Annotated in this window: 342 protein-coding genes, 1 tRNA gene and 3 pseudogenes (1 of these 346 running past the window's edge); 108 read left to right on the plus strand and 238 right to left on the minus strand. The window is 69.6% G+C overall.

The window, feature by feature from the left end:
• The 5 genes in view from ACY0MJ_RS00785 to ACY0MJ_RS00805 are tightly spaced (at most 39 nt apart) and all read right to left on the minus strand, a layout consistent with a single transcriptional unit that may run on beyond the window.
• A protein-coding gene (locus ACY0MJ_RS00785) for a Bug family tripartite tricarboxylate transporter substrate binding protein (protein ID WP_462636349.1) crosses the window boundary here: on the minus strand, nucleotides 1–860 show its 5' portion. 124 nt of this gene lie to the left of the window's left edge; only the first 860 of its 984 coding nucleotides appear in the window; it begins with the start codon at nucleotides 858–860; the stop codon falls past the left edge of the window.
• A gap of 39 nt (nucleotides 861–899) precedes the next feature.
• Nucleotides 900–1,769 (minus strand): HpcH/HpaI aldolase/citrate lyase family protein, encoded by an 870-nt coding sequence (locus ACY0MJ_RS00790; protein ID WP_462636350.1) that lies wholly within the window; start codon nucleotides 1,767–1,769, stop codon nucleotides 900–902.
• Nucleotides 1,762–2,469: a cysteine hydrolase family protein gene (locus ACY0MJ_RS00795; protein ID WP_462636351.1), complete on the minus strand. Its 708-nt coding sequence runs from the start codon at nucleotides 2,467–2,469 to the stop codon at nucleotides 1,762–1,764. Before ACY0MJ_RS00795 ends, ACY0MJ_RS00790 begins: the two co-directional genes overlap by 8 nt.
• Nucleotides 2,466–3,656, minus strand: a complete 1,191-nt coding sequence (locus tag ACY0MJ_RS00800) for a CaiB/BaiF CoA transferase family protein (RefSeq protein ID WP_462636352.1) — start codon at nucleotides 3,654–3,656, stop codon at nucleotides 2,466–2,468. Before ACY0MJ_RS00800 ends, ACY0MJ_RS00795 begins: the two co-directional genes overlap by 4 nt.
• A gap of 10 nt (nucleotides 3,657–3,666) precedes the next feature.
• Nucleotides 3,667–4,638 carry a Bug family tripartite tricarboxylate transporter substrate binding protein gene (locus ACY0MJ_RS00805; RefSeq protein ID WP_462636353.1) on the minus strand — a complete coding sequence of 324 codons (972 nt, stop codon included), beginning with the start codon at nucleotides 4,636–4,638 and terminating at the stop codon, nucleotides 3,667–3,669.
• A gap of 114 nt (nucleotides 4,639–4,752) precedes the next feature.
• Here ACY0MJ_RS00805 and ACY0MJ_RS00810 point away from each other — a divergent pair, with 114 nt between their 5' ends.
• On the plus strand, nucleotides 4,753–5,634 hold the full coding sequence (locus ACY0MJ_RS00810) for a LysR family transcriptional regulator (RefSeq protein ID WP_462636354.1): 882 nt from the start codon (nucleotides 4,753–4,755) through the stop codon (nucleotides 5,632–5,634).
• 10 nt (nucleotides 5,635–5,644) lie between these two features.
• Here ACY0MJ_RS00810 and ACY0MJ_RS00815 read toward each other — a convergent pair whose 3' ends face one another.
• The 12 genes from ACY0MJ_RS00815 to ACY0MJ_RS00870 form a co-directional block, all read right to left on the minus strand.
• Nucleotides 5,645–7,045, minus strand: a complete 1,401-nt coding sequence (locus ACY0MJ_RS00815; RefSeq protein ID WP_462636355.1) for a M20 family metallopeptidase — start codon at nucleotides 7,043–7,045, stop codon at nucleotides 5,645–5,647.
• Nucleotides 7,042–8,007, minus strand: a complete 966-nt coding sequence (locus tag ACY0MJ_RS00820; protein WP_462636356.1) for an ABC transporter ATP-binding protein — start codon at nucleotides 8,005–8,007, stop codon at nucleotides 7,042–7,044. The genes ACY0MJ_RS00815 and ACY0MJ_RS00820 overlap by 4 nt, the downstream gene beginning before the upstream one ends.
• A complete protein-coding gene (locus ACY0MJ_RS00825; protein WP_462636357.1) occupies nucleotides 8,004–8,999 on the minus strand; it encodes an ABC transporter ATP-binding protein in 996 nt (331 codons plus the stop codon). The genes ACY0MJ_RS00820 and ACY0MJ_RS00825 overlap by 4 nt, the downstream gene beginning before the upstream one ends.
• A complete protein-coding gene (locus tag ACY0MJ_RS00830) occupies nucleotides 8,986–9,891 on the minus strand; it encodes an ABC transporter permease (protein ID WP_462636358.1) in 906 nt (301 codons plus the stop codon). The genes ACY0MJ_RS00825 and ACY0MJ_RS00830 overlap by 14 nt, the downstream gene beginning before the upstream one ends.
• Nucleotides 9,891–10,808, minus strand: coding sequence for an ABC transporter permease (locus ACY0MJ_RS00835; protein WP_462636359.1), 918 nt, complete (start codon nucleotides 10,806–10,808; stop codon nucleotides 9,891–9,893). Before ACY0MJ_RS00835 ends, ACY0MJ_RS00830 begins: the two co-directional genes overlap by 1 nt.
• A gap of 16 nt (nucleotides 10,809–10,824) precedes the next feature.
• A complete protein-coding gene (locus ACY0MJ_RS00840) occupies nucleotides 10,825–12,345 on the minus strand; it encodes an ABC transporter substrate-binding protein (protein WP_462636360.1) in 1,521 nt (506 codons plus the stop codon).
• Nucleotides 12,346–12,451: 106 nt separating this feature from the next.
• Complete coding sequence (locus tag ACY0MJ_RS00845) at nucleotides 12,452–13,084, minus strand: class I SAM-dependent methyltransferase (protein ID WP_462636362.1); 633 nt, start codon at nucleotides 13,082–13,084, stop codon at nucleotides 12,452–12,454.
• Nucleotides 13,085–13,118: 34 nt separating this feature from the next.
• Nucleotides 13,119–13,565, minus strand: a complete 447-nt coding sequence (locus tag ACY0MJ_RS00850; protein ID WP_462636363.1) for a hypothetical protein — start codon at nucleotides 13,563–13,565, stop codon at nucleotides 13,119–13,121.
• Nucleotides 13,562–14,017: a hypothetical protein gene (locus ACY0MJ_RS00855; protein WP_462636364.1), complete on the minus strand. Its 456-nt coding sequence runs from the start codon at nucleotides 14,015–14,017 to the stop codon at nucleotides 13,562–13,564. The genes ACY0MJ_RS00850 and ACY0MJ_RS00855 overlap by 4 nt, the downstream gene beginning before the upstream one ends.
• 136 nt (nucleotides 14,018–14,153) lie before the next feature.
• Nucleotides 14,154–14,597 (minus strand): hypothetical protein, encoded by a 444-nt coding sequence (locus tag ACY0MJ_RS00860; protein WP_462636365.1) that lies wholly within the window; start codon nucleotides 14,595–14,597, stop codon nucleotides 14,154–14,156.
• 6 nt (nucleotides 14,598–14,603) lie between these two features.
• Entirely contained in the window at nucleotides 14,604–15,224 is a 621-nt protein-coding gene (gene ypfH, locus ACY0MJ_RS00865; RefSeq protein ID WP_462636366.1) for an esterase, read from the minus strand.
• The gene (locus ACY0MJ_RS00870) at nucleotides 15,217–16,035 is read right to left on the minus strand and encodes a DODA-type extradiol aromatic ring-opening family dioxygenase (protein ID WP_462636367.1); all 819 of its coding nucleotides are present in this window, start codon (nucleotides 16,033–16,035) and stop codon (nucleotides 15,217–15,219) included. The genes ypfH and ACY0MJ_RS00870 overlap by 8 nt, the downstream gene beginning before the upstream one ends.
• 92 nt (nucleotides 16,036–16,127) lie before the next feature.
• Between ACY0MJ_RS00870 and ACY0MJ_RS00875 the strand changes: the two genes are divergently transcribed.
• A complete protein-coding gene (locus ACY0MJ_RS00875; protein ID WP_462636368.1) occupies nucleotides 16,128–17,024 on the plus strand; it encodes a LysR family transcriptional regulator in 897 nt (298 codons plus the stop codon).
• Here the strand turns inward: ACY0MJ_RS00875 and ACY0MJ_RS00880 are convergent.
• The gene (locus ACY0MJ_RS00880) at nucleotides 17,019–17,732 is read right to left on the minus strand and encodes an esterase/lipase family protein (RefSeq protein ID WP_462636369.1); all 714 of its coding nucleotides are present in this window, start codon (nucleotides 17,730–17,732) and stop codon (nucleotides 17,019–17,021) included. The genes ACY0MJ_RS00875 and ACY0MJ_RS00880 overlap by 6 nt on opposite strands.
• A 173-nt stretch (nucleotides 17,733–17,905) precedes the next feature.
• Between ACY0MJ_RS00880 and ACY0MJ_RS00885 the strand changes: the two genes are divergently transcribed.
• Both ACY0MJ_RS00885 and ACY0MJ_RS00890 read left to right on the plus strand, forming a co-directional pair.
• Nucleotides 17,906–18,409, plus strand: a complete 504-nt coding sequence (locus ACY0MJ_RS00885) for a helix-turn-helix transcriptional regulator (protein WP_462636370.1) — start codon at nucleotides 17,906–17,908, stop codon at nucleotides 18,407–18,409.
• Nucleotides 18,388–19,050 (plus strand): nucleotidyl transferase AbiEii/AbiGii toxin family protein, encoded by a 663-nt coding sequence (locus ACY0MJ_RS00890; protein WP_462636371.1) that lies wholly within the window; start codon nucleotides 18,388–18,390, stop codon nucleotides 19,048–19,050. Before ACY0MJ_RS00885 ends, ACY0MJ_RS00890 begins: the two co-directional genes overlap by 22 nt.
• Here the strand turns inward: ACY0MJ_RS00890 and ACY0MJ_RS00895 are convergent.
• A complete protein-coding gene (locus tag ACY0MJ_RS00895) occupies nucleotides 19,047–19,259 on the minus strand; it encodes a DUF3820 family protein (protein WP_462636372.1) in 213 nt (70 codons plus the stop codon). The two genes, ACY0MJ_RS00890 and ACY0MJ_RS00895, sit on opposite strands and share 4 nt — an antisense overlap.
• Nucleotides 19,260–19,370: 111 nt before the next feature.
• On the opposite strand from ACY0MJ_RS00895, the gene ACY0MJ_RS00900 reads away from it, so the two are divergent.
• Nucleotides 19,371–19,940 (plus strand): hypothetical protein, encoded by a 570-nt coding sequence (locus ACY0MJ_RS00900; RefSeq protein WP_462636373.1) that lies wholly within the window; start codon nucleotides 19,371–19,373, stop codon nucleotides 19,938–19,940.
• 20 nt (nucleotides 19,941–19,960) lie between these two features.
• Here ACY0MJ_RS00900 and ACY0MJ_RS00905 read toward each other — a convergent pair whose 3' ends face one another.
• A complete protein-coding gene (locus ACY0MJ_RS00905) occupies nucleotides 19,961–20,692 on the minus strand; it encodes a response regulator (RefSeq protein WP_462636374.1) in 732 nt (243 codons plus the stop codon).
• Between the two features lie 83 nt (nucleotides 20,693–20,775).
• On the opposite strand from ACY0MJ_RS00905, the gene ACY0MJ_RS00910 reads away from it, so the two are divergent.
• The 3 genes from ACY0MJ_RS00910 to ACY0MJ_RS00920 are packed head-to-tail and all read left to right on the plus strand — an operon-like array spanning nucleotide 20,776 to nucleotide 23,674.
• Nucleotides 20,776–22,917: an ATP-binding protein gene (locus ACY0MJ_RS00910; RefSeq protein WP_462636375.1), complete on the plus strand. Its 2,142-nt coding sequence runs from the start codon at nucleotides 20,776–20,778 to the stop codon at nucleotides 22,915–22,917.
• 52 nt (nucleotides 22,918–22,969) lie between these two features.
• A complete protein-coding gene (locus ACY0MJ_RS00915) occupies nucleotides 22,970–23,320 on the plus strand; it encodes a hypothetical protein (protein ID WP_462636376.1) in 351 nt (116 codons plus the stop codon).
• A 21-nt stretch (nucleotides 23,321–23,341) separates the two neighbouring features.
• On the plus strand, nucleotides 23,342–23,674 hold the full coding sequence (locus ACY0MJ_RS00920; protein ID WP_462636378.1) for a hypothetical protein: 333 nt from the start codon (nucleotides 23,342–23,344) through the stop codon (nucleotides 23,672–23,674).
• 10 nt (nucleotides 23,675–23,684) lie between these two features.
• On the opposite strand, the gene ACY0MJ_RS00925 is transcribed toward ACY0MJ_RS00920, so the two are convergent.
• Both ACY0MJ_RS00925 and ACY0MJ_RS00930 read right to left on the minus strand, forming a co-directional pair.
• Entirely contained in the window at nucleotides 23,685–25,097 is a 1,413-nt protein-coding gene (locus ACY0MJ_RS00925; protein ID WP_462636379.1) for an FAD-dependent oxidoreductase, read from the minus strand.
• A gap of 7 nt (nucleotides 25,098–25,104) precedes the next feature.
• A complete protein-coding gene (locus ACY0MJ_RS00930) occupies nucleotides 25,105–26,085 on the minus strand; it encodes a tripartite tricarboxylate transporter substrate-binding protein (RefSeq protein WP_462636380.1) in 981 nt (326 codons plus the stop codon).
• A 103-nt stretch (nucleotides 26,086–26,188) separates the two neighbouring features.
• Between ACY0MJ_RS00930 and ACY0MJ_RS00935 the strand changes: the two genes are divergently transcribed.
• From ACY0MJ_RS00935 to ACY0MJ_RS00945, 3 genes are all read left to right on the plus strand, one after another.
• Nucleotides 26,189–27,082, plus strand: a complete 894-nt coding sequence (locus tag ACY0MJ_RS00935; protein WP_462636381.1) for a LysR substrate-binding domain-containing protein — start codon at nucleotides 26,189–26,191, stop codon at nucleotides 27,080–27,082.
• Between the two features lie 79 nt (nucleotides 27,083–27,161).
• Nucleotides 27,162–27,587 (plus strand): hemerythrin domain-containing protein, encoded by a 426-nt coding sequence (locus tag ACY0MJ_RS00940; protein ID WP_462636382.1) that lies wholly within the window; start codon nucleotides 27,162–27,164, stop codon nucleotides 27,585–27,587.
• Nucleotides 27,584–28,315 carry a helix-turn-helix domain-containing protein gene (locus ACY0MJ_RS00945; protein WP_462636383.1) on the plus strand — a complete coding sequence of 244 codons (732 nt, stop codon included), beginning with the start codon at nucleotides 27,584–27,586 and terminating at the stop codon, nucleotides 28,313–28,315. Before ACY0MJ_RS00940 ends, ACY0MJ_RS00945 begins: the two co-directional genes overlap by 4 nt.
• Nucleotides 28,316–28,324: 9 nt before the next feature.
• Here the strand turns inward: ACY0MJ_RS00945 and ACY0MJ_RS00950 are convergent, their stop codons facing one another.
• From ACY0MJ_RS00950 to ACY0MJ_RS00975, 6 genes are read right to left on the minus strand one after another with little or no spacing between them, the layout of a single operon-like run.
• A complete protein-coding gene (locus ACY0MJ_RS00950) occupies nucleotides 28,325–28,810 on the minus strand; it encodes a thioesterase family protein (RefSeq protein ID WP_462636384.1) in 486 nt (161 codons plus the stop codon).
• A complete protein-coding gene (locus ACY0MJ_RS00955; RefSeq protein ID WP_462636691.1) occupies nucleotides 28,807–30,702 on the minus strand; it encodes an acetyl/propionyl/methylcrotonyl-CoA carboxylase subunit alpha in 1,896 nt (631 codons plus the stop codon). The genes ACY0MJ_RS00950 and ACY0MJ_RS00955 overlap by 4 nt, the downstream gene beginning before the upstream one ends.
• A gap of 2 nt (nucleotides 30,703–30,704) precedes the next feature.
• A complete protein-coding gene (locus tag ACY0MJ_RS00960; protein ID WP_462636385.1) occupies nucleotides 30,705–31,871 on the minus strand; it encodes an acyl-CoA dehydrogenase family protein in 1,167 nt (388 codons plus the stop codon).
• A 9-nt stretch (nucleotides 31,872–31,880) separates the two neighbouring features.
• A complete protein-coding gene (locus ACY0MJ_RS00965; protein WP_462636692.1) occupies nucleotides 31,881–33,488 on the minus strand; it encodes an acyl-CoA carboxylase subunit beta in 1,608 nt (535 codons plus the stop codon).
• Nucleotides 33,489–33,532: 44 nt separating this feature from the next.
• Complete coding sequence (locus ACY0MJ_RS00970) at nucleotides 33,533–34,420, minus strand: SDR family oxidoreductase (RefSeq protein ID WP_462636386.1); 888 nt, start codon at nucleotides 34,418–34,420, stop codon at nucleotides 33,533–33,535.
• Between the two features lie 42 nt (nucleotides 34,421–34,462).
• Nucleotides 34,463–37,042 (minus strand): excinuclease ABC subunit UvrA, encoded by a 2,580-nt coding sequence (locus ACY0MJ_RS00975; protein ID WP_462636387.1) that lies wholly within the window; start codon nucleotides 37,040–37,042, stop codon nucleotides 34,463–34,465.
• A gap of 89 nt (nucleotides 37,043–37,131) precedes the next feature.
• Here ACY0MJ_RS00975 and ACY0MJ_RS00980 point away from each other — a divergent pair, with 89 nt between their 5' ends.
• The gene (locus tag ACY0MJ_RS00980) at nucleotides 37,132–37,704 is read left to right on the plus strand and encodes a DUF2889 domain-containing protein (RefSeq protein ID WP_462636388.1); all 573 of its coding nucleotides are present in this window, start codon (nucleotides 37,132–37,134) and stop codon (nucleotides 37,702–37,704) included.
• Between the two features lie 43 nt (nucleotides 37,705–37,747).
• Here the strand turns inward: ACY0MJ_RS00980 and ACY0MJ_RS00985 are convergent, their stop codons facing one another.
• The gene (locus ACY0MJ_RS00985) at nucleotides 37,748–38,968 is read right to left on the minus strand and encodes an MFS transporter (protein WP_462636389.1); all 1,221 of its coding nucleotides are present in this window, start codon (nucleotides 38,966–38,968) and stop codon (nucleotides 37,748–37,750) included.
• A gap of 131 nt (nucleotides 38,969–39,099) precedes the next feature.
• Between ACY0MJ_RS00985 and ACY0MJ_RS00990 the strand changes: the two genes are divergently transcribed.
• Entirely contained in the window at nucleotides 39,100–39,363 is a 264-nt protein-coding gene (locus ACY0MJ_RS00990; protein WP_462636390.1) for a hypothetical protein, read from the plus strand.
• Between the two features lie 18 nt (nucleotides 39,364–39,381).
• Here ACY0MJ_RS00990 and ACY0MJ_RS00995 read toward each other — a convergent pair whose 3' ends face one another.
• Together ACY0MJ_RS00995 and ACY0MJ_RS01000 are read right to left on the minus strand one after the other, a co-directional pair.
• Entirely contained in the window at nucleotides 39,382–39,810 is a 429-nt protein-coding gene (locus ACY0MJ_RS00995; protein WP_462636391.1) for a YciI family protein, read from the minus strand.
• Between the two features lie 45 nt (nucleotides 39,811–39,855).
• The gene (locus ACY0MJ_RS01000) at nucleotides 39,856–40,809 is read right to left on the minus strand and encodes a LysR family transcriptional regulator (RefSeq protein WP_462636392.1); all 954 of its coding nucleotides are present in this window, start codon (nucleotides 40,807–40,809) and stop codon (nucleotides 39,856–39,858) included.
• A gap of 71 nt (nucleotides 40,810–40,880) precedes the next feature.
• Here ACY0MJ_RS01000 and ACY0MJ_RS01005 point away from each other — a divergent pair, with 71 nt between their 5' ends.
• The 6 genes from ACY0MJ_RS01005 to ACY0MJ_RS01030 all read left to right on the plus strand — a co-directional run bounded on the left by ACY0MJ_RS01005 (nucleotide 40,881) and on the right by ACY0MJ_RS01030 (nucleotide 47,142).
• Nucleotides 40,881–42,251 (plus strand): acyclic terpene utilization AtuA family protein, encoded by a 1,371-nt coding sequence (locus ACY0MJ_RS01005; RefSeq protein WP_462636393.1) that lies wholly within the window; start codon nucleotides 40,881–40,883, stop codon nucleotides 42,249–42,251.
• Nucleotides 42,248–42,571 (plus strand): AtuA-related protein, encoded by a 324-nt coding sequence (locus tag ACY0MJ_RS01010; protein WP_462636394.1) that lies wholly within the window; start codon nucleotides 42,248–42,250, stop codon nucleotides 42,569–42,571. The genes ACY0MJ_RS01005 and ACY0MJ_RS01010 overlap by 4 nt, the downstream gene beginning before the upstream one ends.
• Entirely contained in the window at nucleotides 42,571–43,536 is a 966-nt protein-coding gene (locus ACY0MJ_RS01015; protein ID WP_462636693.1) for a Bug family tripartite tricarboxylate transporter substrate binding protein, read from the plus strand. The genes ACY0MJ_RS01010 and ACY0MJ_RS01015 overlap by 1 nt, the downstream gene beginning before the upstream one ends.
• 37 nt (nucleotides 43,537–43,573) lie before the next feature.
• Nucleotides 43,574–44,005, plus strand: coding sequence for a thioesterase family protein (locus ACY0MJ_RS01020; protein ID WP_462636395.1), 432 nt, complete (start codon nucleotides 43,574–43,576; stop codon nucleotides 44,003–44,005).
• A gap of 150 nt (nucleotides 44,006–44,155) precedes the next feature.
• Nucleotides 44,156–45,658 (plus strand): ATPase domain-containing protein, encoded by a 1,503-nt coding sequence (locus tag ACY0MJ_RS01025; RefSeq protein ID WP_462636396.1) that lies wholly within the window; start codon nucleotides 44,156–44,158, stop codon nucleotides 45,656–45,658.
• On the plus strand, nucleotides 45,658–47,142 hold the full coding sequence (locus tag ACY0MJ_RS01030; protein ID WP_462636397.1) for a hybrid sensor histidine kinase/response regulator: 1,485 nt from the start codon (nucleotides 45,658–45,660) through the stop codon (nucleotides 47,140–47,142). The genes ACY0MJ_RS01025 and ACY0MJ_RS01030 overlap by 1 nt, the downstream gene beginning before the upstream one ends.
• Before the next feature lie 8 nt (nucleotides 47,143–47,150).
• Here ACY0MJ_RS01030 and ACY0MJ_RS01035 read toward each other — a convergent pair whose 3' ends face one another.
• A complete protein-coding gene (locus tag ACY0MJ_RS01035) occupies nucleotides 47,151–48,818 on the minus strand; it encodes a hypothetical protein (protein ID WP_462636398.1) in 1,668 nt (555 codons plus the stop codon).
• A 99-nt stretch (nucleotides 48,819–48,917) separates the two neighbouring features.
• Nucleotides 48,918–50,558 (minus strand): hypothetical protein, encoded by a 1,641-nt coding sequence (locus tag ACY0MJ_RS01040; RefSeq protein ID WP_462636399.1) that lies wholly within the window; start codon nucleotides 50,556–50,558, stop codon nucleotides 48,918–48,920.
• A 292-nt stretch (nucleotides 50,559–50,850) separates the two neighbouring features.
• On the opposite strand from ACY0MJ_RS01040, the gene ACY0MJ_RS01045 reads away from it, so the two are divergent.
• Nucleotides 50,851–51,198, plus strand: a complete 348-nt coding sequence (locus tag ACY0MJ_RS01045) for a hypothetical protein (protein WP_462636400.1) — start codon at nucleotides 50,851–50,853, stop codon at nucleotides 51,196–51,198.
• A gap of 3 nt (nucleotides 51,199–51,201) precedes the next feature.
• On the opposite strand, the gene ACY0MJ_RS01050 is transcribed toward ACY0MJ_RS01045, so the two are convergent.
• From ACY0MJ_RS01050 to ACY0MJ_RS01175, 26 genes are all read right to left on the minus strand, one after another.
• Nucleotides 51,202–52,728 (minus strand): esterase/lipase family protein, encoded by a 1,527-nt coding sequence (locus ACY0MJ_RS01050; protein ID WP_462636401.1) that lies wholly within the window; start codon nucleotides 52,726–52,728, stop codon nucleotides 51,202–51,204.
• 16 nt (nucleotides 52,729–52,744) lie between these two features.
• Nucleotides 52,745–54,892 carry a TCAD7 domain-containing protein gene (locus ACY0MJ_RS01055; RefSeq protein ID WP_462636402.1) on the minus strand — a complete coding sequence of 716 codons (2,148 nt, stop codon included), beginning with the start codon at nucleotides 54,890–54,892 and terminating at the stop codon, nucleotides 52,745–52,747.
• An 8-nt stretch (nucleotides 54,893–54,900) separates the two neighbouring features.
• On the minus strand, nucleotides 54,901–55,221 hold the full coding sequence (locus ACY0MJ_RS01060; protein ID WP_462636403.1) for a GYD domain-containing protein: 321 nt from the start codon (nucleotides 55,219–55,221) through the stop codon (nucleotides 54,901–54,903).
• Nucleotides 55,222–55,234: 13 nt separating this feature from the next.
• Nucleotides 55,235–56,899, minus strand: coding sequence for a hypothetical protein (locus ACY0MJ_RS01065; RefSeq protein ID WP_462636404.1), 1,665 nt, complete (start codon nucleotides 56,897–56,899; stop codon nucleotides 55,235–55,237).
• Nucleotides 56,899–58,152, minus strand: coding sequence for a CHAT domain-containing protein (locus ACY0MJ_RS01070; protein WP_462636405.1), 1,254 nt, complete (start codon nucleotides 58,150–58,152; stop codon nucleotides 56,899–56,901). The genes ACY0MJ_RS01065 and ACY0MJ_RS01070 overlap by 1 nt, the downstream gene beginning before the upstream one ends.
• Nucleotides 58,153–58,231: 79 nt before the next feature.
• Nucleotides 58,232–59,515, minus strand: coding sequence for an RNA polymerase sigma factor (locus tag ACY0MJ_RS01075; RefSeq protein ID WP_462636406.1), 1,284 nt, complete (start codon nucleotides 59,513–59,515; stop codon nucleotides 58,232–58,234).
• Nucleotides 59,516–59,525: 10 nt separating this feature from the next.
• Nucleotides 59,526–59,936 (minus strand): VOC family protein, encoded by a 411-nt coding sequence (locus ACY0MJ_RS01080; RefSeq protein WP_462636407.1) that lies wholly within the window; start codon nucleotides 59,934–59,936, stop codon nucleotides 59,526–59,528.
• A gap of 10 nt (nucleotides 59,937–59,946) precedes the next feature.
• Nucleotides 59,947–60,369, minus strand: a complete 423-nt coding sequence (locus ACY0MJ_RS01085) for a YciI family protein (RefSeq protein ID WP_462636408.1) — start codon at nucleotides 60,367–60,369, stop codon at nucleotides 59,947–59,949.
• A gap of 107 nt (nucleotides 60,370–60,476) precedes the next feature.
• Nucleotides 60,477–60,830: a YciI family protein gene (locus ACY0MJ_RS01090; RefSeq protein ID WP_462636409.1), complete on the minus strand. Its 354-nt coding sequence runs from the start codon at nucleotides 60,828–60,830 to the stop codon at nucleotides 60,477–60,479.
• An 18-nt stretch (nucleotides 60,831–60,848) separates the two neighbouring features.
• Nucleotides 60,849–61,727 carry a cytochrome c oxidase assembly protein gene (locus tag ACY0MJ_RS01095; RefSeq protein ID WP_462636410.1) on the minus strand — a complete coding sequence of 293 codons (879 nt, stop codon included), beginning with the start codon at nucleotides 61,725–61,727 and terminating at the stop codon, nucleotides 60,849–60,851.
• A complete protein-coding gene (locus ACY0MJ_RS01100; RefSeq protein WP_462636411.1) occupies nucleotides 61,712–62,059 on the minus strand; it encodes a hypothetical protein in 348 nt (115 codons plus the stop codon). The genes ACY0MJ_RS01095 and ACY0MJ_RS01100 overlap by 16 nt, the downstream gene beginning before the upstream one ends.
• Nucleotides 62,056–62,676, minus strand: a complete 621-nt coding sequence (locus ACY0MJ_RS01105; protein ID WP_462636412.1) for a cytochrome c oxidase subunit 3 — start codon at nucleotides 62,674–62,676, stop codon at nucleotides 62,056–62,058. The genes ACY0MJ_RS01100 and ACY0MJ_RS01105 overlap by 4 nt, the downstream gene beginning before the upstream one ends.
• Complete coding sequence (gene ctaD, locus ACY0MJ_RS01110) at nucleotides 62,673–64,634, minus strand: cytochrome c oxidase subunit I (RefSeq protein ID WP_462636413.1); 1,962 nt, start codon at nucleotides 64,632–64,634, stop codon at nucleotides 62,673–62,675. Before ctaD ends, ACY0MJ_RS01105 begins: the two co-directional genes overlap by 4 nt.
• Entirely contained in the window at nucleotides 64,631–65,599 is a 969-nt protein-coding gene (gene coxB / locus ACY0MJ_RS01115) for a cytochrome c oxidase subunit II (RefSeq protein ID WP_462636414.1), read from the minus strand. Before coxB ends, ctaD begins: the two co-directional genes overlap by 4 nt.
• Nucleotides 65,596–66,177: a c-type cytochrome gene (locus tag ACY0MJ_RS01120; protein ID WP_462636415.1), complete on the minus strand. Its 582-nt coding sequence runs from the start codon at nucleotides 66,175–66,177 to the stop codon at nucleotides 65,596–65,598. The genes coxB and ACY0MJ_RS01120 overlap by 4 nt, the downstream gene beginning before the upstream one ends.
• Entirely contained in the window at nucleotides 66,174–66,950 is a 777-nt protein-coding gene (locus tag ACY0MJ_RS01125) for a quinoprotein dehydrogenase-associated putative ABC transporter substrate-binding protein (protein WP_462636416.1), read from the minus strand. Before ACY0MJ_RS01125 ends, ACY0MJ_RS01120 begins: the two co-directional genes overlap by 4 nt.
• 11 nt (nucleotides 66,951–66,961) lie before the next feature.
• A complete protein-coding gene (locus ACY0MJ_RS01130) occupies nucleotides 66,962–68,728 on the minus strand; it encodes a methanol/ethanol family PQQ-dependent dehydrogenase (protein WP_462636417.1) in 1,767 nt (588 codons plus the stop codon).
• 273 nt (nucleotides 68,729–69,001) lie between these two features.
• Complete coding sequence (locus ACY0MJ_RS01135) at nucleotides 69,002–69,766, minus strand: enoyl-CoA hydratase (protein ID WP_462636418.1); 765 nt, start codon at nucleotides 69,764–69,766, stop codon at nucleotides 69,002–69,004.
• Nucleotides 69,763–70,356 (minus strand): DsbA family protein, encoded by a 594-nt coding sequence (locus ACY0MJ_RS01140; protein WP_462636419.1) that lies wholly within the window; start codon nucleotides 70,354–70,356, stop codon nucleotides 69,763–69,765. The genes ACY0MJ_RS01135 and ACY0MJ_RS01140 overlap by 4 nt, the downstream gene beginning before the upstream one ends.
• Entirely contained in the window at nucleotides 70,356–71,096 is a 741-nt protein-coding gene (locus ACY0MJ_RS01145) for an SDR family oxidoreductase (RefSeq protein WP_462636420.1), read from the minus strand. The genes ACY0MJ_RS01140 and ACY0MJ_RS01145 overlap by 1 nt, the downstream gene beginning before the upstream one ends.
• 4 nt (nucleotides 71,097–71,100) lie before the next feature.
• Nucleotides 71,101–72,309, minus strand: coding sequence for an acetyl-CoA C-acyltransferase (locus ACY0MJ_RS01150; protein ID WP_462636421.1), 1,209 nt, complete (start codon nucleotides 72,307–72,309; stop codon nucleotides 71,101–71,103).
• Nucleotides 72,306–72,662 (minus strand): endonuclease domain-containing protein, encoded by a 357-nt coding sequence (locus ACY0MJ_RS01155; protein WP_462636423.1) that lies wholly within the window; start codon nucleotides 72,660–72,662, stop codon nucleotides 72,306–72,308. The genes ACY0MJ_RS01150 and ACY0MJ_RS01155 overlap by 4 nt, the downstream gene beginning before the upstream one ends.
• Nucleotides 72,663–72,769: 107 nt before the next feature.
• Nucleotides 72,770–75,169 carry a 3-hydroxyacyl-CoA dehydrogenase/enoyl-CoA hydratase family protein gene (locus tag ACY0MJ_RS01160; RefSeq protein ID WP_462636694.1) on the minus strand — a complete coding sequence of 800 codons (2,400 nt, stop codon included), beginning with the start codon at nucleotides 75,167–75,169 and terminating at the stop codon, nucleotides 72,770–72,772.
• A 69-nt stretch (nucleotides 75,170–75,238) separates the two neighbouring features.
• Nucleotides 75,239–75,670, minus strand: a complete 432-nt coding sequence (locus ACY0MJ_RS01165) for a DUF2147 domain-containing protein (protein WP_462636425.1) — start codon at nucleotides 75,668–75,670, stop codon at nucleotides 75,239–75,241.
• A complete protein-coding gene (locus tag ACY0MJ_RS01170) occupies nucleotides 75,667–77,463 on the minus strand; it encodes an acyl-CoA dehydrogenase C-terminal domain-containing protein (RefSeq protein ID WP_462636426.1) in 1,797 nt (598 codons plus the stop codon). Before ACY0MJ_RS01170 ends, ACY0MJ_RS01165 begins: the two co-directional genes overlap by 4 nt.
• A gap of 5 nt (nucleotides 77,464–77,468) precedes the next feature.
• Nucleotides 77,469–78,170 carry a TetR/AcrR family transcriptional regulator gene (locus tag ACY0MJ_RS01175; protein WP_462636427.1) on the minus strand — a complete coding sequence of 234 codons (702 nt, stop codon included), beginning with the start codon at nucleotides 78,168–78,170 and terminating at the stop codon, nucleotides 77,469–77,471.
• Between the two features lie 195 nt (nucleotides 78,171–78,365).
• Between ACY0MJ_RS01175 and ACY0MJ_RS01180 the strand changes: the two genes are divergently transcribed.
• The 3 genes from ACY0MJ_RS01180 to ACY0MJ_RS01190 are packed head-to-tail and all read left to right on the plus strand — an operon-like array spanning nucleotide 78,366 to nucleotide 80,886.
• Entirely contained in the window at nucleotides 78,366–79,064 is a 699-nt protein-coding gene (locus ACY0MJ_RS01180; protein ID WP_462636428.1) for a GntR family transcriptional regulator, read from the plus strand.
• Nucleotides 79,065–79,073: 9 nt separating this feature from the next.
• Entirely contained in the window at nucleotides 79,074–80,066 is a 993-nt protein-coding gene (locus ACY0MJ_RS01185; RefSeq protein WP_462636429.1) for a tripartite tricarboxylate transporter substrate binding protein, read from the plus strand.
• A gap of 4 nt (nucleotides 80,067–80,070) precedes the next feature.
• Entirely contained in the window at nucleotides 80,071–80,886 is an 816-nt protein-coding gene (locus ACY0MJ_RS01190) for an amidohydrolase family protein (protein WP_462636430.1), read from the plus strand.
• A gap of 97 nt (nucleotides 80,887–80,983) precedes the next feature.
• Here the strand turns inward: ACY0MJ_RS01190 and ACY0MJ_RS01195 are convergent, their stop codons facing one another.
• The 3 genes from ACY0MJ_RS01195 to ACY0MJ_RS01205 are packed head-to-tail and all read right to left on the minus strand — an operon-like array spanning nucleotide 80,984 to nucleotide 83,343.
• Nucleotides 80,984–81,832: a fumarylacetoacetate hydrolase family protein gene (locus tag ACY0MJ_RS01195; protein WP_462636431.1), complete on the minus strand. Its 849-nt coding sequence runs from the start codon at nucleotides 81,830–81,832 to the stop codon at nucleotides 80,984–80,986.
• Between the two features lie 21 nt (nucleotides 81,833–81,853).
• Nucleotides 81,854–82,600 (minus strand): SDR family NAD(P)-dependent oxidoreductase, encoded by a 747-nt coding sequence (locus ACY0MJ_RS01200; protein ID WP_462636432.1) that lies wholly within the window; start codon nucleotides 82,598–82,600, stop codon nucleotides 81,854–81,856.
• Entirely contained in the window at nucleotides 82,597–83,343 is a 747-nt protein-coding gene (locus tag ACY0MJ_RS01205) for an SDR family oxidoreductase (RefSeq protein ID WP_462636433.1), read from the minus strand. The genes ACY0MJ_RS01200 and ACY0MJ_RS01205 overlap by 4 nt, the downstream gene beginning before the upstream one ends.
• Nucleotides 83,344–83,457: 114 nt before the next feature.
• On the opposite strand from ACY0MJ_RS01205, the gene ACY0MJ_RS01210 reads away from it, so the two are divergent.
• From ACY0MJ_RS01210 to ACY0MJ_RS01235, 6 genes are all read left to right on the plus strand, one after another.
• A complete protein-coding gene (locus ACY0MJ_RS01210; protein ID WP_462636434.1) occupies nucleotides 83,458–84,213 on the plus strand; it encodes a FadR/GntR family transcriptional regulator in 756 nt (251 codons plus the stop codon).
• Nucleotides 84,210–85,190 (plus strand): sialic acid TRAP transporter substrate-binding protein SiaP, encoded by a 981-nt coding sequence (locus ACY0MJ_RS01215; protein WP_462636435.1) that lies wholly within the window; start codon nucleotides 84,210–84,212, stop codon nucleotides 85,188–85,190. The genes ACY0MJ_RS01210 and ACY0MJ_RS01215 overlap by 4 nt, the downstream gene beginning before the upstream one ends.
• Nucleotides 85,187–85,765: a TRAP transporter small permease gene (locus ACY0MJ_RS01220; protein WP_462636436.1), complete on the plus strand. Its 579-nt coding sequence runs from the start codon at nucleotides 85,187–85,189 to the stop codon at nucleotides 85,763–85,765. The genes ACY0MJ_RS01215 and ACY0MJ_RS01220 overlap by 4 nt, the downstream gene beginning before the upstream one ends.
• Before the next feature lie 5 nt (nucleotides 85,766–85,770).
• Nucleotides 85,771–87,165 (plus strand): TRAP transporter large permease, encoded by a 1,395-nt coding sequence (locus tag ACY0MJ_RS01225; RefSeq protein WP_462636437.1) that lies wholly within the window; start codon nucleotides 85,771–85,773, stop codon nucleotides 87,163–87,165.
• 94 nt (nucleotides 87,166–87,259) lie between these two features.
• Nucleotides 87,260–88,786, plus strand: coding sequence for a UxaA family hydrolase (locus ACY0MJ_RS01230; protein WP_462636438.1), 1,527 nt, complete (start codon nucleotides 87,260–87,262; stop codon nucleotides 88,784–88,786).
• A 167-nt stretch (nucleotides 88,787–88,953) separates the two neighbouring features.
• Nucleotides 88,954–90,021, plus strand: a complete 1,068-nt coding sequence (locus ACY0MJ_RS01235; RefSeq protein WP_462636695.1) for a malate/lactate/ureidoglycolate dehydrogenase — start codon at nucleotides 88,954–88,956, stop codon at nucleotides 90,019–90,021.
• 15 nt (nucleotides 90,022–90,036) lie between these two features.
• Here the strand turns inward: ACY0MJ_RS01235 and ACY0MJ_RS01240 are convergent, their stop codons facing one another.
• From ACY0MJ_RS01240 to rfbB, 11 genes are all read right to left on the minus strand, one after another.
• Nucleotides 90,037–90,378 carry a hypothetical protein gene (locus ACY0MJ_RS01240; RefSeq protein WP_462636439.1) on the minus strand — a complete coding sequence of 114 codons (342 nt, stop codon included), beginning with the start codon at nucleotides 90,376–90,378 and terminating at the stop codon, nucleotides 90,037–90,039.
• 19 nt (nucleotides 90,379–90,397) lie between these two features.
• Complete coding sequence (locus ACY0MJ_RS01245; RefSeq protein WP_462636441.1) at nucleotides 90,398–90,766, minus strand: hypothetical protein; 369 nt, start codon at nucleotides 90,764–90,766, stop codon at nucleotides 90,398–90,400.
• A 104-nt stretch (nucleotides 90,767–90,870) separates the two neighbouring features.
• The gene (pdeM, locus tag ACY0MJ_RS01250; RefSeq protein ID WP_462636442.1) at nucleotides 90,871–91,548 is read right to left on the minus strand and encodes a ligase-associated DNA damage response endonuclease PdeM; all 678 of its coding nucleotides are present in this window, start codon (nucleotides 91,546–91,548) and stop codon (nucleotides 90,871–90,873) included.
• Nucleotides 91,549–91,596: 48 nt separating this feature from the next.
• A complete protein-coding gene (gene slmA, locus ACY0MJ_RS01255) occupies nucleotides 91,597–92,229 on the minus strand; it encodes a nucleoid occlusion factor SlmA (RefSeq protein WP_462636443.1) in 633 nt (210 codons plus the stop codon).
• Between the two features lie 99 nt (nucleotides 92,230–92,328).
• Nucleotides 92,329–93,753, minus strand: a complete 1,425-nt coding sequence (locus ACY0MJ_RS01260) for a sensor histidine kinase (RefSeq protein WP_462636444.1) — start codon at nucleotides 93,751–93,753, stop codon at nucleotides 92,329–92,331.
• Entirely contained in the window at nucleotides 93,750–94,451 is a 702-nt protein-coding gene (locus ACY0MJ_RS01265) for a response regulator transcription factor (protein WP_462636445.1), read from the minus strand. Before ACY0MJ_RS01265 ends, ACY0MJ_RS01260 begins: the two co-directional genes overlap by 4 nt.
• A 2-nt stretch (nucleotides 94,452–94,453) precedes the next feature.
• The gene (gene argB, locus ACY0MJ_RS01270; RefSeq protein ID WP_462636446.1) at nucleotides 94,454–95,344 is read right to left on the minus strand and encodes an acetylglutamate kinase; all 891 of its coding nucleotides are present in this window, start codon (nucleotides 95,342–95,344) and stop codon (nucleotides 94,454–94,456) included.
• A 49-nt stretch (nucleotides 95,345–95,393) separates the two neighbouring features.
• Nucleotides 95,394–95,939 (minus strand): dTDP-4-dehydrorhamnose 3,5-epimerase, encoded by a 546-nt coding sequence (rfbC, locus tag ACY0MJ_RS01275; protein WP_462636447.1) that lies wholly within the window; start codon nucleotides 95,937–95,939, stop codon nucleotides 95,394–95,396.
• Nucleotides 95,936–96,826: a glucose-1-phosphate thymidylyltransferase RfbA gene (rfbA, locus tag ACY0MJ_RS01280; protein WP_462636448.1), complete on the minus strand. Its 891-nt coding sequence runs from the start codon at nucleotides 96,824–96,826 to the stop codon at nucleotides 95,936–95,938. Before rfbA ends, rfbC begins: the two co-directional genes overlap by 4 nt.
• Nucleotides 96,823–97,722 carry a dTDP-4-dehydrorhamnose reductase gene (gene rfbD / locus ACY0MJ_RS01285; protein WP_462636449.1) on the minus strand — a complete coding sequence of 300 codons (900 nt, stop codon included), beginning with the start codon at nucleotides 97,720–97,722 and terminating at the stop codon, nucleotides 96,823–96,825. The genes rfbA and rfbD overlap by 4 nt, the downstream gene beginning before the upstream one ends.
• A complete protein-coding gene (gene rfbB, locus ACY0MJ_RS01290; RefSeq protein ID WP_462636450.1) occupies nucleotides 97,719–98,795 on the minus strand; it encodes a dTDP-glucose 4,6-dehydratase in 1,077 nt (358 codons plus the stop codon). The genes rfbD and rfbB overlap by 4 nt, the downstream gene beginning before the upstream one ends.
• Before the next feature lie 100 nt (nucleotides 98,796–98,895).
• Between rfbB and ACY0MJ_RS01295 the strand changes: the two genes are divergently transcribed.
• The 3 genes from ACY0MJ_RS01295 (at nucleotide 98,896) to ACY0MJ_RS01305 (ending at nucleotide 100,487) form a co-directional block, all read left to right on the plus strand.
• The gene (locus tag ACY0MJ_RS01295; protein ID WP_462636451.1) at nucleotides 98,896–99,669 is read left to right on the plus strand and encodes a hypothetical protein; all 774 of its coding nucleotides are present in this window, start codon (nucleotides 98,896–98,898) and stop codon (nucleotides 99,667–99,669) included.
• Nucleotides 99,670–99,735: 66 nt separating this feature from the next.
• Nucleotides 99,736–100,194, plus strand: coding sequence for a hemerythrin domain-containing protein (locus ACY0MJ_RS01300; protein ID WP_462636452.1), 459 nt, complete (start codon nucleotides 99,736–99,738; stop codon nucleotides 100,192–100,194).
• Between the two features lie 38 nt (nucleotides 100,195–100,232).
• Nucleotides 100,233–100,487, plus strand: a complete 255-nt coding sequence (locus ACY0MJ_RS01305) for an acyl-CoA-binding protein (protein ID WP_462636453.1) — start codon at nucleotides 100,233–100,235, stop codon at nucleotides 100,485–100,487.
• A 55-nt stretch (nucleotides 100,488–100,542) separates the two neighbouring features.
• Here ACY0MJ_RS01305 and ACY0MJ_RS01310 read toward each other — a convergent pair whose 3' ends face one another.
• Nucleotides 100,543–101,619 carry an aminopeptidase gene (locus ACY0MJ_RS01310; protein WP_462636696.1) on the minus strand — a complete coding sequence of 359 codons (1,077 nt, stop codon included), beginning with the start codon at nucleotides 101,617–101,619 and terminating at the stop codon, nucleotides 100,543–100,545.
• A gap of 17 nt (nucleotides 101,620–101,636) precedes the next feature.
• On the minus strand, nucleotides 101,637–103,697 hold the full coding sequence (locus tag ACY0MJ_RS01315; RefSeq protein WP_462636454.1) for a molybdopterin-containing oxidoreductase family protein: 2,061 nt from the start codon (nucleotides 103,695–103,697) through the stop codon (nucleotides 101,637–101,639).
• 136 nt (nucleotides 103,698–103,833) lie between these two features.
• Between ACY0MJ_RS01315 and ACY0MJ_RS01320 the strand changes: the two genes are divergently transcribed.
• Nucleotides 103,834–104,958: an ABC transporter substrate-binding protein gene (locus ACY0MJ_RS01320; protein WP_462636455.1), complete on the plus strand. Its 1,125-nt coding sequence runs from the start codon at nucleotides 103,834–103,836 to the stop codon at nucleotides 104,956–104,958.
• A gap of 86 nt (nucleotides 104,959–105,044) precedes the next feature.
• On the opposite strand, the gene argE is transcribed toward ACY0MJ_RS01320, so the two are convergent.
• Entirely contained in the window at nucleotides 105,045–106,211 is a 1,167-nt protein-coding gene (gene argE / locus ACY0MJ_RS01325) for an acetylornithine deacetylase (RefSeq protein ID WP_462636456.1), read from the minus strand.
• An 82-nt stretch (nucleotides 106,212–106,293) separates the two neighbouring features.
• Here argE and ACY0MJ_RS01330 point away from each other — a divergent pair, with 82 nt between their 5' ends.
• On the plus strand, nucleotides 106,294–107,490 hold the full coding sequence (locus tag ACY0MJ_RS01330; protein WP_462636457.1) for a M20 aminoacylase family protein: 1,197 nt from the start codon (nucleotides 106,294–106,296) through the stop codon (nucleotides 107,488–107,490).
• Complete coding sequence (locus ACY0MJ_RS01335) at nucleotides 107,487–108,581, plus strand: M14 family metallopeptidase (RefSeq protein ID WP_462636458.1); 1,095 nt, start codon at nucleotides 107,487–107,489, stop codon at nucleotides 108,579–108,581. Before ACY0MJ_RS01330 ends, ACY0MJ_RS01335 begins: the two co-directional genes overlap by 4 nt.
• Before the next feature lie 32 nt (nucleotides 108,582–108,613).
• Here the strand turns inward: ACY0MJ_RS01335 and ACY0MJ_RS01340 are convergent, their stop codons facing one another.
• The 3 genes from ACY0MJ_RS01340 to ACY0MJ_RS01350 are packed head-to-tail and all read right to left on the minus strand — an operon-like array spanning nucleotide 108,614 to nucleotide 111,051.
• Nucleotides 108,614–109,390 (minus strand): type III pantothenate kinase, encoded by a 777-nt coding sequence (locus ACY0MJ_RS01340; RefSeq protein WP_462636459.1) that lies wholly within the window; start codon nucleotides 109,388–109,390, stop codon nucleotides 108,614–108,616.
• 10 nt (nucleotides 109,391–109,400) lie between these two features.
• A complete protein-coding gene (locus ACY0MJ_RS01345; RefSeq protein WP_462636460.1) occupies nucleotides 109,401–110,333 on the minus strand; it encodes a hypothetical protein in 933 nt (310 codons plus the stop codon).
• Between the two features lie 49 nt (nucleotides 110,334–110,382).
• Nucleotides 110,383–111,051, minus strand: coding sequence for a LuxR C-terminal-related transcriptional regulator (locus ACY0MJ_RS01350; RefSeq protein ID WP_462636461.1), 669 nt, complete (start codon nucleotides 111,049–111,051; stop codon nucleotides 110,383–110,385).
• 57 nt (nucleotides 111,052–111,108) lie between these two features.
• Here ACY0MJ_RS01350 and ACY0MJ_RS01355 point away from each other — a divergent pair, with 57 nt between their 5' ends.
• Together ACY0MJ_RS01355 and ACY0MJ_RS01360 are read left to right on the plus strand one after the other, a co-directional pair.
• Entirely contained in the window at nucleotides 111,109–112,437 is a 1,329-nt protein-coding gene (locus tag ACY0MJ_RS01355) for a sensor histidine kinase (RefSeq protein WP_462636462.1), read from the plus strand.
• A gap of 21 nt (nucleotides 112,438–112,458) precedes the next feature.
• A complete protein-coding gene (locus ACY0MJ_RS01360; protein WP_462636463.1) occupies nucleotides 112,459–113,436 on the plus strand; it encodes a response regulator in 978 nt (325 codons plus the stop codon).
• A 1-nt stretch (nucleotide 113,437) separates the two neighbouring features.
• Here ACY0MJ_RS01360 and cqsA read toward each other — a convergent pair whose 3' ends face one another.
• The 3 genes from cqsA to ACY0MJ_RS01375 form a co-directional block, all read right to left on the minus strand.
• Complete coding sequence (cqsA, locus tag ACY0MJ_RS01365; RefSeq protein ID WP_462636464.1) at nucleotides 113,438–114,691, minus strand: alpha-hydroxyketone-type quorum-sensing autoinducer synthase; 1,254 nt, start codon at nucleotides 114,689–114,691, stop codon at nucleotides 113,438–113,440.
• Nucleotides 114,692–114,848: 157 nt separating this feature from the next.
• Nucleotides 114,849–117,632: a preprotein translocase subunit SecA gene (gene secA, locus ACY0MJ_RS01370; protein WP_462636465.1), complete on the minus strand. Its 2,784-nt coding sequence runs from the start codon at nucleotides 117,630–117,632 to the stop codon at nucleotides 114,849–114,851.
• Between the two features lie 205 nt (nucleotides 117,633–117,837).
• Nucleotides 117,838–118,800: a M23 family metallopeptidase gene (locus tag ACY0MJ_RS01375; RefSeq protein ID WP_462636466.1), complete on the minus strand. Its 963-nt coding sequence runs from the start codon at nucleotides 118,798–118,800 to the stop codon at nucleotides 117,838–117,840.
• Here ACY0MJ_RS01375 and ACY0MJ_RS01380 point away from each other — a divergent pair.
• The 4 genes from ACY0MJ_RS01380 to ACY0MJ_RS01395 all read left to right on the plus strand — a co-directional run bounded on the left by ACY0MJ_RS01380 (nucleotide 118,795) and on the right by ACY0MJ_RS01395 (nucleotide 121,690).
• On the plus strand, nucleotides 118,795–119,139 hold the full coding sequence (locus ACY0MJ_RS01380; protein WP_462636467.1) for a hypothetical protein: 345 nt from the start codon (nucleotides 118,795–118,797) through the stop codon (nucleotides 119,137–119,139). The two genes, ACY0MJ_RS01375 and ACY0MJ_RS01380, sit on opposite strands and share 6 nt — an antisense overlap.
• A 351-nt stretch (nucleotides 119,140–119,490) precedes the next feature.
• Complete coding sequence (locus tag ACY0MJ_RS01385; RefSeq protein WP_462636468.1) at nucleotides 119,491–120,798, plus strand: tyrosine-type recombinase/integrase; 1,308 nt, start codon at nucleotides 119,491–119,493, stop codon at nucleotides 120,796–120,798.
• Nucleotides 120,799–120,992: 194 nt separating this feature from the next.
• Nucleotides 120,993–121,145 carry a hypothetical protein gene (locus ACY0MJ_RS01390; protein ID WP_462636469.1) on the plus strand — a complete coding sequence of 51 codons (153 nt, stop codon included), beginning with the start codon at nucleotides 120,993–120,995 and terminating at the stop codon, nucleotides 121,143–121,145.
• A complete protein-coding gene (locus tag ACY0MJ_RS01395; RefSeq protein ID WP_462636470.1) occupies nucleotides 121,142–121,690 on the plus strand; it encodes an HNH endonuclease in 549 nt (182 codons plus the stop codon). The genes ACY0MJ_RS01390 and ACY0MJ_RS01395 overlap by 4 nt, the downstream gene beginning before the upstream one ends.
• 84 nt (nucleotides 121,691–121,774) lie before the next feature.
• On the opposite strand, the gene ACY0MJ_RS01400 is transcribed toward ACY0MJ_RS01395, so the two are convergent.
• Both ACY0MJ_RS01400 and ACY0MJ_RS01405 read right to left on the minus strand, forming a co-directional pair.
• The gene (locus tag ACY0MJ_RS01400) at nucleotides 121,775–123,226 is read right to left on the minus strand and encodes an ATP-binding protein (RefSeq protein ID WP_462636471.1); all 1,452 of its coding nucleotides are present in this window, start codon (nucleotides 123,224–123,226) and stop codon (nucleotides 121,775–121,777) included.
• 209 nt (nucleotides 123,227–123,435) lie between these two features.
• Nucleotides 123,436–123,831: a hypothetical protein gene (locus tag ACY0MJ_RS01405; RefSeq protein ID WP_462636472.1), complete on the minus strand. Its 396-nt coding sequence runs from the start codon at nucleotides 123,829–123,831 to the stop codon at nucleotides 123,436–123,438.
• A gap of 293 nt (nucleotides 123,832–124,124) precedes the next feature.
• Here ACY0MJ_RS01405 and ACY0MJ_RS01410 point away from each other — a divergent pair, with 293 nt between their 5' ends.
• A complete protein-coding gene (locus ACY0MJ_RS01410; RefSeq protein ID WP_462636473.1) occupies nucleotides 124,125–124,250 on the plus strand; it encodes a YHYH domain-containing protein in 126 nt (41 codons plus the stop codon).
• Nucleotides 124,251–124,994: 744 nt separating this feature from the next.
• Nucleotides 124,995–125,978, plus strand: coding sequence for a hypothetical protein (locus tag ACY0MJ_RS01415; protein ID WP_462636474.1), 984 nt, complete (start codon nucleotides 124,995–124,997; stop codon nucleotides 125,976–125,978).
• Nucleotides 125,979–126,148: 170 nt separating this feature from the next.
• On the opposite strand, the gene ACY0MJ_RS01420 is transcribed toward ACY0MJ_RS01415, so the two are convergent.
• The 3 genes from ACY0MJ_RS01420 to ACY0MJ_RS01430 form a co-directional block, all read right to left on the minus strand.
• The gene (locus ACY0MJ_RS01420; protein ID WP_462636475.1) at nucleotides 126,149–126,436 is read right to left on the minus strand and encodes a hypothetical protein; all 288 of its coding nucleotides are present in this window, start codon (nucleotides 126,434–126,436) and stop codon (nucleotides 126,149–126,151) included.
• 191 nt (nucleotides 126,437–126,627) lie between these two features.
• A complete protein-coding gene (locus ACY0MJ_RS01425; protein ID WP_462636476.1) occupies nucleotides 126,628–126,888 on the minus strand; it encodes a hypothetical protein in 261 nt (86 codons plus the stop codon).
• A complete protein-coding gene (locus ACY0MJ_RS01430; RefSeq protein ID WP_462636477.1) occupies nucleotides 126,888–127,289 on the minus strand; it encodes a DUF5681 domain-containing protein in 402 nt (133 codons plus the stop codon). Before ACY0MJ_RS01430 ends, ACY0MJ_RS01425 begins: the two co-directional genes overlap by 1 nt.
• 46 nt (nucleotides 127,290–127,335) lie before the next feature.
• On the opposite strand from ACY0MJ_RS01430, the gene ACY0MJ_RS01435 reads away from it, so the two are divergent.
• Nucleotides 127,336–127,560: a hypothetical protein gene (locus ACY0MJ_RS01435; RefSeq protein ID WP_462636478.1), complete on the plus strand. Its 225-nt coding sequence runs from the start codon at nucleotides 127,336–127,338 to the stop codon at nucleotides 127,558–127,560.
• Here the strand turns inward: ACY0MJ_RS01435 and ACY0MJ_RS01440 are convergent.
• The 16 genes from ACY0MJ_RS01440 to ACY0MJ_RS01515 form a co-directional block, all read right to left on the minus strand.
• On the minus strand, nucleotides 127,538–129,385 hold the full coding sequence (locus ACY0MJ_RS01440; RefSeq protein ID WP_462636479.1) for a hypothetical protein: 1,848 nt from the start codon (nucleotides 129,383–129,385) through the stop codon (nucleotides 127,538–127,540). The genes ACY0MJ_RS01435 and ACY0MJ_RS01440 overlap by 23 nt on opposite strands.
• Nucleotides 129,385–130,704, minus strand: coding sequence for a hypothetical protein (locus ACY0MJ_RS01445; RefSeq protein WP_462636480.1), 1,320 nt, complete (start codon nucleotides 130,702–130,704; stop codon nucleotides 129,385–129,387). The genes ACY0MJ_RS01440 and ACY0MJ_RS01445 overlap by 1 nt, the downstream gene beginning before the upstream one ends.
• A gap of 286 nt (nucleotides 130,705–130,990) precedes the next feature.
• Nucleotides 130,991–132,853: a hypothetical protein gene (locus ACY0MJ_RS01450; protein WP_462636482.1), complete on the minus strand. Its 1,863-nt coding sequence runs from the start codon at nucleotides 132,851–132,853 to the stop codon at nucleotides 130,991–130,993.
• 10 nt (nucleotides 132,854–132,863) lie between these two features.
• Nucleotides 132,864–133,442 (minus strand): hypothetical protein, encoded by a 579-nt coding sequence (locus ACY0MJ_RS01455; RefSeq protein ID WP_462636483.1) that lies wholly within the window; start codon nucleotides 133,440–133,442, stop codon nucleotides 132,864–132,866.
• A 22-nt stretch (nucleotides 133,443–133,464) separates the two neighbouring features.
• Nucleotides 133,465–133,989, minus strand: a complete 525-nt coding sequence (locus ACY0MJ_RS01460; RefSeq protein WP_462636484.1) for a hypothetical protein — start codon at nucleotides 133,987–133,989, stop codon at nucleotides 133,465–133,467.
• 76 nt (nucleotides 133,990–134,065) lie between these two features.
• Nucleotides 134,066–134,734, minus strand: coding sequence for a hypothetical protein (locus ACY0MJ_RS01465; protein ID WP_462636486.1), 669 nt, complete (start codon nucleotides 134,732–134,734; stop codon nucleotides 134,066–134,068).
• The gene (locus ACY0MJ_RS01470; protein ID WP_462636487.1) at nucleotides 134,731–135,912 is read right to left on the minus strand and encodes an AAA family ATPase; all 1,182 of its coding nucleotides are present in this window, start codon (nucleotides 135,910–135,912) and stop codon (nucleotides 134,731–134,733) included. Before ACY0MJ_RS01470 ends, ACY0MJ_RS01465 begins: the two co-directional genes overlap by 4 nt.
• Entirely contained in the window at nucleotides 135,909–136,856 is a 948-nt protein-coding gene (locus ACY0MJ_RS01475; protein WP_462636488.1) for a DUF7146 domain-containing protein, read from the minus strand. The genes ACY0MJ_RS01470 and ACY0MJ_RS01475 overlap by 4 nt, the downstream gene beginning before the upstream one ends.
• Nucleotides 136,849–137,067 carry a hypothetical protein gene (locus ACY0MJ_RS01480; protein WP_462636489.1) on the minus strand — a complete coding sequence of 73 codons (219 nt, stop codon included), beginning with the start codon at nucleotides 137,065–137,067 and terminating at the stop codon, nucleotides 136,849–136,851. The genes ACY0MJ_RS01475 and ACY0MJ_RS01480 overlap by 8 nt, the downstream gene beginning before the upstream one ends.
• On the minus strand, nucleotides 137,064–137,222 hold the full coding sequence (locus ACY0MJ_RS01485) for a hypothetical protein (protein ID WP_462636490.1): 159 nt from the start codon (nucleotides 137,220–137,222) through the stop codon (nucleotides 137,064–137,066). The genes ACY0MJ_RS01480 and ACY0MJ_RS01485 overlap by 4 nt, the downstream gene beginning before the upstream one ends.
• A 134-nt stretch (nucleotides 137,223–137,356) precedes the next feature.
• Nucleotides 137,357–137,611 (minus strand): helix-turn-helix transcriptional regulator, encoded by a 255-nt coding sequence (locus tag ACY0MJ_RS01490; protein ID WP_462636491.1) that lies wholly within the window; start codon nucleotides 137,609–137,611, stop codon nucleotides 137,357–137,359.
• An 84-nt stretch (nucleotides 137,612–137,695) separates the two neighbouring features.
• On the minus strand, nucleotides 137,696–138,382 hold the full coding sequence (locus ACY0MJ_RS01495; RefSeq protein WP_462636492.1) for a hypothetical protein: 687 nt from the start codon (nucleotides 138,380–138,382) through the stop codon (nucleotides 137,696–137,698).
• A 196-nt stretch (nucleotides 138,383–138,578) separates the two neighbouring features.
• Nucleotides 138,579–139,160, minus strand: coding sequence for a hypothetical protein (locus ACY0MJ_RS01500; RefSeq protein ID WP_462636493.1), 582 nt, complete (start codon nucleotides 139,158–139,160; stop codon nucleotides 138,579–138,581).
• 9 nt (nucleotides 139,161–139,169) lie between these two features.
• Nucleotides 139,170–139,448, minus strand: coding sequence for a hypothetical protein (locus ACY0MJ_RS01505; protein ID WP_462636494.1), 279 nt, complete (start codon nucleotides 139,446–139,448; stop codon nucleotides 139,170–139,172).
• 97 nt (nucleotides 139,449–139,545) lie between these two features.
• A complete protein-coding gene (locus ACY0MJ_RS01510) occupies nucleotides 139,546–139,875 on the minus strand; it encodes a hypothetical protein (RefSeq protein WP_462636495.1) in 330 nt (109 codons plus the stop codon).
• A 12-nt stretch (nucleotides 139,876–139,887) separates the two neighbouring features.
• Nucleotides 139,888–140,196, minus strand: a complete 309-nt coding sequence (locus ACY0MJ_RS01515; protein ID WP_462636496.1) for a hypothetical protein — start codon at nucleotides 140,194–140,196, stop codon at nucleotides 139,888–139,890.
• A 781-nt stretch (nucleotides 140,197–140,977) separates the two neighbouring features.
• Here ACY0MJ_RS01515 and ACY0MJ_RS01520 point away from each other — a divergent pair.
• Nucleotides 140,978–141,220, plus strand: a complete 243-nt coding sequence (locus ACY0MJ_RS01520) for a hypothetical protein (RefSeq protein ID WP_462636497.1) — start codon at nucleotides 140,978–140,980, stop codon at nucleotides 141,218–141,220.
• 235 nt (nucleotides 141,221–141,455) lie between these two features.
• On the opposite strand, the gene ACY0MJ_RS01525 is transcribed toward ACY0MJ_RS01520, so the two are convergent.
• Entirely contained in the window at nucleotides 141,456–141,668 is a 213-nt protein-coding gene (locus ACY0MJ_RS01525; protein ID WP_462636498.1) for a hypothetical protein, read from the minus strand.
• Nucleotides 141,665–141,841 carry a hypothetical protein gene (locus ACY0MJ_RS01530; RefSeq protein ID WP_462636499.1) on the minus strand — a complete coding sequence of 59 codons (177 nt, stop codon included), beginning with the start codon at nucleotides 141,839–141,841 and terminating at the stop codon, nucleotides 141,665–141,667. Before ACY0MJ_RS01530 ends, ACY0MJ_RS01525 begins: the two co-directional genes overlap by 4 nt.
• 763 nt (nucleotides 141,842–142,604) lie before the next feature.
• Between ACY0MJ_RS01530 and ACY0MJ_RS01535 the strand changes: the two genes are divergently transcribed.
• Nucleotides 142,605–142,898 (plus strand): YHYH domain-containing protein, encoded by a 294-nt coding sequence (locus ACY0MJ_RS01535; RefSeq protein WP_462636500.1) that lies wholly within the window; start codon nucleotides 142,605–142,607, stop codon nucleotides 142,896–142,898.
• Between the two features lie 28 nt (nucleotides 142,899–142,926).
• On the plus strand, nucleotides 142,927–143,259 hold the full coding sequence (locus ACY0MJ_RS01540; RefSeq protein ID WP_462636501.1) for a hypothetical protein: 333 nt from the start codon (nucleotides 142,927–142,929) through the stop codon (nucleotides 143,257–143,259).
• An 841-nt stretch (nucleotides 143,260–144,100) separates the two neighbouring features.
• Here the strand turns inward: ACY0MJ_RS01540 and ACY0MJ_RS01545 are convergent.
• Together ACY0MJ_RS01545 and ACY0MJ_RS01550 are read right to left on the minus strand one after the other, a co-directional pair.
• Nucleotides 144,101–144,553 (minus strand): thermonuclease family protein, encoded by a 453-nt coding sequence (locus tag ACY0MJ_RS01545; RefSeq protein WP_462636502.1) that lies wholly within the window; start codon nucleotides 144,551–144,553, stop codon nucleotides 144,101–144,103.
• Nucleotides 144,554–144,568: 15 nt separating this feature from the next.
• A complete protein-coding gene (locus tag ACY0MJ_RS01550; RefSeq protein WP_462636503.1) occupies nucleotides 144,569–145,102 on the minus strand; it encodes a helix-turn-helix domain-containing protein in 534 nt (177 codons plus the stop codon).
• Nucleotides 145,103–145,217: 115 nt separating this feature from the next.
• On the opposite strand from ACY0MJ_RS01550, the gene ACY0MJ_RS01555 reads away from it, so the two are divergent.
• Together ACY0MJ_RS01555 and ACY0MJ_RS01560 are read left to right on the plus strand one after the other, a co-directional pair.
• Nucleotides 145,218–146,765 carry a recombinase family protein gene (locus ACY0MJ_RS01555; RefSeq protein ID WP_462636504.1) on the plus strand — a complete coding sequence of 516 codons (1,548 nt, stop codon included), beginning with the start codon at nucleotides 145,218–145,220 and terminating at the stop codon, nucleotides 146,763–146,765.
• Nucleotides 146,766–146,772: 7 nt separating this feature from the next.
• Nucleotides 146,773–148,296 (plus strand): recombinase family protein, encoded by a 1,524-nt coding sequence (locus tag ACY0MJ_RS01560; RefSeq protein WP_462636505.1) that lies wholly within the window; start codon nucleotides 146,773–146,775, stop codon nucleotides 148,294–148,296.
• A 1,236-nt stretch (nucleotides 148,297–149,532) separates the two neighbouring features.
• Here the strand turns inward: ACY0MJ_RS01560 and ACY0MJ_RS01565 are convergent.
• The 8 genes from ACY0MJ_RS01565 to petA form a co-directional block, all read right to left on the minus strand.
• Nucleotides 149,533–150,153 carry an ATP-dependent DNA ligase gene (locus tag ACY0MJ_RS01565; RefSeq protein WP_462636506.1) on the minus strand — a complete coding sequence of 207 codons (621 nt, stop codon included), beginning with the start codon at nucleotides 150,151–150,153 and terminating at the stop codon, nucleotides 149,533–149,535.
• 2 nt (nucleotides 150,154–150,155) lie between these two features.
• A complete protein-coding gene (locus ACY0MJ_RS01570; RefSeq protein WP_462636507.1) occupies nucleotides 150,156–150,338 on the minus strand; it encodes a DUF3606 domain-containing protein in 183 nt (60 codons plus the stop codon).
• 462 nt (nucleotides 150,339–150,800) lie between these two features.
• Nucleotides 150,801–150,876: transfer RNA gene (locus tag ACY0MJ_RS01575), tRNA-Thr, on the minus strand.
• A gap of 86 nt (nucleotides 150,877–150,962) precedes the next feature.
• A complete protein-coding gene (locus ACY0MJ_RS01580) occupies nucleotides 150,963–151,475 on the minus strand; it encodes a ClpXP protease specificity-enhancing factor (RefSeq protein ID WP_462636508.1) in 513 nt (170 codons plus the stop codon).
• A 30-nt stretch (nucleotides 151,476–151,505) separates the two neighbouring features.
• A complete protein-coding gene (locus ACY0MJ_RS01585) occupies nucleotides 151,506–152,117 on the minus strand; it encodes a glutathione S-transferase N-terminal domain-containing protein (protein ID WP_061500777.1) in 612 nt (203 codons plus the stop codon).
• Between the two features lie 99 nt (nucleotides 152,118–152,216).
• Nucleotides 152,217–152,975 (minus strand): cytochrome c1, encoded by a 759-nt coding sequence (locus ACY0MJ_RS01590; protein WP_462636509.1) that lies wholly within the window; start codon nucleotides 152,973–152,975, stop codon nucleotides 152,217–152,219.
• Nucleotides 152,976–152,994: 19 nt separating this feature from the next.
• Nucleotides 152,995–154,407, minus strand: coding sequence for a cytochrome b (locus ACY0MJ_RS01595; RefSeq protein WP_462636510.1), 1,413 nt, complete (start codon nucleotides 154,405–154,407; stop codon nucleotides 152,995–152,997).
• A gap of 11 nt (nucleotides 154,408–154,418) precedes the next feature.
• Nucleotides 154,419–155,015, minus strand: coding sequence for a ubiquinol-cytochrome c reductase iron-sulfur subunit (petA, locus tag ACY0MJ_RS01600; protein ID WP_462636511.1), 597 nt, complete (start codon nucleotides 155,013–155,015; stop codon nucleotides 154,419–154,421).
• A gap of 120 nt (nucleotides 155,016–155,135) precedes the next feature.
• On the opposite strand from petA, the gene mscL reads away from it, so the two are divergent.
• Nucleotides 155,136–155,579: a large conductance mechanosensitive channel protein MscL gene (gene mscL / locus ACY0MJ_RS01605; RefSeq protein WP_462636512.1), complete on the plus strand. Its 444-nt coding sequence runs from the start codon at nucleotides 155,136–155,138 to the stop codon at nucleotides 155,577–155,579.
• Nucleotides 155,580–155,594: 15 nt separating this feature from the next.
• On the opposite strand, the gene pdxA is transcribed toward mscL, so the two are convergent.
• Entirely contained in the window at nucleotides 155,595–156,614 is a 1,020-nt protein-coding gene (gene pdxA / locus ACY0MJ_RS01610; RefSeq protein ID WP_462636513.1) for a 4-hydroxythreonine-4-phosphate dehydrogenase PdxA, read from the minus strand.
• A 91-nt stretch (nucleotides 156,615–156,705) separates the two neighbouring features.
• Nucleotides 156,706–157,464 carry a Nif3-like dinuclear metal center hexameric protein gene (locus ACY0MJ_RS01615; protein ID WP_462636514.1) on the minus strand — a complete coding sequence of 253 codons (759 nt, stop codon included), beginning with the start codon at nucleotides 157,462–157,464 and terminating at the stop codon, nucleotides 156,706–156,708.
• Between the two features lie 89 nt (nucleotides 157,465–157,553).
• Between ACY0MJ_RS01615 and ACY0MJ_RS01620 the strand changes: the two genes are divergently transcribed.
• Nucleotides 157,554–158,828 carry a hypothetical protein gene (locus ACY0MJ_RS01620; protein WP_462636515.1) on the plus strand — a complete coding sequence of 425 codons (1,275 nt, stop codon included), beginning with the start codon at nucleotides 157,554–157,556 and terminating at the stop codon, nucleotides 158,826–158,828.
• Between the two features lie 72 nt (nucleotides 158,829–158,900).
• The gene (locus ACY0MJ_RS01625) at nucleotides 158,901–160,052 is read left to right on the plus strand and encodes a S1C family serine protease (RefSeq protein WP_462636516.1); all 1,152 of its coding nucleotides are present in this window, start codon (nucleotides 158,901–158,903) and stop codon (nucleotides 160,050–160,052) included.
• 861 nt (nucleotides 160,053–160,913) lie between these two features.
• Here ACY0MJ_RS01625 and tatC read toward each other — a convergent pair.
• From tatC to ACY0MJ_RS01760, 27 genes are all read right to left on the minus strand, one after another.
• Nucleotides 160,914–161,720, minus strand: a complete 807-nt coding sequence (tatC, locus tag ACY0MJ_RS01630; protein ID WP_462636517.1) for a twin-arginine translocase subunit TatC — start codon at nucleotides 161,718–161,720, stop codon at nucleotides 160,914–160,916.
• A gap of 34 nt (nucleotides 161,721–161,754) precedes the next feature.
• Nucleotides 161,755–162,213, minus strand: a complete 459-nt coding sequence (gene tatB, locus ACY0MJ_RS01635; protein ID WP_462636518.1) for a Sec-independent protein translocase protein TatB — start codon at nucleotides 162,211–162,213, stop codon at nucleotides 161,755–161,757.
• A gap of 20 nt (nucleotides 162,214–162,233) precedes the next feature.
• The gene (gene tatA, locus ACY0MJ_RS01640) at nucleotides 162,234–162,485 is read right to left on the minus strand and encodes a Sec-independent protein translocase subunit TatA (protein ID WP_462636519.1); all 252 of its coding nucleotides are present in this window, start codon (nucleotides 162,483–162,485) and stop codon (nucleotides 162,234–162,236) included.
• A gap of 65 nt (nucleotides 162,486–162,550) precedes the next feature.
• A complete protein-coding gene (locus tag ACY0MJ_RS01645; RefSeq protein WP_462636520.1) occupies nucleotides 162,551–162,910 on the minus strand; it encodes a histidine triad nucleotide-binding protein in 360 nt (119 codons plus the stop codon).
• Complete coding sequence (locus ACY0MJ_RS01650; protein WP_462636521.1) at nucleotides 162,907–163,263, minus strand: DUF4870 family protein; 357 nt, start codon at nucleotides 163,261–163,263, stop codon at nucleotides 162,907–162,909. The genes ACY0MJ_RS01645 and ACY0MJ_RS01650 overlap by 4 nt, the downstream gene beginning before the upstream one ends.
• Nucleotides 163,264–163,279: 16 nt before the next feature.
• Complete coding sequence (locus ACY0MJ_RS01655; protein WP_462636522.1) at nucleotides 163,280–163,648, minus strand: phosphoribosyl-ATP diphosphatase; 369 nt, start codon at nucleotides 163,646–163,648, stop codon at nucleotides 163,280–163,282.
• 10 nt (nucleotides 163,649–163,658) lie between these two features.
• A complete protein-coding gene (gene hisI / locus ACY0MJ_RS01660; protein ID WP_462636523.1) occupies nucleotides 163,659–164,048 on the minus strand; it encodes a phosphoribosyl-AMP cyclohydrolase in 390 nt (129 codons plus the stop codon).
• A gap of 293 nt (nucleotides 164,049–164,341) precedes the next feature.
• Nucleotides 164,342–165,121, minus strand: coding sequence for an imidazole glycerol phosphate synthase subunit HisF (gene hisF, locus ACY0MJ_RS01665; RefSeq protein ID WP_462636524.1), 780 nt, complete (start codon nucleotides 165,119–165,121; stop codon nucleotides 164,342–164,344).
• Between the two features lie 4 nt (nucleotides 165,122–165,125).
• Nucleotides 165,126–165,884: a 1-(5-phosphoribosyl)-5-[(5-phosphoribosylamino)methylideneamino]imidazole-4-carboxamide isomerase gene (gene hisA / locus ACY0MJ_RS01670; RefSeq protein WP_462636525.1), complete on the minus strand. Its 759-nt coding sequence runs from the start codon at nucleotides 165,882–165,884 to the stop codon at nucleotides 165,126–165,128.
• 48 nt (nucleotides 165,885–165,932) lie between these two features.
• On the minus strand, nucleotides 165,933–166,583 hold the full coding sequence (gene hisH / locus ACY0MJ_RS01675) for an imidazole glycerol phosphate synthase subunit HisH (RefSeq protein ID WP_462636526.1): 651 nt from the start codon (nucleotides 166,581–166,583) through the stop codon (nucleotides 165,933–165,935).
• A complete protein-coding gene (gene hisB / locus ACY0MJ_RS01680; protein WP_462636527.1) occupies nucleotides 166,580–167,176 on the minus strand; it encodes an imidazoleglycerol-phosphate dehydratase HisB in 597 nt (198 codons plus the stop codon). Before hisB ends, hisH begins: the two co-directional genes overlap by 4 nt.
• Complete coding sequence (hisC, locus tag ACY0MJ_RS01685) at nucleotides 167,173–168,249, minus strand: histidinol-phosphate transaminase (protein WP_462636528.1); 1,077 nt, start codon at nucleotides 168,247–168,249, stop codon at nucleotides 167,173–167,175. Before hisC ends, hisB begins: the two co-directional genes overlap by 4 nt.
• Nucleotides 168,250–168,392: 143 nt before the next feature.
• Complete coding sequence (gene hisD, locus ACY0MJ_RS01690) at nucleotides 168,393–169,709, minus strand: histidinol dehydrogenase (protein WP_462636529.1); 1,317 nt, start codon at nucleotides 169,707–169,709, stop codon at nucleotides 168,393–168,395.
• On the minus strand, nucleotides 169,706–170,368 hold the full coding sequence (gene hisG, locus ACY0MJ_RS01695) for an ATP phosphoribosyltransferase (RefSeq protein ID WP_462636530.1): 663 nt from the start codon (nucleotides 170,366–170,368) through the stop codon (nucleotides 169,706–169,708). The genes hisD and hisG overlap by 4 nt, the downstream gene beginning before the upstream one ends.
• A 58-nt stretch (nucleotides 170,369–170,426) precedes the next feature.
• A complete protein-coding gene (gene murA, locus ACY0MJ_RS01700) occupies nucleotides 170,427–171,692 on the minus strand; it encodes a UDP-N-acetylglucosamine 1-carboxyvinyltransferase (protein ID WP_462636531.1) in 1,266 nt (421 codons plus the stop codon).
• A 6-nt stretch (nucleotides 171,693–171,698) separates the two neighbouring features.
• The gene (locus ACY0MJ_RS01705) at nucleotides 171,699–171,941 is read right to left on the minus strand and encodes a BolA family protein (protein ID WP_462636532.1); all 243 of its coding nucleotides are present in this window, start codon (nucleotides 171,939–171,941) and stop codon (nucleotides 171,699–171,701) included.
• Nucleotides 171,942–171,954: 13 nt separating this feature from the next.
• Nucleotides 171,955–172,710 carry an ABC transporter permease gene (locus tag ACY0MJ_RS01710; protein ID WP_462636533.1) on the minus strand — a complete coding sequence of 252 codons (756 nt, stop codon included), beginning with the start codon at nucleotides 172,708–172,710 and terminating at the stop codon, nucleotides 171,955–171,957.
• A gap of 142 nt (nucleotides 172,711–172,852) precedes the next feature.
• Entirely contained in the window at nucleotides 172,853–173,773 is a 921-nt protein-coding gene (locus tag ACY0MJ_RS01715) for an ABC transporter ATP-binding protein (RefSeq protein ID WP_462636534.1), read from the minus strand.
• Nucleotides 173,774–173,823: 50 nt separating this feature from the next.
• Nucleotides 173,824–174,096: an STAS domain-containing protein gene (locus tag ACY0MJ_RS01720; RefSeq protein WP_462636535.1), complete on the minus strand. Its 273-nt coding sequence runs from the start codon at nucleotides 174,094–174,096 to the stop codon at nucleotides 173,824–173,826.
• Between the two features lie 6 nt (nucleotides 174,097–174,102).
• The gene (locus ACY0MJ_RS01725; RefSeq protein WP_462636536.1) at nucleotides 174,103–174,744 is read right to left on the minus strand and encodes an MlaC/ttg2D family ABC transporter substrate-binding protein; all 642 of its coding nucleotides are present in this window, start codon (nucleotides 174,742–174,744) and stop codon (nucleotides 174,103–174,105) included.
• A gap of 107 nt (nucleotides 174,745–174,851) precedes the next feature.
• Nucleotides 174,852–175,628, minus strand: coding sequence for an MlaA family lipoprotein (locus ACY0MJ_RS01730; RefSeq protein ID WP_462636537.1), 777 nt, complete (start codon nucleotides 175,626–175,628; stop codon nucleotides 174,852–174,854).
• Nucleotides 175,625–176,107: an outer membrane lipid asymmetry maintenance protein MlaD gene (gene mlaD, locus ACY0MJ_RS01735; protein ID WP_462636538.1), complete on the minus strand. Its 483-nt coding sequence runs from the start codon at nucleotides 176,105–176,107 to the stop codon at nucleotides 175,625–175,627. The genes ACY0MJ_RS01730 and mlaD overlap by 4 nt, the downstream gene beginning before the upstream one ends.
• A gap of 11 nt (nucleotides 176,108–176,118) precedes the next feature.
• On the minus strand, nucleotides 176,119–176,901 hold the full coding sequence (mlaE, locus tag ACY0MJ_RS01740) for a lipid asymmetry maintenance ABC transporter permease subunit MlaE (protein ID WP_462636539.1): 783 nt from the start codon (nucleotides 176,899–176,901) through the stop codon (nucleotides 176,119–176,121).
• Entirely contained in the window at nucleotides 176,898–177,716 is an 819-nt protein-coding gene (locus ACY0MJ_RS01745; RefSeq protein ID WP_462636540.1) for an ABC transporter ATP-binding protein, read from the minus strand. Before ACY0MJ_RS01745 ends, mlaE begins: the two co-directional genes overlap by 4 nt.
• Nucleotides 177,717–177,825: 109 nt before the next feature.
• Nucleotides 177,826–179,292: a glutamate synthase subunit beta gene (locus tag ACY0MJ_RS01750; protein ID WP_462636541.1), complete on the minus strand. Its 1,467-nt coding sequence runs from the start codon at nucleotides 179,290–179,292 to the stop codon at nucleotides 177,826–177,828.
• Nucleotides 179,293–179,310: 18 nt separating this feature from the next.
• A complete protein-coding gene (locus ACY0MJ_RS01755; RefSeq protein WP_462636542.1) occupies nucleotides 179,311–184,044 on the minus strand; it encodes a glutamate synthase-related protein in 4,734 nt (1,577 codons plus the stop codon).
• Nucleotides 184,045–184,160: 116 nt separating this feature from the next.
• Entirely contained in the window at nucleotides 184,161–184,868 is a 708-nt protein-coding gene (locus ACY0MJ_RS01760; RefSeq protein WP_462636543.1) for an REP-associated tyrosine transposase, read from the minus strand.
• A 98-nt stretch (nucleotides 184,869–184,966) separates the two neighbouring features.
• On the opposite strand from ACY0MJ_RS01760, the gene ACY0MJ_RS01765 reads away from it, so the two are divergent.
• A complete protein-coding gene (locus ACY0MJ_RS01765) occupies nucleotides 184,967–185,155 on the plus strand; it encodes a hypothetical protein (RefSeq protein WP_462636544.1) in 189 nt (62 codons plus the stop codon).
• On the opposite strand, the gene ACY0MJ_RS01770 is transcribed toward ACY0MJ_RS01765, so the two are convergent.
• From ACY0MJ_RS01770 to ACY0MJ_RS01830, 13 genes are read right to left on the minus strand one after another with little or no spacing between them, the layout of a single operon-like run.
• Nucleotides 185,106–185,999: a class I SAM-dependent methyltransferase gene (locus tag ACY0MJ_RS01770; RefSeq protein WP_462636545.1), complete on the minus strand. Its 894-nt coding sequence runs from the start codon at nucleotides 185,997–185,999 to the stop codon at nucleotides 185,106–185,108. The two genes, ACY0MJ_RS01765 and ACY0MJ_RS01770, sit on opposite strands and share 50 nt — an antisense overlap.
• Nucleotides 185,996–186,547: a DUF1415 domain-containing protein gene (locus ACY0MJ_RS01775; protein WP_462636546.1), complete on the minus strand. Its 552-nt coding sequence runs from the start codon at nucleotides 186,545–186,547 to the stop codon at nucleotides 185,996–185,998. The genes ACY0MJ_RS01770 and ACY0MJ_RS01775 overlap by 4 nt, the downstream gene beginning before the upstream one ends.
• 2 nt (nucleotides 186,548–186,549) lie before the next feature.
• A complete protein-coding gene (locus tag ACY0MJ_RS01780) occupies nucleotides 186,550–187,197 on the minus strand; it encodes a hypothetical protein (RefSeq protein WP_462636547.1) in 648 nt (215 codons plus the stop codon).
• Nucleotides 187,198–187,208: 11 nt separating this feature from the next.
• On the minus strand, nucleotides 187,209–188,429 hold the full coding sequence (locus ACY0MJ_RS01785) for an MFS transporter (RefSeq protein ID WP_462636548.1): 1,221 nt from the start codon (nucleotides 188,427–188,429) through the stop codon (nucleotides 187,209–187,211).
• Nucleotides 188,426–189,568 carry a deoxyguanosinetriphosphate triphosphohydrolase gene (locus ACY0MJ_RS01790; protein WP_462636549.1) on the minus strand — a complete coding sequence of 381 codons (1,143 nt, stop codon included), beginning with the start codon at nucleotides 189,566–189,568 and terminating at the stop codon, nucleotides 188,426–188,428. Before ACY0MJ_RS01790 ends, ACY0MJ_RS01785 begins: the two co-directional genes overlap by 4 nt.
• A 13-nt stretch (nucleotides 189,569–189,581) precedes the next feature.
• The gene (aroB, locus tag ACY0MJ_RS01795; protein WP_462636550.1) at nucleotides 189,582–190,685 is read right to left on the minus strand and encodes a 3-dehydroquinate synthase; all 1,104 of its coding nucleotides are present in this window, start codon (nucleotides 190,683–190,685) and stop codon (nucleotides 189,582–189,584) included.
• 10 nt (nucleotides 190,686–190,695) lie between these two features.
• Nucleotides 190,696–191,223 (minus strand): shikimate kinase, encoded by a 528-nt coding sequence (locus ACY0MJ_RS01800; protein ID WP_462636697.1) that lies wholly within the window; start codon nucleotides 191,221–191,223, stop codon nucleotides 190,696–190,698.
• 12 nt (nucleotides 191,224–191,235) lie between these two features.
• A complete protein-coding gene (locus tag ACY0MJ_RS01805) occupies nucleotides 191,236–193,257 on the minus strand; it encodes a hypothetical protein (RefSeq protein ID WP_462636551.1) in 2,022 nt (673 codons plus the stop codon).
• A 30-nt stretch (nucleotides 193,258–193,287) separates the two neighbouring features.
• The gene (pilQ, locus tag ACY0MJ_RS01810; protein ID WP_462636698.1) at nucleotides 193,288–195,393 is read right to left on the minus strand and encodes a type IV pilus secretin PilQ; all 2,106 of its coding nucleotides are present in this window, start codon (nucleotides 195,391–195,393) and stop codon (nucleotides 193,288–193,290) included.
• The gene (locus ACY0MJ_RS01815) at nucleotides 195,393–195,935 is read right to left on the minus strand and encodes a pilus assembly protein PilP (protein WP_462636552.1); all 543 of its coding nucleotides are present in this window, start codon (nucleotides 195,933–195,935) and stop codon (nucleotides 195,393–195,395) included. Before ACY0MJ_RS01815 ends, pilQ begins: the two co-directional genes overlap by 1 nt.
• Nucleotides 195,932–196,603, minus strand: coding sequence for a type IV pilus inner membrane component PilO (locus ACY0MJ_RS01820; protein ID WP_462636553.1), 672 nt, complete (start codon nucleotides 196,601–196,603; stop codon nucleotides 195,932–195,934). Before ACY0MJ_RS01820 ends, ACY0MJ_RS01815 begins: the two co-directional genes overlap by 4 nt.
• Nucleotides 196,604–196,640: 37 nt before the next feature.
• Nucleotides 196,641–197,306, minus strand: a complete 666-nt coding sequence (locus tag ACY0MJ_RS01825) for a PilN domain-containing protein (protein WP_462636554.1) — start codon at nucleotides 197,304–197,306, stop codon at nucleotides 196,641–196,643.
• Complete coding sequence (locus ACY0MJ_RS01830) at nucleotides 197,303–198,382, minus strand: pilus assembly protein PilM (protein WP_462636555.1); 1,080 nt, start codon at nucleotides 198,380–198,382, stop codon at nucleotides 197,303–197,305. The genes ACY0MJ_RS01825 and ACY0MJ_RS01830 overlap by 4 nt, the downstream gene beginning before the upstream one ends.
• 271 nt (nucleotides 198,383–198,653) lie before the next feature.
• Between ACY0MJ_RS01830 and ACY0MJ_RS01835 the strand changes: the two genes are divergently transcribed.
• Nucleotides 198,654–201,125: a penicillin-binding protein 1A gene (locus ACY0MJ_RS01835; RefSeq protein WP_462636556.1), complete on the plus strand. Its 2,472-nt coding sequence runs from the start codon at nucleotides 198,654–198,656 to the stop codon at nucleotides 201,123–201,125.
• On the opposite strand, the gene cyaY is transcribed toward ACY0MJ_RS01835, so the two are convergent.
• Complete coding sequence (gene cyaY / locus ACY0MJ_RS01840; protein WP_462636557.1) at nucleotides 201,115–201,444, minus strand: iron donor protein CyaY; 330 nt, start codon at nucleotides 201,442–201,444, stop codon at nucleotides 201,115–201,117. The genes ACY0MJ_RS01835 and cyaY overlap by 11 nt on opposite strands.
• 12 nt (nucleotides 201,445–201,456) lie before the next feature.
• On the opposite strand from cyaY, the gene lptM reads away from it, so the two are divergent.
• Both lptM and lysA read left to right on the plus strand, forming a co-directional pair.
• Nucleotides 201,457–201,699 (plus strand): LPS translocon maturation chaperone LptM, encoded by a 243-nt coding sequence (gene lptM / locus ACY0MJ_RS01845; protein ID WP_462636558.1) that lies wholly within the window; start codon nucleotides 201,457–201,459, stop codon nucleotides 201,697–201,699.
• Nucleotides 201,696–202,979, plus strand: coding sequence for a diaminopimelate decarboxylase (gene lysA, locus ACY0MJ_RS01850; protein ID WP_462636559.1), 1,284 nt, complete (start codon nucleotides 201,696–201,698; stop codon nucleotides 202,977–202,979). Before lptM ends, lysA begins: the two co-directional genes overlap by 4 nt.
• Here the strand turns inward: lysA and ACY0MJ_RS01855 are convergent.
• From ACY0MJ_RS01855 to ACY0MJ_RS01880, 6 genes are all read right to left on the minus strand, one after another.
• The gene (locus ACY0MJ_RS01855) at nucleotides 202,918–203,625 is read right to left on the minus strand and encodes a protein-methionine-sulfoxide reductase heme-binding subunit MsrQ (protein ID WP_462636560.1); all 708 of its coding nucleotides are present in this window, start codon (nucleotides 203,623–203,625) and stop codon (nucleotides 202,918–202,920) included. The two genes, lysA and ACY0MJ_RS01855, sit on opposite strands and share 62 nt — an antisense overlap.
• 132 nt (nucleotides 203,626–203,757) lie before the next feature.
• Nucleotides 203,758–204,123: a hypothetical protein gene (locus tag ACY0MJ_RS01860; RefSeq protein WP_462636561.1), complete on the minus strand. Its 366-nt coding sequence runs from the start codon at nucleotides 204,121–204,123 to the stop codon at nucleotides 203,758–203,760.
• 119 nt (nucleotides 204,124–204,242) lie between these two features.
• Complete coding sequence (gene msrP, locus ACY0MJ_RS01865; RefSeq protein ID WP_462636562.1) at nucleotides 204,243–205,241, minus strand: protein-methionine-sulfoxide reductase catalytic subunit MsrP; 999 nt, start codon at nucleotides 205,239–205,241, stop codon at nucleotides 204,243–204,245.
• A gap of 117 nt (nucleotides 205,242–205,358) precedes the next feature.
• The gene (ccsB, locus tag ACY0MJ_RS01870; RefSeq protein ID WP_462636564.1) at nucleotides 205,359–206,687 is read right to left on the minus strand and encodes a c-type cytochrome biogenesis protein CcsB; all 1,329 of its coding nucleotides are present in this window, start codon (nucleotides 206,685–206,687) and stop codon (nucleotides 205,359–205,361) included.
• On the minus strand, nucleotides 206,684–208,810 hold the full coding sequence (locus tag ACY0MJ_RS01875) for a cytochrome c biogenesis protein ResB (RefSeq protein WP_462636565.1): 2,127 nt from the start codon (nucleotides 208,808–208,810) through the stop codon (nucleotides 206,684–206,686). Before ACY0MJ_RS01875 ends, ccsB begins: the two co-directional genes overlap by 4 nt.
• 98 nt (nucleotides 208,811–208,908) lie before the next feature.
• Nucleotides 208,909–209,592 (minus strand): c-type cytochrome, encoded by a 684-nt coding sequence (locus ACY0MJ_RS01880; protein WP_462636566.1) that lies wholly within the window; start codon nucleotides 209,590–209,592, stop codon nucleotides 208,909–208,911.
• A gap of 70 nt (nucleotides 209,593–209,662) precedes the next feature.
• On the opposite strand from ACY0MJ_RS01880, the gene yihA reads away from it, so the two are divergent.
• Together yihA and ACY0MJ_RS01890 are read left to right on the plus strand one after the other, a co-directional pair.
• Nucleotides 209,663–210,337, plus strand: a complete 675-nt coding sequence (gene yihA / locus ACY0MJ_RS01885; protein ID WP_462636567.1) for a ribosome biogenesis GTP-binding protein YihA/YsxC — start codon at nucleotides 209,663–209,665, stop codon at nucleotides 210,335–210,337.
• The gene (locus ACY0MJ_RS01890; RefSeq protein ID WP_462636568.1) at nucleotides 210,334–211,227 is read left to right on the plus strand and encodes an alpha/beta fold hydrolase; all 894 of its coding nucleotides are present in this window, start codon (nucleotides 210,334–210,336) and stop codon (nucleotides 211,225–211,227) included. The genes yihA and ACY0MJ_RS01890 overlap by 4 nt, the downstream gene beginning before the upstream one ends.
• Here the strand turns inward: ACY0MJ_RS01890 and ACY0MJ_RS01895 are convergent.
• On the minus strand, nucleotides 211,221–212,096 hold the full coding sequence (locus tag ACY0MJ_RS01895; RefSeq protein WP_462636699.1) for an LpxL/LpxP family acyltransferase: 876 nt from the start codon (nucleotides 212,094–212,096) through the stop codon (nucleotides 211,221–211,223). The two genes, ACY0MJ_RS01890 and ACY0MJ_RS01895, sit on opposite strands and share 7 nt — an antisense overlap.
• Complete coding sequence (locus tag ACY0MJ_RS01900; RefSeq protein WP_462636569.1) at nucleotides 212,096–212,920, minus strand: lysophospholipid acyltransferase family protein; 825 nt, start codon at nucleotides 212,918–212,920, stop codon at nucleotides 212,096–212,098. Before ACY0MJ_RS01900 ends, ACY0MJ_RS01895 begins: the two co-directional genes overlap by 1 nt.
• Before the next feature lie 130 nt (nucleotides 212,921–213,050).
• Here ACY0MJ_RS01900 and metK point away from each other — a divergent pair, with 130 nt between their 5' ends.
• Entirely contained in the window at nucleotides 213,051–214,232 is a 1,182-nt protein-coding gene (gene metK, locus ACY0MJ_RS01905; protein ID WP_462636570.1) for a methionine adenosyltransferase, read from the plus strand.
• Between the two features lie 7 nt (nucleotides 214,233–214,239).
• On the opposite strand, the gene ACY0MJ_RS01910 is transcribed toward metK, so the two are convergent.
• A complete protein-coding gene (locus tag ACY0MJ_RS01910; protein ID WP_462636571.1) occupies nucleotides 214,240–215,088 on the minus strand; it encodes a hypothetical protein in 849 nt (282 codons plus the stop codon).
• Complete coding sequence (locus ACY0MJ_RS01915; protein ID WP_462636572.1) at nucleotides 215,085–215,573, minus strand: hypothetical protein; 489 nt, start codon at nucleotides 215,571–215,573, stop codon at nucleotides 215,085–215,087. Before ACY0MJ_RS01915 ends, ACY0MJ_RS01910 begins: the two co-directional genes overlap by 4 nt.
• Nucleotides 215,574–215,787: 214 nt before the next feature.
• On the opposite strand from ACY0MJ_RS01915, the gene ACY0MJ_RS01920 reads away from it, so the two are divergent.
• Nucleotides 215,788–216,849, plus strand: coding sequence for a ferritin-like domain-containing protein (locus tag ACY0MJ_RS01920; protein ID WP_462636573.1), 1,062 nt, complete (start codon nucleotides 215,788–215,790; stop codon nucleotides 216,847–216,849).
• A 10-nt stretch (nucleotides 216,850–216,859) separates the two neighbouring features.
• Nucleotides 216,860–219,433, plus strand: a complete 2,574-nt coding sequence (gene ligD / locus ACY0MJ_RS01925) for a DNA ligase D (protein ID WP_462636574.1) — start codon at nucleotides 216,860–216,862, stop codon at nucleotides 219,431–219,433.
• Nucleotides 219,434–219,577: 144 nt separating this feature from the next.
• Here ligD and ACY0MJ_RS01930 read toward each other — a convergent pair.
• The 5 genes and pseudogenes from ACY0MJ_RS01930 to ACY0MJ_RS01950 form a co-directional block, all read right to left on the minus strand.
• Nucleotides 219,578–219,845: pseudogene (locus tag ACY0MJ_RS01930) on the minus strand (transposase); the annotation flags it as partial.
• A 1-nt stretch (nucleotide 219,846) separates the two neighbouring features.
• Nucleotides 219,847–220,048, minus strand: a pseudogene (locus ACY0MJ_RS01935) (IS5/IS1182 family transposase); the annotation flags it as partial.
• 114 nt (nucleotides 220,049–220,162) lie between these two features.
• Nucleotides 220,163–220,849: a hypothetical protein gene (locus ACY0MJ_RS01940; RefSeq protein ID WP_462636575.1), complete on the minus strand. Its 687-nt coding sequence runs from the start codon at nucleotides 220,847–220,849 to the stop codon at nucleotides 220,163–220,165.
• Nucleotides 220,850–220,925: 76 nt separating this feature from the next.
• Entirely contained in the window at nucleotides 220,926–221,357 is a 432-nt protein-coding gene (locus tag ACY0MJ_RS01945; RefSeq protein WP_462636576.1) for a plasmid stabilization protein, read from the minus strand.
• Nucleotides 221,358–221,454: 97 nt separating this feature from the next.
• The gene (locus ACY0MJ_RS01950; protein ID WP_462636577.1) at nucleotides 221,455–222,147 is read right to left on the minus strand and encodes a dienelactone hydrolase family protein; all 693 of its coding nucleotides are present in this window, start codon (nucleotides 222,145–222,147) and stop codon (nucleotides 221,455–221,457) included.
• Nucleotides 222,148–222,297: 150 nt separating this feature from the next.
• Here ACY0MJ_RS01950 and ACY0MJ_RS01955 point away from each other — a divergent pair, with 150 nt between their 5' ends.
• The 4 genes from ACY0MJ_RS01955 to ACY0MJ_RS01970 are packed head-to-tail and all read left to right on the plus strand — an operon-like array spanning nucleotide 222,298 to nucleotide 228,679.
• Nucleotides 222,298–223,335: a glycosyltransferase family 4 protein gene (locus ACY0MJ_RS01955; protein ID WP_462636578.1), complete on the plus strand. Its 1,038-nt coding sequence runs from the start codon at nucleotides 222,298–222,300 to the stop codon at nucleotides 223,333–223,335.
• A gap of 5 nt (nucleotides 223,336–223,340) precedes the next feature.
• Nucleotides 223,341–225,512 carry an amylo-alpha-1,6-glucosidase gene (locus ACY0MJ_RS01960; RefSeq protein ID WP_462636579.1) on the plus strand — a complete coding sequence of 724 codons (2,172 nt, stop codon included), beginning with the start codon at nucleotides 223,341–223,343 and terminating at the stop codon, nucleotides 225,510–225,512.
• 21 nt (nucleotides 225,513–225,533) lie between these two features.
• The gene (locus ACY0MJ_RS01965; protein ID WP_462636580.1) at nucleotides 225,534–225,971 is read left to right on the plus strand and encodes a PPC domain-containing DNA-binding protein; all 438 of its coding nucleotides are present in this window, start codon (nucleotides 225,534–225,536) and stop codon (nucleotides 225,969–225,971) included.
• A gap of 32 nt (nucleotides 225,972–226,003) precedes the next feature.
• A complete protein-coding gene (locus ACY0MJ_RS01970) occupies nucleotides 226,004–228,679 on the plus strand; it encodes a response regulator (RefSeq protein WP_462636581.1) in 2,676 nt (891 codons plus the stop codon).
• A gap of 50 nt (nucleotides 228,680–228,729) precedes the next feature.
• Here the strand turns inward: ACY0MJ_RS01970 and ACY0MJ_RS01975 are convergent, their stop codons facing one another.
• The 8 genes from ACY0MJ_RS01975 to ACY0MJ_RS02010 all read right to left on the minus strand — a co-directional run bounded on the left by ACY0MJ_RS01975 (nucleotide 228,730) and on the right by ACY0MJ_RS02010 (nucleotide 235,796).
• Complete coding sequence (locus ACY0MJ_RS01975) at nucleotides 228,730–229,404, minus strand: response regulator (RefSeq protein ID WP_462636582.1); 675 nt, start codon at nucleotides 229,402–229,404, stop codon at nucleotides 228,730–228,732.
• Nucleotides 229,405–229,448: 44 nt separating this feature from the next.
• Nucleotides 229,449–230,297 (minus strand): SDR family NAD(P)-dependent oxidoreductase, encoded by an 849-nt coding sequence (locus tag ACY0MJ_RS01980; RefSeq protein WP_462636583.1) that lies wholly within the window; start codon nucleotides 230,295–230,297, stop codon nucleotides 229,449–229,451.
• On the minus strand, nucleotides 230,294–231,283 hold the full coding sequence (locus ACY0MJ_RS01985) for a branched-chain amino acid ABC transporter permease (protein WP_462636584.1): 990 nt from the start codon (nucleotides 231,281–231,283) through the stop codon (nucleotides 230,294–230,296). Before ACY0MJ_RS01985 ends, ACY0MJ_RS01980 begins: the two co-directional genes overlap by 4 nt.
• Entirely contained in the window at nucleotides 231,283–232,155 is an 873-nt protein-coding gene (locus ACY0MJ_RS01990; RefSeq protein ID WP_462636585.1) for a branched-chain amino acid ABC transporter permease, read from the minus strand. Before ACY0MJ_RS01990 ends, ACY0MJ_RS01985 begins: the two co-directional genes overlap by 1 nt.
• Before the next feature lie 2 nt (nucleotides 232,156–232,157).
• Nucleotides 232,158–232,874: an ABC transporter ATP-binding protein gene (locus ACY0MJ_RS01995; protein ID WP_462636586.1), complete on the minus strand. Its 717-nt coding sequence runs from the start codon at nucleotides 232,872–232,874 to the stop codon at nucleotides 232,158–232,160.
• Nucleotides 232,871–233,653, minus strand: a complete 783-nt coding sequence (locus ACY0MJ_RS02000; RefSeq protein WP_462636587.1) for an ABC transporter ATP-binding protein — start codon at nucleotides 233,651–233,653, stop codon at nucleotides 232,871–232,873. Before ACY0MJ_RS02000 ends, ACY0MJ_RS01995 begins: the two co-directional genes overlap by 4 nt.
• A gap of 6 nt (nucleotides 233,654–233,659) precedes the next feature.
• On the minus strand, nucleotides 233,660–234,850 hold the full coding sequence (locus ACY0MJ_RS02005; protein ID WP_462636588.1) for an ABC transporter substrate-binding protein: 1,191 nt from the start codon (nucleotides 234,848–234,850) through the stop codon (nucleotides 233,660–233,662).
• 97 nt (nucleotides 234,851–234,947) lie between these two features.
• Nucleotides 234,948–235,796: a MarR family winged helix-turn-helix transcriptional regulator gene (locus ACY0MJ_RS02010; protein ID WP_462636589.1), complete on the minus strand. Its 849-nt coding sequence runs from the start codon at nucleotides 235,794–235,796 to the stop codon at nucleotides 234,948–234,950.
• Between the two features lie 183 nt (nucleotides 235,797–235,979).
• On the opposite strand from ACY0MJ_RS02010, the gene ACY0MJ_RS02015 reads away from it, so the two are divergent.
• The 9 genes from ACY0MJ_RS02015 (at nucleotide 235,980) to ACY0MJ_RS02055 (ending at nucleotide 241,960) form a co-directional block, all read left to right on the plus strand.
• A complete protein-coding gene (locus ACY0MJ_RS02015) occupies nucleotides 235,980–237,203 on the plus strand; it encodes a Rieske 2Fe-2S domain-containing protein (protein ID WP_462636590.1) in 1,224 nt (407 codons plus the stop codon).
• On the plus strand, nucleotides 237,203–237,550 hold the full coding sequence (locus tag ACY0MJ_RS02020) for a non-heme iron oxygenase ferredoxin subunit (protein ID WP_462636591.1): 348 nt from the start codon (nucleotides 237,203–237,205) through the stop codon (nucleotides 237,548–237,550). Before ACY0MJ_RS02015 ends, ACY0MJ_RS02020 begins: the two co-directional genes overlap by 1 nt.
• Nucleotides 237,547–238,734, plus strand: coding sequence for an NAD(P)/FAD-dependent oxidoreductase (locus tag ACY0MJ_RS02025; protein WP_462636592.1), 1,188 nt, complete (start codon nucleotides 237,547–237,549; stop codon nucleotides 238,732–238,734). The genes ACY0MJ_RS02020 and ACY0MJ_RS02025 overlap by 4 nt, the downstream gene beginning before the upstream one ends.
• Nucleotides 238,735–238,774: 40 nt before the next feature.
• Nucleotides 238,775–239,230, plus strand: coding sequence for a 2,4'-dihydroxyacetophenone dioxygenase family protein (locus ACY0MJ_RS02030; RefSeq protein ID WP_462636593.1), 456 nt, complete (start codon nucleotides 238,775–238,777; stop codon nucleotides 239,228–239,230).
• 134 nt (nucleotides 239,231–239,364) lie between these two features.
• On the plus strand, nucleotides 239,365–239,799 hold the full coding sequence (locus ACY0MJ_RS02035; RefSeq protein ID WP_462636594.1) for a YeeE/YedE family protein: 435 nt from the start codon (nucleotides 239,365–239,367) through the stop codon (nucleotides 239,797–239,799).
• Between the two features lie 10 nt (nucleotides 239,800–239,809).
• Nucleotides 239,810–240,247, plus strand: a complete 438-nt coding sequence (locus ACY0MJ_RS02040; protein ID WP_462636595.1) for a DUF6691 family protein — start codon at nucleotides 239,810–239,812, stop codon at nucleotides 240,245–240,247.
• Nucleotides 240,248–240,348: 101 nt separating this feature from the next.
• A complete protein-coding gene (locus tag ACY0MJ_RS02045; RefSeq protein WP_462636596.1) occupies nucleotides 240,349–240,831 on the plus strand; it encodes a Spy/CpxP family protein refolding chaperone in 483 nt (160 codons plus the stop codon).
• Nucleotides 240,832–240,841: 10 nt separating this feature from the next.
• Nucleotides 240,842–241,294: a universal stress protein gene (locus tag ACY0MJ_RS02050; protein WP_462636597.1), complete on the plus strand. Its 453-nt coding sequence runs from the start codon at nucleotides 240,842–240,844 to the stop codon at nucleotides 241,292–241,294.
• Between the two features lie 150 nt (nucleotides 241,295–241,444).
• Nucleotides 241,445–241,960, plus strand: coding sequence for a cysteine hydrolase family protein (locus ACY0MJ_RS02055; RefSeq protein WP_462636598.1), 516 nt, complete (start codon nucleotides 241,445–241,447; stop codon nucleotides 241,958–241,960).
• Nucleotides 241,961–241,981: 21 nt separating this feature from the next.
• Here ACY0MJ_RS02055 and ACY0MJ_RS02060 read toward each other — a convergent pair whose 3' ends face one another.
• The 8 genes from ACY0MJ_RS02060 to ACY0MJ_RS02095 form a co-directional block, all read right to left on the minus strand.
• On the minus strand, nucleotides 241,982–242,455 hold the full coding sequence (locus ACY0MJ_RS02060; RefSeq protein WP_462636599.1) for a RidA family protein: 474 nt from the start codon (nucleotides 242,453–242,455) through the stop codon (nucleotides 241,982–241,984).
• A gap of 2 nt (nucleotides 242,456–242,457) precedes the next feature.
• On the minus strand, nucleotides 242,458–243,135 hold the full coding sequence (locus ACY0MJ_RS02065; RefSeq protein WP_462636600.1) for a TetR family transcriptional regulator C-terminal domain-containing protein: 678 nt from the start codon (nucleotides 243,133–243,135) through the stop codon (nucleotides 242,458–242,460).
• A gap of 19 nt (nucleotides 243,136–243,154) precedes the next feature.
• On the minus strand, nucleotides 243,155–244,177 hold the full coding sequence (locus ACY0MJ_RS02070; RefSeq protein ID WP_462636601.1) for an ABC transporter substrate-binding protein: 1,023 nt from the start codon (nucleotides 244,175–244,177) through the stop codon (nucleotides 243,155–243,157).
• Nucleotides 244,178–244,203: 26 nt separating this feature from the next.
• Nucleotides 244,204–245,580, minus strand: coding sequence for an FAD-binding oxidoreductase (locus tag ACY0MJ_RS02075; RefSeq protein WP_462636602.1), 1,377 nt, complete (start codon nucleotides 245,578–245,580; stop codon nucleotides 244,204–244,206).
• Nucleotides 245,580–246,434, minus strand: coding sequence for an ABC transporter permease (locus tag ACY0MJ_RS02080; RefSeq protein ID WP_462636603.1), 855 nt, complete (start codon nucleotides 246,432–246,434; stop codon nucleotides 245,580–245,582). The genes ACY0MJ_RS02075 and ACY0MJ_RS02080 overlap by 1 nt, the downstream gene beginning before the upstream one ends.
• The gene (locus ACY0MJ_RS02085) at nucleotides 246,415–247,203 is read right to left on the minus strand and encodes an ABC transporter ATP-binding protein (protein WP_462636604.1); all 789 of its coding nucleotides are present in this window, start codon (nucleotides 247,201–247,203) and stop codon (nucleotides 246,415–246,417) included. Before ACY0MJ_RS02085 ends, ACY0MJ_RS02080 begins: the two co-directional genes overlap by 20 nt.
• The gene (locus ACY0MJ_RS02090; RefSeq protein WP_462636605.1) at nucleotides 247,200–248,000 is read right to left on the minus strand and encodes a creatininase family protein; all 801 of its coding nucleotides are present in this window, start codon (nucleotides 247,998–248,000) and stop codon (nucleotides 247,200–247,202) included. The genes ACY0MJ_RS02085 and ACY0MJ_RS02090 overlap by 4 nt, the downstream gene beginning before the upstream one ends.
• A 130-nt stretch (nucleotides 248,001–248,130) precedes the next feature.
• Complete coding sequence (locus tag ACY0MJ_RS02095; protein WP_462636606.1) at nucleotides 248,131–249,090, minus strand: ketopantoate reductase family protein; 960 nt, start codon at nucleotides 249,088–249,090, stop codon at nucleotides 248,131–248,133.
• Nucleotides 249,091–249,254: 164 nt separating this feature from the next.
• Here ACY0MJ_RS02095 and ACY0MJ_RS02100 point away from each other — a divergent pair, with 164 nt between their 5' ends.
• A complete protein-coding gene (locus tag ACY0MJ_RS02100) occupies nucleotides 249,255–250,361 on the plus strand; it encodes an amidohydrolase family protein (RefSeq protein ID WP_462636607.1) in 1,107 nt (368 codons plus the stop codon).
• Here ACY0MJ_RS02100 and ACY0MJ_RS02105 read toward each other — a convergent pair.
• The 4 genes from ACY0MJ_RS02105 to ACY0MJ_RS02120 form a co-directional block, all read right to left on the minus strand.
• Entirely contained in the window at nucleotides 250,339–251,550 is a 1,212-nt protein-coding gene (locus ACY0MJ_RS02105) for a YbfB/YjiJ family MFS transporter (protein WP_462636608.1), read from the minus strand. The two genes, ACY0MJ_RS02100 and ACY0MJ_RS02105, sit on opposite strands and share 23 nt — an antisense overlap.
• Nucleotides 251,551–251,667: 117 nt before the next feature.
• On the minus strand, nucleotides 251,668–252,249 hold the full coding sequence (locus tag ACY0MJ_RS02110; protein ID WP_462636609.1) for a TetR/AcrR family transcriptional regulator: 582 nt from the start codon (nucleotides 252,247–252,249) through the stop codon (nucleotides 251,668–251,670).
• Nucleotides 252,250–252,332: 83 nt separating this feature from the next.
• Nucleotides 252,333–252,809 (minus strand): carboxymuconolactone decarboxylase family protein, encoded by a 477-nt coding sequence (locus ACY0MJ_RS02115; protein WP_462636610.1) that lies wholly within the window; start codon nucleotides 252,807–252,809, stop codon nucleotides 252,333–252,335.
• 4 nt (nucleotides 252,810–252,813) lie between these two features.
• Entirely contained in the window at nucleotides 252,814–253,251 is a 438-nt protein-coding gene (locus ACY0MJ_RS02120; protein ID WP_462636611.1) for a cupin domain-containing protein, read from the minus strand.
• Nucleotides 253,252–253,390: 139 nt separating this feature from the next.
• Here ACY0MJ_RS02120 and ACY0MJ_RS02125 point away from each other — a divergent pair, with 139 nt between their 5' ends.
• From ACY0MJ_RS02125 to ACY0MJ_RS02135, 3 genes are all read left to right on the plus strand, one after another.
• Nucleotides 253,391–254,344 (plus strand): GlxA family transcriptional regulator, encoded by a 954-nt coding sequence (locus ACY0MJ_RS02125; protein WP_462636612.1) that lies wholly within the window; start codon nucleotides 253,391–253,393, stop codon nucleotides 254,342–254,344.
• A gap of 129 nt (nucleotides 254,345–254,473) precedes the next feature.
• Complete coding sequence (locus ACY0MJ_RS02130; RefSeq protein ID WP_462636613.1) at nucleotides 254,474–255,184, plus strand: nitroreductase; 711 nt, start codon at nucleotides 254,474–254,476, stop codon at nucleotides 255,182–255,184.
• Between the two features lie 35 nt (nucleotides 255,185–255,219).
• Entirely contained in the window at nucleotides 255,220–255,864 is a 645-nt protein-coding gene (locus ACY0MJ_RS02135) for an HD domain-containing protein (protein WP_462636614.1), read from the plus strand.
• 25 nt (nucleotides 255,865–255,889) lie between these two features.
• Here the strand turns inward: ACY0MJ_RS02135 and glmS are convergent, their stop codons facing one another.
• The gene (gene glmS, locus ACY0MJ_RS02140) at nucleotides 255,890–257,734 is read right to left on the minus strand and encodes a glutamine--fructose-6-phosphate transaminase (isomerizing) (protein ID WP_462636615.1); all 1,845 of its coding nucleotides are present in this window, start codon (nucleotides 257,732–257,734) and stop codon (nucleotides 255,890–255,892) included.
• A gap of 122 nt (nucleotides 257,735–257,856) precedes the next feature.
• On the opposite strand from glmS, the gene ACY0MJ_RS02145 reads away from it, so the two are divergent.
• Nucleotides 257,857–258,354, plus strand: a complete 498-nt coding sequence (locus tag ACY0MJ_RS02145) for an Lrp/AsnC family transcriptional regulator (RefSeq protein WP_462636616.1) — start codon at nucleotides 257,857–257,859, stop codon at nucleotides 258,352–258,354.
• 184 nt (nucleotides 258,355–258,538) lie between these two features.
• Here ACY0MJ_RS02145 and glmU read toward each other — a convergent pair whose 3' ends face one another.
• The gene (glmU, locus tag ACY0MJ_RS02150) at nucleotides 258,539–259,933 is read right to left on the minus strand and encodes a bifunctional UDP-N-acetylglucosamine diphosphorylase/glucosamine-1-phosphate N-acetyltransferase GlmU (RefSeq protein WP_462636617.1); all 1,395 of its coding nucleotides are present in this window, start codon (nucleotides 259,931–259,933) and stop codon (nucleotides 258,539–258,541) included.
• Between the two features lie 17 nt (nucleotides 259,934–259,950).
• Between glmU and ACY0MJ_RS02155 the strand changes: the two genes are divergently transcribed.
• Nucleotides 259,951–260,826, plus strand: a complete 876-nt coding sequence (locus ACY0MJ_RS02155; RefSeq protein ID WP_462636618.1) for a DUF6279 family lipoprotein — start codon at nucleotides 259,951–259,953, stop codon at nucleotides 260,824–260,826.
• Nucleotides 260,823–261,959: an MFS transporter gene (locus ACY0MJ_RS02160; RefSeq protein ID WP_462636619.1), complete on the plus strand. Its 1,137-nt coding sequence runs from the start codon at nucleotides 260,823–260,825 to the stop codon at nucleotides 261,957–261,959. The genes ACY0MJ_RS02155 and ACY0MJ_RS02160 overlap by 4 nt, the downstream gene beginning before the upstream one ends.
• 3 nt (nucleotides 261,960–261,962) lie before the next feature.
• On the opposite strand, the gene ACY0MJ_RS02165 is transcribed toward ACY0MJ_RS02160, so the two are convergent.
• From ACY0MJ_RS02165 to ACY0MJ_RS02180, 4 genes are all read right to left on the minus strand, one after another.
• Nucleotides 261,963–262,262 carry a hypothetical protein gene (locus ACY0MJ_RS02165; RefSeq protein ID WP_462636620.1) on the minus strand — a complete coding sequence of 100 codons (300 nt, stop codon included), beginning with the start codon at nucleotides 262,260–262,262 and terminating at the stop codon, nucleotides 261,963–261,965.
• Between the two features lie 232 nt (nucleotides 262,263–262,494).
• On the minus strand, nucleotides 262,495–263,484 hold the full coding sequence (locus tag ACY0MJ_RS02170; RefSeq protein WP_462636621.1) for an MBL fold metallo-hydrolase: 990 nt from the start codon (nucleotides 263,482–263,484) through the stop codon (nucleotides 262,495–262,497).
• A 56-nt stretch (nucleotides 263,485–263,540) separates the two neighbouring features.
• Complete coding sequence (locus ACY0MJ_RS02175) at nucleotides 263,541–264,074, minus strand: gluconokinase (protein WP_462636622.1); 534 nt, start codon at nucleotides 264,072–264,074, stop codon at nucleotides 263,541–263,543.
• A 68-nt stretch (nucleotides 264,075–264,142) separates the two neighbouring features.
• Nucleotides 264,143–264,625 carry a DUF2917 domain-containing protein gene (locus ACY0MJ_RS02180; protein WP_462636623.1) on the minus strand — a complete coding sequence of 161 codons (483 nt, stop codon included), beginning with the start codon at nucleotides 264,623–264,625 and terminating at the stop codon, nucleotides 264,143–264,145.
• A gap of 106 nt (nucleotides 264,626–264,731) precedes the next feature.
• Between ACY0MJ_RS02180 and ACY0MJ_RS02185 the strand changes: the two genes are divergently transcribed.
• Nucleotides 264,732–265,715, plus strand: coding sequence for a LysR substrate-binding domain-containing protein (locus ACY0MJ_RS02185; protein WP_462636624.1), 984 nt, complete (start codon nucleotides 264,732–264,734; stop codon nucleotides 265,713–265,715).
• Here the strand turns inward: ACY0MJ_RS02185 and ACY0MJ_RS02190 are convergent.
• The 4 genes from ACY0MJ_RS02190 to ACY0MJ_RS02205 form a co-directional block, all read right to left on the minus strand.
• Nucleotides 265,712–266,119 (minus strand): GtrA family protein, encoded by a 408-nt coding sequence (locus ACY0MJ_RS02190; protein ID WP_462636625.1) that lies wholly within the window; start codon nucleotides 266,117–266,119, stop codon nucleotides 265,712–265,714. The two genes, ACY0MJ_RS02185 and ACY0MJ_RS02190, sit on opposite strands and share 4 nt — an antisense overlap.
• Complete coding sequence (locus tag ACY0MJ_RS02195) at nucleotides 266,116–267,072, minus strand: glycosyltransferase family 2 protein (protein WP_462636626.1); 957 nt, start codon at nucleotides 267,070–267,072, stop codon at nucleotides 266,116–266,118. The genes ACY0MJ_RS02190 and ACY0MJ_RS02195 overlap by 4 nt, the downstream gene beginning before the upstream one ends.
• A complete protein-coding gene (locus ACY0MJ_RS02200) occupies nucleotides 267,069–268,832 on the minus strand; it encodes an ArnT family glycosyltransferase (protein ID WP_462636627.1) in 1,764 nt (587 codons plus the stop codon). The genes ACY0MJ_RS02195 and ACY0MJ_RS02200 overlap by 4 nt, the downstream gene beginning before the upstream one ends.
• A 106-nt stretch (nucleotides 268,833–268,938) precedes the next feature.
• Complete coding sequence (locus ACY0MJ_RS02205; protein ID WP_462636628.1) at nucleotides 268,939–269,538, minus strand: 5-formyltetrahydrofolate cyclo-ligase; 600 nt, start codon at nucleotides 269,536–269,538, stop codon at nucleotides 268,939–268,941.
• A gap of 9 nt (nucleotides 269,539–269,547) precedes the next feature.
• On the opposite strand from ACY0MJ_RS02205, the gene ACY0MJ_RS02210 reads away from it, so the two are divergent.
• From ACY0MJ_RS02210 to ACY0MJ_RS02225, 4 genes are read left to right on the plus strand one after another with little or no spacing between them, the layout of a single operon-like run.
• Entirely contained in the window at nucleotides 269,548–271,545 is a 1,998-nt protein-coding gene (locus ACY0MJ_RS02210) for a lytic transglycosylase domain-containing protein (RefSeq protein ID WP_462636629.1), read from the plus strand.
• A 3-nt stretch (nucleotides 271,546–271,548) separates the two neighbouring features.
• A complete protein-coding gene (locus ACY0MJ_RS02215; protein WP_462636630.1) occupies nucleotides 271,549–272,055 on the plus strand; it encodes an MgtC/SapB family protein in 507 nt (168 codons plus the stop codon).
• Between the two features lie 49 nt (nucleotides 272,056–272,104).
• Nucleotides 272,105–272,788 carry a glutathione S-transferase family protein gene (locus tag ACY0MJ_RS02220; protein WP_462636631.1) on the plus strand — a complete coding sequence of 228 codons (684 nt, stop codon included), beginning with the start codon at nucleotides 272,105–272,107 and terminating at the stop codon, nucleotides 272,786–272,788.
• A gap of 7 nt (nucleotides 272,789–272,795) precedes the next feature.
• Nucleotides 272,796–273,938 (plus strand): multifunctional CCA addition/repair protein, encoded by a 1,143-nt coding sequence (locus ACY0MJ_RS02225; RefSeq protein ID WP_462636632.1) that lies wholly within the window; start codon nucleotides 272,796–272,798, stop codon nucleotides 273,936–273,938.
• On the opposite strand, the gene ACY0MJ_RS02230 is transcribed toward ACY0MJ_RS02225, so the two are convergent.
• From ACY0MJ_RS02230 to ACY0MJ_RS02240, 3 genes are read right to left on the minus strand one after another with little or no spacing between them, the layout of a single operon-like run.
• Nucleotides 273,911–274,837 (minus strand): ROK family protein, encoded by a 927-nt coding sequence (locus tag ACY0MJ_RS02230; RefSeq protein WP_462636633.1) that lies wholly within the window; start codon nucleotides 274,835–274,837, stop codon nucleotides 273,911–273,913. The two genes, ACY0MJ_RS02225 and ACY0MJ_RS02230, sit on opposite strands and share 28 nt — an antisense overlap.
• 4 nt (nucleotides 274,838–274,841) lie before the next feature.
• Nucleotides 274,842–275,036: a DUF2905 domain-containing protein gene (locus ACY0MJ_RS02235; RefSeq protein WP_462636634.1), complete on the minus strand. Its 195-nt coding sequence runs from the start codon at nucleotides 275,034–275,036 to the stop codon at nucleotides 274,842–274,844.
• 25 nt (nucleotides 275,037–275,061) lie between these two features.
• Nucleotides 275,062–276,156: a class I SAM-dependent methyltransferase gene (locus ACY0MJ_RS02240; protein ID WP_462636635.1), complete on the minus strand. Its 1,095-nt coding sequence runs from the start codon at nucleotides 276,154–276,156 to the stop codon at nucleotides 275,062–275,064.
• 17 nt (nucleotides 276,157–276,173) lie between these two features.
• On the opposite strand from ACY0MJ_RS02240, the gene ACY0MJ_RS02245 reads away from it, so the two are divergent.
• Together ACY0MJ_RS02245 and ACY0MJ_RS02250 are read left to right on the plus strand one after the other, a co-directional pair.
• Complete coding sequence (locus ACY0MJ_RS02245) at nucleotides 276,174–276,944, plus strand: SDR family oxidoreductase (protein WP_462636636.1); 771 nt, start codon at nucleotides 276,174–276,176, stop codon at nucleotides 276,942–276,944.
• Nucleotides 276,941–277,309, plus strand: a complete 369-nt coding sequence (locus ACY0MJ_RS02250) for a dihydroneopterin aldolase (RefSeq protein ID WP_462636637.1) — start codon at nucleotides 276,941–276,943, stop codon at nucleotides 277,307–277,309. The genes ACY0MJ_RS02245 and ACY0MJ_RS02250 overlap by 4 nt, the downstream gene beginning before the upstream one ends.
• A 27-nt stretch (nucleotides 277,310–277,336) precedes the next feature.
• Here ACY0MJ_RS02250 and ACY0MJ_RS02255 read toward each other — a convergent pair whose 3' ends face one another.
• The 3 genes from ACY0MJ_RS02255 to ACY0MJ_RS02265 form a co-directional block, all read right to left on the minus strand.
• Nucleotides 277,337–277,909, minus strand: a complete 573-nt coding sequence (locus tag ACY0MJ_RS02255) for a type 1 glutamine amidotransferase domain-containing protein (protein ID WP_462636638.1) — start codon at nucleotides 277,907–277,909, stop codon at nucleotides 277,337–277,339.
• A 113-nt stretch (nucleotides 277,910–278,022) separates the two neighbouring features.
• On the minus strand, nucleotides 278,023–278,229 hold the full coding sequence (locus ACY0MJ_RS02260) for a dodecin (protein ID WP_462636639.1): 207 nt from the start codon (nucleotides 278,227–278,229) through the stop codon (nucleotides 278,023–278,025).
• A gap of 42 nt (nucleotides 278,230–278,271) precedes the next feature.
• On the minus strand, nucleotides 278,272–278,715 hold the full coding sequence (locus ACY0MJ_RS02265; protein WP_462636640.1) for a nucleoside deaminase: 444 nt from the start codon (nucleotides 278,713–278,715) through the stop codon (nucleotides 278,272–278,274).
• A gap of 95 nt (nucleotides 278,716–278,810) precedes the next feature.
• Between ACY0MJ_RS02265 and ACY0MJ_RS02270 the strand changes: the two genes are divergently transcribed.
• The gene (locus ACY0MJ_RS02270; protein ID WP_462636641.1) at nucleotides 278,811–279,083 is read left to right on the plus strand and encodes an SWIB/MDM2 domain-containing protein; all 273 of its coding nucleotides are present in this window, start codon (nucleotides 278,811–278,813) and stop codon (nucleotides 279,081–279,083) included.
• A gap of 27 nt (nucleotides 279,084–279,110) precedes the next feature.
• Here ACY0MJ_RS02270 and ACY0MJ_RS02275 read toward each other — a convergent pair whose 3' ends face one another.
• The 13 genes from ACY0MJ_RS02275 to ACY0MJ_RS02335 all read right to left on the minus strand — a co-directional run bounded on the left by ACY0MJ_RS02275 (nucleotide 279,111) and on the right by ACY0MJ_RS02335 (nucleotide 292,801).
• Complete coding sequence (locus ACY0MJ_RS02275; protein WP_462636642.1) at nucleotides 279,111–281,129, minus strand: hypothetical protein; 2,019 nt, start codon at nucleotides 281,127–281,129, stop codon at nucleotides 279,111–279,113.
• A 70-nt stretch (nucleotides 281,130–281,199) separates the two neighbouring features.
• On the minus strand, nucleotides 281,200–281,634 hold the full coding sequence (locus ACY0MJ_RS02280; protein WP_462636643.1) for an HU family DNA-binding protein: 435 nt from the start codon (nucleotides 281,632–281,634) through the stop codon (nucleotides 281,200–281,202).
• 120 nt (nucleotides 281,635–281,754) lie between these two features.
• On the minus strand, nucleotides 281,755–282,324 hold the full coding sequence (locus tag ACY0MJ_RS02285) for a YdeI/OmpD-associated family protein (RefSeq protein WP_462636644.1): 570 nt from the start codon (nucleotides 282,322–282,324) through the stop codon (nucleotides 281,755–281,757).
• Nucleotides 282,321–283,193 carry a class I SAM-dependent methyltransferase gene (locus ACY0MJ_RS02290; protein WP_462636645.1) on the minus strand — a complete coding sequence of 291 codons (873 nt, stop codon included), beginning with the start codon at nucleotides 283,191–283,193 and terminating at the stop codon, nucleotides 282,321–282,323. The genes ACY0MJ_RS02285 and ACY0MJ_RS02290 overlap by 4 nt, the downstream gene beginning before the upstream one ends.
• A gap of 25 nt (nucleotides 283,194–283,218) precedes the next feature.
• Nucleotides 283,219–283,545, minus strand: a complete 327-nt coding sequence (locus ACY0MJ_RS02295) for an EthD family reductase (RefSeq protein ID WP_462636646.1) — start codon at nucleotides 283,543–283,545, stop codon at nucleotides 283,219–283,221.
• Nucleotides 283,542–284,123: an NAD(P)H-dependent oxidoreductase gene (locus ACY0MJ_RS02300; protein ID WP_462636647.1), complete on the minus strand. Its 582-nt coding sequence runs from the start codon at nucleotides 284,121–284,123 to the stop codon at nucleotides 283,542–283,544. The genes ACY0MJ_RS02295 and ACY0MJ_RS02300 overlap by 4 nt, the downstream gene beginning before the upstream one ends.
• A gap of 4 nt (nucleotides 284,124–284,127) precedes the next feature.
• Nucleotides 284,128–285,537, minus strand: a complete 1,410-nt coding sequence (locus ACY0MJ_RS02305; protein WP_462636648.1) for an FAD-dependent oxidoreductase — start codon at nucleotides 285,535–285,537, stop codon at nucleotides 284,128–284,130.
• Between the two features lie 16 nt (nucleotides 285,538–285,553).
• Nucleotides 285,554–286,435, minus strand: coding sequence for an IclR family transcriptional regulator (locus ACY0MJ_RS02310; protein ID WP_462636649.1), 882 nt, complete (start codon nucleotides 286,433–286,435; stop codon nucleotides 285,554–285,556).
• The gene (locus tag ACY0MJ_RS02315) at nucleotides 286,432–288,087 is read right to left on the minus strand and encodes an FAD-dependent oxidoreductase (protein ID WP_462636650.1); all 1,656 of its coding nucleotides are present in this window, start codon (nucleotides 288,085–288,087) and stop codon (nucleotides 286,432–286,434) included. Before ACY0MJ_RS02315 ends, ACY0MJ_RS02310 begins: the two co-directional genes overlap by 4 nt.
• A 23-nt stretch (nucleotides 288,088–288,110) precedes the next feature.
• The gene (locus tag ACY0MJ_RS02320) at nucleotides 288,111–288,737 is read right to left on the minus strand and encodes an NIPSNAP family protein (protein ID WP_462636651.1); all 627 of its coding nucleotides are present in this window, start codon (nucleotides 288,735–288,737) and stop codon (nucleotides 288,111–288,113) included.
• Nucleotides 288,738–288,742: 5 nt separating this feature from the next.
• Nucleotides 288,743–290,431: an FAD-dependent oxidoreductase gene (locus ACY0MJ_RS02325; protein WP_462636652.1), complete on the minus strand. Its 1,689-nt coding sequence runs from the start codon at nucleotides 290,429–290,431 to the stop codon at nucleotides 288,743–288,745.
• Nucleotides 290,428–291,435 (minus strand): Bug family tripartite tricarboxylate transporter substrate binding protein, encoded by a 1,008-nt coding sequence (locus ACY0MJ_RS02330; protein WP_462636653.1) that lies wholly within the window; start codon nucleotides 291,433–291,435, stop codon nucleotides 290,428–290,430. The genes ACY0MJ_RS02325 and ACY0MJ_RS02330 overlap by 4 nt, the downstream gene beginning before the upstream one ends.
• A gap of 58 nt (nucleotides 291,436–291,493) precedes the next feature.
• Nucleotides 291,494–292,801, minus strand: coding sequence for an FAD-dependent oxidoreductase (locus ACY0MJ_RS02335; protein ID WP_462636654.1), 1,308 nt, complete (start codon nucleotides 292,799–292,801; stop codon nucleotides 291,494–291,496).
• A gap of 92 nt (nucleotides 292,802–292,893) precedes the next feature.
• Between ACY0MJ_RS02335 and ACY0MJ_RS02340 the strand changes: the two genes are divergently transcribed.
• Nucleotides 292,894–293,793: a LysR family transcriptional regulator gene (locus tag ACY0MJ_RS02340; protein ID WP_462636655.1), complete on the plus strand. Its 900-nt coding sequence runs from the start codon at nucleotides 292,894–292,896 to the stop codon at nucleotides 293,791–293,793.
• A gap of 12 nt (nucleotides 293,794–293,805) precedes the next feature.
• On the opposite strand, the gene ACY0MJ_RS02345 is transcribed toward ACY0MJ_RS02340, so the two are convergent.
• Both ACY0MJ_RS02345 and ACY0MJ_RS02350 read right to left on the minus strand, forming a co-directional pair.
• A complete protein-coding gene (locus ACY0MJ_RS02345) occupies nucleotides 293,806–294,462 on the minus strand; it encodes an alpha/beta fold hydrolase (protein WP_462636656.1) in 657 nt (218 codons plus the stop codon).
• 212 nt (nucleotides 294,463–294,674) lie between these two features.
• Entirely contained in the window at nucleotides 294,675–295,607 is a 933-nt protein-coding gene (locus ACY0MJ_RS02350) for a LysR family transcriptional regulator (RefSeq protein ID WP_462636657.1), read from the minus strand.
• A gap of 149 nt (nucleotides 295,608–295,756) precedes the next feature.
• Between ACY0MJ_RS02350 and ACY0MJ_RS02355 the strand changes: the two genes are divergently transcribed.
• From ACY0MJ_RS02355 to ACY0MJ_RS02365, 3 genes are all read left to right on the plus strand, one after another.
• The gene (locus tag ACY0MJ_RS02355; RefSeq protein ID WP_462636658.1) at nucleotides 295,757–296,740 is read left to right on the plus strand and encodes a Bug family tripartite tricarboxylate transporter substrate binding protein; all 984 of its coding nucleotides are present in this window, start codon (nucleotides 295,757–295,759) and stop codon (nucleotides 296,738–296,740) included.
• A 32-nt stretch (nucleotides 296,741–296,772) separates the two neighbouring features.
• Nucleotides 296,773–297,456, plus strand: a complete 684-nt coding sequence (locus ACY0MJ_RS02360) for an NIPSNAP family protein (protein WP_462636659.1) — start codon at nucleotides 296,773–296,775, stop codon at nucleotides 297,454–297,456.
• 66 nt (nucleotides 297,457–297,522) lie between these two features.
• The gene (locus ACY0MJ_RS02365) at nucleotides 297,523–298,074 is read left to right on the plus strand and encodes a carboxymuconolactone decarboxylase family protein (RefSeq protein ID WP_462636660.1); all 552 of its coding nucleotides are present in this window, start codon (nucleotides 297,523–297,525) and stop codon (nucleotides 298,072–298,074) included.
• 5 nt (nucleotides 298,075–298,079) lie between these two features.
• Here ACY0MJ_RS02365 and ACY0MJ_RS02370 read toward each other — a convergent pair whose 3' ends face one another.
• Nucleotides 298,080–299,102: an NADP-dependent oxidoreductase gene (locus ACY0MJ_RS02370; protein ID WP_462636661.1), complete on the minus strand. Its 1,023-nt coding sequence runs from the start codon at nucleotides 299,100–299,102 to the stop codon at nucleotides 298,080–298,082.
• Nucleotides 299,103–299,178: 76 nt separating this feature from the next.
• Between ACY0MJ_RS02370 and ACY0MJ_RS02375 the strand changes: the two genes are divergently transcribed.
• Complete coding sequence (locus tag ACY0MJ_RS02375) at nucleotides 299,179–300,153, plus strand: AraC family transcriptional regulator (RefSeq protein ID WP_462636662.1); 975 nt, start codon at nucleotides 299,179–299,181, stop codon at nucleotides 300,151–300,153.
• Here ACY0MJ_RS02375 and ACY0MJ_RS02380 read toward each other — a convergent pair.
• Complete coding sequence (locus ACY0MJ_RS02380; protein WP_462636663.1) at nucleotides 300,086–301,072, minus strand: GlxA family transcriptional regulator; 987 nt, start codon at nucleotides 301,070–301,072, stop codon at nucleotides 300,086–300,088. The two genes, ACY0MJ_RS02375 and ACY0MJ_RS02380, sit on opposite strands and share 68 nt — an antisense overlap.
• Nucleotides 301,073–301,171: 99 nt before the next feature.
• Between ACY0MJ_RS02380 and ACY0MJ_RS02385 the strand changes: the two genes are divergently transcribed.
• From ACY0MJ_RS02385 to ACY0MJ_RS02400, 4 genes are all read left to right on the plus strand, one after another.
• Nucleotides 301,172–301,810, plus strand: coding sequence for a cysteine hydrolase family protein (locus ACY0MJ_RS02385; RefSeq protein WP_462636664.1), 639 nt, complete (start codon nucleotides 301,172–301,174; stop codon nucleotides 301,808–301,810).
• 74 nt (nucleotides 301,811–301,884) lie between these two features.
• Nucleotides 301,885–302,787, plus strand: a complete 903-nt coding sequence (locus tag ACY0MJ_RS02390) for a glutamate ABC transporter substrate-binding protein (RefSeq protein WP_462636665.1) — start codon at nucleotides 301,885–301,887, stop codon at nucleotides 302,785–302,787.
• Nucleotides 302,788–302,790: 3 nt separating this feature from the next.
• Nucleotides 302,791–303,453, plus strand: coding sequence for an amino acid ABC transporter permease (locus ACY0MJ_RS02395; protein ID WP_462636666.1), 663 nt, complete (start codon nucleotides 302,791–302,793; stop codon nucleotides 303,451–303,453).
• A complete protein-coding gene (locus ACY0MJ_RS02400) occupies nucleotides 303,450–304,250 on the plus strand; it encodes an amino acid ABC transporter permease (RefSeq protein WP_462636667.1) in 801 nt (266 codons plus the stop codon). Before ACY0MJ_RS02395 ends, ACY0MJ_RS02400 begins: the two co-directional genes overlap by 4 nt.
• Nucleotides 304,251–304,266: 16 nt before the next feature.
• On the opposite strand, the gene ACY0MJ_RS02405 is transcribed toward ACY0MJ_RS02400, so the two are convergent.
• From ACY0MJ_RS02405 to ACY0MJ_RS02450, 10 genes are all read right to left on the minus strand, one after another.
• Nucleotides 304,267–304,797 carry a DUF1697 domain-containing protein gene (locus ACY0MJ_RS02405; protein ID WP_462636668.1) on the minus strand — a complete coding sequence of 177 codons (531 nt, stop codon included), beginning with the start codon at nucleotides 304,795–304,797 and terminating at the stop codon, nucleotides 304,267–304,269.
• On the minus strand, nucleotides 304,794–305,252 hold the full coding sequence (locus tag ACY0MJ_RS02410) for a CreA family protein (RefSeq protein WP_462636670.1): 459 nt from the start codon (nucleotides 305,250–305,252) through the stop codon (nucleotides 304,794–304,796). Before ACY0MJ_RS02410 ends, ACY0MJ_RS02405 begins: the two co-directional genes overlap by 4 nt.
• Nucleotides 305,253–305,354: 102 nt before the next feature.
• Nucleotides 305,355–305,963: a nucleotidyltransferase family protein gene (locus tag ACY0MJ_RS02415; RefSeq protein ID WP_462636671.1), complete on the minus strand. Its 609-nt coding sequence runs from the start codon at nucleotides 305,961–305,963 to the stop codon at nucleotides 305,355–305,357.
• A 64-nt stretch (nucleotides 305,964–306,027) separates the two neighbouring features.
• The gene (locus tag ACY0MJ_RS02420) at nucleotides 306,028–307,518 is read right to left on the minus strand and encodes a hypothetical protein (protein ID WP_462636672.1); all 1,491 of its coding nucleotides are present in this window, start codon (nucleotides 307,516–307,518) and stop codon (nucleotides 306,028–306,030) included.
• Nucleotides 307,494–308,675 carry a hypothetical protein gene (locus ACY0MJ_RS02425; RefSeq protein WP_462636673.1) on the minus strand — a complete coding sequence of 394 codons (1,182 nt, stop codon included), beginning with the start codon at nucleotides 308,673–308,675 and terminating at the stop codon, nucleotides 307,494–307,496. The genes ACY0MJ_RS02420 and ACY0MJ_RS02425 overlap by 25 nt, the downstream gene beginning before the upstream one ends.
• 136 nt (nucleotides 308,676–308,811) lie before the next feature.
• On the minus strand, nucleotides 308,812–309,870 hold the full coding sequence (locus ACY0MJ_RS02430) for a formylglycine-generating enzyme family protein (RefSeq protein WP_462636700.1): 1,059 nt from the start codon (nucleotides 309,868–309,870) through the stop codon (nucleotides 308,812–308,814).
• Nucleotides 309,871–309,916: 46 nt separating this feature from the next.
• On the minus strand, nucleotides 309,917–312,070 hold the full coding sequence (locus ACY0MJ_RS02435; protein ID WP_462636674.1) for a sulfatase-like hydrolase/transferase: 2,154 nt from the start codon (nucleotides 312,068–312,070) through the stop codon (nucleotides 309,917–309,919).
• A gap of 11 nt (nucleotides 312,071–312,081) precedes the next feature.
• Nucleotides 312,082–314,253 (minus strand): sulfatase-like hydrolase/transferase, encoded by a 2,172-nt coding sequence (locus tag ACY0MJ_RS02440; protein ID WP_462636675.1) that lies wholly within the window; start codon nucleotides 314,251–314,253, stop codon nucleotides 312,082–312,084.
• 79 nt (nucleotides 314,254–314,332) lie between these two features.
• A complete protein-coding gene (locus ACY0MJ_RS02445; RefSeq protein WP_462636676.1) occupies nucleotides 314,333–316,147 on the minus strand; it encodes a sensor histidine kinase in 1,815 nt (604 codons plus the stop codon).
• Complete coding sequence (locus ACY0MJ_RS02450; protein WP_462636677.1) at nucleotides 316,144–316,821, minus strand: response regulator; 678 nt, start codon at nucleotides 316,819–316,821, stop codon at nucleotides 316,144–316,146. The genes ACY0MJ_RS02445 and ACY0MJ_RS02450 overlap by 4 nt, the downstream gene beginning before the upstream one ends.
• A 147-nt stretch (nucleotides 316,822–316,968) precedes the next feature.
• Here ACY0MJ_RS02450 and ACY0MJ_RS02455 point away from each other — a divergent pair, with 147 nt between their 5' ends.
• The 7 genes from ACY0MJ_RS02455 to ACY0MJ_RS02485 all read left to right on the plus strand — a co-directional run bounded on the left by ACY0MJ_RS02455 (nucleotide 316,969) and on the right by ACY0MJ_RS02485 (nucleotide 323,558).
• A complete protein-coding gene (locus ACY0MJ_RS02455; RefSeq protein ID WP_462636678.1) occupies nucleotides 316,969–318,135 on the plus strand; it encodes a serine hydrolase domain-containing protein in 1,167 nt (388 codons plus the stop codon).
• A gap of 70 nt (nucleotides 318,136–318,205) precedes the next feature.
• The gene (locus ACY0MJ_RS02460; RefSeq protein ID WP_462636679.1) at nucleotides 318,206–318,346 is read left to right on the plus strand and encodes a hypothetical protein; all 141 of its coding nucleotides are present in this window, start codon (nucleotides 318,206–318,208) and stop codon (nucleotides 318,344–318,346) included.
• Nucleotides 318,347–318,369: 23 nt separating this feature from the next.
• Entirely contained in the window at nucleotides 318,370–319,287 is a 918-nt protein-coding gene (ttcA, locus tag ACY0MJ_RS02465) for a tRNA 2-thiocytidine(32) synthetase TtcA (RefSeq protein WP_462636680.1), read from the plus strand.
• A 60-nt stretch (nucleotides 319,288–319,347) separates the two neighbouring features.
• The gene (locus ACY0MJ_RS02470) at nucleotides 319,348–319,950 is read left to right on the plus strand and encodes a DUF4136 domain-containing protein (RefSeq protein ID WP_462636681.1); all 603 of its coding nucleotides are present in this window, start codon (nucleotides 319,348–319,350) and stop codon (nucleotides 319,948–319,950) included.
• Nucleotides 319,951–319,992: 42 nt separating this feature from the next.
• Nucleotides 319,993–320,637 carry a histidine phosphatase family protein gene (locus ACY0MJ_RS02475; protein ID WP_462636682.1) on the plus strand — a complete coding sequence of 215 codons (645 nt, stop codon included), beginning with the start codon at nucleotides 319,993–319,995 and terminating at the stop codon, nucleotides 320,635–320,637.
• Nucleotides 320,606–321,799 (plus strand): DSD1 family PLP-dependent enzyme, encoded by a 1,194-nt coding sequence (locus ACY0MJ_RS02480; protein ID WP_462636683.1) that lies wholly within the window; start codon nucleotides 320,606–320,608, stop codon nucleotides 321,797–321,799. The genes ACY0MJ_RS02475 and ACY0MJ_RS02480 overlap by 32 nt, the downstream gene beginning before the upstream one ends.
• A gap of 1 nt (nucleotide 321,800) precedes the next feature.
• Entirely contained in the window at nucleotides 321,801–323,558 is a 1,758-nt protein-coding gene (locus ACY0MJ_RS02485) for a lysoplasmalogenase family protein (protein WP_462636684.1), read from the plus strand.
• Nucleotides 323,559–323,618: 60 nt separating this feature from the next.
• On the opposite strand, the gene ruvB is transcribed toward ACY0MJ_RS02485, so the two are convergent.
• Nucleotides 323,619–324,677 carry a Holliday junction branch migration DNA helicase RuvB gene (ruvB, locus tag ACY0MJ_RS02490; protein ID WP_462636685.1) on the minus strand — a complete coding sequence of 353 codons (1,059 nt, stop codon included), beginning with the start codon at nucleotides 324,675–324,677 and terminating at the stop codon, nucleotides 323,619–323,621.
• On the minus strand, nucleotides 324,674–325,246 hold the full coding sequence (gene ruvA, locus ACY0MJ_RS02495; protein ID WP_462636686.1) for a Holliday junction branch migration protein RuvA: 573 nt from the start codon (nucleotides 325,244–325,246) through the stop codon (nucleotides 324,674–324,676). The genes ruvB and ruvA overlap by 4 nt, the downstream gene beginning before the upstream one ends.
• Before the next feature lie 26 nt (nucleotides 325,247–325,272).
• Between ruvA and ACY0MJ_RS02500 the strand changes: the two genes are divergently transcribed.
• From ACY0MJ_RS02500 to ACY0MJ_RS02510, 3 genes and pseudogenes are all read left to right on the plus strand, one after another.
• On the plus strand, nucleotides 325,273–326,214 hold the full coding sequence (locus ACY0MJ_RS02500; protein WP_462636687.1) for a PhoH family protein: 942 nt from the start codon (nucleotides 325,273–325,275) through the stop codon (nucleotides 326,212–326,214).
• Entirely contained in the window at nucleotides 326,211–326,660 is a 450-nt protein-coding gene (gene ybeY / locus ACY0MJ_RS02505; RefSeq protein ID WP_462636688.1) for an rRNA maturation RNase YbeY, read from the plus strand. The genes ACY0MJ_RS02500 and ybeY overlap by 4 nt, the downstream gene beginning before the upstream one ends.
• A gap of 61 nt (nucleotides 326,661–326,721) precedes the next feature.
• A pseudogene (locus ACY0MJ_RS02510) lies at nucleotides 326,722–326,911 on the plus strand (IS256 family transposase); the annotation flags it as partial.

Raw genomic sequence — 326,911 nt, forward strand, 5'->3', positions numbered from 1 at the left:
TCGCGCATCTCGGGCGTCTGCACGATGCGGTTCACGGCCGCATTGAGCTTTTCCACGATCGGAGCAGGCGTGCCGCCGGGCGCGAGCAGGCCCCACCAGATCGAGAACTCGTAGCCGGGCACGGCCTCGGCCATGGGCGGCAGGCCGGGCGCGGCGGGCGAAGCCTTGGGGCTCGTCACCGCGATCGCGCGCACCTTGCCCGTGCGCAGCGCCGGCTTCAGCGAGGGGCCGCTGGCGATCAGCAGGTCCACGGTGCCGGCCATCAGGTCGGTCGTGGCCGGGCCCATGCCGCGGTAGGGGATGTGGGTGAGGAAGATCTTCGCCTTGTTCTTCAGCAGCTCGGTCGCGAACTGGTTGGTGCTGCCGGGACCCGAGGACGCGTAGTTGATCTTGCCCGGCTGCTGGCGCGCGAGGGCGACCAGTTCCGCGGGCGTCTTCACCGGCAGGTCGGCCCGCACCGCGATCACGAAGGGCCCGTGCGCCATCATCGCCACGGGCGTCAGGTTCTTCACCGGGTCGAAGGGCAGCTTGGGCTGCACGGCGGCGTTGGTGACGAAGCTGGAGGACACGGCCCCCAGCGTGTAGCCGTCCGGCTGCGCCTTGGCGACCAGGCTGGTCCCCAGCGTGCCGCCGGCGCCGGGGCGGTTGTCGATCACGACCGGCTGGCCCAGCGCTTCCGACAAGCGCTTGCCCATGGCGCGCGCGAACACGTCGTTGGAGCCGCCGGGCGGATAGGGAACGATGATGGTGATGGGCTTGGACGGGAAGGTGTCCTGCGCCAGGGCGGCGCCGGCGGTGCCGAGCACGGCCAGCGCCGCGGCGGCGGTGGCCAGGGCGCGCCGGGAAATGCGCTTGTTCATGGTGTCTCCTTGGGTTGTGCGAATGCGGTGCGGGCGCGGTCAGGCTTGCAGCAGGCCCAGGCGCCGCGCGAGCGCCACGAGGTGTTCGGCGCGCGTGATGAAGGGGCCGTCGACCAGCTTGCCGTCGACGGTGAAGGCGCCCACGCCGCGGGCCAGGACGTCGCGCGCGGCCTCCACGACGCGCAGCGCGTGCGCGATCTCCTCGTCGCTGGGGCGGAAGACGTCGTTGGCCAGCGCGATCTGCGTCGGGTGGATGCAGCTCTTGCCGGCGAATCCCATCTGCTGCGCCGCCCGCGCCTCGCGCACGAAGCCGTCCGGGTTGCGGATGTCCACGTAGGCGCCGTCGTAGGCTTCGATGCCCGCCTCGCCGGCGGCCAGCCGCACCGCGAAGCGCACGGCCTGCGTCGCGAAGGGCTCGCTCATGGGGATGCCCAGTGGCGAGAACAGGTCGCCGAAGCCGATCTGCAGGCCCGTCATGCGCGGGTGGGCCGCTGCGATCTCGGCGGCCAGCCGCAGTCCGCGCGCCGACTCGATGTTGGCGAGGATGCCGATGCGCGGCGCGAGGCCGCGGGCCTTCTCGATGCGCTCGAGGGCCGCGACCGCGTCGCGCACGGTCGCGGCGCTCTCCACCATGGGCAGGTTGAGCACGTCCACGGCTTCGCAGGCGATCGCCTCCAGGTCGGCGGCGAAGTGCGGCGTCTCCGCCGCATTGACGCGCACCACGACCAGCTTGCCGTGCATGGCGGCGCGGCCGCCCTGGAACAGCTTCGCGAGTTCGGCGCGCGCGGCCGGCTTGGCGCCCTCCTCCACCGCGTCCTCGAGGTCGAAGGACACGGCGTCGGCGGCGCCGGCGAGCGCCTTGGCGAACAGCTCCGGACGCGAGGCGGGAACGAACAGCTTGCTACGCACGGGCAGCCTCCTTGGCGCGGCGGCCGATGTCTTGCAGGTAGGAAAGGGTGTCGGCCACGTCGACGACGTCGGCGAATTGCCGGTCCATGTCGAACAGGGAAATGGCGTGCGACACCGGGATGCGGTCGAACACGGCCTGGTGCGGCACGATCACGCGGAAGTTCCACGACGAGGCGTCGAAGACCGTCGCGCGGATGCAGTTGCTGGTGGCGCCGCCGAGCACGATGACCGTGTCGACCTGGCGGTCGACGAGGTAGCCCAGCAGCGGCGTGCCGTGGAAGCCGCTCGGCTTCTTCTTCACGAAGACCAGGTCGCGCGGCCCGGGCTTCAGCTCCGGCAGCAGTTCCGCGCCGCGCGTGCCGGCGAGGCACCAGTGCGGGCTGTCCAGCAGCGCGCGCTTGCGGCCGTAGACGCCGATGTCGGAGCCGTCGCGCTCCAGCTCGAAGCGGGTGAAGAAGCAGGGCACGCCCCTCGCCTGCGCCGCTTCCACCACCGATGCGATCCGGCGCGCCGCGGCGCGGCCGACCTCGCCGCAGCTGGAGGGCCACTCGGCATCCTTGCCCTCTTCGCCGACCATGTAGCGCTGCGCATCGATGACGACGACCGCCGGCCGCGCCCCGAAGCCCATGCGCGTGCCGAAGCGCCCGCGCGCGAGCACGGCGCGGTCCGCCTCGTCGAGATACGCCTCCCAGGGCTTCATCGCAGCGCCCCCTCGCCGCGCAGCTGCGCGATCTCCTCGCTGCTGTAGCCGCAGCGCGCCAGCACGTCGTCCGAGTGCTGGCCGAAGGTCGGCGCGGGCCGGGCGGCGCCGCCCGGCCCGCCGTCGAAGGTGACGGCGCGCGTGAAGCCGCGGTAGCTGCCCACCAGGGGATGCTCGAAGCGCTGGACCATGCCCTCGGCCGCGACCTGCGGATGGTCGAACATGTCCTCCACCTGCCGCACGGCGGCGCAGGGGACGCGTTCGCCGAACAGCTCTTCCCACTCGAGCGCGCTGCGCTGCTGCAGGGCGCCGCGGATCACGGGCACGATCTCCTGCGCGCGCTCGGCGCGCTTGCGCACCGTGTCGTAGCGCTCGTCGGTGGCGAGCTGCGGCAGGCCGATCAGCTCGCACAGCGCCTGCCAGAAGTGCGGCGTGTTCGCGGAGATGTAGAGGCTGCCGCTGCGCGTCGGGTGCAGGCCGGTGATGCCGCCGGAGCGCATGTCGCGGTACACGTCGCGGCCCTCGCCCTCGGCCCAGACCATGCGCGCCGACTGCATCGCGAGGGCGCTGCGCAGCAGCGAGATCTCGACCGACAGGCCGTGGCCCGTGCGCTCGCGCTGGAACAGCGCGGACGCCACGCCGCCGGCGAGCAGCGATGCCGCGTAGTAGTCCACCACCGAGCCGTAGACGATTTCCGGCACGCCCGGCGCGCCCTGCATCGCGCAGATGCCGGTCATCGCCTGCAGGACCTGGTCGTAGCCGGCGCGGTTGCGCAGCGGCCCGCTCTGGCCATAGCCGGTGAGGCTGCAGTAGACCAGGCGCGGGTTCACCTCGCGCAGGGCTTCGTACGTGATGCCCAGGCGCGCGGGCACGGCCGGGCGGAAGTTGTGCACCAGCACGTCCGCGTCGCGCACCAGGCGCAGCAGCACTTCGCGGCCGCGCGGGTTCTTCAGGTCCAGCGCCACGCCCAGCTTGCCGCGGTTCACGCCCAGGAAGGCGCGGCCTTCGGCGGCCAGCGTGGAGGGGTACTTGCGCAGGTTGTCGCCTTCCGGCGGCTCGATCTTGATGACCTCCGCGCCCTGGTCGGCCAGCAGCGTGCAGCCGTAGGGGCCCGCGATGTAGCCGCTCAGGTCGAGGATCCGCACCCCGGCCAGGGGTCCGGGCGAGGTCTCGGGAGTCTGGTCCACGGGGCGCTCCTTACTGCAGGGCCGCGCGCTGCGCGGTCAGGCGCCAGCGGGCCACGTCCTTCGCCACGATCTCCTTCAGCGCCTGCGGCGTCGAAGGCGCGGGCACCGCGCCGGCCGTCTTGAGGAAGGTGGCGAATTCCTTGTCGGCGCAGATCGCGGCGATCTCGCGGTTCATGCGGTCGCGGATCGCGGGCGGCAGGCCGGCGGGCGCGAACAGGCCCCACCAGATCTCCACTTCGTAGTCCAGGCCGGATTCCTTGACGGTCGGGATGTCCGGGTGGTCCGCGTCGCGCTTCGCGCCGGTGAAGGCGAGCATCGGCAGCTTCTCGACGGCCGTGCCGCGCACCGAGGCGATCGTCGTGACGACCAGGTCGATGCGGCCGGCCAGCATGTCCAGCTGGGCCGGCGCGATCCCCTTGTAGTTGACGCCGGTCATCTTCGTGCCGGCGGTGTGGTTGAACAGCTCGGTCGCGAGCTGGGTGGCGTCGCCGAGGCCGGCACTGCCATAGTTGATCTTGCCAGGGTTCTGCTTCGCGTAGGCGACGAGCTCCTGCACGTTCTTCGCGGGGAAGCCCTCGCGCGTCATGATCACGAAGGGCGCGCTCGCCACGCGCGAGATCGGCTCGAAGGCGTTCACCGGGTCATAGGGCGTCTTCTGCACGGCGGCGCTCGTGGCCAGCGAACCGGACACGAACAGGAAGGTGTAGCCGTCGGCCGGCGACGTGGCCACGAGGTTGTTGCCGATCGTGCTGCCGCCGCCCGGACGGTTGTCGACCACGACGGACTGGCCGAGCGTGGTGCCCAGGCGCTGCGCCAGCCGGCGCGCGATCACGTCGTTGCTGCCGCCGGGAGCGAACGGAACCACGATGCGCACGGGCTTGCCGGGCCAGGTGTCCTGGGCGTGGACACCGGCCGCGCCGGTGAGGAGGCCGAAGCACAAGGCGCCGAGCGCGGCGAGGGATTGACGTCGGGGGAGATGCATGGGGGTCCTGCGAGGAGAAATGAAAAGCGCGGCTCGCGCGCCGATCCCCTGATGGTAGGCGCCTGCTAACATAAGAAAAGCGAGTCTTTCTTGAATCTCCCTTGAGTTTTCCTCATGAAACTGGCCGCCCTCGAAACCCTCGGCGCCGTGCTGTCGACCGGCAGCTTCAGCGCGGCCGCCAACGAGGTGGGCGTGACGGCGAGCGCCGTCAGCCTGCAGATGAAGCAGCTGGAGGCGTACATCGGGCGGCCGCTGTTCGACCGCTCCGGGCGCACCGCGGTGCCGACGCCGGTGGCGCGCGAACTGGCGGCCGCGTCCGCGAGCGCGCTGGCGGCGATCGAGAGCTTCCGCGCCCGCAGCCCGCTGGCCGTGTCGGGGCTGCTGCGGCTCGGCGCGATCACCAGCGTGCAGACCTCGGTCGTTCCGCACGCGCTGCGCCTGCTGCGCGCGCGCCATCCGGGGCTGACGGTGCAGCTGGCGCTGGACGTGAGCGCGCCGCTGCAGGCGGCCGTGAGCGCCGGCCGGCTCGATGCCGCGGTGATCGTGCGGCCGCCGCGGGGCGGCTCGAGCCGGCTCGCCTGGCGCGACCTCGCGCGCGTGCCCTTCGTGCTGGTGGTGCCCGCCGACGCGGAGCACGGCACCCCGCAGCAGCTGCTGCGCCGCCATCCCTGGATCCAGTACGAGCGCACGCTCACGGGCGGCCGCGTGGCGGCGCAGTACGTGCGGCGCCTGTGCCCCGACAAACGCCCGGCCCATGAACTCGCTTCGACCGACGCGATCATCGGCATGGTCGCCGAAGGCCTGGGCGTCTCGGTGATCCCGCGGCCGCGCGCGCCCCTGCAGCGCGCCTATGCCTTCCGCGAAGTGGCGCTGGGCGCCGGCGCGCCCTCGCGGCAGGTGGCCTGGACCTGCCGCAAGACCGACGTGGAGGACCGCCGGCACGCCGCGGTGTTCGCGGCGCTGGTGGAGGCGTACGAGGCGGTGGGGGGCGAGTAGCGCCGCGCGCTCAGGCGCGCGCCGCCGGCGTGTCGCCGGTGCCCAGGTCCCAGTACAGGCCCGTCATCACCTCCAGGCCTTCCCGCAGCAGCTCCGGCGGCAGGTGCTCGTTCGGCGCGTGCTGCGAGCAGCCGGCGTAGGAGTGCGGCACCCAGATCGTGCGCAGGCCCAGCACGTCGGTGAAGATGTCGTTGGGCAGCGAGCCGCCCAGGTTGGGCAGCACGGCGGGCTTCTTGCCGGTGGTGCGCGCGAGCGAGCGCACGGCCCACTGCACCCACTCGTCGTCGGGGTCGATGCGCGTGGCGTGGAAGAAGGTCTCGCGCGTGGTGGCGATCTCCACCATGCCGAAGCCGTGCCGGTCCAGGTGGCGGCGCAGCGCCGGCAGGATCTGCTCGGGGTCGACGCCGACCACGAAGCGCAGCTGGCAGCGCGCCCAGGCGCGCGGCGGGATCGCGTTGACCGGCGTGTCGGGGTTGCCGGTCTTGTAGGCCAGCACCTCGAAGCTGCACCAGCCGTACACGCGCTCCGCCGGCGTCAGGCCCGGCTCGCCCCACCAGGGTTCGATCTCCGGGCCGTCGCTGCCGCCATCGACTTCGCAGTCCGCCAGCACCCGCCGCACCGAGGCGGGCAGTTCCTTGGGCACCCATTCGGGGATGCGGATCTGGCCGGTGGGCGAGGTGATGCTGGCGATCGCGTGCGCGAGCTGGATGCCCGGGTTGGAGATGAGGCCGCCCCAGTTGCCGGAGTGGTGGCCGCCGGCGCGCGCCTCGATCGCCAGGTCGAAGTTCATGCTGCCGCGCGAACCGAGGAAGACGGTGGGCCGCTCGGCGCGCAGGCGCGGGCCGTCGGAGGCGATCAGCAGGTCCGCCTTCAGCGCGTCCTTCTGCTCGGTGCACAGCTCGCGCAGCCCGGGCGAGCCGGTCTCCTCGCCCATCTCCACCAGGAATTTCGCGTTGAAGCCCAGCTTGCCGCGCGTGGCGATCACGTGGCGCATCGCCTCCATGTTGATGCTGTGCTGGCCCTTGTTGTCGGCGATGCCGCGGCCGTACCACCGGCCGCCGCGCTCCGTCATCGTCCAGGGCGACAGGCCTTCCTGCCATTCGCGGTCCAGCCCGCGGATCACGTCGCCGTGGCCGTAGCCGAGCACCGTGGTCGCGTCGGGGGACTCGATCCGTTCCGCCAGCAGGAAGGGCGCCTTGGCCTTGGGGTGTTCGAGCACGCGGCAGGAGAAGCCCATCGCCTCGAAGGACGGCCCGACCTCCTGGTCCAGGTACTGGCGCAGCTCGGCGCCGCGCTCGGGGTTCTGGCTTTCGGTGGGCACCGCGATGCGGCGCGCCAGCATCTGGCGGAACTCGCCGCTGTCGAAGCTGCTGCGGGCGCGGGCGATGGCGGCGTCGCGGGATTGCGTCATGTCGTTTCCTGGGGGTGGAACAGGTGGCAGGCGACCTGCGCTTCGCCGCTTTCCAGCAGCTGCGGCGCCGCGCGGTCGCAGCCTTCGAGCCGGCGCGGGCAGCGCGGATGGAAGGTGCAGCCGGCGGGCGGATTCAGCGGGTCGGGAAAGGCGAGGCCGAGGCCGGTGTCGGGGATGCCGAGCGTCGTGTCCGGCGTCAACACGGAAGCGAGCAGCGCCTGCGTGTAGGGATGCTGCGGCCGCGCGAACAGCGTGCGCGTGTCGGCGAATTCGACGACGCGCCCGAGATACATCACCGCCAGCTTGGTCGCGATGTGTTCGACGACGGCCAGGTTGTGGCTGATGAACACGTAGGTGAGGTTGAACTCCTGCCGCAGGTCCAGCAGCAGGTTCAGGATCTGCGCCTGCACCGAGACGTCGAGCGCCGAGGTCGGCTCGTCGCACACGACGATCTCCGGCTTCATCACCAGCGCGCGGGCGATGGCCACGCGCTGGCGCTGTCCGCCCGACAGCTGTCCGGGCGTGAAGTCGCCGTAGCGTGCCGGAAGGCCGACGCGTTCCAGCATGTCGAGCGCCTGCGCGCGGCGCTGGGCCCGCGTGCCGATCCCGTGCACGTCCAGCGGGAAGGCCACGATGGACGCCACGGTGCTGCGCGGGTTGAGCGAGGAATACGGATCCTGGAACACCGGCTGGATGCGCCGCGCCACCGCACGCCGGTCGAGGCCGGCGATGTCCTGCCCATCCAGGAAGATGCCGCCCGCCGTGGGTGGCGTGAGGCCCAGCAGCATGCGCGCGAGCGTCGACTTGCCGCAGCCGGATTCGCCGACGATGCCCAGCACGTCGCCGCGCTCCACGTGGATGTCCACGCCGTTGACGGCCTGCAGCAGGCGCCGGCCGCGGAACATGCCCGCGTTCACGCTGAAGCTGCGCTGCAGGCCGACGGCACTGAGGAGAGCACTCATGCGGCCACCGCCTCGGGTTCGATCACGCAGCGCCAGCGCCGCCCCGCGCCGGCGTCGCGCAGGTCGATCGCCTGCGTGCACGCGGCCTGCGCATGCGGGCAGCGCTCGCGGAAGGTGCAGCCGCGCAGTTCGCCGGTGAGCGAAGGCACGACGCCGGGAATGCTCCCCAGCCGGCTGCCGGGCGTGGTGCGGCCCGGCACGGGAATGCAATCGAGCAGGCCGCGCGTGTACGGGTGCCGGGGCTGCGCGAAGATCTCGGCCGCCGTGCCCTCCTCCACGACCTGGCCGGCGTACATCACGGCGACGCGGTCGGCGATGCGCGCGACGACGCCGAGGTCGTGCGTGACCAGCACCATGGCGATGCCCAGGTCGTTCTGCAGGTCGGCCAGCAACCTCAGGATCTGCGCCTGGATGGTGACGTCGAGCGCGGTGCTCGGCTCGTCGGCGATCAGCAGGTCGGGGCCGCACATCAGCGCCATGGCGATCATCACGCGCTGGCGCAGGCCGCCGGAGAGCTGGTGCGGATACTGGCGCAGCCGCTCGCCCGCGGACGCGATGCCAACCTTCTCCAGCAGTTCAACGGCGCGCTCGCGCGCCTCGGCCGCGCCGGCGCCGCGATGGTGGCGGTAGTGCTCGACCAGCTGCTCGCCGATCGTCCAGGCCGGATTCAGCGCCGTCATCGGCTCCTGGAAGACCATCGCCATGCGGTCGCCGCGCAGCGTGTTGATGCGACGCGGGCTCGCGGCAGCCAGGTCCTCGCCGAGGAAGTTCATGGTGCGGGCCCGGCGGACCGCCGCGCGCGGCAGCAGGCCCATGATGGCCAGCGACGTCATCGACTTGCCGCAGCCCGATTCGCCGACGATGCACAGCGTCTCGCCGCGGCGCACCTGGAAGGACACGTCGCGCACCGGGTGCACGACGCCCGAGGCGCCGCGGATGTCGACGTGCAGGCCCTGCACGTCCAGCACGACGGACGGGTCAGCTGCGCTCATGGGGCATGAACACCTGGTGCAGGCCGTCGCCGGCCAGGTTGATCGCGAAGATCAGCAGCGCGAGCGCGCTGCCGGGCAAGGCGATGAGCCAGAACGAGAAGAACATGTAGCCCTTCGCTTCCGCGATCATCAGGCCCCACGACGGCAGCGGCGGCTGCACGCCCAGGCCCAGGAAGGACAGCGACGCCTCCAGCAGGATCGCGCTGGCGGCCTCGAGCGAGGCGACCACGATCAGGTGCGGCAGCACGTTGGGCAGCACCTCGCTCGCGATGATGCGTGCCGTCGAAGCCCCGGCGGCCTGAGCCGCCGCCACGTATTCCAGCGAGCGCACCTGCTGCGTCGCGCTGCGCATCACCACGGCGAAGCGGTCCCACTTGAGCAGGCCCAGCACCAGGATCACCACCCAGAGGGAGCCGCCCACCAGGGCGACGGTCGCCAGCGCCACCAGGATCACGGGCATGGACAGGCGCGTCGTCACGATGAAGGACACCAGCATGTCGGTGCGCCCGCCGAAGTAGCCGGCCAGCAGGCCCATGGTCGTACCGATCACGCCGGAGATCAGCGCGACGCTGGCGCCGATCAGCAACGAGATGCGCGCGCCGTACAGCAGCCGCGACAGGTAGTCGCGCCCGAGCTGGTCGGTGCCCAGCGGATGCGCCCACGCGCCCTGCGCGTACCAGACGGGCGGCGCGGTGCGGTGCGCGAGGTCCTGCACGTAGGGGTCGTAGGGCGAGAGCAGCGGCGCGAACAGGGCCAGCAGCACGATGGCGAGCAGGATGCCGCCGCCGACCACCAGCGCCTTGTTGCGGAGGAAGCGGCGCAGCGCCGAGGGCCGCGTGGGCACGGCCTGCACTTCGGGCAGGGCGGCGACGGCGGGCAGTTGCGCGGACATCAGGCCACCCGGATGCGCGGATCGAGCCACGCGTTGGCCACGTCGGCGGCGAGCGTGAGCGCCACGTAGATCACGGACAGCAGCAGCACGATCACCTGCATCACGGGGAAGTCCTTGTTGGTGATGCTCTGGAAGGCCAGGTAGCCCAGGCCGTCGAGCGCGAAGATGGTCTCGATCACCACCGAGCCCCCGAGCAGGAAGCCGAGCTGCACGGCCGCGAGCGCCACCACCGGCACGATCGCGTTGCGCAGCGCGTGCTTGAAGACCACCGTCGCCGGCGTGAGCCCCTTGGCGCGCGCCGTGCGGATGTAGTCCGCGTCCAGCACCTCGATCATCCCGGCGCGGATCAGCCGCATGAAGGCCGGCGCCGCGTAGTAGCCGAGCGCCAGCGCCGGCATGATGAAGTGCTGCCAGGTGCCGCTGCCCGACGCGGGCAGCACGCGCATGGTGATCGAGAACAGCATGATCAGCAGCAGCGCGAAGAAGAAGTTCGGCAGCGCCTGCCCCAGCACGGCCACCGCGAGGCACAGGCGGTCGATCCAGCTGTGGCGGTAGATCGCCGCCAGCACGCCGAGGGGCACCGAGATCAGGAGCGCCACGCCGATGGCGGCTCCGCCCAGGATCAGCGTGGTGGGCAGCTTGTCGGCCACCAGCGGCGCGACGTCCGTCTTGAAGTACACGGAGGTGCCGAAGTTGCCGCGCACCAGCTTGCCCAGCCAGTCCGCGTACTGCACGGGGACGGGCCGGTCGAAGCCGTAGGTCTTGCGGATCATCTCGATGTCCGCCGTGCGCGCGCCCTCGCCGGCCAGCGCCACGGCGGGATCGCCGGAGACGAAGACCAGCAGGTACGCGACGAACGACACCGTCAGCGCCACCAGCAGCGCGAGGCCCAGGCGCTTGAGGATGTAGAACAGCATCAGCCGTTCCCTTCGCTTACTTCCAGCTCATCTCCCAGAAGCGGGGCAGCTCGTCGGAGTAGGCGCGGAAGTTCAGGTCCTTGGTGGCCACGTAGTACACGGGCAGCGACCAGAGCGGCACCGAATAGGCGTTCTCGGCGATCAGGTCCAGCGCCTTCTTGTAGTAGCCGTTGCGGGCCTTGGGCTCCACCGTGTGGTCGCCCTTGTCCAGCAGGTCCTTGACCTGCGCGTCGCGCGTGATGTCGTCGGCGCCGCCGCCGTAGTACACGGGCGTGGAGGCCGAGGTGTCGTTCACGAGGTTGGAGCCCCAGGTCTGGTGCACCAGGGCGGCCTTGTTGCCGCGCACCTGGTCGCGCATGGCGGCGTACTGCAGGAAGTTGAGCTTGGCCTTGATGCCGACGGCCTGCAGGTAGTTGATGATCGCCTCGGTCTGGTTGCGCTCGCGGTAGGCGTGGATCGTCAGCTCGAAGCCGTTGGGGTAGCCGGCCTCGGCCAGCAGCTTCTTCGCCAGCGCCGGGTCGTACTTGTAGTCGGCCGCGCCCTCGTGCGTGCATCCCACCTGCGACGGCGTGCAGATGGTGTGCAGGATCTCGGCGCCGCCGCCGACGATGTTCTTGACGATCGCCTCGCGGTCGATCGCGTGGGCGATGGCCTTGCGCACGCGCGGGTCCTTCAGCTGCGGGAAGGGCGTGCTCTCCTGCGAGTTCATCTGCAGGAACACGATGCGCATGGTGTTGCCGCTGACCACCTGCAGGTTGGGCACGGTCTGCAGCTTCTCGGCCTGGTCCTTCGGCACGTGCATGATGAAGTCCTCGCCGCCGGACATCACCTCGGCCATCTGCGTCTGGCGGTCGGGGATGAAGCGGATGCGCACCTTGCCGATCTTCGGCTGCGGGCGCGGCGAGTCCTTGAAGTAGCCGTCGAACTTCTGCAGCGTGATCGACTTGCCCGGAACGTACTCGATGACCTTGTAGGGGCCGGAGCCGACCGGCTTGGCGTTCATGCCCTTGGGGCCGACTTCCTTGTAGTACTTGGCCGGATGGATCGCCAGCGTGGTGGCCAGGTAGTCCTTGGCGGCCGGGAACGGCTCCTTGCTGATCACGCGGACCTTGTACTTGTCGACCTTCTCCACGCGGTCGATCCAGCGCACGTTCTGCTGCGTGACGGCCTTGTTGGCCGGATCGGCCACGTAGTTGAGCGTGTAGACCACGGAGTCCGCGTCGAAGTCCTCGCCGTTGTGGAACTTGACGCCCTGGCGCAGTTCGAATTCGAGCGTCTTGTCGTCGACCTGCTTCCAGCTCTTGGCCAGCTGGCCCTTGTACTCGTGCGTCACCGGGTCGCGGTACAGCAGCGTGTCCCACACCGTGGCGCCCAGGATCACGCCGATGCGCACGTTGTTGTAGTACGGATCGACGCTTTCGGGCGCCTGGTCGTACGCCATCTCCAGCGTGTCGGTGCTCTTGCCGGCCCAGGCGGGCGGCAGGGCGACGAGGGTGGCGGCCAGCGCGACCGCCGCGCACTTCAGGATGGGGCTCATGGACTGCTCCTGCTTCAATTTCGAGCGAAGCAAAAACGATATCAACGAAGCGGCCCGTTCGATTGCATGCTAACCCTTAGGCGCATGACGGCGCGCCGCGCGGGCCTTACACCAGCACGTACTCCAATGCCCAGTAGTACTTCCACGCATGGAAGCGCACGTCGCGGGCGCTTCCCCGCACGGCTTCGCGCAGCTCGCCTTCGCCGGGGAAATTCTTCAGCAGCCGGTGGCGCGAGCCGTCGTCCAGCGTGCGCCACTGCCAGGTGTCGCCTCCGGCGTCGGGGTCGGACACCGGCGTGCTGTTGCCCTCGACGTAGAGGTTGTCGAGGAAGACGATGCGCGCGCCGGGCACCAGGGCGCGGTGCAGTCCTTCCAGGAAGCCGGCGATGCGGCGCCTCGGAACGTGCGAAACCCAGAAGCCGGCGAACGCCGCTTCGAAGCCGGGCGCGGCGGGCGGCAGCGCATAGGCGTCGCCGGTGGTGAACTCCACGCGCTCGCAGGCAACGCGGGCACGCGCGATCCGCAGGGTCTCCGGCGCCGCGTCGATGGCCAGCACGCGCGTGGCCACGGGGGCGATGAACTGCGTCCAGTAGCCGGTGCCGCAGGCGACCTCCAGCAGCGAGCGGCCGGCGAACACCGTCGGCAGCCAGCGCTCGATGGCGCGCAGGTCGTCCTGGCGCTCGGGCTTGGCGTAGATGCGGTCGTACTCGGGGGCCCGGGCGGCGTAGTAGTCCTGCACGGCGCGCGATGCTACGCCGGGTCCGGCCCGGCCGCTAGAAATCCTCGGCGAATTCGTCCGGCGGCACGAGATTGGTGAGCGCGCGGAAGGCGCCCACCAGCAGCAGCGCCTGCGCCACGGCCAGCAGCGGCAGCGGCCGCAGCAGCGCCACGACGCCCGGCAGGCCGGACCACGCACCCTGCGAGGCCGCCGGCACCACCGCCGCCGCGCGATCGGGCAGTCCCAGCATCAGCGCGATGCCGACGCCGTAGAGCGCGATGCCGGCGAGCAGCAGCCGCAGGCCGCGCCGCGGGAACAGCATGCGGCGGTTCAGCTGGATGAGATGCGCGAACAGGACGACGGCGCCGGCGGCCAGCACCAGCTCCGTCATCCAGCGCTGCACGCCCACCTTCGCGAGCAGCCGGTGCAGCGGCGCCATCTGCTCCAGCGTGGCCAGGAAGGGCAGCAGCAGCAGCGTGAGGGCGACCATGAGCCGCTTCATTTCTTCCTCCGCGGCCGGACGACCGGTGCTTCGGGCACCGCATGCAGGTTCACCAGCACGCCGACCATGCCCGCCAGCACGCCCAGCCGGCTGAGGAGCTCCGCGCATTCCAGCAGCAGGAGATGGGCGCTTCCATTCCCCGTCGCCTCGCGCAGCTGCGCGGCCACCAGTTCGCGCGTGCCGTGCACGTGCAGGACGAGGAACAGCAGCGAGAAGACGGCCAGCACGGCGAGCCACGCGTTCCAGCGCGGGATCCGGTGCGCGAGGCGGCCGTGGCGCCACAGCGCCCATGCGGGCAGCGCGCCGGCCAGCGCGCCGAGGCCCGCCAGGTCGGTGCCGGCCAGCCGCAGCTCGAGCGGATCGATGCCGTTCTGCTCCAGCGCCAGCCTCAGGGGAAACAGCAGGGACAGCAGGATGGCCAGTCCCGCCAGAACGGAAGCTCTCTGCAGCATGTCGCGCCCTCCCGCGCTGCGTGTGCGGCCGTTATACCCGGCGCCCCTCGGCGCGCGGACCGCACCAGCCGCCGTACGGTCGGGCAGGGGCGACGAGCGTCGGGCGCCCCGCCGTCCAGCCGCCGAAAAGCGACGGTCAGGCGAGACGGAGCTGCTGCAGCCGGCCGTGGTGCGCCAGCTCGCGCAGCAGCAGGACGTCGGCGACGAAGGGCTGCCGGCCTTGCAGGGCGGGCGGCGGCAAGCGGCCGGTCGCCAGGTCCACGAGCCGCAGGAAGAGCGTCTCGAACGCGTCCACGCTCCAGGCCGTGCCCGTCTCGGAGAGGACGGCGCCCAGGCCGGACCGCAATCGCCTCGTGAGGTCCTCGACCTCCAGCACGGCGCCGGCCAGGCGCGCGGCGTGCGGCATCAGCCAATCCTCCGCGACCTCGATGGCGCGCTCCAGCTGCGCCTCGTCGACCGGCCGCGAAGGGTCCAGCAAGGCGGCGGCGCCGCCGGCGAGCGTGGCGATATCGGCCCACGCGCCGCCGCGCGCCTCCTGCAGCAGGTAGGCCTGTTCCGTGATCGCGAGGCGGGCGGTCATGGCGCTTCAATCGGCAAGATAGCCCAGGACCAGGCGCAGCGCACGCGCATCGATGCCGTGGCCGAGGCCCGGCAGCAGGTCGAGCGTGGCTTCGGCGCCGAGCGCCTGAAGCGCCCGCGCGGCATCCACCGAGAAACGCGTCGGCACCACGCCATCCTGCTCGCCATGGACCAGGTGGATGCGCACGCCCGCCGGCGCGCGCCGCACGCCCTGCGCGAAGCGGCCGGCCAGCGCGATCACGCGCGCGGCCGGCGCGGCATCGGCCTGCGTGGCCTCCAGCGACATGATCGCGCCCTGCGAGAAGCCGACCAGCACGGTGGCCCCCGGAGCGAGCCCGCTCTCGTGCTGCCAGTGCGCGACCGCCTGCAGGAAATCCGGCATGGCGGCGGCGATCCGCGCGGGACGGTTCTCCTCGGTGACGCCGACGACGGAGAACCATTCGCGCCCGCGGCCCAACGTGGACGGATGCGCCGCATCGACGCTCACCACCATCGCCTCCGGCGCGGCCTGCGCGACGGCCTCGCCCAGCGGCACCAGGTCCGCGGCGGAGGAACCGACGCCGTGGAACAGCAGCACCAGCCGCGCCGCCTGCCGCGGGCGCGCGATCACGACGGACGCGTCAGGCATGGGCGGCCTCCTCCATCTCCAGCGCCACGCGCTGGCCGAACACGTACGACTCCATCGCGAGCACGCCATGGCGGATGCCGCCATCCAGCACGGTGGCGGGCGTTGACTGCATCGCCGCGCCAGCGGCCACCAGCAGGGGCAGGAAGTGCTCGGTGGTCGGATGCGCGCGCCCGGCGTGCGGCGCGAGCTCCAGTGCCTGCTGCAGCCGCTGCACGTCGCCGGATTCCACCGCCTGCCGGATCCAGGCCGAGAACTCGCGCGCGTACGGCGCCTCGGCGGCGTCGCCCACGCGGAACTCGTACAGGTTGTGCGTGAGGCTGCCGGAGCCCACCACCAGCACGCCTTCAGCCGCCAGCGGCGCCAGCGCGCGGCCCAGCGCGAAGGCGCCGGCGGCGTCCGTGACCAATGGCAGGGACACCTGCACCACGGGCACGTCCGCCTCCGGGTACAGGTGCATCAGCGGCACCCAGGCGCCGTGGTCCAGTCCGCGCTGCGGGTCCAGCTTGGCCGCGATGCCGCTCGAGCGCAGCAGTTGCTGCACATGCGAAGCGAGCTCCGGCGCGCCAGGCGCTGGATATTGCAGCGCGTACAGCGCGCGGGGGAACCCGCCGAAGTCGTGGATGGTCTCCGGCCGCGGCGCGGCGCCGACCTCGACGCCGCGCGTCATCCAGTGCGGCGACACGATGACGACGGCCTTCGGCTTGCCGAGCGCGCGGCCGAGCGCGCGCAGCTGCGCGCCGGCCAGGCCCGGCTCGATCGCGAACGTCGGGGCGCCGTGGGAGACGAAGAGGGGCGGAAACGGCTGGGTCATGGTGGATGTCCTTCCTTTCCGTCCAATGTATTGACCCGGTGCAAGGGATTAAAGTGCCTTGATCTGGATGGACAGTTCACGGAATCGGGACAATGGACAAGTACCAGGAGATGCGCGTCTTCGCCGGCGTGATCGACGCGGGCAGCTTCGTCGCCGCCGCGGACGCGCTGGGCCTGTCGAAGGCGGCCGTGTCGCGCTACGTCTCGGACCTGGAGCAGCGCCTGGGCGTGCGGCTCATCCACCGCACCACGCGCAAGCTGTCGCTCACCCCCGAAGGCGAGGTCTTCCTCGCCCGCAGCCGCGAGATCCTGGCCAGCATCGAGGCCTCGGAGGCGGAGATCTCGAAGCATGCCGCCGAGGCCAGCGGGCTGCTGAAACTCAGCGTGCCGGTCAGCTTCGGCATCCGGCACCTGGCGCCCCTGTGGAGCGAGTTCCTGGCGGCGCATCCGCGCGTGTCGCTGGACGTGCAGCTGGCCGATCGCGTGATCGACCTGGTGGACGAAGGCTTCGACCTGGCGGTGCGCATCGCGCGCCTGCCCGATTCGTCCCTCGTGTCGCGGCAGCTCGCATCCACGCGCCTCGTGCTGTGCGCGGCGCCCGAGTACCTGCGGCGCCGAGGCACGCCTCGGCATCCGTCGGAACTCGCGCAGCACGACGTGATCGGCTACAGCCTGCTCGCGATGGGCGACCAGTGGCAGTTCACCGGGCCGGAGGGGCCGGCCAGCGTGAAGGTGCGGTCGCGGCTGGTGACGAACAACGGCGACACCTGCCTGGCCGCGGCCCTGCGCGCGAGCGGCATCCAGCTGCAACCGACCTTCCTCGTCGCTCGCGCGCTCGCGGCGGGCGATCTGGTGGAGGTGCTGCCGCAATACCGCTCCATCGACCTGGGCATCTACGCCGTCTACCCCACGCGCAAGTTCGTGCTGCCCAAGGTGCGGGCGGTGCTGGACTTCCTCTCGGCGAAGCTGGCCGGCGCCGACTGGCTATAGGAAGGGCTTGAGGCGCCGCGCGAAGCCGTCGTGGTCCACCGCCGCGACGCGTTCGACGATGTTCGCCTGCGCCAGGATGGCCCGGTACTGCGCGACGGCGGCGCGCGCGCGCGGCAACGCGACGTCGTCGGCCTCGCTCTCCATGATCTCGAAGCGCACGTTGGCCGGCAGCGGCTGCCGCAGGCTGGCCATGAAGTCCGAGCGTGGATCCATCTCGCGCGCCATCGGCAGGGCCAGCGCCTTGATCACGAGCGAACTCCCCGGCAGCCGCGCCAGCATCGCCCAGCCGCTGCCGCCCCAGGGCGTTCCGTAGGCGGTGAACGCGACCGATTCGAACTGCTGCAGGCGGCCCTGCTCCGCCAGGAGGTGCAGCGCCTTCTTGGCGACCAGTCCGCCCATGGAGTGCGCGAGCAGCGTGATCTTCCGGGCGCCCTGGGCCTGCAGTTGCGCGAGGCCGTCGGCGAGCGCGCGTGCGTTCTGCGTCATCGTGTGCGCGCGATGGTCGCCGGTGAACCCGTAGAAGGCGGCCTCCCGGCCCTGCAGTTCCGGGAACCAGGGTTCGAACCAGCGCCAGGTGTTGTTGATGCCGCTGACCAGAACGATGGCCTGCGCGTCGCTCTTGCCGGGGCCGAGCGGTTGCAGCGCGGGCAGCTGCGCGAACGCGCCGCCCGCACAGAGCGCGACACAGAAGCCGAGGATCCAGCGCATGGCGCCTCCCCAAAGTCCTTGCCCCTCTGGAGCTTCTGTCGAGCTCCTGGCTCCGCCTCGGAAGGGGGAAGTATGGAGGAACAAGGGCTCGGGCGGGGCTGTATGACGAATTAATTTTTCTTTTCCATATATCTTTAATTTGACATTTAGCGCGCCCCGGCTATCCTCCGGGCATGGCACTCCTGACCGAACTCGGCTCGGCTGTGCGAAGCCGCAGGCGGGAGATCGGCCTGACGCAGCAGCAATTGGCCGACCTCGCCGAGCTCTCGCGCGTGACGATCAACGCACTCGAGACGGGAAAGCTGAAGGACCTGAGCTCCAACCGGATCGAACGGCTCGCGAATGAACTCGGGTTCGCGGTCGGCCTCGTCGGCCGGCGGCGGCCGAAGGAAGGCAGCGCGCTCGAAGCGGCTGCCCGGGTCGCCAGCGTGCCTTATGGGGAAGCGCTGCCGGCGGGAATCCTCGCCGACGCCCTCCGGCAAGGCGCCGTGCCGCCGGGATACATCCCTCACCTGAGGACTCTTCTCCAGGAAGCGCCGGTGGCCATCCTGGCGGGGGTCGCGGACGAATTGCAGCAGGTGGACAAGATTCCTGCGCCCGATACCTGGAAGCGCATGCGCTTGCTGGCGCAAGCCCTGAAAGCCGATCGCCGCTTATGGCAAGACCGATCGATCTGAGCAGGCCCGGCGCGTGGAGCGAACTGTTCCACGCCGCGCTGAAGCTCACCGACCACCTGGGCAGCGTCATGGAAATGCCGCAGTGGACCTTCGGCGGCGGGACGGTGCTCATGCTCCGCCTGGATCACCGCTACAGCCGCGACATCGATCTTTTCGTACCGGATCCTCAATACCTCGGCCACGTGACGCCGCGTCTTTGCGACGTGGCGCAGGACCTCACGACCGAGTATGTGGAAACGGCCGAGTACGTGAAGCTGCTGATGCCATCGGGCGAGATCGACATCGTCGTCGGCGAGCCCCTCACAAGCGAGCCCTGGGAACTGGTCACCTACCTCGGGCGCGAGATCCGCGTCGAGACCAACGCCGAGATCCTTGCGAAGAAGATGTACTTCCGCGGGAACCAGGCCAAGGCACGGGACCTGTTCGACCTTTGCGCCGTGGCGGACCTGGACCCGGCTGCCATGGACCTGGCGGCGCCGTTCCTCGCGCGCCACGGGCAGGCGTTCATCGACCGGATGAAGGCGAACGCAGGCTTCCTGGAAGCGGAATTCGCCGCAATCCACCGCATCGCCTACGAACGCCCGTTCGAGGAATGCCTCGTTCTTGCGGAAATGATCGTGGACTCCGCGACCGCCCCCTAGCCTCGCCTCCGCAACGGCGCCAGCAGGTGCCGCAGCCCGTTGTGGTCGATCTCGTGCATCAGCGCCAGCAGCCGCCCCAGTTCGCCGGGCGGGAAGCCCTCGCGGGCGAACCAGTTCAGGTAGTTGCCGGGCAGGTCGGCGATCCGCGTGCCCTTGTACTTGCCGTAGGGCATTTCCACCTGCACCAGCCGCATGAGCGCTTCCGACATGCGCCCATTGTCGCCCGCCCATGTTTCAGCGGTCACAAAGCGCCCCGCCCCTGCAACACGCCCGTCCCGGCGCCGCCGCACAGTGGTCCCTGCTCCCCCGGAGCCCGCGCCATGAACCCGCCGTGCACCACCGTCGCCCTCTTCTCCGACAGCCTGCGGACCGAGGCCGGCGTGCGGGCGCTGCGGCAGGCCGGCTTCGACCTGCGGCGCCTCTCCATCGTCGGCCGGAACTACCACAAGGAGGAGCACGTCGCCGGCGTCATCGACCGCGGCGACGGGCCGCGCTACTGGGGCCGCTTCGGGAAGCTGTGGTCCAGCTGGAGCGGCGTGCCCGCCGGTTCCGCGCTGCTGCTGTTCCCCGGCGTGGGGCAGGTGGTGATCCTCGGGCCTTTCGTCAATGCGGTTTCGGCGGGCGTGGGCGATGCGGGCCGGGGGCCGCTGTCCTCGGCGTTCGCGTCACTGGGGCTCGCGCCGGAAGCCGTGGAGCGCTACGCGCGCGCCATCCGGGCCGGCCGCTTCGCCGTGCTGCTGCAGGGCGGCCGCGGCGAGGCCGACTTCGCGCGGTCGCTGCTGCAGGGCGCCGGCGCGCTGGAGGTGCGCGAGCACGCGCTCGCCGAGGATGCCCCTGCGCCGGACCTGCTCCGCGACCTGCACGGCAGCGCGGCCTCGCCGCCGGCCTGACGATGCGGCCCCGGCGCGCCTCAGTACAGCGTTTCCACTTCGCAGGCCAGGCGGTAGCCGGCGCCGCGCTCCGTGAGGATCAGCGCCGGCAGCGCGCTGTCCTCCTCGATCTTCACGCGCAGCCGGCGCACCTGCACGTCGATGGTGCGGTCGTAGACCTCGGCCTCGTGCAGCCGCGACATCGACAGCAGCTGCTCGCGCGTCAGCACCCGCTGCGGCGCGCGGCACAGCGCGGCGAGCAGGCTGAACTCGCCGTTGGACAACGGCACCAGTCGGCCGTCCGGCGCGACGAGGCGGCGCGTGCGCAGGTTCAGCTCCCAGCCCGCGAAGCGGAAGCCGCGCCGCGCGTTGTCGCGCTCCGGCAGCGTCGCCTGCACCTGGTAGCGGCGCAGCACGGCGCGCACGCGCGCCAGCAGCTCGCGCGGGCTGAACGGCTTGGTGACGTAGTCGTCGGCGCCGAGCTCCAGGCCCATCACCCGGTCGGCCTCCTCGTTGCGGCCGGTGAGCAGCACGATGGGCACGGTGGCGCGCTCGCGCAGGCTGCGCGCGAGCTGCATGCCGTCCTCGCCGGGCAGGCGCAGGTCCAGCAGCACCAGGTCGATCGCCTCCCGCTCGAACAGCGCGAACATCTCGCCGCCGGAGGCGGCCGTGCTCACGCGCAGTTCGTTGTCCACCAGGTACTCGGCGACCATCTCGCGCACGGCGGGGTCGTCGTCGACGACGAGGATGTGCGGTGCGGTGGCAGTGTTCATGGGCGGATCCGGGGTGCGGCGCTCCGGCACATGCTAGCGGAGGCATGGCGGCCCGATCGCGGACGATGTCAAATGTCATCCGGATGCCCGGCTCCCCTTCCTCCGCTCCCGCCCCCGTGAGCCCCTGGCGCTGGTGGGGCGCGGCCCTCGCGCTGTGGCTGCTGCTCGCGGCGGCCGCCGGGGCGGCGCTTTGGCAGCTGCGGCGCGATGCGCTCGAGGCCCAGACGCGCGAGCTGGGCCTGCTGTCGCTGGCGCTGTCCGACGAGATCGACCGCGGCCTGCGCGGGCTGGAGGAAGGCCTGCAGGCGGTGCGGACCGAATTGCAGCAGGGCCGCCTGCCCGTCGCCGGCCCGCTCGCCACCGAGGCCTTGCGCACGCGGGCCGACCTGATGCCGCTGGCGAGCGCGCTGTCGCTGAGCGATAGCGCCGGCCGCGTGGTCGCCTCGTCCGATCCGGACGCCGGCGGCGCCCTGTCCAGCTTCGGCACGCGCCTGCATGCGCTGCCGGCCGACGGGCTCGCGCTGGCCGACCCGCTGCCGGACGTGGACGGCGCGGTGGCGGCCCTGGGCCTGCGCGCCGACGGCGTGGCCGCCCTGCCCGGCGGCTGGATCCTGGCGGCGATGCCCGCGCGGCTGCTGCTCGGCGCCTTCACGGTGGCATCGCCCGCGCCCGATGCAGGGATGGCGGTCTTCCGCGGCGACGGCGAGGTGCTCGCCGCCGCCAACCAGGGCACGCTCACGCAGGCGCAGGTGCGCGCCGGCCACGACATGGGGCGCATCGCGCGCGCCGACCTGGTCCGCCTGCCGGGCGAGCGCGACCGGCTGCTCGCCGTGCACGACCTGCGCCGCTACGGCATCGAGGTGGTCGTGGTGCGCGACCTGGACGCGATGCTGCGCGCGTGGCGGCAGACGGCGGAAGCGGCGGCGCTGTCGCTGCTGCTCCTGCTGGTGGTGCTGGTCGCGGCCGTGCACTTCGCGCTGCTGGCGAACCGGCGCCGCGTCGATGCGCAGCGCGCGGCGCAGGCGCAGCGGGCGCGCGCGAGCCGGCTGGAGGCGCTGGGCACGCTGGCCGGCGGCGTCGCGCACGACTTCAACAACGTGCTGGCGGCCATCGTCGGCTATGGCGAGATGGCCCGCGACGCGGCCGCGGACGGCACGCCGCAGGCGCGCCATCTCGATCGCGTGCTGCAGGCGGCCCTGCGCGGCAAGGCGCTGGTCGAGCGCATCCTGAGCGTCAGCCGCGGCGGCGCGCGCGCCTCCACGGTGTTCGCGCTGGAGCCCGTGGTGGAGGAGGTGCTGGCCCTGCTCTCCGCATCGCTGCGCCCAGGCATCGTGCTGGAGCGCGCACTGGAAGCGCCCGATGCGCGGCTGCGCGGCGACCCGACGCGCGTGTTCGAGGCCGTCATGAACCTGTGCACCAACGCGCTGCAGGCGATGCCGCAGGGCGGCATGCTCAGCGTGGGCGTGCAGCGGGTCCACGTGGAGGAAGCGCGCGTGCTGTCGCACAGCTCGCTGCCGCCCGGGCGCTACCTCGCGCTCGCCGTGGCCGACCAGGGCAAGGGCATCACGCCGGAAGTGGCGGAACACCTGTTCGAACCCTTCTTCACCACGCGCACGGCGCACGCCGGCACCGGGCTCGGCCTGGCGCTCGTGCACGGCGTGGTCGCCGAGTTCGGTGGGGCCATCGACGTGCAGGGCGCGCCGGGCCGCGGCGCCCGCTTCACGCTGTACCTGCCGGAGAGCACCGAGCCCGCCGCCCTGGCACCCGCCGCCACGCCGGCGACGGCCGCCGGGGCCGGACAGGCGCTGCTGGTGGTGGACGACCAGCCGGAGCTCGTCGCCATGACGCAGGAAATGCTCGGCGGGCTCGGCTACCGCGCGAGCGGCTTCACCGACCCCACGGCGGCGCTCGCCGCCCTGCGCGCCGAACCCGCGCGCTATGCCGCGCTGGTCACCGACGAAGTCATGCCCGGCCTCGGTGGAACGGCGCTCGCGGAGGCGGCGCGCGCTGTCGCGCCCGAGCTGCCCGTGCTGCTGGTCAGCGGCTACGGCGGCCAGTCGCTCGCGCAGCGCGCGGTGGCCGCGGGCGTGCGGCGGGTGCTGGCCAAGCCGCTGCAGCGGGCGGAACTCGCCGCCGCCCTCGCCGCGGTCCTGCGGCAAGACGGCACGGCTGAGCCAGCTTCGTTGCATCTGTCATCCGCGGACGGCTGCGGACCATCGCACTGACACATCCCGGGTCCAGAGTGGGGGCATCGCAGCCCCGCCAAGGAGACCCGCCGTGTTCACATCACCGACCACCCTGGGGGTGCTCGCCGCACTCGTGGGCGCCGGCGCTTACGGCGCACCGCAGGCCGTGTTCCTGGTCGCGGGCGAAGACGGCTGCGAGCGCGCGGCCATGGAGATCCGCCGCGCCCAGGTGGAGCTCTATTGCAGCCACGACGCGGAGGCCATGATGGAGATCCGCACCGCCCGCGCGCTGCTGCACCTGATGCACGACGGCCGCTACGGCCAGGCGCTCACCGGGCTGGACCGCGCCGCCTGGATGGCGCGCCAGGGCCGGCTCACCGAGGCCGAGGATGCGCTGCAGGACGCGCTGACTGCCCTGCGCGCCACGCTGGCCCGGGCCTGAGCATCGGCGGGGACCGAGGCCATGCTGGCCCTGCACGAGGCCTCGCCGGCCGCGCGGCTGCTGATCGACGCGGCCGGCGCGGAAGCGATGCCGCGCGGGCTGGCGACGCTGCTGTGGCAGCGCCTGCGCGCCGGCCTGCAGCATGGCGACGGCCCGCAGCCCGACGGCGCCACGCTGGAGATCGACGACCTGCAGGGCCGCCGCGTGCTGTCGCTGCACGGCGCGCAGCCGCCGCTGGAAGTGGCGCTGCCGGCCGGCACCTACCACGTGCACGTGCGCCGCGGCGCGCTGCGCCGCCGCTACACGGTGACGCTGGAATCGGGCGCGCTGTTCCGCCTGTGCGTGGGCGGCTGAGGGCGCGCCCTCAGGCCCGCGTCATCTGCCGGCCCAGTTCCTTCTGCGGCAGGTAGGCGCCCTCGAAGCGCAGCGTCTCCACCAGCCGCTTCGTGTCCAGGTCGTTGGCCGGCTGGCCGGTCGCGATGGACTGCGCCGCGGCGGTGCCGGCGGCCTGGCCCATCATGTAGGCGGCGGACTGCGCGCGGATCGAGCCGTGGACCTTGGTGTCGCTGGAGTGGCAGCGGCCGGCGACCCACAGGTTCTCCCAGCCGCGCGGCACGAGGATGCTGTAGGGGATGCCGACGCAGTCCCCCTTGCCCAGGTTCTCCTTGCCGTGGAAGTCCTTCATGAAGCGCTCGTACTCGGCCTTGCTGGTGTCGGTCGGGTGCACGTCGGTGGGGCGGTTGTAAACGGCCACCTGGTCGTGGAACTGGCGCTTGGAGCGGAAGTCGTCGATGGTCAGCTCGAACTCGCCGACGATGCGGCGCGAGTCGCGCACGCCCATCAGCGGCGCCGTCGTCAGCAGCTCCAGCTGCTCGCAGCCGGGCACGTACTTGCGGTAGAACTCGGTGTACTCCACGGCCAGCTTGCGGCCGAACACCATGCCGTCCGACAGGCTGCGCACCGACAGCGGGTTCAGGTTGAACACGTGGCCGGCGTTGAGCGTCGCGCCTTCCGGGCCGACGCGGTTCATGCCGGGGAAGAAGCGGTCTTCCTGGGTGAAGAAGCCGTCCTCGATCGCCTTCGGCACGAGCTCGGAGCGGACGCGGCTCTTCACCGCGTCGAGGCCGCTGCCGTTCTCGCCGTAGGCGGGGTCGTTCCAGTTCATGCCCGCGAGCAGCGAGCACAGCGTGCTGGGCGACACGGTCTCCGTGTCGCGCAGGACCGTCTTGCAGGCGGCCCCGGCCAGGGCGGCCAGCGCGGCGTCGCCGGTCGCGTCGATGAAGGCCTTGGCCGGCACGTAGCGCAGGCCTTCCACGTTGCTGAGGATCACGCCGTTGATGCGCCGGCCGCTCACGTCCGCCTCCACCACGCGCGTGAAGAAGCGCAGCTCCACGCCCGCCTGCACGGCGAACTCGTCGAGGATGCGCTTCAGGTGCTCGGGCTGGAAGGGCACCCAGCGATTCAGCTGCCGGTGCAGGTAGTCCTGCGTGACCTGGGGCGCGAAGGCCTTGCGGGCCCACATGGTGTCGAGCAGCTCCTTCATGAAGCCGCCGACCAGCATGCGCTCGCCGTCGGACACCGGCCCGAAGGACGCGACGAGGCCGCTGGTGCCCATGCCGCCCAGGCAGCCGGTGGCCTCGGCCAGCAGCACCTTGAGTCCGCTGCGCGCGGCGCAGACGGCGGCGGCGGTGCCGGCCGGCCCGCCGCCGGCCACGACCAGGTCGTACGGTTCTTCGGCAGGGAGTTCGCGGGTGAGCTTGTAGGTGGAAGCGGTCACGGCGTGCTCAGCCCTTCGCCAGCGGCCTGGTCAGCGCGGAGAAGCGCTTGATCTCGCTCTGGATGAAGGCCGAGAACTCGGCCGGGCCCTGCGGCGCGACGTCGATGCCCATCTCCGCGAGCGCCTTGGCCATCGCCGGCTCCTTCGTCACGGCCTGCAGGTCCTCGCCGAGGTGCTGCACGACGTCGGGCGGCGTGCCGGCCGGCGCGACGAAGCCCGCCCAGTTCACGGCCTCGTAGCCGGGCAGCGTCTCGGCGATCGTGGGCCACTGCGGAAACAGCGGGCTGCGCTGCGCGCTCGTCACGCCCAGCACCTTCATCTGGCCCGCCTTGATGAAGTTGACGGCGGAGCTCACGACCGAGAAGCCCATGGGCAGGATGCCCCCGACGATGTCGGTGTACATCTTGGCGGCGCCGTTGTAGGGCACGTGCTGCAGCGTGATGCCGGCCATGGCGTTGAGCATGTCGCCGGCGAGCTGCGCCGAGGTGCCAATGCCGTTGGAGCCGAAGGAGATCGCGTTCGGCGCCTGGCCCCTGGCGAGCGCGATCAGCTCCCTGACGTCGTTCGCCGGGAAGCCGGTCGCCGCCACCAGGCCCATCGTGTAGTGGCCCACGCGGGCCAGCGGCTGCAGGTCCTTGATCTCGTAGGGCAGGTCCTTGCGCTGCACCGCGTTGATGCTCAGCGAGCTCCCGAGCAGCGCGATGGTGTGGCCGTCGGCCGGCGCGCGCACCGTGGCCAGCGTGCCGACCACGACGCCGCCGCCGGGGCGGTTCTCCACGATCACCGACTGCTTCCAGCGCGCCTCCAGCCGCTCCGCGAACAGGCGCGCGAGCCGGTCGGCCGCGCCGCCGGGGGGCTGCGGCAGGATCAGCTTCACGGTGTGGCCGGGAAAGCCGGAGCCCTGCGCGCGCACGAAGGCGGGGGCGAGCACGCCGGCGGCGGCGGCGCCGAGCAGCGCGCGGCGGCGGAATGCGGATCGGATGGTCATGGGTGCGACTCCTGGATGCTGGCGCGCATGGTGCGCAGCGCCCCGGGGCACCGTCAAATGAAAAGAGTTGGCAAGGCCATAACCTCGGGTTAAGTTCCCGCGCATGAACCTGCGGCAGATGGAAGTGTTCCGGGCGGTGATGCTCACCGGCAGCGTGGGCGCGGCGGCCGAACTGCTGCACGTCTCGCAGCCCGCCGTGAGCAAGGTGCTCGCGCAGGCGGCGCGCCAGGCGGGCGTGCCGCTGTTCGAGCGGGTGCGCGGCCGGCTGGTGCCGACGGCCGAGGCGCAGCAGCTGTACACGGAGGTGGACGCGCTGTGGCGCGGCGTCGAACGCATCCGCGACGTCGCCCGCGGGCTGGCGCAGCCGCGCGCGGGGCGGCTGCGGCTGGCGGTGTCGGCGAGCTTCGCGCCCTGGCTCGTGCCGCGCGCCATCGCCCTGATGTGCGAAAGCTTTCCTGACATCCAGACGCAGATGGAGATCCTGATCGCGCCCTTCCTGGTCGACGCGCTGCTCGATCGCACGGCGGACCTCGGCGTCGCGCTGCAGCCGAACGACCATCCCAACCTGGTCACGATCCAGGGCTACCGCTGCGGCTTCGCCTGCGTGCTGCGCCAGGACCATCCGCTCGCGCGCAGGAAGGTGCTGGAGCCGGCGGACCTGCGCGGCGAGCGGGTCATCACCTCGCCCGAGAACACGCCCTACGGCCAGGCGCTGCGGCGCGCCTACGGGCGCGAGGGGCCGCAGCTGCGGCTGGACCTGCAGGTGCGCTCGGCGGCATCCGCGTGCTGGCAGGCGCGGGCCGGCGGCGGCATCGCCGTGGTCGACCGCGCGGCCGTCGCAGGCGACAGCTTCACCGACCTGGCCGTGCGCGACTTCCGCACGCGCGAGCGGCTGGCGGTGGGCATCCTGCGCAACCGCTACCGGCCGCTGTCGACGCTGCAGAAGGCGTTCTGCACGGCATTCGACACGGCCTGGCGCGAGGCGATGCAGGCCTGAAGCGCAGGACTGTTGCTCGCGGTCAAGGGCGGGGCTACAATAGATGCACACGTTATGCATCTTTAATCCTGGACACCCCATGCTGCGCGCCGCCGCCCTCGTCCCGCTCTCGCGCGAACACCACGAGTCGCTGGTGCTGGCGCGGCGGGCCTGCGATCCCTCGCGGCCCGGCGCGGAGCCGCAAGCGCTGCGCGAGCACCTGCTGCAGCGCTGGCCGCGGGTGTTCGAACCCCATTTCCAGGCCGAGGAACAGTCCCTGCTGCCGGCGCTGGCCCAGGCCGGCGCCGAGGACCTCGCGGCCGCCTGCCGCGCGCAGCACGACGAGTTGCGTGCGCTGCTCGCGCGCCTGCGGGCCGGCGACCTGGCCGCCCTGCCCGCGTGGGGCGAGGCCATGCGCGAGCACGTGCGCTGGGAAGAGCGCGCGCTGTTCCCGCGCGCCGAGGCGCTGCTCGACCTCGCGTCCCTGGAAGAAGCATTGCAACGACCCGCGGAGCTTGCCCCATGACCACCGCCCTCCAGACTTCGCCTTCCGCGCCCGCGCGCGCGCTGCCGGCGCAGGCCGATTGCCCGGCCTGCGGCTATGCCGCCGACGAGGCGCCGCCGTTCGAACGCCTGACCGTCACCAGCCGGCGGCTGAAGCGGCGCGAAACCCTGTTCCGCGCCGGCGACCGCTTCCACTTCCTGTACGCCGTGCGCAGCGGCACCTTCAAGTGCACCATGGTCGCTGCCGACGGCCGCGAGCAGGTGACCGGCTTCCGCATGGCCGGCGACCTGCTGGGCCTCGATGCGCTGGCCGAAGGCGTGCACGCCACCGGCGCCGTCGCGCTGGAGGATTCCGAGGTGGTGATGCTGCCCTACGCGGAGCTGCGCCAGCTGGCGCCCGGCGGCGGCGCCGCGCTCAACGAGGCGGTGTCGCGCCTGCTCAGTCGCGAGATCGTCCGCGACCACAAGCTGATGGCGCTGCGCGGCAGCCTGAGCGCCGTGGAGCGCGTGGCCGCTTTCCTGCTGAACATGTCGGGCCACATGAAGGAGCGGGGCTACTCGCCGCGCGAGTTCCACCTGCGCATGACGCGCGGGGAGATCGGCAGCTACCTGGGCATCAACCTGGAAACGGTGAGCCGCATCTTCTCGGACCTGCAGCGGCGCGGCGTGCTGGAAGTGGACAACCGCCACGTGCGCATCGCCGACATGCAGGCGCTCACCGGCATGTTCGGGCACCGCACGGCGGCGTGAGCGCCGCGCTCAGGAGATGATGTAGGCGGCGGCGCCGCTGGCGAACAGCTTGCCCTGGGCGCCGAGGAACTCCATGCGCGTGCTCGCCACGCGCGAGCCGAGGCGGATCACTTCCGCGCGCAACTCGAAGGCCTCGCCCACGCCGGGACGCAGGTAGTCGATCCGCAGGTCGATCGTGCCCAGCTTGCCGAAGCGCTGCAGGCGCTGGGCCGGCGCCTCGTCCATGTGGCGCGCGCCGATCGCCGCCATCACGGCGAGGCCGCCCATGGCGTCGAGGCCCGCGCTGATCACGCCGCCGTGCAGGCGGTTGTGCGTGTAGTGGCCCACGAGCTCGGGCCGCATCGCGATGCGGCCGACGACGACGTCCGGCCGCAGCTGCACGATCTTCAGGCCCAGCACGCGGTTGAAGACGATCTTCTCCTCGAAGATGGCGCACAGGCCGGTGACGAATTCGTCCTCGAACTGCACGGGGACGGCGGGCGGGTGGCGGGTCATGGGGCGAGCGGGGGTTCGATGAAATTGGAATCTGACCCCAATTGGACCACCAGCTGGGCGGTGACGACCTGCTGGCCCGCCTGCACGTGCACGCTGCGCACGGTGGCGTCGCGCGGGGCGGCGAGCACGTGCTCCAGCTTCATGGATTCGAGGACGAGCAGCGGGTCGCCCTTGCGCACGGCAGCGCCGGGGGCGGCGGCGACGGAGAGCACCTTGCCGTTGAAGGGGGCGCGCAGGGCGTCGTCGCCGGCGGACTCGGCGGGCGCGGGCGGGTCGAAGGAGGCGTCGCGCAGGAACAGGTCGACGGCGCCGACCTGCGCGTGCCAGTGGCCGCGCTCGGTCTGCACCACCTGCGCCTGGCCCGCCGCCACGCCCTCGGCCTCGCACACGGGCACGTCGAACAGGGCGCCGCGGTGCGCGATGCGCAGCGGCCGGGCGAAGGGCGAAGGCAGCACGGGGGCGGCGCCGCGCGGCAGCAAGGCGGAGAACGCGGCCTCGGCGGCGGCGGCGAATTCCTCCTGCTCCAGCTGGTGGCGGATGGACTCCGCGTGTTCCTCGATGAAGGAGATGCGCGCCTCGCCCTTCGCGAACGCCGCCTGGCGCAGGCAGGTGGAGAGGAAGCGGCGGTTCGTGGCGACGCCGAGGACCTGCAGGCGGTCCAGCGCGCAGGCGAGGCGGGCGATCGCCTCGGCGCGGGTGGGGGCGTGCGCGACGAGCTTTCCGAGCAGCGAGTCGTAGTACGGAGAGACCTGCAGGCCTTCGAAGATGGCGTGGTCGAAGCGCAGGGGGGCGCCCCCACCCCGGCCCTCCCCCAGAGGGGGAGGGAGGAAATGCAGGATCGTGCCGCTGTGCGGAATGAAGTGCTCGTCCTCGGCGCACAGGCGCACCTCGATCGCGTGCCCCTCGAAGCGCACTTCGCTCTGGCGGCAGGGCAGGCGTTCGCCGCAGGCGATGCGCAGCTGCCATTCCACGAGGTCCAGGCCCGTGAGCATCTCCGTCACCGCATGCTCCACCTGAAGGCGCGTGTTCATCTCCACCAGGAAGAACGCGCCCTCCTCCTCCAGCAGGAACTCCACCGTCCCCGCGCCCACGTAGCCGGCGGCGCGCGCGAACTCGATGGCGCACTGGCCCATGGCCTGGCGCGTCTTCGCGTCCACGGACGGGCCGGGGGCCTCCTCGATGAGCTTCTGGTGGCGCCGCTGCACCGAGCAGTCGCGCTCGCCGAGGTGGATGCAGTTGCCGTGCAGGTCCGCGAAAACCTGCACTTCCACGTGCCGCGGCCGCTGCAGCGCGCGTTCCAGCAGCAGGTCGCCGCAGCCGAAGGCGGCCTGCGCTTCCGAACGCGCCACCTGCACGGCGCCGGCCAGCTGGGACGCCTCCTCGACCAGCCGCATGCCGCGCCCGCCGCCGCCCGCCGCCGCCTTCACCAGCAGGGGAAAGCCGAGCGCGCGGCCCTCCGCCACCAGGCGTTCGTCCGTCTGCACCGTGCCGTGGTAGCCGGGGATGCAGGGAATGCCGCGCGCCTGCGCCAGCTTCTTCGCGCGCGACTTGTGGCCCACCGTGCGGATCGCCTCCGCCGGCGGGCCGATCCAGGTGAGGCCCGCGTCCTCCGCGGCCTGGGCGAACTCCGCGTTCTCGCTCAGGAAGCCGTAGCCCGGATGCACCGCGTCGGAGCCGGTGCTGCGGGCGGCGGACACCAGCTTGTCGATGCGCAGGTAGGAGTCCGCCGGCGCGTTGCCGCCCAGGGGCACGGCGAGCGTCGCCTCGCGCACGTGCAGCGCCTGCGTATCGGCCTGCGAGTGGACGGCCACGGTCTCGATGCCGAGGCGGTGCGCCGTGCGGATGATCCGCCGTGCGATCTCGCCGCGGTTGGCGACCAGCAGGCGGCGGATCTTCATGGGCGCTTCGCGATGCCCATGCGTTTTGCCAGGATGCCCAGCATCACCTCGTCGGCGCCGCCGCCGATGGAGGCCAGCCGGCCGTCGCGGTACATGCGCGACACCTTGTTCTCCCAGGTGAAGCCCATGCCGCCCCAGAACTGCAGGCAGGTGTCGGGCACGAGGCGGTTCAGGCGCCCGGCCTTCAGCTTGGCCATGGACGCGAGTTCCAGCACGTCCTGGCCCTGCACGTAGAGGTCGCAGGCGCGGTAGGTCAGCGCCCGCAGCGCCTCCACTTCCGTCTTGAGTTCGGCCAGCTTGAACTGCACCCACTGCTGGTCGGCCAGCGTGGCGCCGAACAGCTTGCGCTGCTGCGCCCACTCGACGGTCCAGGCGATGCAGTTCGTGAGCGACTGCAGGCAGCTCGCCGCGGCCCACAGGCGCTCCTCCTGGAACTGCTGCATCTGGTAGACGAAGCCCTGGCCCTCCTCGCCGATGCGGAAGCGCTGCGGCACGCGCACCTCGTCGAAGTGGATCAGGCCGGTGTCGGAGCTGTTCATGCCGATCTTGCGGATCTTCTGCGCCACGGTGATGCCGGGGCGCAGCCTGCCGTTCTCGCGCATGGGCACGACCACCAGGCTCTTGTTCCTGTGCACCGGGCCCTCGCCCGTGTTCACCAGCATGCACATCCAGTCGGCCTGCAGGCTGTTGGTGATCCACATCTTCTGGCCGGTGATCACGTAGTCGCCGCCGTCCTTGCGCGCGCGGCTCGTGATGCCCGAGACGTCGCTGCCGGCGCCGGGCTCGCTGACGCCGATGCACGCCACCATGTCGCCGGAAATGGCGGGCGCGAGGAACTCGCGCTTCAGTTCATCGCTGCCGAAGCGCGCCAGCGCGGGCGTGGCCATGTCGGTCTGCACGCCGATGGCCATGGGGACGCCGCCGCAATCGATGTGGCCGAGCGCCTCGGCCATCGCGACGGAATAGGAGTAGTCCAGGCCGGCACCGCCGCAGGCCTCGGGCTTGGTCAGTCCGAGCAGGCCCAGTTCGCCCAGTCGCTTGAACACCTGGTGGGCGGGGAAGATCTCCGCCGCTTCCCATTCGTCGACGTGCGGGTTGATCTCCTCCGCGATGAAGCGCTGCAGCGTCTGCTGGATCGCGAGGTGTTCGTGGCTGTACTGCATGGGCGCTCCTCACATGCGCGCGACGCCGAACTGCAGGGGGCGCAGGGCCTTCGCCTCGGCCTCGGCGATCGTGTCCAGGCAGAAGGCCAGCACGGCGCGCGTGTCGCGCGGATCGATCACGCCGTCGTCCAGCAGCAGGCCGGAGGTGTGGAAGGCGTCGGCCTGCGCCTCGAAGATGGCGACGATCTGGTCGTACTGCGCCTGCGCCTGCGCCGGGTCGGGCTGCCGGCCCTTGCGGGCCAGCGCCGCCTCGTTGACCATCTGCATGGTGCGCGCCGCCTGCTCGCCGCCCATCACCGCCGTCTTCGCGCTGGGCCAGCTGAAGAGGAAGCGCGGCGCGAAGGCGCGGCCGCACATGCCGTAGTTGCCGGCGCCGAAGGAGGCGCCGCACTGGATCGTGAGCTGCGGCACGGTGGCGTTGGTCACGGCCTGGATCATCTTGCTGCCATGCTTGATCATGCCGGCCTGCTCGCTCTCGCGGCCCACCATGTAGCCGGTGGTGTTCTGCAGGTACACGATGGGGTGGCCCAGCTGGCACATCCACTGGAGGAAGTGCGTGGCCTTGTTGGCCCCGGGCACGTCGATCGGGCCGTTGTTGGCGATGAAGCCGATCGCGTGGCCGCACAGGCTCGCCTGGGCGCAGAGGGTGGCGGGGCCGTAGAGGGGCTTGAATTCGAGCAGCGAGGAGGCGTCGGCGAGGCGGATCATGATTTCGCGCATGTCCACCGGTTCGCGGAGGTTGGCGGGCATGAGCGAGAGGAGTTCCTCGCGGCGGCCCTCACCCCCGCCCTCTCCCGCCAGCGGGAGAGGGAGCTTTTCTTCCTCCCTCTCCCGCGGGCGGGAGAGGGCCGGGGAGAGGGCCGGGGTGAGGGCCGGCGCCAGCCGCGCCACCACTTCCCTCGCGATCCCCAGCGCCTCCCTGTCGTCCCCCGCCAGGTACTCCCCCAGCCCCGACACCCCCGTGTGCATCTCCGCCCCGCCCAGTTCCTCCTCCGTCGCCACCTCGCCCGTCGCCGCCATCAGCAGCGGCGGCCCCGCGAGGAAGGCGCGCGAGCGGCCGCGGACCATGATGACGATGTCGCTCAGCCCCGGCATGTAGGCGCCGCCGGCCGTGCCCGAGCCGTGCTGCACGGTGATCACGGGGATCCCCGCGGCCGACAGGCGCGCGAGATTCCGGAACAGCGCCCCGCCAAGCACGAAGGTCTGCACGCGGTAGCGCATCAGGTTGGCGCCCGCGCTTTCCACCAGGTGGAGGAAGGGCAGCTTCTCCCGCAGCGCGATCTCCTGCACGCGCAGGATCTTCTCCAGGCCCATGGGCTGGATCGCGCCCGCCTCGATCCCCGAGTCGCTGGCCACCACCATGCAGCGCACGCCGCGCACGAAGCCGATGCCGGCGATCATCCCGCCGCCCGGGATGGAAGCCTCCGCGTCCTTCGTGTCCTGCAGGTAGCCCGCCAGCGTGCACAGGGGCAGCCAGGAGGCGCCGGGGTCCAGCAGCAGGCCCACGCGCTCGCGCGGCAGCAGCTGGCCGCGCTGCTCGAACAGCGGCCGCGCCTCGGCCGACTTGTCGGCGGCGCGCCGCTCCAGCGCGTGCAGCTCGCGGATGCGGGCGAGCATGGCTTCCCGGCGCTGCTGGGCGGTCGCCGCGGCCGGGCTCCCGTTCACCGGAAGACTTTCGGTGTCTCGTAGCGATGGAAGCCGTCGAAGGGCTTCACCGCATCGCGCTGCTGCACCTCGCCGGGCGCCGCCACCTGACCCCAGCCCATGCGCACCTGCGGCCGGGCGCCGTCGATGCGCAGCACGCTGCCGCTGATGAAGGAAGCGGCCGGCGACAGCAGGAACACGATGCCGGCGGAGGTCTCGGCCTCGGTGCCGAAGCGGCCGGCCGGCACCGTCGCGCGCATCTCGCGGAACATGGGCGCCGCCTCCGGCGGATAGTGGTCCATGCCGCTGGAGGCGATGTAGCCGGGCGCCACCGCGTTCACGCGCACGCCGCTCTTCGCCCACTCCAGGGCCGCCGTCTCGGTGAAGCTGACCATGCCGGCGCGCGCCGCGCCGCTGTGGCCCATGCCGGGCATCGAGCCCCACATGTCCGCCACGATGTTGACGATGGCGCCGCCGTGCGCCTGCATGGATTGCCGGTAGCACTCGCGCGCCACCAGGAAGCCGCCGGTGAGGTTGGTCGCGACCACCGCGTCCCAGCCCTTGGCGCTGATCTCCTCCAGCGGGGCGATGTACTGGCCGCCGGCGTTGTTCACCAGGCCGTGGATGCGTCCCTGCGCCACCACGATGGCCTGCACGACGTCCTGCACGGCGGTTTCCTCGCGGATGTCGCAGGCATGGAAGCTGCAGCGGCCGCCGTCGGCGACGATCTCGCTGGCCACGTGCTGGAGCTTGTCCAGCTTGCGGCCGAGCAGCACGACGTGGGCGCCGAGCGCGGCGAGTTCGTGGGCCGTGCAACGGCCGATGCCCGAGCCGCCGCCGGTGACGACGATCACCTGCCCCGCGAAGAGGCCTGGCGCGAACACGGAACGGTAGTGTCCGCTCATGAGACGGGGACATTAGCAGAGGGCCGCCGCGGCGGCAAGCCGTCAGGAGACGCTTCGCGCCGTCGCGAGGCACTCCGCGAGATACGGCGCGGTGCGGCAGCCGCGCGCGCGCGCGACTTCCGCCGGCGTTCCCGCCGCGACGATGCGCCCGCCCTGCTCGCCCGCACCCGGCCCCAGGTCGATCACCCAGTCGGCCTGCGCCACCACGCGCATCTCGTGCTCGACGACCACGACGGTGTTGCCCTCGTCGACCAGCCGCTGCAGCTGCGCCATCAGCCGGTCCGCGTCGGCGGCGTGCAGGCCGGTGGTGGGCTCGTCCAGCACGTACAAGGTGTCGCCGCGGTGCGTGCGCTGCAGTTCGGTCGCCAGCTTGATGCGCTGCGCCTCGCCGCCCGAGAGCTCCGTGGCCGGCTGGCCCAGCCGCAGGTAGCCCAGGCCGATGTCCTGCAGCACCGCGAGCGGCCGCAGCACGGCGGGCTCGCCCGCGAAGAAGTCGACGGCCTCGTCGACCGTCATGCCCAGCACGTCCGCGATGCTCCGCCCCTGCCAGAGGATCTCCAGCGTCTGCGCCTTGTAGCGCGCGCCGTGGCAGGCGGGGCAAGGCGCGTACACGCTGGGCATGAACAGCAGTTCGACCGAGACGAAGCCCTCGCCTTCGCAGGTGTCGCAGCGGCCCTTGGGCACGTTGAAGGAGAAGCGGCCGGCGTCGTATCGGCGCCTGCGCGCGGCCGGCGTCGCCGCGAACAGCTTGCGCACGGCGTCGAACAGGCCGGTGTAGGTGGCGAGGTTGGAGCGCGGCGTGCGGCCGATCGGCTTCTGGTCCACCTGCACCAGGCGGCGGATCAAGCCGGTGTCGCCGGCGAGGCGGCCGGACCAGGTGCCGTCGCGCGCGCCGGGGTCCAGCGCCTCGTCGGCTTCTTCCTCGCCTTCGGGCAGGGCGCTGCCCAGGTGCTTCGCCACGAGTTCCAGCAGCGAGCGCGTGACGAGCGTGGACTTGCCCGAGCCGGACACGCCGGTCACCGCCGTGAGGCAGCCGAGCGGGAAGGCCGCGTCGACCTGCCGCAGGTTGTTGCGCGTGACGCCCTGCAGGCGCAGCCAGCCGCGCGGCGGACGCGGCGCATTCGCCGGCAAGGGCACCTCGCCGAACAGGTGGCGGCGCGTCTGCGACGCCTCCACCCGGGCGAGCCCTTCGGGTGGTCCGCTGTAGAGGACGTCGCCGCCGCGCTCGCCCGCGGCCGGGCCGACGTCCACCAGCCAGTCGGCACGGCGCATGAGCGACAGGTCGTGCTCCACCACGTAGACGGAATTGCCGCTTTCCTTCAGCCGCTGCAGCGCCGCGAGCAGCGCCTCGCCATCGGCCGGATGCAGCCCGGCCGAGGGTTCGTCCAGCACGTAGATCACGCCGAACAGCTGCGAGCCGAGCTGGGTCGCGAGCCGCAGCCGCTGCAGCTCGCCGGGCGACAGCGTCGGCGTGCTGCGCTCCAGCGACAGGTAGCCCAGGCCCAGCTGCTGCAGCGTGCGCAGGCGCGCGAGCACCTCCTGGGCCAGCCTCTGCGCGGCGATGCGCTTTTCTTCCGACTCCCTGGTGCTTCCCTGCGCCGCGGGCTCCAGGATCCGCGCCACCTGTTCCAGCGGCAGCTGCGACAGCGCGCCGATGTCGTGGCCCGCGAAGGTGACGGCCAGCGCGTCGGGCTTGAGCCGCTTGCCCCCGCACACCGGGCAGGGCGTGCTGACCATGAACTGCGCCACGCGCTTCTTCATCATCGCGCTCTGCGTGGTCGCGAAGGTGTGCAGCACGTAGCTGCGCGCGCTGCTGAAGGTGCCCATGTAGGCGGGCTCCATGCGGCTGCGCAGCGCCGCGCGGGTCTCCCTGGGCGTGAAGCCGGGGTAGACCGGCACCGTGGGCGTCTCCTCGGTGAACAGGATCCAGTCGCGCACCTTGCGCGGCAGCTCGCGCCAGGGCTTGTCGACGTCGTGCCCCAGGCTCACCAGGATGTCGCGCAGGTTCTGGCCGTGCCAGGCCGGCGGCCAGGCCGCGATCGCGCGCTCGCGGATGCTGAGCGTGTCGTCCGGCACCATCGACGCCTCGGTCGCGTCGTACACGCGGCCCTGGCCGTGGCAGTGCGGGCAGGCGCCCTGCGGCGTGTTGGGCGAGAAATCCTCCGCGTACAGCATGGGCCGGCCCGGCGGATACCGGCCCGCCCGCGAATAGAGCATGCGCAGCAGGCTCGACAGCGTCGTGACGCTCCCGACGGAGGACCGCGTGCTGGTGGCGCCGCGCTGCTGCTGCAGGGCGACGGCGGGCGGCAGGCCCTCGATCGCGTCCACCTGCGGCACGCCGGCCTGGTCGATCAGGCGGCGGGCATAGGGCGAGACCGATTCCAGGTAGCGCCGCTGCGCCTCGGCATAGATGGTGCCGAAGGCCAGCGAGGACTTGCCGGAGCCCGACACGCCGCTGAACACGACCAGCGCGTCGCGCGGCACGTCGACGTCCACGTCCTTCAGGTTGTGCTCCCGCGCTCCCCGCACCCGCACGAAGCCACGCTCGCTCCCTCTCCCGCTCGCGGGAGAGGGCGGGGGTGAGGGCCTGTCCTCGCCACTGTTCCTGCGTTCTTTTCCCATGCCCGCCTCACGGTAGAGGCACCGGGGCCCCCGCCGCGTGGGATGCCCCGCAAACTGCATGTAGGAGCCGCCCGCCCTAAGATGAGCGGATGTCCGATCTTCCCGTCCCCGTCCCCCGGCGTCCCGTCCACACCCGCAGGATCAGCTTCGAAGGCTTCCTGCGCGAGGACGACCTGTGGGACATCGACTGCACCCTCAGCGACACCAAGTCCGTACCGATCCCGATGCGCGAGCGCGGCGTGCTGCCCGCCGGCGAGCCCATCCACCACATGCGCGTGCGCCTCACCGTGGACGACACGCTGACCATCCGCGCCGTGCAGACGGCCGCCCCGAGCGTGCCCTTCGGCGAATGCCAGGTCCCGACCGGCGAGCCGATGCAGAAGCTCGTCGGGCTGACCATGGGCCCCGGCTGGCGCAAGGCGATCGACGGCGCCATCGGCGGCGTGGCCGGCTGCACCCACATGCGCGAGCTGGTGTTCAACGCCGCCACGGCGGCGTACCAGATGATCCCGCACTACCGCGCCCTGCAGCGCGGCCAGCGCGACGACGTGCGCCCCGACGGCAAGCCGCCCTTCTACATGGGCAAGTGCATGACCTGGGCCTTCGACGGCCCGGTGGTGGCGCGCCTCGCGCCGCAGTTCGCCCGCAAGCCGTCTTCGTAGGGTGGGGTGACGCAGGAACCCCACCGCCCACGAGCGCCCTCCCCTAGGCCGGAACCGCCGCCCCCTCCGCCCGCCGCGGCGCCGGCGTCGCCGGCAGCTGCGTCAGGATCAGCAGCGAGGTGATGGCCGTCGCCGTCATCACCCCCAGCAGCGTCACGAAACCGGCCTGCTTGACCACCGGCCCGATCATCCACACGGCCACGGAACTCGCCCCGAGCGAGATCGCCAGCCGCATGCCCGACACGCGCGAGCGCATGCTGTCGTCGACGAAGCGCACGATCATCGCGTCGGTGAACGGGATGGCGCCGAAGATCGCCGCCATGAACAGGCACTGCAGCACGAAGAACACCCAGCCGTCCGCGACCGTCGCCAGGGCGAGCACCAGCGCCTGCGTGCACACGATGCCCATGTAGAGGCGCTTGAGCGGCATGCGGTCGATGAGGTGGCCCACGATCACCTGCGCCAGCGAGCCGAAGGTGTAGGTCAGGGCGAGCAGCGCGCCGATGCGGGCCGGATCCTGAAGAATGTGGCGCAGGCGCTCGGCGAGCAGCTCGTAGTTGCTGTTGGTGGAGAAGTTGAACAGCAGGCTGCCGCTGGTGGCCGCGACCGTCATCACGAGCAGCAGCTTCGCCATCGAGACGCCGGGCGGCAGCGCGGCGGCGCTCGCCTTCTTCTTCGCGGGCGCGGCCTGTTCGCGCGTCGCCAGCACCACGAAGGCGCAACCGAACAGGAGGCACACCGCCCCCGGGATCGCGAAAGCCATGCGCCAGCCCAGGTACTGCACCAGGAAGCCCGTCGTCACGGCGGCGACCGCCACCCCGAGGTTGCCGACCAGGCCGTTGATGCCGATCGTCAGGCCGGGACGCACCGCCGCCTGCACAAGCATCGGGATCCCGACGGGGTGGTAGATGGAGGCGAAGCAGCCGAGCAGCGCCAGCGCCAGCGCCATCTGCATGGGCGATTGCGTCACGCTCACCAGCAGCGCCGACGCGCCCATGCCGAAGAAGAACACCGTCATCATCTTGCGGCGGCCCCAGTGGTCGCCCAGCCTGCCGGACGGCAGGGAGCCGATGCCGAAGAAGAAGAACGCCGCCACGCTGTAGGGCATGAGGTCCTCCCAGCGCGCCAGGCCGAAATCGGCGGCGATGCTGGTGACCGCCGTCGCGAAGATCAGCAGGAACATGTGGTCGATGGCGTGGCCGATGTTCAGGAGCCACTGGGTGGCCATCGAGTTGCCGGGGCGGGGGGGCTGGGGGGCGTCCATGGGGGGTGATTTCAGCACGGCCGGCGCCGGAGCGGCCAAGGAGCAACACCGCGACCCCGAAACCGCGTTGCGCGCTGGCCGCAGGCGCCCGCCTTGGTTAGAGTGGAGCTTCCTGCCGATCCGAGACCACCATGGACTTCTTCCATTCACTCTCGCTGGACCTGAAGCTGCTGGTCGTGGGCATTGCCGGCTGCGCGCTGCTGGCGCTCTTCAGCGGCAATCGCAGGACCGAGAAGCGCTACATGCTGGTCCTGGTGCTGCTGGCCGTCGCCGGCGTCTACCGGTTCACCCATGGCGGCGCCCCCGAGGCCGAGCTCGCCGCCTCGACCCCTGCGCCGCACTTCGTGAAGGCGGCGCCGGTGCACAGGCCGCTGGTGTCCACCTCGGCCAAGTAGCGCGGCCGCCGCGCCGGGTCAGCCGGCGCGCGACTGCACTTCCCGGCGCAACCGATCCTCCTGCTCGCGCAGTTCGGGCGTCAGCGCCTCGCCGAAGTCCTCGGCCGAGTAGATCTGCCGGATCTCGATCTCGGAATCGGTGCGCATCGGGTTCGGGCACTTCTTCACCCACTCGATCGCTTCCTGCAGCGACGCGCACTTCCAGATCCAGAAGCCCGCCACCAGTTCCTTCGTCTCGGCGAAGGGCCCGTCGATCACGCGCCGCTCCTTGCCCGAGAACGCGATGCGCACGCCGCGGGAGCTCGGGTGCAGGCCCTCGCCCGCCTCCATCACGCCCGCGCGGACCAGCTCCTCGTTGAAGGCGCCCATCGCGGCGAATTCCTCCTGGGTCGGCAGCACGCCGGCTTCGCTGTCCTTCGTCGCCTTCACCATCACCATGAATCGCATGTCGGTCTCCTGGGTTGATCGGGGGCGGCCCTTCCGCCCTCTTCCCTACGACGAACGACGCGACGCCGGATCGACAGCCGCTCGTCGGCGCGCCCGCCGCGTGCCCCGGTGCGGCTGCGCCGGGCTGTTGGCCAGCACGAGCTCCCACAGCGCCTGGGCCGCGACCGACAGCACCTCGTGCCGGCGGCGCACCGCGAACACGGGCCGTGTGATCCCCTTGCCTTCCAGCGGCCGCACCACCAGGTCCGGGTCGCGGAAGTGGAACAGCGTGAGCGCCGGGACCAGGCTCACGCCCAGGCCCGCCCGCACCAGGCCGGTGACGGTGGCCAGGTGCTCCACTTCGAACACGCTGCGCAACTGCTGGGGATGCAGCGCCGCCTCCAGCCGCTGCCGCACGCTCGTGTTGCGCGACATGTGCACGAAGGGATGATCCGCCAGGTCGCGCAATCGCACCGAGGCCTGTCGCGCCAGCGGGTGGTCCTTGCGGCAGACGAGGTGGAAGCTGTCCTCGCACAGCGGCACCGCTTCCAGGTCCTCGCTGCGCGTGCCGGTGGAGGCCATCGCCAGGTCCACCTGCCGGCTGCGCAGCAGCGCGAGGCAGGGTTCCGAGAGGCTGTCGAAGAGCGCGAGCTCGATGCCGGGATGCTTGCGCCGGTACGTCACCAGCAGGTCGGGCAGCCAGCCCGCGGCGAGCGAAGGCAGCGCGGCGAGCGCGACGCGGCCCTTGCGCTTCTGCGCATGGTCCTGGAAGTCGACCACCATGCTGTCGAGGTCGGCCAGCATGCGCCGCGCCGCCGCCTCGAAGGTGCGGCCTTCGGGCGTGAGCACGACGTTGCGCGTGGTGCGGTCGAACAGGCGCGCGCCCAGCCCGGCCTCGACCGACCGGATGAGCGCGCTGAACGCCGGCTGCGAGAGGTGCACGCGCTGCGCGGCGCGCGTGAAGTTCCTCTCCTCGACCAGCGCCACGATGGCCCGCAGGTCGCGGGACGACAGATTCATCGGTTTCCTCGATGGAATCAACGGATCTTTGAATTTTACGGATGCCCGGCTCGCCGCTAGTCTTGCCGGCCATGGCCACCCGACCCGACGTCCTGCCGCCCCTGCGCATCGGTTGCGGCGCGGGCTTCTCCGGCGACCGCTGGGATGCCGCCGTGCCCGTCGTGCGCTCCCTCGTGGCGCAGGGCGGCCCGGCCGCCCTGATGTACGAAACGCTGGCCGAGCGGACGCTGGCGCTGGCGCAGCTGCGCCGCCGCCAGGATCCCGAGGCCGGCCACGAGCCCTCGCTGGAACTGTTCCTGCGCGGCGTGCTCGCCGACTGCGTGCGCCACGGCATCCCCGTCATCGGCAACTTCGGCGCCGCCAACCCGCGCGCCGCGGCGCGCCGGGTGCACGCGCTGGCGCAGTCACTGGGCCTCGCTCCCGTCCGCGTCGCCGTCGTGGAGGGTGACGACCTGCTCGCGCAACTGCCCGCCGAAACCTTGCAGGCGCTGCTGCCGGAGCAGGCGCGCGGGCAGGCGATCGTCAGCGCCAACGCCTATCTCGGCGCGGAGCAGATCGCCGACGCCTTGCGCGCCGGCGCCCAGGTGGTCGTCACCGGCCGCGTGGCCGATCCTGCGCTCGCGCTCGGGCCGCTGATGGCGCACTTCGGATGGAGCCTGTCCGACCGCGACCGCCTCGCCGCGGGCACGATGGCGGGCCACCTGCTGGAATGCGGCGCCCAGGTCACGGGCGGCTACTTCGCCGACCCCGGCGTGAAGGACGTGCCGCGGCTGTCCGAGGTCGGCTTTCCCATCCTGGAGGTGCACGCGGACGGCCGCTTCGTCGTGGGCAAGCCCGAGGACACGGGCGGCTGCGTCGATGCGCGCACCGTCACCGAACAGCTGCTCTACGAGATCCACGACCCCGCGGCCTACCTCACGCCGGACGTGGTGGCCGACATCACCGAGGTCGAGCTCGGCGTGCCGGGCGCCGACCGCGTGGAGGTTCGCGGCGTGCGCGGCCACGCGCGTCCGCCGACCCTGAAGGCCACCGTCTGCTTCGAAAGCGGCTGGCTCGCCGAAGGCGAGATCTCGTACGCCGGCATCAACGCGGCCGGGCGCGCGGCGCTGGCCGGCGAGGTCGTCGCCGAGCGCGTGCGGCAACTGGGCATCGCGCCCGGGAAGTGGCGCCAGGACCTGATCGGCGTCGCCAGCATCTTCGCCGACGACGCCGGCCGCTTCGACGCGCCGGATGCCGGCGACGCGCAGGACGTGCGGCTGCGCATCGCGGCCCAGGTCGCCGACCGCGCCGACGCCGACGCGATCGCGCGCGAAGTGCTCGCGCTCTACACCTGCGGCCCGGCGGGCGGCGGCGGCGTGCGCACCAGCGTGACGCCCCGTCTGGGCAGCACCTCCTGCTACGTGCCGCGCGCGCTGGTGCAGGCCACCTGGAGCTTCGCATGACGACCCCGCTGCGCCTGCTGGCCCACGCCCGAACCGGCGACAAGGGCGACCGCTGCAGCATCAGCCTCGTGGCTTTCGACCGCCGGCACTGGCCCGCGCTGGTCGAACAGGTCACGGCCGAACGGGTGGCCGAACTGTTCGCCTACCGGCGACCGACGGCCGTCACCCGCTACCTGCTGCCGCGCCTGGCGGCCATGAACTTCGTCATCGACGACGTCCTCGATGGCGGCGTCAACGATTCGCTGAACCTGGACACGCACGGCAAGTCGCTGTCCAGCCTCTTGCTCACCTTGCCCATCCAACTCCAGGAGACACCATGATGACATCCCGCCGCCTCGTGCTGGCCCACGCTGCCACCGCCGCCCTGCTCGCCGCCTTCGGCGCCCGGGCGCAGTCCTTCCCCGACAAGCCGATCACGTTCATCGTGCCCTTCGCGGCGGGCAGCGCCACCGACCAGATCGCGCGCGCCATCGGCCAGGCAGTCGCGGAAGACACGAAGCAGCAGGTGGTGGTGGACAACAAGCCCGGCGCCAACGCCTTCATCGGCGCGCAGGCGGCCGCGCGCGCCTCCAGGGACGGCTACTCGGTCTTCATCACGACCAACACCACGCACGCGGCCAACGAGCACCTGTTCAAGAAGCTGCCCTACGACCCCGTGAAGGACTTCGAGCCCGTGACCCTGCTGGGCAAGGGCGGACAGATCCTCGTCGTGAACCCGGGCGTGCCGGCGAAGAACGTGCAGGAGTTCATGCAGCTGGCCAAGTCGCAACCGGGCAAGGTCTCCTTCGGCTACGGCAGCTCCTCGAGCCGCGTCGCCGGCGAGCTGTTCAAGCAGATGACGGGCGCCGAGCTGCAGGGCGTGCCCTATCGCAGCAACCCGCTGGGGATCACCGACCTGCTGGGCGGCCAGATCCAGGCGATGTTCACCGACATGGCGACGGGCCTGCCGCAGGTGAAGGGCGGCAAGCTTCGCGCCCTGGGCGTGACCACCAGCAAGCGCAGCCCGCTGGCGCCGGAGGTGCCCACCATCGCCGAGACGGTGCCAGGCTACGAATCCACCTACTGGTTCGCCGCCTACGTGCCCGCCGGCACGCCGGCGCCCATCGTCGCGCGCCTCAACGAGATCCTGGTGAAGGCGGCGCACAGCCCCACGGCCGCGAAGTTCTACGGCCCCACCGGCACCGAGCTGGTGACCGGCACGCCGGACGAACTGCGCCGCTTCCAGGCGGCGGAGTCGCAGAAGTGGAAGAAGATCATCGAGGCGGCGGGCATCGAGAAGGAGTGAGGCCCGCGGTGGGTAACATCCCCCGCCGGAGGTCCCGATGAAACCCACGCTTCGCCCCGGCATCCGCCACCGGCACGTCTTCCAGGTGCCGGCCTCGAAAACCGTGCCGGCCCTGTACCCCGAGTCCGAGGACTTCGTGGCCATGCCCGAAGTCTTCGCCACGGGCTTCCTCGTGGGCTTCCTCGAGTGGGCCTGCATCCTGGCGATCAAGCCGCACCTCGACTGGCCGCAGGAGCTGACGCTCGGCACCCACATCGACGTGAGCCACGAGGCCGGCACGCCGCCGGGCCTGGAGGTGACGGCCACCGTGGAACTCGTGGCCGTGGAAGGCCGCAAGCTCACGTTCTCGGTGGAGGCCCACGACGGCGTCGACGTCATCGCCCGGGGCCGGCACGAGCGCTTCATCGTCGATCGCGCGAAGTTCGACGCGAAGATGGCGGCCAAGGGCGGCGCACCGCGCGCCGGCTGACCCTCCCCGGCTTCTTGTCAGGGCCTTCCTACCCGCGGCTCAGCCATTGGCGGTCACGGGGGATGAGTCCCTTCTCATTACGATTCTTGCTCCCGCGGCATGCCTGTCCGGATGCGGCGTTTCCCTTCCCTGCGTCTCGAGAGATGGAGCATGAGTCAGAACACGCACCCGCCCGGCGACCTCCTGTCGACGGGCATTCCCGGCCTTGACGTCGTCCTGGGCGGCGGCCTCAGCCCGAACCGGATCTACCTGATCGAAGGTGAGCCCGGCACCGGCAAGACGACCACCGGGCTGCAGTTCCTGCGCGAGGGGGTCGCGCGCGGCGAGTCGGTGGTCTACATCACCCTCGCCGAAACGGGCGAGGAGCTGAGCGCCGTGGCCGCCTCGCACGGCTGGACGCTGGAAGGCATCCACCTGCACGAGGTCCTGCCCACCGAGGACCTGCTGCGCGACGACCAGCAGTACACGATGTTCCACCCGTCCGAGGTGGAGATGGCCAACACCATCCAGCTCATCCTCTCGGCGATCGACACGCACAAGCCCACGCGCGTGGTGCTGGACTCGCTGTCGGAGCTGCAGCTGCTGGCCGACTCGGCGCTGCGCTACCGCCGCCAGGTGCTGGCCCTGAAGCAGTTCTTCGCCAAGCGCAATTGCACGGTGATGCTGCTGGACGACCGCACCTCCGCGTCGGCCGACCTGCAGGTGCGCAGCATCGCCCATGCCGTGATCCAGTTCGACCTGGCCGTCAAGGACTACGGCGCGGACCGGCGGCGCGTGCGCGTGATCAAGTACCGGGGCCGCAACTCGGTCGGCGGCATGCACGACTACAACATCACGCAAGGCGGCATCGTGGTGCATCCGCGCCTGGTGGCCGCGGAGTCGCGCGAGCTGCGGCGCAGCACCCAGGTCAGGAGTGGCCTGGACGAGCTGGACGCGCTGCTGGGGGGCGGCCTGGAGGAAGGCACGAGCACGCTGATCGTCGGGCCGCCGGGGACGGGCAAGTCCTCGCTGGCCGCGCAGTTCGTCTCGGCGTTCAACCAGGCCGGCGAGAAGGCCGCGATGTTCCTGTTCGAGGAGTCGAGGAGCAACCTGCTCAATCGCTGCGACGGCCTGAGCATGGACCTGCGCGGTTCGATCGCATCCGGCCTGCTGACGATCCAGCAGGTCGACCCGGCGGAACTGTCGCCCGGCCAGTTCAGTGCCGCGGTGGTCAAGGCGGTGGGCAACGGCGCCAGGATCGTGGTGATCGACAGCCTGAACGGCTACATGAATGCGGTGCCCGACGAGCGTTTCCTCACCACCTACATGCACGAACTGCTGACCTACCTGGGCCAGCGCGGGGTGGTGACCATCCTCGTGGGCATCCAGCAGGGCATGCTGGGCGGCGCCATGTCCAGCGGCATGGAAGCGAGCTACCTGGCCGACAACGTGCTGATGCTGCGCTACTTCGAGGACGAGGGTGAGGTGCGGCAGGCCATCTCGATCTTCAAGAAGCGCGGCAGCATCCACGAGCGCACCATCCGCCGCTTCCGCATGTCCGGCGCCGGCATCGAGGTCGGCGAGGTCCTGCGCGGCTACCGCGGCATCCTGACGGGCGTGCCCGTGCCGCGGTCCGCATCACCCAACCCCGAGGAAATGCTGAAAGCCCGGTGATGGAGCGCCGCGTCGTGATCTATCCCGCGGTGGCGCGGGACGGCATCCTCGCCAGCAAGGTCCTGTCCTCCGTGGGCATCGAGACGCTGGTCTGCAGCGGCAGCGAGGCGGTGCTCGCGGCGCTGGCCGAAGGGGCCGGCGCCCTGCTCGTGGTGGAAGAGATCATCGCCGGCGCCGCCATCCAGCCGATCAAGCGCTTCATCGAGGCGCAGGCCGGCTGGTCGGACCTGCCGATCCTGGTGCTGACGAAGCGCGGCGCGGACTCCCTGGAAGCGCAGCGGGCCGTGGAGCACCTGGGCAACGTGACGCTCCTGGAGCGCCCGGTGCGCACCATCGCGCTGATCAGCGCTGTGCGTTCCGCGCTGCGGGCGCGCGAGCGGCAGTACCAGGTGCGCCTGGCGGACCAGCGCAAGGACGAATTCCTGGCGACGCTGGCGCACGAACTGCGCAACCCGCTCTCGCCGATCCGCACCTCGGTTTCCCTCATCCGCCGCCTGCAGCCCTCGGACGACATCCGCAAGCTCACGGACATCGTGGACCGCCAGGTCGTGCACCTCACGCGGCTGGTGGACGACCTGCTGGACGTCGCCCGCATCACCACCGGCAAGGTGGCGCTCAATTCCACCCACACCACGCTCTCGGCCGTCATCACGCACGCACTGGAGATCGCCGCCTCCTCGGTGCAGGAGAAGGGCCACCAGCTCGACGTCGAGCAGCCGCCAGAGGAGTTCGCGCTCGACGCGGACCATGCACGGATCGTCCAGAGCGTGGCCAACCTGCTGGTGAACGCGGCCAAGTACACGCCGCCGCGGGGCCGCATCCTGCTGTCGGCGGCGGTGGAAGGCAAGGTGGTGACCTTCCGTGTCCGCGACAACGGCCGCGGGCTGGCGCCGGAATCGCTGACCCGCATCTTCGAGCTGTTCGCCCAGGCGCGCTCGGCCGACGAACCCCCGAGCGGCCTGGGCATCGGGCTGAACCTGGCGCGGAAGTTCGCCGAGATGCACGGCGGCTCCATCACCGCCACCAGCGAGGGCCTGGGCCGCGGCAGCGAGTTCGTGCTGACGCTGCCCGTGGTGGTGGGCGTGGAGCAGGAGGACGGCGGCGCCGTGCCCGGTGCCGCCGCCGATCCCGTCACCAGCCGGCGCGTGCTGGTGGTGGACGACAACAAGGATGCCGCCGACACGCTCGAGGCCTACCTGACGATGGAAGGTTTCAGCGTCGCCGTGGCCTACGACGGCGAGGCGGCGCTGGAGAAGGTGCAGTCGCACGCGCCCGACGTGGTGCTGATGGACATCGGGATGCCGCGCATGGACGGCTACGAGGCCGCCCGCATGCTGCGCGCCCGCGGACGGCCGCTGCGCCTGATCGCGCTCACGGGCTGGGGACAGGCGCTGGACAAGGTCAAGGCGCAGGAAGCGGGCTTCGACCACCACTTCGTGAAGCCCGTGGACCTGGCGACGATCGTCGAGGCGCTGCGGGCCTGAGGGAGTTCCTAGCCTGCTTCCAGCACGCGCAGCAGCGCGTCGATCACGTCGCTGCCGTCCGGCGACTTGATCCGGTACTGCTTCAGCGAACGCGCCAGGTTGGCCTGGCCCAGCACGCGGTAGTCGGAGCGGATCAGGACCTTGGCGATGGCCCGCTGCACCTCCACCGACTTCGCCGCCGGATAGAGCCGCGCGATTTCGCGCAGGCTTTCCGGGTCGGCCAGGCGCTGGCGCGAAAGCGTTTCCAGGGCGGCCACCTGCGCATCGGCCGCGGGCATGCGCGCGATGGCCGCGGCGATGCTGCGCAGGTCCGCCACGTCGGCCAGCGGCCGGTGCCGCAGGTAGGCCTGCGCCATGGCGATGTCTTCCGGGTTGGAACTGGTCACCGCGCGCAGCACGCGCGCATGGGCCTCGGCGCTGCCCAGGCAGGCCGCCGCCGCGGCGGGCCCGATCTTGGCCGATCGCAGCGCGCCGGCGGCCAGGGTGCGCAACACCGGATCGTTGCCGGGCGGCGGGCTGGCGGCGCACGCGAGTTCCACGTCGTCGCGGCCCACCTTGTCGCGCGCGACCTGGTCGGCGATCGTGCGCACGAGTTCGGCCTGCTCCTGCGCGGGCGTGAGCCAGCCGATGTTCCGGGCCAGCGCCATCATGCGCATGCGCACCGTCGAATCGCTCGCGTCGCGCGCGGCTTCGAGGAAGCGCCCGCGCGCGGCGTGGTCGGCGGCGATCTCCGCGAAGGCGGCAGCCGTCGCCCCGCCCACGCGCTGCGCCGGCTGGATCGAGGCCGCGAAGCGCTCCAGGTGCACCAGGAACATCCGCACTTCGGCGGGGTCGCGCTGCAGCACTTCGTGCATGAAGGCGACCCGCTGGGCGGCGGAGAGCCGCGCGTCGATGAAGCGGCACGCATCGCGGCGCACGCCCGCCTGCGGATCCGCATCCGTCAGGCCCGAGGTGACGGTCAGCGCCGTGTGCGAGAAGGCGCTCATCAGCTTGCTGCTCACCTGGCCAGTGCCGATCTCGGGCACGGAGGCCGACTGGAAGTAGCGATCGAGCAGCGGGCCCGCGGTGCGCCCGAGCGGCGCCAGCGAGGAGAAGCCGTAGAGGACCGGCACGTCCTTGAAGATGTGCCGCATGCGGTCGCGGTTGCTGCGGCCGTACAGGTCGCGCAGCACGCCGGCCGTGCGCAGGGCTTCCGCGGGAGAGCGGCCCTCGCGCAGGAGGCCGCGCACGATGTCCTCGGTGGCGTCCTGGCGGGGCTCCGCCTTCAGCGTGTTGCAGCCGAAGAGATAGACCTCCTTCAGGTGCGCGAACACGCCCGGGCAGGACTCGCTGCAGGAGGCGCGCTCCATTTCCTCGACGGCCAGGTATTCGCTCTGGTCGTGCCGGTCCGTGTAGAACTCGTCGCCGCCGTCGAAGTGGCCCGAGATGATGAGCGCGTCGCACTGCACCTGCTGCTGGCAGGCCGACGCCAGCCAGTCGGGACGGCCGCGCTCCACCAGTTCCACGAAGCGGTAGTCGCCCGGCGGCAGGTGGCGCCGGAAGCTGTCGCGTTCATCGGGCGAATTGACCGTGATCGTGCAGACGGTCTTCGGCGCGGCCACCGCGGCGAAGGAGGCCACGGCGGCCAGGCAGGCGCCGAGCAGCGCGAGCTTCCTGGAGAGGGTCGGAGTGGGCATGGCTGGACTGCCGCAGCTCTGCACTGCGGCGGCCAGTATTCCACAGCGCCACGGCTGTGCCACGCGCGGCGCGGCAGCGCCGCCGCGCGCGCCCGAAACTCAGGAAGATTCCTGCAAACGGTGGATCAGCGCGTCCACCATGTTGCCGCCGGGCGACGTCTTCACCCGGTTTTCACGCAGCGTGTGCAGCAGCTCCGAGGAGGCGACCGACTTGCGGTCGGCCCGGATCAGCACGCCGGCGATCGCGTTCTGCACGGTGCCCGAGCGGGTTTTCGCGAACAGCTGCCGCAGCGTGTCGACCGTCTCGCGGTCGGACACATAGTGCCGCGCCAGCACGTCCAGCGCCCGGCTCTGCGCCTCCGGCGCGTTCATGCGCGCGATGGCCTGCGTGACCTCGCGCAGCTCGCCCGCATCCGCGAGCGGCCGGTGCCGCAGGTAGGCCTGCGCGATCTGCACGTCCGCGTCGGAGGAGCTGGCGAGGCGCTCCAGCACGCGGTGGCGCGCCTGCGCGTCGCCGAGGCAGGCGAGCACGGCGGCGTGCCCGGTGCTCCCTTCGCCCGACGTGCGGGGCAGCGCCCCGTCGAACTCGCCGCTGTCGTTGAGCGTGCAGGCCAGGTCCACGTTGGGCCCGGTGACCTCCTTGCGCGCAACCACGTCCCCAAGCAAGGCCACGACCTCGTCGTGCCGCTGCTGCGTGGACAGCCAGCCCAGGTCGTGCGCGACCTCGATCATGCGGGCGCGGGTCACGGGCTGGTCGGCATCGCGCGCGAAGGCGAGATAGCGCTCGCGCGCATCGCCGTCGCGGGCGAGGCGCTCGAACGCCTGTGCCACGTCGGGCCGCTCGCGCTCGCTGGCCGTCAGCGTGTCGGTGAAGTGCTCGAAGCGGTCCAGCAGCAGGCGCGATTCGGCCGCCGGCCTCTGCAGGATGGCATGGATGGCGTCGAGCCGCTGCGCCGGCGACAGGCGATCGTCCGCGAAGCGGCAGACGTCCTGCCGCAGCGGCATGAGCGGGTCGCCCTGGCCGATCCCGCGCGCCGCCACCATGTCGTGCGCGGAGAACTGCCGCAGCAATGCGCTGCTCGCGCGGCCCTTGGCGATCTCGGAACTGCCGGCGCTGCGGAAGTAGCGGTTCAGGACCGATCCGGCGACGGGACCGAGCGGCGCGACGGACGCGAATCCGTAGATCACGGGGACATCCTTGAACAGGAGCCGCATCCGGTCGCGGCTGCTCTCGCCGCGCAGCTGGCCCAGCTGGCGCGCGAGCCGCGCCGCCTCGTCGGCAGAGTGGCCCTCGCGCGCGTAGCTGCGCGCCACCTCGCCGGAGATGGTGTGCTGCGCCTGCGGGTTCATGGTGTTGCAGCCGAACAGGTACACCTCCTTGAGGTTCGCGAACAGGCTGGGGCAGGAGCCCGAGCAGGAGACGCGCTCCAGTTCGTCGATCGGCAGGTGCTCGTTGCGGTCCAGCGCGTCGGAGAAGAAGACGTTGCCCTCGCCGTGGTGCCCCGAGATCACGAGGACGTCGCAGGACACCTTCGCCTCGCAGGACGACTGCAGCCAGTCGCGGCGGCCGCGCTCCACGAGCTCGACGAAGCGGTACTTGTCCTCGGGCAGGAAGCGGCGGAAGGTTTCCTTCTCGTCGGCGGAGTTGATCGTGATCGTGCAGACGGTCTGCTTCTCCGCCAGGGCGGCAAGGGGCAGCAGGCAGGCCGCCAGGAAACACAGCAGGCGAGCAGGACGCATGACGATCGGACCTCGCAACAGGGATGAGCCTGCGATGCTCCGGCGGATGGGGCACGCGGGTTCGTAGGAACCGGCCGGACACGCGCCGTCGAAATCGCCGGGTCCGCGCGTCGGGCCGCGTGGCACACGACGGGACAGCGGCCGGGCCGTGGGGCCGTGGCAGGGATCAGGCGGCGGTGCCTACAGACGGGCGGGAATCCGCGCACAAGCGGCCGGCCCCGGCGCCGCTGCCCATCGGCCCCGCAGCCCGCTGCAATGGCGGAAAGCGGAAGGTTCCGCGCAGGAGTAGCTCATGAAGAAGTTCATCTTGTCCGCCGTCGCGGCGGGCGCACTGGCCATCGGCGGCGTCGCGCAGGCCGACGTGATCGACAGCGTGGGGAACGCGATCTCCCGCCTCTTCGGCGTGCCGTACGCGCCGGTCGCCGAGGCGAGCGTGCCGCTCGCGCAGTACAACAGCTATCGCGATGCCTGGGGCCGCACGGTCTATCTCGACGCGTACAACCGGCCGATCTACATTGAGCAGAACGGCGCGGTGGTGCCTTACGGCGGCGTGGTGGCCGTGGCGCCGTCGTACGACGACGACCGCGACGGCGTGTCGAACCAGTACGACCGGTTCCCGCTGGATCCGCGGTATCGCTGAGCCTCAGCGCAGCCAGTCCAGCAAGCGCCCGCCCACCGCGGCCTCGCCGAACAGCGTCGTGTGCATCGCGCTGGAGGGCGGTCCCAGCAGGAGCACCCGCTCCTGCGGGATGGGGAAGTTCGCGCTGCCGTTCGCCGCGTGCACGCCTTCGGTGGGCACCACGAGGTCGTTCGCGGCATCGCGGAAGATCCGGTCCAGCACGTTGTCGGCCGCACCGGACAGCAGTCCGCGCAGGCCGCGGTCCGTCGCGTGGTAGTCGGCGGCGACGGCGCAATACGCTGACGCTCCGCTGCCACCCGCATTGAGAGCGCGCAGGAACTCGCCCTCCGGCCGCATCGCGGCGAGGCCTTCCAGGCCCGTGAGCAAGCCGCGGCCCAGCACCTTCACCACGATCACCAGCGCCTCCAGCGTTTCGCTGGCGACCGCGCTGGGCAGCAGGCCCAGCGCAGTGGTCAGGCGATCGATCATGTCCACCATGTGGTCCGGCTCGGCGAGCAGCGTGCCGGCGTTGGGCGCGGCGACGAAGACCAGCTTGCCGACTTCGAGGGCCGCGTCGCCCAGGCCCATCGCGGCGGGCCGTTCGGCCAGCAACCGCGAGACGAGGCCGCCGCGGCTGTGGCACACGATGTCGGCCCGAACCGCTTGCGTCGGCATGGCCTGCAGCAGCCAGCGGGCGTTCTCCACCGGCGTGGCGGAGAGCGTGGGATGGTCGAAGGCGATGACGCGGCCGCCGTAGCGTTCGAACAGCGCCGCCATCGTGTCGCGCGGCAACGCGCCGAATGCCGCGTGCGCCGTGCTGAAGGTGCCGTGCACGAACAGCAGCAGCGGCCCGGCCGCCGCCATCGCCGCGATGTCGGCCGCCTGCAGCTCGGCGCCCCCCGCCGCCGTGTAGTCCTCGGGCGTGAAGCGCCGCACGCGGTGCGGCCGCTTCTGCCCCTCCCACCCGGAGACCAGGCGATCGATCGCCCAGCCGGTGACCGCGTCGCTCCAGGGATAGACCAGCACCTTCAGGAGCCGGCGCCCGGCGAAGCCGAGCACGCTGCGCTGCTTCAGGCCCTCCTGCGCGGGCGGCGGCGGCGGCAGGGTGGCGGGAATGCGGAAGCGGCGGACGGCACCCTGGCCGCGAGAGCCGCCGCCTTCCGCGGAAGATGGCGGCTGCAGCGGCAGGTGCCACCGGATCGCGCCGGCGTCGTCGATGGAGAGCACGACCTGCCCGTGGTCGGCTCCCGGGTCCGGCACTTCCAGTTCGAGCGCCGGCGACAGGTCGAGGCTGCGCAGCACGGGCGCGGCGCCCGCCGCACCGGCGGCCGGCTGCAGTTGCACGTCGATCTCGCGCGTCGTCCGCACGCCGGCGTTGGCCAGCGCGGCATCGAGCGCGGGCAGGGCCGCCGCGAGGCCGCCGCCGAGGGCGCGGACCCCGGGTGACGTCGGCGGGTGCAGGTCGGCCTGGCCGACGAGCCCCGGCGCGCGCAATGCATAGCCTGGCTGGCCGAGGGAGACGAGGCGGGCGGAACCGTCGAGGCTGGTCATGGCGATCTCCAATGCTTCACTGCGCGCGCTGCAGCTTCAGGCGCGGGTGGCCGTAATAGACGTAGGAGAGGTAGGTCGGCACGGGCGTGTCGCTGCGGTACCTGCCGCGCAATTCGCGCAGGATCGCGCCCACCTCCTGCCCGGCCTGCTGCGCCGGCCAGGCGCGCGTCCAGAAGTCGATCGCGATGTCGTGCGCCACCCCGTCGTCGATCTCCCACAGCGCGCCCACCACGCCGCCGAAGCCGCCGCGCAGCGAATGCCCCGGGAAGCCGCCCATGTCGCCGAGCACGTCGCCGCCGACACCGCCCATGCAGGCATTGAGGAACATCAGCGGCTGCGCTGCCCCGCCGTACCGGGCGCTGCGGAACAGCGTCGACTGGACCGCGGCGCCGTCCTCGAGATAGAGCGTGCTGCCGTCCGGCCGCGTGGCATCGAAGTTCCCGTGGCCCGCGAAATGCACCGCGTCGATCGCCCCCGGCCGGTCCCGCAGGTGGCCTTGCAGCAATTGCTGCATCGCCTCCGCGCGCGCATGCAGCAGCACGGCGGCGAACTTGCGGGAGAGCGCATCCGCCTCGTGTTCCGCCATCGGCAGCCGGCGCATGCCCCCATCCGCCTTGTACCAGGCCGCCATGACGGCCATGTTCTTCACCGCGAGCTGGGCCCTCGGGTGCAGGGCCGGACGCTGCCCCTGGGCCGGCGACAAGGACGTTCGCGCGGGCTCGCGCAACCAGCGGCCCACGTTCGCCTGGGCGCCGAGGTAGGCGGGCCGCGCGGCGTCCAGCGGCGGGTCGAGCCAGGCCAGCTCCCAGGGAACGTAGGGTTCGGCGCTGACGACCAGCAGGGCCGGTGGCTGCGGCGCCACCTTGCCGGCCACCTCGTGCAGCGCGGCGAAGAACTCCGGCGGCAGGCGGTCGCCGATGAGCCGGCCGACGGACTCCAGGGTCGCGTCGAGCAGGGGACTCCCGGCAGCGAGGCGCAGGTCGTCGACCAGCTGGCGCGCGAAGCTGCGCGCATCGTCGTGTCCCAGCGCCAGGTCGAAGGGACCGAGCGGAGTCGCCAGCGCATGCGGCGAGCACAACCGGCACACGAAGCTGCCGTTGCTGGCATCGCGGTCCGGTTTGAGGATTTCCAGCGTGAGGTCCGGAGCGTCGGGGTCGGGCTTCAGCTGCACGGGCGCCCCGCCCAGGGGATGTGCACTCCACGGCTCGCCGGGGCCGCCGCCGGAAAACGCGGGGCGTCCCGCTGCGACGATCGCCAGCGGCCGCATCGCCGTGCCGCACACCGTGCCGTGCATCACGTAGCGGACCTCGAGCATCGTGAGCGCGATCTGCTCCGCGTTCCGGGGCGGCCGTCCGACCAGGCGGAAGCGGACCGTCGCCTGCGCGGGACGTGCGACCTCGACGCGCAGCTGGCGCTGCCAGCCCTCGGGCGCTTCGATCGCCTCGCTGGCCGTCAGTTCGACGCCGACGTCCAGCCATTCCTGTCCCTCCTCCACCGGCAGGCGCGCCTGTGCGCCCGCGACGCCGGCCTGCGCTGCGAAGCCGAAGCCCACGACGACCTCGAACGCCTCGCCCGCGGTCGCGAGCTCCGGCGCATCCAGGCGCGGCCACAACAGCAAGTCCTTCGCCGGCGCGCCGGGCTCGGTCCGTCGGATCGCGGCCGCAGCCGCGGGTGCGACCAGGGCGGCAGCGCCCCGTACCGTCTCCCCGCCGGACATCCTGGGCCTGGGCGGTTCGATGGCGACCCGCGCCGGCCAGCCGGCATCGAGCAGCACGCTCGTGCGCAGCGGCTGCCCGCTCGCCTCGTCCAGCGGCAGCGCGGGAACGCTGTCCGCCTCGTCCAGGTTCAGCACATCGAGCAGCCGCTGCCCCGCGGGCGCCTGCGCGCAGAGGTGGAGCACCTCCGCCGCGGGCCGCGCGTACCAGAGGATGCGCGTGCCCCATTGCCGGCGGATCGCCGCGGCGTGCCTGTCGACGGGACGGGCCAGTCGCGGCAGCACCTCCGCGGGCCGCAGCTTCAGCTTCGCCGCGAGCGGTTCGACGCGCGCGCGCACGGCCTCGTGCGAGGGATCGAGCCAGAGGCCGTGGGCGGCGAAGCGGCGGAGCACCTCGCCCGCCGGCATCTCCGCGTCCAGGAGGACGGGCGAGAGCAGCTGGATGTTCATCGCCGCGCCTACTTGCCGAGCTTCTCCTGCGCCAGCCGGAAGCCGGCGGCGCCCTCGGCCGCCGAGATCAGCTTCGTGGTCTGGATCGTCTGCACCCGCCCCTGGCCGAAGACCGCGGCCAGGCAGGCGAAGGCCTTCACGTCGTCCGGGAATTCGCTGATCGCGACCCCGTCGTACGGGCCGAAGCAGAAATAAAACGAGAGCAGGCGGCCGCCGAACACTTCCGCGGCCCTGCGCAGGAACACCTCGCGATCCACGGGGTCCTCGCCGCCCAGGATCCCGCGGATCCCGTCGTCCTTGTACTTGAACTGGTGCATGTAGGCGGACATGGGGCCTCCTCGTTCAGGCGGATGCGCTGACAGCCGGGCGCACCGCGATCGGCGGGACATAGCCGCTGTCCGGGAAACCGGCTTCGATGCGTGCCACTTCGGCCAGGAGCCGCTCGCGCTCCTCCGGAGCCGTGCTGCGGGTCGCCCTGGGCGCGGGCGTGCGGGCCAGGTGCGGCACGGCGAAACCCAGCATGGCGCCGGCGAGCAGGGCGAACAGGACGGCATGGACCGTCTCCACCCGCCCGAAGGGCAGCAGCGGCAGCTGCGACCACTGCGCGACGGCCGGCGAGTCGCGCATCGCGGCCCAGGCCAGGGTGCCCGCCATCCATGCGCAGCCGAACACCAGCGCGTCGTCGCAGCGCTTGCGCCACTCGCGGGCGCTGCCCCATCGATGGTCCTGGACCAGCCACGCGGTGACGGACGTCGTGAGCGCGACGGAGGGAAGCATCACGATCGCCTCGCGCAGGCCGACGAGGTGGCCGTCACGGCCGCCGACGAGGAGCCCGCCCACGGCCAGGGCGAGCACGCAGGCCACGGGCACGACCGCGAGCCCCGCCGCCAGCACGAACGCCTTGGGCGTCCGGCGCCGCAGGCCCGCGCTGGCGAAGGCCCAGCGGTGTTTCGGGTAGACCGCCATCGTGATGCTCGCGAAGAGGAGCACCGTGGACAGCAGGATGGTGCCGCCTTCGCCGAGCTTCCCCGCCCCCGCGGGGCTGCCCGCGCCCATCGCGACATAGCCCCAGCAGGCGAAGAAGAACAGCAGCAGGCTCTGGAACACCGCCATGCCGTAGCCGCGCCGCGGCTCCTGCTCGGCGTTCCCGAAGCCGAGGCCCTGGAGCGCCGCCCGGCGGCCCCGGCGCGTCCAGTGCGTCGCCATGACGCCGCGCACCGCGAAGAGACAGGCATCGCGATGGAACTGCCGCAGGTCCTCGCGCAGGTCGCGCGCCGTGTTGTCCACCACGGCCCGGACCAGCGTGTCCGCCCCGTCCGGCAGCAGGGCCTGCGCGGTCCCGCCCTGCGAGGCGAGGTAGTGGAGCTTGCCGACCTTGTCGATGTTGTTCAGCGCCGCGGCGACGCGCAGCGAGAGGCGGTCGAATTGCTGCCGCAGCGCATCGAAGTCGTTGCGGGCCTCCGCCAGGAAGCGCGCGTACCGGCCGTGTTCCCAGCTGCGCATCTGCAGGAACAGGCCGGTCGCCTGCCGCAGGGCCGCGTGCACCGGCTGCACCGGCGGCAGCCAGTCCCGCCGCAGGTCGATCCCGCGCGTGAGCAGCGTGGCGGCGATCTCCTCCTCGATGGCGGCGGAGGGCCGCAGGTCTTCCTCGGCCAGCGCCGCCGCGAACACGCGGCCCGTGCCGGGCACGCCGGCCAGGCGCTGCGTGCGCAGGTGCATCCAGCGCGCGCTGGCGGGCACCATGCGCACGACCAGGGCGAAGAGGAATCCGCAGGCCACCGCGAGGCCGGCGGCGTTCTCCATCTCGACCCAGTGCCGCAGCCCGTAGACCGGGATCGCGACCAGCAGCATCGCCAGAAGGTAGAGGAAGACGTGGACCAGCATCGCGTCGTAGTAGCGCGCCGCGGTCGTGTAGGTGCGCAGCCAGGAAGGCCGGTTGAAGCCGAAGGCGGCCAGCACGGACGTGAAGACGCCGGCGACGCCCAGGTCGATCCAGAAGTCGTTCATCAGAGCCTCCACAGGCGGCGGAATTCGCGCTCGGCCTCCGTGAGCGGCGGCGGCGCGACAGGGGCGGGCGCGGGCGCGGGCGGATCGATGGCCGCCGGCGCGGCGGCGGGCGGCCGGACCGTCAGCACCTGCGGCGCGCCGGGGACGCTCGGCGTCTTGAAGATGACCGTCGGCGCGACGCGCGTGAACAGGACGGGGATGCCCCATTCGAGCGTGGAGCTCCCGTACATCGCGGTGCGCGCGAGGGCGAGCGCACGCTCGACGGAGACGCCGCCCAGGAGCGCGCGGTAGAAGCCCTCGGAGAACTCCAGCGCCAGGTCGTCGCTGATCGGGAACTGCATGGCGACGGCCAGCGGCACGGTGGCCTGCACCAGCGTCGCGCCGAGCGCGGAGACCGAGCCGCGCCCGCTGTCGCAGCAGTTCAGCACGGCGAGCTGCACCTTGCCCATGCGCAGCATCCGCGACAGCTCGGAGGGGTAGACCTTCTCCTCGCCGCCGTCGCCCTGCATCAGCACGTAGCCCACCGTGTGCAGCTGGCCCTGCTGGTCCTGCACAATGTCCGTGCCGCCGTGGCCGATGAAGTGGAAGACGTCCCAGGGCCCCTGCCTCAGCGCCTCCTTCAGGGCCTCGATGGTGTGGCCCGGCACCCAGCGCAGCTCGTGGCCCTCCTTCACCGCATTCGCGAAGACCTGGCCGATGCGGTGGCGCTCCTTCTCGGCGTCGAGGTCGCCCTTGGGATTCGCGACGATGCCGAGCACGCGCAGCGGCCGGTCGTCCGGCAGCGCGGGCGCGCCCTCCTTGTCGAAGAAGCGCACCAGCGGCTGGTCTTCGTCGAGGCACACGAAGTCCTTGGAGCGCACCTTGTCGTAGACGTATTCCCAGGGCAGCGCCGCCAGCTCCGGCGGATCCACGCGCAGCTTCAGCCGCAGGGCGCGGCCGTCCTGCTTGGCGGTGCGGAGGCTCGCGGTGTAGCGGTCCTGGATCTCGGGCGCGCCGCGGAAGACGGCATCGAAGACGGCCGCGCCGAAATCGCGCAGCTTGGCCTCGTCCGGCGACATGAGCGGGCCGCGGTAGCCATGCGCGCGCATGACGGCGAGCTCCAGCTCCTTCAGCAGGTCCTGGTGGTCTTCCTTGAACGGCCAGTCGAAGGGGGTGCGCGGACAGGTGCCCGCGGGCGAGCCGCGCACCTCCGCCTTGTACACGTCCCCCTCTTTCCAGATGCCCAGATCGAAGTCGTAGAACCCGTCGGCCATGGCGCCTCCTGCGGAAGTGCAGGGATTGTCAGGACCGCATCAGGCGCCGAACATCACTCCAAGGGGTTAGGCGAATTTCCTAGCGATCACGACGGTCCAGCTGGCGCTGCGCCCGCGCCAGCAGCAACTCCCGTTCGCGCGCATTCCCCGCCAGCCCGGCCGCTTCGAGGAACGCCTCGCGCGCTTCCTCGGCCCGCCCCAGCTTCTCCAGCAGGTCGCCGCGCACGCTCGGCAGCCACTGGTACCGCCGCAGCGCGGGCTCTTGACGCAGCCGATCGACGATCGCCAGCCCCGCGGCGGGCCCCTCGGCCATCGCGACGGCCACGGCGCGATTCAGTTCGATGACGGGAGAAGGCGCCACGCGCTGCAGCGTCCCGTACAGCGCGGCGATCTTGTGCCAATCGGTCTCGCCGCTGCTGCGCGCGCGCGCATGGCAGGCCGCGATCGCCGCCTGCAGGGCATACACGCCTTCGCTTCCGCCGAGCGCCTGCGCCTTCTCCAGCGCCGCCAGCCCGCGCCGGATCAGCAGCGGGTCCCAGCGCCGGCGGTCCTGGTCAGCCAGGAGGATCGGCCGGCCCTCCGCGTCCGTGCGCGCGGCCATGCGCGAGGCCTGCAGCTCCAGCAGCGCCGCGAGCCCGTGCACCTCGGGCTCGGCCGGCGCGATCTCCGCCAGCATGCGTCCCAGGCGCAGCGCTTCCTGCGCGAGCTCCGGCCGCATCCAGTCGCCGCCGGCGGTGGCCGTGTAGCCCTCGTTGAAGATCAGGTACACGACCTCCAGCACGGACGCGAGCCGGCGCGCGAGTTCCTCGCCGCGCGGCACCTCGTAGGGCACCTTCGCGTCGGCCAGCGTGCGCTTGGCGCGCACGATGCGCTGCGCGATCGTCGGCTCCGGCACGAGGTAGGCGCGCGCGATCTCGTGCGTGGTCAGTCCGCCGAGCAGCCGCAGGGTGAGCGCGACGCGCGCCTCGGTCGACAGCACCGGATGGCAGGCCGTGAAGATCAGGCGCAGCAGGTCGTCGCCGATGTCGTCCTGCCGCGCCGCGTCGAGCGCGTCGACGAAGTCGGGCACGACCAGCGCCTCCTGCGCTTCCAGGTCGCTCGCGACCTCGTCCAGCTTCGCGCCCTGCAGTTTCCCGCGCCGCAGCCAGTCCAGCGCGCGACGTTTGGCGGTGGTCATCAGCCAGGCCGCCGGCTTGTCGGGGATGCCTTCGCGCGGCCAGTGCTCCAGGGCCGCGACCAGGGCGTCCTGGGCGAGCTCCTCGGCGACGCCGACGTCGCGCACCATGCGGGCGACGACGGCGACGATGCGCGCCGCGTCGATGCGCCAGGCGGCGGCGATGGCCTGGTGCGTGGCCGAGTGCATGGGCGTGCGCTCAGGCCTGCGGCTGCACGGCGGCCGGGTCCATCCACATCAGCTCCCAGACGTGGCCGTCCAGGTCCTCGAAGCCGTGGCCGTACATGAAGCCGTGGTCCTGCGGCGCGTTGGGCGCGGTGCCGCCGGCCGCCAGCGCCTTCTTCACCAGCGCGTCCACCTCCTCGCGGCTGTCGCAGGACAGGCAGACCAGCACCTCGGTGGACTTCCTCGCGTCGGCGACGGGCTTCTTGGTGAAGGTCTGGAAGAAGGGCTCCACCAGCAGCATCGCGTAGATGTCCTCCGAGATCACCATGCAGGCGCCCTGCTCGTTGGTGAACTGCGGGTTGAAGGAGAAGCCGACCGCGCGGAAGAAGGCTTGCGAGCGCGCCATGTCCTTGATGGGCAGGTTGACGAAGATCTTGCGGGCCATCGCGCGCTCCCTACTTGATGTCCATGGCGCGGAAGCGGTCGGCGGTCTCCTGCTTCAGCAGGCCGTCGAAGTCTTCCATCTCGTACAGCTGCCGCACCTCGACGTGGCAGGGCACGCCCTCGCCGATCGGGTTGGGGAAGCGCCGCGACCATTCGACCGCCTCGTCGCGCGTGCGCGTCTGGATCAGCGTGTAGCCGGCGATCAGCTCCTTGCTCTCGGTGAAGGGCCCGTCGACGATGCTGCGCTTGCCGCCCTCGTACTGCACGCGCCAGCCCTTGCTGCTCGGTTGCAGGCCCGAGGCGTCCAGCAGCACGCCGGCGCGCGCCAGTTCCTCGTGGTAGGCGGCCATGGCCGCGAACAGCGGCTCGGGGTTGTCGGGAAAGCGGCCGGCCTCCGAGTCGGACGTGGCCTTGACGATGATCATGAAACGCATGGGTTGCTCCTCGGCGGGTGGCGAAGCGGCGCTTTTTATTCGCCGCCTTCACCGCAACGACGAAGCGGGACGCGCGGAATCGACATCCCGCGGCTCCGGAAAAACCCTTAGAAGTAGCAAGGCGCGGTCTCGCGCACCTCGACCGTTGCCCACTCGGCCGCCGGGCAGGCCCGCGCGATCGCGAGCGCTTCCTCGCGCGTGCGGCAGTCCAGCAGGAAGAAGCCGCCGACCATCTCCTTGGCTTCTGCGAACGGGCCGTCCAGCACCTGCGCCTGGCCGCCGCGCACCTTCACGCGGGCGGCCGACTGCTGCGAGGCGAGCGATTCCACGGCCAGCAGCTTGTCCTGCTTCTTCAGGCCCTCGGCGAAATCCACCATGCGCTGGTAGACGGCCTCGCCTTCCTCGCGCGAGCGGGTTGCGCGCTGGGCCGGGTCTTCGACGATCAGGAGCATGTAGGCCATGCGCCGGATGATAGGGGCTCAGGCCCGGGCGCGCGAGAGCATCCGGCCGATCACCGCCAGCGCCGCGATCACGTAGGCCAGCCCCGCCGGCACCCACATCACAAGGCCGCCCACCTGCTGGTCCTGCACCGGATCCAGGCCCAGCGCGGTGGTGGTCGCGATGTAAGGCGTGTACCAGGGCGTGGGCGCGAGGCTCAGCAAGGCGCCGAGCGCGCCCGTGTACATCATGGTGGTGAACAGGTAGGCGGTGGAATGCCCCGGCCCGTAGCGGCCGCGCGGGTCGTGCCCCAGCACGGCCCACCAGAAGAACAGCGCGGTGACGAAGAAGGACGCGTGCTGCGCGATGTGCCAGCCCTCGTTGCGCAGCGCCGCGTCGAAGGCGGCGGGCAGGTGCCAGCCCCACAGCGCGGCGGCGTGCAGTGTCCAGGCCATGAGCGGGTCCGTCAGCATGGACCACACGCCGCTGAAGGCGCGCCCCTGGACCAGCCGCCCGACCGCGCGGCGTTGCGCCGGCGAGAGCGCCCAGGTCCAGGTCGCGAGCGGACGGCCGATCACCAGCAGCGGCGCCGCCACCACCATCAGCAGCTCGTGCTGCACCATGTGCATGGAGAAGAGGTGGCCGCCCAGCGTGTCCACCGGCGACACCAGGGCGACGACGAGCGCCAGCCACCCGGCGGCGAAGGCCCAGGCCTGGTGCCTCGCGATCCCGCGGCCGCCGCCCGCGTTGCGCCACAGCCGCCGCAGGCCGAGCGCATAGGCGGCGGCCGAGGCCGCCAGCAAGGCCAGCAGCCAGGGCGCGAGGTTCCAGCTCCAGGCGTGCGGCGTTCCCGGTTCGACGACGTGCGCCGAGGCGGCCAGCGGCAGGGCCAGCAGCAGGATCGTCAGAAGGGACTGCAAGGCGACAGCACCCAGGTCGTGAACCACATGGCGAGGATCACCAGCGCGGCGATCGCGGCGACGGCCGTGGCCACGTCGCCGAAGAAGCGGGCCGGCACCGGCGGGACGGCCTCGTCGTTGTCGGGCGAGGCCGGCTCGCGCCGGCGCAGCGACGATTCGGAGAAGGCCAGCACGGCCAGCACCACCACGACCACCAGGGCCACCGCGGCCACGAGGTGGATGTCGAGCCGCACCTGCGCGCTGCAAGAGGGCGTGACCAGCGCGTACAGCACGCTCTGCGTCGCCAGCGCGATGGTCGGTGCGAGCACCAGCGCGAAGCCGCTCTTCTTCATGTCCCCACCGTCCGTGCGCCCCAGTAGATGACCAGGTAGATCGGGATCCAGGCCGCCACCACGAAGTACCAGTAGAAGGAGTTCTCGCTCACGTCCACGTAGCGCTTGCCGTCCAGCGGGCCGGTGAAGAACAGCAGGGAGAGGACCACCGTGTCCACCAAGTCGGTGAGGATGTGCGTGGTGTGCAGCACCAGCAGCATCCAGACCACCGAGCCGTAGGCGTTGCTGTCCCACCGCACGTTGAGCGTCGCGAACTCGAAGATGCGGATCACGCAGAAGGCGACGCCGAAGAGCGCGCTGACGATCAGCCAGACCCGCACCCGTTGCAGGTCCATGCGCTCCGCGGACTGCTTGGCGAGGTGGGCGGGCAGGAAGCTCACCAGCATCACCACCGTGTTCACGGTGCCCCACAGCAGGTCGGGCGGCAGCGAGGTGAGCGGCCAGGTCTCCTGGTGGCTGCGCAGGTAGAAGTAGCACAGGATCGCGAGCGCGAACACCGTGCCCTCGATGGCCATCAGCCACAGCGTGCCCCACCACATCAGGCTGCGGTGCCCGAACACCACCGTGGGCAGCCCGGAGACGTCGAGCGCCTTGCCGCGGACGAACGCCTGGTTCATGGGATCTTCTCCAGGGCGAGCTCCTCGGCCGCCTCCTTCCGCGAGGGCCAGAACCACACGACGAGGACGGCCGCCACCAGCACCATGCCCCAGACGATCGCCCAGGGCGTGAAGATGGAGGCGATGAAGAAGATCGTCGTCGCCACGGCGGCGAGGAAGGGCCAGGGCGTCGGCTCGGGGAACATCATGCGGCTGTCCGGCCGGGCGTCGGCCACAGTCGTGGACAGCACCTCGCGCACGTCGGCCGCCAGCCCGGCAACGTGGTCCGGCTGCCCTTCGGGCACGCCCTGCCAGAGCGGGTCGCGCCCGTGCACCACCGGGATCGCCGGGAAGTTGCACACGCGCGGCGGCGATTCGGCCACCCATTCGAGCGTGCCGGCGCCCCAGGGGTCCGGCCCGGCCAGGGCACCGCGGCGGGCGCTGAGCACCGCGTTCACCAGCGACAGCAGGAAGCCCGTCGCGAGCGTGAACGCGCCCACGCTCGCGAGCAGGTTCAGCGAGCCCCAGCCCATCTCCGCCGGGTAGGTGTACACGCGGCGCGGCATGCCTTCCAGGCCCAGGATGTGCATGGGGAAGAAGGTGACGTTGAAGCCGATGAACATGAGCCAGAAGCTCCAGCGGCCCAGGTGCTCGGACATCATGCGGCCGGTGAACTTCGGGAACCAGTAGTAGAAGGCGCCGAACAGCGGGAAGACGGCGCCGCCCAGGAGCACGTAGTGCAGGTGCGCGACGACGAAGTAGCTGTCGTGCACCTGCGAGTCGAGCGACACCGATGCCAGCATCAGGCCCGTCATGCCGCCGACGATCAGGATGAAGAAGAAGGACAGCGCGTACAGCAGCGGCACCTTGAAGTTCAGCCGGCCGGTCCACAGCGTCGCGATCCAGCAGAAGATCTGCGTGGCGGTGGGGATGGCGATCAGCATGCTGGCGGCCGTGAAGAAGGTCTTCCCGAGCTCCGGCACGTTGGTGGCGAACATGTGGTGCACCCACAGGCCGAAGGAGAGGAAGCCCGTGGCGATGATGGACAGCACCATCGCCGTGTAGCCGAACATCGGGCGGCGCGCGAAGGTCGGGATGATGGCCGACATGAAGCCCAGGCCCGGCATGAAGATCAGGTAGACCTCCGGGTGGCCGAAGAACCAGAACAGGTGCTGCCACAGCAGCACGTCGCCGCCCTCGCCCGGGTTGAAGAAGTGCGTGGCCACCAGCCGGTCGGAGATCAGCATGGCGCTCGCGGTCGCCACCGCCGGCATCGCGAACATGATGGTGAAGGCGGTCACCAGCATCGCCCAGACGAACAGCGGGATCCGGTTGAGCGTCATGCCCGGCGCCCGCATCTTGAAGACGGTGCAGATGATCACCACCGCCTCCAGCAGCGCCGAGACCTCGGTGAAGGTGATCATCTGGGCCCAGAAGTCGCTGCGCTTGCCGGCGCTGTAGGCGGGACCGGAGAGCGGCACGTAGTTGAACCAGCCGTTCTCCGGCCCGGTGTTGAAGAAGAACGCGAGCCAGATCGTCGCGCCGCCGAACAGGAGCATCCAGTACGCGTACGCGTTCATGCGCGGGAAGGCCACGCTGCGCGCCCCGATCATCAGCGGGATCAGGTAGATGGCCACCGCCTGCATCACCGGCACGGCGAACAGGAACATCATGTTCGTGCCGTGCATGGAGAAGACCTGGTTGTAGAGGTCCGGGCCCATCAGCGTGTTCCCGGGGCGCGACAGCTGCATGCGCATCATCGCGGCCAGGATGCCGCCGAGCGCCAGGAACACGAGGCAGGTGACCATGAAGCGCTTGGCGATGGTCTTGTGGTTGATCGCGCAGAACCAGCCGAAGAAGCCGGGCGGGTCGCGCCAGGTGTCGTCCAGCAGGCGCGCGACCAGCTCGCCGCCATTCAGGCCGTCCTTGGTCCGGCCTTTCACCGGATCGGGTTTCTCGCCCAGCGGGCCGTGGTTCATTTGAGCGTTCCCAGGTAGGCCACGAGGGCGGCGAGGTCCTCGCTCGACATCGGGTTGGCCGGCATGTTCACGCCGGGCTTGTGCTTGTGCGGGTCGGCGATCCAGCTGGCCAGGTTCTCCGGCGTGTTGGGCAGCGTGCCGGCGGCGATGGTGCGCCGGCTGGCCAGGTGCGTGAGGTCGGGCGCGTTGTGGCTCTGGGCGATCGTGCCCTGCACGGCGTGGCACATCGCGCACTGGACCGACTGGAACAGGGACTGGCCGCGCAGCGCGAGCGCATCGGTGGGCGGCGGCGGCGGGACGAGCTGCGCCCGGCGCCAGGCCTCGAACTCGGCCGGCGGCTGCGCGTGCACCTCGAAGGCCATGAACGCGTGCTGGAAGCCGCAGAACTCCGCGCACTGGCCGCGGTAGATGCCGGGCTGGTCCGCGCGGAACGCGATGGTCGCCGTGCGGCCCGGGATGAGGTCGCGCTTGCCGGTGAGGCTGGGCACCCAGAAGCTGTGGATCACGTCGGTGGCCTTCAGCCGCACCAGCACCGGCCGGCCGACCGGCACGTGGATCTCGTTGGCCGTGACGAAGGTCTCCGAGACCGGCCCCTCCATGTACTTCACCGACCACCACCACTGGTTGGCCGTGACCTCGATGTTGAGCGCGCCCTTCAGCGGCAGGCGCGCGAGCGCGCGGTCGGTGAAGACGCTGGCGCCCAGCAGCACGAGCAGCAGCACGATGGTGGCCGAGATCGCGATCGTGACGTACCGGCGTGGGCCGGGTTCGATGCGGTTGACGGTGCTCAGGTCCGCCGCTTCCTGCTCGCGGATGCGCGGCGCCCGCCAGAGGGCGTACGCGAGCGTGGCCAGCACGAGCAGGTACACGATCCCGCAGATCCACAGGAAGACGTTCCACAGCTGGGCGACGTGGCCCGCCTGCGGCCCCATCGCGTTCAGCGCGTCGTGCAGTCCGGGGTTCATCGCCGCGGCTCCCAGGTCGTCTCGGACTCCGACGTCCCCTTGCCGATCGCCGGCTGCGGCGAGCGGAAGTTCTCCGGCTTGCCGGGATAGAGCGAATCGGGGCGCGATGGGGCCACGTCGCTGCGCACGGCGCCGCCCATGGCGCGCACGTAGGCCACGAGCTTCCACACCTGGTCGTCGGGGATGTGGCCCCCGAAGGAAGGCATGCCGTTGGGCCGGCCCTGTGTGATGGTCTCGAACAGGCTGGCCGGGTCGCTGCCGTAGACCCACTTGCTGTCCATCAGCGCCGGTCCCATGCCGCCGCCGCCGTTGGCATGGCAGCCGCTGCAGTTGTACCAGCGGAACAGCCGCTTGCCCTCCGTGATGGCGTAGGCGTTGTCGTCGTACATGCTGATGTTCGCGGCCGGCGGCTTCACGTAGCCGCCCAGCGCCATCGCCGGCTGGTTGAGGCTTTGCCGCGTGGCCGAGGCGTTGGGACCGGTGTTCAGGCGCTCGGCCCGGAAATGCCGCTCCTCCCGTTCGCAGCCAGCCAGCGACGCGACCGCGGCCAGCGCCAGCACGACGTGCAGGATGTTCATGACCCCGGCTCCGGCAGGCGCGGCACGCCGTACTCGGCCAGGATGCGGGCGATGTCGGCGCGCCGCCGCGCGATGAAGTCGTCGAGCCGGTCGCGCAAGGCCTTGTCGCCGCGGCGCACGCCCATGGCGATCGCGAAGGAGAAGGGCTGCTTCTTCAGCCAGGCCGGCGGCGGCACGTAGTGCAACTGCAGCGGACGGCTCGCGCGCTGCGCGTAGTAGCCCGCCTGCGGGCCCCAGACGAAGGCCGCGTCGAGCTCGCCGCGCGCCAGCGCCTGCACGATGCGCTCGGCGGCCGGCTGCTCGCCGGGAATGGGGAAGCCGACGACGTTGTCGGTCGCGCCCGATTCGGCGAGCGCATGGCCCGGCGGCGTGGTGGCGAAATCGTCGCCCACCAGCTGCACGCCGATGCGCCAGCGGCGCAGGCGCGGGTCGGCGAAGTCGCGCGGCGGCGCGGCGTCGCCGGCGGGCTCAACCAGCATGTAGCTGGAACGGTAGTAGGGTCGCGTGTTGAGCGTGCGCTCGAATTCCACCGGCACGCCGACGATCAGGTCGCACAGGCCCGCGCCCATGGTCTTGCGCACGAAGCCGCGCCGGTCGGGCAGCCACGCGTACTGCAGCGGCAGGCCGAAGTCGTCGGCGATGAGCTGCGCGATGCGGTTCTCGAAGCCGCTGCCGTCCTCGTGCGAATACGGCAGGTTGTCGGGGTCGGCGCACACGCGCAGGGCCTGTGGCTGCGCCGAGGCGGCGCCGGCGGCGCAAAGGAGCAGGAGCAAGGCGAGCCGCTTCACTCCGCCCCCTGCAGGCCGAAGACGTAGAGGTGGCCGCCCTTCTTCGTCACCGAAGGCAGGTCGCGCATCGCATTGGCGAAGCCGAGCGCGGCGGTGCCGTCGCGCGGATCGAGGTCGGCCGACACGATCGCGCCCGACCAGCCGCCCACGCCGGCCAGCACGGCGATGTATTGCCGGCCGTCGGCGGCGCGAAAGCTCACCGGCTGGCCGATCACGCCCGACTCGGTCTTGAACTGCCACAGCAGCTTGCCGCTGCGCGCGTCGACCGCCTTGAACCAGCCGTCCATGGTGCCGTAGAAGACGACGTCGCCGGCCGTCACGAGCGCGCCGCTCCAGACCGGGAAGCGCTCGTGGATCTCCCAGACCTTCCGCGCCTTGACGGGATCCCAGGCCGCGAACACGCCGCGGTAGCCGCCCGGGCCGCCGTACATCTTGACGTCGGCGCCCACGAAGGGCGTGCCGGCGATGTAGCTGGCCTCGAAGGTGATCGTGTCCTGGCAGAGGTTCTGGTGCGGGATGTAGAGCAGCTGCGTGCGCGGCGACCAGGCCGCAGGCTGCCAGTCCTTGGCGCCCGGGGAGGCGGGGCAGATGCTGCGCACCGTCTCGCCCGTGCGCGGCGTCTTGGCCGGGTTGTAGACGAGCGCGCCGGTCTCCAGGTCCACGCGGCTGGAGGTCGTCACGTGCGCGAAGGGCGTGGCCGAGAGCACCTGCCCGGTCGTGCGATCGATCACGTACAGGTAGCCGTTGCGGTCGGGGCGCAGCAGCACCTTGCGCTTCGCGCCCTGCCAGTCCAGGTCGACCAGGATGCTCTCGTTCACCCCGTCGTAGTCGTGCAGGTCGTGCGGGCTGGTCTGGTAGTACCACACGGCCTCGCCGGTGTCGGGGCGGCGCGCGAACAGGCCGGCCGTCCACTTGTTGTCGCCGGGACGCTGTTCGGGGTTCCACGGGCCCGGGTTCGCGGTGCCGTAGTAGAGGAGGTCCAGGTCCGGGTCGTAGCTGACGAAGCCCCAGGCGGTGCCGCCGCCGATCTTCCACGCTTCGCCCGGCCAGGTCTTCACGCCCAGGTCCTTGCCGCGGTCCGACGCGTAGAAGGGCTTGAAGTTGGGACCGATCAGGACGTCCTTGTCGGGGCCGGTGGAATAGGCCCGCCACGCGATCTTCCCTGTCGCCGCATCGAGGGCCGTGAGCCAGCCGCGCACGCCCAGTTCGCCGCCGCTGTTGCCGACGATGACCTTGCCTTTCACGACCTGCGGGGCCATGGTCATGCTCTCGCCGAGCTTGATCTCGCCGAGCTTGGTGCGCCACAGCTCCTTGCCCGTCTTCGCGTCCAGCGCGATGGTCTGGTTGTCCAGCGTGTTGAAGAACAGGCGGCCGTCGGCGTAGGCGCCGCCGCGGTTGACGGTGTCGCAGCAGGCGACGCCCTGCGCGCTCGCCTGCGGCTTCGGGTCGAACACCCACTTGAGCGGGAAGCCGGGCTGCGCCAGGTCGAAGGCGAACACCAGGTTGGGGAAGGGCCCGACCACGAACATCGTGTTGTCGGCCACGATGGGCGCCGCCTCGTGGCCGCGGTCGAGCCCGGTGGGGAAGTGCAGCGCGAGCTTCAGCTGCGCGACATTGGCGGTGGTGATCTGCGCGAGCGGGCTGAAGCGGGTGAGGCCCGGGTCGCGGCCCGCGGTGCGCCACTCACCGTCGTCGGGGGCCTGCGCCCAGGCGGCGACGGCGAACAGGACGGCCGCGATGGACCCAAAGGAACGCTTCAACATGCTCTCCCGGCAAGTCGTGAAGCCCCCGTTCCCATCGCGCGCCTCGCGGCGCGCACTCGCTGTTGTCTGGCCGCGCGAGCGGCTCTGCTTTATGCGGCCGGAGTGTACACAGCGGCGCACCTTTTGGGGGCAGCTTCTACAAAGAAGATGCGCCTCGCGCTCGGCCGTATAAGACCCCAGCCTTGTCATTGCGGGCTTGACCCGCAATCCACGGTGGCGCAGTGCCACGCACCGATGGATCCCGGGTCAAGCCCGGGATGACAAACCCTCAGGCTACAGCTTCGAGAAATCCGGCTTGCGCTTCTCCATGAACGCCGTGAACGCCTCGCGCGCCGCCGGCGCCGTGAGCATGCGGCCGAAGGTCTCGCCTTCGTCGAGCATCTGCTGCAGGACGGCCTGCTGCTGCCCCTTCTTCATCAGGCGCTTGGTTTCCACCAGGCTCGTCATCGGCTTGGCCGCGAGCTTGCGCGCCTGCGCGTTCGCATAGGCATTGGTTTCGGTCGGCGGCAGCACGCGGTTCACCAGGCCGACTTCCAGCGCCGCTTCGGCGAGGAAGGGCTCGCCCAGCAGCAGCGCCTCGGCGGCGCGGTGGTAGCCGAGCATCTGCGGCAGCAGCAGGCTCGATGCCGCCTCGGGGCACAGGCCCAGGTTGACGAAGGGCAGCGACAGCGCCGCGTTGTCGCCCGCATAGACCAGGTCGCAATGCAGCAGCATGGTCGTGCCGATGCCCACGGCGGGGCCGCAGGCGGCCGCCAGCAGCGGCTTGGGGAAGGTGGCGATGCCGCGCAGGAAGCGGAACACCGGCGAGTCCTGGCCCGCCGGTGGCTTGTCCAGGAAGTCGCCGATGTCGTTGCCGGCGCAGAACACCGTCTCGTGGCCTTGCAGCAGCACGACGCGCACGGACGCGTCGTCCTTCGCCTGCTCGATGGCGTCGGCCAGCGCGGCGTACATCGCGACGGTGATGGAGTTCTTGCGCTCCAGGCGGTTGAGGGTGAGGGTCAGCACGCCGCCTTCGGCGTGGACGAGGATGTCGCTCATGCTTGCAAAGCCTCCTTGACGAAGTCCAGCCGGTCCTGGCCCCAGTAGAGGGTGCCGTCCACGAAGAAGGTGGGCGCGCCGAAGACGCCGCAGTCCACGGCCTCCTGCGTCACCACCTTCAGTTGCTCCTTGACCTGCGGATCGGCCGCCAGCGCCAGCAGCTCCTCCGGTTCGAAGCCGGCCTGCTGCAGCACCGCCGCGACCGTCGCCCGGTCGTTCATGTCGCGGCCGTCGACCCAGATCGCGCGGACCACCGCGTCGACGTAGGCCTGCATGCGTTGCGGCGCGCGCATCTGCAGGCCCAGGGCGCCGCGCATCAGCATCAGCGTGTTGATCGGGAAGTGCGGGTTGTGGCGGAAGGGCACGCCGTAGCGCCGCGCGAAGCGCTCCAGGTCGGCCTGCAGGTAGCGGCCCTTGGCCGGCACCTCCATCGGCGAGCGGTTGCCGGTCGCCTGGAACACGCCGCCCAGCAGGAAGGGCTTGTACGCGATCGTCGCGCCGGTGTCGCGCGCGAGCGCGGGCAGCTGCGTCCACGCGAGGTAGGCGGCGGGGCTGCCGACGTCGAAGAAGAACTCCACGGTCTTGGGCATCAGAATTTCTCCATCCAGGGACGCAGGTCGAGTTCGTGGGTCCAGGCGTCGCGCGGCTGCATGTGCAGCATCCAGTAGTTCTCGGCGATGTGGTCCGGGTTCAGGATGCCGTCCTGGTCCTTCAGGGCGTAGCGCTCGGGGAAATTCTCGCGGATGAAGGCCGTGTCGATGCCGCCGTCGATCACGACGTGGGCGACGTGGATGCCGCGCGGCCCCAGCTCGCGCGCCATGCTCTGCGCCAGCGCCCGCAGCGCCGCCTTGGCGCCGGCGAAGGCGGCGAAGTGGGCCGAGCCGCGCAGCGAGGCCGTGGCGCCGGTGAACAGGATGGTGCCCTTGCCGCGCGGCGCCATGCAGCGCGCCGCCTTGCGGGCGGTGAGGAAGCCGGCGAAGCAGGCCATCTCCCAGATCTTGAAGTACTTGCGCGCCGTCTCCTCCAGGATGCTGGAGGGCACGTTGGCGCCGATGTTGAAGACGAACACCTCGATCGGGCCGATGCGGGCTTCGATGTCGTCGAACAGCGCCGCGACCTCGTCCTCGTTGCGCGCATCGCAGGCGAAGCCGTGCGCCTGGCCGCCGGCGGCGCGGATCTCGTCCACCAGCGGCTGCAGCTTGTCGAGGCTGCGGCGCGCGACGCAGGTGACGTAGCCGCCGCGCGCGAAGCGCCGGGCGATCGCGCCGCCGGTGGCATCGCCGGCACCGACGACCAGGGCGACGGGGCGGGCGGCCGGGGCGGCGTCCACGGCCTCAGACCCGCTCGAAGATGCCGGCGGCGCCCTGCCCCATGCCGACGCACATGGTCACCATGCCGTACTTCAGGTTCTTGCGGCGCAGCGCGTGCACGACGGTCGCCGAGCGGATCGCGCCGGTGGCGCCCAGCGGGTGGCCCAGCGCGATGGCGCCGCCCATGGGGTTCACCTTGGCCGGGTCCAGCCCCAGCGTGTCGATCACGGCGAGCGACTGGGCGGCGAAGGCTTCGTTCAGCTCGATCCAGCCCATGTCGTCCTGCTTCAGTCCGGCGGACTTGAGCGCGGCGGGGATCGCCTCGATCGGGCCGATGCCCATGATGTGCGGCGGCACGCCGCGGCTCGCGTAGCTCACGAAGCGCGCCAGCGGCTGCAGGCCGAAGCGCTTGACGGCGGCCTCGCTGGCGAGGATCAGCGCGCCGGCGCCGTCGGAGGTCTGCGAGCTGTTGCCGGCCGTGACGCTGCCGCGGGCGGCGAACACGGGCCGGAGCTTGGCGAGCGTCTCCACGGTGGTGTCCGGGCGGGCGCCTTCGTCGAGGTTGACCTTGCGGGTGGCGTACTGCACCTGCGCTTCCTCCAGGTCGAGCGAGCGTTCGACCACTTCCACCTCGGTCATCTCGTCGGCGAACTCGCCCGCCTTCATGGCCGCGAGCGCCTTCATGTGCGAGCGGTACGCGAACTCGTCCTGCGCCTCGCGGCCCACCTTCCACTGGCGGGCCACCTTCTCGGCCGTGAGGCCCATGCCGTAGGCGATGCCGTAGCTCTCGATGTCGTCGGGGTCGCTGAAGATGGTCGGCGACAGCGAGGGCGTGTTGCCCATCATCGGCACCATGCTCATGCTCTCGGTGCCGGCCGCGATCATCACGTCGGCCTCGCCGACGCGGATGCGATCGGCCGCCATCTGCACCGCCGCGAGGCCGGAGGCGCAGAAGCGGTTGACGGTGATGCCGCCCACGCTCTTGGGCAGCCCCGCGAGCACGGCGCCGATGCGCGCGACGTTCAGGCCCTGGGGCCCTTCCGGAATCGCGCAGCCGCAGATGATGTCCTCCACCGCCTGCGGATCGAGATCCGGCACCTGCGCCATCGCGGACTTCAACACGGTGGCCAGCAGGTCATCCGGCCGGGTATTGCGGAAGAACCCGCGATGCGAACGCCCGATGGGCGTGCGGGTGGCGGCGACGATGTAGGCGTCCTGGATCTGCTTGCTCATGACGATCTCCTGTCTTTCTCCCTCCCCCTCTGGGGGAGGGTCGGGGTGGGGGCACGGCCCACCAACACCTTCACTTGTTCAAGAATCGCGACGCGCACTCCTTCGAGGTTGACGAGCGGCGCGTTCGTGGGAAAACGCAGCACGGAAAATCCGTGCTCGTGGAAGAAGCGGTCCCTGCGTGCGTCGTACTCCGCCTGGGCCGCGTGCTGAGAGCCATCGAGTTCGACGATCAGCTTCGGATCCAGGCAGGCAAAGTCGGCGACATAGCTCCCCAACGGGTGCTGGCGGCGAAACTTCACGCCCAACTGCTCACCCCGCAGCCCGGACCAGAGCTTCCGCTCCGAGTCGGTCATCCCGCGCCGGAGAGTCCGGGCGTTGCGTTGGGCCGAAGAAGTGGATTGGTGTTGCATGCGTGCCCCCACCCCAACCCTCCCCCAGAGGGGGAGGGAGGAATGCAGCATCAGTTCCTCACCGGCTTCCCGGTGCTCAGCATCCCCAGGATCCGCTCCTGCGTCTTCGGATGCTGGACCAGTTCGCAGAAGGCGCGGCGTTCCAGGGTCATGAGGTATTCCTCGGTGACGAGCGTGTTGGCGTCGACGTCGCCGCCGGTCACCACGTTGGCGATCAGCGAGGCGATGTGGAAATCGTGCGCGCTGGCGAAGCCGCCGTCGCGCAGGTTCACGAGCTGGCCCTGGATGGTTGCCTTGGCGCTGCGTCCCGCCACCGGGAACATGCGCTTCAGCGGCGCGCGGTAGCCCGCGTCGTACATCGCCTTCGCCTGCTGCACGGCGACGTACAGCAGTTCGTCCTTGTTCGGGACGATGATGTCGCTGTCCAGCAGGTAGCCGATCTTGCGCGACTCGATCGCGCTGGTGCCCACCTTCGCCATGGCCGCCGCCGTGAAGCCCTCGGTGAGGAACTTCAGCAGGTCCTTGTCGGTGCTGCTCGCCGAATTCTCGGCGGCGCGGCGCGCGATGTAGGTCAGGCCGCCGGCGCCGGGCACCAGGCCCACGCCCACTTCCACCAGGCCGATGTAGCTCTCCATCGCGGCGACGCGTTTCGCGGAATACAGCCCCAGCTCGCAGCCGCCGCCCAGCGCCAGCCCCCGGATCGCGGACACGACCGGCACGCTGGCATAGCGCAGGCGCAGCATGGTCTGCTGCATGAAGCCTTCGGCGTCCTCGATGGCCGCGACGCCCACGGCGATGAACGCCGGGAGCGTGGACTCCAGGTCGGCGCCGGCGCTGAAGGGCTCGTCGCCCGACCAGACCACCAGGCCCTGGAAGTCCTTCTCCGCCGTCTCCACCGCCTGCTGCAGGCCTTCGCAGACCTCGGGGCTGATCGTGTGCATCTTGGTCTTGAGGCTCGCGATCAGCACTTCACCGTCCAGCGTCCACAGGCGGATGTTCCTGTCCTCGTGCAGCGTCGTGCCCGCCGTCTCGAAGCGCGGACCGGCCTCGCCGCGCAGCAGCTCGGGGAACAGCTGGCGCTGGTAGACCGGCAGCATGCGACGCGGCTGGAACTGGCCCGTCGTCGGGTTGAACGAGCCCTGCTCGGTGTGCACGCCGCCCGCCTCGGCGACCGGACCCTTGAACACCCACTCGGGCAGCGGCGCCTTGGACAGCGCCTTGCCGGCCTCGATGTCTTCCTGGATCCACTGCGCCACCTGCAGCCAGCCCGCTTCCTGCCACAGCTCGAAGGGGCCCTGCTTCATGCCGAAGCCCCAGCGCATCGCCAGGTCCACGTCGCGCGCCGTCTCGGCGATGGAGGCCAGGTGCACGGCCGCGTAATGGAAGCTGTTGCGCAGGATGGACCACAGGAACTGGCCCTGCGCGCCCGTGCTGTTGCGCAGCAGCTTGAGGCGTTCGCCCGCGGGCTTCTTCAGCATGCGGCCGTAGACCTCGTCGGCCTTCTGGCCGCCCGGCACGTACTCGCCGCTTTCCAGATCGAAGCGCAGGATGTCGCGTCCGACCTTCTTGTAGAAGCCGGCCTTGGACTTCTGCCCGAGGTTCCCGAGCTCCAGCAGTTTCGACAGCACGGGCGGCGTGCCGAAGCTGCCGTAGAACGGATCGGTGTCGGCCGACAGCGTGTCCTGCAGCGTCTTGATCACATGCGCCATCGTGTCCAGGCCCACGACGTCCGCCGTGCGGAAGGTGCCGCTGGACGCGCGCCCCAGCTTCTTGCCCGTGAGGTCGTCGACGACGTCGAAGGTGAGGCCGAACTTCTCCACCTCGCGCATCGTCCCCAGCATGCCGGCGATGCCGACGCGGTTGGCGATGAAGTTGGGCGTGTCCTTGGCCCGCACCACGCCCTTGCCGAGGCCGCTGGTGACGAAGGTCTCCAGGTCGTCCAGGATCTCGGGCCTGGTCGTCGGCGTCGCGATCAGCTCGACGAGGACCATGTACCGCGGCGGGTTGAAGAAGTGGATGCCGCAGAAGCGCGGCTTGATCCCCTCCGGCAGCGCCTCGGACAGCTTCGTGATCGACAGCCCCGAGGTGTTGGACGCCAGGATCGCGTGCGGCGCCACGTGCGGCGCGATCTTCCTGTACAGGTCCAGCTTCCAGTCCATGCGCTCGGCGATCGCCTCGATCACCAGGTCGCATTCGGCGAGCAGCCCCATGTGCTCCTCGTAGTTCGCCTGCTGGATCAGCGCGGCGTCCTCGGGCACGCCCAGCGGCGAGGGCTTGAGCTTCTTGAGGTTCTCGACCGCCTTGGTGACGACGCCGTTCTTCGGGCCTTCCTTGGCGGGCAGGTCGAACAGCACCACCGGCACCTTGACGTTCACCAGGTGGGCGGCGATCTGCGCGCCCATGACGCCGGCGCCGAGCACGGCGACCTTGCGGACCGGGAAGCGGGTCATCGTCGCGCCCTTTCTCTGCGCCGCGGCTCCCGCCGCGCGCTCGTCCTGTTCCTTGTACATGGATTCTCCTTACTGCACGCGCACCCAGGTCTGCGTGCGCCCGAACGGTCCGATGGAGCCGCGCACCTGCAGCTTCTGCCCGCCTTCGATCGGCGTGAGGCGCAGCGTGTATTCGCGGCCGTTCTCCGGATCGAGGATCTTGCCGTCTTCCCAGACGTCCTTGCCCTGCACCTTCTTCGCGCCGCGGATGATCTCCAGCCCCAGGATGGGCTGGCCCTTGCGCTCGTCGCGACACTCGTTGCACACGTCGTCCGGCTTCGCGTTCTTCGTCAGCCGCTTCTCGATGCGGCCGTACAGCGCCCCGCCCTGCTCCGCGATGCGGATCTCGGCCTTGGCCTCGCCGCTCTTGTCGTCGATGCTGCGCCAGACGCCCACGGGGGTCATCTGCGCGAAGGCGGCCGAGGCCGCGAACGCGAGGGAGGCAATGAGGACGGACTTCATGACAGCGCCGCGTCCGTGTCGAGCAGGTTCGCCACGCCCGAGCGCGCCGTGCGCATCAGGCTCGCCGTCTCGGGGAACAGGCGTGCGAAGTAGAAGCGTGCCGTCTGCAGCTTGCCCTGGTAGAACGGGTCGGTGTTGCCGGCCTCGATCTCGCGCAGCGCGACCTGCGCCATGCGGGCCCAGAAGTAGCCGAACACCAGGTGGCCCAGCACGCGCAGGTAGTCCACCGCCGCGCCGCCCACCTCGTCCGGGTTCTGGAAGCCCTTGAAGCCGATCTCGGTGGTGAACTTGGTCATCTGGTCGCCCAGCCAGGCGATCGGGTTGATGAACTCGGCCATCTTCTCGTTGACGCCCTCTTCCTCCACCAGCTGCGCGACCAGCTTGCCGAATTTCTTCAGCGTGGCGCCGTTGTTGCCCAGCACCTTGCGCCCCAGCAGGTCCAGCGACTGCACGGTGTTCGTGCCTTCGTAGATCATGTTGATGCGGTTGTCGCGCACGAACTGCTCCATGCCCGACTCCTGGATGTAGCCGTGGCCGCCGAACACCTGCATGCAGGCGTTGGTGGCGATGTGGCCGTTGTCGGTGAGGAAGGCCTTCACGATCGGCGTGAGCAGCGCCACCAGTTCGGCGGAGTCCTTGCGGACCTTCTCGTCGGGGTGGTACAGCTCCTTGTCGATCAGCAGCGTGCAGAAGATCGCCAGCGCCCGGCCGCCCTCGGCATAGGCCTTGGCGGTCAGCAGCATCTTGCGCACGTCCGGGTGCACGATGATCGGGTCGGCGGGCTTGTCCTTGGCCTTCGGGCCGGACAGCGAGCGCATCTGGATGCGCTCCTTCGCATACGCCAGCGCGTTCTGGTAGGCCACCTCGGTGAGGCCCAGCGACTGGTTGCCCACGCCCAGGCGCGCGGCGTTCATCATCACGAACATCGCGGGCAGTCCCTTGTTCGGCTCGCCCACCAGCGTGCCGACGGCGCCGTCGAGCGCCAGCTGCGCCGTGGCGTTGCCGTGGATGCCCATCTTGTGCTCCAGGCCGGTGCAGAAGATGGGGTTGCGCTCGCCCAGCGAACCATCGGGCTTCACGTGGTACTTCGGCACCAGGAACAGCGAGATGCCCTTGCTGCCCTTGGGCGCGTCCGGCAGGCGGGCCAGCACCAGGTGGATGATGTTCTCCGCCATGTCGTGCTCGCCGGCGGAGATGAAGATCTTGTTGCCCGTGAGCTTGTAGGTGCCGTCGCCCTGCGGCTCCGCCTTGGTGCGCAGCAAGCCGAGGTCGGTGCCGCAGTGCGGCTCGGTCAGGCACATGGTGCCGGTCCACTCGCCGCTCACCAGCTTGGGCAGGAACAGCTTCTTCTGCTCCTCGGTGCCGTGCGCATGCAGCGCCTCGTAGGCGCCGTGCGACAGGCCCGGATACATGGTCCAGGCCTGGTTGGCGCTGTTGAGCATCTCGTAGACGCACTGGTTCAGCACGAAGGGCAGGCCCTGGCCGCCGTACTCCGGGTCGCAGGACAGCGCCGGCCAGCCGCCTTCGACATACTTGGCGTAGGCGTCCTTGAAGCCGGCGGGCGTGGTGACCTCGTGCGTCCTGGGATCCAGCTTGCAGCCCTGCTCGTCGCCGACGCGGTTGAGCGGGAAGGTGACCTCGGCGGCGAACTTGCCGCCTTCCTCCAGCACCGCGTTGATGGTGTCGGGGTCGATCTCGGCGTGGCGGGGGATCGCCTTGAGCTCCTCGCTCATGCGGAACACCTCGTGGATCACGAACTGCATGTCGCGCAGCGGCGGCGTGTAGGTGGGCATCGTTCTTACTCCTTGGCGTTCTTGGCCGTTCGGGCGGTTCGGGGGGAAGGCTTGGCGGGGGCGGCTGCGCCGTACCGCTGCAGGATGTGCTCGAAGCCCGCGTTGGCGCGGGCGATCGAGCCGGGATTCTTGAGGAAGCGCGCGTCGTAGTGCAGCGCCAGGATCAGGCCGTGGATCTCGAACAGCATCTGCTCCTCGGGCGTGGCGGGGTCCAGCTGCCCTTCTTCCTTGGCCAGCAGGATGGCGCGCTTCATGGCGGCGTGCCACGTCTGCACCGATCCCGCCAGCGCGTCGCGCACGGGGCCGGGGCGGTCGTCGAATTCGACGGCCCCGCTGATGTAGATGCAGCCGGAATCGAGCTCCATGGAAGTGCGCTTCATCCAGTTGGCGAACATGGCACGCAGGCGCGGCAGGCCGCGGGCCTCGGCCATGGCGGGGTAGAACACCTCCTGCTCGAAGCGGTGATGGTATTCGCGGATCACGGAGATCTGCAGTTCCTCGCGCGAGCCAAAGTGGGCGAACACGCCCGACTTGCTCATCTGCGTGACCTCGGCCAGCGCGCCGATCGACAGGCCCTCCAGGCCGATCTGGGTGGCGAGGCCGAGCGCGGCGTCGACGATCGCGGCCTTGGTCTGCTGGCCTTTCTGCAAGGCCTTGCCCTCCCGGGCGCGGCCGGGCTTCAGGGGCAGTTCGGTGACGGAGGACATCGGATCAAAATAAAACGAACGGTCGTTCTATTTTGCCGGAATTTTGGGGCGACGGTGAATTCTCCGGCGACGTGCGGGTTTGCCCCAGCCAGGCCGTCGCCGGCTCGCCGTTAAAGTCCGCGCCAGATCTCTACTCCTCTAGAGGACCATATCTCGAACGCCACCGCTTCCGCCCCGCTCGCCGCCGAACCCGGCGTGAGCCGCTATGCCGCCATCGCCGCCGCCCTGCGCGCCCGCGTCGTCGCCGGCGAATGGCCGCCGGGCAGCACGCTGCCTTCCGAGCAGGCGCTCGCCGCGCAGCATGGCGTGGCGATGGCGACGCTGCGCCGCGCGCTGGAGCTGCTGGCTGCGCAAGGTGTGGTGGAGCGCGTGCACGGCCGCGGCACCTTCGTGCGCGCCGGCATGAGCGGCGCGCCCATGCTGCGCTTCTTCCGCTTCGGCGACGGCTCGGGCGAGGTCCCGACCTCCCGCATCGTCTCGCGGCGCAAGCTCGCCGCCAGCGCGGACGTCGCGCAGCGCCTGGGCATCGCCCGCGGCGAGCCCGTGCTGCAGCTGCTGCGCGTGCGCTCGCTCGGCGGCCAGCCGCGCCTGCTGGAGGAAATCCACCTGCCGCTGCCGCTGTTCCAGCCGCTGGCCGACACGCCGACGGCCGAATGGGACGACCTCTTCTATCCCATGTACGCGCAGCGCTGCGGCGTGCACGTGCAGCGCGCCACCGACGAGATCGGCTTCGGGACGCTCGCCGCCGCCCAGGCCGCGCACCTGGGCCTGCCCGAGGGCCATCCCTGCGCGCGCGTGGAGCGCCGCGCCTACGACCTGGCCGGCCGCTGCGTCGAGGCGCGCACCACGCTGGGCGACGCCCATGCCTTCCATTACGCCGTCACCATCACCTGAGGAGTCCCGATGAACGAGAAGACCGCAAAGCTTTCCCGCCGCACCCTGCTGGCGGCCGCCGGGGCCTCCATGGCCGCGCCCATGCTGGCGCGGGCGCAGGACGCCATCGCCGGCGGCCGGCCGATCACGCTGGTGGTGTCCTATGCCGCGGGCGGCGGCGCCGACCTGATGGCGCGCCTGATCGCGCCGCACATGGCGCAGGCGCTGGGCCAGAACGTCGTGGTGGACAACAAGCCGGGCGCGAGCGGCCAGCTCGCCGCCGCGCAGATCGCGCGCGCCACGCCCGACGGCAGCCAGCTGCTGTTCGATGCTTCCTCGTTCGCGGTCAACCCGTCGCTGTTCTCCAAGCTGCCCTACGACACGGCCACCGCGTTCACGCCGCTGGCGGTGCTGGCGCTGTTCCCGAATGTCATGGTGTGCACGCCCTCGTATCCCGCCAAGGGCGTCGCCGACGTGATCCGCGCGGCCAAGGCGAAGCCGGGGCAGATCGCCTTCGCCTCGTCGGGCAACGGCTCTGCGCAGCACCTCGCGGGCGCCCTGTTCCAGCAGCGCACCGGTGTTCAGCTGGTGCACGTGCCCTACAAGGGTGGCGGCCCCGCCCTCAACGACGTGATGGCCGGCCAGGTGCCGCTGTTCTTCGCCAACGTCGCCTCGTCGCTGGGCCACATCAACGCCGGCAAGCTGCGGCCGCTGGCGGTGACGAGCCTGCGGCGCGCCCGCGCGCTGCCCGAGATCCCGACCATGGAGGAAGCGGGCGTGAGCGGCTACGAGGTGCTGGAGTGGAACCCGGTGCTGGCGCCGGCGGGCATCGCGCCGGCCGTGCGCGACCGCCTCGCCGGCGCCATCCGCAAGGCGATGGCCGATCCCGAGGTGCTGGGCCGCGTGCGCAGCCTGAGCGGCGAGGTGTTCCAGGGCGGGCCGCAGGAAGCGGGCGAGTTCCTGAAGCGGCAGCAGGCGCAGTGGGCCGCCGTGGTGCGCGACGCGAAGATCAGCGTCGGCTGAGACCGTGATCCTGCGCAGCGAGCCCCCGGCCACGGGCTGGGACTGCCACGTCCACGTCTTCGACGACCGCGCCGCGACCGAGGGCGCGCACTACGCGCCGGTGCCCCGGCCGCTGGGCGAGATCGAGACGCTCGCGCAGCTGCACGGCTGCCGCCATCTCGTGCTGGTGCAGCCCAGCGTGTACGGCAGCGACAACGCGGTGCTGCTGGGCGCCTTGCAGGCCGGCGGCGGGCGGCACCGGGGCGTCGTGGTGCTCGCCGGCGACGAGTCGGAGGCGACGCTCGATGCGATGCACGACCTGGGCGTGCGCGGCGCGCGCCTGAATCTCGTGTCGCCCGTGGGCAGCGAGCGCGAGGACGCGCCGCGGATGCTGGAACGCCTGGCGCCGGCGCTGCGGCGGCGCGGCTGGCACGTGCAGTGGTACGCGACGCCGGCGGACCTGCCGCAGCTGGCGCGCTGGCAGGCGGGGCATCGCCTGCCCTTCGTGCTGGACCACCTCGCCGGGATGTCCGGTGCCCACATGGACGACGCGGCCGCGTGGGGCGCGCTGGAACAGCTCGCGGCCGCCGGGTGCTGGGTGAAGCTGTCGGGGTGGTACCGGCTGGGGGCGCAGCCGCCCTACGGGGCGCTGCAGCCGCTGGTGCGGCGCATGGCGGAGGTGTTCGGGGACGGGCTGGTGTGGGGATCGGATTGGCCGCACACGAGTTTTCCGCCGCAGGAGCTGCCGCCGTATGCGAGCCTGTGGCAGCCGGTGGTGCGGGCCCTCGGGGAGGAGACGGCGGGGAGGGTGAGGGAGGCGGGGGGGCGCTTGTATGCGTGATGTTTGCTGGGGTTCGCTGCGCTCACCACCAGCCTACGAAAACCAGGCGCGCAAATTCGTAGGCTGGTGGTGAGCGCAGCGAACCCCAGCTCCCACCTCAAGCCTTGAAAGCCACGACCTCCTGCCGCTGCTCCCCCAACCCCTCGATCCCCAGCGTCATCACGTCGCCCTTCTTCAAATACTTCGGCGGCTTCATGCCCAGCCCCACCCCCGGCGGCGTGCCCGTGGTGATCACGTCGCCCGGCTCCAGCGTCATGAACTGGCTGCAGTAGCTCACCAGCTTCGCCGCGCCGAAGATCATCGTGCGGGTGTTGCCGGTCTGCATGCGCTGGCCGTTCACGTCCAGCCACATCGCGAGGCGCTGCGGGTTGGTGATTTCGTCGGTGGTCACGAGCCAGGGGCCGATCGGGCCGAAGGTGTCGCAGCCCTTGCCCTTGTCCCACTGGCTGCCGCGTTCCAGCTGGAATTCGCGCTCGCTCACGTCGTTGCAGATCGTGTAGCCGGCCACGTATTCCAGCGCGCGGTTCATGGGCACGTAGCGGGCGCGCGTGCCGATCACGATGCCCAGCTCCACTTCCCAGTCCAGCTTGGTGGAGTTCTTGGGCAGCATCACCGGATCGTCCGGGCCCTGGATGCAGCTGGTCGCCTTCATGAAGACGATCGGCTCCTTGGGGATGGGCATGTTCGACTCGGCCGCGTGGTCGGAGTAGTTCAGGCCGATGGCGATGAACTTGGGCACGAAGGCCACCGGGCAGCCGAAGCGCGGCTTGCCGCGCACGAGCGGCAGCTTCGCCGGGTTGGCCTTGGCGATGCGCTTGAGCATCGCGGGCGCCAGCTGCGCCGGACCGAGATCGGGCACCACGCCGCTCAGGTCGCGCAGCTTGCCCTCGGCGTCGACCAGGCCCGGCTTCTCGCGGCCGGGGTTGCCATAGCGAACCAGTTTCATTCTTTCTTTCCTCGTTGTCGTTCAATAGGTGGCGCGGCCGCCCGAGAGGTCGAACACCGCGCCGGTGGAGAAGGAGCAGTCCTCGGTGCACAGCCAGCCGACCATCGCCGCGATCTCCTCGGGCGTGCCGAAGCGGCCCATGGGGATCTTGGAGAGCATGAAATCGATGTGCTGCTGCGTCATCTGGTCGAAGATCGCCGTCTTCACCGCCGCCGGCGTCACGCAGTTCACGCGGATGCCGGTGTCGGCGAGCTCCTTGCCGAGCGACTTCGTCAGGGCCATCACGGCCGCCTTGCTCGCACTGTACGCGCTCGCGTTGGGGTTGCCGTCCTTGCCGGCCACCGACGCGATGTTGACGATGCGCCCGTAGTTCGCCGCGCGCATGGCCGGCACCACCTCGCGGCAGCAGAGGAACAGGCCCGTGAGGTTGACGTCGATCACCTGCCGCCACGCGTCCACCGGGTACTCCCACACCTTGGTGTTGGGACCGGTGATGCCGGCGCTGTTGACGAGCGCGTCGACGCGCTGCGCCCGGCGCCGCGTGGACTGCACCGCGTCGCGCACCGAGGTCTCGTCGCTCACGTCCACCTGCACGAAGCTGCTGCCGGCGCCCAGGCGGTCGGCGGCCTGCCGCCCCGCGGCCTGGTCGCGGTCCCACAGCGTGACCGTGCCGCCCGAGGCGAGCAGGCGCTGCGCGATCGCGTAGCCGAGTCCCGCCGCGCCGCCGGTGACGATGGCGTGGCGGCCGTTGAAATCGAGCTGGTTCATAGCGTGATCCCTCCATCGACGGCATAGGCCTGGCCGGTGACGAACACCGACTCGTCGCTCGCCAGGTACACCACCAGCGGCGCGATCTCCTCCGGCATCGCCAGCCGCCCCATGGGCTGGCGCGCGATGAAGGCCTGGCGCGCCGCCACCGGGTCGGGGTTGGCGTTGATCCGGTCGTGCAGGGACGGAGTATCCACGGTGCCGGGGCAGATCGCGTTGCAGCGGATGCCGTTGGCCACGTAGTCGGCCGCCACGCTCTTGGTCAGGCCGATCACGGCGGCCTTGGTCGTGCCGTAGATGAAGCGGTTGGGCAGGCCCTTGATGCTGCTGCACACGCTGGCCATGTTGATGATGCTGCCGGCGCCCTTGCCGCCGTCGTTGGCGAGCATGCGCGGCAGCGCCGCCTGGATCGCCCAGAACTGCGCCCGCACGTTCAGGTTCAGCGCGAAGTTCCATTCCTCGTCGCTCGCCTGCAGCACGGTGCCGCTGTGGACGAAGCCGGCGCAGTTGAACAGCACGTCGATCGCGGGCATGGCGCCGACCACGCGCGCGATCGCGTCCTTGTCCAGCACGTCCAGCTGCACGCAGCGCACGCCGGACACGCCCTCGTAGCTGTCCAGCAGGCGGGGATTGATGTCGGTCGCCCACACCTGCGCGCCTTCGGCGGCGAGCGCCAGCGCACTCGCGCGGCCGATGCCCTGGCCGGCGGCGGTGACGAGGGCGGTCTTGTTCTTCAGTCGCACGGCGTGCTCCTTGGTGTCAGGGCTACGGGAACACCCGGATGCGCGAACCGGGACCCGGGCCGGATATTAATTGGCCTGACCACTTGGCCAATACGTGCTAGCCCCTAGCCCCCCATGCCGCTCCAGACCGTCGAATCCAGCCGCCTGTACCGCCAGATCGCGGAGCAGCTGCGCGGGCTGATCGCCCAGGGCGAGTTCGGCGCCGGCACGCGCCTGCCGGCCGAGCGCGACCTCGCGAAGCAGCTGGGCGTGAGCCGGCCCTCGGTGCGCGAGGCGCTGATCGCGCTGGAGGTCGAAGGCTGGGTGGAGGTGCGCACCGGCTCCGGGATCTACGTGCAGCCGCCGAAGCAGCGCAGCCGCGGCCGCGCGTCGCCCGACGGCGACGAAACCGCCGCCGACTGGGGGCCGCTGGAACTGATGCGCGCGCGCGAGCTGGTGGAAGGCGAGGTGGCCGCGCTCGCCGCCCGCCACGCGCGCAAGGCGCAGCTCGCCGCCATGACCAGCGCGCTGCAGCAGATGCAGGACGAAGCCGAAGCCGGCGTCGAACCGCGCGCCGGCGACGAGGCCTTCCACACCGCCATCGCCCAGGCCTGCGGCAACGAGGTCCTGAGCGACACCGTGCGCAGCTACTGGAGCGCGCGCCACGGGCCGATCTTCTCGCGCCTGGGCGACTACTTCGAGAACCCCGCCTCCTGGAGCGCGGCGCTGCGCGAGCACGCCGCGGTGCTGGAGGCGATCCGTGCGCGCGACGCCGGCGCCGCCCGCCTGGCGATGCAGCAGCACCTGAAGAAGGCCACCGGCCGCTACAGCGCGAGCTGGGGCCGCGCCAACCGTTCCCGAGCCGACCCATCCACCAAGGAGACACCATGAGCAAACGCCTGACCCTGAAAGTGATCGCGGCCTGCGCCCTGGCCGCCGCCGCGGCCGCGCCGGCCGCCGCCCAGACCAAGCTGAAATGGGCGCACGTCTACGAGACGTCCGAGCCGTACCACAAGTGGTCCGTCTGGGCCGGCGAGGAGTTCAAGAAGCGCACCAACGGCAAGTTCGAGATCACGGTGTTCCCGGCCTCCAGCCTGGGCAAGGAAAGCGACATCAACCAGGGCCTGCAGCTCGGCACGGTGGACATCATCCTCACCGGCGCCTCCTTCGCCGCGCGCTCCTTCCCGCGCCTGGCCGTGAGCTACTACCCCTTCACCTTCCGCGACGCCGACCACGTCATCAAGTACAGCAAGAGCGACGTGTTCAAGGAGCTCGCCGAGGGCTACAAGAAGGCCACCGGCGGCAACACCATCACGGCCCTCACCTACTACGGCGCGCGCCACGCCACCAGCAACAAGCTGTTCACGAGCTGCGACCAGATGAAGGGCCTGAAGATGCGCGTGCCCGACGCGCCGGCCTACACGGCGCTGCCGCGCGCCTGCGGCGCCAACCCGACGCCGATCGCCTTCGCCGAGGTCTACCTGGCGCTGCAGAACGGCACGGTCGACGCGCAGGAGAACCCGCTGCCCACCATCGAGGCCAAGAAGTTCTTCGAGGTGCAGAAGAACATCATCCTCACCGGCCACATCGCCGACGCGCTGCTGACGATCGTCTCGCCCAGCACGCTCAAGAAGATGACGCCGGCCGAGCAGAAGATCCTGTTCGAGGTGACGCAGGAAGCCGCCGAGCGCGCCACGCAGGACATCCGCAAGCGTGAAGGCGAGCTGGTCGAGGAGTTCAAGAAGAAGGGCATCAACGTCGTGAACGTCGACCGCAACGACTTCCAGCAGCACGTGCTCAAGTCCATCACCTTCGAGTCCATGCAGCTGGACAAGAAGGACTGGGACCGCATCGTCAAGATCAAGTGAGCACCAGTTCCGCCATCGACGACCTGCCGCAGGTCCTGGGCGAGGACGGCGAGTTCCACGCCCAGGACGAGGCGGTGGACCTTTCCGGCACCTCGCCCGAGGCCTGGGTGGCGCTCGGCTTCTTCTGGATCCTGGGCGCGGTGGTCTTCTACCAGTTCTTCACCCGCTACGTGATGAACGACTCGGCCTCGTGGACGGAGGAGATCGCGCGCTACCTGCTGATCGCCACCGTCTTCACGGGCGCGGTCATCGGCGTGGTCAAGAACAACCACATCCAGGTGGACTTCTTCTACCGCTTCATGCCGCCGCGCCTCGCGCGCGTGATGGCCACGTCGGTGGACGTCATGCGCCTGGCCTTCTGCGGCGCCGCCGTCGTGCTGACCGTGATGATGATGCTCAAGCTGGGCAGCAACTCGCGCATGACGATGATCGACCTGCCCATGAACTGGGTGTACGCCATCTGCCTGGTCGGCTTCGCCGCCATGACGGTGCGTTCCGCCCTGGTGATGCGCAGGCACTGGCAGCGCGGCTACTCCGTGCTGGAGCGTCCCACCTCCGAAATGCAGGACGACTAGAAACCATGCTGAAAGTCCTCTTCCTGGGGCTCATGGCCGCCGGCCTGCCCGTGGCCATCGCCATGGCCGGCTCCTCGCTGCTGTTCATCCTGGCGACGGGCGACCTGCCGGCGTTCGTGGTGATCCACCGCATGGTGAGCGGCATCGACAGCTTCCCGCTGCTGGCGGTGCCCTTCTTCATCCTGGCCGGCAACCTGATGAACAACGCCGGCATCACCAACCGCATCTACAACTACGCGCTGGCGCTGGTGGGATGGATGCGGGGCGGCCTGGGCCACGTGAACGTCGTCGGCTCGGTGGTGTTCGCGGGCATGAGCGGCGCGGCCATCGCCGACGCCGCCGGCCTGGGCACCATCGAGATCAAGGCGATGAAGGACCACGGCTACAGCACCGAGTTCGCCGTCGGCGTGACGGCGGCCTCGGCGACGCTCGGTCCCATCATCCCGCCGTCGCTGCCCTTCGTGATCTACGGGATGATGGCCAACGTGAGCGTGGGCGCGCTGTTCCTCGCCGGCATCCTGCCGGGCGTGCTGATGGCGGTGCTGATGATGCTGACGGTCGCCTACTACGCCCACAAGAACAAGTGGGGCGCGGACATCAAGTTCGAGTGGTCGCGCGTGAGCAAGGCGCTGCTGGAGACGGCGGTGGTGGCCGGCTGGCCGACCGTGCTGTGGCTGCTGGTCGCCAAGGCCGGCCTGCCGGCGCAGCCGGTGGTGCTGACCGGGATCGTGGCGCTGTTCCTCGCGGACAGGATGTTCCGCTTCCAGGCGGTGCTGCCGATCATGACGCCCATCCTGCTGATCGGCGGCATGACGACCGGCCTGTTCACGCCCACCGAGGGCGCGATCGCCGCGTGCCTGTGGGCGATGGTGCTGGGCCTGGCGTGGTACCGGACCATGAGCTGGAAGCTGTTCGTGAAGGTCTGCCTTGACACGGTGGAGACCACGGCCACGGTGCTGTTCATCGTCGCGGCGGCTTCGATCTTCGGCTGGATGCTCACGGCCACCGGGGTGACGGCGGCGATCTCGACCTGGGTGCTGTCCTTCACCCACGAGCCCTGGGTGTTCCTGCTGCTCGCGAACCTGCTGATGCTGTTCGTCGGCTGCTTCCTGGAGCCGACGGCGGCCATCACCATTCTGGTTCCGCTGCTGGTGCCGATCTGCCAGCAGCTGGGCATCGACCTGGTCCACTTCGGACTGGTGATGGTGCTGAACCTGATGATCGGGCTGCTGCACCCGCCGATGGGGCTGGTGCTGTTCGTGCTGGCGCGCATCTCCAAGCTGTCGGTGGAACGCACGACGGCGGCGATCCTGCCGTGGCTGCTGCCGCTGCTGGTGTCGCTGGTGCTGATCACGTACATGCCGAAGACCGTGCTGTGGCTGCCGAAACTTTTTTACTGAGAAGCTGGGGTTCGGCTGCGCCTCACCGCCAGCCTACGAGGGACAGCGCAGCTCGTAGGCTGGCGGTGAGCGCAGCGAACCCCAGCAAACAACCATGACGCCTTTCATCCGCCTCCACCCCAACGACGATGTCCTCATCGCCCGGGCCCAGCTCGTCGGCGGCACGTCCGTCGAGAACGTCACCGCCCGCGGCCTGATCCCTCCCGGCCACAAGATCGCCGCGCACGACATTGCCGCCGGCGCGCCCGTGCGGCGCTACGACCAGATCATCGGCTTCGCCAGCAAGCCCATCGCGGCCGGCGAGCACGTGCACACGCACAACCTCTGGATGGGCCCGGAGGGCGGCGCCTTCGCGCGCGACTACGCCTTCGGGGCCGACGTGAAGCCGGAGCCCCCGAAACGCGAGGCGACCTTCATGGGCATCCGCCGCCCGGACGGGCGCGTCGCGACGCGCAACTACATCGGCATCCTTTCCAGCGTGAACTGCTCCGCGACGGCCGCCCGCGCGATCGCCGACCACTTCTCCCGCCAGACCAACCCCAAGGCGCTGGAGCTCTATCCCAACGTCGACGGCGTGGTAGCGCTCACCCACGGCACCGGCTGCGGCATGGACACCGAAGGCCTGGGCATGCAGATCCTGGAGCGCACGCTCGCCGGCTACGCGACGCACGCCAACTTCGCGGCCGTCGTGGTCGTCGGCCTGGGCTGCGAGGCCAACCAGATCAACGCCTGGCTCGCGCACAGCAGCCTGCGCGAGGGCGAGACGCTGCAGGTGTTCAACATCCAGGACACGGGCGGCACCCGCAAGACCGTGGAGAAGGGCGTCGCGCTGGTGAAGGACATGCTGCCGGCCGCCAACCGCGTGTCGCGCACGCCCTGCAGCGCCTCGCACATCACCATCGGGCTGCAGTGCGGCGGCTCCGACGGCTATTCCGGCATCAGCGCCAACCCGGCCCTGGGCGCGGCGGTGGACCTCCTGGTGGCGCACGGCGGCACGGCCATCCTGTCGGAGACGCCGGAGATCTATGGCGCCGAGCACCTGCTGACGCGCCGCGCCGTGAAGCGCGAAGTCGGCGAGAAGCTGGTCGAGCGCATCCACTGGTGGGAGCACTACACGAAGATCAACGAAGGCGAGATGAACAACAACCCCTCGCCGGGCAACAAGGCGGGCGGGCTCACGACGATCTTGGAGAAGTCGCTGGGCGCCGTCGCCAAGGGCGGCACCAGCAACCTGCAGGCGGTGTACGAGTACGCCCAGCCGGTGAAGGCGCACGGCTTCGTCTACATGGACACGCCCGGCTACGACCCGGTGAGCGCCACCGGCCAGGTGGCGGGTGGCGCCAACATGATCTGCTTCACCACGGGCCGCGGCTCGGCCTACGGCTGCGCGCCCTCGCCTTCGCTCAAGATCGCCACCAACACGGCGCTGTGGCAGCGGCAGGAAGAGGACATGGACATCAACTGCGGCGAGATCATCGACGGCCAGGCCTCGATCCAGGAAATGGGCGAGCGCATCTTCCGCCTGGTGCTGGCCACCGCCTCGGGCGAGCGCAGCAAGAGCGAGCAGCACGGCTACGGCCAGAACGAATTCGTGCCCTGGCAGGTCGGCGCGGTGATGTAGCCTCCTTCGTAGATCCCGGCGTGCCGCGAGGAAGAACGCAGAGGACGCGAAGGTTACGCAGAGGACGCAGAGAAAACCTTTTTTCTGGATGTTCTTTTGCGTTCTCTGCGTAACCTCTGCGTCCTCTGCGTTCCTCTCTTCGCACTTTGACCCACATCGACAAGACCATGAGCAAGACCTTTCCAGCCGACCGATTGCGCACCACCGTCGCGGAGATCATCGCCGCCGCCGGCAGTTCGGCGCAGGAGGCGAAGACCGTCGCCGACAACCTGGTGCTCGCCAACCTGAGCGGGCACGATTCGCACGGCATCGGCATGGTGCCGCGCTATGTCGACGCGGTGCTGGAAGGCGGGCTGAAGCCCAACGCCGGCATCGCCGTGAAGCACGACGGCGGCAGCCTGCTCGCGCTCGACGGGCAGCGCGGCTACGGCCAGGTGGTGGGCGAACAGGCAATGGCGCTCGCGATGGAGCGGGCGCAGGCCAGCGGCAGCTGCGTGTTGGCGCTCGCCAACGCGCACCACCTCGGGCGCATCGGCCACTTCGCCGAGATGGCGGTGCAGCGCGGGCTCGTGTCCATCCACTTCGTCAACGTGCAGTCGCGGCCGGTGGTCGCGCCCTGGGGCGGCGGCGATGGGCGCTACGGCACCAACCCCTTCTGCGTGGGCATTCCCTTGCCGGGACAGCCGCCCTTCGTCCTCGACTTCGCGACCAGCCGCGTGGCGCAGGGAAAGATGCGCGTCGCGCACAACGAGGGCCGGCAGGTCGAGCCGGGCCTGCTGATCGACGAAAAGGGACGGCCCACCACCGATCCCGGCGTGGTCGTCGTGCCGCAGCCGGGCGGGCTGTTCGGCGCCCTGCTCGCCTTCGGCGAGCACAAGGGCTACGGCATGGCGATCGCCTGCGAGCTGCTGGGCGGGGCGCTGAGCGGCGGCGGCACCTGGCACCGGCCGGCCGACAGCAAGCGGGCCGTCATCAACGGCATGTTCGCGATCGTGGTGGACCCCCGCAAGCTGGGGACGCAGGCGAGCTTCGAGTCCGAAGCGCTCGCCTTCGTCGACTGGCTGCGGCAAAGCCCGCCCGCGCCCGGGAGCGAAGGCGTGCTGCTGGCCGGCGAACCGGAGCGCCAGGCCCGGCGCGAACGCGAAGCCTCGGGCATCGCGATCGACGACCAGACCTGGGCCGAGATCGTCGCCGCCGGCGCGAAGGTCGGCGCAGAGGTGGCATCCCGGCCCTGAGCCGGGATCCCTGCCTTATTTCAGCCGCTGCCAGCGCTGGAAGCTGTCCCGACTGGCCACGTCGGCCGGCACGTTCACCCAGTAGCGCGTGACCTTGGTCGTGGTGCCGGCCGGCGCGCCCATGACGGTCGTGGTGCTGTACTGCACCATCGTGCCGCCCGGCAGCAGCGGGCCGTCCGGGATCGCGGCGACCGTCGAGGGCAGCACCGTGACGCTGGCTTCGGGCAGCGACGGCGTCACCACGATGCCGGTGCCGGAGCTGACGCTCGCGCCGGTGGACGAGGTGACGGAGCCCTGCGCGAAGGCCGAGGCGGCCAGGCAGGCGGCGGCCAGCACCGCGGCTTGACGGATCTTCATTGTCGTTCTCCCGGTGGGATCACAGCAGGCGCTGCCAGCGCTGGAAGTCCATGCGGCTGTCGATGTCCGCCGGCACGTTCCAGTAGTGGCGCACGATCACCGCGCCCGGCTGGGCCACGGCCGGCGCGGCGCCGAGCACCGTCGTCGAGGGCTCGAGCACCACGGCCGGCGCCGCGCCGAGCACGGTGGTCGTGGGCGCGACCGCGACGACGCCAGTCGTGGAGACCACCGGGGCCTGCGCGATGACGGCACCCGGGATGGGCTTGGAGAGGGCCGGGCCTTCGAGGATCACCGGACCGCCTTCGGTCACGATCGCGGCCGACTGGGCGAACACGGCGGGGGCGGCCAGCGCAGCGGCGGCGGTGGCGAGGATGGCGAAACGCTTCATGGGGCACTCCTGTATGAGGTTGTCCGCCTATTCGAAGCGCGGCGCGGGAGCCTGAGCGCCGGTCCGCTTCGACGCCCGCTGTCAGCGCCGGACCGACGCGGCCGTTACGGCACAGGCAGCGCGCGCACCACGTCCCCGGCCACGGGGAAGATGCGGTCGCCCGCGCGCGGCTCGATGCGGTGCATGCCCGTGAAGCTGCCGAAGGCCGGCAGGACGCCGACCGCCTGGCCCGGCCGTTCCCCGCTGTCGTCGCCCAGCCAGAAGCACGGCAGGCGCAGGCGCTCGAAGGCGCGGCCCGCCACGCTGATGCAGGGATGCCAATGGCCGGCCAGCACGTACGCGCCTGCCATCGGGCGCGGGTGGTGGCACAGCGCGAAGGGGCCGAGCCGCAATGGCTCGTCGACGACCTCGAAGCGCAGGCTCGCGGGCGGGTCGCCGGCGCGGTCGTCGTGGTTGCCGCGCACGAGGGTCAGTTGCAGCTGCGGGCGCGCATCGCGCCACGCCTGCAGCACGCCGAGGGTGCCGGCCGCATGCGAGCGCACGGAATGCAGGAAGTCACCGAGGAACACGACCCGTTGCGCACCGGTGTCGGCGAGCGCCGCGTCCAGGCGCGCCAGGTTGTCGCCCGTGGTGCCGCGCGGCACCGGCACGCCCAGCTTGCGGAAGCTCACCGCCTTGCCGAAGTGGGCGTCGGCGACCAGGAGCGTGCGTTGCGCGGAAAGATAGAGGGTGCCGGTGGGATGCAGCAGCGCATCCTCGCCGGCGAGGCGGATCCGGAGCATGGAAAATGGCGCTTCGCGGCGGTGGGGTTCGCTGCGCTCACCGCCACCCTACAGCATGCGCGCGAGCGACGCCTCCAGGTGCTCCGACGGCATGCGCTTGAAGCCCGAGCGCGCGAAGCGCTGCAGCCGACCCACGGTGAAGGCCGTCAGCACCGAGGCGCGGACCTGCGCGTCCAGTGTCGGCGTCGAAACCTCACCCGCATGGCGCAGGCACTGCTTGAGCGAGGACTCGACCTTGTCGAAGAACTGGTTCATGCGCTGCTGCAGGCGCTCGTTCTCGTACACCAGCGCGTCGCCCACCATCACGCGGGTCATGCCCGGGTTCTTCTCGGCGAACTGGATCAGCATCGACACGATGCGGCCGGCCTGGGCCGGGCCCGCCGGGTCGCGCTCGACGATCTGGTTGATCAGGGTGAAGACGCTCTGCTCGATGAATTCGATCAGGCCCTCGAACATCTGGGCCTTGCTTGCGAAGTGGCGGTACAGCGCCGCTTCGCTCACCTCCAGGCGGGCGGCCAGCGCGGCGGTGGTGATGCGCTCCGCGCCCGGCTGCTCCAGCATGGTGGCCAGGGCCTGCAGGATCTGCACGCGGCGCTCGCCGGGCTTGGGGCGCTTGCGCGTCACCGCCGGGGTGTCGCCGCCGGAGGCGGGTTCGGGGGTATCGAGCTCGGCGTGGGACATGGGTCTGCTAGGTCAGCGGTTGCAAATTGATTCTCGCATACCCGACCTTGGGGTTTCCTCCAGCCCATCCACGCCCCCCGGCAGGATGCGAGCAGGTGCTCACCCGGGGAAGGCCAGTGTGACTTTCAAGCCACGGCCGCCCGTGCCGGGCTGCAGTTCCAGCTGGCTGCGGTGGGCCCGGGCAATCTCCTGGGCGATCGCCAGGCCCAGGCCGTTGCCCTCGGCCACCGTGCCGGGCACCCGGTAGAAGCGCTGCAGGATGCGGGCCCGCTCCTGCGCCGGCACGCCGGGGCCGTCGTCCTCCACCTCCAGGAAGGCATGGGCGCCGCGGCGACCGCAGCGCAGCGTGACGCTGGCGCCCCGGCCCGCGTGCTTGAGCGCGTTGTCGACCAGGTTCGCCAGCAGTTCGCGCAGCAGCCACTCGTAACCCATCACTTGCACCGGGGTCGCGTCCAGGCCGAGGTCGATCCCCTGCTCGCCGGCGTCGTCGAGGTGCGTCTCCAGCGCGTGCTCGCACAAGGCCTTGAGGTCCACCCGCTGCTGCGGCTGCGGCAGCATGCCGCGCGCGTCCGCGCGCGAGAGCGCCAGCAGCTGGTTGGCCAGCTGCGAGGTGCGCCGCGTGGCGCTGCGCAGCTTGTAGACCTGCTCGGTCGGCAGCGCCAGCGTCTCCTGCGCGGGCGCGCAGCCGGCGGCCTCCGCCCAGGCTTCGACCTGCGCCTGCAGGCCCGCGAGCGGCGTGCGCAGCTGGTGCGCGGCGTCCGCGACGAAGCGGCGCTGGCTCTCCGCCTGCGCGTTGACCAGGCCGAACAGCCGGTTGAGCGAGTCGACCAGGGGCCGCACCTCTTCCGGCGTGGCCGTCACGTCCAGGGCGCTCAGGTCGCGCGGCGAGCGCCGCTCCACCGCGTCCTTCAGCGCCAGCAGCGGTTTCAGGGCCTGCCGGACCGCCCAGCGCACGGCGAAGGCGGCGGCCAGGATCAGCAGCAGGTTCGGCAGCAGCACGCGCAGGATCACCGAGCGCATCCACTGCTGGCGCGGGTCCGAGCCGTCGCCCACCGCGATCACCACCGGGCCGAAGACCGTCGGCTGGCGCTGGCGCACGATGCGCCAGGTGGCGCCCGCGTGCTCCTCGCTGTGCACCTCGGCCACGCTGTCGGCCGGCGGCAGGCCGGCGAACCAGGCGTCGCCCGCCAGCACGTTGCCGTCCACGTCCAGGATGGCGTAGCCGGCCGAGCCGCGCCGCTCCTTCAGGAATTCCTCCACCGGCGGCGCCAGCATCAGCAGCGGCCGGTCGCCCGTGACGCCGATCACCGAATCGGCCAGCAGCGGCACGAGCGCCAGCAGGTGCTCGTCCTGCTGCGCGGCCACGCTGTCGGCCGAGCGCAGCTCCATCCAGGTGTTGACCAGGGCTAGCAGCACCAGCGGCGCGATCAGCAGCACCAGCAGGCGGCGGCGCAGCCCCGAGGTGAGGCCGGGCGTGCCGGGCGCGCGCGCGGGCCGGCCGGGCGGCAGGAAGTGCAGCTTCACCCGCCCTCGGCCGGCCGCAGTTCCAGCCGGTAGCCGAAGCCGCGGATCGAGCGCAGCGCCACGCCGAAGGGCTCGAGCTTGCCGCGCAGCCGCGAGATGTAGACCTCCACCGCGTTGGGCGTGATCTCCTTGTCCCAGCCGGTCAGCGCCTGCAGCAGCTTGTCCTTGCTGGCCGGCTTGGGGGCGTGGATCAGGAGGTACTCCATGACCGTCCACTCGCGCGGGCCCAGGTCGATGGTGACCGCCTCGCCGCCGCGCTGGGCGCTCGCGCGCCGGTTGGCGGTGTCCAGCTCGATGGGCCCGAAGCTGAGGACGGCCGACGTCGCCGCCTGCGAGCGCCGCAGCAGCGCCCGCAGCCGCGCCAGCAGTTCCGGCAGCTCGTAGGGCTTGATCATGTAGTCGTCGGCGCCGAGGTCCAGGCCCTGCACGCGGTCGTGCAGCGCGTCGCGGGCCGTGAGGATCAGCACCGGCGCGTGCTGGCTCGCCATCTCGGGCCGGCGCAGGCGCCGCGTGAGCTCCAGGCCGTCCATCTCGGGCAGGCCGATGTCGATGATCGCGGCATCGAACACCTCCTTGCGCAGCACTTCCTCGGCGCGCTCGCCGCTGCCGACCCAGTCGACGGCATAGCCCGCGTTCGCCAGCCCCAGCTTGATGCCGCTGGCGACCATCACGTCGTCTTCGACCAACAGCAGGCGCATGCTCAGTTCGACCGGATCATGGTGCCGTAGGCCTGGTCCGTGAGGATTTCCAGCAGCATGGAATGCGGCACCCGGCCGTCGATGATGTGCACGGCGTTCACGCCCTGGCGGGCTGCGTCGAGGGCGCCGCTGATCTTGGGCAGCATGCCGCCGGAGATGGTGCCGTCGGCGAACAGCGCGTCGATCTCCTTCGCGCTCAGGTCCGTCAGCAGCTGGCCGGCCTTGTCCAGCACGCCCGGCGTATTCGTGAGCAGCACCAGCTTCTCGGCCTGCAGCACGGTCGCGAGCTTGCTGGCCACGACGTCGGCGTTGATGTTGTAGCTCTCGTTCTCGTCGCCGAAGCCGATGGGGCTGACCACGGGGATGAAGTTGTCCTCCAGCAGCGCCTTCAGCACGCCCACGTTGATCTCGACGATGTCGCCGACCTGTCCGACGTCATGTTCCTTGGCCGGATCCTTGGCGTCCACCATCTTCAGCTTCTTCGCGCGGATCATCCCGCCGTCGCGGCCGGTCAGGCCCACGGCCTGGCCGCCCGCCTTGTGGATGAAGCCCACGATGTCCTGCTGCACCTCGCCCGCCAGCACCCACTCGACCACTTCCATGGTCTCGGCGTCGGTGACGCGCATGCCCTGGATGAACTCGCCCTTCTTGCCCAGGCGCTTGAGAGCCTGCTCGATCTGCGGGCCGCCGCCATGCACCACCACCGGGTTGATGCCCACCAGCTTCAGCAGCACGACGTCCTCGGCGAAGTCGGCCTGCAGCTCGGGGTCGGTCATGGCGTTGCCGCCGTACTTGATCACCATGGTCTTGCCATGGAACTTGCGGATGTACGGCAGCGCCTGGGCCAGGATCTCGGCCTTGTCGCGGGGGGCGATAGCGTTAGCTTCTTGCATGGCGGGAGGGGCGGGTGAACCGCAAATTGTGCCCCAAGCCGCCTGCCGCTCAGGCGAACACGTCCGCCCGGGCCAGCGGCAGGCCGCGGCTGTCCTTGTCGGACAGGCTGGGCGTGACGCCGGCGGGCCAGGCGATGGCGAGGTCGGGGTCGTTCCAGGCGATGCAGCGCTCGTGCTCGGGCGCGTAGTAGTCGGTCGTCTTGTAGAGGAAGTCCGCGCTCTCGCTCAGCACCAGGAAACCGTGGGCGAAGCCCGGCGGCACCCACAGCTGCCGGTGGTTGTCCTCGCTGAGTTCCACGGCGACCCACTTCCCGAAATTCACAGAGGAACGCCGCAGGTCCACCGCCACGTCGAACACGGCGCCGCGCACCACGCGCACCAGCTTGCCCTGCGGCTGCCGCAGCTGGTAGTGCAGGCCGCGCAGCACGCCGCGCGCGGAGCGCGAGTGGTTGTCCTGCACGAAGGCGGCATCCACCCCCGTCGCCTCGCGGAAGGCGCGCGCGTTCCAGCTCTCCAGGAAGAAGCCGCGGGCGTCGCCGAACACCTTCGGCTCGATCACCAGCACCTCGGGGATGGCCGTGGGCATCGCCTTCACAGCGAGCGGTTCCCGTCGCGCAGGATCTGCAGCAGGTACTGGCCGTAGCCGTTCTTGCGCAGCGGATCGGCCAGGCGCTCCAGCTGCGCGTCGTCGATGAAGCCGGCGCGCCAGGCGATCTCTTCCGGGCACGCGACCTTGAGCCCCTGCCGGTTCTCCAGCGTGGCGATGAACTGGCCGGCTTCCAGCAGGCTCGCGTGCGTGCCGGTGTCCAGCCAGGCGTAGCCGCGCTTCATGATGCGCACCGAGAGCTGCCCGCGGTCCAGGTAGGCCTGGTTCACCGCCGTGATCTCCAGTTCGCCGCGCGCGCTGGGCTTCACCGCGCGGGCGATGTCGACCACCTGGTTGTCGTAGAAGTACAGGCCGGTCACCGCGTAGTTGCTGCGCGGCTGGGCGGGCTTCTCCTCGATGCTGGTGGCGCGGCCCTCGGCGTCGAAGGCGACGACGCCGTAACGCTGCGGGTCGTTCACGTGGTAGGCGAAGACGGTCGCGCCGCCCGCCTGCGCATCGGCTTCTCGCGTGAGCGGCGCGAGGTCGTGGCCGTAGAAGATGTTGTCGCCCAGCACCAGCGCGCTCGGGTCGCGGCCGATGAACTTGTCGCCGATCAGGAAGGCCTGGGCCAGCCCGTCGGGGCTGGGCTGCACCGCGTACTGCAGGTTCAGGCCCCATTGCGCGCCGTCGCCCAGCAGCTGCTGGAAGCGCGGCGTGTCCTGCGGCGTGCTGATCACGAGGATGTCGCGCATGCCGGCCAGCATCAGCGTGCTGAGCGGGTAGTACACCATCGGCTTGTCGTACACCGGCAGCAGCTGCTTGCTGATCGCCAGCGTGGCCGGGTGCAGCCGCGTGCCGGAGCCGCCGGCGAGGATGATGCCCTTGCGTCGCGTCATGGTCTCAGGATTTCCTGCAGCATCCGCGCCACCCCCTGCTCCCAGGGCGGCAGCGCCAGCCCGAAGGCCGTGCGGAAGCGGGTGGTGTCGAGACGGGAATTATGGGGACGCCGCGCCGGCGTGGGAAATGCCGACGTGGGAACGGCTTCCACCTGTTCCGGGCCGCACTTCAATGCTTCACCGGCCTGCTGCGCCTGTGCAACGACGAAGCGCGCGTAGCCGTTCCAGCTGGTCTCGCCCGCGGCCGCCACGTGGTAGGTGCCCGCCTGCGCCGCGCCCGCCAGCACGCTGCGCAGCGCGTGCGCCGTGAGGTCGGCCAGCAGGTCGGCGCCGGTGGGCGCGCCCACCTGGTCGTCGATCACGGTCAGGCGATCGCGCTCGCGCGCCAGGCGCAGCATGGTCTTCGCGAAGTTGGCCCCCCGGGCCGAATACACCCAGCTGGTGCGCAGGACCAGGTGGCGAGGGTTGGCCGTGGCGATGCGCTGCTCGCCGGCGAGCTTGGTGCGGCCGTACACGTTCAGCGGGCCGGTGGCGTCGTCCTCGCGCCAGGGCCGCGTGCCGCTGCCGTCGAACACGTAGTCGGTGGAGTAGTGGACCAGCCAGGCGCCCGCTTCCGCCGCCGCCTGCGCGATCGCGCCGGGGGTGCGGGCGTTGACCAGCTCGGCGCGCTCGGCGTCGCCCTCGGCCTGGTCCACCGCCGTATAGGCCGCGGCATTGACGATCGCGTCCGGCCGCAGCGTGCGCACGGTACGCGCCACGCCCTCGGGGTCGCCGAAGTCACCGCACAGGCCGGGAGCGCCGTCGCTGTCCAGGGCCACGAGCTCGCCGAGCGGCGCCAGGCTGCGCTGCAGCTCCCAGCCGACCTGCCCGCTGCTGCCGAACAGCAGGATCTTCACGGGGGCGTCCCGGCGGCGCCGGCGTAGTGCCTGTCGATCCAGTCGCGGTAGGCGCCGGTCTGCACGCGGCGCACCCATTCGCCGTTCGCGAGGTACCACTGCACCGTCTTGCGGATGCCGCTGGCGAAGGTCTCGGCCGGCTTCCATCCGAGCTCGCGCTCGATCTTGCGCGCATCGATGGCGTAGCGGCGGTCGTGCCCGGGGCGGTCCTGCACGAAGGCGACCTGTTCGCGGTAGCTGCCGCCGCCGGCGCGCGGCCGCAGTTCGTCGAGCAGCGCGCAGACCGTGTGCACGATCTCCAGGTTGGGCTTCTCGTTCCAGCCGCCGATGTTGTAGGTCTCGCCCGGCCGCCCCGCTTCCAGCACGCGCCGGATCGCGCTGCAGTGGTCGCCCACGTAGAGCCAGTCGCGCACCTGCTGGCCGTCGCCGTACACCGGCAGCGGCTTGCCGGCCAGCGCGTTGACGATCATCAGCGGGATCAGCTTCTCGGGGAAGTGCCAGGGCCCGTAGTTGTTGGAGCAGTTGGTGGTGAGGACCGGCAGCCCGTAGGTGTGGTGGTAGGCCCGCACCAGGTGGTCGCTGGCGGCCTTGCTGGCCGAATAGGGGCTGTTCGGCTCGTAGCGGTTCTGCTCGGTGAAGGCCGGGTCCTGCGGGGCGAGCGAGCCGTAGACCTCGTCGGTCGAGACGTGCAGGAAGCGGAAGGCTTCGCGTTCGGCGCCCTGCAGCCCGGCGAAGTAGCCGCGCACGGCCTCCAGCAGGCGGAAGGTGCCGAGCACGTTCGTCTCGATGAAGGTGCCGGGCGCGTGGATGGAGCGGTCCACGTGCGATTCGGCCGCGAAGTTCAGCACGGCCCGGGGCCGGTAGCGCGCGAGCAGCCGCTCCACGAGATCCTGGTCGCCGATGTCGCCCTGCACGAACACGTGGCGCTCGTCGCCCTGCAGCGAGCGGAGGTTCTCCAGGTTGCCGGCGTAGGTGAGCTTGTCGAGGTTGAGCACCGGCTCGCCGCCCGCGGCCAGCCAGTCCAGCACGAAGTTGGAGCCGATGAAGCCGGCGCCGCCGGTGACGAGAATCAAGCCAATCCTTCCCTCTTCCCTGCGGCGATTATGTCATCCGTACCGCGGGCGCCGGCCTGTCCGCGCGGACGGCCGGCCATGCTGCTACGCTGTGCGGATCATGGGCCGGTGGACCGCTTTCCCGCAACCGGGCGCGTACGCGCACGATGCGGCCAGCGTGACGCATGCGTGGCCGCTGCTGCACGCCGGCGACGCCGAGCCGCTGCCGCAGGACCCGGCGGTGCTGGAGGCCTGGGTGCTGTTCCACAACGGCGCCTTCCAGCAGGCCGCCGAGGCGGGCCTGGCCGCCGGCGGCGCCGGCGTGACCGTCGCCAACAAGGCGACCTGCATCTACGCCAACTACCTGGAGAAGAAGGAGAAGCCGCGGCTCGACCTGTTCCTCGAGGCGGCCGAACGCGCGCGCCAGCAGGCGGCGGCGGAGCCGGACAACCCCAACGCCTGGTACTGGCAGGCCTATGCGCTGGGCCGCTACAGCCAGGCGATCAGCGTCGCGCGCGCCCTGGCGCAGGGTTTCGGCAGCCGCGTCAAGGAGGCGCTGGAGCGCACCATCGCCCTGCGTCCGCACCATGCCGACGCGCACATCGCGCTGGGCGCCTTCCACGCCGAGGTGATCGACAAGGTCGGCGCCCTGATCGGCAGCATGACCTACGGGGCGAAGAAGGACGCGGGCCTGGCGCTGTTCCAGCAGGCGCTGCAGCTGCATCCGCGTTCGCCCATCGGGCTGGTCGAGTACGCCAACGCCCTCGTCATGCTGGAAGGCGAGCCGCGGATGAACGAGGCGCGGCGCCTGTACGCGCAGGCGGCGGCGCTGGAGCCGCTGGACGCGATGCAGTGGCTGGATGTGGAGCTGGCCCGCCACGAGGCGCCCGCCTGAGGGCCCTACGCCGGCATGCGCCGCCAGACTACAGGGCGCCGCTCAGCAGGCCGGAACAATGGCCGCATGGAGAACATGAACATCTTCCAGGCCCTGATGGTCAGCCACCGCGCGCAGCGCGAGCTGTACGCGCGCCTGCTGGCGAGCAAGCCGGCCACCGAGGAGCGGCAGCACGTCTTCGAGGAGCTGAAGGCCGAACTGGCGGCGCACGAGACGGCGGAGGAGCGCTGCTTCTACGTGCCGCTGTTCCAGCACGACCAGTCGGTGGACCTGTCGCGGCACGCGATCGCGGAGCACCACATCATGGACGAGATGGTGGAGCACCTGGAGCAGGTCGACCCGCACGCGGCCGAATGGCAGGAGTGCTGCCGCAAGCTGTGCGACAAGATCGAGCACCATCTCGACGAGGAGGAGCAGAAGTTCTTCCCGCAGGCCGGCGAGGTCCTGAGCGAGGAGCAGAAGCTGCAGCTCGCGAAGGACTACGAGGCGGAGTTCACGACGCTGCGGATCAAGCAGGAGGCGTGACTTAGGATAGCGGCCCCCAGAGACAACAAGGATCCCCCATGGCCGACCTCGACGCCGACTTCGAAGCAGCCGTCGCGAACTCCCGCAAGCTGCCGCAGCGCCCCGACAACCCCACCCTGCTGAAGATCTACGGCCTGTACAAGCAGGCGACCGTGGGCGACAACGCCGAGAAGAAGCCCGGCTTCAGCGACATGGTCGGCCGGGCGAAGTGGGATGCGTGGAACGGGTTCAAGGGAACGGCGAGCGAGGATGCCAAGCGGCAGTACATCGAGCTGATCGAGTCGCTCAGCTGACCCTCACCCCGGCCCTCACCCCGGCCCTCTCCCGCCGAGCGGGAGAGGGAGTCAGTCAGCGCGCGGCCAGCGCCTTCAGGCGCTCGTGCCGTTCTTCCTTCGTCAGGTCCTTCATGGCGCGCGCGGCGGCGTAGAAGCGCTGCCAGTCGCCGCCCACGCTGGCGAACAGGGCCTCGAAGCCGGGGACCAGTTCGTCGTAGGCCTTCTGCGCGCCGAAGAAGGCGTTGTTGGCCTCGCGCACCCAGCGGTCGTAGCCGCGCCACGCGGCCGGATTCCCGCCCAGGCGCTCCTTCATCCGCGCGTACTCGGCGCGGAATTCCGCCATGATGCGCTGCTTCGCCTGCTCGCGCGCGTCGGGCGTCATGCCCGGCGTCTCGTACATCGTCTCCAGCCGCTCGCGCGTGGCGCGCGACAGCGCCTTGAAGGCCTGGCGGCGGCCGTCGAAGGCCGCGTAGTCCTCGCGCGCCTTCTCGTCGGCGCGCGTGCGCAGCCACAGCTGGCCGCCCAGGCGCTCCACCGCGGTCGCGAAGGATTCGTTGAAGGTGGTGTCGTTCTTCGCGTAGACGACCTGGTGCGCCAGCTCGTGGAAGATCAGGCGCGCCAGCTCGCCTTCCGGGTAGCCGAGGAAGGTGTTGAGCAGCGGGTCGCCGCCGGCCCAGTTCATCAGGCCCAGCGTGGAATAGGCCGTCACCGGGTAGACGTTGGTCTCGTAGCCTTCCTGCGCGAGCTGCGCCGCCTCGGCCTTCGCCGCGTCCTCGTCGTAGTAGCCCCGGTAGCCGACGCAGCCCGTGACCGGGAAGCACCAGGTCTTGAGCTCCAGCGAATAGGCCGGCGCCGCCGTCACGTTCCACACGGCGGCGCGCCGGTGCAGGTCGGCGTAGCGCGTGTAGCTCGGGTTGTCGGGCAGCTTGAGCGTGCTCGACGCGAAGGCGCGGATGCGCTGCGCCAGCTGCAGCCGATCGTGCAGCCTCGGCGAGACCTGCGGGTCGTTCAGGAGCTCGCGCACCGGCTGCGCGGCGTTCATGATGGCCAGGTGGCCGGCCACCGACTGCCAGTAGTAGCCGAGGTTGGCGCAGCCGGTGAGGCACAGCGAGCCCGCCAGTGCCACCGCCGCCACGCCACCGAGGCCCATCAACAGCGCCTTCTTCCTCACGCGCTCTGGACGTCGACCAGGCAGTCGTAGAACACCGGCGCGCGGCCCATGTCGGTGAGCCGCTGGCTGGTGAGCTGGTTGAGGTTGGTGCCGGCGAGCCCCAGCTTGCGCCACCAGATCCCCAGGCCGTTCACCACGCCGGGACGGGCGCGCGGCGAGATGCGCACCTTGCAGTGGTATTCGCCGCGGTCGTTGAACACGCGCACCACCTGGGCGTCGACGATGCCGCGCACCGCCGCGTCGTCGGCATGCATCTCCAGCAGCGGCTCGCCCTCGATGTCGCGCAGGCTGCGCACGTTGACGAAGGTGGAGTTGAGGAAGTTGCGCGCCGGCGGCGAGATCATCGCGAGCGGATAGCGCGTCGAGCTGCCGGCCGGCTCGTGGTTGGGCACGTGGTCCGGCAGGCCGTCCAGGCCTTGCCGCGCCAGCGCTTCGCTGAAGAACTGGCAGCGGCCCGAAGCCGTGGGGAAGCCGCCATGGGCGAAGGGCGCGTCCGGCACCTGCAGGTTGGCGAAGCCCTGCGCCATCAGCACGTCGAAATCGACGCGGTCGCCGAAGGCGCGCCGGCACAGGCTCTCGTCGCTCTCGGCGAAGCAGGGGTCGGTGAAGCCCATGCGCGCGGCCAGGTCGCGGAAGATCTGCGTGTTCGTGCGCGCCTCGCCCACCGGCGCGATCGCAGGGCGGTTCAGCACGACGTCGGTGTGGCCGTAGGTGAGGTGGATGTCCCAGTGTTCCAGCTGCGTGGTGGCCGGCAGCAGGTAGTCCGCGTAGTCGGCCGTGTCGGTGCGGAAATGCTCCAGCACCACGGTGAACAGGTCCTCGCGGGCGAAGCCGCGCACCACCTTGCCGGATTCCGGCGCCACCGCGACCGGGTTGCTGTTGTAGACGACGACCGCTTCGATCGCGGGGCCGAAGTCGGGGGAGGCAGGCCGCAGCAGGTCGTCGCCGATCGTGACCATGTTGATGGTGCGCGGCCGGCGGGCCGGCAGCAGGTCGGGCCGCTGCAGCGCGGCGGAGTCCACCGGGAAGAAGCCGCCGCTGGAGAGCAGCACGCCGCCGGCGCGATGCCGCCACGCGCCGGTGAGCGCGGGCAGGCAGGCGACGGCGCGCACGGCATTGCCGCCGCCGCGCACGCGTTGCACGCCGTAATTCAGGCGGATCGCCGCCGGCTTGGTGGTGCCGTAGGCACGCGCGAGGTCGCGGATCTGCTGCGCCGGGATGCCGCAGACCGACGCCGCGCGTTCCGGCGTCCAGCGCAGCGCGCGCTCGCGCAGGCCGTCCCAGCCGAGCGTGTGCCGCGCGATGTAGTCGTGGTCCAGCCAGTCGTTCACGATGAGCTCGTGCATCAGCGCGAGCGCCAGCGCCGCGTCGGTGCCGGGCAGCAGCTGCACGTGCTCGTGGCACTTCTCCGCCGTCTCGGTGCGCCGCGGGTCGATGCACACCAGCCGCGCGCCCCGGCGCTTGGCCTCCTGGGCGATGCGCCAGAAGTGCACGCTGCTGCCGATCGCGTTGCCGCCCCAGATGAGGATCAGCTTCGCCTCGGCGAAGAACTCCACCTTCATGCCGACCTTGGCCCCGAAGGTCTGCACCAGGGCCTCGGCGCCGGCGGAGGCGCAGATGGTGCGGTCCAGCAGCGACGCGCCGAGCCGGTGGAAGAAGCGCCCCGCCATCGCCTCGCCCTGCACGAGACCCATGGTCCCGCAGAAGCTGTAGGGCAGGATGGCCTGCGGATCGCGCGCCGCGATGGCCGACAGCCGCGCCGCGATGTCGTCCAGCGCGGCGTCCCAGCTCACGGGCTCGAAGCGGCCGCTGCCCTTGGGTCCCACGCGGCGCATCGGCTGCAGCAGGCGCTCGGCGTGGTAGGTGCGCTCGACGTAGTGCGACACCTTGTTGCACAGCACGCCGGCCGTGTGCGGGTGGTCGGGGTTGCCCTGCACGCGCAGCGCCACGCCGTCCCGCACGGTCGTGACCAGCGAGCACGTGTCCGGGCAATCGTGCGGACAGGCGCCGCGGACCTGGACGGTGGCGGCGCCGGAAGCGGCGGCGGTGGCTGGCATGGGCGCATTGTCCCCGAGCCGGGCCCCCGCGCGGCCGGCCGGCCGGGAAGCTGCCTCGCGCCTAGGGAATTGGCGTAAACGTTCCGGTGCAACGCGCGACAGGCAGACGCAAGGGACGGGCCGGGACAATTCCGGCATGCTCAACCGACGTCATCTGATCCGCGCCGCCGCGGGCGGCCTCGCCCTGCTCGGCGCGCCGGCGCTGCGCGCCCAGGCCGACCGCCTGCTGCTCGCCCAGTCCGCCGCCTTCACCGGTCCCGCGGCCCAGCTGGGCATCCAGTTCCACCAGGGCGCGAAGCTCTTCCTCGAGCAACTCAACGCACAGGGCGGCGTGCACAAGCGCGAGGTGACGCTCGCGAAGCTGGACGACGGTTACGAGCCGGACCGCTGCGCCGAGAACACGCGCAAGCTGGTGGCGGAGGATCCGGTCGCGCTGTTCGGCTACATCGGCACGCCCACCAGCATCGCCGCCCTGCCGCTGGCGACGGCCGCGCGCGTGCCCTTCTTCGCGCCGTTCTCGGGCGCGATGGCGCTGCGCCAGCCCTTCAACCGCTTCGCCTTCCACATGCGCGCCTCGTACAACGACGAGACCGAGCTGATCGTGAAGCAGCTCACCTCGCTGGGCCTGGGGAAGATCGCCGTCTTCCACCAGAACGACGCCTACGGCAAGGCCGGCCTCGACGGCGTGACGCTGGCGATGGGCTCGCGCGGCCTGCAGCCCATCGCGCAGGCCACCGTGGAGCGCAACTCGGTCGTGGTCGCGCCGGCCGTCAAGACGCTGGTGGCCGCGCAGCCGGACGCGATCGTGCAGATCGGCGCGTACAAGGCCTGCGCCGCCTTCATCCGCGCGGCGCGGGCGGCCGGCTTCGGCGGCACCTTCTTCAACGTGTCCTTCGTGGGCACGCAGGCGCTGGCCGACGAACTGGGCAAGGACGGCGCCGGCGTCGTCGTGTCGCAGGTCGTGCCTTCGCCCTACAACGCGGCGCGGGCGGTCACGCGGGAGTTCCTCGATGCGGTCAAGAAGGGCGGCGCCGGCTACCAGGCGAACTTCTCCAGCATGGAGGGCTGGCTGGCAGCCAAGGTGCTGGCCGAAGGCCTCAGGCGCGGCAAGCCGACGCGCGACGGGCTGATCGCGGGCCTGGAGTCGATCGGGCGCGAGAGTTTCGGCGGCTTCGACGTGAGCTTCTCGGCCACGGACCACGTGGCGTCGAAGTTCGTGGAACTGTCGATGCTGACGGGGGACGGAAGGGTCAGGACCTGAGGGAGCTGGGGTTCGCTGCGCTCACCACCAGCCTACGGATGCCGCGGCTCGTAGGCTGGCGGTGAGGCGCCAGCCGAACCCCAGCATCAGGCGATGGCCTGCACCTTGGCGAGCCCTTCCATGAACGCCTGGCACCGCCCCAGCTGCTCCAGGCTCACGTACTCGTCCGGCTGGTGCGCCTGCTCGATGCTGCCGGGCCCGCACACCACCGTGCGGATGCCCGCGTTCTTGAAGATCCCCGCCTCGGTGCCGAAGGCCACCTGCGTCGTGCGCCGCTCGCCCGCGAGCCGCATCGCGAGCTGCGTCACGTCGTCCTCGGCCGAGCCGAGGAAGCTCGGGATCTCGCAGATCGTCTCGAAGCGGAAGCCGGTTTCCGGCGCCACCTTCCGCATCGCCGGCTCCAGCGAGCGCGCGTAGGCCACCACCTGCTCCTGCATCGCGCGTGCATCGGCCGTCGGCAGGTCGCGGAACTCGTAGCGGAACTCGGCGTCGCGCGGCACCACGTTGTCGGCGATGCCGCCGTGGAACTGGCCGACGCTGGCCGTGGAGAAGGGCACGTCGAAGCCGGCGTAGCGCGGCTCCTCGCGCTCGAAGCCTTCGGCCATGTCGCGCACGCGGCCGATCACGCGCGCCGCCATCTCGATGGCGTTCACCGACTGGGGCGTGAGCGAGGAATGCGCCTCCTTGCCGCGCACGCAGCAGCGGTAGCGGTACACGCCCTTGTGGGCGATGGCAGGCACCATGCTGGTCGGTTCGCCGACGATGCAGGCGAGCGGCGCGATGCCGGCGTCGCGCAGGTCGGCGATCAGCTCCTTCACGCCGAAGCAGCCGACCTCCTCGTCGTAGCTGAAGGCCAGGTGGATCGCGAAGGGCGCCCGGCTCTCCAGGAACAGCCGGGCATGCGCGACGGCGGTGGCGATGAAACCCTTCATGTCGGCGCTGCCGCGCCCGTACAGGCGGCCGTCGCGCACGACGCCGCCCAGCGGATCGACCGACCAGTCCTGCCCGTCCCAGGGCACGGTGTCGGTGTGGCCGGAGAGGATGATCCCGGCCGGCTTGCCCTCGCCCAGCGTGGCGAACAGGTTGGCCTTGGTCTTGTCGGCGTTGTGGCTCAGCCGGGACTTCACCCCCAGGCGCGCCAGCTCGTCGCGGATGCAGTGGATCAGCGCCAGGTTGGAGTTGGCGCTCACGGTGTTGAAGCCGACGAGGGTGCGCGCCAGTTCCAGCGCGCGCGGCATGGCAGTGGATTCCATGCGCCCATTGTCCCGGAATCTACCGATGCCGCCCATGCGCCGGCCCGCTAGACTGGCGCACTTCCCCCCGCAGGACCCTGCCATGAAGCTCCTGGACTCGATCGTCACCGAAGCCGCCTCCATCGTCGCCCTCCGCCGCGACATCCACGCCCACCCCGAACTCTGCTTCGAGGAAAAGCGCACCGCCGACCTCGTCGCCGCCAGGCTCACCGAATGGGGCATCCCGGTGCACCGCGGCCTGGGCGGCACGGGCGTGGTGGGCATCGTCAGGAACGGCACGTCCTCGCGCGCCGTCGGCCTGCGCGCCGACATGGACGCCCTGCCCATGCAGGAGTTCAACACCTTCGCCCACGCCAGCAAGCACCCCGGCAAGATGCACGCCTGCGGCCACGACGGCCACACGGCCATGCTGCTGGCGGCCGCCCGGCACTTCGCGAAGAACCGGCACTTCGACGGCACGGTCTACCTGATCTTCCAGCCGGCCGAGGAAGGCGGCGGCGGCGCCCGCGAGATGATCAAGGACGGGCTGTTCGAGAAATTCCCCATGGAGGCCGTGTTCGGCATGCACAACTGGCCCGGCGGCCAGGTCGGCCGCTTCGCCATCGGCGCCGGCCCGGTGATGGCCTCCACCGCCGAATTCAGGATCACCATCCGCGGCAAGGGCAGCCACGGCGCCATGCCCAACCTGGGGATCGACCCGGTGCCGGTGGCCTGCCAGATGGTGCAGGCCTTCCAGACCATCGTCAGCCGCAACATGAAGCCGATCGACGCGGGCGTGATCTCCGTGACGATGATCCACGCCGGCGAGGCCACCAACGTGATCCCCGACTCCTGCGAGCTGCAGGGCACGGTGCGCACCTTCAACCTCGAGGTGCAGGAAATGATCGAGAAGCGCATGCGCCAGCTGGCCGAGCACACCTGCAAGGCCTTCGACGCCACCTGCGAATTCGAGTTCGTGCCCAACTACCCGCCCACGGTCAACACGGCCGCCGAGGCGGAGTTCGCGCGCAAGGTGATGGCCTCCATCGTCGGCGCCGAGAACGTGCTGCCGCAGGAACCCACCATGGGCGCGGAAGACTTCGCCTTCATGCTGCAGGCCAAGCCCGGCGCCTACTGCTTCATCGCCAACGGCGACGGCTCGCACCGCGACATGGGCCACGGCGCCGGCCCCTGCGTGCTGCACAACCCCAGCTACGACTTCAACGACGACCTCATCCCGCTGGGCGCGACCTACTGGGTGCGCCTGGCCGAGGAGTGGCTGGCCAAGGGCCGGGCGTGAGCGCCGGGGACGCGTTTTCGCGGACCTACGCCGAAGCACGCGCGAAGTTCCTGCAGGCCGCGGCCGACGCCGGCCTGCCGGTCGAGAGCCACCCGCATCCCCGGCCCGGGCTCCAGGGCGAGCCGCTCGCCATGGACGTGGTGCGCGACGGCCCGCCCGATGCGGGCCGGGTGCTGGTCCTCAGCAGCGGCTGCCACGGCGTGGAGGGCTACTGCGGCAGCGGCGTGCAGGTCGCGCTGCTGCGCGACGCCGCCTGGCGGCAGCACGCCGCCGCCGCGGGCGTGGCGGTGCTGTACATCCACGCGCTCAACCCCTACGGCTTCTCGCACGTGCGCCGCACGACCCACGAGAACGTCGACCTGAACCGCAACTTCCACGACTTCGCCCGGCCGCTGCCGATGAACACGGCCTACCGCGAGCTGCACCCGCTGCTGGTGCCGCCGCAGTGGCCGCCGGCGCCGGACAACGAGCAGGCGATCGGCGCCTGGCTGGCGCGCAACGGCGAGAAGGCGTTCCAGTCCGCCGTGTCGGGCGGCCAGTACGAATTCGCCGACGGCCTCTTCTTCGGCGGCCGGTCGCCGAGCTGGAGCAACCTCACCGTGCGGGAAGTGCTGCGCGCGCACGGCCGGCGCGCGGCGCGTCTCGCGTGGATCGACATCCACACCGGCCTGGGGCCGAGCGGCGTGGGCGAGCGCATCTACGCCGGCCGCGACGACCGCGCCGAGGTCGCCCGCGCACGGCAGTGGTGGGACGGCGGCGGGCGCACGCCCGTCACGTCCATCTACGACGGGTCGTCGACCTCCGCCTTCCTCACCGGGATGATGTTCGTCTCCGCCTACGAGGAATGCCCGCAGGCGCAGTACACGGGCATGGCGCTGGAGTACGGCACCGTGCCGGTGATGGAGACCTTGCAGGCGCTGCGGGCCGAGCAGTGGCTCAACGCGCATCCCGAAGCCCCGGCGGAGCTTGCCGAGGCGATCCGGCGACAGGTGATGGCGGCGTTCTACACCGACACCGATGCCTGGCGCGGGCAGGTGCAGGCGCAGGCGCGGGAAGCGATGGAACAGGCGGTGAAGGGATTGGCCCCGTAGGGTGGCGGTGAGCCGAAGGCGAACCCCACCGTTCACCCGGCCGCCGCCGCGCGCGACTGCGCGATCACCAGCAACCCGTCGAAGATCAGGCTTTCCACCAGCTCGAAGGGCACCGACATGTGCGGCGCCATCTTCCAGCCGGCGCCGCCGGTCATGGTGCACACCGGCTCGCAGCCGCAGCGCTGGCGCACGTGCTGCACCATGCGCTCGATCGCCCCGGCGATGGCGAAGGTGCCGCCGCTGGTGAGCGCGTCGCTGGTGTTGGTGGGGAATTCGCGCACTTCGCCGGTCGGCACCCGCAGGCCGGCCGTGCCGCTTTCCAGCGCGCGCAGCATGATGCCGTGCCCCGGCAGGATGAAGCCGCCGAGGAAGCGGCCGTAGTCGTCCACCGCCTCCACCGTCACGGCCGTGCCCACCATCACCACCACCATCGGCCGGGCCGGGCCGGCGGCCAGCATGCGGTGGCGGGCGCCGATCATGGCGACCCAGCGGTCCGCGCCCAGGCGCGTGGGGTGGTCGTAGCCGTTGATCACGCCGGCCTCGGCCGCGTTGGGCACGACCCAGTGCGCCGGCGCCACCCACAGCTCCTCCATCTGCTCCTCGACGCGGCGCTTCACGGCGTCGCCCGCCACGCAGCAACCCAGCATGCGCGCCGGCGCGGCCAGGCCGGCCCACTCGCCGTCGGCGAGCTTGTCGATGTTCTCCAGGAACTCCGCCCCGGCGGCGAGCGGCTCGGCGCCGGGGGCCGCCTGCGGATACACCGCCCACTTCAGGCGCGTGTTGCCGATGTCGATCGCGAGGAAGCTCATGCCGCGGCGCCTAGGCCGCGGCCTGCAGGGGCCCCTGCATGGCGGCCAGTTCGTCGGCCGCCGCCTGGTCCTGCCCCTGCACGCCGGCGCAGTCCTGCCCCAGCGGCTCCAGCGCCGATTTCAGCCCGCGCTGCGCGCGTCGGGCGCCGTCCACCGCCTCGTCCGCGGCGCCGCCGGCGGCCTGGTCGGCCAGGGATTCCAGGCGTTCGCGCGCCGCCTTGCATTCGCCTTCCAGCACCTGCTGCACCGCGCCGAGCACGGAAGCGCGGCGGGCGAGCGCGCCCTTGCAGCGCTCCAGGGCCGGCTGCACCGCATTGCAGGCGGTGCGCAGGACCTTCAGCCGCGCGACCAGCAACTCGCAGCGCGCGGTGTCCTGCGCGATCTGCTGCTGCACCTCGGGGCCGCCGCCTTCCGCCTGGCGCGCCTTGAGCTGGTTGCGCATGTCCTGCAGCCAGCGCGCGCCCTGGTCCATGATGCGTTCCAGCGCCTTCAACTCGGCCTCGCACTCCAGCACCTGGCGGTCGATGGACGTGGCCTCCTGCCTTCGCTGCACGCCGCGCCAGCCGTTGGCGAGCGCCTCCCCCGCCTGGACGACCCGATCCACCTGGGCGGAGAAGGCGGCGGCGGCTTCCTTGCCCTTGCCCGTGACGCGCGCCAGCAGGCCGCGGGGCTGCGTCAGCGCGAAGTCCAGCTTGCCCAGCGCCTCGTCCAGCGCGCGGCAGGCCGCCGCCAGCTGCTGGAACTCGCTCTCGCGGCCGCGGATCGCGGCTTCCAGCTGCTGCCGCAGCTCCAGCAGGCGGCGCACGTGGCCGCTGCCGGCGTCCGAGGCCATCTGGTCCAGCCACGCGGCCGGCGAGGCGGCCGGCTTCGGCCGCACCTGCAACTGGGCCAGCTTGGCCGGCGTCATCAGGGACGCGGTGCGGTCGTCGGTGTCGTCGCTCATGGGCCGCAATGGTACTGCCGGGCGGAAGGCCGGCAAGGCCCCGGCGGGCCTACAGGGCGCCCAGCCAGCAGGCGCGCTGGATCGCCGCCATCTTGTTGTCCACCCGCAGCTTGTTCATGGCGTTCGCGAGGTGGTAGTTGACGGTGCGCTCGGTGCACTGCAGCTGCTGTGCCGTCTCGCGCGCCGTCTTGCCCTGGAAGGCGAGCTCCAGGCATTCGCGCTCGCGCGGGCTGAGCCTGGAGCGCGCCGTCGCGATGGAGCGCTTCACCAGCGGCCAGATGTTCAGCGCCGACCAGGCGAGCAGCGCGGCGTCGGAGCGGTCGGTCAGTTCGCGCGGGCTGAACATGAAGCACTCGAAGGCGCGGCCGGCCGGCAGCGAGAACTCCACGCGCACCACGGTCTGGTAGCCGTGCGCGAGCCACAGCAGGCGCCAGCGGCTCGCATTCTGGGGATCGGTCTTGGCGATGGTCTGCCAGGCCACGAGCGGCGCGTCGGAGTCGCGCCAGCGGGCGCCGAAGTCGCTGCTTTCGGCCAGGGCGCCGGCGGCCTCGGCGACCAGCGGCGGGTGCACCGCCACGACCTGGCGGTCCTCGCTGCCGCCGAACGGGTCGGGGCCGAGCACGACGACGGCCTCCACGGAGAACTCGCGCAGCGCCGCCACCCAGTCGCTGAGGATGCCGTCGAGGCTGACACTGTCAAAGTTAACAGGGATCCCCATGCCGAATCGTAGGTACTACCGCCGGGCTGTGACAATATCACCTTCGGACCCCCAGCCATGAAGCAGCAAGTGCAGCGCGCCCCCTTTTCCCTGCCGCACCGAGTCGTGCGGCGGCGCCTGTCCGCCCGCTGGCGGCGCGCGCCGGCGTTCGCGTTGCTGCAGCCGCTGATGGAGCCGATCCTGCATCCGTCCCGCTGGCGCATCCGCGCCCTCGGCTTCTCGACGATGCTGGGCCACCCCGTCTTCTACGCCATCTGGGCGCTGCTGCTGCCCCAGCCCTACGAAAACCTGGTGCTGCGCGTGCTGATGGCCCTGTGCGGCCTGAGCCTGCTCGTGATCCCGGGCGTGACGGCCTCGCCGCCGAGCCGCGCCGCCGCCGTCACCTTCTCCGCGGTCTTCTGGATCACCCTGCCCTGGTTCTTCTCGTGGATGTATTTCTGCAACGGTGGCAACGCCGTCTGGCTGGCCAGCTTCGGGGCCATGCTGCTGATCTACTACCACCTGACCGACTGGCGCCTGGCCACCCTGGGTTCGGCGAGCGGCATGCTGGTGGCCTGGCTGATGTTCGACGCGATCGGCCCCGTCCGTCCCGACATGCCGCTGGAGCTGGCCGCCACCAACACCGTCGTGATCGCCTTCTGCTGGTTCATGGGGCTGACCCTGGGCCTGTCCTCGTCCAACCTGCGGCGCGAACAGCTCAACTACACGCTGGGGACCATGGGCATCATGGCGCACGAACTGCGCACGCCGCTCGCCACCATGCAGCTGATCGCCGAGGCGGTGCGCAACGAGGCCGCGCAGCATGGCGGCGAGAGCAGCGAGCGCCTGCAGCAGCTGGGCCAGCGCCTGAGCCACCTGGTGCGCAACATGAACCATCAGATCGACATGCAGATCACCAACGCCCGCCTCATGCGCCTGGGCGGCCACGTGGAGACCATCTCGGCGGCCGAACTGGTGCGCGCGGCGATCGAGGAGTACCCCTACCGCAGCACGCGCGAGCGGCAGTCGGTGGTGGTGCAGGTGAAGGACGACTTCCGCTTCGTCGGCTCGCGCCAGCTGTTCGCGCAGGTGGTGGACAACCTGACCAAGAACGCGCTGCGCTCGCTGGCGGCGGCGTCCTCCGCCAGCCAGCCCGGCGACCTGCTCATCCAGATCGGTTCGCAGGGCTCGCGCGGGCGCATCGTGTTCACCGACAACGGCGTGGGCATGGACGCGGAACTGCTGCAGCGCATCTTCCAGCCCTTCTTCTCCACCGACCGCGGCACGGGGCACGGCCTCGGCCTGGCGTTCTGCCAGCGCGTGGTGCACGCGGCCCATGGCAGCATCCGCGTGAAGTCGGCGCCCCACCACGGAGCGGTGTTCACCATCGAGCTGCCGGTGGCGTAGCAAAATGCTGGCGAAGTGCACATGACCTTCCCCCTGTTCCACCGCCCCGGCACCGTCGTCTTCCTGGACGACGACCCCGACTACCTGGAGATGCTGGCGCTGGTGCTGCCGCGCCACTGGCACCTGCGCCTGTTCATGCGGCCGACCGACTGCATCGCGCACCTGCTGCAGGAGCCGCCCTTCTGGGAAGCCGACGCCTGGAACCAGCAGCAGCTGATCGCGCTGTGGCGGGAAGGCAAGCCGCTGATCCCGCAGATCCTGGCCTACTGGTCGCGCTACACCGAGCGCTATGCGCTCTCGCGCGTGTGCGTGGTGGACTTCTCCATGCCGGGCATGGACGGACTGCAGGTGCTCTCGGAGCTGGGCGACTGGCCGGGCGCGCGCGTGCTGCTGACGGGCCAGGCCGACGAACAGGTGGCGGTGCGCGCCTTCAACCGCGGGCTGATCGACCAGTTCATCCCCAAGCAGACGCAGGACATCTCGCGCCGCCTGGTGGAGGCGGTGGAGCACCTGCTGTTCACCTCGCACGCGCGGCACGCGCAGATCTGGCGCACGACGCTCACGCAGGAGCAGAGCGCCCTGCTGCGCGCGCCGGGCGTCGACGCCTGGCTGGCCTCGTTCTGCATGAAGCACTGGGTGGAGCACGTGGTGATCGGCTCGCCCTTCGGCGTGCTGGGGATGGACGCGAACGGCAAGGTCGCCTGGCTGCAGCTGGAGACGCGGCAGGGACTGCACGCCCTCTCCGAAGTGGCCGAGGTCGCGGGCGTGGGCGGCGCCGACCTGCAGGAGATCCGCGCCGGCACCAAGCTGGCCGACATCGAGCTGCGCCAGGCGCTGTCGTCCTCGCAGCCCGTGTCGCTCGTCAACGCCTTCGCCGTCGGGCCCGCCGGCGGCCTGCTGGGCGCGGTGTTCCCGGTGGAGACCCCGCAGGGCCCCGACCCGGACAACAGCTACAGCCAGTGGCTGGCGCGCCAGCCCAAGCGGCAGGTGCAGGAGTGATTCAACGCCCGCGCTGGCGGCGGGCGATCGGCCACTCCCAGGGCTTGACCAGCGGCGCCACCTCGCGCGCGACCGCTTCCACGTGGGACATCTCGGCATCGGTGAGGCCCGCATTGAGCGTGAGCCGCACCATCGCGCGGTTGCGGCTGGTGGCCGGTGCGCAGAAGACGGCGCCGAAGACGCCGCGCGTCTCCAGCGCGTCGCGCAGCGCCAGCGTGTCGACCTCCGGCCCCGCTTCCAGCGCGACGATCTGCTGGCTGCCCTGGTGGATCGGGTAGCCCAGCCCGGCGAGGCTGGCGCGCATGCGCTCGGTGTTGCGGCGCAGGGCGGCGCGCGCGCCGTCGGCGGCCGCCACCACCTGCAGCGTGGCCGCGAGCCCGGCCACCTCGTGGGGCAGCAGGCAGGAGCTGAACACGCTGGGGTAGCTGTGGCACATCAGGTAGTGCCGCAGCTCGTGGGGCATGGTGAAGAAGCCGGCGCGGCCGGCGAAGGCCTTCGCGAGGCTCGCGGTGATGAAGTGGACGCGGTCCGTCAGCCCCAGTTCGGCGCAGAGGCCGCGGCCCTGCGGGCCGTGCGTGCCCAGCGAGTGCGATTCGTCCACCAGGATCATGCAGCCGTTCTGCTCCGCGACCTCGACGATGCGCTCCAGCGGGCACAGCGCGCCGGTGGTGCTGTAGACGGAATCGACGATCACCAGCCCGGGCCCGTGCCGCGCCGCCATGCGCGCCAGGTGCTCGGGATCGTTGTGGCGGAAGGCATGGGCCGGCGCGCCCGCGGAGCGCACGCCTTCCCACAGCGACATGTGGGCGAGGCTGTCGAGGTACACCGGCGTCTCGGGATCGGCGATCACCTGGATCAGGCCGAGATTGGCCGTGTAGCCCGACTGGCACAGCAGGCCGCCTTCCTTGCCGATGAAGGCGGCGAGCGCGGCCTCGAAGCGCGCGGGCGCGCTGCCGTCCAGCTGGAACACGCCGGACTGCACGACGAAGTCGTCGTTGCTGCGCAGGGTCGCCATCTGGGCGTTCACGATGTCGGCATGGCCGGTGACGCACAGGTAGTCGTTGCCGTCCAGCCGCACCGCCTGTGGCCCGGGCGCGCGCCCGTGGGTCACGAACTTGCGGCCCCACTCCCTTTCCCAGCGATCCTTGAAGTCGCGCGCGATGCGCGCGCGCAGGTGGGCCGACAGGCCGGGCCCGGCGGTCGTTCGGCCCGGTTGGACGGCAACTCCCGTGAATTCTTGTGCAACGCTTTCCATGGACAACTCCTCTTTGGGGAGCTGTCGATTGAAGGGCAAAGCGGCTGAGCCGGAAGCGCGGCCCCTGTCAGGATTGACAGGTGGATTACAGACGGTTACCCCGCGCCGACGCCGTCCCCGGCGCGGGACGGCGCGGCACGCCGTCCCTTCACCCGGCTCAGGTCAGCTGGCCGTGGCAGTGCTTGTACTTCTTGCCGCTGCCGCAGGGGCACGGGTCGTTGCGGCCGACGCGCGGCACGCCGCCAGCCATCGCCATGGCCGCCGCGGCCACGGCGCGCGGCTGGCCGGCGGCGCCCTGCTCCGGCGTGCTCTCGACCTCGCCGGTCTCGGTGGGCGCCGTGTAGGTGACGTTGGAGATGCGCTCGGCCCGGTCCTCCAGGTCCTCGGCGGCCTGGGCGACCTGCTCGGCCGACTGGATCTTCACCGTCATGAGCACGCGCGTCACTTCGTTCTTCACGGCATCCAGCATCTGGCCGAACAGCTCGAAGGCCTCGCGCTTGTATTCCTGCTTCGGCTGCTGCTGCGCGTAGCCGCGCAGGTGGATGCCCTGGCGCAGGTAGTCCAGCGCGGCCAGGTGCTCGCGCCAGTGCGAATCGATGCTCTGCAGGAGGACCATGCGCTCGAAGTGGGTGAAGTTCTCCTCGCCCACCTGCGCGACCTTGGCCTCGAACGCGGCGTTGGCGGCGGCGATCACCCGCTCGACGATATCCTCGGCGCCGATCGCAGCGGAGGCCTCCACCTCCTGCTTCAGCGGCAGCGAGATGCCCCAGTCCTCGGACAGCGTCTTCTCCAGGCCCGCCAGGTCCCACTGCTCCTCCACCGATTCGGGCGGCACGTACTGGTGCACGAGGTCGGTGAAGCAGCCCTCGCGCAGCGCCGCGATCTGGGCGCCGAGCTGCGCGGCGTCGAGGATGTCGTTGCGCTGCTTGTAGATCACCTTGCGCTGGTCGTTGGCGACGTCGTCGTACTCCAGCAGCTGCTTGCGGATGTCGAAGTTGCGGCCTTCGACCTTGCGCTGCGCGCTCTCGATCGAGCGCGTGACGATGCCGGCCTCGATGGCCTCGCCGTCGGGCATCTTCAGCCGCTCCATGATCGCGCGCACGCGGTCGCCGGCGAAGATGCGCATCAGCGGGTCGTCCAGGCTCAGGTAGAAGCGCGAGGAGCCCGGGTCGCCCTGGCGGCCGGAACGGCCGCGCAGCTGGTTGTCGATGCGGCGCGACTCGTGCCGCTCGGTGGCGATGATGCGCAGGCCGCCCTGCGCCACGACCGCCTCGTGGTCCCGCTGCCACTGCGCGCGCATCTCCGCGATGCGCTGCTGCTTCGTCGCCGGATCCAGCGATTCGTCGGCCTCGACGGCCTCGATCGCCTTCTCGACGTTGCCGCCCAGCACGATGTCGGTGCCGCGGCCCGCCATGTTGGTGGCGATGGTGATCATCTTCGGCCGGCCGGCCTGCGCCACGATGTCGGCTTCGCGGGCGTGCTGCTTGGCGTTGAGCACCTGGTGCGGCAGCTTGGCCTTCTCCAGCAGCCCGGAGATGATCTCCGAGTTCTCGATCGAGCTGGTGCCCACCAGCACGGGCTGCCCGCGCTCGTAGCACTCGCGGATGTCCTGGATCGCGGCGTCGTACTTCTCGCGGGACGTCTTGTACACGCGGTCGAGCTGGTCGTCGCGCCGGCTCGGCTTGTTGGGCGGGATCACCACGGTCTCGAGGCCGTAGATCTCCTGGAACTCGTAGGCCTCGGTGTCGGCCGTGCCCGTCATGCCCGAGAGCTTGCCGTAGAGGCGGAAGTAGTTCTGGAAGGTGATCGAGGCCAGCGTCTGGTTCTCGGGCTGGATGGAGACGCCTTCCTTGGCTTCCACGGCCTGGTGCAGGCCGTCGCTCCAGCGGCGGCCCTGCATCAGGCGGCCGGTGAACTCGTCGACGATGATGATCTCGCCGTCCTGCACCACGTAGTGCTGGTCGCGGTGGTACAGGTGGTTGGCCCGCAGCGCCGCGTTCAGGTGGTGCATCAGCGAGATGTTCGCCGGGTCGTACAGCGAGGCGCCTTCCGGGATCAGGCCGGCGTTGGCGAGGATGCGCTCGGCGTTCTCGTGGCCCTGCTCCGTGAGGAACACCTGGTGGGTCTTCTCGTCCACCGTGAAGTCGCCGGGCTTGGTGACGCCCTCGCCCGTGCGCGGGTCGGCCTCGCCTTCCTGCTTCGTGAGCAGCGGCACGATCCGGTTCATCGCCATGTACAGGTCGGTGTGGTCCTCCGCCTGGCCGCTGATGATCAGGGGCGTGCGCGCCTCGTCGATCAGGATGGAGTCGACCTCGTCGACGATGGCGTAGTTCAGCTGCCGCTGCACGCGGTCGGCCACCTCGTACACCATGTTGTCGCGCAGGTAGTCGAAGCCGTACTCGTTGTTCGTGCCGTAGGTGATGTCGGAACCGTAGGCGGCCTGCTTCTCCTCGCGCGGCATGTGCGGCAGGTTCACGCCCACCGACAACCCCAGGAAGTTGTACAGGCGGCCCATCCACTGCGCGTCGCGGTTGGCGAGGTAGTCGTTGACGGTCACCACGTGCACGCCCTTGCCGGGCAGCGCGTTCAGGTACACCGGCAGCGTCGCGGTGAGCGTCTTGCCCTCGCCGGTGCGCATCTCGGCGATCTTGCCCTGGTGCAGCGCGATGCCGCCCATCATCTGCACGTCGAAGTGGCGCATCTTCATGACGCGCTTGGAGCCCTCGCGCACGACGGCGAAGGCCTCGGGCAGCAGGTCGTCGAGCGAGGTGCCCTGGGCGAGCCGGTCGCGGAACTCCTGCGTCTTGCCGCGCAGTTGCTCGTCGGACAGCTTTTCGAACTGGCCCTCGAGGGCGTTGATCTGCTCCACGGTGCGCCGGTACTGCTTGAGCAGGCGGTCGTTGCGGGAGCCGAAGATTTTGGTCAGGAAGTTCGTGGCCATGGGCGCGGTTGTCATCCGGGGCCCGCCGGGGGCGGGTCGGACAGCGCAGTCCTTTTCTTGTTCAGGATCAGGTGAGGCCGCCAGCGCCTTTGGCAAGGCTTCCAGCCACGGCGGCGAAACCGGTGATTTTAACTGTGCGAGGGCGGCGGGCAGGGGGCACGAAAAAGCCCCGCGGCGCGGGGCTTCCGTTGCGCGCGCAAGCAGCTCAGTGCGCCTGCGCGTTCGGGGCCGTGAGCTCGGCCATCAGGCGGTCCGCGGCGGGACCGCCAGCCAGGAACTTCTGCGGGTCCTGCTGGACGCCCTGGACCAGCACCTCGAAGTGCAGGTGCGCGCCGGTGGAACGGCCGGTGCTCCCCACCAGGGCGAGCTGCTGCCCGCGCTTCACCAGGTCGCCCTTCTTCACCAGCAGGCGCGAGGCATGGCCGTAGCGAGTGACCAGGCCGTTGCCGTGGTCGACTTCGACCATGTTGCCGTATTCGGGATGCATCATCGCCGTCACCACCACGCCGCCCGCCGCCGCCACGATGGGCGAGCCGTACATGGCCCGGAAGTCCAGGCCGGTGTGCAGGGCCGAGCGGCCCGTGAACGGGTCGATGCGGTAGCCGAAGCGGGAGCCCACCGGCGCGCCGTTGGCCGGGTTCTGGGTCGGCACCATCATCTTCTTCAGGCGCTGTTCGACCAGCCGCGACTCCATGACCGTGAACAGGTCGGCGCGGGCGTGGGTGGCCTGGTCGAGCGCGTCGACCATGCCCTGCAGCTCCGGCATCGAGAGCGGCCGGCCTTCGACCAGGGCGCCGCCGCGGCCGGGATTGGGGTCCACCTTCAGCTCGGCCGGGTTGATGCCGGCCAGGCCGCCCACGCGCTCGCCGAGCGCCTCCAGCTGCAGCATGCGGGCCTGCATGTCACCGAGCTTGCGCGCCATGGCGTCGAGGTTCTCGCGCATGAAGCGGTCGCGCTGCTCGAGCTGGTCCTTGTCGACGAGGCGCACCAGGCTTCCCACCACGGGCCAGTGCTCGCGCGCGCCCTTGACGATCACCCAGTGGTAGATCGCGGCCGACAGGAGCATCAGCACGAGCGAGAGCCCCACGACGGCCAGCGCCAGGCGCGTGCCGCTCAGGTGGATCGCCCGGCTTCTCGCCAGCGAGGCATCCGTGATAATGAAATGCATTCTTCTGGTCCCCCTCTCGTGCCCGCATCCCCGAACCGCCGACACCACCCCGTGAGCCTGCAACAAGCCGCCGAGGATTCGCCGACCCTCGCCCGCCTGGCGCAACTGGCGCGCGAGTCGGGCGAACGGTTCCGTGCCATCGAGCCTTTCATCCCTGGCCCCCTGCGTGCCTCCATCCGACCGGGTCCCATCGAGGGGACCACCTGGTGCCTGCTGGTGGAAGGCAACGCCGCGGCGGCCAAGCTCCGGCACCTGTTGCCGGTCCTGCAGCAAAAGCTCGGCAGTCGCGGGTTCGAGGTTACCGCGATCCGCCTCAAGCTTGGAAGCCTCCGGAAGTAACGCGGCGCCCCGCCTGTCCCGGCGGTTGACACCGCACGTCGCGCCGCGGCCGCTCGTCAACGTGAGGGTGCCGGTTGTCCGAATCGAACGGACGACCTACCGCTTACAAGGCGGGTGCTCCAAGCGGATCAGGATGTTTCACTGAATCTCACCGTCCCCTGCTGCCGCCTTGTTTCCGGCTCTTGAGCACCTGATGGTGAACTCATGGCGTGCCACAATATTTCGCTGATGTGGTATCCGGGGTGGTATCCGAGCCGATTCCGCTTCCAGTAATGCTTTTAGTCGTTGCGTCAGCAACACGAGGTGGGCTCTGGTGAGCCTGCGTGCGGGAGTCGCCTCCAAGGGGAACCGATGACGAAAGCAACCAGGTGGACCGACGAAAAGGTAAAGGCGCTCAAGCTGGCTGAGGGGCTGATGGAGAAGCGCACCCTCGTTTCGCCCGGCCTGTACATCTTCTTGAGGCGCAAGGCCGGCGGGGGACTTGCGAAACAGTGGCAGTACCGGGCGCAGGTCAACGGCAAGCGGCGATGGCAGTCCTTGGGTTCCTACCCCGAGATCGGCCTCGCCGAAGCCGAAAAGGAGCGCCTCACGCATGACGAGGTGCGCCAAAAGGCCCTGAAGGGCGAAGCGGAGCACCCGGCCATTGAAGCGAGACAGAAGCGCACCGAGGCAAAGAGCAATCCGACCGTCGATGAGACCTTCGCCGAGTGGATTGCAGATAAGCGCCTGGGGAGCCCCCGCAAAAAGGGAAAGCCGGTCCGCGAGCGCACGGTGACGATCCTTGAGGACGCCTTCAATATGGACATCGGCCCGGTGATTGGCACGCACAAGGTCGGGAGGCTTACTCCTGCCGCTCTCAGACCCTGCATCGAGCGGGGCTTGAAGCGTGGATCGCCCGGTGCGTCCGCCCAGGCATATCGCACCCTTAGGGGCCTTGTGACATTCGCGATCGCGCGGGAGTACATCAAAGGCGTGGATCCGATGCGCGGCATCGTGAATCCCAGGCCGTACCGCCCGGCCGCCCCAAACGCCGCCAACGACGCGGAGATCGTGCATTTCCTCAAGCTCGTTGGCGAGTCGAATTTCGACGCATCTAGCCGCGGGATCATCGAGCTGCAATTGCTGACGGGTATGCGCCCCGCCGAATGCCGCCTCTTGCAGTGGTCGCAGGTGGATCTGAAGAACAGGCAGCTACTCCTCACAGAGCTCGATGTGAAGACAGGCAAGCGCTTCAAGGTGCACCTGTCGCAGGCTACTGTTCGGCTGCTCGAGGAAGCCAAAGTCACGTCCGGCGGAGGCAAGTACGTCTTTCCGGGCAGAGTGGAGAACCGCCCCCTCAGCCCAGGAGCAGTCGGCTATGCGCTGCGGCGGAAATGGGCTCAGGAAGGTATTGACCCGGGGAGGAAGCTCAAGCCGCACGACCTGCGGAAGACGTTCCGGACGATGCTGAGCAGGCTGAAGGTGGACGGAGACGTCGCCGGCCTTTGCCTCAATCACTCGGAGGAGCATGTCCTGCGCCGGATCTATGACGGGCACGACTACTGGGACGAAATGGTCGACGCCTGGAATCGGGCCGGCGCGCACATTGATCGGCTGCGCAGCGGAGGCGGTTCTGTGCTTGCCTTCAATAAGGCCGGCGTGGGCCGCAGGGCGGCATAAGCCCAGTCGGCCCCCTGATCGGCTGTCGCCTCGTGCTGCTCCATTCCATAAACACGTGATCTCGCCGTCTCACACCGTTGCACACCGTTTGATAACGGATTACTATATCAACAATGCCATCTCAAATGGGTCGAGGCGGTCCTGATCGAGGCCAGGGCCGCAAGCCCCTGAGCGAAGGAGATCCGACGGTGACCGTGAGCATCAAGATGACTGCGTCGCAGAAGGCGAAGCTCGCGAAGCTCGGAGGCGCCGAATGGGTGCGGAGGATGATCGACATGGCGAAGCCATCCAAGGACCAGCCCACCGGTCGAGCATCGGGCCGGAATCAGGAGGCCCGCGGGAAGTGAGCGACTTGGCGATGCTGGAACGACTGCTGCACAAGCCAATAACTGGGGGACTGTTCGGCTCGGGGCGCTACGCCCTGGCCAGTATGCCGTGCGTGGCCCGCGGACTCCACGCGACCAGGTACATGGTCGTTGAGCCCCAGGCGGGCGCAGTGCTTAGCATCGCGGATGACAAAGTGGAGGCGCTGGCAGGCGCTCGCCGCGTGCTTGCCGGTGCTGCCGCCTTCCACGAAGCCGATCGCGAGACGAAGCAGCTCGAGCTGGGTCTCGTTTTCCACGACCAACCAGAGACCGAGAGGGAGCCCAGTGATGAGGTGATCTCGATCTCTAGGGTGTCAAGGCGCCGACAGGAAGTCTTCGAAAAGTCCCGCGGCTGCTGTCACTATTGCGGCGCGGCGCTCACGTTGGACGGCAAGTGGCACGTAGAGCACATGATGCCGAGGGCCCTTGGCGGGGGTGATCAGATGGTGAACCTCGTCGCGGCTTGCGTGCCATGCAACCTCGAGAAATCCGACCGTACTGCGATTGAGTTCGTCTCGAGTCGCTGACGTAAGCGACCTCTCTAATTTTGTCGAGCCCCCCAGTGAGCATGAAGCCACGCCTGCGTAGGCTAGCGGGCACTCGAACGCACCTCACGCCCAGTAAGGGATGTACTCGGCAAATTTGTTGCCGCTACCCTCATCCTTTCGCTTGATCCTACCAGCGTCTACTGCGTCGCTAATGACGTTTGAAATCTGGTTTCTCTGTTTGTCATGGACCTTAAATCGCTCCCGCAAAGTGGTGTTGGTCAATGTTTGGCTGGAGAGATATTGAAGAACAGCGTGCTGATACGTCGCCTCAACTCGCTCTTGCGCAGACATATCAATGAATTTACGTGGACTTCCAAGGGTGACTCTGAACGCGTTGTCGAGGGAAGTTAGCAGCAGGGGAGGCAGCCCGAACAGCTCAACTGAACTTACGATCTTCTGAAACCCAGTACCACGCTCCTCACAGATGCGGAATCGCCGAAACGAGGACGCCAGTTTTTCGTTTCTCGATTCCGGTGTCGTTCCAATCAGGCGGTCCAGTCTCTTACTGGGAAGAAGCGTCCCGGGGTTGGTTACTTCGATCCGATCATCGAAGATTTCGATCAACGGGCCGGCGCCGGTTACACCAAAATCTTGGTGAATGAGCGCGTTGGCGACCATCTCGCGTAGTGCGATCTCCGGGTAGATGCACACCTCGGTTCTCAGCGACTGCTGAATGACTTCTGAATGCGGCAACACCCTCTTCAGTCGATTGATCAGTGGCTCAAAACCGACCGCGTAGCCCTTTGTTCCGGCGGTCTCGTCAATGGTTTCTACTTTGTTCATCCCGCGATAGCGGATCAAACGAATTCGCTTCCGCACGAGATCCGGAAAGTCATCAAGCCGCCTTGCTGCTGCGATCGCCCCAAAGTTGGTGACGTAGTAGCCCCGCCCTTCTGGCTTCAGAAGCCCCTCAGCCGCTACCCAACTTGCCAAGTCTTCAGTCGCTTCTGGAAGTGGCCGTTGAAGGAGCTTCGCGATGGCTTCCAAATCAAGGAGTTGCAAGGCGTCATCAAGGCTAAGCATGTCAGACGCCCTTAGCTCCTCCCACCGGGGGACTGAGCTATTCAGCATCAGCCCGCCCACCTCCTGTCTCGACGCCCTTCGAGTAGTGCCGCCGGAGCGGATCCAGGTGTCCTCTAAATGTTTCCCGCGGCGATGAACTGGCTTCGTACGCTGCTCTGGAATGTGGATGAAAAGCACTGACACGCCGTCGAAGGAGGCGCTCGCGTGATCGAGCGCGACCGCCGGCTCCAATGCTGCTCGCCCAAGATTGGTCAGCGTCGTGACCACCTGATGCGCAGAGCCTGCATCAATCCCTGCGACTTGCCCGGAGTCACGAACCCCAAACACAAGCGTGCCGCCACCAGGGTGATTCGCAAAGGCCATCAAGTGAGCACCGAGCCGCTCCTTGTCATCGCTGAGAGCGACCTTCCAGTCGAGCTCGTTCACTTCGTGCGGAGTTGGGTAGAGACTCTCCTGAAGGGCGGCAATTGCAGCCGTGAGCCAGTGCTTCATTGGGCGTAGATTCTAGGTGCTTGATTTGAAAGGGATTTTTGGAACCTTCCGGATTCAATTGAGATAGAAAGTCTGCCGTTTCTGGGGTTGCGGTCGGGAGGATCAACTCGAGCGGGGAAGACTGTGTATTTTTCCCGCAGATGGCGCCCCGGTGGTCCCGAACCTTCCCTAGGTGAATTCCCTATCACCGCGCGCCCCCGCGAGCCGGCTCAGCTGCAGTAGCTCCCCACTTCCGATACCGCCGATTCGTAGTCGCCTTGGGCGCTCCTGGTACTGCTGAACTCGCTGCTGCAGTCGTCCGAGAAGCCCTCGGCCTCGGCACAGCGCTTCAGCCCTCCGGACTGGTCTGCAAGTTCGGAGGCTGCACGGGCTTCGTTGATGGCGTTCCGGCTTTCCGGTGACTTGCCCTCGCCAGACTGTCGGGAGCGAACAAGCCGGTGGACCTGAATCACCTCGTTCCGCTCTTGCGGGCTGAGCTGCTCGAGCTTATTGCGGCCGGCCATGATGTCTTGATTGCTCCGCAGCCCCCGTTGGAAATCCTGAGCGCACGCGGCGTCAACTACTAGCATCAACAGGAACGCGGCGATCCCTTTAGCTGCGCTCATCCTGCCCCCCTTCCGGACATTCTGACGGGGACCACCACTGTCCCGCAAGGTGCTCAAAGCTGTCCGAAGGTGCTGAAGATGCTCACGGTTTCGGATAGAGCACCTTCTGAGCATCTTTGGAGGGAGTGGCTACCTGCCGGCCCCTCTCCCGAACGGCATAGTCCCAAAGACCTAGGCGCAAGTCCTAGCCGGCCGAGTGACAAGCGGTGAATGGATTTGATGACAGCGGGCGTAGCGTCCGCCCTCGGAGTACCGTGCCCGCGCGGTCCGCGGGTCCCTCTCGGAACTGCATCATGAAGAAGCTTGCCCTCGCCTTGGCTGTCGCCCTCGTCTCAACCTTCGCGTTCGCCCATTCCGGCGGCACGGACAGCAATGGCTGTCACCACGACCGGAAGAACGGCGGCTATCACTGCCACTGAAGGCCACGTCGTGAAGCCCGTGTCTCTCCTGATCGCCATGTGCCTCCTTTTCGTCCCCCTCTGGGCAGATGCAAAAGGAAAGGGCGGTAGCCACTCGGTCCGAGGCTACGTGAAGAAGAATGGGACCTATGTCGCACCCCATCGCGCCACGAACCCTGACGGCCGTAAGTACAACAACTGGAGCCGCAAGGGGAACGTGAATCCCTACACAGGCAAGCAAGGCACCAAGAAAGACTGACGGAGAACACGGCGTGAAGTTTGGAATTCGGAAACCTTCACTGAAGAAGTCGATCGCTGCCAGGACATCTCCCGCGCGGATGATCAGACACCGTCTTGGACTGAAGGCTCCCCACGGCTGGGGTTGGCTGACGAATCCTAAGAAGGCGGCATACAACCGGGTCTACAACCGCACCACTGTCAGCGTGTTCGGCATCATCGGCGCTGCCTTTGCGCGTCTCCTCGGCGGAGGGAGCCGCGGTCGGCGACGGTGAGCCAAATGTAATGCGTCCAATCGGGCAAATGTCCCGCGATTTCGCCCTTGAGCAGGGCCACAGCCACCCTGCTATTGGTCTCGCGCGACGCGGCAGACAAAGGGAACGCCCTGTGGCCTCACTGGTACAGCAGCTCGGCGCGATGGCGTTGCGCAGCCAGGTGCTATAAGCTCGCGGCATGGCGACTAGTGCGCTTGGCACGGTACTCCCCAAGCCTCCAACGTTTCAGACGCGTCCGCTCCCGTTTCAGCGAATGAACGAGCAGGACGTAAGGGAGGCCGTTGTGGGTCCTCTGCTCCACGCGCTGGGGTACGCAGATGGCACTGAGTTCGACATCACACGGGAGCAGCCGCTTCGGTATCCCCGTCAGTTTTTAGGCAGAAAGAAGCCGTCGAAGGACCCGCTACTACGTGGACGGGCCGATTACATCCTGCACGTCAAGGGCCGCGTCCGGTGGGTGCTTGAAGTCAAGCAGCCAAGCGAACCTTTGGACGCGGAGGCTGCAGAGCAGGCCTACACGTATGCCGCCCACCCTGAGGTGCGCGCCGTTTACTTTGCCCTGTGTAATGGGCCTGAGTTAACTGTTTCCGCAGTTAGTTCCGGGCCGGAAGTGGCACCAATCATCCGTCTCCGGTACGAAGAGATTGCCAGCCGATTTGAAGCCTTGCTGGATGTACTCGGCCCATATGCGATCGAGCGGGAATTTCCTGACCTCGGAAATCTGTCGATCCCCCCTATCGGGCCGGGCTTAAGGCCGATGGCACGAGTTCTGAGCGGGTTGCTCGAGTACAACCGTGCCACGCTTCCTGCTTCTCCGCTCATGCAGCTCCGCGTTTTTATCGTCGGAGGCTTCGCTCAGAGAAATGAGAGCGGCAAGGTGATTGCTTATCTGGAAACCGAATCGCCGGTTAAAGATCTGCAGGAGCTTGGTGAGCGATTCGGGCTGCACACCCTGGAGCTCACGAGCGAGCAGGGCTGCCTGTCGACCGACCCTGACCACCCCACGGTCTTCGAGTACAGCAAGGACATCACCCTTCCAGCGAACACCGAAATTCTGGACCTGAGCACCTGGAAGAGGGTGAGATTGCCATGCACCGTTTGCGCCAAGACAGAGGTATCGGCAGCCGGCGTTCTGAACGGGAACGCGTTTCAAGGAGTGTTCCGCACCTTCCTCACGATTAGCCGTGGTTTCCGGTCCGCGACTTTGGAAGGCAGGTTTACTGTCCGACTTGGATAGGCGGCCGGTGAAAGCGGCTTCTGGCGCGCGGTGCGACTGGAGCTGGCACCCCTCGGAATTCACCGGCAAAGAATCGAGGACGCGAACCAACTTGGTGCCCAACCGAGGTCGTTGCAAAGGTCGGACGAGGGTTTGGGCGCACACAGACTACGGGTGGGCAAAGGAAATCGTCAGGCGCAGTCCTCCGCGTAACGCTCACAAACCGCGTAGACCCTATGCCCCTCCGCCTTCAGCTCGCGCTGCATGGACTCCATCAGGTCGCTTGTGGACTGGCCTACTTGCAGCGTCCAGGTGCGATTCCTGCCAACCGCGCTATAGCCGCCGACATTACGCTGAACGATCCGCTCCGGCCCGCTGTTAACCGGGTTGCAGCCCAAAGAGCTAACCACGATCAGCATGAAATCGTCCTTGCCGCCAATCCGGTGTTCGAGTTCTTCAATCCGCTTTTCCAGGTTCATCGCTTCTGTCCCTCCTCAGCTCTCAAGCCTTCCCATGGTCACCTCGACTCCTAGAGATCTCAGGATGTCGGCGTTTCAGATCAGTCCAGAGCCCGACAAGCAACTCCATCCCGCTCTCCTTCTTGTTGCTCCGCGCCAGCCGCTCAACTCGCGCCTTGACTGTCATCACCTGTCCACGTTGGTCCGGAGCATCACAACACCTCCCTCAGCACCGCAATTCCACCGCTGCGACGCGCGAGCATCGTTGCCCGCCGAATGAACGCGTCGCGAGATTCACCTTCCTCACGTTCGACGCGCCAGCCGCAGAGGGATTGAAGTCCTTTCAGGGGAGCGTCCACAGCCCCCTCTGGCGAGGGACGAACGATGGTTCGGATGATCACGTCGACAGCGCCGCGACCCATCCCCACCTTGCTTTCCAATGCGGCGAGACGCCGGCCGATCTCAGTCGCCATTACTTGCTCCTTTGTTCCAACGCCTCAATACGTCGGGCGAGTTCGTCCGTCTCGATCAGCTTTGCCAACGCACCGAGTGCCTGCATCAGTTGGGCTGCTTGGCTGGGATTCAGGTCGCCGCGGCCGAGCGCATCCAAGACCGCCGTTGCTCGGTCGGTGAGCGTTCCCTCCGGAAGCGCAATGGACACCGGGGATTCGCTGGCCCGAATCGGTGGGCAAACCCGCTCAGCGACAATGCGGATGGCCGCCATGTCCCCGCCCTTCGCCTTCGCGATCAATACTGGCCGAATCTCTTCCCAGGCCTTCGCGAGCTGGCTTCGGATCAAGTTCCCGGAACCCACGGGGCGGCCTCCAGGGTTGCCGGATTGACCCGGCTTGAATCGCGTGTCCTTTTGCGTCACCTGATTTTTTCCTCAGCATCAGGCGGCCAGCGCCATAATCCGCCGCATGGAATGGCTGCTTGCCGTCACCCTCAAGCCGTTGGTCTTCGTCGGCTTGTTCTTCCTCGCGTACGTCATCGCCAGGCTCGCGCACAGAGCGATCCCCGACGGGAAGGTGAAGCGGCTCCTGTATGACCGCTCTTTGCGCGCCCAACACCCTTGGAAATTCGGGCTCGGGTTCCTGGTCGGCGGATACGCCGTGATCGCGCTCATCGCCTATCTTGTGTGGTGACGCCGAGGAGCCCCGCGGCCGGCAGGAAGCGCTGAGCAGAGGGGGCGCCTAGCAACCCGACACTCTGGACCGGTGCCGGCATGCTAAGAAGCCCGACCCCGTCCATCGGGTCCAGCAGGCCCATCGTGATGCGGTCCATGATCCGCTTGTCAGCCCCCGTCAGCCGGCTTGCGGCTTGAACCGGCGCCAGGAACGACTGGAGCATGGTGCTCTCCGCCCAGCTCTCCGGCAGGCCGGTTGGCCCGAGGATCCGGCGAAGCATGTTCTGGGACGCCATGTTTTGCATGGTGTTCGAACCCACCGCGCGACCGGCGTTCTCCGCAAATGCCTTGCGTCCAAGATCCCGCGCGACAGCTTCGAGTTGTGCGATGTCCCGCGTGCTCATCACGTCCGAGATGTTCTTGTTCATCCCGGTCGCCTTCTTGACACTGTCCTGAGCCATCGACAGCGCACGCATGTAGGCGTCGCCTAGTTCTTTGGCGCTCCCGCCCGAGTACTCGCTGCCAGGTCGCTGGAGGGTTTTCAGAAGCGACCGGGCAACGTCCATGCTGTTCACCTGACGGGACATCGCAGCGTAGGCGTCGTTGGCCTCCTTGTAGCCCGGGGCGATCTGCTCCAGCGTTGCCATCAGGTCGTTCTTTGTCTGGACCAAGGCGCGGAGTTCCTCCTTGCCGATGCTGGACCCCGGCTGGCTGGCCATACTGATGCGGTTATCCAGCGCCTTCTTGACCCAATCCAATCCCTCGAGCGACCCGACCGGCGACTCTGCGAGCGAAATGCCGTTCTCCTTCGCAAGTTGGACGGCCTCACGCTGCGCTCGCTGAATTGACGGCCGCTCCAACAGACTCTGGAGTTGGGGGGCCATGGCCGTTGCCATTCTCGGATCGACACCCGCCTTGAGGGCGTTGCCGTAGTCTTCATTGGCGAAGATTCGGCGCCCCTCTTTGATGGCGTCGTAGTGCTCGGGCGTGCCCGCCACATCCTCCACGGCATTCATCCGCGCTGACCTCTGGGCGGCGTATCGCTGTTGCAGTGCGGGTGCGTACTCGGGATTGTTCAGGATCGCTCGTTCAAGCTGCGCCAATCCCGGATCTTGGGCGGACTGTCCCAACGTGGGAGGGCTCCCAGGCAGCAGCTCGCGGGCTTGTCCCGCCACCTGAGCGGCCCTTGCCGGATCGGTCGCAGACCGTCGCAATACATCGGCCGCGATCCGCTCCTGCCCAGCTCTTGTGAGGGGTTCCACCAGACCCTTCGCGCCCTGGTAGAGGGCCTGCGCACCTCGCACACCGAGGATAGTCGCGGGCGCAGCCACGCCACCAAATGCAGTGTTGGTGAGCGTCTCCCTGGTGCTGGTGCTTGGCTGGAGCGCCCCGGTCACTGCACCGATGGTGGCAGCGCCCGTTACCGTGTTCGCGCCCGGGACTAGGGCAGTCGGGGCCAACAGCGCGATATTCCCGGCCACGTTACCCCAACGACCTGCGCCAGTGTTCATCAGTGCACGGTCCACCCGCCGTGCGTCAGCCACATCGTCCCGGGTAACGAGAGTGGAGAGCTCCCCGTCGCGGATGACCGGCACATACTGCCCCAACCCTCTGCCGAGATCCGCGACAGCCTTGCCAGCACCAGCGGAGAACCTGTCGAAACCTGACATGTCGTTGGTGGCGAAGTTCTTGGCCCCTTGTGTGATCGCGTCGTTTTCGACCTGCATCGCCACCTTGCTGGGAAGGCTGAGCGCGTTCTTGCGGATTACCGCTTCAATTTCGGCGGGCGGCATTCCGTCAGGAAACTCAATGCGTTGGCCGTTGTATTCCACGATCTGCGGCATCACTTCACCTTCACGAGCTTGCCATTGACGTACTTCCAATCAGGTGCGCCACCGGCACTTGGCCCGCCTTTGTCGCCGTCGAGGATGGAGGGGATCTGCTGGGCACCCGCACCAGCCTGAGCCAGCATGCCCCGCTCCGCCACCTGTCGTGCATTCGCCTTTTGTGCCTTCACCTCGTCGGAGTCGCCGGGCTGAGGGAAGAAGGTACGGATGTACTTCTCCAGTTCCTCCTTGCCAATCGCGGCTCCCGACTCCTGCCGAAGCGCAGCTGCGACCCAGTTCTCCTGCGCCTGCCGGTACTTCTGGGCAGACGCAGTGACCATCGGGTTTAGCGTGTTGTTCAAGCCGGTGGCGACTCCCGCGGCGATCTGTCCACCAGGCAGCCAGCTTGGGAACTCGGCGCGGTAGCCAGCTTGGGAGACCTGCATCGGGCTCGGCGGACCGTCCTTCTGCCCCTCCAATTCGGCGATGACGCGGCTCGCGTCCTGCATGCGGGCGGCGTAGCTGGTGCTCTTGCCTTGAAACTCGGTGAGCGCCTTGGGAGGCATGCCCGCCGGGGCGACGGCCACTCCTTGCGGGTTCTGCGCCGAAGGCGGATACACCCAGCGGCCATCCTGAAAAGTGGGTTTCCCCTGCTGTGCGACCGTGTTGGCGAACTCGCGCTGACGCTGCGCGAAGTTGGCCCGCGCGATCTGGTTAGAGGCAACCTCGCCGGGAGTCATGGTCTTGGGGAAAACCTGGCCTCCAGGCGTGGCGTTCTTGTCCACAGCCACAACCCGGCTGCCCAGGTCTTGCATGGAAATGTCTGGCTTCACCCCGAAGGGAACCACTTGCGTGCCGCCGTCGTCGCTGAGGACCACGTTCACAGACTTACCTGTCCTCGGATCCGTCATCACCTGCGGCGTGGTGGAGAACTTGGGCTTGAACTGCTCCGCTCGCTGATAGAGATCCATGGCCGTCTTCATGTCTCCATTTCGGCTATAGACCTCCGCCATCTGCAGCAGCTGCTCATAGAGCTGCCGCGCCTGGCTTTGGGCCCCGCTGGGACTGATCGCGCCTGGCCCGGCAGCGCCTGTAGATGGCCCACCTTGGCCCAGGGGTGCCGGCACTCCAGCGCCGCGAGCTCCTGCCATGCTGAACATCGGAACACTGCCAACGGTAGGCACGCCGAAGTCGCCTGCTCCCGAATGCAGCCCTTGCGTCTGCTGGACACCGCGCCGCGCCGCCAAGTCTCTCTGGATCGCGGCATTCCGGTCATAGGCTTGCTTCAATCCGGCCAGTTCGTAAGCGGACTTGTTGAGGGTCAGGCTGTTCGCCATGCGCCTAGCATTCCGATCCTCCACGTCTGCGAAGACGCGGCTCGCCCGATCCAGACCACCTGCGAAATCGTGTCGCAGCAGCCCTGATGCAAGCGCCATCATTGCGTCACCGCGAGGGTCCGCAGGATTGTTCGGATCACCAAAGATGCGAGTCGCGAGGCCTTCATTCGCGGCTGGACGCCAACCAACCACGCTGCTCCCGAGCAGTCCGCCGGACCCTCGCGGCTGCCCTCCCAGAAGGCCAGTAATCAGGTCATCATCGAGTAGGCCCATGTTGCTGCCTCCCTCACCACCAGCCGAATTTGCTCGCCAGCGCTGCGCCGCCCAAGGCACCGCCAATCGCGCCTTGCAGACCACCGCTGGTCCCGTTTGCAGACTGCAGCCCGGAGTACGGCTTGTAGATGTCGCTCGCGCTCTTGAGCGGTTGGAACTGCGTATCGAATCCCTGAGAGACGAGCCCAGCCCCGAGAGTGGCTTGCTGAAGGTCTTGGCCCCGTTGCTGACCGTAGAACGACGTATCAATGCCGTACTGCTGGAGCGCCCGATTCCTGTCGCCTTGGTAGATGCCGCTCATGAAGTTCAGCCCCTGCCCGGCGAAGTTGTCCGCAGCATCTTTGATTGTGGAAGACTCAAGCACGCCTTGACGGCTTCCACCAAGTCCGCCCGCCGCAACAGCCTGACCCCTTGCCGCGTTCAAGCCGCGTCCAATGAGGTCGTCATAGCGACGTTCCATGTCAGAAAGAATTCCCTTGGCGTAGGGGTCTTCCTCGTATCCGCGCATGTGCACGTTGCCCACGCCGTTCCCGGCAATCGGAGCGCCCAGTAGTCCTTGCCCTTGGGTAATCATCTGCTGCCCCGCCCTTTGGGCGACTGGCACCTGAGTATCTAGGAGTCCCTGAGTGCGCGGGATCAGACCCTTGTCTCCGTAGACGTAAGGCGAGAGGCGTTCATCCATCGCCCCTCCGCCACCGCCGCCCGCGCCCGCGCCGCCACCTTCCCCACTTCCGAGAAGGCCCCCGGCAACAGTGGTCAACAGGCCGAGCCCTGTGCGAGAGGTCGCGAGATTGGCTAGGTTCTGCGGGCTGAGATAGCTCTCCAGGTTGAACGGATTCGCCGGAGGCGGTACGCCGGTAGACGCAGGAGCAACGCCGGGATTGGCAGGAGGCGGGACACCCTGCAACCCGCTCCCCGCCAGAGTGGAGCTGAGGCCAGAGCCTACGAACGACCCACCGCCGCCCAGCGTCGCGCCCGGGATGCCGCTCGCCCCCGGCAACAGATCCGCGCCACCACCGTACATGAGGTCTGCCGCTGCCGCATCAGGCAGGCCAGTCACGCCGCCAGCCCCCGCTCCCACACCAGCGCCAGCACCTCCGGCACCAGCGCCAGAGACGGCTGACCCGGTGGACGCACCGTAGCCAGCGGCTTCGCCTCCAGCCGAACTCAGCCCGGTCGTGCCAACCCCGGCGTTCGCCGCCGTCAGGCCCATGCCACCGAGGGCTCCGCCCGTGAGCGCCAGGGCGATCATGTCCATGTTGTCCGAGTCTTCCAGGCCCTCGAACTTCTTCGTCCCGATGACCTTCCCGTTCTGGTCAAGCACGTTGTACGGGGTGCCGTTCATGATGGACCACTTGCCAGAAGCAAGGGCCTTCCGGAACAGCGGGGAGTCTTGGTAGCTCACCCCCGAATTGCGGTCGAACTCGCGGGGTACGGAGGTGTTGAGCCCGGAGTCGAAACCTCCCGTATGCGCGAAGCTGTAGATGTTGTCGCCAAGATCGTAGGAGGTATCTCCAACCAAGCCGGGGAGTTGCTGGATACCTGCCCCAGCGATTCCACCGCCAAGGTTGAAGCCAATCGGCTTGGCTCCCGAGGCTTTGGCAAGGTCCATCAGCCAGCGAGGAATCTCCTGATCCTCCATTTGCCCGGTGCTGTTGATTTCGTTGGAGAACCGCAGGATGTCAGAGGCGCTGCTCTTGGGAACTGCGCCGCCATTCCTTGCGAGCACTTCTCGCACGGCAACATCATGCGGGTCCATGCTGATCGGGAGAGCACCGGAGGTCGGCTGCGGGACGAGCGTGAGCCCGCTGCGCACAGGAGCAGTCGCCTTCTTGGCGGGCTTTGGCTGTGCGGGGATGAGAGTGAATCCGGCCATGTTGTTCCCCTTATGCCTTCAGGTAGTGGCCGGAGACGTACAGGGCCCCGGTAGAGTCCATAGGGACGTTGCCAGTCGCTCCGCCTCCAGACGGGTAACTGGAAATCTCAATCACCTTGGTGCCAGCCGAAACAGATGCTTGCAACACATGCCCTGCGGTGAGAGCGATATTCGCGCTGTAGGTGGAAAGAGGAATTCGCGCCAAGTTCGCAGACAGCGACGTGTAGGGAAGGCCGGCAATTTGCAAGTCTCCGGTTCCCGTGTGAGCGCTCCAGATCAGGCGCAGCCAGAAAAACACGATGCCCCCAACCACGACGTATTGCCCTGCCTGGTTGGTGTACGTGCCGGTCCCGGCTACAGTCGATCCTTGAATGACCGGAGTGAACGAGGTTGACCCTTCCGCACCATCAGCAACGGCATCCAGTTCAGTGTGGGTTGCATCCACCGCGCCGCTTATGCCCGGGAAACTCGCTTGGAGAGCGGCCTTGATGAGGCGGATGTGGTCGTCACCCTGCGCCTTCGGATCACCGCCGGTGGGGTTCGTAGCGACAAGGTCGCTGATGTAGGTCGCTCCGATTTCTAGTCCCATTCCTCGCTCCAGTTTCCTTCCGTCAGTGCCGGGGCTCGCCTTCTTCGGCGAAGGGCGTAAGTGCGGTGAACACAGTCATGTTCGGGGCGTCCCACTGCGCTCCAGGACGAGAGCCGACCGCGAAGGTGAAGGAGTCCGGCGATATCGCCACGATGGCCCGGGCCGCGTCGAACAGCTGCCATAGCCAAGGCTGCGACTTCTCGATCTGAGCCTTCACGTGTTCGACGTAGGATTGGTGCTTCGCGCTGTCAGCATGCTGCCCCGTCTGATCGTTCCCCCACGGGGTGCAGACCACTGCGCGAGGCACGTCCGTGCGTTGAACACAAGCGAGAATCGCACCCTCCACAAGGGGGCCGATCCACGCGTAGCCGTCCCACAGGTTCTGAAAGGCTTGCCGCGTCTCAAATGCAAGGTCAGTCGCTCCGACGGGTTTGCCATTGACCGTGAGAATGCGTCCGCCTTGCTGCTCCTCTGTGGCATGAACCGGCTCCGGCGAGCTGGATTGCTCGGCAGCCTCGGTCAGGTCGGGTTGTTCAACGTGATCCAAGCCTCTCTCCTTTGCGAATCAACTCGCGCGCTACCGCTTACTCTAGGAATGAGCAAGCGCTGTTCGTGCAAGCAACTCAGGAAGAAGATGCAACTTGCACCGAAAGGTGCGCCTGTTCGTCTTCAGCAATTCGGGCGCGGGTGAGTGCCCTCTGCAAATGCTCGCGGATAGTCGGAACACTGAGAGTGAAGCCGAGACCTTTGGCCGCGAAGGACAACTTTGTGACGCCCTTGACCTGTTCGTCGCCCGGGCTCCACCCATACAGCTCGTGGTACATCGTGACGAGCATTACGTCTCGGCTGGCCTCCTGACGCGCATCGAGCGTGAACTCCTTCGCTGAGTGCGCGCGCTCAAACTGGCTGCGGTCCTCGTCGGAAACAACGAAGCTGGCGAATACGTCATCCATGCAGATCGGATTGGCCGCCGCCCAGTACTGAGTTTCTGCATCAGGCTCGGGTCGGTCGCGGAGGACCGGATAGAGCGCATCGAGGTCGCCCGTCTCGATGCCGAATTCGTGCGCTATCCAGAGCCGGCCCCGGCATTCCCGCGGCTCGCCCAGCGGCGTGAGTTGCCCTTCAGGCCCATCCAGTGTAAGCGGCTGCATCGCACAATGCACCGTGCGAAAGGGGCTCAGCTCTCGATCCTTGACGGCACGCCTCAAGTTTCTGAGTCGCTCGTCCTTGATCCCCCAGCGTTCCGCCAGTTCATCGAACTCCCAGACTTTGCGGTGGAAGGCGAGCCTCATCCGACGACCCCCTCCACCGCTGAAGGTGCCGAAGGTGCTGAAGGGGCTCCGCTTTGAAGAGTGGGCTCCTTCGGCATCTTCGTGGGCATCTTCGCGAGCGACCAATACCAGCCCGCGTCCATCCCGCCTTTCTTTTTGATGATTGAAAGATTCCCGGCGGCACGTCGCACGGTGGCCCATGCATGGCCCGCCGCGTTGGCTTCTTCCCGGATGGTCTTGACGGGGATCGCCCCACTCGCCAACAAGTCTTCGAGAAACTCTGTGGCGGCTTGGCGGGGTGCTGCCTCCTGGTCGTCATCCGGCTGAGCGAGTAGCTCCCTCGCGCTCCCCGCCACCGGTTCTCCCCAGGCGACAAATGACGCAGTGATGCCGGGCTCCGCCTCACCCTGCTCAATGTGGTACCTGAAGCCGCCGTCATCCGCACCGATGTTGGACTTTGCACGGGCGATCACGCGCTTGTCGGCGCCTTCTTCGTCGTGCACCTTGGCAGCAACGAGCACCACACGTGCGACCGCAGAAAAGGCAACGCTGCCAACAACCCGCAGCATTGGATCTTGCCCCTGCCCGCCCTTGGCAAAATGTGTAATTCCGAGCACCGCGGCTCGACACGCAGCGCCGAGATCCACGAGAGGCTGCAGAGCTCGCCGAACCTCCGCGTTCTGGTGCGAGTCACCGGCGACAGCCGATACCACCGGATCAACCACGATCAGCCGTACGCCCCCGATCTTCTCGACCGCCGCGAGAAGCTGGTTCAGGTGCTTTGAGGGATCGAAAGAGACCACATCTCCGTCCACTCTTGTTCCGTTGACGAAGAAGCACCGGTTGCGGTCAGCACCAGCTGCGACCAGGCGGGGCAGCAAAGTGTCGGCTGCGTCGTCCTCCCCGCTCCAGATGAGAACGTTGCCTTGGGCGGCGCGGGAGCCGTCCGGCCACCTTCCTCCCACCGTCACAGCGGCAGCCATCGACAGCGCGATGGTCGTCTTTCCTTGCCCGGGCGCTCCAGCGAGTATGTGGAGCTTTCCTAAGGCGAGCCAGTCCTTCCATAGCCAGGTGATCGGTTCCATCCGGAGATCCTTTCCGCAGGTGAGCAGAACCCCGTCCGCGGGCGCAGGGGCTGGCCCCTGGAAGCGTTCAGCGCCGTTCACAACGTCCTGCATCAAATCTTTTTCCTTGTTCATGCCGCCGCCTCCGTCAGAACGTCATTGAGGTCGTTCTGTTGCTGGCGGGTGACTCGCACATCCACCCCTGACGCGTGCCACCGCTGTGCGCACTCGTGGGCGCCACGCGCTCCTGCAGCGTCGTTGTCGGCGCCGATCAGAAGCGTCTGGATGCCGGCGAGTACCGGGAGCTGGGCCAGGTTTCCGGCGTCGATGCACGCCCAGACGGGCGCGTATGCGTGGGCAAGGCTTAGGGCTGTCTCGATTCCTTCGGCGACGCCGAGGCCGTACGTCACGAGTTCATCCGGCCAGAGTCGGATCACCCCTCCCTGCTTGCTGTGGCCACCCAAGACCAGCCGGGGCGGGTCAACGTCGGCCTTATTGCCGTCCGGCCGGATCCAGGTTCGATGGAGCGTCTTTGCCTTGCGAGTGAGTGCGTCCGTGACGAGCGCGAGCATCGCGGCGCCTACATATCCGCTAGGGTGACGCAGCCTCGCATGAAAGCGAAGATGCCCGCCTCTGGGAGGCAGTACGCAGCGACGTGCGCGCAGGTACCGTTCCCCATCCGTGCCGTCCAGCGGGACAGCGGAGGCCCAAAGCGCGCGACCGCTCTCCGCAAGTGCCGTCCTCTGAGGCTGGGCCTGGCGTCCGACAGAGGGTGCAGCGACCCGCTTTACGGGCGCGCACGAACGGCCATCGCTCTCTACCCATGCTCCGAGCTCTTTCGCGGCCTCCTGGAACCCGAGGCCATGAAGAGCCATGTGATGAGCGAGAACGTCGCTCCCCTTCACTCCGCACGCCATGCACACCCAGCCGCCCGAAGACAGGTTCCAGCGGAGCGAATCCCTGCCGCCGTGCAGGCGGCATTCGGTCGTGACCCACTTTCCGCGTCCGATCGGCCGTAGCCCTTGAGACTCGATGTAGCTGCGCGCATCAGGTAGCGCGTCGCGGCGGAACTCACCCATGGCGCACCTCCCGCTCAATGGCTTTCTGGAGGGTGCGGATGAACCCGCGCAGGTATTCGCTCGCGAACTGCGGGTAGGCGTCGCGCGCAACGCGGTACAGGTAGTCCGGGTCAGCGCAGCCCTGCCGCAGCTCGTGGATGGCCCGTTGGGACGCTAGGTTGCCACTCAGGTAGTCACCGACAACTTCCGCGAAAGCCCTTTGGTTGCTCATCGCGCCTCCCATTGTTTCAGGAGCTGGCGTGCGGCGCGCAGGTCAGGAACGGTGCGCGTGAACCCGCCCGGCTGGGACAGCAGCAGTGCGTCACCCGAAAGGGGATAGAGGTAGGTGTTGAATCGCGCCAGCCGCTCTTGGAGGGCTCGCAGCATCCGGCACTCACCCATTGCGTCGTCCAGCGTGTCGCGGCTAGAATTCGCTTGCTTACTTTGATCACCGGCCTGTTGTCCCTCTCTGGGGACTCGGGCCGTTTCTTTTGGGCGGTGTCGATCAGGGAGGGTGTAAATCACTTCACACCTCCCTTCTCCTCCGCCATGGACTCCAGCCAGGCGCGGACATCCCCCACTCGCCAAGCCGTGACACGTGCGGACAGCTTGACCGGCACCGGAAAAGTATGGTCCTTGACCTTGCGCCAGAGAGTCGGTGCGCTAAAGGGTAAGGGTGCCGGAATCTCCGGCCGCTTGGGATCGATGACCAGGCGGGAGGCGCGGATGTACGCCCCGTCTGGAAGAGAGTCAAAGCTCGGGATGCCCTGTGACACTGTCTGCCCTCCTATGAAGTTGGCAGACGCGAGTCTCAAATTTGGTGGCGAAACCCTCTATTGGGTCGCGGCCCTCCGACCCATCTATTTGGCTGCGTATGCGCGCAGAGCCTTGGTCAAAGGCGAGTCTTCGAGCACCGAGGGGTCATCGGGCAGCAGAAGCGTGGCTGGGATCTCCTCCCCAACGTGCCAGAAATCGTTCCCGAGCACGCTCTCCTTCCGCTTCAAAGCCTTATTGTCCAACAGCGGCAAAGTTCCGAACTCCTGGAACCAGCGGGCGGCACTCAGGAACTTGCCGAGGTCTTCACGAAACAGTGACATGCGGTCCGCCACTGGGAAGGCCGTGTTCCAGGCGAACGCCGCCCAGAAGTGCGAGACGGACCTGTAGTCGGCCCAACATTCCTTGATCTTGGTTTCGCCGCTAGGGAGGAGGCTTCCGTCGCCGTACTTCCAATTGAATGTGGTGGACAGGTACCGGCAGAAGTGAATGGCCTTCTTGATCGATGGCCCCCCAGCCGATCGGGCACCGTGGACCTGCGGGTACTTCCACATCATGAAGAGGCAGAGCATCACGTAACCAGCGACCGTTCCATCCTTCACACGCTCTGCGGTGTCCTGCTTTAGTCGGTCATAGGCGGGAGCTTCCAGCAGCGCCGCGATCAGATCGCGCGGCATCTCTACTGGGGGACCGGGGCGATCCCAGTCGTTGCCTCGCACATAGCTAGTGGCGAAGAACGAACGGCGGAACGGCTCATCGTCAGGCCCGTGCATCACGGCCAACGTTCGTAAGCCGTCATCCGGTAGGACACCCTGAAGCTGAAGACGCCTCTTCACCACTGCGCACCTCGCAGGCAGGGCTTGAATGGCACGACCAGCACTCCTTCAAGTGCAACCTTCATTAGGGGGCCCCAGCAGGCGGGTGAAGGTGCCCCGCTTTTCGGTTCGCGGGCCTAGCTGGGGCAAACTGTCAGGCGGACCAAGCCAAGGTCAAATGCTGCCGTTTCCTGGTATCCACCACTCGGGCAGAGCGTAGCAACTCCTGAAGCTCACTAGCCACTTCCAGCAGGTCCGCTTGGTCGTCATGCGCGAGCACGAATCCCTCGCAGCCATCTTGTACAAAGCGCTCGATTAGCTTCGCGTACATGATGCCCATCTCCCGGAAGGCGTCGGCGTTTTGTAGGTGGCGCTTTTCGGGTTCCGGCTTCAGTTCTGCCTGTCTCCTAATGCCCTCCCGCTCCGCTGCCTGCCGGCGTGCAGCTTGCTCTTCGCGGCTCACTGTGAGGATCACGCGGTAACCGCGCCCTATGACCTTGGTGACTGTGATGTAGCCAGGCAGGTAAATGACACTTGCTCTGGCCTCGCGCGGAACGCCGGCCGGCCGCCAGCTCCAAGAGATTCGGGGCGGAAGCATGTCCGGCTTGAGCACGCCAGCCTCTATGAGGTCCGCGCCTTCGCCGACGTACTCGTCGCTTTCCGCGTTAAGTTGCCTGTGCTTGACGCGCGGGTGCGGTTTGATGATGCCGGGTTCGTAGAACCGAGGTTTTGCCATCGTAACCTCCTACGTCTCGCTCAATGGTTCGCCAGGGGCGGTCAGCGTTAGCTTGGCTTGGTGAACGTATTCCGGATCACGTTCGTACGCCCCTGTGAGAGCCCTCAGCTCCCCTTCGTCGTCGTGCTGGAACACGGTGCAAAGGTCGCGAAGCTTGCCACGCAGCGCCTCATGCAACATCCATCTCAAGGTTGCGACGGCTTCCTCCCCATCCAAACGGCTTTGCTCGCTGTCCTGCACCCGGGCGAGGCCGGCATTCCACTCCCTCTGCTTTCGCAGCGAGATCATCTTCGATTGCGGGACCACAGTCCTCGACCGGTATGGTCCATGCTGTCGCGGCGGCTTTTGAACGGGCTCTCGGGCACATCCTGGGAGCTGGACGACATCAGCCATGGCTGTCCTCGTCCGCCAACGGGCGCGCCCGAGCTCGTTCATTTGCTTCCTTGGCGAGGATCAGTGCGGCCTGTACTTGGGCGCGAATTAGGTCCGCCACTTCCGCTGTTGGCACGACGACATCGCTTCCACCGGCGCAGCTCAGAATGTTTAGCAGCGTCTCGAGTTGCTGCAGCCGTGACTCCGCGATGCTCCAAAGCGTCTCCGCAGTCGCGTCCGGATGAATGGCAAGGGACGGCAGGGAATCCGTGGACAGGAGATACGCGTCTGCGTCCGTGAGGAAGGGAACAGGCTCACATTGGGAAAGAATAGAGTCAGCCATGGCACCTCCTCTTTAACGAGGAAACACAGGCGGCAGGAGCCAATCTGCGGCGTCCGCACCGTTCAAGGTGACGCCCCCAGTAGCCTTCGCGCCCATGTCTGCCAACAGACCGATCTGATTGGAGATCGCGCGGATTGCGATTTCGTATGCTCGCTTGTCTCGCTGGTCGTCCTCTTCGCGGGGGACGACGAGAACTCCAAATCGCTCGACGGCGGACGCGAGCACCGAAATTTCCGACAGGATCACCGCCGCCTGCTGCTCACTGAGCGACCGATTCGATTCGGGTGCAGATGCCCCCCGGGTAAACTGCTGAATAGCCATGCTCAAGCTCCTTCATAGCTTGGGTTGTGGTCAGAAGGCCTCGGTGGTAGCAGCCATCGGGGCCTTCGCTTTCGCCCTTTCGGGCCCTACGGCTGCACGTACTTTTTGTGAAGCCGCTGAATCTCCAACATCGCCCCCAAGTACGCGGGCACCCAGGCTGGTATCGGGGTCTTTCCGCTCAGCCACCTGCTCGGTGTGTCCTTATGCAGACCAGCCTTACGACACAAGTCCGCTTGCCGCCAGCCCAACGCCTCCAGCGCTCCCCTTAGTTCGTCCGGTGTCATCCCGGACGGCTCCTCTTGAATCATTACGGTCATCTTACTATTTTTCTCTAAAAGCGACCAATCTCAGGGCCGCAATGTCGCTATTGAATCAGTGACCCGACGAACGGCGGACGCAAAAAGCCCGCCGAGGCGGGCTGATGCGGGTGTGGCGCGGCGGGTAAGCAACGTCATAGGCTCGCTGGCCTTCCCAAGCTGGGCCGTGTGGGTCAACATGCGGCCAACGCCAACCGTTGAAGGGGTGCGCCTACGATGGCTGAGGATCGGACCTACGAAGCGCCGGGCGAGCCCCCCTCAGGCTGTCGGTGCAAGTGCCGAGCGGACATCAACCAGAACATTCCGCAGAATGCAGGCAGGAGTCCGGCATTCGCCTTCGGAGAGGCAACCGCGTCAACCTGTGATGCGGCAGCCAGAGAGGCTAAGCGGCTCGCTACGCGGGCGCTCGGCGCTCAACCCAAGCACTTGGGGTGCAAGTGTAGTTCCTAGGAGAGGCTATGCGAATGATTGATCGGAACGGAAGGCCGCTGCGGCCGGGCGCTTCCGTGCGTCTGCTGCAGGCCGCGCCGGAATTGCTGCAAGACCTTCCTTTGGAAGACCGACAGGCCATCGAGTGGGCCGCGAAGGAGGGTGTGCTACGCCTTGCCGGACATGATGACTTCGGCAACCTGGAGCTTGAATTCTCCGATCCGGGCGGCGATATGCATTGGATCTTTGTTCCGCCCTCGCAAGTAGCAGCCGTCTAGCGCCGCTTCATCCTCCGGCACTCCCCGCGCTCTTCCGCATCGTTCCGGAGCGAGGCCGCCTTGGTCCGCACTATCTATTCGCCCGGTGGTCCACGCCTCCGGAGCACAGGGGCGGATGTGGTCCACGATGTAGCCTCGCCAGGATCCATGGCGCTGGCCGGTGGAGGGGGTGCTCTCGTATGAAATGCCAGTCGCTCGGCGGCGGAGCGCGGTGCGGCCCGGACAGCTACCGCGCTCAGGAGCGCGGCGTACAGAAGCCCGCGATGATCCAGCATGTGATTCGATGGCCGGCATAGGCAGCCACCAGTCCGCCGCCACCGAACGCGGCGACGACACCACGGTCGTTGCTATCACTGAAGATTGCTATCCCCAAAGTAACCGCGGCAAGCGCGCCCCAAAAGCCCCACCAGACAACGCTGACGCGCTCTAGACCATTCTGCACGTTCATTTCGGCGCGCCCTCTTCGACAAGAACAATCAGGTAGGCAAGCGCGAGCGAAGCAATGAACGCGAAGGTGCCGGCATGAAAAAGCGAAAACAAATGGTGAGCGCCCAGCCAACTATCTGGCTGCGTACACCAAAGCACAGTGGTGTAGTCCCGGCAAACGTCAATCACGCTCATGCTAGGCCAGAGACCGTACTTTAAATAGAGAATGGCTTGGTATAGCAGCGAGCCCACCATCGCTAGGAATCCAGCCCCACACATCGTGAGAATAAGTGTCCCCATGCTCGCCCTTCCTGCCACGCTTGTAAGCGCCCCGCGATCCGCGCGGGCGCGAATCCAGGTGGACTACTAGCGCAGTACGCGGTAGCCTCGTCCAGACATGCATCGGATGATGACGCTTCGCTGATCTTGCTCACCGTGACCGGCGCCTCCGGCTGCTCCCGCAACCGCGCCAACGCGGGCGGCTGCGTGATTGTCATAACTACTACCAGCGGCGGCCGAAATGAGAGCGCCCAGCACGGCACCGGCCAGTGCTCCTACGACAGCTTGCTCTGCCGCACCGGCGACTTGCTGGGCGTACCGTTGGCAGTCGGCCAAGTCGCGGTCATAGTTCGCCATGTTGGTCCCGTAGCTGTCGACCATTGGGCGGTAGCCGGCGCCGGTATTTGCGCAGCCTGACAAAACCAAGAGGAGGACAACACCAGCAGTTGGCGTGCGGAACATGGGCGGCTCCTAGAGCGTTCCCGCGATTCACGCGCGGGTGCGGTACTGCCGAACGACACTACGCCGCGGATGCTTGTAGTGCGTGCCGTCCGTCAGCATGGTCCTAGGAGTAGTATTTAGAACCCCGGGTCTAATCACTTCGGGGGATGTCCTCACGCTCCGCGGAGACTATATCCAACGCAGCTTCGATGGCAAAGCTCTACGCCAGGAAGCTTCCATGCAAATCTTGCCCATTCTTTTACTCGCGTTCGTTTCCAGCACCCACGCACATCCGGGTGGGCTCAACGGCGATGGCTGTCACAACAATCGGAAAACAGGCGAATACCACTGCCATCGAGCGCCCGCCGGGGAGCGCGCCGTGCCCGAGCAAAACCCTCCAAAGTTGTCCAAGCGCGACGCTGGATCTGCCGCAGCCGCTAGGAGTCCTGCCCACCCTATTTGTCATGTCGGCCCTAGAGGAGGGACATACACCATTACCCCGAGCGGCAGAAAAAACTACAAAGGGTGCTAGCCGGCACACGCGAATGCTGGACCACGTCATGAAACTTGCCATCGGACTGATTGCCGGAGCTCTGCTCAGCGCCTCCAACGCACAAGCGGATGCGGTGGAGGTACTTCGAGAATTCGAGGGCTACACCATTGTTGCCGTGATGACGGTAACTGGCTGGCGGGATCGGAACGGCAAGGGTGGCGACTCCTTCGAAGGATGCGAATTCGACCGGATCATCATTTTCGATGACAGCAAGATCCTGGCTTGCGCGACGTACAGCTACTCGTATGCATACCGACCGCAAGCCGCCATCCTTGCCAATGGATCCAGCTTCAAGATGATCATTGGTGATGAGGCGTACGACATGCGCCCGGTACGCTGATGGGGCGGAGCCGTGCGCCCGAGCCTGCTTGTCTTTGGGATCTGTGAGCAGCAGTACGCTTGCGGTGCACCGAAGTGTTAGGACGTGATGGCAACGACAATCGCTTCGCTCCACCTGGCCTTCGTGGTCGCTGTGGCGCACTTCACCAAAAGCCGCTTTTGGACCTGGGTAGCTGCTGCAGCAGCGCTCTTCGTGGCATTTGCCGCAGGCAGCCGTGGATATGGGCTCATGGATGCGGTCTCCGCGCTTCTGGGCCTTGGACTTGGGCTTTCACTGATCTCGCACCGAGCCTCCAGCGGAGGACATTCAACGAACGACACCGCTGATCCCCCGCGGACACAGAATCTTGCTACCGCCCCGCCCTCGCAACTGGCGCGAGCGCAAATGATCGAACTAGCGCCACCTGGCCGGCGCAGGCGTATCGGCCGTTGGATACTCGCTGGCTCGCTGCTGGCCGCCGTGTGCGTCTGGGTTGCTTTTGCGGGGTAGCGACGTTATCCGAGCCCAGCGCAGCGTGGATTCCTGGCGCAGCTGGTCTCCGGTGAAGGTGCTCACGAAGATGCTGAAGGAGCCCACTGCTAGCGTTGAGCATCTTCGGCACCCTCGGGAGCATCTTCGTGACATTCGGACCGCGGACTTAGGCGCGGTCACCTCATCTGCGCCTGCCTCCGCCTCCATCGCAAGATCCGCTCCCGCATCTTCATGCGGCAGCAGCGCAAGCCATACCAACCCAGTCGGTGAGACATGCCGCGATCTTGGAATCTTGCGATCTAGGCGGCTGTGAAGCGCATCACCGGGTCGATTCCCCATCCGCACTCTTGGGGAGATCCGTGCCCCGCGTTCACCGTTGCCGATGAGCATCGCCCATGCCGCGCTTGGCCGCACGGAACTCCCATGGAGGCACCGGACGCGGGTCGGCCCAAAGCCCAACACGGAGCTGTTTGGCCTGGTCGGCAAGCCTGGCGATGCTCTGGTCGGTCAAGTAGTAGGTATAGGCCCAGGCCATTCCCTTCCTGGCCTGCTCCTCGCTAGCGTCTTGACCACGGCAACTCACGCGGGCCACCGTACGGCCGTACCGATCGACCTTTTGCGGACTGATCTTGGCCCAAGTGCCGAAGCAGGTCGAGCTCAGGGCAGCCTTGGAGCGTGCGCCGAATGGTTGACTCTTTTCCGGGGCGTCGATCTCGGCCAGCCGAATTGAACGCTGCTCGTAGTGGCCGGCTTCCCCACACCGCACCTTCAGTGTGTCTCCATCGGTTATCGCTACGACCAGGCACAGGAGAAGAGCTTCCACGTCCGGTAAACCGCCCTAAGCCCGCTTCCGAGCCTTCTGGGGTTCTGCGGCCTTTGCGTGGTGTCTGGACACGGCCGCTCTCCGCCAGGGTTTAGCTTCGGAGGCCGCCTGAGCACGAATGGTTTCCAGTCGTGCCTCCGCTTCGCGCTTGCCCAGTCCGCGTACCTGCGCAATTGCTTCTACCTGTGATTTGCGGGGGCGGACCTCCCCCGACTCCCACTTATAGATCGATTGGCCGCTCACGCCGATGAGCGCGCCAAAGTCCGCGGCAGACAGCCCGAGGTTCTCGCGACTCTTGGCAAGACGTTGGGCACTGAAGCGGCGCGCTGGTTGTTCCGTTCCGTCCTGCGGGGCGGCTGTCGCTACGCGAGCAGTGCCGCGTGTTAGGCGCTGGATAGTCTGCTGCAGGGTTTCGACCTGGCGTCTCAGAGCCGCGATGTGGGAGCGTTGCAGCGACGAAGTCTTTTTGAGGGACAACACCTCGGCACGAACCTCTTTCCGAGCGAGCCGGGCGATCTCCGCCTTCAGGATGGACTGAATGTCTGGCATCGGCTGATTATTGCCCCGAATGCTCCACGGCTGGGCTGAACGCCGCGTCCACGACCGAGGCCGCAAGTGACGCCCTTCACACCGCCAATGCCGCGGCGGAGCGCATCATCGTCGCATGGATACCCACAGCAAGCCGGGGCAACCTACCCGCGTGGCGGAATACGTGCGCATGTCCACGGACCACCAACGGTATTCCATCGCGAATCAGTCGGCCCTAATCGGCGCCTACGCAGCGACCAACGGCATGCAGATCGTGAAGTCGTATTCGGACCCGGGGCGAAGCGGCCTGACGTTACGGGATCGACCTGGCCTGTCGCGCCTGCTGGCCGACATCGTAGCCGGCAGCGCGGATTTCCAGGCGGTTCTGGTCTATGACGTGAGCCGCTGGGGACGATTCCAGGACGCGGACGAGAGCGCCCACTACGAGTTCCTTTGCCGACGAGCAGGCATTCGGGTCGTCTACTGCGCCGAGCAGTTCGGCGCCGATGAAACTCCCTTTGGCAGCGTCCTGAAGGCACTGAAAAGGGCTATGGCCGGCGAGTACAGCCGCGAGCTCTCGGTGAAAGTGGCGGCTGGCAAGGCGCGGATTGGGCAGCTCGGCTATCGGGTCGGGGGAATTGCCGGCTACGCCTTGCGCCGGCAAGTGCTGGAGGATGGCAAGAAGCCCGGATTAATCCTGCAGGACCACCAGCGCAAGGGCATCCAGACGGACCGTGTAACGCTGGTGCCTGGCCCGGAAGAGGAAATCCGAGTAGTCAAGCGCATCTACCGGGACTACATCTATCTGCGCAAGAGTGAACGAGAGATCGCCGCCGACCTGAACGCAGAGGGACGCACCTGCTTCGGCCGACGCTGGTCCCGCAATCTCGTGCGGACCATCCTGGGCAACGAGAAGTACATCGGGAACAACATCGTGGGCCAGTTCTGCCAGAGGCTTCGCACCCGGCAAATCATCAACCCACCTGAGACATGGATCCGGTGTGATTCCGCTTTCGCGCCAATTGTCCCGAGAGAGCTGTTCGAAGCGGCGAGCCGCGTACGTCACTTCAACGAGAAGACATACATATCGCAAGCCCAAATCCTTGAAGCCTTGAGACTTGTTCTAAAGCGCGAGGGCAAGCTCACGACGGCGATCATCAACGCAGCCCCGGAGCTGCCCTCTGCGAATACCGTCATCATTCGGTTTGGTTCTCTCAGTCAAGCCTACGAGAAGATCGGATACCAGCTGCGTCCTCGATTCGGCTTTCATCAGGTGAATCGAGCACTCCGGACAGTGCGTGGCGAGGTGGAACAGGCACTCCTCCGCGAATTCCGGAACCTCGGGCGGCATGCGAGCCGAGAGCCGCTGGGACTGATCGCATTCGAGGGTGTCCAAGGTCATACCACCGTCGAAGTTGTTTCGTGCCGCTTCCAGCGCTCCCACTCATATCGCACGGGTTGGCGGGCCTCGTACCAGCGCAACTTGGGTTCTCACGTCTTGCTGGCCTGCAGAATGAACCCGGGCAACGACAGGGTTGCGGACTACTTGGTGTTACCCGAGGGAGTGCTGGATGGACTGCCAGTCTTCATGCGCCCGGGAGACGAGCCCATCCTAGCGCCCTACCTCCACAAAACGCTGAAATCTGCTGCACGAGCGCTCTGTGATTTGGCAGCCCCCCGGTGAGTCGGTAATGCCGTCCTCCTCGAGATCCAACCCACTGATTCCGGCGGCGCAATACGTGCGGATGTCCACAGATCAGCAAGACCTCTCGATCTCCATCCAACAACGCGCGATCAGGGAGTATGCAGATAGCCACGGCATCGGCATCGTCGCCACGTATCGAGACGAGGGGCGCAGCGGCCTCAGCATCAAGCTCCGAGCAGGAATGCAGCGGCTTCTCAAGGACGTTCTGTCCGATGACTGCGGCTTCTCTATGGTTCTCGTGTATGACGTAAGTCGATGGGGGCGCTTTCAGGACACCGATGCGGCGGCATACTACGAATATCACTGCCGCCTCCATGGCGTCCAGGTGCACTATGTGGGCGAGATCTTTTCCTCGGACCCAAGCCCGACGACGGCGCTGCTTAAGAGCATGAGGCGCGTGATGGCCGCTGAGTACAGCCGAGAACTGGCGTTAAAGTCACGCGCCGGCCAAGGCAAGGTCGTTGAGATGGGTTTCCAGATGGGGCTGCTGCCATGCCTCGGATTCAGGCGAGTTGCGGTTTCTATTGATGGCGCGATGAAGCGAGTGCTGGAAGCAGGCGAGCGCAAACCAGCCCCCACGGACCGAGTACGTTGGGTGTTGGGGCCAGAGCACGAAGTAGAGCTCGTTCGGACGATCTTTCACCTGTACACGACCACCAAGCTGTCGATGCAGCGGATTGCTGATTTATTGAACAGCCAAGGCGAGGTCACTTCACGCGGAGCCAAGTTCTCAGAGGCTGGCATCGGCCTTCTTCTCGGCTGTGAGGCGTACATCGGAAACTTTGTATGGGGTCGCAATACGCACAGCGCGCGTTCATGTCGTCGGGCGGATACGGATCCGGCACTGAGCCGGAAGCTGGCAGCTCTGCCGCCCCTTGTTGACCGCGACACATGGGAGCGTGCCCAGAAGAAGCGGCAAGATCCCACAGCATGCAGGCTCTCGGATCGAGAGGTTCTCCAGTCATTGCGCAATGCGCTCCGCCGGCAGCCGAACCTAAGAGAAAGAGACCTTGCGCTCTACGGATGCCAGTCGGCGGCAAATTTCCGTAGACGGTTCGGCTCCTTTCTTGCCGCGGCACAACTGGCGATCGGCAATCGCCGCAAAGGACTCACGGAAGTACGCAGCCGAATGCAGGCCACGCGGGCCCTGGTCGAGCGCTTCATCAAAGACTTGCTGCAGTTGCTGGAGGGAGCAGGTGTTCGTGCGATTCGGCTGCCACATCAATGCGCAATCCTGCTTGAGGGCCGCACTCGTATCGTTCTTCAAGTCCTCTGGCGAAGGGACATTGACGGGAGACCACGATGGCAAATCAAGAAGCGGGACTGCGGTGATTGCGAGCACGTGCTATTCGTTCGGATGCAAGACACCCGAACTGCGGCCGACTTCGTGCTTGTGACAGCATCTGAGTACGAAGCCTGTCAGTGGTCACTAGAGCTCGCCCCTCGATGCGGGATTCGAATCCGCACCGGGCTAGAGCTCGTTGAGACAATAAGAACTCGAAGGCCGTAAGGCACGCGAGCTGCCGCGGCGATCCCATCAGTTCCGCTAACGTGTTGCGCTCGGCTACGAAGGATGAGGGTTGGAAGTGCCTAACCCGCTTTGTGCCTTCGCTCGTTCCTGATTCTTCAGACGATCCAAAGCGGAGTCGGACCCTTCGCCAGAATGGCGCTCGGCGGGACCGTCTGCTGTGTGCCGCGTACTCGTCTCGTCTGGTGCGCTGCGATTCCCAGAATCGGATGCTCCGCCGCCTGGATAGGGCGGCGGCCAGTTGGGATCCTGATTCTGGTTTTGCATGGTCATCAGACTAGCTGCCGACGAACAGCCAGGCTGTGCGCCACGGCCGCGCATGAACGTCGGAATCCGGCTGACTCTGCCGCCAAGACGGAGGGATGGTCACCGTCGGGTGAAAACCCTGGCATAGGCTGGGTAGTGACTCCGCGCCAACCTGTCCACGCGATAGGAGATCGAGTTGAGTCGGGCGGTCACCTGGAGCAGTTCGAAGGCGCTCAAGACTTCGATCACGCGGTACACCCTTCCGCGCGCATTCGTAATGCCGACCTTCTCCGCGTGCCTGGAACTGCTGGGCGGCTGTGCTGGCAACGTCCCCAGCAATTTCACGATCAAGTCATCGTGTGGGCCTACCTCGACGCGAGGCAGAAGATGCGAGCGAAGGGTCACTTGGTCGAGGGACCTGGGAGCGATTCCAGGAGCCGAACGGCGGCCTCCGTGCCCAGTGCGATTGCCGCGGCTTCGGAGGGTGCCAATGGCCCGTTGTTGCGGATCGCTTCGCCTTGAGCCGGCAGAACAGTCCACGTCCATCCCAAACCGCCGACGGGATAGACGTGCACTAGAGCCGTGCGACCACCAACGACAACTTCTTTCAGGGCAGACATTCAAGGGTGACGATCAAACCAGCGATTATCAGTGGATGTGCGTCGGCCCGATGCTCTTCTGTTGTCGGTCGCCGCAGGGGTTCAACGTGGCGATGGCGGAGCCACTGTCTCCCGTACCTCGCCATCCGGCGCGTGAGCTGCGGCCTGCCGCGCCGGTGCTTGCCGCCGCGTCCGCCGGCAAGCGGTTGTAGGCGGGCGCCGCTCAAGCGGCCCCGCATTTACGCCTGCCTGCGGCGCCACCGTAACGCGCGCTCCCGCAGCTGCATGCGGCAGCAGCGAAGGCCGGCCCAGGCTAGGCGGTGGTGGATGTGGGCATCGTGGCGCGCCGTCGCGGCCGCCGCAGTGATCGGGATCACGTCCGCCAGGTGCGCCCTTCCTGCCAGCCAAGGCGCTTCACCTTGCGCCAATCGGGGCTGATAACGCCCGGCAGGTACGGGCTGGCCAGGCGCTTAGCCACGAACCCTTCCAGCTTCGCGCCCAGCACCAGCTGATCGAACAGCGCCGCCTCCGCGGGAAACTCGCCCACGATCACCAGCAGGCCTTTGAGGGGAGCGAGCAGCTGCTGCAGCATGGCCTTGCGGACGATCAGCGGCTGGGCCATGACATTGCGGCCGTCCTGGAACAGCAGGTCGAACGCGCACAGCGTCACTTGGTCCGATCCGGCCACCCAACGCCGCCGTCGGGCACGCGCCTGCAGCCGCTCGAAGTCGCTGCGGCCGATCTCGTCCAGCACACACGCTTCGCCGTCGACCACGTGCGGGCCTCCGGGTAGCATCGCCAGCAGGTCCGCTACCTCGGGAAACCAATTCGTGCAGTCAACGCCGTTCTTCGTCCGCAGCTCGGTCGGCTCGCCGCCGCCCGCGCGGGCCAGCGTCCGATAGCCGTCGTACTTGATCTCGTAGATCCAGTCCCGGTCCGTGAAGGGCCGCCCGCCCTCAGTGGCGCGCATCGGCGCCGGGATGGCCAGCGCCACGGCTACTTCTGCGACTTGAGCTCCCGCTCCACGTCGTCCGCGCGATCGCCGACCTTGGCGACGGCCTTCTTCAACTCCTCGGGCGATACCTTGAATTTCTCGCTCCAGTCGCGCAGCTCGTAGTCCTGGTGCACGTTGATGCGCTCGCGGTCCTGTCCACCGCTCTTGGTCTTGTCGTCAGCCATTGAGGTCTCCCAAAGACGACATGGTGGCGCAGCTGTCGTTGCGACCCTGTAGGAACGCGCCGAAGCATCACAACAGCTCGCAGTCCCACTGCTGCAGCACCCAAGCCTGGCCGGCGCGCTCAAAGCCGATGAAGCCGAACTCGCGCGCGGACAGCGCGACCAAGCGCGGGTCATACAGGGACGGCCATTGCCGATCCGCGCCGAGCAATTGCAAAAGAGCGACTCGGCGGCCATCAGCGGTACGGTGGGTGAGGTGAAGGTCACCACTGGCTGTGTGGCCTTGGCCAAATGGAGGTCTGTATGCCCCTCCTTCACGCCTGAGCCTAACCTTAACTCTCATACTGTATGAGAATACAGTATCGATGCACACTCGGCTGCGGTCTTGGTATCCGAAGTGGTATCCGGAAGCCACCTGTTTGCCGCACGGTTAGCGGTCACCCTCGCCAATCTCGGCGTGATTCTTGGTGCCGGTTGTCCGAATCGAACGGACGACCTACCGCTTACAAGGCGGGTGCTCTACCGACTGAGCTAAACCGGCAACGGAGGGATTCTAGGTGGAGCGCCGTGGATCCCCGCCTGCGCGGGGACGGCGTGCCGCGCGCCGCGGTGCGGCGCGATGGCACGTCACTTGATGCGCTTGAGCGCCGGCCGCGGGCCGCCGCCGGCGGGCGGCTTCGGCGGCTCGGGCGGCTTCGCGCTCTCTTCCGGCGTCACCAGCTGCACCACCTTGCCTTCGGGCTCGGCCGGCGCGGCGGGCACGCTCGACAGCGGCGAAGGCTTGGACGCCGGCGGCGCCTCCTCGGCGGGCGCGCCGGGCACCGGCACCGGGAAGGCCATGCCCTGCCCGTTCTCGCGGGCGTAGATCGCGATCACGCGGTTCACGGGCACCATGATCTCGCGGGCACTGCCCGCGAAGCGGGCCTTGAACTCGATGAAGTCGTTGCCCAGCTTCAGGGAGCTGGTGGCGTCGTAGCTGATGTTCAGCACGATCTCGCCGTTCTTCACGTACTCGCGCGGCACCTGCACCGTCTCGTCGACCAGCACCGCCACGTAGGGGGTGAAGCCGTTGTCGGTGCACCATTCGTACAGCGCCCGGATCAGGTAGGGGCGGGTCGAAGTCGATTCGAGTGCGTTCATTGCGCGCGTACTGCGTGAAGCCCGGCGGGCTTACTTGCGCATCACCTTCTCGGAAGGCGTCAGCGCCTCGATGTAGGCCGGGCGGGAGAAGATGCGCTCAGCATACTTGAGCAGCGGGGCGGCGTTCTTGGACAGCTCGATGCCGTAGTAGTCCAGGCGCCACAGCAGCGGGGCGATCGCCACGTCGAGCATCGAGAAGTTCTCGCCCAGCATGTACTTGTTCTTCAGGAACACGGGGGCCAGCTGCGTGAGGCGGTCGCGGATGTGCGAGCGGGCCTTCTCCAGCGCCTTCTCGTTGGACTTGGCGGCGCGCGACTCCAGCGTGGAGACGTGGACGAACAGTTCCTTCTCGAAGTTCAGCAGGAACAGGCGCACGCGGGCGCGGTCCACCGGGTCGCCCGGCATCAGCTGCGGGTGCGGGAAGCGCTCATCGATGTACTCGTTGATGATGTTCGACTCGTACAGGATGAGGTCCCGCTCGACCAGGATGGGCACCTGGCCGTACGGGTTCATGACGTTGATGTCTTCCGGCTTGTTGTAGAGGTCGACGTCGCGGATCTCGAAGTCCATGCCCTTCTCGAACAGCACGAAGCGGCAGCGGTGGGAGAAGGGGCAGGTGGTTCCCGAATAGAGCACCATCATCTTGAATGTCCTTGTAAAAACCAAAAAGAGTGGGTGCAAGCGCAGCCCACTCTACATCGAACGGTGCGGACCCTGCGCCGGCAGGGCCGCACGGGACCGCTACTTCACGTCCTTCCAGAACGCCGCGTTCAGCCGCCAGACGATCACCGTCAGCAGGGCCAGGAAGAGCAGCACCCAGGCGCCGATGCGCACCCGGTGGTTCTGGGCCGGCTCGGCCATCCACTGCAGGTAGCCCACCAGGTCGCCGATGGCCTCGTCGTACTCGAGCGGCGTCATCGTGCCGGGGGTGACCTGCTTCCAGCCCTTGAAGACCTGGACTTCGTGGCCGTGCTCCTCGACCTTCTCGAACACCGGCGTGCGGTCGCCCTGCAGCTGCCACAGCACGTGCGGCATGCCGACGTTCGGGAAGACCAGGTTGTTCCAGCCGGTGGGCCGCTCGGGATCCCGGTAGAACGTGCGCATGTAGGTGTACAGGTAGTCCGCGCCGGTGCCGCCGTGGCCCGCGCGCGAGCGCGCGACCAGCGTCAGGTCGGGCGGGACGGCGCCGAACCATTCCTTGGCCTGCTTCGGGTCCATGGGCGCCTTCATGGTGTCGCCCACCTTGTCGGACACCGTCAGCAGGTTGTCCTTGATCTGCTGCTCGGAGATGCCGATGTCCTGCAGGCGGTTGAAGCGCATGAAGGCGGCCGAGTGGCAGTTGAGGCAGTAGTTGACGAACAGCTTGGCGCCGTTCTGCAGCGCCGGCAGGTCGTTGGTGCGGCTGGGGGCCTTGTCCCAGTGGACGTCTTCGGCGCCGGCAGCCTGCGCGCCGGCCACGACGCCCAGCGCCAGCATCACGGTGAGGATCAGTTTTTTCATTTTCTGGACGCTCCCGGCTTCAGTGCGCGGCGAAGGTGACGCGTTGCGGCACGGGCTTGAACTCGCCCAGCCGGCTCCACCAGGGCATCAGGAGGAAAAACCCGAAGTAGTAGATGGTGCCGACCTGCGCGATCAGCGTGCCCACCGGCGACGGCGGCTGGATGCCCAGGTAGCCGAGCACGAAGAAGAACACGACGAACACGGCGTACACCCACTTGTGCCAGCCCGGACGGTAGCGGATGGAGCGCACGGGGCTCGCGTCCAGCCAGGGCAGGAAGAACAGGATGATCACGGCGCCGCCCATGATGACCACGCCCCAGAACTTGGCGTCGAAGGTCTTGAGCAGCAGGATCGCGACCACGGCCGCGACCACGGCGATCACCTTGCCCATGAAGGACAGGCGGCCCTTGAAGACGGCGAAGGCGGCGCCCAGCGCGGCGAGCACGCAGAACACGTCGACCATCACCTCGGTGGTGGCGCGCAGCATCGAGTAGAAGGGGGTGAAGTACCAGACCGGCGCGATGTGCGGCGGCGTCTTCAGCGGGTCGGCCGGGATGAAGTTGTTGTACTCCAGGAAGTAGCCGCCCAGTTCCGGCGCGAAGAAGATGATCGCGCTGAACACCATCAGGAAGACGGCGACGCCCACCATGTCGTGCACGCTGTAGTACGGGTGGAAGGGGATGCCGTCCAGCGGGTGGCCGTGGGCGTCCTTCGGGGCGTCCTTCGCCTTGATGTCGATGCCGTCGGGGTTGTTCGAGCCGACGTCGTGCAGCGCCAGGATGTGCGCCGCCACCAGGCCGATCAGCACCAGCGGGATCGCGATCACGTGGAAGCTGAAGAAGCGGTTGAGCGTCGCGTCGGACACCACGTAGTCGCCGCGGATCAGCAGGGCGAGGTCCGGGCCGACGAAGGGGATGGCGGAGAACAGGTTCACGATCACCTGGGCGCCCCAGTAGGACATCTGGCCCCAGGGCAGCAGGTAGCCGAAGAAGGCCTCGGCCATCAGCATCAGGAAGATCGTGCAGCCGAAGATCCACACCAGCTCGCGCGGCTTGCGGTAGCTGCCGTAGATCAGCGCCTTGAACATGTGCAGGTACACGACGATGAAGAACGCCGAGGCGCCCGTCGAGTGCATGTAGCGGATCAACCAGCCCCAGGGCACGTCACGCATGATGTACTCGACCGAGGCGAAGGCGAGGTTCGCGTCGGGCTTGTAGTGCATCACCAGGAAGATGCCGGTGACGATCTGGATCACCAGCACCAGCAGCGCCAGCGAGCCGAAGAAGTACCACCAGTTGAAGTTCTTCGGGGCGTAGTACCCCGCCATGTGGTCCTGGTAGAACGTGAAGGCGGAGGGGAAGCGGTTGTGGAACCAGTTGCCCAGCTTGGCGCCGGCGCTGGCGTTCGGGGAGATTTCCTTGAATTCGGCCATGGAGCGTCCGTTCAGGCTTTGTTGTGTTCGCCGATCAGCAGCCGCGTGTCCGACAGGAAGGTGTACGGGGGCACTTCCAGGTTGTCGGGCGCGGGCTTGTTCTTGTACACGCGGCCGGCCAGGTCGAACGTGGAGCCGTGGCAGGGGCACAGGAAGCCGCCTTCCCAGTCGTCGGGAAGCGAGGGCTGCGGCCCGGGCTGCAGCTTGTCGGTGGGCGAGCACCCGAGGTGCGTGCAGATGCCGACCAGCACCAGGTATTCGGGCTTGATCGAGCGCCACTCGTTCTTCGCCCACTCGGGCGTCGGGTAGGCCGTGCGTTCGGAGTTCGGGTCGGCGACGTCGTCGTCGGTCTTCTTCAGCGACGCCAGCATCTCGGGCGTGCGGCGCAGGATCCACACCGGCTTGCCGCGCCATTCGACGGTCATCTTCTGGCCCGGCTCGAGCGCCGAGATGTCGACTTCCACCGGGGCGCCGGCCGCCTTGGCACGTTCGGAGGGCTGGAAGCTGCTGACGAAGGGAACGGCGACGAAACCTGCGCCCACCGCGCCAGCGCAACTGGACGCGATCAGCCACGTCCTTTTGCTGGCGTCCACCGTGGAGTTGCTCATGGGGTCCTCGAGGATCTCTCGTTGTTGAGGGTCAACCGGCGATTGTAGCGGGTCGTGTCAAGGCTCTTCCACCGGCGCGGGCTCGCGCATACTTCCGCGTTCACAACGAGGAGGACGGGCGTGGCCAAGCTGCTGCAGGAATTCCGCGAGTTCGCGGTGAAGGGCAACGTCGTCGACCTGGCCGTGGGCGTCATCATCGGCGCCGCCTTCGGCAAGATCGTCGACTCGATCGTCAACGACCTGGTGATGCCGGTGGTGAGCCGCATCGTCGGCCGCCTGGACTTCACCAGCATGTTCCTGGTGCTGTCCGCGCCGCCGCCGGGCACGCCCATGAACCTGGAGGCGCTGAAGAAGGCGGGCGTGCCGGTGCTGGCCTGGGGCAGCTTCGTCACGGTGGCGGTGAACTTCCTGATCCTCGCCTTCGTGATCTTCGTGATGGTCAAGCAGGTGAACCGCCTGCGCCGCCACCAGCAGGTGGACGCCGGCCAGCCCGCCGAACCGGCGCCGCCACCGGAGGACATCCAGCTGCTGCGGGAGATCCGGGACAGCCTGAAGCGGGGGTGATCGCGATCGCACCGATCACGATCGCCCGGCCAGCCTCCGCGCCATGCGCAGCGCCGCCAGCAGGCTCGCCGCGTCCGCGCGGCCCGTGCCGGCGATGTCGAACGCCGTGCCGTGGTCGGGGCTGGTGCGCACCAGCGGCAGGCCCAGGGTCACGTTGACGCCCTGCTCCACCCCGAGGTACTTCACCGGGATCAGGCCCTGGTCGTGGTACATGGCCACGACCACGTCGAACTCGCCGCGGCGCGCGCGCATGAACACGGTGTCGGGCGCATAGGGCCCCTGCACGGACAGGCCTTCGGCCTGCGCGGCGCGCAGCGCCGGGACGATCACCTCGATCTCCTCGCGCCCGAACAGGCCGCCCTCGCCCGCATGCGGGTTGAGGCCGGCGACCGCGATGCGCGGGGGCCGCCCCAGCAGGGCCTGCAGCGCGCTGCCGGTGATGCGCAGCGTCTGCAGCACGTTCTCGTGCGTGACGGCGTCCAGCGCCTCGCGCAGGGCCATGTGGATGCTCACCAGCACGGTGCGCAGTTCCTCGTTGGCCAGCATCATGCGCACCGGCATCCGCGCCACGGGCACGCCTGCGTGCGCCGCCGCCTCGGCCTGCAGCAGCTCGGTGTGGCCGGGGAAGGACACGCCGGCCGCCGCCAGGGCCTCCTTGTGCAGCGGCGCGGTGACCAGCGCGGCGACCTCGCCGCGCAGGGCGGCCCGCGCGGCCCAGGTCACCGCGTCGGCCGCCATGCGCCCGGCCTCGGCGCTCACCTGGCCCAGGGCCGGCAACTTGGCGGCCGGCGCGCCGACCTGCAGCACGGGGATGCAGCGGGGCGGGACCGTGGCGGCTTCCGCGACGTCCTCGATCTGCGCCACGGCCAGCGGCACCTGAGCGCCGGCGGCCACCTGCGCGCCACGGCGCATGCACCCCACGTCGCCGACGACGAAGGCGCCGCGCGTGGCTTCGGGCTCCTGCGCATACGCCTTGGCGACGATCTCCGGCCCGATGCCGGCCGGATCCCCCATGGTGATGGCGATCGGGTTCATGGAACCTCCCCCAGGATTGCCCGCTTCGCGTGCTGCTCCTCCCCCCTCCGCAAGCGGAGGGGGCGAGCGCCTTCGGGCGGCCGTGCGGCGCTCATGCCGGGTTGTCCACGTCGATGAACTCGTGCGCGATCCCCAGCTGCCGCGCGACGTGGGCCGCCACCGCCGGCGCGCCGTAGCGCTCGGTCGCGTGGTGGCCGCAGGCGAGGAAGCTCACCCCGCATTCGCGCGCGTAGTGCGCCTGCGGCTCGGAGATCTCGCCGGTGAGGAAGGCCTGCGCACCGGCGGCGATCGCCGCCTCGAAGTACGACTGCGCGCCGCCCGTGCACCAGGCGATGCGGCGGATCGGCCCCGGCGCGCCCGCCACGCAGGTGACGGCGCGCCCCAGCGCCTGGCGCACGTGCGCCGCGAGCGCCTCGCTGTCGGCGAAGGCGCCGCCGTCGCCGCGCGCGCCGATGAAGCCGAGGTCCTGCTCGCCGAAGCGGCCGTCCGCCCGCAGCCCCAGCTGCAGCGCGAGCTGCGCGTTGTTGCCCAGCTCCGGGTGCGCGTCCAGCGGCAGGTGGTAGGCGAACAGGTTGACGTCGTGCGCCAGCAGCAGCGCGAGGCGCTGCTTCATCCAGCCGGTGACGCGTCCGTCCTGGCCGCGCCAGAACAGGCCGTGGTGCACGAAGATCGCGTCGGCGTCGCGGGCGACGGCCGCCTCGATCAGCGCCCGGCTGGCGGTGACCCCCGAGACCAGCTTGCGCACCTCGCCGCGCCCCTCCACCTGCAGCCCGTTGGGGCCGTAGTCCTTGAAGCGCTCCGGCGCGAGCAGGGTGTCGAAGGCCTGGAGCAGGTCGTGTCGGGCGGTCATGGGCAACAGGTCACAGGGATGAGTCCGCATTCTGCTACGCCACGCGCCACGCGGCGGATCGAACATCGCGCGCTGGCAAGGAGGCGACCATGGGCGGGCTGACGATGATGCTGTGGAGCATGGCGCTGGGCGCGATCGCCGCCGTCGCCTTCGCCCGCGCCGGCGACCTGCTGGCCCGCCCCGACCGCGCGCAGCTGCGCGCCCTCGGCTACCATCTGGCCGTGTTCCTGCTGGTGCTGGTGGAAAGCGGCCTGCTGCGCCAGGTGGCCCATCCCGGCGCCGAGCGGCTGCGCGTTCTGCAGGTGCTGGCCGGCCCGGTGTGCGTGGGCCTCGCGAATTTCTGGATCCACGCGTGGCTCGCGGCGAGCCGGCGCGACCGGCTGATGGCCGCGGCCCTGCGCGGGTCGGCGCTCCTGCTGCCGCTGGCCGGGCTCGCGGCGCTGCGCCTGCGGCCGGACCTGCAGCTGCCCGCGGCGGCGCTGCTGTCGCTGGCGGGCAGCGGGCTGACCTGCTGGCTCACCTTCCGCGCCTGGACCATCGGCGACCGGCTCGCGCTGCTCATGGCCGCCGGCTGCCTGCTCACGCTGCCCGCGATCGCGGGCCTGTACGCGCTGGCGATGCGGCTGGTGCACTGGGGCCCGGCCGCGCAGGCGGCGGTGGCGCTCGCCGCCGTCGCGAGCAACGCGCTCACCGGCCACGTGCTGTGGCGGCGCGCTCGCCACCACTGGCGCACGCGCGAGACGGGCGCGGCGCCCGCGATCGACCCGGTGACCAAGGTGCACAGCAGCGCGGCGCTGGTGCACGCGCTGGTGGCGGCCCAGAAGCGGCGGCGCCGCACCGGCCGCGAAGGCGCGCTGCTCGCGGTGACGGTGTTCGAGCCGGAGCGCATCGCCACGCTCGCGGGGCCCGCGGCGCTGCACGAGGTCTGGATGGTGCTGGCGGCGCGCATCCAGCGCGAGATCGGCGTCGTGAACCCGGTCGGGCGCTACTGGGACCGCTGCTTCGTCGCGCTGGTGGAGACGATTCCCGCGCGCGCCTGGCTTCGCACGCTCGGCCTGCGCCTGGCGGCCGCCCTGCGCCAGCCGGTCGAGGTGAGCGGCCGCGACGGCGAGGCGATGCGCGTGCACGTGGACTTCGGCGTCGGCATCGTGCACCTGGGGCGCCGCCCGGCCGAGGCGGAGGACGCGCTGGACGAGGCGCAGCGCCTCGCGCAGGCCGCGCGGGGCATGCGCTCGCGCGCCGCCCTCGCCGATCCGGGCAGCGGCACGCCGCTGCCGGCCGAGGAGGCGCAGTTCGGCCGCGGGCCGCCGCGGCGCGGCGCCTGGCTCGGCCGCGGCATGGCGCCGGCCCAGCCGTCGCGCTGACCGGCCCGGCCGCAGCAGCGGTCCCGGCGGGGCTCGCGGCGCATACACTTGGGCTTTCCCCAGGTCTGGAACATGCGTCGTTACTGGCTGGTCTTCTCTCAGGCCGTCACCGTGCTGCTGGCCGCGTACTTCGTGGTGGTCACGCTGAAGCCGGAATGGCTCAACCGCCCGGCCGTCACCACCGGCAGCACCGGCATCACGCTGAGCGAGGCGCCGACGCCGCCCAACGCGCCGCCGCCGCCCGGCAGCTTCCGGCAGGCCGCGCAGAAGGCCTCGCAGGCGGTGGTGAGCATCAACACCAGCAAGGCCGCGGACCGTCCCTCCTCGAGCGACCCGTGGTTCCGCTTCTTCTTCGGCGACCAGGGCGCCGTGCCGCAAAGCGGCCTGGGCAGCGGCGTGATCATCAGCCACGACGGCTTCATCCTCACCAACAACCACGTCGTCGAGGGCGCGACGGAGATCGAGGTCGCGCTGAACGACAGCCGCAAGACGCGCGCGCGGGTCATCGGCACGGACCCGGAAACCGACCTCGCCATCCTCAAGATCAACCTGGACCGCCTGCCGGTGATCACCCTCGGCAACTCGGATGCCCTGCAGGTCGGCGACCAGGTGCTGGCGATCGGCAACCCCTTCGGCGTGGGCCAGACCGTCACCAGCGGCATCGTCAGCGCCCTGGGGCGCAACCAGCTGGGCATCAACACCTTCGAGAACTTCATCCAGACCGACGCCGCGATCAACCCCGGCAACTCCGGCGGCGCGCTGGTGGACGTCAACGGCAACCTGATGGGGATCAACACGGCGATCTATTCGCGCTCGGGCGGCAGCATGGGCATCGGCTTCGCGATTCCCGTGTCCACCGCCAAGCTGGTGCTGGAAGGCATCGTGAAGGATGGCGTGGTGACGCGCGGCTGGATCGGCGTGGAGCCGGCGGACCTGTCGCCGGAGCTGATGGAGACCTTCGGCGTCAAGGCCAAGAAGGGCGTGCTGATCACGGGCGTGCTGCAGAACGGCCCCGCGGCGCAGGCCGGCGTGCGGCCGGGCGACGTCGTGGAGCAGGTGGGCGGCAAGGACATCGCCAACGTCTCGGAACTGCTGACGGTGGTCGCCGGCCTGAAGCCCGGCACCGCCACCGAATTCAAGCTGCGCCGCGGCGACGACACCCGCCAAGTGACCGTCACCCCGGGCAAGCGCCCGAAGCCGCGGCAGCAATTGCCGCAGCGCTGAGGTCCGCTAACCGTCATCCCCGCGGAGGCGGGGACCCAGGGCTTCCAGCCGCAGGCAGTGCCGCGCAGCGTCGCGCCAGGCGGCGGGCGGCGCGGGCCCGCTGGGGCGGCGTCCGGCGCAAGCGCCGGCAAACCTGGGAGGCTGGTCCCGGCGCCGCCACGCGCAGAACTCCTCTGGAGTTTGCCGCGCGCGGCAAACTCCAGACTCGAACAACTGCGCGAGCCAGAGAACGTACGCGCGGCTCGATCCGCGCTCACGCGCTCTCGTAGCCGTGCTGCGGCACCGGGACCAGCCTCCCAGGCGCCACCCCTTCATGCGGGCCCACGCCGCCCGCCGCCTGGCGCGACGGACCGGGGCACTCGACGACTCGTCTGCAGCCACCTGGCGCTGCGACGGCGCCCAATGGGCGACGACAGCCAGCCCCATTCCGCGGCTGGCACAACGAAGGCATGCCCGGGCTGGTCGAGCGCCCCGGTCCGTCGCGTCGGGCGGGGCGCGGTGCAGGCCCGCATGAAGGGGCCGCCGCCTGAGACGGTGCTTGCGGCCCCGCAGCGCGGCTACGAGAGCGCGTCAGCGCGGATCGAGCCGCGCGTATGTCTCATGCTCGCGCCATTTGTCCGAACGGAGAGTCGGGCCGCGCGCGGCCCGACTCGCAGTGAGTTATGGCGCGGGCGGGGCCGCAAGCACCGGCTCAGGGAAGTCCGCGCGCGCAGCCGCGGACCGGCGCCCCAGCGGGACTGCGCCGCGTACCGCCTGGCGCGACGCTGCGCGGCACTTCGTGGGGAAACGCATGGATCCCGGCTTCCGCCGGGATGACAAGGGCACGGGGCCACGGGGCTCAGGGCCGGGGCCTGAACAGCCTCAAGGCTTCGCGACCTCGCTCGACTTCGACTCTTCGTCTTCCGGGGCCTTGGTGTGGCGGATGAAGATCTGCGCCGCCCAGATGCCCAGTTCGTAGAGGAGCACCATGGGGATGGCCAGCGCCAGCTGCGAGACCACGTCGGGCGGCGTGATCACGGCGGCGATGATGAAGGCCAGCACGATGAAGTAGCCGCGGAATTCCTTCAGCTTCTCCACCGGCACCACGCCCATGCGCGCCAGCACCACCACCACGATCGGCACCTCGAACGCGGCGCCGAAGGCGAGGAACATCGTCAGCACGAAGCTCAGGTAGGCCTCGATGTCAGGCGCGGCCGTGATGCTCTTGGGCGCGAAGCTCTGGATGAAGGAGAAGACCTTGCCGAACACGAAGAAGTAGCAGAACGCCACCCCGAGGAAGAACAGCACGGTGCTGGAGATCACCAGCGGCAGCACCAGCTTCTTCTCGTGCGAGTACAGGCCCGGCGCGACGAAGGACCAGACCTGCCACAGCACCACCGGCAGCGCGATCAGGAAGGCCGCCATCAGCAGGATCTTCAGCGGCACGATGAATGGCGAGATCACCGAGGTGGCGATCAGCGTCGCGCCCTTGGGCAGGTGCGCGACCAGCGGGGCGGCCAGGAGGTCGTACAGGGCGGCGGGCCCCGGGAACACGGCGAGGACGGCCGCCACCACGCCGATGGCGATGATGGCCTTGATCAGCCGGTCGCGCAGCTCGATCAGGTGCGCGACAAAGGGCTGCTCGGTGCCGGCCAGTTCGTCTTCCTGGTCGTTCGGTGTTGTGGACATAGGGGAAGGGCCGCCGGCGCTGCCGGCCCCGCTTTCAGTTGAACTTGCGCGGCCGGTACTTTGCCACACGTGCCGCGCCGGACAAGGCCCGGGTGCGCACGCCGTTGCGCGCCTTGTACCAGTGCGGAACGGCGCCCTGCTTCAGGCGCCATTTCTTCTTCGGGTGCTTGTACTCCGGGAATCCCGGCGGCTCCGACAGCGCGGACTGCGCCTCGGAGGCGACGTCCTGCCACTGCTTCTCGAAGTCGGAGGCGGCGCTGGAGACGGAGCTCTCGACGTCGCGGGCGGCCGATTCCACCGTCTCCTTCATCTTGCGCAGTTCGTCCAGCTCCATGGAGCGGTTGACTTCCGCCTTGACGTCGTTGACGTAGCGCTGCGCCTTGCCCAGGAGCGTGCCGACCGTCCGCGCCACGCGCGGCAGTTTCTCCGGCCCGATCACGATCAGGGCCACGGCGCCGATCAGCGCCATCTTCGAGAGGCCGAGGTCGATCACCCGTGTTCAGCCGCGAGGACTCAGGACTTGTTGCGGGCTTCGACGTCGATCGTCGTCTGGTCCGCGGGCGCGGCCGACGGGCCCTGCGAGGCCGTGACCTGGCTGGCCGGCGGCACCGGGGTGTCGGGCTGCGAGCCGTCCTTCATGCCGTCCTTGAAGCCCTTGACGGCGCCGCCGAGGTCGGTGCCGATGTTCTTCAGCTTCTTGGTGCCGAAGACCAGCACCACGATCAACAGCACGATCAGCCAGTGCCAGATGGAAAAGGAACCCATGGATCTCTCCTGTTACTGCTCGGATTCTAGTCGGGCAGGGAAGTTCGCCGACTTGTGGGAATTGCTCAGCCCTTGAGCCAGGGGCGCGGCCCGCCGATGACGTGGAAATGCAGGTGCGCGACCTCCTGGCCGCCGTCGGCGCCGGTGTTGCAGACCACCCGGAATCCGCCCTCCGGCCAGGGCCGGCAGCCCTCCTGCTGCGCCAGCTTCGGCACCAGGCTCATCAGCTTGCCCAGCACGGGCGCGTCGCCCTCCTGCACGTGGGCCATCGAGGGGATGTGGCGCTTGGGGATCAGCAGGAAGTGCACCGGCGCCCAGGGGTGGATGTCGTGGAAGCCGAGGACGTCCTCGTCCTCGTAGACCTTCTTCGAGGGGATCTTCCCCTCGACGATCTTGCAGAAGATGCAGTCCGGGTCGTGTGTCATTGCGGGAAGCGATTGTCGTTGAAGCGCAGCCAGCCGCGCAGGCAGCGGTACAGGTACCACGCGCCGATCAGGGTCCAGGCGATCGCCCCGGGCAGGAATAGCAGGAACCACAGGGGCGAGGTCACCAGCAGGCCCAGCGCCGTCCACCAGACGGTGCGGATCATGTAGTTGTGATGGGCGAGGTACAGCGGCTCGCGCTCGTCGGCCCGCTTGACGTAGTGCACGATCAGCGCGATCACCGACAGCGTCCACAGCGTGAACGGCGCGATCGTGTGCATGCCGTAAAGCACGTGCATCGTCGTCCGGTCGCCCGGGGACTTGTCTTCGAGGGTGGCGTAGTCGGTCTCGGCCATGGCTTGCCCCTTTCTGCTAGTCACCGCGGCCCTCGCGCTCGCGCGCCTTGCGCAGCGCCTTCTCTTCCAGGCCGCCAAGTCCCTCGCGCCGCTGCAGTTCCGCCACGACGTCCGCGGGCTTGAGCCCGTAGTGCGCGAGCGCGATCATGCAGTGGAACCACAGGTCGGCCACCTCGCCGACCAGCTTCGTGCGGTCGCCGCCGTGGTCCGCGTCCTTGGCGGCCATCACCACCTCGGTCGCCTCCTCGCCGATCTTCTTGAGGAAGGCGTCCGGGCCCTTGTGCAGCAGCCGGGCGACGTAGCTCGCCTCGGGGTTGCCGCCGTTGGCGGGCTTGCGGCTTTCGATGACGTCGGCCAGGCGGGCCAGGGAGTCGGCGGCGGTCATGGTGGTGGCGCTACTTGTAGATCGTGGACGGGTCTTTCAAGACCGGCTCGACGGACTGCCAGGCCCCGTCGCGGTAAAGCTGGAAGAAGCAGCTGTGGCGCCCGGTGTGGCAGGCGATGGAGGGGTCGTGACCCAGCTGGGTGACCTTCAGCAGCAGGACGTCGTTGTCGCAGTCCATGCGGATCTCGTGCACCTGCTGCACGTGGCCGGACTCCTCGCCCTTGAACCACAGCTTGCCGCGCGAGCGGCTGAAGTACACGGCCCGCCCCAGTTCCGCGGTACGCCGCAGCGCCTCGCGGTCCATCCAGGCGAACATCAGCACGTCACCCGTGGACGCTTCCTGGGCGATGACGGGGACGAGTCCTTGCGCGTCCCACTTGACCTGATCGAGCCACTCCATGGCCCTATTGTCGCCTTTATGGCTAACTCGGAAAAATCCGCTGCGCGGATTTTTCCGAGTTCTCTGATCAGTGCGGCCAGGACCGGCAAAGCCGGATCCTGGCCGCAAGGGAGACTGCGCTGCATGCTATTCCGCGCAGTCTTCGAGGCGGGCAGCTCCAAGCTGCCCGCCGGGCGAGAACCGCGCGGAATAACATGCAGCGCGGTTCCCCTTGTGAGAAGGATCCGGCTTCGCCGGTCCTTCTCACACATGCTGAACCACTTCAAAAAGTCGCTTGCGACTTTTTGAAGTGATCACTGGCGGACGGGAATCCCCCGTTCGGCCATGCGGGCCTTGGCCTGGGCGACCGTGAATTCGCCGTAGTGGAAGATGCTGGCGGCCAGCACGGCGTCGGCGCCGCCCTGCTGGATGCCGTCGGCCAGGTGGTCGAGGTTGCCGACGCCGCCGGAGGCGATCACGGGCACCGGGACGGCGTCGCTCACCGCCCGGGTGAGGGCCAGGTCGAAGCCGGACTTGGTGCCGTCGCGGTCCATGCTGGTCAGCAGGATCTCGCCGGCGCCCCGGCGGGCCATCTCGGTGGCCCAGGCGACGGCGTCCAGCCCGGTGTTGCGCCGGCCGCCGTGGCTGTAGACGTCCCAGCCCGGCCCGCGGGCGGTCGCCTCCTCGGCGCTGCGCCGCTTGGCGTCGATCGCCACCACGATGCACTGGGCGCCGTACTTCGCCGAGGCCGCCGAAATGACGTCGGGGTTGGCGATGGCCGCGGAGTTGAAGCTGGTCTTGTCGGCGCCGGCGTTGAGGAGGCGGCGCACGTCTTCGACCGTGCGCACGCCGCCGCCCACCGTCAGGGGGATGAACACCTGCGAGGCCACGGCCTCGATGATGTGCAGGATCAGGTCGCGCCCGTCGCTGGTGGCGGTGATGTCCAGGAAGGTCAGTTCGTCGGCGCCCTGCTCGTTGTAGCGGGCGGCGATCTCCACCGGGTCGCCGGCGTCGCGCAGCTCCACGAAGTTGACGCCCTTGACGACCCGCCCGCCCGTGACGTCCAGGCAGGGGATGATGCGTTTGGCGAGCATGGCGTCACGCCCGCGGGGGCGGGGATCCGTTCAGTTCGTCGGCGCGGGCCTGCGCCTTGACGAAATCGAGCTCGCCCGAATAGACGGCGCGGCCGCAGATCACGCCCTCGATGCCCTCGTCCTCCACCGCGCACAGCTTCTCGATGTCGGCGATGGAGCCCAGGCCGCCCGAGGCGATCACGGGGATGGTGAGCGACTGCGCCAGCTTCACCGTGGCGTCGATGTTGATGCCGGAGAGCATGCCGTCGCGGCCGATGTCGGTGTAGACGATCGATTCCACGCCCCAGTCCTGGAACTTGCGCGCCAGGTCCACCACCTCGTGGCCGGTGAGCTTGCTCCAGCCGTCGGTGGCGACCTTGCCGTCCTTGGCGTCCAGGCCCACGATGATGTGCCCGCCGAAGGCCGTGCAGGCGTCCTTCAGGAAGCCGGGGTTCTTCACGGCGGCGGTGCCGATGATCACGTAGCGCAGGCCGCCGTCGATGTACTTCTCGATCGTGTCGAGGTCGCGGATGCCGCCTCCCAGCTGCACCGGGATCTCGTCGCCCACGGCCTTGAGGATGGAGCGGATGGCGGAGAAGTTCTGGGGCTTGCCGGCGAAGGCGCCGTTCAGGTCCACCAGGTGCAGCCGGCGCGCGCCGCGGGCGAGCCAGGTGCGGGCCATCTCGGCGGGGTCCTCGCTGAAGGTGGTCGCCTGGTCCATGTCGCCTTGCTTCAGGCGTACACAGTGGCCATCTTTCAGGTCAATCGCGGGAATCAGCAGCATTGGGGGGATATGGACGGTGCGACTGGGCGCCGGCCGCTTCCTGGGCGGTCAGGGTTTCCAGTGCAGGAAGTTGCGATAGAGCGTGAGGCCCTGGTCGGCGCTTTTTTCGGGGTGGAACTGGGTCGCAAAAATATTATCGCGGGCCACCGCACAGGTAAAGCGCGTGCCGTACTCGGATTCCCCAACACTGTGGTGCGGGTCGGACGTCCGGGCGTAGTAGGAATGGACGAAGTAGAACCAGCTTTCGTCGGGAATCCCCGCCCACATGGCGTGGGGCTGCGCCTGGCGCACGCGGTTCCAGCCCATTTGGGGGACCTTGTAGCGGCTGCCATCGGGCTGCACCTGCCCCTCGAGCCGGAAGCGCACCACCTCGCCGGGGATCAGGCCCAGGCCCTCGGTGGGGCCCTCCTCGCTGCGATCCAGCAGCATCTGCATGCCGACGCAGACGCCGAAGAGGGGCTTGGTGGCGGCCGCCTCCAGCACGGACTCCAGCAGGCCGGATTCGCGCAGCTCGCGCATGCAGTCCGGCATGGCGCCCTGCCCCGGCAGGACCACGCGCTCGGCGGCGCGCACGTCTTCCGGGCGCGAGGTGACGATCGCGTCGACCCCGCTCCCCTGCGCCACGTGCAGGACGGCCTGGGACACCGAGCGCAGGTTGCCCATGCCGTAGTCCACCACGGCCACCGTGCGAGCGCTCAAAGGGATCCCTTCGTGGAGGGAATGGTGCCGGCCGCGCGCGGGTCGAACTCCAGCGCCGAGCGCAGCGCCCGGGCGAAGGCCTTGAACACCGTCTCGCACTGGTGGTGCGCGTTCTCGCCGCGCAGGTTGTCGATGTGCAGCGTGACGAAGGCGTGGTTGGCGAAGCCCTGGAAGAATTCGTGGGCCAGCTGCGTGTCGAAGGTGCCGATCATGCCGCTCTTGAAGGGCACGTTCATCACCAGGCCGGGGCGGCCGGAGAAGTCGATCACCACGCGCGAGAGCGCCTCGTCCAGCGGCACGTAGGCGTGGCCGTAGCGGCGGATGCCCTTCTTGTCGCCCACGGCCTTGTAGACGGCCTGGCCCAGGGTGATGCCGACGTCCTCCACCGTGTGGTGGCCGTCGATGTGCAGGTCGCCCCTGGCGTCGATCTCGAGGTCGATCAGGCCGTGGCGGGCGATCTGGTCCAGCATGTGGTCGAAGAAGCCGATGCCGGTGGCCAGCTTCGCCTGGCCGGTGCCGTCCAGGTTCACGCGGACGGCGATCTGCGTCTCGGCCGTGTTGCGGGTGATTTCAGCGGTGCGGGGCGTGCTCATAGGGTGGCTTGCAGGGCGGCGAGCATCTGCGCGTTCTCGTCGGCGGTGCCGACGGTGAGGCGCAGGCAGCCGGCCAGCAGGGGATGCATGCGGGAGACGTTCTTGACCAGCACCTTGCGGGCCTTCATGCCTTCGAAGCTGGCCGCGGCGTCGGGCACGCGCACCAGGATCATGTTGGCGTCGCTGGGCCAGGACTTCAGGCCCATTTCCTCCAGCGCGGCCTGCAGGCGGCCGCGCTCCTGCTTCAGGCCGGCGGCCTGGGCGGCGAACACGTCCTCGTGCTCCAGCGCGAACAGGGCGGCCTCGGCGTTGAGGACGCTGATGTTGTAGGGCGGACGCACCTTGTCGATCTCGTGCACCAGCCGCTCGGCGCCCATCATGTAGCCGATGCGCACGCCGGCGAGGCCGAACTTGCTGAGGGTGCGCATCAGCAGCACGTGCTCGTGCTTCGCCACGCGGTCGAGGTAGCTGCGGCTGGCGAAGGGCTGGTAGGCCTCGTCGATCACCACGAGGCCGGGCGCGGCCTCCACGATCTTCTCGATGGTGGCGTCGTTCCAGAGGTTGGCGGTCGGGTTGTTCGGGTAGGCCAGGTACACGATCGCCGGCTGGTGCAGCGCGATCGCATCGAGCATCGCCTTCTCATCGAGCTCGAAGTCGGGCGTGAGGTCCACGCCGACGAACTTCAGGCCCTGGAGCTGCGCGCTCATGGCGTACATGACGAAGCCGGGCTGCGGCGCCAGGATGGTCGCGCCCGGCACGTCGCAGGCGAGCGCCAGCAGGGCGATCAGTTCGTCCGAGCCGTTGCCCAGCATCAGCCCGAAGCCGGCGGGCAGCTTCGCGTGGCGCGCCAGGGCCTGGCGCAGGTCCTCGATGCGCTCGCCGGGATACCGGTTCAGGGCGACGGCGGCGAGGCGCTTGCCCAGTTCCTCCTGCAGTGGCTGCGGCAGCCGGTGCGGGTTCTCCATGGCATCGAGCTTGACCATGCCACGCGAATCCTGGATGGCATAGGCGTGCATGGACTGCACGTCCTGGCGGATGCGGGTGGCGATGATCTGGTCGAGGCGGTCTGTCATGGAAGTGTCGATCGGAGGTCGAAGAACGCAGAGGGCGCAGAGGTTACGCAGAGGGCGCAGAGAAAAACCTTCAATGGCTGTTCTCTGCGTTCTCTGCGAAACCTCTGCGTCCTCTGCGTTCTTGTTGCCGGCCTGCTGCCATCCTACCTCTTCAGCCGCAACTCCGCCGCCCGGGCGTGGGCTTGCAGGCCCTCGCCGTGGGCCAATTCGGAGGCGATGGCGCCCAGTTTCTGGGCGCCGGCTTCGCTGACCTCGATGAGGCTGCTGCGCTTCTGGAAGTCGTAGACGCCCAGGGGGCTGGAGAAGCGCGCGGTGGTGCTGGTGGGCAGTACGTGGTTGGGGCCGGCGCAGTAGTCGCCCAGCGACTCGCTGGTCCAGGCGCCCAGGAAGATCGCGCCGGCATGCCGCAGCAGCGGCTCCCAGCGGTGCGGGTCGCCGCTGGCGATCTCCAGGTGTTCGGGCGCGATGCGGTTGCTGATCTCGCAGGCCTCTTCCATGCTGCGCGTGTGGATCAGGGCGCCGCGGTCGTTGAGCGACTTCGCGATGATCCGCGCGCGCGGCAGCTCCGGCAGCATGCGGTCGATCGCCGCCTGCACCTGCGCGATGTAGCCGGCGTCGGGGCACAGCAGGATGCTCTGGGCCAGCTCGTCGTGCTCTGCCTGCGAGAACAGGTCCATCGCCACCCAGTCGGCCGGCGTGCTGCCGTCGGCCAGCACCAGGATCTCGCTCGGTCCGGCGATCATGTCGATGCCGACCTGCCCGAAGACGCGGCGCTTGGCCGCCGCCACGTAGGCGTTGCCCGGGCCGGTGATCTTGTCCACGCGCGGGACGGTTTCCGTTCCGTACGCGAGCGCCGCCACGGCCTGCGCGCCGCCGATGGTGAAGGTGCGGGTGACGCCGGCCACGTGGGCGGCCGCCAGCACCAGCGGGTTCTTCTCGCCGCGCGGCGTGGGCACCACCATGACGATCTCGCCGACGCCGGCGACCTGGGCCGGAATCGCGTTCATCAGGACGGAGGACGGATAGGCTGCCTTGCCGCCCGGCACGTAGATGCCCACGCGGTCCAGCGGCGTGACCTTCTGGCCCAGCAGCGTGCCGTCGGGGTCGCGGTAGCTCCAGCTCTCGCCGCTCGCCTTCTTCTGCGCCTCGTGGTAGCTGCGGACGCGCGCCGCGGCTTCCTGCAGCGCGCTGCGCTGCTTCGCCGGCAGCGACGCGAAGGCCGCCTCCAGCTCCGCCCGCTGCAACTCCAGGCGGGCCACGGAGTCCGCCTGCATGTCGAAGCGGCGGGTGTATTCCAGCACCGCCGCGTCGCCGCGCCGGCGCACGTCGTCCAGGATGGCGGCCACGGCCTGCTCGATGCCGGCGTCGGTGTCGGCAGACCAGTGCAGGCGCGCCGCCAGCGCGGCGTCGAAGCCGGCTTCGGTGGTGGCGAGGCGCAGCGGTCGGGCGAGGAGGCTCATCGGGCGGCGACGGTCTTCGCGAACACGTCGATCAGGTGGCGGATCGGTTCCTGCTTCAGCTTCAGCGCCGCCTGGTTCACCACCAGGCGGGCGCTGATGTCCATGATGCGTTCGACCTCGACCAGGTTGTTGGCCTTGAGCGTGTTCCCGGTGGACACCAGGTCCACGATGGCGTCGGCCAGCCCGGTCAGGGGGGCCAGCTCCATGCTGCCGTAGAGCTTGATCAGGTCCACGTGCACGCCCTTGGCGGCGAAGAAGTCGCGGGCGATGCTCACGTACTTGGTCGCGACCTTCAGGCGCGAGCCCTGGTGCACGGCGGAGGCGTAGTCGAAGTCGGAACGCACCGCCACGCTCACGCGGCACTTGGCGATCTGCAGGTCCAGCGGCTGGTACAGGCCCTGGCCGCCGTGCTCGATGAGGGTGTCCTTGCCCGTCACGCCGAGGTCGGCGCCGCCGAACTGCACGTAGGTCGGCACGTCGGTGGCGCGCACCAGCACCACGCGCACGGCCGGATCGGTCGTGCCGATGATCAGCTTGCGCGACTTCTCCGGGTCTTCCAGCACCTCGATCCCGGCCGCCTTCAGCAGCGGCAGGGTCTCCTCGAAGATGCGCCCCTTCGACAGGGCCAGGGTCAGGGCGGGCTTGCCCGCAGGTGTCACAGTAAGTTCTCCGTGCTACGCACTGCGAACCGACCGCCTTCGGGCGGCCGTGCGGCGGTCATTTCACTCTCTCTATGTCGGCGCCCAGCTGGCGCAGCTTGGCTTCCATCTGTTCGTAGCCACGGTCCAGATGGTAAATGCGGTCGACCAGGGTCTCGCCGTCGGCCACCAGGCCGGCGATCACCAGGCTGGCGGAGGCGCGCAGGTCGGTGGCCATGACGATGGCGCCCGAGAGGCGCTCCACGCCGTGCGTGATGGCCGTCTTGCCTTCGACGTCGATGCGCGCGCCCATGCGCATCAGCTCGCTGACGTGCATGTAGCGGTTCTCGAAGATGGTCTCGGTGATCTTGGCGTCGCCCTCGGCGATGCAGTTGAGCGCCATGAACTGCGCCTGCATGTCGGTCGGGAAGCCGGGGTATTCGGTGGTCTTGAAGCTCTGCGCCTCGAGGCGGCCCTGCGCGCGCACGCGGATGCCGCCCTCGACCGCCTGCACCTCGGCGCCGGCGGCCTTCAGCAGGTCGATCACGGCTTCCAGGTGGTCGGCGCGGCCCTCGCGCAGCAGCACGTCGCCGCCGGTGGCCGCCACGGCGCACAGGAAGGTGCCGCATTCGATCCGGTCGGCCACCACCTTGTGCGTGGCGCCGTGCAGCTTCTCCACCCCCTGGATGACGATGCGGCCGGTGCCGTGGCCTTCGACCTTGGCGCCCATCGCGATCAGCATCTCGCCCAGGTCCGTGATCTCGGGCTCCTGCGCCGGGTTCTCCAGCACCGTCTCGCCCTCGGCCAGCGCCGCCGCCATCATGAAGTTCTCGGTGCCCGTCACCGTGATCATGTCGGTCGTGATGTGCGCGCCGCGCAGGCGCTCGCGCCCCTTGGGCAGCTTGGCGATCATGTAGCCGTGCTCGATCACGATCTCGGCGCCCATCTTCTGCAGGCCCTTGATGTGCTGGTCCACCGGCCGGGCGCCGATCGCGCAGCCGCCCGGCAGCGACACCGTCGCCTCGCCGAAGCGCGCCAGCAGCGGGCCCAGCGCCAGAACGGAGGCCCGCATGGTCTTCACCATCTCGTACGGCGCTTCCGGGAAGTGCAGGTCGGTGGAGTCGATGACCACCGTGCCGTCGCTCGAGAACTCCGCGCTCGCGCCCATGTTGCGGATGAGCTTGAGCATGGTCGCCACGTCCTGCAGGCGCGGGATGTTCCGCAGCGTCACCGGTCCAGGCGTGAGCAGGGCGGCGCACAGTTCCGGCAGCGCCGCGTTCTTGGCGCCTGAGATGCCCACTTCGCCGGTGAGCGGCCGGCCACCGCGAATCAGAAGCTTGTCCATGGGCGTCTAGTGTGGAAGCGCGGCCCACTCGGCCGGCGTGAATGTCTTCATCGACAAGGCATGTACCTCGTCGGTGTGCATTCTCGCACCGAGGGACGCGTAGACGCGCTGGTGACGCTGGATAGGACGCAAACCGGCGAACTCGGCTGACACGATCACCGCGGACCAGTGGCGGCCGTCGCCCTCGACCTCGATGTGGTCGCAGGCCAGGTTGGAAGCGATGAGCGATCGGAGTTCGTCGGCAGTCATGGGCAGTCTTTCCTCAGCCGCGGATCTTGTAGCCGATGCGCAGCAGGTGCACGGCGATCGCGCCGACGGCCACCATGGCCGTGCCGACGATGCCCAGGCTGAGCCAGGGCGACACGTCGCTCACGCCGAAGAAGCCGTAGCGGAAGCCGTCGATCATGTAGAAGAACGGGTTGAGGTGGCTCACCCGCTGCCAGAAGTCGGGCAGCGAATGGATCGAATAGAACACGCCGGACAGGAAGGTCATCGGCACGATGATGAAGTTCTGGAACGCCGCCATCTGGTCGAACTTCTCGGCCCAGAGGCCCGCGATCAGCCCCAGCGCGCCCAGCATGCCGGCGCCCAGCAGCGCGAACACCAGCGCCCACAACGGCGCGACGAAGCCCACGTGCGTGAACAGGTTGGTGACGATGAACACGCCCAGGCCGACGCACAGCCCACGCGCCATCGAGGAGCCGACGTAGGCGATGAACCAGCTCCAGTGCGACAGCGGCGTGAGCAGCACGAACACGAGGTTGCCCATGATCTTGCTCTGGATCAGCGACGAGGAGCTGTTCGCGAAGGCGTTCTGCAGCACGCTCATCATCACCAGGCCGGGGACCAGGAAGGCGATGTAGTCCACGGTGTCGTAGACCTTCACGCGCCCTTGCAGCACGTGGCCGAAGATCAGCAGGTACAGCAGGGCCGTGAGCACCGGCGCCGCGACCGTCTGGAAGCCGACCTTCCAGAACCGCAGCACTTCCTTGTAAAGCAGCGTCTGCCAGCCGATCATGCGAGGACCCCGAACAGCCGGACATCCGGACGCAAAGGTCGCAAAGGTTGCGCAAGAGGCGCAAAAAAACATCCACAAGAAATTGGGCTCTTTTGCGACCTTTGCGAAACCTTTGCGACTTTTGCGTCCGGCTGTCTGTATTTCATGCCGCCGCCTCCGATCGCGCTGCGGACATCACATCGATGAACACGTCCTCCAGGTCCGCCTTGCGGATCTCGACGTCCTCCGCGCGCAGGCCGGCCTCGCGGATCACGGCCAGGTGCTGCTCGATCTCGGCGGCGTCGTGCGCGGGCAGCTGCACGATGCGGCCGGTCACGCGCGCCTTGCCCTCGAACGCGGCGGGCAGCGGGCCGTCCATCTTGAAGCGCAGCACGTTGCTGGAGGCCGCCTTCAGCAGCTCGCTGGTGCGCTCCAGCGCCACCACCCGGCCGTGTTTGAGCATGGCGATGCGGCCGCACAGGGCCTCGGCCTCCTCCAGGTAGTGCGTCGTGAGCAGCACGGTGTGGCCTTCGCGGTTCAGGCGCGCGATGAACTGCCACAGCGTCTGGCGCAGCTCCACGTCGACGCCGGCCGTGGGTTCGTCCAGCACGATCACCGGCGGCCGGTGCACCAGGGCCTGGGCCACCAGCACCCGGCGCTTCATGCCGCCGGAGAGCTGGCGCATGTTGTTGCCGGCCTTGTCCGCCAGCCCCAGGCTCTCCAGCAGCTCGTCGATCCAGGCCTCGTTGTTGCGCACGCCGAAGTAGCCGGACTGGATCCGCAGCGCCTCGCGCACGGTGAAGAAGGGGTCGAACACCAGCTCCTGCGGCACGACGCCCAGCTGGCGGCGCGCCTGCGCGTACTCCGCCTGGACGTCGTGGCCGTGCACCAGAACGCGGCCGGCGCTGGGACGCACCAGCCCCGCGAGGATGCTGATCAGGGTGGTCTTGCCGGCGCCGTTGGGACCCAGGAGGCCGAAGAATTCGCCTTCGGCGATGTCGAAGGAGACGCCGTCGAGCGCCCGGAAACTGCCGCGCCCGGTGCTGTAGCTCTTGGAAACGGACTGGAAGGAGATGGCGGGCATGGGCAACCCGCCATTTTAGCGGCCGGCCCCCGCGTGCCGCGCCTTAGGGTCTAGGCCGGCTCGGGCAGCAGCTCCGACACGCCGTACAGCGTGGCGAGCGCGCGCAGCCGCGGCTGCATCTGGTGCACGGCGAAGCTCTTGCCCAGGGCCAGCGCCTCGCGCCGGCATTCCAGCAGCACGGCGAGCGCCGAGGAATCGAAGTGGCGCAGCGCCGAGGCGTCGGCCACGGCCTCGCGCCCGGCGTCCTTGCGCAGGGCCTGCGCCAGCATGCGGCAGCAGGCCGGCGCCTGCGCGTGCGTCAGTTCGGCGGGCAGCACCAGCACGGCGCCTCAGCCCTTCTTCGCGGCCGCCGCGTTGGCGCGGTTGCGCTCGGCCAGCGAGGCGATCAGGCCGTCCACGCCCTTGGCGTTGATCTCCTGCGCGAACTGGCTGCGGTAGGTTTCCACCAGCCAGACGCCCAGCACGTTCAGGTTGTAGATCTTCCAGCCGGAGGCCGTCTTCTCGAGCCGGTAATCCAGCTGGATCGGCTCGCCGCGGCCGCGGATCTCGCTGCGCACGATCACGTCCGTGTCCGTCGGCGCCGCGCGCAGCGGCTTGACGACCACCGACTCGTCGGAGATCTGCGACAGCGCGCCGGCATAGGTGCGCACCAGCAGCAGCTTGAATTCGTCCTGCAGGCGCCGGCGCTGCTCCGGCGTGGCCTGGCGCCAGGCCGGGCCGACCGCCGAGGCCGTCATCCGCTGGAAGTTGACGTTCGGCATGATCTTGTTGTCGACCACCTGCATGATGTGGGCGATGTCGCCGGACTGCACCGCCTTGTCGCTGCGGATGATGGACAGCACCTCGTCGGACAGGCGCTTCATCATGGCATCCGGCGCTTCGTCGGCGGCTCGCGCCAGCGTCCAGCCGCCGGCCAGCCCGGTGGCGAGCATGGCGGCCGCCAGGCGGCCCAGGGAACGTCTCTTCATCATGGTCCTTTCATCCGGGCAGGGCCCGGCATGAGCATTGGAACCCGGCAGCGTGCCCGGGTTTCCTTCCTTTTCCTGTACGAAGGCAACAGGCTGCAACCGCGCCCGCCTCAGCGGGCCGGCGCCGCCGGCGCCTCCTGCGATTCGTCCGGCAGCGGCGGCGGGGTCTCGCGCTCGCGGTCTTCCTCGCGGTCGAACACCTCCGCGTTGCGCCGCTGCAGGTAGGCGTCGCGCGTGAAGGCGTACTTGTCCAGCGCCGCCTCCTCCAGCAGGCTGCCCACGCGCAGCAGGTTGGCGCGCTGGTCCACGGTGCGCACGACCCACGTCAGGTCGCGCGCGTACTCGGGGCTGATCGTGCTCACGAGGTCGTAGTGCATGTCCACGGGCTTCGCCGCCGCGTCGCGCAGCGTGGAGGGCCCCAGCAGCGGCAGCACCACGTAGGGGCCGGCCGGGACGCCCCAGCGCCCGAGCGTCTGGCCGAAGTCCTCGCGGTGGCGCTCGATGTTCATCTCGCTCGCCAGGTCGAACAGGCCGAACACGCCGAACATGGTGTTCAGGTGGAAGCGGGCCAGGTTCTCCTCGGCGTCCTGCAGGCGGAACTGCAGCAGGCTGTTGACCGCCGACCAGGCGTCGCCCAGGTTGCCGAAGAAGTTGGACACGCTGGTGCGCACCAGCGGCGGCACCTTTTCCTTGTAGAGGGTGGCCACCGGCTTCAGCACGATGCGGTCCACGCCCTCGTTGAAGTTGTAGGCGTGGCGGTTGAACCCTTCCCAGGGATCGCGCGGGTTGGGCTGCGCCACGGTGGCGCAGCCGGCCACCACCGCCAGCGAGAGCGCCAGGGTCGTGGTGGCAAGTGCGCGCAACGGCGGCAGGCAGGCTGGCTTCATTTCTTGTTCGGCGCCGCGGCGGGCCCTTCCGCGGCCTTGTTGTAGAGGAACTGGCCGATCAGGTTTTCGAGCACGACGGCGGATTGCGTACTGGTGATGGTATCTCCCGCGACCAGGTTCTTGTCGTCGGCGCCCGCCTCCATGCCCACGTACTGCTCGCCGAGCAGGCCGCTGGTGAGGATCTTGAGCGAGCTGTCCTTGGGGAATTGATACCTTGTTTCCAGGGCGAGCGTCACCCGCGCCCGGAAGGACTTGTCGTCGAACGTGATGGATTCCACACGCCCGACCACCACGCCGGCGCTCTTGACAGCCGCGCGGGGCTTCAGCCCGCCGATGTTGTCGAACCGGGCTTCCACCCGGTAGGTCGGCTGGAAGCTCAGCGTCAGCAGGTTGGCGGCCTGCAAGGCCAGGAACACCAGCGCCGCGGCGCCGATGAGGACGAACAGCCCCACCCAGACGTCGTTCTTGTTGCGCTCCATCTCTTTCCTCCTCAGATGCTGAACATCATCGCCGTCAGCACGAAATCGAGGGCCAGGACGGCCAGCGACGCCATCACGACCGTGCGGGTGGTGGCGCGCGACACGCCCTCGGGCGTCGCCTTCGCCTCGTAGCCTTGCAGGACGGCCGTGAACGTCACGGCCACGCCGAACACGAGGCTCTTGATGACGCCGTTGCCCACGTCCTTGAACACGTCCACGCCGCCTTGCATCTGGCTCCAGAAGGCGCCGGGGTCGACGCCGATCAGCACCACGCCGACCACCCAGCCGCCCAGGATGCCGACGGCGCTGAACACCGCCACCAGCAGCGGCATCACGATCACGCCGCCCCAGAAGCGCGGCGCCAGGATGCGCTGCACCGGGTCGACGGCCATCATCTCCATCGCCGAGAGCTGCTCGCCGGCCTTCATCAGGCCGATCTCCGCCGTCAGCGAGGTGCCGGCGCGGCCGGCGAACAGCAGCGCCGTCACCACCGGACCCAGTTCGCGCACCAGCGACAGCGCCACCATCAGTCCAAGCGCCTCGGAGGACCCATACCGCTGCAGGATGTAGTAGCCCTGCAGGGCCAGCACGAAGCCGACGAACAGGCCCGACACGCCGACGATGGCCAGCGAGTAGTTGCCCAGGAAGTGGACCTGGTCGCGCAGCAGGCGGCCGCGCGCGAAGCTCGCGCCACCCAGGCGCACCAGCCGAAGCAGCAGTTGAGCCGCATAGCCGATGTCGGCGAGCTTGCTGCGCACGGCGAAGCCGATGTCGGAGGGACGCCACCAGCTCATCGCCCCAATCCTCCGCTGAAGTCCTCGGCCACGGTGGGACCGGGGTAGTGGAAGTGCACGGGGCCTTCCGGCAGCGCGTTGACGAACTGGTGCACCAGCGGGTCGCTGGAGTGGCGCACTTCCTCGGGCGTGCCCTGGGCGGCGATGCCGCCGTTGGCGAGCACGATCACCTGGTCGGCGATGCGGAAGGTTTCCTCCAGGTCGTGCGAGACCACGATGCTCGTGATCCCCAGCGTGTCGTTCAACTGGCGGATCAGGTGGGCGGCGGTGCCCAGCGAAATGGGGTCGAGGCCCGCGAAGGGCTCGTCGTACATCACCAGCTCGGGGTCGAGGGCGATCGCGCGCGCCAGCGCCACGCGCCGCGCCATGCCACCGGAGACCTCGCTGGGCATCAGGTCGCGGGCGCCGCGCAGGCCCACGGCATCGAGCTTCATCAGCACGATGTCGCGCACCAGGTTCTCCGGCAGCGCCGCGTGCTCGCGCAGCGGGAAGGCCACATTGTCGAACACCGAGAGGTCGGTGAACAGCGCGCCGAACTGGAACAGCATGCCCATGCGCCGGCGCATGCGGAACAGGCCGTCGCGGTCCAGGGCCGGCACGCTCTGGCCGTCGAACAGCAGTTCGCCGGACTGCGGCCGCACCTGGCCGCCGATCAGGCGCAGCACGGTGGTCTTGCCGCCGCCCGAAGCGCCCATGAGCGCGGTCACCTTGCCGCGGGGCACGGTGAAGCTCAGGTCCTTGAGGATGCGCCGCTGGCCGTAGCCGAAACTGAGGTTGCGGCATTCGACCAGCGCGGTCGGGTCGGAGTCGGTCATCCGAAGCAGGCGGGCCGGGGTGCCGGCCGAAGCTGAAAGCAAGGGATGATAGGGGTTTTGCCCGAGCGGCCCCGTACGCCGTCCGGGTGAACCCCCGCGGTCTGTCGCTTTATCGCGGCAGGTCCGAGAATCCCATGAGGAATTCGTCCACGGCGCGCGCCGCCTGTCGGCCCTCGCGGATCGCCCAGACCACCAGCGATTGACCGCGGCGCATGTCGCCTGCCGCGAACACCTTGGGCACGCTGGTGGCGTAGCCGCCGTGGAAGTCGGTCGTGGCGCGGGCGTTGCCGCGGGCGTCCTTCTCGACGCCGAAGCCGTCCAGGATGGTCGCGACCGGGCTCGTGAAGCCCATGGCCAGCAGCACGAGGTCGGCCTTCAGCGTCTGCTCGGTGCCGGGCACCTCCTGCATGCGGCCGTCCTTCCACTCCACGCGCACGGTCTTGAGACCCGTGACCTTGCCCTTCTCGCCGATGAATTCCTTGGTGGCGATGGCGAACTCGCGCTCGCAGCCTTCCTCGTGCGAGGAGCTGGTGCGCAGCTTGTAGGGCCAGTACGGCCAGGTCAGCGCCTTGTTCTCCTGCTCCGGCGGCTGCGGCATCAGCTCGAACTGCACGACGCTCGCGGCGCCGTGGCGGTTGCTGGTGCCCACGCAGTCGCTGCCGGTGTCGCCGCCGCCGATGACGATGACGTGCTTGCCGTCGGCGCGGATCTGGTTTTTCACCTTGTCGCCGGCGTTCACCTTGTTCTGCTGCGGCAGGAACTCCATCGCGAAGTGCACGCCGTCCAGGTCGCGGCCCGGCACCGGCAGATCGCGCGACTGCTCGGCGCCGCCCGTGAGCAGCACGGCGTCGAAGTCCTGCTGCAGCTGCTGCGGCGAGACCGTCTCCTTCGCCCAGTTCGTGACCTTGGAGCCCTTGGGCAGCTCGCCCACCATCACGCCGGTGCGGATCGTCACGCCCTCGGCCTTCATCTGCTCGATGCGGCGGTCGATGTGCACCTTCTCCATCTTGAAGTCGGGGATGCCGTAGCGCAGCAGGCCGCCGATGCGGTCGTTCTTCTCGAACAGCGTCACGTCGTGCCCGGCGCGCGCGAGCTGCTGCGCCGCCGCCATGCCGGCCGGGCCGGAGCCCACCACCGCGACCTTCTTGCCGGTCTTGATGCGCGCCACGCGCGGCTTCACCCAGCCGTGCTCCCAGGCGCGGTCGGCGATCGCGTGCTCGATCGACTTGATGCCCACCGGGTCCGAGTTGTAGTTCAGCGTGCAGGCGGCCTCGCAGGGCGCCGGGCAGATGCGGCCGGTGAACTCGGGGAAGTTGTTGGTGGAGTCCAGCACGGTGAAGGCGTTCTGCCAGTCCTGCTGGTACACCAGGTCGTTGAAGTCGGGGATCACGTTGTTGACCGGGCAGCCCGAGTTGCAGAAGGGCGTGCCGCAGTCCATGCAGCGCGCCGCCTGCACTTTCGCCTGGGCGTCGTCGAGGCCGACGACGAACTCCTTGTAGTGCTTCACGCGCTCGGGCACGGGCTTGTAGCCCTCCTCGATGCGCTCGAACTCCATGAAGCCGGTGATCTTTCCCATGTTGTCTTTCTCCGCCTCTTACTTGGCCGGGGCCGGCTCGTGCTTCATGGCGACCTCCTGGTTCGTGCCGGCGCTCGCCAGCTCCACCTCGCGCTCGTACATCTCGGCCAGGGCCCGCTTGTATTCGTTCGGGAACACCTTGACGAACTTCGTGCGCGCGTTGGCCCAGTCGTCCAGCAGCTCGCGGGCGCGGCGGCTGCCGGTCCAGCGGTTGTGGTCTTCCAGCAGCTTCTTCAGCTGCGCCTCGTCGGTCTGGTCGCGGTGCAGGCGCGTGCGGCCGGCGGCGGCCTGCTGTTCGGCCGTCGTGCCCACGCGCTCCAGCGACACCATGGCGGTGTTGCAGCGGCTCGCGAACTTGCCGTCCTCGTCGTACACGTAGGCGATGCCGCCCGACATGCCGGCGGCGAAGTTGCGGCCGGTCCTGCCCAGCACGGCCACCGTGCCGCCCGTCATGTATTCGCAGCCGTGGTCGCCGGTGCCTTCCACCACCGCCGTCGCGCCCGACAGGCGCACGGCGAAGCGCTCGCCGGCCACGCCGCTGAAGAAGGCCTCGCCGGCGGTGGCGCCGTACAGCGCCGTGTTGCCGATGATGATGTTCTTGGTGGCGTCGCCGCGGAAGTCGATGCTGGGACGCACGATCACGCGGCCGCCCGACAGGCCCTTGCCGGTGTAGTCGTTGGCGTCGCCGATCAGGTACAGCGTGATGCCGCGCGCCAGGAAGGCGCCGAAGGACTGGCCGCCCGTGCCTTCCAGCTGGATGCGCAGCGTGTCGTCCGGCAGGCCCTCGGGGTGCACCTTGGTGAGCGCGCCCGAGAGCATCGCCCCGACCGAGCGGTTCACGTTGCGCGCCACCTCGATGAACTGCACGCGTTCGCCGCGCTCGATCGCGGCGCGCGACTTCTCGATCAGCACGCGGTCCAGGCTCTTCTCCAGGCCGTGGTCCTGCAGCTCGCAGTGGAAGCGCGGCACGTCCGCCGGCACCTCGGGCTGCGCGAACAGGCGGCTGAAGTCCAGGCCGCGCGCCTTCCAGTGGGCGATGCCCTTGCGCGTGTCCAGCAGGTCGGCGCGGCCGACCAGCTCGTCGAACTTGCGGATGCCCAGCTGCGCCATGATCTGGCGCGCTTCCTCGGCGACGAAGAAGAAGTAGTTGACGACGTGCTCGGGCTTGCCCGCGAACTTCCTGCGCAGCACCGGGTCCTGCGTGGCCACGCCCACCGGGCAGGTGTTCAGGTGGCACTTGCGCATCATGATGCAGCCCTCCACCACCAGCGGCGCGGTGGCGAAGCCGAATTCGTCGGCGCCCAGCAGCGCGCCGATCACGACGTCGCGGCCGGTCTTCATCTGGCCGTCGGCCTGCACGCGGATGCGGCCGCGCAGGCGGTTCAGCACCAGCGTCTGCTGGGTCTCGGCCAGGCCGATTTCCCAGGGCGAGCCCGCGTGCTTGATCGACGACCAGGGCGAGGCGCCCGTGCCGCCGTCATGGCCGGCGATCACCACGTGGTCGGCCTTGCACTTGGCGACGCCCGCGGCGATGGTGCCGACACCCACTTCCGACACCAGCTTCACGCTGATGGAGGCGTGCGTCGCGACGTTCTTCAGGTCGTGGATCAGCTGGGCCAGGTCCTCGATCGAGTAGATGTCGTGGTGCGGCGGCGGCGAGATCAGGCCGACCCCGGGGACCGAGTGGCGCAGGCGCCCGATGTACTTGGACACCTTGCCGCCGGGCAGCTGGCCGCCCTCGCCGGGCTTGGCGCCCTGGGCCATCTTGATCTGGATCTGGTCGGAGGACGCCAGGTATTCCGCCGTCACGCCGAAGCGGCCCGAGGCCACCTGCTTGATCCGCGAACGCAGCGAGTCGCCCTGCTGCAGCGGGATGTCGACTTCCACGACGTCGCTGCCGATGATCTGGGCCATGGTCTGGCCCGTCTGGATCGGGATGCCCTTGAGCTCCTGGCGGTAGCGCGCCGGATCCTCGCCGCCCTCGCCGGTGTTGCTCTTGCCGCCGATGCGGTTCATGGCGACGGCGAGCGTCGCGTGCGCCTCGGTGGAGATCGAGCCCAGCGACATGGCGCCGGTGGCGAAGCGCTTGACGATCTCGCTGGCCGGCTCGACCTCGTCCACGGGGATCGCCCGCGCCGGATCGACCTTGAACTCGAACAGGCCGCGCAGCGTCATGTGGCGGCGGCTCTGGTCGTTGATGATCTGCGCGTATTCCTTGTAGGTGTTCCAGTTGTTGGCGCGCGCGCTGTGCTGCAGCTTGGCGATCGCGTCGGGCGTCCACATGTGCTCCTCGCCGCGGGTGCGCCAGGCGTATTCGCCGCCGGCGTCGAGCATGGAGGCCAGCACCGGGTCGCCGCCGTAGGCCGCCTTGTGCAGGCGGATCGCTTCCTCGGCGATCTCGAACACGCCGATGCCTTCCACGCGGCTCGCGGTGCCGGTGAAGTACTTGTCGATCGTGTCGTGGTTGATGCCGATCGCCTCGAACAGCTGGGCGCCGCAGTAGGACATGTAGGTCGACACGCCCATCTTGGACATGATCTTCGACAGGCCCTTGCCGATCGCCTTGACGTAGTTGTAGATCGCCTGGTCGGGCGAGAGCTTGCCGGGCAGGTCCTTGTGGATCGCGACCAGCGTCTCCAGGGCCAGGTAGGGGTGCACGGCCTCGGCGCCGTAGCCGGCCAGCACCGCGAAGTGGTGGACCTCGCGGGCGGAGCCGGTCTCGACCACCAGGCCGGCGGTGGTGCGCAGGCCCTCGCGCACCAGGTGCTGGTGGATGGACGACAGCGCCAGCAGCGCGGGGATGGCCACGCGCTCCGGGCTCACGCCGCGGTCGCTCACGATCAGGATGTTGTGGCCGCTGTGCAGCGCGTCCACCGCCTCGGCGTTGAGCGAGGCCAGCTTGGCCTCGACGCCTTCACGGCCCCAGGCGAGCGGATAGGTGATGTCCAGCGTGTAGCTGCGGAACTTGCCGTGCGTGCGCGCGTCGATGCTGCGCAGCTTGCCCATGTCCTCGAAATCGAGGATGGGCTGGCCGACTTCCAGCCGCATCGGCGGGTTGACCTGGTTGATGTCCAGCAGGTTCGGCTTGGGTCCGATGAAGGAGACCAGCGACATCACGATCGCCTCGCGGATCGGGTCGATCGGCGGATTGGTCACCTGCGCGAACAGCTGCTTGAAGTAGTTGTAGAGCGGCTTGTTCTTGTCCGACAGCACGGCCAGCGGGCTGTCGTTGCCCATGGAGCCGATGCCCTCCTCGGCGGCGCTGGCCATCGGGGCCATCAGGAACTTGATGTCCTCCTGCGAGTAGCCGAAGGCCTGCTGGCGGTCCAGCAGCGCGGACCGCTCGGACACGGGGATGTCGACGGCGTTCGGCTCGACCTCGTCGAGCTTGATGCGCAGGTTCTCGATCCACTGCTTGTAGGGCTTGGCGTTCGCCAGCGAGGACTTGAGCTCCTCGTCGTCGATCATGCGGCCCTGCTCCAGGTCGATCAGGAACATCTTGCCGGGCTGCAGGCGCCACTTGCGCACGATCCTGTTCTCCGGCACCGGCAGCACGCCGGACTCGGAGGCCATGATCACCAGGTCGTCGTCGGTGACGCAGTAGCGCGAGGGGCGCAGGCCGTTGCGGTCCAGCGTGGCGCCGATCTGGCGGCCGTCCGTGAACACGATGGAGGCCGGGCCGTCCCAGGGCTCCAGCATGGAAGCGTGGTACTCGTAGAAGGCCTTGCGGCGCTCGTCCATGAGCGTGTGCTGCTCCCAGGGCTCCGGGATCATCATCATGACGGCCTGCGCCAGCGGGTAGCCGGCCATGGTCAGCAGCTCGAGGCAGTTGTCGAAGGTCGCGGTGTCCGACTGGTCCGGGAAGCTGATGGGGTACAGCTTCTTCAGGTCGGCCTGCAGCACCGGCGAGGTCATCACGCCTTCGCGGGCGCGCATCCAGTTGTAGTTGCCCTTGACCGTGTTGATCTCGCCGTTGTGCGCGACGTAGCGGTACGGGTGGGCCAGCGGCCACTCGGGGAAGGTGTTGGTGGAGAAGCGCTGGTGCACGAGGCCCAGGGCGGAGACGCAGCGGGCGTCCTGCAGGTCCTTGTAGTACACGCCGACCTGGTCGGCGAGCAGCAGGCCCTTGTAGATGACCGTGCGGCTGCTGAAGGAGGGGACGTAGTACTCCTTGCTGTGCTTCAGCTTCAGGCGCTGGATGGCGGCGCTGGCCGTCTTGCGGATCACGTAGAGCTTGCGCTCCAGCGCGTCCTGCACGATCACGTCGTGGCCGCGGCCCACGAACACCTGCTTGATGACCGGTTCCTTCTTGCGCACGGCGGGCGACATCGGCATGTCGCGGTCCACCGGGACCTCGCGCCAGCCGAGCAGCACCTGGCCCTCGGCCTTGATCGCGCGCTCCATCTCCTGCTCGCAGGCCAGGCGCGAGGCGTGCTCCTTGGGCAGGAAGATCATGCCGACGCCGTACTCGCCGGGCGGGGGCAGTTCCACGCCCTGCTTCGCCATTTCCTCGCGATAGAGCGCGTCCGGCAGCTGGATCAGGATGCCGGCGCCGTCGCCCATCAGCTTGTCGGCGCCGACGGCGCCCCGATGGTCGAGGTTCTCCAGGATCTTGAGCGCCTGCTCCACGATCCCGTGGCTCTTCTCGCCCTTCACGTGCGCCACGAAGCCGACGCCGCAGGCATCGTGTTCGTGAGCGCCCGCATACAGGCCATGTTCTTGCAAATGGGCGATCTCGGCAGCCGTCGTCATGGCGCTCACCTCGGGAAGCAGGGGAAAACCCGAGGATAGTGCAGCGCAGCACTGCCTTGCAAGCAAAATAATTGGGGTCAGATTCCAATTATCTCCGCCTCATCCGACCTCCATACTTAATCGGGGACAGGTTTGCGCTTCCTGGCGGGCGGGCGACCGGCCTGCCCTGGCGTCACCCGGCGCGCCGTCCGCCTCTGCAATTCCGCGACATAGTCCGGCTCGCCCAGCGCCCAACCCCGCAGGGCCGAGTCCGTGAGCGCCTGCTTCACCTTTTCGCCAATGCCCGCGCGGACGAGCTCGGCATAGGCCTCGTCGCGGGCGAACGGCGTGTTGCCCAGCTCCCAGTAAAGCGGGTGCGGCGTGAGCAGCTTGTCGCTGCGCCGGCCGATGTAGTGCAGGTAGCTGGACCACGGGTAGTCCGCCGGGTCCGCGACCATCCCGGCGCGCACCGGGTTCAGGTCGAGGTAGACCATGCAGGCCAGCAGGTAGCGCTCGGCCTGGATCAGCGTGGACTTGTAGCGGCCCTCCCAGAGCGTGCCGGTGCGGAAGTGCCGCAGGTTGTAGTTGCGCACGTAGCGCCGGCCGACGGCCTGCATCATCTGCGGGATGCCATCCTCCGTCTCCGGCGTGGCCAGCAGGTGGAAGTGGTTGCTCATCAGCACGTAGGCGTGGATCGCCACATGCTGCTTGCGGGCGTGCTCGTCGATCAGCGACAGCAGCAGCTCGTAGTCCGCCGTGCCGGCGAAGATCGCCTGGCGGTTGTTGCCGCGCTGGATGATGTGGTGGGGGTAGCCCGGGACGGTCAGCCGGGGAAGGCGCGCCATCCGGCGATCATAAATTGGAATCTGACCCCAATTAGGGTTGCGCGCTGACAAGGGCGGGGCGGGTGGCTGCTGAGAATCGCAGGCCAAAGGAGAAGCCCATGTCGTTCGCGCTCTACATGCTGGGATTCATCATCGTCATCGTCGGGCTCGCCTGGGGCGCGATGGTGGCGGGCGTGCCCCAGACCTACATCCTGATCGGCGCCGTCGTGCTGTTCGGCATCGGCCTGCTCTCGGCCGTCAAGCGGACGCGTCCGAAGGATCCGCCGTCGCCGCCTCCGTCGCACTGACGTCCGGCAGCCCCGGGAAGCGCACCGGCTCCAGCGCCGCCAGCCCGAACTCCGCGAGGATCGCGCGCAGGCGCGCCGCGGCGCTGCGCTTGCGCTGTCCCGTGCGGCGCGCCAGGATCAATTCGTTCTTCAGCGAGTGCTCCCATCCCACCAGTTCCGTCACCGTGACCTGGTAGCCCATGGCCTCGAGATAGAGGCAACGCAGCACGTTCGTGAGCTGGCTCCCCAGCTCGCGCGTGTGCAGCGGATGCCGCCACAGCTCCGCCAGCGGCGTGCGCGCGAGCGCCAGCGCCTTGGACTGCCGCAGGCAGCTCGCCACCTCCGCCTGGCAGCACGGCACCAGCACCATGAAGCGCGCCTCCTTGCGCAGCCCGAACGCGATCGCGTCGTCCGTGGCCGTGTCGCAGGCATGCAGCCCGGTGACCACGTCGATGCGCTCCGGCAGCTGCGCCGCGTCGGCCGCCTCGGCGGCGCTCAGGTGCAGGAAGGACATGCGCTCGAACCCGAGCCGCTGCGCCAGCGCGCGCGAGCGCTCCACGAGCTCCGCGCGCGTCTCGATGCCGTAGATGTGGCCCACGCCGCGCGGCCGGAAGAACAGGTCGTACAGGATGAAGCCCAGGTAGGACTTGCCGGCGCCGTGGTCCGCGAGCGTCGGGTGCCCGCCCTCCCCCGGGATCTCCAGCAGCAGCTTCTCGATGAACTGCACCAGGTGCAGCACCTGCTTGAGCTTGCGCCGCGAATCCTGGTTGACGCGCCCTTCGCGCGTCAGGATGTGCAGCTCCTGCAGCAGCTCCAGCGACTGGCCCGGGCGCAGGCCCAGTTCCTCGCGCACGTCCTTCTTCATGGCGTCGGCCCCACGTCCAGCGCGTCCCAGCCTTCCCGTCCCAGCCGGCGCAGCAGGGCCATGTTCGCCTCGTAGATCGCGGACGCATCCGGAAAGGCGGCGACGGCGCGGTCGATGCTCGCTTCACGCAGCAGGTGCAGCGTGGGATGCGGCGCGCGGTTGGTGCAATTGGTGATGTCGTCCTCCTCGGTGCCCGCGAACACGAAGCGCGGATGGAAGTGCGCGACCTGCACCACGCCTTCCAGCCCCCGCTTGCGCACCAGCCGCTCGGCGCGCGTGACGAGATCCAGGAAGCCGAGGAAGTCCTCCATCCCGCGCGGGATCGCCAGCAGCGTCGTGTCGCGCTCTGCCGGGTCGCGCGCCACCAGCGCGTCCAGCTCCAGGGCGAAATCCTGCAGGATGCCGGCCGGGTCCTCGGCCTCCGTGGCCGCGATGTGCACCTGCTCCTTCACCAGCACCGCCTTCGCGAAGGGGCACAGGTTGAGGCCCACCACCGCGCGTTCCAGCCAGCGCCGCGTGTCCGCCACGGCCGTCGCGAGGTCCGCCATGTTCAGACGAACAGGCTGGGCTGGCCGACGATGCGCTTGGCCAGCTCGTCGAGCAGCGCGGTGTCGACACGCGCCGCGGCGATGCCCGCCTGCACCACCTCGAAGCCGCGGGTGTTGAGCAGGCGGAAGCGCAGCTGGCCCGCCTCGTGGTCGGCCGTCGCGGTCACCGACCCGCGCGTGTTCGCCTCGTAGTCGTAGCGCACTTCCTGCAGCACGTTGGTCTCGCCGCCGCGCACCTCGAAGCGCTGGAACTTCACCGGCCCGTGCGCGAGCCGGTCTTCCACCCGCCGCATGTCGGTCGGGAAGTTGACGCTCACCGATCCCGTCGCGGCCTCGCCGGGACGCGGCACCACGCGCCAGCCCATCGCGATGTAGTCGAAGACCTCGCGATTGCGCAGCTGCTTGCGGCGCGCATCCACGCGGAAGTCCACCAGCTTCACCGCGGGCCAGGGCGTGCGGCCATCCAGTGTGAACGCGGGGCCCGCAGGCTCGATCACGGTGAGCTGCTGCGCGAGCTCCTGCAGGTAGGACAGCACGCGCCGGCAGGCCTCCTCGGTCTGCGCGGTGCGTTCGCCGAGGCGCTGGTCCTCGGCCGTGCGCTGCCCCTGCAGCGCCTCGGCCTGGGACTTCAGCTGGTTCAGGAAACTCATGGAACCCGGAATTATGGTGCCGGCTGCGCGGCCGCGGGGCGCCTCGCCGGGTGCCGCGCCAGGAACGCGGCGATCACGGCCGCGATGGCCATGCCGAGCACGGCGCAGCCACCCGTCACCCACCACATGGCATGCCAGCCGCCCGCGCGCGCCGCCGTCCACGCCGCCAGGGGCGGGCCGGCGAACTGCCCGAAGGCGGACCACTGCTGCATCCAGCCCACCGTCGTCGAGACGGTACTCTCGTCCGGCGCCATGCGCACCGCAAGCGAGAACAGCGTGCCCGGCACCAGGCCGCCCACGGTGGAGAACAGCAGCACGCCGGCGTAGCGCACCAGCGCGACGTGGGCGCCGCCCGAAGACCAGGAGGCGAACGCGGCGATCGCACCCACGATCATCGCCACGAAGCCGCACTGCAGCAGCAGCGGGGCCGGCACGCCACGGTGCAGCAGGCGCCCGGAGGCGATGTTCCCCACCATGTTCACCGCCGCCGCGAGCGCCGTCGCGACGGCCGCGTAGGCGCCGGCGAGGCCCGCCTGCGCATAGATGGTCGGCAGGAAGCCGATGACGGCGAGCCACTGCGACGAATACGCGGCGAAGGCCAGGGACGGCAGCCACGCGCCCGGCGAGCGCAGGGTGCGGACGATGCGCGCCGTGCTGCTCGCGGCGGTGCCGCTGCGCTGGTCGGCCGAAGCCGGCACCGCGCGCCACAGCACGAGCGCCATCACGAGCGACAAGGATGCCAGCAGCCACCACCAGCCGGGCCAGCCGGTGAGCGCGATGAAGGCCGGCCCCACCAGCAGCGCGGTCGCCGTGCCAAAGGGCATGTAGGCGCCCCACAGCCCGAGCATCGTGCTCAGCCGGGCCGGCTCCACCAGCCGCCGGATCAGCCCCGGCGCCGGCAGCGACGCGAGCAGGAAGCCCACGCCTTCGGCGCCGCGCAGCGCGAGCAGCGCGCCCGGCGTGGTCACCGCGCCGCCGGCGAAGCTGGCCACCGACAGGATCAGCAGGCCGGCGATCATGGTGCGGCGCTGGCCCAGCGCATCGGCCGCGGCGCCGATCGCGAGGCCCAGCGTCATGCCGGCCAGCTGCACCAGCGACAGCAGGAAGCCGGCCTGCACCAGGCTGATGTGCAACTGGTCGCGCAGGACGGGCAGCGCCGGCGGCAGCTTGCCGATGTGCAGCGCCGCGCTGATGCCGGCGAGCACGACGATGAGGGCGGGATGCACCTTCATGCGGCCGCTCCCGCCAGCAGCTTGCGCCCGGTCAGGCGCTCGTGTTCGCGCGCGGCGTAGCGGTCGGTCATGCCCGCGATGTAGTCGGCCACCGCGCGTTCGGTGTCCGTGCGCGCGGTGAAGCCCGCCTGCATCTCCGCCGGGTCGCGCACGTAGCAGTCGAACAGCTCGCGCACGACCTCCTGCGCCTGCGCCATCGTCTCCATCACGCGCGGATGGCGATAGAGGTCATGGAACAGGAAGGCCTTCAGTTCCGCCGACCGCGCGCGCGCGCGCTCGCTGAAGCACACCAGCGCCGGCAGCGCCCGCACCGCGTCCGCATCGGCCGGCCGCGCCGCCGCGACGCGCTCGCGCGTGGCGTCGATCACGTCGTAGACCAGCGCGCTCAGCATGCGCCGGATCGCCTCATACAGCAGCCGGCGGTCCTGCAGTTGCGGATGGTCGGCGGCGGCCGCGGCCAGGTGCTCGCCGAACAGCGGCACCTCGGCGACCTGCTCCAGCGTGATCAGCCCCGAGCGCACGCCGTCGTCGATGTCGTGCGCGTTGTAGGCGATCTCGTCGGCGAGGTTGCACAGCTGCGCCTCCAGCGCCGGCTGCGTGCGGGCGAGGAAGCGCCGGCCGACGCCGTCCGGCTCCGCGCGTTCCAGCTTCTCGGCGTTGGCGCGCGAGCAGTGCTTCAGGATGCCTTCGCGCGTCTCGAAGCAGAGGTTGAGCCCGTCGAACTCGGGATAGCGCTCCTCCAGCTTGTCGACCACGCGCAGGCTCTGCAGGTTGTGCTCGAAGCCGCCGTGTTCGGCCATGCAGGCGTTCAGCGCGTCCTGGCCGGCATGGCCGAAAGGCGTGTGGCCCAGGTCGTGGGCCAGCGCGATCGCCTCGACCAGGTCCTCGTTGAGCCCGAGCGGCCGCGCGATCGAGCGCGCCAGCTGCGCCACCTCGATCGAGTGCGTCAGGCGCGTGCGGAACAGGTCGCCCTCGTGGTTGAGGAACACTTGCGTCTTGTAGACCAGCCGCCGGAAGGCCGTGGAATGCACGATGCGGTCGCGGTCGCGCTGGAACTCGGTGCGCGTGGGCGCCGGCGGCTCGGGATGGCGGCGGCCGCGCGTGCGCGCGGGATCGCTGGCGTAGGGAGCGAGGCTCATGCGGCCGCCGCGCTCAGCGCGTGCACGCGGCGATCACCTCGCGCACCAGCGCATCGGGCGCGCCGCGCACCGCCGCCTGGCCGGGACGCTCGATCACCACGAAGCGGATCTCGCCGGCCTCGGCCTTCTTGTCCACGCGCATCAGTTCGAGGTAGCGCTCGGCGCCGAGCGCGGGGCCCACCGTCGGCAGGCCCGCGCGGCCGATCAGGGCGCGCATCCGCTCGACGAAGGCTTCGTCCACCAGGCCCAGGCGCTGCGACAGGCGCAGGGCCATCACCATGCCGCAGCCGACGGCTTCGCCGTGCAGCCAGCGGCCGAAGCCCAGGCCCGCCTCGATGGCGTGGCCGAAGGTGTGGCCGAAATTGAGGATGGCGCGCAGGCCGGCCTCGCGTTCGTCCTGGCCCACCACCTCCGCCTTGATCTCGCAGCTGCGCCGCACCGCGTGCGCCAGCGCCGCCGGCTCGCGCCGCAGCAGCGCGTCGACGTTCGCCTCGATCCAGTCGAGGAAAGGCATGTCCGCGATCGGGCCGTACTTGATCACCTCGGCGAGACCCGCGCTCAGCTCCCGCTTCGGCAGCGTGGCCAGCGTATCGAGGTCGCAGACCACGCGTGCCGGCTGGTAGAAGGCGCCGATCATGTTCTTGCCCAGCGGGTGGTTGATCGCGGTCTTGCCACCGACGGAGGAGTCCACCTGCGCCAGCAGCGTCGTCGGCACCTGCACGAAGGGCACGCCGCGCATGTAGCACGCCGCCGCGAAACCGGCCATGTCGCCGACCACGCCGCCGCCCAGCGCGAACAGCACGGTCTTGCGGTCGCAGCCCTGCCCCAGCAGGGCGTCGAAGATGCGGTTCAGGGTCGGCCAGTCCTTGTGCTCCTCGCCGTCGGGCAGCACGACCTCGTGCACCTGGCGGTAGCGCCCGGCGAGCGCGCCGCGCAGGCGCGCGGCATAGAGCGGCGCGACGGTGGTGTTGCTGACGACCAGCGCGGCGGCCGCGGAGGGCAGGCCTTCCCAGATGGCGGGCCGTTCGAGCAGGCCGGGCCCGATCAGGATGTCGTAGCTGCGCTCCCCCAGCGCGATGCGCACCTGCTGGGGATCTTCGGTGGACGGGGCGGGCATGCCCCGGAGTTTAAGGGCGCGGCGGCAGGACGCCCGCCAGCTCCAGCTGCATGACGATCATGTTCACCAGCGTGGGCACGGAAGGCCGGCCGGTCTCGATCTGGAAATGCGCGGTCTCGCGATAGAGCGGGTCGCGTTCGGCGTACATCGCGCGCAGCTTGCCCAGCGGGTCGGCGACCTGCAGCAGCGGCCGCTGCGTGTCGTGGCGCAGCCGCCGGTACAGCTCCTCCGGCGTGGAACGCAGGTAGATCACCTGGCCGGCGGCGCGCAGGGCCTGGCGGTTGGCCTCGCGCAGCACGGCGCCGCCGCCGGTGGCCACGACGGCGTCGGGTCCCCGGGCCAGCTCCGCGATCGTCTCCTGCTCCCGCTCCCGGAAGGCGTCCTCGCCCGCCTCGGCGAAGTACTCGCGGATGCTGCGGCCCAGGCGCTGCTCGATCAGGTGGTCCGAATCGAAAAAAGGCAGCACTAGCCGCCTTGCGAGATGGCGCCCGACAGTGGACTTGCCACTGCCGGGCATGCCGACGAGGGAGAGCACCAGGTGCCCTTCGGGTCAGGGAAGGACCACCGAACCCAGCAACGTGGTGTTGTTCTTCGGCGTGGTCGCCTCGGCGTTCAAGGTCGCGCCGGAGCAGCCGGCACCGGAGAACACCAGTCGATGCACCGTGGGCGTGGTCGTGCTCGGAACCGTGGCCGGAATGATGCGGGACACCGAGCAGGAGCCAGCGATGGTGCTGACGGTGGCGGCCAGGGACGTTCCCGCAGGCAGGGGGTTGCCATTGCGGTCGCGCAGGACCACGTCCACGCTCGTGGGCTTCATGTTCACGAACACCGTGCCCGGCTCCTCGTCTTCCGTCACCGCGTAGCTGTCGGAGAACACGATCACCGCTTGGGCGCGCACGCGGGTCGAGCCCCAGGCGCCGTCGCAGGTGTTCGCCACGTTCGCGACCAGGTAGGGGTTGGTGCCCGAGGGATGGGCGGCGCAGGCCGTCGTGCCGATGCCCGAGCCCGGCGTCGACGCACTGCCGACGCGCTGCTCCCCGCTCGACCGCGAGCCGTTCTCGTCGGCGTCCAGGAACGGCTGCCCCATGTCGTAGAAGGTCTCGCCCACCTGGTAACGGTTGTCCCCGTTCTCGTCGACGAAGATCTCGTCGCCGTCCATGTAGGCGAGCACCGTCACGCGGCCGTTGTCCGGACGGAATTCCTGGCTGGTCAACGAAACCGAGCAGCCCGACTTCTTGTCGCTGTTGATGGTCAGCGAGCAGGAGGCCGTGACCTGGCCGCCTTCGCCGATGAACGACACCGTGGTGCCCTCGGGCAAGGGCTGGGCCAACCGGTCGGCCGCCAGGATGTTGATGCTGGTCGTCTCGCCGTCGTACCGCAGTCCCTCGATGTTGAACTTCTCCGCGGACAGCGAGAAGAAGTTCTGCACCGCGCGGCCCGAGTTCACCGTCAGGCCGGAAGACGACGCGGTGATGGCGGGATTGGAGACGAGCTCGGCGTTCAGGCTCAGCGGCGTCGGGAAGCCGCCCGACTTCACGATGACCTGGACGTTGCCGGTGACGTCGGTGGACACCACCTTGGGCGTGGTGGTGTTCGTGTCGGCGAACACCACGCCGGCCGCGATCGCAGCAGAGGACAGCGACACGCGCACCTGCGTCGACGTGGTGATCGGGTTGCCGGCGGCGTCCACCAGCTTGAACACGACGGTCGACTGCTTGGCGCCGGAGGACGCACCGGAAGTGAAGATCGTGGCAGGCGTGGCCGAGACGAACAGCAGGTTCGTCGCCTGCGGCGCCTGCACCGTCACCGTGGTCTGCACCGGCGACGCGCCGGGTGCGGATGCCGTCAGCGTGGCGGTGCCGCCGGTGCAGCCCTCCGCCTGGAACGTCGCGGCGGCGGTGCCGGTGGAATCGGTGATCACGCTCGCCGGGCTGAACTTGCCGCAGCTGGTGCTGAAGCCCACCGTGACCGGGATGGTGGTCGCGGGCTGGCCGCCGACCGTCGCGTCCACGCTCACGGTCGTGTTCTGGTAGGCCGTCAGCGTGGTCTGCGCGGCCTTCATGTTCCTGAGCCCCACGTTGGCCGCGGACGTCTGGACGTCGATCGAGGCCGAGACCGCGGTCTCGTTCACGGTGGCGCTGGCCGTCAGCGTGTCGGCGCCCGTGCTCGTGAGGTCGGCGGGCATGACCTGCACCGTCGCGATGCCGGTCACGGGGTCCGTCAGCACCTGGCCGGAAGCGGGCTGGAACGCGATCACGCCACCGGAGCTGAAGCTCACCAGCTTGTTGGTCACCAGGTCCCCGTTGCCGTCCTTCACCAGGGCGCGCAGGAACACCGTGCTGCCAGGAGTCACGGCGTTGCCCGGAATGGCCGTGCCGCTCGAATTCACCAGGCTCAAGGACAGGGTCGGCGCGCCGACGGTGCCACCGTCATCGCCACCGCCGCCGCCTCCACCCCCGCCGCCACCGCCACCCCCACCCGCCGTGGCGCCAGGACTGCCCCCGCCACCGCCGCAGGCGGCCAGCGCGGCGACCATCGCGAGGCCGGCCAGCGCCTTGAAAAATCGATTCATGAAAAGCTCTCCTCCGTAGATTCCGTACTGCTAGCGCCCCGCGGTGCCGCGATCCGCCACCATCTTGGGCGTGATGAAGACAAGCATCTCCTGCTTGTTGCTGCTGCGATTGCGGGTCTTGAACAGGTTGCCCGCGATCGGGATGTCGCCCAGCAGCGGCACGCGCGCCTCGTTCTCCGACTCCGTCAGCTCGAAGATGCCGCCGATCACCACCGTGCCGCCGTTTTCCACGAGCACCTGGGTGCGGATGTGCTTGGTGTTGATCGCGATGCCGGCGGCCGTCGTCTCGCCGCGGCTGTCCTTGTTGATGTCGAGGTCCAGGATGATGTTGCCCTCGGGCGTGATCTGCGGCGTGACTTCCAGCTTCAGCGTCGCGCGGCGGAAGGCCACCGACGTCGCGCCGCTGGAGGTCGCCTGCTGGTAGGGGAATTCCGTGCCCTGCTCGATCAGCGCCTTGGTCTTGTCGGCCGTCACGATGCGCGGGCTGGAGACCAGCTTGCCCTTGCCGTCGGCTTCCAGCGCCGAGAGTTCCAGGTTCAGGAAGCGGTTGGCCGCGGAGCTGAAGATCGACACCGCGAAGGTGGCCGGCGCGAAGCCGCCGGCGCCCGAGGACGGCAGGTTCAGGAACGTGGTGTTGGTCGTCGTCAGCTGGGTGTCGCTCTCGCCCACCGTGCCGCTCACCGCGTCGTACGTGCCGCCGAAGGCCACCCGGTTGGTGTCGCCGATCCGGTAGCCCGGGTCGCCGCCGCGGATGCCCCGCAGGTCGCTGCCGCCCAGGCGCACGCCCAGCGACTTGCCGAAGGTGTCGGAGGCCTCGACGATGCGCGCCTCGATCAGCACCTGGCGCACCGGGATGTCCAGGCGCGCGATCAGCTGCTGCACCTGCTCCAGCTTGGACGGCACGTCGGTGACGAACAGCTGGTTGGTGCGCGGCTCGGCGATCGCGCTGCCGCGGGTGCTCAGGATCCGCGACGAGCCCGTGCCGGTCAGCTGCACGGAGATGTCGGCGGCCTTCGTGTAGTTCAGCTGGAAGGCCTGCGTGCGCACCGGCTCCAGGCTCTGGATCGCGGCGTTCGCTTCCAGTTCGAGCTTTTCCTTGGCGGCGATCTCGTCCTTCGGCGCGATCCACAGCACGTTGCCGGTGCGGCGCATGCCCAGGCCCTTGGCCTGCAGGATGATGTCCAGCGCCTGGTCCCAGGGGACGTCCTTCAGGCGCAGGGTGACGGCGCCGGTCACGGAATCGGAGGTGACGACGTTGAAGTTGGTGAAGTCGGCGATCACCTGCAGCAGGGAGCGGACCTCGATGTTTTGGAAGTTCAGCGACAGCTTCTCGCCCGTGTAGCCAGGCCCCTGGCTCAGCTTGTTCGGGTCCTGCTTCTGCTGGCGCACTTCCACCACGAACTGCGTGTCGGACTGGTAGGCGCTGTGCTCCCAGGCGCCGCGCGGCTCGATCACCATGTGCACGCGGTCACCCTGCTGCGTGGTGGTCACGCTCTGGATCGGCGTGCCGAAGTCGGTGACGTCCATGCGCCGGCGCAGGCCCTCGGGCAGCGACGACTTCAGGAAGTCCACCACCAGCGACTGGCCCTGCTGGCGGATGTCGACGCCCACCTGGTTGCTGGGCAGGTCGACGATCACGCGCCCGGAGCCGTCCGGCCCGCGCCGGAAGTCCAGGTCGCGCAGCGGCTGCATGTCGCGGTTGCGGCTTTCGGCGAAGACCGGCTGCTGCGCGGCGGCGGCGGTCTGCGCCACCGGGTCGAGCGTGACGACCAGCGTCTTGCCGTCGAGCGCCACCCGGTAGTTGGTGGGCGCCTTGAGGTTCAGCACCAGGCGGGCGCGGGTCGCGCCCTGCACCACGTTGACCGAGCGCAGGTTGCCGACGTTCATCTCCACGCCGTTGCGGCCCATCGCGTTGCTCGCACCCGGCACGTCCAGCGCGATGCGCGCCGGCGACTGCGTCGCGAAGCCGGTCGGCAGCGCCGTCAGCGGCTCGGAGAAGTCGAAGCGCACCACTTCCGACCCGCCCTGGATCGACCCCGTGACGCTCTCCACGGCCGGCGCGGCCTGGACCGCGCCGCCGGCGAACAGCACGGCCGCCGCCAGGAAGGCGCGCCAGCTCCACTCGTTTCTTTTCATCATTTGGACTTCTCCTGCAATTGCAGCGTCGCGGTTCGCTCGACCCATTCGCCGGCGGCATCCTGGACCAGCTCGCGCAGCACGACTTCGCTTTCTCCCACCTTCGTGATCTTTCCGTAGTTCTGGCCGAGGTAGTTGCCCGGCTTCACCTGGTACAGGAGGTTGTCGACCCGGATCAGGGCGACCGGCTGGCCCTGCTTGATCAGGCTGCCGACCATCACCATCGCATCGAGCGGGTAGGCTTCCAGCGGCTCCTTGCGCCGGTTCAGCTCCGGCGCGAGCAGCGCCGCGCCGGCACCGCCGGACTCCTGCGAGTCGCGCTTGAGCGCCAGCGTCAGCTTCTGGTTGCTGAAGGGATCGACGGCCGCCTGCTCCACGTAGTCCTCGGGCGTGAACTGCTTGGGTTCCGGGATCGGCTGGATCTTCGGCCTGGTGGCGGCGCGCTCCTGCGCCATCCACTGCGTGACCTCCTCGGTGTCCGACCCGGTGCAGCCCGCCAGCGCGGCGGCCGCGGCCAGCACGAGCAACAGCGCCTGCCTCATTTCTTCTTCCTTCCCTTGGTGGTCGCCCTGCGCTGCGCGGCCACTTCGTCCTGGTCGAGGTAGCGGAAGGTCTTGGCCGTGGCGTCCATCACCAGGCTGCCGGCGGGGGTGGGCCGGATCTCCAGGTTGTTCAGCGTGACGATCCGCGACAGGTGCGCGATGTCGGCGGCGAAGGAGCCCATGTCGTGGTAGCGGCCGGACACCTTGATGGAGATCGGCAGTTCCGCGTAGTACTCCCTGACGCTGACCTGCCCCGGCTTGAAGTGCTCGAAGGCGAGGCTGCGGCCCAGGCCGGCCTGGTTGATGTCGGACAGCAGGGCGTCCATCTCCGCCTTGCTGGGCAGCTGCTTCTCGAGCTGCGTCACGTAGGTCAGGACCTGCTCGCGCTGCTTGCGCAGGGCGTCGAGGTTCACCGCCTGCGCCACCTTCTTCTTGTAGTCGGCGCGCAGGGCGACTTCCTTCTGCTGTTCGGCCGCCAGTTCGTCGGCGGAGTTGGTCAGCCAGAGGAACCAGAGCGCCACGACGATCGCCGCCGCCAGCGCGATGCACAGCGCCACCTTCGGCACCATCGGCCAGGAAGCCGGGTCGTTGGGATCGAGGCCGCGGAACTGCGCGGCGATGCGGTCCATCGCCGGCGGGGTTTCGGGGCCTTTTGCGGTTGTGGCCATGGGATTCAGTCCGTGGTTGCAGGGTGTGCGCGCATGCTCACTTCTTCGCCGTCGCGGCCGGCGCGCCGCCGGCGACCGCGGCGCCGGACGCCGCGGCGGTCGGCGCCGCCGCCGGAGCGGCCGACGCGGCCTTCTGCGCCTCGGCGGCCCGCAGCAGGCGCACCGTCATCTTGAAGTTGGCCACCCGGCGCACGTCCTTGCCGCCCAGGTTCACGTTGCCGGCGACGATCTCCGCCAGCTGGGGCTGGGTGAGCCAGGCGCTGCCCGTGCTCAGGTTGCGCAGCAGCTCGGAGACGCGCTCGTTCGATTGCGCCACGCCCGCCAGGGACACGGAATTGTTGGTCTGCTTCATGGCGGTGAGGTACACGCCATCGGGCAGCTGCTTCACGAGTTCGTTGAGCAGGTGCACCGGCATGTTGCGGTCGGCCTGCAGGTCTTCCACCGCCTGCTGGCGCGCGCGCAGCGCCGCGATCTCCTCCTGCAGCGCGGCGATGTCCTTGATCTGCGCCTCCAGGCGCTTGATCTCGGTGGACAGCACCATGTTGCGGGCCTGCTGGTTCTCGATCTGCGCGCCGTACCAGAGCCAGATGCCCACCGCGACCAGGCCGCCGGCGACCGCCGACGCGCCCAGGCTCGCGTAGAACATCTCGCGGCGCCGCTTGCGTGCCGCCTCTCGGTGCGGCAGGAGGTTGATCAGGATCACTGCAGGAACCTCCGCATCGCGAGGCCGCACGAGGTCAGGTAGGAAGGCGCTTCCCGCCGCACCTTCTTCTCGCGCACGTTGTCGCCGAACTGCATGCCCTGGAACGGGTCGGCCAGGGCGCAGGGGAAGGAGGTCTGGGCGGTGATGGCCTCGCTCAGGCCCGGCAGGGCGGCGGAGCCGCCGCCCACCATGATGTGGTCCACGCGGTTGTGGGGCGTGCTGGTGAAGAAGAACTGCAGGGCGCGCGCGACTTCCTGGGCCATGCTGTCGACGAAGGGGCGCAGCACGCCGGCCTCGTAGTCGTCGGGCAGTTCGCCGCTGCGCTTCTTGCTTTCGGCCTCCTCGGGGGAGAAGCCGTACTGGCGCACGATCAGCTGGGTGAGCTGGGCGCCGCCGAAGGCCTGGTCGCGGTCGTAGAGCACCTCGTCGTTGCGGATCACCTGCATGCTGGTGGTGGAGGCGCCCACCTCGAACAGGGCGACCATCTGGTCCTTGCCCTCGCCGGGCAGGTTGCCGATCAGGCGGCCGGCGGCCAGGCGCGACGCATAGGACTCGACGTCGATGATCACGGGCTTGAGGCCTGCGGCCTCGGCCAGGCCCTGGCGGTCCTGCACCTTCTCGCGGCGGGAGGCGGCGATCAGCACCTCGACGTCGCCGGCGGAGGTGGTGCTGGGGCCCACCACGCAGAAGTCGAGGCTCACTTCGTCGAGCGAGAAGGGGATGTACTGGTTGGCCTCGCTCTCGACCTGCACCTCCAGGTCCTGGTCGGACAGGCCGCCGGGCAGGATGATCTTCTTGGTGATCACGGCCGAGGCCGGCAGGGCCATGGCGACGTTGCGGGTGCGGGTGCCGCTTTTCTTGACGACGCGGCGCATGGCCTCGGCCACTTCGTCGAACTTCTCGACGTTGCCGTCGTTGATCCAGCCGCGTTCCAGGGGCTCGATGGCGCAGCGCTCGAGGACGAAGCCACCGTTCTTGGCGAGCCCGAGTTCGACCAGCTTGACGCTGGAAGAGCTGATGTCCAGCCCGAGCAAGGGCCCGGACTTGCTGCCAAACAGAGAGCCGATTGAGATCAAACCCGTCTCCTGAGACGCCTGGTGTCAAGGCGTAACGAACTTAAGATTCCACTTCAATGCTAGCAGTAACATCCTTGTCCCAAAAGGAATTTCCGGCGCGCGCACCTTGTGCGCGTTGTCAAAAGCCGACGGGGATGGCTGCGATACTGCGGGGCGCGAGGCGGTCCGCAAGCGCGAACCGATGCCCGGCGTGGAACCGCCGCACCAGAGGTCGGCTCACACCCCTGCATTTCTATAATGGGCGCGCAACCGGGCCGCCCGATGGAGTTCTATGGCTTCCGACCCTTCCGCCGACGCGCCCGCGACCGCACCGCGCCGGCCCTTCTGGCAACGCTTCCTGCTCAAGTTCTTCGGCTGGACCTTCGGCCTGGCCTTCGCCCTGGTGGCGGCGGCCGTGACCATCGGGGGGGTCGCCCTCGCGGTGGCCTACCCCAACCTGCCTGACATCAGCGACCTTTCGGACTACCGCCCGAAGCTGCCGCTGCGCATCTACAGCTCCGACGGCGTCCTGATCGGCGAATTCGGGGAGGAGCGGCGCAACCTGACCCCGATCGACGAGATCCCCGCCGTCATGAAGAACGCGGTGCTGGCGATCGAGGACGCCCGCTTCTATTCGCACAGCGGCGTCGACTACAAGGGCCTGGTGCGCGCGGCCATCGCCAACCTGGCCCGCGTGAAGAGCCAGGGCGCCTCCACCATCACCATGCAGGTGGCGCGCAACGTCTACCTCTCGTCCGAGAAGACCTTCACCCGCAAGCTGTACGAGGTGCTCCTCACCTTCAAGCTGGAACACCTGCTGACGAAGGACCAGATCCTCGAGATCTACATGAACCAGATCTTCCTGGGCAACCGCGCCTACGGCTTCGCGGCGGCCTGCGAGACCTACTTCGGCAAGCCCCTGAAGGACATCACCGTCGCCGAGGCCGCCATGCTGGCCGGCCTGCCCAAGGCGCCTTCCGCGTACAACCCGGTCTCCAACCCGTCCCGCGCCCGCTCGCGGCAGCTGTACATCATCGAACGGATGGAGGAGAACGGTTTCATCACGCACGAGCAGGCCGAGGCCGCCAAGAAGCAGGAACTGCGCGTGAAGACCGGCGTGCAAAGCCTGCCGGTGCGCGCCGAGTACGTGGCCGAGACGGTGCGCCAGCTCGTCTTCGCGCAATACGGCGACGAGGCGTACACCCGCGGCCTCAACGTGTTCACGACCGTGAAGTCCAACGAACAGGAAGCCGCGTACCAGGCCCTGCGCGACGGCATCATGCGCTACGAGAAGCGCCAGATCTACCGCGGCCCGGAACGCTTCGTCGACCTGCCGAACGACCCGAAGGAGCTGGACGACGCGGTGGACGACGCGCTCGCCGAGCACCCGGACAACGGCGACGTGATGGCCGCCGTGGTGCTGGAGGCGAACCCCAAGAAGATCGTGGCCGTGCGCGGCAACGGCGACCGGGTCGAGATCACCGGAGCGGGCCTGCAGGCCGCCCGTTCCGGGCTGTCGGAGAAGGCGCAGCCCAAGATCAAGATCCGGCGCGGCGCCGTGATCCGGGTGATGAAGTCCGAGAAGGACACCTGGGAGATCACCCAGCTGCCGGAAGTGGAAGGCGCCTTCATCGCGCTGGACCCGCGCGACGGCTCCATCCACGCCATGATCGGCGGCTTCGACTTCAACAAGAACAAGTTCAACCACGTCACGCAGGCGTGGCGGCAGCCGGGCTCGGGCTTCAAGCCCTTCATCTACTCCGCGGCGCTGGAGAAGGGCTTCACGCCCACCACCATCATCAACGACGGGCCGCTGTTCTTCGACTCGGGCGTGACCGGCGGCCAGCCGTGGGAGCCCAAGAACTACGACGGCCGCTTCGAAGGGCCCATGCCGCTGCACGTTGGCCTGGCCAAGTCCAAGAACATGGTGTCCATCCGCATCCTGCAGGCCGTGGGCCCGCAGGTGGCGCAGGACTGGATCACCCGCTTCGGCTTCGACGCCGAGAAGCACCCGCCCTACCTGACCATGGCCCTGGGCGCGGGCTCGGTGACGCCCATGCAGATGGCGCTGGGCTATGCCGTGTTCGCCAACGGCGGCTACCGCGTCAACCCGTGGCTGATCACGCGCATCACCGACCAGAAGGGCAAGGTGCTGGTGGAGAGCCAGCCGCCGCTGCTGAACGAATCGGTGCGCGCGATCGACGCCCGCAACGCCTTCGTGATGGACCGCCTGCTGCAGGAAGTGGCGCGCAGCGGCACGGCCGCGCGGGCGCAGCGCGAGCTGAAGCGCCCGGACCTGTACGGCAAGACCGGCACCACCAACGACTCCATCGACACCTGGTTCAACGGCTTCCACCCCACGCTGGTGGCGGTGGTCTGGATGGGCTACGACACGCCGCGCTCCCTGGGCGACCGCGAGACGGGTGGCGGCTTGAGCCTGCCGATCTGGATCGACTTCATGCGCACGGCGCTCAAGGGCGTGCCGATCATGGAACCGTCGGCGCCCGAGGGCCTGGTGAACATCGGCGGCGAGTGGTACTACGAGGAATACGCCCGGGGCGGCGGCGTGGCCAGCCTGGGCCTGAGCGGCGGCGATACCGGGGTGCCGGGCGCGGATGGCTCGCTGCGGCGCGGCCCGAGCGGCGAGCAGGCGCCGGGCCTGCCGGGCGACCCGGGCATGGTCAACTCCAACGGCCTGCCGCCGCCGGTGCCGCCGGCGCCCAGCGACGAGCGCCGCAGCATCCTGGACCTGTTCAGGAACTGAAGGTGAGGGGCCGGCCGGCCTGTTCGCTCGCGTAGCGGCTCAGGTCGGCGAAGAACTCGCTGGCGCGCTTGGTGTCGCGCCAGCACTGGCCGTCCCAGCGGTAGTGGAAGCCGCCGCTGCGGGCGGCCAGCCACACTTCCTGCAGCGGCTTCTGCAGGTTCACGATGATCTGGCTGCGGTCGCGGAACGTCAGGGTCACCATGCCGCCCACGCGCTGGTTGTCGATGTCGGCGTCGCTCGTGTCGTTGATCCGGTCGCACCCCGCCTCCACGCTGGCCAGCAGCGCCTCGGCGCGGTCGAGGTACTCGAGATCGGTCATTACAATTTCCTGATGTCCGGTGTCCACCAAATTCTAGTCAGCGCGGCTTCGCACCGCCGCTGGCTCGCCCTCGCGGCGTTCGCCCTGCTGGCGGCCTGCGGCCAGAAAGGCCCGCTGTTCCTGCCCACGGGCGAAGCGGCCGTCGGCCGCGCCTCGCTGCCGCAGACGCTCGCGCCCTCGACCGCGGTCGTGCCCGCCACGGCCGCCTCGGGCGTGCCGCCCACGGGCACGGCCTCGCCGGTGCGCAATCCATGAGCGCGTCCACCCCCCTGCCCGGCGCGCCGCACTTCCAGGTCCGCGGCGGCGAACTGTTCGTCGAGGAACGGAAGCTGGCCGACCTGGCGCGCGCGCACGGCACGCCGCTGTTCGTCTATTCGCGCGCGGCCATGCTGTCGGCGCTGGCCGCCTACCAGCGCGGCTTCGCCGGGCGCAAGGCGAAGGTCTTCTACGCGATGAAGGCCAACTCCTCCCTCGCCGTGCTGCAGGTCTTCGCGCGGGCCGGCTGCGGCTTCGACATCGTCTCCGGCGGCGAGCTGGAACGCGTGCTCGCCGCGGGCGCGAAAGGCGCGGACATCATCTTCTCGGGCGTCGGCAAGACCCGCGCGGAGATGCGCCGCGCGCTGGAGGCCGGCATCCACTGCTTCAACGTCGAGAGCGAGGCGGAGCTGGAGGTGCTGAGCGAAGTCGCCGCCGGCATGGGCACGACGGCGCCGGTGAGCCTGCGCGTGAACCCCGACGTCAACCCGCTCACCCATCCCTACATCTCCACGGGCCTCAAGGGCAACAAGTTCGGCATCGCGCACAAGGACGCCCTGCGCGCCTACCGGCGCGCCGCGGGCCTGCCCGGCCTGCGCGTGGTGGGCATCGACTGCCACATCGGCTCGCAGATCACGCAGGTGTCGCCCTACCTGGACGCGCTCGAGCGCGTGCTGGACCTGGTCGCGGCGATCGAGGCCGCGGGCATCCCCATCGCGCACATCGACTTCGGCGGCGGCCTGGGCATCGTCTACAACAACGAGCAGCCGCCCGCGGCCGACGCGCTGTGGCAGCGCCTGCTGGCGCGCCTGGACGCGCGCGGCTACGGCGACCGGCAGCTGATGATCGAGCCGGGCCGCTCGCTGGTGGGCAACGCCGGCGCCTGCGTCGCCGAGGTGCTGTACCTCAAGCCCGGCGAGCAGAAGAACTTCTGCATCATCGACGCGGCGATGAACGACCTGCCGCGGCCGGCGATGTACGAGGCCTTCCACCAGATCGTCCCGCTGCAGGCGCGCGGCGGCAAGCCCGTGGCCTACGACGTGGTCGGCCCCGTGTGCGAGAGCGGCGACTGGATCGGCCGCGACCGCAAGCTCGCGGTGCAGCCGGGCGACCTCGTGGCCGTGCTGTCGGCCGGCGCCTATTGCATGAGCATGGCCAGCAACTACAACACGCGCGGCCGTGCGGCGGAGGTGCTGGTCGACGGCACCGACGCCTATGTCATCCGCGAGCGGGAGGACGCGGCAGACCAGATGCGGAAGGAGAAGCTGCTTCCTTCGTAGGGTGGCGCGGCGCCAGCCGCGGCAGGTGAGCCGCCAGGCGAACCCCACCGCCCAGCGCGCGCCAGGCCCTCCACCCGAGCAGCACCGCCAGGATCGCGCCGTACACCGCCACCTCCGCGAAGTCGTTCTTCCCGGCGCGCATCCAGAAGAAGTGCAGGATCGCCAGCCCGGCGATCGCGTACACGGCGCGGTGCAGCGCCTGCCAGCGCTTCGCGCCCATCCACTTCACCGCGCGATTGAAGGACGTCGCCGCCAGCGGCGTCAGCAGCACGAAGGCGGCGAAGCCCACCAGGATGAACGGGCGCTTGGCGATGTCCTTGCCCATCCCGGCGAGGTCCAGCCCCTGGTCGAACCAGGCCCAGGTGAGGAAGTGCAGGACCACGTAGAAGTACGTGAACAGCCCCAGCATGCGGCGCAGCCGCTGCAGCGTCGGCAGGCCCGCCACCACGCGCACGGGGGTGACCGCCAGCGTGATGCACAGGAAACGCAGCGTCCAGTCGCCGGTGGAGCGCGTCAGGTATTCGGCGGGGTTGGCGCCCAGGCGGTCCGCGAAGGCGCCGAACACCAGCCACGCGAAGGGCAGCAGCGACAGCACGAACACGAGCGGCTTGACGGCCGGGTGCAGCAGCATCCGCGCGAGCGGCATCAATCGATCTTCCTCATGGGCGTAAGGCTTTCAGATCGGCGGCCGGGGCACGGGGTTCCCGGCGGATGGGCGCACTGTACAGCCGGGAAGGAAAAACGGCAGCCGGAGCTGCCGTTTTCCTCATCGCTCCGCTCAGCTGCGGGTGCCGTCGTTCGGGAAGGCATCGTTGGCGTTCAGCACGCCGTCGTCGTCGTGGTCGTAGTCCACGGCGCCCGGCTGCGCCTGCACCCAGACGGTCGTGCCGTTGATCACCTCGTAGTGGCCGTCGGCCGGAACCGTGACCACGGCGGGCGGGCCGCCCAGCACGACGGTCGGGTTCGCCGGAACGACCGCGACGGCCGGCGGCTCGTTGGCCTCGGCCGCGGCACTGCCGACGGCCGCGCCGCCGAGCGCCGCGAGGCCCAGGGCCGCCGCCGGCGCGATCGCGTGGGCGGCACCGCTCATGGCGACCAGGCCGCCGGCGGTGGCGAGAGCTGCAATCCACTTGTTGTGCTTCATCGCTATCTCCTGAAAGGACATGCCCACAGGGTGCGGTCCGGCAGGGCGACGCGCGATCGTCCGTCGTCCAGCACGGGCGTCGGATCGTTCGGGCGAGCCGTGCGAAGCACGGCGGGAGCCTAGTAGTTCTTCTTGAGGTCCATCCCGGCGTAGAGCTGCCCCACCTGCTGCTCGTAGCCGTTGAACATCAGCGTCTTGCGCTTCTTGGCGAAGAGCCCGTCTTCCCCGATGCGCCGCTCGGTTGCCTGCGACCAGCGCGGGTGGTCGACGTTGGGGTTCACGTTGGAATAGAAGCCGTACTCGTTGGCGGCCGCCTTGTTCCAGGCGGTGCGCGGCTCCTTCTCGACGAAGCGGATGCTCACGATGCTCTTGGCGCTCTTGAAGCCGTACTTCCAGGGCACCACCACGCGCACCGGCGCGCCGTTCTGGTTCGGGAGCACCTCGCCGTACATGCCGAACGTGAGCAGCGTCAGCGGATGCATGGCCTCGTCCATGCGCAGGCCCTCCGCGTAGGGCCAGTCCAGCACGCGCGAGCCGACGTAGGGCATGGTCTTGGGATCGGCGAGCGTCAGGAACTCGACGTACTTCGCGTTGCCCAGGGGCTCGACCTTCTCGATCAGCTTCGCCAGCGAGAAGCCCACCCACGGGATCACCATGGACCAGCCCTCGACGCAGCGCATGCGGTAGATCCGCTCCTCCTGCGGCGCGAGCTTCATGAGGTCCTCGATCGCGTACTTCGCCGGCTTCTTCACCAGGCCGCCGACTTCGACGCTCCAGGGCCGCGTCTTCAGCGTGTGCGCGTTCTCCACCGGGTCCGACTTGTCGGTGCCGAACTCGTAGAAGTTGTTGTAGCTGGTGGCGTCCTTGTAGTCGGTCACCTTTTCCATGGTGACCGCACCCGGCACGCTGGAGCGCACGGTGCTGATCGCCGCCAGCTTGCCCGGGCGCTGCACCTGCTGCGCGAGCGCCTCGCGCTGCGCCCAGGACGCGAGCGCCGCGCCGGCGGCGCCGGTGGCCATCCACTGCAGCATCCGGCGGCGGTCCTCGTAGACCGCGCGCGGGGTGATCTCGCTCGCTATCGGGTGCTGGAAACCATCACGACCTGTCCTGATCAGCATGTCGTCTCCTTCGATGAAAGAAATCCTTCACCGCAGAGGCGCAGAGGACGCAGAGAAGACATCCTGGAGGATCTCTGCGTTCCTCTGCGTCGCTCTGCGCCTCTGCGGTGAATGCGTTTACAGCTCGCCGTAGCTGTGCAGCCCCGACAGGAACATGTTCACGCCGAGGAAGGCGAAGGTGGTCACGGCGAGGCCGACCAGGGCCCACCATGCGGACACCGTGCCGCGCAGGCCCTTCATCAGGCGCATGTGCAGCCAGGCCGCGTAGTTGAGCCAGACGATCAGCGCCCAGGTCTCCTTCGGGTCCCAGCTCCAGTAGCCGCCCCAGGCCTCGGCCGCCCACAGCGCGCCCAGCACGGTGGCGATGGTGAAGAAGGCGAAGCCGACGGCGATCGCCTTGTACATCACGTCGTCGAGCACCTCCAGCGAAGGCAGGCGCTCGGCGATGCGCCGGCGCGCGAACAGGATGCCGCCGACGATCAGCGCGGAGACGCCGAAGTAGGTGAGCCAGTAGGCGCTGCTGCCCTGCGCCGCCGGCCGGAACACCAGGGGCAGGACAGTCAGGAACACGCCCAGCGCCCACAGGGGCGTGAGCCGGACCCAGCGCGTTTCGCCGGAGTGCTGCTTGACCAGGTAGGCGAAGGAGACCATCGCCGCCAGCGAGAAGGTGCCGTAGCCGATGAAGTTGGCGGGCACGTGCAGCTTCATCCACCAGCTCTTGAGCGCCGGCACCAGCGGCTGGATCTCGTGCGCCTCGCGGGCGAAGGAATACCAGAGCAGGAAGCCGACGGCGGCGCTCACCACCAGCATGACGAAGGCGCCGAGCGCGCGCGTGCCGTACTGCTGCTCGAAGTACAGCCAGAACGCCGTCGTCATCCAGCAGAACAGGACGAAGACCTCGTACAGGTTGCTGACCGGGATGTGGCCGATGTCCGGGCCGAGCAGGTAGCTCTCGTACCAGCGCACCATCGTGCCGATCAGGGCCATGCCCACGGCCACCCAGGCCAGGCGCGAGCCGATCGCCTCCATCGCCGCGCTCTGGCCCCGCGCGAACATGGCGATCCAGTAGAAGACCGTGCTCATGACGAACAGCACGCTCATCCAGAGGATGGCCGACTGGCTGGACAGGAAGTACTTGAGCCAGAACACGCTGTCGGCGCGCCCGAGCTGGCCCTGGTAGGAGCTGATGCCCAGCAGCGAGAACGCGGCCACCGCCAGCATCAGGGTGCGCAGCGGCCGCCAGAACCAGCCCAGCCAGATCGCCGCGGGCATAGCCGCGAACAGGATGCCCTTCTCGTACACGTCCATGTACTGAGCGTACTTGCCGAAGGCGTAGAGGCCGCCGGCCACCACGATGGCGGCGAACAGCCAGTCGAGCCAGTTGCGGCGGGCGAGGAAGCCCTCGTCCAGCGTGATCGTGGTCGTCGTGGTGGTGGCGGTGTTCATCGCTTGTCTCCCAGGAGCCGGTCGCGCAGCCGGTCGAATTCGCGGTCCACGTCCAGCAGCTTGCGGTTGCTGGAGAGCGCCATGCGCGCCTGCGAGCCCGCTTCGCCGGGGCTCAGCCAGACCCAGAGCCGGCGTTCCCGAACATACAGCATGGCGAATACCCCCAGGATGAGCAAGGCGCACCCCAGGTAGACGATGTAGTGGCCGGGCGAACGCGTCACCTGGAACACGCTCGCCTGCACCTGCTTGAAGTCCTTCAGCTCGAAGGCCATGGGCATCGGGTAGGCGTGGACGTCGCTGAGGGCCAGCACGGCCTGCGTCATGAAGGCCTGCGTGCGCTCGTCGCGCGGCAGCGGCTTCAGGCCGGCGCGCTCGCGGCTCACCTGCGCGAGCTCGAACAGCGCGCCGTTGAGGATGCGCACCAGCACCTCGCCGGCGCGCGGGCGCTCGCCCTCGGGCACGTTGCCCTCGATGAATTCCGAGACGGCCTGCAGCCCGCCCGGCGCGCGGCCCGGCGTGGCCTCGGCGCCGGCGAACAGGGCCAGCGCGCGCGCGGTGGAAGCGGTGAGCTGCTTCGCCAGTTCCGGGCGCGACGGGTCGGTGGCCATGCGCGCGTAATTGCGGACCGCCTCCTCGCGCAGCGCCGGGTCCGCCAGCGCGGCGCGCAGGCGCAGGAAGCCGTCGAGCCCGCCCTGGTCGTCCGCCGGCAGCCGCAGGTAGCGGAAGCCGTCGGCCGGCGAGTCACGCATGCCGAGCAGGAAGACCGGCACGCCGTCGCCCAGGTCCATGGGCAGCATGTAGTTGTGGAATTCGCGCGCCTGGCCGGCGGCGTCGCGCAGCTTGTAGGTGATGCTGGGACCCACGTTGCGCAGGTCCTTGCGGGTCGCCGTCTTGTTGGCCGCGCCCAGGCGCGCGTCGAGCGCCGAGCGCAGGTCCACTTTGCGCGGGTCCACGCCGCCGCCGCTGGCGTCGCCGATGTTCTCCACGTTGATCACGCGCAGCGCCGTGTATTCCAGCGTCATCTTCTGCGCGTCCGGCCCCGCGCCGCGCGCGAGCTCGGTGGAGCCGCCGATGGTGCCCTGCACCTCGAAGCTGCGGTTGCTGCCGTCCAGCGGCACCGACTTCAGCGTGACGGCGGAGCCGCCGTCGTCGAAGCTCGATTGGTAGATCTCGATGCCGCGGTGGCTCACCGGGTGGTTCACTTCCACGCGCGCCGGGATTGCCTCGCCGGTCTCGCGGTCGTGGATCACGATGTCGCTGGCGAACAGCTTGGGCATGCCCGTCGAATAGTGCTCCACCACGAACTTCTTCAGCTCGATCGAGAACGGCAGTTCCTGCAGCAGGATGCCGTCGGACTGGTTCAGGATGGCCGTGGACGACTGCGTGCCCTCGGCCACCAGCAGGTTGCCGCGGAAGGTGGGGTTGCCGCTGGAGAGGCGGTGCTGCGGCGGCACCTGCGAGATCATCCCGCCGCCGGTGTAGGGGACCTTGCCGCCCAGCCACATCTGCGCGCGCACCATCAGGTCGCCATCGAGCAGGCCGCCCAGGCAGACCAGCACGATCGCGCTGTGCGCGGCCAGGTAGCCGAGCTTGTGCGCGCCGCCGGCGCGCGCGGCGACCATCCAGCCGTTGCCCCGCTGCTGCAGGCGCACTTTCCAGCCGCCCTTCGCCAGCGCCTGGCCGACGCGCTGCGCCTCGGCCTCGGGCGTGCCGGCCAGCGTGCCTTCGGCCCTGTGGTGGAAGGCGAGCAGCGCGTTCTCGCGGATGTTCTCCTTGTACGACTTGAGGTCGGACAGGATCTTGGGCGTGTTGCGCGCGATGCACAGCGACGTGCTGACCACCAGGAAGGCCAGGATCAGCAGGAACCACCAGGCGCTGTAGACGGCATTGAGCTTGATCGCCAGGAACAGGTCGGCCCAGAAGGGACCGAACTGGTTGACGTAGTTGGGCAGCGGTTCGTGCTGCTTCAGCACCGTGCCGATCACCGAGGCGATGCAGATCACCGTCAGCAGGGCGATCGCGAAGCGCATGGAAGAGAGGAGCTCGACCAGTCCCCGCACGCGGGCGGAGCCGCTGCGCAGCGGCTCCGTGCGGGGCGGGAGGTCGGCGGTGGTGGTGGTCATCGAAGCGCTTCGCGAAGAAAAAAGGCGGGCCCTCGTGCCGAGGCGCCCGCCTGTCTTGGTTTCGGGTGGAGCCGTTTAGTTCAACAACGGCCCTTGATTCAGCGCAAGCCCGCCACGTAGTCCGCCAGGGCGCGGATCTCGTGGTCGTTCAGCTTGGCGGCGATGTCCTTCATCTGCGGGCTGTTCTTGCGCAGGCCGTCGCGGAAGGCGACCAGCTGGCTGGCGGTGTATTCGGCGTGCTGCCCCGACAGGCGCGGGTACTGCGAGGGGATGCCGGCGCCGTTGGGGCTGTGGCAGCCGGCGCAGGCCGGGATGTCGCGGTCCTGGATGCCGCCGCGGTAGATCTTCTCGCCGAGCGTCACCAGGTCCTTGTCCTTGGCGAAGCCGGGCTTGGCCTGCTGCGCGCCCAGGTAGGCGGCCACGTTCTTCATGTCCTGCTCGGTGAGCTGGGCGGCGAAGCCCTGCATCACGGGGCTGGTCCGCTTGCCGTCCTTGAAGTCCAGCAGTTCCTTCACGAGGTAGGCGGGGTGCTGCTGCGCCAGCTTGGGGTTGGCGGGCGTGCCCGAGTTGCCCCCGATGCCGTGGCAGGCGGCGCACACGGCGCCGAAACGCTGCTCGCCCAGGGCCGGGTCGGCGGCGGCGGGCGCAGCCGGCGCGGGAGCCGCCGCTGCGGGCGCCGGGGCCGCGGCCGGGGCACCGGCGGCAGGCTGCTGGGCCCAGTTCGGGAGCGCGGAAGCGGCCAGCACGGCGGCCAGCAGCAGGAAAGCGGGCGTCTTGGTCACGTTTCTTCGATTGGATTGGCGCACAACCACGGGATTCTACAATGCCCCACTTCCCCCTCCTTCCCTCTCGATGACCACTGCCCCGGGCCCGCGCGCCCCTGCTCCTTCCGCCGCCGCGCAGGCGGTGGCCTGGCTGCACACGGCCCGCTTCCTCACCACGGCCCCGCGCCTGGAGCACCTGCCCGTGCACGACGTGCCCGAGGTCGCCTTCGTGGGCCGCTCCAACGCGGGCAAGTCCACGTGCATCAACACGCTCACGCAGCAGAAGCGCCTGGCCTTCGCGTCCAAGACGCCGGGGCGCACGCAGGCGATCAACCTGTTCGCGCTGGGCAAGCAGGGCGTCACCGACGCGGTGCTCGCGGACCTCCCCGGCTACGGCTATGCCGCCGTGCCCAAGGCCGACAAGGTCCGCTGGCAGCAGGTGATGGCCAATTACCTGGTCACGCGCGAGAACCTCGCGGGCGTCGTGATGCTGGTCGACCCGCGGCACGGCCTCACCGAACTGGACGAGATCCTGCTCGAGGTGATCCGCCCGCGCGTGGAAGAGGGACTGAAGTTCCTGGTGCTGCTCACCAAGGCCGACAAGCTCAATCGCGCCGAGCAGGCCAAGGCGCTGTCCATCGCGCGACTGCAGACCGGCGGCGGGGAGGCCAGACTGTTCTCCGCGCTCAGGAAGCAGGGCGTGGAGGAAGCCTCGCTCCTCCTGTGGCAGTGGACCCATCCCGAGGAGGAGCCGCCGACATGAACATCGAAACCTGGCAGCAGGCGCTTCCCCACGGCATCACGCTCAGTTGCCGCGCGGCCGGGGAGCGCGGCCGCCCGGTGCTGATGTTCCTGCACGGCTTTCCCGAAGCGGCGTTCGTCTGGGACGCGCTGCTGCGGCACTTCGCGCAGCCCGCGCACGGCGGCTATCGCTGCGTCGCGCCCAACCTGCGCGGCTACGAGCGCTCGTCGCAGCCGGCGGACGTCTCCGCCTACCGTCCCCGGCACCTGGTGCAGGACATCGTGGCGCTCGTGGAGAGCGAAGGCGCGCCGCTCGCCTGCCTGGTGGCGCACGACTGGGGCGGCGCCGTCGCCTGGAACCTCGCCAACCAGCAGCCGCAGCTGATGCGGCGGCTCGCGATCATCAATTCGCCGCACCCGGGCACCTTCCTGCGCGCGCTGCGCGAGAGCCCGGCGCAGCGCGAGGCCAGCGCGTACATGAACTTCCTCGTGCGGCCCGACGCCGAGCAGCTGCTGCGCGCCGACGACTACCGCCGCCTGCTCGCCTTCTTCACGCACTGGGGCCCGGCGCCCTGGCTCACCGAGGAGGTGAAGGCGCAGTACCGCGCCGTGTGGGACGAGAGCCTCACCGGCGGCCTGAACTGGTATCGCGCGTCGCCGCTGCGGCCCGCGCGCGAGGGCGACCCGGGCGCGAGCGCGATCACGCTGCCGCGCGAGATGCTCACGGTGGACGTCCCGACGCTGGTGCTGTGGGGAATGCAGGACACGGCGCTGCTGCCGGAACTGGTGGACGGGCTCGAGGACTACGTGCCGCGCCTCACGCTGCGCAAGGTGCCGGACGCCTCGCACTGGATCGTGCACGAGCAGCCGGGGCGCGTGGCGCGCGAGCTCGAGGACTTCCTCTCTCAGTAGACCGGCGGCTCGCCCGGCGGGCGCGTCTTGAAGCGCTTGTGCACCCAGTAGTACTGCGCGGGCATCTCGTCGATGTAGTCCTGCAGCCGGCGGTTCATGAGCGCCGTGTCCGCCTCGGCGTCGTGGCTCGGGAAGCCCGCCCAGGCCTCGTGGACGCGCACCTCGTAGCCGCCGGGCGTCAGGCGGCAGACCACCGGCACCACCTTGGCACGGCCCAGGCGCGCGAAACGCGAGAGCGAAGGCACGGTGGCGGCCGGCACGCCGTAGAAGGGCACGTAGATCGACTGGTGCTCCCCGAAGTTCATGTCCGGCAGCAGGTAGAGGACGTCGCCGGCGCGCAGCGCCGAGACGATGCCGCGTACGCCGTCGCGGCGGGTCAGGATCCGGGAGCTGCCGAAGCGGTGTCGCCCGGCGAGCACCCAGGCGTCGACCACGGGATTGCTCTGCGGCGTGTAGATGCCGACGAACTGGCGCCGCACCTGCTGGCTCATGGCGCTCACGCCGGCGTCCAGGCCCACGAAGTGCGGCACGAACAGGATGGTCGGCTCCTGGCCCGCCAGCTCGCGCACGGCGCCGGTCAGCACCACGCGGCGGCGCACCACCTCCGGGTCGGCGTGCCACAGCCACGCCCGGTCGAGGAAGGACTGCGCCACGTTCACGAACACCTCGCGCGTGACCTGCCGCCGCTGCGCCGCGCTCCACTGCGGGAAGCACAGTCGCAGGTTGACGTCCACCACCTTGCGCCGCGGCCACACCACGGCGTACAGGAACAGGCCCAGCCCCTTGCCCAGCGCGCGGATCCAGGGCAGCGGCAGCGGCGCGATCGCCCGCATGAACAGGACCCCCAGCCGGCTGAGCGCTCCGCCCATCATGCGACGGCCTCCTCGCGCGGGCCCTTGTAGCGCGCATAGCCCCAGAGGTATTGCGTCGGGCCGGCCCGCACCATGCGCTCCATCTCGGCGTTGACCTCGCGGGCGGCGGCGACCGGATCGCGCGCCAGCTCGGCCTCGAAGTGGCGCACGTGCACGGTGTAGCCGCGGCCGCCCGGCAGGCGTTCGCCCCACACCAGCAGCAGCGCGGCGCCGGTCTGCTGCACCAGGCGCGCGGGCAGCGTCATCGTGTACGCGTCCCGTCCGAAGAAGGGCGCCCAGACACCCAGGCCCTTGGGCGGCACCTGGTCGGGCAGCAGCCCGACGGCCTCGCCGGCCTTGAGCGCGCGCAGCATCTGCCGCACGCCGGCCAGCGTGGTGGGCACCGCCGTCATGTTCTCGCGGCTGCGCGAGGTGGCCACCAGCTCGCGCAGCCAGGGCTTGCGCGCGGGGCGGTACAGGACCGTGATCGGCCCGAACTGCGCGGCGTACGAGCGCGCCGTCACCTCGAAGCAGCCCAGGTGCGGCGTGAGGAAGACGACGCCGCGGCCCTGCGCCCGCAGCGACTCCACGAGCTCCGCCTGCTCCCAGTGCACCCGGGGCATGGCGCCGAACCACAGGCGCGGCGTCTCGGCCACCAGCTTGCCGGCCTCGGCCACGGCCGCGCGCACCTGGCCGAAGCCGTAGCCAGCCTGGCGCGCGTTGGCGAGGAAGCGGCGCCTGTAGGTGGGCGAGGCGAGGAACGTGAGCCAGCCCAGCCCGGCACCGGCAAGGTGCAGCAGCGGCAAGGGCCAGGCGGACAACAGTTGGAAGAGACGTTTCACCGGGTATAGAATGCCTGCGTCGCCGAGTTACGGAACTACTTGCAGGGCGACTTGAAAAAATTCTGCTAAAGCGTTCGCCCAAGCTCCGGCAGAAGGCAACGCGCCTTCGACAACCCACGGAGTATCTCAAATGGCGAACGACTTCCTCTTCACTTCCGAGTCTGTTTCGGAAGGCCACCCCGACAAGCTGGCCGACCAGGTTTCCGACGCGATCCTCGACGCGATCTTCGCGCAGGACCCGCGCAGCCGCGTGGCCGCCGAGACCCTGGCCAACACGGGCCTGGTGGTGCTGGCGGGCGAGATCACGACCAACGCCCACGTCGACTACATCCAGGTCGCCCGCGACACGATCAAGCGCATCGGCTACGACAACACCGACTACGGCATCGACTACAAGGGCTGCGCCGTGCTCGTGGCCTACGACAAGCAGTCGAACGACATCGCCCAGGGCGTGGACCACGCCTCCGACGACCACCTGAACACCGGCGCCGGCGACCAGGGCCTGATGTTCGGCTACGCCTGCGACGAGACGCCGGTGCTGATGCCCGCGCCGATCCACTACGCGCACCGGCTGGTGGAGCGCCAGGCGCAGCTGCGCAAGGACGGCCGCCTGCCCTTCCTGCGCCCGGACGCCAAGAGCCAGGTGACCATGCGCTACGTCGACGGCAAGCCGCACAGCATCGACACCGTCGTGCTGTCGAGCCAGCACAGCCCCGAGCAGAGCGACGGCAACAAGATGAAGCCCTCCTTCGTCGAGGCGGTGATCGAGGAGATCATCAAGCCGGTGCTGCCCAAGGAGTGGCTGAAGGACACCAAGTACCTGATCAACCCGACCGGCCGCTTCGTCATCGGCGGCCCGCAGGGCGACTGCGGCCTGACCGGCCGCAAGATCATCGTCGACACCTACGGCGGCGCCTGCCCGCACGGCGGCGGCGCCTTCTCGGGCAAGGACCCGTCCAAGGTGGACCGCTCGGCCGCATACGCCGCCCGCTACGTCGCGAAGAACATCGTCGCCGCCGGCCTGGCGCGCCAGTGCCAGATCCAGGTGGCCTACGCGATCGGCGTGGCCAAGCCGATGAACGTGACGGTCTACACGGAAGGCACGGGCGTCATCCCCGACGACCAGATCGCCTCGCTGGTGCACGACCACTTCGACCTGCGTCCGAAGGGCATCATCCAGATGCTGGACCTGCTGCGCCCCATCTACGCCAAGACCGCCGCCTACGGCCACTTCGGCCGCGAGGAGCCGGAGTTCACCTGGGAGCGCACGGACAAGGCGGCGGCGCTGCGTGCAGCGGCCGGCCTGAAGTAAGCAGGGCTCAACGGGCGGCAGCGGTCGTCTGCTGCCCGTAATCCTGCCGCTTCATCGCCACGTAAGTGCCGCGATCCATCTCGCGCAGCTGCTTCGGGTAGCGCTCCGTCGCGCTGAACCACTGGTTGATGCGCTTGTCCACGCGCTGCTCCTGCGGCGCGTCCAGCGTGTCCAGGTAGGCGTCGATCGCCAGGTAGTAGCGCATCGCGTTGCGCTCCACGGCCCCGCGCAGGCCGTTGGTGGTGAAGCCCACCTTGCTCGCGCCGGCGGTCGCCAGGTAGGCCTGCATCGCGAACTTGCCCACGCCGCCGTAGCCGTAGGCGTAGTTCATGTGCATGAAGGTCTTGCCGCCCTCCAGCGGCACCGCCTCCACGTTCACGCGGTAGTCGCGCGTCCCGAACGGGCCCTCCGCGGCGTTCAGCCGGGTGGACAGGTAGTCCTCGCCCGCGGCGCCGGGATTGAAGCGGAAGCTGATCGGGTAGGTCTGCTCGATCGGTGAATTCCACTTGCGGCCGATGCGCACCGTCAGCCGCTGGCCCTGCGCCTGGCAGGCCTTGGTGTTGAAGGGCAGCAGCATGATGTCGCACCAGGCGCCGGGGTCCTGCAGCGCGTCGCGCACCTGCGTGAACGGGTGGTCCAGCACCGCGTACACGTCGCCGCGCAGCGTGTTGCTGCTCTCGGCCGAATCGATGAACAGCGGCCGGCCATAGGCGTTGTCCTGCAGCTGCGGCTTCAGTTCCGCGTGGCGGGCGTGCAGCGCGCCGGCGTCGGCCTGGGCGGCCAGCGAGCCGAGCGCGAGCAGGCAAGCGGCGGCCAGGCCCGCGATGCCGCGGGGGAGTCGGAGCATGGGCTTCATGCGTGTTTCCTGTGCGGATCGGCTTCGTCTTCCAGGTGCGAAGCCTCGGTTGGCGGGGCGGCCGTCCCGGTCGTCTCCGACTCTTCTTCCAGGAAGGCCTGGACGTCGAGCTGGATGCCGCCCATGAACAGCGAATGCGGCGCCACCTCGTAGAGGTAGCGGCCGCGCGGGTGCAGCACCAGGCGCATCCGCAGGCGCGGGTCCGTGATGCCCTCCCAGGCGCGGATCAGCCGCGCGCGCACCAGGTTGTCCGGGCACTGCAGCGACTTGAGCTTGTGGTAGTTGGACGCCAGGGCGACCGCGTCGAGGTACCAGGCCGACTGCTTGTTGCGCGCCAGCAGGTTGGCCGAGAGGTCGATCTCCAGCGTGAGCAGGTTGCCATCGGCCTCCAGCACCAGGTTCCGGCCCAGGAGTCCGCCGTTCGCCTCGCCGTACTTGTACGCGAGCTGCAGGTGGGAAGGTGTCTTGCGCAGCGAATATTTCATGGGCTTCACCCGATGGGGTCCAGCGTGCTGCACGGGGCACTGCCGCCATGTAGGACGGTGCAGTGAAAGCCTGTGCGAGCGCTCAGCCTTGCATGGCGCGGCGCCGCGCCCGACGTTTCCTACACCGCTTGTGGAGGTTTGGGCCACGGGCTGGCTCGGCCAGCACCCCAAGATCATGGAAACGTCTTAACCCACCCCACACAAGGAGCAAGCGATGGCTGAAGAACGCGAAGACCGCGACCTGAACCGCGACCCGATCACCGACGAACCCGGCGCGCACCCGATCGGCACGGGCGTGGGCGCCACCGGTGGCGCCGTGGCCGGCGCCGCGGCCGGTTCGATCGCCGGGCCGGTGGGCGCCGCCGTCGGCGGCGTCGTCGGCGCGGTGGTCGGCGGCCTGGCCGGCAAGGCCGCGGGCGAAGCGCTGAACCCCACCGCCGAGGAAGCCTTCTGGCGCGAGAACTACGACAAGGAGCCGTACTACGAGAAGGGCCGCAGCTTCGAGGACTACAGCCCGGCGTACCGCCTGGGCCTCTCGGGCCGCGAGCGCTACCCCGATCCCTGGACCAGCGTCGAACCGCGCCTGGCCTCCGAGTGGGAAACCACGCGCGGCAATTCCACGCTGAACTGGGACCGCGCGCGCCCGGCGTCCGAGGCCGCCTGGACCCGCGCCGACGAGCACTACCGCCTGCAGGGCAGCGATGCGCGCAGCTACGTGAGCGGCATGGACAGCGGCACGCCCATGAGCCACCCCAACGGCGGCGCATCGGCGGCGGGCACGGCGGGTGCCGTCGGCGCCATGCAGCAGGCCGGCAACGACAAGGGCACGGACAGCGACGTGGTCGACGTGCTGAAGGACCTGGTGGAATGCTGCAAGGACGGCGAGTACGGCTTCCGCGAGTGCGCCGAGCAGGTCAAGCGCGAGGACCTGAAGACCACCTTCCTGCAGCGCGCCGACGACTGCCGGCGCGGCGCCCAGGAACTCAACGAGTGCCTGCGCAGGTACGGCCACGCCACCGAGGACAGCGGCAGCACCATGGGCGCCATGCACCGCGGCTGGGTGTCGATCAAGTCCAAGCTGATGTCGTACGACGACAAGGCGGTGCTGGAGGAAGCGGAGCGCGGCGAGGACAACGCCAAGGCCCGCTACGGCAAGGCGCTGCAGAAGAACCTGCCGGCCGACGTGCGCCAGGTCGTCGAGCGCCAGATGCAGGGCGTGCAGCGCAACCACGACCAGGTGAAGATGCTGCGCGACCAGTTCCGCGCGGCTTCCTGACGGCCCGGCGTTGAGCGACAAGTCCGCCCTCCGCACCTATCGCGCCAAGCGCGACTTCGACGCGACGCCGGAACCGGCGGAGGGCGGCGAGGCGAACGAGTCCGCGCGCAGCTTCGTGGTCCAGAAGCACTGGGCCACGAGGCTGCACTACGACTTCCGGCTGGAGCTGGAAGGCACGATGAAGAGCTGGGCCGTCCCCAAGGGCCCCAGCTACGACCCGCACGACAAGCGCATGGCGATGCCCACCGAGGACCATCCCATCGCGTACAACCGCTTCGAGGGCACCATCCCCGCCGGCAACTACGGCGCGGGCAAGGTGATCATCTGGGACAAGGGCACCTGGATCCCGCTGGAGGATCCGCACAAGGGCTGGCGCGACGGCAAGCTCAAGTTCGAGCTGCGCGGCCACAAGCTGCACGGGCACTGGACGCTGGTGCGCATGAAGGGCCGCGGCAACGGCCGCGAGGATCCTTGGCTGCTGATCAAGGAGCGCGACGGCTTCGCCCTTCCCGCGTCAGAATTCAGCGTGGTGGACGAGATGCCCGACAGCGTGCAGTCCCTCGCCGACCGGCCCCAGGCCGTGCCGGCGCCGGGCGCCCGCGCCGCTGCGCCGGTGGCCGCGAGCAGCGGCCCGCCCGCCGGCGCGCGGCCGGCCGCCCTGCCCGAGAACCTGCAGCCCGAACTGGCCGTGCTGGTGGACGAACCGCCGGACGATCTTGACGCCTGGATCTTCGAGATCAAGTTCGACGGCTACCGCATGCTGGCGCGCGTGGAAGGCGGCGACATCCGGCTCGTCACCCGCAACGGCAACGACTGGACGGCCCGCCTGCCCGGCCTGCTGAAGGCGCTGCGCGCCATGGACTTGCCGGACGGCTGGTACGACGGCGAGATCATCATGCCGGGCGCGGACGTGCCGGCGGACTTCCAGGCGCTGCAGCGCGCCTTCGATTCGGCGCACACCGAGCGGATCGTCTACTACCTGTTCGACCTGCCCTACTGCGCCGGGCAGGACCTGCGCGACGTGCCGCTCGCCGAACGCCGCGCCGTGCTGCAGCGGATCGTCGAGCGCAAGCCGCACGCGAACGTCCGCTTCAGCGAAGTCTTCGACGCCCCGCCCGGCGAGCTGCTGAACTCCGCCTGCCGCCTCGGCCTGGAAGGCGTGATCGCGAAGCGGCGCGACTCGGCTTACGTGTGCCGGCGCTCCAGCGACTGGATCAAGCTGAAGTGCAAGCTGCGCCAGGAGTTCGTGATCGGCGGCTGGACCGACCCGCAGGGCGCGCGCACCGGTATCGGCTCGCTGCTGCTGGGCGTGCACGGCGACGACGGCAAGCTGCGCTACGCCGGCAACGTGGGCACGGGCTTCAACGAGCAGACGCTGCGCGCGCTGCGCAAGCAGCTCGACGCGCTGGCGGCCGGGCGCAAGCCCTTCGACAGCGGCACCGGCCTGCCGCGCCAGGCCCACTGGGTGCGGCCCGAGCTGGTCTGCGAGGTCTCCTTCGGCGAGTGGACGCGCGACGGCAAGGTCCGCCATTCCGTCTTCCACGGCCTGCGCTCGGACAAGCCGGCCGAAGGGATCTCGCGCGAGCCCGTGCTGCACGAGCCGCCGGCCGACCAGCCGGCGAAGGCGCGCAAGCCGGCGAAGAAGAAGGTCGCCACGCCGGCCGCCGCGCCCGCGGGCGCTCCCGCCGCCGCCAGCGCGCTGCCGGCGGGCCTGCGCGTGAGCAATCCCGAGCGCGTGGTCGACCCGCAGAGCGGCATCACCAAGATCGAGCTGGTGCGCTACTACGCGCTGGTCGGGCCGCTGATGATGGAGCACCTGCGCGACCGGCCGATCGCGATGGTGCGGGCGCCGGACGGCATCGAGGGCCAGCTGTTCTTCCAGAAGCACCTGGACCGCTACCGCATGGAAGGCGTGGAGTCGCTGGACCCGAAGATCTTCCCCGGCCATCCGCCCATGGTGAAGATCGCCGAGCTCCGTGGCCTGCTCTCGGCGGCGCAGATGAATGTCATCGAGGTACACACCTGGAACGGCGTGGTGCCGACCATCGACCGCCCCGACCGCATGACCTTCGACATCGACCCGGGCGAAGGCGTCGGCTGGCCGCAGATCCAGGAAGCGGCGCAGCTGGTGCGCGCGATGCTGGAGGAGCTGCAGCTGCCCTGCTTCCTCAAGACCAGCGGCGGCAAGGGCCTGCACGTGGTGGTGCCGCTGAAGCCGCAGTTCGACTGGGACACGGTGAAGGACTTCTCGCAGGCGGTCGTGCAGCACCTCGCGCGCACGCTGCCCGACCGCTTCGTCGCCAAGAGCGGCGCGAAGAACCGCGTGGGCCGCATCTTCATCGACTACCTGCGCAACGGCTACGGCGCGACGACGGTGTGCGCCTGGTCGGCGCGGGCCCGCCCCGGCCTGGGCATCTCGGTGCCCGTGCGCTGGGACGAGCTCTCCGGCCTCAAGAGCGGCGCGCACTGGACGGTGGCCAGCGTGCACACCCGGCTGGACCAGGGCAATGCGCCCTGGGAGGATTACGCCAAAAGCCGCGCGACGCTCGCCGCCGCGATGAAGAAGCTCGGCTTCGAGCGCTAGGAGCCTGGGCGGCAGAGCACTTTGAGGCTCCCTCCCCCTCTGGGGGAGGGTCGGGGTGGGGGCGCTCCGTCACGACTCGCGCTGTTGGAGGTCTGCGTGGCCGCTTGAACTTCCGTGGGTGAGCCGCTTTTCAGCCTTTCCTGTTTAACAGGAAGCCATCGCGCACATTCTTCTGAGGTTCAGGGGCCAGGCAAACCAGCTTCCACTCTGCTGTCACCCGGTGCAGCCCGTGCATGCTGAACTGCCGGAATCCCAGCACGCTCTTGATCCAGCCGTTTGGCGGCTCGGCTATCCACTTGCGTTTGCGGTACGCAGCCTGTCCTTCAGCGCTGCGGACCTGGGCGGCCATCAGCGCCGAGTAGGGTTTGCGCTGCGCATGGAACCTCACCTGGTTCTTGCCCTCGCGTCCCATGCAGCACCTTCACCATCATCCGGGGTGGAACGGCTGGTTGCGCGGGCCGCCTGTTCGTAGCGCTCATGGAAGGCGGACAAATCCAGAGAATCGACACTGTCGCTGATGAAATACGCCAGGCGTCCTCCGGGCAGCCACTCGCTGAGCGAAGGCGGCAACAGGAAATCCTGGTCGGGCTCGTAGGGCAAGTAGCTGGCGGGCATGCGCCGTCAACGAAGCACTTGCCGCCACGGACGACGCCGCTCAGCGGCTGATGCCCTCACCCCAGCCCTCTCCCAGGGGGAGAGGGGGAAACAGCCGCTCTGCCGCCCAGGCTTCTAGGCGCCCGCGGGCGGCATCCAGGGGAAGCGCAGCGACACGCACGCGCTGTCGCGCTGCAGCTGCACGCCTTCGGCGTCGGCGAGCGCCTGCACGTCGGCCCAGGTGATCTTGCGGTAGCCGGGCTCCGCGGCCATGGCCTGGCCGCCCTGCGTGGGGTGCACGCTCACCTGCACCAGCGCGGCGTCCGCGTCGCCCGCGCAGCGCACCAGCAGTTCGGCCGGCGCCGGATGTTCGTCGGTGCAGTGGATCAGCGCGGCGGGCAACAGGCTGCGGATGGACGCGCGCCGCACCGAGCCCGCCGCGCCGGACGCGTCGTAGCGCAGCGCATAGCCGCGAAAGCCGAGGCTGGTGGCGAGCAGGCTGGAGCTTTCGCGCAGCGCCGCCTCCAGCGTCGTGGGGCTCTCGTCGGGCGCCAGCCAGCCGACCACGTCGATGCAGGCCGCGAGGGCGGCCTTGGCGAAGCCGTTGATCTTGCCCGCGCTGTCCTGCACGTGCGGGAGGTCGGGCGCGGGCGCGCGCAGGCGCCGCTCCATCACCTCGCAGATCATGCCGATCGGCTGCAGGTTCACGACGAGGTGATGGCGCATGGAGGGCGCCAGCCGCCGCAGCAGCGCATAGCGGGCCGCCTCGGCGGCCGGGCTGGCAGGCGCGCTTGCGCGCGGCGAAGCGGCAGTGTCGGGCATGCGGCGAGCGTAGGCGAGCGGGACGGCGGCTGTCAAACGCAGGTCCGCAGGACCGGCCGCCGGGCCGCGGATGCGCTCAGCGGCTGAGCGCGCGTTCCAGCTGCGCCTTGTTCATGCTGGAGCGGCCCTCGACGCCCTTGCGGCGGGCCTCCTCGTACAGCTGCTGGCGGGTGCGCCCGCCGCTGCCGCCGGCGCGGCCGCTGCTGCCGCGCGAGGCGCTGGGCTTCGACGAGCGGGAGGACGAGGACCGGGAGGACGAAGACTTCGAAGAAGAGGACTTGGACGAGGACGGCCGGGAAGACGACGACTTCGAAGCGGACGGCTTCGAAGACGACTTCGACCGCGAGGACGACTTGCGCGAGCCCTTCGTCTCGCCCGCTTCCGCCCGCTCCTTGTTCACGGTGCGCGCGGCGATCTCCTCCGCGCGCCGGCCCTGTCCGCGCTTCTCGTAGCTGTCCTTGATGTGCTCGTACTGGCGTTCGCGCTTCGGGCTGGAACCTCTGGGCATGGCGGTCTCCTGGTTGGATTGCGGTGCAGTGCAGCCTAGCGCGGCGGCAGCCACGTCTTGTCGGCGGACGATGACTTTCGGGTAGGACGGCCGCGCGTCAGCGGCGCGGGGGCGCTGCGTCGCCGGCGAGATGCTCCGTGAACCAGCCGGCGGCGAGTTGCGCGACGTGCTCCAGCGCGCCCTGCTCCTCGAACAGGTGCGTGGCGCCGGGCACCAGCTTGATCTCCTTGCGGCAGCGCAGCTTCAGGAAGGCATCCTCGTTCAACCCGATCACGCCATGGTCCTCCCCCCCGACGACCAGCAGCGTCGGCGCGGCGACGTGGGCCAGCACCTCCGGGCCGGCGAGGTCCGGCCGGCCGCCGCGCGAAACCACGGCCGCCACGAGCGACGGCAGGCGGGCCGCGGCGATCAGCGCCGCGGCGCTGCCGGTGCTCGCGCCGAAGTAGCCGATGCGCGCATGCTGCAGCGGCGGCTGCGCCTTGACCCACTGCGTGGCGCATTCCATGCGTCCGGCCAGCAGCGGAATGTCGAAGCGGTGCTCGCGCGTGACGAGGTCGCGTTTCTCCTCTTCCAGCGTGAGCAGGTCGAACAGCAGCGTGGCGATCCCGGTCTCCTGCAGCTCGCGGGCGACCTGGCGGTTGCGCGCGCTGTGGCGGCCGCTGCCGCTGCCGTGCGCGAACAGCACGAGCCCGGCGAAGCCCGGCGGCAGCGCCAGGTCGCCGACGAGCTCCACGGGCCCGCAGGCGACGCGCACTTCGCGCTCGAGGATGGAGTCCAGCTGGGTTGGCATCGCGACCTCCGGATTCCAAGTTAGGCGCGGCGAGCCCCGGGCGCTGTCGGCGAAGAACGCGTCCTACACCTGCGACGCGGCGGCGGACGTAGCCTGTGGGCATCCCCCGCCGGAATGGCCCAGGCGCGGCGCCCCCGCCGCGTTGCAACGATGAGAATTGCGCAAGTCGCCCCCCTGTTCGAAAGCGTCCCGCCGCGGGCGTACGGGGGCACCGAGCGCGTCGTCCACTACCTCACCGAGGCCCTCGTCCAGATGGGCCACGCGGTCACGCTGTTCGCCAGTGGCGACTCGCGCACCACGGCGCGCCTGGTGCCCGTGGTCGACCGCGCGCTGCGGCTCAACCCGGCGCGGCCGGACCCGGTGATCTGGCACACGCTGATGGTCGACCGGGTGCGCGAGCTCTGCGCGTCCTTCGACGTGATCCACTTCCACATCGACACGGTGCACCTGCCGGTGGCCGTGCAGTGCGCGACGCCCAGCCTCACCACCCTGCACGGCCGGCTCGACCTGCCCGACCTGAAGCCGCTGTTCCGGCGCTTCCGCCGCCACCCGCTGGTGTCGATCTCGCGCAGCCAGCGCACGCCGCTGCTGGACGCGAACTGGCTCGGCACGGTCTACCACGGCCTGCCCCTGCACCTGTACCGCTTCCACCCGCAGCCGCAGGACTACTTCGCCTTCGTCGGCCGCATCTCGCCGGAGAAGCGCTGCGACCGGGCCATCGAGATCGCGATCGCCTGCGACACGCCGATCCGCATCGCCGCCAAGGTCGACGACGCCGACCGCGCGTACTTCGACGCGAAGATCGAGCCGCTGCTCGACCACCCGCTGGTGACCTTCGTCGGCGAGATCGGCGACGAGGCCAAGGACGACTTCATCGGCAACGCCCGCGCGCTGCTGACGCCGATCGACTGGCCCGAGCCCTTCGGCCTGGTGATCATCGAGGCGATGGCCTGCGGCACGCCGGTGATCGCCTACGGCCACGGCGCGGTGCCCGAGCTGGTGGAGCACGGCCTCACCGGCTTCATCGTGCACGACCAGCAGCAGGCGATCGCCGCCGCGCGCCAGGTGGACGGCCTGCGGCGCAGCGCCTGCCGCGACGTCTTCGAGCGGCGCTTCTGCGCGCCCGTGATGGCCCGCCACTACCTGGCGCTGTACCGCAACCTCGCCGAGGCGCGCGTCGCCGCCTGAACGCCATGGCCCGCAGGAAGATCCAGGTCGACGACAAGTGGTACGTGCTGGCGACCTTCGCGCACCCGGAGGAGCACCCGCAGGTCCTGAAGAACGACCGCACCTTCGCGCTGTTCGACCGCTTCGGCGACGTCGCGGCGCTCGCGCCCGGGCAGCAGGGCCTGTACCACGACGACACCCGCTTCCTCTCCTACCAGGAACTGACGATCGCCGGCGCCCGGCCCCTGTTCCTGGGCTCCTTCGTGGAGGAGGCGAGCAGCCTGCTGGCCATCGACCTGATGAACGCCGACGTGACGGTGGACGGCAAGCTGGTGCTGCCCAAGGGCACGCTGCACATCTTCCGCGCCAAGCTGGTCTGGAACGGCGCCTGCCACGAGCACGTCCGCTTCAGCAACCACGGCGAGGAAAGCGCGAGCTTCCGCGTGGAGATGGGCTTCGAGGCCGACTTCGTGGACCTGTTCGAGATCCGCGGCATGCAGCGCCAGCGCCGCGGCGAGCGCCTGCCGCCCGAGGTGACGGCCGACGGCCTGGTGCTGCCCTACCAGGGCCTGGACGGACTGCGCCGCCGCACCCGCGTGCTCTTCGACCCGAAGCCGGCGACGCTCGACGCGGGCCGCGCGACCTTCCAGCTGCAGCTGGACCCCGGCGCGGATGCGCACCTGTACGTCACGGTCGCCTGCGAGACCGATGAAGAGACGCCGCCGGCCGTCCAGCCCTGGGTCGACGCGGTCCACGCCAACGCGGCGGCCCGGCGCGAACAGGACCGCGGCCGCTGCCGCGTGGAGACCTCCAACCCGCTGGTCAACCTGTGGCTGGAGCGCTCGGTCTCCGACCTCGACATGCTCACGACGCAGCTCGCGTCCGGCCCCTATCCTTTCGCGGGCGTGCCCTGGTACGCCACGACCTTCGGGCGCGACGGCATCCTGACGGCGATGGAGTACCTGTGGGTGGACCCGGGGCTCGCCCGCGGCGTGCTGGCCTTCCTCGCGCAGACGCAGGCGACGGAGAGCGACCCCTCGCGCGACGCCGAGCCCGGCAAGATCCTGCACGAGGCGCGCGCCAGCGAGATGGCCCGCACGCGCGAGATCCCCTTCGGGCGCTACTACGGCACGGTGGACGCGACGCCGCTGTTCCTGGTGCTGGCGGCGGCGTACTGGAAGCGCACCGGCGACGAGGCCTTCCTGCGCAGCATCTGGCCCAACGTGCTGGCCGCGCTGCTGTGGATCGACAAGTACGGCGACCTCGACGGCGACGGCTTCGTCGAGTACGCGCGCAGGAGCAAGGACGGCCTCGCCCAGCAGGGCTGGAAGGACTCGCACGACTCCGTGTTCCACGCCGACGGCCGCATGGCCGAGGCGCCGATCGCGCTGTGCGAGGTGCAGGGCTACGTGCACCAGGGCAAGCAGGCGATCGCCGAAGTGGCGCAGGCGCTCGGCGACGAGGCGCTGGCGCGCAAGCTCGCCGGCGAGGCGCAAGCGCTCAAGCAGAAATTCCAGTCGGCCTTCTGGTGCGACGAGCTGGGCGTGTACGCGCTCGCGCTGGACGGGCACAAGAAGCCCTGCCGTGTGCTCTCGTCCAACGTGGGCCACTGCCTGTGGAGCGGCATCGCGGCGCCCGACCATGCGCAGCGCATCGTCGACGGCCTGATGGGCGCGGCCTTCTTCAGCGGCTGGGGCGTGCGCACCATCGCCGAAGGGCAGCCGCGCTACAACCCGATGTCCTACCACAACGGCTCGATCTGGCCGCACGACAACGCGCTGGCGGCGATCGGCATGGCCCGCTACGGCCGCACCGAGGAAGCGATGCGCCTGATGGGCGCGCTGTTCGAGTCCAGCCTGCACTTCGACCTGCACCGGCTGCCGGAGCTGTTCTGCGGCTTCCCGCGCCGCGGCAGCGGCGGCCCGACGCTGTACCCCGTGGCCTGCGCGCCGCAGGCCTGGGCGGCGGCGGCGCCCTTCGCGCTGCTGCAGGCCTGCCTGGGGCTGGACGTGTGTTCCGGCATCGGCGAGATCAAGCTGCGCACGCCGCGCCTGCCGGCCTTCATCGAATGGCTGCGCGTGGAGCAGCTGGGCCTGCCCGGCGCCAGCTGCGAGCTGCTGCTGCACCGCCACGAGCACAGCGTGGGCGTGCAGGTGCTGCGCAAGGACCGGGGCGTGCGCGTGACGGCGCTGGCCTGAGCAAGGGAGAGGATCGACGGCATGAAATCCAAGCTGCTGAAGGACGGCCCCGAACGCACGTTCGCGCTGGTGTTCGTGCATGGCGACGAGGTGATGGCGGCGCTGCAGCGCTTCGCCGAGGAGAACGGCCTGCAGGCGAGCCGCTTCAGCGCCATCGGCGCGCTGGAGAACGCCGTGCTCGGCTACTTCGACTGGGACCGCAAGGACTACCTGCGCATCCCGGTGCAGGAGCAGGTGGAGGTGCTGTCCATCAACGGCGACATCGCGCTCGATGGCGCGAAGCCCAAGGTGCACGCGCACGCCGTCCTGGGGCGCCGCGACGGCAGCACGGTGGGCGGCCACCTGCTCGAAGCGCGGGTGCGGCCGACGCTGGAAGTGCTGCTGATCGAGTCGCCCGGCTACCTGCGCAAGGTGTGCGATCCGGAGACAGGGCTGGCGCTGATCGACCCGGCGGCGTGAAGCGGGCGGCCCGCCGCCCCTAAACTCCCGGCATGCCGTTCGGAGCCTGCTGGCGCGCTTCCTGGATCCTCCTCCTCCTGCTGGCCGCGGCGCTGGCGCCGGCCTGGGGCCGGCCGCTCGCCGCCGGCGGCACGCTGGTCCTGCCCCGGATCGGCGACGAGCCCGTCTACCTGAGCGGCGACTGGGGCTTCGCCTGGCACCGCTTCGTGGACCCGCGCTGGCAGGAGCTCCCCGGCCGCGCGACGGCGCGGGTGCCATCGAGCTGGAACGATGCCGGCCCCGACGGCAAGCCGCGCGGCGAGGACGGCTGGGGCAGCTACTTCCTGCGGGTGGACTGCCCGCGTGGCCAGTCGCTGGCCATCGAGGCCCTGCCCCAGCGCACGGCCTCGCGCCTGTTCATCAACGGCATCGCCGTGGCGGCGCACGGCGTGCCGGGGCGCAGCGCCGCCGAGACCTGGGCGGCCGTGCCCACGCGCGTGCCGATCACCCACGAGTTCGACTGCCCCTTGCGCCTGACGCTGCACATCGCCAACTTCGACCACCGCGCCGGCGGCTTCGTGCGGCCCCTGTCCGCCGGCCCGGCCGACGTGCTGGCGCAGGCCCGCGAGTCGCGCCTGATCCACCACACGGCGCTGGTGGTGACCTACCTGTTCGCCAGCGTCGTCGCGCTGATCTTCTACCTGGTGCGCCGGCGCGAGAGCACGCCGCTGCTGTACGGCCTGTCGTGCGTGGCCATGGCCGTGTACACGGACATGATCGGCGAGCGCCTGATGCTGCGGCCCCTGGGCGGCGAGCTGTCCTGGCTGGTGTACATGCGCATCGAGTACCTGTCGTGGATCGGCGCGATGGCGCTGTTCTTCCTCACGCTGCGCGGCCTGTTCCCGCAGGAGATCCACCGGCGGGCCGCGCAGGGCGTGGTGGCGGCGCTGGGATTGGCGGCGCTCTCGGTGTTCGTGCTGCCGCCGGCCATCTATTCCTACGTGGCGGTGCCGGGCCAGCTGGTCGCGATCGTGGTGGGCCTCTACGTGGCGGCCAGCATGGTGCGCGCGCGCACGCGCTCGCCGGTGGACGCGCGCATCCTGCTGGCCGGGATGCTCGCCATCCTCGTCGCCTTCTTCGTGGACCTGATCCTCATCGACGTTCCCGGACCGGACCGCAAGTTCACCCCCATCGGCTTCGCCTTCTTCCTGCTCTCCCCCGCGCTGGTGCTCGGCCGCCGCCTGAGCCGCGCGCTCAACGCGGAGGAACGCAGCCAGGCCCTGGAGGAGAACGCGCGCCTGCGCGACGAGGTGGAGCGGATCTCGCGCCACGACCTCAAGACGCCTCTGCACAGCATCCTGGGCGCGGCGCGCCTGCTGGGCGAGGACGAGAAGCTGAGCACCGAGCAGCAGGAACTGGCCGGCGTGCTGCAGCGCTCGGCGCTGCGCATGCTGGAGATGGTCAACCTGTCGCTGGGCCTGTTCCGCATGGAGACCGGGACCTACGAATTCCGGCCGCAGGCGGTGGACCTGGGCGAAGTCGCATCCCATGTGCTGCTGGACCTGCACCCCTACGCCGACGCGCACGGCGTGCGGCTGCACCTGGAGCGGCCCGCCGGCGACCGCGCGCTCGTGCTGGGCGAGGAGCTCCTGTGCTATTCCATCGTCGCCAACCTCGTGAAGAACGCGGTGGAGGCGGCGGGCGCCGGCCAGCAGGTGCGCCTGACGCTGGCCGGCGGCGACGCGGTCTCGCTCGCGATCCACAACCCCGGCGCGATCCCGCCGGACGTCGCCGAACGCTTCTTCGAGAAGTACGTGACGCGCAAGAAGGGCGGCGCCGGCCTCGGCACCTACTCGGCGCGCCTGATGGCCCGGACGCAGGCCGGCGACCTGCACATGCGCACCGGCGCGCAGGAGGGCACCACCATCACGCTGACGCTGCCGCGCGCGCAGGGCGATGCGCCGCGCACGCAGCCCGGCCCCGCGCACGAGCCGCTGGAGGCGGCGGCGCCGCAGGAGACGCTGGCCGGCGACCTGCTGCTGGTGGACGACGACGAGAACGCGCGCCTGGTGACGCGCCGCCTGCTGCCCGCCTCCCTCGTGGTGGACACCGCCGCCAACGGCGAGGCGGCCGCGCAGGCGATGCTGCGCCGCTGGCCGCGCTGGCTGGTGATCGACATGGAGATGCCGGTGCAGGACGGCATCGCCACCGTCCGCTGGGTGCGCGAACAGGAGAGGACGCAGGGCCGGCCCCGCTGCCGCATCGTGATGGTCTCGGGCAACGAGGACGCCGCGTCGGCGCAGCACGCACTGGCCGCGGGCGCGGACAGCTTCCTGTCCAAGCCCGTCTCCGCCGAGGCGCTGCTGCGGGCGCTGCGCCCGGAGGACGCCGCCGTGGACGATGTCGCCGTGCCCGCGCTCGCGCGGCTGGGGGAGGACGGCGCCGTGATCGTCGATCCGGCGTGGAAGGAGCAGTACCCCGCGTTCCTGCTCGCGCAGCGCGACACGGTGCAGGCGATGGAACACGCGCTTGCCGCCGGCGACCGCGAGCGGCTGCGCTTCCTGGCCCACCGCGCCAGCGGCAGCCTGGCCATGATGGGCCTGGACCGCGCCGCCCGCGAGAACCGCAGGCTGCAGGCCGAAGCCCTGCACGCCAGCCGCGAAGCCCTGCACGCGCGCATCGCCTGGCTGCGCGACCACCTCGCCGCCCTGCGCATCGCCCCCACCTGAATGCTCCCTCTCCCGCTCGCGGGAGAGGGCGGGGGTGAGGGCTTGCGCCCTCAGCTCAGGTTCGCCATCTCCTCCAGCTGGTCCTGGATCAACGCCGCCGCCTCGTGGATCACCAGCTGCCGCTCCTCGGTGGACATCGGCGCCTCCACCGCCGCCTCGGCCAGCGCGCCGCAGCGCCACAAGCCCAGCTCGCCGCAGCCCTGCGCCAGCGCGCGCAGCTTGGCGGCGTCCGCCGCTCCGCCGCCGGCGCCGATGTCCAGCGCATCCTCGTGCAGCTTCTTCATGCGCGCGGCGAGCTCGTCGAGCTCGACCTGCAGGCGCCGCCGCGTGACCAGGTAGTGCTCGCTGCGGCTGTCGCGCTCCTGGCGCAACGCCGCGGCGATCGCCGCCTTGGCCTGCGCGTGCAGGAAGGGCTTCATGATGAAGGCGCTGGCGCCGCCTTCCGCCGCGGCCTGCACCGTCGCCGCGTCGGGGGCGGCCGTCATGAAGATGAAGGGCAGGTGCCGCAGCGCCGGGTGCTCGCGCGTGCGCCGCAGCAGCCCCAGGCCGCCGAGCCGGGGCATGATCAGGTCCGAGCAGCACAGCGCCGGCCGCGTGCCGGCCAGCAGCATCTCCCAGGCCTGCTGGCCGTCCTCGGCGGGCAGCACCTCCCACTCGTCCGCCACCAGCTGGGTGAACACGGTCCGGACGATCTCGTCGTCGTCGACCAGGAGGATCTTCTTCATCACTGTCGTTGGGACCCCGGTTGGAAGCCCCAGTCTACCCGGCGTCAGGTGCGCGACGGGGCGGACGGCATCCTGCCGTCGATGTCGGTGAAGCCGTACTCGCGGGCAAGCTCGGCCACCAGGTGCAGCTTGCCCGTCTTCTCCATCACCCGCGGATCGGCGGCGAGCGCCACGACGCCGCGCCCGGCGAACTCCGCGGACTCGCCCTCCTCCATGATCCGTTTGGCCAGCGGCGCGGGCATGCGGTCCGGCTGCGCCAGGAACTTCTCGCTCTTGATGAAGCCCGGCCAGATCACCACGCAGGCGACGTCGTACGGCTGCAGGTCGTGCGCCATGTCGCGGGCCAGCTTGTCCACGCCGGCCTTCTGCACGCCGAAGGGCACGTTGAAGGTGTAGCGCACGCTGCCGCCGGAGGAGGTGCAGACGATCAGTCCCTGCCGCCGCTCGGCCATCCGCGGCGCGACGCAGCGGCTCGCGACGTAGTGCGAGCGCAGGCCCACGGTGAGCAGCTTGTCCCACAGGCCTTCCTCCAGTTTCCAGAAGGGCACGTTCACCGGCATGCGGTCGGGCGCCGCGAAGACGTTGTTCACGAGGATGTCGATCTCGTGCCCGTCGGCGTAGATGCGCCCGAACGCGCGTCGCACCGCCTCGTCGTCGGCATGGTCGCACTGGACCGCGATGCCCTTGCCGCCGCGGCGGTCTATCTCGGCCACGGTCTCCTCGATGGAGCCCGGCCAGATCGACCCGCCCACGGCGCGCGTGCGCCCGGTGACGTACACGGTGGCGCCGGCCTCTCCCAGGCACACGGCGATGCCCTTGCCGACACCGCGGCTGCCGCCGGTGACGACGGCGACTTTCCCCGCCAGCGGCCTGGCGGCGGTTTGCATGTTCATTTCTCGACCTCGGGTTGTTCCGCGCTGGGCCGGGCCGCTGCCGCGAGCGCCGGTCGCCGGAGTCGCTTGCGGACGGCGCCCGCCAGCGGATGGAAATAGACGCTCGCGAGCATGACGGCGCCGAACAGGAGCCCGGTGGCGTCCCGGTTCACGGTCTCGGCCAGGTCCGGCACGAAGACGAGGAACAGGGCGCCGGCCAGCACCCCCGCCCGCGGCGAGGCGCCGGCGATCGCCACGCCCGCCAGCAGGTACAGCGACAGCAGCACGCCGTAGCTGTCGGGCGACACGAAGTGCGTCAGCGCCGTATGCAACGAACCCGCCAGGCCCGCCATCGCGGCGCTGAGCCCGAAGGCCGCGGCCTTCCAGAAGCGGACGTTCACCCCCGTCGCCGCCGCCGCCATCGGCTGGTCGCGCAAGGAGAGCCAGGCCACGCCGGCCGGGCCCGCAAGCAGGCGCTGCAGGCCGAGGTAGCCGAGCGCGCCCCAGACGATGCACTGCGCGAGCCCGAAGTGCTCCGCGCCGCCGGGGCCGAACCAGGCCGCCGGCGCATCGAGGCTGAGGCCGCTGACCCCGCCCGTCAGCGGCTCCAGCAGGGGATGCTTGAACAGCTGCGGGATCGCGATCGCGAGCGAGAGCGTCGCCAGCGCCAGGTAGGGCCCGGCCAGGCGCACGGCGGGCCAGCCGAAGAGGAAGCCGAGCGCGCCGCAGGCCGCCGCCGCGAGCGGATGCGCCCAGAAGCTGCCGACCAGCCCGTTGGCCACCAGGGCGCCGGCGGCGTACGCCCCCACGGCCATGAAGGCACTGTGCCCGAGCGAGATCTGGCCGCTGCTGCCGACCAGGAACTGCAGGCTGCGCAGCGCGAGCGCATAGACGATCACGGTACCGACGCGGAAGGCCCAGTAGCCGGGCAGCACCGGCAGCGCGCACAGCAAGGCGAGCGCCAGCAGCAGAGGCCAGGATCCGGCGGAGAAACGAAGCCGGATCATCACACCCGCCCGATCGCGCGCGAGCCGAGCAGGCCCTGCGGCCGCCACACCAGCACCGCGAACATGAACAGCAGCGCGACGCTCAGCTTCAGCTCGCTGCCGGTGACGTAGGCGCCCAGAAGGTTCTCGCCGATGCCGATCAGCAGTCCCCCGCAGATCGCGCCCAGCGGACTGTCGATGCCGCCCAGGATGGCCGCCGCGAAGGCGTAGATCATGATTCCGCTCATCATGTGGGGCTCGAGGAAGAAGGTCGGCGCGGCGAGCAGGCCCGCAAGCGCGCCAATCGCGCCGGCGACGCCCCAGCCCAGCATGAGGGTGCGCCGCACGTCCACGCCGCACAGTTGGCTGGACACAGCCTGCACGGCCGCCGCGCGCATCGCGAGGCCCAGCGACGTGAAGCGGAAGAAAGCCGTCATGGCCGCGAGCACGCCCGCCGTCACCAGCACGGTGCCGAGCGCGTGGCCCGAGACGATGCCCGCGGCCAGAGGGTCCAGCGCGCGGAACGGCGTCGGGAAGTCGTGGCTCTCGTGGCCGAAGAGCAGGCCCACGCCGCTCTGGATCACGACCATCAGCGCCACGAACACCGTCACGACGGCCATCACGGGCGCCTGGTGCAGGGGCGCGAGCACCACCTTCTCCACCAGCACCCCGGCGACGAAGCCGAACAGCACCGCACCGGTGAAGGCGAGCAGGTAGCCGGCGCCGGCCTGCAGCAAGGCGAGCCCGATGTAGGCGCAGAACAAGGCCATCTCGCCCTGCGCGAAGTTCACGTGGTGCGTGGCGCGGTAGATCATCACCAGCGCCAGCGCCAGCAGCGCGTAGATGCAGCCGTTGACGAACCCGGCGGCGACCTGCTGTCCGATTTCGCTCATGTTCAGGCTCCGAGATAGGCGGAGCGCACCTTCGGGTCGCTGCGCAGTTCCGTGGACGGGCCGCTCAGGACGACACGGCCGACCTCGAGGACGGACGCGCGGTCGGCGACATCGAGCGCCAGGCCGGCGTTCTGCTCCACGAGCAGGATGGCGAGGCCGGTTTCGGCGTTGACGCGCGCGAGCATCGAGAAGATGTGGCGCACCACCAGCGGCGCGAGCCCGAAGGAGGGTTCGTCCAGCAGCAGGAGGCGGGGCCGCAGCATCAGGGCGCGGCCGATCGCCAGCATCTGCTGTTCGCCGCCGCTCAGCAGCCCCGCGGCGCGCCCGCGCAGTTCCGCCAGCTTGGGGAAAAGCCCGTAGACGCGCTCCAGGTCCTGCCCGATGCCCGCGGTGGTCCGGCGGCCCAGCGCGCCGACGCGCAGGTTCTCCTCCACGCTGAGCGGCCCGAAGGTGCCGCGCCCGTCGGGCACGTGCGCGATGCCCAGCTGCGCGACGCGGTGCGCCGGCAGTTGGTCGATGCGCTCGCCTTCGAAGCGGATGCTGCCGCTTCGCTGCACCAGCACGTTGCTGATGCAGCGCAGGACGCTCGTCTTGCCGGCGCCGTTGGCGCCCATCAGCGCCGTGACGCCGCCGACGGGCACGTCGAGGTCGATGCCGCGCAGCACCTGCACCGCGCCGTAGGCGGCGTTCACGCCCCGCAGTTCCAGCAGCGCGCTCATGCCGGGCTGCCGAGATAGGCGCGCTGCACGGCCGCGTCCGCGGCGACGACGGCGGGCGCGCCCTGCGCGATCTTGCTGCCGAAGTCCAGCACCACGACGGCGTCGGAGACGCGCATGACCAGGTTCATGTGGTGCTCGATCAGCAGCACGGAGATGCCCAGCTCGTCCCGGATCCCGCGGATCCATTCCTCCAGCTCCGCGACTTCCTCGTGGTTCAGGCCGGCGGCCGGCTCGTCGAGCAGCAGCAGCCGCGGGCGCATGGCCAGCGCCCGGGCCAGCTCCACGCGCTTGCGCGTGCCGAAGGGAAGCTCGGACACCGGCCGGTCGGCGACATCGTCCAGCCGCGTGCGGCGCAGCAGGCCTGCCACCTCGTCGTCGGTCTCGCGGGCGGCCGCGCGCCAGCGGCGCGACTGCAGCAGCGCGCCCCAGTGCAGGCCGGCCATCCGGTGGAAACGGCCGGCGCGGACGTTCCAGCGGACCGTCTGGCGGTCGAACAGGGCGACGTTCTGGAAGGTCCGGGCGATGCCGATGCGCGCCACCGCGTGCGGCTCGACGCGCAGCAGGTCGGACGCGCCGAAGCGGATGCTGCCCGCGCTCGCGTCGTAGAGGCGGCTGAGGCAGTTGAACAGCGAGGTCTTGCCGGCGCCATTGGGCCCGATGATCCCGCAGATCTCGCGCTCGCCCACGTCGAACGAGACGTCACGCAGCGCGTGTACCCCGCCGAAGCGGAGGCAAAGCCCTTCCACCTGCAGCAGCGCTGCGGTCGTCGCCGTGGTCACGTTGCCTCAGGCCGCTAGGGGCACCCAGCGCCTGCCGTCGAAGCGCTGCAGCCGCAGCTGCTCGATGATGCGGTAGTCGGTGGGCGAGGTGTTCACCACGATCCCCGGCACGTAGCCGGGGAGCGCCACGTCCTTCAGGTGCGTGGCCTCCTGGAGGATGCGCGCGGGCGTGACTTCGCCGCCGCAGCGCTGGAGCACCTCCACCATCAGCACGCCCATGTTGTAGCCGGCCAGGTTCAGCTGCTCGCCGGTGTCGCCTTCCGGGTAGTACTTCGCCATGAAGGCCAGCCACTCCAGGTAGCCGGGGTCCTTCGCCCATTCCGGGTCCCCCGCCGCCTTGCTCGGCGTGGAGGAGACGAGCCCCACGCACTTCTCCAGCCCGGCCACCTGCAGCACCGTGGCGATGAAGTTGCTCGTGATCGGCAGGATGTGCAGCGGCTGCCAGCCGATGGCGCTCACCTTGCGGATGGCCTGGATCGTGAACTTGGGCGTGGTGATGTTCATGAACACGTCGGCCTGCGAGCCGGCGAGCGAGATCACCTGCGAGTCGATGCTGGGCGTGGTCACCTCGTAGCCGGCCGACGCGACCACCTTGGCCTTGCTGCCGATCTGCTGCAGGCGTTCCTGGAAGGAGGTGAGGTATTCCTTGCCGAAGTCGTCGTTCTGGAACAGCACGGCCACCTTCGCCTGCGGCTTCGCCTTGTGCACGTAGTCCGCGTAGATCGCGGCCTCGGTGGAGAAGGTCGGCAGGCCCGGCAGGGTCCAGGGATGGTTCTTCGGATCGGCGAAACGGTCGCTGCCCGCGTACACGAACAGCTGCGGGATCTTGCGCCCGTTCAGGTACTTCTGCACGGCCACGTTCTGCGCCGTACCCATGCTGGCGAACATGGCCACGACGCCCTCGCGCTCGACCAGCTTGCGGGTCTGCTCGATCGCCTTCGCCGGGCTGTAGCCGTCATCCACCGACAGCAGCGTGACCGGGCGGCCGTTCACGCCGCCGCGCTCGTTCACCATCCTGAAGTAGCGCGCCTGCACCTTGCCCACGGCGCTGAGGGCGGAGCCCGGGCCGCTGTAGGGCATGGTCTGGCCGAGGCGGATGTCCGCCTGCTGCGCCAGGGAGGGCAGCGCAGCGCCCAGGGTCGTGGCCAGGCCGGCCTGCAGCACGTGGCGGCGGCGGAGCGGGAGGGAAGAGGTCATGGTGGTCTCCTGAGGCGCCGGGCTTTACCCAACAAGAATCTACCGAATAATTATCTTGCTGGAAAGATATGTAAGTCACTCAGGGAAGACCCGGGGCTCACATGCAGGCGATCAGCCGGCGCATCACGGCGTCGGCCGCCTGCAGTTCCTGGCGCTGCACGCCGCTGGCCTCGACGATCGCCGACAGCGAGGTGCTGATGCGCGTCATCGCCGCGTCCGCCAGGCGGCGCCCGGCGGGCGTGAGCTGCACCAGTTCGGAGCGGCGATCCTCGGGTGAAGCCACCCGCTCCACCAGCTTGGCCGCGTGCAGGCTGTCCAGCCGCTTGGTGATCGCGCCCGAGGTGATCAGCAGTTCCCGGAACAGGTCGGTGGGACGCATGGGACGGCCGGCACCATTGCGGCGCAGGGCCAGCAGCACGTGCAGGTCGCCGGAGTTCACGCCGAGCTCCCGCGACATCTGCTCGACCCGCGATTCGTGACGCACGTGCGCGTATTCGATGCGCAGGAAGAAGCCGGCCAGCCAGAAGTCGATGTCCGGACGCTCGGCCGCCCAGGCGACCGAGATCTCGTCCAGGCGGCTCGGCGCCAGGGGGTGGCCGCGCGCCGGCGCCTGCCCGTTGCGCGGGGCGGCCTGCCCGCGCGCCCCGGCCGCGGACGCCGGCTGGGCGACCTCCCAGGCCAGCAGCGCCTGCAAGGCCTGCTCGTGCGTCAGCCCCGGACCCTTGCGGCGGTCCGGCTCGCGCGCCCGCCCGAGCGCCACCTGCTGGTACTTGCCCTTGCCGACGAACTTGCGCCCGTACCAGGACGACACCCGAGCGCCCTTGTACAGCCCCAGGTAGAGCCCCGGCTGCACCTGCTCCCAGTACGGCTTGAGGCTGGGTGGCAGCGAGGCGCGGCAGCGCGCCGAGCCGAGGTCGATGACGGGAGGCTGGGGCGAGGTGGTCATGCGCCGATCTTACCGAACGTACCCAACTCCCCTCGCAACCCGCACTCCGCGTCGTTGATTTACCCAACTTTTCCCCACGGAAGATCGCCGTCATCTTGGCGTTTTCCCGTAGCGATCGCCCAATTTACTTGACACTCTATCTTCCTAGGAAGATTATTCGCGCATCACGAGACAAGGACCGCCATGACGACCAAGGAAGAAAACGAGCTGCTCACGCGGGTGGAGAACGGGGCCCCGATGGGCCGCATGCTGCGCCAGCTGTACTGGGTTCCCGCCGTGCTGTCGGCGCGGCTCGAGGCAGGCGGCGCCCCGGTGCGCGTCAAGCTGTTCGGCGACCGCTTCGTGGCCTACCGCACGCAGGACGGCCGCGTCGGCTTCCTCAACGAGGCCTGCCCGCACCGCGGCGTCTCGCTCGCCCTGGCCCGCAACGAGGACAATGCGCTGCGCTGCGTGTTCCACGGCTGGAAGATCTGCGTCACCGGCGAGGTGCTGGAGACGCCCAACGAGGCGAACAGCCCCGAGTGCTTCCGCAAGACCGTGAAGGTCAGGCACTACCCCACGGTCGAGGGCGCCGGGCTGGTCTGGGCCTGGCTCGGCACCGGCGAGGCGCCGCCGCCGCCCAACTTCGAGTTCATGGGCCTGCCGCCGGAACAGGCGTACGCCTGCGGGCTGGAGCTGAACTCCAACTGGCTCCAAGGCGTGGAGGCGACCATTGACTCCTCGCACATCGCCGTGCTGCACCAGAGCCACCTGGCCCACTCCGAGAACGACATGGCGGCCACGCGCGTGAACACCGCGGTCAGCTACAAGTTCGAGGACACCTGCTACGGCTACCGCGCGGCGGCCCTGCGCGAAGCGCCGAACGGCGAGTGCGTGGCCCGCGTGACGGAGTTCGTGATGCCGTACTACGGCTTCATCCCGCCGATCCAGACCGGGCGCCAGCAGGACCGCACGGTGATCATCGCCGTGCCGGTGGACGACACGCACCTGATCCAGTGGTACATCTACTACAACACGAAGAAGCCGGTGGATTCGCTGAAGCGGGCCCAGCGGGCCAACACCTGGCCCATGGCAGGCGGCATCGTGGACGACCCGGACCGCGCCTGGGGCCAGAACCGCATGCTGATGAAGCACGGCAACCACACCGGCTTCAACGAGATCGTGGTCGAGGACTTCGTCATGCAGGTGAGCATGGGGCCGATCGTCGACCGGTCGGAGGAATACCTCTGCTCCGCCGACCAGGCCATCGTGCGCCTGCGGCGCCACCTGCGCGACGCGGTGCGCAAGTTCGAATCGGGCGAGCTGCCCCGCAGCGCGCAACCGGACGCGCGCGACTATTCGGACATCACCGCCACCGGCGGCAGGCTGGCGTCGGTCACCGGCGACTGGCGCGCGCTGGAGAAGTGATGGACGCGCCCACCGACGCCGGGGGAAGCTGGGAGCCGGCCTGCCCCGCGGCATCGCTGCGGGATGGCGTGCCGTCCGGCACGAAGATCCGCGGCATCCCGATCGCCGTCTACAAGGTGGGCGCGGAAGTCTTCGCGACCCACGACGTGTGCACGCACGCCTACGCCCTGCTCTCGGACGGCTTCCTCGAAGGCCACACGATCGAGTGTCCGCTCCACGGCGCGATGTACGACGTGCGCACGGGCAAGTGCCTCGCCGTGGGCGCCTGCGACCTGAAGACCTATCCCGTGCGCGTCGCCGACGGCGTGGTCAACGTCCTGCTCCCCGCGGGCGACCCGCAGGCATGAGCCCCGAAGCCGCGGCGAGGATCGTGATCGCGGGCGGCGGGCAGGCCGCCGGCGCGGCCCTCCTGCAGCTGCGCCAGCTCGCCTTCGCCGGACGCGTGGTGCTCCTCACCGAGGAGGAGACGCCGCCCTACGAACGGCCCCCGCTGTCCAAGGCATTCCTGCGGGGAGACCCGGCGGGCTTCCACGCCATCGTGGCTGAGCCGCAGGCCAACGAAAGCTTCCGCACCGGGTGCGCCATTTCGGCCATCGACCGCGAGCGGCAGGTGGTGCGCTTCGGCGGCGAGGCGCTGGCCTACGACCGCCTGTTGATCGCCACCGGCGCGCGCCCGCGCCTGCTCGACGTGCCCGGCGCCCGGCTTCCCGGCGTGCACCTGCTGCGCACGGCTGCCCATGCAGCCGGACTGGCCGCGAGCCTCGATGCCTGCGCCCGCGAGGCTCGCACCTTGCTGGTGGTCGGCGGCAGCTGGATCGGCCTGGAGGTGGCCTGCGCCGCGCGCGAACGCGGCATCCCGGTGGTCGTGGCAGAGCGTGGCACGCGGCTGTGCGAACGCACGCTCCCGGCGGCGACGGCTGAACGCCTGCGCGCACTCCATGAAGCGCATGGCGTCGTGTTCCGTTTCGACAGCAACGTCGCCGCGTTCGGCGGCGACGAGCGCGTGCGCTCGGTCGCCTTCGCCAGCGGCGACTCCATGGAGATCGGCGCGGCCGTGATCGGCATCGGCGTGCTGCCCAACGTGGAGCCTGCGCGCGGCGCCGGCCTGCAGGTGCGCGACGGCATCGTCGTGGACGCATGCGGGCGCAGCTCCGACGCCGCCATCTACGCCGCCGGCGACGTCGCCGAGGCGCCGTGTGCCTGGGCCGGCGGCTGCCGGCGCCACGAGACCTGGGCCACGGCCCAGTGGCAGGGGGCCGCGGCCGCGCGCCAGATGCTGCGCGACCTCGCGCGGCCGGATCTGGACGTGCCCCGCAAGCCGGCGCCCTGGTTCTGGTCCGACCAGTACGGGCGCACCCTGCAGGTCGTGGGCGCGCCGCTGCGCGCCGACGCGCCTGCCGAAGTGACCGAAGACGACAGCGGCTTCGTCGAAACTTTCCACGCCGGCGGCCGACTCGTCGGCGCCGCCGCGATGGGCCATGCGCGCGCGTTCCGCGAACTGCGGCGCGCGCTCGACGCGGCCCACGGCTGAATCCCCCACCCCCCTTGCAAGCAGAACGAAAGGACATCCCATGAGCGCCCTTCCCCCCTCCCCGGCCATCCTCGGCTTCGACACGCAGTCCATGGACTGGATCCCGCTGGCGCCCGGCGCCTGGTACAAGCCCGTGCGCTTCGCCGGCAACGGGGCCGGCTGGGTCAGCCTGGTGCGCCTGGCGCCGGGCGCCGCCGTGCCCTGCCACCGCCATGCCGGCGCGGTGCAGGGCTTCAACCTGCAGGGCCGCGGCCGCTTCGTCGAGCACGACATCGTGACGACGCCGGGTACCTACACCTTCGAGCCGCCGGAGACCGTCGACACGCTGGTCGTCGAAGGCGACGAGGACCTGATCATGCTGTTCGTGGTCGACGGTCCCGTGGAATACCTGGCGGAAGACGGCAGCGTGGCGCGCAGGGAGACGCAGATCAGCAAGCTGGCGAGCTTCGAGAAGCACGCGGCGGGCGGCGCCCGGCCGCAGGTCGTGAAGGCCTGAGTCCTTCCCTCACGATGAGCCGGGCGCGGAGAGGACGCCCGACGCAGGCGAGAATATCCAGGACGGCGCGGCTGATCCCGCGCAGATGGAAAATGGTGGGGCTCCCCGGCGCTTCGCCTGCTCGAAGGGAACCGATGACCATCGCGTGGAATGCCTTCACCCCCTGGACCGCACTGGCCGGGGGCGCCCTCATCGGTCTCGCCGCCGCCCTGTTCGTGCTGCTGAACGGCCGCATCGCGGGCATCAGCGGGCTGCTCGGCGGCCTGCTGCGCCCCGCCGGCGGCGGCATCGGCCACCGCGCCGCCTTCCTCGCGGGCCTGGTCGGCGCGCCGCTGCTGTATGCGCTGTTCGCGCACCTGCCGCGACTGCAGATCGACGCCGGCTACGGCGCGCTCGTCCTCGCCGGCCTGCTGGTCGGCCTGGGGACGCGCTACGCCTCCGGCTGCACCAGCGGACACGGGGTCTGCGGGATCGCGCGGCTGTCGCCCCGCTCCTTCGCGGCCACCGGCGCCTTCATGGCTGCCGGTTTCGTCACCGTGTTCGTGCTGCGCCACCTCCTCGGCGCCTGAGGAGGGCGCGGTGGCTACGTTCTTCGCCCTGCTCGCCGGCGCCGTGTTCGGCATCGGCCTGATCGTCTCCGGCATGGCCAATCCGCGGAAGGTGCTGGACTTCCTGGACCTCGCCGGCCCCTGGGATCCGTCGCTGGCGCTCGTGATGGCCGGGGCCACCGCGGTGGGCGCGATCGCCTTCGCCGTCGCGCGCAGGCGCACCACGTCGCTGCTGGGGCTGCCCATGCGGCTGCCCACCGCAAGGGGCCTCGACCGCCGGCTGATCGGCGGCAGCGTGCTGTTCGGGATCGGCTGGGGCATCGTGGGCTTCTGCCCGGGCCCGGCGCTGGTCGCGCTGGGCATGGGCGAGATCAAGGCGCTGGTGTTCGTGGCGGCGATGCTCGCCGGCATGGGCCTGTTCGAGCTGCTGGAGCGCCGCGGCGCGGCGCGGGATCCGGCGCGCGCCTAGGCCGGCGGCCTTCGCCGGCGCGGCCACTTGATGCGAATCAAGCCGCGGTCCCGGGCGACGCGCGAGGATGGAATTCCGCGCTTTCGCCAAGGAGCAACGCCATGAAGCACAGCATTCGCATCGCCGCCGCCACGGTGGCCGTCCTCGCGCTCGCCGCCTGCTCGCAGACCGGCGGCGACGCCCGCGCGGGCGCTCCGTTCGGCCCGGGCTACGCCATGATGGGCGGTTACGGGATGATGGGTCCGGGCTCTGGAATGATGGGGCCGGGCTACGGGATGATGGGTGGCTGGGGCAGCTGGGGCGGCGTCCCCGCCGACCTCACGGCCGAACAGCGCCGCCAGATCGCCGAGATCGAACGCGAACAGCGCGGCAGGCAGTGGCCGCTGATGCGGCAGATGCACGAAGTGATGTGGGCCGACGGAGGCGCGTTCGACGAGCAGGCGCAGCGGCGCGACTACGAGCAGATCGCCGCACTGCAGAAGCAGATGTTCGAGAACATGCTGGAAGCGCGCAGGCGGGTCGACGCGGTTCTCACGCAGCAGCAGCGCGAGCAATTGCGGAGCGGCGCCCGCGCCTCGCGCTGAAGGAGCCACCATGTACAAGCGCATCCTCGTGCCGGTCGACGGCAGCGAAACCTCCAACAAGGCGCTGGTCGCCGCCCTCCAGCTCGCGCGCGAGGTCGGCGGCCGCGTGCGCCTGGTCCACGTGTTCGACGAACTGGCCTACCTCACCGGCTACGAGTATTCCGGCGAGATCCTGGACCAGGCGCGGGCGCAGGCCAGCAAGACGCTGGACGACGCGCTCGCGATTGCCAAGGCGTCCGGCGTGCCGGCGGATTCGAAGCTGCTGGACCAGCCCGGCCGCCGGTTGGGCGAAGTGGTCGCCGACGAGGCGCGTGCCTTCGAGGCCGACCTGATCGTCGTCGGCACCGTGGGGCGGCGCGGCTTCAGCCGCGCGCTGCTGGGCAGTGGCGCGGAGCAGGTGATCCGTTTCGCGCCCACGCCGGTGCTGGCGGTTCGGGAGCCGGAGACGCGCGTGCCGGGCTGAGTCCGACTTCCACCGCGGCCCTCCATGCCGTCGTGCCGGTGCTGATGGCGCATTGAGCCCGGGCAGCACGGGACATGGGCCGGCGCGGGGTGCCGCGCGGACTTTCCAGAATAATGCGGGTATCCGCCATCCACCCCCGCAGGAGCATCCATGAGCAAGCCGGCCCTGGTCGTCATCGACGTGCAGAACGACTATTTCGAAGGCGGCGCCTTCCCGCTGTGGGAGCCGCAGAAGGCCCTTGCCGCCACCGAGCGGGCGATCCGCGGCGCGCGGGCCCAGGGCATCCCGGTGGTCTGCGTCCAGCACATCGCCAATGGCCCGTCGCCCTTCTTCAACGCGGGCACCGCGGGCGTGGAGATCCACGAGCGCATCCGTGCCGCGGCGCCCGATGCGCCGGTGGTCGTCAAGCGCCATGCGGACGCGTTCGAGAAGACGACGCTGCACGAGACGCTGCAGGGCCTCGGCGTCGACGAGCTCATCGTCTGCGGCATGATGACCCAGAACTGCGTGACGCACACGGCGATCTCGCGCCGCGCGGACGACTACCGCAAGGTCACCGTGCTGACGGACGCCAGCACCACGGTCAGCGAGATCCTGCACAAGATCGCCGTGTCCGCGCTGGCGCCGCGGGTCACGCTGGCGACGGTGGACCAGCTGCTCGCCTGAGGCGATCGTCCGCCCGGCGCCTCACCCGCGCCGTTGCACGGGAATGTAGGCCGTCGCCTCCACCTCGATGCGCACCGCCCGCGAGGGCAGCATGCCGCTCACCTCGACGACCGTCGAGACCGGCGGCGCATCGGGGAAGAACGATCGCCGCACGCGGCTGTACAAGGGATAGTCGCGCAGGTCGGTGAAGTACTGGACCAGCTTCACGACGTCGTCCATGCTGCCGCCCGCTTCCTGCGCGAGCCGGCGGATCCGGTCCAGCACGATCCAGCTCTGCACCAGCACCGGCGCCTGGAAGACGTCCACCGAGAGCTCGCCGGTGCGGCCCAGCGCCTGGCGCACGTCCTCCGGCACGTCGTCGAAGGACTCCAGCACGCGGCCGCTGGCAGGATCCACGGCGATCACGCCGGACATGTACACCATGTCGCCGGCGCGTTTCCAGCTCGCGTAGCGGGCGAGCGGCTGGCCGGCGGTGGGCGCTTGCGAGCCTTGCATGGTCAGGCCTTTCTCGTGGCGGTGCGTGCGCGCGCCCGCGCGGGCGCCTTGGCCAGTGTCAACCCGACGCCGCGCAGCACCAGCGCCGTGATCTCCCGGCGGATGGTGTCGCGCGCCAGCGGGCCCTTGGGCGTGCGCGTGAAGAAGCGCACCTGCGACTCGTAGTCCGCGTAGTGCTGCGTCAGCGCCCACACGTTGAACAGCAGGTAGATCGGCTCGACCGGCGCGATCTTGCCTTCGGCGACCCAGCCGCGGATCACCTCGGCCGCCGCCTCCACCATCTCCATGCCGCCTTCCCAGATGCGGCGGATGACGGGGCCGCCGCTCATGATCTCGCCGGTGAACAGGCGCGAGACGTGCGGGTAGTCGAAGGCGAAGTCCAGCTTGCGATGCACCAGCCGCTCCAGCGCCTTGGCCGGGTCGCTATTGTCCTCGTCGGCGTGCAGGCCGATGTGGCCCCAGTGCTGCATGGTGCGAAGCAGGATGGTCTCGTACAGCGCCTCCTTGCTTTCGATGTAGTAGTGCAGCTGCTGCTTGGAGATGCCGGCGCGCTGCGCGATGTCCTGCGTCGACGCACCGCGCAGCCCGTGCAGCGAGAACACCTCCAGCGCCGCCTCCGAGATCTTGTCCATCATCCCGGCGCGGCGGGAGGCCAGGACGGCACTGCGCGTGTCCGTCATGTGGCGAAAGCTCGCTGCATCACTTGGCCAGCTTCGCGCGCAGGTCCAGCCCCACGCCCTTGTTCACGAAGCGGTCGGTGGCGAGCGTCTTCACGTCCACGTCGCCCGCCTTGAACACGCCGGCCTTGACCATCTCGTCGGTGAAGCGGGCCAGCCGCTCCATCGACATGGCGCCGATGCCCTTGGTCCGCGCGTCGCCCGAGTCGACCATGCCCAGCTCCTGGAGCTTGGCCACTTCCTGGTCCAGTTTTTCATCCGTCATTTCCGGATTGTCCTTCTTGATCAGGGCATAGGCGGCCTTGCGGTCGCCACCATACAGGTACTGGTACCAGCCGATCGCCGAGGCATCCAGGAATTTCTGGATGACTTCCGGATGCTTCTCCACCATGTCGCGCCGCACCTCGATGAGGTTGGCGTACGCCTCCCAGCCCTGGTCGGCCAGCAGGAACACGTCGGTCTTCACGCCGTCCTTCGCCAGGTAGAGCGGTTCGGCCGTCGCGTAGGCCTGCTGCACCGACGTCTTGTCCGCGAGGAAGGGCGCCATCGAATAGTTGTACTGCTTGAACTGCCCGTCGTTGAACCCGCGGCTGGCCGTCATCCACTTCCAGAAGCTGAACTGGCTCGCCTTGGCGATGTACACCGTCTTCGCGCGCGCCAGGTCGCTGAAGCTCTTGTACTGCCCCGCGTGCGCCATGATGGACGTCGGGTCCTTCTGCAGGAAGGCGCCGACCAGCGTGGTGGGCAGCTTGCTCTTGTTCGCCTCCATCATCGCGATCAGTCCGATCGGGATCATCAGGTCCACCTTGCCCACCAGCATCAGCGGCCGGGGGTTGGCCTGCGGGCCGCCCTGCATGATCTCCACGTCGAGGCCGTAGCGCTTGTAGGTGCCGTCGGCCACGGCCTGGTAGAAGCCGCCATGGCTGCCCTGGGCCTTCCAGTTGGTGGCGAACACGATCTTCTGCTGCGCGTGCGCGGCGCCGGCAGCCAGCAAGCCGGCCGCCACGAGGGCGCCGGTGGCGCGGAGGATGGATCCAAGGTGCATGGTGTCTCCTGGTTTGCGGTGGGAGCTCAGAGCGAAAGGATCTTCCCGGGGTTCATCAGCCCGTGCGGATCCACGGCGCGCTTGAAGCGCAGTTCCTCGTCGCCCATCTGCTTGCGCCCGCTTTTCTCGAGCACGTTCACGTGGGCGTTCATCACCTGGCAGCCGTCCTGCACCAGTTCGCGCATGACTTCGTCCAGGCGGTCCTCGTCCAGGTACTGCAGCAGCACCAGGCCCGACAGACGCGGTTGGCCCCCCAGGAGGGCGAATTCGTGGTGCATCAGCATCTCGTCGCCGTAGCGCTCGATCTGCGCGGCGACGATGTCGGGCGCCTGCTGCGGCGGCACGACCATCTGCAGGTAGGTCCAGTGCCGGTCCACCTTCAGCGCCCGCAGCGTGGTGTGGTTGTAGGCGCACTCGTGCACCGGAGGCAGCCCGGACTGCTTGCGCTCCGCCGGCGTCATGCACATGGTCTCGCGGCCGCCGAATTCGCGCGCCAGCGCGAAGAAGCGCTCGCGCTCGGACGGGTGCACCAGGGAGAAGATGGCGTCGCCGCTGCCGTCGAAGCGCTCGCCGAAATCGCTGTAGTAGGGCGCGAAGCGGCGGTCCACCGCGCTGAGCAGGAACACGTCCACGCTGGCGGCCTGCACGGCCGAGCCGAAGCGCAGCACCTGCGCGTAGCTGGGGAACAGCGCGATGCAGTGCAGCCAGTCCACGGCGGGCACCAGCTTCACCTCCACCTCCACGATGATCCCGTTGGTGCCCCAGGCGTGGTGCACCAGCTCGATCTCGGGGCCGGTGACCGTCAGGACGCGCGGCTCTTCCTCCAGCGTGACGATGCGCAGCGCGCGCATCGTGCCCGACTCACGCAGGATGCCGTGGCGCACCGAGCCGATGCCGGCCGAGCCCCCGGCGATGAAGCCGCCGATCGTCGCGACGTCCAGCGTCGACGGATAGATCATCAGCTGCTGGCCGGTGGCGCGCACGGCCTCCAGCACGGATTCCAGCGTCGCGCCGGCCTGCACCCGCGCGAAACCGTCGCCGATGTGCAGGACGCGGGAAAGCAGCGTCGTGTCCAGCACCACGCCGCCTTGCAGCGGCACCGCCTGGCCGTAGTTGCCCGTGCCGCCGCCACGCACCGTCACCTGCAGGCGGTGGCGGGCCGCGGCCGCCGCGACGCGCACGACCTCCGCCTCGGAAGCCGGGAGCACCACGATCTCGGCGCGGCAGTCCTTCAGCAGCGCTTCCAGGACGGGGCTGTACCAGTAGAAGTCGCGCGCCCGCGCGCGCAGGTCGTCCGGCGCCGTCAGGCAGGCGATGTCGCCCAGGCTGCGGCGGAACGCTTCGATCACTTCGGCCCGGCCCGGCTGCGCCTCGCCGGCCGCGTGCATGTCGACCAAGCCCATCACCGCTCCCGTTTGAGTTCGCTTTCGTGCCAGTGGCCCAGCACGCGGTGCGAGATCCAGCTCGTCACCAGGAAGATCAGGATGCCGCAGGCCGACACCAGCAGCAGGGCCGCGAACATCAGCGGGATGTCGCTGCGGAAGCTGGCCTCGAAGATGCGCGATGCGAGGCCCGTCTCCTTGCCCGCGGCGCCGGCCACGAACTCCGCGACCACGGCGCCGATGAGCGCCAGCCCGCCGGACACCTTGAGGCCGGACATGAAGAAGGGCAGCGCCGAGGGCGTCTGCAGCAGCCGGAAGCGCTGCCAGGGACTGGCCCGGTACAGCGTGAAGAGGTCGCGCAGGTTGTGATCGGCGCTGCGCAGGCCGATCACCGTGCTGGAGAGGATGGGGAAGAAGGCCACGATCCAGGCGCAGATCAGCAGCGCGCCCATCGTGCTGTCCACATAGATCATGATCAGCGGCGCGATCGCGATGATCGGGGTGACCTGCAGCACCACGGCGAAGGGGAACAGGCTCACCTCCACGTAGCGCGAGAGGGCGAACAGCGTGCCGAGCGCGACGCCGCCGACGATGGCCAGCAGCAGCGCGAACACCGTCAGCTTGACCGTGAAGAGCAGCGAGAGCTGCAGCGAGTCCCACTTGTCCCACAGCGTCTGCGCCACCAGCAGCGGCCCCGGCAGGATGTAGTGCGGGATGGCGTTGATCCGCACGAACAGTTCCCAGGCGGTCAGGGCCAGCACCAGCACCGCGAGCGGCGCGCCGATGGTCAGCGCGCGCTCGCGCAGCGCCTGGCGGCGCTCGGCGTCGCCGGCGACCACCGGCGTCTCGCCCGATTCAATGGTCGACGTCAGCATGGGCCAGGGTCTCCTTCAGTGAGGCCGAGATGCGCGTGCACTGTTCGGCGTAGGGCGTGGAGGTCCGGAAGGATTCGTCGCGCAGCGCCGGGCCTTCGATGCGGATGTCCTGGACCACGCGGCCCGGGCGCGCCGCCATCACCACGACGCGGGTGGAGAGGTACACCGCCTCCCAGACGTTGTGCGTGACGAAGACCACCGTGAGGCCCAGGTCCTTCCAGAGCTTGCGCACGTCGTCGTTGAGCTTGGCGCGCGTCATCTCGTCGAGCGCGGCGAAGGGCTCGTCCATCAGGAGCAGCCGCGGCCGGGTCACCATCGCGCGGGCGATGGACACGCGCATCTTCATGCCGCCGGAGAGTTCGCGCGGATAGACGTCCGCGAAGCGGGACAGCCCCACCATCGCTAGCGCCGAGCCGACGTCCTGCGCGGCGGCGGTGCGCGAAACCCCGCGCAGGCGCAGCGGCAGCCACACGTTGTCGAAGACCGTGGCCCAAGGCATCAGCGTGGGCTCCTGGAACACGAAGCCGATCTCGTGCGCGTGCGCGTCGGCCGTGCCCTGGCCCGGCCACTCGATGTCGCCGGAGGATTGCGCGAGCAGCCCCGCCATCATGCGCAGCGCCGTGCTCTTGCCGCAGCCGGACGGGCCCAGCAGGCTGACGAAGTCGCCGCCGTGGATGGCCAGCGTCATGTCGCGCAGGGCGACGGTGCCGTTCGAGTAGCGCTTGTTGACGCGCGCCAGGCGCAGCAGCGGATGCGCTTCGGCCGTCACAGCACCGGCTCCTGGTGCAGCCACTGCGGGCTCGTGTCGTGCAGGTCGCGCAGCATCTCGATGAACTGCGTCGCGATGTGGTCGAGCACGGCCTCGCCCTTCTGCGGCGTGGCCTGGCTCGCGTCGCCGCAGGCGCCGGCGGGGTTCAGGTCCTGGATCTGCCAGGCGAGCTTGGCGCGCGCGTTGATCGAGAGGTGGCGCGTCTCGGCGACCAGCCTCTCCGCGCTGGAGCGGAAGTTGCGGGCCTGCGCCATGTCCACCAGGTCGGGACGCAGCGCCAGCACGACCGAGGTCTCCTTGTCGCCGCCGTGGATGCCGTGCTGCGTCTCCGAGGCGCTGAACATGCCGGCGGGCGTGCCGAAGGAGTAGGTGTTGGTGGCGACCACCAGCATGTCGTGCTTCACGCGCAGGTCGCGCGCCACGATTTCGGCGACGGTGCCCTGGCCGCCGTGGCTGTTGAAGATCACCATCTTGCGCACGCCGGCCGCCGCGACGCAGGCACCGATCTCCATCCACACGCTCGCCAGCGTGTTCAGCGAGAGGGTCAGCGTGCCCGGGTAGCGGGAATGCTCGTTGCTCTTGCCGATGCGCTGCGTGGGAAGGAACACCGCCGGCAGGTCGTCCGGCAGCTGCGCGGCGACGCGGTCCACCACGCCTTCGACGATGGTCGTGTCCACCGACAGCGGCAGGTGGGGCCCGTGCTGCTCGATCGCCGAGACCGGCAGGACGGCGATGAGCCGCTCGCGGTCGAGCGCGGCCAGCTCGGGGGCGGTGAAGTCGGACCAGAAACGCTTCATGCTTGCCTCTCCCCGCCGGCGGCGGCTCACTGGACGGTTGGATTGACCGTTCGGTCAAATTGCCGCGAATGTAGGGTGTCGCCCCGGCGACGCGCGCCGGTACAAACCCTCGGTTGCAGTGCAGCGTGCGTCAGCGCGCGGGCGTTTGCGGACCGCGCTCCTCGACCATCCGGGCGAGCGCATAGAGCGCTTCCAGCGAGGGCACGGCCACGCCGTGCGCGCGCGCGGAACGCACGACGTTGCCCAGGATCGGTTCGATCTCCATGGGGCGGCCCGCCTCGTAGTCGAGCGCCATGCTGGTCTTGTACGGCGACTGCGCGCGCGTGCTGGCGATCGTGTCCTCGATGACGTGATCCGCGATGGGATGGCCGTTCGCCGCCGCGACCGCCGCGGCCTCGCGCATGACCCTGGCCACGAACTCCCGGCCTTCGGCCGGCGCCAGGATCGCGCGCGTGTCCATCGCGCCGCCCAGCACCGAGATCGGGTTGAAGGCGATGTTCCAGAGGTTCTTCAGCCAGCGCGACGCGGCGATCTCCGTCTGCACCTCGCACGGCACGCCCGCCGCGACGAACAGGCCCGCGAGCGTGCGGGTCGCGGCCGACGCGCCCCGCGGATAGTTGCCCATCGCGAGGCGACCGAGGGCGTGGTGCCGCACCTGCGCCGGCCCCGTGCGGCTGGCCGCGACGAAGGCCAGGACGCTGACCAGTTCATTGGAGGGAAAGGCCTCGGCGATCTCCTGCTCGATGCCGATGCCGTTGCCGACCAGCACGATGGTCGTGTGCGGCCCGACGGCGCCCCGGATCAGCGCGGCGCGATCCAGGCCGCGCACCGTCTTGACCGCGAGCAGCACGTAGTCGGGCGCGGGCTGCGCTTCGCCCGCCTCGCGCAGCACGCGCGCGGGACGGAACACGAAATCGCCCCAGGACGTGCGGATGTCGTAGCCGCCGGCGACCACGGCATCGTGGTCGGAGCGGCAGACGACGGACACCTCCGCGCCGGCGCGCGCGAGCATGCCGCCATAGAGCGTGCCGATGGCGCCCGTCCCCACCACCAGCACCCGGGGCGGGTGCACTCCTGCAGGGTGCGCCATGCGCGACCTCCGGTTGCGTGTGATGGGCGCGCAGTGTACAAATGGCTTGACCGATCGTCAAAACAGCGAAGGGGAACGTCCTGAAAGGCCTGCTGCAACGCGTCTCGATTCCGTCCGCGCTTCGCGATCCGTCGCTGCCGCAGGCCGCGGGCCAGGCCTTCGATGTGGCGTGGGCGGCCGGCCGCATCACGCGCATCGAGCCGGTGGCGGGCGCGGCGCAGTCCACGCTGGTGAGCGCGCCGGTCGACCTGCACGTGCACATCGACAAGTGCTACACGGTCGACGAAGTCGGCGAGGCGCGCGGCGATCTCACCACGGCAATCGCCCGCATGAAGGAGAAGCGCGCCGGCTGGACCGCCGACCAGGTCCACGCGCGCATGACGCGGGCGCTGCAGGACGCGTGGCAGTCCGGCACGCGCGCGATGCGCACGCACCTGGACTGGCCCGATCCGCAGCCGCCGCTGGCGTTCCCCGTGCTGCTGGAGTTGCGCGAGCAGTGGCGCGAGCGGATCGCCCTGCAGTTCGTTTCCCTGACGCCGATCGACGCGTTCGACGAGGGTCGCACCGCCGCGGCGCGGGCGCGCACCTTGCGCGAGACGGGCGGCGTGCTGGGCACGTACGTCTACGGGAATGCGCAGGCGGAGTCGAAACTGCGGCGCGTGTTCGAAGTCGCCGCGCGCGCGGAAGTGGAACTCGACCTGCACGTGGACGAATGCCTGCTGCCCGAGGCGACCGCGCTCGCCTGCGTCGCCGCGCTCGCGATCGAGTTCGGCATGCAGGGGCGCGTGACCTGCGGCCACGCCTGTTCGCTTTCCATGCAACCGACCGACGAGGCGATGCGGACCCTGGAGCAATGCGCCCGCGCCGGCGTCCACCTGGTGGCGCTGCCCACCTCGAACGTGTACCTGCAGGGCGACTGGACCGGCACGCCGGTGGAGCGTGGCATCACGCGCCTGCGCGAAGCGCGCGAGGCGGGCGTGAACGCGTGCATCGCCACCGACAACGTCGCCGACGCGTTCTATCCCTACGGCAGCTTCGACCTGCTGGAGACCTTCGGGCTCGGGGTGCTGCTGGCGCACCTGCCCGATCCGGCGTCGTGGCTGCCCACGATCACGAGCGCTCCGGCGCGGGCGATGGGACTCGCGTGGGACGGCGTGTTCCGCGAAGGTTGTCCGGCGGATTTCCTGGCGCTGCGTGCGCGGTCGGGGTACGAGTTGCTGTCGCCCGCCGGGCGAAGGCGGCAGGTGGTCAGGGCAGGGGCGCTGGTCTGAGCCCCAGGTCCCAACCGAGCGCGACGGCGAACGCGGCCCCGGCGACCCCGAAGACGGCGGTGAAGTCGCCCCCGGTGGCCGTGAGCAGGAAACTGTCGAAGTAGCCGGCGGCCGCCTGCACGAGCGCGAACGCGGTCGTGGCACTGCCCCAGGCCGCCTGTTGCGCTGCGGGGGAGGCCTTCACCAGTTCGTTCACCCGCCCCAGGACGAGCGGCACCGCACCCGGCGGGAAAGTCCCGAGCAGGAACACCGAGACGGTGACCGCCGGCGCCGAGCCAGAAAGCAGCAACGCCATCGCGACCACCTGGATCCCGAGCGCCAGGCGGATGGTGCGGGCGAACCCCAGGCGGTCGGCGGCAGCGCCGTAGGAGAGAGGTCCCACCAGCGCTCCGATCCCGAACACCACCCACAGGAGCGCTCCGGCGTCCACGCTCCAGTGCATCCCGCGCACTGCGTAGTCGACCAGGAAGACCATGGAAGGCACCACGCCGATCGCCATCAGGCCGTACTGGCCGCAGATGTGCAGCAAGGATCGGCGCTGCTTCGGCGACAACGCGGCCGCTTCGCGCCTGCCTGGCTTCAGGTTGGCCGGCCATGCGCGCCACGTCAGCAGCGTCAGGACGAGCGACAACACCGCCAGGCCGCCCCAGGCCTGGCTCAGGCCGGACCTGAGCAGGACCGGCACCATCGTGCCGGAGGCGGCGATCCCGAGCCCCAGGCCCAGGAAGATCGCCCCGGCGGCCATGCCTTTGCGGGCTGGCGGGACGTGCGGCAGGACGACGCTGCCCACGAGCACCATGATGGCGCCGCCAGTGACTCCCGAGACCAGGCGCCAGGAGAAGAACCAGGTTGCGGAGAGCGGGACGGTGCACGCAAGGAACGACAAGGCGGTCAGCAGCATCATGGCTTTCAACGCGACGACGGACCCCATCGCCGAAGCCAGGCGCCTTCCTGCGAGCGCCCCGAGCAGGTAGCCCAGCAGGTTCGCTGCGGCCAGGAACACGACGGAATCGGCGCTGAACCAGCGGGCGGCGATCAGGGGAGGAATCAGGGGCGTATAGGCGAACCGGGCCAGGCCGATGCCGATCAGGCTCGCGCAGAGGCCAGCGGCGATCACTGGAAATGCGCCCGGGCCGAGAGCGGCCGCCGAGCCGGCTGCGGGAGCCGCGGGGGAGTTGGAGGTGTTCATGTTTGACAATGCTGTCATGTTTGACGGCATCGTCTAACATGCAGTGGCAATGCACCCGCGAGCTGCGCGGGTATGGTGACCGGCAGGAGGCGGGGCCGCGCCGCCCGGCGCGCGAAGCTAGCGGGCCGACGCCGGCAGCAGCAGCTTGACCAAGGTATCCGCCGACGTCCGCATGCGCTTCTCGTCGGCGTAGATGCGCTCGATGACGACCAGTCCGCGCGTGAAGGTGACGATCAGGCGCGCAGCCTGCCGCACGGGCACGGGCAGGCCTTCGGCCTCCGGGGAAAGCCTTTCCACCAGGGCGGCCTCGATGTCATCCAGCAGCAGTCGCAGCGCGGACTGCAAAGCGGGATCGAGCACATCGCTGCCGAGCGCGGTCTTGGTGCTCAGGCAGCCGCGGGTCGGCGTTCCCGTGGTCATGGAGGAGATGACGAAGTCGAGGAACGAGCGCAGGGCATCACGCAGCTTCGGACGCGCCAATGCTTCGCGCATCTGCCCGCCGAAGTCCTGCCGGTAGCGCTCGAACACCTTCAGGAACAGGGTGTCCTTGTCGCCGTAGGCGTTGTACAGCGAGCCTCGCTGCACGCCCGTGGCCGCGGCGAGGTCCTGCATCGTCGTGTTGGCGAAGCCCTTCTGCCAGAACAGCGCCAGGGCCTGCTCCAGCATCGCTTCCTCGTCGAACTGCCGAACTCCGGCCATGGCGCGTCCTCCTGCACCGGATTATCGGCCGTCCTTGACGGGATTGTCGAAGATGGCGGGAGCGGCCCTGCCACGGATGCGGATCAGGCCTCCTGCGCCCGCCCGCCGGCCATCCGCGCGGCTTCGGGTGTGCTGCGGAAGCTGATGGCCAGGCGGTTGTACGTGTTCATCAGGCCGATGGCGATGGTCAGGTCCACCAGTTCGCGCTCCGTGAACACGCCTCGCGCCGCCCCGAAGTCGGCGTCCGGCACCCCCGTGGTCGCCACGCGGGTCACCGACTCCGCCCACGCCAGCGCAGCCTGTTCGCGCGCGTCGAACAGGTCGCCGGCTTCGCGCCACGCCTGCACGAGGGTGAGCTTCTCCACCGGGACGCCCTTCTTTCGCAGGTCCCGGGTGTGCATGTCGAGACAGAATGCGCAGTTGTTGATCTGCGAGACGCGCAGGTACACGAGATCGACAAGGACGGGCGACAGTTCGCTCTGCGCGACATAACCATAAACTGCGCCGAGGGCCTTCATGCCGGCTGGCGCGATCCGATTGTGGTCGAGGCGTTGGCTCATGGCCTTACTCCTTTGCTTCGGTTGCGGGTTCGGGCGTGGTCAGCGGCGTGTCCCCCGTGTCGACGACGAACACGGCCAGGAGCCTGGCCGGCTCCGTCTTGCTGGCATTGCGGCTGACCGCATGCCTTGCGCCGGGCGGCTCGTGGAAGCTCTCGCCGGCGCGCAGGACCTGCGTCGGTCCGTCGTCCACCCGGGACTCGATGGCGCCCGAGAGAACGTAGGCATAGATGAAGGCCGACTTCGCGTGCAGGTGGGGACGCGAGGCGGCTCCGGGCACATAGTCGACGACCACCGCGACGAGCGACTTGCCCGGGATGTTGGGAATCGGCCGGGCGAATGCCGGTGTGACTTTCTCGTGGCTTGCCTGGGCGAGCGCCTGGGTTGCGCTGAAGCAAGCCAGGGCGGCCGCCAGCAGGGGAACGGAGAGCCTCGGATTTCTCATGGAAATGCTCCTTGGGGATTCGTCATGACGCTTGTCCTCTCTGGCAAGAATTGCCGCTGCGGGAATTTTCAGCCAGAATGACCATGACCGTCACGACCCGAAGGCGGCGTTTCCTGCCAATCTCCCATCGCCTCCCGCCATGCGCATAGGCATCCTTGCCTTTCCCACGGTCCAGTTGCTCGACGTCGTCGGGCCCGCCGACGTGTTCGCCGAGGCCGCTCGCCAGCTCGGGGACCCGAAGGCGTACGAAGTCCAGGTGATCGGCACGAGCGCGGGCCTGCTGCGCAGCAGCTGCGGCTTGCGGATCGCCGTGGACGCGACGGTGTCCGGCTTGCGCGGGAAACTGGACACGCTGCTCGTGGCGGGCAGCCCCGACGTGGAGGCCTTGCGCTCGGGGCGCGAGCTGCAGGCCTGGCTGCAGGCGCAAGCGCGCTCGGTCCGCCGCATCGGCTCCGTCTGCACGGGTGCGTTCGTCCTGTCGGCCGCCGGCCTGCTCGATGGCCACCGGGTGACGACGCACTGGAACGAAGCCGCGCAACTGGCCGCCGCGAATCCGCGGGTGGTGCTGGAGCCGGACGCGATCTACGTCAGGGACGGCAAGCTGTACACGTCCGCCGGCGTGACGGCGGGCCTGGACCTGGCGCTCGCGCTCGTGGAAGAGGACCACGGACGCGAACTGGCGCTGCGCGTCGCGAGGGAACTCGTCATGTTCCTGAAGCGACCCGGTGGGCAGAGCCAGTTCAGCGCCCACCTGGCGGCGCAGTCGGCGGAGAAGTCGGACATCCGCGCGGTGCAGGACCATGTCCTGTCGCACCTGAAGGCGGACCTCTCCGTGCCCCGGCTCGCTGCGCATGCCGGCATGAGCGAGCGGAACTTCGCGCGTGTGTTCCGCCACGAGGCGGGCATGACGCCGGCGCAGTTCGTCGAGAAGGCGCGCATCGACGAGGCGAGGCGCCGCCTGGAGGAATCCGACGTCCCGCTGAAGCGGCTCGCGACGAACGTCGGCTATGCCAACGTGGACGCGTTCCGCCGCGCGTTCAGCCGGCGCGTGGGCGTGAGCCCGCGCGAGTACCGCAGGCAATTCGCCGGCTGATCCCGGTCAACCGCGGACCGGGCCTTGCCGCGATGAAGGCCGTTCATTTCGGCCTTGCAAAAGCACCAGTTCCCTTCATGAAGTCGATCGACCATGATCGCGGCATACCACACCGCGAGAGCGCAGCACATGAGCACCCAGCCTACCTTCCTTGCGCAATGCGTCTCCACGGTCATGCACTCGCGACGCGCGACCCGCGCGTTCAAGCGCATGACCGTCGACCGCGAAGTGGTGGAAGCGATCCTGGCGGACGCCTCCACCGCGCCGAGCGGCGCGAACGTCCAGCCCTGGCGCGTCTACGTGGTCGCCGGCCAGGTGAAGGACGAGCTCGGTGATGCGCTGGTGGCGGCCTCGCGCGCCGGCACCATGCCGGCCCCGGCACACTTTCCCGATCCGCTGCCCGACGTGTTCCGCGCGCGGGTGCAGGACTTCGGTGCGCGCTACTACGCCTCGCTGAAGATCGAGCGTACCGACGTCGTTGCGCGCACCCGCCAGTCGGAGCGGAACTTCCACTTCTTCGGTGCGCCCGTCGGCCTCATCTTCGCGATCGACCGCCGGCTGAAGCCGCACAGCTGGCTCGACCTGGGCATGTTCGCCCAGACGGTGATGCTGGCGGCGAAGGCGCGCGGCCTCGACACCTGCCCCCAGGTCTCCTTCGCCCCGTTCCATTCCGTGATCGCCGAGCATCTGCGGCTGCCGCCCGAGGAGGTGACCGTCTTCGGCATGTCCCTGGGCTACGGCGATCCCGAGGCGCCGGTGAACCAGGCCGCGATGCCGCGCGAGCGCGTCAGCGACTTCGCGCGGATCCTCGGCTTCCCCGGCAGCCCCTCCGCGCAGTGACGTCCACTGCCTTTCCACCGATCCAGGGAAACGCCATGACCCCCAAGGAAGTCTCCGGAATCCCGATCCCGGACAGCCAGCTCGCCCGCGAAATCACCGAGTTCGTTCGCGACACCGAGAGCGAACTGCTCTACCGCCACTCCCTGCGCTGCTACTGCTGGGGCTGCCTCGCCGGCCGCCGCAAGGGACTGAAGTACGACGCCGAGCTGCTCTACGCGGCGTCCATGTTCCACGACATCGGGCTCACCGCCCGCTACGAGGGCAGCCAGCTCCGCTTCGAGGTCGACGGCGCGAACGCGGCGCGCGATTTCCTGCGCGGCCATGGCATTTCCGAAGGCGACATCGAGACGGTCTGGAACGCCGTCGCGCTGCACACGACACCGGGCATCCCGCAGTTCATGCGCCCCGAGATCGCGCTGGTGCAGGCGGGCGCGGGCATGGACGTGGCGGGGCGCGGCTATGAGCAGTTCACCGATGCCGAACGGGAAGCCGTGCTCGCCGCGTTCCCGCGGGAGCCGGACTTCAAGAGCGGCATCATCGACGCGTTCTACCAGGGCATGAAGCACCGCCCGGACAGCACCGTCGGCACCTTCAATGACGACTTCCTCGCGTGCAAGGACCCGCAGTTCCGGCGCGTGGACATGTGCGCGGTGATCCGCGCATCGAAGTGGCAGGATTGATTCCGGCAGACGCCGGGCGTGACCGTCACTCCACCGTCACGCTCTTCGCCAGGTTCCTCGGCTTGTCCACATCCGTCCCCCGCGCGCACGCCGTGTGATACGCCAGCAGCTGCAGCGGAACCACGTGCAGCAGCGGGCTGAGGGTGCCGTAGTGCTCCGGCATCCGGATCACGTGCACGCCCTCGCTGTTCTCGATCCGGCTGTCCGCATCCGCCAGCACATAGAGCACGCCACCGCGCGCACGCACTTCCTGCATGTTGCTCTTCAGCTTTTCCAGCAGCGCGTCGTTCGGGGCCACCGTCACCACCGGCATCTCGCTGGTCACCAGCGCCAGCGGGCCGTGCTTCAGCTCGCCGGCCGGGTAGGCCTCGGCGTGGATGTAGCTGATCTCCTTCAGCTTCAGCGCGCCTTCCAGCGCGATCGGGTAGTGCATGCCGCGCCCGAGGAAGAGCGCGTTTTCCTTGTTGGCGAAGTCCTCGGCCCAGCTGATCACCTGCGGCTCCAGGGCCAGCACGGCCTGCAGCGCGGTGGGGAGGTGGCGCATGTCCTTCAGGTGCTGCGCTTCCTGCGTTTCGGTGAGGTGGCCGCGCACCTGCGCCAGCGCCAGCGTCAGCAGGAACAGGCCCGCGAGCTGCGTCGTGAAGGCCTTGGTGGAGGCCACGCCGATCTCGACGCCGGCGCGGGTGATGTAGGCCAGCTTGCATTCGCGCACCATCGCCGACGTGGACACGTTGCACACCGTCAGCGTTTGCTCCATGCCCAGCGAGCGCGCGTGCTTCAGCGCCGCCAGCGTGTCGGCCGTCTCGCCCGACTGGCTGATGGTCACCACCAGCGTGCGCGGGTTGGGGACGCTGTCGCGGTAGCGGTATTCGCTGGCGATCTCCACCTGCGTCGGGATCTTCGCGACGCGTTCCAGCCAGTACTTGGCGGTGCAGCCGCTGTAGTAGCTGGTGCCGCAGGCGAGGATCAGCACCGAATCCACTTCCTTGAAGATGCGCCAGGCGCCGTCGCCGAACAGTTCCGGCGAGACGTGCTCGATGCCCTGCAGCGTGTCGGCGATCGCGCGCGGCTGCTCGAAGATCTCCTTCTGCATGTAGTGGCGGTACGGGCCGAGCTCCGCCGCGCCGCTGTGCGCCTGCACCGTCTTCACCGGCCGCTCGACGGGGCGGTGGCTGCGGTCGACGATCCAGTAGCGCCCCAGCTGCAGGTCCACCAGGTCGCCCTCTTCCAGGTAGACGATCTGGTCGGTCACGCCGGCCAGCGCCATCGCGTCGCTGGCGAGGAAGTTCTCTTCCTTGCCCACGCCCAGCACCAGCGGCGAGCCGGCGCGCGCGCCGACCACGCGGTGCGGTTCGTCCTTGCAGAACACGGCGATGGCGTAGGCCCCGTGCAGTTGCGCCGTCGCGGCCTTCACCGCCTCGAACAGGTCGCCTTCGTAGAGGCTGTCCACCAGGTGCGCGATCACCTCGGTGTCGGTCTGGCTGGTGAAGCGGTAGCCCTTGGCCTGGAGCATCGCCCGCAGCTCGTCGTGGTTCTCGATGATGCCGTTGTGCACCAGCGCCACGCGTCCCGGCGTCTCGGGTCCGGCTTCGCCGGTGCCGTGGCTGAAATGGGGGTGCGCGTTGTGCACCGCCGGCGCGCCGTGCGTCGCCCAGCGCGTGTGGGCGATGCCGGTGCCGCCCGCGATGTGCTCGCCGTCGACCTGCGACATGAGCTCGGCGACGCGCGCCGTGCTGCGGGCCCGCTTCAGGCCGTCGGCGTAGACGGCGACCCCGCAGGAGTCGTAGCCGCGGTATTCCAGGCGCTGCAGGCCCTGGACCAGGATGGGAACGATGTTGCGCGTGGAGACCGCGCCGACGATGCCGCACATGGGATCACCTCGTGGATGGATGCTTGGCAATGTAGGCGCTCACGCGTGCAATTAGCTTGCTGAATTTCTGGTAGTTTGCTGATTTATTGCATCGGATATCGCGTATGCAATAAACTTTCAAAATGCCATCCGAAACGGATCTCGATGCCACCGATCTCGCCCTCCTTGCCCGATTGCAGGAGGACTGCGGCCTGAGCAACCAGGACCTCGCGGCGCAGGTCCACATCTCCCCGGCCACCTGCCTGCGGCGGGTGAAGCGCCTGCGCGACGCCGGCCTGATCGAGCGCGAGATCGCGGTGCTGAACCCCGAGCGGGTCGCAGCAGTGCTCGGGCACGGGCTGGAGGCGGTGGTGGAGGTCTCTCTGGACCGGCAGGGGAACGCGGAGCAGGAGGCCTTCGAGGAGCGCGTGATCGCGGACGAAGCGGTGCAGCAGTGCTATCGCGTGTCGCCCGGGCCCGATTTCGTGCTGGTCGTGCATGCGCGCGACATGCCGGATTACCTGGCGCTGGCGCAGCGGCTGTTCACCAGCGACGCGAACGTGCGGAACGTGAAGGCGTTCTTTTCGGTGAAGCGGGGGAAGTTCCGGCCGCGGATTCCGTTGCCGGCGCGCGGCGCGTGATCGGTGGGGTGCTGAGTCTCGGCTACGCCTTCGTCTCAGGCTACGCGCTGCGGTCGCAGCGCTCGGTCGCGTCGCTCACCTTCCGGCGGCGCGCCGCCGCCACCCTACGGCAAGCCGCCTTTCGTAGGGTGGCGCGGCTGCGGCCGCGGCAGGTGAGCGACAGCGAACCCCACCGCCTGCGCGCTCACTTCTTCTTCGGCCGCTGCCAGTTCGCGATGCTCGCCTGCCGCGCCCGTGCGACAGTCAGCGAACCGGCGGGCGTGTCCTTGCTCACCACCGACCCCGCACCCACCGTGCCGCCCTGCGCCACCGTCACCGGCGCCACCAGCACGCAGTTGCTGCCCACGTGCACGTCCGCCTCGATCACCGTGCGGTGCTTGCGCGCGCCGTCGTAGTTGGCCGTGATGCTGCCAGCGCCGTAGTTCACGCGCTCGCCCACCGTCGCGTCGCCCAGGTACGCGAGGTGGTTGGCCTTGGCGCCGCGCGCCATCGTGGAGTTCTTCACCTCGACGAAGTTGCCGATGTGCACCTCCGGCCCCAGCTGCGCGCCCGGACGCAGGCGCGCGAAGGGGCCGACCAGCGCGCCCTCGCCCACCTGCACGCCGGCCGCCTCGCCGTCGATGTGCGTGAAGGGGTGGATCACCGCGCCCGCGGCGATCTCCGCGTTCGCGATCACGCAATTGGCGCCGACGCGCACGCCCTCGCCCAGCTTCACGTCGCCTTCGAACACGCAGTTGACGTCGATCTCCACGTCCTGCCCGCAGGCAAGCGTGCCGCGCACGTCGAAGCGCGCCGGGTCGGCCAGGCGCACGCCCTGCTCCATCAGCGCGTTGGCCTGCCGCCGCTGGTAGGCGCGCTCCAGGTCGGCCAGCTGCACCGGGCTGTTGACGCCGTCCACCTCGACCTGCTCGGAAGCGGACGAGGCGACGACATCGCAGCCGTCCGCGACCGCGAAGCCGACGATGTCCGTCAGGTAGTACTCGCGCTGCGCGTTGTCGTTCTTCAGGCGGGCGAGCCAGTCCTTCAGCTTCGCCGAAGGCACGGCCATGAAGCCCGTGTAGACCTCGCGGATGGCGCGCTGCGCGTGCGTCGCGTCCTTGTGCTCCACGATCGCCTGCACGGCCTCGCCCTGCCGCACGATGCGCCCGTAGCCGGTGGGGTCGGCCATCTCCATGGTGAGCAGGGCCAGCCGCTCGCCGCCGCACTTGTCCACCAGCGCCTGCAGCGTGGCCGGGCGGATCAGCGGCACGTCGCCGTTGAGGATCAGCGCGATGCCGTCGTCCGGCAGCACCGGCACGACCTGCTGCACGGCATGCCCGGTCCCCAGCTGCGGCTCCTGCCGCACGAAGTCGGGCGCGGCGCGGCCCGCGGCGGACGCGGCATCGCGCAGCCAGGACTCGACGTCCTCGGCGCCATGGCCGGTGATCACGATCGTCCGGCGCGCGTGCAGCGCCTGCGCCGTGTCCATCACGTGCGCGATCAGCGGGCGCCCGCCCAGGCGGTGCAGCACCTTGGCCGTCCGGCTCTTCATGCGCGTGCCCTTGCCGGCCGCCATCACCACCACGTCGACTGCTTTCATCACTTACCCTTCACACCATGAAGCTGGATCGCTTCCGCATGGTCGGCATTATCCTTGCGCTCGCCGCCACGCTGGCGCTCGCGGCCTGCAGCGCGCTGAAGCTGGGCTACGCCACGCTGCCGGAGCTCGCCTACTGGTGGCTCGACGGCTTCGCGGACTTCAGCGACGAGCAGCGGGTGCAGGTCCGCGCGGAGCTCGCCCGGCTGCAGGCCTGGCACCGGCGCAACGAGCTGCCGCGGCTGGCCGCGCTCCTGGGCGAGCTGGAGGAGCGCATCCCCGGCGAGATCACGCCGCGGGAGGCCTGCGGCTTCGTGCGGCAGCTGGAAGCGCGTGCCGACGCCACCGCCGAAGTCGCCGAGCCCGCCGTGGTGGCGATCGCCACCAGCCTGGACGCGCAGCAGCTGCGCCACGTCGAGCGCAAGTTCCGCAGCCGCAACGAGAGCTTCCGCAAGGAATCGGTCGATCCCGCCGCGCCCGAGCGGCTGCAAAAGCGCCTCGATCAGCTGCTCGACCGCTTCGAGATGCTCTACGGCCGGCTCGAGGACCCGCAGCGCGCGGTGCTGCGCGAAGGCATCGCGCGCTCGATCTACGACCCGGAGCGCCTCCTCGCCCTGCGCCAGCGCCGCCAGCAGGACCTGCTGCAGGTGCTGCGGCGCGTGACGGCGCCCGAGGCCGGCCCCGAGCTGGCGCGCGCCGAACTGCGCGGCTGGCTGGAGCGCGCGCGGCGTGCGCCCGACCCGGAAGACCGCGCCTGGCAGGAAGGCCTGCTGCAGGAAGGCTGCGCGCTCTTCTCCGCCGTGCACGCGAGCACCACGCCCGCGCAGCGCGAGGAAGCGGCGCGCCGGCTGCGCGGCTGGCAGCGCGACCTGCGCGAACTGGCGCAGGCCCGGTGAGCGGGGCTTCTTCCGGCCTGGCACTCGTCTGGCGGCTCGGGGCCGCCACGACGCTGATCGTCATGGCGTCCGCCATGACCGGGCCGGTGCTGGCGATCCTGCTGCAGCAGGCCGGGCATGGCACGGCCCTGGTGGGCGCGTTCTCCATGCTGCCCTTCCTGATGGTGGGCGTGTTGATGCCCGCGATGCCGCGCGTGCTCCAGCGCTGGGGCGCCTTGCGCACCTACCGCGCCGGTGCGGTGCTGCAACTGGCGGGCGTGCTGGGCTATGTCGCTTCGGACCATCCGGGCACCTGGGTGGCGGGATCGATGGTCGCGGGCTGCGGTGCCGCGGCCCTGTGGAACACCACCGAAGCGCTGCTCGCGGAAGAAGCGCCGCCCGCCATGCGCGGCCGCGTGATGGGCCTGTACCAGACGGCGCTGGGCGCGGCGCTGGCGATCGGGCCCTTCCTCCCGGGCTTGCTGCAGCTGCAGGCGCACACCGTGCTCTGGCTGGCGGCGTCGATGGTGGGCGGCTGCCTGCTGCTCGCCGTCACGGCGCGGCCGCACGTGCCGCAGGCCGGCGAGCGCGCGCACACCGGCACCTGGCATGCGCTGCGGCTCGTGCCCTGGCTCGCGCTGCTGGCCTTTTGCGGCGGGGTGTTCGAGGCGGGGCTGGGCGCCGTCGGCGCGGCGCATGCATCGGCGACGGGCCTGGACCTGCGCGCCGCGGCCAGCGTCGCCGGGGCGATCGGCGTCGGCAGCCTGCTGATGCAGTACCCGGCGGGCTGGGCCGCCGACCGCTACGCGCTGCGCAGCGTGTTCACGGCAGCGGCCGTGGCGCTGCTGGCAGCGAGCCTCGCCATGGCGTTCACGGGCCGCGCGCCCTGGCTGCTGTGGGCCTGCGGATTCGTGTGGGGCGGCGTCGGCGGTGCGCTGTACACGCTGACGATGGTGCAGGTGGCGCACGCCTTCGCCGGGCGCGCCACCGCGGGCGGGGCGGCGGCCATGATCACCGGCTACACCTGGGGCGGCACGCTGGGGCCGGTCGCCAGCGGCTCGGCGCTGCAGGCCGGCGGCGCGCCGGGACTGGCGCTGGTTCTCGCGCTGCTCGCCATCGCCGCGCTCATCGCGGCGCGGCGGGCGGCGCGCTGAAGATCAGTGCTCGCCCCTGGAGTGCGACTTGCCTTCGCGCTCGGCCTGTTCCAGCTCGCGCGCTTCGGATTCGGAGCGCGGCTTGGCCGCTTCCGCGTCGGACTGGACGTCGGCCTTGTCCAGGTACTCCTTGATGTTCTTCTGGTAGTCGCGCGTGGCGGTGTAGCTGCCCTCGCCTTCCACCTGGTCCTGCCCTTCGGGGCGGGACTGGAAGTCGGTGGCGCCGGCGCGCTGCTGCTGCGGGTCGCTGTCGCGCTGCGGTTGCTGCTGCAGGATGCGCGGCACGGGCTTGTCGTCGGCCATGGGTCGTTCTCCTCTGGAGGGACGGGAAGACCGTCCAGCTTAGGAAGCGGGCTGGGGGCGCGCTGTCGTCCGGCGAGTGTCAGCGGTGTCGGTGGAGGACTACAAGAGCTGGGGTTCGCCTGCGGCTCACCGCCAGCCTACGAAAACCGGGGTTCGCAGGAATGCCGGGAGGCTTGGGAATGCCGAGGTTCCGTAGGCTGGCGGTGAGCGCAGCGAACCCCAGCATCCCCCCTCACGCCTGCAAGGACGCCCACATCTCCTTGTCCCGCTCCGCCGTCCACACGCGCGGGTTCTTGATGCCGCGCGCCTCGTCGTAGGCGCGGCTCACGTCGAAGGGCAGGCAGTGCTCGTAGATGAACACGTGGCCGAAGATCGGGTCCATGGCCTTGCGGACGTGGGCCATCGTGGCCTTCAGGTCCATGTTGGCGGCGGCCGCTTCCTTGGCGCAGCGGAACAGCGTCTCGACCCACTGCTTGGTGTAGTCGAGCGCCTTGTTCACCTGCGCGTTGCCCTTCATCGCCTCGCCGCGGCCGGGCACCAGGGCCTCGGGCTTCAGCGCGCGCAGCGCTTCCAGCGCCGCCGGCCATTCCTGCAGGTGGGCGTCGCCCGTGTAGACGCCGGCGTTGTATTCGACCAGGTCGCCGGAGAACAGCACCTTCTCCTCTTCCACCCAGGCGATGGTGTCGCCGCGGGTGTGGCCCCAGCCGGGCGACCAGACCTGCACGCGCACCCCGCCCAAATCCAGCGTCAGCTTGCCGGGCACCTCGCCGGCGGCCGGGTCGCCGCCGCCGATCACGAGCGTCGGCCAGGTGAGGCCGGGCACCGTCTCCGCGTTGCGGAACAGGCGCGGGAAGCGGTCCATCTCGGAGTGCATGTCCTCCTTGCCGCGCTCGACGATCAGCTCGTAGGTGCCCTGGCTCGCGATCACCTCGCTCGCGCCTTCCGCGACGAAGGCGCTGGCGCCGAGCACGCGCACGGCGTGGTAGTGCGTGAGCAGCACGTACTTGATCGGCTTGTCGCTGATGGTGCGGATGCGCGCGATCAGGTCGCGCGCCATGGCCGGCGTGGCGGTGGCGTCGCTGACCATCACGTACTTGTCGCCGATGATCACGCCGGAGTTCGGGTCGCCCTCGGCGGTGTAGGCCCAGCAGTGGGCGGACAGCTGCTCGAAAGTGATCTTCTTGTCGGCCAGGTCGGCCTGGCTCGCAAAGGCTTTGCTCATGGGACTCCTGCTTGGACGGGGGAGGGGGATCGCCCCATTCTACTTAACGTAACTCGTTACGCATTGTTGAACGTGGGCGCCAGCCATTCGACGGCCTCCCCGACGAGCCGGTCCACGTGGCGCGTGGCGTCGACCACGTGCACGCGCGGCTCCGCGCGCGGATCCTCCAGCGCCTCGAACTGGCTCGCGACCAGGCTCGGCGGATAGAAGTGGTCGGTGCGCGCGGCGACGCGCTCCATCGCCTGGTGCGGCGTCAGCGACAGGTGCAGGAAGTGCAGCGCCGGCACGGCGGAGCGCAGCGTGTCGCGGTACGCGCGCTTCAGCGCCGAGCAGGTGAGCACCGCGCCTTGCGGCCGCGCGCGCAGCTCGCGTGCCAGCTGCTCCAGCCAGCCGGCGCGGTCCGCATCGGTCAGCGGCTCGCCGGCGCGCATCTTCGCGATGTTGCTGTCCGGGTGGAAGTCGTCGCCTTCGATGAGCGGGAGGGCCAGGCGTTCGGCGAGCTGCGCGCCCACCACCGACTTGCCGCAGCCGGCCACGCCCATCACGACGACATGCAGCGGCGGCCGGGCGGCGGGCGGGGCGGGAGGCATGCGGGCGATTATGGGCGCCCGCCCTCACCCCGGCCCTCTCCTGCGGGCGGGAGAGGGAGAAAGGCCGGCTAGCCGAGCGCGCCGTGGGGACGGCGGCCGCCGCCGTGCAGCAGGGCCCAGCCGAGCTGCACCAGGCCCGCGGCCAGCTGGCCGAGCGCGCGCAGCGCCAGCGCGCCGGCGACGCGCAAGTCGGCGAGCGGTTGCAGCACGCCCGAGAGGTTCAGGCGCGGACGCAGCGCCGTCGCGGGCGCCGCGACGGGATCCCAGGCGAAGTACGAGGCGCCGGAGGCATTCCACGCTTCCAGCACCACGCGCTGGCCGGCGCGCACGAACATGGACCGACCCACCTGCAGGATGTGGTCGCCGGCGTCGTCGGGCGTGGCGCCATGCGGGCCGTCGAAGGTGGCCCACACGCGGCCGTGGGCGATGCGCAGGATGCCGTCGCTGGTGGGACGCAGCGTGACGGCGCGGCCGCGCACCAGCTTCCACGTGCCGGGCAGCGCCACGGCGGGCGCGGACGCGAGGACGGAGGCGGCGGACGAGGCAGTCATGGTGTTCTCCAGCGATGGCATTTCGGAATGGAATGATCTTTCACGCCCGCTTGGCGGTCCAATGAAATCCCGCTACGCTATTGATTCCCGATCCGCATCAATCCCCATGCAGCACTCGCAGACCCACCTGCGCACCCGCCCGATCTCCGCCGGCCACCTGCGCGCCTTCGAGGCGGTCGCGCGGCACCTGAATTTCCGGGCCGCGGCCGAGGAGATGGCGCTGACGCAGTCGGCCGTGAGCCGCCAGATCCAGTCGCTGGAGGAAGAGGTGGGCGTGAGCCTGTTCCTGCGCCACACGCGCGCGGTGGAGCTCACGAGCGCCGGCGCGCTGCTGCTGATGGCCGTGTCGCAGTCGCTGCCGCGCATCGACAACGCCGTGCGCCAGATCCGCCAGAGCGCGGGCCGGCGCTCGGTGGCGCTCACCACCTTCGCGTCCTTCGCGTCGATGTGGATGATCCCGCGGCTGGAGCAGTTCCAGAGCGCCCACCCCGACATCGACATCCGCATCGACGCCACCGACAACAAGCTGGACCTGGAAATCTCCGACGTCGACCTGGCGCTGCGCTACGGCCCGCAGGCGACCATGCCGCCGCAGGCGATCCGCCTGTTCGGCGAGCAGCTCACGCCGGTAGCGAGCCCCTGGCTGCTCAAGGGCAAGGCGTCGATCACCAAGCCGGCGGACGTCGCGCAATTCGCGCTGATCGAGGCGGGCGACGCGTACTCCACGCATCTCGAGTGGCTCACGTGGCGCCGCTGGTTCGACGAGCACGGGCTCGCCAAGCTTCAGCCGCAGCGCTGGCTCTATTTCAACTACGCCTACCAGATGGTGCAGGCGGCGCTCACGGGCCAGGGCATCGTGCTGGCGCGCCTGCCGCTGGTGTCGGAGAGCCTGGCCAACGGCGACCTGGTAGAGCCGCTGCCGAAACTGCGCATGGATTCCCCCATGGCCTACTGGCTGATCGTCGGCCCGCGCAGCGCGCAAAGGCCGGAGATCCGCGCCTTCTGCGAATGGCTCATGACGCAAAGCCGCATCACGCGGCAGGTGATCGGGGAAGTGCCGGACCCGGATACGGTCGATGCGATCGACTAGTCGTTCCGCCTGGCAGGGAAGGCGAAATACCGGGCCCCCAGGTAGTTGAGCGCCATCGCGAGGACGGATGCGATCGCGAACGGGATCAGCGGACGGGCGCTCATCGCGCCGGAGCCGAGGACGAGCGCCGAATACACGGCGAAGTTGAGGGTCGTTCCGAGCGAGCTCACGAGCACGTAGCGCAGGAGGCTGCGCCACGCCGGCCCGTGGTCGCCGAACGTGATGCGGCGGTTCAGGTACCAGGTCGCCAGCACGGCGGTCGGGAAGGAGACGAGCCGGGCAACGATCGGCCCGCACAGGCCGCTGCCCACCAGCAGCTGGAGCAGCCCGCCGTCGACGACGAACCCCAGGACGCCGACCATGCCGAAGCGGGCCAGCCGATGCAGGCCCTCCTGCCTGCTCATGGCTCCCTGGCCTGCGGCGCGGGGATCGCGAGGTACGCCAGCTGCTTGGCCTCCTGCCGGCCGAGAGTGACCACGTGGAGGACGGCGCCGCAGACCTGCGAAAGCAGCGCGGTCAGCATGATCCCGGTGGCGAGCACGGCCGTGGGCAAGCGGGGGACCAGGCCCGTGTGCATGTATTCCAGCACGATCGGCGCCGCCAACCCGACCGACAGCAGCGAGAGCAGCGCGGCGGCGAGCGTGAACGAGGCGAGGGGCCGCTCCTTCAGCACGAGCTTGGCGATCGTCAGCAGGATGCGGGCACCATCCCGGTAGGTGGAGAGCTTGCTTTGCGATCCTTCCGGCCGGGCGCGATACCGGACCGGCACTTCCGCGTACGCCATGCGGAGCTCCAGTGCGTGGACCGTGAGCTCGGTTTCGGTTTCGAACCCGCGCGCACGTGACGGGAAGGACTTCACGTAGCGCCGCGAGAACACCCGCAGGCCCGAGAGCATGTCCTGGAAGGCGCCGCCGAACAGCGAGCGGACGGCCGCCGTCAGCATCCGGTTGCCCCACTGGTGGCCGGCGCGGTAGGCCGCGCCGGCGTCGCCCTCGGGCACGCGCGTGCCGACCACCATGTCCAGCCGCTCGTCCAGCAGGCGCCCGACCATCTCCGGCACCCCGGACAGGTCGTAGGTCGCGTCGCCGTCGACCAGCACGTAGACCTCCGCTTCGACGTCGGCGAACATGCGGCGCACCACGTTTCCCTTGCCCCGCAGCGACACGGTCCTCACTTCGGCCCCGAGGCCGCGCGCGATCGCTGCGGTGCCGTCGCTGGAGCCGTTGTCGAACACGTGGACGCGTGCCCAGGGAAGGTGCTCCCGGCACTCCGCGATGACGGACGCGATCGCCGCGGCTTCGTTGTAGCAGGGGATCACGACCGCGACCGGCACGGCCGGCGGTGCCCGGCGCGTCATGGCAGCGGCTCCTTGCGCACGGAGAACAGGAGGATCGCGCGCTCCTGGTGCTCCAGGGCGAAGTGCCGCGCGAACTCCGGCCGTGACACCTTGCCCCACGTCTTCATGCGGCCAGTGTGCACCAGCAGCGCGTCGAAGCCTTCGCGCAGGAGGCGCTCGCGCAACGCCGCCGCGTCGAGCCGCAGGTAGTCGCCATAGCGCCACGGCCCGAAGTGATCGCCCCAGATCGGCTGGGGCGCGTAGTGGATCTCGCCTTCCAGCCCGATCTGGTAGATCCGGCCCTGCGGATGCTCCCGCAGGTACTGCAACATGGGATAGCCGGGCAGCTGGCGCGAAAGCGATGCCTCGCGCATCTCCGGCGTGGGTGCGATCAAGCCCCACGACCGGTCCGCCTCCTCGTGAGCGACCGACACGGCAGCGACCAGCACGCCTGCCGCCCCCAGGGCCGCCCACGTGGCAGGCACCCATGCGCGCCGGAGGAGCCGGCAGGCGAGGCGCGCGAGCTGTTCCCACCCGAGCACCGCGAGCAGCGCCAGCACCGGATAGACGGGGAGCAGATAGCGCGGGTACTGCGACGTCGCCGCCCAGAACAGCAGGCCCCATGCCGCGAAGGCGGCCGGCAGGCGCGCCCCGGCCTGCGCACGCACCTGCAACACCAGCGCGACGAGCGCCGGCCACAGCAGGGCCGGCGGCAGCGCCGCGTGCCGACGCAGGTCGTCGAACTGGGACTTGAAGTCGCCGGGACTCCAGTCGGTGAAGCCGAACAGCCGGCCCCCGAACGGCGCGAAGGGATCACCCGCGAGCACCAGGTTGCGCCCGTACCAGTAGGCACAAGGCAGCAGGAAGGCGACGACGGCCACGGCGAGCCAGCGTGGGGACGGCCTGCCCTTCCAGGCGGCCACCAGGAAGAACGGGAGAAAGCCGAGCGCCTGGTACTTCGATCCCACCGCCAGCCCGAGGGCGAATGCGCTGACCACGAGCCAGGCATCGGCGCGCTCCCGCAGCCAGGCGTCCAGCGCCACGCAGGCCAGGAACACGAACAGCGCCACGCCGAGGTCCACGTAGGCATTCCTGAACTGGCTGCTCGCCAGGAACAGCCAGAGCAGCGTGGCCAGCAGCGCCCGATCGGTCCCGGCGCGTTGCCGGGCCCACCCGAACAGCAGCAGGGCCGTGATCCAGCCGGCGAGCGCGTGCATCAGGTGCGGCAGGACGTCGTTGCCGGCGATCAGCGCGACGGCGTAGAGCAGTTCGAAGTCGTAGGGAAACCAGGGATACCGCAGCCACTCGTTCACCGTGAGGCGGCCGCTCTCCGCCCACTGCGAAGCGTGGGGGAGGTGGTACATCAGCTCGTCCCACTCCACCGGCGGCGCCAGCGGCATCAGCAAGGTCGACGCGCCCAGGGCCAGCACCGCCACGGAAAGGAGCCGGCTGGTCGCCGGAAGCCGCGTCCAATGCGCCCCGGCAACCCGCAGCGAGGGCCACCGGCGGCAACGGGCCACCTCCACGGCGGCAAGCGCGAACCCGATCGCGCCGACGGCGACGAGGGGCGCGGGCTTCAGCCAGCCGGCGATCGCGAGTCCTTGCAGCAGGACGATCGTCACCCCGAGGCCGGTCGCCAGCGCGACCCCATGCCGGAACGGGCTCTGGAGCAGGGGCGGATGCAGCAAGCGCAGCGCGGTGCGACCGAGCCCCCAGGCAAGCACGGCGAGGACGAGAAGCTGCGCATACTGCTGCGCGGCAAAGGCGAGTTTGAGTGCCACGGGGCTCCTGAAGTCTGCGGCCGCCACCGCGAGTCATCCCGTGGCGATTATCTCATCCGTGCCAGACCGGCCTCGCGCGCCGCGCCGCGCGGTGATGACGATTTCCTCAGTCGTCGCCGAGCGCCATCGGCCACACCACGCCCAGCTCGTTGAGGATCGCGTCCAGCGGCACGTCGTGCGGTTCCGGCTCGAAGCTGGGGACGAAGCCGGCGGCGAAACCGAGGCCGACGGTGTACGGCCTGGGCCGCAGCTGAGCCAGCGTGCGGTCGTAGAAGCCCCCACCGTATCCAAGGCGATACCCCCCCACGCCATAGCCAACGCAAGGCACGAAGAGCAAAGTCGGCACCACGATTTCGGTGTCCTTCGGCTTGGGGATGCCGTACGCGTCCTCCTCCATCGGGCAGCCGGGGAACCATGCATGGAATTTGAGCGTCTGATGGAGCTTGTCCACCACCGGCAGCCCGATCCTTCGCAACTGCGGTTCGTCCAGCAGTTCGCCGTCCTCCTTCCAGCGGTGCAGCGCCGGCAGGGGGTCGAACTCGCCCTTGATCGGCCAGTACGCGCCGATCACGGTGTCGGTCCGGCCCACCAGCCAGATGCGCATCACCTGCTGCAGCAGGTCGGCGCGCCGCAGGCGGTCCGGCATGTTCAGGCGCTGTTCCACCAGCTTCTTGCGCAAGGCCCTTTTTTCTTCCGACCTGTCCATAATTTCCCGATGAAGTTGCGATCGATTCTGGCATCCCTGGCCATCCTTCTCGTGGGTTGCGTGCAGGCGCAGCCCCGCGACGACGTGATCCTGGAGATGCAGCAGGCCTTCCAGAAGGGCAACAAGGCCCGCCTGGCGCAGTTGCTGCCGCTCGCGCAAGGCCACGTGCTGGAGCCGTGGGCCGCGTACTGGGAGCTGAAAGCCAGGCTGGAGACCGCCAGCGCCCAGGAGGTGCAGCAGTTCCTGGCGCGCTTCCCGGGCACCTACCAGGAGGATCGCCTGCGCAACGACTGGCTGCTCGAGCTCGGCAAGAAGCGCGACTGGGACACCTTCGCGCAGGCCTATCCCAAGTTCCGCATGCGCGACGACCGCGAGGTGCGCTGCTACGCGCTGCTGGTGCAGTCCATGCGCGACCCCGACGCCGTGCCCGCCGCCGCGGAGGAGGTGCGCACGCACTGGCTCGCGCTGCGCGACACCGACGCCGAGCACGGCTGCACGGTGGCGGCCACCGCGCTGCTCGGCAAGGGTACGGGCGCGGGCCGCCTGACGACGGCCGACGTGTGGCGCAAGGTGCGCCAGTCCGTCGAATCCAACCGGCCGCGCACCGCCGCCGCGGCGCTGGAGATGATCAAGCCCGAGGCGCTGCCGCTGCTCACGGAACTCAACGCCCGCCCCACCCGCTTCCTCACCACCCGCGTGACGGCCGTGTCCCGCGCCAAGCGCGAGATGATCGGCCTGGCGCTGATCAAGCTGGCCACCACCGACGCGGAGAACGCCGCGGCGCTGATGGAGAACAAGTGGGGCCCGCAACTGAGCCCCGAGGAGCGCGACTGGGTCTGGGGCGCGATCGGCCGCGAGGCCGCGCAGCGGCTCATGCCCGAAGCCAATGGCTGGTTCTCGCAGGTCAAGCGCGACAAGGTGCTCACCGACGAGCTGCTCGGCTGGAAGGTCCGCGCCGCCCTGCGCGCACCCAAGGGTCCCGACTGGGGCAACGTGCTGGAAGCCGTCAAGGCGATGAGCGAGGACGGCCAGTCCGAGCCCGCGTGGACCTACTGGCGCGCCCGCGCGCTGCTGGCCAGGCATCCGAAGGACGAGGCGCGACGCGCCGAAGCGCAGAAGCTGTACGAGTCCATCGCCTCGCCGCGCGAGTTCTACGGCCAGCTGGCGCTGGAGGAACTGGGCCAGAAGATCACCGTGCCCGGCAAGCCGCTGCCGCTGACGGACGAGGAGAAGAAGGCCGCCCGCCAGGACCCGGGCCTGAACCGCGCGCTGTACGCCATCTCGATCGGCCTGCGCTCCGAAGGCAACCGCGAGTGGAACTACTGGACCAACCTGCACACGCCCGGCGGCATGGGTGACCGCGAGCTGCTCGCCGCGGCGGAGTTCGCCTGCGATCGCGAGGTCTGGGACCGCTGCATCAACACCAGCGAGCGCACCAAGGCCGAATTCGACGTCGACCAGCGCTACCCCACGCCCTTCCGCGAGGCCGTGCTCAAGCGCGCCCGCGACATCGAGCTCGACCCCGCCTACGTCTACGGCCTGATCCGGCAGGAAAGCCGCTTCATCATGGACGCGCGCTCCGGCGTCGGCGCCTCGGGCCTGATGCAGGTGATGCCCGCCACGGCGCGCTGGACGGCGCGCAAGCTGGGCATGTCCACCTTCAAGACCGACCAGCTGCACGACCGCGACATCAACATCGCCATCGGCACCGGTTACCTGAAGCTGGTGCTGGACGACTTCGGCGGCTCGCTGCCCATGGCCGCGGCGGCCTACAACGCCGGCCCGAGCCGCCCGCGCGCCTGGCGCAACGGCCCGGAAATGGAAGGCGCCGCCTGGGCGGAGAACGTGCCCTTCACGGAAACGCGCGACTACGTGAAGAAGGTGCTGGCCAACACGACCTTCTACGCGGCGCTGCTCACGGGCCAGCCACAGTCGCTGAAGGCGCGCCTGGGCCGCATCGGGCCGCGCGACATCGCGCAGCCCACGCCGGACACCGAGCTGCCCTGAACGATGGCCGCGGCCTGGGACACGATCTGGCGGACGGTCGTCGGCGAGTTCTCGGACCTCGGCCAGCTCGAACAGGTCACGCAGGTCGTCGTGCGCCTGCTGGTCGCCGCGGCGCTGGGCGGCGTGCTGGGCCTCGAGCGCGAGCGCCAGGGCAAGCCGGCGGGCATCCGCACCTACATGCTGGTGTCGGCCACTTCGGCGCTGATCGTCGTCGTCTCGGTGCAGGCGGGCCTGGAGAAGGACGCGCTCAGCCGCGTGCTGCAGGGCCTGCTGGCCGGCGTCGGCTTCGTCTGCGCCGGCGCCATCCTGAAGCTGGAACGCGAGGAACAGGTGCACGGCCTCACCACGGCCGCCGGCGTGTGGATGACGGCGGGCATCGGCATCGCCGCCGGCCTGGGCCGCGAGGCGACGGCCGTGATGGCGGCGCTGCTGGTGCTGTCCATCCTGGCGCTGGAGCGGCCGATCCGCCGCATGGGCCTGAAGGGCCAGGAGCAGGGCCCGGAGGACTGAAGCGCCGTCCCTTGCTACGATGCCGCCCATCAAGGCAAAGGAGGCGGCGATGCTTACCCTGTTCATCGGCAGCAAGAACTACTCGTCCTGGTCGATGCGCCCGTGGGTGCTGCTGAAGCAGGCGGGCATTCCCTTCACCGAGGAGAAGCTGCGCTTCGACGCCTTCGATCCCGATTCGGACTTCAAGCGCGGCGTGCTCAAGGTCAACCCGGCCGGCAAGGTGCCGGTGCTGGTGGACGACGGCTTCGCGGTGTGGGACTCGCTGGCCATCGCCGAATACGTGGCGGAGAAGTTCCCCGACCGCCACCTGTGGCCGCGCGACGCGAAGGCGCGCGCGCGGGCGCGCAGCGTCTGCGCCGAGATGCACTCCGGCTTCTCCGCCCTGCGCGGCGCCTGCCCCATGAACATCGAGGCCTCGCTGCCGCAGGTCGGCGCGCTGGCCTGGCGAGACAAGCCCGACGTGCGCGCCGATGTCGAGCGGCTGGTGGGGATGTGGACGTCCCTCCTGGACGAACACGGCGGCCCGCTGCTCTTCCGCGAGTTCAGCGTCGCGGACGCCTTCTTCGCCCCCGTGTGCATGCGGCTGCGCACCTACCAGCTTCCGGTTCCGAAGGAGATCCAGGCCTACGTGGAACGCGCCTGCGCGCTGCCGGGCGTGAAGGCCTGGGTGGACGACGCGCTCGCGGAGCAGGACTTCCGGCCCTTCGAGGAGCCGTACCGGCTCGGGCGGTAAGCGCCGCATGCGGACCTTCCGGGTCGGCGGCGCGGTGCGCGATGCGCTGCTGGGCCTGCCGGTGAACGACCAGGACTGGGTGGTGGTGGGCGCGACGCCCGACCAGATGATCGACGCGGGCTTCCTGCCGGTGGGCAAGGACTTCCCGGTCTTCCTGCATCCGGAGACGCGCGAGGAATACGCGCTCGCCCGCACCGAGCGCAAGACGGCCCGCGGCTACCACGGCTTCCAGGTCCACGCCGCGCCCGACGTCACGCTGGAGCAGGACCTGGCGCGGCGCGACCTCACGATCAACGCGATCGCGCAGGCCGAGGACGGCGCGCTGATCGATCCCTTCGGGGGCCAGCAGGACCTGCGCCACAAGGTGCTGCGGCACGTGACCGAAGCCTTCCGCGAGGACCCGGTGCGCATCCTGCGCGTGGCCCGCTTCGCCGCGCGCTTCGCCGACTTCAGCCTCGCGCCCGAGACGCTGGCGCTGATGCGCGCGATGGTGCACGAGGGCGAGGCCGACGCGCTGGTGCCCGAGCGCGTGTGGCAGGAGCTCGCGCGCGGCCTGATGGAGCCGCGGCCCTCGCGCATGTTCGAACTGCTGGATGCCTGCGGCGCGCTGGAGCGCATCCTGCCCGAGCTCGACGCGGGCGAGCGCCGCATGCGGGTGCTGGACTTCAGCGCGGCGCTCGCGGCGCCGCTGCCGGTGCGCTTCGCCTGCCTCACGCTGGACTTCGGACCCGACGGCGTCGAGCGGCTCAAGGCGCTGTGCACCCGGCTGCGCGTGCCCAACGAATGCCGCGAGCTGGCCGAGGTGGCGGCGCGCGAACACGCGGCCATCCACGCGAGCGCCGGTCTCGACGCGGCGGCGGTGGTGCGCCTGCTGGAACGCTGCGACGCCTTCCGCAAGCCGCAGCGCTTCGAGGACATCCTGCTCGCCTGCGAGTGCGATGCGCGGGGCGCGGGAAAGGCCGAGGCGCCCTACTCGCAGCGAGCGCAGCTATTGGCCGCGCTGGCGGCCGCGCGCGCCGTGGACACCGCGCAGGTCGCCGCGCAGGCGAGGAAAGAGGGACTCGTGGCCGACCGCATCGGCGAGCGCATCCAGCAGGCCCGCACCGCGGCCGTGGCGAAGCTTCAGACGAGCAAGGCCAGCGCGGCGTAGTCGCCGACGCGGTCGCCCAGGCCGGCGGGCACGAGCTCGCACGCGTTGGTGAGCGCCGGCAGCTTGCCGGCCAGCTGCGCCTGCAGGCGCGGCAGCAGGTATTCCTGGTTGTGGAAGAACACGCTGCCGCCGAGGCTGATGCGCTGCAGGTCGAGGAGCACCGTGATGTTGTAGAGCGCCCGTCCCATGACGCGGCACAGCTCCTCCACCGTGGCGATCGCGGCCGGCTCGCCGGCGCGCGCGCGCTGCAGCAGCGTGGCCGCGTCGGCGCCGAAGCGGCGCGCCACCGCGTTGCCCGCCACCAGCGCCTCCACGTCGCCGACGTTGCCGCAGCCGCACAGGGCGTCGTCGTTGTCGCTCACGAACATGTGGCCGCCGTGGCCGGCGTTGCCGTTCTTGCCGCGCAGCACGCGGCCGTCGACGCACAGCCCCATGCCGACGCCGGTGCTCCAGGTGACGTAGGCGCAGTGCTCGAAGCCCTGCAGCGCGCCCCAGCGGCGCTCGGCCTCGAGCGCGCCGACGGCGTCGTTCTCCACCCGCACCTGCTCGCGGAAGCGCTGGCGCAGCGGCGCCTCCATGGGCGCCGTCATCCAGTCGTTGGGCAGGCCGCGGGCGGGCCCCGCGAGGCCGCCGCAGATGTTGGGGCTGGCCAGTTCCACCATGCCGCCATTGAGCACGAAGGGCCCGGCCGAGGACACGCCCGCGCGCTGCACGCGCGAGGGATCGATGCCGATCTCGGCGCAGGACTCGTCCACGAGGCGGATCACCTGCTGCGCCAGCGCATCCTGGGGGCCGGTCTTGGCCGTCGGTTCGCTGCGCCGCGCGATCAGGTCCAGCCCGGCGCCGGTGTTCAGGCTCACCGCGACCTTGGTGCCGCCGATGTCGATGCAGGCTTTCATGGGCTCAGAGGTACTTCGCGATCGCCGCGGCCAGCATGCTCAGCAGGATGGTCGACGTGAGCGGGACGAACATGTCGCGGCCGAACAGCTTGAAGCGCAGGTCGCCCGGCAGCCGGCCGAAGCCGAGCTTCTGCAGCGCGGGCGAGAACCAGCTGATCAGCACCAGCGCGAGGAAGACGACGATCATCCAGCGAATCATGGGAAGGAGTGTGCCCGCAAATCGGCTAGAGGGTGTGCGTGCGGTCGCCTTGCCGGAAGCCGATGGCATCCCAGAAGGGCCCGCGCTGGAAGGCGATCACCTTGAACAGCTCGCCCATCTCGTGCTCGGCGACCAGGCGCTGCGCGGCGGCCTGCTCCGCCAGCGAGGCGGCCGCCATGCGTTCGGCGATGCCGCAGTTCAGGAGGAAGCGGCCCTGCGTCGCGAAGCCGAGCGTGGGCAGGCCGGCGTCCTGCGCCGCGACGGCGATGCCGGTGAAGTCGACGTGGCTGGTGATGTCCTTCTCGCCGGGCGATTCCAGCGGGTCGGGGTCGGCGCGGTGCGCGCGATGGCACATCAGCGTGCCCATGTGGCGCTGTGGGTGGTAGTACTCGGCTTCGGGAAAGCCGTAGTCGATGAAGAAGGCGGCGCCCGCCTCCAGGCGCTCGGCCAGCGTGCGCATGAAGGCCTGCGCCTGGTGGTGCAGCTCGGTGCAGTAGTCGTGCGTGCCGGCCGGTTCCACCGGCGGCCGCAGGTGCGTGAGCACGTCGCTCCACGCCAGGCGCCCGTCGGCCAGCGCGACGCCGCGCTCGTGCCACACGAGGTTCTTGCGCGCGATCAGCTTCACGGGCATCGCGTCGAGCACCTCGTTGCCCACGATCACCCCGCGGATCGCCTCCGGCAGCTCCGAGGCCCATTGCACCTTGTCGGCGAAGGCGGCCAGCGCCTGCTGCTGGCGCTCGCGCAGCGAGGCCGACAGTTCGACGATGGTGTAGCGCTGCACCCTGGGCCCCAGCGCCGCCAGCAGCTCGCGCGCCAGCGCGCCGGAGCCGGCGCCGAACTCCCAGATCTCGCTGGTGCCGGTCTGCTCCAGCGCCTCGGCCAGCTGCACGGCCAGCGTGTGGCCGAAGAGCGGGCTGAGCTCGGGGGCGGTGACGAAATCGCTGCCCGAGCCCGGCATCATCCCGAACTTGCGCGCGGTGTTGGCGTAGTAGCCCAGGCCCGGCGCGTACAAGGCCAGGGCCATGTAGCGGTCGAAAGGCAGCCAGCCGCCCGCCCGCTCGACCTGTTCCGTGATGAGCTTCTGGAGCGCCGTCGTTACACTGGATGCATGTGGGTCCACCGCACCATTGTCCGCCAATGAGCCGCGCCGCTGGCCGCACCGTGCTGGTCACCGGGGCAGCCCGGCGCCTCGGCCGCGCCATCGCGCTGGAGCTCGCCGCCGCCGGCTGGCAGGTGGCGGTGCACTACCGCGGCTCGGCCGACGAGGCGCGGCAGACGGCGGCCGACTGCGCCCGCCATGCGCCGTCGCAGGCCTTCCAGGCCGACCTCCAGGACGAGGCGCAGGTGCGCGGCCTGCTGCCGCAGGTGATCGCGCATTTCGGCAGCGTCGATGCGGTGGTGAACAACGCCTCGCGCTTCGAGCACGACGATGCGGCCAGCTTCGGCGTGGCCTCGCTCGTGGCGCACATGGTCGCCAACACGGCGGCGCCGGTCCTGCTGGCGCAGGCGCTGGCCGGGCACCTGCGCGGACGGCAGGCGAGCGGCGCGGTCGTCAACCTGCTGGACCAGAAGCTCTGGAACCCGAATCCCGATTTCTTCAGCTACACGCTGTCGAAGGCCGCGCTGGAAAGCGCGACCACGCTGCTCGCCCAGGCGCTCGCGCCGGGCGTGCGCGTGGTCGGCGTCGCGCCCGGGCTCACGCTCACCAGCCACCTGCTGTCGCAGGAGCGCTTCGAGCAGCTGCATCGGCTGTCGCCGCTCGGCCGCTCCTCCACCCCCGAAGACGTGGCGCACGCGGTGCGCTTCGCGCTGGAAAATCCCGCGATCACCGGCACCACGCTGCTGGTCGACGGCGGCCAGCACCTGATGAAGTTCGACCGCGACTTCTCCCTGATGGACCCGCAATGAGCAAGGCCGGCACCCAGATCCTCACGCTCGAAGGGCTGCGCTTCGACGCCGCCCTGGGCATCCTCGACCACGAGAAGGAAGCGCCGCAACCGATCCAGGTCGACGCCGAGCTGAACCTGGGCACGCAGCCGCTGCTGCCCAGCGACGACGACATCACCCACGTGCTGGACTACCGCAAGGTGCGCCGCATCATCATCGAGGAGTGCACGGCCGTGCACGTCAACCTGCTGGAGACGCTGATCGGCAAGCTGGCGCACCGGCTGATGCAGCTGCCCGGCGTGCTGGGCGTGCGGGTGCGGATCGTGAAGCTGGAGATCTTCGAGGATTGCGAGGTGGCGATCCGGGTGGAGACGGGGCTCTGGTGAGCGCCGGGCCGCCCCTCAGCCGGGCGCTCAGTGCGCCGCTTCGCCCTGCCGCGCCGAGGCGAACAGCGCCAGCATCTCGCGATTGAACGCCGGGATGTCCTGCGGCTTGCGACTGGAGACCCAGTTGCCATCACGCACCACCTCGCGGTCGACCCAGGTGCCGCCGGCATTGCGCACGTCGTCCTGCAGCGTGGGCCAGCTGGTGAGCGTGCGGCCCTTCACGAGGCCGGCGGAAACCAGCAGCCAGCCGCCGTGACAGATCACCGCAACCGGCTTGCCGCCCCGGTCCATGGCCTGCACGAACTGCTGCGCCTGCGGGATGATGCGCATGGCATCCGCGTTGACGGCGCCGCCGGGCAGCAGCACCGCGTCGAAGTCCTCCGGCCTGCATTCGTCGAAGGTCGCGTCGACGTCGAAGCGGTCCGCCTTGTCGGTGTGGTTGAAGCCCTGCACCTGGCCCCGCTTCTGCGAGACCAGCGTGGTCTGCGCGCCCGCTTGCTGCAGCGCCTTGCGCGGCTCGGTCATTTCCACCTGCTCGAAGCCGTCGACCACCAGGATGGCCACCTTGCAGCCGCTGAGATCCTGTCCAGACTGTGCCATTGCATTTCCTCCGTTGGGATCTGCAAGCATCCGGCGCGAAGGGAAACGGCGGTGTCGTCGCCGGCCCGAGCGTGCGTAGGAAAACCCGCGCCAGCCATCCGGGCCGGCGGCCTTCATTCGAGGGTGAAGCCGATCTTCACCGTGACCTGCCAGTGGGCGACCTTGCCCTCGTCGATGTGGCCGCGCGTCTCGACGACCTCGAACCACTGCATGTTGCGCACGGTCTCGGCGGCCTTCGCGACCGCCGTGTTGACCGCCTCCTCGATGCCCACGGGCGACGAGCCGGTGATTTCCAGGGTCTTGTAGACGTGGTTGGACATGGGGCCTCCTGAAGCTTGCTGGCGCGGCGCAGCGGACCCAGCTTACCCGCCGTAGACATCCCCGGGGTCGATTCCGACGGCGAGCTTCGTCAGCGGCAACGGCGGCGGATCCAGGCTCAGGCGCAGCTTGCGATAGGCCGGATCGCTGGAGTAGCCATGGGGCGCGGCATCGGCGTTGTCGAAGGCGTAGTACACGGCATCGACATGCGCGATCACCATGGCCGCCAGGCACATCGGGCAGGGATGGCCGCTCGCGTACATGACGCTGCCCTGCAGGTCGGGCCGGCCGAGCTGCCGGCTCGCGGCGCGCACGGCCTGCATCTCGGCGTGGGTCGTGGGATCGTGGGTGTCCACGATCTCGTTGACGCCGGTGGCGACGATCTCGCCGTCGATGGCGAGCACCGCGCCGAAGGGGCGGCCCCTGCCCTCTCGGTTGACCTGGGCGAGGCGGACGGCTTCACGCAGCAGTTGTTCATGGCTGGGCATCGGGGACTCCTTCGCACGGCGGCCGGATTCCGCCAAGCCGGAGCTTACTGCCCTCCGGGTGCGGGTATGCTGCCCCTTTTTGACCCAGTGACTGCATGACCCAAGACGCAACGCCCAAGAAGAACTCCGCCTTCATGAAGGCCCTCAAGCCCAGCCCCGAGCTGGCGGCCGTGATCGGCCCGGACCCCGTGCCGCGCACCGAGGCCACGAAACGCCTGTGGGACTACATCAAGGCCCACAACCTGCAGAACCCGGCCAACAAGCGCAACATCCTCTGCGACGAGAAGCTGCAGGCAGTGATGGGCAAGCCCGAGGTGACGATGTTCGAGATGACCGGCCTGGTGGGCAAGCACCTGCACGCCACCTGACATCCAGCCGGCGCGGCGGGCCCGTGCTCAGCGGGCCCCCGGCCGCGTCATCGCGCGCAGCCGGAAGGGCATCGGCCATTCTCCGTCGACGCCCGCTCCGGCTTCGCTGCGCAGGTCGAGCTCGGGCCACGCACGCGGGCCCGCCCACAGGCTGTTGTTCGCCACCCGCGCGCAGTGCGCCGGGTAGGCGTCGCTGCCGCCGAGGTCCATGAACAGCCCGAGGCTCGGCACCGTCTCCCGCGCGTTGCCCCACGCTTGCATGTAAGCGGCTCCCAGCGCACGGCATGTCGGCGACACGACAGCGTAGCGGTCGTTCCCCGCGCCGTCGACGAAGACGCCGGTGCTGTTCGCGTGCGCGACGCCCAGGCTCAGCTGGCCGACGCTGTACGCGTCGTCTCCGCCCTCGTCCACGAACACGCCCACCGACAGGTCGTTCGCGGCGCCCAGCACGATCTCATGGCTCGAGCGGTACGCGTCGTTGCCGACGCCGCGCTTGAGGAGCAGCCCCGCGGCGGAGTGGACACCGGCCCCCATCGCGTACCAGGCGGCCTCGAAGCTGTCGTCGCCGCCGTCGTCCAGCAGCATGCCCAGGCCTTCGTAGTAGCCCACGCCCTGCGCGAACACCTGCGCCTCGTAGCGATCGTTGCCCGCGAGGTCCAGCAACAGGCCGATGCCGCCGGCGGTGGAACGCCCGTCGAGGAAGATGCCGCGCCCGCCGTAGCCGGCGCCCTGCCCCATCGACGTGTTGCGGTCCGGCAGTTGCGGCGAAGGCCGCACCAGCGGCTCGTTGCCCAGCGTGTAGCGATCGTTGCCGCCGGTGTCGACCAGGAGCGCGACGCCGCCCGGCCCGCCCGTGGCCTGCGCATAGGTCTGCGCGGTGAACGCGTCGTCGCCGCCGGCACTGAGCAGCACCGCGATCCCTGCCACCGCATGGGCCTGCGCATGGCTGCTCGCCACGAAGCGATTGCTGCCGCCGCCGTCGACCAGCATGGCCGCGCCGAAGAGCGCGGATGCCTGCGCCTGCGAGGTGCCCTGGTAGCGGTCGTCGCCTTCGGTATCCCAGAGGATGCCGTAGCCGAGCGTCGCGCTGGACGGGTCCGCGCCGCGTGCACTCGACGCATAGCTGTCGTTGCCGCGATGGTCCAGCAGCACGCTGATGGCATGCGTGTCGCTGTCGTCCGCGAATTCGTAGGTGTCGTCGCCGCCGACATCCATCACCAGCAAGGGCTCCGTCAACCGGTGCCGGTTGTCGCGGCCGGTCGTGTCGACGACGATCCAGCCGAAGGGCGTCTGCAGCGACCACGCCACGGATGGCAGCGCCGTTTCGCTCTTCACGAACTGTTGCAGGTGCTGGACAGCGCCCACCAGGTCGAGCATGCCGCCGAGGACGGCTTCGCGCTCCACGAGCGGCAACAGCTGCCGGAAGTCCGGCGTCTCGAAGGGGACGATCTGGCCGTCGAGCGCCTGCCGCCGCAGCAGCTGCGGCGGCACGCCCGGCGGAAAGCGCTCGAACGCGCGCTGCAGGAAAGCGTGCGAGGACGCCATCGCGGCGAGGACGCGCGCGAGCTCGTAGCGCAAGGGATCGGGTAGCTGGGCTCGGTCGGGCAACACCGGCACCCAACCGGCGCCGGCCTTCGTCGAAGCCATCCACGCCAGGCCGGCCTCCAGCGGATCGGGCGCGGCGCGCAGGCGCGCTTCGACGGCGGCCATGCCGGCATCGATGGGACGCTGCAGCCGTGCGCCGGTGAGCGCCCCGGCCCAGCCGACCACATCGTGCGGTGATTTGGCGGCGCCCCGGATGGAATCGGCCAGCATCCCGGCGCGGTAAGGCGCATCGAGCGGCGCGGTCATCACGCCGCGGAAGAAGGGCAGTTGCTGGTCGCGCGTCGGCGAGGTGTCGAGCCCCGACAGGTCGGGGGCGGCGCGGCTGTTGGCGGCGCCGGCGCGCTGCAGGAGTTCGGGCAGGGGCGGCCGGTCCTGTGTTTGCGCGACGGCCGCGCCGCCCAGCGCAAGGGAGATCAGGAGGGCGACGCCAAGGCGATGCATCGGCGCCTACTGTAGCAACAAGGAACAAAAAAGGCCGCACGCGGCGGCCTTTCCTGCGGGTTGCGGCAGCTCAGAGGGCCGCGTCCTTCAGCTTCTTCAGCGGCCGCACCTTCAGCTTGACGGTGGCGGGCTTGGCCTTGAAGACGGTCTCTTCCTTCGTGAAGGGATTGATGCCCTTGCGCGCCTTGCGGGCGGGAACGGACACGGCGGTCACCTTCAGCAGGCCCGGCAGCACGAAGGCGCCGGCGCCCTTCTTGTTGACGGACGCGAGCACGGTGGCCTCGAGCGCCGACATGACGGCCTTCACCGCCTTCGGCTCGACGCCGGACGCCTGCGACAGGTGGTTCGCGAGGCCCGTCTTGTTCAGGGACTCCTTGATCGGCTTCATCGTGCCGGCCGCGGGCTTCGCGGCGGCGCGGGGCGCCTTCGCGCTCGCGGCCTTGGTGGTCTTCTTCGGAGCGGCGGCCTTCTTCGGGGCTGCCTTGGATTTCTTTGCTGTTGCCATGTTGAGTAATGCTTGTGGATGCCCCGGCAATCCCGAGGTGCCTGAATTCTAGTGAGGCGCGTGCGGGGCGTGCGGGAATGGCGGCGTCGCTCGCGATGGCATCCAGCGTCCGGAACGCTTTCAGCCGTGGATCTTCTCGCCGCGCGCGAGCATCTCCACGATCGCTTCGATCCGCTTCGATCGCGTCTCCGCGCGCTTCGCGGTCTGGACCCGCCAGAGCACGGCATAGCGGTTCGCACCATCCAGCTGGGCGAAGAAGCTGCGTGCTTCGGGCCGCGCATCGAGCGCCGCCTGCAGGTCCGGCGGCACGACCGCCGTCCGCGCCCCGTCGTAAGCCGCGTCCCATCGCCCGTCCGCCTTCGCGCGCGCTATTTCCGCCATGCCGGCGGGCTGCATCCGCCCTGCCTGGATCAACGCCTCCGCCTTTTCGCGATTCACCTTCGACCACAGGCTGCGCGCGCGCCTCGGCGTGAAGCGCTGCAGCCAGTGCTGCGCGTCGAGGCCCTTCTTCTGCCCGTCGATCCAGCCGTGGCAGAGCGCGATCTCCACGGCTCGCGGATAGGTGACTGTCGGCTCCGCTGCGCCGGCCTTGCCGATCAGCAGCCAGATGCCATCGGAGGATGCGTGGTTCTTGCGCAGCCACGCTTCGAACGCGCGGGCGCTCGCGAATTGGAGGGGCTCGTGGGTCATGTGCCGATCGTCATGACCCACACACGCAAGGTGCCCCGGAGCCGCTCGATCACTGTCGCAGGCAGCCCGAGGGCGCCGAGCGAAGAGAACGAAGGCGTTTCGTCGACCTGGCTGCGCACCTGGACGCGGAAGCCCAAGCGGCCCAGGAACGCAACAAGGTCCTGCTCGTCCTCGAACGCGGAGGCGTCGAGCTGCCGCTGGGTCACGCCCGTGATCGCTTCGCGCAGCCGTACCCGCTCCGCTGACAGCTTCCCGGCCTCCGCCCTGAAGGTGAAGTCCGGCGTGATCCAGCAGCCGCCCGCAAACCCGGCGAGCAGGTGACGAATGTTGCGCGCGAGCACCTCGGTCTGGGCCCTGGACAAATACATGATCAAGCCCTCGCACAAGACGGTCAGCCCCTCCCCGGCGTCCAGGGACGCCGCGCTCGCGCGGACTTCTTCCAGGTCGAGCGCATCTGCGGCCGTCACGACGTGCCGCGCGCTGGATCGAATGGCGTGACGCCTGCGAATCTCTTGCAGCAGGGCGAGCTTCGGCTGGACGACTCCAGGCAGGTCCGTCTCGACATAGCGCATTCCGCCGTGGCGGGTGAGATCGAGGCCGCGAAGCGAGTATCCGCTGGCGAGTTCGAGCACCTGCGATGCGCCCGATTTCCGGATCAGCTCCGTGATGCTCTTGTAGCGCGCCTCGAACATGGGCGCGTAGAAGGTGAGGTTTTCGCTCGCCAATCCATGCTCTCGCAGGATCTGCTCGAACGCGGTGCGAGCCCCGATGAGCTCGGCAGCATTCTGCGCAAACCGGATGTCCGTGAACTGGCGGTAGTAGGCAGAGACCTTGGCGGTGACGCTGATGAGTGAAGCATCGGCTGGCATGGCGATCCGGTCCGATCCGGTCCGTTCAACGATCCGACCGCTCGACGACGACCTCGCTGAACTGGACCACCGGCACGATGTCGGTGTAGTTGGCGAGGTCGGCCTGGACCTCGGAGAGGTGGTCCTGCAAGGCGGCCACGTAGGCTTCCGCCGAATCACAGATGAAGGCGCACATCGCCACGAAGGCGGGCGGCGAGCCGGGCGCCCTGCCGGAAACGCCCTGGTCGACCGTGTAGTAGCGGCAGGCACTGCCCAGCCTGGCCTTGACCATCGGCATGTGCCGGTCGCGGTAGTAGGCGTGGTCGAAGCGCGCGCCTTCGGCGTAGGGGTACATCACGGTGACCTTGATCATGCGGTTCTCCTTGTCATCATTGCCGGTGATCCGGGTTGCAGCCGGGGCAGGCTCGCCGCTTCGACTGCAACCGCCTCGATGCGCGCCAGAAGCGCCTGCGAGCCGATCGCGCAGCCCTCGAACTCCGCCTCCGAGGCATAGACCGCGGTCGGCAGGGTCTGCGCCCGGAAGAAGCCGAACAGGGGGCGCAAGTGGTGCTCCACCACCAGCGCATGGCGCTCGCCGCCGCCGGCGGCCCCCAGTGCGACCGGCGTGCCCACCAGCGCGTCGGCGTCCACGAGGTCGAACAGGTGCTTGAAGTGCCCGGCGTACGATCCCTTGTAGACGGGCGTGATCGCCACGAGCAGGTCGGCCTCCTCGATCCGTCGCAATGCCTGTTCCACGCGCGCCGTCACGTCCCTGCGTTGCTGCACGGCGCCGAAGTCCGGCACCAGGGCGCCGATCTCGACGTCGGCCCGGTCGGCCGCCAGGCGCGACTGCACGCGCGCGGCGATCGCCTCGCCCAGGATCCTGGAGCGTGATCGGCGACCAGTCCCCCCGGAGACGACCACCAGGCGCGCGCGGCGTTGCGGGTCCATGTGTTCAGAAGAGCGGTTCGGTCCAGCGCAGTTGCTTGGGCGTGATGCCCTGCGCGATCGAGCGCGCGGCGGCCAGGCCGGCGATCTCGCCGGTCTGCGTGCACCAGGGGAAATTGCGCATCACCATGAAGATGGTCTCGAACGTGAACGACAGCGAAGCGCCCGTCAGCAGGAGATTGTCCACTTCCCTGGGCAGGAAGCTCCGGTAGGGGACCTCGAAGCTGTAGCGCGCGTGGGCGTCCCAGAAGAAGGTCCTAGTCATCGGCCGGGTCACGGCATCCTCGAAGTGGCGTCCCGTGCGCGCGTCGTCGATGCTGAAGACGTGCTCGCCGACAGGATGGCGCCCGTCGCGGACGCCCACGTAGCGACCCACGTGCGAGATGAACGCATTCTCGAAGCCGGGCACGTACTTGACCAGGAAGTGCGCCTCGGCGTCGATGAGCGCGCGCAGCTCCTTCTTGGCGCGCGACGCATGTTCGGCATCCTCCTCGAGGTGCAAGGCCCATTCGTAGGGAACGTTCTGCCAGAGGATGAACGTGCCCGGCCCCTGGATCGGGCTCATTTCCACCGTGGGGTGGCCGATGTAGTGGTGGCCATAGACCCCCGTCTGCGCCAGGCGAGGCCGGTAGAGCAGGTCGGGGATGTCTCCGGCCTCGCGTGCCTTCCGGATCAGCTTGCCCAGGTCGGCGTCGTTCGCCCGCTTCTGGTAGGCCGCGGTCCGCGCGAAGTCGATGCCGCTCATGATCCACAGCAGGCCACCAGGCACGGGGCGGCTTTCGCCGTCGTGCCGGACGGTTTCCGGCTGGCGGCCGCCGCCGCGCACGAAGGGCGCCCCGGAGCGCGCCACGACTTCCGAGGTGCCGGTGCCGTCGACGAACACGCGCCCGGCCACGGCCTGGCGGCCTTCGACCGTTTCGTAGATGGCGTGCGTGATGCGGCGGCCCTCGCCTTCCCGCACCATCTCGACGTCCGCGAACGCCGCGCCGTAGATCGCATGGACGCCGGCCTCCTCGAGCATGGCGATCATGATGTTGCCGGCGCCGTCCGGATTGAACGAACTGCGCGAAAACGCGCTGCCCGGCTGGAGGTAGCGCTCGTAATGCGAGAGGGGATTGCCTGCCCAATCGGGCAGCTCCTTTTCGGTCACCGTGTAGATGCAGCCCGCGTCGGCGAAGCGCTCCATCAGCTCGGTGTGGATGCCGCCCACGCCGGCGTTCGCGTGCCCCTGCAGGCCCGAGGTGTGCACGCCGCCGGGCATGTCGAAGCGCTCCAGCAGGATCACGCTGCAACCTTCCCGCCGCGCCCGCAAGGCGGCGGCAAAGCCGCCCGGCCCGGCGCCGATGACCACCACGTCGGCCTGCGCCGTCACCGGGATGTGCTGTCGCACCATGCCCAGGGTGTCGGGCTTGTTCATCGATGGCTCCTGGATGTCATGTCGGTGTCCTTGCTGGAGCACCGGCATCGGTGCTCGAATCCGGGGCACAGTGTGGCCGCGACGCGCGGCTGCCGACAGCGGCTGTTCGAGCATGTGAACGCTCGTTGGGAGCGGCAGCCGCGACCACGTCCGAGAGCCTCGCGGCCGTGGATCGAAGCGCCTGCAGCATCCGGTCGCTGCGCTCCTCGTCGAAGCGGCTCTCCGGCAGCGTGATGGCCAGCGCGGCGATGGCCCGGCCGTGCACGTCGAGTACGGGCACGGACACGCCGACGAGGCCCGCGGTGAATTCACCCCAGGACCAGGCGACCCCTTCTTCGCGCGCGGCCTGCAGCTGCCGCCGCAGCACGCAGACGGAACGGATCGTCTTCTCCGTGCGTGGACGCAGCGACACCTTGCGCAGGTAGGCCTCGCGTTCCGCGGGCGGCAGCCAGGCCAGCAGGATCTTGCCGCCCGACGTGGCGTAGAGCGGCGAGAGCACGCCCACGTGGGTGGTGTAGAGGACCGCGCGGGGTGTTTCGGCGGCGGCGATGCGCTCGGCCATGTCGTCGCGCAGCACGGTCAGGAACGCCGATTCACCCGTGGCCTGGACCAGGCGCTCCAGCCAGGGCTGGCTGAGCCGGACCAGGGCACGGTGGTGCGCGCCCCGCCGGGCCAGTTCATACGCCCGCTCGCCGAGGCGATAGTCTTGCGTGCGCTCCGCGTACTCGACGTAGCCGCGCGCGACCAGGTTGCGCAGCAGCGCCGTGAGGCTGGCTTTGGGAATCGCCGTGCGGCGCGAGAGCTCGGAATGGCCGATGGCCCGGCCCGTGCCCGCCAGCAGCTCCAGCAGGTCGAACACGCGATCGGCCGACTTGACGCAGGACGGCGCCCAGCTCAAGGCGATCCTCCCCTGCCGGCGATGTGCTGCGCTGCACGCCACGCGAACGTCATGCCCGGGCCGAGCGTGGTGCCGGGACCCGGATAGGCGCCGCGCATCGCGGAGGCCATGTCGTTGCCGCAGGCGTAGAGCCCGGCGATGGCCATCCCGTTCGCATCGAGCACCCGTCCATCCTCGTCCGCGGCGAGCCCGATGCTGGTCCCGAGATCCGCCACCTCGAGTTCGACGGCGCACAGGTCCGAGGTGTCCAGGGGCCGCAAGCAGGGATTGGGGCCGACCGCCGGGTCGCCGTTGTGCCGGTTGAGGGCCGAGCGGCCCCGGGCGAAGTCCTCGTCGGTGCCGCTTGCGGCCAGCGCGTTGTAGCGCGCGAGCGTCGCGCAGAAGGTCTCCGCGTCCAGCCCCAGTGCGGCCGCGAGAGCGCGTGGCCCTGCGCCCCGGCGCAGGTAGCCGCTGCGCACGAACCTGCCGAGGCTCGCACCCGGCCGGACCATTCCGATCCCGTAGCGGCGCACGAACTCGCGGTCGGCCACCAGGAAGAAGCGCTGCCCCGGCTTCCGATGCGATTCCCGCAGCATGGCCTCGCAGAAGTGGTGGTACGAATCCGCTTCGTTGGTGAAGCGCCGCCCACTGCCGTCCACCGCGAGGCAACCGGGCTTGGCGCGGTCGAGCACGATGTGCGGAAACACGGCCCTGCTTCCGTCGGCTCGGGTCATCGAGGACACCGGCATCCAGAAAGCCGGCTGCGCATGGTCGGCCTCCACCGCGGCGCCGAGGGAGCGCGCGAGCGCGATGCCGGCACCGGCATTGCCGGCATGCGCCACCGTCAGCGCCTGGGCGGCAGCCGGCATCCACTGCCCGCGCATGGCGGCGTTCCCCGAATAGCCGCCGCAGGCCAGCACGATGGCCTTGCGCACCCGCACCGCGACCTCCGCCCGGGCCGTTTGCAGGACACATTCGAAACCAGCGTCGCGCCGGGCGATCTGCGTCACGGCCGCCTCGAACTCCGTTGGGATCCCGGCGTCGATCGTGGAGGCGAACAGCTGGGCCACCAGCGCATTCCCCATGACGAGCCGCGTCCCGCGCGAATGCCCCGAGAGGCGGTCCATCGCGTACCGCGAGACGAGCTTCACGGCATGCCATGCCGCCTTCGGATCGCGTGGGGCGGCGAGCAACCGCGGGATGTCCGCCTTGGAGACCATCATGCCGCCCAGCACCATGAACTCCGGCAGCGGTGCCCGCACGCGGGCGAACCGCGCCCCGAGCCGCCGGCCGTCGAATTCGCGCGGAGCATGCGCCCGGCCCCCCGTCGATGCGCCCGGCAGCCACTGCAGGTAGTCCGGATGCACCGCGACGGGCTCGAGCCGTACCTGCGTCTGCGCGTGGAGGAAAGCCAGGAGCTCGCGGCCGGACGCGAGCAAGGCCGCGATCTTGCGTTCGCTGGCCGCCGGCCCGATGCACGCGTGCAGGTACTCGTGCGCGCCGGTGTCGCGCGGACCGGGAAGCCACAGCGTGCCGGCCGAAGTCGCGGTGGTTCCGCCGACCTGCTTCGTCGCCTCCACCACGCACACGTCGAGCCCGCGCGCATGCGCAGCGAGGGCGGCCGTCATGCCGGCGGCGCCGGCGCCGATCACGAGAACGTCTGTCGTTTTCAACCTTGTTGCTCCGCAAGTCCTGATCAGTTCAGCGGCGAAACCCTGGTCGGCAGGGCGATCGTCGACGTCATCCGGGTCGTCAGATGGGAGGGTCCCCCCTCGGGCGGCCACAGCCCCAGCGCCACCGCGTCCGCGCGCGACTTGCTGCGGGCGTCGAGGCTCGGGTACGCCCAGATGTTGACGAAGCGCGGCGGCCCGTCGAGCGCAACCATCGCGACCACGCACGGCGACAACGCCTCGCGCCCTGGAAGGTATTGCTGCCACAAGTCGATGGTCGGTTGCAGGCCGCCAGGCTTGATGCCGTAAGTGCGGATCTCGTACACCGGACCCTGGATGCCCGATTCGCGGCTCGGGCGCGCCGGTTTCATCCAGTCGAAGCCCCGGTAGGCATGCTGCTCGATGTCGTGGAAGATCTCGCCGCAACCGAAGGGATCGGCGTCGCGCTGCGTGCGTTCCATTTCGGCGCGGAGTGTTTCCAGATCCTGGAATCCGCGCATCACCACCATCTGGTTGAGCGGACCGATCTCGGTCGACCAGCACCCGAGCAGCTCGCCCGCCGATCCGGGCGCCGTGGTGGCGGCGAAGACGTTTTCTGCCGCCGGCGCAGCGGTGCCGAATGGCAGGGTCATGGTGGCGAGTTCGTAGTACATGGGGTTCACTCGCGTCGCGCCGCGGCGTGGTGCGCGGCGATGAAGCCGAAAGTCATGGCCGGCCCAAGCGTGATGCCGCCGCTGGGGTAGTGACCGCCCATCACGCTGTTCATGTCGTTGCCGCTCGCGTAGAGGCCGGCAATGGGCTGGCCGGCGGCATCCACGACCTGCGCGCTGGAGTTGACCTCGAGGCCGGCGAAGGTACCGAGGCTTCCGGGCACGACCTTGACGGCGTAGAACGGAGCGCGGTCCAGGGGCGCCATGCAGGGGTTCGGATGGCCGGCACCGGCATCACCCTGGAGCCGGTTGTAGGGCGTTTCGCCCTTGTGGAAATCGTCGTCCTTCCCGCGAACCGCCTGCGCGTTGTAGCGCCGCACCGTGGCCCAGAACGCCGCTTCATCGATGCCGCACGCGACGGCCAGTTCGTCCAGCGTCGCGCCTCGCAACAGGTAGCGATTGCGCAGCATGCCGCGCAGCGGCATCGGTGCGGGCTTCACCGCCCCCAGGCCGTAGCGGCGAATGAAGGCGTGATCGCAGACCAGCCAGGCTTCGACTGGCGTGCCGGCGGGGGTGGCCGCCAGCAGGTCACGCATGAAGTCGTGGTAGGAGTCGGCCTCGTTGGTGAATCGCGTACCGGCGCGCGTCACGGCGATCAGGCCGGGCTTGCCGCGCTCGACGAGGTGCGGGAAGTGGGCGACGGATCCGTCGGCTCGGGGCACCAGCGACACGGGGGCCAGCGCGGCGGCCTGGGCCATCCTCCGCGCTACATGGCCGCCCACGGCTTCGCCGAGCCGCAGGCCGTCGCCGGTATTGCCGCGCGACGCGGCTGACCAGTGCGCATGCCCGTCCGGTGCATGGGGGAGCAGGTCCATCCTGCGGGCGACGTCGTGTGGAAACCCGCCGCAGGCCAGCACCACGCCGCACTTGGCGTCAATCTCGGCATCGCCGCCGGCACGGGCCACGACGGCGCCGGTCACCCGGCCACCGCGCTTCAACAAGTGGCGCGCCGGCGTGTCGACATGGATCTCGACACCGGCTTCGAACGCCGAGGCGGCCAGCGCAGCGACCAGTGCGTTGCCATTGACCAGGTCCATTCCGCGCCCGTACCGGACCAGGTCGCGCCAATGGCGCAACACGCGTTTCGCCACGCGCCGGAACGCGTCGGCCGAGCGCGTGGCGTCGAGGAAATGGCGCAACTCGCCGGACGCGATTCCCATGCCCCAGAGCGTCGTTTCCTTGAGGGGCGGCTTGAGCTGCGCGATACGCTCACCCAGCAGCCGGCCGTCGAAAGGAGCAGCGCAGAGCGAACGGCCGCCGGTCACCGCATCCGGGTTGCGGCCGTGGAAGTCCGGAACGGCGTTGCCGTCGACGAAACGCAGAGCGGTTCGCGAACGGAAGAACTCGACCATCCGCGGTCCGTTCAGCAGGAAGCTGCGCAACAGGGGTTCGTCGAAGTGCTCCCCGAGCTCCCGGCGCAGATAGGACAGCGGCTTTTCCAGCGGCTCCGTGATGCCGGCCGCCACCGCCAGTGGATTGCGCGGAACCCACATCCATCCCCCCGACCAGGCGGTCGTGCCGCCGAAGCACGGTTCCTTCTCGACCACCAGGACCTTCAGCCCCAGGTGGGCCGCCGTGACGGCCGCCGACAGGCCGCCGGCGCCCGAACCCACCACGAGCAGGTCGCACGGGTTCATTCCAGCGAGATCCGCGCCTCGCGCACGACGCGGCCCCATTTGTCGTATTCCTTGCGCAGGAAACTCGCGTAGGCCTCCGGACTGCCGCCGACGGGCTCCACGATCATCGAGACCATCTTGCTTCTGACGGCGGGCTGGCGCAGCGCGACATTCACCGATTCATTCAGCTTGCGAATCACGTCCGCCGGCGTGCCGGCCGGCACGTTCAGGCCAGCCAGCGTGGTGGCCTCGAATCCCGGGAAGCCCGATTCGATCACGGTCGGTACGCCGGGCATGGCCGTCGAGCGCCTGGTGCCGGTCACCGCCAGTGCCTTGATCTTCCCGGCCTCGATCAAGGCCTTCGACCCGCTGATGGTCCCGATCGCCAGGTCGATCTGTCCGCCCGCGAGGGCGGTGAACGCCGGCGCCTCTCCCTTGTAGGGCACATGGTTCATCCTGATCTCCGCCATGCTGCTCAACAACTCGCCAGCCAGGTGCTGCGGGCCGCCTCGCCCCGGCGTGCCGAAGCTGATCTTTCCGGGTTGCTGCCGGGCGAGCGCGACCAGTTCCCGGATGCTGTCGGCCGGAAAGTCGCTTCGCGCCAGGATGACGTTCGGCAAGTTGTGGATGTGAACCACCGGAACAAGATCCTTGACCGGGTCGAACGGCAGCTTCATCAGGTGCGGCGACACGCTCTGGGGCGATGTCGTGCAAAAACAGACGGTGTAGCCGTCCGGCGCGGACTTCGCGACGTAGCCGGCGCCGATGTTGCCGGCCGCACCCACCCTGTTTTCCACGACGACCGGCTGCCCCAGTGTCCTGGCCATCTCGACGCCGATCACGCGCGCGAGCACATCGGTCGCGCCACCCGCGGCATACGGCACGATCAGCCGGACCGGCCGGTCGGGATACGTGCCGCCCTGCGCGAGGGCCAGGCCGGACCAGCAGGCCGCAGCGACTGTCGCTGCCACTGCGAGTCGGCGTCGCATGCCGCGCGCGACCGGCGCGAGGAATTGGTTCTGCATGTCTGTCTCCATCGAAAAGCCTTCAATTGCCCGCCACGCACGGAGGTTGTGGTCGGCGCTAGGCGGGGAGGAGAGCGCCCGCGGAGGCCAACGCCGACCGCACGCGCGGAAAGGGGACGTCGCGGATCGCGGCGTCGCCAGAGCTCGCCTCGGCGGCCACGACGCCGGCCGCCTGGCCCATGAGCATCACGGTCGGCATGATCCGGAGCGCCGCAAGTGCCGTGTGCGTCGCGGAGATGCCGCGTCCCACCGCCAACGCATTGCGAACGCCGACGGGGATCAGCGCGCCAAGAGGAACCGTGTAGCGGTGCGTGTCGCCGCCCAGGCGCTCGATCGTGCTCACGTGCTCGCCGCTGTGGTGCAGGTCGATCGGAAAGGCGGACATCCCGATGGCATCCGGGAAGATCCGGCCGCTGCGCAAATCGGCCTCGGTCACCACCGTGAGGCCGCGGATGCGCCGGGTCTCGCGCACTCCCACCGCCCCCGCCAGTGCATTCATCCGCGCGGCCGAGCAGCCGGGCACGTTGTCGGCGATGAATTTCGCGGCGAGGAAGGCCTGGCGGCGGCCCTCGATCTCTGCGCGCGACAGGGAGAACGCATCGGTGCCGTCCACGGAGAGACGGGTCACGTTGAACCAGCCCTCGACCGTGCCAGGGACGCGGTTGCACGTCAGCGCGAGCCGGCCGAGAGAACCCTCCTGGACGCCGCGCCTGGCGATCTCCCTGGCTTCGTCGGTCGTGATCGCATCGAACTGCTCGAAGTCGATCGGCCCCATCCTGAACATGAGCGAAGCGGGTTGCACCTCCTCGCCGGGCTCGAGCGGGAGCATTTCGCACCCTGCGGCGGCCAGCAGGTCCATGTCGCCGGTTGCGTCGATCACGACCTTCGGCCGGAACGCGAGCGCGCCCGATTTCGTCAATGCATGCACCGCCTCGATGCGGCCGCCGGCGACTTCGACGCGGGACACCCAGCTGTGAAGCAGCGGCACGACTGCGGCTTCGGTCAGCATTTCGTCCAGCACCAGCTTCAACGCTTCCGGGTCGAACTCGAGCCGGTCCATCCGCGCGCTGCCCGTGGACATCGTGAACCAGTCGAAGCCGGGCGAGGCGCCCCGGGCGATGAGCCGGTCGGCAATTTCGCGTGCGATGCCACCGATGATGTGCTCGCCACCGGCGGTCTTCCAGCCCATGAACTGCACGACAGCCGCGGCGGTGGCCACCCCGCCGAAGCAGGCGCCGCGCTCCAGCAGCAAGGTCCGGGCGCCGGCGCGGGCGGCGGCCAGGGCAGCGCAGACGCCCGCCATGCCTCCACCGGCCACCAGCACGTCGAAGGTTGAAGCTTGTCTGTTCGCGTCGAGGTCCGTCATGCGTTCTCCTGGGATGCGCCGCATGGTGCCGCGCGGAACCGCGCGGAGGAAGCCTCCTAGAATCAAATGATCTGTGAACGGGAGGAACAGGTATGGCCACCGACCGGCTCCGCGAGCTCGAGGTTTTCCTGGGCGTCGTCGAAGCGGGCAACTTCTCCGCGGCCGCCCGGCGGATGAACTGCTCGCCCTCGGCCGTCAGCAAGCTCATCGAGCGCCTCGAGGCCCGCACGGGTGCCCGGCTCCTGCAGCGGACGACCCGCTCCGTGTCGCTCACGCACGAGGGGAAAGCGCTTGCGCTGGCGGCAAGGAAGGTCCTGGACGCGCTGGTGGAATGCGAGACGGCGACCGGCGACGCGTCCGCCGCGCGCGGCACGATCCGGGTCCACACCACGCTGACCTTTTCCGAGCAGCAGCTGGCGCCGCTGTTGCCGGAATTCCTGGACCGCCACCCGGAGCTCCGGATCGAGTTCCTGCTGACCAGCAATCCGGTCAGCCTCGTGACGGAAGACGTGGACGTGTCCATCCAGGCAGGCGCCGCGATGGAGGACACCAGGGTGGTCAAGCGGATCGGCACGACGGTCCCCGTGCTGTGCGCGGCTCCGCGGTACCTCCGGAAGTTCGGCACGCCGGTCCATCCGGACGACCTGGCGCGGCACCACTGCCTGAACTTCCTGCCCCAGAGCCCGCGCAGCATCTGGCACGTGCGCGACGGCGACGCAGCCGTGCCGATGGCCGTCAGCGGGCGCATCGCCTCGAACTCGGACCACTTCCTGCGCGTGCTCGCCTGCCAGGGGCTGGGGATCGCCAGGCTGGCCGACTTCCATGTGGCGCGGGACCTGCGCGAGGGCCGGTTGCTGCCCCTGCTCGAGTCGTTCCGGCTCGACGAGCCCATCCCGATCCTGGCCGTGCTCCCGAGCAACCGGCACATGACGGCGCGCCTGCGATTGTTCCTTCGCTTCCTTGAACAGCGGCTGGAGCGCGGGGTGTCGTAGCGGCCCGGACACTCACGCCCGGGCGGCGGCGGCACCTGGCAGCAGGCCTTCCGCGAAGCGCAGCACCTCGCGCGCGTAGAGCGCGGGGTGCGAGAAGCGGAACATGTGGCCGGTGTGCGCCAGCACGACTTCCCTCGAACGGCGGATTCCCTGGAGCATCACGCCGGCGGCGTGCTTGCCGATGATGCGATCCTCCTGCGGGGTCAGGATGAGCGCAGGCACGGCAACACGATCCAGTCGATCGACGTAATCCGCCTTGGCGACCGCGCGCATCCTGTTCACGTAGGCGCGATGCGGCGTCTCCCTGGCGAAGAACTCGCGGGTCTTGCCCGTGGACCAGGGGATCTCGCCGGCGGCGTCGAAGGACGAGGCCAGTTGCGCCGCATGGACCCTCAGCGTCAGCGCCCGGTAGAAGGGGCCCGGAAAGCAGGGCGCCAGCGCTGACAGCGTCTTCAGGAGCGGGGAATCGAGTGGATTCCTGGCGAAGCCGCCCGACATGACGAGCCCGCGCATGCGCGCGGGCTGGCGCGTCGCCACTGCGAGGCCGATGACGGCCCCGAACGAGTCGCCGACGAGGATGTAGCTGTCCAGGTCCTCGACCTGCGCCTCGACGAAGTCCGCCAGGCGCTCGATGTCATCGAGTTCGTCCGGCAGTCGCATGGTCCGCATGGGCAGATGCTGGAGCGGCCCAAGCTGGCCCAGGTTCCAGGGCGATCCGGAGAAGCAGGGAATCATGACCAAGGTCGGTGCTCTCATTGCTGAAGTTCCTCAAGAGTGGATTCGACTGCATGTTGCCGCCCGGGGCATTCGCGGTCCAATGGCATTCCTGCAGTCAGTCCATGCACCAGATGGGGCGGGATGGAGGCGCCCGCTGCATCGCCCTAGTCCTGCGTGGCGTCGACGAGCCGGTCCACCAGCCATGCGATCTCCGGCTCCTGTGCGCGTCCGACCGGGCGCAGGATGCTGACGGTCCACGCATCCATGTCGAAAGGCAGCTCGAATGTCACCGTGCTCGTGGAAGCCGCCAGCGCATGGGCCAGGCGTTCGGGAACCACGGCCACGAGGTCCGCCGCGCCGACGAAGAATGGCGCCGGCATGAACGTGGGAATCGTGGCGACCACGTGGCGCCGCCGGCCGATGCGCGCCAGCGCCTCGTCGACCGCGCCAGCGTTTTCCCCCGATGGCGACACGAGGACGTGCCGGGCCTGAGCGAACGCATCCAGGCTCATGAAAGCCCGGTTCCCACGCAGGCTCAGCGCAGGATGGCCCCGTCGTGCGATGCCCACGAAGCGCTCCTGGAACAGCGGAATCGCCTCGATCCGGTGCGGCAGGGAACTGAACGATGCCGAACAGACTGCGACGTCCAGCGACGTCTCGTCCAGCAGTGCCGCCACGGTGCTTCGGTCGACGGATTGCAGTTGAAGCATCGCCCTTGGCGCCAGCGTGCCGATCGCCTGTAGCGCAGGTGCCAGGGCGGCGAGGATGGCGTGCTCCGTGGCCCCGATCCTGAAGGCGCATTCGAGCCGGGCTGGATCGAATGCGCCGCGCGGCGAGGTGATCCCTTCGATTTCCCGCAAGACCGCGTCGATTCGCGGCGCAAGCTCGACGGCGACGGGGGTGGGCTGGATGCCCTTCGGGTTGCGGATGAACAGGGGGTCACCCAGCGCCGTGCGCAGCCGGTTCAGTGCATGGCTGGTGGCCGATTGCGACAGATGCAGTTTCTCGGCGGCCCGGCCGACGTGGCGTTCGTCGAGCAGCGCACGCATGACGACAAGCAGGTTCAGGTCGAAACGGGTGAGGTCGAAGGTCTTCATGGGATGGCGGCCGGGGCGGAATGTGCTTTCGCAGGGTAAGGCAGGCTCCAGCAAGAAGCATCGTCGACACATCCATCGCCGGGGCGAAAGTGTTCACGTATGAGAACACCGGCTGGGCGGGTGCGTGGCAGCCGCCCACACTGCCCGCCATGAACCCGATCTCAAGACGCGCCGCGATCGCGGCTTCCCTGTGCTCGCTCGCGGGTGCGTTCGCAGCGCCTGCGGCGTCTGCCGCCGGCGACCCCGGCAGGCCCATCCGCCTGATCGTTCCCTATCCGGCGGGAGGTCCCTCCGACACGACCGGCCGCGCCATCGCGGATGGACTGGCGAAAGTGCTCGGCCAGTCCGTGGTGGTGGAGAACAAGCCGGGCGCCGGCGCGATCGTGGGCAGCGAATACGTGCTGACGCAGCCTGCCGACGGCTACACGCTGCTGATGGCCAGCAACGTGATCTCCACCGGCAAGTGGCTCTACCCGTCGATGAAGTACGAGCCGATGCGCGAATTCCGTTCGGTCGCCGGTGTCTTCCGCAGCCCGCACCAGGTCGTGGTGCGCCCCGATTCTCCCGCCAGGAACATCCAGGACCTGGTCGGAATGGCCCGGGAGGCCGGCGGCAGGATGAATTACGGCTCGGGCGGCACCGGAACGACGACGCACCTGGGAGCGGAACGATTCATGCAGGTCGCCGGCATCCGGATGAACCACATCCCGTACCGCGGCTCGGCGCCCGCCAACGTCGCGGTGCTCGCCGGGGACGTCGCGGCCCACTTCGACATCGAGTTCTCGGCACAGGCCCTGCTGAAGGCCGGCAAGCTGCGTTCCCTGGGCGTCACCGCGCTGAAGCGTTCGCCGCAGTTTCCCGATGTGCCCACGCTCGACGAGCAGGGCGTCAAGGGTTTCGAACTCTACTCATGGTTCGGGATCGTCGTGCGCAGCGGCACGCCGGATGCGATCGTGGCGAAGCTCAATGGCGCACTCAACGAAGCGATGGAGACGCCAGGGTTCAAGCAGCGCCTCGCCGTTCTGGGCGCCGAGAAGATCGGCGGCTCGCCCGCCGTCTTCGAGAAGATGATCCAGGACGACTACGAGCTCTGGGGCGGCGTGATCCGCAAGGGCGGGATCAGGCTGGAGTGAGTTCGAACCACATGACTTGCGGAGCGACAAGGATGAGACGCGTCTATTTCCATGAAACGCTGGACCTGGTCCGGCAGCCCGGCACCCACACCCGGTATCTCGAGAAGCTGGGCGAGGCCATCCGGACCGAGGGCGGGAACGCCAAGGGATCCGTCAGCAACGGCTGCGTCGCCGCGTGGGCGCCGGTGTTCCTCACGGGACGATGGCCGGAACTCGTTACCTTCTGGGAAATGCAGCAGGGCTGGGAGGGATTCGGGCGGCATTTCGACGAGCACCCGGAGCTCTTTCACGAGCCGCTGGAGCGCTTCTACGGCGAACGGTCGGGTGGCTTCGATCGCGTGCTGGTAGCGGCGGAATACGCGCTGGACCGCGCTCAGGTGCTCGTCGGCAAGATGCGCGCAGCGGCGGTGTTGCAGCAGGTCGTCACGCTGGAAGCTGGCGGAGCCGTCGACTACCTGGCGCGCCTCGGCGACGCGGCGGCGGCCATCTCGGGACCCGGCGCTCCGCGGCTCTTCGGCGCCTACGAGACTGCGTTCCGCAATGGAACCGAGGCGATCGTGCTCTGGGCGTTCGAGGATTTCCGGTCGCTCGCTGCGCTCCAGGCAGCGCCTGCGTCGATCGCGGGTTGGAATGAATGGATCGACACATCCCGGCGCTTCGAGCGCAGCCACACGGGGTCGATCCTGCGTCCGACGTCATGGTCGCCGCTGCGTTGACACCCGTCCGCTGGTGCATCGCGGCGGCATACCATGTGCGAACTTGCCAGTAGCAGGGAAGAAGCCATGTCTGCACGCATCCAGCCAGCCAGTCCGCCCTTCGAGCCGGAGATCGCCGGGGTCATCGAGGGCGTGATGAAGGGCCAGCCGCCCTTGCACCTGTTCGCGACGGTGGCGCGCGACCCTCGGCTGGCCAGGAAATTCTTCGCGGCGGGCTTGCTGGACAAGGGCAACCTGACGCTCCGGCAGCGCGAGATCGTCATCGACCGGACGACCGCGCTCTGCCGGTCCGAGTACGAATGGGGCGTGCACGTCGCCGTGTACGCGGCGAAGGCGGGCCTGACCGAAGAACAGGTTCATTCGACAGCGCGCGGATCCGCCGACGATCCGTGCTGGAGCACGGAGGACCGGCTGTTGATCCGCCTGTGCGACGCGCTGCATCGGCATTGCGACATCGACGACGCGCTTTGGCTCGCCTTGCGCGGAGCGTTCACCGAGAACGCGATCCTCGAGTTGCTGATGCTGGCCGGCTTCTATCGAACCGTGAGCTATCTGACCAATGGACTGCGCTTGCCCCTGGAAAGCATCGGCGCGCGGTTTCCGGGGGAGCACGGGTAGCTCACTCACTCCGGGAAGGCCACCACCACCTTCCCCAGGTGTCTTCCTTCGAGCATGTCGATGAACGCGCGTGGCGCGTTCTCGAGGCCCGCCACCCTCTCCTCGTCGATGCGAATCGCGCCATCCGCCACCAGCCTGCGCATCTCCGCCTGGAAGGCATCGAACCGCTCGCCGTAGTGGTCCAGGATGATGAAGCCCTGCATGCGCACCCTTTTCTGGAGCACGGCGGCCAGCAGGGCCGGCAGGTGATCGCCGGCCGCGGAGCCGGCTTCGTTGTAGTGCGCGACAAAGCCGCACACCGGCACCCGGGCGCCGATGTTCAGCAGCGGCAGCACGGCCCTGAGGACCACACCGCCCACGTTCTCGAAGTACACATCGATGCCGCGCGGGCAAGCGGCCGCCAGCCTGGCCGCCATCTGCGGGTCGTGGCGGTCGATGCACGCATCGAATCCGAGGACATCGACCGCGTGCGCGCATTTCCGCGCACCTCCGGCGATGCCCACCACGCGTGCTCCCGCACGCCGGGCGAGCTGGCCGACGATCGAACCGACGGCGCCCGTGGCGGCTGCCACCACCACCGTCTCGCCCTCGCGCGGTCGCCCGATGTCCAGCAGGCCCACGTGGGCGGTGAAGCCCGGCATGCCCAGGCCCGAGAGCGCGTGGGACGGATGCTCCATCTCGCCCAGCACGGCCAGCCCGCTGCCGTCGGAGATCGCGTACTCCTGCCAGCCGGCGCCGGCCAGCACGAGATCACCCTCCCTGAAATCGCGGTGGCGCGAGGCCACGACGCGGCTGATCGTACCGCCCACCATCGGCGCACCGAGTTCCACCCGCGGGGCATAGCCCGGGCCGACCTCGTCCATGAGGTTGCGCATGTAGGGGTCAAGGGAGAGGTACAGCGTCCGCAACAGGACTTCGCCCTCGGCCGGCGGCTTCACGGGTTCGGTGGCAAGGCGGAAATCGTCGGCGACGGGCAAGCCGCGAGGCCGCGCGGCCAGCAGGATGCGGCGATTGACGAGGTCGGTCATGGAAGTTCCCTTGTGGTGAGCGAGGTCGGCCAGCTTACGAATAGCATCCGCCGCGATGAATGACAGGGAAGCCAAATTGCTTGACACTTCCGGCCGCGGCCCCGACCCGCTCACCGAGATCCTGCTGAACCTCAGGCTGGACGGGCTGGAGTACGGCCGATGCGAGCTGCGTGCGCCGTGGGCGGTGGCGTTCCCCGCGCGGCCCGTGGCCCGCTTCCACTTCGTCGCGCACGGCGACTGCTGGTTGCGCGCGGGCGATGCCGACTGGGTGCAACTGCGCCAGGGCGACGCCGTCCTGCTGCCTCGAGGCGCACCGCACATCCTGGCGAGCTCCCGGGACCTCCCCGCCGTGGACATCGCGACGCTTCCGCGCGTCCCGCTGTCGGACGCCGTCTATCTCGTGGGCGGCGCGGAAAAGGACACCAGCGAGACCACCCACACGCTGTTCTGCGCGAGACTGCGCTTCAACCTGGACGCGCGGCATCCGCTGCTGGCCATGATGCCGAGCGTCATCCGCGCAGGTGAGCTGGCCAGGCGCGACGCCACCGTGCCGGCGCTGCTCGAAGCCATGGAGCGCGAAGTGGCCCTCCAGCGGGTCGGCGCCTGCGGGATCCTCGCGCGGATGGCGGATGTCGTGGCGGCCACGACCATCCGCGCCTGGGTGGAATGCGTGTGCGGCCAGACCACCGGCTGGATCGCGGCGCTTCGCTCCCCGGTGGTGGGCAAGGCGCTCGCGGCGATCCACGCCGATCCGGCGCGCGCATGGACCATCCCGGCGCTTGCAAGCCTGGCCGGGACGTCGCGGTCGGCTTTCGCCGCGGCCTTCAGGAACGCCGTGGGCGAGACACCTGCCCGGTACATCGCGCGGCTGCAGATGTTCCAGGCCAGCGAATGGATCGCCGCCAGGGGCATGCGCGTGAGCGTGGCGGCCGACCGCCTGGGCTACGAATCCGAGGCCTCGTTCAGCCGCGCCTACAAGCGCATCATGGGAATGCCCCCGAGCGCTGCGCGTGCGAGAACTGGCGGCGATAGGCCAGCGGCGACGTCCTGAGCGCCTGCGCGAAATGCTGGCGCAGGGAGGCGGTGGAACCGAAACCCGCCTGGGCGGCCACCTGCTCGATCGGCAGGTCGGTCTCTTCCAGCAAACGCTGCGCCAGGGCGAGCCGCTGCGCCTTCAACCAGCCCACCGTCGTGGTGCCGGTGGCATCCCGGAACCGGCGGGTGAAGGTGCGCCGGCTCATGAGGGCGCGGCGCGCCAGGTCGTCCAGCGCGAGCGGCTGCGCCACGTGCCGCGACATCCATTCCAGCACCGGCCCGAGCCGGTCGCGTTCCGCCCGCGCCGGCACCGGCTGTGCGATGTACTGCGCCTGGCCACCCTGGCGGTGGGGCGCCACGACCATGCGGCGCGCGGCGCGGTTGGCGGCCTGCGCGCCGCAGCGCTTGCGCAGCACGTGCAGGCAGCAGTCCAGCCCGGCGGCCGTGCCGGCCGAAGTGATGACGTCGCCGTCGTCGACGTACAGCACCTCGGGCTGCAGTTGCACCGAGGGATACAGCTCGCGGAACAGCGGAACCAGGTGCCAGTGCGTGGTGGCGGGCCGGCCATCGAGCAGCCCGGCCTCGGCCAGCACGAAGGCGCCCAGGCACAGCCCGACGATCAGCGCCCCGCGCCTGTGCGCCGCGCGCAGCTCGCGCAACAGCGAGGGCGGCGCCGGTCGTCCATCGTCCCGCCACGAGGGGATCACCACGATGCCGGCGCTGCGCAGCGCACCGAGACCGCGGCGGGCCACCAGGTCGAACCCGGCATTGGTGCGCAGCGGACCGGGCTCGGCGGCGCACACCTTCAGCCGGAAGCGCGGACTGCCGTCCGGCCGCCGGTCCTCGCCGAAGACGAGGCAGGGCACGGACAGGTGGAAGGGACTGATGCCGTCGAACGCGACGACGGCGACGTCCTCGGACGAAAGCTCTGGCATGGCCTGATTCTATCGATGGATGGCATCCAGGCCACTTTCGGAGTCGTCCACGCGGGCCAAGAATCCGGGCCTTGCCACCTCATCGAAAGGATCCCTGCCATGCCTTCCCCATCCCCCCGGCGCGCACTCGTCGTCATCGACGTTCAGAACGAGTACTTCGACGGCGGCGGCCTGCCGATCGAACATCCGCCCATTGCGAAGACGCTGCCCAACATCGCAAGCGCGATGGACGCCGCGTCGCAGGCTGGCGTGCCCGTGGTGGTGGTGCGGCACCATGCGCCGGCGGGCCTGCCGCTGTTCCAGGCCGGTACGCACGCGGGCGAACTGCACGACGCGGTGACGAGCCGGCCGCGGGACCACCTGGTCACGAAGGCATTCCCGAGCGCGTTCACCCGGACGGGTTTCGCCGGGTGGCTGGAAGAGCGCCGGATCGACACGCTGTCCGTGGCCGGCTACATGACGCACAACTGCGTCGCGGCCACGATCTTCGAGGGAATGCACCGCGGCCTGGCGATGGAGTACCTGCACGACGCCAGCGGCGCGCTGCCGTATGCGAACGCGGCGGGTCGCGCTTCCGCCGAGGAAATCCACCGCGTGTTCAGCGTCGTCTTCCACAGCAACTTCGCCGCCGTGACCTCCACTGCGGACTGGATCCAAGCCGTGAAGGCGCAGCAGCCCCTGCGGCGCGACAACCCCGTGCTCTCGAACCGTCGCGGACGGGGGCTGCCGGTCGACTGAGCGCGCTTCCTCCGCCCGGCAGGATGCCGCTGCGCTACATTCGTCGGCGTCACACCCAACCGAGACAAAAAGCCATGTCCATCCGAACCGCCCTGAAAGCCGCCACGGTTGCACTCGCAGTCGCAACCGGCGGGCCGCTCTTCGCGCAAGGCACCCCCATCAATGCCGCGGCATTCGACGCGCTGGTCGCGCAAGGCCCGGTGGCCGACGCCGCGACCATCGCCTCGAGCAAGTGGGCCAGCAAGATCAAGCAGGCCGGCACGCTGCGCCTGGGCGCCACGCAGACCTCGAATCTCTTCTCGATGCTCAACGAGAAGGACGGCAAGATGCGTGGCTTCGATGCGGGCCTGGCCCAGCTGCTCACGCGCTACATCCTGGGCGACGGGTCGAAGTTCAAGTTCACGCAGGTCACGTCGTCCACGCGCGAGCAGGTGCTCATCAACGACCAGGTGGACATGGTCCTCGCGACCTACTCCATCACCCCGGCCCGGGCGGAGAAGATCTCCTTCGCCGGGCCCTACTACACCTCGCAGGCGGGTGTGCTCGTCAAGGCGAACAACAAGACGATCCGGTCCTACCAGGATCTCGCCGGCAAGAAGGTCGCCACGCAGGCGGGATCGACGGGGCCCGCGATCCTGGCGCAATTCGCGCCCAAGGCCGTCGTGCAGGAATTCCAGACGCACCAGGAAGCCCTCGACGCCCTGCGCCAGGGCCGCGTGGACGCCTACGTGACCGACTACACGCTGCTGCTCAACGTCCTGAGCCAGGCCACCGGCGAGGCGAAGCTGGCCGGCGCGCCCTTCGGTCCGGAAGACCCGTACGGCATCGGGCTGCCCAAGGGCTCGGACGGCGTGGCCTTCGTCAACGCCTTCCTGAAGAAGATCGAGGCCGACGGCACCTGGGCCAAGCTGTGGACGGTGTCCATCGGCCAGCGCACCGGCAGCAAGGACGTCCCGAAGCCGCCCGCGCTTCCCTGACCCATGGGCGGTGTCACCCGGCTCCTGGCCGACTACGGGCCTGCCTTCGGACAGGCCCTTTTTCTCACGTGGAAGCTCACGGCCCTGTCGTTCGTGGCCGGCTTCGCGCTGGGGATCGTCGTGACGGTGGCCCGCCTGCTGCCGCTGCGGCCGCTTCGTTTCGTGCTGACCGCCTACGTCGAGATCTTCCGCAACATCCCGGCCGTCGCCCTGCTGATCTTCATCGTGTTCGCCCTGCCCGATCTTGAGGTCGTGATCGACTACGAGCCGAGCGTGATCCTCACGCTGGCCCTGGTGTGCTCCGCGTTCACGGCGGACTACCTGCGCACGGGCATCAACACCATCGCCGAGGGCCAGGTCCAGGCCGCACGCAGCCTGGGCATGCGGCCGCTGGTCATCATCTCGGCGATCGTGCTGCCGCAGGCGCTGCGCTCGGTGGTCCAGCCCATGACCTCGCTGCTCATCGCGGTGATGCTGTCCACTTCGCTGGCGTCCCAGGTGCCCGTTCCGGGCCGCGAACTCACGGCGCTGGTGGCCAAGATCGCCAATGATTCCGCCGCCGGGATCCCCGCGTTCACGCTGGCCGCCGCGATGTACCTGGCGTCGGGCCTGCTCATCGCATGGGCGGGCGCCACCCTGGACAGGAAGCTGCGGATCCTGCGATGAGCCGCGCCCTGGAAGACATCCTCTTCGGCGACCTGGGCGTCAAGGCACAGGCCATCACGCGCGCGGCGAGCTGGATCGTCGCGGCGTCGCTGCTCCTGCTGGCCGTCGGGATCGTGTACCGGTTCCATGACGCGGGCCAGTTCGCGGGGCGGCTCTGGGAATTCTTCACGTGGAAGACGACCTGGGCCTTCCTCGCGAAGGGGCTGCTCGGCACGCTCGCATCGGCGGCGGCAGCAGCCGTCATCGCACTGACCCTCGGCCTGGTGCTCCTGGTGGGGCGCCTGTCGCGGCTGCGCGTCCTGCGCTGGCCGGCCGTCGCGGCCATCGAGTTCCTGCGCGGCGTGCCCACCCTGCTGCTGATCTACGTGTGCTTCCTGGTCCTGCCGTCTGTGGGGATCAAGCTGAGCGCGTACTGGATGCTGACGCTGCCGGTGGGACTCAGCACCGCCGCCGTGGTGGCCGAGGTGTACCGCGCGGGCGTGCTCGCGGTTCCCCGCGGCCAGACGAATGCGGCCCGGGCCCTGGGTTTCAGGGAAGCCCAGGTCTTCGCGCTGGTCGTCTTTCCCCAGGCGGTGCGCTACATCGTCCCGGCACTCGTCGCGCAACTGGTCATCGTGGTGAAGGACACGACCTTCGGCTACGTCGTCACCTACGGCGAACTGATGCAGAACGCCAAGGTGCTCATCGCCAACTACCGTTCGCTCGTGCCCGTGTACCTTGCGGTGGCGGTGCTGTATTGCGCGGTGAACTACGCCATTTCCAGGGCCAGCCGCCGGCTCGGCCGGCGTATGCATTGACCCTCGGGGACGGGAGTCATGCGACGGCGCATTTGCGCAGCGTGTCCCAGGTGCGGGTGGTGACCTCGTCGCCGTAGGCCCGCGCGATCAGTTTCATGAACACGGGTCCGTCGCCCGCCGGCAGGTAGGCGGTGAACACGTCCGCGCCCTGCTGGTGGATCACGGTGGCCGTTCCTTCGGTCAGGGGCAAGGGGACACGCGAGGGGCGCGGCGCACGCAGGAAGCTGACCACCAGCTTGGCCGAGGGCGGCAAGCCGTAGCCCGCGAAGGGATCGGTCGCCACGAGGGCAGCGAGCGCCTTCGCCGGCCGGACGATGGTGAAGAAGGAGCGGCCGAGGCTTTGCGTCATCGCGTCCTCCAGCGCCTTCTCCAGCTCGTGCGCCGACCGCCCGTCGCTGTCGAAAGCGACGTTGCCGCTCGACAGCACCGTGCGCACGTCGGTGAAGCCCGCGGCTTCGACGCACGCCTTCAGGTCCGGCATGCGCAGGTTCATCGGCGACACGCCGCGCAGGAAGGCGACGTGGCGCTGCGTGGCGGCCGGCTTCATCGCTTCACCGGAATCGGCGTCGCGCGATCCACCGGCACGGCCGCGATGCTGTTCTTGGGGCTGCCCTCGATCAGCTTGTCGGAATAGGTGAGATAGACGAGCGTGTTGCGCCGGGTGTCCACCATCCGCACGATGCGCAGGTGCTTGAACAGGATGGAGGTGCGCTCGTTGAAGACCTCCTCCTGCTGCGGCAGCGGCTGCCGGAAGGAGATCGGCCCCACCTGGCGGCAGGCGATGGACGCGTCGCTCGGGTCCTCGGCGATCCCGACGGCACCGCTGATGCCGCCGGTCTTGGCGCGCGAGACGTGGCAGGCCACGCCGCTCACGGCCGGGTCGTCGTACGCCTCCACCACGATCTTGTGGTTGGGGCCGATGAACTTGAAGACGGTGTCGACGGAGCCGATCTGTTCGGCGTGGGCGGCGGCGAAGAGGATCGAGAGTCCCGCGGCGGCCACGGCAACGGCGCGCGTTCGCGTGCGCGGGCGGGAACGGTTGGGTCGGGAGCGGGTTTCGTGTCGGACGGACATAAGCATTCGTCAGTTGGGGATAGCGTGATGCTACCCACCGTCAAAGGCCGAGGTCTGCAGCCACGCCCATCGGCTACGGTACGACGCGGCCTTCTCCCGGAACAGCTTCATGTGAGGAACGAGGGGATTCGGCGCGAGCACGCCGGCGTAGAGGATCGGAAGACCGTTCGGCGCGTAGACCTCGTACTCCCCGCCCAGCGGCCGTACGCCGACGCAGGTCGAGGGCACCAGGAAGCGGTCGATTCCATCCTTCGCGCAGGCCAGCCTCTGATAGGGAAAGCCGAAGTGCTCCTCGTACCAGAGGTGCACTCGCGCCTGGTTCTTCACCTCGATCGGGACGCCCAGCGCGCCAAGCACCCTTTCTACCCGGGCCTGCATCCTCGCCTCGGCTTCCGCCGAGAGATCGTCGGCATCGAAGTAGAAGATGTCGTAGTCCTTGATGCCTTCCTCGGGCGCACGGCGCGACTCCAGATTCCACACCGACTGGAACAGGCAACCCGCGACCAGCCAGCCGTCGGGGAGTTCCAGGGCATCCCAGGCATCCAGGATCGCGCGGTTGTACCGGTTGGCCCGGATGTCAGCGAGGAAGCGCTGGAGATCGGGTGGGCGGCTTTCGTGCACATTGGCAGCATAGGCCATGTCCGCTTTCGACCCAAAGCAGCCCTCGGGCAGCTGGCGCGACCGGGCAGGTGACCGCCACCCTCTACCGCGGCGCCAGCCTCTCCCCTTCCTTCTTCAGGAACTCCCCCAGAAACCCCGCCACATCCGGCGCCAGGTGCACGACCCGCCGCCGCTCGATCTTCCCGTACTCCGGCGTCTTCACCCCCATGCTGCGCATCGCCTCCAGCACCCGCGCCTCGTGCGAGCCGCGGAACACCGCGGGCTCCGCCAGCACGCCGAGCACCAGCGTTTCGGAGGTCGTGACCTCGTCGCGCGATTCGCCGAAGGCGCCGGCGAGGGGCGGGATGCGTCGCAGGCCGATCTGGCCCGAGGAGTCGTATTTCTGGCTGCCGTTCGAGAGCGTCCCCAGCACCACCGGTTTTCCGTACGGGAAGTTGCCCGTGACGGAGTACTTGTTGGTCGAGACGTTCAGCACCTGCGCGTTCAGGCCGGGTTCCAGCGCCGCGAGCGAGCTGAACTCGAAGTTCAGCTTCAACTTGACCTGGTCGGGCGTCGCCATCTCGGGCTGGATGTGCAGCACCGTGCCGGTCTTCGCGGTGTATTCGGTGGCATCGCCGCCCTGCGTGCCCGCGTACAGGATGGTCACGTCCGCGCCTTCGCGCACCTCCGATTCGGCGCCGATCGTCGTCACGACAGAGGGCGCGGCGTTCAGGTAGACGCTGCTGCCCACGTTCACGGGCATCAGGCGCACGGCGTACTGGATGTCCGGGATCGAGAGGTGCGGCGTCATCAGCAGCCGCTTGGTCCGCGTCAGCGTGTCGTCCGTGCGCGTGCGGTCGTACTGGTAGTAGTTCTCCTCCGGCGAGGCGCCCAGCTGCAGCACGAGGTCGTTGAAGAAGCCCGAGCCGCGCGTCGTCGCGTCCGACGCGTAGCGGCGCACGAAGTAGACGCTCGCGACGACGTTGAGGTCGCGGCAGGCCGCCTCCTCGCTCTCGCTGCCGCAGACCAGGTCTGCCTTCACCGGCTTGCCGGCGTCGGCATGCGGGATCGTCACCAGCGGGCCCGGAAAGGTCTTGTCGTCCGCCAGGTAGACGGCCCGCACGAAGCGCGTGGCGGGGTCGTCGTCCTGCTGCTTCGCCGCCTGCATGGCGTCGAACAGCGTGCGCGCCACCTGTTCGTTGCCGCCCCGCAGGGCCGCGATGGCGGACAGCGCCCAGTACATGCTGCGGTCGTCGATCAGCGCCGCGTTGAGGAAGGCGACCTGGGCTTCCGAGAGGTTGCCCAGGTTCAGCTCGGTCAGGCCCAGCCCCGCGTACGAAGGCGCGTGGTCCTTCGCGAAGCGGGCCGCGCTCGCGAACGCGGCCCGGGCGAAGACGCCCTTGTGCTGCGGCAGGCGATCGCTCGCGAGGAGGTCGACCGCGTGGCTGTAGTGCCGCTGCCATTGCGGCCCCAGGTTCTGCGCCGGTTCGGTGGGCGCCTCGAACCGGGGGATGCCGCCGCAGCCGGCCAGCGCGAGGCACAGCGCCAGCGGCAGCGGCGTCCAACGCATCAGGCGCCGCAAGCCGACTTCCATTCCTGCGCCTTCTTGATCGCGTCACCGTAGGGGCCGAGGACCGAAGCCAGGCGGTCCACCGCCTTGGACTTCAGCTTCTGCATCTTCTCTTCCTTCATGTCCGACACGTCGGCCAGGTACCCGAAGGGCGCGGGGATCTTCTGCGTGCCCAGGCTCACGGCGCTGGAGTCGCCGTTGTACCAGTACTTGGCGCGCACCTTGACCTTGATGTAGTCGGTCTTGATCTCCTCCACGTGCACGCAGGTGGCCACCTTCACGCTGCTGGAGAGCTTCAGCTGGGGGTAGCAGATCTCGTCCTTCTGCGTGTCGCTGATGAAGTACTGGTACAGGTTCAGTGTCGTCCAGTTGTTGTCGCTCCACTTGAAGTAGGAGTTGTAGGAGAGGTCGATGCCCTCGATCTTCCCGAGCAGGATCGGCTGGTCCTTGCCGTCGGCCTTCATGGCGCTGTCCGGGTAGATCGGGAACATGCGCAGGTCCGCCTTGATCTGGATGGTCCGCTCCTTGCCGCCGAAGTTCTTCTTGTCCTTGGCCTTCAGGAAGAACAGCGGATAGCCGTTCTCCCGGATGTCGTTGAGCTTCTGGCGCTTGTCCTGCAGGTCGGCCAGCACGTGCACCACCTTGCAGGCCTTCTTCTTGCCGGCCTTGAACTTGTCGACCGTCTTGGAGTCGAGCTTCTCGAGCGCGGCGCCGAGGGCGGCGTCCTCCGTGTTCTGCGAGCAGCGGATCTCCGCCACGTCCAGCTTGGTGTTGTCCTCGTCCAGCGCCGCCTGCGCCAGTTCCTCCGCGTTGGCCATGGTGGTGGTCACCTTGGGCGGCAGCGCCTTCTGGATGCCGCCTTCGGGCAGCGGCTTGTTGTAGCCCGCCAGCTTGTAGCCGGTGTTCACGAGCTTGGTGGCGTCCGAGGCCGACTTGTTCAGCGTCTCGAAGGCGTCGAAGTACTTCTTGGTGTAGTCCTTCGAGGTGCTGGACTCGAAGTCGCCCTGCAGCGCCTTGCCGGCGCTGTCGATCTGGCTGGACAGGCTCTCGATGCGCGCCTTGATGTCGTCGAGCCGGGAGTTGCAGGTCTCGTCGGCCGCGCTCGCGGCGGGCACCAGCGCCAGGGACAGGACGGGAAGCACCAGCACGCGGCCGATGCGGTCAAGTTTCTTCCGGGACATTCTCCACTCCTTGTTTTGAAGACATGCAGGCTTCGCACCGCCGTGCAGGACGGGCGCGATCTTCTGCCTCTGCCATGGGAGCGGCCAATACCTCATTCATGGTAGATGCGCCGCGGCATGCGCGGCGCGGTGCGCGTCACGCGTCGCGCACGAGCCGGAATCCCAGGTGCGACATCGGGCTGTGCGGATCGGAGCCGCGCCGCGCGCTCGGGCGATACGAGAGGCAGTAGTCCTCGTTGCACAGGAACGAGCCGCCGCGGATCACGCGCTTGGGCGCGTCCGGCGGCACGCCCGGCTCGCCGGGATCGAAGGGCTCGGCGGGCCCTTGCGGATCCACCACGGCCTCGGGCCCGAGCTTCGCCTGCAACGCGAACGCGTCGGCGCGATACCAGTCGGCGACCCACTGCCACGCGTTGCCCGTCATGTCGTAGAGGCCGTAGCCGTTGGCCGGAAAGCTCTTCGCCGGCGTCGTGCCCGCGGCGCCGCCCGCCTGCGGGCTCACGACGGGGAAGGGGCGCGCGCGGCTGTCCCACACGTTGGCCTGCGGCTGGCCGCCGGGCGCGAGGTCGTCGCCCCACGCATAGGTGGCCTGCTCGAGCCCGCCGCGCGCGGCGAACTCCCACTCCGCCTCGGTGGGCAGGCGCTTGCCGGCCCAGCGCGCGTAGGCCAGCGCATCGACGTAGCTGACCTGCACCACGGGATGGTCGCCCTTGCCTGCGATCGAACTGCCCGGCCCCTGCGGCCGGCGCCAGTTCGCCCCGGGCACGTAGCGCCACCAGCGCGAATAGTCGTCCAGGCGCACGGGGCCCTCGGTGCCCACGAACACCATCGCGCCGGGCACCAGCACGTCGTCGGGCGGACGCGGCGTGCCGGGCGGCAGCTGCACGCGGATGGTTTCCCATTCGGGCTTGCGCTCCGCGGTGGTGATGTAGCCCGTCTTGCGCACGAAGGCGGCGAACTGGTCGTTGGTGACGTGCGTGACGTCCATCCAGAAGGCCTTCACGCGCACCGGGTGCGCCGGCTTCTCGTCGAAGCGGGCGAACCTGGACTCGCTGCCCATGAGGAAGGTGCCGCCGGGAACCCAGGCCATGTCCTTCGGCGCGCGCACGCCGTCGCCGAGGACGACGACGGGCCGCGGCCGGGGCTCCGGCGCGCGCGGCAGGAACTTCCATGCCGCCGCGCCGCCCGCGGCCATGCCGCCGAGCGCCAGGCCGCCGAGCAGCCAGCGGCGGCGGCGCGTATCAGTAGATGCCACGGCTCCTCGCGCAGGTGGTGTTCATGTTGCGGGCGATGATTTCGCCGTCCGACGCGTCGGTGCGCCCGTCGAAGAGGAAGTCGTACACGCTGGACAGGCCCCAGTCGGCGACGATGGCGCGCCAGTTGGAGAGGTCCTGCGCGTCGACCACGCCGTCCCTGTTGCCGTCGCCGGGGCAGTCCGGCTCGGAGGCGAGCATCTCGTCGAGCGTCGCCGAGAGCTGCTCGTAAGCCGTGCGCGCCTCGCGCGTGAGCGGACGCCGCAGCAGGTCGCGCGCGGGCTCGTCCAGCAGCGGCCGGGGCGCGGCCTGGTCGATCTCGTAGAACTCGTTCGTGACGACCTCGCCGCAGCTGTCGCTCGCGCTGTCGTAGTCGAGCGTCGTGTTGCGCACGATCTTGAAGCGGTCGTCGCGCAGCGCCGCCGATGACTCGGGCAGGATGGTGAAGAGGCCCTGCCCCTGCTTGAAGCGCGCCTGGTTCACCTGGCAGCAGCTCTGGTAGCCCTTGCCGCCGTTGGGAACGACGGACGCGTCGGTGTAGCCGGAACCCCACCACACGCCGGCGTTGTCCTCGCACACGCTCTTGGACACCGGGATCTGCGTGCAGGCCGATGCGTTCACCACGCAGGGGCCGTTGCGGCCGCCGTCGGCCTGGATGTTGGTGCCGGTCATGGTGAAGTTGATGCTGCGCAGGCTGCCCTGTCCCGGCTGCGTCAGGTAGGGCAGCAGCGCCACGGAATCCACCGTGCGCGGCACCTCGCGGTGGACGTCCAGGCCCGCCAGCTCGCCGAAGAACTGGAACAGGTCCACCGCGTTGACCATGTGGTCCACCTCGCGGTCCGGCTCGGCGACCTGCGGGCCGGCCACGATCAGCGGCACCCAGGCGCCCGTCTGGTAGGCGGTGCCCTTGGCGAGCTGCGTGTCGAAGGGCGCCTTGACCGCAAAGCCCAGGCTGCCGTTGTCCGCGGCGATCACGACGACCGTGTTGCTCGCGCGCGGGTCGTAGCGCAGGCGCCCGTCGCTGCCGCGCGTGGCCAGGCCCGTCTCCACCAGGATGCGGCCGAACTCGGTGTCCAGCGCCTCGGTCATCTGGTTCTGGATCAGGCGTCCGTGCAGCGGGTCCGAGCAGTCGAGGATGTTGCCGGAGAGGCGCGGACTCGTGCGCGGCGTCAGCTCCTTGGGTGCGTGCTGCCAGGGCGTGTGCGCCGCCGAGAAGCTGACGGTCGCCATCCACGGCTTGCCGCGCGGACGCGACTTGATCCACCGGATGGCGGCATTCGCCTCGATGGTGGTGCGGTAGCCGCGGGCGCGCGGGTCGGTCAGCGGCACCTGTTCGACTTCGCCGTCCTTCACGATCACGAGCGGGGAGACGTAGTACGCGTTCTCCGTCTGGAAGTCCAGCTTCACGCCGGCCGGCAGCGGCGTGCCGCAGGCATGCTGGTCCACGAAGATGCCGCCTTTCGCAAGGCACTGCAGGCCGTTGCTGTCCTTCAGCGGCGAGGCCGCCGGCATGTCCTCGCAGCGCTGGTCCGCGTAGTGGCAGGAGCCGCCGATGTGGTGCGGGTAGAAGCCGCAGCTGAAGTTGCGCGCCTTCTTGAGGTCCAGGCCGCCGGCCGTGCGGTCCACCGAGGCCGGCAGGCCGCCGATCCAGCCCTCGAAGTAGTCCCAGCCCAGCACCGCCGGCGTGGCGTGCTCCGCCGCGTTGTGCTCGGGGCCCGCGAGGTGGAACTTGCCGAACATCGCGCTCTGGTAGCCGGCCTGCTTCAGCAGCTTGGGCACCGTCACGTCGTAGGGCGAGAGCTGCGAGTTGGCGAGGTCGTTGGGCCCCGTCGCCTGCCGGATGCCCGTGCGGAAGGGATAGCGGCCCACGAAGAAGGCGGCGCGGCCCGGCGTGCACTCGGGCATGGACCAGGTATTGCGGAAGCGCACGCCGGCCGCCGCGACGGCGTCGATGTTGGGCATGGGCGGCGGGTTCGCCCCGCCGTAGCCGAAGGCCGCCATCTGGTCGATGCCGACATCGTCGAGGATCACGAACAGGATGTTGGGGCGCGAGGCCTCGCCTCCGCCGCCGCCACCGCCGCCGCAGGAAGACAGGGCCACGACGGCGCAGGCCGCCGCGAGGAAGGTGCGAAGGAGTCGCATGGGGCGCGGCCTCACGATCCGGTGGCGCCGCAGCGCTTGCCGAGACGGCTTTCGATCACCGCGCGGTCGGCGGCGTCGGTGAGCCCGTCGTGGTTGAAGTCGAACCAGCTGGAACGGCCGCCGTTGCGCTGGCTGTACAGCTCCCAGTCCGCGAGGTCCTGCGCGTCCACCACGCCATCGAGGTTGCCGTCGCCGGGGCAGTCGACGTTGGCCTCGTCAATCCGGCGCAGCGCCTCCTGCAAGGCAACGTAGTTCTCCTGCTCGTTGCGCGTCAGGCCGGGCAGGAGGTTGCGGCGCGCGTTGTCCAGCCTGGGCAGCGGCACGGCCTCGTCCACGCGGAAGAACTCGTCGACCGACGAATACTGGTGGGTGGAGCAGTTCATGCGCTCCACGCGCACCAGCTTGTAGTTCGCGTTGCGCACGGTGCGCTGCGAACGCGGCAGGATGTCCGTCGGCTCCTCGCCCTGCGCCTCCAGGTACTCGTTGACGGCGCAGCACGAGGCCAGGCCGCCGGCGCCCGCGGCCCCGCCCGCGCCGTACCAGGTGCCGCCCTGGTCCTCGCACACTTCCTTCTGCGGGAACAGCTGCACGCAGGTGTTCAGCGCGGGGATCACGCAGGGCGGCGCCGGCGGGGCGGACGCGTTCGTGATGTTGGTTCCCACCTCGCTGAAGTTGGTCGTGCGGATCGCGGCGTGCGCGGGATCGGTCAGGTAGGGCAGCACCGGCTGCGCGTCCAGCGTGCGACTGGCGGGCACGGAACGGCGCACGTCGATGCCGGCCAGTTCGCCGAACAGACTGTAGAGGTCGGCGGAGTTCACCATGTGCGGCACGTCGCGGTCCGGCTCCTTCACCATGGGGCCGGCCACGATCAGCGGCACCCACACGCCCGTCTGGTAGGGGAAGCCCTTGGCGCGCATCGGGTTGAAGGGCGCCTTCACGCTCGGCGCGTAGCTGCCGTTGTCGCCCATCACGACCACCACGGTGTTGCTGTCCTGGGGCCGGTAGTCCAGCGTGCCGTCGTCGCGACGCTTCGCGATGCCGGTCTCCACCAGCAGGCGGCCGATCTCGCGGTCCATGGCCTCGATCATCTGGTTGGTGAGGACGCGCTGCTCGTGCACGCTCTCGCAGTCGAAGCGATCCGTGTCCTGCGCGCCGGCCGGCAGCAGGCTCGCCGGCGGTGGCTGCAGCGGCGTGTGGATCGCGGAGTAGCCGACGCTCAGCATCCAGGGCTGGCCCTTCGACTGCTGGCGCACCCAGCGCACCGCGCGGTCCGTCTCCTGCACCGTGCGGTAGCCGCGGCTCGTGGCGTCGGAGGCGGGCACGGTGCGCGTCGTGCCGTCGGCGCGGTTGATCAGCCATTCGCCCGTGTAGTAGGCGTTCTGCGTGGCGAAGTCGAGGTAGGACGGACGCGGCGAACGGCAGGCCTGGCCGGGGTCGAGGATGCCGCCGCGCTCCATGCAGGCGCGTCCCGGCGTCGCCGCGGCGGCGGTGGAGAGCGTGGTGCAACCGCCGTCAGCGGTGTAGCACGCACCGCTGTCCGCACCCTGCGCCGGGTCGTCGCGCGTGTTGCGCACGAAGCCGCAGCCGTGCGCGCCCTGGGGGCCGACGCCGCCGGCGGTGGTGTCGATCGGGTAGGGCCCGCCATCGAGGTAGCCCTCGAAGTGGTCCCAGCCCAGCTCGCGCATCACGGCATCCCCCAGCGGATGGTTGGCCGGGTTCAGGTTGGAGCCGGACAGGTGCATCTTGCCGATCACGGCGTTGACGTAGCCCTTGTCCTTCAGCAGCTTGGGCGTGGTGGCCTCGAAGGGCGAGACCTGCGAGTTGGCGAGGTCCGTCGCCACGACGGCATTGAGCACCTTGGTGCGCGAGGGATAGCGCCCCACGAAGAAGGTGGCGCGGGTCGGCGTGCACGTGGGCATGGACCAGGCATTGCGGAAGCGCACGCCGGCGTGCGCGATCGCGTCGAGGTTGGGCGTGGCCGCCGGCGTGAGCCCGCCGTAGCCGAAGACCGGCAGCTGGTCGACGCCCAGGTCGTCCAGCACGATGAAGAGGATGTTGGGCGGCTGCGATGCGCTGCCGCCGGAGCCGCCGCCCCCGGAACCGCCACCGCAGGACGCCAGGGTCAGCAGCGCCGCCGCGGCGAAGGCGGCCCGGAGCGGGCTGCGGAGGCTTCTTCTTCTCATCGGCGCGCATGTTCCGGCCCGTCCGCCGGGGCGCCAATACCCTATCCATGGTAGCGAGCGCCCCGCGCGGGCGGCCGCATCACGCCTGCGGCACTTCCTGCGGCAGCTCCAGCGGCAGGCTCAGGGCAAGCCGGGCGCCGCCGGCTTCCCAGGCCTCGATTGTCACGGCGCCCCCGAGCTGCGCGGCGCGCCGGCGCATGTTCTCCAGGCCGCGGCCGCCCGGCTGCGAAGCGAAGGGCGCGCCGTCGTTCTCCACCAGGATGCGCGCGCCGGCCTCTCCTTCCGGCTGGCCGTGGATCATGATGCGGCCGGCGCGCCCGTGCCGGATCGCGTTGGTCACCGCCTCCTGCATGATGCGCAGCACGTTGAGCGCGTGCGCGGGCGTCACGCCGGAGATCTCCGGCAGCCGCGCGATCGACCACTCGAGCTGGATGCCCAGGCGCTTCAGCTGGCGCGCGAGCCGGTCGCGGAATTCGCCCAGCGCCACGGGCAGTTCGCGGTCGCCGATGTCCAGCGAGTGGATCACGAGGCGCAGGTCGTCCAGCGCCTCGCGCGCCGTGCGCTCGATGGCGGCGACGCGCTCGCGTTCGGCCAGCGCCACGATGGAGGCGAGGTGGCCGCTCAGCCCGTCGTGCAGGTCCGCTGTCAGGCGCTGGCGCTCCTCGTGCCGCACGCGCTGCGCCGCCTCGACGCGTTCTTCCGCATGCAGGCGCGCCAGCTCCTCCTCGCGTTCGGCCAGGCGCCGCAGCAGGTGGGCGTTGGCCTCGTCCAGCCGGCGCAGGCTCACGCCCAGGCGGCGCATCAGGATCACCACGATGCCGATCATCAGCAGCGGCCGGTAGTACATCGCCAGGAACACCGGCCCGTCCAGCACGCGGGCCGCCACGGCGCCGTCGTGCACGCCCGCGAGCGCCAGCAGCAGCAGGGGCACCAGCATCAGGCGCGCCTCGTGCACGCGCTTCTTCCACGCGCCCCAGGCGGTGACGGCGGCGGTGGCCACGAGCGACAGCACCATCCAGGGCGCGCCCATCGCGAGCACCAGCTGGAACGGCGGCACCAGGCCGGTCGCGGCGAGCAGCATGCAGGCCGCCGGCACGCCCACGGTCGCGGCCTGCAGCAGGCGCGGCACCCGCGTGCCGTTGATCAGCAGCGCGACCACCACCAGCATGCTGGTGCCCATCCCGCTGATGAAGAAGGCGTAGGGCATCAGCTCCGGGACGCGCGGATGCAGGTCGACGAACAGTCCCGCGTAGCCGGCCAGCGTGGTTGCGAGCAGCGCGAGCAGCCAGAGGAAGAGCGGCTCGCGCGGCCGGTACAGGCAGACCATGAGCACGGCGACGGCGATCAGCAGCTGCGAGGCCAGCACCATCAGCCGCAGGTGCTCCAACAGGAACAGGCGAAGACGGTAGTAGGGCCCCAGCTGTTCCGCCGTGCCGATGTAGGCGGGCGAGAGGTAGCCGGGCATCACGCCCACGGTCGCCAGCCGCAGGTCCAGCGTGTTGCTGCCGGCAACCAGCCGGTCGCGCGGCAGGACGACCAGCGCCGCCACGCCCGAGGTCACGCCGATCATGCGGGCGCGGTTGCCCGTGTCCGCCAGCGTGTGGCCGCCGAGGGAGATGACGGCGCGCTGCGCCAGCATGGGGATGAACAGGTACAGCGGCTCCTCGGGCACGGAAGCGAGATCGAAATTCAGCTGGTAGTCCAGCTCGCCGGCACGGCGCGGCCAGCTGTGGGGCAGCGGCACGTCCACCGGCGGGGCGCCGCTGGAATCCATCAGCACTGCGTGCGCCAGCTCGCGGGCGCCCTCGGGCCGCGGCAGCTGCAGCCAGTAGGGCATGGTGGCCACCGCGAGCAGCAGCAGCGCGCACAGCCACGACGCCGCCCGCCGGATCACAGGCGGATGAGCCCCAGCCGCGAAGCCTCGAACACGGCCTCGGACCGGTTGTTCGCCTCCAGCTTGCGGTAGATGTTCTTGACGTGCACCGGCACCGTCTGCTTGCTGATGCCCAGCTGCTGCGCCAGTTCGGCGTAGGTGAAGCCCTTGGCGATGCCCCACAGGATGTCGGTCTCGCGCGCGGTGAGCGCGGCGGCCAGCGGCGGCGGCGGCGCGGAGGGCGGCGCGTTGAGCTTGCGCACGATCACGCGGGCGATCGAGGAGGAGATCGGCGAGCGACCCGCCCGCAGCTCCTCGATGGCCTCGAGCAGCTCGATGGAATCGGCGTCCTTCAGCAGGTAGCCGGAGGCGCCGGCCTCGATGGCCTCGATCACGGAGCGGTCATCGGCCAGCACGGAGATGACCATGGCCTCGGCCTGCGGGTTGGCCGCGCGCAGAGTGCGGATCGCCTGCGTTCCGTGGCCGTCGGGCAGGCGCAGGTCGGTGATCAGCAGGTCCACGCCGGGCGCGCGCAGGTGCGGCAGGGCCTCGGCGAGGGTGGCGCAGGCGGCGACCAGCCGGCCGCCGGTCCACTCCTGCAGGATGCACGTGAAGCGCTGGCGCAGCGGCTCGTCGTCCTCGAGCAGCAGCACGCGGCATGCCGCCGTCGTTCCATCCTCCTGCTGCTCCTGCATGTGTCCGCCTTCCTCCGATGTACGTCGCGCGCCGCCCGTCCGGCGGGCCGAGTTTGGCACGGCCGGGCGCGATCACGGATACCTCCTTCATGGTACCCGCGGCCTGCCGGCACAATGCCCGCAACCCACAGCACGATCCGAGGACCCATGGACCTTCCCGCAGCGGATGCCGCCTTGCAGGCGGCGATCGAGGGCGAGCAGCTCGCCGGCGTCACGTATGCCGTCTTTCGCCGGCAGGAGCTGCTCGCGCGCAAGGCGCTCGGCTTCGCGGATCGCGAAGCGGGGATCCGCATGCGCGAGGACCACCTGTTCCGGGCCTTTTCCAACACCAAGCTGGTCACGAGCTGCGCCGCGCTGCAGCTGCTGGAGCAGGGACGCTTCGCCCTCGACGACCCGGTCGGCCAGTACATCCCGGCGCTGCGCGACCTGCGCGTCCTGCGTCCGGGCGCGACCAGCGTGGACGATACGGAGCCGGCGCGCGAGCCCGTGCGCATCCGGCACCTGCTGACGCACACGGCCGGTTTCACCTACGGCTTCACGCAGCCCGACGCGCCGATCGCCAAGGCCTACCGCGAGGCGCGCGTGCTCGATCCGGCGCTGGACCTCGCGCAGATGATGGAGGCGCTCGGGCGCCTGCCGCTGCTGTTCGAGCCGGGCAGCGCCTGGAACTACTCGGTCGCGACCGACGTCGTGGGCCGGCTTGTGGAAGTGGTGACCGGACAGAAGCTGGACGAATATTTCCGTCGCCACATCTTCGCGCCGCTGGGGATGCACGACACCTTCTTCTCCGTGCCCGCGGACAAGCAGGATCGCCTCGCCGCGCTGTACATCGGCAGCCTGAAGGAGCCGCTGCGCCCGGGGCTGCGCCGCGCCGACCAGCTGCCCTACGAGGGGGCGTATCGCAGGAGCGTGCCTTTCCTGGGCGGCGGCGGTGGCCTGGTCAGCTCCCTGGACGACTACAGCGCGCTGGTGCGCGCGCTGCTGGGCGGCGGCGCGCCGCTGCTGCGGCCGCAGACCATGGAACTCGTCACGCGCAACCAGCTGCCCGCGGGCATGTGGATCCGGTTCCCCGACCAGCCGACGCAGGTGGGCCGCGGCCACAGCCTGGCCGCGGCCGTGGTGGTGGAGGAAAACCCCGGGCTGGGACTGGCCGAGGGACAGGTGTACTGGGGCGGCCTGGCCGGGACGAAATGGTGCTTCTCGCCCCGCGAGGACCTCGCCGTCGTCCTCATGACCCAGCGCTACATGGGCAGCGACCTGCCGTACTGGCCGGCCTTCCTGCGCGCCCTGCGGCAGGACCTGCGCGCGGCCTGAAGCGACGGGCAGGACCGCATCGCGCCCTGCCCTGTTATCCTGCATCGACACACCCTCCGTGGAGAGTCCCATGCCGAAGCCGAATTACTCGTTCGAGAAACGCCAGCGCGAGCTGGAGAAGAAGCGCAAGAAGGAGGAAAAGGCCAACCGCAAGGCGGCTGCCCCGGCGCCCGCGCCCGTCGTGACGCCGCCGGAACAGGAGCAGCGCTAGGCTCCCGATGCGAAAATGACGGCATGAGCGCCGTCTGGACCGAGCAAGACTCCCCTTCCCCCGCCGACCGCAAGATCGAGTTCGAGAACCACAAGCTCGAGAAGCGGCTGTGCCGGCTCGTGGGCCAGGCGATCGGCGACTACGCGATGATCGAGCCGGGCGACAAGGTGATGGTCTGCCTCTCGGGCGGCAAGGACAGCTACGCGCTGCTGGACATCCTGCTGAAGCTGCAGCGCCGCGCGCCGGTGCGCTTCGAGCTCGTCGCCGTCAACCTCGACCAGAAGCAGCCAGGCTTCCCGGAGCACGTCCTGCCCGAGTACCTGAAGTCCCTGGGCGTGCCCTTCCACATCGAGGAGCAGGACACCTACTCGATCGTCAAGGACAAGATCCCCGAGGGCAAGACCATGTGCAGCCTGTGCAGCCGGCTGCGCCGCGGGATCCTGTACCGCGTCGCGGACGAGCTGGGCGCCACGAAGATCGCTCTGGGCCACCACCGCGACGACATGCTGCAGACGCTGTTCCTCAACATGTTCTTCGGCGGCAAGCTCAAGGGCATGCCGCCCAAGCTGGTGAGCGACGACGGCCGCCACATGGTGATCCGCCCGCTGGCCTACGTGAACGAGAAGGACCTGGTGCGCTGGTCCGAGGTGCGCGCCTTCCCCATCATCCCTTGCACCCTGTGCGGCAGCCAGGAGAACCTGCAGCGCAAGCAGGTCGGCGCCATGCTCAAGGACTGGGACAAGCGCTTCCCCGGCCGGCTGGACAACATGCTCCACGCGTTACAGAACGTCGTTCCTTCCCACCTGGCGGACGGAACGCTCTACGATTTCAAGGGTCTGACCGCCAGCGGCGTGCCCAGCCCGGACGGCGATACCGCCTTCGACCACGAAGAGTTCCCCGCTCCGGGCGCCATGCCCGCCTTGCAGGTCATCAAGCTCTGAGAGGCGCCCCGCGCCTCGCGTTCGGGAGGTCGCATGGGTCCGTCCGCTTCGTTGCGTCTGTTGCGTCTTTTGCTGGCCGGCGTGGCCGCCCTGCTGCTCGCGGGCTGCGCCGGCACCTACCTGCTGGACAACCAGGTCCAGTCGTTCTCGCAGCTCCAGGGCCTGCCCGCCCAGCCCACCTACCGCTTCGAGCGCTCCCTCTCGCAGCAGGTCGACCCGGCCCAGCAGGCGCTGGAGGGCCTGGCCGACGCCGCCCTGTACAAGGCCGGGTTGCGCCGGGACGACGCCGCGCCGCGCTACAGCGTGCAAGTTTCGGCTCGCACCGAACGCACCCTCTCGCCCTACGCCGATCCCTGGAGCCCCTGGGGCTGGGGCGGCGGCTGGAACCTGGGCGTCGGCGGCCGCCACTTCGGCCTGGGCCTCGGCGGCCCCTGGCCCGGCACCGACAGCTACTGGTTCCACCGGGAGGTGAGCGTGGTGATCCGGGAGCTGGCGACCAACAAGGTGGTGTACGAGACGCACGCCTTCAACGACGGGCCGTGGCTGGACAACCGCAGCGTCCTGCCGGCCATGTTCGAGGCCGCGATGCAGGGCTTCCCGAACCCGCCGGCCGGCCCGCGGCGGGTGGACATCCAGGTCGGCCGCAACCCGCCGCCCGCCTGAAATCGGTTTGGCTTCCAGCGGCGCCTCCCTACAATGGGCCGCATGGAAGCCACCCGCATCATTGCCGTGCGGCATGGCGAGACGGCCTGGAACGTGGACGCGCGCATCCAGGGCCAGCTCGACATCCAGCTGAACGACACCGGGCGATGGCAAGCCCGACGCGTGGGGCAGGCCCTCAGCTCGGAGCAGCTGAGCGCGATCTACTCCAGCGACCTCGGACGCGCTCACGAGACCGCGCGCGCCATCGGCGATGCGGCGGGCATTCCCGTGGTGGCCCATCCCGGTTTGCGGGAGCGGCGCTTCGGCATGTTCGAGGGCAAGACCTTCGACGAGATCCACCAGAACTGGCCCGAGCACGCGCAGAACTGGCGCAAGCGCATTCCCGAATGGCAGCCGCCGGAAGGCGGCGAGTCGCTGCTGCAGCTGCGCGAGCGCGTCGGCCGCACCGTGAGCGACCTGGCCTCGCGCCACTGCGGGCAGCTGATCGCCGTGGTGGCGCACGGCGGGGTGCTGGACACGCTGTACCGCATCGCCACCGGGCAGGAAGTGAACTCGCCGCGCACCTGGCAGCTGCCCAACGGGGCCATCAACCGCCTGCTGTGGACGCCCGAGGGCTTCACGCTGGTCGGCTGGTCGGACACCCAGCACCTCGAACATGCATCCTTCGACGAAAACACCTCTTTCTGAGGACCTCAAGCGGCTGGCCGGCCAGCCGGTCGCCGCCATCGACACGCCCGCGCTCGTGGTCGACCTCGACGCCATGCAGCGCAACCTGGGGCGCATGGCCGAGTTCGCCCGCAAGCACGAGATCCGCTGGCGCCCGCACGCCAAGATGCACAAGAGCTCGGCCCTCGCCAAGCTGCAGATGCAGGCCGGCGCCGTCGGCGTCTGCGTGCAGAAGACCAGCGAGGCCGAGGCCATGGCGGCCGGCGGCGTGAACGACGTGTACATCACCAACGAGGTGGTCGCGCCCGCCAAGCTGGCGCGCGTGGCGCAGCTGGCGCACCAGCTCGCGGCCGAAGGCGGCCAGCTCGCGATCGCCGTGGACAGCGTCGAGGGCGTGCGGCGGCTCGCGCAGGCCATGAACGAGCGGCGCGGCGGCGGGCCGGCCGCGGTGATCGACGTGTTAGTGGAGATCGACGTCGGCCAGGGCCGCTGCGGCGTGCCTCCGGGCCGCATGGCCGTCGACCTGGCGCTGGAGATCCGCAAGCACCCGGCCCTGCGCTTCGCTGGCCTGCAGGCCTACCACGGCCGCGCGCAGCACCTGCGCAGCCCGCAGGCGCGCCGCGACACGATCACGCAGGTCGTGCAGGACGTGCAGTTCACGCGCAAGCTGATGGAGCAGGAAGGCGTGCCCGTGCCGCTGGTCACCGGCGCGGGCACCGGCAGCATGGTCTGCGAGGCGGCCAGCGGCGTGTTCGGCGAGCTGCAGGCCGGCTCCTTCCTGTTCATGGACGCGGACTACGGCGCCAACGAGCGCGACCCGGCGCAGCCGCAGTTCGAGAACGCGCTGTTCGTGAAGTCGCAGGTCATGAGCTCGGGCGTCGTGCACGCGGTGTGCGATGCCGGCCACAAGAGCCACGCGATCGACTCCGGCCTGCCCAAGGTGCTGGTGCGCGAGCCGACCGGCGAGCTGGAATACGTGAACGGCGGCGACGAGCACGGCGTGCTGAAGCCCGCCAACGGCAACCAGCGCGTGCCGCACCTGGACGAGACGATCTGGCTGATCCCGGGGCATTGCGACCCGACGGTGAACCTGCACAATTTCCTGGTGGGAGTGACCGGCGGGCTGGAGAACGGGAAGGTCGACAAGATCATCCGCGTCGACGCGCGCGGCGCGCTGACCTGACATGCATCTCTCCCCCAGCCAGATCATCGTCCTGGCGACCCCCGTGTTCCTGCTGCTGATCGCGGTGGAATACGCGTGGGGCCGCTGGCGCGGGCGGGACACCTACCGGCTGAACGACGCGATCAACAGCATCTCGCTGGGCATGCTGAGCCAGGTGAGCGCCGTGCTCACGCGCCTGTTCCGCATCGGCATCTACACGGCGGTCTACGGGTGGGTCTCTTTCTGGCACGCCGATGCGTTCTGGACCTCGCCCCTGGGCTGGCTGCTGGCGCTGGTCTTCTACGACTTCTGCTACTACTGGCTGCACCGCGCCGGCCACGAGGTCGCGATCTTCTGGGCGGCGCACGTGGTGCACCACCAGAGCCAGGACTACAACCTCTCCACGGCGCTGCGCCAGACCAGCTCCGGAGCCCTGCTCGGGTGGATCTTCTACCTGCCGATGGCGATCGCCGGCGTGCCGCCGCTGGTGTTCGGCATCGTCGCCTTGATCGACCTGCTGTACCAGTACTGGGTGCACACGGAGCACGTGGGCAAGCTGGGCTGGTTCGACCGCTGGTTCTGCTCGCCCTCGAACCACCGCGTGCACCACGCGGTGAACGACGGCTACCTCGATCGCAACTATGGCGGCGTGCTGATCGTGTGGGACCGCCTGTTCGGCAGCTTCGAGGAAGAAGGCGAGAAGTGCGTGTACGGCACGCGCGCGCCGCTGGAAAGCTGGGACCCGCTGTGGTCCAACTTCGAGGTGTACTGGGCGCTCGCGAAGGACAGCTGGCATGCCCGCTCCTGGGCCGACAAGCTGCGCGTGTGGTTCAAGCCGCCGGGCTGGCGGCCGGCCGACGTCGCGGAGCGCTTCCCGAAGCCGGCTTTCTCCTTGGAGCGCGTGACGCGCTACCACCCGCCCATGTCACGCCCCCTGGCCTGGTTCTCCGGCCTGCAGTTCGTGGCCGTGCTGGTGGCCGTCGTGCTGTTCCTGTGGCATGCGGACGGCCTGCCGCTGTCGCAGTCGGTCGTCTGGCTGGCGGCGCTCACGGCGGCGCTGTGGGCGGTGGGGGCGGCGATGCAGGGCCGCATCGGGATGATCGAGGTGCTGCTGGTGGAGGCGGCGGCGCTCTCCACGGCGAGCAGCGCGCAGGGCTGGATCGAGGTGCACCGGGTGTTCAAGCCGGCGGCGATGCTGCTGGCGATCGGTTTCGTGGTGGCGCGGCTGCAGGGGGCGCGCGGCTTCGAGCTGAAGCTGGTGGCCGCGCTGGCGCTCAGCCTCGCGGGCGACGTGTTCCTGATGCTGGAGGGCTTCTTCATCCCCGGCCTGGTGAGCTTCCTCGCGGCGCACGTCTGCTACCTGGCGCTGTTCCGGCAGGGCGTGCCGTGGTTCCCGAGCCGGCGCGCGCTGGCGGCGACCGTCGCGGCAGCCGCCGCGATGGCGGTCTTCCTGTTCCCTTATCTGGGGCCGGTGCTGAAGGTCGCGGTGCCCGCCTACGCGCTGGTGATCGCGCTGATGGCGGCCCAGGCGATCGGGCGGGCGGTGCTGGTGCGCGATCCGGCTTCGGTGGCTGTCGCGGCCGGGGCGGTGCTGTTCATGGCGAGCGACACGCTGCTGGCGATCAACAAGTTCGCGCTGCCGCTGCCGATGGCGCAGTTCTGGGTGCTGGGGACGTATTACGCGGCGCAGGTGCTGATCGTGCACAACGCGCGGGAGGTGGCGGTGGCAAGCTGGGGTTCGCTGCGCTCACCGCCAGCCTACGAAGGCAAGGCGGCCTAGGCTCCGTGGTGTTCGTAGGCTGGCGGTGAGCGCAGCGAACCCCAGCAAATCACCGCCGATTCACGAATCGAACAAGGTCCCTTCCGCCTTCGGCGGCGTGACGCCGAGGTGCCGGTACGCCGCCATGGTCGCCACCCTCCCCCGCGGCGTGCGCTGCAGGTACCCCTGCTGGATCAGGTAGGGCTCGATCACGTCCTCGATCGTGTCGCGTTCCTCGCCGATGGAGGCCGCCACGTTGTCCAGCCCCACCGGTCCGCCGTCGAAGCGGTGGATCACCGCCTCCAGCAGCTTGCGGTCCATCACGTCGAAGCCCTGCGGGTCGACGTCCAGCATCGCCAGCGCCTTTTGCGCGATGTCCTTGTCGATGCGGCCATTGCCCTTCACTTCCGCATAGTCGCGCACGCGCCGCAACAGGCGGTTGGCGATCCGCGGTGTGCCGCGCGAGCGGCGCGCGATCTCGGCAGCGCCTTCGGCGTCGATGGGCGCCTGCAGCAGCCCGGCGCTGCGGTGCACGATGCGCGTCAGCTCCTCGGGCGTGTAGAACTCCAGCCGCGCCACGATGCCGAAGCGGTCGCGCAGCGGGTTGGTCAGCATGCCCGCGCGCGTCGTCGCGCCCACCAGCGTGAAGGGCTGCAGGTCCAGCTTGATCGAGCGCGCCGCCGGGCCCTCGCCGATCATGATGTCGATCTGGTAGTCCTCCAGCGCCGGATAGAGGATTTCCTCCACCACCGGCGAGAGCCGGTGGATCTCGTCGATGAAGAGGACGTCGTTCTTTTCCAGGTTGGTCAGCAGCGCCGCGAGGTCCTTGGGTTTCTCCAGCACCGGGCCCGAGGTCTGGCGCAGGTTCACGCCCAGCTCGTTGGCGATGATGTGCGACAGCGTGGTCTTGCCCAGGCCGGGCGGCCCGAACAGCAGCACGTGGTCCAGCGCCTCGCCACGCTTGCGCGCCGCGCCGATGAAGATCTCCAGCTGCTCGCGGGTCTTGGCCTGGCCGACGTATTCCGCCAGGCCCTTGGGCCGCAGCGCCCGCTCCATCGCTTCTTCGGCCGGCGAGGCCGGCGCGGCGGAAACCACGCGCTTTTCCGGCGGCGGGGCGAAATCGTCGGTCTGGATGCTCATCGCGCCAGGGCCTTCAGCGCCTGCTTGATGCCTTCGCTCACGCCCACGTCCTTGGGCAGCGACTTGAGCGCGGCGGCGGCTTCCTTGTCGCTGTAGCCCAGGGCGACCAGCGCCTGCAGGATGTCGGCCTGCGCATCGTCCACCGGGCCGGCGACGTGGCCCAGGTCGGCGCCGATCCTGCCCTTCAGCTCCAGCAGCAGGCGCTCCGCCGTCTTCTTGCCGATGCCCGGCACCTTGACCAGGCGGCTGGCGTCCTGGTGCGTGACGGCCTGGCCGATGTCGGCCACGCTCATGCCGCTCAGGACGGCCAGCGCCGTGCGTGGGCCCACGCCCGAGATCTTGATCAGCTGGCGGAAGGCCTCGCGCTCGCCGGCGGAGCCGAAGCCGAACAGGACCTGCGCGTCCTCGCGCACGACGAAGTGCGTCAGCAGCGAGACCTTCTCGCCCACGCCGGGCAGGTTGTAGAACGTGCTCATGGGCACGTCGACCTCGTAGCCGACGCCATGGCAGTCCACCAGCACCTGCGGCGGGTTCTTCTCGCTCAGCGTCCCCGTCAATTTGCCTATCATTGCGGTCCTCTTCCAGGATTATCGGCTTGATTCTCCGCCACACCTTCAGCCCCCTGAGCAACACCCGGCTCGCGCACCTGTGCGGGCCCATGGACGAACACCTGAGGACCATCGAGCAGGGGCTGCAGGTCCGGATCTCCCATCGCCAGGAGCATTTCCGCGTCGAAGGCGCCAAGGCCAAGGCGGAGCGGGCGCTGGACGTCCTGCAGGCGCTGTACGAGATGGCAGGCCGCACCATCCCCAAGGAGCGGGTGCAGCTGATGGTGGCGGGCGACATGCCCATGGACGAAGACGAGGACGGCGCGCTGGTGCTGCACACCCGCCGCACGGACCTCAAGGCGCGCACGCCCAACCAGAGCGTGTACCTGGACAACATCGCCAACCACGACATCACCTTCGGCATCGGCCCGGCCGGCACCGGCAAGACCTACCTGGCCGTGGCCTGCGCGGTGGACGCGCTCGAACGCAGCGCCGTGCAGCGCATCGTGCTGACGCGTCCGGCGGTGGAGGCGGGCGAGAAGCTGGGCTTCCTGCCTGGCGACCTGACGCAGAAGGTGGACCCGTACCTGCGGCCGCTCTACGACGCGCTGTACGACCTGATGGGCTTCGAGCGGGTCACCAAGGCCTTCGAGCGCAACGCGCTGGAGATCGCGCCGCTGGCCTTCATGCGCGGGCGCACGCTGAACAACGCCTTCGTGATCCTGGACGAGGCGCAGAACACGACGCCGGAGCAGATGAAGATGTTCCTCACCCGCATCGGCTTCGGCAGCAAGTGCGTGGTGACGGGCGACATCAGCCAGATCGACCTGCCCAAGGGCAACCTGTCGGGCCTGGTGGATGCCGAGCGCGTGCTGCGGCGCGTGAAGGGCATCGCGCACACGCGCTTCACCAGCGCCGACGTCGTGCGGCACCCGCTGGTGGCACGGATCGTCGACGCCTACGACGCGGCGCGCAAGAAGGAAGCATGAAGGCGCGCTTGGCGCTGTCGCTGCAGTTCGGGGCGTTTGCCGGCGCGGCGAAGCACCGGCAGGTGCTGGCGGCGGCGCGCGTGCGCCGGTGGGTCTCGACCGCGCTGGCGGGGCCCGGCGAGATCGCGGTGCGCATCGTCGGGGCGGAGGAAGGGCAGGCTTTGAACAGGCAGTACCGGGGCAAGGACTACGCGACCAACGTGCTGACCTTCGACTATGCGCGGGAGCCCGTGGTTTCGGCGGACCTGGTGCTGTGCGCGCCGGTGGTGGAGCGCGAGGCGAAGGAACAGGGGAAGACGCTGGAGGCGCACTACGCGCACCTGCTGGTGCACGGGACGCTGCATGCGCAGGGGTATGACCACGAGGCGGGGGAGCGGGAGGCGCTGGAGATGGAGGCGCTGGAGATCCTGCTGATGGGGGTGTTGGGGTATCCGGATCCGTATTGAGCTGGGGTGAGGGTGTCAGAAATTCCGTGTGTGAGGCATAACATGTCGACAAGGAGCATGAGTGCCACGCAAGACAAAGGCCGCCGCGGCGGCCAAACCTGACACCCCGCAGATTCCCCAGGAGCTGCTCGAGCAGCTGATTCCCGGTCCGGTAACGCCGGCGGAATTCGAGGACATCTTCCAGCGCTTCAAGAAGGCGTTCATGGAACGTGCATTGGGCGCCGAAATGACGCAGCACCTGGGCTACAAGG

The organism is Ramlibacter sp. bp-362, assembly GCF_054956735.1.

Excerpts from the sequence above, each read along its gene's own strand:
- ACY0MJ_RS00795 (WP_462636351.1), bottom strand. The coding sequence starts at position 2,469 with ATGAAGCCCTGGGAGGCGTATCTCGACGAGGCGGACCGCGCCGTGCTC.
- ACY0MJ_RS00805 (WP_462636353.1), bottom strand. The coding sequence starts at position 4,638 with ATGCATCTCCCCCGACGTCAATCCCTCGCCGCGCTCGGCGCCTTGTGC.
- ACY0MJ_RS00810 (WP_462636354.1), top strand. The coding sequence starts at position 4,753 with ATGAAACTGGCCGCCCTCGAAACCCTCGGCGCCGTGCTGTCGACCGGC.
- ACY0MJ_RS00815 (WP_462636355.1), bottom strand. The coding sequence starts at position 7,045 with ATGACGCAATCCCGCGACGCCGCCATCGCCCGCGCCCGCAGCAGCTTC.
- ACY0MJ_RS00820 (WP_462636356.1), bottom strand. The coding sequence starts at position 8,007 with ATGAGTGCTCTCCTCAGTGCCGTCGGCCTGCAGCGCAGCTTCAGCGTG.
- ACY0MJ_RS00825 (WP_462636357.1), bottom strand. The coding sequence starts at position 8,999 with ATGAGCGCAGCTGACCCGTCCGTCGTGCTGGACGTGCAGGGCCTGCAC.
- ACY0MJ_RS00830 (WP_462636358.1), bottom strand. The coding sequence starts at position 9,891 with ATGTCCGCGCAACTGCCCGCCGTCGCCGCCCTGCCCGAAGTGCAGGCC.
- ACY0MJ_RS00835 (WP_462636359.1), bottom strand. The coding sequence starts at position 10,808 with ATGCTGTTCTACATCCTCAAGCGCCTGGGCCTCGCGCTGCTGGTGGCG.
- ACY0MJ_RS00840 (WP_462636360.1), bottom strand. The coding sequence starts at position 12,345 with ATGAGCCCCATCCTGAAGTGCGCGGCGGTCGCGCTGGCCGCCACCCTC.
- ACY0MJ_RS00850 (WP_462636363.1), bottom strand. The coding sequence starts at position 13,565 with ATGAAGCGGCTCATGGTCGCCCTCACGCTGCTGCTGCTGCCCTTCCTG.
- ACY0MJ_RS00855 (WP_462636364.1), bottom strand. The coding sequence starts at position 14,017 with ATGCTGCAGAGAGCTTCCGTTCTGGCGGGACTGGCCATCCTGCTGTCC.
- ACY0MJ_RS00860 (WP_462636365.1), bottom strand. The coding sequence starts at position 14,597 with ATGACCGCCCGCCTCGCGATCACGGAACAGGCCTACCTGCTGCAGGAG.
- ypfH (WP_462636366.1), bottom strand. The coding sequence starts at position 15,224 with ATGCCTGACGCGTCCGTCGTGATCGCGCGCCCGCGGCAGGCGGCGCGG.
- ACY0MJ_RS00870 (WP_462636367.1), bottom strand. The coding sequence starts at position 16,035 with ATGACCCAGCCGTTTCCGCCCCTCTTCGTCTCCCACGGCGCCCCGACG.
- ACY0MJ_RS00875 (WP_462636368.1), top strand. The coding sequence starts at position 16,128 with ATGGACAAGTACCAGGAGATGCGCGTCTTCGCCGGCGTGATCGACGCG.
- ACY0MJ_RS00880 (WP_462636369.1), bottom strand. The coding sequence starts at position 17,732 with ATGCGCTGGATCCTCGGCTTCTGTGTCGCGCTCTGTGCGGGCGGCGCG.
- ACY0MJ_RS00885 (WP_462636370.1), top strand. The coding sequence starts at position 17,906 with ATGGCACTCCTGACCGAACTCGGCTCGGCTGTGCGAAGCCGCAGGCGG.
- ACY0MJ_RS00890 (WP_462636371.1), top strand. The coding sequence starts at position 18,388 with ATGGCAAGACCGATCGATCTGAGCAGGCCCGGCGCGTGGAGCGAACTG.
- ACY0MJ_RS00895 (WP_462636372.1), bottom strand. The coding sequence starts at position 19,259 with ATGTCGGAAGCGCTCATGCGGCTGGTGCAGGTGGAAATGCCCTACGGC.
- ACY0MJ_RS00900 (WP_462636373.1), top strand. The coding sequence starts at position 19,371 with ATGAACCCGCCGTGCACCACCGTCGCCCTCTTCTCCGACAGCCTGCGG.
- ACY0MJ_RS00905 (WP_462636374.1), bottom strand. The coding sequence starts at position 20,692 with ATGAACACTGCCACCGCACCGCACATCCTCGTCGTCGACGACGACCCC.
- ACY0MJ_RS00910 (WP_462636375.1), top strand. The coding sequence starts at position 20,776 with ATGCCCGGCTCCCCTTCCTCCGCTCCCGCCCCCGTGAGCCCCTGGCGC.
- ACY0MJ_RS00920 (WP_462636378.1), top strand. The coding sequence starts at position 23,342 with ATGCTGGCCCTGCACGAGGCCTCGCCGGCCGCGCGGCTGCTGATCGAC.
- ACY0MJ_RS00930 (WP_462636380.1), bottom strand. The coding sequence starts at position 26,085 with ATGACCATCCGATCCGCATTCCGCCGCCGCGCGCTGCTCGGCGCCGCC.
- ACY0MJ_RS00935 (WP_462636381.1), top strand. The coding sequence starts at position 26,189 with ATGAACCTGCGGCAGATGGAAGTGTTCCGGGCGGTGATGCTCACCGGC.
- ACY0MJ_RS00940 (WP_462636382.1), top strand. The coding sequence starts at position 27,162 with ATGCTGCGCGCCGCCGCCCTCGTCCCGCTCTCGCGCGAACACCACGAG.
- ACY0MJ_RS00945 (WP_462636383.1), top strand. The coding sequence starts at position 27,584 with ATGACCACCGCCCTCCAGACTTCGCCTTCCGCGCCCGCGCGCGCGCTG.
- ACY0MJ_RS00950 (WP_462636384.1), bottom strand. The coding sequence starts at position 28,810 with ATGACCCGCCACCCGCCCGCCGTCCCCGTGCAGTTCGAGGACGAATTC.
- ACY0MJ_RS00960 (WP_462636385.1), bottom strand. The coding sequence starts at position 31,871 with ATGCAGTACAGCCACGAACACCTCGCGATCCAGCAGACGCTGCAGCGC.
- ACY0MJ_RS00965 (WP_462636692.1), bottom strand. The coding sequence starts at position 33,488 with ATGCTCGCCCGCATCCGCGAGCTGCACGCGCTGGAGCGGCGCGCCGCC.
- ACY0MJ_RS00970 (WP_462636386.1), bottom strand. The coding sequence starts at position 34,420 with ATGAGCGGACACTACCGTTCCGTGTTCGCGCCAGGCCTCTTCGCGGGG.
- ACY0MJ_RS00975 (WP_462636387.1), bottom strand. The coding sequence starts at position 37,042 with ATGGGAAAAGAACGCAGGAACAGTGGCGAGGACAGGCCCTCACCCCCG.
- ACY0MJ_RS00980 (WP_462636388.1), top strand. The coding sequence starts at position 37,132 with ATGTCCGATCTTCCCGTCCCCGTCCCCCGGCGTCCCGTCCACACCCGC.
- ACY0MJ_RS00985 (WP_462636389.1), bottom strand. The coding sequence starts at position 38,968 with ATGGACGCCCCCCAGCCCCCCCGCCCCGGCAACTCGATGGCCACCCAG.
- ACY0MJ_RS00990 (WP_462636390.1), top strand. The coding sequence starts at position 39,100 with ATGGACTTCTTCCATTCACTCTCGCTGGACCTGAAGCTGCTGGTCGTG.
- ACY0MJ_RS00995 (WP_462636391.1), bottom strand. The coding sequence starts at position 39,810 with ATGCGATTCATGGTGATGGTGAAGGCGACGAAGGACAGCGAAGCCGGC.
- ACY0MJ_RS01000 (WP_462636392.1), bottom strand. The coding sequence starts at position 40,809 with ATGAATCTGTCGTCCCGCGACCTGCGGGCCATCGTGGCGCTGGTCGAG.
- ACY0MJ_RS01005 (WP_462636393.1), top strand. The coding sequence starts at position 40,881 with ATGGCCACCCGACCCGACGTCCTGCCGCCCCTGCGCATCGGTTGCGGC.
- ACY0MJ_RS01010 (WP_462636394.1), top strand. The coding sequence starts at position 42,248 with ATGACGACCCCGCTGCGCCTGCTGGCCCACGCCCGAACCGGCGACAAG.
- ACY0MJ_RS01015 (WP_462636693.1), top strand. The coding sequence starts at position 42,571 with ATGACATCCCGCCGCCTCGTGCTGGCCCACGCTGCCACCGCCGCCCTG.
- ACY0MJ_RS01020 (WP_462636395.1), top strand. The coding sequence starts at position 43,574 with ATGAAACCCACGCTTCGCCCCGGCATCCGCCACCGGCACGTCTTCCAG.
- ACY0MJ_RS01025 (WP_462636396.1), top strand. The coding sequence starts at position 44,156 with ATGAGTCAGAACACGCACCCGCCCGGCGACCTCCTGTCGACGGGCATT.
- ACY0MJ_RS01030 (WP_462636397.1), top strand. The coding sequence starts at position 45,658 with ATGGAGCGCCGCGTCGTGATCTATCCCGCGGTGGCGCGGGACGGCATC.
- ACY0MJ_RS01035 (WP_462636398.1), bottom strand. The coding sequence starts at position 48,818 with ATGCCCACTCCGACCCTCTCCAGGAAGCTCGCGCTGCTCGGCGCCTGC.
- ACY0MJ_RS01040 (WP_462636399.1), bottom strand. The coding sequence starts at position 50,558 with ATGCGTCCTGCTCGCCTGCTGTGTTTCCTGGCGGCCTGCCTGCTGCCC.
- ACY0MJ_RS01045 (WP_462636400.1), top strand. The coding sequence starts at position 50,851 with ATGAAGAAGTTCATCTTGTCCGCCGTCGCGGCGGGCGCACTGGCCATC.
- ACY0MJ_RS01050 (WP_462636401.1), bottom strand. The coding sequence starts at position 52,728 with ATGACCAGCCTCGACGGTTCCGCCCGCCTCGTCTCCCTCGGCCAGCCA.
- ACY0MJ_RS01055 (WP_462636402.1), bottom strand. The coding sequence starts at position 54,892 with ATGAACATCCAGCTGCTCTCGCCCGTCCTCCTGGACGCGGAGATGCCG.
- ACY0MJ_RS01060 (WP_462636403.1), bottom strand. The coding sequence starts at position 55,221 with ATGTCCGCCTACATGCACCAGTTCAAGTACAAGGACGACGGGATCCGC.
- ACY0MJ_RS01065 (WP_462636404.1), bottom strand. The coding sequence starts at position 56,899 with ATGAACGACTTCTGGATCGACCTGGGCGTCGCCGGCGTCTTCACGTCC.
- ACY0MJ_RS01070 (WP_462636405.1), bottom strand. The coding sequence starts at position 58,152 with ATGGCCGACGGGTTCTACGACTTCGATCTGGGCATCTGGAAAGAGGGG.
- ACY0MJ_RS01075 (WP_462636406.1), bottom strand. The coding sequence starts at position 59,515 with ATGCACTCGGCCACGCACCAGGCCATCGCCGCCGCCTGGCGCATCGAC.
- ACY0MJ_RS01080 (WP_462636407.1), bottom strand. The coding sequence starts at position 59,936 with ATGGCCCGCAAGATCTTCGTCAACCTGCCCATCAAGGACATGGCGCGC.
- ACY0MJ_RS01085 (WP_462636408.1), bottom strand. The coding sequence starts at position 60,369 with ATGCGTTTCATGATCATCGTCAAGGCCACGTCCGACTCGGAGGCCGGC.
- ACY0MJ_RS01090 (WP_462636409.1), bottom strand. The coding sequence starts at position 60,830 with ATGGCCTACATGCTCCTGATCGTCGAAGACCCGGCCCAGCGCGCAACC.
- ACY0MJ_RS01100 (WP_462636411.1), bottom strand. The coding sequence starts at position 62,059 with ATGAAGAAGAGCGGCTTCGCGCTGGTGCTCGCACCGACCATCGCGCTG.
- ACY0MJ_RS01105 (WP_462636412.1), bottom strand. The coding sequence starts at position 62,676 with ATGAACCAGGCGTTCGTCCGCGGCAAGGCGCTCGACGTCTCCGGGCTG.
- ctaD (WP_462636413.1), bottom strand. The coding sequence starts at position 64,634 with ATGAACCACGGCCCGCTGGGCGAGAAACCCGATCCGGTGAAAGGCCGG.
- coxB (WP_462636414.1), bottom strand. The coding sequence starts at position 65,599 with ATGAACCCCGGACTGCACGACGCGCTGAACGCGATGGGGCCGCAGGCG.
- ACY0MJ_RS01120 (WP_462636415.1), bottom strand. The coding sequence starts at position 66,177 with ATGAACATCCTGCACGTCGTGCTGGCGCTGGCCGCGGTCGCGTCGCTG.
- ACY0MJ_RS01130 (WP_462636417.1), bottom strand. The coding sequence starts at position 68,728 with ATGTTGAAGCGTTCCTTTGGGTCCATCGCGGCCGTCCTGTTCGCCGTC.
- ACY0MJ_RS01135 (WP_462636418.1), bottom strand. The coding sequence starts at position 69,766 with ATGAGCGACATCCTCGTCCACGCCGAAGGCGGCGTGCTGACCCTCACC.
- ACY0MJ_RS01140 (WP_462636419.1), bottom strand. The coding sequence starts at position 70,356 with ATGCCCAAGACCGTGGAGTTCTTCTTCGACGTCGGCAGCCCCGCCGCC.
- ACY0MJ_RS01150 (WP_462636421.1), bottom strand. The coding sequence starts at position 72,309 with ATGAGCAAGCAGATCCAGGACGCCTACATCGTCGCCGCCACCCGCACG.
- ACY0MJ_RS01155 (WP_462636423.1), bottom strand. The coding sequence starts at position 72,662 with ATGACCGACTCGGAGCGGAAGCTCTGGTCCGGGCTGCGGGGTGAGCAG.
- ACY0MJ_RS01160 (WP_462636694.1), bottom strand. The coding sequence starts at position 75,169 with ATGACCCGCTTCCCGGTCCGCAAGGTCGCCGTGCTCGGCGCCGGCGTC.
- ACY0MJ_RS01165 (WP_462636425.1), bottom strand. The coding sequence starts at position 75,670 with ATGAAGTCCGTCCTCATTGCCTCCCTCGCGTTCGCGGCCTCGGCCGCC.
- ACY0MJ_RS01170 (WP_462636426.1), bottom strand. The coding sequence starts at position 77,463 with ATGCCCACCTACACGCCGCCGCTGCGCGACATGCAGTTCGTGATCCAC.
- ACY0MJ_RS01175 (WP_462636427.1), bottom strand. The coding sequence starts at position 78,170 with ATGTCCTCCGTCACCGAACTGCCCCTGAAGCCCGGCCGCGCCCGGGAG.
- ACY0MJ_RS01185 (WP_462636429.1), top strand. The coding sequence starts at position 79,074 with ATGAACGAGAAGACCGCAAAGCTTTCCCGCCGCACCCTGCTGGCGGCC.
- ACY0MJ_RS01195 (WP_462636431.1), bottom strand. The coding sequence starts at position 81,832 with ATGAAACTGGTTCGCTATGGCAACCCCGGCCGCGAGAAGCCGGGCCTG.
- ACY0MJ_RS01200 (WP_462636432.1), bottom strand. The coding sequence starts at position 82,600 with ATGAACCAGCTCGATTTCAACGGCCGCCACGCCATCGTCACCGGCGGC.
- ACY0MJ_RS01210 (WP_462636434.1), top strand. The coding sequence starts at position 83,458 with ATGCCGCTCCAGACCGTCGAATCCAGCCGCCTGTACCGCCAGATCGCG.
- ACY0MJ_RS01215 (WP_462636435.1), top strand. The coding sequence starts at position 84,210 with ATGAGCAAACGCCTGACCCTGAAAGTGATCGCGGCCTGCGCCCTGGCC.
- ACY0MJ_RS01225 (WP_462636437.1), top strand. The coding sequence starts at position 85,771 with ATGCTGAAAGTCCTCTTCCTGGGGCTCATGGCCGCCGGCCTGCCCGTG.
- ACY0MJ_RS01230 (WP_462636438.1), top strand. The coding sequence starts at position 87,260 with ATGACGCCTTTCATCCGCCTCCACCCCAACGACGATGTCCTCATCGCC.
- ACY0MJ_RS01235 (WP_462636695.1), top strand. The coding sequence starts at position 88,954 with ATGAGCAAGACCTTTCCAGCCGACCGATTGCGCACCACCGTCGCGGAG.
- ACY0MJ_RS01240 (WP_462636439.1), bottom strand. The coding sequence starts at position 90,378 with ATGAAGATCCGTCAAGCCGCGGTGCTGGCCGCCGCCTGCCTGGCCGCC.
- ACY0MJ_RS01245 (WP_462636441.1), bottom strand. The coding sequence starts at position 90,766 with ATGAAGCGTTTCGCCATCCTCGCCACCGCCGCCGCTGCGCTGGCCGCC.
- pdeM (WP_462636442.1), bottom strand. The coding sequence starts at position 91,548 with ATGCTCCGGATCCGCCTCGCCGGCGAGGATGCGCTGCTGCATCCCACC.
- slmA (WP_462636443.1), bottom strand. The coding sequence starts at position 92,229 with ATGTCCCACGCCGAGCTCGATACCCCCGAACCCGCCTCCGGCGGCGAC.
- ACY0MJ_RS01265 (WP_462636445.1), bottom strand. The coding sequence starts at position 94,451 with ATGCGCCTGCTGTTGGTCGAAGACGACGTGATGGTCGCCAGCGGCATC.
- argB (WP_462636446.1), bottom strand. The coding sequence starts at position 95,344 with ATGCAAGAAGCTAACGCTATCGCCCCCCGCGACAAGGCCGAGATCCTG.
- rfbA (WP_462636448.1), bottom strand. The coding sequence starts at position 96,826 with ATGACGCGACGCAAGGGCATCATCCTCGCCGGCGGCTCCGGCACGCGG.
- ACY0MJ_RS01295 (WP_462636451.1), top strand. The coding sequence starts at position 98,896 with ATGGGCCGGTGGACCGCTTTCCCGCAACCGGGCGCGTACGCGCACGAT.
- ACY0MJ_RS01300 (WP_462636452.1), top strand. The coding sequence starts at position 99,736 with ATGGAGAACATGAACATCTTCCAGGCCCTGATGGTCAGCCACCGCGCG.
- ACY0MJ_RS01305 (WP_462636453.1), top strand. The coding sequence starts at position 100,233 with ATGGCCGACCTCGACGCCGACTTCGAAGCAGCCGTCGCGAACTCCCGC.
- ACY0MJ_RS01310 (WP_462636696.1), bottom strand. The coding sequence starts at position 101,619 with ATGGGCCTCGGTGGCGTGGCGGCGGTGGCACTGGCGGGCTCGCTGTGC.
- ACY0MJ_RS01315 (WP_462636454.1), bottom strand. The coding sequence starts at position 103,697 with ATGCCAGCCACCGCCGCCGCTTCCGGCGCCGCCACCGTCCAGGTCCGC.
- ACY0MJ_RS01320 (WP_462636455.1), top strand. The coding sequence starts at position 103,834 with ATGCTCAACCGACGTCATCTGATCCGCGCCGCCGCGGGCGGCCTCGCC.
- argE (WP_462636456.1), bottom strand. The coding sequence starts at position 106,211 with ATGGAATCCACTGCCATGCCGCGCGCGCTGGAACTGGCGCGCACCCTC.
- ACY0MJ_RS01330 (WP_462636457.1), top strand. The coding sequence starts at position 106,294 with ATGAAGCTCCTGGACTCGATCGTCACCGAAGCCGCCTCCATCGTCGCC.
- ACY0MJ_RS01340 (WP_462636459.1), bottom strand. The coding sequence starts at position 109,390 with ATGAGCTTCCTCGCGATCGACATCGGCAACACGCGCCTGAAGTGGGCG.
- ACY0MJ_RS01345 (WP_462636460.1), bottom strand. The coding sequence starts at position 110,333 with ATGAGCGACGACACCGACGACCGCACCGCGTCCCTGATGACGCCGGCC.
- ACY0MJ_RS01350 (WP_462636461.1), bottom strand. The coding sequence starts at position 111,051 with ATGGGGATCCCTGTTAACTTTGACAGTGTCAGCCTCGACGGCATCCTC.
- ACY0MJ_RS01355 (WP_462636462.1), top strand. The coding sequence starts at position 111,109 with ATGAAGCAGCAAGTGCAGCGCGCCCCCTTTTCCCTGCCGCACCGAGTC.
- ACY0MJ_RS01360 (WP_462636463.1), top strand. The coding sequence starts at position 112,459 with ATGACCTTCCCCCTGTTCCACCGCCCCGGCACCGTCGTCTTCCTGGAC.
- cqsA (WP_462636464.1), bottom strand. The coding sequence starts at position 114,691 with ATGGAAAGCGTTGCACAAGAATTCACGGGAGTTGCCGTCCAACCGGGC.
- secA (WP_462636465.1), bottom strand. The coding sequence starts at position 117,632 with ATGGCCACGAACTTCCTGACCAAAATCTTCGGCTCCCGCAACGACCGC.
- ACY0MJ_RS01380 (WP_462636467.1), top strand. The coding sequence starts at position 118,795 with ATGCATTCTTCTGGTCCCCCTCTCGTGCCCGCATCCCCGAACCGCCGA.
- ACY0MJ_RS01375 (WP_462636466.1), bottom strand. The coding sequence starts at position 118,800 with ATGCATTTCATTATCACGGATGCCTCGCTGGCGAGAAGCCGGGCGATC.
- ACY0MJ_RS01385 (WP_462636468.1), top strand. The coding sequence starts at position 119,491 with ATGACGAAAGCAACCAGGTGGACCGACGAAAAGGTAAAGGCGCTCAAG.
- ACY0MJ_RS01400 (WP_462636471.1), bottom strand. The coding sequence starts at position 123,226 with ATGAAGCACTGGCTCACGGCTGCAATTGCCGCCCTTCAGGAGAGTCTC.
- ACY0MJ_RS01405 (WP_462636472.1), bottom strand. The coding sequence starts at position 123,831 with ATGAGCGCAGCTAAAGGGATCGCCGCGTTCCTGTTGATGCTAGTAGTT.
- ACY0MJ_RS01410 (WP_462636473.1), top strand. The coding sequence starts at position 124,125 with ATGAAGAAGCTTGCCCTCGCCTTGGCTGTCGCCCTCGTCTCAACCTTC.
- ACY0MJ_RS01415 (WP_462636474.1), top strand. The coding sequence starts at position 124,995 with ATGAACGAGCAGGACGTAAGGGAGGCCGTTGTGGGTCCTCTGCTCCAC.
- ACY0MJ_RS01420 (WP_462636475.1), bottom strand. The coding sequence starts at position 126,436 with ATGAACCTGGAAAAGCGGATTGAAGAACTCGAACACCGGATTGGCGGC.
- ACY0MJ_RS01425 (WP_462636476.1), bottom strand. The coding sequence starts at position 126,888 with ATGGCGACTGAGATCGGCCGGCGTCTCGCCGCATTGGAAAGCAAGGTG.
- ACY0MJ_RS01435 (WP_462636478.1), top strand. The coding sequence starts at position 127,336 with ATGGAATGGCTGCTTGCCGTCACCCTCAAGCCGTTGGTCTTCGTCGGC.
- ACY0MJ_RS01440 (WP_462636479.1), bottom strand. The coding sequence starts at position 129,385 with ATGCCGCAGATCGTGGAATACAACGGCCAACGCATTGAGTTTCCTGAC.
- ACY0MJ_RS01445 (WP_462636480.1), bottom strand. The coding sequence starts at position 130,704 with ATGGCGAACAGCCTGACCCTCAACAAGTCCGCTTACGAACTGGCCGGA.
- ACY0MJ_RS01450 (WP_462636482.1), bottom strand. The coding sequence starts at position 132,853 with ATGGCCGGATTCACTCTCATCCCCGCACAGCCAAAGCCCGCCAAGAAG.
- ACY0MJ_RS01455 (WP_462636483.1), bottom strand. The coding sequence starts at position 133,442 with ATGGGACTAGAAATCGGAGCGACCTACATCAGCGACCTTGTCGCTACG.
- ACY0MJ_RS01465 (WP_462636486.1), bottom strand. The coding sequence starts at position 134,734 with ATGAGGCTCGCCTTCCACCGCAAAGTCTGGGAGTTCGATGAACTGGCG.
- ACY0MJ_RS01470 (WP_462636487.1), bottom strand. The coding sequence starts at position 135,912 with ATGAACAAGGAAAAAGATTTGATGCAGGACGTTGTGAACGGCGCTGAA.
- ACY0MJ_RS01475 (WP_462636488.1), bottom strand. The coding sequence starts at position 136,856 with ATGGGTGAGTTCCGCCGCGACGCGCTACCTGATGCGCGCAGCTACATC.
- ACY0MJ_RS01480 (WP_462636489.1), bottom strand. The coding sequence starts at position 137,067 with ATGAGCAACCAAAGGGCTTTCGCGGAAGTTGTCGGTGACTACCTGAGT.
- ACY0MJ_RS01485 (WP_462636490.1), bottom strand. The coding sequence starts at position 137,222 with ATGCTGCGAGCCCTCCAAGAGCGGCTGGCGCGATTCAACACCTACCTC.
- ACY0MJ_RS01495 (WP_462636492.1), bottom strand. The coding sequence starts at position 138,382 with ATGCACGGGCCTGACGATGAGCCGTTCCGCCGTTCGTTCTTCGCCACT.
- ACY0MJ_RS01500 (WP_462636493.1), bottom strand. The coding sequence starts at position 139,160 with ATGGCAAAACCTCGGTTCTACGAACCCGGCATCATCAAACCGCACCCG.
- ACY0MJ_RS01505 (WP_462636494.1), bottom strand. The coding sequence starts at position 139,448 with ATGATCTCGCTGCGAAAGCAGAGGGAGTGGAATGCCGGCCTCGCCCGG.
- ACY0MJ_RS01510 (WP_462636495.1), bottom strand. The coding sequence starts at position 139,875 with ATGGCTGACTCTATTCTTTCCCAATGTGAGCCTGTTCCCTTCCTCACG.
- ACY0MJ_RS01515 (WP_462636496.1), bottom strand. The coding sequence starts at position 140,196 with ATGGCTATTCAGCAGTTTACCCGGGGGGCATCTGCACCCGAATCGAAT.
- ACY0MJ_RS01520 (WP_462636497.1), top strand. The coding sequence starts at position 140,978 with ATGATTGATCGGAACGGAAGGCCGCTGCGGCCGGGCGCTTCCGTGCGT.
- ACY0MJ_RS01525 (WP_462636498.1), bottom strand. The coding sequence starts at position 141,668 with ATGAACGTGCAGAATGGTCTAGAGCGCGTCAGCGTTGTCTGGTGGGGC.
- ACY0MJ_RS01530 (WP_462636499.1), bottom strand. The coding sequence starts at position 141,841 with ATGAGCGTGATTGACGTTTGCCGGGACTACACCACTGTGCTTTGGTGT.
- ACY0MJ_RS01535 (WP_462636500.1), top strand. The coding sequence starts at position 142,605 with ATGCAAATCTTGCCCATTCTTTTACTCGCGTTCGTTTCCAGCACCCAC.
- ACY0MJ_RS01540 (WP_462636501.1), top strand. The coding sequence starts at position 142,927 with ATGAAACTTGCCATCGGACTGATTGCCGGAGCTCTGCTCAGCGCCTCC.
- ACY0MJ_RS01550 (WP_462636503.1), bottom strand. The coding sequence starts at position 145,102 with ATGCCAGACATTCAGTCCATCCTGAAGGCGGAGATCGCCCGGCTCGCT.
- ACY0MJ_RS01555 (WP_462636504.1), top strand. The coding sequence starts at position 145,218 with ATGGATACCCACAGCAAGCCGGGGCAACCTACCCGCGTGGCGGAATAC.
- ACY0MJ_RS01560 (WP_462636505.1), top strand. The coding sequence starts at position 146,773 with ATGCCGTCCTCCTCGAGATCCAACCCACTGATTCCGGCGGCGCAATAC.
- ACY0MJ_RS01570 (WP_462636507.1), bottom strand. The coding sequence starts at position 150,338 with ATGGCTGACGACAAGACCAAGAGCGGTGGACAGGACCGCGAGCGCATC.
- ACY0MJ_RS01580 (WP_462636508.1), bottom strand. The coding sequence starts at position 151,475 with ATGAACGCACTCGAATCGACTTCGACCCGCCCCTACCTGATCCGGGCG.
- ACY0MJ_RS01585 (WP_061500777.1), bottom strand. The coding sequence starts at position 152,117 with ATGATGGTGCTCTATTCGGGAACCACCTGCCCCTTCTCCCACCGCTGC.
- ACY0MJ_RS01590 (WP_462636509.1), bottom strand. The coding sequence starts at position 152,975 with ATGAAAAAACTGATCCTCACCGTGATGCTGGCGCTGGGCGTCGTGGCC.
- ACY0MJ_RS01595 (WP_462636510.1), bottom strand. The coding sequence starts at position 154,407 with ATGGCCGAATTCAAGGAAATCTCCCCGAACGCCAGCGCCGGCGCCAAG.
- petA (WP_462636511.1), bottom strand. The coding sequence starts at position 155,015 with ATGAGCAACTCCACGGTGGACGCCAGCAAAAGGACGTGGCTGATCGCG.
- pdxA (WP_462636513.1), bottom strand. The coding sequence starts at position 156,614 with ATGAACCCGATCGCCATCACCATGGGGGATCCGGCCGGCATCGGGCCG.
- ACY0MJ_RS01615 (WP_462636514.1), bottom strand. The coding sequence starts at position 157,464 with ATGACCGCCCGACACGACCTGCTCCAGGCCTTCGACACCCTGCTCGCG.
- ACY0MJ_RS01620 (WP_462636515.1), top strand. The coding sequence starts at position 157,554 with ATGGGCGGGCTGACGATGATGCTGTGGAGCATGGCGCTGGGCGCGATC.
- ACY0MJ_RS01625 (WP_462636516.1), top strand. The coding sequence starts at position 158,901 with ATGCGTCGTTACTGGCTGGTCTTCTCTCAGGCCGTCACCGTGCTGCTG.
- tatC (WP_462636517.1), bottom strand. The coding sequence starts at position 161,720 with ATGTCCACAACACCGAACGACCAGGAAGACGAACTGGCCGGCACCGAG.
- tatA (WP_462636519.1), bottom strand. The coding sequence starts at position 162,485 with ATGGGTTCCTTTTCCATCTGGCACTGGCTGATCGTGCTGTTGATCGTG.
- ACY0MJ_RS01645 (WP_462636520.1), bottom strand. The coding sequence starts at position 162,910 with ATGACACACGACCCGGACTGCATCTTCTGCAAGATCGTCGAGGGGAAG.
- ACY0MJ_RS01650 (WP_462636521.1), bottom strand. The coding sequence starts at position 163,263 with ATGGCCGAGACCGACTACGCCACCCTCGAAGACAAGTCCCCGGGCGAC.
- ACY0MJ_RS01655 (WP_462636522.1), bottom strand. The coding sequence starts at position 163,648 with ATGACCGCCGCCGACTCCCTGGCCCGCCTGGCCGACGTCATCGAAAGC.
- hisI (WP_462636523.1), bottom strand. The coding sequence starts at position 164,048 with ATGGAGTGGCTCGATCAGGTCAAGTGGGACGCGCAAGGACTCGTCCCC.
- hisF (WP_462636524.1), bottom strand. The coding sequence starts at position 165,121 with ATGCTCGCCAAACGCATCATCCCCTGCCTGGACGTCACGGGCGGGCGG.
- hisA (WP_462636525.1), bottom strand. The coding sequence starts at position 165,884 with ATGCTGCTGATTCCCGCGATTGACCTGAAAGATGGCCACTGTGTACGC.
- hisB (WP_462636527.1), bottom strand. The coding sequence starts at position 167,176 with ATGAGCACGCCCCGCACCGCTGAAATCACCCGCAACACGGCCGAGACG.
- hisC (WP_462636528.1), bottom strand. The coding sequence starts at position 168,249 with ATGACAGACCGCCTCGACCAGATCATCGCCACCCGCATCCGCCAGGAC.
- hisD (WP_462636529.1), bottom strand. The coding sequence starts at position 169,709 with ATGAGCCTCCTCGCCCGACCGCTGCGCCTCGCCACCACCGAAGCCGGC.
- murA (WP_462636531.1), bottom strand. The coding sequence starts at position 171,692 with ATGGACAAGCTTCTGATTCGCGGTGGCCGGCCGCTCACCGGCGAAGTG.
- ACY0MJ_RS01705 (WP_462636532.1), bottom strand. The coding sequence starts at position 171,941 with ATGACTGCCGACGAACTCCGATCGCTCATCGCTTCCAACCTGGCCTGC.
- ACY0MJ_RS01710 (WP_462636533.1), bottom strand. The coding sequence starts at position 172,710 with ATGATCGGCTGGCAGACGCTGCTTTACAAGGAAGTGCTGCGGTTCTGG.
- ACY0MJ_RS01715 (WP_462636534.1), bottom strand. The coding sequence starts at position 173,773 with ATGCCCGCCATCTCCTTCCAGTCCGTTTCCAAGAGCTACAGCACCGGG.
- ACY0MJ_RS01725 (WP_462636536.1), bottom strand. The coding sequence starts at position 174,744 with ATGATGAAGAGACGTTCCCTGGGCCGCCTGGCGGCCGCCATGCTCGCC.
- ACY0MJ_RS01730 (WP_462636537.1), bottom strand. The coding sequence starts at position 175,628 with ATGAAGCCAGCCTGCCTGCCGCCGTTGCGCGCACTTGCCACCACGACC.
- mlaD (WP_462636538.1), bottom strand. The coding sequence starts at position 176,107 with ATGGAGCGCAACAAGAACGACGTCTGGGTGGGGCTGTTCGTCCTCATC.
- mlaE (WP_462636539.1), bottom strand. The coding sequence starts at position 176,901 with ATGAGCTGGTGGCGTCCCTCCGACATCGGCTTCGCCGTGCGCAGCAAG.
- ACY0MJ_RS01745 (WP_462636540.1), bottom strand. The coding sequence starts at position 177,716 with ATGACCGACTCCGACCCGACCGCGCTGGTCGAATGCCGCAACCTCAGT.
- ACY0MJ_RS01750 (WP_462636541.1), bottom strand. The coding sequence starts at position 179,292 with ATGGGAAAGATCACCGGCTTCATGGAGTTCGAGCGCATCGAGGAGGGC.
- ACY0MJ_RS01755 (WP_462636542.1), bottom strand. The coding sequence starts at position 184,044 with ATGACGACGGCTGCCGAGATCGCCCATTTGCAAGAACATGGCCTGTAT.
- ACY0MJ_RS01760 (WP_462636543.1), bottom strand. The coding sequence starts at position 184,868 with ATGGCGCGCCTTCCCCGGCTGACCGTCCCGGGCTACCCCCACCACATC.
- ACY0MJ_RS01765 (WP_462636544.1), top strand. The coding sequence starts at position 184,967 with ATGTCGTTCGCGCTCTACATGCTGGGATTCATCATCGTCATCGTCGGG.
- ACY0MJ_RS01770 (WP_462636545.1), bottom strand. The coding sequence starts at position 185,999 with ATGAAGAAGGACGTGCGCGAGGAACTGGGCCTGCGCCCGGGCCAGTCG.
- ACY0MJ_RS01775 (WP_462636546.1), bottom strand. The coding sequence starts at position 186,547 with ATGGCGGACCTCGCGACGGCCGTGGCGGACACGCGGCGCTGGCTGGAA.
- ACY0MJ_RS01780 (WP_462636547.1), bottom strand. The coding sequence starts at position 187,197 with ATGAGTTTCCTGAACCAGCTGAAGTCCCAGGCCGAGGCGCTGCAGGGG.
- ACY0MJ_RS01785 (WP_462636548.1), bottom strand. The coding sequence starts at position 188,429 with ATGAAGGTGCATCCCGCCCTCATCGTCGTGCTCGCCGGCATCAGCGCG.
- ACY0MJ_RS01790 (WP_462636549.1), bottom strand. The coding sequence starts at position 189,568 with ATGAGCCTCGCTCCCTACGCCAGCGATCCCGCGCGCACGCGCGGCCGC.
- aroB (WP_462636550.1), bottom strand. The coding sequence starts at position 190,685 with ATGCCCGCCCCGTCCACCGAAGATCCCCAGCAGGTGCGCATCGCGCTG.
- ACY0MJ_RS01805 (WP_462636551.1), bottom strand. The coding sequence starts at position 193,257 with ATGAATCGATTTTTCAAGGCGCTGGCCGGCCTCGCGATGGTCGCCGCG.
- pilQ (WP_462636698.1), bottom strand. The coding sequence starts at position 195,393 with ATGAAAAGAAACGAGTGGAGCTGGCGCGCCTTCCTGGCGGCGGCCGTG.
- ACY0MJ_RS01815 (WP_462636552.1), bottom strand. The coding sequence starts at position 195,935 with ATGAGGCAGGCGCTGTTGCTCGTGCTGGCCGCGGCCGCCGCGCTGGCG.
- ACY0MJ_RS01820 (WP_462636553.1), bottom strand. The coding sequence starts at position 196,603 with ATGGCCACAACCGCAAAAGGCCCCGAAACCCCGCCGGCGATGGACCGC.
- ACY0MJ_RS01835 (WP_462636556.1), top strand. The coding sequence starts at position 198,654 with ATGGCTTCCGACCCTTCCGCCGACGCGCCCGCGACCGCACCGCGCCGG.
- cyaY (WP_462636557.1), bottom strand. The coding sequence starts at position 201,444 with ATGACCGATCTCGAGTACCTCGACCGCGCCGAGGCGCTGCTGGCCAGC.
- lptM (WP_462636558.1), top strand. The coding sequence starts at position 201,457 with ATGTCCGGTGTCCACCAAATTCTAGTCAGCGCGGCTTCGCACCGCCGC.
- lysA (WP_462636559.1), top strand. The coding sequence starts at position 201,696 with ATGAGCGCGTCCACCCCCCTGCCCGGCGCGCCGCACTTCCAGGTCCGC.
- ACY0MJ_RS01855 (WP_462636560.1), bottom strand. The coding sequence starts at position 203,625 with ATGCCGCTCGCGCGGATGCTGCTGCACCCGGCCGTCAAGCCGCTCGTG.
- ACY0MJ_RS01860 (WP_462636561.1), bottom strand. The coding sequence starts at position 204,123 with ATGAAGCACAACAAGTGGATTGCAGCTCTCGCCACCGCCGGCGGCCTG.
- msrP (WP_462636562.1), bottom strand. The coding sequence starts at position 205,241 with ATGCTGATCAGGACAGGTCGTGATGGTTTCCAGCACCCGATAGCGAGC.
- ccsB (WP_462636564.1), bottom strand. The coding sequence starts at position 206,687 with ATGAACACCGCCACCACCACGACGACCACGATCACGCTGGACGAGGGC.
- ACY0MJ_RS01875 (WP_462636565.1), bottom strand. The coding sequence starts at position 208,810 with ATGACCACCACCACCGCCGACCTCCCGCCCCGCACGGAGCCGCTGCGC.
- yihA (WP_462636567.1), top strand. The coding sequence starts at position 209,663 with ATGACCACTGCCCCGGGCCCGCGCGCCCCTGCTCCTTCCGCCGCCGCG.
- ACY0MJ_RS01890 (WP_462636568.1), top strand. The coding sequence starts at position 210,334 with ATGAACATCGAAACCTGGCAGCAGGCGCTTCCCCACGGCATCACGCTC.
- ACY0MJ_RS01895 (WP_462636699.1), bottom strand. The coding sequence starts at position 212,096 with ATGGGCGGAGCGCTCAGCCGGCTGGGGGTCCTGTTCATGCGGGCGATC.
- metK (WP_462636570.1), top strand. The coding sequence starts at position 213,051 with ATGGCGAACGACTTCCTCTTCACTTCCGAGTCTGTTTCGGAAGGCCAC.
- ACY0MJ_RS01910 (WP_462636571.1), bottom strand. The coding sequence starts at position 215,088 with ATGAAGCCCATGCTCCGACTCCCCCGCGGCATCGCGGGCCTGGCCGCC.
- ACY0MJ_RS01915 (WP_462636572.1), bottom strand. The coding sequence starts at position 215,573 with ATGAAATATTCGCTGCGCAAGACACCTTCCCACCTGCAGCTCGCGTAC.
- ACY0MJ_RS01920 (WP_462636573.1), top strand. The coding sequence starts at position 215,788 with ATGGCTGAAGAACGCGAAGACCGCGACCTGAACCGCGACCCGATCACC.
- ACY0MJ_RS01940 (WP_462636575.1), bottom strand. The coding sequence starts at position 220,849 with ATGCCCGACACTGCCGCTTCGCCGCGCGCAAGCGCGCCTGCCAGCCCG.
- ACY0MJ_RS01945 (WP_462636576.1), bottom strand. The coding sequence starts at position 221,357 with ATGCCCAGAGGTTCCAGCCCGAAGCGCGAACGCCAGTACGAGCACATC.
- ACY0MJ_RS01950 (WP_462636577.1), bottom strand. The coding sequence starts at position 222,147 with ATGCCAACCCAGCTGGACTCCATCCTCGAGCGCGAAGTGCGCGTCGCC.
- ACY0MJ_RS01955 (WP_462636578.1), top strand. The coding sequence starts at position 222,298 with ATGAGAATTGCGCAAGTCGCCCCCCTGTTCGAAAGCGTCCCGCCGCGG.
- ACY0MJ_RS01960 (WP_462636579.1), top strand. The coding sequence starts at position 223,341 with ATGGCCCGCAGGAAGATCCAGGTCGACGACAAGTGGTACGTGCTGGCG.
- ACY0MJ_RS01965 (WP_462636580.1), top strand. The coding sequence starts at position 225,534 with ATGAAATCCAAGCTGCTGAAGGACGGCCCCGAACGCACGTTCGCGCTG.
- ACY0MJ_RS01970 (WP_462636581.1), top strand. The coding sequence starts at position 226,004 with ATGCCGTTCGGAGCCTGCTGGCGCGCTTCCTGGATCCTCCTCCTCCTG.
- ACY0MJ_RS01975 (WP_462636582.1), bottom strand. The coding sequence starts at position 229,404 with ATGAAGAAGATCCTCCTGGTCGACGACGACGAGATCGTCCGGACCGTG.
- ACY0MJ_RS01980 (WP_462636583.1), bottom strand. The coding sequence starts at position 230,297 with ATGAACATGCAAACCGCCGCCAGGCCGCTGGCGGGGAAAGTCGCCGTC.
- ACY0MJ_RS01985 (WP_462636584.1), bottom strand. The coding sequence starts at position 231,283 with ATGATCCGGCTTCGTTTCTCCGCCGGATCCTGGCCTCTGCTGCTGGCG.
- ACY0MJ_RS01990 (WP_462636585.1), bottom strand. The coding sequence starts at position 232,155 with ATGAGCGAAATCGGACAGCAGGTCGCCGCCGGGTTCGTCAACGGCTGC.
- ACY0MJ_RS01995 (WP_462636586.1), bottom strand. The coding sequence starts at position 232,874 with ATGAGCGCGCTGCTGGAACTGCGGGGCGTGAACGCCGCCTACGGCGCG.
- ACY0MJ_RS02005 (WP_462636588.1), bottom strand. The coding sequence starts at position 234,850 with ATGACCTCTTCCCTCCCGCTCCGCCGCCGCCACGTGCTGCAGGCCGGC.
- ACY0MJ_RS02010 (WP_462636589.1), bottom strand. The coding sequence starts at position 235,796 with ATGACCACCTCGCCCCAGCCTCCCGTCATCGACCTCGGCTCGGCGCGC.
- ACY0MJ_RS02015 (WP_462636590.1), top strand. The coding sequence starts at position 235,980 with ATGACGACCAAGGAAGAAAACGAGCTGCTCACGCGGGTGGAGAACGGG.
- ACY0MJ_RS02020 (WP_462636591.1), top strand. The coding sequence starts at position 237,203 with ATGGACGCGCCCACCGACGCCGGGGGAAGCTGGGAGCCGGCCTGCCCC.
- ACY0MJ_RS02025 (WP_462636592.1), top strand. The coding sequence starts at position 237,547 with ATGAGCCCCGAAGCCGCGGCGAGGATCGTGATCGCGGGCGGCGGGCAG.
- ACY0MJ_RS02030 (WP_462636593.1), top strand. The coding sequence starts at position 238,775 with ATGAGCGCCCTTCCCCCCTCCCCGGCCATCCTCGGCTTCGACACGCAG.
- ACY0MJ_RS02035 (WP_462636594.1), top strand. The coding sequence starts at position 239,365 with ATGACCATCGCGTGGAATGCCTTCACCCCCTGGACCGCACTGGCCGGG.
- ACY0MJ_RS02045 (WP_462636596.1), top strand. The coding sequence starts at position 240,349 with ATGAAGCACAGCATTCGCATCGCCGCCGCCACGGTGGCCGTCCTCGCG.
- ACY0MJ_RS02050 (WP_462636597.1), top strand. The coding sequence starts at position 240,842 with ATGTACAAGCGCATCCTCGTGCCGGTCGACGGCAGCGAAACCTCCAAC.
- ACY0MJ_RS02055 (WP_462636598.1), top strand. The coding sequence starts at position 241,445 with ATGAGCAAGCCGGCCCTGGTCGTCATCGACGTGCAGAACGACTATTTC.
- ACY0MJ_RS02060 (WP_462636599.1), bottom strand. The coding sequence starts at position 242,455 with ATGCAAGGCTCGCAAGCGCCCACCGCCGGCCAGCCGCTCGCCCGCTAC.
- ACY0MJ_RS02065 (WP_462636600.1), bottom strand. The coding sequence starts at position 243,135 with ATGACGGACACGCGCAGTGCCGTCCTGGCCTCCCGCCGCGCCGGGATG.
- ACY0MJ_RS02070 (WP_462636601.1), bottom strand. The coding sequence starts at position 244,177 with ATGCACCTTGGATCCATCCTCCGCGCCACCGGCGCCCTCGTGGCGGCC.
- ACY0MJ_RS02075 (WP_462636602.1), bottom strand. The coding sequence starts at position 245,580 with ATGGGCTTGGTCGACATGCACGCGGCCGGCGAGGCGCAGCCGGGCCGG.
- ACY0MJ_RS02080 (WP_462636603.1), bottom strand. The coding sequence starts at position 246,434 with ATGCTGACGTCGACCATTGAATCGGGCGAGACGCCGGTGGTCGCCGGC.
- ACY0MJ_RS02090 (WP_462636605.1), bottom strand. The coding sequence starts at position 248,000 with ATGAAGCGTTTCTGGTCCGACTTCACCGCCCCCGAGCTGGCCGCGCTC.
- ACY0MJ_RS02095 (WP_462636606.1), bottom strand. The coding sequence starts at position 249,090 with ATGGCGCACCCTGCAGGAGTGCACCCGCCCCGGGTGCTGGTGGTGGGG.
- ACY0MJ_RS02105 (WP_462636608.1), bottom strand. The coding sequence starts at position 251,550 with ATGAACACCTCCAACTCCCCCGCGGCTCCCGCAGCCGGCTCGGCGGCC.
- ACY0MJ_RS02110 (WP_462636609.1), bottom strand. The coding sequence starts at position 252,249 with ATGGCCGGAGTTCGGCAGTTCGACGAGGAAGCGATGCTGGAGCAGGCC.
- ACY0MJ_RS02115 (WP_462636610.1), bottom strand. The coding sequence starts at position 252,809 with ATGAGCCAACGCCTCGACCACAATCGGATCGCGCCAGCCGGCATGAAG.
- ACY0MJ_RS02120 (WP_462636611.1), bottom strand. The coding sequence starts at position 253,251 with ATGAGAAATCCGAGGCTCTCCGTTCCCCTGCTGGCGGCCGCCCTGGCT.
- ACY0MJ_RS02125 (WP_462636612.1), top strand. The coding sequence starts at position 253,391 with ATGCGCATAGGCATCCTTGCCTTTCCCACGGTCCAGTTGCTCGACGTC.
- ACY0MJ_RS02130 (WP_462636613.1), top strand. The coding sequence starts at position 254,474 with ATGAGCACCCAGCCTACCTTCCTTGCGCAATGCGTCTCCACGGTCATG.
- ACY0MJ_RS02135 (WP_462636614.1), top strand. The coding sequence starts at position 255,220 with ATGACCCCCAAGGAAGTCTCCGGAATCCCGATCCCGGACAGCCAGCTC.
- glmS (WP_462636615.1), bottom strand. The coding sequence starts at position 257,734 with ATGTGCGGCATCGTCGGCGCGGTCTCCACGCGCAACATCGTTCCCATC.
- ACY0MJ_RS02145 (WP_462636616.1), top strand. The coding sequence starts at position 257,857 with ATGCCATCCGAAACGGATCTCGATGCCACCGATCTCGCCCTCCTTGCC.
- glmU (WP_462636617.1), bottom strand. The coding sequence starts at position 259,933 with ATGAAAGCAGTCGACGTGGTGGTGATGGCGGCCGGCAAGGGCACGCGC.
- ACY0MJ_RS02155 (WP_462636618.1), top strand. The coding sequence starts at position 259,951 with ATGAAGCTGGATCGCTTCCGCATGGTCGGCATTATCCTTGCGCTCGCC.
- ACY0MJ_RS02165 (WP_462636620.1), bottom strand. The coding sequence starts at position 262,262 with ATGGCCGACGACAAGCCCGTGCCGCGCATCCTGCAGCAGCAACCGCAG.
- ACY0MJ_RS02170 (WP_462636621.1), bottom strand. The coding sequence starts at position 263,484 with ATGAGCAAAGCCTTTGCGAGCCAGGCCGACCTGGCCGACAAGAAGATC.
- ACY0MJ_RS02175 (WP_462636622.1), bottom strand. The coding sequence starts at position 264,074 with ATGCCTCCCGCCCCGCCCGCCGCCCGGCCGCCGCTGCATGTCGTCGTG.
- ACY0MJ_RS02180 (WP_462636623.1), bottom strand. The coding sequence starts at position 264,625 with ATGACTGCCTCGTCCGCCGCCTCCGTCCTCGCGTCCGCGCCCGCCGTG.
- ACY0MJ_RS02185 (WP_462636624.1), top strand. The coding sequence starts at position 264,732 with ATGCAGCACTCGCAGACCCACCTGCGCACCCGCCCGATCTCCGCCGGC.
- ACY0MJ_RS02190 (WP_462636625.1), bottom strand. The coding sequence starts at position 266,119 with ATGAGCAGGCAGGAGGGCCTGCATCGGCTGGCCCGCTTCGGCATGGTC.
- ACY0MJ_RS02195 (WP_462636626.1), bottom strand. The coding sequence starts at position 267,072 with ATGACGCGCCGGGCACCGCCGGCCGTGCCGGTCGCGGTCGTGATCCCC.
- ACY0MJ_RS02205 (WP_462636628.1), bottom strand. The coding sequence starts at position 269,538 with ATGGACAGGTCGGAAGAAAAAAGGGCCTTGCGCAAGAAGCTGGTGGAA.
- ACY0MJ_RS02210 (WP_462636629.1), top strand. The coding sequence starts at position 269,548 with ATGAAGTTGCGATCGATTCTGGCATCCCTGGCCATCCTTCTCGTGGGT.
- ACY0MJ_RS02215 (WP_462636630.1), top strand. The coding sequence starts at position 271,549 with ATGGCCGCGGCCTGGGACACGATCTGGCGGACGGTCGTCGGCGAGTTC.
- ACY0MJ_RS02220 (WP_462636631.1), top strand. The coding sequence starts at position 272,105 with ATGCTTACCCTGTTCATCGGCAGCAAGAACTACTCGTCCTGGTCGATG.
- ACY0MJ_RS02225 (WP_462636632.1), top strand. The coding sequence starts at position 272,796 with ATGCGGACCTTCCGGGTCGGCGGCGCGGTGCGCGATGCGCTGCTGGGC.
- ACY0MJ_RS02230 (WP_462636633.1), bottom strand. The coding sequence starts at position 274,837 with ATGAAAGCCTGCATCGACATCGGCGGCACCAAGGTCGCGGTGAGCCTG.
- ACY0MJ_RS02235 (WP_462636634.1), bottom strand. The coding sequence starts at position 275,036 with ATGATTCGCTGGATGATCGTCGTCTTCCTCGCGCTGGTGCTGATCAGC.
- ACY0MJ_RS02245 (WP_462636636.1), top strand. The coding sequence starts at position 276,174 with ATGAGCCGCGCCGCTGGCCGCACCGTGCTGGTCACCGGGGCAGCCCGG.
- ACY0MJ_RS02250 (WP_462636637.1), top strand. The coding sequence starts at position 276,941 with ATGAGCAAGGCCGGCACCCAGATCCTCACGCTCGAAGGGCTGCGCTTC.
- ACY0MJ_RS02255 (WP_462636638.1), bottom strand. The coding sequence starts at position 277,909 with ATGGCACAGTCTGGACAGGATCTCAGCGGCTGCAAGGTGGCCATCCTG.
- ACY0MJ_RS02260 (WP_462636639.1), bottom strand. The coding sequence starts at position 278,229 with ATGTCCAACCACGTCTACAAGACCCTGGAAATCACCGGCTCGTCGCCC.
- ACY0MJ_RS02265 (WP_462636640.1), bottom strand. The coding sequence starts at position 278,715 with ATGCCCAGCCATGAACAACTGCTGCGTGAAGCCGTCCGCCTCGCCCAG.
- ACY0MJ_RS02270 (WP_462636641.1), top strand. The coding sequence starts at position 278,811 with ATGACCCAAGACGCAACGCCCAAGAAGAACTCCGCCTTCATGAAGGCC.
- ACY0MJ_RS02275 (WP_462636642.1), bottom strand. The coding sequence starts at position 281,129 with ATGCATCGCCTTGGCGTCGCCCTCCTGATCTCCCTTGCGCTGGGCGGC.
- ACY0MJ_RS02280 (WP_462636643.1), bottom strand. The coding sequence starts at position 281,634 with ATGGCAACAGCAAAGAAATCCAAGGCAGCCCCGAAGAAGGCCGCCGCT.
- ACY0MJ_RS02285 (WP_462636644.1), bottom strand. The coding sequence starts at position 282,324 with ATGACCCACGAGCCCCTCCAATTCGCGAGCGCCCGCGCGTTCGAAGCG.
- ACY0MJ_RS02290 (WP_462636645.1), bottom strand. The coding sequence starts at position 283,193 with ATGCCAGCCGATGCTTCACTCATCAGCGTCACCGCCAAGGTCTCTGCC.
- ACY0MJ_RS02295 (WP_462636646.1), bottom strand. The coding sequence starts at position 283,545 with ATGATCAAGGTCACCGTGATGTACCCCTACGCCGAAGGCGCGCGCTTC.
- ACY0MJ_RS02300 (WP_462636647.1), bottom strand. The coding sequence starts at position 284,123 with ATGGACCCGCAACGCCGCGCGCGCCTGGTGGTCGTCTCCGGGGGGACT.
- ACY0MJ_RS02305 (WP_462636648.1), bottom strand. The coding sequence starts at position 285,537 with ATGAACAAGCCCGACACCCTGGGCATGGTGCGACAGCACATCCCGGTG.
- ACY0MJ_RS02320 (WP_462636651.1), bottom strand. The coding sequence starts at position 288,737 with ATGTACTACGAACTCGCCACCATGACCCTGCCATTCGGCACCGCTGCG.
- ACY0MJ_RS02325 (WP_462636652.1), bottom strand. The coding sequence starts at position 290,431 with ATGAACCCGTGCGACCTGCTCGTGGTGGGTTCGGGCGCCGGCGGCCTG.
- ACY0MJ_RS02330 (WP_462636653.1), bottom strand. The coding sequence starts at position 291,435 with ATGCAGAACCAATTCCTCGCGCCGGTCGCGCGCGGCATGCGACGCCGA.
- ACY0MJ_RS02335 (WP_462636654.1), bottom strand. The coding sequence starts at position 292,801 with ATGACGGACCTCGACGCGAACAGACAAGCTTCAACCTTCGACGTGCTG.
- ACY0MJ_RS02340 (WP_462636655.1), top strand. The coding sequence starts at position 292,894 with ATGGCCACCGACCGGCTCCGCGAGCTCGAGGTTTTCCTGGGCGTCGTC.
- ACY0MJ_RS02345 (WP_462636656.1), bottom strand. The coding sequence starts at position 294,462 with ATGCGGACCATGCGACTGCCGGACGAACTCGATGACATCGAGCGCCTG.
- ACY0MJ_RS02350 (WP_462636657.1), bottom strand. The coding sequence starts at position 295,607 with ATGAAGACCTTCGACCTCACCCGTTTCGACCTGAACCTGCTTGTCGTC.
- ACY0MJ_RS02355 (WP_462636658.1), top strand. The coding sequence starts at position 295,757 with ATGAACCCGATCTCAAGACGCGCCGCGATCGCGGCTTCCCTGTGCTCG.
- ACY0MJ_RS02360 (WP_462636659.1), top strand. The coding sequence starts at position 296,773 with ATGAGACGCGTCTATTTCCATGAAACGCTGGACCTGGTCCGGCAGCCC.
- ACY0MJ_RS02365 (WP_462636660.1), top strand. The coding sequence starts at position 297,523 with ATGTCTGCACGCATCCAGCCAGCCAGTCCGCCCTTCGAGCCGGAGATC.
- ACY0MJ_RS02370 (WP_462636661.1), bottom strand. The coding sequence starts at position 299,102 with ATGACCGACCTCGTCAATCGCCGCATCCTGCTGGCCGCGCGGCCTCGC.
- ACY0MJ_RS02380 (WP_462636663.1), bottom strand. The coding sequence starts at position 301,072 with ATGCCAGAGCTTTCGTCCGAGGACGTCGCCGTCGTCGCGTTCGACGGC.
- ACY0MJ_RS02385 (WP_462636664.1), top strand. The coding sequence starts at position 301,172 with ATGCCTTCCCCATCCCCCCGGCGCGCACTCGTCGTCATCGACGTTCAG.
- ACY0MJ_RS02390 (WP_462636665.1), top strand. The coding sequence starts at position 301,885 with ATGTCCATCCGAACCGCCCTGAAAGCCGCCACGGTTGCACTCGCAGTC.
- ACY0MJ_RS02395 (WP_462636666.1), top strand. The coding sequence starts at position 302,791 with ATGGGCGGTGTCACCCGGCTCCTGGCCGACTACGGGCCTGCCTTCGGA.
- ACY0MJ_RS02400 (WP_462636667.1), top strand. The coding sequence starts at position 303,450 with ATGAGCCGCGCCCTGGAAGACATCCTCTTCGGCGACCTGGGCGTCAAG.
- ACY0MJ_RS02405 (WP_462636668.1), bottom strand. The coding sequence starts at position 304,797 with ATGAAGCCGGCCGCCACGCAGCGCCACGTCGCCTTCCTGCGCGGCGTG.
- ACY0MJ_RS02415 (WP_462636671.1), bottom strand. The coding sequence starts at position 305,963 with ATGGCCTATGCTGCCAATGTGCACGAAAGCCGCCCACCCGATCTCCAG.
- ACY0MJ_RS02420 (WP_462636672.1), bottom strand. The coding sequence starts at position 307,518 with ATGGAAGTCGGCTTGCGGCGCCTGATGCGTTGGACGCCGCTGCCGCTG.
- ACY0MJ_RS02425 (WP_462636673.1), bottom strand. The coding sequence starts at position 308,675 with ATGTCCCGGAAGAAACTTGACCGCATCGGCCGCGTGCTGGTGCTTCCC.
- ACY0MJ_RS02430 (WP_462636700.1), bottom strand. The coding sequence starts at position 309,870 with ATGGCCGCGGGCGGCGCGGCGGCATGGAAGTTCCTGCCGCGCGCGCCG.
- ACY0MJ_RS02435 (WP_462636674.1), bottom strand. The coding sequence starts at position 312,070 with ATGCGACTCCTTCGCACCTTCCTCGCGGCGGCCTGCGCCGTCGTGGCC.
- ACY0MJ_RS02440 (WP_462636675.1), bottom strand. The coding sequence starts at position 314,253 with ATGAGAAGAAGAAGCCTCCGCAGCCCGCTCCGGGCCGCCTTCGCCGCG.
- ACY0MJ_RS02450 (WP_462636677.1), bottom strand. The coding sequence starts at position 316,821 with ATGCAGGAGCAGCAGGAGGATGGAACGACGGCGGCATGCCGCGTGCTG.
- ACY0MJ_RS02455 (WP_462636678.1), top strand. The coding sequence starts at position 316,969 with ATGGACCTTCCCGCAGCGGATGCCGCCTTGCAGGCGGCGATCGAGGGC.
- ACY0MJ_RS02460 (WP_462636679.1), top strand. The coding sequence starts at position 318,206 with ATGCCGAAGCCGAATTACTCGTTCGAGAAACGCCAGCGCGAGCTGGAG.
- ttcA (WP_462636680.1), top strand. The coding sequence starts at position 318,370 with ATGAGCGCCGTCTGGACCGAGCAAGACTCCCCTTCCCCCGCCGACCGC.
- ACY0MJ_RS02475 (WP_462636682.1), top strand. The coding sequence starts at position 319,993 with ATGGAAGCCACCCGCATCATTGCCGTGCGGCATGGCGAGACGGCCTGG.
- ACY0MJ_RS02480 (WP_462636683.1), top strand. The coding sequence starts at position 320,606 with ATGCATCCTTCGACGAAAACACCTCTTTCTGAGGACCTCAAGCGGCTG.
- ACY0MJ_RS02485 (WP_462636684.1), top strand. The coding sequence starts at position 321,801 with ATGCATCTCTCCCCCAGCCAGATCATCGTCCTGGCGACCCCCGTGTTC.
- ruvB (WP_462636685.1), bottom strand. The coding sequence starts at position 324,677 with ATGAGCATCCAGACCGACGATTTCGCCCCGCCGCCGGAAAAGCGCGTG.
- ruvA (WP_462636686.1), bottom strand. The coding sequence starts at position 325,246 with ATGATAGGCAAATTGACGGGGACGCTGAGCGAGAAGAACCCGCCGCAG.
- ybeY (WP_462636688.1), top strand. The coding sequence starts at position 326,211 with ATGAAGGCGCGCTTGGCGCTGTCGCTGCAGTTCGGGGCGTTTGCCGGC.